351 protein-coding genes, 8 tRNA genes, 1 rRNA gene, 6 pseudogenes and 1 other annotated feature (1 of these 367 cut by a window edge) are annotated in these 372804 nt (G+C 55.8%); of the genes and pseudogenes, 150 read left to right on the plus strand and 216 right to left on the minus strand.

Annotated elements, in window-relative coordinates; translation table 11 throughout:
* The 6 genes and pseudogenes from ispH to H2Z33_RS23370 all read right to left on the minus strand — a co-directional run.
* A protein-coding gene (gene ispH / locus H2Z33_RS04585; RefSeq protein WP_017383814.1) for a 4-hydroxy-3-methylbut-2-enyl diphosphate reductase crosses the window boundary here: on the minus strand, nucleotides 1-348 show its 5' portion. It extends 603 nt beyond the left edge of the window; the window shows 348 of its 951 coding nt (coding positions 1-348); the start codon lies at nucleotides 346-348; its stop codon lies beyond the left edge, outside the window.
* A 1-nt stretch (nucleotide 349) separates the two neighbouring features.
* Nucleotides 350-799 carry an FKBP-type peptidyl-prolyl cis-trans isomerase gene (gene fkpB / locus H2Z33_RS04590; RefSeq protein ID WP_015572634.1) on the minus strand — a complete coding sequence of 150 codons (450 nt, stop codon included), beginning with the start codon at nucleotides 797-799 and terminating at the stop codon, nucleotides 350-352.
* A 116-nt stretch (nucleotides 800-915) separates the two neighbouring features.
* Entirely contained in the window at nucleotides 916-1416 is a 501-nt protein-coding gene (gene lspA, locus H2Z33_RS04595; protein WP_063135028.1) for a signal peptidase II, read from the minus strand.
* Nucleotides 1416-4232 carry an isoleucine--tRNA ligase gene (gene ileS / locus H2Z33_RS04600; RefSeq protein ID WP_063135027.1) on the minus strand — a complete coding sequence of 939 codons (2817 nt, stop codon included), beginning with the start codon at nucleotides 4230-4232 and terminating at the stop codon, nucleotides 1416-1418. The genes lspA and ileS overlap by 1 nt, the downstream gene beginning before the upstream one ends.
* Nucleotides 4233-4277: 45 nt before the next feature.
* On the minus strand, nucleotides 4278-5204 hold the full coding sequence (gene ribF / locus H2Z33_RS04605; RefSeq protein WP_003856456.1) for a bifunctional riboflavin kinase/FAD synthetase: 927 nt from the start codon (nucleotides 5202-5204) through the stop codon (nucleotides 4278-4280).
* Between the two features lie 7 nt (nucleotides 5205-5211).
* Nucleotides 5212-5417: pseudogene (locus H2Z33_RS23370) on the minus strand (DUF2575 domain-containing protein); the annotation flags it as partial.
* 115 nt (nucleotides 5418-5532) lie between these two features.
* Between H2Z33_RS23370 and rpsT the strand changes: the two are divergent.
* Nucleotides 5533-5796, plus strand: coding sequence for a 30S ribosomal protein S20 (rpsT, locus tag H2Z33_RS04610; protein ID WP_003856458.1), 264 nt, complete (start codon nucleotides 5533-5535; stop codon nucleotides 5794-5796).
* Between the two features lie 58 nt (nucleotides 5797-5854).
* Here the strand turns inward: rpsT and nhaR are convergent, their stop codons facing one another.
* The 4 genes from nhaR to dnaK all read right to left on the minus strand — a co-directional run bounded on the left by nhaR (nucleotide 5855) and on the right by dnaK (nucleotide 11307).
* On the minus strand, nucleotides 5855-6754 hold the full coding sequence (nhaR, locus tag H2Z33_RS04615) for a transcriptional activator NhaR (RefSeq protein WP_003856462.1): 900 nt from the start codon (nucleotides 6752-6754) through the stop codon (nucleotides 5855-5857).
* A 58-nt stretch (nucleotides 6755-6812) separates the two neighbouring features.
* Nucleotides 6813-7988: a Na+/H+ antiporter NhaA gene (gene nhaA, locus H2Z33_RS04620; protein ID WP_033486732.1), complete on the minus strand. Its 1176-nt coding sequence runs from the start codon at nucleotides 7986-7988 to the stop codon at nucleotides 6813-6815.
* Nucleotides 7989-8160: 172 nt separating this feature from the next.
* The gene (gene dnaJ, locus H2Z33_RS04625; RefSeq protein ID WP_014830600.1) at nucleotides 8161-9306 is read right to left on the minus strand and encodes a molecular chaperone DnaJ; all 1146 of its coding nucleotides are present in this window, start codon (nucleotides 9304-9306) and stop codon (nucleotides 8161-8163) included.
* Nucleotides 9307-9393: 87 nt separating this feature from the next.
* Nucleotides 9394-11307: a molecular chaperone DnaK gene (gene dnaK / locus H2Z33_RS04630; RefSeq protein WP_006810169.1), complete on the minus strand. Its 1914-nt coding sequence runs from the start codon at nucleotides 11305-11307 to the stop codon at nucleotides 9394-9396.
* A gap of 296 nt (nucleotides 11308-11603) precedes the next feature.
* Between dnaK and satP the strand changes: the two genes are divergently transcribed.
* The gene (satP, locus tag H2Z33_RS04635) at nucleotides 11604-12170 is read left to right on the plus strand and encodes an acetate uptake transporter (RefSeq protein WP_003856474.1); all 567 of its coding nucleotides are present in this window, start codon (nucleotides 11604-11606) and stop codon (nucleotides 12168-12170) included.
* Here the strand turns inward: satP and H2Z33_RS04640 are convergent.
* The 3 genes from H2Z33_RS04640 to tal all read right to left on the minus strand — a co-directional run bounded on the left by H2Z33_RS04640 (nucleotide 12147) and on the right by tal (nucleotide 15243).
* Nucleotides 12147-13469, minus strand: coding sequence for an MFS transporter (locus H2Z33_RS04640; protein WP_033486730.1), 1323 nt, complete (start codon nucleotides 13467-13469; stop codon nucleotides 12147-12149). The two genes, satP and H2Z33_RS04640, sit on opposite strands and share 24 nt — an antisense overlap.
* A gap of 122 nt (nucleotides 13470-13591) precedes the next feature.
* Nucleotides 13592-14179, minus strand: coding sequence for a molybdopterin adenylyltransferase (mog, locus tag H2Z33_RS04645; protein ID WP_003856479.1), 588 nt, complete (start codon nucleotides 14177-14179; stop codon nucleotides 13592-13594).
* Nucleotides 14180-14289: 110 nt separating this feature from the next.
* A complete protein-coding gene (tal, locus tag H2Z33_RS04650) occupies nucleotides 14290-15243 on the minus strand; it encodes a transaldolase (RefSeq protein WP_003856481.1) in 954 nt (317 codons plus the stop codon).
* Between the two features lie 262 nt (nucleotides 15244-15505).
* Here tal and H2Z33_RS04655 point away from each other — a divergent pair, with 262 nt between their 5' ends.
* Together H2Z33_RS04655 and yaaA are read left to right on the plus strand one after the other, a co-directional pair.
* Entirely contained in the window at nucleotides 15506-16939 is a 1434-nt protein-coding gene (locus H2Z33_RS04655; RefSeq protein WP_047637710.1) for an alanine/glycine:cation symporter family protein, read from the plus strand.
* A 66-nt stretch (nucleotides 16940-17005) separates the two neighbouring features.
* Nucleotides 17006-17779, plus strand: coding sequence for a peroxide stress protein YaaA (gene yaaA / locus H2Z33_RS04660; protein WP_047637712.1), 774 nt, complete (start codon nucleotides 17006-17008; stop codon nucleotides 17777-17779).
* A 32-nt stretch (nucleotides 17780-17811) separates the two neighbouring features.
* Here the strand turns inward: yaaA and H2Z33_RS04665 are convergent, their stop codons facing one another.
* The 7 genes from H2Z33_RS04665 to yjjY form a co-directional block, all read right to left on the minus strand.
* A complete protein-coding gene (locus H2Z33_RS04665; protein WP_063135025.1) occupies nucleotides 17812-18099 on the minus strand; it encodes a DUF2502 domain-containing protein in 288 nt (95 codons plus the stop codon).
* A gap of 248 nt (nucleotides 18100-18347) precedes the next feature.
* On the minus strand, nucleotides 18348-19634 hold the full coding sequence (thrC, locus tag H2Z33_RS04670) for a threonine synthase (protein WP_063136074.1): 1287 nt from the start codon (nucleotides 19632-19634) through the stop codon (nucleotides 18348-18350).
* A gap of 3 nt (nucleotides 19635-19637) precedes the next feature.
* Complete coding sequence (thrB, locus tag H2Z33_RS04675; RefSeq protein ID WP_022650380.1) at nucleotides 19638-20567, minus strand: homoserine kinase; 930 nt, start codon at nucleotides 20565-20567, stop codon at nucleotides 19638-19640.
* 1 nt (nucleotide 20568) lies between these two features.
* Nucleotides 20569-23031: a bifunctional aspartate kinase/homoserine dehydrogenase I gene (gene thrA, locus H2Z33_RS04680; RefSeq protein ID WP_063135023.1), complete on the minus strand. Its 2463-nt coding sequence runs from the start codon at nucleotides 23029-23031 to the stop codon at nucleotides 20569-20571.
* 24 nt (nucleotides 23032-23055) lie between these two features.
* Nucleotides 23056-23173 (minus strand) — a sequence feature (Thr leader region).
* The gene (gene thrL, locus H2Z33_RS04685; RefSeq protein ID WP_015572623.1) at nucleotides 23112-23180 is read right to left on the minus strand and encodes a thr operon leader peptide; all 69 of its coding nucleotides are present in this window, start codon (nucleotides 23178-23180) and stop codon (nucleotides 23112-23114) included. Its footprint overlaps the feature before it by 62 nt.
* Before the next feature lie 211 nt (nucleotides 23181-23391).
* Complete coding sequence (locus H2Z33_RS04690; RefSeq protein WP_017383824.1) at nucleotides 23392-24078, minus strand: tRNA/rRNA methyltransferase; 687 nt, start codon at nucleotides 24076-24078, stop codon at nucleotides 23392-23394.
* A gap of 399 nt (nucleotides 24079-24477) precedes the next feature.
* On the minus strand, nucleotides 24478-24618 hold the full coding sequence (gene yjjY / locus H2Z33_RS04695) for a protein YjjY (RefSeq protein ID WP_001541509.1): 141 nt from the start codon (nucleotides 24616-24618) through the stop codon (nucleotides 24478-24480).
* Nucleotides 24619-24713: 95 nt separating this feature from the next.
* Here yjjY and arcA (H2Z33_RS04700) point away from each other — a divergent pair, with 95 nt between their 5' ends.
* Nucleotides 24714-25430 carry a two-component system response regulator ArcA gene (gene arcA / locus H2Z33_RS04700; protein ID WP_003856501.1) on the plus strand — a complete coding sequence of 239 codons (717 nt, stop codon included), beginning with the start codon at nucleotides 24714-24716 and terminating at the stop codon, nucleotides 25428-25430.
* Nucleotides 25431-25478: 48 nt separating this feature from the next.
* Here the strand turns inward: arcA (H2Z33_RS04700) and creA are convergent, their stop codons facing one another.
* The gene (gene creA, locus H2Z33_RS04705; RefSeq protein WP_032103047.1) at nucleotides 25479-25949 is read right to left on the minus strand and encodes a protein CreA; all 471 of its coding nucleotides are present in this window, start codon (nucleotides 25947-25949) and stop codon (nucleotides 25479-25481) included.
* Between the two features lie 214 nt (nucleotides 25950-26163).
* On the opposite strand from creA, the gene robA reads away from it, so the two are divergent.
* The gene (robA, locus tag H2Z33_RS04710) at nucleotides 26164-27033 is read left to right on the plus strand and encodes an MDR efflux pump AcrAB transcriptional activator RobA (protein ID WP_003856504.1); all 870 of its coding nucleotides are present in this window, start codon (nucleotides 26164-26166) and stop codon (nucleotides 27031-27033) included.
* On the opposite strand, the gene gpmB is transcribed toward robA, so the two are convergent.
* Nucleotides 27030-27677, minus strand: a complete 648-nt coding sequence (gene gpmB, locus H2Z33_RS04715; protein WP_032671448.1) for a 2,3-diphosphoglycerate-dependent phosphoglycerate mutase GpmB — start codon at nucleotides 27675-27677, stop codon at nucleotides 27030-27032. The genes robA and gpmB overlap by 4 nt on opposite strands.
* A gap of 48 nt (nucleotides 27678-27725) precedes the next feature.
* Between gpmB and yjjX the strand changes: the two genes are divergently transcribed.
* On the plus strand, nucleotides 27726-28241 hold the full coding sequence (yjjX, locus tag H2Z33_RS04720) for an inosine/xanthosine triphosphatase (protein ID WP_015572619.1): 516 nt from the start codon (nucleotides 27726-27728) through the stop codon (nucleotides 28239-28241).
* A 27-nt stretch (nucleotides 28242-28268) separates the two neighbouring features.
* Here the strand turns inward: yjjX and trpR are convergent, their stop codons facing one another.
* Together trpR and sltY are read right to left on the minus strand one after the other, a co-directional pair.
* On the minus strand, nucleotides 28269-28598 hold the full coding sequence (gene trpR / locus H2Z33_RS04725; RefSeq protein ID WP_003856511.1) for a trp operon repressor: 330 nt from the start codon (nucleotides 28596-28598) through the stop codon (nucleotides 28269-28271).
* A gap of 55 nt (nucleotides 28599-28653) precedes the next feature.
* Nucleotides 28654-30591, minus strand: coding sequence for a murein transglycosylase (gene sltY / locus H2Z33_RS04730; RefSeq protein WP_017694548.1), 1938 nt, complete (start codon nucleotides 30589-30591; stop codon nucleotides 28654-28656).
* Nucleotides 30592-30817: 226 nt separating this feature from the next.
* Here sltY and ettA point away from each other — a divergent pair, with 226 nt between their 5' ends.
* Complete coding sequence (ettA, locus tag H2Z33_RS04735) at nucleotides 30818-32485, plus strand: energy-dependent translational throttle protein EttA (RefSeq protein ID WP_006810191.1); 1668 nt, start codon at nucleotides 30818-30820, stop codon at nucleotides 32483-32485.
* A 128-nt stretch (nucleotides 32486-32613) separates the two neighbouring features.
* Here ettA and H2Z33_RS04740 read toward each other — a convergent pair whose 3' ends face one another.
* The gene (locus H2Z33_RS04740; protein WP_045141631.1) at nucleotides 32614-33513 is read right to left on the minus strand and encodes a LysR family transcriptional regulator; all 900 of its coding nucleotides are present in this window, start codon (nucleotides 33511-33513) and stop codon (nucleotides 32614-32616) included.
* 108 nt (nucleotides 33514-33621) lie between these two features.
* Here H2Z33_RS04740 and H2Z33_RS04745 point away from each other — a divergent pair, with 108 nt between their 5' ends.
* Nucleotides 33622-34623 carry a zinc-binding alcohol dehydrogenase family protein gene (locus tag H2Z33_RS04745; RefSeq protein ID WP_063135022.1) on the plus strand — a complete coding sequence of 334 codons (1002 nt, stop codon included), beginning with the start codon at nucleotides 33622-33624 and terminating at the stop codon, nucleotides 34621-34623.
* A gap of 85 nt (nucleotides 34624-34708) precedes the next feature.
* Here H2Z33_RS04745 and nadR read toward each other — a convergent pair whose 3' ends face one another.
* The 3 genes from nadR to serB all read right to left on the minus strand — a co-directional run bounded on the left by nadR (nucleotide 34709) and on the right by serB (nucleotide 38406).
* On the minus strand, nucleotides 34709-35941 hold the full coding sequence (nadR, locus tag H2Z33_RS04750) for a multifunctional transcriptional regulator/nicotinamide-nucleotide adenylyltransferase/ribosylnicotinamide kinase NadR (RefSeq protein ID WP_045344445.1): 1233 nt from the start codon (nucleotides 35939-35941) through the stop codon (nucleotides 34709-34711).
* Nucleotides 35942-35976: 35 nt separating this feature from the next.
* Complete coding sequence (gene radA / locus H2Z33_RS04755) at nucleotides 35977-37362, minus strand: DNA repair protein RadA (RefSeq protein WP_017383829.1); 1386 nt, start codon at nucleotides 37360-37362, stop codon at nucleotides 35977-35979.
* A 75-nt stretch (nucleotides 37363-37437) separates the two neighbouring features.
* Entirely contained in the window at nucleotides 37438-38406 is a 969-nt protein-coding gene (serB, locus tag H2Z33_RS04760; RefSeq protein ID WP_003856524.1) for a phosphoserine phosphatase, read from the minus strand.
* A 117-nt stretch (nucleotides 38407-38523) separates the two neighbouring features.
* On the opposite strand from serB, the gene H2Z33_RS04765 reads away from it, so the two are divergent.
* Nucleotides 38524-39168, plus strand: a complete 645-nt coding sequence (locus tag H2Z33_RS04765; RefSeq protein ID WP_015572615.1) for a YtjB family periplasmic protein — start codon at nucleotides 38524-38526, stop codon at nucleotides 39166-39168.
* A gap of 39 nt (nucleotides 39169-39207) precedes the next feature.
* Nucleotides 39208-40224 (plus strand): lipoate--protein ligase LplA, encoded by a 1017-nt coding sequence (gene lplA / locus H2Z33_RS04770; protein ID WP_015572614.1) that lies wholly within the window; start codon nucleotides 39208-39210, stop codon nucleotides 40222-40224.
* Between the two features lie 85 nt (nucleotides 40225-40309).
* Here the strand turns inward: lplA and deoD are convergent, their stop codons facing one another.
* The 4 genes from deoD to deoC all read right to left on the minus strand — a co-directional run bounded on the left by deoD (nucleotide 40310) and on the right by deoC (nucleotide 44634).
* Entirely contained in the window at nucleotides 40310-41029 is a 720-nt protein-coding gene (gene deoD, locus H2Z33_RS04775) for a purine-nucleoside phosphorylase (RefSeq protein WP_003856538.1), read from the minus strand.
* A gap of 126 nt (nucleotides 41030-41155) precedes the next feature.
* Nucleotides 41156-42379, minus strand: coding sequence for a phosphopentomutase (gene deoB / locus H2Z33_RS04780; protein ID WP_003856540.1), 1224 nt, complete (start codon nucleotides 42377-42379; stop codon nucleotides 41156-41158).
* A gap of 53 nt (nucleotides 42380-42432) precedes the next feature.
* A complete protein-coding gene (gene deoA / locus H2Z33_RS04785) occupies nucleotides 42433-43755 on the minus strand; it encodes a thymidine phosphorylase (RefSeq protein ID WP_045350103.1) in 1323 nt (440 codons plus the stop codon).
* 99 nt (nucleotides 43756-43854) lie between these two features.
* Nucleotides 43855-44634 carry a deoxyribose-phosphate aldolase gene (deoC, locus tag H2Z33_RS04790; protein ID WP_003856543.1) on the minus strand — a complete coding sequence of 260 codons (780 nt, stop codon included), beginning with the start codon at nucleotides 44632-44634 and terminating at the stop codon, nucleotides 43855-43857.
* Nucleotides 44635-44896: 262 nt separating this feature from the next.
* On the opposite strand from deoC, the gene H2Z33_RS04795 reads away from it, so the two are divergent.
* Together H2Z33_RS04795 and H2Z33_RS04800 are read left to right on the plus strand one after the other, a co-directional pair.
* A complete protein-coding gene (locus tag H2Z33_RS04795; RefSeq protein WP_063135021.1) occupies nucleotides 44897-46432 on the plus strand; it encodes a YjjI family glycine radical enzyme in 1536 nt (511 codons plus the stop codon).
* Nucleotides 46407-47267, plus strand: coding sequence for a YjjW family glycine radical enzyme activase (locus tag H2Z33_RS04800; RefSeq protein ID WP_017694551.1), 861 nt, complete (start codon nucleotides 46407-46409; stop codon nucleotides 47265-47267). The genes H2Z33_RS04795 and H2Z33_RS04800 overlap by 26 nt, the downstream gene beginning before the upstream one ends.
* Here the strand turns inward: H2Z33_RS04800 and H2Z33_RS04805 are convergent.
* The 8 genes from H2Z33_RS04805 to H2Z33_RS04840 all read right to left on the minus strand — a co-directional run bounded on the left by H2Z33_RS04805 (nucleotide 47262) and on the right by H2Z33_RS04840 (nucleotide 53628).
* Nucleotides 47262-48044: a TatD family hydrolase gene (locus H2Z33_RS04805; protein WP_032652508.1), complete on the minus strand. Its 783-nt coding sequence runs from the start codon at nucleotides 48042-48044 to the stop codon at nucleotides 47262-47264. The genes H2Z33_RS04800 and H2Z33_RS04805 overlap by 6 nt on opposite strands.
* Nucleotides 48041-49093, minus strand: coding sequence for a patatin family protein (locus H2Z33_RS04810; RefSeq protein WP_003856550.1), 1053 nt, complete (start codon nucleotides 49091-49093; stop codon nucleotides 48041-48043). Before H2Z33_RS04810 ends, H2Z33_RS04805 begins: the two co-directional genes overlap by 4 nt.
* Nucleotides 49094-49215: 122 nt before the next feature.
* Entirely contained in the window at nucleotides 49216-49377 is a 162-nt protein-coding gene (locus tag H2Z33_RS04815; RefSeq protein ID WP_003856556.1) for a DUF1328 domain-containing protein, read from the minus strand.
* A gap of 125 nt (nucleotides 49378-49502) precedes the next feature.
* Nucleotides 49503-50120 (minus strand): molecular chaperone OsmY, encoded by a 618-nt coding sequence (gene osmY, locus H2Z33_RS04820; RefSeq protein WP_015572610.1) that lies wholly within the window; start codon nucleotides 50118-50120, stop codon nucleotides 49503-49505.
* A 303-nt stretch (nucleotides 50121-50423) separates the two neighbouring features.
* Nucleotides 50424-52013 carry a peptide chain release factor 3 gene (gene prfC / locus H2Z33_RS04825; protein ID WP_006810210.1) on the minus strand — a complete coding sequence of 530 codons (1590 nt, stop codon included), beginning with the start codon at nucleotides 52011-52013 and terminating at the stop codon, nucleotides 50424-50426.
* A 92-nt stretch (nucleotides 52014-52105) separates the two neighbouring features.
* The gene (yjjG, locus tag H2Z33_RS04830; RefSeq protein ID WP_063135019.1) at nucleotides 52106-52783 is read right to left on the minus strand and encodes a pyrimidine 5'-nucleotidase; all 678 of its coding nucleotides are present in this window, start codon (nucleotides 52781-52783) and stop codon (nucleotides 52106-52108) included.
* A 19-nt stretch (nucleotides 52784-52802) separates the two neighbouring features.
* Complete coding sequence (rimI, locus tag H2Z33_RS04835; protein ID WP_063135018.1) at nucleotides 52803-53246, minus strand: ribosomal protein S18-alanine N-acetyltransferase; 444 nt, start codon at nucleotides 53244-53246, stop codon at nucleotides 52803-52805.
* A complete protein-coding gene (locus tag H2Z33_RS04840; RefSeq protein ID WP_023295888.1) occupies nucleotides 53215-53628 on the minus strand; it encodes a DNA polymerase III subunit psi in 414 nt (137 codons plus the stop codon). The genes rimI and H2Z33_RS04840 overlap by 32 nt, the downstream gene beginning before the upstream one ends.
* Before the next feature lie 102 nt (nucleotides 53629-53730).
* On the opposite strand from H2Z33_RS04840, the gene rsmC reads away from it, so the two are divergent.
* The 4 genes from rsmC (at nucleotide 53731) to H2Z33_RS04860 (ending at nucleotide 55223) form a co-directional block, all read left to right on the plus strand.
* Nucleotides 53731-54759 (plus strand): 16S rRNA (guanine(1207)-N(2))-methyltransferase RsmC, encoded by a 1029-nt coding sequence (rsmC, locus tag H2Z33_RS04845; protein ID WP_063135017.1) that lies wholly within the window; start codon nucleotides 53731-53733, stop codon nucleotides 54757-54759.
* A gap of 144 nt (nucleotides 54760-54903) precedes the next feature.
* Nucleotides 54904-54990: transfer RNA gene (locus H2Z33_RS04850), tRNA-Leu, on the plus strand.
* Between the two features lie 28 nt (nucleotides 54991-55018).
* Nucleotides 55019-55104, plus strand: a tRNA-Leu gene (locus H2Z33_RS04855).
* Nucleotides 55105-55136: 32 nt separating this feature from the next.
* Nucleotides 55137-55223, plus strand: a tRNA-Leu gene (locus H2Z33_RS04860).
* A gap of 42 nt (nucleotides 55224-55265) precedes the next feature.
* Here the strand turns inward: H2Z33_RS04860 and H2Z33_RS04865 are convergent.
* Nucleotides 55266-55535, minus strand: a complete 270-nt coding sequence (locus tag H2Z33_RS04865; RefSeq protein ID WP_026080652.1) for a DUF1435 domain-containing protein — start codon at nucleotides 55533-55535, stop codon at nucleotides 55266-55268.
* 216 nt (nucleotides 55536-55751) lie between these two features.
* Between H2Z33_RS04865 and H2Z33_RS04870 the strand changes: the two genes are divergently transcribed.
* Nucleotides 55752-56816 (plus strand): GGDEF domain-containing protein, encoded by a 1065-nt coding sequence (locus H2Z33_RS04870; protein WP_033486722.1) that lies wholly within the window; start codon nucleotides 55752-55754, stop codon nucleotides 56814-56816.
* A gap of 95 nt (nucleotides 56817-56911) precedes the next feature.
* The gene (fhuF, locus tag H2Z33_RS04875) at nucleotides 56912-57700 is read left to right on the plus strand and encodes a siderophore-iron reductase FhuF (protein WP_003856570.1); all 789 of its coding nucleotides are present in this window, start codon (nucleotides 56912-56914) and stop codon (nucleotides 57698-57700) included.
* Nucleotides 57701-57777: 77 nt separating this feature from the next.
* Here fhuF and H2Z33_RS04880 read toward each other — a convergent pair whose 3' ends face one another.
* Complete coding sequence (locus H2Z33_RS04880) at nucleotides 57778-59124, minus strand: PTS cellobiose transporter subunit IIC (RefSeq protein ID WP_003856571.1); 1347 nt, start codon at nucleotides 59122-59124, stop codon at nucleotides 57778-57780.
* Between the two features lie 328 nt (nucleotides 59125-59452).
* Between H2Z33_RS04880 and H2Z33_RS04885 the strand changes: the two genes are divergently transcribed.
* On the plus strand, nucleotides 59453-59911 hold the full coding sequence (locus tag H2Z33_RS04885; RefSeq protein WP_063135015.1) for a YbaK/EbsC family protein: 459 nt from the start codon (nucleotides 59453-59455) through the stop codon (nucleotides 59909-59911).
* A gap of 31 nt (nucleotides 59912-59942) precedes the next feature.
* Here H2Z33_RS04885 and bglJ read toward each other — a convergent pair whose 3' ends face one another.
* Both bglJ and H2Z33_RS04895 read right to left on the minus strand, forming a co-directional pair.
* Nucleotides 59943-60584 carry a DNA-binding transcriptional activator BglJ gene (gene bglJ, locus H2Z33_RS04890; protein WP_017383840.1) on the minus strand — a complete coding sequence of 214 codons (642 nt, stop codon included), beginning with the start codon at nucleotides 60582-60584 and terminating at the stop codon, nucleotides 59943-59945.
* A complete protein-coding gene (locus tag H2Z33_RS04895; protein WP_017383841.1) occupies nucleotides 60581-61318 on the minus strand; it encodes a helix-turn-helix transcriptional regulator in 738 nt (245 codons plus the stop codon). The genes bglJ and H2Z33_RS04895 overlap by 4 nt, the downstream gene beginning before the upstream one ends.
* 389 nt (nucleotides 61319-61707) lie before the next feature.
* Here H2Z33_RS04895 and H2Z33_RS04900 point away from each other — a divergent pair, with 389 nt between their 5' ends.
* The 9 genes from H2Z33_RS04900 (at nucleotide 61708) to H2Z33_RS04940 (ending at nucleotide 69003) form a co-directional block, all read left to right on the plus strand.
* Nucleotides 61708-62484 carry a threonine/serine ThrE exporter family protein gene (locus tag H2Z33_RS04900; RefSeq protein ID WP_063135014.1) on the plus strand — a complete coding sequence of 259 codons (777 nt, stop codon included), beginning with the start codon at nucleotides 61708-61710 and terminating at the stop codon, nucleotides 62482-62484.
* Nucleotides 62475-62948 (plus strand): threonine/serine exporter, encoded by a 474-nt coding sequence (locus tag H2Z33_RS04905; RefSeq protein WP_015572605.1) that lies wholly within the window; start codon nucleotides 62475-62477, stop codon nucleotides 62946-62948. Before H2Z33_RS04900 ends, H2Z33_RS04905 begins: the two co-directional genes overlap by 10 nt.
* 44 nt (nucleotides 62949-62992) lie before the next feature.
* Nucleotides 62993-63445 carry a MarR family winged helix-turn-helix transcriptional regulator gene (locus H2Z33_RS04910; protein ID WP_015572604.1) on the plus strand — a complete coding sequence of 151 codons (453 nt, stop codon included), beginning with the start codon at nucleotides 62993-62995 and terminating at the stop codon, nucleotides 63443-63445.
* A gap of 84 nt (nucleotides 63446-63529) precedes the next feature.
* Entirely contained in the window at nucleotides 63530-63958 is a 429-nt protein-coding gene (locus tag H2Z33_RS04915) for an organic hydroperoxide resistance protein (protein WP_003856578.1), read from the plus strand.
* Between the two features lie 126 nt (nucleotides 63959-64084).
* The gene (gene dnaT / locus H2Z33_RS04920) at nucleotides 64085-64630 is read left to right on the plus strand and encodes a primosomal protein DnaT (RefSeq protein WP_003856579.1); all 546 of its coding nucleotides are present in this window, start codon (nucleotides 64085-64087) and stop codon (nucleotides 64628-64630) included.
* Complete coding sequence (dnaC, locus tag H2Z33_RS04925) at nucleotides 64627-65364, plus strand: DNA replication protein DnaC (RefSeq protein WP_063135013.1); 738 nt, start codon at nucleotides 64627-64629, stop codon at nucleotides 65362-65364. Before dnaT ends, dnaC begins: the two co-directional genes overlap by 4 nt.
* A gap of 84 nt (nucleotides 65365-65448) precedes the next feature.
* Nucleotides 65449-65931: a DUF2501 domain-containing protein gene (locus tag H2Z33_RS04930; protein ID WP_015572603.1), complete on the plus strand. Its 483-nt coding sequence runs from the start codon at nucleotides 65449-65451 to the stop codon at nucleotides 65929-65931.
* Between the two features lie 271 nt (nucleotides 65932-66202).
* Entirely contained in the window at nucleotides 66203-68494 is a 2292-nt protein-coding gene (gene opgB / locus H2Z33_RS04935; RefSeq protein ID WP_063135012.1) for a phosphatidylglycerol--membrane-oligosaccharide glycerophosphotransferase, read from the plus strand.
* Nucleotides 68494-69003: a GNAT family N-acetyltransferase gene (locus H2Z33_RS04940; protein WP_063135011.1), complete on the plus strand. Its 510-nt coding sequence runs from the start codon at nucleotides 68494-68496 to the stop codon at nucleotides 69001-69003. The genes opgB and H2Z33_RS04940 overlap by 1 nt, the downstream gene beginning before the upstream one ends.
* 122 nt (nucleotides 69004-69125) lie before the next feature.
* Here the strand turns inward: H2Z33_RS04940 and tsr are convergent, their stop codons facing one another.
* Nucleotides 69126-70790, minus strand: coding sequence for a methyl-accepting chemotaxis protein (gene tsr / locus H2Z33_RS04945; protein WP_017383845.1), 1665 nt, complete (start codon nucleotides 70788-70790; stop codon nucleotides 69126-69128).
* A gap of 83 nt (nucleotides 70791-70873) precedes the next feature.
* Complete coding sequence (hpaR, locus tag H2Z33_RS04950; protein ID WP_017383846.1) at nucleotides 70874-71314, minus strand: homoprotocatechuate degradation operon regulator HpaR; 441 nt, start codon at nucleotides 71312-71314, stop codon at nucleotides 70874-70876.
* Nucleotides 71315-71582: 268 nt separating this feature from the next.
* On the opposite strand from hpaR, the gene hpaG reads away from it, so the two are divergent.
* From hpaG to yjiA, 14 genes are all read left to right on the plus strand, one after another.
* Nucleotides 71583-72860, plus strand: coding sequence for a 4-hydroxyphenylacetate degradation bifunctional isomerase/decarboxylase (gene hpaG / locus H2Z33_RS04955; protein WP_017694558.1), 1278 nt, complete (start codon nucleotides 71583-71585; stop codon nucleotides 72858-72860).
* The gene (gene hpaE, locus H2Z33_RS04960) at nucleotides 72857-74323 is read left to right on the plus strand and encodes a 5-carboxymethyl-2-hydroxymuconate semialdehyde dehydrogenase (protein WP_063135010.1); all 1467 of its coding nucleotides are present in this window, start codon (nucleotides 72857-72859) and stop codon (nucleotides 74321-74323) included. Before hpaG ends, hpaE begins: the two co-directional genes overlap by 4 nt.
* Nucleotides 74324-74325: 2 nt before the next feature.
* Nucleotides 74326-75177 (plus strand): 3,4-dihydroxyphenylacetate 2,3-dioxygenase, encoded by an 852-nt coding sequence (gene hpaD / locus H2Z33_RS04965; RefSeq protein WP_033486716.1) that lies wholly within the window; start codon nucleotides 74326-74328, stop codon nucleotides 75175-75177.
* Between the two features lie 9 nt (nucleotides 75178-75186).
* Nucleotides 75187-75567, plus strand: coding sequence for a 5-carboxymethyl-2-hydroxymuconate Delta-isomerase (locus tag H2Z33_RS04970; RefSeq protein WP_033486715.1), 381 nt, complete (start codon nucleotides 75187-75189; stop codon nucleotides 75565-75567).
* A gap of 154 nt (nucleotides 75568-75721) precedes the next feature.
* On the plus strand, nucleotides 75722-76525 hold the full coding sequence (hpaH, locus tag H2Z33_RS04975) for a 2-oxo-hept-4-ene-1,7-dioate hydratase (RefSeq protein ID WP_015572593.1): 804 nt from the start codon (nucleotides 75722-75724) through the stop codon (nucleotides 76523-76525).
* Nucleotides 76526-76534: 9 nt separating this feature from the next.
* A complete protein-coding gene (gene hpaI / locus H2Z33_RS04980) occupies nucleotides 76535-77329 on the plus strand; it encodes a 4-hydroxy-2-oxoheptanedioate aldolase (RefSeq protein WP_032670605.1) in 795 nt (264 codons plus the stop codon).
* A 21-nt stretch (nucleotides 77330-77350) separates the two neighbouring features.
* Complete coding sequence (gene hpaX / locus H2Z33_RS04985) at nucleotides 77351-78694, plus strand: 4-hydroxyphenylacetate permease (protein WP_063135009.1); 1344 nt, start codon at nucleotides 77351-77353, stop codon at nucleotides 78692-78694.
* A complete protein-coding gene (hpaA, locus tag H2Z33_RS04990) occupies nucleotides 78666-79556 on the plus strand; it encodes a 4-hydroxyphenylacetate catabolism regulatory protein HpaA (protein ID WP_017383853.1) in 891 nt (296 codons plus the stop codon). The genes hpaX and hpaA overlap by 29 nt, the downstream gene beginning before the upstream one ends.
* A gap of 195 nt (nucleotides 79557-79751) precedes the next feature.
* On the plus strand, nucleotides 79752-81314 hold the full coding sequence (gene hpaB, locus H2Z33_RS04995) for a 4-hydroxyphenylacetate 3-monooxygenase, oxygenase component (protein WP_063135008.1): 1563 nt from the start codon (nucleotides 79752-79754) through the stop codon (nucleotides 81312-81314).
* A 17-nt stretch (nucleotides 81315-81331) separates the two neighbouring features.
* Nucleotides 81332-81841, plus strand: coding sequence for a 4-hydroxyphenylacetate 3-monooxygenase reductase subunit (locus tag H2Z33_RS05000; RefSeq protein ID WP_017383854.1), 510 nt, complete (start codon nucleotides 81332-81334; stop codon nucleotides 81839-81841).
* A 120-nt stretch (nucleotides 81842-81961) separates the two neighbouring features.
* The gene (locus H2Z33_RS05005; RefSeq protein WP_063135007.1) at nucleotides 81962-82219 is read left to right on the plus strand and encodes an HTH domain-containing protein; all 258 of its coding nucleotides are present in this window, start codon (nucleotides 81962-81964) and stop codon (nucleotides 82217-82219) included.
* 219 nt (nucleotides 82220-82438) lie between these two features.
* Nucleotides 82439-84592, plus strand: a complete 2154-nt coding sequence (locus H2Z33_RS05010; protein ID WP_003856608.1) for a carbon starvation CstA family protein — start codon at nucleotides 82439-82441, stop codon at nucleotides 84590-84592.
* A 65-nt stretch (nucleotides 84593-84657) separates the two neighbouring features.
* Nucleotides 84658-84861 carry a YbdD/YjiX family protein gene (locus H2Z33_RS05015; RefSeq protein ID WP_003856610.1) on the plus strand — a complete coding sequence of 68 codons (204 nt, stop codon included), beginning with the start codon at nucleotides 84658-84660 and terminating at the stop codon, nucleotides 84859-84861.
* 10 nt (nucleotides 84862-84871) lie between these two features.
* A complete protein-coding gene (gene yjiA, locus H2Z33_RS05020; protein ID WP_063151197.1) occupies nucleotides 84872-85825 on the plus strand; it encodes a GTPase in 954 nt (317 codons plus the stop codon).
* 55 nt (nucleotides 85826-85880) lie between these two features.
* Here yjiA and H2Z33_RS05025 read toward each other — a convergent pair whose 3' ends face one another.
* Nucleotides 85881-87239, minus strand: coding sequence for an esterase-like activity of phytase family protein (locus H2Z33_RS05025; protein ID WP_063135005.1), 1359 nt, complete (start codon nucleotides 87237-87239; stop codon nucleotides 85881-85883).
* 411 nt (nucleotides 87240-87650) lie between these two features.
* Here H2Z33_RS05025 and H2Z33_RS05030 point away from each other — a divergent pair, with 411 nt between their 5' ends.
* Entirely contained in the window at nucleotides 87651-88196 is a 546-nt protein-coding gene (locus H2Z33_RS05030; RefSeq protein ID WP_063135004.1) for a YfaZ family outer membrane protein, read from the plus strand.
* A gap of 181 nt (nucleotides 88197-88377) precedes the next feature.
* On the opposite strand, the gene H2Z33_RS05035 is transcribed toward H2Z33_RS05030, so the two are convergent.
* Nucleotides 88378-89748, minus strand: coding sequence for an NAD-dependent succinate-semialdehyde dehydrogenase (locus tag H2Z33_RS05035; protein WP_032670612.1), 1371 nt, complete (start codon nucleotides 89746-89748; stop codon nucleotides 88378-88380).
* A 139-nt stretch (nucleotides 89749-89887) separates the two neighbouring features.
* The gene (locus H2Z33_RS05040) at nucleotides 89888-90847 is read right to left on the minus strand and encodes a hypothetical protein (protein ID WP_050594731.1); all 960 of its coding nucleotides are present in this window, start codon (nucleotides 90845-90847) and stop codon (nucleotides 89888-89890) included.
* Between the two features lie 167 nt (nucleotides 90848-91014).
* Here H2Z33_RS05040 and H2Z33_RS05045 point away from each other — a divergent pair, with 167 nt between their 5' ends.
* Nucleotides 91015-92286, plus strand: a complete 1272-nt coding sequence (locus tag H2Z33_RS05045; protein WP_015572579.1) for a DUF445 domain-containing protein — start codon at nucleotides 91015-91017, stop codon at nucleotides 92284-92286.
* On the opposite strand, the gene H2Z33_RS05050 is transcribed toward H2Z33_RS05045, so the two are convergent.
* The 6 genes from H2Z33_RS05050 to H2Z33_RS05075 all read right to left on the minus strand — a co-directional run bounded on the left by H2Z33_RS05050 (nucleotide 92283) and on the right by H2Z33_RS05075 (nucleotide 96798).
* Nucleotides 92283-93359 (minus strand): DUF2955 domain-containing protein, encoded by a 1077-nt coding sequence (locus tag H2Z33_RS05050; protein ID WP_015572578.1) that lies wholly within the window; start codon nucleotides 93357-93359, stop codon nucleotides 92283-92285. The two genes, H2Z33_RS05045 and H2Z33_RS05050, sit on opposite strands and share 4 nt — an antisense overlap.
* Nucleotides 93349-94416: an HlyD family secretion protein gene (locus H2Z33_RS05055; protein WP_026080654.1), complete on the minus strand. Its 1068-nt coding sequence runs from the start codon at nucleotides 94414-94416 to the stop codon at nucleotides 93349-93351. Before H2Z33_RS05055 ends, H2Z33_RS05050 begins: the two co-directional genes overlap by 11 nt.
* Nucleotides 94413-94883, minus strand: a complete 471-nt coding sequence (locus H2Z33_RS05060) for a MarR family winged helix-turn-helix transcriptional regulator (protein ID WP_033486706.1) — start codon at nucleotides 94881-94883, stop codon at nucleotides 94413-94415. Before H2Z33_RS05060 ends, H2Z33_RS05055 begins: the two co-directional genes overlap by 4 nt.
* A 149-nt stretch (nucleotides 94884-95032) precedes the next feature.
* Nucleotides 95033-95752, minus strand: coding sequence for an ArsR/SmtB family transcription factor (locus tag H2Z33_RS05065; RefSeq protein WP_063135002.1), 720 nt, complete (start codon nucleotides 95750-95752; stop codon nucleotides 95033-95035).
* Nucleotides 95745-96068: an antibiotic biosynthesis monooxygenase family protein gene (locus H2Z33_RS05070; RefSeq protein ID WP_003863082.1), complete on the minus strand. Its 324-nt coding sequence runs from the start codon at nucleotides 96066-96068 to the stop codon at nucleotides 95745-95747. The genes H2Z33_RS05065 and H2Z33_RS05070 overlap by 8 nt, the downstream gene beginning before the upstream one ends.
* Nucleotides 96069-96318: 250 nt before the next feature.
* The gene (locus H2Z33_RS05075) at nucleotides 96319-96798 is read right to left on the minus strand and encodes a carboxymuconolactone decarboxylase family protein (protein WP_010427243.1); all 480 of its coding nucleotides are present in this window, start codon (nucleotides 96796-96798) and stop codon (nucleotides 96319-96321) included.
* Between the two features lie 102 nt (nucleotides 96799-96900).
* Between H2Z33_RS05075 and H2Z33_RS05080 the strand changes: the two genes are divergently transcribed.
* Nucleotides 96901-98289 carry a PLP-dependent aminotransferase family protein gene (locus H2Z33_RS05080; protein WP_032670618.1) on the plus strand — a complete coding sequence of 463 codons (1389 nt, stop codon included), beginning with the start codon at nucleotides 96901-96903 and terminating at the stop codon, nucleotides 98287-98289.
* Between the two features lie 85 nt (nucleotides 98290-98374).
* Here the strand turns inward: H2Z33_RS05080 and H2Z33_RS05085 are convergent, their stop codons facing one another.
* Nucleotides 98375-98536, minus strand: a complete 162-nt coding sequence (locus H2Z33_RS05085) for a DUF1127 domain-containing protein (protein ID WP_003863073.1) — start codon at nucleotides 98534-98536, stop codon at nucleotides 98375-98377.
* A 176-nt stretch (nucleotides 98537-98712) separates the two neighbouring features.
* On the opposite strand from H2Z33_RS05085, the gene H2Z33_RS05090 reads away from it, so the two are divergent.
* A complete protein-coding gene (locus tag H2Z33_RS05090) occupies nucleotides 98713-100128 on the plus strand; it encodes a PLP-dependent aminotransferase family protein (RefSeq protein WP_026080655.1) in 1416 nt (471 codons plus the stop codon).
* Between the two features lie 76 nt (nucleotides 100129-100204).
* Here the strand turns inward: H2Z33_RS05090 and foxA are convergent, their stop codons facing one another.
* From foxA to H2Z33_RS05105, 3 genes are all read right to left on the minus strand, one after another.
* The gene (gene foxA / locus H2Z33_RS05095; RefSeq protein ID WP_103270103.1) at nucleotides 100205-102313 is read right to left on the minus strand and encodes a ferrioxamine B receptor FoxA; all 2109 of its coding nucleotides are present in this window, start codon (nucleotides 102311-102313) and stop codon (nucleotides 100205-100207) included.
* A gap of 121 nt (nucleotides 102314-102434) precedes the next feature.
* Nucleotides 102435-103391 (minus strand): helix-turn-helix domain-containing protein, encoded by a 957-nt coding sequence (locus tag H2Z33_RS05100; protein WP_032652458.1) that lies wholly within the window; start codon nucleotides 103389-103391, stop codon nucleotides 102435-102437.
* A 135-nt stretch (nucleotides 103392-103526) separates the two neighbouring features.
* Nucleotides 103527-103760, minus strand: a complete 234-nt coding sequence (locus H2Z33_RS05105; RefSeq protein ID WP_003863067.1) for a DUF2171 domain-containing protein — start codon at nucleotides 103758-103760, stop codon at nucleotides 103527-103529.
* Nucleotides 103761-103979: 219 nt separating this feature from the next.
* On the opposite strand from H2Z33_RS05105, the gene H2Z33_RS05110 reads away from it, so the two are divergent.
* A complete protein-coding gene (locus H2Z33_RS05110; protein WP_023295865.1) occupies nucleotides 103980-104165 on the plus strand; it encodes a hypothetical protein in 186 nt (61 codons plus the stop codon).
* A 38-nt stretch (nucleotides 104166-104203) separates the two neighbouring features.
* Here H2Z33_RS05110 and H2Z33_RS05115 read toward each other — a convergent pair whose 3' ends face one another.
* Together H2Z33_RS05115 and H2Z33_RS05120 are read right to left on the minus strand one after the other, a co-directional pair.
* Complete coding sequence (locus H2Z33_RS05115) at nucleotides 104204-105325, minus strand: cupin domain-containing protein (protein ID WP_047741002.1); 1122 nt, start codon at nucleotides 105323-105325, stop codon at nucleotides 104204-104206.
* 134 nt (nucleotides 105326-105459) lie between these two features.
* Nucleotides 105460-106065: pseudogene (locus H2Z33_RS05120) on the minus strand (ATP-dependent Clp protease proteolytic subunit); the annotation flags it as partial.
* Nucleotides 106066-106150: 85 nt separating this feature from the next.
* Here H2Z33_RS05120 and H2Z33_RS05125 point away from each other — a divergent pair.
* Together H2Z33_RS05125 and H2Z33_RS05130 are read left to right on the plus strand one after the other, a co-directional pair.
* Complete coding sequence (locus tag H2Z33_RS05125; RefSeq protein WP_017383871.1) at nucleotides 106151-106537, plus strand: VOC family protein; 387 nt, start codon at nucleotides 106151-106153, stop codon at nucleotides 106535-106537.
* Between the two features lie 179 nt (nucleotides 106538-106716).
* The gene (locus H2Z33_RS05130; protein WP_017383872.1) at nucleotides 106717-107334 is read left to right on the plus strand and encodes a response regulator transcription factor; all 618 of its coding nucleotides are present in this window, start codon (nucleotides 106717-106719) and stop codon (nucleotides 107332-107334) included.
* 3 nt (nucleotides 107335-107337) lie between these two features.
* Here the strand turns inward: H2Z33_RS05130 and H2Z33_RS05135 are convergent, their stop codons facing one another.
* The 5 genes from H2Z33_RS05135 to H2Z33_RS05155 form a co-directional block, all read right to left on the minus strand.
* Nucleotides 107338-112923 (minus strand): ATP-binding sensor histidine kinase, encoded by a 5586-nt coding sequence (locus tag H2Z33_RS05135; protein ID WP_063135001.1) that lies wholly within the window; start codon nucleotides 112921-112923, stop codon nucleotides 107338-107340.
* 9 nt (nucleotides 112924-112932) lie between these two features.
* Nucleotides 112933-113313, minus strand: coding sequence for a response regulator transcription factor (locus H2Z33_RS05140; protein WP_045348380.1), 381 nt, complete (start codon nucleotides 113311-113313; stop codon nucleotides 112933-112935).
* A gap of 23 nt (nucleotides 113314-113336) precedes the next feature.
* On the minus strand, nucleotides 113337-113597 hold the full coding sequence (locus H2Z33_RS05145) for a XapX domain-containing protein (RefSeq protein ID WP_003863056.1): 261 nt from the start codon (nucleotides 113595-113597) through the stop codon (nucleotides 113337-113339).
* Nucleotides 113594-113815: a DUF1427 family protein gene (locus H2Z33_RS05150; RefSeq protein ID WP_032652455.1), complete on the minus strand. Its 222-nt coding sequence runs from the start codon at nucleotides 113813-113815 to the stop codon at nucleotides 113594-113596. The genes H2Z33_RS05145 and H2Z33_RS05150 overlap by 4 nt, the downstream gene beginning before the upstream one ends.
* Nucleotides 113816-113876: 61 nt before the next feature.
* A complete protein-coding gene (locus H2Z33_RS05155) occupies nucleotides 113877-114563 on the minus strand; it encodes a hydrolase (protein ID WP_003863053.1) in 687 nt (228 codons plus the stop codon).
* 220 nt (nucleotides 114564-114783) lie between these two features.
* Between H2Z33_RS05155 and H2Z33_RS05160 the strand changes: the two genes are divergently transcribed.
* Genes H2Z33_RS05160 through H2Z33_RS05175 form a run of 4 tightly spaced genes read left to right on the plus strand, consistent with a single transcriptional unit; the run spans nucleotide 114784 to nucleotide 119530 of the window.
* Nucleotides 114784-116655, plus strand: a complete 1872-nt coding sequence (locus H2Z33_RS05160) for an amidohydrolase (protein ID WP_063135000.1) — start codon at nucleotides 114784-114786, stop codon at nucleotides 116653-116655.
* Nucleotides 116655-117062, plus strand: a complete 408-nt coding sequence (locus H2Z33_RS05165) for a DoxX family protein (protein WP_017383877.1) — start codon at nucleotides 116655-116657, stop codon at nucleotides 117060-117062. The genes H2Z33_RS05160 and H2Z33_RS05165 overlap by 1 nt, the downstream gene beginning before the upstream one ends.
* Nucleotides 117059-118678: an MFS transporter gene (locus H2Z33_RS05170; protein ID WP_023303025.1), complete on the plus strand. Its 1620-nt coding sequence runs from the start codon at nucleotides 117059-117061 to the stop codon at nucleotides 118676-118678. The genes H2Z33_RS05165 and H2Z33_RS05170 overlap by 4 nt, the downstream gene beginning before the upstream one ends.
* A 30-nt stretch (nucleotides 118679-118708) precedes the next feature.
* Nucleotides 118709-119530, plus strand: a complete 822-nt coding sequence (locus tag H2Z33_RS05175) for an alpha/beta fold hydrolase (RefSeq protein ID WP_047637761.1) — start codon at nucleotides 118709-118711, stop codon at nucleotides 119528-119530.
* Nucleotides 119531-119569: 39 nt separating this feature from the next.
* On the opposite strand, the gene H2Z33_RS05180 is transcribed toward H2Z33_RS05175, so the two are convergent.
* Entirely contained in the window at nucleotides 119570-120964 is a 1395-nt protein-coding gene (locus tag H2Z33_RS05180) for an MFS transporter (protein ID WP_063134999.1), read from the minus strand.
* A 45-nt stretch (nucleotides 120965-121009) separates the two neighbouring features.
* Nucleotides 121010-122098 (minus strand): cellulase family glycosylhydrolase, encoded by a 1089-nt coding sequence (locus tag H2Z33_RS05185; RefSeq protein ID WP_063134998.1) that lies wholly within the window; start codon nucleotides 122096-122098, stop codon nucleotides 121010-121012.
* Nucleotides 122099-122283: 185 nt separating this feature from the next.
* Here H2Z33_RS05185 and H2Z33_RS05190 point away from each other — a divergent pair, with 185 nt between their 5' ends.
* On the plus strand, nucleotides 122284-123291 hold the full coding sequence (locus H2Z33_RS05190) for a LacI family DNA-binding transcriptional regulator (protein ID WP_063134997.1): 1008 nt from the start codon (nucleotides 122284-122286) through the stop codon (nucleotides 123289-123291).
* Here the strand turns inward: H2Z33_RS05190 and fosA are convergent.
* A complete protein-coding gene (gene fosA, locus H2Z33_RS05195; protein WP_063134996.1) occupies nucleotides 123277-123702 on the minus strand; it encodes a FosA/FosA2 family fosfomycin resistance glutathione transferase in 426 nt (141 codons plus the stop codon). The two genes, H2Z33_RS05190 and fosA, sit on opposite strands and share 15 nt — an antisense overlap.
* A gap of 185 nt (nucleotides 123703-123887) precedes the next feature.
* Between fosA and H2Z33_RS05200 the strand changes: the two genes are divergently transcribed.
* The 3 genes from H2Z33_RS05200 (at nucleotide 123888) to H2Z33_RS05210 (ending at nucleotide 126590) form a co-directional block, all read left to right on the plus strand.
* Nucleotides 123888-124439 (plus strand): hypothetical protein, encoded by a 552-nt coding sequence (locus H2Z33_RS05200; RefSeq protein ID WP_032634092.1) that lies wholly within the window; start codon nucleotides 123888-123890, stop codon nucleotides 124437-124439.
* Nucleotides 124440-124639: 200 nt separating this feature from the next.
* The gene (trpS, locus tag H2Z33_RS05205; RefSeq protein WP_063134994.1) at nucleotides 124640-125644 is read left to right on the plus strand and encodes a tryptophan--tRNA ligase; all 1005 of its coding nucleotides are present in this window, start codon (nucleotides 124640-124642) and stop codon (nucleotides 125642-125644) included.
* Nucleotides 125645-126218: 574 nt separating this feature from the next.
* Nucleotides 126219-126590 (plus strand): hypothetical protein, encoded by a 372-nt coding sequence (locus H2Z33_RS05210; protein WP_063134993.1) that lies wholly within the window; start codon nucleotides 126219-126221, stop codon nucleotides 126588-126590.
* Between the two features lie 58 nt (nucleotides 126591-126648).
* Here the strand turns inward: H2Z33_RS05210 and H2Z33_RS05215 are convergent, their stop codons facing one another.
* Entirely contained in the window at nucleotides 126649-127116 is a 468-nt protein-coding gene (locus tag H2Z33_RS05215) for a SymE family type I addiction module toxin (RefSeq protein WP_074133785.1), read from the minus strand.
* Between the two features lie 301 nt (nucleotides 127117-127417).
* Here H2Z33_RS05215 and H2Z33_RS05220 point away from each other — a divergent pair, with 301 nt between their 5' ends.
* The gene (locus tag H2Z33_RS05220) at nucleotides 127418-128287 is read left to right on the plus strand and encodes a phosphorothioated DNA-binding restriction endonuclease (RefSeq protein WP_063134992.1); all 870 of its coding nucleotides are present in this window, start codon (nucleotides 127418-127420) and stop codon (nucleotides 128285-128287) included.
* A 34-nt stretch (nucleotides 128288-128321) separates the two neighbouring features.
* Here H2Z33_RS05220 and H2Z33_RS05225 read toward each other — a convergent pair whose 3' ends face one another.
* Nucleotides 128322-129587 carry a DNA cytosine methyltransferase gene (locus tag H2Z33_RS05225; protein WP_063134991.1) on the minus strand — a complete coding sequence of 422 codons (1266 nt, stop codon included), beginning with the start codon at nucleotides 129585-129587 and terminating at the stop codon, nucleotides 128322-128324.
* A gap of 89 nt (nucleotides 129588-129676) precedes the next feature.
* On the opposite strand from H2Z33_RS05225, the gene H2Z33_RS05230 reads away from it, so the two are divergent.
* Nucleotides 129677-130393, plus strand: a complete 717-nt coding sequence (locus H2Z33_RS05230) for a PmeII family type II restriction endonuclease (protein WP_063134990.1) — start codon at nucleotides 129677-129679, stop codon at nucleotides 130391-130393.
* Between the two features lie 448 nt (nucleotides 130394-130841).
* On the opposite strand, the gene H2Z33_RS05235 is transcribed toward H2Z33_RS05230, so the two are convergent.
* Entirely contained in the window at nucleotides 130842-131555 is a 714-nt protein-coding gene (locus tag H2Z33_RS05235; protein WP_063134989.1) for a DUF6216 family protein, read from the minus strand.
* A gap of 259 nt (nucleotides 131556-131814) precedes the next feature.
* On the opposite strand from H2Z33_RS05235, the pseudogene H2Z33_RS05240 reads away from it, so the two are divergent.
* A pseudogene (locus H2Z33_RS05240) lies at nucleotides 131815-132128 on the plus strand (phage polarity suppression protein); the annotation flags it as partial.
* 278 nt (nucleotides 132129-132406) lie between these two features.
* Here the strand turns inward: H2Z33_RS05240 and H2Z33_RS05245 are convergent.
* The 10 genes and pseudogenes from H2Z33_RS05245 to H2Z33_RS05285 all read right to left on the minus strand — a co-directional run bounded on the left by H2Z33_RS05245 (nucleotide 132407) and on the right by H2Z33_RS05285 (nucleotide 139804).
* Complete coding sequence (locus H2Z33_RS05245; protein ID WP_063134988.1) at nucleotides 132407-133870, minus strand: hypothetical protein; 1464 nt, start codon at nucleotides 133868-133870, stop codon at nucleotides 132407-132409.
* Nucleotides 133871-134020: 150 nt separating this feature from the next.
* A pseudogene (locus tag H2Z33_RS05250) lies at nucleotides 134021-134553 on the minus strand (tyrosine-type recombinase/integrase); the annotation flags it as partial.
* A gap of 36 nt (nucleotides 134554-134589) precedes the next feature.
* Nucleotides 134590-134661, minus strand: coding sequence for an integrase arm-type DNA-binding domain-containing protein (locus H2Z33_RS23560; protein ID WP_372673300.1), 72 nt, complete (start codon nucleotides 134659-134661; stop codon nucleotides 134590-134592).
* Between the two features lie 566 nt (nucleotides 134662-135227).
* Complete coding sequence (locus tag H2Z33_RS05255; protein WP_063134986.1) at nucleotides 135228-137561, minus strand: primase-helicase zinc-binding domain-containing protein; 2334 nt, start codon at nucleotides 137559-137561, stop codon at nucleotides 135228-135230.
* Nucleotides 137562-137575: 14 nt separating this feature from the next.
* Nucleotides 137576-137896, minus strand: a complete 321-nt coding sequence (locus tag H2Z33_RS05260; RefSeq protein WP_039024508.1) for a DUF5375 domain-containing protein — start codon at nucleotides 137894-137896, stop codon at nucleotides 137576-137578.
* Nucleotides 137893-138153: a hypothetical protein gene (locus H2Z33_RS05265; protein ID WP_063134985.1), complete on the minus strand. Its 261-nt coding sequence runs from the start codon at nucleotides 138151-138153 to the stop codon at nucleotides 137893-137895. The genes H2Z33_RS05260 and H2Z33_RS05265 overlap by 4 nt, the downstream gene beginning before the upstream one ends.
* Nucleotides 138154-138225: 72 nt before the next feature.
* Nucleotides 138226-138675: a hypothetical protein gene (locus tag H2Z33_RS05270; RefSeq protein WP_063134984.1), complete on the minus strand. Its 450-nt coding sequence runs from the start codon at nucleotides 138673-138675 to the stop codon at nucleotides 138226-138228.
* Nucleotides 138668-138949, minus strand: coding sequence for a hypothetical protein (locus tag H2Z33_RS05275; protein WP_063134983.1), 282 nt, complete (start codon nucleotides 138947-138949; stop codon nucleotides 138668-138670). The genes H2Z33_RS05270 and H2Z33_RS05275 overlap by 8 nt, the downstream gene beginning before the upstream one ends.
* Nucleotides 138942-139541, minus strand: coding sequence for a host cell division inhibitor Icd-like protein (locus H2Z33_RS05280; protein ID WP_063134982.1), 600 nt, complete (start codon nucleotides 139539-139541; stop codon nucleotides 138942-138944). The genes H2Z33_RS05275 and H2Z33_RS05280 overlap by 8 nt, the downstream gene beginning before the upstream one ends.
* On the minus strand, nucleotides 139538-139804 hold the full coding sequence (locus H2Z33_RS05285; RefSeq protein WP_063134981.1) for a helix-turn-helix transcriptional regulator: 267 nt from the start codon (nucleotides 139802-139804) through the stop codon (nucleotides 139538-139540). Before H2Z33_RS05285 ends, H2Z33_RS05280 begins: the two co-directional genes overlap by 4 nt.
* Nucleotides 139805-140351: 547 nt before the next feature.
* On the opposite strand from H2Z33_RS05285, the gene H2Z33_RS05290 reads away from it, so the two are divergent.
* The 3 genes from H2Z33_RS05290 to H2Z33_RS05300 are packed head-to-tail and all read left to right on the plus strand — an operon-like array spanning nucleotide 140352 to nucleotide 141895.
* A complete protein-coding gene (locus H2Z33_RS05290; protein ID WP_063134980.1) occupies nucleotides 140352-141086 on the plus strand; it encodes a hypothetical protein in 735 nt (244 codons plus the stop codon).
* Entirely contained in the window at nucleotides 141083-141310 is a 228-nt protein-coding gene (locus H2Z33_RS05295; RefSeq protein ID WP_063134979.1) for an ogr/Delta-like zinc finger family protein, read from the plus strand. Before H2Z33_RS05290 ends, H2Z33_RS05295 begins: the two co-directional genes overlap by 4 nt.
* An 18-nt stretch (nucleotides 141311-141328) precedes the next feature.
* Nucleotides 141329-141895, plus strand: coding sequence for a phage polarity suppression protein (locus H2Z33_RS05300; RefSeq protein ID WP_063134978.1), 567 nt, complete (start codon nucleotides 141329-141331; stop codon nucleotides 141893-141895).
* A gap of 453 nt (nucleotides 141896-142348) precedes the next feature.
* On the opposite strand, the gene H2Z33_RS05305 is transcribed toward H2Z33_RS05300, so the two are convergent.
* From H2Z33_RS05305 to rraB, 8 genes are all read right to left on the minus strand, one after another.
* Nucleotides 142349-144382 (minus strand): hypothetical protein, encoded by a 2034-nt coding sequence (locus H2Z33_RS05305; RefSeq protein WP_063134977.1) that lies wholly within the window; start codon nucleotides 144380-144382, stop codon nucleotides 142349-142351.
* Nucleotides 144379-144843, minus strand: a complete 465-nt coding sequence (locus H2Z33_RS05310) for a hypothetical protein (RefSeq protein WP_063134976.1) — start codon at nucleotides 144841-144843, stop codon at nucleotides 144379-144381. Before H2Z33_RS05310 ends, H2Z33_RS05305 begins: the two co-directional genes overlap by 4 nt.
* 2 nt (nucleotides 144844-144845) lie before the next feature.
* Complete coding sequence (locus H2Z33_RS05315; protein WP_063134975.1) at nucleotides 144846-145748, minus strand: hypothetical protein; 903 nt, start codon at nucleotides 145746-145748, stop codon at nucleotides 144846-144848.
* Between the two features lie 143 nt (nucleotides 145749-145891).
* A complete protein-coding gene (locus H2Z33_RS05320) occupies nucleotides 145892-147145 on the minus strand; it encodes a tyrosine-type recombinase/integrase (protein ID WP_063134974.1) in 1254 nt (417 codons plus the stop codon).
* A gap of 163 nt (nucleotides 147146-147308) precedes the next feature.
* Nucleotides 147309-147393 (minus strand) — tRNA-Leu (locus tag H2Z33_RS05325).
* Between the two features lie 106 nt (nucleotides 147394-147499).
* A complete protein-coding gene (locus H2Z33_RS05330; RefSeq protein WP_063134973.1) occupies nucleotides 147500-148222 on the minus strand; it encodes a hypothetical protein in 723 nt (240 codons plus the stop codon).
* Nucleotides 148223-148252: 30 nt separating this feature from the next.
* Nucleotides 148253-149011 (minus strand): tRNA isopentenyl-2-thiomethyl-A-37 hydroxylase MiaE, encoded by a 759-nt coding sequence (miaE, locus tag H2Z33_RS05335; protein ID WP_063134972.1) that lies wholly within the window; start codon nucleotides 149009-149011, stop codon nucleotides 148253-148255.
* A gap of 46 nt (nucleotides 149012-149057) precedes the next feature.
* Nucleotides 149058-149483: a ribonuclease E inhibitor RraB gene (gene rraB / locus H2Z33_RS05340; RefSeq protein ID WP_029739283.1), complete on the minus strand. Its 426-nt coding sequence runs from the start codon at nucleotides 149481-149483 to the stop codon at nucleotides 149058-149060.
* A gap of 99 nt (nucleotides 149484-149582) precedes the next feature.
* Between rraB and argL the strand changes: the two genes are divergently transcribed.
* The 3 genes from argL (at nucleotide 149583) to xynR (ending at nucleotide 151624) form a co-directional block, all read left to right on the plus strand.
* Complete coding sequence (gene argL, locus H2Z33_RS23375; protein ID WP_213014347.1) at nucleotides 149583-149678, plus strand: putative translational regulatory protein ArgL; 96 nt, start codon at nucleotides 149583-149585, stop codon at nucleotides 149676-149678.
* Nucleotides 149648-150652: an ornithine carbamoyltransferase gene (gene argF, locus H2Z33_RS05345; RefSeq protein WP_063134971.1), complete on the plus strand. Its 1005-nt coding sequence runs from the start codon at nucleotides 149648-149650 to the stop codon at nucleotides 150650-150652. The genes argL and argF (H2Z33_RS05345) overlap by 31 nt, the downstream gene beginning before the upstream one ends.
* 213 nt (nucleotides 150653-150865) lie before the next feature.
* Nucleotides 150866-151624 carry a DNA-binding transcriptional repressor XynR gene (gene xynR, locus H2Z33_RS05350; RefSeq protein ID WP_010427329.1) on the plus strand — a complete coding sequence of 253 codons (759 nt, stop codon included), beginning with the start codon at nucleotides 150866-150868 and terminating at the stop codon, nucleotides 151622-151624.
* A gap of 4 nt (nucleotides 151625-151628) precedes the next feature.
* On the opposite strand, the gene H2Z33_RS05355 is transcribed toward xynR, so the two are convergent.
* The 5 genes from H2Z33_RS05355 to H2Z33_RS05375 all read right to left on the minus strand — a co-directional run bounded on the left by H2Z33_RS05355 (nucleotide 151629) and on the right by H2Z33_RS05375 (nucleotide 158439).
* Complete coding sequence (locus H2Z33_RS05355; RefSeq protein ID WP_063134970.1) at nucleotides 151629-153239, minus strand: glycoside hydrolase family 43 protein; 1611 nt, start codon at nucleotides 153237-153239, stop codon at nucleotides 151629-151631.
* A gap of 11 nt (nucleotides 153240-153250) precedes the next feature.
* Nucleotides 153251-154633, minus strand: a complete 1383-nt coding sequence (locus H2Z33_RS05360) for an MFS transporter (protein WP_063134969.1) — start codon at nucleotides 154631-154633, stop codon at nucleotides 153251-153253.
* Between the two features lie 226 nt (nucleotides 154634-154859).
* A complete protein-coding gene (gene yagF, locus H2Z33_RS05365; RefSeq protein WP_063134968.1) occupies nucleotides 154860-156827 on the minus strand; it encodes a xylonate dehydratase YagF in 1968 nt (655 codons plus the stop codon).
* A gap of 14 nt (nucleotides 156828-156841) precedes the next feature.
* Complete coding sequence (yagE, locus tag H2Z33_RS05370; protein WP_045141858.1) at nucleotides 156842-157750, minus strand: 2-keto-3-deoxygluconate aldolase; 909 nt, start codon at nucleotides 157748-157750, stop codon at nucleotides 156842-156844.
* Between the two features lie 236 nt (nucleotides 157751-157986).
* A complete protein-coding gene (locus H2Z33_RS05375) occupies nucleotides 157987-158439 on the minus strand; it encodes a YhcH/YjgK/YiaL family protein (protein WP_063134967.1) in 453 nt (150 codons plus the stop codon).
* A gap of 675 nt (nucleotides 158440-159114) precedes the next feature.
* On the opposite strand from H2Z33_RS05375, the gene arcA (H2Z33_RS05380) reads away from it, so the two are divergent.
* The 5 genes from arcA (H2Z33_RS05380) to H2Z33_RS05400 all read left to right on the plus strand — a co-directional run bounded on the left by arcA (H2Z33_RS05380) (nucleotide 159115) and on the right by H2Z33_RS05400 (nucleotide 164391).
* Nucleotides 159115-160335 carry an arginine deiminase gene (arcA, locus tag H2Z33_RS05380; protein WP_017383903.1) on the plus strand — a complete coding sequence of 407 codons (1221 nt, stop codon included), beginning with the start codon at nucleotides 159115-159117 and terminating at the stop codon, nucleotides 160333-160335.
* 10 nt (nucleotides 160336-160345) lie between these two features.
* Nucleotides 160346-161257: a carbamate kinase gene (gene arcC, locus H2Z33_RS05385; protein ID WP_045141856.1), complete on the plus strand. Its 912-nt coding sequence runs from the start codon at nucleotides 160346-160348 to the stop codon at nucleotides 161255-161257.
* Between the two features lie 119 nt (nucleotides 161258-161376).
* A complete protein-coding gene (gene argF / locus H2Z33_RS05390; RefSeq protein ID WP_003863360.1) occupies nucleotides 161377-162381 on the plus strand; it encodes an ornithine carbamoyltransferase in 1005 nt (334 codons plus the stop codon).
* Between the two features lie 46 nt (nucleotides 162382-162427).
* Nucleotides 162428-163831: a YfcC family protein gene (locus H2Z33_RS05395; protein ID WP_063134966.1), complete on the plus strand. Its 1404-nt coding sequence runs from the start codon at nucleotides 162428-162430 to the stop codon at nucleotides 163829-163831.
* Nucleotides 163832-163911: 80 nt separating this feature from the next.
* Nucleotides 163912-164391: an arginine repressor gene (locus H2Z33_RS05400; RefSeq protein WP_003863366.1), complete on the plus strand. Its 480-nt coding sequence runs from the start codon at nucleotides 163912-163914 to the stop codon at nucleotides 164389-164391.
* A gap of 3 nt (nucleotides 164392-164394) precedes the next feature.
* Here the strand turns inward: H2Z33_RS05400 and H2Z33_RS05405 are convergent.
* A pseudogene (locus H2Z33_RS05405) lies at nucleotides 164395-164512 on the minus strand (hypothetical protein).
* Between H2Z33_RS05405 and H2Z33_RS05410 the strand changes: the two are divergent.
* The 5 genes from H2Z33_RS05410 to gbpA all read left to right on the plus strand — a co-directional run bounded on the left by H2Z33_RS05410 (nucleotide 164492) and on the right by gbpA (nucleotide 168082).
* Nucleotides 164492-164596: a pyrBI operon leader peptide gene (locus tag H2Z33_RS05410; protein WP_071524139.1), complete on the plus strand. Its 105-nt coding sequence runs from the start codon at nucleotides 164492-164494 to the stop codon at nucleotides 164594-164596. The pseudogene H2Z33_RS05405 and the gene H2Z33_RS05410 sit on opposite strands and share 21 nt — an antisense overlap.
* 34 nt (nucleotides 164597-164630) lie before the next feature.
* A complete protein-coding gene (gene pyrB, locus H2Z33_RS05415; protein ID WP_047364811.1) occupies nucleotides 164631-165563 on the plus strand; it encodes an aspartate carbamoyltransferase in 933 nt (310 codons plus the stop codon).
* Between the two features lie 12 nt (nucleotides 165564-165575).
* Complete coding sequence (gene pyrI / locus H2Z33_RS05420) at nucleotides 165576-166037, plus strand: aspartate carbamoyltransferase regulatory subunit (protein WP_010427352.1); 462 nt, start codon at nucleotides 165576-165578, stop codon at nucleotides 166035-166037.
* A 73-nt stretch (nucleotides 166038-166110) separates the two neighbouring features.
* On the plus strand, nucleotides 166111-166497 hold the full coding sequence (ridA, locus tag H2Z33_RS05425) for a 2-iminobutanoate/2-iminopropanoate deaminase (RefSeq protein ID WP_003863373.1): 387 nt from the start codon (nucleotides 166111-166113) through the stop codon (nucleotides 166495-166497).
* A gap of 136 nt (nucleotides 166498-166633) precedes the next feature.
* Nucleotides 166634-168082: an N-acetylglucosamine-binding protein GbpA gene (gbpA, locus tag H2Z33_RS05430; protein WP_063867035.1), complete on the plus strand. Its 1449-nt coding sequence runs from the start codon at nucleotides 166634-166636 to the stop codon at nucleotides 168080-168082.
* Between the two features lie 85 nt (nucleotides 168083-168167).
* Here gbpA and H2Z33_RS05435 read toward each other — a convergent pair whose 3' ends face one another.
* Nucleotides 168168-170552, minus strand: a complete 2385-nt coding sequence (locus H2Z33_RS05435) for a beta-N-acetylhexosaminidase (protein ID WP_063134964.1) — start codon at nucleotides 170550-170552, stop codon at nucleotides 168168-168170.
* 200 nt (nucleotides 170553-170752) lie between these two features.
* Nucleotides 170753-173461 (minus strand): magnesium-translocating P-type ATPase, encoded by a 2709-nt coding sequence (gene mgtA, locus H2Z33_RS05440; RefSeq protein WP_032670826.1) that lies wholly within the window; start codon nucleotides 173459-173461, stop codon nucleotides 170753-170755.
* 386 nt (nucleotides 173462-173847) lie between these two features.
* Here mgtA and treR point away from each other — a divergent pair, with 386 nt between their 5' ends.
* From treR to H2Z33_RS05460, 4 genes are all read left to right on the plus strand, one after another.
* On the plus strand, nucleotides 173848-174795 hold the full coding sequence (gene treR, locus H2Z33_RS05445) for a trehalose operon repressor TreR (RefSeq protein ID WP_017383908.1): 948 nt from the start codon (nucleotides 173848-173850) through the stop codon (nucleotides 174793-174795).
* A 127-nt stretch (nucleotides 174796-174922) separates the two neighbouring features.
* Entirely contained in the window at nucleotides 174923-176341 is a 1419-nt protein-coding gene (gene treB, locus H2Z33_RS05450) for a PTS trehalose transporter subunit IIBC (RefSeq protein WP_020480548.1), read from the plus strand.
* Nucleotides 176342-176392: 51 nt separating this feature from the next.
* On the plus strand, nucleotides 176393-178048 hold the full coding sequence (gene treC / locus H2Z33_RS05455) for an alpha,alpha-phosphotrehalase (protein ID WP_047732930.1): 1656 nt from the start codon (nucleotides 176393-176395) through the stop codon (nucleotides 178046-178048).
* Nucleotides 178049-178182: 134 nt separating this feature from the next.
* On the plus strand, nucleotides 178183-178929 hold the full coding sequence (locus H2Z33_RS05460; RefSeq protein ID WP_047732933.1) for an oligogalacturonate-specific porin KdgM family protein: 747 nt from the start codon (nucleotides 178183-178185) through the stop codon (nucleotides 178927-178929).
* An 8-nt stretch (nucleotides 178930-178937) separates the two neighbouring features.
* Here the strand turns inward: H2Z33_RS05460 and H2Z33_RS05465 are convergent, their stop codons facing one another.
* Nucleotides 178938-179597: a MurR/RpiR family transcriptional regulator gene (locus H2Z33_RS05465; protein WP_015572516.1), complete on the minus strand. Its 660-nt coding sequence runs from the start codon at nucleotides 179595-179597 to the stop codon at nucleotides 178938-178940.
* Nucleotides 179598-179776: 179 nt separating this feature from the next.
* Between H2Z33_RS05465 and H2Z33_RS05470 the strand changes: the two genes are divergently transcribed.
* From H2Z33_RS05470 to nrdG, 5 genes are all read left to right on the plus strand, one after another.
* Nucleotides 179777-181174 carry a PTS fructose transporter subunit IIC gene (locus H2Z33_RS05470; protein WP_071993562.1) on the plus strand — a complete coding sequence of 466 codons (1398 nt, stop codon included), beginning with the start codon at nucleotides 179777-179779 and terminating at the stop codon, nucleotides 181172-181174.
* Nucleotides 181175-181184: 10 nt separating this feature from the next.
* Nucleotides 181185-183782 carry a glycoside hydrolase family 38 C-terminal domain-containing protein gene (locus H2Z33_RS05475; protein ID WP_063134963.1) on the plus strand — a complete coding sequence of 866 codons (2598 nt, stop codon included), beginning with the start codon at nucleotides 181185-181187 and terminating at the stop codon, nucleotides 183780-183782.
* Between the two features lies 1 nt (nucleotide 183783).
* Complete coding sequence (locus H2Z33_RS05480; RefSeq protein WP_045338909.1) at nucleotides 183784-184356, plus strand: PTS sugar transporter subunit IIA; 573 nt, start codon at nucleotides 183784-183786, stop codon at nucleotides 184354-184356.
* A gap of 368 nt (nucleotides 184357-184724) precedes the next feature.
* Nucleotides 184725-186863 (plus strand): anaerobic ribonucleoside-triphosphate reductase, encoded by a 2139-nt coding sequence (gene nrdD, locus H2Z33_RS05485; protein WP_015572514.1) that lies wholly within the window; start codon nucleotides 184725-184727, stop codon nucleotides 186861-186863.
* Nucleotides 186864-187003: 140 nt separating this feature from the next.
* Entirely contained in the window at nucleotides 187004-187468 is a 465-nt protein-coding gene (gene nrdG / locus H2Z33_RS05490; protein WP_015572513.1) for an anaerobic ribonucleoside-triphosphate reductase-activating protein, read from the plus strand.
* Nucleotides 187469-187500: 32 nt separating this feature from the next.
* Here the strand turns inward: nrdG and H2Z33_RS05495 are convergent, their stop codons facing one another.
* The 10 genes from H2Z33_RS05495 to H2Z33_RS05540 form a co-directional block, all read right to left on the minus strand.
* The gene (locus H2Z33_RS05495; protein ID WP_023295816.1) at nucleotides 187501-189411 is read right to left on the minus strand and encodes a BglG family transcription antiterminator; all 1911 of its coding nucleotides are present in this window, start codon (nucleotides 189409-189411) and stop codon (nucleotides 187501-187503) included.
* A gap of 19 nt (nucleotides 189412-189430) precedes the next feature.
* Nucleotides 189431-190567: a lactonase family protein gene (locus H2Z33_RS05500; protein WP_023295815.1), complete on the minus strand. Its 1137-nt coding sequence runs from the start codon at nucleotides 190565-190567 to the stop codon at nucleotides 189431-189433.
* Nucleotides 190568-190682: 115 nt separating this feature from the next.
* A complete protein-coding gene (gene dagF, locus H2Z33_RS05505; RefSeq protein WP_015572511.1) occupies nucleotides 190683-191423 on the minus strand; it encodes a 2-dehydro-3-deoxy-phosphogluconate aldolase in 741 nt (246 codons plus the stop codon).
* Nucleotides 191420-192538, minus strand: a complete 1119-nt coding sequence (locus tag H2Z33_RS05510; RefSeq protein WP_017383914.1) for a DgaE family pyridoxal phosphate-dependent ammonia lyase — start codon at nucleotides 192536-192538, stop codon at nucleotides 191420-191422. The genes dagF and H2Z33_RS05510 overlap by 4 nt, the downstream gene beginning before the upstream one ends.
* Entirely contained in the window at nucleotides 192522-193655 is a 1134-nt protein-coding gene (locus tag H2Z33_RS05515) for an amidohydrolase/deacetylase family metallohydrolase (protein WP_017383915.1), read from the minus strand. The genes H2Z33_RS05510 and H2Z33_RS05515 overlap by 17 nt, the downstream gene beginning before the upstream one ends.
* Nucleotides 193656-193697: 42 nt before the next feature.
* Entirely contained in the window at nucleotides 193698-194339 is a 642-nt protein-coding gene (locus H2Z33_RS05520) for a DUF4310 family protein (RefSeq protein ID WP_015572508.1), read from the minus strand.
* Nucleotides 194340-194352: 13 nt separating this feature from the next.
* Nucleotides 194353-195129, minus strand: coding sequence for a DUF4311 domain-containing protein (locus H2Z33_RS05525; protein ID WP_006810337.1), 777 nt, complete (start codon nucleotides 195127-195129; stop codon nucleotides 194353-194355).
* 22 nt (nucleotides 195130-195151) lie between these two features.
* Nucleotides 195152-195451: a DUF4312 family protein gene (locus H2Z33_RS05530; protein WP_006810338.1), complete on the minus strand. Its 300-nt coding sequence runs from the start codon at nucleotides 195449-195451 to the stop codon at nucleotides 195152-195154.
* Nucleotides 195452-195453: 2 nt separating this feature from the next.
* Complete coding sequence (locus H2Z33_RS05535; RefSeq protein ID WP_006810339.1) at nucleotides 195454-195816, minus strand: SFCGS family glycine-rich protein; 363 nt, start codon at nucleotides 195814-195816, stop codon at nucleotides 195454-195456.
* Between the two features lie 10 nt (nucleotides 195817-195826).
* Nucleotides 195827-196165, minus strand: a complete 339-nt coding sequence (locus tag H2Z33_RS05540) for a PRD domain-containing protein (protein WP_026080657.1) — start codon at nucleotides 196163-196165, stop codon at nucleotides 195827-195829.
* A 416-nt stretch (nucleotides 196166-196581) separates the two neighbouring features.
* Between H2Z33_RS05540 and H2Z33_RS05545 the strand changes: the two genes are divergently transcribed.
* Nucleotides 196582-196737, plus strand: coding sequence for a Hok/Gef family protein (locus H2Z33_RS05545; RefSeq protein WP_017383916.1), 156 nt, complete (start codon nucleotides 196582-196584; stop codon nucleotides 196735-196737).
* Nucleotides 196738-196807: 70 nt separating this feature from the next.
* Here H2Z33_RS05545 and cybC read toward each other — a convergent pair whose 3' ends face one another.
* The gene (cybC, locus tag H2Z33_RS05550) at nucleotides 196808-197194 is read right to left on the minus strand and encodes a cytochrome b562 (RefSeq protein WP_063134961.1); all 387 of its coding nucleotides are present in this window, start codon (nucleotides 197192-197194) and stop codon (nucleotides 196808-196810) included.
* 44 nt (nucleotides 197195-197238) lie between these two features.
* Nucleotides 197239-198591, minus strand: a complete 1353-nt coding sequence (gene pmbA / locus H2Z33_RS05555; RefSeq protein WP_015572506.1) for a metalloprotease PmbA — start codon at nucleotides 198589-198591, stop codon at nucleotides 197239-197241.
* Nucleotides 198592-198686: 95 nt separating this feature from the next.
* Here pmbA and yjgA point away from each other — a divergent pair, with 95 nt between their 5' ends.
* Nucleotides 198687-199238 carry a ribosome biogenesis factor YjgA gene (yjgA, locus tag H2Z33_RS05560; RefSeq protein WP_017383918.1) on the plus strand — a complete coding sequence of 184 codons (552 nt, stop codon included), beginning with the start codon at nucleotides 198687-198689 and terminating at the stop codon, nucleotides 199236-199238.
* Between the two features lie 104 nt (nucleotides 199239-199342).
* Here the strand turns inward: yjgA and mpl are convergent, their stop codons facing one another.
* The gene (gene mpl, locus H2Z33_RS05565) at nucleotides 199343-200716 is read right to left on the minus strand and encodes a UDP-N-acetylmuramate:L-alanyl-gamma-D-glutamyl-meso-diaminopimelate ligase (protein WP_017694649.1); all 1374 of its coding nucleotides are present in this window, start codon (nucleotides 200714-200716) and stop codon (nucleotides 199343-199345) included.
* A 179-nt stretch (nucleotides 200717-200895) separates the two neighbouring features.
* Here mpl and fbp point away from each other — a divergent pair, with 179 nt between their 5' ends.
* Entirely contained in the window at nucleotides 200896-201894 is a 999-nt protein-coding gene (fbp, locus tag H2Z33_RS05570; protein ID WP_003856070.1) for a class 1 fructose-bisphosphatase, read from the plus strand.
* Between the two features lie 36 nt (nucleotides 201895-201930).
* On the opposite strand, the gene H2Z33_RS05575 is transcribed toward fbp, so the two are convergent.
* The 5 genes from H2Z33_RS05575 to ytfQ all read right to left on the minus strand — a co-directional run bounded on the left by H2Z33_RS05575 (nucleotide 201931) and on the right by ytfQ (nucleotide 208179).
* On the minus strand, nucleotides 201931-203499 hold the full coding sequence (locus H2Z33_RS05575) for a methyl-accepting chemotaxis protein (protein WP_015572503.1): 1569 nt from the start codon (nucleotides 203497-203499) through the stop codon (nucleotides 201931-201933).
* A 93-nt stretch (nucleotides 203500-203592) separates the two neighbouring features.
* The gene (gene yjfF, locus H2Z33_RS05580) at nucleotides 203593-204594 is read right to left on the minus strand and encodes a galactofuranose ABC transporter, permease protein YjfF (RefSeq protein WP_017383921.1); all 1002 of its coding nucleotides are present in this window, start codon (nucleotides 204592-204594) and stop codon (nucleotides 203593-203595) included.
* Nucleotides 204581-205606 (minus strand): galactofuranose ABC transporter, ATP-binding protein YtfT, encoded by a 1026-nt coding sequence (gene ytfT, locus H2Z33_RS05585; RefSeq protein WP_017694652.1) that lies wholly within the window; start codon nucleotides 205604-205606, stop codon nucleotides 204581-204583. Before ytfT ends, yjfF begins: the two co-directional genes overlap by 14 nt.
* Nucleotides 205607-205616: 10 nt before the next feature.
* Nucleotides 205617-207119 carry a galactofuranose ABC transporter, ATP-binding protein YtfR gene (gene ytfR, locus H2Z33_RS05590; protein ID WP_017383923.1) on the minus strand — a complete coding sequence of 501 codons (1503 nt, stop codon included), beginning with the start codon at nucleotides 207117-207119 and terminating at the stop codon, nucleotides 205617-205619.
* 103 nt (nucleotides 207120-207222) lie between these two features.
* Entirely contained in the window at nucleotides 207223-208179 is a 957-nt protein-coding gene (ytfQ, locus tag H2Z33_RS05595; RefSeq protein ID WP_017383924.1) for a galactofuranose ABC transporter substrate-binding protein YtfQ, read from the minus strand.
* 309 nt (nucleotides 208180-208488) lie between these two features.
* Between ytfQ and ppa the strand changes: the two genes are divergently transcribed.
* A complete protein-coding gene (gene ppa / locus H2Z33_RS05600) occupies nucleotides 208489-209019 on the plus strand; it encodes an inorganic diphosphatase (RefSeq protein WP_006810347.1) in 531 nt (176 codons plus the stop codon).
* 157 nt (nucleotides 209020-209176) lie between these two features.
* On the opposite strand, the gene H2Z33_RS05605 is transcribed toward ppa, so the two are convergent.
* The 3 genes from H2Z33_RS05605 to tamA are packed head-to-tail and all read right to left on the minus strand — an operon-like array spanning nucleotide 209177 to nucleotide 215030.
* Complete coding sequence (locus H2Z33_RS05605) at nucleotides 209177-209521, minus strand: gamma-glutamylcyclotransferase (protein WP_017383925.1); 345 nt, start codon at nucleotides 209519-209521, stop codon at nucleotides 209177-209179.
* A 2-nt stretch (nucleotides 209522-209523) separates the two neighbouring features.
* Nucleotides 209524-213300, minus strand: coding sequence for an autotransporter assembly complex protein TamB (tamB, locus tag H2Z33_RS05610; protein WP_063134959.1), 3777 nt, complete (start codon nucleotides 213298-213300; stop codon nucleotides 209524-209526).
* Nucleotides 213297-215030, minus strand: coding sequence for an autotransporter assembly complex protein TamA (gene tamA, locus H2Z33_RS05615; protein WP_017694656.1), 1734 nt, complete (start codon nucleotides 215028-215030; stop codon nucleotides 213297-213299). The genes tamB and tamA overlap by 4 nt, the downstream gene beginning before the upstream one ends.
* A 224-nt stretch (nucleotides 215031-215254) precedes the next feature.
* Here tamA and msrA point away from each other — a divergent pair, with 224 nt between their 5' ends.
* Together msrA and H2Z33_RS05625 are read left to right on the plus strand one after the other, a co-directional pair.
* Entirely contained in the window at nucleotides 215255-215896 is a 642-nt protein-coding gene (gene msrA / locus H2Z33_RS05620; protein ID WP_006810351.1) for a peptide-methionine (S)-S-oxide reductase MsrA, read from the plus strand.
* Between the two features lie 211 nt (nucleotides 215897-216107).
* Nucleotides 216108-217445, plus strand: a complete 1338-nt coding sequence (locus H2Z33_RS05625) for a hemolysin family protein (protein WP_006810357.1) — start codon at nucleotides 216108-216110, stop codon at nucleotides 217443-217445.
* 59 nt (nucleotides 217446-217504) lie between these two features.
* Here the strand turns inward: H2Z33_RS05625 and H2Z33_RS05630 are convergent, their stop codons facing one another.
* From H2Z33_RS05630 to H2Z33_RS05645, 4 genes are all read right to left on the minus strand, one after another.
* Entirely contained in the window at nucleotides 217505-217909 is a 405-nt protein-coding gene (locus H2Z33_RS05630; RefSeq protein ID WP_063134958.1) for a hypothetical protein, read from the minus strand.
* Entirely contained in the window at nucleotides 217887-218303 is a 417-nt protein-coding gene (locus H2Z33_RS05635) for a polymorphic toxin type 44 domain-containing protein (protein ID WP_074133783.1), read from the minus strand. The genes H2Z33_RS05630 and H2Z33_RS05635 overlap by 23 nt, the downstream gene beginning before the upstream one ends.
* On the minus strand, nucleotides 218300-218791 hold the full coding sequence (locus H2Z33_RS05640) for an Hcp family type VI secretion system effector (RefSeq protein WP_063134957.1): 492 nt from the start codon (nucleotides 218789-218791) through the stop codon (nucleotides 218300-218302). The genes H2Z33_RS05635 and H2Z33_RS05640 overlap by 4 nt, the downstream gene beginning before the upstream one ends.
* Nucleotides 218792-219059: 268 nt before the next feature.
* Nucleotides 219060-219266 (minus strand): DUF1107 domain-containing protein, encoded by a 207-nt coding sequence (locus H2Z33_RS05645; RefSeq protein ID WP_000689228.1) that lies wholly within the window; start codon nucleotides 219264-219266, stop codon nucleotides 219060-219062.
* Nucleotides 219267-219590: 324 nt separating this feature from the next.
* Between H2Z33_RS05645 and H2Z33_RS05650 the strand changes: the two genes are divergently transcribed.
* Nucleotides 219591-220148, plus strand: a complete 558-nt coding sequence (locus tag H2Z33_RS05650) for a YtfJ family protein (RefSeq protein WP_017383934.1) — start codon at nucleotides 219591-219593, stop codon at nucleotides 220146-220148.
* On the opposite strand, the gene cysQ is transcribed toward H2Z33_RS05650, so the two are convergent.
* Complete coding sequence (cysQ, locus tag H2Z33_RS05655) at nucleotides 220142-220882, minus strand: 3'(2'),5'-bisphosphate nucleotidase CysQ (RefSeq protein ID WP_015572488.1); 741 nt, start codon at nucleotides 220880-220882, stop codon at nucleotides 220142-220144. The genes H2Z33_RS05650 and cysQ overlap by 7 nt on opposite strands.
* A 190-nt stretch (nucleotides 220883-221072) precedes the next feature.
* On the opposite strand from cysQ, the gene H2Z33_RS05660 reads away from it, so the two are divergent.
* Nucleotides 221073-223016: a bifunctional 2',3'-cyclic-nucleotide 2'-phosphodiesterase/3'-nucleotidase gene (locus H2Z33_RS05660; RefSeq protein ID WP_063134956.1), complete on the plus strand. Its 1944-nt coding sequence runs from the start codon at nucleotides 221073-221075 to the stop codon at nucleotides 223014-223016.
* A gap of 93 nt (nucleotides 223017-223109) precedes the next feature.
* Here the strand turns inward: H2Z33_RS05660 and H2Z33_RS05665 are convergent, their stop codons facing one another.
* Nucleotides 223110-223496: a winged helix-turn-helix transcriptional regulator gene (locus H2Z33_RS05665; RefSeq protein ID WP_017383936.1), complete on the minus strand. Its 387-nt coding sequence runs from the start codon at nucleotides 223494-223496 to the stop codon at nucleotides 223110-223112.
* Between the two features lie 84 nt (nucleotides 223497-223580).
* Between H2Z33_RS05665 and H2Z33_RS05670 the strand changes: the two genes are divergently transcribed.
* The 3 genes from H2Z33_RS05670 (at nucleotide 223581) to H2Z33_RS05680 (ending at nucleotide 226376) form a co-directional block, all read left to right on the plus strand.
* Nucleotides 223581-224429 carry an SDR family oxidoreductase gene (locus H2Z33_RS05670; protein ID WP_017383937.1) on the plus strand — a complete coding sequence of 283 codons (849 nt, stop codon included), beginning with the start codon at nucleotides 223581-223583 and terminating at the stop codon, nucleotides 224427-224429.
* A gap of 81 nt (nucleotides 224430-224510) precedes the next feature.
* Entirely contained in the window at nucleotides 224511-225335 is an 825-nt protein-coding gene (locus H2Z33_RS05675; RefSeq protein ID WP_017694662.1) for an AraC family transcriptional regulator, read from the plus strand.
* 75 nt (nucleotides 225336-225410) lie between these two features.
* Nucleotides 225411-226376, plus strand: coding sequence for a DMT family transporter (locus H2Z33_RS05680; RefSeq protein ID WP_017383939.1), 966 nt, complete (start codon nucleotides 225411-225413; stop codon nucleotides 226374-226376).
* 79 nt (nucleotides 226377-226455) lie between these two features.
* Here the strand turns inward: H2Z33_RS05680 and H2Z33_RS05685 are convergent, their stop codons facing one another.
* A complete protein-coding gene (locus H2Z33_RS05685) occupies nucleotides 226456-228105 on the minus strand; it encodes a methyl-accepting chemotaxis protein (protein WP_015572485.1) in 1650 nt (549 codons plus the stop codon).
* Between the two features lie 245 nt (nucleotides 228106-228350).
* Between H2Z33_RS05685 and ytfE the strand changes: the two genes are divergently transcribed.
* Nucleotides 228351-229013 (plus strand): iron-sulfur cluster repair protein YtfE, encoded by a 663-nt coding sequence (gene ytfE, locus H2Z33_RS05690; protein ID WP_063134955.1) that lies wholly within the window; start codon nucleotides 228351-228353, stop codon nucleotides 229011-229013.
* A gap of 86 nt (nucleotides 229014-229099) precedes the next feature.
* Here the strand turns inward: ytfE and cycA are convergent, their stop codons facing one another.
* Together cycA and fklB are read right to left on the minus strand one after the other, a co-directional pair.
* Nucleotides 229100-230509 carry a D-serine/D-alanine/glycine transporter gene (cycA, locus tag H2Z33_RS05695; RefSeq protein ID WP_015572483.1) on the minus strand — a complete coding sequence of 470 codons (1410 nt, stop codon included), beginning with the start codon at nucleotides 230507-230509 and terminating at the stop codon, nucleotides 229100-229102.
* A 314-nt stretch (nucleotides 230510-230823) separates the two neighbouring features.
* Complete coding sequence (gene fklB, locus H2Z33_RS05700) at nucleotides 230824-231444, minus strand: FKBP-type peptidyl-prolyl cis-trans isomerase (RefSeq protein WP_008502892.1); 621 nt, start codon at nucleotides 231442-231444, stop codon at nucleotides 230824-230826.
* A 231-nt stretch (nucleotides 231445-231675) separates the two neighbouring features.
* On the opposite strand from fklB, the gene H2Z33_RS05705 reads away from it, so the two are divergent.
* Nucleotides 231676-232314, plus strand: a complete 639-nt coding sequence (locus H2Z33_RS05705) for an OapA family protein (RefSeq protein WP_045141839.1) — start codon at nucleotides 231676-231678, stop codon at nucleotides 232312-232314.
* 46 nt (nucleotides 232315-232360) lie between these two features.
* On the opposite strand, the gene H2Z33_RS05710 is transcribed toward H2Z33_RS05705, so the two are convergent.
* From H2Z33_RS05710 to rpsF, 5 genes are all read right to left on the minus strand, one after another.
* Nucleotides 232361-233290 carry a DMT family transporter gene (locus H2Z33_RS05710; RefSeq protein ID WP_032646988.1) on the minus strand — a complete coding sequence of 310 codons (930 nt, stop codon included), beginning with the start codon at nucleotides 233288-233290 and terminating at the stop codon, nucleotides 232361-232363.
* Between the two features lie 152 nt (nucleotides 233291-233442).
* Entirely contained in the window at nucleotides 233443-233892 is a 450-nt protein-coding gene (gene rplI, locus H2Z33_RS05715; protein WP_006810372.1) for a 50S ribosomal protein L9, read from the minus strand.
* Between the two features lie 41 nt (nucleotides 233893-233933).
* Nucleotides 233934-234161 (minus strand): 30S ribosomal protein S18, encoded by a 228-nt coding sequence (gene rpsR, locus H2Z33_RS05720; protein ID WP_000135199.1) that lies wholly within the window; start codon nucleotides 234159-234161, stop codon nucleotides 233934-233936.
* A gap of 4 nt (nucleotides 234162-234165) precedes the next feature.
* Nucleotides 234166-234480: a primosomal replication protein N gene (gene priB, locus H2Z33_RS05725; protein ID WP_003856035.1), complete on the minus strand. Its 315-nt coding sequence runs from the start codon at nucleotides 234478-234480 to the stop codon at nucleotides 234166-234168.
* Between the two features lie 6 nt (nucleotides 234481-234486).
* Nucleotides 234487-234882: a 30S ribosomal protein S6 gene (rpsF, locus tag H2Z33_RS05730; protein WP_003856034.1), complete on the minus strand. Its 396-nt coding sequence runs from the start codon at nucleotides 234880-234882 to the stop codon at nucleotides 234487-234489.
* Between the two features lie 340 nt (nucleotides 234883-235222).
* Here rpsF and yjfY point away from each other — a divergent pair, with 340 nt between their 5' ends.
* Nucleotides 235223-235498 (plus strand): DUF1471 family protein YjfY, encoded by a 276-nt coding sequence (yjfY, locus tag H2Z33_RS05735; RefSeq protein WP_017383944.1) that lies wholly within the window; start codon nucleotides 235223-235225, stop codon nucleotides 235496-235498.
* 135 nt (nucleotides 235499-235633) lie between these two features.
* Here yjfY and H2Z33_RS05740 read toward each other — a convergent pair whose 3' ends face one another.
* From H2Z33_RS05740 to ulaA, 6 genes are read right to left on the minus strand one after another with little or no spacing between them, the layout of a single operon-like run.
* Complete coding sequence (locus tag H2Z33_RS05740) at nucleotides 235634-236320, minus strand: L-ribulose-5-phosphate 4-epimerase (RefSeq protein ID WP_017383945.1); 687 nt, start codon at nucleotides 236318-236320, stop codon at nucleotides 235634-235636.
* Nucleotides 236313-237173: an L-ribulose-5-phosphate 3-epimerase gene (locus H2Z33_RS05745; protein ID WP_015572478.1), complete on the minus strand. Its 861-nt coding sequence runs from the start codon at nucleotides 237171-237173 to the stop codon at nucleotides 236313-236315. The genes H2Z33_RS05740 and H2Z33_RS05745 overlap by 8 nt, the downstream gene beginning before the upstream one ends.
* Nucleotides 237174-237182: 9 nt before the next feature.
* Complete coding sequence (gene ulaD / locus H2Z33_RS05750) at nucleotides 237183-237833, minus strand: 3-keto-L-gulonate-6-phosphate decarboxylase UlaD (protein ID WP_017694667.1); 651 nt, start codon at nucleotides 237831-237833, stop codon at nucleotides 237183-237185.
* 12 nt (nucleotides 237834-237845) lie between these two features.
* Nucleotides 237846-238313, minus strand: coding sequence for a PTS ascorbate transporter subunit IIA (gene ulaC / locus H2Z33_RS05755; protein WP_063134953.1), 468 nt, complete (start codon nucleotides 238311-238313; stop codon nucleotides 237846-237848).
* Nucleotides 238314-238322: 9 nt separating this feature from the next.
* A complete protein-coding gene (ulaB, locus tag H2Z33_RS05760) occupies nucleotides 238323-238628 on the minus strand; it encodes a PTS ascorbate transporter subunit IIB (protein ID WP_003856022.1) in 306 nt (101 codons plus the stop codon).
* A gap of 12 nt (nucleotides 238629-238640) precedes the next feature.
* Nucleotides 238641-240041 carry a PTS ascorbate transporter subunit IIC gene (ulaA, locus tag H2Z33_RS05765; RefSeq protein WP_063134952.1) on the minus strand — a complete coding sequence of 467 codons (1401 nt, stop codon included), beginning with the start codon at nucleotides 240039-240041 and terminating at the stop codon, nucleotides 238641-238643.
* A gap of 359 nt (nucleotides 240042-240400) precedes the next feature.
* Between ulaA and ulaG the strand changes: the two genes are divergently transcribed.
* Together ulaG and ulaR are read left to right on the plus strand one after the other, a co-directional pair.
* A complete protein-coding gene (gene ulaG, locus H2Z33_RS05770; RefSeq protein WP_006810379.1) occupies nucleotides 240401-241465 on the plus strand; it encodes an L-ascorbate 6-phosphate lactonase in 1065 nt (354 codons plus the stop codon).
* 110 nt (nucleotides 241466-241575) lie between these two features.
* Nucleotides 241576-242331, plus strand: coding sequence for an HTH-type transcriptional regulator UlaR (ulaR, locus tag H2Z33_RS05775; protein WP_003856014.1), 756 nt, complete (start codon nucleotides 241576-241578; stop codon nucleotides 242329-242331).
* Here the strand turns inward: ulaR and yjfP are convergent.
* On the minus strand, nucleotides 242328-243050 hold the full coding sequence (gene yjfP, locus H2Z33_RS05780; RefSeq protein WP_063134951.1) for an esterase: 723 nt from the start codon (nucleotides 243048-243050) through the stop codon (nucleotides 242328-242330). The genes ulaR and yjfP overlap by 4 nt on opposite strands.
* 137 nt (nucleotides 243051-243187) lie before the next feature.
* Here yjfP and bsmA point away from each other — a divergent pair, with 137 nt between their 5' ends.
* The 3 genes from bsmA (at nucleotide 243188) to H2Z33_RS05795 (ending at nucleotide 246043) form a co-directional block, all read left to right on the plus strand.
* Nucleotides 243188-243517 (plus strand): biofilm peroxide resistance protein BsmA, encoded by a 330-nt coding sequence (gene bsmA, locus H2Z33_RS05785; RefSeq protein ID WP_017383949.1) that lies wholly within the window; start codon nucleotides 243188-243190, stop codon nucleotides 243515-243517.
* Between the two features lie 148 nt (nucleotides 243518-243665).
* Nucleotides 243666-243941 carry a DUF1471 family protease activator YjfN gene (gene yjfN / locus H2Z33_RS05790; protein WP_017694671.1) on the plus strand — a complete coding sequence of 92 codons (276 nt, stop codon included), beginning with the start codon at nucleotides 243666-243668 and terminating at the stop codon, nucleotides 243939-243941.
* A gap of 170 nt (nucleotides 243942-244111) precedes the next feature.
* Nucleotides 244112-246043, plus strand: coding sequence for a methyl-accepting chemotaxis protein (locus H2Z33_RS05795; protein ID WP_048974010.1), 1932 nt, complete (start codon nucleotides 244112-244114; stop codon nucleotides 246041-246043).
* Here H2Z33_RS05795 and H2Z33_RS05800 read toward each other — a convergent pair.
* Entirely contained in the window at nucleotides 246040-247662 is a 1623-nt protein-coding gene (locus tag H2Z33_RS05800; RefSeq protein ID WP_032670721.1) for an isovaleryl-CoA dehydrogenase, read from the minus strand. The genes H2Z33_RS05795 and H2Z33_RS05800 overlap by 4 nt on opposite strands.
* A gap of 195 nt (nucleotides 247663-247857) precedes the next feature.
* On the opposite strand from H2Z33_RS05800, the gene H2Z33_RS05805 reads away from it, so the two are divergent.
* Nucleotides 247858-249132, plus strand: coding sequence for an MFS transporter (locus H2Z33_RS05805; RefSeq protein WP_015572471.1), 1275 nt, complete (start codon nucleotides 247858-247860; stop codon nucleotides 249130-249132).
* Between the two features lie 91 nt (nucleotides 249133-249223).
* Here the strand turns inward: H2Z33_RS05805 and rlmB are convergent, their stop codons facing one another.
* From rlmB to nnr, 14 genes are all read right to left on the minus strand, one after another.
* Nucleotides 249224-249955 (minus strand): 23S rRNA (guanosine(2251)-2'-O)-methyltransferase RlmB, encoded by a 732-nt coding sequence (gene rlmB, locus H2Z33_RS05810; RefSeq protein ID WP_015572470.1) that lies wholly within the window; start codon nucleotides 249953-249955, stop codon nucleotides 249224-249226.
* A gap of 63 nt (nucleotides 249956-250018) precedes the next feature.
* Complete coding sequence (rnr, locus tag H2Z33_RS05815) at nucleotides 250019-252460, minus strand: ribonuclease R (RefSeq protein WP_063867030.1); 2442 nt, start codon at nucleotides 252458-252460, stop codon at nucleotides 250019-250021.
* Between the two features lie 38 nt (nucleotides 252461-252498).
* Nucleotides 252499-252924 carry a nitric oxide-sensing transcriptional repressor NsrR gene (nsrR, locus tag H2Z33_RS05820; protein ID WP_003855998.1) on the minus strand — a complete coding sequence of 142 codons (426 nt, stop codon included), beginning with the start codon at nucleotides 252922-252924 and terminating at the stop codon, nucleotides 252499-252501.
* A 192-nt stretch (nucleotides 252925-253116) separates the two neighbouring features.
* Nucleotides 253117-254415, minus strand: a complete 1299-nt coding sequence (locus H2Z33_RS05825) for an adenylosuccinate synthase (protein ID WP_003855997.1) — start codon at nucleotides 254413-254415, stop codon at nucleotides 253117-253119.
* 103 nt (nucleotides 254416-254518) lie between these two features.
* Nucleotides 254519-254716: a DUF2065 domain-containing protein gene (locus H2Z33_RS05830; RefSeq protein ID WP_003855996.1), complete on the minus strand. Its 198-nt coding sequence runs from the start codon at nucleotides 254714-254716 to the stop codon at nucleotides 254519-254521.
* A gap of 71 nt (nucleotides 254717-254787) precedes the next feature.
* Nucleotides 254788-255792, minus strand: coding sequence for a protease modulator HflC (hflC, locus tag H2Z33_RS05835; RefSeq protein ID WP_003855994.1), 1005 nt, complete (start codon nucleotides 255790-255792; stop codon nucleotides 254788-254790).
* Nucleotides 255793-255794: 2 nt separating this feature from the next.
* On the minus strand, nucleotides 255795-257054 hold the full coding sequence (hflK, locus tag H2Z33_RS05840; RefSeq protein WP_198091827.1) for an FtsH protease activity modulator HflK: 1260 nt from the start codon (nucleotides 257052-257054) through the stop codon (nucleotides 255795-255797).
* Between the two features lie 56 nt (nucleotides 257055-257110).
* The gene (gene hflX, locus H2Z33_RS05845; protein WP_003855991.1) at nucleotides 257111-258391 is read right to left on the minus strand and encodes a ribosome rescue GTPase HflX; all 1281 of its coding nucleotides are present in this window, start codon (nucleotides 258389-258391) and stop codon (nucleotides 257111-257113) included.
* 74 nt (nucleotides 258392-258465) lie between these two features.
* On the minus strand, nucleotides 258466-258777 hold the full coding sequence (gene hfq / locus H2Z33_RS05850) for an RNA chaperone Hfq (protein WP_003855990.1): 312 nt from the start codon (nucleotides 258775-258777) through the stop codon (nucleotides 258466-258468).
* Between the two features lie 85 nt (nucleotides 258778-258862).
* Nucleotides 258863-259813, minus strand: coding sequence for a tRNA (adenosine(37)-N6)-dimethylallyltransferase MiaA (miaA, locus tag H2Z33_RS05855; protein ID WP_017383956.1), 951 nt, complete (start codon nucleotides 259811-259813; stop codon nucleotides 258863-258865).
* A complete protein-coding gene (gene mutL / locus H2Z33_RS05860) occupies nucleotides 259806-261650 on the minus strand; it encodes a DNA mismatch repair endonuclease MutL (protein ID WP_063134949.1) in 1845 nt (614 codons plus the stop codon). The genes miaA and mutL overlap by 8 nt, the downstream gene beginning before the upstream one ends.
* A 9-nt stretch (nucleotides 261651-261659) precedes the next feature.
* Nucleotides 261660-263000 (minus strand): N-acetylmuramoyl-L-alanine amidase AmiB, encoded by a 1341-nt coding sequence (amiB, locus tag H2Z33_RS05865; RefSeq protein WP_033487872.1) that lies wholly within the window; start codon nucleotides 262998-263000, stop codon nucleotides 261660-261662.
* Between the two features lie 16 nt (nucleotides 263001-263016).
* Nucleotides 263017-263478 carry a tRNA (adenosine(37)-N6)-threonylcarbamoyltransferase complex ATPase subunit type 1 TsaE gene (gene tsaE / locus H2Z33_RS05870; RefSeq protein WP_003855970.1) on the minus strand — a complete coding sequence of 154 codons (462 nt, stop codon included), beginning with the start codon at nucleotides 263476-263478 and terminating at the stop codon, nucleotides 263017-263019.
* On the minus strand, nucleotides 263471-264994 hold the full coding sequence (gene nnr, locus H2Z33_RS05875) for a bifunctional ADP-dependent NAD(P)H-hydrate dehydratase/NAD(P)H-hydrate epimerase (protein WP_063867028.1): 1524 nt from the start codon (nucleotides 264992-264994) through the stop codon (nucleotides 263471-263473). Before nnr ends, tsaE begins: the two co-directional genes overlap by 8 nt.
* On the opposite strand from nnr, the gene queG reads away from it, so the two are divergent.
* On the plus strand, nucleotides 264993-266132 hold the full coding sequence (queG, locus tag H2Z33_RS05880; protein ID WP_063134947.1) for a tRNA epoxyqueuosine(34) reductase QueG: 1140 nt from the start codon (nucleotides 264993-264995) through the stop codon (nucleotides 266130-266132). The two genes, nnr and queG, sit on opposite strands and share 2 nt — an antisense overlap.
* Nucleotides 266133-266402: 270 nt before the next feature.
* On the opposite strand, the gene H2Z33_RS05885 is transcribed toward queG, so the two are convergent.
* From H2Z33_RS05885 to orn, 4 genes are all read right to left on the minus strand, one after another.
* A tRNA-Gly gene (locus tag H2Z33_RS05885) sits at nucleotides 266403-266478 on the minus strand.
* Nucleotides 266479-266523: 45 nt separating this feature from the next.
* Nucleotides 266524-266599, minus strand: a tRNA-Gly gene (locus H2Z33_RS05890).
* 45 nt (nucleotides 266600-266644) lie between these two features.
* Nucleotides 266645-266720, minus strand: a tRNA-Gly gene (locus H2Z33_RS05895).
* A 196-nt stretch (nucleotides 266721-266916) separates the two neighbouring features.
* Nucleotides 266917-267462, minus strand: coding sequence for an oligoribonuclease (orn, locus tag H2Z33_RS05900; protein ID WP_003855965.1), 546 nt, complete (start codon nucleotides 267460-267462; stop codon nucleotides 266917-266919).
* A gap of 107 nt (nucleotides 267463-267569) precedes the next feature.
* On the opposite strand from orn, the gene rsgA reads away from it, so the two are divergent.
* From rsgA to mscM, 3 genes are all read left to right on the plus strand, one after another.
* Nucleotides 267570-268622: a small ribosomal subunit biogenesis GTPase RsgA gene (gene rsgA, locus H2Z33_RS05905; protein WP_003855964.1), complete on the plus strand. Its 1053-nt coding sequence runs from the start codon at nucleotides 267570-267572 to the stop codon at nucleotides 268620-268622.
* Between the two features lie 97 nt (nucleotides 268623-268719).
* A complete protein-coding gene (gene asd / locus H2Z33_RS05910) occupies nucleotides 268720-269688 on the plus strand; it encodes an archaetidylserine decarboxylase (RefSeq protein WP_026080660.1) in 969 nt (322 codons plus the stop codon).
* 19 nt (nucleotides 269689-269707) lie between these two features.
* Nucleotides 269708-273031 (plus strand): miniconductance mechanosensitive channel MscM, encoded by a 3324-nt coding sequence (mscM, locus tag H2Z33_RS05915; protein WP_017694680.1) that lies wholly within the window; start codon nucleotides 269708-269710, stop codon nucleotides 273029-273031.
* Between the two features lie 36 nt (nucleotides 273032-273067).
* On the opposite strand, the gene yjeM is transcribed toward mscM, so the two are convergent.
* Nucleotides 273068-274567 carry a glutamate/gamma-aminobutyrate family transporter YjeM gene (yjeM, locus tag H2Z33_RS05920; protein WP_015572460.1) on the minus strand — a complete coding sequence of 500 codons (1500 nt, stop codon included), beginning with the start codon at nucleotides 274565-274567 and terminating at the stop codon, nucleotides 273068-273070.
* 177 nt (nucleotides 274568-274744) lie between these two features.
* Nucleotides 274745-275722, minus strand: a complete 978-nt coding sequence (gene epmA, locus H2Z33_RS05925) for an elongation factor P--(R)-beta-lysine ligase (RefSeq protein WP_015572459.1) — start codon at nucleotides 275720-275722, stop codon at nucleotides 274745-274747.
* A 310-nt stretch (nucleotides 275723-276032) separates the two neighbouring features.
* Here epmA and frdA point away from each other — a divergent pair, with 310 nt between their 5' ends.
* The 4 genes from frdA to frdD are packed head-to-tail and all read left to right on the plus strand — an operon-like array spanning nucleotide 276033 to nucleotide 279326.
* Nucleotides 276033-277823, plus strand: coding sequence for a fumarate reductase (quinol) flavoprotein subunit (gene frdA / locus H2Z33_RS05930; RefSeq protein ID WP_063135478.1), 1791 nt, complete (start codon nucleotides 276033-276035; stop codon nucleotides 277821-277823).
* Complete coding sequence (gene frdB / locus H2Z33_RS05935; protein WP_006810403.1) at nucleotides 277816-278550, plus strand: fumarate reductase iron-sulfur protein; 735 nt, start codon at nucleotides 277816-277818, stop codon at nucleotides 278548-278550. The genes frdA and frdB overlap by 8 nt, the downstream gene beginning before the upstream one ends.
* A gap of 10 nt (nucleotides 278551-278560) precedes the next feature.
* Nucleotides 278561-278956 (plus strand): fumarate reductase subunit FrdC, encoded by a 396-nt coding sequence (gene frdC / locus H2Z33_RS05940; protein WP_017383964.1) that lies wholly within the window; start codon nucleotides 278561-278563, stop codon nucleotides 278954-278956.
* A gap of 10 nt (nucleotides 278957-278966) precedes the next feature.
* Complete coding sequence (frdD, locus tag H2Z33_RS05945; protein ID WP_000609653.1) at nucleotides 278967-279326, plus strand: fumarate reductase subunit FrdD; 360 nt, start codon at nucleotides 278967-278969, stop codon at nucleotides 279324-279326.
* Nucleotides 279327-279355: 29 nt separating this feature from the next.
* Here frdD and ampR read toward each other — a convergent pair whose 3' ends face one another.
* Nucleotides 279356-280231 carry a LysR family transcriptional regulator AmpR gene (gene ampR, locus H2Z33_RS05950; protein ID WP_003855952.1) on the minus strand — a complete coding sequence of 292 codons (876 nt, stop codon included), beginning with the start codon at nucleotides 280229-280231 and terminating at the stop codon, nucleotides 279356-279358.
* Between the two features lie 132 nt (nucleotides 280232-280363).
* Between ampR and H2Z33_RS05955 the strand changes: the two genes are divergently transcribed.
* On the plus strand, nucleotides 280364-281509 hold the full coding sequence (locus H2Z33_RS05955) for a cephalosporin-hydrolyzing class C beta-lactamase ACT-17 (RefSeq protein WP_017694683.1): 1146 nt from the start codon (nucleotides 280364-280366) through the stop codon (nucleotides 281507-281509).
* A gap of 159 nt (nucleotides 281510-281668) precedes the next feature.
* Nucleotides 281669-282199, plus strand: coding sequence for a lipocalin family protein (locus H2Z33_RS05960; protein ID WP_023295791.1), 531 nt, complete (start codon nucleotides 281669-281671; stop codon nucleotides 282197-282199).
* Here H2Z33_RS05960 and sugE read toward each other — a convergent pair.
* Nucleotides 282196-282513 carry a quaternary ammonium compound efflux SMR transporter SugE gene (sugE, locus tag H2Z33_RS05965; RefSeq protein WP_015572453.1) on the minus strand — a complete coding sequence of 106 codons (318 nt, stop codon included), beginning with the start codon at nucleotides 282511-282513 and terminating at the stop codon, nucleotides 282196-282198. The genes H2Z33_RS05960 and sugE overlap by 4 nt on opposite strands.
* A 262-nt stretch (nucleotides 282514-282775) precedes the next feature.
* On the opposite strand from sugE, the gene H2Z33_RS05970 reads away from it, so the two are divergent.
* Nucleotides 282776-283375 carry a helix-turn-helix transcriptional regulator gene (locus tag H2Z33_RS05970; protein WP_032104122.1) on the plus strand — a complete coding sequence of 200 codons (600 nt, stop codon included), beginning with the start codon at nucleotides 282776-282778 and terminating at the stop codon, nucleotides 283373-283375.
* 37 nt (nucleotides 283376-283412) lie between these two features.
* On the opposite strand, the gene ecnB is transcribed toward H2Z33_RS05970, so the two are convergent.
* The 3 genes from ecnB to efp form a co-directional block, all read right to left on the minus strand.
* Nucleotides 283413-283559 carry a lipoprotein toxin entericidin B gene (gene ecnB, locus H2Z33_RS05975; RefSeq protein ID WP_003855942.1) on the minus strand — a complete coding sequence of 49 codons (147 nt, stop codon included), beginning with the start codon at nucleotides 283557-283559 and terminating at the stop codon, nucleotides 283413-283415.
* Nucleotides 283560-283667: 108 nt separating this feature from the next.
* The gene (locus H2Z33_RS05980) at nucleotides 283668-283799 is read right to left on the minus strand and encodes an entericidin A/B family lipoprotein (RefSeq protein ID WP_015572451.1); all 132 of its coding nucleotides are present in this window, start codon (nucleotides 283797-283799) and stop codon (nucleotides 283668-283670) included.
* Nucleotides 283800-283856: 57 nt separating this feature from the next.
* Nucleotides 283857-284423 (minus strand): elongation factor P, encoded by a 567-nt coding sequence (gene efp / locus H2Z33_RS05985; RefSeq protein WP_003855940.1) that lies wholly within the window; start codon nucleotides 284421-284423, stop codon nucleotides 283857-283859.
* Between the two features lie 40 nt (nucleotides 284424-284463).
* On the opposite strand from efp, the gene epmB reads away from it, so the two are divergent.
* A complete protein-coding gene (gene epmB / locus H2Z33_RS05990) occupies nucleotides 284464-285492 on the plus strand; it encodes an EF-P beta-lysylation protein EpmB (protein ID WP_063135480.1) in 1029 nt (342 codons plus the stop codon).
* 65 nt (nucleotides 285493-285557) lie between these two features.
* Here the strand turns inward: epmB and H2Z33_RS05995 are convergent, their stop codons facing one another.
* On the minus strand, nucleotides 285558-285911 hold the full coding sequence (locus H2Z33_RS05995; protein WP_022646802.1) for a DUF4156 domain-containing protein: 354 nt from the start codon (nucleotides 285909-285911) through the stop codon (nucleotides 285558-285560).
* A gap of 233 nt (nucleotides 285912-286144) precedes the next feature.
* Between H2Z33_RS05995 and H2Z33_RS06000 the strand changes: the two genes are divergently transcribed.
* From H2Z33_RS06000 to iadA, 3 genes are read left to right on the plus strand one after another with little or no spacing between them, the layout of a single operon-like run.
* The gene (locus H2Z33_RS06000) at nucleotides 286145-286792 is read left to right on the plus strand and encodes a nucleoside recognition domain-containing protein (RefSeq protein WP_015572449.1); all 648 of its coding nucleotides are present in this window, start codon (nucleotides 286145-286147) and stop codon (nucleotides 286790-286792) included.
* Entirely contained in the window at nucleotides 286789-287250 is a 462-nt protein-coding gene (locus H2Z33_RS06005; RefSeq protein WP_015572448.1) for a YjiG family protein, read from the plus strand. The genes H2Z33_RS06000 and H2Z33_RS06005 overlap by 4 nt, the downstream gene beginning before the upstream one ends.
* 10 nt (nucleotides 287251-287260) lie before the next feature.
* On the plus strand, nucleotides 287261-288424 hold the full coding sequence (iadA, locus tag H2Z33_RS06010) for a beta-aspartyl-peptidase (protein ID WP_063135481.1): 1164 nt from the start codon (nucleotides 287261-287263) through the stop codon (nucleotides 288422-288424).
* Between the two features lie 65 nt (nucleotides 288425-288489).
* Here iadA and groL read toward each other — a convergent pair whose 3' ends face one another.
* Nucleotides 288490-290136 carry a chaperonin GroEL gene (gene groL, locus H2Z33_RS06015; RefSeq protein WP_015572446.1) on the minus strand — a complete coding sequence of 549 codons (1647 nt, stop codon included), beginning with the start codon at nucleotides 290134-290136 and terminating at the stop codon, nucleotides 288490-288492.
* A 39-nt stretch (nucleotides 290137-290175) separates the two neighbouring features.
* Complete coding sequence (locus tag H2Z33_RS06020; RefSeq protein WP_003855929.1) at nucleotides 290176-290469, minus strand: co-chaperone GroES; 294 nt, start codon at nucleotides 290467-290469, stop codon at nucleotides 290176-290178.
* 178 nt (nucleotides 290470-290647) lie between these two features.
* Here H2Z33_RS06020 and yjeH point away from each other — a divergent pair, with 178 nt between their 5' ends.
* Nucleotides 290648-291895 carry an L-methionine/branched-chain amino acid transporter gene (gene yjeH, locus H2Z33_RS06025; RefSeq protein WP_017383970.1) on the plus strand — a complete coding sequence of 416 codons (1248 nt, stop codon included), beginning with the start codon at nucleotides 290648-290650 and terminating at the stop codon, nucleotides 291893-291895.
* Between the two features lie 23 nt (nucleotides 291896-291918).
* Here the strand turns inward: yjeH and H2Z33_RS06030 are convergent, their stop codons facing one another.
* Nucleotides 291919-292383 (minus strand): FxsA family protein, encoded by a 465-nt coding sequence (locus H2Z33_RS06030; protein WP_003855925.1) that lies wholly within the window; start codon nucleotides 292381-292383, stop codon nucleotides 291919-291921.
* Between the two features lie 335 nt (nucleotides 292384-292718).
* On the opposite strand from H2Z33_RS06030, the gene aspA reads away from it, so the two are divergent.
* The 5 genes from aspA (at nucleotide 292719) to H2Z33_RS06055 (ending at nucleotide 298314) form a co-directional block, all read left to right on the plus strand.
* Nucleotides 292719-294155 (plus strand): aspartate ammonia-lyase, encoded by a 1437-nt coding sequence (gene aspA / locus H2Z33_RS06035; protein WP_003855923.1) that lies wholly within the window; start codon nucleotides 292719-292721, stop codon nucleotides 294153-294155.
* A 116-nt stretch (nucleotides 294156-294271) separates the two neighbouring features.
* A complete protein-coding gene (locus H2Z33_RS06040) occupies nucleotides 294272-295573 on the plus strand; it encodes an anaerobic C4-dicarboxylate transporter (RefSeq protein WP_003855921.1) in 1302 nt (433 codons plus the stop codon).
* Nucleotides 295574-295686: 113 nt separating this feature from the next.
* A complete protein-coding gene (cutA, locus tag H2Z33_RS06045) occupies nucleotides 295687-296010 on the plus strand; it encodes a divalent cation tolerance protein CutA (RefSeq protein ID WP_003855908.1) in 324 nt (107 codons plus the stop codon).
* Nucleotides 295986-297689: a protein-disulfide reductase DsbD gene (locus H2Z33_RS06050; protein WP_063135482.1), complete on the plus strand. Its 1704-nt coding sequence runs from the start codon at nucleotides 295986-295988 to the stop codon at nucleotides 297687-297689. The genes cutA and H2Z33_RS06050 overlap by 25 nt, the downstream gene beginning before the upstream one ends.
* A 49-nt stretch (nucleotides 297690-297738) precedes the next feature.
* On the plus strand, nucleotides 297739-298314 hold the full coding sequence (locus H2Z33_RS06055; protein WP_017383972.1) for a transcriptional regulator: 576 nt from the start codon (nucleotides 297739-297741) through the stop codon (nucleotides 298312-298314).
* On the opposite strand, the gene H2Z33_RS06060 is transcribed toward H2Z33_RS06055, so the two are convergent.
* Both H2Z33_RS06060 and H2Z33_RS06065 read right to left on the minus strand, forming a co-directional pair.
* A complete protein-coding gene (locus tag H2Z33_RS06060; protein ID WP_032104115.1) occupies nucleotides 298311-298901 on the minus strand; it encodes a LysE family translocator in 591 nt (196 codons plus the stop codon). The genes H2Z33_RS06055 and H2Z33_RS06060 overlap by 4 nt on opposite strands.
* 37 nt (nucleotides 298902-298938) lie before the next feature.
* Nucleotides 298939-299784: an AraC family transcriptional regulator gene (locus H2Z33_RS06065; RefSeq protein WP_017383974.1), complete on the minus strand. Its 846-nt coding sequence runs from the start codon at nucleotides 299782-299784 to the stop codon at nucleotides 298939-298941.
* Nucleotides 299785-299953: 169 nt separating this feature from the next.
* Between H2Z33_RS06065 and H2Z33_RS06070 the strand changes: the two genes are divergently transcribed.
* Together H2Z33_RS06070 and H2Z33_RS06075 are read left to right on the plus strand one after the other, a co-directional pair.
* Nucleotides 299954-300029, plus strand: a tRNA-Phe gene (locus tag H2Z33_RS06070).
* Between the two features lie 113 nt (nucleotides 300030-300142).
* Entirely contained in the window at nucleotides 300143-300760 is a 618-nt protein-coding gene (locus H2Z33_RS06075) for a DUF2238 domain-containing protein (protein WP_063135483.1), read from the plus strand.
* Nucleotides 300761-300867: 107 nt separating this feature from the next.
* Here the strand turns inward: H2Z33_RS06075 and rrf are convergent.
* Nucleotides 300868-300983 (minus strand): 5S ribosomal RNA (gene rrf / locus H2Z33_RS06080).
* Between the two features lie 252 nt (nucleotides 300984-301235).
* Here rrf and H2Z33_RS06085 point away from each other — a divergent pair.
* A complete protein-coding gene (locus tag H2Z33_RS06085; RefSeq protein WP_042719158.1) occupies nucleotides 301236-301388 on the plus strand; it encodes a Hok/Gef family protein in 153 nt (50 codons plus the stop codon).
* Nucleotides 301389-301509: 121 nt separating this feature from the next.
* A complete protein-coding gene (locus H2Z33_RS06090) occupies nucleotides 301510-302184 on the plus strand; it encodes a tetratricopeptide repeat protein (protein ID WP_063135427.1) in 675 nt (224 codons plus the stop codon).
* 80 nt (nucleotides 302185-302264) lie between these two features.
* Here the strand turns inward: H2Z33_RS06090 and gltP are convergent, their stop codons facing one another.
* On the minus strand, nucleotides 302265-303578 hold the full coding sequence (gltP, locus tag H2Z33_RS06095) for a glutamate/aspartate:proton symporter GltP (RefSeq protein ID WP_015570199.1): 1314 nt from the start codon (nucleotides 303576-303578) through the stop codon (nucleotides 302265-302267).
* A gap of 423 nt (nucleotides 303579-304001) precedes the next feature.
* On the opposite strand from gltP, the gene acs reads away from it, so the two are divergent.
* From acs to actP, 3 genes are all read left to right on the plus strand, one after another.
* Nucleotides 304002-305960 carry an acetate--CoA ligase gene (gene acs, locus H2Z33_RS06100; protein WP_045907627.1) on the plus strand — a complete coding sequence of 653 codons (1959 nt, stop codon included), beginning with the start codon at nucleotides 304002-304004 and terminating at the stop codon, nucleotides 305958-305960.
* A gap of 128 nt (nucleotides 305961-306088) precedes the next feature.
* A complete protein-coding gene (locus tag H2Z33_RS06105; RefSeq protein WP_017382635.1) occupies nucleotides 306089-306403 on the plus strand; it encodes a DUF485 domain-containing protein in 315 nt (104 codons plus the stop codon).
* A complete protein-coding gene (gene actP / locus H2Z33_RS06110) occupies nucleotides 306400-308049 on the plus strand; it encodes a cation/acetate symporter ActP (RefSeq protein ID WP_032672106.1) in 1650 nt (549 codons plus the stop codon). The genes H2Z33_RS06105 and actP overlap by 4 nt, the downstream gene beginning before the upstream one ends.
* A 33-nt stretch (nucleotides 308050-308082) precedes the next feature.
* Here actP and H2Z33_RS06115 read toward each other — a convergent pair whose 3' ends face one another.
* Nucleotides 308083-308772: an LrgB family protein gene (locus H2Z33_RS06115; protein WP_015570195.1), complete on the minus strand. Its 690-nt coding sequence runs from the start codon at nucleotides 308770-308772 to the stop codon at nucleotides 308083-308085.
* On the minus strand, nucleotides 308765-309175 hold the full coding sequence (locus tag H2Z33_RS06120) for a CidA/LrgA family protein (protein WP_032668810.1): 411 nt from the start codon (nucleotides 309173-309175) through the stop codon (nucleotides 308765-308767). The genes H2Z33_RS06115 and H2Z33_RS06120 overlap by 8 nt, the downstream gene beginning before the upstream one ends.
* A gap of 102 nt (nucleotides 309176-309277) precedes the next feature.
* Here H2Z33_RS06120 and H2Z33_RS06125 point away from each other — a divergent pair, with 102 nt between their 5' ends.
* Nucleotides 309278-310165 (plus strand): LysR family transcriptional regulator, encoded by an 888-nt coding sequence (locus H2Z33_RS06125; RefSeq protein ID WP_047734698.1) that lies wholly within the window; start codon nucleotides 309278-309280, stop codon nucleotides 310163-310165.
* Between the two features lie 75 nt (nucleotides 310166-310240).
* Here H2Z33_RS06125 and H2Z33_RS06130 read toward each other — a convergent pair whose 3' ends face one another.
* From H2Z33_RS06130 to soxR, 4 genes are all read right to left on the minus strand, one after another.
* Nucleotides 310241-311887 (minus strand): Na+/H+ antiporter, encoded by a 1647-nt coding sequence (locus H2Z33_RS06130; RefSeq protein WP_003860270.1) that lies wholly within the window; start codon nucleotides 311885-311887, stop codon nucleotides 310241-310243.
* Between the two features lie 152 nt (nucleotides 311888-312039).
* Complete coding sequence (gene ghxP / locus H2Z33_RS06135) at nucleotides 312040-313389, minus strand: guanine/hypoxanthine transporter GhxP (protein ID WP_006810466.1); 1350 nt, start codon at nucleotides 313387-313389, stop codon at nucleotides 312040-312042.
* Nucleotides 313390-313686: 297 nt separating this feature from the next.
* Nucleotides 313687-314358 carry a glutathione S-transferase family protein gene (locus H2Z33_RS06140; RefSeq protein WP_017694715.1) on the minus strand — a complete coding sequence of 224 codons (672 nt, stop codon included), beginning with the start codon at nucleotides 314356-314358 and terminating at the stop codon, nucleotides 313687-313689.
* Nucleotides 314359-314714: 356 nt separating this feature from the next.
* A complete protein-coding gene (gene soxR, locus H2Z33_RS06145; protein WP_003860275.1) occupies nucleotides 314715-315173 on the minus strand; it encodes a redox-sensitive transcriptional activator SoxR in 459 nt (152 codons plus the stop codon).
* A 98-nt stretch (nucleotides 315174-315271) separates the two neighbouring features.
* On the opposite strand from soxR, the gene soxS reads away from it, so the two are divergent.
* Complete coding sequence (gene soxS / locus H2Z33_RS06150) at nucleotides 315272-315598, plus strand: superoxide response transcriptional regulator SoxS (RefSeq protein WP_003860277.1); 327 nt, start codon at nucleotides 315272-315274, stop codon at nucleotides 315596-315598.
* A 6-nt stretch (nucleotides 315599-315604) separates the two neighbouring features.
* Here soxS and H2Z33_RS06155 read toward each other — a convergent pair whose 3' ends face one another.
* Both H2Z33_RS06155 and H2Z33_RS06160 read right to left on the minus strand, forming a co-directional pair.
* Nucleotides 315605-317170, minus strand: a complete 1566-nt coding sequence (locus H2Z33_RS06155) for an EAL domain-containing protein (RefSeq protein ID WP_015570189.1) — start codon at nucleotides 317168-317170, stop codon at nucleotides 315605-315607.
* Nucleotides 317171-317435: 265 nt separating this feature from the next.
* Nucleotides 317436-318836 (minus strand): sensor domain-containing diguanylate cyclase, encoded by a 1401-nt coding sequence (locus H2Z33_RS06160; RefSeq protein WP_063135426.1) that lies wholly within the window; start codon nucleotides 318834-318836, stop codon nucleotides 317436-317438.
* Nucleotides 318837-319279: 443 nt separating this feature from the next.
* Here H2Z33_RS06160 and H2Z33_RS06165 point away from each other — a divergent pair, with 443 nt between their 5' ends.
* A complete protein-coding gene (locus H2Z33_RS06165; RefSeq protein ID WP_003860282.1) occupies nucleotides 319280-319561 on the plus strand; it encodes a YjcB family protein in 282 nt (93 codons plus the stop codon).
* A gap of 60 nt (nucleotides 319562-319621) precedes the next feature.
* Here H2Z33_RS06165 and ssb1 read toward each other — a convergent pair whose 3' ends face one another.
* Nucleotides 319622-320152: a single-stranded DNA-binding protein SSB1 gene (gene ssb1 / locus H2Z33_RS06170; RefSeq protein ID WP_063135425.1), complete on the minus strand. Its 531-nt coding sequence runs from the start codon at nucleotides 320150-320152 to the stop codon at nucleotides 319622-319624.
* Between the two features lie 251 nt (nucleotides 320153-320403).
* Between ssb1 and uvrA the strand changes: the two genes are divergently transcribed.
* Nucleotides 320404-323226: an excinuclease ABC subunit UvrA gene (uvrA, locus tag H2Z33_RS06175; RefSeq protein ID WP_015570187.1), complete on the plus strand. Its 2823-nt coding sequence runs from the start codon at nucleotides 320404-320406 to the stop codon at nucleotides 323224-323226.
* A gap of 3 nt (nucleotides 323227-323229) precedes the next feature.
* On the opposite strand, the gene H2Z33_RS06180 is transcribed toward uvrA, so the two are convergent.
* The 6 genes from H2Z33_RS06180 to dnaB form a co-directional block, all read right to left on the minus strand.
* The gene (locus tag H2Z33_RS06180; protein WP_017382628.1) at nucleotides 323230-323583 is read right to left on the minus strand and encodes an MmcQ/YjbR family DNA-binding protein; all 354 of its coding nucleotides are present in this window, start codon (nucleotides 323581-323583) and stop codon (nucleotides 323230-323232) included.
* Between the two features lie 2 nt (nucleotides 323584-323585).
* The gene (locus H2Z33_RS06185) at nucleotides 323586-324002 is read right to left on the minus strand and encodes a secondary thiamine-phosphate synthase enzyme YjbQ (RefSeq protein WP_017382627.1); all 417 of its coding nucleotides are present in this window, start codon (nucleotides 324000-324002) and stop codon (nucleotides 323586-323588) included.
* A gap of 112 nt (nucleotides 324003-324114) precedes the next feature.
* The gene (gene aphA / locus H2Z33_RS06190; RefSeq protein WP_017382626.1) at nucleotides 324115-324828 is read right to left on the minus strand and encodes an acid phosphatase AphA; all 714 of its coding nucleotides are present in this window, start codon (nucleotides 324826-324828) and stop codon (nucleotides 324115-324117) included.
* Nucleotides 324829-325096: 268 nt separating this feature from the next.
* A complete protein-coding gene (tyrB, locus tag H2Z33_RS06195; protein ID WP_017382625.1) occupies nucleotides 325097-326290 on the minus strand; it encodes an aromatic amino acid transaminase in 1194 nt (397 codons plus the stop codon).
* A gap of 109 nt (nucleotides 326291-326399) precedes the next feature.
* Complete coding sequence (gene alr, locus H2Z33_RS06200; protein WP_063135424.1) at nucleotides 326400-327479, minus strand: alanine racemase; 1080 nt, start codon at nucleotides 327477-327479, stop codon at nucleotides 326400-326402.
* A gap of 16 nt (nucleotides 327480-327495) precedes the next feature.
* Nucleotides 327496-328908, minus strand: a complete 1413-nt coding sequence (gene dnaB / locus H2Z33_RS06205) for a replicative DNA helicase (protein WP_003860298.1) — start codon at nucleotides 328906-328908, stop codon at nucleotides 327496-327498.
* A 60-nt stretch (nucleotides 328909-328968) separates the two neighbouring features.
* Here dnaB and H2Z33_RS06210 point away from each other — a divergent pair, with 60 nt between their 5' ends.
* Nucleotides 328969-329952 (plus strand): quinone oxidoreductase, encoded by a 984-nt coding sequence (locus tag H2Z33_RS06210; protein ID WP_063135423.1) that lies wholly within the window; start codon nucleotides 328969-328971, stop codon nucleotides 329950-329952.
* A 184-nt stretch (nucleotides 329953-330136) separates the two neighbouring features.
* Here H2Z33_RS06210 and pspG read toward each other — a convergent pair whose 3' ends face one another.
* The 4 genes from pspG to H2Z33_RS06230 form a co-directional block, all read right to left on the minus strand.
* A complete protein-coding gene (pspG, locus tag H2Z33_RS06215; protein ID WP_017382623.1) occupies nucleotides 330137-330379 on the minus strand; it encodes an envelope stress response protein PspG in 243 nt (80 codons plus the stop codon).
* A 136-nt stretch (nucleotides 330380-330515) separates the two neighbouring features.
* The gene (gene dusA / locus H2Z33_RS06220) at nucleotides 330516-331511 is read right to left on the minus strand and encodes a tRNA dihydrouridine(20/20a) synthase DusA (protein ID WP_063135422.1); all 996 of its coding nucleotides are present in this window, start codon (nucleotides 331509-331511) and stop codon (nucleotides 330516-330518) included.
* Nucleotides 331512-331593: 82 nt separating this feature from the next.
* Nucleotides 331594-332880, minus strand: coding sequence for a conjugal transfer protein TraF (gene traF, locus H2Z33_RS06225; protein WP_176601513.1), 1287 nt, complete (start codon nucleotides 332878-332880; stop codon nucleotides 331594-331596).
* Nucleotides 332881-333072: 192 nt separating this feature from the next.
* Nucleotides 333073-333561, minus strand: a complete 489-nt coding sequence (locus H2Z33_RS06230) for a cupin domain-containing protein (RefSeq protein ID WP_017382621.1) — start codon at nucleotides 333559-333561, stop codon at nucleotides 333073-333075.
* A 117-nt stretch (nucleotides 333562-333678) separates the two neighbouring features.
* Here H2Z33_RS06230 and zur point away from each other — a divergent pair, with 117 nt between their 5' ends.
* Nucleotides 333679-334191: a zinc uptake transcriptional repressor Zur gene (gene zur, locus H2Z33_RS06235; RefSeq protein WP_006810484.1), complete on the plus strand. Its 513-nt coding sequence runs from the start codon at nucleotides 333679-333681 to the stop codon at nucleotides 334189-334191.
* 47 nt (nucleotides 334192-334238) lie between these two features.
* On the opposite strand, the gene H2Z33_RS06240 is transcribed toward zur, so the two are convergent.
* The 4 genes from H2Z33_RS06240 to H2Z33_RS06255 all read right to left on the minus strand — a co-directional run bounded on the left by H2Z33_RS06240 (nucleotide 334239) and on the right by H2Z33_RS06255 (nucleotide 337054).
* The gene (locus H2Z33_RS06240; RefSeq protein ID WP_003860314.1) at nucleotides 334239-334448 is read right to left on the minus strand and encodes a CsbD family protein; all 210 of its coding nucleotides are present in this window, start codon (nucleotides 334446-334448) and stop codon (nucleotides 334239-334241) included.
* A 119-nt stretch (nucleotides 334449-334567) separates the two neighbouring features.
* Nucleotides 334568-335905 (minus strand): MATE family efflux transporter DinF, encoded by a 1338-nt coding sequence (gene dinF, locus H2Z33_RS06245; protein ID WP_063135421.1) that lies wholly within the window; start codon nucleotides 335903-335905, stop codon nucleotides 334568-334570.
* Nucleotides 335906-335968: 63 nt separating this feature from the next.
* The gene (lexA, locus tag H2Z33_RS06250) at nucleotides 335969-336577 is read right to left on the minus strand and encodes a transcriptional repressor LexA (RefSeq protein ID WP_003860318.1); all 609 of its coding nucleotides are present in this window, start codon (nucleotides 336575-336577) and stop codon (nucleotides 335969-335971) included.
* A 108-nt stretch (nucleotides 336578-336685) separates the two neighbouring features.
* Nucleotides 336686-337054, minus strand: coding sequence for a diacylglycerol kinase (locus H2Z33_RS06255; protein WP_017382619.1), 369 nt, complete (start codon nucleotides 337052-337054; stop codon nucleotides 336686-336688).
* A 154-nt stretch (nucleotides 337055-337208) separates the two neighbouring features.
* Between H2Z33_RS06255 and plsB the strand changes: the two genes are divergently transcribed.
* Nucleotides 337209-339629 (plus strand): glycerol-3-phosphate 1-O-acyltransferase PlsB, encoded by a 2421-nt coding sequence (plsB, locus tag H2Z33_RS06260; RefSeq protein ID WP_003860322.1) that lies wholly within the window; start codon nucleotides 337209-337211, stop codon nucleotides 339627-339629.
* A 92-nt stretch (nucleotides 339630-339721) separates the two neighbouring features.
* Here the strand turns inward: plsB and ubiA are convergent, their stop codons facing one another.
* The 5 genes from ubiA to malK all read right to left on the minus strand — a co-directional run bounded on the left by ubiA (nucleotide 339722) and on the right by malK (nucleotide 344783).
* Complete coding sequence (gene ubiA / locus H2Z33_RS06265) at nucleotides 339722-340588, minus strand: 4-hydroxybenzoate octaprenyltransferase (RefSeq protein ID WP_015570176.1); 867 nt, start codon at nucleotides 340586-340588, stop codon at nucleotides 339722-339724.
* A gap of 12 nt (nucleotides 340589-340600) precedes the next feature.
* Complete coding sequence (gene ubiC / locus H2Z33_RS06270; protein WP_015570175.1) at nucleotides 340601-341098, minus strand: chorismate lyase; 498 nt, start codon at nucleotides 341096-341098, stop codon at nucleotides 340601-340603.
* Nucleotides 341099-341270: 172 nt separating this feature from the next.
* A complete protein-coding gene (gene malM, locus H2Z33_RS06275; protein ID WP_015570172.1) occupies nucleotides 341271-342209 on the minus strand; it encodes a maltose operon protein MalM in 939 nt (312 codons plus the stop codon).
* A 114-nt stretch (nucleotides 342210-342323) separates the two neighbouring features.
* Entirely contained in the window at nucleotides 342324-343631 is a 1308-nt protein-coding gene (locus H2Z33_RS06280; protein ID WP_026094413.1) for a maltoporin, read from the minus strand.
* Between the two features lie 42 nt (nucleotides 343632-343673).
* Nucleotides 343674-344783: a maltose/maltodextrin ABC transporter ATP-binding protein MalK gene (gene malK / locus H2Z33_RS06285; RefSeq protein WP_003860329.1), complete on the minus strand. Its 1110-nt coding sequence runs from the start codon at nucleotides 344781-344783 to the stop codon at nucleotides 343674-343676.
* A 371-nt stretch (nucleotides 344784-345154) separates the two neighbouring features.
* Between malK and malE the strand changes: the two genes are divergently transcribed.
* From malE to malG, 3 genes are all read left to right on the plus strand, one after another.
* Nucleotides 345155-346345 (plus strand): maltose/maltodextrin ABC transporter substrate-binding protein MalE, encoded by a 1191-nt coding sequence (gene malE / locus H2Z33_RS06290; protein WP_023295759.1) that lies wholly within the window; start codon nucleotides 345155-345157, stop codon nucleotides 346343-346345.
* 121 nt (nucleotides 346346-346466) lie between these two features.
* Nucleotides 346467-348011, plus strand: a complete 1545-nt coding sequence (gene malF, locus H2Z33_RS06295; protein ID WP_017694723.1) for a maltose ABC transporter permease MalF — start codon at nucleotides 346467-346469, stop codon at nucleotides 348009-348011.
* A 14-nt stretch (nucleotides 348012-348025) separates the two neighbouring features.
* Complete coding sequence (gene malG / locus H2Z33_RS06300) at nucleotides 348026-348916, plus strand: maltose ABC transporter permease MalG (protein ID WP_003860332.1); 891 nt, start codon at nucleotides 348026-348028, stop codon at nucleotides 348914-348916.
* Between the two features lie 97 nt (nucleotides 348917-349013).
* Here the strand turns inward: malG and psiE are convergent, their stop codons facing one another.
* The 6 genes from psiE to pgi form a co-directional block, all read right to left on the minus strand.
* Complete coding sequence (gene psiE, locus H2Z33_RS06305; protein WP_000202963.1) at nucleotides 349014-349424, minus strand: phosphate-starvation-inducible protein PsiE; 411 nt, start codon at nucleotides 349422-349424, stop codon at nucleotides 349014-349016.
* A gap of 178 nt (nucleotides 349425-349602) precedes the next feature.
* Nucleotides 349603-351699: a YjbH domain-containing protein gene (locus H2Z33_RS06310; RefSeq protein ID WP_017382616.1), complete on the minus strand. Its 2097-nt coding sequence runs from the start codon at nucleotides 351697-351699 to the stop codon at nucleotides 349603-349605.
* A complete protein-coding gene (locus H2Z33_RS06315; protein WP_015570167.1) occupies nucleotides 351699-352436 on the minus strand; it encodes a capsule biosynthesis GfcC D2 domain-containing protein in 738 nt (245 codons plus the stop codon). Before H2Z33_RS06315 ends, H2Z33_RS06310 begins: the two co-directional genes overlap by 1 nt.
* Nucleotides 352433-353071: a YjbF family lipoprotein gene (locus H2Z33_RS06320; RefSeq protein ID WP_017382614.1), complete on the minus strand. Its 639-nt coding sequence runs from the start codon at nucleotides 353069-353071 to the stop codon at nucleotides 352433-352435. Before H2Z33_RS06320 ends, H2Z33_RS06315 begins: the two co-directional genes overlap by 4 nt.
* A gap of 63 nt (nucleotides 353072-353134) precedes the next feature.
* On the minus strand, nucleotides 353135-353377 hold the full coding sequence (yjbE, locus tag H2Z33_RS06325) for an exopolysaccharide production protein YjbE (protein WP_003860341.1): 243 nt from the start codon (nucleotides 353375-353377) through the stop codon (nucleotides 353135-353137).
* A gap of 366 nt (nucleotides 353378-353743) precedes the next feature.
* Complete coding sequence (pgi, locus tag H2Z33_RS06330; RefSeq protein WP_003860343.1) at nucleotides 353744-355393, minus strand: glucose-6-phosphate isomerase; 1650 nt, start codon at nucleotides 355391-355393, stop codon at nucleotides 353744-353746.
* 374 nt (nucleotides 355394-355767) lie between these two features.
* On the opposite strand from pgi, the gene lysC reads away from it, so the two are divergent.
* From lysC to H2Z33_RS06345, 3 genes are all read left to right on the plus strand, one after another.
* Nucleotides 355768-357117 (plus strand): lysine-sensitive aspartokinase 3, encoded by a 1350-nt coding sequence (gene lysC, locus H2Z33_RS06335; RefSeq protein WP_006810501.1) that lies wholly within the window; start codon nucleotides 355768-355770, stop codon nucleotides 357115-357117.
* Between the two features lie 93 nt (nucleotides 357118-357210).
* Nucleotides 357211-358155, plus strand: a complete 945-nt coding sequence (gene panS, locus H2Z33_RS06340) for a ketopantoate/pantoate/pantothenate transporter PanS (protein WP_015570166.1) — start codon at nucleotides 357211-357213, stop codon at nucleotides 358153-358155.
* A 50-nt stretch (nucleotides 358156-358205) separates the two neighbouring features.
* Entirely contained in the window at nucleotides 358206-358478 is a 273-nt protein-coding gene (locus H2Z33_RS06345; protein WP_032668823.1) for a DUF3811 domain-containing protein, read from the plus strand.
* Here H2Z33_RS06345 and rluF read toward each other — a convergent pair whose 3' ends face one another.
* Complete coding sequence (gene rluF / locus H2Z33_RS06350; RefSeq protein ID WP_003860347.1) at nucleotides 358479-359351, minus strand: 23S rRNA pseudouridine(2604) synthase RluF; 873 nt, start codon at nucleotides 359349-359351, stop codon at nucleotides 358479-358481.
* A 197-nt stretch (nucleotides 359352-359548) separates the two neighbouring features.
* Between rluF and H2Z33_RS06355 the strand changes: the two are divergent.
* A pseudogene (locus H2Z33_RS06355) lies at nucleotides 359549-359851 on the plus strand (type II toxin-antitoxin system RelE/ParE family toxin).
* Between the two features lie 6 nt (nucleotides 359852-359857).
* Nucleotides 359858-360145 (plus strand): addiction module antidote protein, encoded by a 288-nt coding sequence (locus H2Z33_RS06360; RefSeq protein WP_032672198.1) that lies wholly within the window; start codon nucleotides 359858-359860, stop codon nucleotides 360143-360145.
* On the opposite strand, the gene H2Z33_RS06365 is transcribed toward H2Z33_RS06360, so the two are convergent.
* Together H2Z33_RS06365 and metH are read right to left on the minus strand one after the other, a co-directional pair.
* Nucleotides 360142-361773: a Na/Pi cotransporter family protein gene (locus H2Z33_RS06365; RefSeq protein WP_003860350.1), complete on the minus strand. Its 1632-nt coding sequence runs from the start codon at nucleotides 361771-361773 to the stop codon at nucleotides 360142-360144. The two genes, H2Z33_RS06360 and H2Z33_RS06365, sit on opposite strands and share 4 nt — an antisense overlap.
* 116 nt (nucleotides 361774-361889) lie before the next feature.
* On the minus strand, nucleotides 361890-365573 hold the full coding sequence (gene metH, locus H2Z33_RS06370; RefSeq protein WP_063135420.1) for a methionine synthase: 3684 nt from the start codon (nucleotides 365571-365573) through the stop codon (nucleotides 361890-361892).
* Nucleotides 365574-365766: 193 nt separating this feature from the next.
* On the opposite strand from metH, the gene iclR reads away from it, so the two are divergent.
* Nucleotides 365767-366594: a glyoxylate bypass operon transcriptional repressor IclR gene (gene iclR, locus H2Z33_RS06375; RefSeq protein WP_003860353.1), complete on the plus strand. Its 828-nt coding sequence runs from the start codon at nucleotides 365767-365769 to the stop codon at nucleotides 366592-366594.
* 23 nt (nucleotides 366595-366617) lie between these two features.
* On the opposite strand, the gene aceK is transcribed toward iclR, so the two are convergent.
* From aceK to metA, 4 genes are all read right to left on the minus strand, one after another.
* Nucleotides 366618-368369: a bifunctional isocitrate dehydrogenase kinase/phosphatase gene (gene aceK / locus H2Z33_RS06380; RefSeq protein WP_047056486.1), complete on the minus strand. Its 1752-nt coding sequence runs from the start codon at nucleotides 368367-368369 to the stop codon at nucleotides 366618-366620.
* 51 nt (nucleotides 368370-368420) lie between these two features.
* Nucleotides 368421-369725: an isocitrate lyase gene (aceA, locus tag H2Z33_RS06385; protein ID WP_023295753.1), complete on the minus strand. Its 1305-nt coding sequence runs from the start codon at nucleotides 369723-369725 to the stop codon at nucleotides 368421-368423.
* A 31-nt stretch (nucleotides 369726-369756) separates the two neighbouring features.
* The gene (aceB, locus tag H2Z33_RS06390; RefSeq protein ID WP_032646862.1) at nucleotides 369757-371358 is read right to left on the minus strand and encodes a malate synthase A; all 1602 of its coding nucleotides are present in this window, start codon (nucleotides 371356-371358) and stop codon (nucleotides 369757-369759) included.
* Nucleotides 371359-371628: 270 nt separating this feature from the next.
* Entirely contained in the window at nucleotides 371629-372558 is a 930-nt protein-coding gene (gene metA / locus H2Z33_RS06395) for a homoserine O-acetyltransferase MetA (protein ID WP_045349128.1), read from the minus strand.
* Nucleotides 372559-372804: the final 246 nt, after the last annotated feature.

A 372804-nucleotide genomic window follows, 5' to 3' on the forward strand; every position in this document is an offset into this window, starting at 1 on the left:
TGACTCTTCACCACGACGGCTGGCGCGCGCCACTTCCATATGCACTTTTGTCACTAACGGACAGGTGGCATCGAATACGGTCAGATCGCGGCTTTTCGCCTCGTTGCGTACCGCCTGAGAGACGCCGTGCGCGGAGAAGATGAGTATTGCGCCGTCCGGCACTTCGCTGATCTGCTCGATAAAAATCGCACCGCGCTCGCGCAGGCTGTCGACCACGTAACGGTTGTGCACCACTTCGTGACGCACGTAAATCGGCGCGCCGTAAATCTCCAGCGCGTTTTCAACAATGCTGATAGCGCGGTCTACACCGGCGCAGAAGCCGCGCGGGTTAGCCAACAGGATCTGCATTTTACTCCTCCAGTGCCGGATCGATCTCCAGCACTTCGACATCAAAATGAACGGTACGCCCGGCAAGCGGATGGTTGAAATCGACGGTGATAGAATCGCCGTTGATTTCTCGGATCACGCCAGGCATTTCGCTGCCGTCCATAGCGGTAAAGAGCATAATCGCCCCGATTTCTGGTTCACCCGCATCCATAAACTCACGGCGCGAGAAATACTGGATCAGGTCCGGGCTTGGCACGCCAAATGCCGCATCCGGCTCCAGCGAAAACGCTTTTTTCTCGCCCTCTTTCAGACCCAGAAGCTGCTGCTCAAGGCCTTCAGACAGGGAGGTGTCACCCAGACGAAACAGCGCCGGTTTGCCATTGTTGCGGGTGGATTCGGCCGTGGAGCCGTCATCCAGCTTCAGCGTGAAATGAACGAGAACCGCGCTGTTGCTCTGTACGGATTTAGACATGCAAATTGCTCGCTTGTTTTGGGTCACCTGTTGCCCGGTGGCGCTACGCTTACCGGGCCTACGGGGGCCACAAATTCTGTAGGCCGGGATCGCTACGCGTCACCCGGCTGGTTTTGTTACGCCTGCTCTTTCGCGGCCGGTTTAGGCAAGAAGCCTTCCAGCACGATTAACGCCGCACCAACGCATATTGCGCTATCGGCGAGGTTAAAGGTCGCGAAATGCCAGTCGCCGACGTAGAAATCGATCATATCGACCACAAAGCCGTGCCACAGGCGGTCAAACAGGTTACCCAGCGCGCCGCCAATGATCAGCGCGTAGGCGATGTTATTCAGCTTTTGCGTGGCCTTTGAGCGGTACATCAGCACCGCCAGCACGACGCAGATACCGATAGCGATACCCGCGAAGAACCAGCGCTGCCAGCCACCGCTGTCGGCAAGGAAACTAAACGCCGCACCATAGTTGCGGGCATAGTGCAGGTTAAGCGACGGAAACAGCGGGACCGTATCCCCCAGAGCGAAATTCTGGAGGATCAGGAACTTGCTGCCCAAATCAATAATCAGCACCACCACCACCAGCCACAGCCAGTGCAGTCCTGTTGAACAGAGAGTTTTACTCATCAGGCAAACTTACGTTTTTCGCCGTCACCGGCGACGTTGCTTACACAGCGTCCGCAGATGTCTGCGTGTTCCGCCACCTGGCCAACATCGGTGGTGTAATGCCAGCAACGCGGGCATTTCTCACCTTCGGCTTTGCTCAGTGCGACCTTCAGTCCTTTGAGCAGTTCACTCTGCTGAGCATCAGCAGTAGCTTCGGCATAATCCGCAACTTTCGCACCGGAGGTCAACAGGACAAATCGTAATTCATCGCCCAGCGCGGTCAGTTTGGCCGCCAGCTCCGGTTCGGCGTACAGGGTCACCGTCGCTTCCAGAGAGCCACCGACTTTCTTGTCCGCACGCGCCTGCTCGATAACCTTGTTCACTTCGCCGCGCACTTTCAGCAGCTCGTCCCAGAAGGCATCGTTCATTGCTTCAGTGCTGGAGAGGTCGAACAGACCTTCGTACCACTCGCCGGTGAAGACATACTTCTCGCGGTCGCCCGGCAGGTAACCCCAGATTTCATCCGCGGTGAAGGACATGATCGGCGCCATCCAGCGTACCAGCGCCTCTGCGATGTGGAACAGCGCAGTCTGGCAGCTACGACGCGCCACGCTGTCCGCTTTCGCGGTGTACTGGCGGTCTTTGATGATGTCGAGGTAGAACGAGCCCATCTCGATGGAGCAGAAGCGCATCAGGCGCTGCACCACTTCGTGGAAGTCGTAAGACTCATAGGCTTTAAGAATATCTTCCTGCGCCGCTTTCGCGCAGCCTACCGCCCAGCGATCGAGCACAACCATCTCTTCCGGCTTCACCATGTCTTTCACCGGATCGAACCCGTTCAGGTTCGCCAGCAGGAAGCGCGCGGTGTTACGAATACGACGATAGCTGTCAGCAGCACGTTTCAGGATCTCATCAGAGACCGCCATTTCGCCGGTGTAGTCGGTAGAGGCCACCCACAGACGCAGAATGTCCGCGCCCAGTTTGTTCATCACGTCCTGCGGAGAAACGGTGTTACCGATAGATTTGGACATCTTACGGCCCTGACCATCCACGGTGAAGCCGTGGGTCAATACCTGGCGGTAAGGTGCTTTACCCTTCATGGCGGTGGAGATCATCAGCGATGACATGAACCAGCCGCGGTGTTGGTCAGACCCTTCCAGATACATATCGGCAGCGTGACCAGCAAACTCCGGACGCACGTCAACCACGGAGGAGTGGGTAGACCCGGAGTCGAACCACACGTCCAGGGTATCCGGCACTTTCTCGTAGCTGTCTGCGTCAGCGCCCAGGATGTCGCGGGCGTCGAGATCCCACCACGCCTGAATGCCGTCAACTTCGACGCGCTTCGCCACTTCTTCCATAAGTTCCAGCGTGTTCGGGTGCAGCTCCTGCGTCTCTTTATGTACGAACAGAGACATCGGCACGCCCCAGGTGCGCTGACGGGAGATACACCAGTCAGGACGGTTAGCCACCATGGATTCGATTCGCGCCTGGCCCCAGTCAGGGATCCACTGCACGCCTTTGATCTCTTTCAGAGACTGCGCGCGCAGGCCTTTCTGATCCATGCTGATGAACCACTGCGGGGTCGCACGGAAGATGATCGGGGTCTTGTGACGCCAGCAGCACGGATAGCTGTGCTGCATTTTCTCAACGTGCAGCAGCGCGCCGCTGGTGCGCAGCATATCAACGATGATGTCGTTAGCTTTAAAGACGTTGATGCCGTCCAGCGCCGGGTACGTGCCTGGCAGGTAAGAGCCGTCCGGACCAACCGGGTTAGCGATTTCCAGACCATATTTCAGGCTGATGTTGTAGTCGTCAGGACCGTGGCCACCGGCGGTATGCACCGCACCGGTACCCGCGTCCAGCGTGACGTGGTCGCCCAGAATCGCCGGAACGTCGAAGTCCAGGAACGGGTGTTTGAAGCGCATCAGTTCCAGCGCGTCGCCTTTTACGGTGCCCAGCACGGTGTAATCGGTGATGTTCGCGCGTTTCAGCACGCTTTCGACCAGGTCTTTCGCCAGGATAACCGCACGGCCATCAATCTGCACCAGCGCATACTCAAACTCGCCAGAGAGGGAGATCGCGCGGTTAGCAGGCAGCGTCCACGGGGTGGTGGTCCAGATCACCAGAGAGATCGGGCCGCTTACGCCAGGCAGACCAAATTTAGCTTTGATCGCATCCTGATCGACCGCTTCGAAGGCCACGTCGATAGAAGGCGAGGTTTTGTCGTAATACTCCACTTCCGCTTCTGCCAGCGCAGAGCGGCAGTCGACGCACCAGTGCACCGGCTTCGCGCCTTTGTGCAGGTGACCGTTGCCGATGATTTTACCCAGCGCTCGGATGATGTTGGCTTCGGTTTTGAAGTCCATGGTCAGGTACGGATGCGACCAGTCACCCAGCACGCCCAGACGGATGAAGTCAGCGCGCTGACCGTCAACCTGGGTGGCAGCGTATTCGCGGCATTTCGCGCGGAATTCTGCGGCGGTGAACTTCTCACCCGGCTTACCGTACTCTTGCTCAACTTTCAGCTCGATCGGCAGACCATGGCAGTCCCAGCCCGGAACGTAAGGCGAGTCATATCCCGCGAGTCCTTTGGACTTCACGATAATGTCTTTCAGAATCTTGTTTACAGAGTGACCAATATGAATGCTGCCATTCGCATATGGAGGGCCATCATGCAGAATGAAGGTTTTTTTGCCTTTTTTGGCTGCACGAATGATGCCGTACAGGTCATCATCGGTCCAACGCGCCAGCATTCCCGGTTCACGCTTGGCGAGATCGCCGCGCATCGGGAACCCTGTTTCCGGCAAATTCAGGGTTGATTTATAGTCACTCATCAGATTCTCGGTTCCGTATTTATCACGTAGGCAGTTAAGCCGGTTCTAAAGCCCAAAAAACTCGCGGGCCGTTAATTCATCTCGCGCGATTTGCGCCTTAAGTTCATCCAGCGAAGCGAATCGCTGTTCATTGCGTATTTTTTTACGCAGTATCACATCTATATGGCGACCATACAGGTCCATTACAACGTCCAGCAGGTGTACTTCTAACTGTTGACGCACACCGGCAACCGTTGGACGTGTGCCAATGTTGGCGACGCCGTAGAAAGGCTTCTCGCCCAGTCCTGCCACTTCCACCGCATAGACCCCTTTAACCGGGGAGACCTGACGACGCAGCGGTATATTCGCCGTCGGGAAACCTATCGTGCGGCCCAGCGCATCGCCATGGACCACGCGACCTGAAATTGTGAACGGGTGACCCAGCAGCGTTTCTGCCGTGTCCAGTTCATCATTCGCCAGCGCCTGACGTACCGCCGTGCTGCTTACGCGCACGCCGCCCTCACAGAAGGTCATCGTGCTGGTGACGTCAAACCCGTACTCCAGGCCAGCCTTCTGTAATAACAAGAAATCGCCCTGACGACCAGCGCCAAAGCGGAAATCATCGCCCACGGCGAGAAACTGCACGCCAAGCTGCCTGACCAACAGGTCGCTGACAAAATTTTGTGCGGTCAGCGCGGCAAAACGACGGTCGAACCGTACGCACAGGACGTAGTCCACCCCTGACTCCGCCAGGTAGCGTAACTTCTCGCGCAGACGCGTCAGCCGCGCGGGGGATTTCTCGCCTGCAAACAGCTCCAGCGGCTGAGGCTCGAAAATCATCACCACGACGGGCAGGCCTCGCGCCTCGCCTTCTTTACGCAATCCCTGCAACAGCGCCTGATGCCCACGATGCACGCCGTCGAAATTACCAATGGTCAGCACGCACCCGTGCGGGGCTTGACTGAGATTATGTATGCCGCGTATCAGCTTCATGACTGGCTCAAAACAGTGAAAATCGCCAAAGTATACCTTGTACAGCGGTTAAGGTTAACCGGCGATTGTTCACGCTAAACAGAAAGCCGTATGATTTCATCACGCTGACCTTTCGCAGCAAAAAAATCTGTCCGCGAACTGCGATTTTTACGCCGAAAAGCTGTATTCACGAACGACAAGCTGGTAGAATCCTGCGCCATCACTACGTAACGTAGCGTCGCCACATTAACGGCGCTTATTTGCACAAATCCATTGACAAAAGAAGGTATAGAGGGCATATTCCTCGGCCTTTGAATTGTCCACATAGATCATATTTGGGAGTTGGACCTTGGCTAATATCAAATCAGCTAAGAAACGTGCCGTTCAGTCTGAAAAGGCTCGTAAGCACAATGCAAGCCGTCGCTCTATGATGCGTACTTTCATCAAGAAAGTATACGCAGCTATCGAAGCTGGCGACAAAGCTGCAGCGCAGAACGCATTTAACGAAATGCAACCAATCGTGGATCGTCAGGCTGCTAAAGGTCTGATCCACAAAAACAAAGCAGCGCGTCATAAAGCAAACCTGACCGCGCAGATCAACAAACTGGCTTAATCGCCACTTGTTGTTGCTTGTTTGAAAGAACCCGCTTAACGCGGGTTTTTTTATGTCTTCAGATTGCCGGCGGCGTAAAAAGCGCCGAATAGTCGCGATTGCAGATTCGCTGCACCGCCGGGTGCTGAATCATCCTTTCGGCGAATATGGCGTGATACTCTTCCATCACGTTATCCACCCTGCCGATCTCGGTTATTTTGTCGTCTGAATAGAGATCGTGCGCGTACAGCGTCGGAGCAACGAAGATAGCGTTATGCGCTTCGCCAAAGGCTTTCATCAGCGCCGCATCGTCGAACTCACCGAGAATTTCTACGTTCAGCCCCTGCGAGTTAAACCAGTTCAGCAGCTTCCGTCCGAGCATGGACCTCCGACCCGGCACCAGCAAGCGGCGCTCTTCCAGGCAGGCAGGAAACGGTTTTTCCGGTGGCGGATTGATGCACCAGAAACTGACGCCGCATTCGCCAATTTTCACCGAGAACAAGCCTTCCTGCTGCGTGGAATCGATAGGGCAATCCGAAATAATCATATCCAGCTTATGCTGGCTCAGCTGTTCCAGCAGCATCTCGTGAGTGGACTCAAAGCAGCGTAAATGGATCTGTTCATCTTCCACCACCGCCGCATCCAGCACGCCACTCACCAGCCGTTTGGACAGCGCATCCGCCACCCCCACGTCAAAAAGCAGGTTAGACTCTTTGCGGTAGTTGACGATATCCAGCATCTCCTGGCTCAGGGTGAACATCTTGTCCGCATAGCGGAATACCAGTTCACCCAGCTCGCTCGGCTCAATGCCACGCCCTTTCCGCTTAAAAAGCTTTCCCTGCAAGCGCTCTTCCAGGGCTTTGATTTGCCCGGTGATAGTCTGTGGCGTCAGGTAGAGCGCCTCTGCGGCACCCACGACCGAGCCCTGCTTGTAGACATGCCAGAAGTAATAGAGATGGTTATAGTTCAAATGAGACATCACGTTTTCACTCCCTGATAGTTTATCGGGAGAAGGCTTCCCTTCTCCCGGTTTCCTGTTATGCCTGGACAGCCTGTCCGGACAATTTCACCTTCAACAAGGTATAACCAATGACTGCGGCCAGTAATGACCCGATGAGAATGCCGAGTTTTGCCCAGACGATAAGCTCAGGCGCGTTTGCGCCAAACGCCAGCGTCGAGATAAAGATCGACATGGTGAATCCAATACCGCACAGCACGCCGACGGCCATAATCTGGCTAAAGGTGGTCCCGTTTGGCAATGACGCCAGCTTCAGCTTCAGCGCCAGCCAGCAGAACAGGCTGATACCCAGCGGCTTACCGATAAACAGACCGGCGATGATACCCAGCGGCAGCACGGAGGTGAGTCCGTCCATGGTAACCCCGGCCAGGGAAACTCCCGCGTTGGCAAACGCAAACAGCGGCAGGATCATAAAGCCCACCCACGGATGAAGCACATGCTCCAGCTGTCTGGCTGGCGATTTGCCGTCCTGCTCCTTCAGCGGAATAAAGAAGCCAACGATGACGCCCGCCAGCGTGGCATGCACGCCAGACTTCAGCACCGCCGTCCACAGCACCATGCCCACCAGAATATAAATACCCGTACGTCGGACGTTGAAGACGTTCAGCAAGGCCAGCACCACAATAGCCACGGCCGCCACGCTCAGCGACAGAACCGACAGATCGCTGGTGTAGAACAGCGCGATAATCACGATAGCGCCCAGATCATCGATAATCGCCAGCGCCATCAGGAAAATTTTCAGTGCTACCGGGACGCGGCTACCGAGCAAGGCTAAGACCCCGAGCGCAAACGCGATATCCGTTGCAGCCGGGATCGCCCAGCCGTCACGCGCAACCGGATCCTGCCACGCAAACGCGAGAAAGAGCAACGCCGGAACGATCATCCCGCCAATCGCCGCGATCACCGGAAACGCCGCGCGCTGACGGCTGGCAAGCGAACCGATCACCAGCTCACGTTTAACCTCCAGACCCACCAGCAGGAAGAACACCGCCATCAGCGCATCGTTGATCCACAGCAGCATGTTCTTGTTAATTTCCAGCGCCCCGACTTTCAGCTCGACGGGCGTTTCCAGAAATGCGTGATAGAGATCGCGCGTCATGCCCATATTGGCGAGCAGCATAGCGGCCGCAGCAGCAATAATCAGGATGACGCCGCCGGATGCCTCACTGCTAAAGAAACGGTGTAGTAATTTCACGTTTAAACTCTCTTTTACAACAATACCTCGGTAAAACCATAATATCAGCGCAAACAGATCGGTAAAAACAGATTAATATTGGGTATATATTCAGTTTAACCGAGGAATAACGCTATAAACAAAAAGCCCGGAATTGCTTCCGGGCTTTAAAGGATAGTAACCAGCTAGCGGGTTAGCGGGTTAAATCGTCGAAGAATTTTTTGACGCCATCGAAGAAGCTTTTGGAGCGCGGACTGTTTTTCTCACCCGTCGGGCCACCAAAACTCTCCTGAAGCTCTTTCAGCAGCTGTTTCTGCTTATCGTTCAGGCCGACCGGCGTTTCCACGACCACGCGGCATAACAGGTCACCCTGCGCGCCACCGCGAACGGATTTAACGCCTTTGCCGCGCATGCGGAACAGCTTCCCGGTCTGGGTTTCGCCGGGGATTTTCAGGTTAACGCGACCGTCCAGCGTCGGCACTTCGATTTCGCCACCCAGCGCCGCCATCGCAAAGTTGATCGGCACTTCACAGTACAGGTTGTTACCTTCACGCTCGAAGATGGCGTGCTGCTTCACCTGAACCTGAACGTACAGATCGCCTGCCGGTGCGCCGTGCTCGCCGGCTTCACCCTCACCTGCCAGACGGATGCGGTCGCCCGTATCCACGCCTGCCGGGATCTTAACGGACAGCGTTTTGGTTTTCTCCACGCGACCGTGACCGTGGCATTTGGTGCACGGATCTTTAATCAGCGTACCGCGACCATGACAGTGCGGACAGGCCTGCTGCACCGCGAAGAAGCCCTGGCGCATCTGCACCTGACCGGAACCGTGACAGGTTGGGCAGGTCTGTGGCTGAGTCCCCGCTTTCGCGCCGCTGCCGTGGCAAACGTCACACTCTTCCAGCGTCGGAATACGGATCTCTTTGGTGACGCCGCGAACCGCTTCTTCAAGCGTCAGCTCCATGTTGTAGCGCAGGTCTGCGCCGCGCGCCGCGCGCTGACGACCACGTCCGCCGCCGAAGATATCGCCAAATACATCACCAAAGATATCGCTGAAATCAGCGCCGCCGCCGAAGCCGCCGCCACCAAATCCACCGCCGCCCATGCCGCCCTGTTCAAAGGCCGCGTGACCGTACTGATCATAGGCCGCACGTTTTTGTGCATCGGTCAGGACTTCGTAGGCTTCTTTAATCTCTTTAAATTTGGCTTCAGCCTCTTTGTCACCCTGATTACGGTCAGGGTGGAATTTCATGGCCAGGCGCTTATACGCCTTTTTGATTTCACGCTCTTCCGCAGTTTTCGGAACGCCTAAAATCTCGTAATAGTCTTGCTTTGCCATTGGTTTTTTTAAGCCCCTTAACATGCGAGCACGGGCGTGGAGAATTCTCCTACGCCCGTGCCGATTACTTACCCTGCATCAGGGCGATTATTTTTTGTCTTTCACTTCTTCGAACTCAGCGTCGACAACATCGTCGTCTTTCGCGTTGTTCTGGGAAGCATCAGCGCCCGCCTGCTGCTGTGCGTGCTGCTGCTGAGCGATTTCCATCAGCTTCTGAGAAACCTGTGCCAGCTCCTGCATCTTCGCTTCGATGTCCGCTTTGTCTTCGCCTTTCAGAGACGTTTCCAGCGCGCTCAGTGCAGTTTCGATCGCAGTTTTGTCTTCCGCTGGCAGTTTATCGCCCGCTTCTTCAACCTGCTTACGGGTGCTGTGCAGCAGATGGTCACCCTGGTTACGGGTCTGAACCAGCTCTTCGAACTTACGGTCGGATTCCGCGTTAGCTTCGGCATCACGAACCATTTTTTCGATTTCCGCTTCGTTCAGGCCAGAAGATGCCTTGATGGTAATCTTCTGCTCTTTACCGCTATTTTTGTCTTTCGCAGACACATGCAGGATACCGTCAGCATCGATGTCGAAGGTGACTTCGATCTGTGGCATGCCGCGTGGTGCCGGGTTAATACCGTCCAGGTTGAACTGACCCAGAGATTTGTTATCCGCCGCGCGCTTACGCTCACCCTGAATCACATGGATGGTTACCGCAGACTGGTTGTCTTCAGCGGTAGAGAACACCTGGCTGTGTTTCGTCGGGATAGTGGTGTTTTTGTTGATGAGCGGAGTCATCACGCCACCCATGGTTTCGATACCCAGAGACAGCGGGGTAACGTCCAGCAGCAGTACGTCTTTTACTTCACCCGTCAGAACACCACCCTGAACCGCAGCACCGATAGCAACCGCTTCGTCCGGGTTCACGTCTTTACGTGGCTCTTTACCAAAGAACTCAGCCACTTTCTTCTGAACCATTGGCATACGAGTCTGACCACCTACCAGGATAACGTCCTGAATGTCAGACACGGACAGGCCAGCGTCCTGCAATGCAACTTTCAGTGGCTCAATAGAACGGTTCACCAGGTCTTCTACCAGGCTTTCCAGTTTCGCACGGGTCACTTTGATGTTCATGTGTTTTGGACCGGTCGCGTCTGCGGTGATGTACGGCAGGTTCACGTCGGTCTGCTGAGCGGAAGACAGCTCGATCTTCGCTTTCTCAGCGGCTTCTTTCAGTCGCTGCATGGCCAGCGGGTCGTTACGCAGGTCAATGCCCTGATCTTTCTTGAACTCGTCAACGAGGTAGTTGATCAGACGGGTATCGAAGTCTTCACCACCCAGGTGGGTATCACCATTGGTTGCCAGAACTTCGAAGGTTTTTTCGCCGTCAACGTCGTCGATTTCGATAATAGAGATATCGAAGGTACCACCACCCAGGTCGTAAACCGCGATAGTACGGTTGCCAACTTCTTTATCCAGACCGTAAGCCAGTGCTGCTGCGGTTGGTTCGTTGATGATACGTTTTACTTCCAGACCTGCGATACGGCCAGCATCTTTGGTTGCCTGACGCTGAGCATCGTTGAAGTAAGCAGGTACGGTGATAACAGCTTCAGTTACCGGTTCACCCAGGTAATCTTCCGCGGTTTTCTTCATTTTCTTCAGCACTTCAGCAGAGATCTGCGGAGGTGCCGTTTTGGTGCCTTTCACATCAAGCCATGCATCGCCGTTATCGGCTGCGATGATTTTGTAAGGCATGATGGAAACGTCACGCTGAACTTCTTCGTCCTGGAAGCGGCGGCCAATCAGGCGTTTGATCGCAAACAGGGTGTTTTGCGGGTTTGTCACGGCCTGACGTTTAGCCGGCTGACCAACCAGAGTTTCACCATCCTGGGTATAAGCAATGATAGAAGGCGTGGTGCGATCGCCCTCGGCGTTCTCCAGCACACGTGCAGTAGTGCCATCCATAATCGCTACACAAGAGTTGGTAGTACCCAGGTCGATACCAATAATTTTACCCATCTAAACGTCTCCACTAAAAATTCAGTCAACATGTGGTTGTGTACCTGTAATAAGGGCAGAACGTGCTTTTTCAACTGCCCAGATTTGATTTTTTTCAGGTCCACACACTGCGGTTGCTTACAAGATGGGGTCACAACGGCATCCATCAAGGGGGAACGATAAAAAATTTTTTAATTTCCCCCCGGTGAGATCATAGACGGCGTCGATGCCGCCCATTATGATGCCGCGCCCCGTCAGGTAGAACTGGCGCGGGTTTAACCATTTCACCATATTAATGATGATTTTTTTGAGGACTTATGGGCAACACTAAGTTGGCTAATCCGGCTCCGCTGGGCCTGATGGGTTTTGGCATGACCACCATTCTGCTGAACCTGCACAATATCGGGATGTTCCCGATGGACGGCATTATCCTGGCGATGGGCATTTTTTACGGCGGTATCGCACAGATCTTTGCGGGCCTGCTGGAATATAAGAAAGGCAACACCTTCGGCTTAACCGCCTTTACCTCTTACGGTTCCTTCTGGCTGACTCTGGTCGCAATTCTGCTGATGCCTAAAATGGGCCTGGCAGAGGCGGCAAACGCCCATTTCCTGGGCGTGTACCTGGGACTGTGGGGCGTGTTCACCCTGTTCATGTTCTTCGGTACCCTTAAGGCGAACCGCGCACTGCAATTCGTCTTCCTGAGCCTGACCGTACTGTTCGCTCTGCTGGCCATCGGTCACCTGGCGGATAACGAAGGCATCGTTCACGTTGCCGGCTGGGTAGGTCTGGTTTGCGGCGCAAGCGCAATCTACCTGGCCATGGGTGAAGTGCTGAACGAGCAGTTCGACCGCACCATTCTACCGATTGGTGAAAAACACTGATCCCTCTGTCGTGCCCGCGTCGCGGGCACGACGTCCCTCTGACTGGCGAAGCCACCCCCCCAAAACCAGTCCCATCAGCGATAACGCCAGCACGTACCACGCAGGTGCAAGGGGTGACACCCCCATCAACACCGTCACCACAATCGGGGTCAGCCCACCGAAAATGGCATACGAGACATTATAAGAGAAAGAGATCCCAGTGAAGCGTACCTCCGGCGGGAAGGCGCGGACCATTACGTACGGTACGGCGCCAACGACGCCCACGCACAGCCCGACGACACCGTATAGCAGGAACAGCTGTTCAGGATGGGTGCCCGCAAGATGATAAAATGCCCAGCTCGACGCGGCCAGAAGCAAACTGCCGACAATAAAGGTCGCGCTTGCGCCGAAACGATCCGCCGCCAGCCCGGCGGCCAGACAACCAAAGCAGAGCATAATTGTCGCGATACTGTTCGCCTGTAACGTCACGGCAGGCGCAAAACCGTACTGTTTTTGCAGCCAGACCGGTGACATCAAAATGACCACCACGATCCCCGCAGACAGCAGCCAGGTCAGAAGCATCGATACCACTACCGCTTTTTTATGCCGCACTACTACGGTTTTCACCGGCAGTTCTTGCGCCAGCGCCTTCCGCTGCTGCATTTCCAGAAATATTGGCGTCTCCTGCAACCAGCGTCGCAGGTACATTGCCACCAGCCCAAACGCCCCGCCCAGCAGGAACGGTATACGCCAGCCCCAGTCGTGAACGGCCTGTTGCGTCATGCTGGTATTGATGATGGTTGCAACCACGGAGCCAAGCAGGATCCCGATCGTCAGCCCTGCGGTCAGCGTTCCGCACGCAATGCCGATGCGGCGCACCGGGACGTGCTCAGCGACAAACACCCAGGCGCCCGGCACTTCCCCGCCGATGGCCGCGCCCTGGAGAATACGCATCAGCAGCAGCAATAACGGGGCGATAATGCCCATCGACTCATAGGTAGGCAAAAGCCCAATCGCCAGCGTCGGCACGGCCATAAGCAGGATGCTGAGGGTAAACATCTTCTTGCGCCCGACCAGATCGCCAAAGTGCGCCATGACAATGCCGCCCAGCGGACGCGCCAGATAGCCGGCAGCGAAAATGCCGAAGGTTTGTACCTGACGCAGCCATTCCGGAATATCCGCCGGGAAAAACAGCGCCCCCACAACGGCGGCGAAGAAGACAAAGATGATGAAGTCGTAAAACTCCAGCGCGCCGCCCAGGGCAGCGAGCGTGAGGGTTTTGTAGTCCTGTCGATTCAGAGGTCGGGTGTTATGTGACATAGCGAACCATTGTGCATGTGTTGTGGATTATTTTTTACAGCAATCGTAAAGAAAAAATTACTATATCGTAAATCCATTTACACGCTACCGCGGCTGGCGCTAATGTCACATTTTAAAGAATTTCAGGAGATTGTTTCGCGGCGAGCGCTTTTAGGGCGAAATGCTGCTACCACGTTGCCGTCAGTTTCCACATACGGACCGTCAAGCAGTTGTATACAATACGGTACACTTGCAAAGATACCGTGGACGATAACGCTGCCGTCCTCGGCTTTTACCCCTTCCAACGTCTCTTTTATCGACTTCGGCTGCCCCGGCAGGTTCAGGATCAGCGCCTGTTTGCGGATCACCCCGACCTGACGGGAAAGAATGGCCGTCGGGACAAAGTGTAGACTGATCTGGCGCATCTGCTCACCGAAGCCAGGCATTTCACGATCGGCGATAGCCAGCGTCGCGTCCGGCGTTACATCGCGGCGCGCGGGGCCGGTTCCGCCCGTCGTCAGCACCAGGTGGCAGCTCATCTCATCCACCAGTTCACACAGGGTTTGCTCGATGATCGGCTGCTCGTCCGGGATCAGGCGAGTCTGGATCTCAAACGGGGTAGTGAGCGCGCTGCCCAGCCACGCTTCCAGAGCAGGGATGCCTTTATCCTGATAAACACCGCTGGAGGCGCGGTCAGAAATCGACACTAAGCCGATGCGTAAGGTATTCATATCCATTCCATTCAAAAAGTACTGATTAAAGGGAATGATACACGCAGAGAGAAAATTCAGACAGAGGCGGGGGAAAGACGCGTGACCGGGAACCCGGTCACGCAGAATGATTACAGCAGGTCGCCGATCATTTTTTCCAGTTTTTCCTGGTCGATAGCAAACTTACGGATACCGTCCGCCAGTTTATCTACGGCCATTGGATCCTGGTTGTGCTGCCACAGGAACTCGGACTCGGTGATGCGCTCAGGGCGTGCTTTCACTTCGCCGGTGTAGGACAGTTTACGCTCGATAGCACCTTCGCTTTCTGCCAGCTCTTTCAGCAGCGCAGGAGCGATGGTCAGGCGGTCACAGCCAGCCAGCTCGATGATTTCGCCGACGTTACGGAAGCTTGCGCCCATAACAACGGTCTCATAGCCGTGCTGTTTGTAGTATTCGTAGATTTCAGTCACTGAAATCACGCCTGGATCTTCAGACGCCGCGTACTCTTTCTTGTCGGTGTTGGCTTTGTACCAGTCCAGAATACGGCCCACGAACGGAGAAATCAGGTATACGCCAGCTTCGGCACATGCACGCGCCTGCGCGAAGGAGAACAGCAGAGTCAGGTTACAGTTGATGCCTTCTTTTTCCAGCTGCTCAGCAGCGCGGATGCCCTGCCAGGTAGACGCCAGTTTGATCAGGATACGGTCATTGCTGATGCCCGCATCGTTGTACAGTTTGATCAGGCGTTTTGCTTTTGCGATAGACGCTTCGGTGTCGTAGGACAGGCGAGCATCAACTTCGGTAGAGATACGGCCAGGAACGAGCTTCAGGATTTCCAGACCGATGTTCACTGCCAGTTTGTCAGTAGCATCCACAACCTGCTGCGCGCGGTCATTGCTCTGTGCTTTTGCCCAGGTCACCGCCTCGTCGATCAGTTTGCGATACTCAGGGATCTGCGCGGCGTTAAGGATCAGAGAAGGGTTGGTTGTGGCATCCTGCGGCTGGTACAGCTTCATTGCCGCGATATCTCCGGTGTCAGCGACGACAGTGGTGAACTGACGAAGGGAGGTCAATTTATCCGTCATGATAGTGTTTCTCTTTTAACGTGCCCTGGATAATTCACACTACCGACAGCTTGCCAGCAGCGGAAAAATGACAGGTTTACTTGTTAGGGGGATGTAACCGGTCTGCCCTGATGATAACACGAGTGAGAGGCAGCGCAACCGCAGACAGTGCGCTTAGGCAGAGTATGATAAACTCAGAATATTAACAGGCTGCTAAGTAACAGCATGCACAATCAGTGGTAGCGCTTACATATTCACTTTGGCATCAACAAGAGGGACGTTAGTGCCTGATTTCTTTTTCTTTATCAACGAAGTCCTCTGGGGTTCGATCATGATATACCTGCTTTCAGGAGCAGGTATCTGGTTTACGTGGCGCAGCGGTCTGATTCAGTTTCGCTATATCCGCAAATTTGGCAGAAGTCTGAAAAACAGCGTCACCCCACAGCCGGGCGGCCTGACCTCGTTTCAGGCGCTCTGTACCAGCCTGGCCGCGCGCGTCGGCAGCGGTAACCTGGCCGGTGTCGCGCTGGCGATCGGCGCGGGCGGTCCGGGCGCGGTATTCTGGATGTGGGTGACGGCGATTATCGGTATGGCCACCTCCTTTGCTGAATGCTCGCTTGCGCAACTCTACAAAGAAAAAGACGGCAAAGGTCAGTTTCGCGGCGGTCCCGCCTGGTATATGGCTCGCGGGCTGGGAATGCGCTGGATGGGCGTTCTGTTCTCGATCTTTTTGCTGATTGCCTATGGCCTTATTTTCAATACCGTTCAGGCAAATTCCGTCGCCCACGCGCTGCGCTTTGCCTTCAATTGTCCGGAGTGGCTGACGGGCGGCGCGCTTGCCCTTCTCACTCTGCTGACCATTGTGACCGGGCTCAAAGGGGTTGCCCGCCTGATGCAGTGGTTGGTTCCGCTGATGGCGCTGCTGTGGGTGTCCACCAGCCTGATGGTATGCGCGATACATATCGACGAGGTGCCGAACGTCATCGTCACCATTTTCCAAAGCGCGTTCGGCTGGCGCGAAGCGGCTTCCGGCGCGCTGGGTTACACCCTTAGCCAGGCACTCACTGCGGGTTTTCAGCGGGGTATGTTCTCCAACGAAGCGGGAATGGGCTCCACGCCGAATGCCGCCGCAGCGGCCGCATCCTGGCCCCCACATCCCGCCGCGCAGGGCATTGTACAGATGATTGGCGTCTTCACAGACACCATTGTTATCTGCTCCGCCAGCGCGATGATAATGCTGCTGGCCGGTGCCGCTGAACAACCGTCCGGTAGTACGGCAGGCATTCATTTGGTACAACAGGCGCTGGTCTCCCTCGTCGGCGGCTGGGGCGCGGGCCTTGTCGCACTTGTCGTGGGACTTTTTGCCTTTAGTTCCATTGCGGTGAACTATATCTATGCCGAAAACAACCTTATCTTCCTGAAAGTTGACTCGCGTCTGGCCCGCAACATCCTTCGCGCGGGCGTGCTGGCGATGGTGTTTGTAGGTTGCCTGCTCAGCATGCCGATGATCTGGCAAATAGCGGACGTCATTATGGCGCTGATGGCCATCACGAACCTGACGGCCATTTTGCTGCTTTCACCGGTTGTGGCGCTGATCGCGCGCGATTATCTGCGTCAGCGCAAGCTCGGCGTACAGCCCGTCTTTGACGCCTCACGCTATCCCGAAATCGAGTCACAAATTGCCCCTGGCACCTGGGATGATTTGCCGCGGCAATAACAGCTATCGATCAATTCAGGGCGATTTTTTGTTAAAGTCGCTCTAAATTTCCTGCAAGGACTGGATATGCTGATTCTGATTTCACCTGCCAAAACGCTCGACTACCAGAGCCCGCTCGCCACTGAGCGTTATACCCAGCCGGAATTGCTGGACTACTCGCAACAGCTGATCCACGAGGCGCGTAAGCTTTCGGCTCCGCAAATCGCTTCGCTGATGAGCATCAGCGATAAACTCGCCGACCTGAATGCCACCCGTTTTCATGAGTGGCAGCCTGACTTCACGCCCGCCAACGCCCGCCAGGCGCTGTTGGCCTTCAAAGGTGACGTCTACACTGGCCTGCAAGCAGAAACGTTTAGCGAAGCCGATTTCGATTTTGCCCAGCAGCATCTGCGCATGTTATCCGGCCTGTACGGGGTGCTGCGCCCGCTGGATCTGATGCAGCCGTATCGTCTGGAGATGGGTATCCGCCTGGAAAACGCCAAAGGCAAAGATCTGTACCAGTTCTGGGGCGATGTCATTACCGACAAGCTTAACGCGGCGCTGCAAGCCCAGGGGGACAACGTGGTGATCAACCTGGCCTCCGATGAGTACTTCAAATCGGTGAAGCCGAAGAAGCTGGATGCGGACATTATCAAGCCGATATTCCTCGACGAGAAAAACGGCAAATTTAAAGTGATCAGCTTCTACGCCAAAAAAGCGCGCGGTCTGATGAGCCGCTTCATCATTCAAAACCGCCTGACGAAGCCAGAGCAGCTCACTGGCTTTAACAGTGAAGGGTATTTTTTCGACGAGGCATCGTCAGGAAAAAACGAGCTGGTGTTTAAGCGTCACGAGCAATAAAAAGACAACCCCGCCAGCTGGCGGGGTTTGTGTTAATGGTGCTTCCGGTCCGGGCCCGGGCGGCGCTCGTCATGACGGTGGTGATCGTCACGATCGCGATGTTCATCGTGCGGACGCCAGTGGTTATCGCGCCAGTCATAGTGCGCTTTCCACCAGTCATGGTCGCGCCAGCGGCCGCCATCCCAGTAGTGCCCGTTATTATCCCGATCGCCAATTTGCAGTTTTACCGCTGGCACGAGGGTGATCTCAGCTGCCTGCACCGCCATGGGAGCGAGCAGCATCAGTGAAAGCGCGATAAGTGCAGGTTTCAGTGTAGACATAGGTGACTCCTTATTCTTCTTGCCCAACGTGGGCCGATGTAAGGAGAGTACGTGATGGGGACGGGGGATGTTATTCTCTGCAATCCTAAACGCTAAGTGACCGCATTTATTGGGAATTTCTGCTTTTTTCCTGCTGTTTTTCTCCTTAATTTCTTCACAAAAAAGCCGGGTGGCGCTGCGCTTACCCGGCCTACGATGAGTTCGCCGTTGTAGGCCCGGTAAGGCGAAGCCGCCACCGGGCAGCACAATCACGCTCGGGTCATCATCAGCTTACGCAGCGCGGCAAAGTCTGCGGGCAGCTCATGAGACAGCAGCGGCAGGTCGGCGCGATCGGCCAGCTCTTTTGGTAGCGGCAGCGTTTCCCCCAGGATCGCTTCCACGCTCTCTTTGAACTTGGCCGGATGGGCGGTGCCGAGGAACAGACCATACTCACCCGGTTGAAGCTGATCGCGCAGGGCACGATAGGCAATCGCCGCGTGCGGCTCAGAGGTATAGCCCACCGCTTTCAGCTCGCGCATGGTGGCTTTAGTGGTTTCGTCCGTCACCGCTGCGTAACCCAGATCGCCCAGACGCCAGACCTTACGGCGGAACAGCTCTTCCACACGCGGCCAGTTGTTAGGCTGTGACACATCCATCGCATTGGAGAGCGTGGCCTGAGTCGCGTTCGGCGCCCATTTTCCGTCCTTCAGGAAACGCGGCACGGTGTCGTTGGCGTTGGTGGCGGCGATAAAGCGCTTCACCGGCAGGCCGAGTGATTTCGCCAGCAGGCCTGCCGTCAGGTCGCCGAAGTTCCCACTTGGCACGGAAACCACCAGCTGATTGCGCGCGTCCTGCGGCAGCTGCGCCACCGCTTCGAAGTAGTAGCAGATCTGCGCCAGCAGACGGCTGATGTTGATGGAGTTGGCAGAGTTCAGCCCCAGCGCCGCCTTCAGCTCTTCGTCATCGAAGGCCTGCTTCACTAGCGCCTGACAGGCATCGAAATCGCCGTCGATCGCCACGGTTTCAATGTTGCCCCCAAGGGTGCAGAACAGTTTTTCCTGAAGCGGGCTGATTTTGCCTTTCGGATAGAGGATCACCACGCGGACGTTTTTCAGGCCGTAGAACGCATGGGCCACCGCCGCTCCGGTATCGCCTGAAGTCGCGGTAAGAATGGTCACCGGTTTGTCGCCGCTGATGTGGGTCAGCATCTGCGCCATAAAGCGACCGCCGAAATCTTTGAACGCCAGCGTCGGACCGTGGAACAGCTCCAGACAACCAACGTCAGGCGCCACCTGCTTCACCGGCGCCGGGAAAGCAAACGCCGCACGCACGCGTTCTTCGAGCAGCTCCTGCGGGATTTCGTCGCCGATAAAGGCAGACAGAATTTTGGTGCTGCGGGTGACAAAGTCCTGCTTCAGCAGCTCATCGATTTCGGTCAGCTGAAATTCCGGCAGGTCGTGGGGGAAGAACAGCCCCTGATTTTTGCCAAGCCCCTGCGTTACCGCCTGCGCGAAGCTGACCTGCTCGTTATGATCTTTAAGATTGTAGAGTTTCATTCGTTATCCCAGTACTCGTGCGCCAGCCGTGTCCAGACGGCAAATATGAACAAAGCCTTCCTGATTTTGCAGGTAGTGTTTAGAGAGCCAGTCCGCCACGCGCTGCGCGGTGTCTGGCTTGTCGCATAAGGCGAACAGCGTCGGGCCGGAGCCGGAGATGCCGCACGCCTGTGCGCCGATATCCATGGATGCCTGTCGCGCTTCGTTAAAGCCCGGCAGCAGCTTCGTGCGATATGGCTCGGCAATGACGTCTTTCATCAGTTTCGCCGCCAGCTGCGGCTGACGGGTGTAGCAGGCGTGAATAAAGCCCGCCAGATGCCGCCCGTGGGCGATACAGTCCTGACGACGATACTGCGCCGGCAGGATCGCACGCGCTTCGGCGGTAGACACTTTAATGCCCGGATAGGCCAGCACCCACAGCCACTCATCAAACCCTGGCACCTGCTGGCTGATGATGCCATTTTCTTCAATCATCAGCTGCATGCCGCCAAGGAAGCACGGCGCCACGTTATCATAATGAATGCTGCCGGAGATGCGCCCTTCCAGCTCGCCCATCAGCGCCAGCAGACGGCTGTTGTTCAGCGGCTTGCCGCAATGCTCATTCATCGCCACCAGCGCAGCGACCACCGAGCAGGCGCTCGAGCCCAGCCCCGAACCAATCGGCATGCTCTTTTCCAGCGTCATGGCGACCGGCACGTTTTTGCCGATCTCCTGACAGAAGCGTTCCCAGCACTGATAAACGATATTCTCGCGCGGTTCAGACGGCAGCTTACTGGCGAAGCGGCCGATGTTATTCAGGCTGAAGCGCTCTGCCGCCTCAACCGTAACCGTATCGCCCAGCAGCGAACCGTCCACCGGCGTGACCGCCGCGCCCAGCACGTCAAATCCGACGCTCATATTGGCGCTGGAAGCCGGGGCATATACTTTAACCATCTTAAACTCCTAACTTCCATGACAGGGTACGCAGCAGATCGGCAAACACGCCCGCCGCCGTCACATCATTCCCTGCGCCATAGCCGCGAAGCACCAGCGGCAGTGGCTGATAATAATGGCTGTAGAACGCCAGGGCGTTCTCGCCGTTTTTCACCTTGTACAGCGGATCGTTGCCATCCACTTCGGCAATCTTCACCCGGCAGACGCCGTCTTCTTCAATGTTGCCAACATAGCGCAATACCTTACCTTCATCACGGGCTTTCGCAACGCGTGCGGCAAAGGCGTCGTCAAGCTGCAGCAACCTGGCCATAAAGGCGCTGACGTCACCGCTGTCATCAAATTCTGCTGGCAGCACCGGCTCAATCACGATATCCGAAAGCTCCAGCTCGCGGCCAGTTTCGCGCGCCAGGATCAGCAGCTTACGCGCCACGTCCATGCCGGAGAGGTCGTCGCGCGGATCCGGCTCGGTGTAGCCCAGCTCGCGCGCGGCGTGGGTGGCTTCCGACAAGCTCATCCCTTCGTCCAGCTTGCCGAAGATAAACGACAGGGAGCCGGAGAGGATGCCGGAGAAACGCTGTAGTTCGTCGCCCGCGTTCAGCAGGTTTTGCAGGTTCTCGATGACCGGCAGGCCCGCGCCCACGTTGGTGTCATACAGAAACTTACGGCGCGACTTACTCGCCGCCAGCCGCAGCTGGTGATAGTAATCCATCGACGAGGTGTTGGCCTTTTTGTTCGGCGTCACCACGTGGAACCCTTCGCGCAGGAAGTCGGCGTACTGATCGGCCACCGCCTGGCTGGAGGTACAGTCAACAATCACCGGGTTAAGCAGGTGATATTCTTTCACCAGGCGGATCAGGCGGCCCAGGTTAAATGGCTCTTTCGCCTCTTCCAGCTCCGCCTGCCAGTTTTCCAGATTCAGACCGTGGACGTTAGTCAGCAACGCTTTCGAGTTCGCAATGCCGCAAACGCGCAAATCGATATGTTTCTTCTTAAGCCACTCCTGCTGGCGCTTCACCTGCTCCAGCAGCGCGCCACCGACACCACCGACGCCCACCAGGAACAGCTCAATCACCTGGTCGGTGTTGAACAGCATCTGATGCACCACGCGCACGCCGGTAGTGGCGTCATCGTTATCCACGACAACGGAAATGGAACGCTCTGATGAGCCCTGGGCAATCGCCACGATATTGATATTAGCCCGCGCCAGCGCGGCAAAGAATTTGGCGGAGATACCGCGCAGGGTGCGCATGCCGTCGCCGACCACCGAGATAATCGCCAGACGCTCCTGAATCGAGAGCGGCTCCAGCAGCTCTTCTTTCAGCTCCAGATAGAACTCTTCTTCCAGCGCGCGACGGGCACGCAGGCAATCACCCTGCGGAACGCAGAAGCTGATGCTGTATTCGGAAGAAGACTGCGTGATCAGCACCACGGAGATCCCGTTGCGGGACATAGCGGCAAATACGCGTGCCGCCATGCCGACCATGCCCTTCATCCCCGGGCCGGAGACGCTGAACATCGCCATGTTATTGAGGTTAGAAATGCCTTTCACCGGCAGTTCATCTTCATCCGCGCTGGCGCCAATCAGCGTGCCCGGCGCCTGAGGGTTACCGGTATTCTTAATCAGGCAAGGGATTTGGAACTGGGCAATCGGGGAGATGGTACGCGGGTGAAGAACTTTAGCGCCGAAGTAGGAAAGCTCCATCGCTTCCTGGTACGACATCGACTTCAGCAGCCTGGCGTCCGGTACCTGGCGCGGATCGCAGGTATAAACGCCGTCGACGTCAGTCCAGATCTCACAGCAGTCCGCGCGTAAGCAGGCCGCCAGCACGGCGGCGGAGTAGTCAGAGCCGTTACGCCCCAGCACCACCAGTTCGCCCTTCTCGTTACCGGCGGTAAAGCCTGCCATCAGGATCATATGGTCAGACGGGATTTTGCTCGCCGCAATACGGCGTGTCGACTCGGCAATGTCGACGGTGGATTCAAGGTAGTGGCCCACAGCCAGCAGTTTTTCAACCGGATCGATGACCGTCACGTGGTGACCGCGCGCTTCCAGCACGCCTGCCATGATGGCGATAGAGAGTTTTTCACCCCGGCAAATCAGCGCCGCGTTGATGCTGTCCGGGCACTGACCAAGCAGGCTGATACCGTGAAGAACGTGTTTAATCTGGGCAAATTCAAGTTCAACGGTGCTTTTCAGCTGCGCCAGCGGGAAACCAGGCTGGGCGTCGGCCAGCCCCTGAAGCAGATCGGCAAAGATACGCTCGGCGTCGCTGATGTTCGGTAGTGCATCCTGACCACCGATGGTTTTTTCAATCATCGCCACCAGGTGGTTCGTGATTTTGGCCGGGGCAGAGAGCACGGTGGCAACCTGCCCCTGCCTGGCGTTGCTTTCCAGGATATCGGCAACACGCAGAAAACGTTCTGCATTTGCCACTGACGTACCGCCGAACTTCAACACTCGCATGGTTCTACCTCATTTCCTTTAGCCGAAAAAAAAGCCCGCACTGTTCAGGTGCGGGCTTTTTTCTGTTTTTCCTGTACGCGTCAGCCCGCATCGTTACCTGTGGTAATGATGATGGTTGTAGTAATGGTGGTGATGCTGATGCGTTTCATGGATGTTGTGTACTCTGTCATTATTATCTGTCTGTGCTCTATTCTTTTAGGGTTAAAGGATCGAGCCCCTTAAGTCAATGAATTTTTAATTCGATCACAATTCGGGACATTCTCACGTCCCACTGCGGGCAGATTTATTTTCATCGGAATAACCCAGATGCAACCCCAGACATCAGCAGGATCGGCCATAATAAAAACCTATGACACTATTTTACTCGGCTAATTTTTTTTCAATATCATGAAGCAATCGGTGCAGCATTGCCGTGTCGCGCTGCTCAAGACGCCCCAGGCGCTGCTGTAACCAGTCCACCATTTTTTGATCGTCAGCGACGCCCAACTGCTCAAGAAGGTTATCTGCACGAACACGCAGTGCCGCCAGCTGGTTTTCATCCGAAACTGTCACCGGTGGCTGAGAAATTTGTATTAAGGATGCTAATTGATAGCAATAGACCATCACCGCCTGCCCCAGATTGAGTGACGGATAATCCGCCACCATCGGCGCGCCCGTCAGCACGTCAGCCAGCTCCAGCTCTTCGTTAGTCAGCCCGGAATCTTCTCGCCCAAACACCAGCGCGGCTTTCTCCAGCCACTGGCTTTTCTCTTCCAGCATCGGCACCAGTTCAGCAGGCGTGGCGTAATAGTGAAACTTAGCCCGGCTGCGCGCGGTCGTCGCGACGGTAAACGAAATATCGTGGAGTGCGTCGGCGAGCGTAGCGTAAGTGGTTATATTATCGAGAATATCACCCGAACCGTGCGCCACCCAGCGCGCAGCAGGCTCCAGATGCGCCGTGCTGTCCACAATACGCAAATCGGTAAACCCCATAGTCTTCATGGCACGCGCCGCAGCGCCAATATTTTCAGCTCTTGCTGGTGCCACCAGCACAATCGACAGATGCATTTACGCTCTCTTTTTAATCAGTTAGCAGGTAAAAATGTGATTCAGTTCAACATATTACGCAGCACGAATTTACAATTTTGCAACACAAATCACCGAAATAGCGTTTCATAACAATTAAAAAAAGCTAAACTATTTTGTGGCTGAACAATCAGTTAGAATGTTAACAGAAGTCCATTATCCTTATGTTTTGTAATGATAATGACCATATGAATACTCTTTTCTGATTGGATTCGTACCGTTTATCAATCAATGTCCGCAACTAGTTGGTTTATTGAAAAATTGTGACAAAGGCTAGCATTCAGCTACGATGATTTCATCAAACTGTTAACGTGCTACAATTGAACTTGATATATGTCAACGAAGCGTAGTTTTATTGGGTGTCCGGTGTCACTTAGCCTGTTATGTTGCTGTTAAAATGGTTAGGATGACAGCCGTTTTTGACACTGTCGGGTCCAAAGGGAAAGTACCCACGACCAAGCTAATGATGTTGTTGACGTTGATGGAAAGTGCATCAAGAACGCAATTACGTACTTTAGTCACGTTAAGCCGATCATGTTAATTTGCGACATGCATCAGGCAGGTCAGGGACTTTTGTACTTCCTGTTTCGATTTAGTTGGCAATTTAGGTAGCAAACATGCAGACCCCGCACATTCTTATCGTTGAAGACGAGTTGGTAACACGCAACACGTTAAAGAGCATTTTCGAAGCAGAAGGCTACGATGTCTTTGAAGCGACCGATGGCGCAGAGATGCATCAGATCCTTTCTGAAAATGATATCAACCTGGTGATTATGGATATCAACCTGCCGGGCAAAAACGGGCTTCTTCTGGCGCGCGAACTGCGTGAACAGGCGAACGTCGCGTTGATGTTCCTTACGGGCCGTGACAACGAGGTTGATAAAATTCTTGGTCTGGAAATCGGCGCGGATGACTACATCACCAAGCCGTTCAACCCTCGCGAGTTAACCATTCGTGCACGCAACCTGCTGTCCCGCACCATGAATCTGGGTACGGTAAGTGAAGAGCGTCGTAGCGTCGACAGCTACAAATTCAACGGCTGGGAACTTGATATCAATAGCCGTTCGCTGATTAGCCCGAACGGTGAGCAGTACAAACTGCCGCGCAGTGAATTCCGCGCGATGCTGCACTTCTGCGAGAACCCGGGCAAGATTCAGTCCCGTGCAGAACTGCTGAAGAAAATGACCGGTCGTGAGTTGAAGCCACACGATCGTACCGTTGACGTAACCATCCGCCGTATTCGTAAGCACTTCGAATCTACGCCGGATACGCCGGAAATCATCGCCACGATCCATGGTGAAGGCTATCGTTTCTGCGGTGACCTCCAGGAGTAATTCTCCCGTCACGCAGTAAAAAACGGCGCATTTGCGCCGTTTTTTTTATCAATGCCACGGCATAATCGGTACCGCGCTTATTGCGTTTTTCGGTGAGCCGTCCACGACTTTGTCGGAATAAGCCAGATAAGCCAGGGTGTTACGCTTCGCGTCATAAAAACGGACTACCTGTAGCTTTTTGAACACCAGCGAGGTCCGTTTCTGGAATACGACGTCGCCCTGCGCTTTGCCGTTTTTGATTTTATCACTCAATTCCACCGGGCCAACCTGCTGGCAGGAGATGGCCGCGTCAGACGTGTCTTCAGCCAGCCCCAGGCCGCCTTTAATCCCGCCGGTCTTTGCCCGGCTGACATAGCAGGTGACGTTTTTAACGTCCGGATCGTCAAAGGCTTCCACCACAATTTTGTGGTCCGGCCCAAACATTTTAAACACAGTATCCACGGAGCCAATTTGCTCCGCCTGTGCCACGCGCCCTGCCATCAGCGCCAGTGCTGTAAAGACTAAAACCTTGTATTTCATATTGTTACCATTCATAAAAATTACGCTGAGCGATTATTCAACAGGTTAGATAAAAATGTAGCAAGATCACAGGATTAGAATATATCCGCACATAAATCACTACAAAAAGCATTTATGCGCAAAAAAAACACTGAATGCTAAAACGTCAAAAAATGCTATTATCCGCTAACCTGTAAACAGGCACCTGCGGCAGTTTTAAGGATGAGGATAGTATATGGATCAGGCTGGAATTATTCGCGACCTGCTCACCTGGCTGGAAGGTCATCTCGACCAGCCTTTGTCACTGGATAATGTGGCGGCAAAAGCAGGCTATTCCAAGTGGCATCTGCAAAGGATGTTCAAGGATGTCACCGGTCATGCTATCGGTGCCTATATTCGCGCACGTCGTTTATCAAAGTCTGCTGTCGCGTTGCGCCTGACCGCGCGACCAATCCTGGATATTGCCCTGCAATATCGCTTCGATTCACAGCAAACCTTCACCCGCGCCTTTAAAAAACAGTTCTCGTTAACGCCAGCGCTTTATCGCCGCTCGCCGGACTGGAGCTCCTTTGGTATGCGTCCGCCGCTGCGTCTGGGCGAGTTTGCGATGCCAAAATATGAAATCATCACCCTGCCGGAAACGCACCTGGTCGGCACCACGCAGAGCTACTCCTGTTCCCTGGAGCAGATCTCCGAGTTCCGCCATCAGATGCGCGTTCAGTTCTGGCGCGAATTTTTAAGCCATGCTCCGGCGATCCCGCCGATTCTGTATGGCCTGAACGAAACGCATCCCAGCCAGGAAAAAGACGACGAGCAGGAGGTGTTCTATACCACGGCGCTGACGCCTGACATGGCGAACGGTTACATTCATGGCTCGAAGCCTGTCGTGCTGGAAGGCGGCGAGTATGTAATGTTCTCATACGAAGGTTTAGGAACGGGCGTTCAGGAGTTCATCCTGACCGTTTACGGGACCTGCATGCCGATGCTGAATCTGAATCGCCGTAAAGGTCAGGACATTGAGCGCTACTATCCGGCGCAAGATGCTAAACCGGAAGAAGGCCCTATCAATCTGCGTATGGAATTCCTGATTCCGGTACGTCGTTAACGCTGCAACTCATCCAGTGCAGGGGCATCAAGATGCGAAATGTCCCCTGCCATCTCAACTACCCACCCCGATGCCAGCCAGGCACTTTCCTGATAGTCGATACGGGAAATGGAACAGTTGCGCAGACGCAAACGGCGTTCGGCGTAAGCCGGCAGTCCCAGAATGGTGCTCACCAGGCAACCCAGCGCGATACCGTGGCTTACCAGCAGCGGTCGGCTACCTGCCGGGAGTTTCAGGCACTCGGCCAGCGCGGCATGCATGCGCACGCTCAGCTCCTGCATGGATTCCCCTTCAGGGATGCGACCATCTTCAGTGCCGTTCACCAGCGTGCGGCGCCAGCCTTCTTCGGTTTCCGTCAGCGTATCGATAGGACGTTTTTCCAGCACGCCCATATTCAGCTCGCGCAGACGCGGTTCGAGGGTCACGTCGCAGCCACAGGCATCGGCGATGATGCGTGCCGTCTGCTGCGTGCGGCCTAAATCACTGGAGATGACGTGAGTGATACCCAGCGTTCTGGCGCGCTCCGCCACCTGCCACGCTTGCTGCACACCTTTGTCGGTGAGAGGACTGTCTGACTGGCCTTGAATACGTCGCTCGGCGTTCCACTGCGTTTCACCGTGGCGAACAAGGTATACCTGTAACATGCTTTTTTTCCGTTATACTGCGATGAATTTTTTAAATCGAGCTTAATTATGCACCATGTTGTCTCTGCTACCACCAATCCTGCCAAAATTCAGGCAATTCTAAGGGCATTTGAAGAGATCTTCGGCGAAGGATCCTGCCATATTGACGCCGTCGGCGTCGAGAGCGGTGTGCCGGAACAGCCGTTTGGCAGCGAGGAAACACGCGCTGGCGCACGAAATCGCGTGGCTAATGCAAAAGCCGCCGCGCCAGACGCTGACTTCTGGGTCGCGATTGAAGCAGGCATCGACGAAGGGGCGACCTTCAGCTGGGTTGTCATCGAAAGCCGTGAGCAGCGCGGCGAAGCGCGTTCTGCCACGCTGCCGCTGCCGGAAGTCATACTGGAGAAAGTCCGCGCGGGTGAGGCGCTGGGGCCGGTAATGTCGCACTACACCGGCATTGATGAAATTGGTCGTAAAGAGGGGGCGATTGGCGTCTTTACGGGTGGCAAGCTTACGCGTTCAGGCGTTTACCACCAGGCCGTTATTCTGGCGTTAAGTCCGTTCCATAACGCGATTTATCGTTAAGTTTGCAGGCCGGATAAGGCGAAGCCGTCATCCGGCGTTTTTCAGCAATACCGCTTCCAGCCACTGACGCAGTTCAACCGGCGCCGACTTCAGGCTGTTTGAACCACGGGTGATGGTCGCGATGCCCGCGCCCAGCTCGTTTTTCAGCTCGCGCTGGCTCATTTCGCCGCGCAGCAGTTCCTCAATAATGCGTACCCGCGTGCCCAGCGCTTCGCGTTCATCGGGCGTCAGCATCAGCTGTAGCAACGGTAAATGCAGATCTTTGTCGTAAGACTGGCGGAGCAACTCCACAAAACGAAGCCACTCCTGATGACGCTGTTCGGCCATGGCCGAGGAATACGGGGAATGCTGGGTCATGTTATGCTGCCTCTTGTACTCATTAGCGAGTACAGCATAACACAACCCGCGCCGATCAGTAACGTCTCTGCCACTCGGCATCGCTCATCAGGGTATCTTTCTGCCCCATGAAGTAGCGATAGTAGGCGTCATAAGCCAGCACATTCTTCACATAGCCGCGCGTTTCCGAGAACGGAATGCTCTCGACAAACGCCACGGCGTCGATGCGCCCTGCGCTGTTGCCAAGCCATGTCCGCACGCGGCCAGGCCCGGCGTTGTACGCCGCTGACGCGAAGATACGGTTATTACCGAACTGCTGATAGACGTACTGCAAGTAGCTGGTACCGATGTTGATGTTAGTCTCCGGATCCAGCAGCTGGGACGGGCTGCTGTAGCCTGGAATATTAAACATCTTCACCGTGTGCGTCGCGGTACCCGGCATAATCTGCATCAGGCCGCTGGCACCCACCGGAGAACGCACTTTCGGGTTCCAGGCGCTCTCCTGACGGGCAATGGCCATCGCGTAGCTTTGCGGAATATCTTTGCCGCTGGTGTAGCGATCGAACAGATCCTTATAAGCCAGCGGGAAACGCTCTTCGAGATGATCCCACAGTTTGCCGGCGATCGTCGCCTGCACGCTCAGATCCCACCAGCGATTATCAAATGCATAGCGGGCAAGCTGCGCTTTCTCATCGGTGGTACGGCTGGTGACCAGATTCGCCCACTCGCTGCGCGCGGTATTATCCAGATTCCAGTACATCAGCTCGCGCACGCGCGCCATCTCCGGCCCCTGCGTCAGCGCCGGGTTCGCGTTGGCGGGCGCTTTGTCGATCTTAAGCGTGTACTCCTCGCCCAGACGCTGCGCCGCCGCCATCGGGTAGAATCCGCGCTGCTGCATCAGGGAGTGGAGGATCTCTTTGGCTTCATCTTCACGACCACGTTCCAGCAGCATGTCCGCCTGCCAGTAACGCCATTCATCTTTCTCTTTGGCATCCATCGGCAGACGCGCCAGCCAGGTATTGAGGCCACGACGATCGCCCGTTCCCAGCGCCATGCGCACGCGACGCTCCACCAGCGAGACAGAGTTTGAACGCATCACCGCATCATCACGCCAGCGCGCCTGTTCGTCGGTGACATCTGTCCCCATCAGTCGCCATGCCACGATATCGCGCAGCTCCTGAGTTTGATCGTCATTAAGCTGCTGGGCCTGCACCAGCTGCGGGATCATCAGCCGGGCGTTTTCCACATCATCACGCGCCACGCTGGCAAAGGCCACCGCCGCCATCTGGCGGGTAAAATCGGTCGCGCCGGTAGTACGCGCAAACGTCAGCACGGTATTGGGATCGTTTGCAAGACTGATAACGGCAGACGCAATGGTCTGATAATCTGCGGGCATCTGGCCCGCCAGCACGGTGACCAGCCGGGTGTTTCCGGCCTTCATCGCCAGGCGAATACGTTCCAGGTAAGAGAGCGGATCCTGCTTGCCCGAGGCGCGCCAGGCGCTGAACAGCGGGTCACAGGCGTTTGGCTGGCTTTTGCCCGTCAGCCACAGCTCTTTCGCGCCGGTCCAGGCTTCCTCCTGCTGACCGGTCGCCCATTTCGCATAATAGTAATTACACTGCGCTTCCGTCGCGCCCGGTTTATCCGGGCTGAAAGCCAGCAGGCCGCGCCAGTCTTCGCGACGGGCCAGCTCGTTCACAAACCGGGACTTCAGGGTGCGCGCAGGCGGCAGGGTCGGGTTCGCCTGAATGAAGTTATTCACGGTGACGGTCGGTTGATTCATGAGATCGTCCGTGATCTGACGATACTCAAGATACGGATACAGCGGATAATCCTTCAGCGTCGGCATCAGCGCCTGCACGGTATCCATCTGCTTGTTGTCCCATGCCTGTTTAATCTGGGCATAGCGGTTACGTTGTTCATCCAGTGAATCGGCATGCACCGCCTGGCTTACCGCCATTACGCATACGCTGGCAGCCAGCAGACGCCAGACCACCCGTTTGGCTTTTTCCACAAGCTCTTCCTCATTGTTTTTCGTCAGTTGCAGCGTCTTGCCACGTCAAAGTTACATCAACTTATGCTAACCAGGCATCCCACAACGCGCCACGTCATGGACACTTTTTTACCTTTCTTGCGCGTTTTAACACTCCCGACGTTCCTGGCTGGGATTAGGGCGTGAAAAAGGCTACACTTCGAGGCTGAAATTCATTCTCATCACGATAAAAGAGGCGAAGTCCAACGTGGCTCAATTCGTTTATACCATGCATCGTGTCGGCAAAGTTGTCCCGCCGAAACGTCATATTCTTAAAAATATCTCGCTGAGCTTCTTCCCGGGCGCAAAAATCGGTGTTCTGGGTCTCAACGGTGCCGGTAAGTCCACCCTGCTGCGCATCATGGCCGGCATCGATACAGACATCGAAGGTGAAGCCCGTCCGCAGCCAGGCATTAAGATCGGCTACCTGCCGCAGGAACCTCAGCTGAACCCGGAACACACCGTTCGCGAATCCGTTGAAGAAGCGGTGTCCGAAGTGGTTAACGCGCTGAAAGGTCTGGATGAAGTGTATGCCAAATACGCCGAACCGGATGCGGACTTCGACAAACTTGCTGCACAACAGGGCAAGTATGAAGAGATTATCCAGGCGCACGACGGTCACAACCTGAACGTGCAGCTGGAGCGCGCGGCCGATGCCCTGCGTCTGCCGGACTGGGATGCGAAAATCGCTAACCTGTCCGGTGGTGAACGCCGCCGCGTGGCGCTGTGCCGCCTGCTGCTGGAAAAACCAGACATGCTGCTGCTCGACGAACCGACTAACCACCTGGATGCGGAATCCGTGGCGTGGCTGGAGCGCTTCCTGCACGACTTCGAAGGCACCGTTGTGGCGATTACCCACGACCGTTACTTCCTCGACAACGTCGCAGGCTGGATCCTGGAGCTGGACCGCGGCGAAGGTATTCCTTGGGAAGGCAACTACTCCTCCTGGCTGGAGCAGAAAGATCAGCGTCTGGCGCAGGAAGCTTCTCAGGAAGCGGCTCGTCGTAAGTCTATTGAGAAAGAGCTGGAGTGGGTGCGTCAGGGCGCGAAAGGCCGTCAGTCTAAGGGCAAAGCCCGTCTGGCACGCTTCGAAGAGCTGAACAACACTGAATACCAGAAACGTAACGAAACCAACGAACTGTTTATTCCACCTGGCGCACGTCTGGGGGATAAAGTGGTTGAAGTGACCAACCTGCGTAAGTCCTACGGCGACCGTCTGCTGATCGACGACCTGACCTTCTCCGTGCCGAAAGGCGCTATCGTTGGCATCATCGGTCCGAACGGCGCGGGTAAATCAACCCTGTTCCGCATGATGTCCGGTCAGGAACAGCCTGACAGCGGCTCTATCACCCTGGGTGAAACCGTGAAGCTGGCCTCCGTTGACCAGTTCCGTGACGCGATGGATAACAGCAAAACCGTGTGGGAAGAGGTCTCCGGCGGTCTGGATATCATGCGTATCGGCAACACCGAGATGCCAAGCCGCGCTTACGTTGGCCGCTTTAACTTTAAGGGCACTGACCAGGGCAAACGCGTGGGCGAGCTGTCCGGCGGTGAGCGCGGTCGTCTGCACCTGGCGAAGCTGCTCCAGGTTGGCGGCAACGTTCTGCTGCTTGATGAACCTACCAACGACCTGGACATCGAAACCCTGCGCGCGCTGGAAAACGCCCTGCTGGAGTTCCCGGGCTGCGCGATGGTTATCTCGCACGACCGCTGGTTCCTGGACCGCATCGCAACCCACATCCTGGACTACCAGGACGAAGGTAAGGTGGAGTTCTTCGAAGGTAACTTCACCGAATACGAAGAGTACAAGAAACGCACGCTGGGCGCAGACGCGCTGGAGCCGAAGCGTATTAAGTACAAGCGTATTGCGAAATAAAAGCAAAACGGCAACTTCGGTTGCCGTTTTTTATGTTTGTACCCTCTCCCCGTGGGAGAGGGCCAGGGTGAGGGCATCAGGCCGCACAGTGTGTAGGCCGGGTAAGGCGAAGCCGCCACCCGGCTTTTTTATTTGCCCACGTAATACCGCTTCACCTCATCAAACTGCATCGCAAAGTCGATATAGCTCATCAGCGCAGGCGAATTGAGCTTACGGCTCGGGTAGGCCAGCCAGAGATCGTTTCCCTCAACGCTCCACGCCGACAGCACCTTCACCAGCGCGCCCTTTTCGATCTTATCTTCCAGCAGGAATGCGGGTAACAGCGTGATCCCCGCCCCGGCAATGGCGCATTCCCGGGCGTACACCAGGTTATCGGTCATATGGGCGTTATCCGGCAGATACCGATAATCCTCACTCTCGCTTCGCAGAAGCCACTCCGACCATGCCCGGTGCGTAATGCAGCGGTGCTCCACCAGCTGTCGGGGATGGATTAACGGCGCCCGACGCGCCAGGTAGTGGGGCGAGGCCAGCATGTAGCGCGGACAGTGCCCAATCATGCGGCCAATCAGGGAAGAATCCTGCGGTTTGCCGGTGCGCAGCGCCACGTCAAAGCCAGACTCGACCAGATCCACCACGTCGTCTGAGATCGACACATCCAGCGACACGTCCGGATAGCGAAGCTGGAACTCGGCATTCATATGCGCCAGCAGCGTCGCGCCAATTCCCGCCGGACAGGTGATCCGCAGCCGCCCGCTGGGGTTTTCGCGCAGCCGCTGAATGGCATACTCCGCGCGCTCGCTGGCCGCCAGCATCTCGCGACAGTGCACCAGATAGTGTTCGCCCGCAAACGTCAGGCTTATTCTGCGCGTGGTGCGATTCAACAGACGGATCCCCACCTGTTGCTCCAGCTGGCTAATCCGCTGGCTGACGCTGGATTTCGGTAGTTCCGCCTTCTGCGCCGCCGCGGTAAAGCTGCCCATCTCGGCCACCAGCGCAAAAAGCGCCATATCCTGAAGCTGTTTAAACATGATTGTTCACCCTGTACGAACGCTGAGTTCTTGATTGTCCATCTTATCATGCAGCTGACCACTTAATAGACTAGCCTCAACAAAACGCATGCCATTGAGGAGCACACCATGTCAGTGAAAGCCATTGCCGTTAACCCGGAAAATCCGTCCACCTTCGTTGAAATCACTCCGCCGATGCCGCAGCCCGGTGAACACGATCTGCTGGTGGAGGTAAAAGCCGTCTCCGTAAACCCGGTGGACACCAAGGTACATGCAGGCATTGCCAAAAGCGGACTGAAGGAGCCGCGCATTCTCGGGTGGGATGCCAGCGGTATCGTACAAGCCGTTGGGGCTGGCGTCACCGGATTCAAACCGGGTGACGAAGTGTGGTACGCGGGGGATATCACCCGTCCGGGCAGTAATACCACGCACCAGCTGATCGATGCGCGCATTGTCGGGCACAAGCCTGCAAGCCTTGACTGGGCCGCCTCGGCAGCACTGCCGCTGACGGCGCTCACCGCGTGGGAAGGCCTGTTTGAACGGCTGAAGATTCAGGATGCCGACGCAGATAAAACGCTGCTGATAATTGGCGGCGCGGGTGGAGTCGGATCGCTGGCGATCCCGTTTGCGAAGCACAACAGCAAGGTGAAGATCGTCGCAACCGCTTCACGAGAAGATTCCGCCCGGTGGTGTCGCGATCGCGGGGCTGACATTGTTGTAAATTACCACGACCTGAAGGGAGAACTGGCGAAACAGGGGCTCACCTTTGTGGATTACATTTTTATCCTCAACGATACCGACGGGCACTGGGATGCGGTCAGCGATCTGATTGCCCCTCAGGGAGACATTTGTTCCATCGTTGAAAACGCGCATCCGCTGAACCAGGACAAGCTGAAGTCCAAATCTGCCGCCCTGCACTGGGAATTTATGTACACCCGTAGCATGTACCAGACCACGGATATGGCGCGTCAGGGTGAGATTTTAGATGAGGTGGCGAAGCTGGTGGATAACGGCGTGGTGGAAAGCTCGCTCAGCGAAACGCTGCACGGGCTAAGCGTGGAAAGCATTACCGAAGCGCACCGCAGGGTGCTGGAGGGGCATATGCGTGGGAAGGTGGTGGTTGAGTATTGAGTGTGGACTGATTCCCTCACCCCGGCCCTCTCCCAAAGGGAGAGGGCGATTAAAGCCCCCTCTCCTGGTGGGAGAGGGGAAGTTATTAACCCTGCTCCCCCATCATCTCCTTCACCAGCTCGACGCAGCGCAGGAAGCGGGAATCGTAGTCCGACTCTTCCACATGTACAAACTCAACGTTGTTCTCGTTAAGCATCTCTACCAGCATGGTCTGGAACTCCCGCCTGTCCACCGAGCTGCCCAGGCTGCGCATGCCGTCGGCCACCCACGGGGTATTGTTTTCCAGCAGGATCACCAGGTCAAAGCGGTATTCGTCAATCAGCGCCTGCACAAACGGGTGCTCGCGCCCTTCGTACTTTTTGCAGAACGCCTGCGTGGTGACGAAATCGGTATCAATAAAGGCGACTTTATTGGCGTATTTCACCGCAAAATCAATGTACTGGGCATGGCCGAGCGCGATTTTATCGTAGTCGGAATACTGCAACGCCATCTCGTCGCCGCCAAGGTGTGAGAAGACGTAATCGCGACCATACTCCCACGCACTGGTGGTATTGAAGATGTTCGCCAGCTTATTTACCAGCGTCGATTTCCCGCTCGACTCGCCGCCGAGGATCGCCACCGTACGCACGAAGAACGGCTTCACCTCGGTCGGGATGTAGTCCCAGTAACGGAACGGGTTCTCGCGGATCTGCGCCCCACTGATGTTCATGAAGGTGCGTTTAGGATCGATCAGCACCGTCTCGATGCCCAGATGCTCGCGGAACTGCGGCGCGTCGGACTCTTCAGAGGTGTAGATCCAGTTAGGCGCAATGCCCTTCTCTTCCATAAACGCTTTGACGCCGTTGCTCCACACGTCCCAGCCGTGCGGATACGGCTCCATGCCCTCTTCGTTAAAGGCATGAATACGAATATTTTTCTGATATTTAAAGGTCTGAAGCAGCCAGCGCAGGCGGTCCGGCACGGTGGGCTGCTGCGACATGGCGCTGTCTTCAAACAGCTGGCGATCGCGGGTTTCATCATAACCCATGATGATATGCAGTTCGTCGACCTGGCTACAGGCGCGCTGGATCAGATAGATATGCCCGGTATGCAGCGGGTAGAACTTACCGAACACCACGCCAATGTTCTTTTGCATCCGCGGAAATTCAAGCCCCAGAAAACGGTGCAGCGCTTCCAGCTTCTGCGCGCTGGGGCTTTTGATTTTGGCGTTCAGCAGTTGGCTCAGGTAGCCCTTGGTCATGCCGCTGGCGTCCGCCACCTGCTGCAACGTGCAGCCCTTCTGGCGGATAGCGGTCTTGATGTAGTCAAATGATGACATAAATTACGGTGCCTCCTGCAAAATCGAATACGTAATTATAAGTCGTCAAAGACATTTAACGCATCTGCAAGTTTTTTAACGCCAAAAACCTGCATCCCTTCCGGAATTTTTTTCGGCACGTTGGCGGCCGGAACAATCGCGCGGCGGAAGCCATGTTTTGCCGCTTCGGAGATACGCTCCTGACCGCTCGGCACCGGGCGGATCTCGCCGGCCAACCCTACCTCACCAAATACCACCAGATCCTGCGGCAACGGTCTGTCGCGCAGGCTGGAGACCATTGCCAGCAGCAGCGCCAGGTCCGCGCTGGTTTCCGTAACCTTCACCCCACCAACCACGTTGACGAACACATCCTGATCCGCCATTTGCAGACCGCCGTGACGGTGCAGCACCGCCAGCAGGATCGCCAGGCGGTTCTGTTCCAGACCGACCGCCACGCGCCGCGGGTTGCCCATCATCGATTGATCCACCAGCGCCTGAATTTCAACCAGCAGCGGACGCGTCCCCTCCCACAGCACCATCACCGAACTACCGGACGTGATCTCGTCGCCACGGCTCAGGAAGATGGCCGACGGGTTGCTGACTTCGCGAAGCCCCTGCTCGGTCATGGCAAACACGCCCAGCTCATTCACCGCGCCAAAGCGGTTTTTATGGCTGCGCAGGGTACGAAAACGGGAATCCGCATCGCCATCGAGCATCACCGAGCAGTCGATACAGTGTTCAAGCACTTTCGGTCCCGCCAGCGAGCCGTCTTTGGTCACATGACCAACCATTACAATCGCCACGCCGCGCGTTTTGGCAAAGCGCGTCAGGTAGGCCGCGGTTTCACGCACCTGCGCCACGCTTCCCGGTGACGACTGAATGTCAGCCATATGCATCACCTGAATGGAGTCAATCACCATCAGCTTCGGCTGCTCTTCTTCGGCGATCATGCAGATCTGCTCGATGCTGGTTTCCGAAAGCATATTCAGATTGCCGGTCGGCAGGCCGAGGCGGTGCGCGCGCATCGCCACCTGCTGAAGTGATTCTTCCCCCGTGACGTACAGGGTTTTCATCTGTTCGGCTAGCTTGCAGAGCGTTTGCAGCAGCAGGGTCGATTTACCCGCGCCCGGGTTACCGCCGATCAGAATGGCGCTGCCCGGCACTACGCCACCGCCGAGCACGCGGTCAAATTCTTTGAATCCGGTGGAAAAGCGCGGCAGCGCTTCCAGGCTGATATCCGAAAGTTTTTGTACCTTCGACACGCCTGCATTGCCCGCATAGCCGCTCAGCCGTTCATTGCGGGCCACGCTCGGCGAAGCCGCCACACCACGCACTTCGGTGATGGTGTTCCAGGCATGACAGGCGCTGCATTGCCCCTGCCAGCGCGGATAATCCGCACCACATTCATTACAGACAAATGCGCGTTTTGGAGCTTTCGCCACGGTTTACCTCGTTATTTCTGTGCGGTCTGCGCGCCGGGTGGCGCTGACGCTTACCCGGCCTACAAAAGCAGGCCGCTATTTTTGATTAATGCTGCCGGAGAGAATGCAGAACACCCCCATCAGATCAGCATGACGGATAGTGACTTCCGTCTTTTCATTCACTTTCGGCTTGGCATGGTAGGCAATACCCAGCCCGGCAACTTTGATCATCGGCAGATCGTTCGCGCCATCGCCGATGGCGACGGTCTGCTCGACCGGAATGGCATATTTCTCCGCCAGACGCGTCAGCGTATTGGCTTTGTACTGCGCGTCCACGATGTCGCCGATGACCTGTCCGGTGAGTTTGCCGTCCATGATCTCCAGCTCGTTTGCCACCACGGTGGTCAGACGCAGCTTGTCACGCAGGTAGTCGGCAAAGAAGGTGAACCCGCCGGAGGCAATCGCCACTTTCCAGCCGAGCGTCTCCAGCTTGAGCACCAGCTGCGTCAGCCCAGGCATCAGGGGCAGTTCATCGCGCACCTGACGCAAAATGTTAGCATCGGCCCCCTTCAGGGTCGCCACGCGCTGTCTCAGGCTGGCGGTGAAATCCAGCTCGCCGCGCATCGCGCGCTCGGTGACTTCCGCCACCAGCTCGCCGCTGCCCGCCAGTTTAGCAATCTCGTCAATACATTCGATCTGAATGGCGGTGGAGTCCATGTCCATTACCAGCAGGCCGGGCGTTTTCAGGTGCGGAATTTTGCCGAGGGGGGCAACGTCCAGCCCGGCGTCGTGCGCCAGACGCGTGGCGCGCTGCGTCAGGGAACCCGCCAGGCGAATAACCTGATAATCTTCCACGCACCAGGCCGCAACGATGACCATCGCTGCGCCCAGTTTGGTTTGATACTGGGTGAGGCGTTGCTTATCCAGGCCGCGTCCGTACAGCAGCCAGCCGCTACGGCCAGCGTGGTAATCGAGAGGCATCACCTCATCGCCACTTAAAGAGAGCGGCAATCCTGGCCATAAAGAGACATCCGTTGGCAGGTCGCACCAGGTAATGTTCGGCATTGAAGCTCCTGTAATTTCGTTCGCGCCGGAAGGTTCCAGAGGGAAAATAACGCATGAGGCTACCCTGTAACCATCACTTCTGGCAACATTAAGCCGTAAATTTTAAGCAGGTGGAATATGGCTCGCGCAAAACTGAAATTCCGGCTTCATCGCGCCGTGATTGTCCTGATCTGTCTCGCACTATTAGTGGCGCTGATGCAGGGGGCATCCTGGTTTAGCCAGAATCACCAACGACAGCGTAACCCGCAGTTTGAGGAACTGGCCCGGACGCTGGCGCGCCAGGTGACGCTCAACGTTGCGCCGTCTATGCGCACCGAAACGCCGGATGATAAGCGAATAGCCCAGGTATTGCGCCAGCTTACGGAAAACAGCCGCATTCTGGATGCGGGCGTGTACGATGAACAGGGCGACCTGATTGCCCGCGCGGGTGAGCATGTCGACGTGCGCGACAGGCTGGCGCTGGATGGCAAAAAAGCCGGGGGTTATTTCAACCAACAAATCGTCGAACCCATTCAGGGCAAGAATGGTCCGCTCGGCTATTTACGTCTGACACTCGACACCCACACCCTGCCAACCGAAGCCAAACAGGTGGATAACACCACCAATATTTTGCGCCTGATGCTGCTGCTCTCGCTGGCGATTGGCGTGGTACTGGCGCGCACGCTGCTCCAGGGCAAACGCACCCGCTGGCAGCAGTCGCCGTTCCTGTTAACCGCCAGCAAGTCGGTTCCCGAAGAGGAAGAGAGCGAGAAGAAAGAATAGTGATAAAGTAGGCGGATGATTCGGAAAAGGAACTCTGCCATGTCGACGTTACGCCTGCTAATCTCTGACTCTTACGATCCCTGGTTTAACCTGGCGGTGGAAGAGTGCATCTTCCGCCAGATGCCTGCCACCCAGCGCGTCCTGTTTCTCTGGCGCAACGCCGATACGGTCGTTATTGGTCGCGCGCAAAATCCGTGGAAAGAGTGTAACACCCGCCGTATGGAAGAGGACAACGTCCGCCTGGCGCGCCGCAGCAGCGGCGGCGGTGCGGTGTTTCACGATCTGGGCAACACCTGCTTTACCTTTATGGCGGGCAAGCCGGAATACGACAAAACCATCTCGACCTCCATTGTGCTTAACGCGCTCAATTCACTCGGCGTGACGGCTGAAGCCTCGGGACGTAACGATCTGGTCGTGAAAACGCCTGAAGGCGACCGGAAAGTGTCAGGCTCAGCCTACCGCGAAACGATGGATCGCGGATTCCACCACGGCACATTATTGCTGAATGCCGATCTGAGCCGTCTGGCAAACTATCTGAATCCGGACAAGAAAAAGCTCCAGGCTAAGGGAATTACCTCCGTGCGCGGTCGCGTGGCGAATCTGGTGGAGCTCCTGCCGGGGATTACCCATGAACGCATTTGCGATGCGATCCGCGAGGCCTTTTTCAGGCATTACGGTGAACGCGTAGAAGCCGAGGTGATTTCTCCGGATAAAACCCCGGATCTGCCAAACTTCGCGGAAACCTTCGCCCGCCAGAGCAGCTGGGAGTGGAATTTCGGTCAGGCACCGGCGTTTTCACACCTGCTGGATGAGCGATTTACCTGGGGCGGCGTTGAGCTGCACTTTGACGTCGAGAAAGGCCATATCTCTCGTACTCAGGTATTTACGGATAGTCTTAATCCGGCACCGTTAGAAGCGCTGGCTGCACGTTTGCAGGGCTGTCTCTATCGGGCAGATATGCTGCAACAGGAGTGTGACGCGTTACGTGTTGATTTTCCGGAACAGGAACAAGAGTTGCGGGAGTTATCGGCGTGGATTGCGCAGGCAGTACGCTAATAAAAAAGCCCGCTGGCGCTCTGCTTAGCGGGCCTGGAAAACCGCTGGCCGGGTCAGGCGAAGCCGCCACCCGGCACAACAGGTATTACTCTTTATCGCCGAGCAGAACGGATTCCAGCGCGATTTTGATCATGTCGTTGAAGGTGGTCTGACGCTCGGCAGCGGTAGTCTGCTCGTGGGTACGGATGTGGTCAGACACGGTGCAGATGGTCAGCGCTTTCGCACCGAATTCAGCCGCCACGCCGTAGATACCGGCCGCTTCCATTTCCACGCCCAGAATGCCGTATTTTTCCATCACGTCGAACATGTCGCCTTCTGGCGAGTAGAACAGATCGGCAGAGAACAGGTTGCCCACGCGCGCGTCAACGCCCAGCGCTTTTGCCGCGTCAACCGCGTTACGCACCATGTCAAAGTCAGCGATGGCTGCAAAATCATGATCTTTAAAGCGAATGCGGTTGACTTTAGAGTCGGTGCACGCGCCCATGCCGATCACCACGTCACGCAGCTTAACGTCCATGCGCACTGCGCCGCAGGAGCCGACACGGATGATTTTCTTCACGCCGAAATCGGTGATCAGCTCTTTGGTGTAGATGGAGCAGGATGGGATACCCATGCCGTGACCCATCACGGAGATTTTGCGGCCTTTATAGGTGCCGGTGAAGCCCAGCATGCCGCGCACGTTGTTCACTTCACGCACGTCTTCGAGGAAGGTTTCTGCAATGTGCTTCGCGCGCAGCGGGTCGCCCGGCATCAATACGACGTCAGCGAAATCACCCATTTCTGCATTAATGTGAGGAGTTGCCATCTTCAGTTCCTTTTACATTGTTGTTTTTGCCGGGTGGCGGCTACGCCTTACCCGGCCTACATTCTGTTTCTCCCTCTCCCGGTGGGAGAGGGCCGGGGTGAGGGCATCAGGCCGCACCCAATCCGTTTAGAACATAGCCTTGCCATATTCCATGTCAGACGTACCAAAGTATTTCGCAATCGTCTGGCCGATGTCCGCGAAGGTCTCACGGTGACCCAGCGAGCCCGGTTTGACTTTCGGGCCGTACACCAGCACCGGAATGTGCTCACGGGTGTGGTCGGTACCGGTCCAGGTCGGGTCACAGCCATGGTCAGCGGTCAGGATCAGAATGTCATCTTCCCCCACCAGCTCCATCAGCTCTGGCAGACGGCGGTCAAACAGCTCCAGACCCGCAGCATACCCGGCGACGTCGCGACGGTGGCCCCAGGAGGAGTCGAAGTCCACGAAGTTGGTGAAGACAATGGTCTTATCGCCCGCTTCTTTCATCTCTTTGATGGTGGCGTCGAACAGCGCATCCAGACCGGTCGCTTTGACCTTTTTGGTAATGCCGCAGTTGGCGTAAATGTCCGCGATTTTACCCACGGAAACCACGTGGCCGTCTTTCTCGTCGACGAGTTTTTGCAGCACGGTCGGCGCCGGTGGCTCCACGGCCAGATCGTGACGGTTGCCGGTACGCTGGAAGTTACCCGCTTTGTCGCCGATAAACGGACGCGCGATAACGCGGCCAATGTTGTAGCCGCCTTCGGTCAGCTCTTCACGGGCGATCTCGCACAGCTCGTACAGTTTATCCAGGCCAAACGTCTCTTCATGGCAGGCGATCTGGAACACGGAGTCAGCAGAGGTATAGAAAATCGGCTTGCCGGTTTTCATATGCTCTTCGCCGAGCTGATCCAGAATCACGGTACCGGAAGAGTGGCAGTTGCCGAGGTAGCCCGGCAGGTTGGCGCGCTTCACCAGCTTATCGAGCAGCTCCTGCGGGAAGCTGTTCTCGTGATCGGAAAAGTAACCCCAGTCAAACAGCACCGGCACGCCGGCAATTTCCCAGTGGCCGGACGGAGTATCTTTCCCGGAAGAGAGCTCGTGCGCCCACGCGTAGGCGCCCACCACTTCCGCGTTACCGTCCATACCGGCTGCGATCTTACCGGTAGAGCCTTCATGCGCTTTTACCAGCCCCAGACGGGTCAGGTTTGGCAGGTTCAGAGGGCCTTTACGACCGTTGTCCGCTTCGCCTTTTGCACAGGCTTCCGCGATGTGACCCAGGGTATCGGAACCCACGTCACCAAATCGTTCTGCATCTTCGGTTGCGCCGATGCCGAATGAGTCCAGCACCATAATAAATGCACGTTTCATAATTGTTCTCCGTACTTAGTGCTTCATAAAAATGCGATCAGATCAGTATACCGCTATTCAGTGATACGACGATAGACCGTCGGTGTGGTTTCCGGTGCTTTATCGTCAAGAGATATTGCCGCCTTCACCGCTTTCGCCGCGTCCTGCCAGCTGGCTTCATCTTTCGCGTGGATCACCGCCAGCGGACGTTGGCCGTCAACGCTGTCGCCCAGACGGGCCATATCGGTAAAGCCGACGCTGTAATCAATGGTGTCCGATGCCTGACGACGACCGCCGCCCATAGACACAACAGCCATGCCGAGCGCGCGGGTATCCATAGCCGAGACAAAGCCTTCGCTGTCCGCATAGACCGCTTTGCTGAGCATCGCGGTGGGCAGGTATTTCGCGTAGTTTTCCACGAAGTCGGTCGGGCCTTTCTGCGCCGCCACCATCCGACCAAAGATCTCCGCCGCTTTGCCGTTGTCCAGCACCGCCTGAAGCTTCGCGCGGGCTTCCGCGTCGTCTTTGGCCAGCTTGCCGGAGATTAACATCTCAACGCACAGCGCCGTGGTGACATCGAACAGGCGCGGGTTACGGTATTCGCCTGTGAGGAACTGCACGGCCTCACGGACTTCAACCGCGTTACCGGCGCTGGAGGCTAGCACCTGGTTCATGTCCGTCAGCAGTGCAGTGGTGCGCACGCCCGCGCCGTTGGAGACGCCAACGATCGCTTCGGCCAGCGCCTCAGAGAGTTCATAGGTTGGCATAAACGCGCCGCTGCCCACTTTCACATCCATCACCAGCGCATCCAGACCTTCCGCCAGTTTTTTGGCAAGGATAGAGGCGGTGATCAGCGGGATGGAGTCTACGGTCGCGGTAATGTCACGCGTCGCGTAGAAACGCTTGTCAGCCGGAGCAAGAGAGCTGGTCTGGCCGATAATCGCCACGCCAACGTCTTTAATAATGTCGCGGAAGCGGTTGTCATCCGGGAAGATATCGAAGCCCGGAATGGCTTCCAGTTTGTCGAGCGTACCGCCGGTATGACCCAGGCCGCGCCCGGAAATCATCGGGATGTAACCGCCACAGGCTGCCACCATCGGGCCAAGCATCAGGGAGGTCACGTCGCCCACGCCGCCGGTGGAGTGTTTGTCCACAATCGGGCCGTTAAGGTTGAGGCTTTTCCAGTCCAGAACGGTTCCTGAATCTCGCATCGCCATGGTCAGCGACACGCGCTCAGGCATCGACATATCGTGGAAGAAAATGGTCATCGCCAGAGCCGCAATCTGCCCTTCAGAGATGGTGTTATCACGAATGCCATTGATAAAAAAGCGGATTTCTTCGTCGCTTAATGCATGACCATCACGTTTTTTACGAATAATTTCTTGTGCGAGAAACACGGTAACCTCCATGCGGAATCGGGTGAATGGCGGCGGATATGTTGACCCGCCCTACGATCCTGTAGGCCGGGTTAGCGTAGCGCCACCCGGCAATTCAACTTAGTAGCTGCTTGCGCTCTTACCGTCACCGTGACCCAGCGCTTTCAGCAAGCTGGCCAGCAGGCTGGACGCGCCGAAGCGGTAGTGGCGGGAATCAGCCCAGTCGGCGCCGAACAGCTCGTCGGCAATCGCCAGGAACTGCTGCGCGTCTTCCGCGGTACGCACGCCGCCCGCCGGTTTGAAGCCAACGGTTTTGGACACGCCCATATCACGGATGACTTCCATCATGATGCGTGCGCTTTCCGGAGTAGCGTTGACCGGCACTTTACCGGTAGAGGTTTTAATGAAATCCGCGCCCGCTTTGATGGAGATTTCAGACGCCTTACGAATCAACGCCTCTTCTTTCAGCTCGCCGGTTTCGATGATCACTTTAAGCAGCACGTTTGCCGCCGCACACGCGTCTTTACAGGCTTTCACCAGGTCAAAACCGACCTGCTCGTTGCCGGCGATCAGCGCGCGGTACGGGAATACCACGTCAACTTCGTCCGCGCCGTACGCAATCGCCGCGCGGGTTTCTGCCAGCGCGATCTCGATATCGTCATTGCCGTGCGGGAAGTTAGTTACGGTGGCAATGCGCACGTCCGGCGTGCCCTGCTCTTTCAGCGTTTTGCGGGCAATCGGGATAAAGCGCGGGTAGATACAGACGGCGGCGGTGTTACCCACTGGCGTTTTCGCCTGATGGCACAGGGCGATGACTTTTTCATTGGTGTCGTCATCGTTCAGGGTGGTCAGGTCCATCAGTTTCAACGCGCGCAGGCTGCTTGCAGTTAAATCGGTCATAACATTCTCCAACGGCAGTGCCGTATAAATTTTACCTTGCGGGTCTGTGAGTATTCTAACATTCACCCGCATCCACACTTCGACATTCATCACAGTTAATGAAAACTGTGTGCAAATTTGCATTACTGTAATGAGATCTTCTTCAAATTTTAGTGCGTTAATTGCTGACTAAATCGGCGATATCCCCTGTCTGATCAAAAGCGCCACCAGGCTGGCTTCCTACAATTCGTTCACCATCCGCAGAACAACCAAGGAAGTGAACATGCCCGACGCCCTGCAACAACGTTGCCAGCACATTGTGACCAGCCCGGTGTTAACCCCGGAACAAAAACGTCATTTTCTGGCGCTGGAAGCGGAGAACAATCAGCCCTATCCCGCTCTGCCAGAGGCGGCCCGGGCCGCGCTGGACGAGGGATTCATCTGCGACATGTTCGAAGGCCATGCGCCTTACAAACCGCGCTACGTGCTGCCGGACTACGCTAAATTTCTGGCTAACGGCTCAGAATGGCTGGAGCTGGAAGGGGCTAAAGATCTGGATGATGCCCTCTCGCTGCTCACTATCCTTTATCACCATGTTCCGTCCGTCACATCAATGCCGGTCTATCTGGGCCAGCTCGATGAGATACTCAGCCCCTATGTTAAAATTCTAACACAGGATGAAATCGATAGCCGAATAAAACGTTTCTGGCGTTACCTGGACAGAACCCTGCCCGATGCGTTTATGCATGCCAATATCGGCCCGGCGGATACGCCTGTCACCCGAGCCATCCTTCGCGCGGATGCCGAACTGAAGCAGGTTGCGCCGAACCTGACCTTTATCTACGACCCGGATGTAACCCCCGGCGATCTGCTGCTGAGCGTGGCGGAAAACATTTGTGAATGTAGTAAACCGCATATTTCTAATGGCCCGGTGAATGATAAAATTTTCACAAAAGGTCGCTATGGCGTGGTGAGCTGTTACAACTCCCTGCCGCTGGCGGGCGGCGGCAGCACGCTGGTGCGCCTTAACCTGAAAGCGATCGCGGAACACAGCCGCTCACCGGAAGACTTTTTCACCCGTACCCTTCCCCACTACTGCCAGCAACAAATCGCGATCATCAATGCGCGCTGCGATTTTCTATATGAACAATCCGGTTTCTTTGAGAATAGCTTCCTGGTGAAAGAGGGGCTGATTGATGCCGATCGCTTTGTGCCGATGTTTGGCATGTACGGTCTGGCCGAAGCGGTGAATGTGCTGTGCGAGAAAGCAGGCATTACGGGACGTTACGGTAAGAACGAACAGGCCAATGCGCTGGGCTACCGCATCAGTGAACAGCTTGCGGCGTTTGTTGAAAACACGCCGGTGAAACACGGCTGGCAGCACCGCGCGATGCTGCATGCCCAGTCTGGGATCAGTTCCGATTCTGGCACCACGCCGGGCGCGCGTCTGCCGTACGGCGACGAACCGGACCCTGTCAGCCACCTGCTGGCCGTGGCGCCGCATCATAAACACTATCATTCGGGGATCAGCGATATTCTCACCCTGGAGGAAACGGTTAAACGCAATCCTCAGGCTGTGGTGCAGCTGTGCCTGGGGGCGTTCAACGCCGGTATGCGTGAGTTCACCGCGAATGTAGCCGGAAACGACCTGGTGCGCGTCACCGGGTATATGGTGCGGCTCTCCGATCTGGAGAAATACCGGGAGGCCGGCTCGCGCACCAACACCACCTGGCTCGGCGAGGAGGCCGCGCGCAATACCCGTATTCTGGAACGTCAGCCGCGCGTGATAAGCCATGAACAGCAGATGCGCTTTAGTTAGTCAGGTCATACCCTTCTCCTGCGTGGACGGGCCGGGCAGCCGCCTGGCGTTGTTCCTCCAGGGCTGTAACCTGCGCTGCAAAACCTGCCACAACCCGTGGACGATAGGGCGCTGCAACGACTGCGGCGACTGTGTTCCCCACTGTCCTCATGATGCGCTGGCAATTCAGGCCGGGCGCGTCTGGTGGCAGGAGAGTCACTGTCAGCAGTGCGACACCTGTCTGCACCTGTGTCAGCAGCAGGCGACGCCGATGGCGCAGCGCTATAGCGTCGAGGAGATCCTCTCCCGGGTTCGCACGTCCGCGCCGTTTATTGAGGGCGTGACCGTCAGCGGGGGTGAGGCCACCACGCAGCTGCCGTTTTTGGTTGCGCTGTTCACCGCGATCAAAGCCGATCCGTCCCTGCGCCATCTGACGTGCCTGGTGGACAGCAACGGCCTGTTAAGCGAAACCGGCTGGCAAAAGCTGTTACCGGTGTTTGACGGCGCGATGGTGGATCTGAAAGCCTGGGGCAATGAACATCACCGTTTTCTGACCGGGCGCGAAAACACGCAGATCAAGCAGAGCATCCGCTGGCTGGCCGATCGTCATCGCCTGACGGAGCTGCGCCTGCTGGTGATCCCCGCTCGGTGTGATTATCTGCACCATCTGCCATCGCTGACCGCTTTTATCCACGCGTTGGGGAACGTTCCTGTGCGGATCAACGCGTTTCATGCTCATGGGGTTTACGGGGAGGCGGCGCGATGGCGGAGCGCCACGCCGGAGGACATCGAGCCGCTGGCGCAGGCCCTGGAACGGCAGCAGATCACGGTGATCCGCCCGGCCCTTTATTTATAGCGTGATGCCGAAGACCGCGCGGGTGTTTTCCAGCAGCGCGCTGGCAATCACATCTTCAGGCTCCTGACGCAGCTCACACAGCACATCAAAAACGCGTGCCGCCTGCTCCGGGCGGTTGGGCTGGCCCTGAAAACCATTCAGCGGCATGTCAGGCGCATCCGTTTCCAGCAGGAGCGAGGTCAGCGGGAGCTGCGCCATCACATCACGGGTTTTGCTGGCACGCGGATAGGTAATGGTGCCACCGACGCCAATCTTATAGCCCAGCTCAATAAAACGCTGCGCCTGCTGAAGGCTTCCAGCGAAACCATGGACCACGCCCCTGCGCGGCACGTCGATACGCTTCAGGTGCATCGCCAGTTTGTCATGGGTACGTCTGGAGTGGAGGATCACCGGCAGATCGTGGCGCTTTGCCAGCCGGAGCTGCGCATCCAGGATCGTCTGCTGGCGCTCAAACTGCGGATCTTCACGATAGAGATCGAGGCCGATCTCACCGATGGCAACCAGCTTCGTATCCGCATTTTGCAGCGTGGCATCCAGCCTGTCGAGATGGTCATCAAGATGGTGCTCAATAACGATCGGATGCAGACCCAGCGCGGCATACAGCGCATCGTGCTCCCGGGCAAGCGCCAGAACTTTGTCGAATCTCGCCGCTTCAATAGCGGGCACAATAATGGCTCTCACACCGGCCTCAGCCGCGCGCGCAATACTTGATGTTTCCTCCCCGCTAAACGGCGGGAAATCAAAGTGGCAATGGGTATCGATAAAGCAGTGCGTCACGCCAGATCCTCGTTATCGAGTAAGCCATCGTTGGCCTGCGGCGCGTCCACCAGCGGCATCGCCACCGCGTCATTGGCCACAACGGCAGGCGGCAAAATGATGCTTTTATGCCGATGAAGAGGCGGTTGCTCCGCCAGCATTTTCCCGACGGTCGCCAGGAAGTAACGCCCGCACAGCCGCCCCGTTTTGTAATCCATACGCAACGCAGGCAGCCGACTGCCCAGCGCCATGCTCAACAGCGGCTTAGGCGGATAAATTTCAAAGATGCGCAGCTTGCCCGGTGGTTTTTCAATAAAACGCTGCATCGCGCCGTAGGTGGTTTCATGCTGCTTCGCGATATTCACCAGCGGTTGCAGGCTGCTGTCGCCCAGCCAGCGTTCCATCCGCTTAAACCACTGTGGGGTGTAATACATCTGCGAAGGCACCGTGCGGATCACCACAATGGTTTTTGCCCCGCGCCGCGCCGCCTCCTGTACCGGCACCGCGTCGCTGATACCGCCGTCAAGATAGCTTATCCCCTCCAGCAGGGCGCCGGTGCGGTAGAATCCCGGGATCGCGCTGGACGCGCGGATGATATCCAGCCAGTTCTCTTTCTGCGGCGAAAAGTAACCCGGCGAATAGTCATCGCCACGGCTGGCGCACATCCAGAACTCTTTGCCGGTATCGAACAGACGTGACGCAGTATCCATGGCCAGCGGCATCTGGCTGGAGGTGGCATCCAGTAACCAGTCGAGATCGATCAGGTTCCCGCCGCGCACGAAGCGTACCGGATTGAAGAATTCTTTCGAGGTGGTGTAGCGCATAATCACTTTGCGCGCATAGCCGGGCTGGTTGCAGACATAGGCGGAGAGGTTCTGCGCCCCGGCAGAGGTGCCGAAATAGAGATCGAACGGGTTGAATTGCGCGCGCATAAATTCGTCGAGCACGCCGGCGGTGAAAATACCGCGCTGCCCGCCCCCTTCACAGACCAGCGCAAGCTGGCCTGCATGAAACGGTTTTAACGTCAGCGGCGCAATATTGCCGAGCGTAACGGGAATTCGTTGCCCCACCTCTGCCTTCCTGTTTTCATTATTTTGATGAGACACAGTAACGCACTTCCCCGGTGGTTCTCAAACGAGAAAAAGCCAGTCACGAGGACTGGCTTGAGTTTGTTTAATAAATATTGCGTTTGCTACGGGCGACGTCGACCCGTAAACAGGCTGACCAGGAACAGAATAATACCGACGACGAAGACAATTTTCGCTGCCCATGCCGCGGTACCCGCCAGTCCACCAAAGCCCAATGCGGCGGCAATTAACGCGATAACCAGAAATATAATGCCCCAACGAAACATAAGCCTCTCCTTTACCATAGTTAATGTCGGCCGCTAAACGTGAGCGCTCAGGTCACTCACCGGCTTTTTCAGAATCGTTTTTATTTCGCCCGCGGTTTTCAGCCTGACGGGCGAATGGTACTGCTTTACTTCGTTTTCAGATCGTTTTTGACGCTTTTCACACCATCAATAGCTTTCGCAATTGACTCGGCACGATCGCTTTGTGCCTGATTCTCAACCGTACCGGACAGCTGGACCACACCATCGGTGGTTTCAACTTTCACCATACGGGATGGCACGATGTCGTCAGCTAACAGTTTAGCTTTGATTTCGCTGGTAGTTGCTGCATCTCCGGCATAGCCCTTCACCGACGATTCTTTGCTGTCACGTACGTGCAATTTGTCGCTGACGGAGCTTACGCCCTCAACGCCTTTTGCCACTTTAACGGCTTCTTCAGCCTGGGTCTGGCTTTCAACGAAACCGCTCAGGGTGACAACCTTGTTGTCGGTTTTAACAGAAATATCGGTGCTCTTGATGGATTCGTGATCCACCAGTGCGGCTTTCACTTTTGCTGTGATTGAGCTGTCATCCATGAAATTACCGACTTTATTCATAGAGCTATCGATTTTTTCCCCTGCGGTATTGGCGGAATTTTGCGCTTTATCCATGGTGCTGGTTTCCGCCAGAGCAGAACCGCTTACCAGGACACTACCCAACGTTACGGCCAGCAGAGTTTTAGAAATCTTCAGTCTTGTCATATTCATCGATTTATTCCTGTGTTTTGCCCATTATTTGGGCGACATACTTCCCTAATCTTGGTTTTATATATTGCGAATTAACACCGGGGCAAAATGGAGAACCAATGGACATGCATTGAACAGTTAATTCATCCACACCCGGTGCTAAACACTGAGTTAAATATAGATCACAATCAGAGGGGTGCATTCAGAATTGGGGAAAAAACGAACGAATAGCGAAAAATTGCGGTGAATTAAGAACATTCCGCAAGGGTTTAATAACACAGGAATTAAAGAAGAGCACGGCGGCTGCCGTGCTCTGAAAGGAAATTAATGCTCGCGCGTTTTGCGGAACTGAACATCAGGGTAACGTTCCTGCGTCAGGTTCAGGTTTACCATGGTTGGGGCGATATAGGTCAGGTTATCGCCACCGTCCAGCGCCAGCTGAACTTCGTTCTTACGTTTAAATTCTTCGAATTTCTTCACGTCTGAACATTCAACCCAGCGGGCGGTCGCCACGTTCACCGATTCGTAAATCGCTTCCACGTTGTACTCGCTCTTAAGACGGGCAACCACCACGTCGAACTGGAGCACACCCACCGCGCCCACGATCAGATCGTTATTGGCGATTGGGCGGAACACCTGTACCGCGCCCTCTTCGGAAAGCTGGACCAGGCCTTTCAGCAGCTGCTTCTGCTTCAGCGGATCGCGCAGGCGAATGCGGCGGAACAGTTCTGGCGCGAAGTTAGGGATACCGGTGAACTTCATCATTTCGCCTTGCGTGAAGGTATCGCCAATCTGAATGGTACCGTGGTTGTGTAAACCAATGATGTCACCCGGATAGGCTTCTTCTACATGCGAACGGTCGCCCGCCATGAAGGTCAGCGCGTCGGATATCACTACGTCTTTACCGATACGGACCTGACGCAGCTTCATGCCCTTTTCGTACTTACCGGAAACCACGCGCATAAAGGCGACGCGGTCGCGGTGTTTCGGGTCCATGTTGGCCTGAATTTTAAAGACGAAGCCGGAGAACTTCTCTTCCTTCGCTTCTACTTCGCGGGTGTCGGTTTTACGCGGCATCGGCTGCGGGGCCCACTCAACCAGACCGTCGAGCATATGGTCAACGCCGAAGTTGCCGAGTGCGGTACCGAAGAAGACCGGGGTAATTTCACCGCTCAGGAACAGCTCTCTGTCGAACTCATGCGACGCGCCTTTAACCAGCTCCAGCTCATCGCGCAGCTGGGCGGCCAGCTCTTCACCGACAGCGGCGTCCAGCTCCGGGTTGTCCAGACCTTTCACAATGCGGACTTCCTGAATGGTGTGGCCCTTACCGGTCTGGTACAGGTAGGTTTCGTCTTTATAGAGGTGGTAAACCCCTTTGAACAGCTTGCCGCAGCCAATCGGCCAGGTGATTGGCGCGCAGGCAATCTTCAGCTCGTTTTCCACTTCATCCATCAGCTCCATCGGATCACGGATGTCACGGTCGAGTTTGTTCATAAAGGTGAGGATCGGCGTATCGCGCAGACGGGTGACTTCCATCAGCTTGCGGGTACGATCTTCAACACCTTTCGCGGCGTCGATCACCATCAGGCAGCAGTCCACCGCCGTCAGCGTACGGTAGGTATCTTCGGAGAAGTCTTCGTGCCCCGGGGTATCCAGCAGGTTCACCAGGCAGTCGTGATACGGGAACTGCATCACGGAGGTGGTAATCGAAATACCACGCTGCTTTTCCATCTCCATCCAGTCGGATTTAGCATGCTGGCTGGAGCCACGGCCTTTAACGGTACCCGCGGTCTGGATCGCCTGTCCGAACAGCAACACCTTCTCGGTGATGGTCGTTTTACCGGCATCCGGGTGCGAGATAATGGCAAAAGTGCGGCGTTTGGCCACCTCTTGCAGATAAGGAGACAACGTCATAATCAATTCTTCTTAGGTAAGCGCGGCAGCAGGCCGCGCATCATGGAATACGAAAAATGCGGCTATTTTACCCATCAACAGGGGGCAGGCAATCATTGTTTACACAGGAGCTGCTCCAGTTCGTTCAATGACGTAACGGTCCAGGTCGGCTCGATGCCTTCCGGCAGCGTGCGACCATGCGCATTCAGCCAGACGGTCGACAGGCCCGATCTCATACCTCCCAGAATATCAGATTCTGCCGTATCCCCCACCATCAGCACGCGATCGCGGTCAGGATTGCCCGCTTGCGCCAGCGCATAATCGAAAATACGCGGATCCGGCTTCGGTACGCCCACCTCTTCGGAGATCACCAGCGCGTCGAAATGATCGCGCAGGCCGGTGCGTTCAAGGCGGATCTGCTGAAGCGCGGTAAAGCCGTTGGTAATGATCCCAAGCTTCACCTTCCCTTTCAGCGAATCCAGCAGAGAAACGGCGCCGGGCAGCGGCGCGCAGATATCCGCCATCGCATTCAGGAAGGCCTCGTTCAGCACCCCAGGACTGACGTTTAACCGTTCAGCCCACACGTCAAAACGCTGATGCTGAAGCTGTAACGCGGTGATGGCTCCGTTCTGGTAATTCACCCACAGCGGTTTGTTCACCGCCTGATAGTCCTGAAAATCTTCCGCGGTGAACGTCACGCTATAGTCGAGAAACATCCGCTGTAGGCCGCCGAACGAGTCAAACGTAAACAGCGTTTCGTCGGCATCAAAGAAAATCCAGTCCCATTTCATCGTTACAACCTTATTTTCGTTATCCAATCGGCAGAGCCATGATAATGGCGTCTTCACGTCCCTCTGCGGTGGGGTAGTAGTTACGGCGGATAGTCGCCTCGTTGAAGCCTAAGCTTTCATAGAGCGCGATGGCGGCGACATTGGACGCGCGCACCTCCAGCCACAGGGTGAAAACGTCACGGGTTTCCAGCTCACGAATGAGGTGCTCAAGCAGTTCCCTGCCCAGCCCGCGGCGCTGGTAAGCGGGATCGACCGCAATATTAAACAGCGTCGCCTCGTCCAGAACGACCTGCGTGATGGCGAACGCAGCCATCGCACCGTCAACGTCCAGGCGGAGATTTAAATAGCGTTCGCCCTGATTGCTGTCAAACGTCTTTTCGCTCCACGGAAAGGCATGGGCGCGGGTTTCAATCGCGAACGCGGTGGTCAGGTCAGCCGTCGTGAGGGAAGAAATCGTGTTCATATTCGCAAATTTGTTGCCATAGCGCGCTACGCGCTTTTGGGTTGGCTTTCAGTTCGTCCAGCGCTGGCGAACTGATCTGGCTTCCTTCAAGAGGTAGCTCGTCCACCGCCCCGATTCGCCAGCTGTTACAGCGGCTGTCAGGGGGAAGCATCGCGACGCTTTCAGGCGCCAGCTGTAATACCTGATCGCGGGTCACCTTCAGGGTGCGAAGGACATCCTCAATCAGGGGCTCGTTCAGGGCAGGCGGCGCTTCTGCCACCATCACCAGGCGGACATGCGCAGGGATGGAGATGGCTATTTCGCCCCGCAACGCCGTCGGGCGACGCAAAGCCCACTGGGTAATGCCCAGCTGCTGCAACTGCCAGTCTCGTCGGGATGTCATAGCGAAAACTCCTGTCTCTCAGGCGCGCAAATATAGCAAATGTGTCGAAACTGCGCCATCTACCTACTATAATCCCCGCCTGAGTTTATTGAGGAACAATTCATGTCTGCATTTACCCCGGCAAGTGAAGTCTTGCTGCGTCACAGTGATGATTTCGAAGAAAGCCGTATTCTGTTTGCCGGAGATATGCAGGATGACCTGCCCGCGCGTTTCGACTGTGCTGAAAGCCGTGCCCACACCCAGTACTATCACCACTGGCAGGTGCTGAGCCGCCAGATGGGCGAGCGCGCGCGCTTTAGCCTGGCGGCGGAGCAGAGCGATATTGCTGACTGCGATACGCTCATTTACTACTGGCCGAAAAACAAGCCGGAAGCCCAGTTCCAGCTGATGAACCTGCTTTCTCTGCTGCCGGTCGGATGCGATATTTTTGTTGTCGGTGAGAACCGCAGCGGGGTGCGTAGCGCAGAGCAGATGCTCGAAGCCTGGGCGCAGCTGACGAAAATCGACAGCGCCCGTCGCTGCGGACTGTACCATGGTCGTCTGGAAAAACAGACCACCTTCGATGCCGACGCTTTCTGGGACGAGTACCAGCTCGACGGCCTGACCATTAAAACCCTGCCGGGCGTGTTCAGTCGTGATGCGCTCGATACGGGCAGCAAGCTGCTGCTGTCCACCCTGACGCCTCACACCAAGGGCAAGGTGCTGGACGTCGGCTGTGGCGCGGGCGTGCTGTCAACGGTTCTCGCCAGCCACTCACCAAAAGTGCGTTTAACCCTGTGTGACGTGAGCGCCCCGGCAGTAGAAGCCAGCCGCGCCACGCTTGCTGCGAATGGCATAGAAGGTGACGTGTTTGCCAGCAACGTCTTCTCCGACGTGACCGGTCGCTTTGACATGATCATCTCTAACCCGCCGTTCCACGACGGAATGGAGACCAGCCTTGAAGCGGCGCAAACGCTGATCCGTGGCGCAACCCGTCACCTCAACAGCGGCGGTGAGCTGCGTATCGTAGCGAACGCCTTCCTCGCGTACCCGAAAGTGCTGGATGAAACCTTTGGCTTCCACGAAGTGATCGCCCAGACGGGCCGCTTTAAGGTCTATCGCACCGTGATGACGCGCCAGGCGAAAAAGTAACCCCCCGGTCCGGCGATGGCTGACGCTGCCATCGCCCATTTTTGCAGCAATCAAAACAACGTGCGCAATTTTCTGTTGACGTAAAGCTGAAAACATCTAGAATGCGCCTCCGTGGTTACGATACTTTTACAGTGTCGATGGTATGCGAAGGTGGCGGAATTGGTAGACGCGCTAGCTTCAGGTGTTAGTGTCCTTACGGACGTGGGGGTTCAAGTCCCCCCCCTCGCACCATAAATCACGTTGATATTGCTCGCACTGGGCGAAGGTGGCGGAATTGGTAGACGCGCTAGCTTCAGGTGTTAGTGTCCTTAGGATGTGGGGGTTCGAGTCCCCCCCCTCGCACCAACGAGGCGATATCAAACCAGTAAGATGACTGTGCGAAGGTGGCGGAATTGGTAGACGCGCTAGCTTCAGGTGTTAGTGTCCTTACGGACGTGGGGGTTCAAGTCCCCCCCCTCGCACCAATTATCTTACATCCCCTCAGCAGTGCCTCCTGTTTTTCCCTTTTATTTCAAACTCATCAGAATCACCAGCAGTCCACTGATTAGCGCAACGCATGATGGCAGCAGCACGTAATGCCGTAACTGTTTGTGCCAGATCATTGCGGATGTCACCAGCAAGCCTGAAACAATCATTGCTTTCCAGACATCAATGGGGAGATCGGCAAACATTAGCCCACCGATAATGGAACCAGGCAGTAATATTCCCCACCCACTTCCCAGCGCTTTGCTCAACATGGTTTCACCTCTCGCACTGATAATGATAACCAGTATCATATGATAGTAATTATCACTTGTCAGTATGCTACGTAAGAAATTGCGCCAGCAATTGCTTTCCCATAATGACAGAGAATGTGTAAGGTGATAAATTGCCCACCTGTTAACTTCCGATAAAGTTTTTCTGATAATAAAAATTCAATTTTTTAGCGCCCAATATTACACAACAACACCTTGCTCATTGTTTTAATTGAGTTTTAATAAAAACGCACGCATATGACATCACAATCCTGGCTGTCTTTAGTCAACAAGAAATATCAGCTATCTTTACGTTTGTTTTTATTTCTGAACGCCGCATCAGCATTGTTCTCGGTAACAAACCCTCTCTATTCCGTGCGTGTGTTATCAGTCCCGCTCTTTGCCGTACTGACTATCAGCACAGGCTTACTTATCTGGCACTGGAAAAACAGCACGCGAAAAATAAATATCCCTGTTGTTTCAGCTATTTTTGGTCTTTTATGGGCCTGGCAGATCGTCTCTAAATTTCTGTTAATCACGCACGATCACGCGACCTATTTAATGATGGCGCTATTAACAGTGCTTTTTATAGGGTCTCTGGCGTTCGCAAGTAATATTAAAGCCTTTACGTTACATTCATTTCCCGCTTTTATATCCTGCCTGTGGCTTAGTCCGTCCGAAAACTGGCTGAGAATGGCCTATTTTTTCGCGCTGCCGGTGGTCGCCATTGGTATCCATCATGTTCTTCAGCGGCGCAATGACCGTTTCGCCCAGGAGCTGCTTTCCGAACTGCTGGAGGAGCGCGAAACCCTGACCGATCTCAGCATGATGGACCCGCTCACCGGCCTATATAACCGTCGCGGGCTGCAAAGCCGGCTGGAGAATCTTCCCAGGCCTGACGCTGGCGAGCACTTCGTGCTGCTGATGGATATCGACCACTTCAAAGCCTACAACGACCATTATGGCCATATGATGGGCGATCAGGCCTTGATCAGGGTCTCGGCTGCGATACGCGACGCCGTGCGCTCACGCGATGTTGTCGCCCGGTTTGGCGGGGAAGAATTTATGGTGCTGTTGAGTAACATCCCGCTGGAGCAAGCGCGACAGACGGCTGAACGCATACGTCAGAAGGTTTACGATCTTAAAATCCCCCATATGTTTAACGAAAGCGTCGCCACTAACGTGACCATCAGCATCGGCATCGCCATGTTCGAGGGTGAAGACGTTGAAGGCGCGCTGGCGAAAGCCGATAAAGCCCTCTATGAAGCCAAGCATATGGGACGCAACAGCATTCTGCTGAGCGACGAGCTTCATACCGCCTGAAACCGCCTTCACAGCGCCAGGATAAAACGCTTGCGCTCGGTTTTATCTATAGTTAGGATTGGCAATCATTATCATTTAGATTTGTAATCCACACTATGGCGACTCGTACCGCACACATCGTTGAGCCCCTGCTCTGGCGAGCTCCACTCTCCGCCGGGGAAACGACGCTTGCGGATGCCATTCGGGAAAAAATTGCCGTAACGCGCGCCCATCTGCTGGATTTCATCAAACTGGATGAAGCACCGCCGCATCATGCTCTGACGCTGACTGAGTGGCAACGCCCTGCGGAGCTGCGGTCACTGCTGGCAACCTATTCCGACCATATTTATCGTAACCAACCTACCCTGACGCGGGAAAACAAACCGCTGTTATCCCTCTGGGCACAGTGGTATATCGGGCTGATGGTGCCGCCTGTCATGCTGGCCCTGTTGACCCAGGAAACGATGCTCGATCTCTCGTCGGAACATTTCCATGTTGAGTTTCATGAAACCGGGCGTGCTGCCTGTTTCTGGATTGATGTACACGAAGATCCGAGCGCGAGACACCTGTCAGCGCAGGCGCGTATGGAACGGCTGATTACAAGAGCGCTGGTTCCGGTCATTGATGCGCTGGAAGCGACGGGAGAGATTAACGGCAAACTGATCTGGAGTAATACCGGGTATCTTATCCACTGGTATTTAACGGAGATGAAGCCGCTGCTCGGCGACGAGAAAGTGGATGCACTGCGTCAGAGCTGTTTCTTTGCCAGACAGCTGTCGGATGGACGGGATAACCCTCTTTACCGCACCGTGGTTCCGCGTGAGGGACTTCTGGTACGTCGTACCTGCTGTCAGCGCTACCGTCTGCCGGACGTGCAGCAGTGTGGCGATTGCACGCTTAAGTAGTCTGGCCCGGCCTGAAACCCGCAGAGAGAGGGAACAAACATTAAAAACGGCAACCTGCGTTGCCGTTTTGCTTTTACCTAAGCGACCTGCTGATTTTCCTCTTCTCCATTACGCTGTGCTTCTTCCGCTTCCTGCTGAAGCAACTGTTTCTCGTACACCTTGAAGAACGGGAAATAGATAATGGCGGAAACGCAGGCCAAAACCAGCACCAGAATGGCTGCACGGAAATCCCAGCCCAGCGCCCAGGCGGCACCAACCGGAGCCGGTGCCGTCCACGGCACAACGGAAATCACGCGGCCAATCAGATCAAACTTCATCGCTGCCCATGCCAGCACGGCATTAACCATCGGCGCCAGCAGGAAAGGAATAAAGAACACCGGGTTCATCACAATCGGCGTACCGAAAATCACCGGTTCATTGATATTGAAAATGCTTGGTACCACGCTCAGACGTCCAATGGAGCGCAGGTGCGCGGAGCGGCTACGCAGATAGCAGAACACCAGCCCCATCGTCGCCCCCGATCCGCCGATAACGATAAAGAACGTCCAGAAGGCTTCCATAAAGATGTGTGGCAAAGGCTGGCTCGCCGCCAGCGCGGTCTGGTTCGCCCCCAGGTTTGTCAGCCAGAACATTTGCAGCATCCCGGAGACAATCGCCGCGCCGTGGATCCCGGCAAACCACAGCAGGTGGCCAATCAGCACCGCCAGCAGGATCGCAGGCAGCGAGTCAGCCGCAGAGACCAGCGGTTTGAATATCGACATGATGGCCTGTGGGATCAGCATACCGAACTGCGACTGGATCAGCAGGCTCAGCGGGTATAGCGTGAGCACCACTACCAGCACCGGGATCAGCAGGTCAAACGAGTTTTTGATCATCGGTGGAACCTGGTCTGGCAGGCGGATCCCGATATTGTGTGCTTTCAGGAAACGCATCATCTCAACGCAATAGATCGCCACCAGAATCGCGGTGAAAATACCGGTCCCTCCCAGGCTATCCACCGGTAAAGCGCCTTTGGTTTTAGGGGCGGCGACCAGCAGGAACGCCATCAGCGACAGCATCGCGCACATGAACGGATCCAGCTGATGCGTTTTAACGTAATGTTTGCCCAGGTTGTAGGCAATAGCCGCACAGATATAAAGGGACATCACCCCCATTGTCATATCAAACGGCGTCAGAATTTGACCTTCAAACTGCTTCGCCATATCCAGCCAGGCGCGAGCAAAACCCCAGGTGGTATCTGGCGAAAAAGGCGGGTAAGCGAACACTAATAAAAACGAGCCTACAATCATAAACGGCATCGCTGAGATAAACCCGTCACGAATAGCCATAACGTGACGCTGGGAAGAGATGCGCCCGGCAATAGGGCTGACATAATTTTCAACGAAGCGGAAAATCAGATTAAATGCAGCGTGGTTGGCAGACATAGCAGATCTCCTGTCAGACGTTCGTTTTGGACGCTCTCACGTCACACGTTGTTCCATACATCAGCGTCACAACCTTGCCGGATCGTGTACCTGCGGTACTGCTCAAACGGAATGGTTTCATAATTAGCTCTTATTATTAGATACAGGGGAAGTTACACACTTAGTATTAATCTCTGCATCATGCTCTGCAACCGGTTACTGTAACCGGTTTCTGTGAATGTGAAGGCGATCCAGAAATCGCCCCTGACGGATATTTGTTACTTAAGGGATATTTACAGCGACTAAATTCTTATGACAGATTACGCAGGATATTTGTCAGGAGGAATCAATGAGTTTGCAGTCTGTACAACAGTTTTTTGCCGAACACGCTCCGGATATAGAGATCATTGAGCTTAACCAAAGCACAGCGACTGTTGCCCTTGCTGCTGCCGCGCACAACGTTGAACCCGGCCAAATTGCCAAAACGCTGTCACTGAAAATTAAAAATGACGTGATTCTGGTGGTTGCAAAAGGCGATGCGCGTCTGGATAACAAAAAGCTTAAAGAGACATTCGGCGCAAAAGCCCGCATGCTCAGCAGCGATGAGGTAGTCACCCTGACGGGTCATCCTGTTGGCGGCGTCTGCCCTTTCGGACTGGAAAATCCGCTCTCTGTTTACTGTGACATCACATTAAAACAGTACGCGGAAGTGTTACCCGCAGCGGGTGCCATCCACAGTGCGGTGCGTATATCGCCCGACAGAATGGCGGAGCTGACCGCAGCAAAATGGGTCGATGTCTGCACTTAAACGTTGCGCCAGAAGAACTCTGGCGCACCACTTAACGCTGAGAGAATGAAGGAACGGTGAGAGCTGAACGACGCACTTCCCGGGCAGGGAGATGCGCCAGGATATCCGCCGCATCCAGTAATCCCACGTCAGAATTGACGCCCAGCTTTACCATTGCGTTAAACTTATGCGCCCGGATGGTTTTAATATTGCGTTCAAGCTGCGCCGCAATTTCAGGGATTGAAAATCCCGATGACATATAACGCAGTATTGCCCTTTCGGTTGGGCTTAACATACGATTCTGGCTAACACACCAGTGATTGTACATGTTGTCATTCACCTGATGCGTTTCGCTGAGTAATGTCTCCAGCCCCTCCATTAGCTGCTTTAGCGGAACCGATTTACTGATTATCCCATGCAAGCGAGAAGGCGAAAGATGGCTGACCAGCCTTGCCTCCATTTCGTCAGAGGCCAGCACGATACGCTGGACGTCGCTGTGGGTGAAGGTGAGATCCCGTAAACAGGCCAGACAGTTTCTCCGCTCTTCACGCTCATCAGACAGTGAATAGATAACCGCATAGAATGAGATATCCGAGAGCGCCGCTTTAAAGCTGGCGAATCTGCTAAACAGGTGCACCTGGTAATGGCTCAGGGCGGGCATCGCAAAGAGATGCTTCAGCCCTACAGCGCTCATTGAGCAGCTTTCGATGACGGCGATATGTCTTGTTGCAGTGGTCTTTTCCATTCCTCAAACTCTCCATAAGCCGACATTAAACTGAGTTCTCGCATTCCCTGGGTACTGCTTATCCACGCGTACATATCGGCATTACTGCGAAGTGATAAGCGGCGCATTGCACTGTTTTTCTGTGCACTGATCGTTTTATTACTTTTATTCAGCAGCGTGGCTATTTGGTTGATTCCCCAACCTTTACCTAATAAACGCAACACCTTGCGTTCAGAGTGGGTGAGCGCAATCATTTGCTCACTCTCTTCTTCAATATCGGACGTTTCCGGTATTAATAACGTCTGGCTTATTCGCTCGGCACGTTCACTGCCCGCGCGAATAGCGTTAATAACGCCTTCGATCGGTTCCATATCCGAAAGCAGCGTGCTTTCCGGACGCATAAGAAGCTCTACTGCAAGTGGATAAAGGGGACGCGAGACAAGGAATATCCAGTGAATGTCCCGATACTGATTCATTAATCCATAATACTGCTCAAGCGTGCCGCGAGGATTACGATACTCACCTGAAATATCGGCAATAACGACCCCAGCGCGACGCAATTGTAGTAGCGTCAACTCCTGCATCGAACGGCAGTACGTTATTTCAAAATCAGGAAAATGACGCGTCATGACGCCACCTAGCCCATTTTGCATAACTGGCACTCTACTAATCACCACTCCGTGTTTACCATTCAATGGCAACATAGACCCTCCCTGTCATGAATTCATTATTTAAGAACGAACTAACCCTACGAGTTTAAACACGCTTGCATCCCTCAGTACAAAACGGCTTAATACTCGCAAATCAGAAGAAATATCACATGGGTTAAGAAACGCCCAATACTGGCTTAATATCGCATAAAGACCACAAAACTTTAATTAAGATTGCGTGAAAAGATTGAAAATATGAAATTAGAAATACTTAATATATTGTCTTTATAAATCTCTATTTTTATATTCATTAAACAAATAGAAAGTGCGGTTTTCTCCCCCTGCTCACGCGACTGATTGCACAAATGTTGATCTGGCCCAGCGCAAAGGGCCCTGCCCTTTGTGTTAAAAGTAAGCAATCTCTCTTCTCTTCAGGGCGTTTCATGCAGGCAGATCGGTCTACGCAACGTGCTACCACGCGGCTATGTATTCAGTGCGGGCTTTTTCTCTTACAACACGGGGCAGAAAGCGCCCTCGTGGAAGAACTTTCCACACGCCTTGGGCTGGCGCTGGGGATGGACAGCGTTGAGAGCTCCATCTCGTCAAATGCCATTGTGCTGACCACCATTAAAGACGGGCAGTGCCTCACTTCCACCCGTAAAAATCATGACCGCGGCATTAACATGCACGTCGTGACGGAGGTACAGCACATCGTGATCCTTGCCGAACACAAGCTGCTCGATCTGCGGGAGATAGAGAAACGCTTCAACCAGATCAAACCTCTCCGGTATCTACGCTGGCTGGTTGTGCTGATGGTGGGACTCTCCTGCGCCTGCTTCTGCAAGCTCAACGCGGGCGGCTGGGACGGCGCTGTCGTGACCTTCTTTGCCAGCAGCATCGCGATGTATGTCCGCCAGTTGTTGACGCACAGGCAACTGCATCCGCAAATTAACTTCTGCATCACGGCGTTCGTGGCGACAACCGTATCCGGCCTGCTTTTGCGCCAGCCTTACTTCGCCAGCACGCCTACTGTTGCGATGGCCGCCAGCGTATTGCTGCTGGTGCCGGGTTTTCCCTTAATCAACGCCGTCGCTGATATGTTCAAAGGCCACATCAACACCGGTCTGGCGCGCTGGGCGATAGCCAGCCTGCTGACGCTGGCGACCTGTATCGGGGTGGTAATGGCCATGACACTCTGGGGGTTACGCGGATGGGCGTGATGGATTTTCTGCTCGCACTGGCGCAGGACATGCTCCTGGCAGCCCTTCCCGCCGTTGGCTTTGCGATGGTGTTTAACGTACCACAGCGTGCATTACCCTGGTGTGCGCTGCTGGGTGCCATTGGCCACGGCTCACGTATGATCATGATGACCTCGGGCTTTAATATCGAATGGTCGACGTTTATCGCCTCCATGCTGGTCGGCAGCATCGGTATTCAGTGGTCCCGCTGGTATCTGGCGCACCCGAAAGTGTTCACCGTGGCGGCAGTCATTCCTATGTTCCCGGGCATTTCAGCCTATACGGCGATGATCTCCGCCGTCAAAATCAGCCACTTTGGCTACAGCGAACCGCAGATGATCCTGCTTCTGAGCAATTTCCTTAAAGCCTCGTCGATTGTGGGCGCGCTCTCCATCGGCCTGTCGATCCCCGGATTATGGCTTTACCGCAAACGTCCACGCGTATAATAAAATCGCTTGCAATTGTATTGTGCGCTATCTATATTCATTTCATGGACGCAAAAACGAACGACACCACCAACGCGCTTCTGCTGGATAACCAGCTCTGTTTTGCCCTCTATTCGGCAAATCTGGCGCTTAACAAGCTGTACCGGCAACTGCTGGCGCCGCTTAACCTGACTTACCCGCAATACCTTGTGATGCTGGTGCTGTGGGAGCAGGATGATATCACGGTGTCAGACATTGGCGAGCGGCTGTTCCTGGATTCCGCCACGCTGACTCCCCTGCTGAAACGCCTGGAAAGCGCAGGATTAATCTTCCGCCAGCGTTCCCGTCAGGATGAGCGTCAGGTCGCCGTCACCCTGAGCGACGCGGGTCGGGCGCTGCAACAGCAGGCCGTGACGATACCCCACGCCGTGGGCTGTGCAGCGCAGTGTGATACCGACACCATGTTGGCGCTCAAGCAACAGCTCGAACTTTTGCGCCAACAGCTTCATCGCGCGTAAGGCTATACTTTACGCGTCTGATTCTAACTTAATACATCGCGCGCTATTTAATAGTGCATATAAACGTAAGATGAGGAACCTGCCATGTCTTTAGAAAAAGTTGTCTACACTGCCAAAGCCAAAGCAACTGGAGGCCGTGATGGCCGCGCAACGTCTTCCGATGGCGTTCTGGATGTCAAACTGGGTGTGCCAAAAGAGATGGGCGGCATGGGGGGTGAAGTAACCAACCCTGAACAGCTGTTCGCTGCGGGCTACTCCGCCTGCTTCCTGGGCGCAATGAAGTTCGTTGCGGCACGCGACAAATTCGCTCTGCCAAAAGACGCCTTTATTGAAGGCGAAGTGGGGATTGGCCCGCTGCCAACCGGTTTTGGTATCGAAGCGAAGCTGAACATCCACGTTGAAGGGATGGACGCAGCGGAAGCCAAAAAACTGGTGGATGCAGCGCATATCGTCTGTCCGTACTCTAACGCGACGCGCGGCAATATCGACGTGACGCTGAACATCATCGCGTAAACTGCCGCCTGTGATTTTAGCCCCGGTAAGCGTAACGCCGCCGGGGAAATCCTCTCCTTTCCTCCCCCTCTCTCTGTGCTACCATAACCCTCAATCACGTCCGTAGTAATCAGTTGAGAAAGTGTTATGTCCTCCAGAATCCTGACCACCAGCATTGCTGGCATTGATGCCTTTATGCGCGATCCTCGCGGTGTGTTGACGCACGCCGAAGGCGGCACGCTCGCGGTATTTGCCGACAACGCCCCGGCGTTTTATGCGGTCACGCCGGAACGTCTGGCGCAGCTTCTGGAAATTGAAGCGAAGCTGTCGCGTCCGGCGAGCGATGTCATGCTGGATAATCAGTTTTTTGACGAACCCGCCAGCGCCCCGGTGGCCGTTCCAATGGGGAAATTTCCCATGTACGCCGGTTGGCAGCCGGACGCCGATTTTCAGCGGCAGGCGGCCTTATGGGGAATAGCCCTCGCGCAGCCCGCGACGCCAGAAGAGCTGGCGGCCTTTACCGCTTACTGGCAGGCTGAAGGAAAAGTCTTCCACCATGTTCAGTGGCAGCAAAAGTTCGCGCGCAGTCTGCAAATCAACCGCGCCAGCAACAATGGCCAGCCAAAACGTGATATCAATGCCTTTTCAGAACCGGACAAAAAAATCCCTGATGGATTCCGAGGTGCGAAATGAAAAACGTCGGCGACCTGATGAAACGTTTGCAGAAGATGATGCCCGCAAACGTGAAGCCCGCCTTCACCACCGGTGAAGAGCTGCTGGCATGGCAAAAAGAGCAGGGTAAAATTCGCGCGGCTGCCCTCGCCCGCGAAAACCGCGCGATGAAAATGCAGCGCACCTTTAACCGCTCGGGCATTCGCCCTCTGCACCAGAACTGCTCCTTCGAGAATTATAAGGTCGAGTCACAGGGGCAGATGAACGCCCTCAACCAGGCGCGCCAGTACGTGGATGAATTTGACGGCAACATTGCCAGCTTCATCTTTAGCGGAAAACCCGGCACGGGGAAAAATCACCTTGCGGCCGCAATCTGCAACGAGCTGCTGCTGCGCGGGAAGTCAGTGCTGATTATCACCGTGGCCGATATTATGTCCGCCATGAAGGACACCTTCAGTAACCGCGAAATCAGCGAAGAACAGCTGCTGAATGATTTGAGTAACGTGGATCTGCTGGTCATCGACGAGATCGGCGTCCAGACGGAGTCCCGCTACGAAAAAGTGATCATCAATCAGATTGTCGATCGCCGTTCGTCGTCAAAACGCCCGACCGGTATGCTGACGAACCACAATATCGACGAGATGACCCGACTTCTTGGCGAGCGGGTGATGGATCGCATGAAGCTGGGTAACAGCCTGTACGTCATCTTCGACTGGGACAGCTATCGCAGCCGCGTCACCGGCAAAGAGTATTAAGATATTTCCAGGGAGCACCGGAAGAGCAGAGGTATATACTGAACCCACTTTTGGCCCAAAACGGACCTTGTTGAGTAAATCATTATGAAAAAACAGTTCCTTATCAGCATCCTTACTGGCGCCCTGCTGGTGACTGGCGCAGCGCAGGCCGCATCATGGCAGGAGTCGCTCTCCAGCGCAGCAAGTGAGTTAACCAAAGAGAGCGGCACTTCCCAGGGCGGGCTGTCAGCCTCGTCCCTCACCGGCCTGCTGAGTAACAGCTCCCAAAGCCTGAGCGCCGGAACGATGAACAACGCGGCGGGCATTCTGGAATACTGCGCGAAGCAGAAACTGGCTTCCGTCACCGATACCGAAAACATCAAAAACCAGGTGCTGGGTAAACTGGGTCTGGACACCCAGGAGCAGAAAGCGGACACCAACTATATGGACGGTATTCAGGGTCTGCTGAATGCGCAAAATGGCCAGCAGCTGAACCTCAGCACCCTTGGAAATTCATCTCTGGCGAAACAGGTGAAAACGAAAGCCTGCGATCTGGTGCTGAAACAAGGCGTTAATTTCCTCTCCTGATCGCCTCCCATTTTCTGCCACAACACGCCGGGTTTATTACGTTAGTCTTACACCGCGGCGTGAAGTGCGTTTTTTTACCCCCTGCCACCACCTCAGCCTCCGTGTGCCACGATGCGACTGTATTCAAAAATCCGATTTTATAAACCAAATCCTAACAACAGCACACTTTCGTGACACTAAAATTGCAGCTAAGCGACATCGCAATTACATTGTATTACCCAAAAAATAAGCAATTAGCCGGCTAAGCGTCCGGCATGATGAGGATCTGCTGTTGTCAGAGTTAATGTCCCTTGTCCTTTTCCTGGCTTCCATCGGCGTTTATGCCTGGAAAGCCGGTCGTCACACCTGGTGGTTTGTGGCCACCCTGGTGGTGCTCGGCATTTTTATTGTTTTAAACATTACGTTATATGCCAGCGATTACTTTACCGGCGACGGTATTAACGACGCGGTGCTCTACACGTTGACCAACAGCCTGACCGGCGCTGGTGTGGGTAAGTACATCCTTCCGGGTCTGGGGCTGGTGGTCGCCCTGGTGGGCATCTTCGCCGCGCTGGCCTGGGTTCTGCGCCGTCGCCGTCACCGTCCGCATCATCATGGCTACAGCCTGCTGGCGCTGTGCCTGGCGCTGGCCTCCGTGGATGCCAGCCCGGCATTCCATCAAATTACCGAGCTGGTAAAATCCCAGTCGCGTGATGGCGATCCGGACTTTGCGGCCTATTACAAAGAACCCTCGAAGAAGATCGACAATCCCAGACTCAACCTGGTCTATATCTACGGCGAAAGTCTGGAACGCACCTATTTTGATAACGATGCTTTCCCGAACCTGACGCCAGAGCTTGGCGCACTGAAAAACCAGGGCCTCGACTTCAGCCACACCATGCAGCTCCCTGGCACGGATTACACCATCGCAGGGATGGTGGCCTCCCAGTGCGGCATTCCGCTGTTCGCCCCGTTTGAAGGCAACGCCTCCGCCTCAATGTCGAGCTTCTTCCCGCAGAACATTTGCCTCGGCGATATCCTGAAAAACTCGGGCTATGAAAACTACTTTATGCAGGGCGCTAACCTGCGCTTTGCCGGGAAAGATGTGTTCCTGAAATCCCACGGTTTCGATCACTTGTATGGTTCCGAAGAGCTGAAAACCACGGTGGCCGATCCGGCCTACCGCAACGACTGGGGCTTTTACGACGATACCGTTCTGGATGAAACCTGGAAGAAATTCGAGGAGCTTTCCCGCGCCGGTAAACGCTTCTCGCTGTTTGCGTTGACCGTTGACACGCATCATCCGGATGGTTTCGTCTCACGCACCTGTAAACGTCAGGGCTATGACATTGACGGTAAAAACAACAAGTCGTTCAGCGCCGTGACCTGTAGCCAGGAGCATATCGCGGCGTTAATCGAGAAAATCAAAGCGTCGCCGTATTTCAAAAATACGGTCATCGTCGTCTCATCTGACCATCTGGCGATGAAAAACAGCGCCTGGGATGAACTGAATAAGCTGGATCGCAGCAACCTGTTTTTTGTGCTGCGCGGCGATAAACCGCAGCAGGAGATCATTGCCGCTAAACGTAACTCGATGGATAACGGCGCTACCGTGCTGGATATTCTGGGTGGCGATAACTTCATTGGCCTGGGCCGCAGTACGCTGTCGGGCCAGTCCCTGTCGGAAATCTTCCTCAACATGAAGGAAAAAATCCTCGCCTGTAAGCCGGATATCATTCGTCTGTGGAACTTCCCGAAAGAGATAAAAGACTTCACCATCGATCAGGATAAAAAAATGATCGCGTTCTCCGGCAGCCATTTCCGCCTGCCGCTGCTGCTGCGCGTGTCGGATAACCGCGTCGAGCCGCTGCCGGAAAGCGAATACTCCGCGCCACTGCGCTTCCAGCTGGCGGAATTTGCCCCGCGCGATAATTTCGTCTGGGTCGACAAATGCTACAAAATGGGCCAGCTCTGGTCGCAACAGCTGTCGCTGTCCACCGACTGGTGCGTTTCTCAGGGGCAACTCGGCGGCGAGCAGACCGTGCAACACGTTGACAAACCGCAGTGGCAGGGAAAAACCGCGTTTAAAGATACGGTTATTGATACCGCACGCTATCAGCGCAACGTAGACCTGCTGAAAATCGTCGACAACGACATTCGTTATAAAGCAGACAGCTTCATCTTTAATGTTGCCGGCGCACCGGAAGAGGTGAAGCAGTTCAGCGGTATTTCACGGCCGGAATCCTGGGGGCGCTGGTCTAACGCGCAGTTGGGCGATGAGGTGAAAATTGAGTATACCCATCCGCTGCCGGAGAAATTCGATCTGGTGATCACCGCCAGGGCATTTGGTCCCAACGCAAACCGTCCTATACCGGTGCGCGTCGGTGATAAAGAACAGACGCTGACGCTGAGCAATGACGTCACCACCAGCACGCTGCACTTCGATAACCCAACGCGCAGCAATACGCTGGTCATTGTGCCACCCGATCCGCAGTCCACTAACGAAGGGAATATTCTCGGTCACGCTCCGCGCAAGCTGGGGATCGGCATGGTGGAGATTAAAATTGTGAGCAGCGCTGGCTGATGACGGCGTTCACTCTTCGCCCGACGCGCATCGACGACGTCGCTGCCCTGCCCGCCATTGAACGCGCGGCGGGGCAGCGGTTTCGCGACGTTCCTGAGCTGGCCTGGCTGGCAGACAATGAGGTTATTTCTGTTGAAGATCACCTCGGTTACGCCGGACGCGGATTAAGCTGGCTGGCGCTGGCTGACGACAGGCCCGTGGGCTTTATTCTCGCCGAAGCTCATCCATCGACGCTGTTTATTGTGGAACTGTCGGTTCACCTGGACTGTCAGGGACGAGGTCTTGGACGCCAGTTAATCGCCCGTGCCGCCGCGCATGCCCGCAGTCTGGGGCTGAACTCGCTGACGTTAACGACGTTTCGTGATGTCCCGTGGAATGCGCCCTTCTACAGGCGATTAGGGTTTGAAATGATGACGACGCTGACGCCGGAACTGCGCCAGAAACGCGAGGAAGAGACGGCGCACGGTTTAGCGTATGGTTCCCGCTGCGCCATGCGCCTGCCTCTGTAAAATCGCCCGGTGGCGCTGCGCTTACCGGGCCTACAAAACCCAATTCCGCAGCCGCCACCCGGCGAAACGCACAATCCGTAGGCCGGGTCAGGCGCAGCCGCCACCCGGCAAAACGCACAGCGTCAGAACGTTTCCCAGTTATCGCCCGCATCTGCGGTAGCCGGTTTACGCGCTACTACCGGTGCGGCAACGCTTTTCGCCGAGGCGAACTCGCGCGCCTTCATCTGTTCCTGCTGAATACGGAACACCGCAACGGCCTGCGTCAGACGGCTCGCCTGCTCTTCCAGTGCCGCGGCCGCCGCCGCAGACTCTTCCACCAGCGAGGCGTTCTGCTGCGTCACGCGATCCATCTCAGCCACCGCCAGCCCAACCTGGTCAATACCGCGGCTCTGCTCGTCAGACGCAGACGCGATTTCGCCCATGATATCCGTCACGCGCGTTACCGCATTCACGATCTCACCCATGGTTTCACCCGCGCTTTCAACAAGCGTTGAACCAATTTCCACGCGCCCCACGGAGTCTTCAATCAGGCTCTTGATCTCGCGAGCCGCCTGGGCGCTGCGCTGCGCCAGGTTTCGGACTTCACCTGCAACCACCGCAAAACCACGCCCCTGCTCGCCCGCGCGCGCCGCTTCTACCGCCGCGTTCAGCGCCAGAATATTGGTCTGGAAGGCAATCCCGTCGATCACGCTGATGATATCGGCGATTTTCTGCGAACTGCCGGCGATGTCACGCATGGTCTGCACCACGTTATCCACCACCTTGCCGCCTTTCTGCGCGGTTTCAGACGCGCTCAGCGCCAGGTTGCTCGCCTGACGGGCGTTCTCGGCGTTCTGCTTCACGGTGGCAGTCAGCTGTTCCATGCTGGCGGCGGTCTCTTCCAGAGAGGCAGCCTGCTGTTCGGTACGGGATGAGAGATCGTTATTGCCCATCGAGATTTCGCTCGCACCGCTGTAAATAGCGTTGGCGCCGTTACGCACGTCACCCACGGTACGCACCAGCTCGCCCTGCATATGGCGCAGGGAGTCAGCCAGTACCCCCATCTCGTTGGAGCCTTCCACGTCGATGCGCTTCACCAGGTCGCCGCTGGCGATATGACGAATGCTGTCAATCAGACGGTTCAGCGGCGAAATCAGCGCCTGACGAATACCCAGCCAGACGGCAACAATCACCACCAGCACCGCAGCCAGCACGCTAATCAGCACCCAGATAGCCTGGCGGTAAGAGCTGTTGCTGTCTTCAACCGCGGTCTGATACAGCGCGTCGTTCTGTTGCAGATAGTTGACGTACTGCTTCTCAAAGCCATCCTGATAGCTCTGGGTCGGCTGGTCGAAGAACTCATTGATTTTGCCCGCCCCCAGCAGCTGGATCAGCTCAGCCAGCGCGCCATGGTAAATATCGTAATTACGTTTGATTTCCAGTGCCGCAGCGTCGCTCTGACGCGGGTCGCGCGGCAGCGCTTCGTAATCCGCCCAGTTTTTTTCCGCCTGTTTCAGAGACGCAGAGGCAATCTGCATCAGCTCGGCGACGGTTGAGCCGCTGCCGATATTGTTCTGATCCATCATATAGCGGATACCCGCGCGGTTCAGGGTGTTACGGGTTTGCAGCAGCGCCACCCAGCTACCGTTCAGGGTGGATTGTTGCTGGCGAATGGTTTGCAGGATGGTGAAATTCTCTTTGTCATGCTTCAGGGCATTGAAGAAAAGACCACCAGACGTGAGTTGTAAAAGGCCAAATATCGCTAAAACCAGCAGTAAGCTGGTGACAATCTTGATTCGGTTTAACATGTTTTCTCTTTCCTCAGGCAGATACAGAATATTCGGCCTGGCATGAGAAAACTTTACGAAAATCATCCTGGAATTTAGGGTTTTTACGCTTCGTCCCTCGCGGCGATATGTCGGTTTCCAAGTTCAATAAACTCTTCCAGCAGCGCCGTGAGCTGCTTCATCTTCTCAGGCGTATATTCCGCCTCTATCTGCTGGTACGCCTCTTCCACCTGAGCCTGAGCACGCTGGTACAGCGCGTTGCCTTCTTTCGTCAGCGACACGTACAGCTTACGCTGGTCAGTCACCGGTTTTAAGCGCAGCACCAGACCGTCGCGCTCCATCCGCGTCAGAATGCCGGTCAGGCTTGGGCGCAAAATGCAGGTGCGGAACGCCAGATCGTGAAAATCCATGGAGGGATGCTCGGCCAGCACGCGGACGATACGCCACTGCTGCTCGGTCAGATTATGCCGCTTCACTATCGGGCGGAAGTAGCCCATCGCCGCTTCACGCGCCTGCAACAGCGCGATGGTTAATGAGTCATGCATCATCTACCCCTTACATCATTAACAAATAAACAATTAAAAAAAGATGCTTTTATAGACAACACTTTTTAACCCAAAAAGTCTAACAGAAACAAAGCTATTTTTTTAACTTATTGATTTAAATATCAATTCACCCTTTTATGTAAATTTATTGTTATTTGCATCACAAATTATTCACTTCTGATTGCGAAACGAACAGCAAAAGCATAAAACCAGATCATTAACATATTAACGAAATCAAAACCGGACAGCCGGTTTGAGGAGTATGGGAATGAAAGGTACTGTTTTTGCCGTAGCGCTAAACCACCAAAGCCAGCGTGTGGCCTGGGCTGAGGCGTTTGAAAAAGCCCCCTATAACGCGCCGCCAAAAACGGCGGTGTGGTTTATCAAGCCACATAACGCTGTTATCCGCGCAGGCGAACCGATTCCCTTCCCGCAGGGAGAAACCGTGTTAAGCGGCGCGACGGTGGCGCTGGTGGTGGGCAAAACCGCCAGCAAAGTACGCGTTGAAGAGGCAGCGGCGTACATCGCCGGCTACGCGCTGGCTAACGAAATCAGCCTGCCGGAAGAGAGCTTCTACCGTCCGGCGATCAAGGCCAAATGTCGGGATGGATTTTGCCCGCTCGGCGAACCTGTCGCCGTTGATAACGTGGATAATCTGACCATCATCACCGAGATCAACGGCCGCGAAGCGGACCACTGGAACACGGCCGATCTGCACCGCAACGCCGCCGAACTGCTGAGCGCCCTGAGCGAATTTGCCACTCTGAACCCCGGCGATGCGATATTGCTCGGTACTCCGCAAAGCCGCGTCGAAGTTCGCCCGGGCGATCGGGTACGTATTCTGGCAGAAGGATTTCCGCCGCTGGAAAACCCGGTGGTGGAGGAACGCGACGTTGCCATCGCTTCGCGCACGCCGCCGCACGCCACGCTGTTCGCCCTCGGCCTGAACTACGCCGATCACGCCAGCGAGCTGGACTTCAAGCCACCCACCGAGCCGCTGGTGTTTATCAAAGCGCCGAATACCTTTAACGGCGACAACCAGACGTCGGTGCGCCCGAACAATATCGAGTACATGCATTACGAAGCGGAGCTGGTGGTGGTCATCGGCAAAACCGCGCGCAAGGTCAGCGAAGCCGAGGCGATGGAGTATGTTGCGGGCTACACGGTGTGCAACGACTACGCCATCCGCGATTATCTCGAAAACTACTATCGCCCGAACCTGCGGGTGAAAAGCCGCGACGGGCTGACCCCCATCAGCCCGAACGTAGTGCCAAAAGAAGCCATTCCTGACCCGCACAACCTTCGTCTTCGCACCTACGTCAACGGTGAACTGCGTCAGGAAGGCACCACGGCAGACCTGATCTTCAGCATCCCCTACTTGATTGCGTATCTGAGTGATTTCATGACCCTGCAACCGGGCGACATGATTGCCACCGGCACGCCGAAGGGGCTGTCCGACGTGGTGCCGGGCGATGAGGTAGTGGTGGAAGTGGAAGGCGTAGGCCGTCTGGTAAACCGAATTGTCAGTGAGGAGACTGCAAAATGAAAAAGATTAACCACTGGATCAACGGTAAAAACGTCGCCGGAAGTGAGTACTTTCAAACCACTAACCCGGCCTCCGGCGAGGTGCTGGCAGAAGTGGCCTCAGGCGGCGAAGCCGAAATCCATCAGGCCGTTGCCGCCGCCAAAGAGGCGTTTCCGAAATGGGCCAACCTGCCGATGAAGGAGCGCGCGCGCCTGATGCGTCGCCTGGGGGATCTGATTGACCAGAACGTACCGGACATTGCCGCGATGGAAACCGCCGACACCGGCCTGCCGATCCACCAGACCAAAAAAGTGCTCATTCCGCGCGCCTCGCACAACTTCGAGTTCTTCGCCGAGGTGTGCCAGCAGATGAACGGCAAAACCTACCCGGTCGACGACAAGATGCTCAACTACACCCTGGTGCAGCCGGTGGGTGTCTGCGCGCTGGTGTCGCCGTGGAACGTGCCGTTTATGACCGCCACCTGGAAGGTCGCGCCGTGCCTGGCCTTAGGGAATACCGCGGTGCTGAAGATGTCTGAACTCTCCCCGCTGACCGCTGACCGTCTGGGCGAGCTGGCCCTCGAAGCGGGCATTCCGGCGGGCGTGCTCAACGTGGTGCAGGGCTATGGCGCCACGGCGGGCGACGCGCTGGTGCGTCATCATGACGTGCGCGCCGTCTCCTTCACCGGCGGTACCGCCACCGGGCGCAACATCATGAAAAACGCCGGGCTGAAGAAGTATTCCATGGAGCTGGGCGGCAAATCGCCGGTGCTGATTTTCGAAGACGCAGACATCGAGCGCGCGCTGGACGCCGCCCTGTTTACCATCTTCTCCATCAACGGCGAACGCTGCACCGCCGGCTCGCGCATCTTCATCCAGCAGAGCATCTACCCGGAGTTCGTCAAACGCTTTGCCGAGCGCGCCAACCGCCTGCGCGTGGGCGACCCGACCGATCCGAACACCCAGATTGGCGCGCTCATCAGCCAGCAGCACTGGGAAAAAGTCTCCGGCTATATCCGCCTCGGCATTGAAGAGGGGGCAACCCTGCTGGCGGGCGGCCCGGACAAACCGACCGATCTACCTGCGCACCTGAAGGGCGGCAACTTCCTGCGACCAACCGTGCTGGCGGATGTCGATAACCGCATGCGCGTGGCGCAGGAGGAGATCTTCGGGCCAGTGGCCTGCCTGCTGCCGTTTAAGGATGAAGCGGAAGGCCTGCGCCTGGCGAACGACGTGGAGTACGGCCTGGCATCTTACATCTGGACCCAGGACGTCAGCAAAGTGCTGCGTCTGGCGCGCAGCATCGAAGCGGGCATGGTGTTCGTCAACACCCAGAACGTGCGCGACCTGCGCCAGCCGTTTGGCGGCGTGAAGGCCTCCGGCACCGGGCGTGAGGGCGGCGAGTACAGCTTCGAGGTCTTCGCGGAGATGAAGAACGTCTGTATCTCCATGGGTGACCATCCGATTCCAAAGTGGGGGATCTGACCATGGGTAAATTAGCGTTAGCGGCAAAAATCACACACGTTCCGTCAATGTATCTCTCTGAACTGCCGGGCAAAAACCACGGCTGCCGCCAGTCGGCCATCGACGGGCATAAAGAGATCAGCAAGCGCTGCCGCGAGCTGGGCGTGGACACCATTATCGTCTTCGACACCCACTGGCTGGTGAACAGCGCGTATCACATCAACTGCGCGGACCATTTTTCGGGCGTCTACACCAGCAACGAGCTGCCGCATTTTATTCGCGACATGACCTACGACTACGACGGCAACCCGGAACTCGGCCAGCTGATTGCCGACGAAGCGGTGAAGCTTGGCGTTCGCGCCAAGGCGCACAACATCCCGAGCCTGAAGCTGGAGTACGGCACGCTGGTGCCGATGCGCTACATGAACGCGGATAAGCACTTCAAAGTGATCTCCATCTCGGCGTTCTGCACGGTTCACGACTTCGCCGACAGCCGCAGGCTTGGCGAGGCCATCATCAGTGCCATCGAAAAATACGACGGCACCGTGGCGGTGCTTGCCAGCGGCTCGCTCTCGCACCGCTTTATCGACGACCAGCGCGCGGAGGAAGGGATGAACAGCTACACCCGCGAGTTTGACCGCCAGATGGACGAGCGCGTGGTGAAGCTGTGGCGCGAGGGGCAGTTCAAGGAGTTTTGCAGCATGCTGCCGGAGTACGCCGACTACTGCTACGGCGAGGGCAATATGCACGACACGGTGATGCTGCTGGGGATGCTCGGCTGGGACAAATACGACGGTAAGGTGGAGTTTCTCACCGAGCTGTTCGCCAGCTCCGGCACCGGCCAGGTCAACGCCGTTTTCCCGCTGCCCGCGTAAGGAGCCACCATGCCGCACTTTATTGCTGAATGTACCGACAACATCCGCGAAGAGGCCGACCTTCCGGGGCTGTTCGCCAAAGTGAACGAGGCGCTCGCCGCCACGGGCATCTTCCCCATCGGCGGTATCCGCAGCCGCGCCCACTGGCTGGACACCTGGCAGATGGCAGACGGTAAGCACGATTACGCCTTTGTGCATATGACGCTGAAGATTGGCGCGGGGCGCAGCCTGGAAAGCCGGGAAGAGGTCGGTGAAATGCTGTTTGCGCTGATTAAAGATCATTTCGCAGCGCTGATGAACAGCCGGTATCTGGCGCTGTCGTTCGAGCTCGACGAGCTGCACCCGACGCTTAATTACAAGCAGAACAACGTGCACGCGTTGTTTAAGTAGCCGTTTGCTCGCCCGGTGGCGCTGCGCTTACCGGGCCTACAACGGCCCCAAACCGTAGGCCGGGTAAGCGCAGCGCCACCCGGCAACAGCAGCACCGAACCGTAGGCCGGGTAAGCGAAGCGCCACCCGGCAACAGCCGCACAAAGGATACGCCATGCTCGACAAACACACCCATACCCTGATCGCCCACCGCCTGCATCAGGCGGAACAATCCCGGGAGCAGATCCGCGCGATCTCGCTGGAGTACCCGGAGATCACCATTGAAGACGCCTACGCCGTCCAGCGCGAATGGGTGAGCCTGAAAATCGCCGAAGGCCGCGTGCTGAAAGGCCACAAGATCGGCCTCACCTCCAAAGCGATGCAGGCCAGCTCGCAGATCAGCGAGCCGGACTACGGCGCGCTGCTGGACGATATGTTCTTCCACGACGGCAGCGACATCCCCGTGGATCGCTTTATCGTCCCGCGCATTGAAGTGGAGCTGGCCTTCGTGCTGGCAAAACCGCTGCGCGGCCCGAACTGCACGATCTTCGACGTCTACAACGCCACGGATTACGTCATCCCCGCCCTGGAGCTGATCGACGCCCGCTGCCATAACGTTGACCCGGAAACCCAGCGCCCGCGCAAGGTGTTCGACACCATCTCCGATAACGCCGCCAACGCGGGCGTGATCCTCGGCGGCCGCCCGATTAAACCCGACGAGCTGGATCTGCGCTGGATCTCCGCCCTGCTCTACCGCAACGGTGTGATCGAAGAGACCGGGGTCGCCGCAGGCGTGCTTAACCACCCGGCAAACGGCGTGGCGTGGCTGGCGAACAAACTCGCGCCATACGACGTGCAGCTTGAGCCAGGCCAGATCATCCTCGGCGGCTCGTTTACCCGCCCGGTTGCCGCCAGCAGAGGCGACACCTTCCACGTCGACTACGGCAACATGGGCTCCATCAGTTGCCGCTTTGTGTAGGAGTGCACCATGGAAAACGCATTTAAGACCGCGCTGAAAGCCGGAAAGCCGCAAATCGGCCTGTGGCTGGGGCTGACCAGCAGCTACAGCGCTGAGCTACTGGCCGGGGCCGGTTTTGACTGGTTGCTGATCGACGGAGAGCACGCGCCGAACAGCGTGCAAACCATCCTGACTCAGCTACAGGCCATCGCCCCTTATCCCAGCCAGCCGGTGGTGCGCCCGTCGTGGAACGATCCGGTGCAGATCAAGCAGTTGCTGGACGTGGGGGCGCAAACCCTGCTGGTGCCGATGGTGCAAAACGCCGACGAAGCCCGTCTGGCGGTCAGCGCCACCCGCTATCCGCCTGCCGGCATTCGCGGCGTCGGCAGCGCGCTGGCGCGGGCGTCGCGCTGGAACCGCATCCCGGAGTATCTGCATCAGGCTAACGACGCCATGTGCGTGCTGGTGCAAATCGAAACTCGCGAGGCGCTGAAAAACCTGCCGCAGATCCTGGACGTGAAAGGGGTGGACGGCGTGTTTATCGGCCCGGCGGATCTGAGCGCCGACATGGGCTTCGCCGGTAATCCGCAGCACCCGGAGGTGCAGGCCGCCATTGAACAGGCGATCGCGCAGATCCTCAGCGCGGGCAAAGCGCCCGGCATCCTGATGGCGAATGAACAGCTGGCAAAACGCTATCTCAGCCTCGGCGCGTTGTTTGTCGCGGTCGGCGTGGATACCACCCTGCTCGCCCGCAGCGCCGAAGCGCTGGCGGCCCGCTTTACCGACGTCACCACAGCAGTTGATAACAATAAATCCGTCTACTAAACGTACGATGTGGAGCGCAACATGACGACCTCAACCCTGCATAATAAAGCTGTTGAACATCGCGTTATTAATAAGCTGTTCCGTCGTTTGATCGTGTTTCTTTTTATCCTGTTTGTTTTCTCGTTTCTCGATCGCATCAACATCGGCTTTGCCGGGCTGACGATGGGCAAAGATCTGGGCCTCACGTCAACCATGTTTGGCCTGGCCGCGACGCTGTTTTACGTGACCTACGTGCTGTGCGGTATCCCCAGCAACATCATGCTGGCGAAGGTCGGCGCCCGCCGCTGGATCGCCGGGATCATGGTGGTGTGGGGCATCGCCTCTACCTGCACCATGTTCGCCACCAGCCCCGAAACGCTCTACGTCCTGCGCATGCTGGTGGGCATTGCCGAAGCCGGTTTCCTGCCGGGCATTCTGGTCTATCTCACCTGGTGGTTCCCGGCGTATCACCGCGCCCGCGCCAACGCGCTGTTTATGATCGCCATGCCGGTGACCATGATGCTCGGCTCGATCCTCTCCGGGTACATTCTGGCGATGGACGGGCTGTGGAACCTGAAGGGCTGGCAGTGGCTGTTCCTGCTGGAGGGGCTGCCATCGGTGGTGCTCGGCGTGGTGACCTGGTTCTACCTTAACGACACCCCGGCACAGGCCACCTGGCTGGATGATGACGAAAAGCAGGCACTCGAAACGATGATCGCCCGCGAGCAGGAGCTGGCCATTGCGCACGCCGCCACGCCGCGATCGACGCTGCGCGAGGTGCTGACGCCCGCCGTGCTGCTCTACACGCTGGCCTACTTCTGCCTGACGAATACGCTGAGCGCGATCAACATCTGGACGCCGCAGATCCTGCAAAGCTTCAACACCGGCAGCAGCAATATCGTGATTGGCCTGCTGGCGGCGATCCCGCAGTTTTGCACCATCCTCGGGATGATCTGGTGGAGCCGCCGCTCCGACAGGCTGAAAGAGCGAAAAAAGCACACCATCCTGCCGTATCTGTTTGCAGCGGCGGGATGGATGCTGGCCTCGGCGACCGATCACAGCCTGATCCAGCTGCTTGGCATCATCATGGCCTCAACCGGATCGTTTACCGCCATGGCGATATTCTGGACCACGCCGGATCAGGTTATTAGCCTGCAATCCCGCGCGGTGGCGCTGGCGGTGATCAACGCCATCGGCAACGTCGGGTCTGCCGTCAGCCCATTGCTGATAGGTATTCTGCGCGACGCGACCGGCAGCTTCAGCTCGGGACTGTGGTTCGTGGCGGGTCTGCTGGTGGTGGGCGCGCTGGTGCTGACGCGCATTCCGATGACGCAGCGGGATCAACAGAGGAACGATCATGTGCCAGAGCCCCATCGCCAACATTGATATCAGCAAGGATTACGACGAAAGTCTGGGCACCGACGATGTGCACTACCAGTCGTTTGCCCGCATGGCGGCCTTTTTTGGCCGCGACATGCAGGCGCACCGCCACGACCAGTATTTTCAGATGCATTTTCTCGACACCGGGCAGATTGAGCTCCAGCTCGACGACCACCGTTACTCGGTGCAGGCGCCGCTGTTCGTGCTAACGCCACCGTCGGTGCCGCACGCGTTTATTACCGAATCCGACAGCGACGGCCACGTGCTGACGGTGCGCGAGGATCTCATCTGGCCGCTGTTAGAAGTGCTCTACCCCGGTACGCGGGAAGCGTTCGGCCTGCCGGGGATCTGCCTGTCGCTTGCCGACAGGCCTGACGAGCTGGCGGCGCTGAAGCACTACTGGCAGCTGATTGCCCGGGAATCCACGGAACAACTGCCCGGTCGCGAGCATACGCTGGTCCTGCTGGCCCAGGCCGTTTTTACCCTGCTGCTGCGCAACGCGAAGCTCGACGACCACGCGTCAGGCGGCATGCGCGGTGAGCTGAAGCTTTTTCAGCGCTTTAACCAGCTGACAGATGCTCATTACCACGAGCACTGGACGGTGCCGGAGTATGCAAGCGAATTGCATCTCACCGAATCTCGCCTGACCGATATCTGTCGCCGCTTCGCCAACCGCTCGCCGAAACGGCTGATCTTCGACCGCCAGCTGCGGGAAGCCAGGCGTTTGCTGCTGTTTTCCGACAGCACAGTGAGCGAAATTGCCTGGCAGCTGGGGTTTAAAGATCCGGCCTATTTCGCCCGTTTTTTTAACCGACTGACGGGGTGCTCACCCAGCGCATACCGGGCGCAGAAAGTACCGGTTTCCTGAACGTATAACGGTTCGTAGGGCGGGTAAGCGCAGCGCAACCCGCCGAAAAGCCGCACAGATCACAAATCCACCTCTCACCCGAAAAGTACCTGCCGTTGTCCCAATCGTCCCTTCACGTTCCGCCCCTCTCACGCTTCAATTAAACAACAAAAACAAAACATAAATTTAACAACCATCTTCCGATACGAGGTCCCTATGAAGCCTGAAGATTTCCGCGCTGATGCCAAACGTCCGTTAACCGGTGAAGAGTATTTAAAAAGCCTGCAAGATGGCCGTGAGATTTATATCTACGGCGAGCGCGTTAAGGACGTCACTACCCACCCGGCATTTCGCAATGCGGCGGCGTCCATCGGCCAGATGTACGATGCCCTGCACAAGCCAGACATGCAGGATACCCTCTGCTGGGGTACCGATACCGGCAGCGGCGGCTACACCCATAAATTCTTCCGCGTGGCGAAAAGTGCCGACGATCTGCGCCAGCAGCGTGACGCCATCGCCGAGTGGTCGCGCCTGAGCTACGGCTGGATGGGGCGTACGCCGGACTACAAAGCCGCGTTCGGCTGCGCGCTCGGCGCTAACCCTGCCTTCTACGGTCAGTTCGAGCAGAACGCCCGCAACTGGTACACCCGTATTCAGGAAACCGGCCTGTACTTTAACCACGCCATCGTCAACCCGCCGATCGATCGCCATAAACCGGCGGACGAGGTGAAAGACGTTTACATCAAGCTGGAGAAAGAGACCGACGCCGGGATCATCGTCAGCGGCGCGAAAGTGGTGGCCACCAACTCGGCATTAACCCACTACAACATGATCGGTTTTGGTTCTGCGCAGGTGATGGGCGAAAACCCGGACTTCGCGCTGATGTTCGTCGCGCCGATGGATGCCGAAGGGGTGAAGCTGATCTCCCGCGCCTCATACGAGATGGTGGCAGGGGCGACAGGCTCTCCGTACGACTACCCGCTCTCCAGCCGCTTTGACGAGAACGACGCCATTCTGGTAATGGATCATGTGCTGATCCCATGGGAAAACGTGCTGATCTACCGCGATTTCGACCGCTGCCGTCGCTGGACGATGGAAGGTGGCTTCGCCCGCATGTACCCGCTTCAGGCCTGCGTGCGTCTGGCAGTGAAGCTCGACTTCATCACCGCTCTGCTGAAGAAGTCGCTGGAGTGTACCGGCACCCTCGAGTTCCGCGGCGTGCAGGCGGATCTCGGCGAAGTGGTGGCGTGGCGCAACATGTTCTGGGCGCTGAGCGACTCCATGTGCTCCGAAGCCACTCCGTGGGTAAACGGCGCGTATCTGCCTGACCACGCGGCGTTACAGACTTACCGCGTGATGGCACCCATGGCCTATGCGAAGATCAAGAACATCATCGAACGTAACGTGACCTCCGGGCTGATCTACCTGCCGTCCAGCGCGCGGGACCTGAACAACCCGCAGATCGACCAGTACCTGGCGAAGTACGTGCGCGGCTCCAACGGGATGGATCATGTCGAACGCATCAAGATTCTGAAACTGATGTGGGATGCCATCGGCAGCGAGTTTGGCGGACGTCACGAGCTGTACGAAATCAACTACTCCGGTAGCCAGGATGAGATCCGCCTGCAATGCCTGCGTCAGGCGCAAAGCTCCGGCAACATGGACAAGATGATGGCGATGGTTGACCGCTGCATGTCCGAGTACGACCAGCACGGCTGGACCGTACCGCACCTGCACAACAACACTGATATCAATATGCTGGATAAGCTGCTGAAATAACGCAGCGGGAGGTTTCAATGCAATCTGAAGAACGCCTGCGTTTTCGCGACGCGATGGCCAGCCTGTCGGCGGCGGTGAATGTGGTCACCACCGAGGGCGATGCGGGTCGCTGCGGCATTACCGCCACCGCCGTCTGTTCGGTCACGGACACCCCGCCCTCGGTCATGGTCTGCATCAACGCCAACAGCGCCATGAACCCGGTCTTCCAGGGCAACGGCAAACTGTGCGTCAACGTGCTGAACCACGAGCAGGAGATCATGGCCCGCCACTTTGCCGGGATGACCGGCATGGCAATGGAGGAGCGCTTTGCTCTCTCCTGCTGGCAGAAAGGACCGCTGGCGCAGCCGGTGCTGAAAGGCGCTCTGGCAAGCCTGGAAGGTGAGATAACCCAGGTGCAAACCATCGGCACCCATCTGGTCTACCTTGTAGAGATTAAGAACATCATCCTCAGCAGCGAGGGGCACGGCCTGATCTACTTCAAACGCCGTTTCCACCCGGTGATGATGGAGATGGAAGCCGCGATTTGATCCCGTTGCACAAAAAAACGCTAAGGTTTCCGCAAAGGTGCGCCGTTAACTATCCATAAGATAAATTTTCCGGGGCGGCTGGCAACGTCGTCAGCCGCCCCCTTAACGCTGGAAAGTCTTATGGCCCCTTCACCCCGAAGCCGCTCGGCTGAACGTCTGGTTGAAATCATTATTGCCCTGCACCGCAACGGAAGCGTTAATCGCCGCGATCTGATGCAAAAATTTGGCATTACCGAACGCACGGTGTACCGCGATTTACAGGCGCTTTCCCCGATTATTGAACACGACGGCAAAGGGCGCTATCAGCTGCTGCCCGTGTATCAGCCCTGCCGCTGCGTGCACTGCCCTGAAGCGAACGACAAAAGCTCACAGGGCTAGATTATTCTCAGTGATCTCAATCACATATTTTCTCCCACCGGGGGTGAGCCTTAACCACTCACCCTCGCTTTTGACCGCTCACGCATCGCTTTCAACCACTCACCCATTTACCGTGCTTTACACGCGCGAGGATCTGGCACGATCGCTCCAGCATTAATCAATACCTCCTCACAACGAACCCTGACCCTTTTTTCTTTACATAAAAAACCAGGTCTTATTATGGATACTAAAAAACTACTAAAGCACGTGCCCTGGGCCATCCTCGGGATCATCGGTGCTTTCTGTCTGGCGGTTGTCGCGTTACGCCGGGGCGAGCACGTCAGCGCCCTGTGGATCGTGGTCGCGTCGGTTTCCGTCTACCTTGTGGCTTATCGCTACTACAGCTTGTACATCGCGCAGAAGGTTATGAAGCTCGACCCGACGCGCGCCACCCCGGCGGTTATTAACAACGACGGCCTGAACTACGTGCCAACCAACCGTTACGTGCTGTTTGGTCACCACTTCGCCGCCATTGCAGGCGCGGGTCCGCTGGTCGGTCCGGTGCTGGCTGCGCAGATGGGCTACCTGCCGGGTACGCTCTGGCTGCTGGCGGGCGTGGTGCTGGCGGGAGCGGTGCAGGACTTTATGGTGCTGTTTATCTCCTCGCGCCGTAACGGTTCGTCGCTGGGCGAGATGATCAAAGAGGAGATGGGCCGCGTGCCAGGCACGATCGCCCTGTTCGGCTGCTTCCTGATCATGATCATCATCCTGGCGGTGCTGGCCCTGATCGTGGTGAAAGCGCTGGCCGAAAGTCCGTGGGGCGTCTTCACCGTCTGCTCTACCGTACCGATTGCGCTGTTCATGGGCATCTACATGCGCTTCCTGCGCCCTGGCCGCGTTGGCGAGGTGTCGGTCATCGGTATCGTGCTGCTGGTCGCCTCCATCTACTTCGGCGGCGTGATTGCGCACGACCCGTACTGGGGTCCGGCGCTAACCTTTAAAGACACCACCATCACCTTCGCGCTGATCGGCTACGCATTCATCTCAGCGCTGCTGCCGGTGTGGCTGATTCTGGCTCCGCGTGACTACCTGGCAACCTTCCTGAAAATCGGCGTTATCGTCGGGCTGGCCATTGGTATTGTGATCATCAACCCGGAGCTGAAAATGCCGGCGGTGACGCAGTACATTGACGGTACCGGTCCGCTGTGGAAAGGCGCCCTGTTCCCGTTCCTGTTTATCACCATTGCCTGCGGTGCCGTGTCTGGCTTCCACGCGCTGATCGCCTCCGGCACCACGCCGAAGCTGATGGCCAACGAAACCGACGCGCGCTTCATCGGTTACGGCGCGATGCTGATGGAATCCTTCGTGGCGATCATGGCGCTGGTTGCGGCGTCGATTATCGAGCCTGGCCTGTACTTTGCGATGAACACCCCGCCGGCGGGTCTCGGCATTACCATGCCAAACCTGCATGAGATGGGCGGCGAAAATACCGCGCTGATCCTGGCACAGCTGAAAGACGCCAGCGCGCACGCGGCGGCGACCGTCAGCTCCTGGGGCTTCGTGATTTCGCCCGAGCAGATCATGCAGACCGCGAAAGACATCGGCGAACCGTCCGTGCTGAACCGCGCAGGTGGTGCGCCAACGCTGGCGGTGGGTATCGCACACGTGTTCCACAAAGTGCTGCCGTGGGCGGACATGGGCTTCTGGTACCACTTCGGTATTCTGTTTGAAGCGCTGTTCATCCTCACCGCGCTGGATGCCGGTACGCGTGCAGGCCGCTTCATGTTGCAGGATCTGCTGGGTAACTTCGTGCCATTCCTGAAGAAAACCGACTCGCTGGTGGCCGGCGTTCTGGGCACTGCGGGCTGCGTAGGCCTGTGGGGTTATCTGCTGTATCAGGGCGTTGTTGACCCGTTGGGCGGCGTTAAGAGCCTGTGGCCGCTGTTCGGTATCTCTAACCAGATGCTGGCGGCTGTGGCCCTGGTGCTGGGTACCGTTGTCCTCGTGAAGATGAAACGCACCAAATACATCTGGGTCACCGTGGTGCCTGCGCTGTGGCTGCTGCTCTGCACTACCTGGGCGCTGGGTCTGAAACTGTTCAGCACCAACCCGCAGCTGGAAGGCTTCTTCTTCATGGCTAACCAGTACAAAGAGAAGATTGCCGCAGGCGGCGCGGATCTGACCGCGCAGCAGATTGCCAACATGAACCATATCGTGGTGAACAACTACACCAACGCGGGTCTGAGCATTTTGTTCCTGGTGGTGGTGTACAGCATTATCTTCTACGGCATCAAAACCTGGATGAAAGTGCGTAACGTTGAGGGCCGTACGGACAAAGAGACCCCGTACGTACCGGTGCCGGAAGGCGGCGTGAAGACCTCCTCACACCATTAATTAAGCATGTTACTGTAGGCCCGGTAAGCGTAGCGCCACCGGGCTTCTTCTGTCTGGAACCCTCAATGTTTGGTAACTTAGGCGAAGCAAAAAAATACCTCGGTCAGGCGGCGAAAATGTTGATTGGCATTCCGGACTATGACAACTACGTTGAGCATATGAAGACCAACCATCCGGATAAGCCGTACATGACCTACACTGAATTCTTCCGCGAGCGTCAGGAAGCGCGCTACGGCGGAAGTGGAGAAGGCGGCGTCCGCTGCTGCTAAAGGAGAAACCATGACCCCGATTGCCGTTACCCTGCTGACCGGTTTCCTCGGCGCCGGTAAAACCACCCTGCTGCGCCACATTCTGAACGAGCAGCACGGCTTCAAAATCGCCGTCATCGAAAACGAATTTGGCGAAGTCTCCGTTGACGATCAGCTGATTGGCGACCGTGCCACCCAGATCAAAACCCTGACCAACGGCTGCATCTGCTGCACCCGCTCTAACGAATTAGAAGACGCCCTGCTGGACCTGCTCGACAGCCGCGATCGCGGTGACATCGACTTCGACCGACTGGTGATCGAGTGCACCGGCATGGCCGACCCCGGCCCGATTATTCAGACTTTTTTCTCTCATGAGATCATTTGCCAGCGCTACCTGCTGGACGGCGTCATCGCTCTGGTGGATGCGGTCCATGCCGACGAGCAGATGAACCAGTTCACCATCGCCCAGTCCCAGGTTGGCTACGCCGACCGCATCCTGCTGACCAAAACCGACGTGGCGGGTGAAAGCGAAAAACTGCGCGAGCGCCTGACGCGCATCAACTCGCGTGCGCCCATTTACACGGTGACGCACGGCGATATCGATCTCGCCCAGCTGTTCAACACCAACGGCTTTATGCTGGAAGAGAACGTCACCGCGAAACCGCGCTTCCACTTTATGTCCGACAAGCAAAACGACGTGACGTCGATTGTGGTTGAGCTGGACTACCCGGTGGACATCAGCGAGGTCTCCCGCGTGATGGAGAACCTGCTGCTGTCGTTTGCCGACAAGCTGCTGCGCTATAAAGGGATGCTGTGGATCGACGGCGAGCCGAACCGCCTGCTGTTCCAGGGCGTGCAGCGCCTGTACAGCGCCGACTGGGATCGCCCGTGGGACGATGAAGCGCCGCACAGCGTGATGGTGTTTATTGGAATACAGCTGCCGGAAGAGGAAATTCGGGCAGCGTTTGCGGGGCTGAAGAAATAACCGCACCGATTATCCCCTCTCCCCCGCGGGGAGAGGGTTAGGGTGAGGGGGAAACTTATTTCAACGCCTCCGGCAGCGTCACAATCCACAGCTCGCTGTCGGACTCCGGTTTCTTCAACGGCTTCACGCTGAGGGTGGTTTCAACCGGTTTGTCATCCAGCGTCAGCGCCCCCTGCGCGTTCACCCTATAATCCTTGAGCTTCTTGCCTTCGACTGGCTTCTGCATCGCCACCTTCACGCCAAAGTCATTATCGTTCGCCACTGCCAGCGTTTTGCTGTCAATCAGCGCCAGCCCTTCGGCCTTTTCCTGCTGCCAGCCCAGCGCACGCAGATCGACCACCTGCGTTTTTTCCGCAAGCGTGATGCCGCGCTGCGCCAGCGTTTTCTCATCATCAAACTCCGGGTATTCGCCCGGCTTGTCGAAGGCCGCCAGATCGCTCGCCTTGCTCAGATCAACCCTGTAGATGAGGTTACGCATTGCGTCATTTTTATCCTCGCCCTGTTCAATCAGCAGGATGGTGTGGTTATCCAGCGCCACTATGTCGCCGATTTTGGCGTCGCTGTTTTTGCTGTAGGCCGCGCTGTCGACAGGGTAGCCGTACATCGCGGTTTTCCCGGTCGCCGGATCGAAGCTCACCAGACGCGTAAACAGCGCCTGTTTTTTGCTCTTCCCGTCGATATCCAGCGTGCTTTGCACGGCGGCGATAATGCGTCCGTCCGGCATGCGGGTCAGCCCTTCAAAGCCCCGGTTTGCCTGACGCCATTTGATAACGTTTGGCAGACCGCCCGCGATGGATTTCTCCCCTTCCGTCGCCTGCGGACCGTGGATCGCGAGGATTTTCCCTTTACTGTCGACGTTAATCAGGAACGGGCCATACTCATCGCACAGCCAGTAACCGCCCTTCCCGTCCGGCGTGATGCCTTCCGTATCCAGCCCGCGGTTATCGCCTTTCAGCACTTTTAAGGTGTCGCTTAGCGCGACTTCATTGGTAGATCCAACCACGCCGCTTTGCAGCGGCAGGCCGTTGATCTCGCCTTTATCATCATGCAGCGGTCGCGCGTCCACGGCCTCCGCTTTGCCGTTTAGCACACGGATCGTCAGCAGCATCGGGGCGAAATCCGGGGTAACAAAGATTTTGGCATCGTTTTTCCCCATTTTTGGCGAATCCGCGTTAGGACCGCGATCGGTCACGGTCGCAAACGTCAGCGCATCGCCCTGCTTGCCCGTGAATAACAAACCCGAACCAATCCCCACCGGGAGCCCGTTCGGGAATGCGCTGGCAAACGCACCGCTGTATTTGACATGCGCGCCTTCGGGAAAGCTGACGACGTAGCGCTCCGCGGTTGGCTGTGCCGCCAGGCCAGAGAAAGAGAGCGCACAACCGATTAGCACAGGAATAATTTTTCTTTTCATATTGTTAGCATCCAGTAAGTGAAGCCAACAACGTAATGAAGAAACGTGTCAGAAAAATGACATGTAATGGCAACGAAGCGGCGCGTACGGACGTATATCAATCACCAGAAATGTAAACCTCTGTCTTTATCTGTGTCAGCTGAAATACTTTTGGAAATTATTAGAAACCCAATTAATTCATGGCGAAGGACTATTTGCGCCTCGTTCATTTTACGTTTAGCCAGGAATGTAAACTGTCCCTAAACGCGAATGTATTGGACATTGACGATTTGCCATATAAACAACTCATCAACATTTACCATTCAAAAACCCAACACAAACAGCATATAAATGCGAGACATATCACATTTGCAGTCATAAACATCGCTTGTTAAGGTGCCCTCATATTAATTTAATGACGAGGAAACACTCATGAAAAAACTTAACATCCTGATCCTTTCTGCTCTGACCGCCGTATCGGGCTCCGCACTGGCCATGGGTGGCAGCATTGAGCAGGGTAAAAACTTTACTAACCTCAATCTGGAAATGGGGAAATCCTCATCCGGCCTGTATGCGGAGAGCAACTGGCTGAAAAACACCGATGACGGTACCCAGACCGGCGGCGTTGGGGCAGGCTACAACCTGGAAGTGGGTCCGGTGATGATGAACGCTGGCGCGAAAGCCATCTACATCGGCCCGAAAAAAGGCGATAACGGCGTAGCATTCCCGATTGGCGGCGGCGTTAACGTTGCGCTTACGGACAGCATTCACGTGTTTGGTGAAGGTTATGTAGCGCCAGACGGCCTGAACAACAGCGTGAAGAACTATGTTGAAGCTAACGGCGGCGTAAGCTGGACGCCAGTCAAACCTGTCACGCTGAAAGTGGGCTATCGCCACGTGAGCGTAGACGGTAAAGACGGTCGTCCAAACCACACGCTGATCGACGGTGCATATGTAGGCGGTGGAGTGTCCTTCTAAGCCTGTTTGCGCGTTTCGCCCGGCGGCGCTACGCTTGCACGGGCCTACAATGAAGGGTGCAATGTATTAAAATTATTGCACATTGATTGTAGGCCGGGTAAGCGCAGCGCCACCCGGCAAGAAAGGCGATGCGACCGTTAATAAAAAACCTGCCGGATGGCAGGTTTTTTTTATTACCGCATTACTTGCGAACGACCACCAGCTTCTGGTTCACAAACTCTTTGATCCCCAGGTCCGACAGCTCGCGTCCGTAACCCGAACGTTTTACGCCGCCGAACGGCAGCTCTGCCGCAGTGTCGGTGAGCCAGTTGATGTATACCATCCCGGTCTCAATGCGCGACGCCATTTTCTTCGCGCGCTCGATGTTCTGGCTGAACACCGCGCCGCCCAGACCGTAGTGGGAATCGTTAGCCAGTGCGACCGCTTCGTCGTCGCTTTTCACCACGTAAACCTGCGCTACCGGACCGAAGAACTCCTCGAAGTACGCCGGGTTATCGCGCGAGATATGTGTCAGGATCGTCGGCTCAAAGAAGCTTCCGTCACGCTGAACCGGCTTGCCGCCATGGTGCAGCTTCGCGCCATTTTTCACCGCCTCGTTAACCTGTTTAGTTAGCGTCTCCAGCGCGTCTTTGGATGACAAAGGCCCCAGCGTGGTGCTTTCGTCCAGCGGATCGCCAATTTTCACCTGCTTAAACGCCTCGGTGAATTTGCTCAGGAAGGCGTCTGCAATCTTTTCATGCAGGATAAAGCGCTTCGCCGCGGTACAGACCTGCCCGGCATTGTTCAGCCGCGCGTTAACGCCGATCTTCACGGCTTTATCCAGGTCGGCATCGTCCAGCACCACGAACACGTCGTTCCCGCCCAGTTCCAGGGTCGATTTTTTGAGGTGCTTCGCAGCCTGTGCCGCAACCACGCTACCCGCTTTTTCTGAACCGGTCAGCGCCGCCCCCTGTACGCGATCGTCGGCGATGATGTTCGCCACCTGTTCGGACGAGATAAACAGGTTGGTCCACGCCCCTTCCGGCGCGCCCGCTTCACGTACCAGCTGTGCAAAGGTCTCTGCACAGTGCGGCACGATGCTGGCGTGCTTGGCGATCACCGGGTTGCCCGCTGCCAGGTTTGGCGCCAGAACGCGCATCAGCTGATAGTACGGGAAGTTCCATGGCTCGACGGCCATCAGCACGCCGATGGGGTGATGTTCAACCCATGCTTCCCCGAGTTCAGAGTCATACTTCACCGGGGCCAGGAACTGCTTCGCGTTGTCCGCATAGTAGCGGGCGATTTGCGCGCACAGCTTCACTTCGCCACGGCTTTGTTCGATGAGCTTACCCATCTCCTGACTGGCGATTTTCGCCAGATCCTCCACGCGTTCGTCGATCAGGTCCGCCAGCTTATGCAGCACCGGCAGGCGCTGGCTTATGTCGCCTTTCGCCCAGTCGGAGTGATAGAGCGCATCGGCTGCCTTCAGCGCCGCTTCAACGTCTGCGTCAGTGTGAGAGGGATATTCTTTGATGTGCTGGTTCGTGGCAGGATTTACTGTCTGGTAGGCCATATCGAATCTCCTTGTTTTACCGCTTAGGGTATTAAGGGTAGTCAATCTGACTGGCTTTGAAGGTAAAGTTGGGTATATACGGAGGGTTCTTATACGTTTTCCCCCTTTCGTTTACGGACAGGGGGAACTGTGATTTTAATTATTTCACCCAATGAGGGATATTTTCTGTCGATACATTTTTTACAGTATATCCTTTCCCCTCTTGCGAGTTTTTAACACAAGTTATTTCATCGAACCCCCACTTTCCGTTACGATTGAAAAAGTAAGCTGTGTACTTATCAGTATTATAACCGAAATATCTCTCATTAGGGCGTGATATTTTTTCATTCTCACATGTAAAATCACTCCGCCATTCACTGCCAGTAGAATATTTTAAAACATAATATGCTACTACATCCGGCCTACTTGAGACAAATAATACAATTAAACTCGTTAGCATTAAAGCGCCCAAAATAGTAAAAAGTCTATATCCTTTTGCATGATCAGCAGTCACGATGAATATTACGTAAGTAGTCAACTGTAATATAAAAAATATCAATACAAAAAATGAACTGAGCTTCCATGTAAACTCCAACCATGGACTGGATGATAAATCCATATTACTCAACTGAAGAAATAAACTTGCCGAGAACGCACTAGATGCAACATAACAAATTGATATAAATGAAAATAACATAACCCGTATATTTTTTACTTTCTCATGGCCATTTTTCTCGAGAACAAAGATTGTTAAAACGCTGCTAATAACAATAAAAATGGAGAACATCACTAACAGTACTTTTGCAAGAAAACCAAACTGTATATTTATTGCAAAAGGAAAAAGAAGAAACGCCCCCCAAGCAAGGAGCGACGCCCATCCGGCCAACTTATTTACAACACCGCCACTTTCGAACCGAATAAAATGAATAATAATTTCCCGGGCTCGCTTCCTTTTTAAATACAGTATTACTAAAAGGCCAATAAATAATGCATATGACAAATAAACCCGAACTGGATCTTTTATTTTCAACAAAACAAAACAACCTACAAAGAAAAGTAACAAATATAAATCCAAGGATTTATTTTTTATTTCATTTATAAAACGATACAGTAAATTCATTTTATATACCCCAGAAAGTAGATTATTATTAGCTATGAAAAACGAATACTCCGAACCAGAAAGAGAATGCAACAAATCTTCTGATCTGTCAGTTAAAAGAGGAATTTTAATTCTTCACCAGATAGCACATTTTGCATTTTACCTCCATCACCCTCTATCCTTAACCCATGGAAAAACATACCGAACTCAAACGCGCCAAGCTTCTCGCGCTGTCGCTGCTGCTGATTGCCGTCGCAGCGTTTATCACCACTCTGTTCCTGCCGCAAACCTTCTGGGTGCGCGGCGTAAAGGCCATTGCCGAAGCGGCGATGGTCGGCGCGCTGGCGGACTGGTTTGCCGTTGTCGCGCTGTTCCGCCGGGTGCCCATTCCCTTTATCTCGCGCCATACGGCGATTATCCCGCGCAATAAAGACCGCATCGGCGACAATCTCGGCCAGTTCGTGCAGGAAAAGTTTCTCGATACGCAATCCCTTGTCGATCTTATCCGTCGCTACGAGCCCGCACAGATGATTGGGACCTGGTTCAGCCAGCCCGATAACGCCCGGCGCGTGGGGCAGCATCTGGTGCAGGTGATGAGCGGTTTTCTGGAACTTACCGACGATGGGCGCATTCAGCGCCTGCTCAAACGCGCCGTGCACAAGGCTATCGACAAGGTCGATCTAACCGAGACCAGCGCCGTCATGCTGGAAAGCATGACCAAAAACAACCGTCACCAGGTGCTGCTGGACGCCATCATCAACCGCCTGATTACCCTGATTCAGCGGGAAAGCACGCGGGAATTTATTGCCGACCAGATCGTCCACTGGCTTAAGACCGAGCATCCGCGCAAGGCGATGGTGCTGCCCACCGAGTGGCTGGGCGATCAAAGCGCGGAGATGGTGTCGAACGCGGTGAACACGCTGCTGGACGATATCAGCCACGACCGCACGCACCAGATCCGTCAGGCGTTTGACCGCGCCACGATCAAGTTCATCGACAATCTGAAAAACGATCCGGAGATGACGGCGAAAGCCGAGAATATCAAACACTACCTGAAGAATGACGAGGCCTTTAACCGCTATCTGGGGGAAATGTGGGCTGACCTGCGCCAGTGGCTGAAAAATGACATGCAGAGCGATGATTCCCGCGTGAAGCAGCGTATCGCCAACGCCGGGCTGTGGTTTGGCGAAACGCTGACCAACGACGCCAGCCTGCGGGCGTCGCTGAATGAGCATCTGGAGCAGGCCGCGCACCGCGTGGCGCCGGATTTCGCCGCGTTCCTGACGCGCCATATCAGCGACACGGTGAAAAGCTGGGATGCCAAAGACATGTCACGCCAGATAGAACTCAATATCGGTAAAGATCTTCAGTTCATTCGCGTTAACGGTACCCTGGTGGGCGGAACAATTGGCCTGATCCTGTTTCTGCTCTCGCAGTTGCCTGCCGTGCTGGGGCATTAATCTGCTTTTGGCGGCGCGATAACGTAGCGCGTCGCCTCGAAGCGGTTCAGGATCAGGTGCACCAGAAAGACCATCGTCAGCGTGACCACCAGCGCGAAGGTGACGGAGGTGATGCGGTACAGATCGCTGAACACCAGGTCGCTGTCCGGGTGCATGTTCTGCCCGAACATAATGCCGATGGTGGTGATACTGGCGAAGCCTACCCCGGCGCCGACCTTCTCCATTACGTGCAGACGCGCGCCAAACGCCAGTCCAAGGCCAATCAGCGGCATCATCAGCAGCATATGGCTGCTGTGATCGTAGAGGATAAGCTGGACGACAAGGATATAGAGACACCCCAGCACCACGCCGACTACGCGCCAGATGGAGCTGATAACCGAGCCGCGATAGTGCATCGGGAACAGGATCAGAATGCCCGCCATCAGCGCCGAAAGAGAATCGCTTAAGTCGCTCATCTGGAACACCACGAAAATCAGCGTCGCCACGGTGCCCGAGAGCAGAGACTCGTGGCGCACGCGGGCGTCATCTTTCTCGATCAGCGGCGGCGGCTTACGCGGCTCCACGTCCGGCAGCAGGTAGTTCATCAGCGCGCTCAGGCACACCGCCATCACGCTCGCTTCGATGTTAGAGAATAAAAGCGTGTGCCAGTTGGTGGTGGGGTAGCTCATAAAGTTGAGCATCACGCTCTGGCAAACCACGCCCATCGAGCCGAACAGGAACAGCGGCCCCTTACTCATAAAGCGAAAACGCATCACGTACAGGGCAAACACCACCAGCGTCATAATGACCGGCCACTGGGACAGATAGCCGATGATAAACACCATTTCGATGCAGTTCAGCGAGGCGCTGAAGATAAACTGCTTCGCCACGTGGCGGTTAAACACCGGCACCAGCGAGAGCAGCATGATCGGATAGACCACAAAAAACACGCCGTAGCTGGTGTTGTAGAAACTCGAAATACTGAGCGCAATCATCCCGGCAAAGACGATACGCAGGGTCTGGCGAAAGTCGTTTGCCGTATAGACGATGTTGCCGTGCGGGGTAAATACCCGCGCCAGGGTGCTAATAGACATAGTGAAGCAGGCTCACCAGATGGATTTGCATCCCGGAGAAGAATCGCGCAAACGGCCCTTCGCTATTGTAGAGCTGCACGGTGGCGCGCGCGCCGGTCGGCAGCGACTTCGGTAAGGCTTCGTCCAGCGCCACGTGAATGCGCATACGCTGGGCATCACGCACCCAGCGGTTGGAGGTTTCCGGTTCAGAAAGTTGACCGTTTACGGCCTCCTGTCCGGCGAGGATCCCCGCGTCGCTGCTGGTGACGTGGGCACGGAAAACTTGCCCCGGGAAGGCGTCGAACACCACGGCGGCGTCGGTCCCCTGGTGGGTATGCCGCAGGCTCTTCTCGCGGAAATCCGCCACGATATCGATCCGGGTGTTCACCAGCGCCAGCGCAGCCGAACCGGACGAGGCGTAAAAACCGGGGCTTAATTGCAGGTTACTGACCGTGCCGTCCGCCTCGGCGTAGACCTTCGTCCAGCCAAGATTCAGCTCCGCTTCATCCAGCGCGTTACGGTATTTTTGCAGCGTCACGTTGCGGTGCTCATCCCGCTCGCCGCGCTGAATGCGCAGGTTATGAATATTCGCCTGAATCGAGCTGACGGACTGCTCGCTGCTCTGCCAGGTGGTACGGACCTTATCCAGATCCGCCTGCGACACGCTCTGCAAGGTACTCAGTTTCTGGTAGCGGTCGAAGGTAACTTTGTCATTACGCGCCGTCAGCACCGCGGTTTTCAGGCTGGCCTGCGCCGCGGCAATCTGCGCGTCCAGCTGATCGTTAGACAGACGCGCCTGTTCCAGCGCAATCTGCGCCGCTTCGACCTTATTGCGAAACGGCGTGGCGTCGAGCTCAAACAGCAGATCGCCTCTCTTAACCTGGCTATTGTTGTGGACATGTACCGCCGCCACATACCCGGAGACGCGGGCAGACACCGGGGTCACCACGCGCATCACGGTGGAGTCCGGCGTCAGCGGGATCCAGATATCCGCGACGATAAAGTAGACAAACATCAGCAGGAAAGAGGCAATACTCACCCTTACCCAGCGGGCAAACTTTTGTTCAGGAGTCATTATTTTTCGGTCTTATTATCTTCTTCGCGGATTGTCCGCAAATTGCAGGCGATTTGATTGAGTGTGGCGCTGAAAATATCGATATGTTCCGGCGCGATGTTTTGCGATACGCGCGCCTGATACGTCTCAATCACCTGAGAGAGCCTTTCAAGAATGGCTTTTCCCTCAGGCGTCAGCGTCAGCAGCCGGATACGCTTGTCATACGGCGAGACGGTGCGCAGCAGGTAGCCCTGCTTTTCCAGCTGTGTCAGCGTACGCATTAGCGGAGGCAGTTCAATCCCCTGCACTTCCGCCAGCTCGCTGACCGAGACGTTATCCCCGAGTTGATGAAGCTGCATCATCACCGTCCAGCTCGACTGGGTTAACCCGGTGTCGAGAATGGCGTCGTCGATGACTGCGCGCCACTGACGCACGATCATCGCCATCCGCATGCCCATCGGCCTGCGGTTAAACAGATCTTCTTCACTCATGGGGAATCCTCTCGTAGTACGCCATTACGATAATAGTTATCAGGGTAAGTATCAAGAAACGAGAAGTTAAAGCGCAGGAATTGCGAAACAATGTTCTCCCTCTCCCTGTGGGAGAGGGTCGGGGTGAGGGCATCAGCCCGCAACGGCGTTTAGCGGCTAAAATGCTTCCTAACGGCACTTTTCCCCGAAGCCGTCACCACCACCTCCCTGTACCCCGCCACCCGCTGGAGCCAACCTTTGCTTTCCATGTGGATGAGCAGCGCCGCGCCGGCCTCTCCCCCCAGATGAAACCGCCGCTCGCTCCAGTCCAGGCAGGCGCAGCACGCCTTGCGACGGGTATTGGGATTTAACGGAATACCAAGCTTCAGAAACTGCTCGCGGCCATGTAGCGTGAGCGCTGAACCGTCTGCCTCAAGCCAGCCTTCCGCCTGCATGAATTCATAGATATGCACCGCCACCGTTCCGGCAAGATGGTCGTAGCAGGTTCGTGCTTCGCGCAGGGCTTTTGGCGCGGAGGTTTCCGGCGGCGTGATGCGGCTCCAGGAGAGCCCCATCATCTGCTCGACAAGCGCCGCCACGTCGTGTCCCGCCAGGCGATAGTAGCGATGCCGCCCCTGAGACAGGCAGGTAATCAACTTTCCCTCCACCAGCCGCGCGAGATGCTCACTGGCGGTCGACGGCGCAACGTCTGCCGCCACGCTCAGCTCTGTAGCCGTCCACGCCCGCCCGTCCATCAGAGCACAGAGCATCTTCACGCGCGACGGATCGGCCATTGTAGCCGCTACAGCGGCAATGGCCTGTTCCAGCGCCGCCGCAATTTCACCCTGCTCGCCGGGCCTGTTGTCGAAAATCACATGAACGTCATACATCCGCGTGCCCTCCGGTTTCGGAACTGTATTCCCGCACCAGTTGCGCCACGCGAATACGGTAGAAAGAAAAAATCGACGCCCGTCCTTCGGCCTGCGCCGCCTGATGAAAGACGTTCTGCTTCCAGCGGCGGACGGCCTCTTCATCCCGCCACCAGGAAAGGGACAGGATTTTGCCGTCGGTCGTCAGGCTCTGGAACCGTTCGATATCAATAAAGCCGTCGATATCGGCCAGCAAAGGCTTAAGCTCTGCGGCAAGTTGAAGATAGCGCGCCTGATGCGCCGGCGCAGCTTTAGCTTCGAAAAGGACTGCGATCATGAAGGTCTCTCCGTTGTGATGATATGGAGAGAATGCGGGACTAATGGTATGGATGCTTCGGTATGGAGCGAAGTGTTTGCCGGATGGCGCTGCGCCTACGGTGTTTTGTAGGCCCGGTAAGCGTAGCGCCACCGGGCAGGGTTTAACCCACAATCGACCTCGGCTCCATAAACGCCCGAATCCCCCACTCGCCATCGTCACATCCCGCCAGGCTTACGGGCGCTGGTGGCGATAATCCGCGAGCGCGGGATTACTCCAGGTTAGCCTTGTTCAGCCCATATGCCGCATCCAGCGAGCCCGGCTCCATGCGGGAGGTAATGCCCAGGCGGTTCCAGGCGTTGATCGCTACGATGGCGAAGTTCAGCTCTGAAATCTCCACGTCCGAGAAGTGCTCCGCCACGCTGCGGTACAGCGCGTCGCTCACGCCGTGAACGCCAATCTGGGTCAGCGCTTCGGTGAAGGCCAGCGCGGCTTTCTCGCGGGCGCTGAACAGCGGGGACTCGCGCCATGCCGCCAGATGGTACAGGCGCAGCTCGCGCTCGCCGGCAATTTTGGCCTCTTTCGAATGCATATCCAGGCAGAAGGTACAGCCGTTCAGCTGCGAGACGCGAATGTCGATCAGGTGCTTCAGCGCCGGATCAATGGAGGTTTTCGCCACTTCCATGCTCAGGGCGGAAAGCGCGTTGGCGAGTGCAGGTGTGGCTTTGTGGTGGTTTACGCGGGTGCTCATTGTCTTTCCTCTTTTTTGTGCGGTTTTTATCATGCGATAAGGCAAATCTACGCCGTTAATGACATAGTAAAAAGACACAAAAAACCTGAAATGAGGTAGGACATGAAGCCAGGCTATCACGACATTTATACCCGCTATCGCGATAACATCACGCGCGGCGTACTGAAGCCCGGCGACAAAGTGCCTGCCATCCGCGTGCTGGCTGAAGAGCTGAAGGTGGCGCGAAAAACCGTTGAAACAGCCTATGCCATTCTGACGGGGGAAGGATATCTGGTAAGCCAGGGCGCGCGCGGGACGCGGGTGAATCCGGATCTTCTGCTGCCCGCGCAAAACGCTCCGGCAGAACAAGCGACCGGCACGCTGCCGGCGTCGTTGATTAGCCAGCGCGAACGGGCCGGTTTTCTGCGCCCCGGCATTCCCGCGCTCGACAGCTTCCCCTATAAAAAATGGCTGCTGCTGGCAGGCCAGGCGACGCGCGCCATGCGTCAGGATGAAATGCTCAACCCGCCGGTGCTGGGCTGGTATCCGCTGCGCGAGGCAATTGCCCGCTATCTCAATATCTCGCGCGGGTTGTCCTGCACCGCAGAACAGGTGCTGATCACCAGCGGCTACAGCGGCAGCCTGCGCCTGATCCTCGACACGCTCGCCAGCCGCAGCGATAAGGTGGTATTTGAGGATCCGGGCTACTTTATGGGCCAGCAGTTGCTCAAGCGCATTGTGCCCCGCCTGCACACCGTGCCGGTCGATCGCGCAGGGATGGATACGGACTACCTGCTGCGTAATCACCACGATGCCCGCTTCGCCATCGTTACCCCGTCGCACCAGAGCCCGCTGGCGGTGACGCTCTCCCTGCCGCGCAAGCAGCAGCTGCTCGACTGGGCGTCACAAAACGAGGCGTGGATTATCGAAGATGACTATGACGGCGAATTTCACTACACCCGCAAAGTGCTGCCGTCGTTGAAAAGCCTCGACCAGCATGACAGGGTGATCTTTATGGGCACCTTCAGCAAAACCATCATGCCTTCACTGCGCATGGGCTACGTGGTGATGCCCGCCAACACCGTCGGCGCGTTTACCGACAGCGCGGACATCCTCACCAGCGGCCAGCCGGTCCTGACGCAAAAGATCCTCACAGCCTTTCTCAACGAGGGGCATTTTTTCCGTCATCTGAAAAAGATGCGCGCGCTCTATCAAACCCGCCGCGACTGGATGATTGCCGCCCTGCGTGAGGTCTATGGTGATCTGTTCTTCACCGAGCAAAACGACGGTGGAATGCATATTGTCGCGTTCCTCGCAAAGGGAAGCGCTGACCGGGAGATCGCCCGCTGCTGGCAGGAACAGCAATTGCAGGTCAATGCGCTTTCGGCGTGGTATCGCGGGTCGGGCAAACGCTACGGGCTGGTGATGGGCTATAACAACGTGCGGTCATATCAGGAGGCGGTTGAGCTGCTGGAAAGGCCGAAACGGCAGACGCTTGCGCTGTTGAGCTGAAAACCGCCGGGTGGCGGCTGCGCCTTACCCGGCCAACGGTCTCCTGTAGGCCCGGTAAGCGTAGCGCCACCGGGCAACCCTATGCTCACACATCATATCGCGATAACCCGACGTCCTTGAGCTGCTCGTCGCTCATCTGGCTCAGAATACGGCGGGTACGGTTGATGCGATACCAGTTACGCAGCGTTTTCGCTACCCAGACAAACGCGATAAACGGACGTTTTGAACGATTCTCGTAGAATTCCATGATGCTCTCCTCGCTGTGCCAGTGGAGTTATCATCATGGAAAACGGCCAGTACAATACAGATTCAAAAACTGCTTTTGTTTACCATACAGATCCGCTAAAACGGTATCTGCATGGTGGTTTACCCATCAATCTGTACTGGTTTAATGCTCTGTATGGTGAAAAAAAAGGATACAGCATGACGCGCTATCAACATCTGGCCAACCTCCTGGCGGAACGTATCGAACAAGGGCTGTATCGCAGCGGTGAACGTCTGCCGTCGGTACGCACGCTGAGCCAGGAGCACGGCGTGAGCATCAGCACCATACAGCAGGCCTACCAGATCCTCGAAAACCGCCAGCTGATTACGCCTCAGCCGCGCTCCGGCTATTTTGTCTCGAAACGCAAAGCCCAGCCGCCCGTCCCGGCGATGACGCGCCCGGTGCAGCGCCCCGTGGACGTCACCCAGTGGGACGAAGTGATGATGCTGCTGGACGCCCGCGCCGACAAAGAGATGATCTCCTTTGGCGGCGGCTCACCGGACATTAACCAACCGAGCCTGAAGCCGCTGTGGCGTGAGATGAGCCGCATTGCGCAGCATAATCCGGGCGAAATGCTGAGCTATGACGTGCTCGACGGGCGCCTGGAGCTACGCGAGCAAATCGCCCGTCTGATGCTGGATGGCGGCTCCACCGTGGCGGCAAACGAGATTGTCATCACCAACGGCTGCCACGGCGCGCTGTCGATCGCTCTGCTCTCGGTGTGCAAGCCGGGTGACATCGTGGCAGTCGAGTCACCATCGTTTCACGGCACCATGCAGATGCTGCGCGGCTTTGACATCAAGGCCATTGAAATTCCCACCGATCCCGAGACCGGGATCAGCATCGAGGCGTTAGAGCTGGCGCTGGAGCAATGGCCGATCAAGGCGGTGATCCTGGTGCCGAACTGCAATAACCCGCTCGGGTTTATCATGCCGGAGTCTCGCAAGAAGCAGGTCTTAGCCCTGGCACAGCGGCACGATATCGTGATTGTTGAGGATGACATTTACGGCGAGCTGGCGGCGGAGTACCCGCGTCCACGCACCATTCATTCTATGGACATAGATGGCCGCGTACTCTTATGCAGCTCGTTTACCAAAACCGTGGCGCCGGGCCTGCGCGTCGGCTGGATCGTGCCGGGGCGCTATTACGACCGGGTGATGCACATGAAGTACGCCGCGGGCGGGTTTAACGTGCCGGGCACGCAGATGGCGGTGGCGGCGTTTATTCGCGACGGCCATTACCATCGCCACGTGCGCCGTATGCGTCAGATTTATCAGCAGAATATGGAAACCTATACCTGCTGGGTGCGGCAGTATTTTCCGGCAGAGATATGCGTCACCCGCCCGCAAGGAAGCTTCCTGCTGTGGGTTGAGCTACCGGAGACGGTCGATATGGTGTGCGTCAGCAAGCAGCTGTGCCGTCTGAAGATCCAGGCTGCGGCCGGGTCGCTGTTTTCTGCCTCCGGGAAGTACCGCAACTGCCTGCGGATCAACGTGGCGTTGCCGCCGACGGAGAAGAACCGCGAAGCGCTGAGGAAGATGGGCGAGGCAATTGTGATTGCGATGGAGGAGTAGTGCGGCCTGTTGCCCTCACCCCAACCCTCTCCCAAAGGGAGAGGGTGGAAACCGCCACCGGGCAATGGTCAACGACTCAGAACTTCCACGAAACGCTGCCAACAATGCTGCGTTCTGCACCGAAGTAGCAGTAAGAGAGCGAGTTACACGCCGCGACGTAGCTTCTGTCCGTCAGGTTATTGACGTTCAACTGCGCGCTCACGCCCGTGAGCCCCACTTTCGACAGGTCATACCCCACGGTCATATCCACCAGCGTGTACGACGGAAGCGTATGGGTGTTCTGGCGATCGCTGGCGATCCCGTTGACATAGCGCACGCCGGAGCCGACGGTCAGGCCGTCCAGAGGGCCGGTTTTGACGTCGTAACTCAGCCAGGCGCTGGCCATGTTACGCGGGGCATAAACGGCGCGCTTGCCCTCCTCTTCCGGGCTGCTCTTCTTGTAGCGAATATCCGTGTAGGTGTACGCGGCCTGCATACGCAGGCTGTCGGTCAGCTGACCAATCGCCTCCAGTTCAACGCCTTCGGATTCGATTTCACCGATGGAACGGTACGGATCGGTCGGCTCCTCTTTAGTGGCAATGTTCTTCTGGTTAATGCGGAACACCGAGGCGCTGAACTGGCTGTTCATCCCCTCCGGCTCATACTTCACACCCGCCTCCCACTGCTTGCCCTTCATCGGATCCAAAATGTTGCCCTGCTCGTCGGCAAAGCTGGTCGGCGTAAAGGCGGTAGAGTAGCTGACGTACGGCGCGACGCCGTTATCAAACAGATACAGCAGCGCCGCACGGCTGCTGAAGTTGTTTTTATCCAGATCGCTGCGGGTGTGGTTGAAGTTGTCGACGTTCGACACGCTCACCTGGTCGTAACGCCCGCCCAGCGTGAGGCGCCAGCGGTCAATGGACATCTGATCCTGTAGGTAGTAGCCGGTCTGGCGCAGCTTGTGTTTTTCCCTGCTGTACTGGGTGATGTAGTCCGGCTTCGCGCCGTAAACAGGATGGAAAGCGTCAATCGGCGGGAAGCCGCCGTAGTAGCCGGTGACGTTGTTGGTGCGGTCCTGGTAGTCCATGCCGATCAGCACGCGGTGGTTTACCGCCCCGGTATCGAAGCTGCCGTCGACCTGGTTATCCAGGGTGATGGCGTTCATCTTCTCGTCGGAGCCGGAATAGCCGCGGTTCAGCTCGGTGTCATTCAGCCAGCCTGCGGCATACACCTGGTTCAGCTCGACTTTGGTGTGCAGGTAGCGCAGCTTCTGGCGCACGGACCAGCCGCTGTCAAACAGGTGCTCAATGTTATAGCCGACCATGTTTTCCCGACGATCGTACTTGTCGTAATCGTCCTCGCCCTCGAAGAAGGTGTTGGAGATTTTCTTACCGCTGTGCGGTACAACGGTGCCCTCATATGGCAGGCCGGAGTGGCTGCCGCCTTCTGGATCGCGGTGCAGGTAGGCCATCAGATCCAGACGGGTGTTGTCGGTGATACGCCAGGTCAAGCTCGGCATCAGGGCGTAACGCTCTTCCTTCAGCGGATCGAACTGGGAATCGGCATAGCGGGTCATCCCGCTGAGGCGCACCGCCACGCGGTCGTTATCATCAACCGGGCCAGTGACGTCGAACATCGCCCCACGCTGGTTATTGTTACCGGCGAAGAGCTTGATCTCCCCGCCAGGATCGAACGATGGCTTACGGGAGGTGAGCGCCACAATCCCGCCCGGCGATGAGCGACCATAGAGCACGGAGGCCGGACCGCGCACGACTTCGATACTGTCCAGGAACCACGGGTCAACCACCAGCGAGCTATGGGAGTTGGTGTCGCCCATCATCTTCAGGCCGTCGAGGTAGACGTTGTCCAGGCTGCCGTCCGAGAAGCCGCGCAGCACCATGTAGTCAAAGCGGTTTGACGCCCCGATCTGGTTGCTGTAGACCCCCGGCGTGTAGCTCACGGCCTGACGCACGCTGGTTGCGCCCTGCTCTTCGAACTGCTCGCGAGTGACGATAGAGACCGACTGCGGGGTTTCAATATCCGGTGTTTCAAGCTTGGTGGCCGCAGACTGCATCTGCGAGGTCACCACCACGGTGTCAGTTTTTTGGGCATCCTGCGCCAGTAAAGGAAAAGCAACGCTACCGGTAACCCATCCCACCAGCAGTGCCAGACGCGATTTAGCAAACATAACCCTCTCCAGAGATATTTCTTATTGTTAATAAGAATTATTACCTTTTTGAGAGTGCAAACGGCTATGCGTGCCGCCAGGTTACGTATGCGCGATGCTAAACCACACGGAATGCATTCGCGCGACAGGAGAAATTACGTTAGCGGAGTTTGCGCACGTCCCCCGGTGAAATCCCGTAATGACGACGAAACGCGGTGGCAAAGTTGGTGGCATGCTGATACCCGCACATCCAAGCCGCCTGCTGCACGCTGTGGCCTTCCAGCAGATAGCGGCGCGCCAGCGCAAGGCGACAGTCGCGAAGGTAATCGAAAAGCGTGCAGCCGTAGCGCTGACGGAACTTGCTGCGCAGGCTGCTTGGGCTCATTGCGGCAAGGGCTGCCAGCTGCGCGAGAGTATGATCCCGTTCAGGAGACTGTTCCAGCAGGCTCCGCACGCGTTCAAGACGCGCATGCTCAGGCCGGCGCGGGCAAGGCTGCTGGCGCTGGTTGAGGCCATGGCCGAGCAGCTGATACATCAGCCCCTCCAGCAACAGCTTGCGTGAGAGCACGCTTCCCCCCTGCCGCTGCACATGCAGAATACCTGACATCACAAACTCGGGAACCTGCCAGACAAACGCGGGTGCATTCAGGCTTTGCCATTCCAGAAGCAATGACTCAAGCAGGGCTTCACGTCCGGCATCGTGCGGGTAGACGCCAAACGAGAGCGTTTTCAGCGTGCTGTCGGCATCGTGACGCGCGCTCATCACCTGATCTTCACTCAGACGTGAGCTGAACGCCATGCCCGGGCGGACGGGATAATTGATACCATTGAGCGTGAGCGTCACGCACCCTTCCAGCACCACCAGCATATAGAGCGGGCTGCTGTGGCGAGAGGTGGTTTCATAGGGCTGTAATACACGTACGTCGGAGTGGGTCAGCGAAATGCCGGACGAGAGCATCATCTCTTCAACATTCCCCTGCAACACGGGGCTACCGCTGACCTGCGCCTCTTTTAACTGGGGGAAACGGTAGTCGATGCCGTAGCGCTCGCCGAATACCTGAAAATCTTCAACAAAAAATATGCGTTTCGCTGATCTATTTTCACTCTGGAGCATCATTCGGGGCCTGCATCGGGGAAAGGACAGGCAAAACAGTATCATCCATTTGTAATGGCAGCAATCACCGGGCGCAGACACTATTACGCTCCGGACGAAGCCGGAGCGAAGGCATATATTTCCTTGCGAGAAATATATTTATGCTTCCTGCCACTCAGCAAAAACCTCTTTATGGTTTTTGGTCAGGACAACTTTATTATCTTCGACCTTATCAACCCAGCCGAGAGGAATAAAGTGGTGTTTGCCGCCCGATTCCGGATCGCTCTTCGCAAGCTTGATACGCTCACCATCAAGATGGTCCACAACCCCGACGTGCGTTCCGCAGCTGGCGACAACCTGAGTGTGATCCTTAATTGCGCTTTTATCTACCATAATTATTCTCCTGTTTCGGTTATTTGCCTGTTGCACGAAATTAACTGTAGCGCATAAATTCAGGCTTAAACGTCCTGTTAGCATTTTGAAACATCATTGACAGAACTGAATATTAAGTCTACTTAATGCCGAAATGGAAAAATAAGAATGAGATGAATTATTACCGACTGATTATTTCCCGTTCATAATTAGATTATCGCAACCAACGAGGAGGTATTTATGACGATTCGCAATAATCGGGCAGAAATTTCACTGGCTCTTGGTGAAGCGGTTTTAGACATCGTGCAAAAAGGCCATGAAGTATCGCGAGAAAATCTCGCCCAGGCGATGAAAATCAAAGCGGAGAAAGAGCGCGACGATGAGCGGCTTCTTAACTACTGGAAGGCCTGTAATATGCTGGTCTGAACCTGGCGGCGTTTAGCCTGACTAAACGCCGCCCGCTGTTACTCGTCGAAGAACCAGTAGCCCTGATTAATCAAACCGGTCAGCTCTTCCACAAACGCCGGATTATTCAGCGCATCGCCCAGCTCAGCCTGGCCGAGCTCGGTGAAGCGGCACAGCGCATCCGCACCGTTCACATCCGCCGTTTCCAGCTGTTCGCTGTTGATAAAGACGCTGCCGTTGATGTTCAGCATGCGCAGCCCGCTCAGGCGGGAGAGCGTTTCGCCCCCTTGCAGCGCGTCGAGCACCTCTTCTGCGGAATACGGCGGCTCGGCGGCGGCAATATCCAGCTCGTGACGCGGCGTGGAGACGAAGCTGCCAAACCATTTCGTAAAATCATCTGGCTTGCTAATCATGTCGATCATCATCTGGCGAATGCGATCGAGCTCGTACTGCTCCACGCGGCCAGGGTGTTCGCGGCAGGTCAGATCCGGATCGCTGTAATGTTCGCCGCCCAGATCGTTCTCCAGCGCGTAGTCGGCAAAGCTGCTGATCAGATCGCGACCGTTCGGCCCGCGGAAACCGACAGAGTAGTTTAGCGCGGTTTCATGGGTGAAGCCGTCATGCGGGAATCCAGGCGGAATGTAAAGGATATCGCCCGGCGCCAGATCTTCGTCGATGATCGGCTCAAACGGATCGACATGCAGCAGGGCCGGATGCGGACAGAACTGACGCATCGGCAGCTTGTCACCCACGCGCCAGCGGCGGCTGCCCATCCCCTGGATAATAAACACATCGTACTGATCGATATGCGGCCCAACGCCGCCACCCGGGACGGAGAAGGAGATCATCAGGTCATCAAGACGCCAGTCCGGCAGGACGCGGAACGGACGCACCAGCTCTGCTGCGGGCATATGCCAGTGGTTCACCGCCTGCGCCAGCAGGGACCAGCCGGTTTCACCGAGGTTATCGAAATGCTCAAACGGGCCATTGCTCGCCTGCCACTTGCCGTTAGCATGGCTTACCAGGCGGCTATCAACTTCCGGCTCCATCGCCAGACCCGCCAGTTCATCAGGGGTAATGGGGTCGACAAAATTCGGGAAGGCATTTTTCAGCACAACGGGTTGTTTTTGCCAGTATTTTTCAAGAAATTCCGGCCAGTTCAGGTTCAGTTGATACGCCATGGATAGCACCAGTGAGAGGGGAGACAGGCGCGATTATAGAAGAGACAGCGAGGGGGGAACTTGTCATGGGTCAATCGAGCGCGCGTAGGTCGGGTAAGGCGAAGCCGTCACCCGACGCACACGCCGGCTTAAACTTAATCCAGGTTCAGCTCGTCATAATGGGTAATCAGTTTACCCACGATGCCGTAGTCCAGCGCTTCCGCCGGTGACATCCAGAAGTTACGGTCGGTGTCTTTCTTCACTTTCTCCAGCGGCTGGCCGGTGGCGTCAGCAATCAGCTTGTTCACGCGCTCCAGCATGCGGATGATCTCGCGCGCTTCGATTTCGATATCCGTTGCCTGACCGCGCACGCCGCCCAGCGGCTGGTGGATCATAAAGCGGGTATTCGGCAGAGCGTAGCGGTGCTCTTTTTTCGCCGCCAGGAAGATGGTGATCCCGGCGCTCGCCACCCAGCCGGTGCCGATCACATGCACTTCCGGACGGATAAACTTAATGAAGTCGTGGATGGTGTCGCCCGCTTCTACATGGCCGCCCTGACTGTTGATGTACAGCTTGATCGGATCATTGCTGACGCTTTGCAGCAGGATCATCTGAGTGATGACCTTCTGGGCCAGCTCCTGGTTAATCTCTCCGGAGATGACAATCGAACGGGATTCCAGCAGTTTTTGCTGTAGAGCGCCCGCGCCGTTTGTTCCTTCCGCTTTTTCCTTGTCGCTTTCTTTCAGTGTGTAGTGCATTGTTGTTTCCTCAGCTTGTCGCGCTCAAAACCAGAGTGTAGCCTGTTTTACCGGTGAAAGTCCTCACAGACAAATAACGAGGGATCTTATGAATATTGCACATGTCGCACTCTGGACCCGCAGCCTGGACGCGCAGGTTCAGTTCTGGGAAACGGTGTTTGGCGGCCGCAGTAATGACCGCTACGTCAGCAAAAATCGTCCGGGGTTTAAATCTCACTTTATTACCCTGGATGACGGGCCGACCATCGAGCTGATGACGCTGCCGGGCCTGCCCAGTGCACCTTCGCACCCGGAATTTGTCGGCTGGGCGCATATCGCCATCAACGTCGGCAGCAAAGCGCAGGTGGACAGTATGGCAGCGCAGGCGCAGGCAAGCGGCTCCCTGCTCAGCGCCCCGCGTATGACCGGGGACGGTTTCTATGAAGCGGTGATTGCGGACCCGGACGGCAACCGTATTGAGCTTGTCGGTGCATAAAAACAGCGTTTCGTTCCTTCATCGCCTCCGCTCCAGCTCGCTATACTTCATATGGTTATCATATTGCTAAATGATAATGATATTTAATGTGTTAAGATGAAAGTCAGCATAAACAGTCTCTTACGTAGCCATAGTGACTGTTTACATCCTCGACATTTAAATCAACACCGGGGCGGTGAATGGAACACATTGTTTATGTGGTTGATGACGATGACACAGTCAGGCAGTCCGTTGTCAGGCTGCTGGAATCTGCGGATATACATGCCCTTGGCTTTTCCTCAGCAGAGGCCTTTCTCAGCCATCCCTTTGAGGATCTGCCCTCCTGCGTGATCCTCGATATGCAAATGCCCACGATAACCGGGTTTGATGTCGCAGATGCGCTGAAAGACAGCGGGCGGGAAATACCGATCATCTTTCTCACCGGCCACGGCACCATCCCTATGTCCGTCCGGGCGATCAAAGGCGGGGCCTACGAATTTCTCACTAAGCCCGTTGAATCCAGCGCGCTCATCGGCTCCATCGAATCCGCGCTCAGGCTGGCACAGCACAACGCCGCCCGCGTCAAAGAGCACTACGCCCTGAAACAGCGCCATCTGTCCCTCACGCCGCGCGAGCATGAGGTGCTTGAGCTGGCCGTCAGCGGCAAGCTCAACAAGCAGATCGCCGCCGAGCTGGGCGTCAGTGAGATTACGGTGAAAGTGCACCGCCGCCGGGTGATGGAGAAAATGCAGGTCCGCTCCGTGGCTGAACTGGTCAGGGCCGTCGAGCGCCTGACCAAACATCAGCCAGCGGAATAACCGTTACATCTCCTGTCCGGCAAGCGGCAACGCGAAGGTAAACACCGTGCCGAACGGCTCTCTGCGGCGCGCGCTCAGTTTCCCCCGGTGCCGTTCAATGATGCTGGCGCTGATGGTCAGCCCCATCCCCATTCCCTGCGCTTTGGTCGAATAGAACGAGTCAAAGATCCGCTCGGTGAGCTCCGGCTCAATGCCGCTGCCGGTATCGGCGATCTCGAAGATCACCTTCCCCTCGGCGCAGTTCGCGGTGGCGATCGTGATGCTGCACGGGCGATCCGTCACTTCCGCCATCGCTTCCATCGCATTCATCACCAGGTTAAGCAACACCTGCTGGATCTGCACGCTGTCGCCGATGATAAAGCTGTCGTCAGCGTTCAGAAGATAATCAACGCTTATGTGTCGCAGCTCAAGTTCGCTGCGGGAAAGCATAATGATGTGGTGGATCAGGAAGTGCAGATCGATTCGCGTAAACGTGGGGTCCTGTTTGCGCGTCAGAGACTGAATGCTGCGGATGATCTCCCCTGCCCGCTCGCCCTCGGCGGCGATCTCCTCCAGCCCCTCGCGCACTTTTTCCAGCCGCGCCGGATCGCGGTTGAGCCAGCGCAGGCTCGCGCCGGCGTTCGAGACAATCGACATCAGCGGCTGGTTGATCTCGTGCGCGATCGAGGAGGTCAGTTGCCCGACGGTAGTGGCTCGTGAGACCCGCGCCAGATCCGCCTGCGCCACCCGCATCGCATCCTCCGCCGCCCGCTGGCTGGTGATGTCGGTAATGATGCCGTAATACTCATTCACCTCGCTGCCCACCCCCACCGGATCGCCAATCCCGAGGATGTAACGAACGGAGCCGTCGGTGCGGATGATGCGAAACTCCGCGCGCATCGACAGCCCGTCACGCACGCTCTGATTAACGAGGGTGCTGATCCGGCCATAATCATCCTCATGCACGAAGGTCAAAAACTCCGCCATTGAGATCATCTTTTGCTGCTCCGGCAGGCCAAGGATACGGGCGTACTCTTCGGACATAAACATCAGATCCTGCACCAGCTCCCAGCGCCAGCTGCCGGTATGGCTGATCTGCTCGCCCAGCATCAGCGAGGTCTGGCTTGCGCGCAGCTCTTTCTCCACCCGCCGGCGCTGGATGTTTTCCGCCAGCAGCTCGGCGTAGAGCCGCGCCGTCTCCAGCGAAACCGCCGCCTGCGCACCCAGCAGGCTGACCACGCGCGAATGTTCGGCGGTAAACACCTCCGGCATCAGGCGGTTTTCCAGATACAGAATCCCCACCAGCCGCGCCTGTTTGAACATCGGCACGCACATCACGGCGGCGCCGGACGTCACCAGATACGGATCCTGGCTGAACGGGTGGAACTCCTCCGGTTTGCCGGTGCGGATCTCCTGCCCGGTGCGGATCACCGCGGCCAGCACCGACAGCGGCATGTCCGTCGCCATCGGTGACGCCTTCAGGATGCGCACCCGCACGCCGTCGGTACTGGTCCAGGCGCTGGCTTCAATCTCCGGGATGTGATTATCGCTGACGCGCAGCAGCAGGCCACGCTGCGCCCCGGCCCGTTCAAGCAGCAGCGTCATCAGGTTTTCGATTAAACGTTCAAGGTTGATCTCTTCGGATAAGGCGCGTGAGGCTTTGATGACGCTCTGTAAATCGCGGATCACCTCGTTCTGGGCAAACGCCGCCGTGTCATACGCGCGGCTCTGCCCGGAGGCCAGCAGATGGGGGAAATCCTGCTCCAGCTGGCGCACCTTGGCCTGCGCCCCGACGCGCCCCCAGGCGGCAATCGCGCCGCGGAAATGGGCGTCGGAGGCGGTCGGGTAGCCGCAGGCCAGCGAGAAACGCCCGGCCAGCTCGTGCGCCAGGGCATTGATCGGGTTAAACCCGCCCTCCCGCGAGAGTCGCACCGCTTTTTCATACTGCTCCAGCGCGATGCTGTTCATGCCGTCCAGACGGACGATTTCGGCATAAATCAGCGCCTCTTTATCGGCAAATGTGCCCGGATTGATCCGCGCCCAGAGGGCAATTTTGTCGTAATGGTGATGAATACTGCGGCGATAATCCGCCGAAAAGGTTTCCGGCGTGAGCTGGCGGGAGAGCGCCAGCGCGCTGTAAAAATGGTAATCCAGCAGATGAATATGACCCGGCGCGGACCACGCATACCAGCCCGCCATTTCTAAATCCGCCTGTGCGTCGGCGTATTCGCCGCAGGAAAAGTGCGCCATCCCGCGATAGAGCCAGTACCAGAAGAGCATGGTCGAGGTCTGCTCGGGCGCCTGCTCCGGCGGCGCGGGCAGCAGATCGTCAGGCAGCGCCTGGGCGGCGCTCCATGGGCCCGTCACCGGCGTGCGTAAAAACTCCACGTAGCGGCGCTGAATGTGCAGAACGGTTTCAATGTCCTGGTAATCCGTTTTGCGCACAAAGGCCAGACCGCGATCGATGCTGGTCAGCACGCCATCCAGATGATCGCCCCGGGAGAGGAAGTTAATGATCTGATGACAGGCCGCGAAGCAGGCCATCGTCATGTCGCCGTGGGTCACCGCTGAGGTAAAGCAGGCCTTGGCGCACTCGATAGTGTACGACAGCGGCTGGGTCCAGACGCTGAGCTGGTCGAGCGGCAGCAGAGTTTTGGCTTCATAGGCATCATAGCCGTGGCGGTTCACCAGCTCACGAGCCAGCGTGCCGTACTCAAACCCGAGACGGTATTCGGCGTAGCGGTGGCCAATCAGCACGCCAAACCAGGCCATCGCCGTGGTGGAAGCACCGGTTATGCCGTGATCGAGCGTAAGGTGCATCATCCGGCACAGGAGTAAAAAGTGCAGGCGCGGGCAGGTAAAGCTGGCGAAAATACTGGCGCTGTAAAGCAGGTTCATCACCGCTTCGGTCTCTGCGTTCTCCATCAGCTTAAGCTGAGAAAACGGGTTCTGCGGCGCGTCGGCGGTGCGTTGACAGAACTGCTGCCAGGCCTCGTCACATTCGGCATTTTCCGGGTAGCGGCTGATCTGGATCCCGAACACGCCCAGCCAGCATAACGACGCCTCCAGCGCCAGGCGGATCTCCGACTGGCGCATATAAACTTCCGCCAGCAGGTTGGCGGCCAGCGCTTTCTCCGTCAGCCCGCCCGGTGAACCGAGGATCGCATCGCACAGCGCACGCGTGCGCTCCAGGTGTCCGAGCGCAAACTCACAGCCCGCCTCTTCGATATCCAGCATAAAGTCCGAGACCGGGCCCGCATTCCCCAGCGCTCTGGCGGTCTGGATATAGCTTAAGGCGGAAAGGTAATCGCCGGTACGCTTCGCACGCCGCGCGGCCTGAAGGCTCAGCTCCCGGAATCGCTGCCGCTGGGGTGCAGGCTGGATGCAGTCCAGCGCGGCGCTGACGTGGTGAACCGCGCGGAACAGCAGTTCGTTGCCCGCCGTCTGCCGCGCGGCATCCGCCAGCAGGCTGGCGGTGGTCAGGTGCAGATGGCTTTTCTCGCCCTCATCCAGCAGGGCAAAGGCGGCTTCCTGCACCCGATCGTGGGTAAAAGCGTACTCTTTCTCCGTCAGCACAATCAGCTGAGCGGTCACCGCCGGATGAAGCGCGTAGCGGATTTCCGCCGCCGACCGCCCCACCACGCGGCACAGCATCTCCAGCTCGCCCGTGCAGCCGAGGCAGGCGATGCTGCCCAGCAGGCGGCGCGTCTCGTCGGGCATCTCCTTGAGCTGTTCAAGCACCAGCGTCACCACGTTCTCGGTGTAGTGCCGGGCGCGGATGGCCTGGAGATCGTAATGCCATTTCCCCTGATATTTGTTGTGCACCACCAGTCCGTCATCGACGATGCGGCGGAAAAATTCCTGCACGAACAGCGGGTTGCCGCCGGTTTTTTCATGGATCAGCGTGGCAAGATCGGCGGTACCGGTACTGCGGGCATGAAAAATCCCCCCGAGCCAGCGCGCCACGGCCTTCACCGACAGCGGCTGCGGCACGATCGTCGTGGCGTGCTGCGCCGCCTCCGGCAGGCTCGCCAGCGCGGTCTGCAAGGTGGGCTCAGAAAGCGAACTGAGATCGCGGTGCGCCACCACCACCAGCAGCGGGATGGCGCCGCAGGCGCGCAGCAGGTGATCGAGCGTTTGCAGGCTGGCGGCGTCGATCCACTGCACATTATCCAGCAGCAGCACCAGCGGCGCGCCCTGGGTGGCGAAGGTTTTCACCAGCGCCAGCATCATATGGCTGAAGCGCGCCCGCGCGTCGATGGAAAAGGTATCCGCAGAGAAACGCGGTTTGTTCTCAAGGAGTAAATTCAGCTCCGGCACCAGGCTGACGGCCAGCTCCTCGAAGCCTTCCAGCGCGCGCGACAGGCGGATTTTCCACGTCGCTACCTCCCCGGCTGGCAGCCCGAGCAGGTGCAGCGTGAGCGTCCGAAACGCCGAACTCAGCACGCCGTAGGGCAGCGTGGGAGAATATTGATCGACCTTGCCCACCGCCAGCAGCACCTTGCGCTGTTGCAGCGATTTCAGCGTGGTGGCGATCACGGAAGATTTGCCGATCCCCGACGGACCGCCAATCGTCACCAGTTCCGGCGCACCGCTCTGGCTGACCCGCTCAAACGCGGCGATGACGTCGCTGGCCTGCGGATGCGCAGAGAAAAGCGAATCGGCAAGATGGATCGCCGGAGAGCGATCCTGCTGGCCGGGAATAAAGTCGACGATCTCACCTTCGGCGGTCAGCGTCGCCTGGCAGCGCCTGAGGTCGGCAATCAGCCCGTCGACGGTCTGATAGCGATTCTCCGGATTCTTCTCCAGCAGCTTAAGGATAATGGTCGACAGCATGCCGGGTACGTCCGGGCGCACCCGCCCCGGCGCAAGCGGCTCAGAGGCAATGTGGTAATGCGCCCAGTTGGTCTGGTCATCAGCGCTCAGTTCAAACGGCAATCGCCCGGTCAGAAGTTCATAAAGCACGATACCCAGACTGTAGAGATCGCTCCGGCTGTCGACGGCGCGCCGGGTACGCGTGGTGTGTTCCGGTGACATGTAGGCGGGCGTGCCGCCAGACGCGGCAAGCCGGGACTGGGAGAACGCGTCGGAGGTGCCGCAGGAAAGACCGAAGCTGCAAAGACGGCAGGTGGCGTCGTGATGAACGAAGAACGCCCCGGGTTTGATATCGCCGTGGATCAGGTTGTGCAGATGCATCTGGCGCAGGGGACCGCAGATGCGGATCGCCATTTCGATAAAGCGGGCGATCCCGGAAATCGCCTTACCTGCCCGGCACGCCAGCAGTTCAAAGCAGAACGGCGCGTAGACCAGCGCAAAACGTCCACGGTACTGGGTTGAAGCGACGGGCCGGATAGCCCAGCCGTCATGAAGCCGATCGCGCAGGGCAAACTCGTTTTTCAGCAGCCGGGTGGCCCGCTCCTCTTCTTCATCGCTGACCGCGGTGGCAATAATAAACGAACCGCCGGACTGGGGATGCCGCCCGTTCATCCAGGAGATGCCGCCCTCCTGCGCCAGCACGGTAAAAATGACATCCTCTTTCAGAACAAAAGCCCGCCCTTCATGGAGACTTCCCCGGGCGGGCCAAAATGCAGGCGACGTATGTTCGTTCATCCGCGATCCTTATTGTCGGCGGGCCAGCTCCCGCTGAATATGATCCAGCAGAATATCGATGTTAATCGGCTTACGCAAAAATGCAGCGGCGCCCAGACTGAGTGCATACCGCTGCATATTTTCATCAGCATGACCGGAGATAAACAGTACTGGCGGTGGCGGCGTGGCCAGCAACCGCAGCTTCTCAAACAGCTCGATGCCGTTCATGCCGCGTAGCTTGATGTCGGTGATCACCAGCGACGCGCCGGACAGGGCGAGAGGGTGGCTCAAAAACACCTCTGCCGAATCGAAGGTATCGGTAGCATACCCTTCCGATTGCAGCAGGTTACTGAGCCCGCTGCGAACAGAGCGTTCGTCATCAATGATGGCAATGCGCCACGGCAGCGTCATGCTGTCTTTCCTCAAACAAATCGTTACGCGTCGCGGCTTTCCTTCGCGGGCGCTGGGGGCGCGGTACCGCTGATCTTCGGTACGCATTCATGACGAAACCAGGCCAGGGTCAACGGTTCGCGGCTCACCAGACGCCGTCCGATGGGGATTAGCTGTTCACCCACCAGCATGCCGAACAGGCCAAGCAGCGCGACGACCGGCGGCGCCGGGGAATGCACGTCGAGCAGGGCGTAAAGTACCCCAGCCGCGACCCCGCACACCAGCGAAATAATCCAGGCCTTCATGATGACGCTCCAGACAGGTGCTGAACGTGGGGAACCGTCACCTGCACGCCCTCGGGATTGTCGCGGGATAAAAGATGACGCATCGCCTGTTCCCCCGCCAGCATCCCCAGCAGGCCAATCAGCGCCAGCGCGGGCGGCGCGGGGGAACGCACCTTCAGCACGGCATACATCAGGCCAATCAACACGCCTGCCGCGAGGGATATCAACCCTGTACTCATTGTGAACTCCAGAGAAAAAGGCAGCGGCGAGCCGGATGAGGGACCAGCCCGCCAGCGGAACTTAGCGAGCCGGAACCGGCGCTAAGGTGCGGTGCTCGCTCTTCTGACGAGACGGCGCTTTGTGCACCATGGTGTAGGCGTAATCCACACCCATTCCGTAGGCACCGGAGTGCTCGCGCACGATATCCATCACCGCGGTGTAGGTCTCTTTGCGCGCCCAGTCACGCTGCCACTCCAGCATCACCTGCTGCCAGGTCACCGGGATCACGCCCGCCTGGATCATGCGCTGCATCGCGAAGTCGTGGGCTTCTTTGGAGGTGCCGCCGGAGGCGTCTGCCACCATATAAATTTCGTAGTCGCCTTCCAGCATCGCGCACAGGGCAAAGCTGTTATTGCACACTTCGGTCCACAGGCCAGCGACAACCACCTTCTTCTTGCCGTTGGCCTTCAGCGCGTCGCGCACCTTCTGGTCGTCCCAGGAGTTCATGGAGGTACGCTCCAGAATGTCCTGGCCCGGGAACACGTCCAGCAGCTCCGGATAGGTATTGCCGGAGAAGCTTTCGGTCTCAACGGTGGTGATGATGGTTGGGATGTTGAACACCTTAGCCGCTTTCGCCAGCGCCACGGTGTTGTTTTTCAGCACCTGGCGGTCAATAGACTGCACGCCGAACGCCATCTGTGGCTGGTGATCGATGAAGATGATCTGACAGTTGGCAGGGGTTAAGACTTCGAGCTTAGAAGTGGTCATAAGATTATCCAGTGAGGTTAAAGGTTAAAATCGCCGCGAACAGCACGCCGATAAAATCGCGTTCATCCTATGACCCACAGCGCTGTGGTGTAATTATCTCTTCGTATAGTTAACCTTAGGTATAGTTATACTTTGGTATACCTATCCTATTGTATAACTGGATCTTTGCCGAAACCGGTTCCCATAATCCTGACCATTCCCCTCTTAGTCTGGAGCTATTATGGTTACCCTCGGTAAAGCCGATCTCATTCTGGTTAACGGCCAGTTTCACACCGTCGATCGCGAGAATCCTGTCGCGGAAGCCGTTGCCGTGCGCGACGGAAAATTTCTGGAAGTGGGTACCGTCGCCGAGGTGATGCAACACCACTGCGACGGCACTAAGGTGGTCGACTTAAAAGGCCACACCGCCATCCCCGGCCTGAACGACTCGCACCTGCACCTGATCCGCGGCGGCCTGAACTACAACCTCGAGCTGCGCTGGGAAGGCGTGCCGTCCCTGGCCGACGCCCTGCGGATGCTAAAAGAGCAGGCCCTGCGCACGCCATCGCCCCAGTGGGTGCGCGTGGTGGGCGGCTGGAGCGAGTTCCAGTTCGCCGAGCGCCGCATGCCGACCCTGGACGAAATTAACGACGCCGCGCCTGACACCCCGGTGTTTATCCTCCACCTGTACGACCGCGCCCTGCTCAACCGCGCCGCGCTGAAGGTGGTCGGCTACACCAAAGACACGCCAAACCCGCCGGGCGGGGAGATCCAGCGCGACGCCAACGGCAACCCGACCGGAATGCTGATCGCCCGTCCGAACGCCATGATTTTGTACGCCACGCTGGCGAAAGGGCCGAAGCTGCCGCTGGAGCAGCAGGTCAACTCCACGCGCCAGTTCATGCGCGAGCTGAACCGTCTGGGGCTGACCAGCGCCATCGACGCGGGCGGCGGCTTCCAGAACTACCCGGAAGATTACGAGGTGATTGCCGAGCTGCACGAGAAAAAGCAGATGACCATCCGCATCGCCTACAACCTGTTTACCCAGCGTCCGGGCCACGAGCTGGAAGACTTTGAAAAATGGACCGATATGCTTACGCCGGGCCAGGGCAGCGATTTCTTCCGCCACAACGGCGCGGGCGAGATGCTGGTCTTCTCCGCCGCCGATTTTGAAGACTTCCTCGAGCCGCGCCCGGATCTCGCACCGGGCATGGAGGACGAGCTGGAGCGCGTAGTGCGCCATCTGGTGGAGCACCGCTGGCCGTTCCGCCTGCACGCCACTTACAACGAATCCATCAGCCGCATGCTGGACGTGTTCGAGAAGGTGAACCGTGACATTCCGTTCAACGGGCTGCACTGGTTCTTCGACCACGCCGAAACCGTGTCGCAGGCCAACATTGACCGCATCAAAGCACTCGGCGGCGGCATTGCCGTCCAGCACCGCATGGCCTTCCAGGGCGAGCACTTTGCCGAGCGCTACGGCATCGAAGCCACCCGCCACACGCCGCCGGTGGCGAAAATGCTCGAGACCGGCGTGCCGGTGGGCCTGGGAACGGACGCCACCCGCGTGGCGAGCTATAACCCATGGACCGCGCTCTACTGGCTGGTCTCCGGCCGCACCGTTGGCGGGATGCAGATGTACGATCACAGCGCCCGTCTGGATCGCGATACCGCCCTCATGCTCTGGACCCAGGGCAGCGCGTGGTTCTCCAGCGAACAGAACCAGAAAGGGCAGATCAAAGCGGGCCAGCTCGCGGATCTGGCGGTGCTCAGCAAAGATTACTTCCGCGTGCCGGAGGAGGAGATCAAGGGCATCGAGTCCGTCCTCACCGTAGTGAACGGCGATATCGTCTATGCCGCAGGCGCTTTTGGCCCACTCGCGCCGCCCGCCATTCCGGTCCTGCCCGAGTGGTCCCCGGTGGTGAAGGTGCCGGGCCACTACCGCAGCGCGCCGCCGCAGGCCGCACGCGTGGGTATGAGTATGGCTCACCACTGTAGCGGCCCGTGCGGGGTTCACAACCACCAGCATGACTTTGCCCGCACGTCAGAGATGCCGGTATCCGACGATAACGCTTTCTGGGGTGCGCTGGGTTGCAGCTGCTTTGCATTCTGATGAAACAAAATGACGCTTCGCCCCGGATCGATCCGGGGCTGTTCTTTCTGCGCCTGACCGGCAGTCTGCTGCTGCTTTACGTGCACGGTCTGCCGAAGGTGCTGCACTTCAGCGAAGAGCTGACGCGCATCGAAGATCCGTTTGGTTTTGGGCCGTATGCCAGTCTGATCCCGGCGATCGTCGCCGAGGTGATCTGCCCGCTGTTTATCATTGCGGGCGTGTACACCCGCCTGGCGTGCCTGCCGATTATCGCCGTGCTGCTGGTGGCGATGCTGGCGGTCCACCCGAACTGGTCGATTGCCGAGGGGCAGTTTGGCTGGCTGCTGCTGATTATCTTCACCACCCTCGCCCTTACCGGTCCGGGCCAGTGGCGAGTGCAGCGTAAAACAACGGAGAGGTTCGCATGACCCAGGTAAACGACGTTCGCGACGCACACGTCGAGACGACGCCCGCCCCCGCGGTTTCACCCTGGCAGCCGCTGAGCCAGCCGGTGTTCCGCATGCTGTGGATCGCCACGGTGGTCTCTAACGTCGGCTCATGGATGAGCGACGTCGGTATCAACTGGAGCATGCTGACGCTCAGCGCCGATCCGCTGGATATCGCGCTGGTGCAGGCGGCGAGCAGCCTGCCGATGTTCCTTTTCGCCCTGCCGTCCGGGGTGATGGCGGACATCGTTGATCGACGTAAATACCTGCTCTTCTCCCAGCTGTGGGTGTTCATTGCCGCCGCCGGGCTGACGCTGCTCTCTTTTACCGGACACGTCACCCCCACCGTTCTGCTGGCGGCGACGTTTCTGCTGAGCGTGGGTGCGGCCATGAGTTCGCCGCCGTTTCAGGCGATTGTCCCTGACCTGGTGAGCAAGCCCGAGCTGGGTTCCGCCGTGGCGCTTAACTCGCTCGGGGTCAATATCAGCCGGGCAATTGGCCCTGCGCTGGGCGGTTTTCTGCTGTCGCTTGCCGGGCCGTGGATGGTGTTTGCCCTGAACGCGCTGTCCGTGATGGGCGTGGCGTGGGTGCTGTGGCGCTGGCGTCCGGCACCGTCCGTGCAGCGTTTGCCACCGGAGCACTTCTTCTCTGCGGTGCGCTCCGGGATTCGCTACGTGCACGCCGCGCCGGTGCTGCGCAACGTGCTGGTGCGCACCGTGGCCTTTTTTGTTTTCGGCAGCGCGGGCTGGGCATTGCTGCCGCTGGTGGCGCGCCGCGAGCTGGGCTTAGGCCCGGCGGGCTACGGCGTGATGCTGGCGTGTATCGGCCTTGGCGCCATTGCCGGGGCCATCCTGCTGCCGCGTCTGCGCCAGCGGCTGAACGCCGATCGGCTGATGGTGGCCGCCAGCCTGACGTTTGCGATCACCATGCTGGCGCTGGCATTTGTACGTCACTTTTGGCTGCTAAACTTGTTTGAGTTCTTTACCGGCTTCGCGTGGATTGCGGTGCTCTCCACCCTCAACCTTGGCGCGCAGCGCAGCGCCGCACGCTGGGTAAAAGCCCGGGCGCTGGCGGTGTATCTGACGGTCTTTTTCGGTTCGATGACCGCAGGCAGCGCCGTCTGGGGCCAGATCGCCTCGCAGTTCGGCACTCCGGCTTCGCTGGTTGTCGCCACGCTTGGGATGGTGCTGGCGAGCATGACGGTGTTCCGCTGGAAGCTGGAGAAAGATCCGGATTTAAATCTCGACCTGAGCGGGCAGCCGCTGGACGGGGTGGAGATTGAACTCCCGAACGAGCGTGGCCCGGTGCTGGTCTCGCATGAGTACATCATCGACCCGCAGAACGCGAAAGCGTTTTTGCAGGCCGTGCACGAGCTACGCCGGGTGCGCCGCCGCGCCGGGGCGATGAGCTGGGCGGTGTACGAAGATATTGAACGTCCGGGTCTGTTTATCGAGACCTTCCTGATGGGTTCCTGGATCGAGCATCTGCGCCAGCAGGAGCGCCACACCATGAATGACCTCCTGTTGCAGAGCCGCGTTCTGGCTTTTCATCAGGGCACAACATCACCGGCAATTCGTTATCTGGTCGCGCCGGTCTGAACATAACAATCACCTGTAGAGGAACACACTATGGCAACGTTTAAGGCAAAAGATGGTACGCAGATTTATTACAAAGACTGCGGCGCGGGCAAACCGGTTCTTTTCAGCCACGGCTGGCCGCTGGATGGGGATATGTGGGACAGCCAGCTGAACCACCTGGCCGAGCGCGGCTACCGCACCATCGCCTTTGACCGTCGCGGGTTTGGACGTTCAGATCAGCCGTGGAACGGCTATGACTACGATACCTTTGCATCCGACATTAACGACCTGATCACCACGCTGGATCTGCGCGACGTGACGCTGGTGGGCTTCTCCATGGGCGGCGGCGACGTGACGCGCTACATCAACAACTACGGCAGCGAACGCGTGGCCGGTCTTGCCCTGCTGGGCGCGGTAACGCCCATTTTCGGCAAATCCGAAAGCTACCCGGAAGGGGTCGATCAGAGCGTGTTCAGCGGGATTCGCGACGGACTGCGTAAAGATCGCGCTCAGTTCATCAGCGATTTCGCTACCCCATTCTACGGCACCAACGCCGGGCAGACCGTTTCTGCCGGTGCCCTGACGCAGACGCTGAACATCGCCCTGCTGGCGTCCCTGAAGGGCACCATCGACTGCGTAACCGCCTTCGCCGAAACCGACTTCCGCCCGGATATGGCGAAAATCGACGTGCCGACGCTGGTGATCCACGGCAGCAACGACCAGATCGTGCCGTTTGAAACGACCGGCAAGCTGGCGGCAGAGATGATCAAAAACGCCACGCTGAAAGTGTACGACAACGCGCCGCACGGCTTCGCGCTGACCCACCAGGACCAGCTCAACGAAGATCTGCTGGCGTTTGTGCAGTCGCTGTAAGTCATTACGCGAAGCCTGATGGCGCTTCGCTTATCAGGCCTACAAGGGCTGGTCCTGTAGGCCGGGTAAGGCGCAGCCGCTACCCGGCGCTTTCGCAGACGCATTCCGCTCCGCCAGCAGCCGACAAATCTCCGCATGCTTCTCTTCGGTAAAGGTAAAGCGCGACATAAACCCCATTCGGATCAGCGAGCCTATCGCCGGTAACAAACAAATCCCGAAGAACAGTCCCGCCAGTACGCTGTCGCTCTGTGACTGCGCCTGCGGCACATAGTCGATCATCGTCAGAAACACGCCGATGAGCCCGCCGCCCACCGCCACCGACATCTTGCCGGTAAAGGTCTGCCCGGAGAAGGTGATCGCCGCGCAGCGCTTGTGGGTGTGGTATTCCGCGTACTCGATGGTGTCAGCAATCATCGACGAGGTGAGGATGTTGGTCATCATCACGAACAGCGTGCTCAGGCCGAGCAGGATAAACAGCAACGCCGTGTGCTGATAGCCCGTGAACCACATCACCACGCGCACCGCCACGTCCAGCCCGCAGAGGATCATAAACAGCTTCCGCTTCTGCATCCGGCGGGTCAGCAGCGGGGCGACCAGGCACAGCACCGCCGCCACTATCCCCATCACGCCAATTGCCATTTGCAGGCTGCCGTCGCCCATATTGTTGATAAAGAAGTAGATATAGAGACCGCCCGCCACGTTATGGAACACGCAGAAAAAGAACGACAGCAGGACAATAAACAGCGGCTTGTTCTGGCGCAGGTTGTGGAAGGTGTCGCGCATCGTCACCTTTTCCGGGCTCGGCGGCACGCGCTCTTTGATCTGCATAAAGCCGTTGAGCATCATCGGCAGGCCCACCAGCATCATCACCAGCGCCGCCATAAAGTAGCCTTTATCGTTGCTGTACTGGGCAAAGAACGCCGCCAGCTTCGGGAAGAAGATGTTAGCGCAGGCGATCCCGGCATTCACTCCGAGCATCGCCGCCGTCACCGCGCGGGTGCGCTGGCCGGAGTCGTTGGTCATCACCGATGACATCGACCAGAACGGGATATCGGAGATGGCGTACAGCGTCCCCCACAGGATATACGTCACCCCGGCGTAGAGGATTTTGGTGGTCATATCCGCTTCGATTTTATAGAACGCGAGCAGGGTGACCCCGGTGATCAGCAGCGGGGCGATCAGTAAAAAGTGGCGAAACTTTCCGAACCGGCTGTTGATGGTGTCCATAATGCTGGCAAACAGCGGATCGTGAACCGCATCCCACGCACGGGCAATCAGGAAGATGGTACTTGCCGCCAGCGCCGAGATCCCCAGCACGTCGGTGTAAAAATAGTTAATAAACGAACCCACTAAACCAAAGCTAAAACACTGACCTAAACCATAGCCAAAGTAAGACCACAACTCGCGAGACGGTATTTTCATTGTCATTGCCATAGTGCGTACCTGGTTGCCCGGCGACAGCGCGCCGGGTCATTATTATTAGCCCTGCGGATTCGGGGCGATTTTGCGCAGCTTCTTCATCAGCGCGATTTCAGCGCGTGAGAACGGGATACCGTTCTCCTCAAACACGTCGTGGAACCACAGGCGGCAGTAGTCCGTGGACTCCTTCATCACTACCGGCCACGGCAGCCAGGTCTGGGTTTTACCGCGCACCAGCCCCCACTGATACGGCGCGACCTTCGCCATGTACATCAGCGGGAGCTGCTCTTCGATGGTGCCGCCCACGTGACGCGCCAGCCATTCGGTGCAGAAGATTGGGCGGCCCAGCGCCTGAAGCTGCTGGATAATCGCCGTCATGCGCCCGGTATTGGTATAGGCGTGGTAGCTCACCACATCTGACAGCGCCAGCGCGGTCTGGTCCAGCGGGTGCTGGTAAAACGTCTCGCCCTCTTCTTCCGCCGGCAGACGCCACGCGCAGATGGTGAGCGGCTGGGTCGGGTCTTCCTCACGCACCCAGCGGAACGCCTGCTTCATCAACTCGTGCGCGCAGGTCTCCAGCTTCTCGTCGTACAACACCTCCTCCGTGCCGGTCGCGAAAATGCCGCGGTTGCCCGGCTCGTTATACAGATCCCAGAGCAATACGCGCTTATCCTCGCGAAACTGGCGCACAACGTCGCGGATATAGCGCTCAATCTGTGGCCAGCAGTCGCGATCGCACACCTTATTGCGTCCCGGGCTCGCTGCCGCCTGGCTGTTGTGCTTGCCCGGTACGGGCGGCTTTTGCGGGCCGAGGTACGGCTCGTCGCCGGAGAACCCGCAGTCGTCCATCAGGGTCAGCATGGTGCTGAACCCATGACCGTCGGCAACCGTCAAAAAGCGGTCGATGCGCGCCATCAGCCCGTCGCGGTCGTGCTCCCAGACGATGAACGGCAGGTTGATGCGCAGGGTGTTATAGCCCGCGTCCGCCGCCCAGCCCAGCTCGCGGTCGATGGTGTCGGCATCGAAGGTCTCTTCCTGCCAGATATCGGTCCAGTTCACCGCCGTCGACGGCAGATAGTTAAACCCGCACAGCCAGCCTTTCTGCTGATACCACGCCTGTGCCTGCTCCCTGCTCCATTGCTCTTTCATTACGCATCCTCTTACTGATAATATTTAGCTAATAAATATTAGTTGCAGAATAAATGCGCAAATCGTGGCGCTCAGAAAAGCGACGCCTCTCACAAAGTTCACGCTTCGATGGATGAGAAACGTGATCGACGGCGCTAAAGCGTGCGGTTAGGGTATGATGCGAAATCGCGAAAGGGAGAGGACGGATGAAGCGAAAAACAAAAGTGACGATGAACGATATTGCGCGGGCGGCAGGGGTGTCGCAGGCGACGGTATCGCTGGTGCTTAACCAGTCCCGCAACATCAAGCTCAGCGACGATACCCGCCAGCGGGTGATTAATGTGGCTACCGAGCTCGGCTACGACCGCCTCCCCGCCGTTCACGCCCCGCGCAACCAGGAGGAGATCGCCCTGCTGGTCAGCTCCATGCAGAGCTTCGACCCGTTTATCGACGCCATCAGCCAGGCGCGGGAAGCGGCGTGGCGCAACGAGACCCTGCTCACCGTCTACGACTACGGCGACGACGTGGAGCTGGCCCTGAACATCATCCGCCAGCTGGACAAGCGCAACTGCATCGGGATTATCCTTGCCTCTCCGGTCACGAACGTCGTCGATATGACGGCATTCCAGGACTGCACCCGCATCCCGCTGGTGCTGCTCAACCAGCGCGACCCCGGCTCGCCGCTGCTGCCGTCGTTTATTCCGGACGACTACGCCAACGCTTTCCAGGTTACCAGACACCTCATCGCCTGCGGCGCCACGCGCATCGCCCACATCACCGGCGAGAGCTGGATGGAGGCCTCGCGCCAGCGTCTGGCGGGCTACCAGGCGGCATTACAGCAGGCCGGACTGGCGTGCGACGACGGTCTGGTGCGCCAGACCAACTGGCAGTTCAGCGAGTCCTTTACCGCGACAGCTTCGCTGCTGGAACTGGCCGAGCGCCCGGACGCCATCTTCTGCGCCAGCGACTGGCTGGCGATTGGCTGCTATCAGGCGCTGGCGGTGAACGGTGTGTGCATCCCGCAGGATATGCTGCTGGCGGGCTACGACGACCAGAAGATCTCCGAGCAGTTGACCCCGCCGCTGACCAGTATCCAACTGCCCTACAGCGAGCTGGGACGGCTGGCGGTGGAGTACCTGTGCAATCAGGAAGATGCTGCCACGCACGTGACGCTGGCGGGCAGGCTGAAAGTGCGCGCCTCAAGCCTCGTCTGAGGTAAACACCATGCCCGCGTAGGGCTTCTCGCGACACGCCGCCAGCCGCGCGGCGAGGCTGCCCACGTGCAGCTCCAGCTTGTGCCCGTCCGGGTCGAGAAAATAGAACGACGCCCCCTCGCTTTTGTTCTGCTTCCAGACGGTGACGCCCGCCTGCTCAAGCCTTTGCGAGAACGGTTCAAAATCCTCCTCCGCCACGGTAAACGCGTAGTGGGTGTAGTCGCTCTCCTGCGGCGGCACGTACCGGTGCGCCTCGTCGTACGACAGGCAGACCCACAGATCGCCGCAGGTGAGATAGGCCCCGGTATTCCAGCGGGCGTGCAGCGCAAGCCCCAGCAGCTCGTGCCAGAAGGTGACGCTCTTTTGCAGGTCGCTGACCGCAAGGGTCAGGTGGTTGAGTGATTGCAGCATGACGTGCCCCGCATGACTGAAATTTAGTTAATTGATCTTACCTCTACAGAGCCTTTTCAAAAGCATTTCGGAGTAATTTGCATTAAGTGAACTCCATATTTAGCCCCCCCCATAATTGACAGCAGTAGATGCAGAGGATCTTGTTATATGATACTCGCTATTATATACCTCGGACATATAACCAAATGAAAAAAATCATAAAATACCGTTTAAGTAATCTTCAGACATTCATAATTTCTTTTTTCTTAATAATTATCGGTTGTAGTATAACGCGGTATACCAGCCTTGAAACCGCATGGCTTTTTTTGTTGGGTGGGCTTTTTTTAGCATTTATATCACTTCTGGAAAGCAAGCGTCTTTCGCGCGTTGAAAAAGGGGTTTCTCTCATTTTCTTTGGGATATTCATGGGATTAGGAATTCCAGAACTGTTCCAAAAAAACTATAAAGACTTAATGACCCCTGATTTCAACGAGAACCTTGCTATATTTACTCAAATGGCTTTTTTTGTTTGTGCCGGAGCCGGAGGAGGTGTACTCGCCAACCATGCTGAGAATATTAAGACGGTCGACGTCACACCAAATACGCAAAATGGAAATGTTGATACAGCATTAAACTATATAAAAACATTGCAAGTAGAAGCCATATCACAGCGTAAAAAGATAGAGCAGTTAAGGTTAGTTATAATCGTAGCTGTAGGCTTGGGTTTGGCAAACCTTATCGTAACCATTTTAAAGTAGAGAAGGATGCAATTGAATTGTTCAATAATTATGATACTGTAGTTCTATGAACATAAACCACGCCGTGCTCACCGTAAACCGCTGGTGGCTGCCTTCTTAAAGGCGGCACGGAGTTGTTTTCCTCATTTTCAAATAGCCGCCGAAAGGCGGCTTTCTCACATCTTAGACCCCTTTCGGCATTACAACGTTAAGGAGTCTTTATGAACGCACCAACCATTCTCACCGGCGATCGCCCAACCGGCCCGCTGCACCTCGGTCATTTCGTCGGATCGCTGCGCCAGCGCGTGGCGCTTCAGCAGACGCACAACCAGTTTGTGCTGATTGCTGACCTTCAGGGGCTAACCGACAACGGCAGCAACCCGCAGAAAATTCGCGACAACATCCCCGAAGTGCTGGCCGACTACCTCGCCGCCGGCATCGACCCGAACCTGACCACGATCTGCCTGCAGTCTGCCCTGCCCGCCCTCGCCGAGCTGACGATGCTGTATATGAACATCGTCACCGTTGCCCGCGTGGAGCGTAACCCGACGGTGAAAAACGAGATTGCGCAGAAGGGTTTCGCCCGCTCGCTGCCGGTCGGGTTTATGGCCTACCCCATCAGCCAGGCGGCGGACATCACCGCGTTTAAGGCCGAGTGCGTGCCCGTCGGCGACGACCAGCTGCCGATGATTGAGCAGACCAACGAGATTGTGCACAAGATGAACAGCCTGCTGCCTGCTCCGGTGCTGCGCCACTGCAAGGCGATGCTGAGCGACACCAGCCGCCTGCCCGGCATTGACGGCAGCGCCAAGATGTCAAAATCGCTGGGCAACACGCTGCATCTTTCTGCCAGCGAAGAGACTATTCACCGTGCGGTCAGCGCCATGTACACCGACCCGAACCACCTGAAGGTGAGCGACCCGGGGCAGATTGAGGGGAATGTGGTGTTTACGTACCTCGACGCGTTTCATCCGGACAAGGAGAAAGTGGCGGCGATGAAGGCACACTATCAGGCCGGCGGGCTTGGGGACCGGGTATGTAAGAACGAGCTGGAGGGGTGTTTGCAGGAGCTGATTGCGCCGATGCGGGAGCGGCGGGCGATGTATATGCGGGATAAGGGGGAGTTGATGGCGATGCTGAAGCGCGGGACGGAACGGGCGCAGGGGGTGACGCAGGCGACGTTGAGGGAGGTGAAGGTTGGGTTGGGAGTGCCGGTGTTTAGTTAAAGTAGGTTTAGCGGTGGAGTGCGTGGAATTGGCATGAAGCCGCTAACTTGATCATTACGGAAATCAGCGAGGCGCAATAAATTCTGAAATGCATTATTAGCCATTGTTGTTTGTCATTCTGTTGAGAGCGCTATATTCATAGACTCTTTATTTTTCAACCGTCTCGTCAAAAGCTATGAGCAAGTTTATTATTTACATGCTGAATATATTATTTTGTGGTTATGTACTGGCTACATGCCTCATTTCTTTGGTTAGTTTTGATAACTGGGAGGACTGTACAATCGCAATAACAATCATATTAGGAAGTGCACAACTTATTGCGACATTACTTAATCGGGCACTGCCTCATAAGTTACATATTTTAGGGGGGATAGCTGAACTGATAGAAGATCCGCTATTAGTGATTGGCGCAATTGTGTGTCTGGATGTGTTTGAACCCTGGCCGATAAAGATTATTGGGATGTTTACGTGGATTGTTTTGATTTTCTTTGTACCTTCAATAATAAGTCCCAAGCGTTAACTAAGTCTATTAATCAATATCTACGTCATTTCTTCACCCACGGAATCCAACATAATGTACCCCACTATTTCGCAGGTCATTGAGGTTGTACGTCAGTCCTCGGGACATCATCGCAAGCGCATTGATGAGAACACCCTAATCGAAGCCGACCTTGATATATGCGGCATGGATGGCGATGCCCTGATTGAAGACTGCGAGGCAGCGTTTGGCGTTACGCTTGTCACTGAAGAAGATGGCTATGAGAAAACGTTTTCCCTCGGTGAAAACGAGTTTCTTTTTAGCACTGAGGGCATAGATTACTTTGGTATATGCCGTTTGATTCGCAGGTTACGAGGCATTCCCGAACCTGTTATCCGCGATTTAACCGTTGGTGAACTCCATGCTGTATTGGTTAAGGCTGTTAGAGAACAAAGACATGATGTTTGAGTTATTTTTAGCGGTGTACGGGCATGGGTTTACATGCCCGTACTGGCTGGCTTGAAGTTTAAACAGCCTTCCCACTCCCACGCTTAATCACCGGCATATCACCCGTATCATTTAGCGCCCCCGGAAACGTCTTCAACCACTGCGCGACTTTCTGTTTGTTGATATTCACCACACTCATACCTTCCAGGCATCCCCATAATTCTCTTGTATGCTGTGGCGTAATGACAATGCAGTCTTTCATGGCGCGGATTTTTACCGGCATGCCGTTGATAAAGCCCGCGCGGGTTAACCAGTCTCCGCCAAGGAGAAGATATTTCATGTCTATGCGTGCATACAGTTCGCAGCAGGCGGCACTGGCCTGAGGCGTTTCTGCGCGGGGATGAATGGGCGCGGTATCGGGCTGGTTGCCGTGCAGACGGCGGGCGCTGTTTTTGCGTACCAGCTCGCGGTTTTCAATCATGCCGGTGAAAGCGTCTGATTCTGTTTTGCAAACGGTAAACTCTGGCTTAAAATTCGTCGCAGCCATATACAACTCCATATTAGTTGGTTGTGGTTAGCGGTATGGGGGTGTTGCAGCACCTTCATATCGCGAATTCTTCGTTAAATTCTCTCTGATACTTCCTTTTGCCATTCGGCGTAATTTCTGGTGCTCATTATACAGGGCTGAATATAAATACAGCGGTTTTGGGTTGGGGAAATTTGGAATTTGCGAGGGGGATTCAGGAAATAGAGTTATGTACGGTAAGGTCATGTTTTTGTTGATTGCGGGTTGATTGGTCTGGATTTTGCGAGCATCATCGCAATTATTTACCTTCTTCCGTAACGCGATGGCTTCCAGCAAAACTCTCGAACAGGCAATTGCCGACATCACTATCTGGCACAAAGGCGAACAGCGTGCGCCGCATAAGCCTTTATTGCTTCTGTACGTACTGGCGAACTATCAGCAGGGGCATGCGAGACTGTTTGATTACGGAACCGAGGTTCACGAGCAGCTGCTTAGCCTGTTAGAACGCTTTGGCCCGCAGAGGAAGGCACATTATCCAAATATGCCCTTCTGGCGGCTCAAAGGAGACGGTTTTTGGGATCTGAAGAATACTGAGTTTTGTTCGACCACTGGCAGTAAACAACCGCCTGTTAAAGAACTTGTAGAACATAACGTCGCAGGCGGATTTGATGAAGAACACTTTGCGCTGCTGAGTAAGAACAAAAACCTGATCGGCTCGCTGGCGCAGCAAATCCTTGAAGCGCATTTTCCAGAAAGCATACAGGAAGATATTGCGGATGAGATGGGTTTTGATATCCAGCAGATTCGTAAGGTTCGCGACCCGCTGTTCCGCCAGGAGGTTCTGCGAGCTTATAACTATGAGTGTGCAATCTGCGGGTTTAACATGCGACATGATAACGCCTCTGTTGGACTTGAAGCCGCGCATATCAAGTGGAAGCAGTTTGGCGGGCCGTGTGAGATTCCGAACGGACTGGCACTGTGTGCGATTCATCATAAGGCGTTTGATAAGAGATCGATTGGGCTGGATGAGAGTATGCGGGTGCTGGTTTCCGAGGCGGTGAATGGGGGCGGGATTGTTGGGCAGCTGTTCTGGGATTTTGCAGGGAAGGAGATTGCTTTGCCGATGGTGAAAGGGAATTATCCAAGTGAGGGGTTTGTGGATTGGCATCGGAGGGAGGTGTTTAGGAGTTAATCAGGCAGCCAAAGACTGCCTATGAGATTATAGATTAGTTCGATTCTATATCATTAAGAAGACGAACAAGGGAGCGTCCCAATGCTGCAGCCATATTGACCGGAACGGCGTTTCCTATTTGGCGATAAATAGCTCCAAGTGACCCTTTAAACTCCCATTCATCAGGGAAAGTCTGGATCCTTGCATATTCACGGATCTGCAATGGTCTAGTTTCCACAGGGTGACATCTTTCAGTTTGTTTTTGCGCAGGGGAAGTTGTAAGGGTTAGGCTAGGCTCATCAAGCGATAAGCGTCTCGCCATTCCGGTTTTTCCACCGCCAAGAAAATAACTTCCTTGCATATATTCTTTTTGGAGTTCAATACTAAGATCTCTCCAATATCCTCCTGGAGGGACAAAAGACATGATTTCCTTTTTCCTTAATGGATATAATTGACCCGGTGAATCTGGAACATCCGTAGAATAAAGTTCCCCAGCATAGAAAGCATCCCTAAGAGTCAGAACTCGCTTATAAGGTGAAGGCCATTTAAATATAGCCTGTTTTGCAATATCTTTTCTTACTCCAATAAGAATAAGTCTCTCTCGCTTTTGTGGCACTTTATAAAACATAGCTTTAAGAACTCTTGGTTCTACAAGCTCATAGCCAAGCTCATGGATAATTTCACGGATTATTTCCAGGGTTCGTCCGTTTTCATGAGTTAAAAGACCTCTTACATTCTCCGCCATAAAAACTTTCGGCTGTAATTCTTTTACTGCACGTGCAAATTCAAAGAAAAGTGTTCCTCTAGTATCTTCAAATCCTAATTTTTTACCCGCATAAGAAAAGGCCTGGCATGGGAACCCACCAGTCAAAATATCAACATTTTCATTGATCTTTGTAAAATCTATATTAGATATATCCCCTTCAACAACATTCCAATGCGGTCTGTTGTGTCTAAGTGTTGCACAAGCTGCTTTATCTAATTCATTAAGAAAAATACTATCGAGCCCTGCTTTTTCAAGCCCAACAGCCAAGCCGCCGCCACCGGCGAAAAGTTCAACTAACTTATAAGGGCGAGAAGGAAGAATACACTCCTCAGTCTCCCACTCGCTGCTAATCATTTGATTTACCTCTGGAAAATGAGACAAATCCTGTAGATTAAATAAAAGTTTATCGTCTTGTGTTGACGATGACGGGACTAAGATCCCTTTTGAAACCCAAGCATCTAGTGTACGCTTTGATTCTGAAAGGATATCAGCAAGCACTTCGAGCGAGAGATATTCGTTACTCGTTGTAGGCAAAAATTCTTGGACATCAGACATATGACGCTTCCAAACTTGTTAAACACTGTTTTATTATACAGTATTCCCAAGCATTTGTTTAGCGTTTTGTTATGAAAATTGAGGAAGATATGGAAGATAAAGATTTGATTTTGGAGCAGGTAAAACAATGGTTTAGTCAATCCATAGCGGCAAACCATATCAAGAACACGGTGAAACTTGTAAACCCAAAAGAATTCGATATAAACCCCTTTCTAACAATTTATTTAGCCAAATACTTAACTGGTGATGCTTCTGCACAGAGCATAGCTCGAGCTTTAATATTACCGAGGGTTTTAGGAACTTCTATTACAACTTCTTTTGGTCAAAATATGCAAAGCTTCATTAGTATTTTGAGGCAATCATACGGAAGTACAACTTCTGGTGTAGATATAGAATTTATAGACCAAGTTGATGGACACAGGAAATATTGTCAAATAAAAGCTGGGCCAAATACGATTAATAAAGATGATGTCGAATCTATTACTGGGCATTTTCGTGACGTCTTAAATTTAGCGAGAACCAATAACCTTCGTATTCCGCATGACGATCTTATCATTGGTGTCCTTTATGGCGAGCCATCTGATTTGAATGCAAGTTATAAAAGAATTACAAGGCAATATTACCATCCTATTTATACTGGTAAAGAATTTTGGCATAGACTTACCGGTGATGAAGATTTCTACTCTGATCTTATTGATGCAATAACTTCAGTAGCTACTGACGCCGATTTCAGTGAACGATTAGAAGAAGTAATTAGTGAGCTTGCGAGAAATGAGAAAATAATAGCGCTTGAACAACTCAATTAAATATAATCGCATGTTTCTTTCGTAAACATGCGATTAATCTCTAAAATTGTATAAATCAAAGACATAAAGTTTGAATATGTCCTTATAGAACCCTAAATTTAATTTAAATACTTTTCAATCTTACCAGAAAAGTGAAAATAAAAAATTAAATTTATGCAATACTATAAAATAAAACCCATCATCAAAGAAAATGTACAGATGACCCACGAGCAGTGCAACTACCTCAGCTTCCTAAAATAAGAAATGATGAATTGTCCCCTTGAAATAACGAGAAGCTATCGACTATTTCACTTCCCAGTACTATGAATTAATAAACATCATCGGACAACGACTTATAATCAGATATTATTAAATTTCATCTTTATTGCCAAGGAAATTAAATTTATCAATTGTTTATACTTTGATGATATGCAGATGACAATATTAATTACACTGCATAACACAAGAATTATTTAATTAAAAACTTATTCTGAAGGTACTGATCTCGATATTTTATTAACTTTGGAACTATTGTTATTGGAGCACAAATTATTGCTATAATAAAAAGTGCATATGTAATAAAGATTATATTAATAAACACTACAACATTTCTATCTTTTCTAAATTTCTCGACTCTTTTCCTAATATGAACTTTTTGTTTATCTAATCCTACTGAGTTGCATATCAGATAAACCAAATCGTAGCTTGCGCCGATGCTTTTTGATATTTCTTGATAAATATCAGTATGACACGCATCTTGATCAAGTCTCCATTTATTATTATCAGGATAGCTCCTTGCATCATTTTCAGAAATGACAAACCATTCATCTGTAGATGATAGAGTTAAATTAGCATACTCTCTTGGAGTATTTAAAATTATTTTAAATGAATAATAAGAGAAACAACCAATCGAAACCATTATAATAAGTGAAAAAAGAAGCATCAAAAATTTATTTATTGAAGTAATAGGCTTTACATTTTCTATATCCACATTCCTATATGAAAGCCGATATAAAAAAGTACTTATTCCAGCATCTTTTACATAGTCAGGTATTGGTTTGAAAAGTTTCATATAGAAACCATTCGGCAACATTTTATTCTGTAATATAGAACTAATGACACCAGCAACTATAGCCACAATCAACGGATAGATTAACTCACTAAGTAAACTATTATTTTGCATACTTCACCTGAATATGTTAATTAGTTATATCACTGTTATTATATACACGTTCTAAAACAAATTAACAATATCATTTCTGATGAAGTGAATAAAAAATGTTTGGCAACTATAATTAATAATTATAAAAGACAAGTTCTCGGGCTCTAACGAAAGCCGCTTAGGTTAACAATCACAACAAGTTCTCAAAAGATAATTATCATCACAACTTAGACTCCATATTTAACCGCAAGCACATACCGCGATCAGCGTAGAGGTCGCTATTCGCTCGCATGATAAGGTGCATCGCATCAGCATCCGTAACCGGCTGAATGATTTTATGCAGGCGCACGTTGCGGAGCTGGCTACAGGCCTAGCCCCGAGTTGATGAATTATTCCGATCCGCTTCCCGCAGTTCAGCGCTGCACGATACAGCACTCGGTCGACTATTTGCATGAGGCACTGCAGGTCTGGCTGGCCGCCAGTGAAAAAATCAATTATTCGGCGCAGGATAATGATATTTTAACGGCCTTCGGATTCAGGCCTGACCCGGCCTCGCGCAATGATAATCGTGAAAAATTCACACCCGCACAGAACTGGCCGAGGAATAGTCCTTTCAAAAATCACCGAAAATCCCGCCATTTGCCCGTAAAAAAGACATGCATCCATAAGGTGCATGGTTTTGCAAACGTTTTACCAGCTCTGAATCCTCACCAGCGCCAGTACAGGCGCGCCCTGAGGCCGTTCATGCACCTGCATTTAAAGCGACCCTTAGGAGGACAGATGGGACGGGGAGAGCACTGCACGCCAGCGGTAAAGTATTTATTGTATTGAAGAATTAACATACTAAATTATAAAAATAACCCCGTAAGGGGTTATTTTACATTTGAAGCAGATACTTTATTAGGTCTCGCATCAATTATAACCAACTCTTTACTTTGCTTAACCCCTAGCTCTTTAAATATTTTAATTAGCTTAGATAGTTCTGTATCATTAAAATACAAAATCACCTTTATTGATTTTTTAGTTTCATTTGCTGACTCGTAGATTTTAACCTGATTTGCTAGATTCTGCTTTAGCTTAGAATTACTGGCTAATTTAAACTCGACCAATGTTTTGTCTTTAGAGCCTCGTGATATTTTGTAATCCACTGGCCCTCTACCATTATCAACTTCGCTGTTTACATCCGAAATACTGGCAAACCATGTCAATCGAAACATTAACTGTAAGTCGGATTCTCGTTTAACAGGTACACCATTCAAGTAGAAAACTTTATATCCGTTATTATTTTCGATAACTTGTTTAAGATAACTAACCCGTTTATAAGCTTCTTCGAATGTATCATCCTTTTCATGAAAGAAGTCCTCATTCCTTTCAAAAATCATATTAACTAAAAGCTTAACAGCTTCAACATATCTACGCTCAGTTTCACTGACTTTTGCATCACTCTCACGATTAGCCCCATTTGGGTTCTGTTCTTTATAACGGATATAATAATCTATAAAACTAGGATAGTTTTTTATAGTTAAATCCGCAGCTAGCTCTCTTTCTTTTTTCTTTGCCTCATCAGGCAAACATCTATTAAAGTAATCTGATAACTGACCACGCAATTGATCATTAGAGATACTATCACATATATCTCTAAAATCTTCTATCATTTCATTTCTGTTAATCCAGGTTTCATCTTTTGTAAGTATATCCCTTGGTGTTAAAAGAACATAATCGCCATCATACGTCGGTAGTATGAATTTCTTTGATGACCAGCTTCGGGTTTCATAATTAAATTCAACTTTAGCCACCATGTGCTCTGAGAGATATTTTTTATCTATATTATCTTTAGCAAAATCCTCAGTGTACTTTAATAAAAAAGATTTAATTAAGTTGGTGGTAAAATCACTTACACTGTCCTTCCCAACACCGTCCTTAATTAAGCATAACTTCTCAAGGTGACTACCTTTCGTTATTTCTTCCTTGCCAAAATTTTGAAGTATACTAGAGAATGAATTGTTTAATGATTTTGCAAAATCAATACCAAGGCCACTGCCACCGTTGCCGACAACACTATAACCTAACCAGTTTTGCTTTACCTCCGGGAATAAAAACCAACTTTTAATCAATCCACTATTCAACTCACCGTGTTGAGACCGGTCTCGTAAAAATGAAACATATCTAATTATACTTTGATGCAGACTTTTATATTTTTCATTATTAAATAATAAAAATGGATCTATGAATAATGGAAGATCATTAATTAACGAAATATTGAAAGCACCATAGTCTTTTATTTTTTCCGGAGTAACATTAAAAAAATCCGAGAAGTAAATTCTTAATTTAGGCATGGTAATTCCCTTAGAAATAACTCTATATAGTAAAAAACTCCATAGTTACATTACGCTTAATCCCGCTAACATTTCAAGTCGGGTGTGAGGGCTAAGTCATAGAAACGTGATGATGTTTACATAACAACCCACATAGTTTATGTCTATAAACTAGTTCGACTTAGCATAATCATAAGGTGCAACATATATTTTTTATTTGCATTTAAGTAATCAGCCCACCACTGCTCCATCAATCTCCGCTCATCTAAAAGCTCAGAAGTGGGGATATAAGCCGATCGTATACTATTACGTTTTGCGCGGCTTAACTGGCGCTCTATCACGTCATCACTCCATAACGCTGACTCACTTAAAGCACTACGCACCATCGTTCTAAAGCCATGCCCACATACTTCGGTTTTCGTGTCATAACCCATCGCACGCAATGTGCTATTTACCGTATTTTCACTCATAACCTTAGTTGCGTCATGATCACGCGGAAAAAGCAACTCTTTATCACAACTAATCTGCTTTAGCTGCTCAAACAAAATCATAATCTGCCGACTAAGCAGAACGATATGCTCCTCTTTCATCTTCATGCCACGATATGAATAACGCACACCCTTAATTTCTTCTCGTTTTGCAGGCACATGCCAAAGAGATTTATCGAAGTCGAAGTAATCCCAACGCACGAAAGTTAGTAAGGAAAAAGCGAGGCGATCCTCTTTTTTGTCAGAGGGACGTCAGTATTTCATGCGCCAGTATTTAGAACCCTTGGCCGAAACCTCGACATACAATCCGCCGCCATCGGCCATTTTGTAGGTTTAGTCTCGAGCTGTCTGGTGTTGAGCTTCATTTGGGGGCACATTTCTAATCAAAGTTAAGATGCCCGCAATGACATCCGGATTTCAACGGACTACCTAAGACGACTCGAGATAAAAAATCGCTGCAAGCATTGATTCTAAAGGGATAATCGGACTTTTTCGGAAGGTCATGGAGTACTTTTGGTGCGAAGGCCGGACTCAAATCACGATATAACATGTTAAATACAAACAATTTATTTATATAAGACCATTAAAGTGCCCCCTTTTGTGCCCCCATTACTTTTTTACCCCCTCCCATATGCAACACATTGATAAGAATGGCAAAGAACTCTAAAAGCACTCTTCGGTTTGGATCCGTTCTACGGATCCAAACCAAAAATTTGAGAGCACGCAAAAAAACTTTTTTTTAGAAAAACTGTTCACACTGTTCACTGGGCATTATTTTATTTTTATTTCAGCAAGATAGACAGTGAGCAGTCCGTGAACAGTGAACACTTTACTGTTCACTTTCCGGAATTACAGGTAAAAAAAGACCGGCTGATGCCGGTCTGGGTAGGTTACAGGGCTGTGGTTTCGTCACACCGGGGCAGCCAGTCGGCGTTGCTTTCGTCCCTGAGGGCGAGATTGGTCTGCATCCCCTGATTCGTTCGCCGCTTGCCGTAATTCAGCCCATATTCCTTCAGCATTGCCGCCAGCCCTTTGCCGAACATGGTGAGGCTGAGCGTATTCTTGTAGCCGTGCGCCTCCATATAGACCAGATAGGCGTGATAGAGATACAGGCGCGGTTGCTTCGGAATGATGTTAGCGTTCCCCATATACATACCGTCAGGCTCGGGCAGCGCTTCAAGGTAGCCACAAAAATCGAATGTCGGGTCTGAATCGCGTTTGATGCTGAGCGCTTCGTCGGAGTTCTGCTGTGACTGCAGCAACGTGCGCGCCGTCATCGGGTCGCTGAATTTCTGCATAAGCTGACGCACAATAACGGCCAGCTCGCGTGCAATTTTGTCTTTCAGTTGCGGGTCGCGCTCCTCCGGGGCGATTTGTTCCGGGAAATGGATAATCACCCGACGACGCGATACGCCACCGCTGCGGTCGGTGAAACGCATCGGGTTATTGTTCACGGCCAGTATCACCGCCGGAATATGGGTGGAATATGCATCGCGGTATTTCGGGTCGACGGATACGGCATCGCCGCCGGTAATGGCCTTAAGCCCCGCACCGTCCCCGCTCCATTTCTCCTGGTCAGGCAGGCGTATCAGCGAGAAGCCAATCAGCGCCGCACGTTCGCGTGGGGATTCCAGCGTCTCAATGGTCGCAGACGTGGCGTTATCTTCCCCGGCCAGCATGGTCGCGATTTCGGCCAGAATACTTTTCCCGCTGCCCCCGGGGCCGGTCACTTCGAGAAAGAGCTGCCAGTCATAGCGGTTCGCCAGCACCATAAACAGCGCGGCAAGTATCACGTCCCGCTTGTCAGCACATGAACCGGCTGCGCGGTCGAGCCAGCGCCAGAAGTTCGGCGCGTGGGCTTCCAGCGTTTCGCCCTTCACCGGGGGTGTAAAATCCACATCGCAGAGCGTTCGCAGCCAGTGTGCCTTGCTGTGCGGACTGAATACGCCTGTACTGGTATCGAGTACGCCGTTGCGAAAGCCAATCAGGCGACGCGCCGGAGCGTCCTGCTGGGGAATAATCAGTTTCAGGGTGTCGACCACCGAAGCGATTTTCCCGGATGAGAACGGGGCGCGCAGGCGCTGGAAAAGTCCTGCTACGTCACGCGCAAAGTCCGACGGCGGAATGATTTTCCATATCCCGGCTTCATAGCGGGACAGGAGCTGGCCGTTCGCATCCACGGCCAGCGCTTCGCCGTAATGTTCATGCACCCGCATCGCCTTTTCACTCGTGCTCATGGCGGTAAACTCCGCCTCACTCATGGTAGTGAAAGGGCTTTCAGCCACTGGCCGGATGGCGTCATAAATCGCCTTACGTGTGGCTTCCTCACCATTCTGCATAAACGCATCATTCCAGTCACCGAACACCGGCGGCAGGGCAACAACACCCTCACAGGCGTCTGCGGCCGCAGCGGCTTTGCTTTGGCCGTCGCCGTTAAGGTCGCGGTCGGCGGCGAGGACAATCTGACAGGCCGGATGTTTCTGACGGACAAGGCTCGCCAGAGAAAGGAGGTTCACGGAGGACAATGCCACCATGACGGTTTCGCCGGTCAGGTGGTGCACGGTGAGTGCGGTCGCGTAGCCCTCTGCTATCCACTGGCGTTTTCCGGCCTGTTTCTGCCCTTCGATGGTGTGGCATGTCCCTTTTACCTGTCCACCTTTCAGGGTACGTTTGAGGCCGTCAGAATTAATTAGCTGAAGGTTAACCAGCGCGCCGGTTTCGTCATGCAGCGGGACAACCACATCACCGGCGCGGTACGTCACACCGCCGGTTTTGTGCGTGGCCGTGAACATGAGAGATTCACGGCCGGGAAATCCTTTTCGGGTAAGGTAGGCGTTGCCGGTGGCCGGTCGGGTTTTCTCCATCAGTTTCGCGGCCAGCTCGGCCGCCGTTTTGCGGTCGGCATCGGTTTCTGTTTCTGCGGCCGCAATCGCCTCCGGGGCAACCGGTGGCAGGTTGCCGGTGACGGCATTCACCTTTTGGGCGGCCTCTGAGGAAGATACGTCGAATACCTTCTCAACCAGCTTAAGCCCGTCACCCGCGCCGCACTGGTTACAGAACCACGTCCCGCGCCCCTCTTTATCGTCAAAGCGGAACCGGTCAGAGCCGCCGCACACCGGACAGGCCTGATGACGGTTTTTAATCACCTTCACCCCCAGCGCCGGGAGAATGCGCGGCCAGTGGCCGCACGCCTGTCTGACGGTTTCCGTTACGTTCATTTTCATCGTTATTTTCTCCCTCAGTGCAGTACAGGCGATTGGATGTGACGGGCGCAAAGTTCATCCATCACGGCGATCCCGAGAAAGGAAAGAGACGGGGCGGCCTTGAGTGCTCCGGCTTCCATTAAATCCTCCAGTAGCGCACAGGCAATCAGTCGGCCTTTTTCCTCGCCGTGCTGGCGCAGGTAGAACCCCTCCAGTTCCGCCGTCATGGCATTTTCCAGCACATCGAGTGTGAGCTGTGGATAGCGGTGCTGACGGGCGCACAGATTAAGCCAGGCACAGGCCACGGCACGGCGATACAGCGCGGCGCGTAATACGGGCGGTAATGGCTGTTTCATACATCAGCCTCCCCGGTGAGCCAGCGCTGGTTGCAGCGTCCGACCACATCGTCGAGCTGGGTGGTCATGAGGTAAATCACGGAGGTGAGCTGTAACTGCTGCGCCGGGTCGCGGCGAACGGTGGTGCAGTCCTGCACCTGCATCAGTTCGCCGACGAGCCTGCCGACGTTGCAAAGGTGTTCCAGACAGTTGAGGTCATTCTGACTGAGCGCAACATGATGCTCTTTCTGTATTAAGGCCGGGTTATTAACAGGCATGATTCCGTCTCCTGAGCACGTGCGTATCCCTGCGCAGATACGCACATTTTATTTTTGGGTGTCGTTTTTTAATTACAGATAATGGCGGTAGCTGTTATCCGGTTTTATTTCCGTTTCCGTTGCGACATTATTCCGCCATTTTCGCGCCACCGGCGCTGGCCGTCTGACCGGGGAAATATCACCCGGATACTTTTGGATATTTCGCGCGCGGTATTGCTGTAATTCCGGGTCAGCGGCAATTTCACGTAAAACAGCGTGACGGTTTTCAGGGCTGCGCTTAAATACGTCGGGGCGCTCACAGATAAAGTCCTGCAAAAAACGACGGAGCGGAATTTCTGCCATGCTGCCACCGGCAATAATACGAATAAGGATGGTGTAGGTGCGCCGGTACGGGTTCCAGACCAGCCCCGGGCAGCGGTACGGCATATCCCACGGAATACCGTCGGCCAGCACGCCCGACACCATCACATCAGGAAAACCAGAGCAGCGGTAGGTTTCACCCGGCTGAGGGAAATCAAACATGATGCTCACCTCCGTTCACGGATGACGGGGCAATGAAATCACGACACAGGCCTTTGGCCTTGAGCTCCTCCAGCACATAACTGATGTCCTCATGCAGATAACTCAGAATATGAGGGACGGAAAGCTGGTGCAGGCCGGAGAGTTCACGCTGTTGCAAATCCAGCCCGACGAAATGCGTCATGGCGCTGGCTCGGTTGAGTTTATGGAATGACTCAGGGCTGAGATGTTCCTGAACATCACGACCCGCTGAGACGCTCTGAGTGTTGTTATGCATGGCTCACCTCCGCGACCGGCAGACGGGCAGCAAGGGAGAGCACGTAATCGCGAACGAGAGAGCGGCGGGCGGTCTTTTCATCTCCCGCAACAGTGCGGAGCATAGAGATCTGGGGCGTATGATCTGCACGGCGGATGGCAGCAAACACAAAGACAAATTCAGGGTGAGATGGGGTGAGGATCGTAGCCATAAGGCAACCTCCGATAACAGCGTTGACGACGCTATCGCCGGAGTTCTCACGCTCAGTGGCGATAGCCCAGACGGGGGTGAGAATACCGGTGTTATCGGAAACCGGCCAGCCCGAGGGCTGCCCCGCCTGAGCTACCATTGACGTAGCGGCATAATGTGCGAATACGGGCAGGAGACGGAGAGTCACATCTGCACGAATGACCGCACACCACACCATTATCTGGTGCTCTGTGGCGTTTATTGCGACACAAAAAAAGACGCATGGCGCGTCTGGTGTCGCCGATAACAAATACGGGTTCTCACGCCCGGTTGCCGATTTTGCGGCAACGGCAAAACTGTACCAGGAAACACACAACAGATGCAAGCCAGAAAAAGGGGCTTTTTGAAAGCGGCTCTGATTCATGCGTCACACTTCCTGTTGCGGTGAGCGATACGTTCCGCCATCCACGCGGTCACTTCGGACTGGAGCCAGGCGACGTTTTTCCCGCCGAGTGAGACCTGCGCGGGGAAAGCATCACGGGCGATTAAATCGTATAAGGTGGAGCGAGACAGGCCACATAAATGCATCACTTCGGGGAGGCGTAAAAATCTCTCCTGAGCGGCATCAGATATCGGCATCAGAGATGCTACGGAAACAGAAGAAGGATAAGAATAAACAGTTTGCATTAAGCCACCTCGTTACAGTCTATACAGCGCCGGTCGTGTCCGTCCGGCTTCGGGTAGCTCTCTATTTTGTGAATATTTTTCTCCAGTGCAACAGATGCATGTTGTGTCGTAAAGCAGCGTTGTTCGTAAATTATACAGAGAATGAAAAAAGCGGAAAATAATCGACACACGACGCGCTGAGACGTTCACAAAACTCGATTGATTGGTCTTTGCTATTAATCCCACAAAATAAAATCATAAAAACAATGAATCACTCCAGAGGGAATTGCCGCAAGCGGTGAACAGTAGTGAACAGTTGGTGAACACTTTCCTTTCAACTGTTCACCGCTTAACATACTGTATTAACGCTATTTTTATTTACAGTGAACAGTAGTGAATAGTTATATATAAAAAACAAACAGAGAGAGGGTTATCCTGCGACCTTTCTCTGGCCAGCCGCGTTTTTTAGCCTTCGTTTGTGTGGTTTCTGCCACAACGGCAACTGGTCGAGTTGTTGTGCGGCGCGATGCAGAATCTCCTCAGCTTGACATCACTGAGGAGTAACAACATGACCACCACGACCATTCCTGACTATCTGATTCCGGCATTCCGGCAACTGGACGCGGCCAGAGCTGAGCATCTTGAAAACGCCCGCATGATGGATGACACCGCCACCGCAATTGCCCGTACCGCACAGCAAAAAACAGAGCTTGAGCAGGAGAGCGGTAGTGACGCGAGTGAATGGCGCACGGCATTTCGTGCCGGTGGTGCGGTGCTGACGGATGAGCTGAAAAAACAGCATCTGGCGCGTGTCGCTTCCCGTGAACTGGCAGAGGAGTGTGACCAGCTCGCTGAGGTGCTGACCTTTGAATGCGACCGGCTGAAAGGTAACTGTGACAGCACGGCCAGAGCATACCGTCAGGCACATTACAATGTGCTCAGCCAGTATGCGGGAAAAGAGCTGGATAACGCGTTACGCGATTCGTGCGGGGCGCTTGTCCGGGCGATGAAACTCAAAATGCTGGCACTGGGGAATCCTCTTGCGAACACCGTCGGGATTCAGGGCTATGTCGAGCCGGATAAAGCGATTATGCAGGAGGTGCAGACGTGGCTTAAGCAAGCGGTGAAAGACTGCCATATCCGTCTGGCTGATGAGCCGGTGCTGTTTAAAGCCGGGCTGTCGGCCGAGACGCTGCCGCATATGAATTACGGCGTCGCAGTAACCGCCGGTCAGCGTAAGAGCTACTTTGACAAGCTGAGTGTGCGAAAGGCTGACCTTGAAGCGCGAGGATTACTGTCATGATGCACTGCCCGTTCTGTCAGTGTCCGGCACATACCCGTACCAGCCGCTATCTGTCTGAAACCGTCAAACATGCCTATTACCAGTGCACCAACATTCTCTGTTCGGCCACATTCCGGACGATGGAGTCGCTCGACTCGGTTATCAGGCCGCCTTCAGAGACGGAATTAAAGGATGACGAATTTATCTCGGCTCATGCCGGGAAAGCGAAAAAACAGAGTCTGTAACGCCGAGGGAGACGCCTGGTGACAACATTAACGCTACAGCAGGCTTTTGAAGCCTGCCAGAACAACAAAACCAGCTGGCTGACCCGCAAACAGGAGCTGGCCGACACCGAACAGGAATATGGTGAGCTGTTAGTCAGCGGTGAGGATAACCGCCCCCGCAGCCTGCAAACGCTGCGCGATATTATCGACGTAAAAAAATGGGAAATTAATCAGGCTGCCGGTCGCTATATTCGCTCGCATGAGGACGTGCAGCGCATCAGCATCCGTAACCGCCTGAATGATTTTATGCAGGCGCACGGCGCGGAGCTGACCGCTGCACTTGCACCCGAACTAATGGGTTATAACAACCAGCATCCCGCTGTAAAACACTGCGTGATGCAGCATTCAGTCGATTATCTGCGTGAAGCGCTGTCGATGTGGCTGGCCGCTGGTGAAAAAATAAATTATTCCGCACAGGATAATGACATTTTAACAGCCATCGGATTCAGGCCTGACGCGGCTTCGCGGGATGATAATCGTGAAAAATTCACGCCTGCACAAAACCAGAATTACGTCCGAAAACGCGCTGAACTGGCCGCGCAGTAGTCCGTCAAAAAATCCCCGTAAATCCCGCCCTTTTTCCCTTTAAGCCATGCATGCATAAGGTGCATGGTTTTGCATGCGTTTTCGCGCCCCTGCCTCCCCCGCCAGCACCAGCTCTGGCGCGGCCTGAGGCCACCCATGCACCTGCATTAAAAGCGCCCCATTAAGCGGGCAGGCGGGGCGGGGAGAGCATTGCGCGCTAACTTTGAATGACTTAATTATTTTGGTAACCAGCTAAAGCTGATTACCAAATTTTATGCAAATAATTGCAATAGATAATAATCCATATGTATGAAGTGATTTTTCGTAGGCTAGAATGGCGCATTAGGGATGTGTATCGTATCTCAAAATAATTTAAACCAAGGAACTGTAAAATATCTTACTCAAGAGTATAAAGATGGGATCAATTCTGTTGCGCCACTCACATCCTTGTGATGCAACAGAATAATAAAGAGATTACTGCTTACGAATAATATTACTATCAAAATGCATTAGATTTACATGCAAACCATCCAGCATAGCAATTAAATCAGGGTACTTTTCGCTAGTCCCCATAATGATTTGCTTTTCTTCCTGATATGATTCAGACGCTTTTTTGATAAATGTTTTGAAGCTAACATCTTTGGTTTCTTGTTGCCTTGGCTCATCCATAATAAGCAAACCCAAATGATTGGTAGATATGTCGTTCGAGTTCGCATCAAGCATTAATAATGAGTATAAATATGACCAAATCACCCTAATATTATCACTAGCAGATGCTTCAGACCCAATATCTATACCATCCACAGTTGGTTTATATGTATTTGTAGACAAATCGAAGTCTTCTATCGGAGTACTCTTATATCCAAAATCTTGCAAATTAGACTTGAATGAATCCCTTAACAACCGCAACTTTAATTTATCTTTTTGACTAAAACCATCATATGGCAGCACTGCCAGTTTATTATTACAATCCCGCCAGTCGGAAAGAACCGCAAGAAGAGTATCTTTCTTATCCAACTCAAAACTAGACAGCATATTTAAACTGTCGATATATTTTTCCAGCTTAACTTCTTTCCTTATTAACTCTCTAAGTTCTGAGTTTATAGGGGAGGATATACTACGCTGAACCTCCTTAATTTGACAACGTAAATCTCGAACCCTAGCATTGGCTACTTTCAATGTAGCTTCTTTCTTTTCAAATTTTAACTTTTCACTTTTTGCCAAACTGTCAAAAACAGCAAAAGTTTTCTCTAAATATTTTATATTATCTTCAACAGTTAATATTTTGCCATCTAGACTGGCTGGCAAAAGTGTATTCTCCATAGTTTGCCCACAAGTAGGACAACTACCCTCAACAAAAGAAAACTCTTCTTGCGAACCTAACAACTGGAGTTTTTCAATATCCCTGTATTTCCTCAAACTCTCTTTCGTATCATTTAGGCTTTTGTTTATTGAGATAATGTACTGTTTATTGGCCTCTATATCTGATATTAATAAAGACAAAGCATTTTCATTATTAGCTAAGTTAGCTCTTAGGTTATCAAGGATTAAATCCAATGCTACATCGTTTGAGTCATCGCCATTTCTTAACTGCTCTCTGACTAGTTCTAATTCCTTTTCGTGATTAAATTTGTCCTGTGGCAAGGAAATCTCATGGTTATTTTCATCCAATGTATATAAATCACTATCCTGATAAACCTCGGATTTTGGAGTGATCTTGTCTGGTATTCTTGTTGAAACAAAGAACCCATAAGCTTTTGCATTAGACTCTAGATCTGAAAGTGTATTCAACCATTTAACTTCTTGGTTTTTCTTTTCATCCAGACATATTTCCCTCTTCCTTCTTATCTCACGAACATCCAAATTCAGAGTATATTCAAGGATGTTTTGTGACAAGTCTTTTATACCGAGATAGGTTGGCGTTATATTTAATATGCCACCCCAACCTCTTGTCTGCTCAACATAATTAACAGTGAACATTGACTCAATGTATAATGGACACGTTGAACCATCATATTTAATTACTTGGGGTTGCTTTATCCCTAAGTAATTAGAAAGGAAATAATGAAAACCTTTTTCACGTTGAGCAGAACCGGGGTCTTTTAGAAAATAATCAGTGAATGTTTGCGGGTTGATTTTTTCATATTCACAATCATAAACAGTGACTATTTTCGAAGCATCACTATCACTTTTTCTTAAAACCGTAATTGTCTTGCCGTTTTCATTAGCAACTTGAAGATATATTTTTGATTCATTTACTGGGATTTCCTTATCACTATAATCCCTTAATTTAGTTGTTAATGCCGATTTCAAAGGGTTGCTTCTCGATGGACCTAAAATACCTTCTAACCCTAATGCATAGATTATTGACTGTATACACGTAGATTTGCCAGAAGAGTTTTCAGCACTAATAATATTTAATCCGTAACTGAATTTGAGGTCTGTTCCATAAATTCCATCGGTTGTACTTGCCCTGATAACCAAGCGTTCAATTTTAAGCTTGCTCATATAACTCCCTTATATAATATCTGATCTATCTTTTTATCTGAAAACTCAGACTTGCTATAGTTTTCAATAAATTCCTTCTCAAAAACAAACAATGATGAATCTTTATAAATTTTGTTAGACAAAAGCGTCCCTTTGTCAGTTAGAACAACGCTTTTCGCTGCATCTAAAGAAAATATGCCTTCAGCCAGACCCAATGAAATTGCTTTATCTAAGAGCGGGTCAAATCGAATACTGATATCCGCATATGCCCCTTCGGAGAAATATCTTGCTCTCTTATCTGCTGATGATATTAAAGAATATAAAACCTGCATTTTTTTCAAACTCGAAGAGGAACCTCTACATAGTTTGTTAAGAATAATTGTCAGTAAGGATATTCTCCAAATTGGTCTTACTTCAGGCTCAACTGGAGACCCATTTGAGTTAAAGGTCATCTTTTCAGGAATTTCTTTTAAAATATCCATGTTTAAAAATCCAAATTACAACGCATTAGCCAATCACCAACTACTCCAGTTGAAATACATTTTAGATTATCTTGATGAAGACGGCTAGTTTCTTTAAGTTTATTATTGAGGTATTCTATTTGTTGAATAGGTGTCAAAATTTCAGTTTCGAAAAATGCTAAAGACAAATCTTGCTCACGATCCAGAATGCCGTTTGTTATTTTCTCATGTAAAATTGGATAGTTATCTTTGAGATCGCTCATAACGTTTTTATACATAACGATATTTTTTAATAGCATTGTAGACGCATTCTGAACCTGGCTCTCATTATCCCTTATTTTTCTGAGTTTTCTAGAAATATTATCACCAAACTCAGTACTGTTATCTTTAAGATGATCAATATCACACATTTCTACTTGAGGAACTTCTATTCTTAATAATCTTAGTCCACTACTAATTAATTCATCTTCTTCTTTTTTGAAATTGTCCCTATCCCAAATCAATACTTTAAAATCACTATTATCAACATAGGGCAAGTTGGAAGCTAAAACTTCATTTTCTTTGTTTGTTGCATGAACATTCAACTGTTTAGATAAATGCCTTGGTACTACTAAAATCCAACGCCGTATTTTTGTATTTTGTAAAATTTGCTTTAAATAACCTTTTTTATCTAAGATAAATTTCCCAACATCCGCTGTCATTTTATCTCTTTGTTTATCATACAACTTATCTACTGTGCATGCCTCATCAGGGCAATAAGACTGAAACGCATATCCTTGTGTGCAATATCCTTCAATACCTGCATCACCGTTATGAAAGTCAGGTATAGGGATATAATTTTCTTCCCCAAACTTAAGTCGGAGAAGATCGTTTACGTGACCTTCCCACTCCTTGGCTTCCCAAACTTTATTTTTTGATATTTCCATAAACTCGCCAACTTGAGTTGAATTAGTGTTTTAAAATACGAACACCATTAACACAAATAAATAAAAATATCAACAGTTTATAATCAAATCGTCGATTGGTAGCAAATTTTATTTGCTACCAACTTATGTAAAATTTAATACTCTTATAATCGAGCGAAATCGAAGGATGTGATGTAAGTTGATTTATTCATATCAAGATAGTCGGCCCACCACTGAACCATGAGACGCCGTTCATCTAAATGTTCTGAAGTGTGAATATATGCTGCCCGAACATTATTACGCTCAGAGTGACTTAACTGGCGTTCAATCGCATCATCGCTCCATAGTCCCGACTCACCCAACGCGCCACGTGCCATCGTTCTAAATCCATGTCCACACACTTCAGTTTTAGTGTCATACCCCATTGCACGCAATGCGCTGTTTACTGTGTTCTCACTCATAACTTTAGTTGCGTCATGATCACCAGGAAAAAGCAGCTCTTTATCACCACTAATCTGCTTTAACTGGTTTAGCAAAATCATCACTTGTCGGCTAAGGGGAACAATATGCTCCTCTTTCATCTTCATGCCACGGTACGAGTAGCGCACACCTTTAATTTCTTCTCGTTTTGCAGGTACACGCCAGAGAGATTTATCGAAGTCGAACTCATCCCAACGCGCGAAACGTAACTCACTGGAACGCACAAAAGTTAATAAGGAAAGCTCAACCGCGATCCGTGTCATTACACGGCCACGATATGCAGCAAGACGTGCAAGAAACTCAGGGAACCGGCTGGAGGGTAAAGCGGGGTAATGTCGCGCTTTGGTTGTCGATAGCGCACCGGCCATATCACTGGCTGGATTTGAGTCGATGTAATCGTTCTGTACGGCATAACGCATAATGGCCGTAACGCGCTGTTGCAGGCGCTGAGCGACGTCGTGTTTACCACTGGCATCAACTTTTTTAATCGGGGCTAACAGGTGGCTGGTTTTGAGCTGGCGAATGTCGGACGAACCGATATGAGGGAAGATATAAAGCTCAAGATAGCGTAGAACGCGCGATCGGTGATCTTCACTCCAGCGCTTGTTACTGGCATGCCATTCACGACCTATAGTCTCGAAAGTAAATGCCCCCGAATTCTCGGCCTGGGCTTCTTTCTGTTCGGCTTTTGGATCAATGCCCTGCACTAACAGCTTTTTGGCTTCATCGCGCTTTGCTCTTGCCTGAGCAAGCGTCACAGTAGGCCAAACACCAAAAGCGAGGCGATCCTCTTTTTTGTCAGAGGGGCGTCTGTATTTCATACGCCAGTATTTGGATCCCTTAGCCGAAACCTCGAGATACAAACCGCCGCCATCGGCCATTTTGTAGGTTTTGTCTTTTGGCTTTGCGGTCTCGACCTGTCTGGCGTTGAGCTTCATTTGGGGGCACATTTCTAATCGAAGTTAAGATGCCCCCAATTATGCCCCCAATGACATCCGGATTTCAACGGACAACCTCGGACGGCTCAGGACGTAAAAATCGCTGTAAGCATTGATATTTAAGGGATAATTGGACTTTCTCGGATGATCTTGGAAGTACTAATGGTGCCGAAGGCCGGACTCGAACCGGCACGTATTTCTACGGTTGATTTTGAATCAACTGCGTCTACCGATTTCGCCACTTCGGCACTGAAGGGGATGCGGAAACGTTGTGGATTATACCTGTCGCGCGCCGCCATGCAAGCGACGACGCGCTAAACCCACGCTAAGTGCCCAAAAAACCAGCGCCCTTCATCAGTCCAGCTCAGACACCGCCAGCCGAATCACCCTCGCCGCCTTCTGCTCCGGCAGCGCCAGCACCTTCGCCCACATCTCCTGCACCATATCGCAGGAGAGCTTCTCTTTGCCCGCCGCCTTCTCCGGCATTTGCAGCAGCTGGATGTCCTCGCCGTACTTATCGGCAAGTTGCTTCATAATCGGCCGCACATCTTCGACAGCCGCCTCACGCTCGGCGGGGGTCACGGTGTGGCGGTTTTTGCCGTAGGCCGCGCGCATCATGTCGGCATCGGCCTGCATGCGCCGCGCCATCAGGTCTTTATCCAGCATGCGCATCGGGTTGATGCCGCCCTTCACCATCGGGTAGAGAAAGCGGAAACAGGCGTCGTCACTCACCTTCTGGATGGCGGCGGTCTGCTCCATGTTGATGGTCATGTAGTTCACCACGTTGGCGTCCGGAGCGTTTTGCAGGCGCGACATCTGCAGATGCAGGATCTGCGGCTGGATGGTGTCGATAATCTGCTGCTCCGGCTCGCCCGCTTTTTGCAGGGCGGCCATCTGGTCGAGGATGCGCTGATGCAGCGCGGGCTCCTGCTCCTTAATCACCTGCCAGGCGGGCATCGCGTTGAGGGCGGAATCCATCTGCCGTTCAGGGGCGCGCTGCCTGTCGAAAAACCCCCAGAACGCCACGGCGGCAGCCGCAATGACGACAATCACAATACGGGTCCACGTTTTATTCATCTCGCATCCTTATCCTTGAGTTGTGCCGGTTTACACCGGCACGCCGCTGTGGAAGCGAAACTCGTGGTCCGGTGTCGAGATAAGTGTGGCTTCAATTTCGCCAAAAAGCTGTATGCGCGGTGAGATATCGTCGTCGCTCACCCGCCGGGCCAGCGTCAGGTAGTCCTGATAGTGGCGCGCTTCCGAGCGCAGCAGCGAGAGATAGAACTTCTGCAGGTCGTCGTCGAGGAACGGGGCCAGCGCGGCGAAGCGTTCGCATGAGCGGGCTTCGATGTAGGCGCCGCAGATGAGCTTGTCGATCAGCGTCAGCGGTTCGTGGGTGCGCACGTCCTTCAGCATCCCTTTGGCGTAGCGGCTGGCGGTGATTTTGACGTACGGAATGTCGCGGGCCAGCATCGCCTCGCGCACCTGCCAGAAATGGTGCAGCTCCTCTTTGATCAGCAGCACCATGCTGTCGATCAGCGCCTGGCCCCACGGGTCGTCGGTTTTGGGCATCACGCTTTTGCCAATCTGCCTGTGCAGGGCGATAAAGTCCGGCTCCGGGCCGTCGCGGAAGGTGAACTGCTCGTAGGGTTTGAGCCAGTCGAGCAGCGCGTCGGCACCGCTTTCGTCGGCGACGTATTTACGCACCAGCAGCAGCGCGGTCTGGGCGGCCTTGAGCTCGCACACCATGTGGTCGGTAAGGAGCAGCGGCAGGTTCGCCGGGTCGCGGGCTTTATCAATCCATGCTTGCGGGGTCGGGCACTGGAGGAAGTTGAGTACGGGGGCGAGTATCTGCGGGTAATCCATGGTTCTGCCTTGAAAAAGCGGTGGCGCGCGCCACCGCCTGAAACGCTTAGTGACGCACGCCGTCGTCGTCTTCGTCGACGTAATCTTCGTCGTCGCCTTCTTCGCCGTCTTCACCGTTCGGATCTTCGAAATAGGTTCCCCAGCCGTCGTACTCCACTTCAAACTTCTCGGCCAGGTTCATCAGCTGTTCTACCTGCGCGTCGATCAGCTCCGCCTTCAGCGCGCCTTCGCTCAGGATGTCGCAGCAGATGACGGTGTCGCCCTCTTCCACTTCCAGCTCTTCCGGCTCGGTCACTTCGTAACCCAGCTTGAAGGCTTCCACGGCCAGTTTTTCCAGCGCGTCGAAATCATCCGCAGAGAAATGGTGCTCGATGGTGTACAGCGCGTCCGGATCGCTACCGTCTTCCAGCAGTTCTTCAATAATCAGACGCGTCTCTTCGCGTTGCTCTTCCAGGTGTTCCGGGTTTGCCATGGCTCAATCCTCTTTAAAGTGCGGCAGATACTTCTATTTTCACACACGGACGGGTTTGCCTCCACCTTTGTTGGAAAGATTTGTGAAACGGGGTTGCAAATGAATAATTACACATATAAAGTGAATTTTAATTCAATAAGTGGCGTTCGCCATGTGAGGATAAAATGTCTGATCTGTACAAGAAACACTTTCTGAAATTGCTCGACTTTACCCCTGCACAGTTCACTTCTCTGCTGACCCTTGCCGCACAGCTCAAAGCCGATAAGAAAAATGGCAAGGAAGTACAGAAGCTTACCGGTAAAAACATCGCGCTCATCTTCGAAAAAGACTCGACCCGTACCCGTTGCTCTTTCGAAGTTGCCGCATTTGACCAGGGCGCACGCGTCACGTATTTAGGGCCGAGCGGCAGCCAGATTGGGCATAAAGAGTCAATTAAGGACACCGCGCGCGTACTCGGGCGGATGTACGACGGCATTCAGTATCGCGGTCACGGCCAGGAAGTGGTCGAAACGCTGGCGCAGTACGCGGGCGTGCCGGTGTGGAACGGGCTGACCAACGAGTTCCACCCGACCCAGCTGCTGGCGGACCTGCTGACCATGCAGGAGCACCTGCCGGGCAAGGCGTTTAACGAGATGACGCTGGCCTACGCGGGCGACGCGCGCAACAACATGGGCAACTCGATGCTGGAAGCGGCGGCGCTGACCGGGCTGGATCTGCGTCTGGTGGCCCCGAAAGCCTGCTGGCCGGAAGAGAGCCTGGTGGCGGAGTGCAGCGCGCTGGCGGAAAAACACGGCGGGAAAATCACCCTGACGGAAGACGTGGCGGCGGGCGTGAAGGGCGCGGACTTTATCTATACCGATGTGTGGGTGTCGATGGGCGAAGCCAAAGAGAAGTGGGCGGAGCGTATCGCGCTGCTGCGCGGGTATCAGGTGAACGCGCAGATGATGGCGCTGACCGGCAACCCGAACGTGAAGTTCCTGCACTGTCTGCCGGCGTTCCATGACGACCAGACCACGCTCGGCAAGCAGATGGCGAAAGAGTTCGATCTGCACGGCGGGATGGAAGTGACGGACGAGGTGTTTGAGTCGCCGGCGAGCATCGTGTTCGACCAGGCGGAAAATCGGATGCATACGATTAAGGCGGTGATGGTGGCGACGCTTGGGGGTTGAGTCCTCTGCGCGTTGGTGCCCTCACCCCGGCCCTCTCCCACAGGGAGAGGGAGAAAACCCAGCCCGTAGGCCCGTGCAAGCGCAGCGCCGCCGGGCAAATCAGGCGACGATGCGGCTGATGTCCTTTCTCCCACAACCCGCTCTACTCAATTGATTTTTCACCCCGAAAAAGGTACGTTTTCGCCTTAATTCCAGCGTGGACATACCAGCATTATGCCGATTATTCAGTCTGTTGAACGTGCGTTGCAGATCCTCGACCTGTTCAACGAGCAGGCCACCGAGCTTAAGATCACCGACATCAGCAAACTGATGGGGCTGAGCAAGAGTACCCTCCACTCGCTGCTGAAAACCCTCCAGCTTCACGGCTATATCGATCAGAACCCGGAGAACGGTAAGTATCGCCTCGGCATGAAGCTGGTCGAGCGCGGTCATTTTGTCGTGGGCTCTATCGATATTCGGCAGAAGGCGAAAGGCTGGCTGACGGAGCTGTCCCAGCGGACCGGGCAGACGACCCATCTGGGGATCCTGGACGGGCGTGAAGGGGTCTATATCGAGAAGATTGAAGGCAAGCTGGCCGCCATCGCCTATTCGCGCATCGGCCGCCGCCTGCCGGTTCACGCCACCGCCATCGGCAAAGTGTTGATTGCCTGGCTGGGCGAGGCCGAGCTGAACGCCCTGCTGGAGGGCTATCAGTACACCACCTATACCCCTTCTACCCTTGCCTCTCGCGAAGCCTTAATGAGCGCCCTGGCGCAGACCCGCGAGCAGGGTTACGCCCTGGATAGCGAAGAGAACGAGCAGGGCGTGCGCTGCGTGGCGGTGCCGGTGTGGAACCACGAGTCCCGCGTCATCGCCGCCCTGAGCCTGTCGACGCTGACCTCCCGCGTGGACGACGCCGAGCTGGCTAATTTCCGCGAGCAGCTTCAGCAGGCCGGGCTCCAGCTCTCACGCGCGCTGGGCTACCCGGCCTGAGCCGTCAGACCGGCTCGTAGGTGAAGTAGTCGAAGTCAGCGTGGCAGCCGTCGCCGCTGATGTCCTCGCAGTGCAGTCCCACAAACGCGCCGGTGAAGAAGCCGCGCCCGCCGATATAGTCATCCGACAGCTTCCACGCCTCATACGTCACCGGCACGGTGTGCCACGTCTCGCCGTCGAACGAGTAGCTGTAGCGGTAGACCAGCGCATCCACATCCACCCTTAGCCAGACGCTCTTCGCACTCTCCGGCACGGGAATGGGCTGCTCGTGCAGCGGCCACGACGGCACGTTGTGGTCGAGCTGAATAACCTTAATCGTTCTGCCCTGCCCCTCCTCGTAGTCCACAAAGCAGTAGCTCCAGTTTTTGCTGTTGTAGTAGCAGGTCAGCCCCGCGCTCTGCTGGAAGTGAACCGGCGAGAACTGCATCCGCGTCTCGGCCCGGAAGGTGAAGTGCTGCCAGCGGCGCGCCACCGTCGACTGGGTAAAGGTCGAGTTGAGCGAGTCGTTGCCGTAGAGCCGTAAATAGCCGGGGCGCGCGGTGAGTGAGCCGAGGGTGTCGTCGAACGGAATGCGCAGAGTCTGCAATTCAGGGTCAAGCGTGCTGCCGTCGAAATCATCCCGCCAGCTACCCTGAACGGCGGCGGGCTGCTCCGCCACCTGCGGGCCTTTCACGGTCAGCTGCGCGTGCTTACCGCCCTCCACGTACGGCCAGCCATCGCGCCATTCAATGCGGGCGATGCCGGTCTCGCGCCCCAGCGGACAGTAACCGCGTCCGCCTGAGGCCAGCAGCGGCACGCCGGGCAGGCGCAGCGGGCGGCTGGTAAGGTAGGCCATATACCACTCCCCGGTGTGGGTTTGCAGCAGCGAGCCGTGGCCGCTCTTTTGCAGCGGGTTCTCCGGCAGGTGCCAGCTGGTCATCATCGTCACATCCGGGTGAAGCTCGTACGGCCCGTCGATGGTTTTTGCATGCAGCACCACGACGGCGTGCTCGTAGCTGGTGCCGCCTTCGGCAACCATCAGGTAGTACCATCCCGCGTGGCGATAAAGATGCGCCCCTTCGGTGTAGCAGAGCGGCGTGCCGGTAAACAGCGTTTTGCGCTCGGGCGAGAGGGTGCCGGTCTGCGGGTCAAACTCCTGCATCACGATGGTGTTGTGCGGGTTGCTGTGATGGCGCGGCCCCCACGGGCGGTAGAGGTAGTATTTGCGGCCATCGTCGTCGTGGAACAGGGACGGATCGAACCCGCCGTTGCCCATCGGGATCGGCTCGCTCCACGGCCCTTCGATGGACGGCGCGGTGACGAGGAAGTTGCGGCCATTTTTCCACGGCGAATCGACAATCTTCACGTCGGTGTAGAGCAGCCAGAATTTGCCGTCGGCGTAGCTCAGGCACGGCGCCCAGATACCGCCGGAGTCCGGGTTGCCCTTCATGTCCAGCATCGACACGCGGTCCAGCGGCGTGCTGACCAGCGACCAGTTTTTCAGGTCGCGGGAGTGATAGATGCGCACGCCCGGGAACCACTCGAAGGTCGAGGTGGCGATGTAGTAGTCCTCGCCCTGGCGGCACAGGGACGGGTCCGGGTTGAAGCCGGTGAGTATCGGGTTAGTGATTTCCATGTTGCCTCCGGTTAATGGGATGCGGCTGTCGCGGCGTCGGGAATGGCCTCACCCTGCGCCGCGCGGTGCTTGATCAGCTGCTGGCTGATGGCCTCCACGCGGGCGTCGGTGAGCTTATAGAACGACAGCATGATGAACATGCCCGCGTAGAGCACCACCGGCACCACGCAGAACAGAATTTTGATGGTGGTGAGCACCTCCACCGGCTGCACGCTGCTGCTGGCGGAGTAGTTCACGTACGCCAGGATCCAGCCCACCACTGCCCCGCCAATCGCCAGGCCAATCTTCAGGCTGAACAGGTAGGTGGAGAACACCAGCCCGTCGAGGCGGCGCCCGCTGCGGCTCTCCTCGTAATCCACCACGTCAGAGGCCATCAGCCACTGTAGCGGCGTGGTGGTGTTAAAGACGAACAGGAACAGGATGTTGAGGGCGAAAATCAGGGCAATATGCTCCGCCGTCGTGAAGAAGATCAGCAGGCTAATCAGAGAGTAAGCGACAATGATCCACTTAAAGGCGGTAACGCGGTCGAAGCGGCCCAGCAGACGAGACGAGCAGAGCGAGCCGAACATGGTGGCGAGGCTGCCGTAGAGTAAAAACTGGGTCGCCATCTCCGGGTGATCCATCACGTATTTCACGAAGTAGAGCGTTGCCCCGCCGCGTACCACGTTAGAGCAGGTCGCCATCATCTTGAAGGCGCACATGATCCGCCACTGACCGTTGCCCAGCAGCAGCTTAAGATCTTTCGCCACCGACGAACCCGGCTGCACCTCAAAGGTGTAGCGCTCTTTGGTGGTGAAGAAGCAGACATAAAGCAGGGCCACGCCGGTCAGACCCAGCACGCACATGGCGCCGAAATAGCCCACCTGCTCGTTCCCTTTGCCGATGATGCTGACCAGCGGCAGCGCGATGCCGCTGATGGCGAGCGACCCCGCGGCGGCGAGGAAGAAACGCCAGGACTGAAGGGCATGACGCTCTTTCGGGTCGGCGGTGATCACCCCCGGCATGGCGCAGTAAGGGACGTTAACGAAGGTGTAGACCAGAGTCAGCAGAATATAGGTCACGCAGGCATAGATGATTTTGCCCTGCGCGGAGAAGTCCGGCGTGTAGAAGGTCAGCATGCAGACGATGCCGAACGGGATGGCGCCCCACAGCAGGAACGGGCGGAACTGGCCGTAGCGGGTGCGGGTGCGGTCTACCAGCAGCCCCATCAGCGGATCGGTCACGGCGTCGAGCACGCGGGAAACTAAAAACAGCGTCCCCATTATGCCCGCGGAGAGACCGAACACGTCGGTGTAGAAATAGGCCAGCAGGAACATCGTGGCCTGCCAGACGAAGCCGCAGGCGGTATCACCCAGCCCGTAGCCAATTTTGTCTTTCATGGTTAATTGCGTCATCAGAATTACACCCTTATGTAGTGTGCTGAATTACAACATTGCGTTACTGGAGTGTAATGAGCTGCTCAATTAACCAGCAATGGTCATATCTTATTTCTGAATTACGTTATTTCGCTTTTGTGACGCCAGCGATATATCATAAGTCATTGTTTAAATTAGTAAATTAAAGACAAGCAAAAACCGCCCGCGGAATATTTTCCGCAGACGACTTTCTCTCAAAAAATAATTAAAGGCCGAGTGCTTTTTTACCGGCGTTAATTACCTCAATGATTTTATCGGTGTCATAAATACAGCCTTTCCAGGTGCCGCCACTCACGGACTGTAATGCCGCCCACAGCCGGGTATCGTCCGGCAAAAAGTCGTGAGCGTGCAGGTCCGGGTGCGTCTGCCGCCGCGCCAGCTCGCGCGCCCCCTCTTCCGGCGTCAGCGGGTTGTCCGCGGTACCGATGAAGTTCACGCTACCGGTCAGAGTCAGGCGGTCCACGGCAATCTCAATGATGTCGTTATCGCGCAGCTTACCAATCGGCCCTCCCGCCAGCGCCTCCGGCGATACGTGGCCGAAGCAGGCGCCCGTCGACACGCCCGAGAAGCGCGCATCGGTGATGAGCGACACCGTCTTGCCCCACGAGATGTGCTTCAGCGCGGAGGTGAGCTGGTAGGTCTCTTCCATGCCAGTGCCGGACGGTCCACCGCCGATCACCACCATGATATCGCCCTGCGCAATCTCTTCCCGCTTTATGGCCTTGATGGCCTGCGCCTCCGAGACAAACACCCGCACCCGGCCGGTGTGGCGGTAAACGCCATCTTCACCCACCACCGACGGGTCGATCGCCGTGGCCTTGATCACCGATCCTTCCGGCGCGATGTTGCCCGTCGGGAAGCAGACCGTCGAGGTCAGCCCTTTCGCTTTTGCCTTCTCCGGCGGCAGGATCACGTCATCCGGCTCCACGCCGTCCTGCTCGCGCAGGCACTGGCGGAAGCGCGCCCGGCGCTCGGAGGCCTGCCACCAGTCAAGGTTCTCGCCGACCGTCTGGCCGGTCACGGTCATGGCATCCAGATGCAGCAGACCGAGATCGCGCAGGTGGAGCATCACCTCCGGCACGCCGCCCGCGAGGAAGGCACGCACGGTCGGATGGTAGTCCGGGCCGTTGGGCAGCACGCTCACCAGGCGCGGCACCCTGCGGTTAACGCGCGTCCAGTGCTCAACGTCCGGGATCGTGCAGCCCGCCGCGTGGGCGATTGCCGGAATGTGCAGCAGTAAATTGGTGGATCCGCCGAACGCCGCGTGGATCACCATCGCGTTTTCGATGGCTTTGTCGGTGAGGATATCGCGCGTGGTGATGCCGCGGTTATCCAGTTCACTGACCGCGCGTGCCGACTGGCGGGCGATCTCCAGCCACACCGCCTGCCCGGACGGCGCCAGTGCAGAGTGCGGCAGCGCCAGACCCAGCGCCTCCGCCACTACCTGCGAGGTGCCCGCCGTACCGAGGAACTGACACCCGCCGCCCGGCGACGCGCAGGCGCGACAGCCCAGCTCGGCGGCCTCCTGCAAGGAGAGCTCATGGTTGGCGAAGCGCGCGCCGATGGTCTGCACTTTGCCCGCATCTTCCCCCACGGTGGGCGGCAGCGTCGCCCCGCCCGGCACCAGAATGGTCGGCAGATCGTGCATGGAAGCCAGCGCAATCATGGTGGCGGGCAGCCCTTTATCACAGGTCGCCACGCCGATCACCGCCCGGCGCGTCGGCAGGGAGCGGATCAGGCGGCGAAACACGATCGCCGCGTCGTTGCGGTACGGCAGGGAGTCGAACATGCCGTGCGTGCCCTGCGAGCGACCGTCACACGGATCGCTGACGAAGGCGGCGAACGGGATCCCGCCGTTGCGGGTGATCTCCTTCGCCGCCGCCTGCATCTGCATGCCGATCTCCCAGTGTCCGGTGTGGTAGCCCAGCGCAACCGGACGCCCGTCTCCGGCGCGGATGCCGCCCTGGGTGCCGATGATCAGCACCTCTTTGCCGGTGAGTTTGTTGGCATCCCAGCCCATCCCGGCGTTCTGCGTCATACCGAACAGGTTGCCGCTGGGGGATTCCATCAGCATCTGCGGAGTCAGCGGCAGCGCGCCCTGCGGCCCCGCCGCGTGGGTGATCACCGCATAAAACGCATCGTCCTGTGGGGTGAAAATTTTCTCAATGGTCATCGTTATCGTCCGGCTCAGCAGAGCTTGAGCTGTTGTAACAGGGTTTTCAGCTGCGCCTTGCGCGGCTCGTCCAGCGGCGAAGCTGGCGGCAGGACGTGCGTAGAAATCGGACGACCGCAGAGCACGATCGCCTCTTTAATGACGTTCACAAACGGCGTATCCAGCTGATACATCTGCGGGATTTGCAGCAGGGTCTGATGATACTCAGCCGCTTTCGCCACGTCGTTATCCCGCCAGGCTTTCAGAAGATTTACCGACACCTGTGGGGCAAAGTTGCCGCTGGCCGAGATCGCCCCGTCGCCGCCTAGCAGCAGGGTATTAAACAGATGATCGTCGTAGCCGCACAGCACGGTGAAGTGCGGATGGGCGGCTTTGACGGTGTGGATCATGCTGCGCAGGTGGGCGACGGAATCGATGGTGTCTTTGATGCCGACGATGTTACTGCGCGAGTCGGCCAGGGTTTTCACCAGCGCCGGGGTCAGATCCTGCCCGGTCAGCGCCGGGAAGTTATAGAGCATCACCGGCAATGTGACGCTGTCGGCCACCTGTTCGAAATAGCGGATCAGGTTTGCTTCCGACACTTTCCAGTAGTAAGGGTTGATCACCACGATGCCGTCCGCGCCCGCCTGCTGCGCGTGCTGGCTCAGTTCAATGGTTTCCCGGGCGTTGGTGCCGCCGGTGCCGATCAGCACCGGCACACGACGATCGACATGATCGATCGCAAACCGGGCAATGGTTTTACGCTCTTCGGCGCTGAGCTGGGAGAACTCGCCGCCGCTGCCCAGGAAGAACAGGCCGTCGACGCCTGCTTTAATCAGATCGTCGATCAGCGCGGCGGTACCCGGTTTATCGAGCTGGCCATCGGCGGTAAAAATGGTGGAGACAGGGGGAATGATACCCGTGAACAACGCGGACTGCGGCATGAGATCTCCTTGTTGAAACATTTTGTTCTACATTATAGAACAGCGTTCATTAATTTAACGATCATACTATGACGCAGAAAAAGCGCAGGTAAATGGGAAGGGATGAGGGAGTGCGGGAAGTTTAAGCTGGATCACATTATGCGTGGGTGCGGTCTGGTTCCCTCACCCTAACCCTCTCCCAAGGGGAGAGGGAACTTTTACACCCTCTCCCCTTGGGAGAGGGCCGGGGTGAGGGGTTACTCTACCAGCATCTTCACCACAACCTTACGCACCTGCGCCGGCGCTCCCACCGCGCACAGCGGCTTATGCACTTCGCCCGGCCAGAACACCACAAAATCCCCTTCGCTCAGCACCACGGTTTTCTCCTGCTCGCCTTCCGGCAGGAACGCGATGTCTTTGTCCGCCAGCCAGTCGGTGTCCGGCGTACCGTGCGGCAGGGTACTGAAGGTCATCCCTTCCTGACCTTTTAGCACAATCTGAATATCCAGATAGCGTGCATGGTATTCAGCGCGACGCTCGGCGAACGGCTGGGTCATGTACTCCGAAACCAGATAAAACAGGCTGTTGCCATTGATGTCGTGCTTACCGGTCGGCGTTGCGTCGGTGACGTGGGCCTTAACGTGCTCAATGGCCTGGCGCAGCTCTTCTGGCAGCCAGGACTGGAGATGATGAATATTGCCAATAATCATGATACAACCCTCAGATTAAAACATTGTTTCATTTTTATGTTTTATACGAGAATTGCCTCTTCCATACCAGCCCTTTTTTGACAAGATTTGCGTCAGCGCATGTTTATCGGGAAATGTGTTAATCCACTGTTAATTGCACACAGGCATTTATGCAGTGGTTATGCATAACCTCATTTCATGCACTTTGCACACAGGATCTAACTCACTGAATTTAAAACATAACTCACAAAACCTGTTGGTGTATCACACTTTACCACTTTGGTTATTTCCTTTAAAAATCCATAATTATTTATTGATTTCTCTTAAGTGAAAAATAGTTAACTGTCATTATTGCATAGCTATTCCCGTGACAACATTTTATCCATTAAAATCAACAACATAACTAAATATTTCAAAGCGTGTGATTCTACAAAATAATAACAACTTCAAATATTGCCACCCGTTCCTGCTTAGCTATTCATCCCTTAATAATATGAAATTAATCATTATCTGATACGAATCATGCAATTGAAAATAAACTGCTCAATATCGGTTTTCGCGTGAGCAATGTCACAATAACCATTATTTAAGCGCCTACTATAAATCACGAAATCAATTGAGCTTAGCCGCCATGAAATTAAACACATCACATGGCGCATGCCCTTTTTATTCTGAAAAAAAGTTAAAGGAATAATTATGGAAAAGCATTACGTCGGTTCTGAAATTGGTCAATTGCGTAGCGTTATGCTGCACCGTCCTAATTTAAGTCTGAAACGGTTAACCCCCTCAAACTGTCAGGAGCTGCTATTTGATGACGTGCTCTCGGTTGAACGGGCGGGTGAAGAGCATGACATCTTCGCAAACACGCTGCGCGAGCAGGGTGTGGAAGTCCTGCTGTTGACCGACCTTCTTACGCAAACGCTTGATATTGCTGAAGCAAAAGCCTGGCTTCTTGAAACACAAATCTCCGACTATCGCCTGGGGCCAACCTTTGCCGCCGACGTGCGCGGCTGGCTGGCGGATATGCCGCACCGCGAACTGGCGCGCAGATTAAGCGGCGGATTAACCTACGGTGAAATTCCGGCGGCCATTAAAAATATGGTGGTTGATACCCACACGGCGAATGATTTTATTATGAAGCCGCTGCCGAACCACTTATTTACCCGCGATACCTCCTGCTGGATATATAACGGCGTCTCCATTAATCCGATGGCGAAACCCGCCCGCCAGCGTGAAACCAATAACCTGCGGGCAATATATCGCTGGCACCCCGCATTTGCCGACGGCGAGTTTATTAAGTATTTCGGCGACGAGAATATTAATTACGACCACGCCACTCTGGAAGGCGGCGACGTATTAGTGATTGGCCGCGGGGCGGTATTGATCGGCATGTCCGAGCGCACGACGCCGCAGGGCGTGGAGTTCCTCGCCAACAGCCTGTTTAAACATCGCCAGGCCGAGCGCGTGATTGCCGTTGAGCTGCCGAAACACCGCTCCTGCATGCACCTCGACACCGTGATGACCCACATCGACGTGGACACCTTCTCCGTTTACCCGGAAGTGGTGCGCAAGGACGCCCAATGCTGGACGCTCACCCCGGACGGACGCGGCGGCCTGCTGCGCACCCAGGAAACCGACCTGCTGCACGCCATCGAGAAAGCCCTCGGCATTAACCACGTCCGCCTGATCACCACCGGCGGCGACGCCTTTGAAGCCGAACGCGAGCAGTGGAACGACGCTAACAACGTCCTGACCCTCCGCCCGGGCGTGGTGATCGGCTACGAGCGCAACGTCTGGACCAACGAGAAGTACGACAAAGCGGGCATCACCGTGCTGCCGATCCCGGGCGACGAGCTGGGACGCGGTCGCGGCGGCGCGCGCTGCATGAGCTGCCCACTGGAACGCGACGGAATTTAAAGGAGCCATCATGGAACGAAAACCCACTCTGGTTGTGGCCCTTGGCGGCAACGCGCTGCTCAAGCGCGGCGAGCCGCTTGAAGCGGACATCCAGCGCCAGAACATTGAGCAGGCCGCCCGCACCATCGCCGGCTTAACGGAACAGTGGCGCGTGGTGCTGGTGCACGGCAACGGCCCGCAGGTCGGACTGCTGGCGCTGCAAAACAGCGCCTACGACAAAGTCACTCCCTACCCGCTGGACGTTCTTGGCGCCGAAAGCCAGGGAATGATCGGCTACATGCTCCAGCAGGCGCTGAAAAACAATCTGCCCCAGCGCGAGGTCAGCGTCCTGCTCACGCAGGTGGAAGTGGACGCCGCCGACCCGGCGTTCAGCAACCCGACCAAGTACATCGGCCCGGTCTACAGCGAAGCCCAGGCTAAAGCGCTGGCCGCGGAAAAAGGCTGGGTGTTTAAGGCCGACGGCAGCTACTTCCGCCGTGTGGTGCCGTCGCCGCAGCCGAAGCGCATCGTCGAGAGTGACGCCATCACGGCGCTGATTCAGCGCGACCACCTGGTGATCTGCAACGGCGGCGGTGGCGTGCCGGTAGTGGAAAACGCCAACGGCTATCGCGGCATTGAGGCGGTGATCGACAAAGACCTCTCCGCCGCCCTGCTGGCGCGCCAGATCGAGGCCGATGCCCTGCTGATCCTCACCGATGCCGACGCGGTGTACCTCGACTGGGGCAAGCCAACCCAGCGTCCGCTGGCGCAGGTGACGCCGGAGCTGCTCAGAGGCATGCAGTTCGACGCCGGATCGATGGGGCCGAAAGTGGCCGCCTGCCGCGAGTTCGTTGAAGCCTGCAATGGGATAGCCGGGATCGGCGCGCTGAATGACGGCGCGGAGATCCTGGCGGGCGAGAAAGGCACGTTGATTCGTAACTGAGTCGTTTTCCCCTCACCCTAACCCTCTCCCAAAGGGAGAGGGAATGTACGCCCCCTCTCCCTGTGGGAGAGGGCCGGGGTGAGGGCATCAGACAGCTAAATTTTAAAAAGGATTTCCCCATGACCATTAACCTGAAAAACCGCAACTTCCTGAAACTGCTGGACTACACCCCGGCGGAGATCCAGTACCTGATCGATCTCGCCATCGAGCTGAAGGCCGCCAAAAAAGCCGGACGCGAAAAACAAACCCTGGTCGGGAAAAACATCGCCCTGATCTTTGAAAAAACCTCCACCCGCACCCGCTGCGCCTTCGAAGTGGGTGCGTTCGACCAGGGCGCGCAGGTCACCTACCTCGGCCCAAGCGGTTCGCAGATTGGCCACAAAGAGTCGATGAAGGACACCGCCCGCGTGCTGGGCCGCATGTATGACGGCATCGAGTATCGCGGCTACGGCCAGGCCATCGTTGAAGAGCTGGGCGAGTACGCGGGCGTGCCGGTGTGGAACGGCCTGACCGACGAGTTCCACCCCACCCAAATTCTCGCCGATCTGATGACCATGCTGGAGCACTCTCCGGGCAAAACCCTGCCGGAGCTGAGCTTTGCTTATCTCGGAGACGCGCGGAACAACATGGGTAATTCGCTAATGGTCGGCGCGGCCAAAATGGGGATGGATATCCGCCTTGTGGCGCCGAAATCCTTCTGGCCGGAGGCGGGCCTGGTTGAGCAGTGCCGCGCCATCGCCAAAGAGACCGGCGCGCGCATCACCCTCACCGACGACGTGGAGGAAGGCGTGCAGGGCACCGATTTCCTCTACACCGACGTGTGGGTTTCCATGGGTGAGCCGAAGGAGGCCTGGGCCGAGCGCGTCAGCCTGATGAAGCCATATCAGATTAACGCGGACGTGATGAAGGCCACCGGTAACCCGAACGTCAAGTTCATGCACTGCCTGCCGGCGTTCCACAACGAGCACACCAAAGTGGGCCGCGAAATCGAAATGGCGTACGGCCTGAAGGGGCTGGAAGTGACGGAAGAGGTCTTCGAATCACCGAACTCCATCGTCTTCGACGAAGCAGAGAACCGCATGCACACCATTAAAGCGGTCATGGTGGCGACACTCGGCGACTAATCACCGCCCGGCGCGCCGCGGGGTGCGCCGGGTTCAGGAGAACATCATGGGCAAGTTCAAGTTTCCCTCCGCTTACACCATTCTCTTTTTTCTGATTGCCGTGGTTGCCGTGCTGACGTGGATTGTTCCGGCCGGGCAGTACCATATGGCAATGAACGAGGCGCTCGGTAAAGAAGTGCCGGTTGCTGGCACCTACGCGCACGTGGCAGCGCACCCGCAGGGGCTGGTTTCGGTGCTGATGGCGCCGATTGCCGGGCTGTACGATCCAGAATCCGGCCAGGCCGGGGCCATCGACGTGGCGCTGTTTATCCTTATCATCGGGGGATTCCTCGGGATCGTCACTAAAACCGGGGCGATAGACGCCGGGATCGAGCGCGTCACTACCCGACTACGCGGCCGCGAAGAGTGGATGATCCCGATCCTGATGGCGCTGTTTGCCGCAGGCGGCACGATTTACGGCATGGCAGAAGAGTCGCTGCCCTTCTATACCTTACTGGTGCCGGTGATGCTGGCGGCGCGGTTCGATCCGGTGGTTGCTGCGTCCACCGTGCTGCTCGGCGCGGGGATCGGCACCCTCGGCTCCACCATCAACCCGTTCGCCACGGTGATCGCCGCCAACGCCGCCGGGATCCCCTTCACCAACGGCATCATGTTGCGCATCGCGCTGCTGGTGATCGGCTGGATCATCTGCGTGGCGTGGGTAATGCGCTATGCCCGCAAGGTGCGCAAGGATCCGTCGCTGTCGATCGTGGCGGATAAGCAGGAAGAGAACCGCGCCCACTTCCTCGGCAACAAGGGCGAGCAGTCGCTGGAGTTTACCCCGGTGCGCAAACTCATCCTGGTGATCTTCGCCCTCGCCTTCGCGGTGATGATCTACGGCGTGGCGGTGCTGGGCTGGTGGATGGCGGAGATCTCGGCGGTGTTCCTCGCCAGCGCGATTATCGTCGGGCTGATCGCCCGCATGAGCGAAGAGGAGCTGACCTCAACCTTTATCAACGGCGCGCGAGATTTGCTGGGCGTCGCGCTGATTATCGGCATCGCGCGCGGTATCGTAGTGATCATGGATAAGGGCATGATTACCCACACCATTTTGCACAGCGCCGAGGGAATAGTCACCGGATTGTCGACGGTGGCGTTCATCAACGTGATGTACTGGCTGGAAGTGGTGCTGTCGTTTCTTGTGCCTTCTTCGTCCGGCCTGGCCGTTCTGACGATGCCGATCATGGCGCCCCTTGCCGATTTCGCTAACGTCAACCGCGACCTGGTGGTTACGGCTTACCAGTCGGCGTCCGGCATCGTTAACCTGATCACTCCCACCTCTGCCGTCGTGATGGGCGGGCTGGCTATCGCCCGCGTGCCCTACGTGCGCTATCTGAAATGGGTCGCGCCGCTGCTGGGGATTTTAACGGTGGTGATTATGGTGGCGTTAAGCCTGGGCGCCCTGTTGTAATTTGCCGGATGGCGCTGCGCTTATCCGGCCTACGGATCGGTGCGGTGCCACCGATTATTTCGGGAACTGATATGGGAACTATGATGGATTACGAAGAGTACTCTCCCAAAGAGCAACTACAGCTAACGGTCTGCCAGCGTCTGATCGCGGAAAAGAGCTATCTCTCCCAGGAGGAGATCCGCCGCGACTTACAGGAGCGGGGTTTTGAGACCATCAGCCAGTCCACCGTTTCACGTCTGCTCAAGTTGCTCGGTGTCATAAAAATTCGCAATGCCAAAGGGCTAAAGATTTATTCGCTGAATCCCCAGCTGCGCCCGGCCCCCGACGCGGCGCGTACCGTCTCTGAAATGGTGGTGAGCGTGGAGCACAACAGCGAATTTATCCTTATCCATACCGTCGCCGGATATGGCCGCGCGGTGGCGCGTATTCTGGATTATCACCAGTTACCGGAAATTTTAGGCGTGGTGGCCGGAAGCAGTATTGTCTGGGTCGCGCCCCGCGTGGTGAAGCGCACCGCGCTGGTGCATAAGCAAATTAATTATTTACTCAGAACGCATTAATATTCATAAAGAACCGTTTGCATTGAGTAAAGCGTGCATTAAATCGCTTGATCCCAAAAGCGAGCTGCGTATAATGCCCGACAATTTGCCGGGAGGAAGCATGGTCAAGCGTGTACGACATATCGTCTTACCGCGTCTGAAATCAGACGCTGGCCTGCCGTTTTTCTTCCCGTTGCTAAACCTATTCCCAGAGCCCCTCATTTGAGGGGCTTTTTTTTGCCCGGCGTCAGGAGATAAACATGAATCCGCTTTATCAAAAACACATCATTTCCATAAACGACCTCAGCCGCGAAGAGCTGGAACTGGTTCTGGAAACCGCGGCAAAACTGAAGGCCAATCCGCAACCGGAGCTGCTGAAGCACAAGGTGATTGCGAGCTGCTTCTTCGAGGCCTCCACCCGCACCCGCCTCTCCTTCGAAACCTCCATGCACCGCCTGGGCGCGAGCGTGGTGGGCTTCTCGGACAGCAGCAACACGTCGCTGGGCAAAAAAGGCGAGACCCTGGCGGATACCATTTCGGTTATCAGTACCTACGTGGACGCGATTGTGATGCGCCACCCGCAGGAGGGCGCGGCGCGTCTGGCGACCGAGTTTTCCGGCGGCATTCCGGTGCTGAACGCCGGTGACGGTGCCAACCAGCACCCGACGCAGACCCTGCTGGATCTGTTCACCATTCAGGAGACGCAGGGCACGCTTGAGAACCTGAACATCGCCATGGTCGGCGACCTGAAATATGGCCGCACCGTCCACTCCCTGACCCAGGCGCTGGCGAAATTTAACGGCAACCGCTTCTTCTTCATCGCGCCGGACGCGCTGGCGATGCCGCAGTACATTCTCGATATGCTGGACGAAAAAGGCATCGCGTGGAGCCTGCACGCCAGCATAGAAGAAGTGATGGACAACGTGGATATTCTCTACATGACCCGCGTGCAGAAAGAGCGTCTGGATCCGTCCGAATACGCCAACGTGAAGGCGCAGTTCGTGCTGCGCGCCAGCGACCTCGAGGGCGCACGTGACAATATGAAGGTGCTGCACCCGCTGCCGCGCATCGATGAGATCACCACAGACGTGGATAAAACGCCGCACGCCTGGTACTTCCAGCAGGCCGGAAACGGCATCTTCGCCCGCCAGGCGTTACTGGCACTGGTTCTGAATCGCGAATTGGCACTGTAAGGGGAAACGACAATGACACACGATAACAAACTCCAGGTTGAAGCCATCAAGCGTGGCACCGTGATTGACCACATCCCTGCGCAGGTGGGCTTTAAGCTGCTGACGCTGTTCAAACTGACCGAAACCGACCAGCGCATCACCATCGGCCTGAACCTGCCGTCAGGCGAGATGGGCCGCAAGGATCTGATCAAAATCGAGAACACCTTCCTGACCGACGAGCAGGTCAACCAACTGTCGCTGTACGCGCCGGACGCCACCGTTAACCGCATCGACGATTACGACGTGGTGGGCAAATCCCGCCCTAGCCTGCCGGAGCGTATTGAAAGCGTGCTGGTCTGCCCGAACAGCAACTGCATCAGCCACGCTGAGCCGGTTTCCTCCAGTTTTGCAGTGAAAAAGCGCGCCAATGATATCGCGCTCAAATGCAAATACTGCGAAAAAGAGTTTTCTCATTATGTGGTGCTGGCCAACTAATTGAGGTTGGTAATGAAATCCCGGCTGTTATAATGGCCGGGAACATTCTTAACGCTGTAATTCTGGAGAAAACATGAGCAAAGTACTCGCGACGGAAAATGCACCTGCGGCTATCGGCCCCTACGTTCAGGGCGTTGATCTGGGCAGCATGATCATCACTTCAGGTCAGATCCCGGTGAACCCGAAAACTGGTGAAGTGCCAGCAGACGTGGCGGCACAGGCGCGTCAGTCGCTGGAAAACGTGCAGGCTATCGTCGAATCTGCCGGTCTGAAAGTGGGCGATATCGTCAAAACCACCGTGTTCGTGAAAGATCTGAACGATTTCGCCACCGTTAACGCCACTTATGAAGCGTTCTTCACCGAGCACAACGCCACCTTCCCGGCGCGCTCCTGTGTGGAAGTGGCGCGTCTGCCAAAAGACGTAAAAATTGAAATCGAAGCGATTGCCGTACGTCGCTAATTTATTTCAATAAAGAGAAGGCAGCTCAGGCTGCCTTTTTTATTGCGACCATTTTTACTCTCTCCAGGCAATGACGCATCCCCACTCCATTAATAGACTGACGCTGCCTTGTTATATTCTAATTAATGGATGAAGAATGAAACTCTCTAAGATCGCGCTGGCCGTTGCCACATTAGCGGTTGCGTCTTCCGCACTTGCACACGGATATATAGAATCCCCCGCCAGCCGCGCTTATATGTGTAAGCTCGGCCAGAATATTGACTGTGGCTCTGTACAATATGAACCGCAGAGTGTAGAAAAGACCTCCGGCTTCCCGACGGGCGCAATGCCGCCTGACGGCCAGCTTGCCAGCGCCGGTATTGCCAGCTACTCCCAGCTTGATAAGCAGAGCCTGAACGCCTGGACTAAAAGCCCCATGACGGCAGGCCCGCATGAATTTGTCTGGCACCATACCGCGCCGCATAAAACCACCAACTGGCGTTATTACATTACCAAACAAAACTGGGACCCCAATAAACCGCTGACCCGTGACCAGTTCGAATTAACGCCGTTCTGTACTATTAACGGGAATGGTCAGGCACCGTCCATGACAAAATCCATGACCTGTAATGTCCCGGAACGTACGGGCTACCAGGTTATTTATGGCGTGTGGGAAATCGCGGATACCACAAACAGTTTCTATCAGGCCATTGACGTTGATTTCGGTAACGGCGGCAACGTCACGCCGGACGATACCCCAGCGGTAATATCCCAGTGGAGTAAAACCCTGAGCGGACAGATTGCCGGGAATAACCTGAACGTGGGCGATAAAGTGATTGCACGCTTCTTCGACGCCAACGGGGAAGTTGCCGCCCTGCGTAATGAAATGACCATCGGCTCTTCAGAACAAGGCGACGCTAACCACTGGTCCTACGATCTGGCGCAGAAGATCAACACCACTCATAGCGATGTCCGCGTCGGTGTGAAAGATGAAGCCGGTGAAATCAGCCCGATTCACGGCGCCAACAGCGTATTCGTGAAAGACGGCAGCACGCTGAGATCCGTTGCCATCTCTTATGAAGAGCAAAAAGCGCAGGTGAGCGAGACCATCACCGTTTCCGATCTGCAATACAGCAAAATCGAACATGGCAATGTGATTGTGACCTTCCATGTAAACACGCAGGGTGACGTTAATTTTGAAGCGCACGTGATGAACCACCACGGTGCCGAAAAAGGTTACCTGAAGCAGGATATGAATAACGTCAATCAAAACGTGACCATGACGCTGACTGACGTCACGGCGGGCCACCATATGCTGAAATACTACGCCACCAATAAAGACGGCACCCTGTTCGCGCAGGACGTGCTAAACCTGATGCTGGAAAGCGACGCGGCGGACAGCAGCGGCCCGCATGACTTTATCTTCCCGGACAGCATTGCCTCCTACAAAGCGGGCACCGTGGTGTTACAGCCTAAAAACGGTAAGACCTACGAGTGTAAACCGTTCCCGTATAGCGGCTACTGCGTGCAGTACAGCCCAACCGCAAACCAGTTTGAGCCGGGCGTGGGCGCGTACTGGAAAGAGGCGTGGGTGCTGAAGAACTGAGTTGCCTTCACGCCCGGCGGCACTTCGTTTGCCGGGCCTACACGTCACGTAGGCCCGGTAAGCGTAGCGCCACAGGGCGCATTTGTTACTGATTCCGCGTTGCTCTCAGTAGCGTCTCCAGCGGATAAACCGCCGCAATCACCACCTCGTCCTGGATCGTCGCCGCGTTATCCAGTTCGCTCTGGATCGACGCGATCTCGTTGTCGTCCAGCGTGCCCTGACGCGCCACCAGATCCGTCAGCCTCAGGCCAATCGAGGCCAGTTTATCCACCTCCTGGATCACCGGCTTAATGGCCTTCAGCTGATAGCTGTTTTCACTCAAGGCCAGCGCATCGCTGGTGTTGTTCTGCCAGCGGTTAAAGACGTGGCGCAGCGCGTCGGCGCTTTCCGTGTCTTCCGCGTCGCTCACCAGACGGTCCGCCCATTTATTCATCTGACGCACGGTCGCACTTTCCGCGTTTAGCGCGTCAGCGAGCCGGTTGAGCGGCTCAAACTGATGATAGTTTCCGGCCTGGAACTTAAGATGCTGGCGGGTGTAATACTGCGCCGGTTCAAGCGCCTGGGCGAGAATTTGCAGCGGCAGGGTATCCGCATTGTTGGCGAGGCGCGTGAACTGCACCTGCTGCTGGGTATGCTGCTGTAGTCCAGCCGACACCGTGGACCAACTGTCCATCGCCTGGAGCCGGGTATACATGTTGTCGATGTCGTTGACGTCCTTTGCCGACCATAGCCGCTCCGCCACCGCAAAGGCGCGCGGCCACAGACGGATATCCAGCACCGGCGCGACCACGTTTTCCGCCCACAGCGCGGCTTCACCGCCGAGCAGATTAGCCTCGTTCGCCGGGTCCGGCACCACCGGCGGTATGCCTTTTGGCACCGCGTCCAGACGCGTGCCGTCGATCGGGTAGCGGGCGTTACCCACCAGGAAATAGCCGCTGAGCTTATCGTTCTCAACAGAAACGACCGGACGCGTTTCACCCATCCAGGTATCAACGGTAAACGTTACCTGGTTGTCGTCCCGCCACTGAATGTTATCCACCGCCCGACGCGATTTCCCGGCAAAATCAATAAATCCACGCCACCCGGCATCGCCTTTCACCAGCGTAAAGCTGCCTTCCACCGGCTTGCCTTTCAGACGCGGCATGGAGAAAGCCCAGCTCTGGACGCTGTCGGTGTCCGCTATCACATCCACGCCGTTCAGCCCCTGCGGCACAATTTCATTGCGGTAGTGGTAGGCGGTGGATTGCGGCTGATCGAGGTAGAAACCGGTTGAGAGAATACCCTTATAGCCGTTCTGCGCCACCTGCCCCAGCGCGTCCTGTCCCTGCCAGGACTGGATCAGAATGCTTTTCGGCAGATCGGGATGGTAGATCTCATCCCAGCCAACCATCTGCCGGTGGTGCTTCTCAAGGATCGTCTCCAGCTTGCGGTTGAAATACGCCTGCAACGCGTGGCTGTCCGCCAGTTTGTTGTCGCGCATAAACGTCTGGATCGCAGCGTTCGCTTTCCACTGGCTGTCGTCAACCTCATCGCCGCCAATATGCAGATACGGATCCGGGAAGATCGCCGCCAGTTCGCTGACCATCGCGTCGGCAAAGGTATAAGTTGCCTCTTTGGTTGGATCCAGCACCGGCTTCAGCACGCCCCAGTGGCGCTCCATGGCGTAAGGCCCCGGCGCGCTCATCAGCTCCGGGTAGGCGACGGCAATCGCCGAGGCGTGGCCCGGCATATCAATTTCCGGCACCACGCGTATGCCGCGCTCGGTAGCGTAACGCACAATCTCGCGCATCTGCTCCGGGGTGTAGAACAGCCCATCGCTGGCAAGCTGGGTTAATTTTGGATAACGCTTCGAGGTAAAGCGCCAGCCCTGATCGTCCGTCAAATGCCAGTGCAGGACGTTGAGCTTTGCCGCGGCCATGCCGTCGATCTGGCGTTTAATATCCTGAATCGGGAGGAAGTGGCGCGCCGAATCGAGCAGCAGCCCGCGCCACGGGAAGCGCGGCGAATCTTCAATGGTCACCCACGGGATCGAGGTGTTTTCGGCGCCGTTCTGCATCAGCTGAAGCAAGGTTTCCATGGCGCGCAGCGCGCCGAAGCGGGTGTTGGCAGAGATATTTACGCCGTTGGCGTCCACCGTGAGTTTATAGCTCTCATCGCTGTCCGGCAGCGGCTGCGGCTTCACCTTTTTGGCGATGGCGATGCGGATGGTCGGCTTGTCAGGTTTTTCGGCCTGCGGCTGTAGCGTCCAGCCGGTTTGCAGCGCAATGCGCTGGCGCAGGCGGTTGACCGCATCCCCCAGATCGTCGCCGCTGACGCTCACAGAGAGTTGATTGTTAAGCACCAGCGCGCCCTGAGTGGTCGGACGTTCAACCTTCGCAGGCCAGGGCATTAAGGGAAGGTCACCTGCCGGGGCGGCAAAGGCGGAGGCGCCGAGCATGAGCCCGGCGGTTAAGAGGCTGTACCGTAACATGAATGTTCCTTATCTGACGGGCCAAATACAGGCAAAACATTCTGTTAACATGCGCTCAAATTGTCGTCAAGCGAATGCGCCGACGGAGATCACAGGTTGTTGAATTTGGGAGGAAAGCCAGCTGCCGGGTGGCGGCTTCGCCTTACCCGACCTACGTTCGGATCGTAGGCCCGGTAAGCGCAGCGCCACCGGGCTTGCCGTTACTGCCATCCATACCGGCGCGCATAGAACCCTTTCACCATCTGCGTCAGCACCATGTAGCCCGCGAGGATCGCCACCAGCCACGGGAAGTAGCTCAGCGGCAGCGCCTGAAGTTGCAGGTAGCTTGCCAGCGGCGAGAACGGCAGCGCGATCCCGAGCGCCATCACAATCCCCGTCATCACAATCAGCGGCCACGCGGCACGGCTCTGGATGAACGGAATACGACGGGTGCGGATCATGTGCACAATCAGCGTCTGAGACAGCAGTCCCACCACGAACCAGCCGGACTGGAACAGCGTCTGGTGTTCTGGAGTATTCGCATGGAACACAAACCACATCAGGCAGAAGGTCAGAATGTCGAAGATAGAGCTGATCGGCCCAAAGAACAGCATAAAGCGCCCCAGATCGGCGGGGTTCCAGCGCTGCGGCTTCTGGATCTGCTCGTCGTCCACGTTATCAAACGGGATCGCCACCTGAGAGACATCGTACATCAGGTTCTGGATCAGCAGGTGCAGCGGCAGCATCGGCAGAAACGGCAGAAACGCGCTCGCCACCAGCACGCTGAAGACGTTGCCGAAGTTGGAGCTGGCGGTCATTTTGATGTATTTGAGCATATTGGCGAAGGTGCGACGCCCTTCGATGACGCCCTCCTCCAGCACCATCAGGCTCTTTTCCAGCAGAATGATATCCGCCGCTTCGCGGGCAATATCCACCGCGCCGTCCACGGAGATACCGATATCCGCCGCACGCAGGGCTGGCGCATCGTTGATGCCGTCGCCCATAAAGCCCACTACGTGCCCTTCGCGACGCAGCAGAGTGACGATGCGCTCTTTATGCATCGGCGTCAGGCGGGCAAACAGCGTGGTGCGTTGGGCAAGCTCGGCCAGCTCATCGTCGGACAGGTGCTCAATGTCGCTCCCCACGACGACGTCGCCCGCGTCCAGGCCGACTTCGTGGCACACTTTGGCCGCCACCAGCTCGCTGTCGCCGGTGAGGATTTTGACGGTGATACCGCTCGCTTTCAGCGCTTTTAGCGCCGGCGCGGTGGTCTCTTTCGGCGGATCGAGGAATGCGATGTAACCTTCGAGGATCAAATCGGATTCATCGATACGCTGGTAGTCACCTTCCCGCGCAGGCAGGAACTTGCTGGCTACTGCCACCACGCGCAGCCCCTGACGGTTCAGGTTATCGGTGACGCGTTTGATGCGGCGCAGCATGGTCTCATCCAACGGCACGATCTCGCCGTTATGGCGCACCTGCGTGGAAACATTCAGGATCTCCTGCAATGCCCCTTTGCAGATCAGCTGATGTACGTCCGCCTGCTCGCTGACCACCACCGACATGCGGCGGCGCTCGAAGTCGAACGGGATTTCATCCACCTTCTGCCAGCGACCGGAGAGCGTGCGGGCAGACTCCTCGTCCACCCCTTCCAGCACCGCCACGTCGAGCAGGTTTTTCAGCCCGGTCTGATAGTGACTGTTCAGCCAGGCGCTGTGGAGCACGCGCTCGCTGGTTTTTCCGGCGATGTCGGTGTGGTTCTCCAGCACGATTTTGTCCTGCGTCAGGGTGCCGGTTTTATCGGTGCAAAGGATGTCCATCGCGCCAAAGTTCTGGATGGCGTCGAGGTGTTTAACGATCACCTTTTGTTTAGAGAGTTTGACCGCCCCGCGCGCCAGCGTGGAGGTGACAATCATCGGCAGCATTTCCGGCGTTAAGCCAACGGCCACGGAGAGCGCGAACAGCGCCGCTTCCCACCAGTCGCCTTTGGTGTAGCCGTTGATCAGCAGGACAATCGGCGTCATGACCATCATAAAGCGGATCAGCAGCATGCTGACGCGGCCAATACCTTTCTGGAACGCATTCGGCTCGCTCTCCTGCTCGCTGACGCGTCCGGCAAGCTGTCCAAACCAGGTATTGCCGCCGGTGGCGGTGACAATCGCCTGCGCGGTGCCGCTGACCACCGTGGTGCCCATAAAGCACAGGGTGTCGCACTCCAGCGGGTTCATCTGCTGCGGATCGCGGGTCCGCGCTACCTTCTCTACGGGCAGGGATTCACCGGTGAGTGACGCCTGCGCGACGAACAGATCCCGCGCCTGGATGACGCGTAAATCCGCCGGGATCATGTCCCCCGCCGCCAGCTTCACCAGATCGCCCGGCACCAGCTGGTCAATGGGAAGCTCAATCCAGGCGTTTTCGCCGAGGTCGTTAATCACGCGCGACACGGTGGCGGTGTTGCTGACCATCGCTTTCAGGGCGTCCGCCGCTTTGGTGGAGCGCGCTTCCTGAATAAAGTTCAGCAGCGTGGAGATGCCCACCATCAGGGCAATCACGCCTGCGGCAAACAGATCTTCAGTGGCGTAAGAGATAATCCCGAGCACCGTCAGCAGCAGGTTGAACGGATTGCGGTAGCAGAGCCACAGGTGGACCCACCAGGGAGAGGGTTTCTGCGCCGGGATCTGGTTATCGCCATGTTCCGCGCGGATTTTTAACACTTCTTGCGCGTTCAGCCCTTCCGGGTGGCCGCCAAAGGCGCGCCAGACTTCATTTTCATCCATCGCCGCCACGTTCAGGCAGCGCTCGGTCAGGGAAGCGGGGATTGCCGCTCCCGCCATGGTGTTGGCATTTGGCAGCGGATCGCGCGCAATCAGGCGATGTGGCAGGTGACGGCTCAGCAGCGCTTGCAGCTGCCGGGTGATATTCTTCAGCATAGTCATTCCCCCGCATCCGCAAAGGCGGACGCAGTTTTCCCGCAGGCGTGGCAAAGCCGTACCTGTCAGGCACTTAATTTATCAAGCAGGAACGTATGAACGTTGCTGCCTCACGCCGGTGAGACAGCAAAAGGCTGGCTTACCGGAAAGAAGGTTTTCTCCTGGTCAGGAGAGGTGTGGGATCGGGATCCATGTGGCCTCCGGTAAGTAAAAAGTTGGGTATCGGCACGCAGTATAGTGATTTATCCATACCGTTTGTGACTAATCGGGCGGTATTATAACGCCCTGCAAATAAACCGAACGTAAACCAGACTTTGCCCATAGCGAATTCGCAGGATAGCATTAGGCTCAATTGATTATTTTATCGTTGTTACAGGGAATACAGCATGCAGAACCGCCTTACGATTAAAGATATCGCGCGTTTAAGCGGCGTGGGGAAATCGACTGTCTCACGCGTGCTGAACAACGAAAGCGGTGTCAGCGAGCGCACACGCGAGCGCGTCGAGGCGGTGATGAATCAGCACGGTTTTTCCCCTTCCCGCTCCGCGCGCGCCATGCGCGGGCAGAGCGATAAAGTGGTCGCCATTATTGTCTCGCGTCTGGATTCCCTCTCCGAAAACCTCGCCGTACAGACGATGCTGCCCGCGTTCTACGAGCAGGGCTACGATCCGATCATGATGGAGAGCAAGTTCTCCGCGCAAATGGTGGAGGAGCATCTCGGCATGCTTCAGCGCCGTAATATTGATGGGGTGGTGCTGTTCGGATTTACCGGCCTAAAAGAGGACGTGCTTAAACCCTGGCAGCCGTCACTGGTGCTGCTGGCGCGCGACGCCAGCGGGTTTGCCTCTGTCTGTTACGATGACGAAGGGGCGATCGTGATCCTGATGCAGCGCCTGTATGAACAGGGCCATCGGCATATTAGCTATCTCGGCGTCCCGCATGCCGACATCACCACTGGCAAGCGTCGCCACGAAGCGTACCTGGCGTTTTGTAAAAAACACAATCTCCCCGCCGTGGCCGCGCTGCCTGGTCTGGGTATGAAACAGGGATATGAACAGGTCGCCAGCGTGCTGACGTCACAAACCACCGCCCTGGTATGCGCCACGGATACCCTTGCATTGGGTGCGAGCAAATATTTGCAGGAGCAGCGCATCGGGGAACTGCAATTAGCGAGCGTGGGAAGCACGCCACTGATGAAGTTCTTACACCCGGAGATTATCAGCGTTGATCCGGGTTACGCCGAGTCTGGCCGGCAGGCTGCCGCGCAGCTGATCGAGCAGATTACCGGGCGAACCGAGCCCCGTCAGATCGTTATTCCAGCCCATCTCTCATAATTCTTTTGAATAGATTATTGTGATCTTCGCCCGATTTCGGGAACGTTCCCATTTTCGCCGTCACGTTGAAGGAGTAGGCTTGCGCACAGGTCATAACCCCTATCACCATCTGTCATGAGGTTTCATGATGAGTAAAGTCAAACAAACAGATATCGATCAGCTGATCGTCCTGGTCGGCGGACGCGATAACATCGCCACCGTCAGCCATTGCATTACCCGCCTGCGCTTCGTGCTGAACGATCCGGCCAAAGCCAACCCGAAGGCCATTGAAGAGCTTTCCATGGTTAAAGGCTGCTTCACCAACGCCGGGCAGTTTCAGGTGGTGATTGGCACCGAAGTGGGCGATTACTATCAGGCTCTGCTGGCGACTACCGGGCACTCTTCCGCCGATAAAGAGCAGGCGAAGAAGGCCGCGCGCCAGAATATGAAATGGCATGAGCAGCTGATTTCCCATTTTGCGGAGATCTTCTTCCCGCTGCTGCCAGCGCTGATCAGCGGGGGCTTAATTCTGGGCTTCCGTAACGTCATCGGCGATGTGCCAATGAGCGACGGCAAAACCCTGGCGCAGATGTACCCGGCGCTGCAAAGCATCTATGACTTCCTGTGGCTGATTGGCGAAGCGATCTTCTTCTATCTGCCAGTCGGGATCTGCTGGTCCGCGGTGCGCAAGATGGGCGGAACGCCAATTCTCGGTATCGTGCTCGGCGTGACGCTGGTCTCTCCGCAGTTAATGAACGCTTACTTACTTGGTCAGCAAACGCCAGAGGTGTGGAACTTTGGCCTGTTTACCATCGCCAAAGTGGGCTATCAGGCGCAGGTGATCCCGGCATTGCTGGCGGGCCTGGCGCTGGGCTTCATTGAGACGCGCCTGAAGCGCATCGTGCCGGATTACCTCTATCTGGTGGTGGTCCCGGTCTGCTCGCTGATCCTGGCAGTGTTCCTGGCGCACGCCTTTATCGGTCCGTTTGGCCGCATGATTGGCGACGGCGTGGCCTTCGCGGTCCGTCACCTGATGACCGGCAGCTTCGCGCCAATCGGTGCCGCGCTGTTTGGCTTCCTCTACGCTCCGCTGGTGATCACCGGCGTGCACCAGACCACGCTGGCGATTGATATGCAGATGATCCAGAGCCTCGGCGGTACGCCTGTCTGGCCGATCATCGCCCTGTCTAACATTGCGCAGGCCTCGGCGGTAACCGGCATCATCATCGTCAGCCGTAAGCACAACGAGCGAGAGATCTCCGTTCCGGCTGCCATCTCCGCTTACCTCGGCGTCACTGAACCGGCGATGTACGGTATCAACCTGAAATACCGCTTCCCGATGCTCTGCGCGATGATCGGCTCCGGTCTGGCGGGCTTGCTGTGCGGCCTGAACAGCGTGATGGCGAACGGGATTGGCGTCGGCGGCCTGCCGGGTATCCTCTCCATTCAGCCCGCGTTCTGGCAGGTATTTGCGCTGGCGATGGCGGTGGCGATTATCATCCCAATGGCGCTGACTACTGTGGTTTACCAGCGTAAGTTCCGTCAGGGCACGTTGCAGATTGTTTAATTCTCTCTTTCGGGGCGCAGTTGCGCCCCTTCGCATTTGCAGGAACGTACTATGAATACCCTTCCTCACTGGTGGCAGAACGGCGTCATCTATCAGATTTACCCAAAGAGTTTCCAGGACACCACCGGCAGCGGCACGGGCGATCTGCGCGGCGTGACGCAGCGCCTGGACTACCTGAAAACCCTCGGCATTGACGCCATCTGGCTGACGCCGTTTTATATCTCCCCGCAGGTGGATAACGGTTACGACGTGGCGAACTACACTGCCATCGATCCGACCTACGGCACGCTGGACGACTTTGACGAGCTGGTTGCCCGGGCGCATGAACGCGGCATCCGCATCGTGCTGGATATGGTCTTTAACCACACGTCCACGCAGCACGCCTGGTTCCGTGAGTCGCTGGATAAAGCGAGTCCGTACCGCCAGTTCTATATCTGGCGCGACGGTACGCCGGATACGCTTCCCAACAACTGGCGCTCCAAATTTGGCGGCAACGCCTGGCGCTGGCACGCCGAAAGCGAGCAGTATTATCTGCACCTGTTCGCACCGGAGCAGGCGGATCTCAACTGGGAAAACCCGGCGGTGCGCGCCGAGCTGAAAAAAGTGTGCGAGTTCTGGGCCGATCGCGGCGTGGACGGCTTGCGTCTGGACGTGATTAACCTGATTTCAAAAGATCAGGATTTCCCGGACGATACCCTCGGCGACGGTCGCCGCTTCTACACTGACGGGCCGCGCATCCACGAATATCTCCAGGAGATGAGCCGCGACGTCTTTACGCCGCGTAATCTGATGACGGTGGGCGAGATGTCCTCCACCTCGCTGGAGAACTGCCAACAGTACGCGTCTCTTGACGGCCGCGAGCTGTCGATGACCTTTAACTTCCACCACCTCAAGGTAGACTACCCCGGCGGCGAAAAATGGACGAAGGCGAAGCCGGACTTCGTGGCGCTAAAAACCCTTTTCCGCCACTGGCAGCAGGGGATGCACAACAAAGCCTGGAACGCGCTGTTCTGGTGTAACCATGACCAGCCGCGCATCGTGTCGCGCTTTGGTGACGAAGGGGAACACCGCGTGGCGGCGGCGAAAATGCTCGGCATGGTGCTGCACGGGATGCAGGGCACGCCGTATATCTACCAGGGTGAAGAACTGGGTATGACCAACCCGCATTTCAGCCGTATCACCGACTACCGCGACGTGGAAAGCCTGAACATGTTCGCCGAACAGCGGGCTAACGGTCGCGATACGGATGAACTACTGGCGATTCTGGCGAGTAAGTCACGCGATAATGGCCGCACGCCGATGCAGTGGGACGCCTCGCATAATGCGGGCTTTACCGAGGCCGAGCCGTGGATTGGCGTCTGCGACAACTACGAAACCGTGAACGCCCGCGCGGCGCTGGACGACCCCGATTCGGTGTTTTACACCTATCAGACGCTGATTCGCCTGCGCAAAACCTTGTCGGTACTGACGTGGGGAGACTATGAAGATTTGCTTCCGGATCACCCTTCCCTGTGGTGCTACCGCCGCCAGTGGCAAGGACAAACGCTGATGGTGGTGGCGAACCTGAGCCACGCGCGCCAGCAGTGGCAGCCCGCCCCCGTAGAGGGAGCATGGCGGGTGGCACTCAGCAACTATGAAGAGGTTCCCTTCCGACCCGATACGTTGCTATTGCGCCCGTTTGAAGCTATCTGGTGGGTGCAGGAATAAACCTCAGGAGATACAGCATGCTGTATCTCTTTTTTTATGTTTAGCGATACGCTAAATGTACGACGATAACTTTTACAATATGGCGCACTCAAAATAAAAATAGCCTGCCAATTAAATAACCTCGGCAGGATATTATGAAAAAGATAATTATTAAAGCAACGTGTATTAGCGCATTATTATTGAGCACACAGGGATGGTGCGGGAATACGTCCGTCGACCTTCGCTTTGGTCATAATACGCGCTCAGACGTAAATGATTCACGCATTAAGGTCATGCATCAGGCGAATAACGGTTTTTACTTCTCCGTTGAAGCCGCACAAAACCATAATGATACGTTTTTTGGTGATACCGACAGATATAATCCCGACGACAAGGGGTTAACGGAAGCGGCACAGGAAATCGAAACGCGCTGGCGTTTTGATCTGGGAAATGGTTTCGCCGTTGCGCCTGGCATGGTGACGGTTTTCACCGCCAGCAATACGCATTACCGCCCCTTCATTCAGGGCTGGAAAGCCTTCGATAACGGTCTGAATCTCTCCGCCCGTTACCGCTATAACACCGTCAATGACGCGCACAGCGATAAAGAACTCGACGGCAGCGGTTATACTCGCCGCCAGTCACACCAGTTCGACATTTGGTTCGCGTATAACATCGGCAAATTCGGTATGTCCTATAACCCGCGCTTTCGCTGGCAGGATAACGTCGATCAGGGAACCGGGGATGACACCTACTGGGAGCATACCGTCGCGTTCAACTACAAGTTCGACGATGGCTGGACGCCATACGTCGAACTGGTTTCACTGGATAAAACGTACATCAATAATGACGGCAACCATGAAAATGATTATGCCGTACGTCTGGGAATAGTGAAGCAGCTCTGACGGCCTGACTACACCGTATCGTGCTGTAGCAGCCTACAGCCGATACGGTCCACGGCGCTTAACAGTTCAAGCTGCCCTTCCCGCTGATACAGCGAAACCGCGTTAATGTCGATTGGTAACGGCCAGCATAGCGTTGAGATCGACGCCAGTGTCGACCCCTGACGGGTAATCGCAATAATCTTCAACCCTTTGCGCAGCGCGTTACGCGCCATTTCAATCAGCGACTGCGTCTCCCCGGATTTACTGATCAACACCAGCGTCCCCTTCGATACGCGTGTCAACTGGTGCATGTCATTCAAAATAAGGTGCGGCAGGCTCGCCAGCGACAAAAAGCGCGACAGGTAGTTGAGGCTGGTGAGCGAGGCTCCCCGTGCGTAAAGATAGATATGGCTGGAATGCGTAAGCAACCTGGACACGTCTGTCACAATATCATCCGGCTGCGGCCCCACGTCGGGTGTAGCAGGTGCAGGTGTAAAATGGTCGCGTAAAAAACGGTACCGAAGCTCGGTATAGCTTTTATAGCCCATTTTTTTACATACACGATTAACGGATGTTGTCGTGGTAAAGGTATCACGGGCAATCTCTTTTGCCGATATATTAGAAATATTACACGCATGATGCTGAATGTATTCAAATATCAAACGTTCACTTCCCTGGAATGAATTCATCTATTACGCCCCGTTTAATCCCGAGATGATATTAACACAACAGAGAAATAGTCTCTGGAAGGCGCTTCACACATTGCATTTACGCGTATCACCATACGTAATTAGTATTAGCAAACATTAAAAACTGTTTTAGGTTCTCTTTATACTTCCCCTGTTTTCACATCCAGGGAATTATGACAATGACGAAACAAAAAGTTGTCGCGGTAACGGCCTGCCCGACAGGTATCGCACACACCTTTATGGCGGCGAATAAAATTATTGCATGGGCTAACGAGCACAATATTGAGGTAAAGGTCGAAACGCAGGGCAGCGACGGCGTTAAAAACCGCTTAACAAAACAGGATATCGCCTCCGCCACGGCCATTATTCTGGCAACCGACGTTCCCATTCAGGATGCCGAGCGTTTTGAAAACATTCCTCACCTTCAAACCCGCACACAAGAGCTGATCAAACATACTGATCGCTATCTGTGTCAGGCGCTGGCAAAGGAAAAAAACGTCACCACTGTCGCACAAGAAGACGATCTTCAGCGTTCGGCTTACCAGATTTTTATTGGCCATATTATGGCGGCCATCAGCTATATGCTGCCGGTGGTGGTGATGGGCGGGCTGATGATGGCGACGGCCAAAATAACCGGGCAGTTTATTAACATCGAACATTCGCCGTTCAGCGTGCTGGATAAAGTGGGCTTTATGACCATTAAGTTCATGTATCCCGTTTTTGCGATGTATCTGGCGTTTTCCATTGCCGGTAAACCGGCACTCATCCCCGGTCTTATTGGCGGCATCATGTCAGACGAAGTCTATAAGCGCTTCTTTGATATCGAAGGCTTTATGCCATCCGGCTTTTTCGGCGCCATTGGTATCGGCTTTTTTGTGGGCTATCTGGTGCGCTGGCTCAATGATTCGATTCACGTCCGCCAGCAGCTCACCACAATTAAAACCATGCTGCTCGTCCCGCTGATCACCGGCATTACGCTGGTGATGGTCATGGAATATTTGATTAACCCGATTTTTGGCTCGCTTAACCAGCTGATGGTGGTCTTTTTTACCTCGGCAGGTGACACCGGGCGCGGGTTCTATTCCGCGATGATTGCCGCGGGCACCGCGTTCGACCTGGGCGGTCCGGTCAACAAGGCGGCAGGCTCGGTCGCGCTCGGCCTGAATGGCATGAGCGAGACGTTTGATTTAACCGCCCGCGAACTCTCCATCGTGATCCCCTCCATTGGCGTCGGCTTTGCTGCGTTCCTCAACGGCCGCTTTGGATTACCGGATGTCTTTAGCCAGGAAGAGAAAACCGTCGGTAGCACCTCGTTGTTGCTGGGCGTGATTGGGATCTCCGAAGGCGCGATCCCGTTCATCCTGAAAAACCCACGTCTGATCCCGGTGTTCATGACCGGTGCCGTCGCCGGCGCGCTGGTCGCCATTACCCTTGGCGTGAAGCAGACGCTGCCTCTGCCAGCCGTCTGGGGCTGGCCGCTGGCAACCAACGTGGCGGGCTACCTGGCGAGCGTCTTTATTGGCGCACTGATTTGCGCCCTGGGCGTGCTCTATGTCAGCCCAAAGAACGCCAGATAAGGGGAACGTCATGAATCAGATCCACGTCATTGCCCATACGCACTGGGATCAGGAGTGGTATTTCACCCGTCAGGACAGCATGGTGCTGGCGTCATATAATTTTGCGGACGTCATCAACACGCTGGAGCAGGACTCCGCTTACACCTGCTATCACCTTGACGGACAGATGGCGGTAGTGGAGGACTTTCTCGCCATCAATCCTGATTATCGCGCCAGGCTGGAAAAGCTGGTCAGAGAAAAAAGGATCTTCGTAGGGCCATGGTATACCCAGACGGACACCTACAACGTGCATGGCGAATCGATTATCCGCAACCTGAAGTACGGCATTTTTTCTGCCCGGACGCTGGGGCATGCGATGCAGGTTGGGTATCTTCCGGATACCTTTGGCCACAATGCGCAAATGCCCACGATCTTGCAGGGCTGCAATATCGACAATATCGTCTTCTGGCGAGGTATCGATCACGACAGGCACGCCAAAAGCAGCCAGTTCCTCTGGCGCGCACCGTCAGGTGCGACCGTCATCGCCTGTGCGATGGCGCTCGGTTATGGCGCGGCTAAAAACATGCGTTCGGAAGCCTCCCATCTCCGGGGAAAAATCTACCCGATGACCACACTTTTGCGTTCACGGGCCGGTCTAAACGACCTGCTCCTGCCCTGCGGCGGCGATCAGGTCAGCATCGACCCGGCGCTGCCAAAAATCCTGGAGGTCGCCAGCGCACAGTCCCCGGATCAGGACCGTTACTTCATCAGCTCTCTGGAGCGTTATGTAGAAACCCTTCGCGCGCAGCGTGAACAGTTTGAGCTCCTGGAAGGGGAGCTGAAATCGCCGCGCTACACCCGCATCCATAAAACGATCGGCTCCGTGCGCTACGACATCAAAAAGAAAAACGATGAGGTTGAACAGTTCATCCTGCGACAGCTGGAGCCGACAATCGCAATGGCGCGTCACCAGGGGATTCCGGTCAACCTCGCGGTAGTCGACACCCTCTGGAAAAAGCTGTTGCGAAACCATGCCCACGATTCCATTGGCGGCTGTAATAGCGATGCCACCAACCGCGACATTCTGCATCGACTGGAACAAACCGAACAGCTGTGCCATAGCCTGTGGAATCTGGTGGTGAAAACCCTGGCCGCCGCCTGCGTTCAGGATGGCGACCTGCTGATCTTTAACCCGCTAGCTACCCCAACGCAGCGCGTGGTGATAACCACCCTGTATAGCCGGGCGGATAATATCGCCCTGACGCATCAGGGGCAGCCCATCCCTTTCGACGTCCTGGAAAGAGACATTCTGCCCGGCGGAACGGCGATCTCCCTTACCGCCGAGGGCGAGTGCGAGACGCCCCTTCTCCCTTATTACCGCTGGCACGTTGCGGTAAAGACACCGGTTCTGCCGCCGATCGGCTATCTCACCGTTAACGTTGAAGAAGACCCTGCGCCTTTCCTGGCGTCTGAAAAGATAAAGGGCAGCGAGATTGAGAATGCGCATTATCGACTGTCGCTGGATGCCGGAACGCTTACCCTGCATGACAAACGCAGCGGCAGACGTATCCCCTCTTTCTTTACCTTTGAAGACTGCGTGGACGCGGGCGACAGCTACGATTTTTCGCCGCTTGCGGGCGACGCGCCGACGCGCTGTTCGCATTTTACGCTCGTCGACGGCGTAAAAACGCCGCTTGTCGAAAAGCTGACCGTCAAGGCCACAATGCGTCTTCCGCAGGATCTCGCCAGCCGTCAGGATACGGCCCGAACGCCGTTATCCATTCGTCTGGTCTGCGAATTACGCCACGACGATCCGAATCTGTATGTCGAGGCTTCGCTGGAAAACAGCCACTGCGATCACCGGCTACGTTTACTGATCGGCAGCGATGTTCACACCCGTCACGCTATCGCCTCACAGCCCTTCGCAATCATCCAGCGCGAAACGGGATATGACGGTGAACACTGGCAAGAACGCTATCGCGAGAAGCCCGTGGATATCGAAACCAGCGAGGGCATTATCGCTGTCACGGAACCGGGTAAAGCGCTGGTTGTGACTAGCCGTGGCATGAAAGAATTTCAGATTATCGGCAGCGAACCCGCTGCTATTGCCCTGACGATGTTTAAATCGACGGGCGTGCTCGGACGCAGCGATCTCGAATGGCGACCGGGTCGGGCCTCCGGCATCAATAATACGGTGGTTGAGACTCCTGATGCCCAGTTGCTGAAACCGTTGCGCTTTTCATTCACCGTCGCGCTGGCCGACAACGCCGACCACCTCACGCTGCGCCAGCTGGAAAATCAGGCGGCTGGACAGCCCTTCACCTACCAACGGCAAACGCTACACACGCTCGATCACCGTCTTGAGCGCTTTTCGTTGCGTCTGCCCGAACGCAGGCTTCCGGCACAATTCTCGTTAATGACCCTGCCGGAGCCGCTCATCCTTTCCGCTCTGCCCCATGCGCAGCTGCTGCATGGCACCGTCTTACGCGTATTTAACGCCGGGACACAACCGGCTCCCGTCCCGGAAAGTCTGGCAGTGTTACGGCAGATCAACTATCTGGAAGAGCCGATGCAACCGGTAACGGCGATCCTCCCCTCCGCAACCTGCGATTTTTTGATTGAGGCTTAATATGAACTTGCTGGCATTGACGCATCCCGATCTGGTGTTTATCAACCCGCCCCAACGCACGCCGGAAGCAGTGATCCGCTGGCTCACCGAGCCGCTCGCCAGGCGGAATGTCATCAACGATCGAGAGGCATTTATCGAAAGCGTTTTACAACGTGAAAGTGAAGGCCCTACCGCGCTGGGTGAAGCGCTCGCCGTCCCGCACGGTAAAACCGAGGCGGTGCAACAGGCGGCATTTTGTCTGGCGCTCTTTGACGATCCGATATGCTGGCCGGGGCTGGAGGGTGATGAAGAGGTGAGGATGGTTTTCCTGCTCGCCATTCCGCCAGCGGAAGCAGGCAGTACGCATATGCACCTGCTGACGACGCTGACCAGCAGACTCACGGATGAGCGGGTGCGTGAGCAATTGCTGGCGGCGCGTACGCGGGAAGAGGCGATGTCTGCGCTGAGTAATGAAGGTTCTCAAAAACAGGACGATGCCCCCGAAAGCTCTCTTCTCATCCCGTTGGTACTGGGCTGCATCGTTACCGTAGCCTTTTTGCAGGCAGGGTTGAGCTGGGCCTGCGGGGTGAGTTAATCGAGCAGCGCTCAGCACAGGCTCTGCTGAGCGCTTGTTTTTGTTGAATAATTAATCAGATTTTTCCTTCGAGTCTTTACAATTGCCCCAGCGCCCGCCGTTTGTACTCTCGTCTTTTTACTTTGTTCTGCATCAAAAAAATCGCAAACTTGTTTGATGCAAATCACTATATGTAGCACTTAAAATGCACGCCGACCCAACATCTTGTATTTATCGTCTACTATTCCAACAACAAGACGGCGCGAACGCTGGCCGGAATTGTGGATAACACGAGCTGGGCACGCGGGAAGTCTTTGCCGCGGCGAGGAATACGTCCGGTGAATACTTCTCCACCTTTGTGGATAACCTGTTTTTAAAATGGAGTGATCATGACACCGCATGTGATGAAACGTGATGGCTGTAAAGTGCCGTTTAAATCAGAGCGCATCAAAGAAGCCATTCTGCGTGCAGCTAAAGCAGCGGGAGTCGATGACGCAGATTACTGCGCCACCGTCGCAGAAGTCGTTAGCAGCCAGATGCATGAACGCAGCCAGGTGGATATCAACGAGATCCAGACCGCGGTTGAAAACCAGCTGATGTCTGGTCCGTACAAGCAGCTGGCGCGCGCCTACATTGAGTATCGTCACGACCGTGACGTCCAGCGTGAGAAACGCGGTCGCCTGAACCAGGAGATCCGCGGCCTGGTGGAGCAAACCAACTCGTCGCTGCTCAATGAAAATGCCAACAAAGACAGCAAAGTGATCCCAACCCAGCGCGACCTGCTGGCCGGTATCGTCGCCAAGCACTATGCCCGCCAGCACCTGCTGCCGCGCGACGTGGTGTCTGCGCACGAGCGCGGTGAGATCCACTATCACGATCTCGACTACTCGCCGTTCTTCCCGATGTTTAACTGCATGCTGATCGACCTGAAAGGCATGCTGACCCACGGTTTTAAAATGGGTAACGCCGAGATTGAGCCGCCGAAATCCATCTCCACCGCGACGGCGGTCACGGCGCAGATCATCGCCCAGGTGGCGAGCCACATCTATGGCGGCACCACCATTAACCGCATCGATGAAGTGCTGGCCCCGTTCGTGGCCGAGAGCTTCAACAAACACCGTAAAACGGCGGAAGAGTGGCAGATCCCGGATGCCGACGGTTACGCCCGTTCCCGCACCGAGAAAGAGTGCTACGACGCGTTCCAGTCGCTGGAATATGAGGTAAACACGCTGCACACCGCCAACGGCCAGACGCCGTTTGTGACCTTCGGGTTTGGCCTCGGCACCAGCTGGGAATCACGCCTGATCCAGCAGTCTATTCTGCGCAACCGCATCTCCGGCCTCGGTAAAAACCGTAAAACGGCGGTGTTCCCGAAACTGGTGTTCGCCATTCGTGACGGCCTGAACCACAAGTTTGGCGATCCGAACTATGACATCAAGCAGCTGGCGCTGGAGTGCGCGAGCAAGCGTATGTACCCGGACATCCTCAACTACGACCAGGTGGTGAAAGTCACCGGTTCGTTTAAAACGCCAATGGGCTGCCGCAGCTTCCTCGGCGTGTACGAAGATGAGAACGGCGAGCAGATCCACGACGGGCGCAACAACCTGGGCGTCATCAGCCTGAACCTGCCGCGCATCGCGCTGGAAGCTAAAGGGAATGAAGCGGCCTTCTGGACGCTGCTGGATGAACGTTTACAGCTGGCACGTAAGGCGCTGATGACCCGCATCGCCCGTCTTGAAGGGGTGAAAGCCCGCGTCGCGCCAATTCTCTATATGGAAGGAGCCTGCGGCGTGCGCCTGAAGGCGGACGATGATGTGTCGGAGATCTTCAAAAACGGTCGCGCGTCGATCTCTCTTGGCTATATCGGCATTCACGAAACGATTAACGCGCTGTTTGGCGACAAGCACATCTATGACAACGACGCCCTGCGTGAGAAAGGTATCGCGATTGTGCAGCGCCTGCGCGATGCGGTAGACCAGTGGAAAGAGGAAACTGGCTACGGTTTCAGCCTGTACAGCACGCCGAGCGAAAACCTCTGCGATCGCTTCTGCCGTCTGGACACCGCTGAGTTCGGCATCGTGGAAGGCGTGACCGACAAAGGTTACTACACCAACAGCTTCCACCTCGATGTGGAGAAGAAGGTGAACCCGTACGACAAGATCGACTTTGAAGCGGCCTATCCGCCCATCGCGAACGGCGGTTTTATCTGCTACGGCGAGTACCCGAACATTCAGCACAACCTGAAGGCGCTGGAAGACGTGTGGGATTACAGCTATCAGCACGTGCCGTACTACGGAACCAACACGCCAATTGATGAGTGCTACGAGTGCGGCTTTACCGGTGAGTTCGAATGCACCAGCAAAGGCTTCACCTGCCCGAAATGCGGTAACCACGACGCAGCCCGCGTCTCCGTGACCCGCCGCGTGTGCGGCTACCTCGGCAGCCCGGATGCCCGTCCGTTTAACGCCGGGAAGCAGGAAGAGGTGAAGCGCAGGGTGAAACATCTGGGGAATGGGCAGATCGGGTAAGTTCTGCGCAGGGTTTCCCCCTCACCCTACCCCTCTCCCTCAAGGGAGAGGGAACCGATCGAGCACATTGTTATTCCGGCCACCGGTTTTCTCCCTCTCCCTGTGGGAGAGGGCCGGGGTGAGGGCATCAGGTTAACGCTATGAATTATCACCAGTACTACCCCGTCGACATCGTCAACGGCCCCGGCACCCGCTGTACCCTGTTTGTATCAGGCTGCGTTCACGAGTGCCCCGGCTGCTACAACAAAAGCACCTGGCGCCTGAACTCGGGTATGCCGTTTACCGCTGAGATGGAAGACCGCATCATCAACGACCTGAACGACACGCGCATCAAACGCCAGGGGATCTCGCTCTCCGGCGGCGACCCGCTCCATCCGCAAAACGTGCCGGCGATCCTGAAGCTGGTAAAACGCATCCGCCGCGAGTGCGCGGGAAAAGACGTCTGGGTCTGGACGGGCTATAAGCTGGATGAACTGAATGCGCAGCAGATGGAAGTGGTGGATCTGATTAACGTCCTGGTCGACGGCAAGTTCGTGCAGGATCTAAAAGATCCTATGCTTATCTGGCGCGGCAGCAGCAACCAGGTTGTGCATCATCTGCGTTGAATGAAGGCGGATATCCTCTGTCCGCCTGAACGTCAAAACCGACTCAAACTCTCCATCGCCTCAGCCTTAAACGCCGCAAAATTCTCGCACTGGCACAGGCGCGCCATCGCGCGTTCACGCAGGAAGGTGACAAAGATGTCGTAAATCGCCATTGCCTCTTCGTACTCGCTTTTGCTGATGGCGAGCAGGAAGATGACATGGGCAGTTTCATCTCCCCACTGAATGCCCTGCGGCGCCAGCACGGTGTAGACCACCGTTTTTTGCGCCAGCAGCCCGAGGGAGTGCGGCAGCGCGATGCCGTCGCCGAGCATGGTGCTGACAATGGCTTCACGCTCGATAACCGATTCCAGAAACTCCGCGCCGACAAAACCTTCCCCTTCAAGCTGCCCGCACAGTTCGCGGAACAGCGTTTGCTGGTCGACAGGCTTGTCGAGAATGCGGAAATGGGCCGCGTCGAAGTATTTTTCCAGCATCCACGGGCGGGTGCGATCCACCAGCACCAGCTTGCCGATCTGCTCTAACTGATAATCGGTCGGGAACGGGGCGATCATCACCACCGGTTTGGATTTTTCGCTCACGCGGGCGGTGGAGATCACGAAGTCTTCGCCAATGGCATCGGCAAGCTCGTACTCACGAAGGGTGAGCGTGCGCGTCACCTCAATCTGCGGATATTTACGCTGAAGTACCGCCTCGATCATGCGAACCATCGCGTTACCGGCGTCGCACACCAGCAGCACCCGCGGCTGGCGCTGGTAGCCGATATTGTAATGGCGCTCCAGCCCGACGCCGATATGCAGCACCAGAAAACCAATTTCGTTTTCGCTGATCACATACGGGGTGTATTTGCCCCAGCTCGACACCGCCGCGAGGGTCATATCCCACGCCATCGGGTAGTGCTGCTTGATGTTATCCAGCAGCGGATTGGGGATCATGATTTGATACCGCACGCGGGTAATCATGGTTTTGATGTGCGTGAGCAGATCTGCATGCAGTTGCTCATCGCTCAGCAGGTTGTAGTTATAGTGGGTGTTGATGTAGCGCAGAATGTAGTTGACCAGGGCTTCGTCGTCGTCGGCGTTAATGGCACTGGGGGCGATCTCCTGGATCTGCCGCGCCGCAATGTGCACGCACAGCCAGCTCTCTTCTGACGGCGACAGCGCTTTGCCCGCCAGTTGCTGAATGGTGACGGCGATATCTTTCGCCGCCTCACGCACGTTCTCTTCCACGTCTTCCGCGTGGAATTCCGGCAGCGGATACCCCTCGCTGATGCGCCGCACCGACACCGCGCAGTACAGGCGCAGGAACAGCTCGCCTTCATCGGTCAGGCGAATGTGATGGCGCGTCAGCGCATCGTGCAGCACCGGCACCATCTTTTCCGCCACGCCCGCGTTCAACGCCACGTCGGTCACCAGCGGGTTCAGGCTGTCCTGCTGCGCCAGCTCCCACAGAAGGTCGGTCAGGCAGGCGCGGATCGCCATCTCGCTGCCAAACAGCTTCATCCCGTGGCGCGGGCGGGTTTCCAGCGTCAGGTTGTAACGGTGAAACCACTCACGCACTTCCACCATGTCGCTCTGCAACGTGGCCCGGCTGACGAACCACTCATCGGCCAGATCCTCCAGCTTGAGGGAAAAGGCTGACGTCAGAAAACGCACCACCAGATAGTGCACGCGCTCCGGTCCGGTTCGCGGAATACGCAGCGCGCGCGGGTGGGACGCCTGCAATTGTTGATAGCGCACCACATCATTAATTTTGAGCTGATAGCCGTTGCCCCGGCTCAAAATGAACTGCGCGCCGTGGCTGGCCAGCAGCGCGTTCAGGGCGGTGATATCCGCCCGGACGGTTCGCGTGGAGACCGACAGCCGCTGCGCCAGCTCGTCCTGTGGCAGCGTCTCGTTTTGCAACAGATCGAAAAGTTGCGCTAAACGTTGGTTCGGAAATCGCACGTCGTTGTCCTCTTACTGCTCAGGGTGAAATGACCATCTGGGATGGGCTGCCGACCGGGGTATAGTCTGGCTCGGCGCTCAGCTTGCCGTCCGGCGCCACGCGGAAACGGGTAATGTTGTCGCTGCGCTGGTTCATGACGTACAGCCAGCGACCCTGCTTATCGAGCGTCAGGGTGCGCGGATAGTCGCCGCGCGTCCAGACATCATCCTGATGCGTCAGCGTACCCTCCGCCGTTACGGTAAAGTGCCCGATGCTGTTATGCAAACGGTTAGCGACATACAGCTGTTTCCCGTCGGCGCTTAGCGCCAGCCCGGCAGCAAAACTGGTGCCTTTATAACCGTCCGGCAAGGCTGAAACCGTTTTACCCTCTTTCAGCCTGCCATTACTGTCCAGCGCATAATGGGTGAGCGTAGACGCCTCTTCGTTAATCAGCCACAGGGCATCGCCTTTCGGCGTAAAGACGAAGTGGCGCGGCCCGGCCCCTTTTGAGGAGGCGCTGATAAATGGCGGATCGTTCGGAGTCAGCTTCCCGGTTTGATCGTCAAAACGGTACTGATAGATGCGATCCAGCCCCAGATCGGTGGAAAAAACGTATTTCCCGCCCGGATCGGCGGCGATCATGTGCGCATGTGGGCCGTTATGATCGCTGATGGCGAAACTGCCCTCGACGGCAGCTTCCGGCTTCGCCGCGCCCGGTTCGCCTTTGTCCTGATGGGTGTCCGTAGCATCGCCCAGGCTGCCGTCTGCGTTAACGGGCAGCACCGCGACAGTTCCGCTGACGTAGTTTGCCACCAGCAGATGTTTGCCGTTCGGCGTCAGGGAAAGATACACCGGCCCCGCGCCGCCGGAGGACACCTGATTCAGCTCGCTCAGCGCGCCGTTATCACCGATGCGCAGCGCCTGCACCACGCCCTGCTCCACTTCGCTTGCCAGATACAGCGTTTTGCCGTCGTGTGAGACGGTTAACTGCGCGGCGTTCGGCAGTTTGCTCACCAGTGTTTTATCGTTCAGCGCACCGGTTTGCGGATCGACGGTAAAGCGGTACAGCCCTTCACCGTTCGGATTATAGGTGCCCACCCAGGCGTACTGGGTTTGAGCGATTGCAGAGGTAGCAAGTAAAGAGAGTGAAGCGACAAGCAGGGTACGGGTGTGCATGGTGGCTCCTTCGGGTGTGTGCGGTTTGTTTCCCCTCACCCCAGCCCTCTCCCAAAGGGAGAGGGGGTAAAGGTTCCCTCTCCCGGTGGGAGAGGGTTAGGGTGAGGGGCAGGTTCTACTTAACCAGCTTCTTCGTCATCGCCAGCAGCGTGCGCACATCTTCCGGACGCGTATCACCGCTGGCTTTATCGATAATCGAGCTGTAGATATGCGGGATGATTTTGCTCACGCCCGCATCCAGGGCGATCTGCAAGATCGCCTCGAAGTTCTCCAGATCGATTCCCCCGGTCGGCTCCAGCCAGAAGTCGTGACGGGCGCAGGCTTCCGCCACCGCCTGGTATTCGTCACGGCATTTCAGGCCGCCCATCGGGAAGTACTTGATGGAGCTGCCGCCGAAATCTTTCAGCAGGGCGATAGCGGTTTCAACCGGCACTATGCCGTCCATAGCTGCGCTGCTCAGCGGGCCGGTGGAGATTTTCACCATCCCGACGGTGCCGGTCGGGGAGACCAGACCGTTGACCACGGACTCATTCTGCCCCAGCAGCGCGCGGCTGGTGGCCACGCCGGTAAAGACCTGGTTAACGTGCTGCGGCTGCACCTGGCGGGAGATTTCACTCACCATCGCCGACTGGTTCGGGTCGCCCGCGCCCAGCCCCACGGAGAGCGCATTATCAATCAGGGCTGCGTATTCGCGCATGTCCGCAACCGCGCTCGCCACGTCCGGGTAATTTTTGGAGAGCACGCCCACCAGCACGTGACCTTCCGCCGCCTCGTAAATGGCGCTGGCGTTGGCTTTCGATCCCGCCAGCACGTTCAGGCAGACGCGGTCACGGTAAAAGTTGGGGGTCAGTTTCATGCTTTTTTCTCCTGTCCTAATACTTCGCTAATGCGGCGGTACACGATGTTCAGCTGGTCAGCATTCACGCTGCGCACGTCCGCCTCGATAATCCCTTCGTTGGCCTTATAGCCACGGAAGTAAATGGCGTATTCGCCCTGTTTCAGCTTCGCCACCAGATCGCCCGTGCCGACGCCCGTAGCGGCTTCGTCGAACTTAATCTCGGTACGGGCGATATCGCGACCGGCGCTGTCCCAGACCACGCGCGCGGTCACGCCGTTCAGGGTGTTCAACGCGTCGATAAACGGCGTCATCTTCGCCACCATCTCGGCCCCGCTCTCTTTGGTCGCCGTCAGGTAGTGTTCGATGGCGCAGGTCAAGCCCAGGATACCCTCTTTGCCCACTTTCATCGCGCGACCAATGCCCGCCGTCTGGCGCTTCACCCACTCAACGTACTGGGTTTTGCCGATCACCAGCCCGCTGGTTGGCCCTTCGATCGCCTTCGCGCCGCTGTAGATCACCAGATCGGCACCGGAGCGGTAGTAGGCGTGCAGATCTTCTTCCGCCGCCGCATCGACGATCAGCGGGAGATCGTGCTTGCGCGCCACGACCGCCGCCTGCTCGACGCTGAGCATGCTTTTCTGCACGCAGTGGTGCGATTTGATGTAGAGGATCGCCGCCGTGCGCGGAGTGATCGCCGCCGCCAGCTGATCGGCAGAGCATTCGTTGGCGTAGCCCGCCTCCACAAGCTTGCCGCCGCCCAGCGCCACCATGGTGCCCACCGGCGCGCCAAAGTTCACGTTGTGGCCTTTCGGCAGGACGATTTCGTTGTTTTCAATCGGTGTGACGTGCAGGTTTTCCAGCAGCCAGTCGCTGTCTTTCACCAGCACCGCCGCCACGGACTGGGCAATGCCCGCCGACGCGCAGGAGACCACCGTCGCCCCTTCCACCTCCAGCAGCTTCGCGATGTATTCCCCGGTTTTATTGACCAGATCCTTCATCTCGAAATAGTGATTCATGCCGTCCATCGCCGCCTGCACCACTTCCGGGCGCGGCGTGGAGACACCCAGCGCCGTCATGCGGCCAGAGGTGTTGATAACCTGCTTTAAGTTGTACTTCTCATAAATCGAAGGCATGTTCCGTGCTCCCTTGTTCGGTCATGTAGCCCTTGCCCGCGCGGATCGCGGCAAGCGGCATCAGAATGTGTTCAGCCTGTAGGCTGTCGTTTTCGGCATCCGTCAGCACCGTCGGCTGGCGCTTGAGCGTAAACAGCGTCAGATCGGCGTCGAGGCCAGGCTGAATGCGGCCTTTGCGCGTCAGGCGCAGGCCGTCGGCGGCGTTGGCCGTGACACAGTCAATCACCTGCGGCAATGACATGCCGATGGCGAGGAATTTCGACATCACGCTCGCCAGCGAGCCGACCGGGCCGTTGATGCGGTTGCGGCAGTAAATATCCGAGCTGATGGTATGCGGCAGAATGCCCATCGCAATGGCGCGCTTCGCCACCTCAAAGCTGAAGCTCGCAGTGCCGTGGCCGACGTCCAGGCGCACGCCGCGCTTCAGCGCAGACGTAATGGAGGCGCGTAGCTCGCCGGAGGGCGTCAGAATGCGGTTAGGCTTGCCGTTGTAGCAGTGGGTGATGATGTCGCCGGAGCTCAGCAGCTCGGCAATCTCATCGAGGTTCGGCGGGTTGTTGCCGATGTGCACCATCAGCGGCAGGTCGCCGTTCTCTTTCTGAATCGCTTTCGCGCGCTCCAGCGGGGTGATGCCGTTTTCACCGACCACGCTGCTGCTCATGCGCGCCTTCAGGCCAACGATAAAATCCGGGTGGCGCGTCACCGCCTGCTTCACCGCATCGGCGTCAATGTTCGCCATGTTGGCCAGCTCGTTCTGGGCGATCAGCCCCACGCGGGAGATGTTCAGCAGGGCAAACACCTCGGTGGAAGCCTTGCGGGTGATAGCGTAAAAATCGTCCACGTCGTCGGCGCCGGTGCTGCCCGCGTCCACCACGGTGGTGACGCCGGTGGCAATGCCCACGCTGTCCGGCTCGTCGTGGTAAATCGGGGAGTTCGGGTAGCAGTGGACGTGGGAGTCAATCCAGCCCGCGCTGACGAACACGTCGCCGTTCAGCTCAACCGTTTTGCGGGCAGGAGCGTCAATGTCGCCTGTCGCGGCGATCTTCCCGTCCTGGATGGCGATATCGGTCAGGGTATCGTCGGCGAGGCGCGCACGGCGCAGGAGTAAATCAAACATGAGGATCTCCTGATAAAGCGGGCACCGAAGCGCCCGCGGGTATTAAAGGGCGACCGGGAACAGCCAGCCCAAAATCATTGCGCCGAGGATGGCGCCACCGGTAATCGGCTTCTGCCAGATGTAGAACAGCAGCGCGCCTACCAGGGAACCGACGCCGATTGGAATGGAGGCGGTCATGGCGCTGAGGATAATCAACGGCCCGAGGAAGCGGCCGGAGGCGTTACCCGCGCCCATCATCACGTCTGCGCCGTAGGTGGAGTTGCTCTGATTGATGGTGAACTTACGCGCCAGGATGATGACGTAGCCAATCGCCAGGCCAATCACCAGGCCGGTAATCAGCGCGGCAATGAAGTTGGTCACCGGGAACATGATCCCCGCGCCCAGCAGCAGCGCCGGAACGCCGAGGCCCACGCCGGTCTGGATCGCACCGCCGATATCGAGAATACCCACCAGCGAGCCTTCGATAATACGGGCGAACAGGAAGCTAGCACCGAACGCCGCCACCGCGCCGTAGACGCCGGTATCGATTCCCGCTTTCAGCATCGCCACGAAGGCCACTTCGTTAAACGCGCCGATGCCGTAGAGGTAGTACATGTGCGTCCCGGCGAAGACGCCGGAGGAGAGCAGGCCAACGAAGATCGGGAACGACCAGTCGGCATACCAAAAACCTTTATTCTGTTCCATTTAGAGGCTCCTGTTATTTACCGCTGAGCGAGTTGTGGATCATGTCGAGCCAGTTCGGCACGGTCAGATGGAAGGATTCGATCATCTTCATGTCGAAGCCGCGGAAGAAGCCGCTCAGCACGAAGAGCAGAACGATCGCCGCCATCATCACTTTGGTGACGTGGTTCCAGCCACTCTCTTCAACACCTTTACCAATCAGAATACCCAGTACCAGACCCGGTACGGCGTTACCCATGATCAGCTGTGCCGCGCCGCCAAAGATGGTGGCCCAGAAGCCCGATTTTTTACCCGCGTCGATGGCCGCCAGCCAGAAGATCACCGGCATCACGGTGTTGACCAGCAGGTTCGCCGCCGGTACCAGCACCTTCACGGCGGTCACCTGAAGCGCTGCCGGAACGGAGGAGGCGGTCAGGTTAAGGAAGGTCACGACAATCATGCCGATGATGCCGCAGGCAATCGCCATTTTGCGCGGGTCATGCAGCGTTTCACCGACGTTACGGTTTTTAATCATCAGTGCAGCAGCACCCCAGTTCGGGATGATGCGGTGGTCAACGTCCTGTGTGAAGGCACCTGCGGCCACGGAAGAGGCCCAGGCGTTAAAGAAGAAACCTAACCCAAAGGAGAAGTGGGACGCCGGATCCCCTTCGCAGGAGTTCAGTTCCCCCAACGTACGAAACGCGCCCATACCCTGAGTGGTAGGCGCATGAAACATGCGTGCAGCCCCGGCGCCAACACCGACGCCAACCAGGCCGCCAATGATGAGCGATTTTATTAATATAATTAAGAACATCAGTCTGCCCTTTTATGAATAATCAGCGTTGCGTGACGAAATCCACCTGGTCGAGATTGATGGCGGTCACGTTGACGGTCACATCCAGCTCCACGCTGTAGGTGCGTCTTTCCCGGCGCAAAAAGAAGAACAGAAACGCTTCTTTTCGCACCGCTTCTTGCGCCTGAACAACCTGCACATCCTGTGGCTCAATACGCAGTAAGATATGCGGTGAGGCTTTCATCACCGCAGCCTGAACGTGGTTGAGGGCGTCGGCAAAGGCGCGCGCTTTGGCGTCGCCCTTCCCCTTCACTCTCACCGTGGTTGTGAACTGTTCTTTCATGCTTACGCGCCGTATTTCTTCTGCCACGCCTGTACCAGACGCTCGCCCAGCTCTTCTTTATCCATAAAGCCAAAGCCCAGCACGTTGCAGCCTTCGTTTATGGCGGTCACCCCCTCATCCACGGAGCGCATGCCGTATTTGGCCTTGTAGCCATATTTGGTCTGAGCGGTGATGGCGCCCGCGCCGCCGCTGCCGCAGAAGGAGATCCCGAAGGTGGCGTTTTCTGCTTTCATCACGTCACCGAGCTTCATATCCGCTGCCATGCCCGGTACGACAACCGCGCGTCCGCCGGCTTTTTCCACACCCGCAGCCACTTTCTGACCTTTACCCAGGCGATCGCCAATCACGACTGTAATCTGTTCCATGTGTTGCTCCTTAAAGGTTGTCTTTCGCGACTTCGAAGTGAACGGAGAGCAGCCAGGCCTCTTCATCAGGAAGGTTGCCGAACTGCGCTACCACTTCACGGGCGAGTTGCATTGAATCTGGTGAAATTTCGTCGAACAGCTCTGCTTCAACCTCCGGCAGCGGCTCGCCGGTCACGGACCGGTGCGCCATTGCGCGAACGTGGGAGGTCAGCATCTGCTCCTGTACCGCGTTGGGAATGATGTTGTGCCGGGCCAGCAGGGCGTAGACCTGCTGAAGCATGGTGTTCGCGAGCTGTTCTGTTTGCACCGCCTGTTCCCCAACGTCGTTCATTACCGCTCCGTTAATCACTCGTCTTACCCCGTTAATGGCTCTGGAATAAAACTAACGTCGAGGGGGAATTGTTTGTAGCGAGTTGTTTTCCACTTCGAAGTGGAAAGGCGAGCAGCGGCAGTGATCTGTGCCACATAAATGCGGTGAATCTGTATAAATCGCTGGATTTACGTGATGAATATCACGCTATTACGCGGCATTAGTCTGGTAAGCGGAGTGGAAAAGATTACGAGCAGGCTCGTAGAAATGTGACGTGGATAAGGTTTTCTTATGGGGATCCGCTAGAGTGGCGGCGGGTGCTTGAGACTGACCGTCTCAGGCATGGGACGGAAAGTGGAAAGCCCCGCCTGATAAAAAATCAGGGCGGGGGCTCGAAACGACACGTCACACCGTGGAGTTCGCTACCTCGCCCGCTTAAAAGCAAGGAGGCATCCATGAAACGCAGAAACCCAAGTATCGGGGTTTTGATGATTATTTCTTTGACAATAATCATCTTAACTCTGGTGACGAGGAAAACACTGTGCGAGATCCGTTTTCGTAACGGCTCGCTTGAAGTGACAGCGCGGATGGATTGTCGCTCCGGCAAGTAGGGAGCAACGATGCGGGGGCGCATCATGCGCCTCCGCATACGGGGAGAGGACGTACAGCTCAGGCACCCAATTAACGATACTTTTTGTGGTACGTGTTGCGGGTCGCGACAAACTGATCGGCTGCCGCCTGGGCTTCTTTCTCTTTGCCTTCGTTCGCCAGCTTCAGCGCGCCGTCAATCTGGCCGACCAGCACGTCAAAACCGTGGCGGTAGTCTTTCATCTCGGCGCTGTCTGCCGCTTTGCTTTCCAGCTTCGGCGGCGTCGCTTTTTGCGCATCCAGCGCGGCTTCACGCATTTTAGTCAATGCGTCTTTCATGTCCGCCGCATTGTCCGTTTTCTGCACCACCTTCAGGTTTTCACTGAGGATGTCCATGTTGTCTTCGAGATCGGCAGCAAACGCAGACGAGCCAAGAACCAGCGTTGAAGCCGCGACGATCGCTAACAGGTGTTTACGCATTGCTCACTTCCTTTTTTTTATTATTAATCACGCTTTTACGGGGATTATTGCCCGGCGATTTTCATCTCCGGCAGTAATACAGAACCACACTGAATATTGCTGCGTGTTTCAATATCGTTACCGACCGTAACAATATTGCGCCACATGTCCTTCAGGTTGCCGGCGATGGTGATTTCGCTCACCGGATACTGAATTTCACCGTTTTCGACCCAGAAGCCCGCTGCACCGCGAGAGTAGTCGCCGGTGATACCGCTCACGCCCTGCCCCATCAGCTCGGTGACCACCAGGCCGGTGCCCATCTCTTTCAGCATCTGTTCAAAATTCAGGCCCTGTCCGGCAATGCGCCAGTTATGAATGCCGCCCGCGTGCCCGGTGCTTTTCAGCCCCAGCTTACGCGCGGAGTAGTTGGTCAGCAGCCACTGGGTCAGAATGCCGTCTTTCACGATATCACGACGTTCCGTGCGCACGCCTTCGCTGTCGAACGGCGTAGAGGCCAGCCCTTTCAGCAGGTGTGGGTGCTCTTCGATGGTCAGCCATTCCGGCAGGATCTGCTTGCCCAGCGAGTCGAGCAGGAAGGTCGATTTACGGTACACCGAACCGCCCGCAATCGCTCCCACCAGATGACCAAACAGGCCGGTTGCCACTTCGTTGGCAAAAATGACCGGCGCTTTCATGGTGGAGAGTTTACGCGGCGAAAGGCGTGACAGCGTGCGTTCGGCGCACGCTTTTCCCACCCACTCCGGAGACTGCAAATCTCCCAGCGCGCGGCCAATGGTATACGCGTAATCACGCTCCATATCGCCGTTTTCTTCGGCGATGACGCAGCTGGAAAGCGAGTGGCGGGTTGAGCAGTACCCCTGCAACATGCCATGGGAGTTACCAAACACTTTAATGCCGTAGTGGCTGTTAAAGCTGCCGCCTTCGGTATTGGTGATGCGTTTGTCAGCCTGCAAAGAGGCCTGCTCGGCTCGCGCGGCCAGCTCAATGGCTTCATCCGGCGTCACTTCCGCGGGATGGAACAGATCGAGATCCGGCGCGTCAAACGCCAGCAGCTCTTTATCGGCCACGCCAGCGTAAGGGTCCGGGGAGGTGTAACGCGCGATATCCAGCGCCGCCTGCACCGTACGGGCGATGGCATCCGGGCTCAGATCGGTAGACGACGCGCTGCCTTTACGATTCTGGTGATACACCGTGATCCCCAGCGCGCCATCGCTGTTAAATTCTACATTCTCCACTTCGCCATAGCGGGTGCTCACGCTAATGCCGGTGGTTTTGCTGACCGCCACTTCGGCGCCATCTGATTTACCTGAAGCGAGCGTCAGCGCGGTGGAGACGGCTTCTTCCAGGATCTTACGCTGCGCTTCAACTTGTGAGGTTACTTTCATCGCAAATGCCATACTGTAAGAGAGAGTTAAGTGAAGTCTAACAGAGAACCGTTTTTCAGTGCGCGTCTTAACTGGTAACATTAGCCTCTTTTTTTAAGGAGCCTGACATGACTAAGCAGCCCGAAGACTGGCTCGACGACGTTCCCGGTGATGACATCGAAGACGAAGATGATGAGATCATCTGGGTCAGTAAAAGTGAAATTAAACGTGACGCCGAAGAGTTAAAACAGCTTGGCGCAGAAATGGTAGAACTGGGTAAAAACGCGCTGGATAAGATCCCGCTCGACCAGGATCTGCGTGATGCCATTGAACTGGCACAGAAAATCAAGAAAGAAGGGCGTCGCCGCCAGCTTCAGCTTATCGGTAAACTGCTGCGTCAGCGCGACGTGGAGCCGATCCGTCAGGCGCTGGACAAACTGAAAAACCGCCACAACCAGCAGGTTGCGCTGTTCCATAAGCTGGAGCAGATCCGCGATCGTTTGATCGACCAAGGTGATGACGCGGTACCTGAAGTGCTGAACCTGTGGCCGAATGCCGACCGCCAGCAGCTGCGATCGCTTATCCGCAACGCGAAGAAAGAGAAAGAAGGGAATAAGCCGCCGAAGTCTGCGCGCCTGATTTTCCAGTATCTGCGCGAGCTGTCTGAGAACGAAGAGTAATCTGTGCGGGTTTGCGCCGGATGGCGGCGTAAACGCCTTATCCGGCCTACAAGGTCGTGCGAAAAAATGTAGGCCCGGTAAGCGCTAGCGCCACCGGGCTTTTTTTACTCTGCGGCTGCGGCTTTCTTCGCCAGACCGTCCAGCAGCTTCTGATGGATCCCACCAAACCCACCGTTGCTCATCACCAGAATGTGATCGCCAGGCTGTGCGGCTTTCACCACCATATCCGCTAAGACATCCACGTCCGCACTCCAGTGCGCCGGCTGAATGCAGGCGTCTGCCACTTCGGCCACCTGCCACGGAATATGCTGCGGTTGCAGCAGGAAGACTTCGTCGGCACGTCCTAAGGACGGCGCAAGATCGTCTTTGCAGATGCCCATTTTCATGGTGTTCGAACGTGGTTCCAGCACGGCCAGAATGCGCGCGGTGCCGCCAACTTTGCCACGCAATGCGGCAAGCGTCGCCAGAATGGCCGTTGGGTGGTGCGCGAAATCGTCATACACGGTAACGCCGTGGGCTTCACCGCGCAGCTCCAGACGGCGACGGGCGTTGATAAACGAGCCCAGCGCATTGGCGGCATCCGCAGGCAGTACGCCCACGTGACGCGCCGCGGCGATCGCCATCAGGCCGTTGTGCATGTTGTGCTCGCCCACCAGGCCCCACTTCACCTCGCCCACTTTCTCACCGTCGAGCAGCACTTCCCATTCGGAGGCATCCGCGTTGAGCTTTTTCGCCTGCCAGTGCCCCTGCTCGCCAACCAGCTCCTGCTCGCTCCAGCACCCCATCGCCATAGTCTGCTTCAGGTTGATGTCGTTCTCCGGCAGGATAATGCGGCCCTGACCCGGAACAATGCGCACCAGATGGTGGAACTGTTTCTGAATCGCTTTCAGGTCGTCAAAGATATCCGCGTGATCGAACTCAAGGTTGTTGAGGATCAGCGTGCGTGGGCAGTAATGCACGAACTTGGAGCGCTTATCGAAGAACGCGCAGTCGTATTCATCCGCTTCAATCACAAAGAACGGGCTGTCGCCCAGACGCGCGGAGACGTCGAAATTCCCCGGTACGCCGCCGATCACGAAGCCCGGCTTGTAGCCGCAGGCTTCGAGGATCCAGGTCGCCATACCGGCGGTGGTGGTTTTGCCGTGCGTCCCGGCAACGGCGACAACCCAGCGGTCGCGCAGGACAAAATCATGCAGCCACTGCGGGCCAGACATGTACGGGATATTGCGTTCCAGCACCGCTTCAACGCATGGATTCCCACGGGTCATGGCGTTACCCACGATCACCAGATCCGGCTGCGGCTCCAGCTGGCTGGCGTCATATCCCTGAATCAGAGAAATTCCCTGCTTCTCGAGCAGCGTGCTCATCGGCGGATACACATTGGCGTCCGAACCTGTCACTTCATGGCCCAGCGAGCGCGCCAGCATTGCCAGTCCGCCCATGAAAGTGCCACAAATCCCCAATATATGAATGCGCATACGTCACTATCCTTCTTCAATGTGGCGCACATTTTACTCACATGTCAGCGGCTGTGAAACGCATTTCAGGTAAATCCGTATTTTGCTGGCGCGATTCACCTCTGCGCTAATATTTGAATGTTTGTTAAGATTGTTGGACATCAACCGCTTTACTCAACATAAGATGCAGGGAAAGTGTTATGAAAACGTTAGGTGAATTTATTGTCGAGAAGCAGCACGAGTTCTCTCATGCTACGGGTGAGCTCACTGCTTTGCTGTCGGCAATAAAGCTGGGCGCTAAGATCATCCACCGCGATATCAACAAGGCCGGTCTGGTCGATATCCTGGGTGCCAGCGGTGCCGAGAACGTTCAGGGTGAGGTTCAGCAGAAACTCGACCTGTTCGCCAATGAAAAACTGAAAGCTGCACTGCGCGCGCGCGACATCGTTGCGGGTATCGCCTCTGAAGAAGAAGATGAGATCGTCGTATTCGAAGGGTGTGAACACGCGAAATACGTTGTTCTGATGGATCCGCTGGACGGCTCCTCCAACATCGACGTTAACGTTTCTGTCGGTACCATTTTCTCCATCTACCGTCGCGTCACGCCGGTTGGCACACCGGTGACGGAAGAAGACTTCCTGCAACCGGGCAGTAAACAGGTTGCTGCCGGTTATGTGGTGTATGGCTCGTCCACCATGCTGGTGTACACCACCGGCTGCGGCGTACACGCCTTTACCTACGATCCGTCCCTGGGCGTGTTCTGCCTGTGCCAGGAGCGTATGCGCTTCCCGGAGAAGGGCAACACCTACTCCATCAACGAAGGCAACTACATCAAATTCCCGAACGGCGTGAAGAAGTACATCAAATTCTGCCAGGAAGAGGATAAAGCCACCCAGCGCCCATACACCTCGCGCTACATCGGCTCGCTGGTGGCGGATTTCCACCGTAACCTGCTGAAGGGCGGTATTTACCTCTACCCAAGCACCGCCAGCCACCCGGACGGAAAACTGCGTCTGCTGTACGAGTGCAACCCAATGGCGTTCCTGGCCGAACAGGCAGGCGGCAAGGCGAGCGACGGTAAAGAGCGTATTCTGGATATCGTGCCGGAAAGCCTGCACCAGCGCCGTTCATTCTTCGTCGGCAACCGCCATATGGTGGATGACGTTGAACGCATGATCCGCGAATTCCCGGACGCGTAACGCACGAAAAGGGGAGCCAGGCAGGCTCCCTTTTTTTCAGGCCGTTTGCATCGTCAGCTTGAAGGAAGCCATCGCTTCCATCAGCTCGCGCGACTGTTCCTCCAGGGAACGAGTTGCCGCAGATGATTGCTGGACCAGCGCCGCATTTTGCTGCGCCGTTTCATCCATCTGATTGACGGCGATATTCACCTGCTCAATACCGCGGCTCTGCTCCTGGGACGCCGTCGCAATTTCACGCATCAGTTTGGTCATACGCAGTACTTCGGTGGCGATCTCGTCCATCGTCTCACCGGCCTGCTGCGCCAGCTCGCTGCCCTCGTTCACGTGGGTTTGCGAATCGCTGATAAGCGAGCGGATCTCTTTCGCCGCATCAGCACTGCGGCTGGCGAGATTACGCACCTCACCCGCCACGACCGCAAAACCTCGCCCCTGCTCACCCGCACGCGCCGCTTCAACGGAGGCGTTCAGCGCCAGAATATTGGTCTGGAAGGCAATGCCGTCGATGACGCTCAGGATATCGGCGATGCGCGCCGAACTGCCGGAGATGTCGCGCATCTTCTCAATGACATAGCAGACCATTTCACTGCCGTGATCGGCGGTATCGGAGACCGACTTCGCCAGCTGGTGCGCCTGCTCGGCGTTATCGGCGTTAAGTTTCACCGTGGCGGTGATCTCTTCCATGCTGGCGGCCGTCTGCTCCAGCGAGGTGGCGGTGGATTCCGTGCGCTGGGCCAGGTTCATATTCCCGGCCGTCAGCTCGCGGCTGCCGGTATCAATCTGCGAGCTGGCGTCACGCACCCGCAGAACCGAGTCCATCAGCGACTGGCGCATCCCTTCGATCGCCGCGTTAAGGCGATTAAATTCCTGGCTCGCCGGCGCGTTCAGGGTATGGGTTAAATCCCCGGCCGCCACATGTTCCAGCTGGGCAATCGAGGCTGAAAGCGGCTTGAGCAGCATATGGCGCAGCACCAGCCAGGCCAGCACGATAATGCCAGCCGTCAGCAGCGCCGCGACGATAATCAGGATCAGCACGCGGGTTTTACTCGCCTGCACGGCGCTCACCTCCGCTTTACCGCGCGCCTCGCTCCATGCCTGGAACGCCTGCATATCGTTATCAAACTGCTTCGCCACCGGGACCAGCTTGTTTTCCAGCAGATCGTAATAGCTGTCCGCGCTTTGCTCGTTCAGGGCTTTCAGCATCGGGCTGATACCCTGCTGGTTGTACACCGCCAGACTCGCGGCAACGTTATCCAGCAGCTTTTGCCCCTGCTCATCCGCCACGCCGCTGCCGATCACGTCCTTCAGCGTTTTCTGTGCCAGCGCCACTTCCTGGTTAATGGTTTTGACCGCCCTGGCCGCATCGTCCAGCAGGCCGACCTCCATCATGCGGACGGCCTGCCCCGCTTCGTTACGCGCGCGCAGGATCAGCGTATAGCCGGCATTCAGCTGCACCATCTGTTCACCCTGAAGATGATTGATGCGCTGGAGAGAAGCGGAACTTTGTGTAAGGGCATAAATGCCGATGCCGCTGACAATCAGCAGCAGAAGGGTCATAACGGCCAGTAAAGAGAGCAAGCCGGTACGAATCGATAGCGTTTTAAGCATGATGTTATTTCCGGTAGCGAGATATTTCTGGGCATAAAAAAAGAATATCGGCCGCTACCGGAAAATGTTTAGAGTTTAAGCAATTTCAGCATGTTATCGCTCTGTTAAAGATGTATTCACCCGGGTAACAGGCGAGCTCTGGCGGTTCTCCCACAGCACCGTCAGGCCGCGCTGGAGCGCGATAAAAATAAACAGCAGAATGCCGATGGCGATTTTGGTCCACCAGGAGCTGAGCGTGCCGTCGAAGTTGATATAGGTCTGAATCAGCCCCTGGATCGCCACGCCAAACAGCGTGCCGAGGACTGTCCCCACTCCGCCGCTGAGCAGCGTACCGCCAATCACTACCGAGGCAATGGCGTCCAGCTCAACGCCCACCCCCGCCAGGGCATAGCCTGCCTGGGTATAAACCGAGAATACAATCCCCGCGAGGGTGGCCAGCCCGGTCGAAAGCATGTAGATGCGAATAGTCGTGCTGCGCGTGGAAATTCCCATCAGGTTCGCGGACGTGGCGCTGCCGCCAATGGCATAAACCTGGTTACCAAACCGGGTACGGTGGGCGAGGAAGATCCCGATCACCACCACGCCCAGCATCAGCAGCCCCATTGCGCTCAGGCGTCCCCCGCCGGGGATTTTCCACGCCAGGCTGGAGAGCGTGTCGTAGATCGGATGGTTTATCGGAATTGACTCTTCCGACACCAGATAGCTCACGCCGCGCAGGAAGAACATCCCGGCGAGGGTGATGATAAAGGCCGGAATTTTCAGCGCATCGATCAAAAGCCCCATAAAGGCGCCGAACGCGCAGCCCATGACCAGCACCAGCGGAAAAGCCAGCAGCGGCGAAATCCCCCAGAAGCCAATCGCCTTGGCAAGGAACACGCCGGTAAAGGCGATCACCGACCCAACGGAGAGGTCGATCCCGCCGGAGAGGATCACAAACGTCATGCCGACGGCGATAATGCCTAAAAAGGCATTGTCGGTCAGGATGTTGCAAATCACCCGCGTGGAGGCGAAGCCCGGGAACTGGGTCAGGCAATAGAGGTACCCCAGCACGAACACGCCCAGCGTGATCATTAACGGCAAATTACGTTTTATCATGACCGCGGTTCCCCTTAATGAGAGTGATAAAGCGCGGCGACTGCACGATAAGTACGATAAGCACCACGACCGCTTTGACGACCTGATTCAGCTCCGGCTGGAACCCGGAGAGCAAAATACCGGTATTCATACCCTGAATAATCAACGCCCCCACCACCGAGAGCAGCAAATTAAAACGTCCGCCCATCAGCGATCCACCGCCGATAACCACCGCGAGGATCGCATCCAGCTCGAGCCAGAGTCCGGCGTTATTGGCATCCGCTCCGCGAATATCGGCGGCCACGATCACCCCGGCAATCGCAGCACAGACGCCGCTCAGCACGTAAGTCAGCATCACCATCAGCCGCGTATTTACCCCGGCGTTTTTCGCGGCCCGAATGTTAATCCCCACCGCTTCGATGAACATCCCGAGCGCCGTTTTGCGGGTGAAAAGCCAGAACATCACCAGCGTCACCAGCGCGACGATCACCGGCGTCGGGAAGAACAGAAAATTACCGCTGCCGATCCACGCCAGGCTCGGGGAGTTAAAGGTGACGATTTGACCGGAGGTGATAAGCTGCGCCACACCGCGCCCGGCCACCATCAAAATCAACGTCGCGACAAACGGCTGGATCTTGAGCACCGCAACCAAAATGCCGTTCCACAGCCCGGCAAGCACGCCGGAGCCCAGCGCGGCCAGCAGGACCACCGGCAGGCTGTGCCCGGCGACGGTCATCGAGGCGGCGGTGGCGCCCGCAATCGCCATTACCGCACCGACGGAGAGGTCGATCCCGCCGGTGGCAATGACCAGCGTCATACCAATCGCCAGCAGCGCCACGGGCGCGGCACGGTTTAAGATGTCGATCGGGCTACCAAACAGGCGGCCATCCTGCACGACGATCTGGAAAAAATGCGGAGCCACCAGGCTATCCACCAGCAGCACCAGCAGCAGCGCCACGATTTGCGGCGTGCCGGTCGGCCAGGTGAAGCGGCGCTTCGCTTCGCCAGTTTGCGAAAGAGAACGGGACATCACATTTGACTCCTTACGCCGCGATGGCATTCATGATCGCCGGTACCGACAGTTTATCCAGCGGGATCTCTGCCACCTGCCTGCGATCGCGCATGATGATGACGCGATCGGCATAGCCGACCAGCTCCTCCAGCTCAGATGAGATCACCAGCAGCGCCAGACCGTCGGCGCAGAGCGTTTCGATAAGCCGGATGATTTCGGCGTGCGCGCCCACGTCGATACCGCGCGTGGGCTCGTCGAGGATCAGGAATTGCGGCTTGGTGAGCAGCCAGCGCGAGAGGAGAACCTTCTGCTGGTTACCGCCCGAGAGGAACTCGATGGGCTGTTCCGCGCTCGGGGTACGTATACCGAGCTGGCGGATGAAGCGCTCGGCAATCGCGTTCTGCTCGCGCTTAGGGATCGGACGCAGCCAGCCGCGCTGGGCCTGTAGCGCCAGAATGATGTTTTCCCGCACCGAGGCGGCGGCAATAATCCCGTCCGTTTTCCTGTCCTCCGGGCAGAAGCCCACGCCGAGGCACGACGCCTGATGCGGTGAACGTAGCGTTTGTGGTTTGCCTTTGATCAGCGCCGTTCCGCTGTCGGCAGGTTTGATCCCGAAGATGACTTCGGCGGTTTCGGTGCGCCCGGAGCCTAACAGCCCCGCCAGACCCACAATTTCACCGGGGCGTACCTCGAGGTTAAACGGCGCGATGGTCCCTTTTCTGCCGTAATCGTGAAACGCGGCGATCGGTTTTTCGCTCAGCAGCGTACGGCCCGCGCGCTGAAGCGCGTTGGTCTCGAGCTCGCGGCCCAGCATCATTTTGACCAGCTCTATCTGCGGCAGCTCGCGGGTTTCCCGGCAGCCGACAAAGCTGCCGTTGCGCAGCACCGTTATACGGTCGCTCACCTCGTAAACCTGATCGAGGAAATGCGTCACGAAAATCAGGCTGACGCCCTGATTACGCAGCTGGCGCATCAGGGTAAAAAGCATCTCCACTTCCTGGGTATCGAGGCTGGCGGTGGGTTCATCGAGGATCAGCACTTTCGCCGAGAGATCGATAGCGCGACAGATCGCGACGATTTGCTGCATCGCTACGGAAAAACGGTTCAGCGGTTCGCGCACGTCGAGAGAGAAGCCATACGATTCCATCAGCTTCGCGGCGCGCGCTTCCATCTCTTTGCGGCGCAGCAGGCCAAAACGTCTGGGTTCGCGGCCAATAAACAGGTTATCCGCTACCGACATGTTTGGCAGCAGGTTCACTTCCTGGTAGACCGTGCCGATCCCCAGTTGCTGGGCATGCGCGGTGTTTTTGGGCGAAATGGCGTTACCTTCCAGCCAGATAGCGCCGCGATCGGCGTGATAGACCCCGGTCAGGGTTTTAATCAGCGTCGACTTCCCCGCCCCGTTTTCGCCGAGCAACGCCATGATCTCCCCACGCCGCAGGCTGAAATCAACGTTATCCAGCGCCTTAACGCCAGGGAAAAATTTACTCAGGCCCTCTGTGCGGAGGATTTCCTGGTGTTGTTCGGTGGTCATGGTTTCCCCCTGCATCAGGCCGGATGACGCTACGCTTATCCGGCCTACAAAAGAGCGTATCGTAGGCCGGGTAAGCGCAGCGCCACCCGGCAATTTCACTGGATCAGTAGCCCATATTTTTCTTCTTCTCTAACTCTTCTTTCGCCGTGTCCGGCAGGTAGAGCGTGGATTTGGTGATGGTCAACTTCTCAGGCTGGGTGCCGTCTTTCTTGAATTTCTCCAGCGCATCGAATGCCGGGCCCGCCATATTTGGCGTCAGCTCCACGCTGGCGTTCGCTTCGCCGTCAATCATCGCTTTGTAGATGTCCGGTACGCCGTCGATCGAGCCGGTGAGGATATCTTTGCCCGGCTTCAGGCCCGCTTCTTTGATGGCCTGGATGGCGCCGATCACCATGTCGTCGTTGTGGGCGTAAACCATGCAGATATTTTTGCCGTTATTTTCTGCCTTGATGAAGCTTTCCATGACCTCTTTACCCTTACTACGGGTGAAGTCGCCGGACTGAGAACGGATGATCTTAATGTTTGGTGCTTTGGCGATGGCCTCCGCGAAACCTTTCTTACGGTCGATAGCCACGCTCGCCCCGACGGTGCCCTGCAACTCAACCACGTTACACGGCTTGCCATCCACCTGCTTCACCAGCCAGTCACCAATCAGTTTGCCTTCCAGCACGTTATCGGCGGTGACGGTGGTCATATAGAGAGATTTGTCTTTTACGTCGATGGAACGGTCAAGCAGGAAGACCGGAATTTCAGCATCTTTGGCTTCCTTCAGCACCGGCTCCCAGCCCGTGGCGACAACCGGGGCAATAAAGATGGCATCCACGCCCTGAGCGATAAACGAGCGCACCGCTTTAATCTGGTTCTCTTGCTTTTGCTGACCATCGGCGATTTTCAGCGTAATACCGCGCTTTTCGGCCTCACTTTTCGCCACATTCGTTTCAGCGGCGCGCCAGCCAGATTCAGATCCGACCTGCGAAAATCCAACGGTTAAGGGTGCGGCCATCGCCATAGACGACATGGCTGCCGAAACTGCTGTAACAAGAAGTAAGCGCTTCCACATATGAACGTCCTCGTAGGGTAGGTTATTGTTGGTTAAAAGATGTTCCGCGGATGAACTATAGCCAATGGAATATGTTACGGATTGCGTTACATCACACTTCAGAAAAGTGAATAAAACGTTAATCACAAGTTTGTAATCGCTTTCATTTCAACATTTAAAATGCGGCTGAGTTTATGGATTATCCTGTCATGGAAACGGTCTGAAAAGTGAAGGCGCGAGGGAGAGAAGACGAAAACAGGCGGAGACTTTCAGCGCCAGTTGGCTATAATACCTGCCACTTGTTTACCATCCATTTTAAAGGACACCGACATGAGCTTACTCAACGTCCCTGCGGGTAAAGAACTGCCAGAAGACATCTACGTTGTGATCGAAATTCCGGCCAACGCAGATCCAATCAAATACGAAATCGACAAAGACACCGGTGCGCTGTTCGTTGACCGTTTCATGTCTACCGCCATGTTCTATCCGTGCAACTACGGCTACATCAACCACACTCTGTCTCTGGACGGTGACCCGGTTGACGTACTGGTCCCAACGCCATATCCATTGCAGCCAGGCTCCGTCATTCGCTGCCGTCCTGTTGGCGTGCTGAAAATGACTGACGAAGCGGGTGAAGATGCGAAACTGGTTGCCGTACCGCACACCAAGCTGAGCAAAGAGTACGATCACATTAAAGATGTGAACGACCTGCCAGAGCTGCTGAAAGCGCAGATCGCCCACTTCTTCGAGCACTACAAAGATCTCGAAAAAGGCAAATGGGTTAAAGTTGAAGGCTGGGATAACGCAGAAGCGGCGAAAGCAGAAATCATCGCCTCTTTCGAACGTGCTGCTAAGAAGTAATTCTTACTGCTGAGACTAAGCCCCGCGCGTCGGGGCTTTTTTGTGCCTGTCGCTCCAGGTAACCCGTGCGATTGGGGAGTATCGCCCGGCGGCGCTACGCTTGCACGGGCCTACGGCGCAAAACGACAACGCCACCTTACGGTGGCGTTGTCGTTTTTCAGAACTGGTCTCTGTCTAACCAGTTACCGCTTTCAATCAACGTTAACCCGTCGACCGAACGTTGGTACACGTACATCCATGCACTGCCGTAAGGCGTCTGGATCAACTGGCGAGCGTATTCACCGCCCCTGGTGCGCAAGGCATCAAGTTCGGCCAGCGTGGCATTATCAATACGATAAACCTCACCCTGTACCGTTCCGTTCCCCGGAACCGCGCCTGGATAGTGGCCCAGACTGTACAACTGGTAGTTTTCGATTGTGTAATTTCCCAGCAACTGGGCGTTGGTCATCCAGTGGCTGTTGCCTTGCCTGGTTCGTAAACTGCCGTAAACAAATATTCGCATTGCTAAAACTCAAACTGATAGAGCAGATCAAGTGCCTGGTCTACGCCGGACACTGCTTCCAGATATAGCTTAGGCATCAGGCGATAACGTAACGTGAGTGTAGCCAGTGAGTCAAAGATCCCCACGCCATATTTTACCTGTAGACCCGGCAGTACATAGCCGCTGACCACTACCTGCGAAGAGTCACCCACGCCCTGAGTGTCCAGCGCCAGATTGCTTACGCCAAACGTCTCGCCGATTTTACCCACAACCTGACCACTTTGTGCAACCCCCAGACCGACTAACATTGATGTCATTGCCGCACCATCGCCCTGTTGGCTATCCAGACCCTGGCCGCGAAGGAGGTAAGAGAGCGCTTCCTGTTGCGACATGGCCGGGTCAGAGAAGATCTCTGCCTTAGGTTCATCGGCGGAGCCCGTCACGCGCACGCCTGCAATCACATCATCTTCGGTGGCTTCCGGGTTACGGATCGCTTCGATATTGAGTACCGGCTGATCCGGTGGACCGGAGAACAGCAGCTCGCCTTTACGCACAATCAAATCCTGCCCGTAGGCATGGAAGCGCCCTTCAGGAATATTGATTTGTCCATTGAGGCCAAGTCCCTGTTGATCCTGCGCCACTTTCAGGTCACCCGTGAGTCTCGCCTTCAGCCCAAACGCGTCCAAACGCACGTTATTCCCCACGTGCACGATAAGATTACTATTGATCGGTATGCCAGCGCTCTTCTGTTCAACAGGTTTCAGATTTTCATTGAGCATAACTTCGTCACTGGAGACGCCAACCGCGCTTTCCGGCACCTCGTGAACCACGATGCGCGCCCACGGTACGTCAACACGGCCGTCCAGGGTGAAGAGACTCGGCGTTGCCTCAAAGACCACGTCTGGCGACACGTCCAGGCGCACCATCGGCGGTACCGTGATACGCACCCTGCTGCCCTTGGCCGCAATACGGGCGCGCCAGTTGTCGAGCTGGCTCCAGTCTGCGTCACCGCTCAGGTTGATTTGTCCCTGCTGCGTCAGTACTGAGCCACTGAGGGTTGAGCTTTGGCCGTTAAAGTTCATCGCCAGCTGGCTTGGCTGCATATCGAACGGCATAAAGTTACCGTCAATGTCCACACCGTTTAACCGCATCTGGCCAAACAGCTGCGGGCTTTGCGCGTCCCCCGCCAGACGCAGGTTGGCGCTGAGCATCCCCGCCGCCTTTTCTCCCCGCGAGAAGATCGGATTCACCATCGCCAGGTTGAAGTTGCGAATATTGACGTTGCCGCCGAGATTGCGCCGCCCTTGCGGATCGGTAATTTGCACCTGTCCGTCAAACTGACCGTTGTTGGTCAGGCGGATCAGCCATCCCAGTTCCGCACGATTGTTACGCAGGTCAGCGTTCACATTCAGGGTGTCGAACGCCACCGGCAGCGGCGCGTCATTGACCTCCTGCGTCACCTTCACGTTACGCCCGGAGAGGGTAACGCTGCCCTGCGGCAGTCCCTCTTTGGTGGTGTCCCACGCGACGTCCGCTTTACCGCTGAAGACCCCGCTGGCCTGGGTGGTTTCCGGCATAAACGGTTTCAGCATCGCCAGGTCGAAACGGTTGAGGTTGATCTGCGCGCGTCCTTCCGCGCCCGCATCAATGGTCTGCGGCACGCACAGCTCAGCATTCGGGTTGGTCCAGCAGTGTGGCCCAATGCTGATCTTTTGCTCCGCGTTGCGGTAATCCAGCGCGACAGACCGCGACAGCACCAGCGGGCCGACCGGCGTGCTGAAGCGGGTGTTATCCAGCACGCCTTTCCAGCGCGTCGCCTGGCGGTCAAAACTGCCCGTCAGGTGCAGCTGCCCGGAGACCGGCTCGCCCTGCACGCGTAGCTGGAGATCGTGCTGCTTTTCGTTACCTTTTGCCGCCAGCGTGACCAGACTGATGTTCACGTCCGGCTGAGAGATACGCTCCACGCGAAGATTCAGGTTTCCGCCGATCTGATCGGTGGATTTCACGTCTCCCTCGACACGTACGCGGGCAATAGAAAGTTCCTGCCAGCGCAGGTTATTGGCGGTGATGTCCGCCAGCAGCTGCGGCGCCTCCACCGTACCGCGAACCTTCACTAACCCCTTCGCCGTGCCGCCAAGACCCGGCAGGGCGTTATCGAGATTTGGCGCGTCGATGGTGGCATCCAGATTGAGGTCTTTCACGCCCAGCTCGCCTTTGATATCCGCCGTGTTGCGACCCAGCGCCACGTGCAGGCCCGGGATCACCCACTGGAGATAGCTGTTGCCCTTAAGCGAGCCCTCTACGTTGACTTTGTTCTGCTTCACGTTGCCGGTGAGCTTGAGTTCCGGCACGTCCATCTGCCAGGTGCCACCGTACAGGCTACCGCGGGTTTTGATCAGGCCATCCAGTTTTGACGGCCAGTCCGGGACCTCTTTAGCGGTGTTGATCCCGGTCAGCTTCAGCTCGCCGCGCCAGCTGATCGCCTGCTGCCAGTCGAGCAGCGCGGTCAGCTCGGTTTTTCCTTCCAGCGCCGCCACGGTCAGCTTGTCGAGGTTAACCTGCAACTCGTTACCCTTCGCATCCAGGGTGATATCGGCGGGCGGTACCCCCTGCCCCTTCACTGCCGTGCGGAACGACAGCGTGTAGTCGGTCATTTTGCCACTCAGCTTCAGCTTCAGATCGTCAGCCTGGAACTGTTTTTCGCCGGTGAACGGCCAGTAAAGCTGCTTGCTGACAACCTCAAGGTTGAGCGGTAAACCGGCCTCTGCCAGCTGGGTTTGCCCGCGCAGCACCATATCCACCGGTCCGGAGAGGTTCACGCCGAACTCCAGCTTCTCGCGCAGCGCGCCGCCGACTTTCACCTTCACCTTTTCGCCTTTCAGCGGATCGATGTTCAGGGCGCTGTTCAGCGTAATATCTACCGGCCAGTTGTCGCGCAGCAGCGCATTGCCTGAGGCGTTGACCGACCCCTGGTTAGTATCAATATCCAGCGCGTCGAGCTTCATGTTGCCGTCGATACTGCTGACTTTAAGCAGCATGTTGAAGACCGTCAGATCGGTATCGCCGGTCAGACGCAACTGCTCGCCCTTAAACTCTTCGATATTGAGGTTCAGCGGCAGATGCACGTCGGTCATCTCCGGCAGAACCGGTTTCGAGAAGAGATCTTTCAGCGTTTCGCCCAGCGGTTTTTCTTCCGGCTGCGGGTTCTGGATCTTCGGCTCGACGATCTCTTCCTGCGCCACGTCGGCCACCTTCGGTAGCGCAATCAGCAGCCCTTGCAGGGAGGTTGGGGTCAGAGTGAGGTTTTTCTCCTGCCAGCGCAGACCAGAGGTGAAATCCATTACGGATACCGTCGTGTCGTCGATTTTGATATTCACGTTATCCAGTGCGACCCGGTAAAGCGCAATCGGGTACGGCGTGGAGAGGTTCAGCGGGCCGCTGTCCTCTTCTTCGACAGGCTCGGACTTCGGCATTTTTTTGGAATCTATCGCCACGTTAACGTCTTTTAGCGACAGATCGTTTACGCACAGCTGGCTGTCCCGCAGGCAGCCGAGCTTGACCCCCAGATGAAACTCGCCCGCGTTCACCGCCACGCCGGGCTGTTCATAACGGATATTTTTCAGGCGCAGATCGCGCCAGCCGCCCGTTACCTGGCCGATTTCCAGCCCCGGCACCCAGCGGTTCGCGGCGTTAAACAGCAAATGCAGGCCCGTGGTGGTGCCCACCAGAAACGCCACCGTACCGAGCAGTAATACGATAAAAATCAGCACCCCGAGGCTTATCTTCTTCCATAAACTCATAATTCAGGCCCCAGACCGATGTAAAACTGTAAACCGTGTTCGTCTTTGTCGCCCACCGGAACGGCGAAATCGAGCTTGATGGGCCCGACCGGTGACTGCCAGCGCACGCCTACGCCCGCGCCGGTTTTGAAATCGCTGCGGCGGATATCGTTCACCGCTTCACCGCCGTCAACGAACATCGCTCCCCACCACTTGCCGCTGACGTTGTACTGGTACTCCAGCGAGCCAGTCGCCAGTTTTGACGCCCCGGTCAACTGGCCTTTGTCGTTTTCAGGTGAGATCGATTTGTACTTATACCCGCGAATGCTGCGGTCGCCCCCGGCGAAGAAGCGCAGATCCGGCGGGACGCGTTCGAAATCACCGGTTTCGATCCAACCGAGATTACCGCGCATCACAAAGCGGTGTTTGTCGTACAGCGTGCGGATCCAGACGTTTTGCGCCTGAAAGACGGAGAAGTCTACGTCGGAGCCCCAGGCGGTGTTGGAGTAATCGATGGAGTAGCGCTGAGAATCGCCCCAGGTCGGCATCAGGCCACCGCGCGAGCGGGTACGGCTGATCATCACGCCCGGATAAAGCAGCATGGTGGTGTTGGTGACGTTTGCCTGGGTAAAGTGGTCGAGGCTCCAGCGCAGGTTAATGGCGCGCTGCCAGCCGCTGGAGAGATCCCAGAAGCGTGATACCGCAAGCGTCGTCGAGTCCTGCTCGGTATCGTTCAAATCGGTACGCTTAAAGCCGCCCTGCACGAGGTAGTATTGCTCAAGCGGATTTTTCAGCAGCGGCATTTTATAGCTGAAGTCCAGCTGCTGTTCAGGCGCAGACAGGCTGACGCTGGTGGTCAGGCTGTGGCCGTAGGAGTTCATCCACGGTTTTTTCCATGAGGCTTTCACGCGCGGGCCGACGTCCGTGGAGTAGCCGACACCGGTCTCAATGGTGTTCTCGGTGCGCGGAGAGACCACGCCATGCAGCGGTAACACTTTCGTTTTACGGGATTTATCAAATTCCGGCGCTACCACCACGGAGTTAAACCAGCCCGTCGCGGACAAACGACGGTTCAGCTCGCCCAGGTCGCTGGACTGGTAGTAGTCGCCCTTTTTAAACGGCACCAGATTTTGCAGATACTCGTCACGGATTTGCGATCCTTCGAAGGTCACATCGCCAAACCGGTAGCGCTCGCCGCTGTCGTAATCGATATCCCAGAATGCCTGACGTCGCTCAAGCGCAACGCCCAGCTGGCTTTTGTTGAACCGGCTGTCGAAGTAGCCTTTGCGCAGCGAAACGCTGGTTAAGGATTTTTTAAAACGATCGTAATCCCCGTGATTGAGCACGGTGCCCACTTTCGGACGGGTGCTGAGCAGATCCAGGTAGTCCCGATCGGTGCGCGCACCGCCGCGCAACACCACGTTCGTGCCGCCAATCAGGACGGGTTCGCCCGGCGAGACGCGGGCAATCAACACCTGGCGTCCTTTCGCCGGCGGCGGGCGTAAATCGAAATCGATGGTGGGTTCGTAGTACCCCAACGCCTTTAAGCCTTCGCGGATGGCGTCATCCACGCGCGCGCGAAAACGCCGATCCGGCGTGACCTCATCGCTCTGGATGGTAGAAAGCTGCGCACGCACGTTTTTTTCCAGCGCCCCGGATAACCCCTCAACCTGCAAACGGACATTCGCCGCGCTGGCAATCCCGCTGGTCAGCATTAAACTGACTAAACATAACTGGCGGATCTTTGTCACGTTTTCTCCTGAATATCCCTGTTTCCACCCTGGAAGCAAATGCAGTGCCACTCCGCGGCAAAATACGGCCTGAAAGCCAAAAACCCAAATTACGGGTTGAAAAAGGGTGTAACACCCAAATATTTCTTATGATTAAATCTAGACTCATTCATCGCATTTATTGTGTTCAATTAAACGCTTCGTGACAACCTTAACCGAAACAACGCTACCCGGGAGGCCCCACCGTGAGTTTATTCGATAAAAAGCATCTGGTATCACAAGCCGATGCGTTACCGGGACGCAACACCCCTATGCCAGTGGCAACATTACACGCCGTAAACAACCATTCAATGACAAACGTTCCTGATGGAATGGAGATCGCCCTGTTTGCCATGGGCTGCTTCTGGGGCGTAGAACGCCTGTTCTGGCAACTGCCGGGCGTGTACAGCACCGCTGCGGGCTACACCGGAGGATATACGCCTAACCCAACCTACCGCGAAGTCTGTTCCGGTGAGACCGGTCATGCTGAAGCGGTGCGTGTGGTGTATGACCCGAGCGTCATTAGCTATGAACAGCTGCTCCAGGTGTTCTGGGAAAACCATGACCCGGCGCAGGGCATGCGTCAGGGTAACGATCACGGCACCCAATACCGTTCGGCCATCTACCCGCTCACCCCAGAGCAGGAGGCCGCCGCCCACGCCAGCCTGACGCGTTTCCAGGAAGCGATGCAGGCGGCCGGTGATAAACGTCAGGTCACGACGGAAATCGCTACCGCGAAACCGTTCTACTATGCCGAAGACGACCACCAGCAGTACCTGCATAAAAATCCGTACGGCTACTGCGGTATCGGCGGCATTGGCGTTTGCCTGCCTCCCCAGCAGGCCTGATTACTGCATCAGCGCCACGCGAGCCGCGTGGCGCACAGCCTCTCCCTCCCGCCACGTTTTGCCGAAAACGTGACCTCTGGCAGGTTTACACGTCTTTACGCTATACTACCGCTGAAATAATCGGCTCAACGCTACGAGCTGAGTTCAATGTGTCTTCACACGAATGGTATCAACTCCCCTTCTGAGGATCTGGCGAGAAGCCGGATAAACTATGTTAAACAGTATTTTAGTAATACTTTGTCTTATTGCCGTCAGTGCATTTTTCTCGATATCGGAGATCTCGCTGGCTGCCTCCCGTAAAATCAAACTGAAGCTGCTTGCCGACGAGGGCAACATCAACGCATCACGCATTCTGAAAATGCAGGAAAACCCCGGCATGTTCTTTACCGTGGTGCAGATTGGCCTGAACGCGGTCGCCATCCTTGGCGGTATCGTGGGCGATGCAGCGTTTTCTCCGGCGTTTTATAGCCTCTTTGTTAAGTACATGTCCGTAGAGCTGGCCGAGCAGTTGAGCTTCATCCTCTCCTTCTCCCTGGTCACCGGCTTGTTCATTTTATTCGCGGACCTGACCCCGAAACGCATCGGTATGATTGCGCCAGAAGCTGTGGCTTTGCGTATCATCAACCCGATGCGCTTCTGCCTGTATGTCTTCCGTCCGCTGGTGTGGTTCTTTAACGGCCTGGCGAACGTCATTTTCCGCATCTTCAAGCTGCCGATGGTGCGTAAAGACGACATCACCTCCGACGATATTTATGCGGTGGTGGAAGCCGGGGCGCTGGCAGGCGTGCTGCGTAAGCAGGAGCACGAGCTGATTGAGAACGTTTTCGAACTGGAATCCCGTACCGTGCCTTCCTCCATGACCGGCCGTGAAAACATCATCTGGTTCGATCTGCATGAAGACGAGCAGAGCCTGAAGACCAAAGTGGCGCAGCATCCGCACTCCAAGTTCCTGGTCTGTAACGAAGATATCGACCATATCATCGGCTATGTGGACTCCAAAGACCTGCTGAACCGCGTGCTGGCAAACCAGAGCCTGGCGCTGAACAGCGGCGTGCAGATCCGCAACACCCTGATAGTGCCGGACACCCTGACGCTCTCCGAAGCGCTGGAAAGTTTCAAAACCGCCGGGGAAGACTTCGCGGTGATCATGAACGAATACGCGCTGGTGGTGGGCATTATCACCCTCAACGACGTTATGACGACCCTGATGGGCGACCTGGTCGGCCAGGGGCTGGAAGAGCAGATTGTTCAGCGTGACGAAAATTCATGGCTCATCGATGGCGGTACGCCGATTGAAGACGTCATGCGCGTACTCGACATTGACGAGTTCCCGCAGTCCGGCAACTACGAGACCATCGGCGGCTTTATGATGTTTATGCTGCGTAAAATCCCGAAACGTACCGACTCGGTGAAGTTCTCCGGCTTCAAGTTTGAAGTGGTGGATATTGATAACTACCGCATCGACCAGCTGCTGGTAACGCGTATTGATAGCAAACCGACCGTGCTGGTGCCGAAACTGCCGGATGCGGAAGAGAAGGTGTCGGCGTAATTTATGAAGGGCAGCGGTGAGCTGCCCTTTCTTTTACCCTCCGAGATTCACCCTAACTTTTAAAAAGGTGATGAATTCAAATAGATAAACGTCGAGTAAGATATATTGCTAAATTGATAAATTTTTCCACTGACTGTGATATATAAAGCGTTTTCTTTACTCTCTACTTTTGCTTCAGGATCCGTAGTTATCAGAAATGGAGCATACCCGTTCCTGACATCGCCTAAAAAAGCTTCTTCCGATTTTTTTGACGACGCCAGATAATATTTGTATACATTCGAAGTCGTAGCTCCCGCATTGCTTTCTGTAATATACAGTACAGAAACCTTCCCGATATTTTCTTTACGAATAATGTCTTGCTCGATATAGAGAAACTCATCAACAGCACGCCATATGCCATAGGAAGAGATCAGGATTGTGAGTAATATATATATTTTCTTCCTAGAAACCAGCACGCTGAGCATAGTCTATCCCCGCTCTAATCCATGTTTGATCTGTAGGATCATCGCCATGAGGATCTGGTCCTTGATAGTTCTCAAAATCAGGAGAACTCGTTCCCGCCAGAATTTGAGCGATACCTGCACCTCGTAGCAATATCTCAGGTTTTATACCAGCAGCAATACCCACCGCTCCATAATGAAAGTTGCCAAAATTTTCGTATTGCCTGCCTAATTGATTTTTATAATCCCAGGGGCCATGCCCTCGAACCTGCTTGTAAAACCAAAGATATGTTAACGCTGATGGACCACGGTGAAAACGAGCTATCATCATGTTGCTTACAACTGATACTCCTGCGGGGGAGAAGGAAGATATATCATAGGGAAGATGAGGATTCACTGCACTTACCGGATATCTCATTGTTTACCCCTTTCATTCCAGCTATCTGAAAAAAGCAGGTTTCCGTCACAATGTTTCCAAGTGATTTTTTCATAACGTACTTCTACACATTCAAGATGGTTATGCTTCTCCTTTAATACATCTTTAGTATCATGCATTATTGGTGAAACCCCAACAATAGTAACGTTCTCCAAAAGCATATTGTTATATTCAACTTCTTGCCCGGCATCATTAATACGATACCATTTAAACTCTGCGCTTATTAATTTTTGGCCTGTACAAACGGCCTTAAATAGATAGGGAGACGAGGAATCAAACTCTTTCAAAAAAATGATGCTTGAATGTTTCCTTGTTCCTGTAATTTTTCCTGTCAATGGATCAGTAGGAACTGATACGTTATGTGAAAAACCATTAACCTCTATACTCGACTCTCTTCCTTTAACATCTACAGCCCCCTTAATTAACGCACCACCATCATCCTTCAGCCATAAATAAGCAGGAATAGCCATCATTAAACTCCTTTTTCAAAGTGAGATAACCATTGTTCCTGCGTAACGAGAAAAGACCAATATACAGTTAATCCTTTATTGTCCTGTATCAACAGTTACACACTAAAAAGTAAATTTAGATTCACTTAATAAAAGTGTGAAATCTATCCGCATCACAGAATGATTACGTGAAATATCCAGTAAATGAATATATTTGAAACTACGGCTACAAACATCAACGGCTCCCATCGGGAGCCGTCTTTTTAACTACTACTGCATAGCACGTTGGTTAAGCCATCTCAGTTTGCAGACGCATAACCTGACGGTTGACTTCGGACATCACAGACAAGTGCAGTTTGTCCTTCACTTTTGGGATAAGGATTTTGCCCTTATCGAACTCAAAAGCGCCAACATCCTTGATGTACAACCGTCCACGGAACAGGATCTTCACGTACTTCGCCACCTGAAGCGGGTTGTAGCGTTGGAAAATTTTCATTCTTGTATCTCCTGCGAATCATACGCTCTTGCGGTGCCACAATCGGCCCGACTGTCCTGAGCGCAAATTTTGATGCCCAATGACTATAGACCAGAACCTCGTACTTACCCAGTGTGCATAAGTTTATTTACCGTTTGATTACAATTATTCAGAATAATCTTTGCAAAGCGTGATACAGCGCAGTATATGCCGTCGTTTTTGCATGGATATGTGCGTTCGCCCGCAAACTGGCATCGGGATTGCGGGAAAAGCCTATTGATCGCACTTATGATTAAAAGCGCATGACCAAGTGGTCGGATCACCTGCTAACAATAAGGAAACACCATGACCCTACGTAACCTCCTGGCAGCAGCTTGCCTGTTGCTGCCGCTGATGGCTTCCGCACACAACATTGAAAAAGGACAACGTGTCCCGCCGGTCGGCATTGCTGACCGGGGAGAATTGATTCTCGACAATGATAAGTTTAGCTATAAAGCCTGGAATAGCGCGCAGCTTGCGGGCAAAGTGAGAGTTGTACAACATATTGCCGGACGTACATCCGCTAAAGAGAAAAATGCCACCCTCGTGGAAGCGATCAAAGCCGCAAAACTCCCGCACGATCGCTACCAGACCACCACCATCGTGAACACCGACGACGCGATTCCCGGCTCCGGGATGTTTGTGCGCTCAAGCCTTGAGAGCAATAAGAAGCTCTATCCCTGGTCGCAGTTTATTGTCGACAGCAACGGCGTGACGCGTAAGGCGTGGCAGCTGGAAGAAGAGAGTTCAGCGATTGTCGTGCTGGACAAAAACGGTCGCGTACAGTGGGTTAAAGACGGCGCGCTGACGCAGGATGAGGTGCAGCAGGTGGTTGCCCTGCTGCATAAGCTACTGACTCAGTAAAGTGATACCCGGAAGCCCGGATTCAGGAATGACTCGCGCGGGGTGTAGTCCAGTGGCTTACCCTGCCAGTCATGCACATGCGCGCCAGCCGCCGCCGCCACCGCATGCCCTGCCGCCGTATCCCAGACGTTCGTCGGCCCGAAACGGGGGTACAGCTGCGCCTGCCCTTCCGCCACCAGACAGAACTTCAGCGACGAGCCAATCGACGTCGTCTGGTGTTCACCCAGCTGTTGCAGATACTCCTCCAGCTCGCTGTCACTGTGCGAGCGGCTGATCACCACCAGCGGAGGACGGGCATCACGCACCTGGATCTGCTTACGCACGCCGCACTCTTCCTTCCAGGCTTTACCTTCCGCCGCGCTGTACATTACTTTCATCACCGGGGCGTAAACCACGCCAAGCACCGCTTTTCCTTTTTCAATCAGGGCGATGTTGACGGTGAATTCACCGTTACGCTTGATAAACTCTTTCGTGCCGTCCAGCGGGTCGACAAGCCAGTAACGCTGCCAGTGCTGACGTTCATCCCAGCTCTGGGGCGCTTCTTCAGAAAGGACCGGAATATCCGGCGTCAGGGCCTGCAAACCTTTCAGGATCACCGCATGCGCCGCGATATCCGCCGCCGTCACCGGGGAGTCATCCGCTTTGCTGACAACATCCATCGGTTTCGCACCGTCGTACACCTGCATAATGGCATCACCCGCATCCCGTGCGAGCTGACAAATTTTATCTAACATTCTCCACCTCTTCGTTAACGCAGTGGGCATAACTTATTGTTTTAGTTATATCGTAATGTGAACAATTCCGCTATCTGTGAAGCAATTCTGGTTTCAGCGCCCTTTTTTCTGGCAGCATTCACACTTCTGTAAGCAACAAATACTACATACATATTCTTTTGTGGCTTGGATCGAAAAAAGGACTCCTCAGATGATTAAGTTTAGCGCAACGCTCCTGGCAACGCTGATTGCGGCAAGCGTTCAGGCAGCGACGGTGGATCTCCGTATTCTGGAAACCACCGATCTGCACAGCAATATGATGGACTTCGATTACTACAAAGATACCCCTACGGAAAAATTCGGACTGGTACGCACGGCAAGTTTGATCAACGCCGCCCGCGGTGAAGTGAAAAATAGCGTGCTGGTCGATAACGGGGACTTAATTCAGGGCAGCCCGCTCGGAGACTACATGGCGGCGAAGGGGCTGAAAAAAGGCGAGATCCATCCTGTTTATAAGGCAATGAATACGCTGGACTATGCCGTCGGCAACCTGGGCAACCACGAATTTAACTACGGCCTGAAATACCTGCACGACGCGCTGGCAGGAGCGAAATTCCCGTACGTTAACGCCAATATCATCGACGTTAAGACGAAGAAGCCGCTCTTCACCCCTTATCTGATTAAAGAGACCGAGGTTGTCGACCAGGACGGTAAAAAACAGACGCTGAAAATCGGCTATATCGGTTTTGTGCCGCCGCAGATCATGACGTGGGATAAAGCCAACCTCGACGGGAAAGTGACCGTCAACGACATTACCGAAACCGCGTGCAAATACGTGCCGGAGATGCGGGCGAAAGGGGCGGATGTGGTCGTCGTCGTGGCGCACTCTGGCCTCTCGGCCGACCCGTATCAGGTGATGGCTGAGAACTCCGTGTACTATCTCAGCCAGGTGCCGGGCGTGGATGCGATCCTGTTTGGTCACGCCCACGCCGTCTTCCCGGGCAAAGATTTCGCTGATATCAAAGGCGCGGACATCGAAAAAGGGACGCTCAACGGTGTGCCATCGGTGATGCCGGGCATGTGGGGCGACCACCTTGGCGTGGTGGATCTGGTGCTGAATAACGACAGCGGAAGCTGGAAAGTCACGCAGTCGAAAGCGGAAGCGCGTCCGATCTACGACGCAGCGGCCAAAAAATCTCTGGCAGGGGAAGATAAAAAGCTGGTCGACATCCTGAAGCATGACCACGACGCGACGCGTGAATTTGTCAGCAAGCCGATCGGTAAATCGGCTGATAACATGTACAGCTTCCTCGCGCTGGTACAGGATGACCCGACCGTGCAGGTAGTCAACATGGCGCAGAAAGCCTATGCGGAGCACTATATTCAGGGCGATCCGGATCTGGCAAATCTGCCGGTACTGTCTGCCGCGGCGCCATTCAAAGTGGGCGGGCGGAAGAACGATCCGGCCAGCTACGTTGAGGTGGAGAAAGGCCAGCTGACCTTCCGTAATGCCGCCGATCTCTACCTCTATCCCAACACCCTCGTGGTGGTGAAAGCTACCGGGAAAGAGGTGAAGGAGTGGCTGGAGTGCTCTGCCGGGCAGTTCAACCAGATCGATCCGCACAGCAGCAAACCGCAGTCGCTGATTAACTGGGACGGTTTCCGTACCTACAACTTCGACGTGATCGACGGCGTGGAATATCAGATTGACGTTACCCAGCCCGCGAAATATGACGGCGAATGTCAGGCCATTAATCCGCAGGCAGAACGTATCAAAAACCTGACCTTCAACGGCAAAGCGATTGATCCGAATACCACTTTCCTGGTGGTGACCAACAACTACCGCGCCTATGGCGGCAAGTTTGCCGGTACGGGTGACAGCCACATCGCCTTTGCCTCGCCGGATGAGAACCGTTCGGTGCTGGCGGCGTGGATCAGCGCGGAGTCGAAAAAGACGGGTGAAATTCATCCGGCGGTGGATAACAACTGGCGACTTGCGCCGATCCACAGCGACACTAAGCTGGATATTCGCTTTGAGACATCTCCGTCCGATAAAGCAGCCGCGTTTATCAAGGATAAGGCGCAGTATCCGATGCAAAAGGTCGCGACGGATGATATTGGGTTCGCGATTTATCAGGTGGATTTGAGCAGGTAGCGATGATTGTGCCGGGTGGCGGCTTCGCCTTACCCGGCCTACCCGCAATCCTCGATCCCGTAGGCCGGGTAAGCGCAAGCGCCACCCGGCATTTCACGCCGCACGCTCGTCCCTATTCGCCATCACCTGCGGCGTATTGACCTCAATCCAGTCGGCCAGCGCGGCCACCTTCTCGCTTACCTCCTGCCCCAGCGGCGTCAGGCTATACTCCACATGCGGCGGCACGACCGGATACGACACGCGATCGACAAACCCGTCATGCTCCAGCGCCTGTAAAGACTGAGCCAGCATCTTCTCGCTGACGCCGCCCATCTTGCGGCGCAGATCGCTGAAGCGATGCGTCCCCTGACGTAACGCCACCAGGATCAGCACGCCCCAGCGGCTGGTTACGTGTTTGAGCACCTCCCGTGACGGGCACTGTTCCGCAAAGAGGTTGCCATCGCGCATTTGCTCGCTGAGCGTTGGTATTGTTGTTTTCATACTTACCTTTTTGTACGTACTTACTAAAAGTTAGTTATGGTGATAGTGTGCCACAACACCAGACAAACACGAAGGAGATTCATCATGATCGCGATTACCGGCGCAACCGGCCAGCTTGGCCAACACGTTATTGAAGAACTGCTGAAAACCGTTCCGGCCAGCCAGATCGTGGCTATTGTGCGTAACCCGGCGAAAGCCGAAGCGTTGCGTCAGCAAGGGGTCGTTGTGCGTCAGGCGGATTACACCGATGAAGCCGCATTTACCACCGCGCTGAACGGCGTGGATAAACTGCTGCTCATCTCCTCCAGCGAAGTGGGCCAGCGTGCCGTACAGCACCAGAACGTGATAAACGCCGCCAAAGCCGCCGGGGTGAAATTCATCGCCTATACCAGCCTGCTGCATGCTGACAAATCTCCGCTGGGTCTGCACGTTGAGCACGTCGAAACCGAAAATGCCCTGGCGGCCTCCGGCGTGCCTTACGCTCTGCTGCGCAACGGCTGGTACACCGAAAACTACCTGGCAAGCGCGCCGCCAGCGCTGGAACACGGCGTATTTATGGGTGCCGCAGGCGAAGGCAAAATTGCCTCTGCGACCCGTGCGGATTACGCGGCGGCGGCAGCGAAAGTGATTTCTGAAGAGGGTCATGCCGGCAAGGTGTATGAACTGGCGGGTGATAATGCCTGGACGCTGAGCGAACTGGCTGCGGAACTGAGCAAGCAGAGCGGTAAGCCGGTAACGTATCAGAACCTCAGCGAAGCCGATTTCGCCGCTGCGCTGAAGGGCGTTGGTCTGCCTGCCGGGCTGGCGGAGATGCTGGCGGACTCCGACACCGGCGCGTCCAAAGGCGGCCTGTTCGACGACAGCCGTACCCTGAGCAAACTGATCGGCCGCCCAACCACATCACTGGCGGAAAGCGTCAAAGCCATCCTGTAGTTGTTAAAAATTGGTTATTTTTTGTGGCATCCCCTCGGGTCATCTCTGATAATGAAGCGATGACCCACAAGGAGGCTCACCGTGCAAGGCGTACCGGAACAGTTCACTGATGAGAGAGACAGCGCGCGCTTTCGCCATCTGGCGCAGCTGCCGGGCCTGGAGCTTTATCACGCCCATATCTCTGACTACGCCTTTGAGCCTCACACTCATGAAGCCTTCGGTATCGGCACCATCGAAACCGGTGCCGAACGCTTCCGCTATCGCGGTACCCAGCATCTTGCCGCGGAAAAATCCGTCGTGACCATGAACCCGGACGAGATCCACACCGGGGAATCCGCCACCGAAGGCGGCTGGCGCTACCGGATGGTCTACATCGAACCCGACCTGCTGGAAGAGGTCACCGGCCTGCGTCACTGGTGGTTTAATGACGTCACGCGCCACGACCCTTTGCGCTCGCAGCAGATTGGCCGGTTAATTTACGGCCTGTGGCACACCAACGATCCGCTGGCGCAGAAGGGGCTGCTACTGGATTTGATTCAGACTTTTCAGCCACTGGCCCATCATGCGCCGGTGGTGCAGGAGGCCGCGCACCGCTTCGAACGCGTTCGCGATTATCTGCACGACAACTATATGCGCTCGCTGACCCTGGACGAGCTGGCTAACGTTGTCTCGCTCAGCCCGTACCATTTTCAGCGCCAGTTCAAAGCCCATTTCCACGTTACGCCCCACCAGATGCTGATGGCCATCCGGCTTTGGCGCGCAAAAGCATTCCTCACCCACGGCATGCCTGCCGCCGAGGTGGCCGCCGCGACCGGGCTGACCGATCAGTCGCATTTAACCCGCGCCTTCACCCGTCGCTACGGCATCACGCCCGTGCGCTACCAGAAACAGGTTATGCCGCGCTAATGCGCAACCTCATACAATACGCGCGCGTTTTGCCCTCCTACACTGATCGCAAAGTGAATCAAGATGGATGGAAAAATGATTAGCGGCGTGTTGTATGCCCTGCTTGCGGGTTTGATGTGGGGGCTGATTTTTGTCGGCCCGCTGATTGTGCCGGAGTACCCGGCAATTTTGCAGTCGACCGGACGTTACCTGGCGCTGGGGCTGATTGCCGTGCCGCTGGCATGGCTGGGGCGCGCGCGTCTGCGTCAGCTGGGCCGCCAGGACTGGCTCACCGCGCTGGCGCTGACCATGATGGGTAATCTGATCTACTACGTCTGTCTGGCGAGCGCCATTCAGCGCACCGGTGCGCCGGTGTCCACCATGATTATCGGCACGCTGCCGGTGGTCATCCCGGTTTTCGCGAACCTGCTTTACAGCCAGCGTGACGGCAAACTGGCGTGGTCAAAAATGGCGCCCGCTCTGGTCTGCATTGCCGTGGGCCTGGTGTGCGTGAATATTGCCGAGCTTCGCCACGGCCTTGAAAACTTCAGCTTGTGGCGTTACGGTTCAGGGATCTTTCTGGCGTTTATCTCGGTTGTCTGTTGGGCATGGTATGCCCTGCGCAATGCACGCTGGCTGCGGGAAAACCCGGATAAACATCCGATGATGTGGGCGACGGCGCAGGCGCTGGTCACCCTCCCTGTCTCGTTGCTGGGCTATGTGGGCGCGTGTGTCTGGCTGGGTAGCCAGCAACCGGCATTTACCCTGCCCTTCGGACCGCGCCCGTGGGTATTCGTCGGGTTAATGGTCGCCATTGCCGTGCTCTGTTCGTGGGTGGGCGCGCTGTGCTGGAACATTGCCAGCCAGAAGCTGCCGACGGTGATACTGGGGCCGCTGATTGTTTTTGAGACACTGGCAGGGCTGCTCTATACCTTCCTGATGCGTCAGAGCGTGCCGCCGCTGCTAACGGCCTGCGGGATCGCGCTGCTGGTCGTTGGGGTGGTGATTGCGGTGAGAGCGAAGCCGGAAAAACCGATGGTCGTTCCGGCGTCGGAGGGGTGAGCTTTTCGCCCAGCGGCGCTTCGCTTGCAGGGCCTACAAAACCGTAGGCCGGGTAAGCGAAGCGCCACCCGGCACAGTATCAGAACGTTTCCCAGTTCGCTTCAGACGCCGCCGCGACGGGCTGCGCTTTAGGTGCATAGGTCTTTACCGGCGCGGCTTTCACCGCCTGGTTGCGGGTGATCTTAAACACCGCCACCGCGTCGTTCAGGCGTGCAGCCTGATCTTCCAGCGCCGCCGCTGCCGCCGCAGACTCTTCCACCAGCGAGGCGTTCTGCTGGGTGACGCGATCCATCTCCGCCACCGCCTGACCCACCTGGTCGATACCGCGGCTCTGTTCGTCGGAGGCCGACGCAATCTCACCCATGATGTCCGTCACGCGCGTAACCGCATTGACGATCTCCGCCATCGTCGCGCCCGCTTCATTTACCAGCTGAGAACCCGCGTTGACGCGTTCGCCGGAATCATCGATCAGCGCTTTGATCTCTTTCGCCGCCTGCGCGCTGCGCTGGGCAAGGGTACGCACCTCGCCCGCGACAACCGCGAAGCCACGTCCCTGCTCGCCCGCGCGCGCCGCTTCTACCGCCGCGTTCAGCGCCAAAATATTGGTCTGGAAAGCAATGCCGTCGATCACGTTAGTAATTTGCGCGATTTTGCTGGAACTGGTGGCGATTTCGTCCATGGTGCGCACAACGCCCTCGACCACGTTACCGCCCTTCTTCGCGGTGGAGGAGGCGTCCAGCGCCAGACGCGACGCCTGACGCGCGTTATCGGCGTTTTGCTTCACGGTGGCGGTTAACTGTTCCATGCTGGCTGCCGTCTCTTCCAGAGAAGCGGCCTGTTGCTCGGTACGAGAGGAGAGATCGTTGCTGCCCGCCGAGATTTCACCCGCGCCGGTGTAGATGGTATCAGCGCCTTCACGCACCACGCCCACCGTGTTGGCCAGCGCAGTCTGCATCTCCTGAACGTTGCGCGCCAGGATCGCCATTTCATTTTTACCCTCAGCCTGAATCGGCTGGGTTAAATCCCCTGCGGCAATGGCGCGGATATGGTTGATCACCTCTTCCAGCGGCAGCAGTAGCACGCGGCGCATCGCAATCCAGCTGGAAATAATCACCGCGATCACCAGCAGCATCACCGCAGAAAGGATCCACAGAATGCGTTTGTAGTCGCTTTCATTGTCCCGGATCCCTTTGGCGGTCAGCGCGGCCTGCGCCTCACGCCACTCGCGATAAACTTTTTGCATCGCGGTCTGCTTCTGTTCGGCATTTTGTTTGAACATATCTTCCAGATTGCCCTGCCCCAGCAGAACGTTCATTTGCGTCAGCGTGGCGGAGTAGACGCGGTATTGCTCTTCCAGACGATCGGCCAGGTGCTCGTCCATACCCGGCGTTTCCGGCAGCGCGTAGTATTTATCGTAATGGATCTGGGCATCGGCCAGCAGGTTTTTCGCGGTATTGACCAGCTCGTTCAGCTGCCCGCCGTTAATCTGCGACGCCATGCTGCTTTGCAGGCGCAGCATGCCGCGGTTGAGAGTGACGCGCGCCTGGTTCAGGCTGATCCAGGCGTCGGTAAACTCCGCGACGTTCTGGCTGGAAAGCTGAGAAACGGTGAAGTTCTCTTTATCGTTATTGAGTGCGTTAATGAAAATGCCAGCGGAGATCAGCTGCATGATGCCGAGCACAAGCAGCACCGAAATCAAAAGAGTAATGACTTTTATACGTTTAAACATGCGTTGCCTTTTTTATATACAGGTATTGTCTGACCTGTATCTATCGGCACGCGCGGCAGGTTGTTTACTGTTTCTCCACCTTTAAAAACTTTCGAAAGCCCTTTTCTGCATTCAATCAGCAAGTTAAAAGCACGCTTTTTTTGTGATCCCCTTCTCATTTTCACCCTTGCCTCTAAAGGGTTATAGTATCCACCTAAAGATGTATTTAAAATGCATCTTATATTCCTGATGATGAGGTAACTGTTATGGCCTTCCGCGACCAACCCTTAGGCGAGCTGGCGCTCTCCATCCCTCGCGCTTCTGCGCTGTTCCGTAAATACGATATGGATTACTGCTGCGGTGGTAAGCAAACGCTGGCGCGCGCAGCGTCGCGTAAAGAGCTGGATGTGGAGGCTATCGAAGCGGAGCTGGCTCAGCTGGCTGAACAGCCTGTCGACAGAGACTGGCGCACCGCGCCGCTGGCTGAAATCATCGACCATATCATTGTGCGTTACCACGATCGTCACCGCGAGCAGCTGCCGGAGCTGATTTTACAGGCGACCAAAGTTGAACGCGTTCATGCCGATAAACCTTCCGTACCGCGCGGCCTGGCGAAATACCTGACCATGCTGCACGAAGAACTTTCCAGCCACATGATGAAAGAGGAGCAGATCCTCTTCCCGATGATCAAACAGGGCATGGGCAGCCAGGCAATGGGGCCCATTAGCGTGATGGAAAGCGAACATGATGACGCCGGCGAACTGCTGGAAGTGATCAAACACACCACCGACAACGTCACACCGCCGCCAGAAGCGTGCACCACCTGGAAAGCCATGTACAACGGCATTAACGAGATGATCGACGATCTGATGGAACACATCAGTCTTGAGAATAACGTTCTGTTCCCGCGTGCATTATCGGGTAAATAAAAAAGCCCGGTGGCGCTAGCGCTTACCGGGCCTACAACATCCGCGAACCTAGGCCGGGTAAGCGTCAGCGCCACCCGGCAACATGCTTAGCGCATGCCCGCCATACGTTTCTTACCGATAAACAGCCAGCCAAGCCCCAGCGCGATAAACCACAGCGGCGTGACCATCAGCGCCTGTCGGGTATCTTCTTCCAGCGTCAGCAGCACCAGCACGAAGACAAAGAACGCCATGCACACCCAGCACATCAGCTTGCCCAGCGGCATCTTGTAGATCGACTTCTCGTGCAGGTGTGGACGCTGCTTGCGGTACACCAGGTACGAGCAGAGGATGATGGTCCAGACGAACATAAACAGGATCGCCGACACCGTGGTGATCATGGTGAACGCGCCGATTACGCTCGGGTTGACGTAGAGCATCACCACACCACCCAGCAGACAGATGCAGGAGAAGGTCAGCCCTTTCGCCGGTACCGCGCGTTTAGACAGTTTGGCAAACGCGCTCGGAGCAACGCCCTCCTGCGCCAGGCCGAACAGCATACGGCTGGTGGAGAAGACGCCGCTGTTCGCGGAAGAGGCCGCAGAGGTCAGCACCACGAAGTTAATCAGGCTCGCGGCAGCAGGCAGCCCCACCAGCACGAACAGCTCGACGAACGGGCTCTTGGTTGGCACCACCGAGCTCCATGGCGTCACGGACATAATGACGATCAGCGCGAACACGTAGAACATGATGATACGCAGCGGAATGGAGTTAATCGCGCGCGGCAGGGATTTCTCCGGATCTTTGGTTTCCGCCGCCGTGGTACCGACCAGCTCAATCCCGACAAACGCAAACACCGCAATCTGGAAGCCGGCAAAGAAGCCGCTGATACCTTTCGGGAACCAGCCGCCGTCATTCCACAGATGGGCAAACGAGGCCTGTACGCCGGTTGGCGACTGGAAGTGCGTCAGCACCATCACCAGCCCGACGACAATCAGCGCGATGATGGCGACGATTTTGATCATCGCGAACCAGAACTCCATCTCACCGAACATTTTAACGGTGGCGAGGTTCAGGCTCAGCAGCAGAACAATCACCGCCAGCGAAGCCACCCAGTCCGACAGGCCGGGGAACCAGAATTGGGCGTAGGCCGTAATAGCGACAACATCCGCCATGCCGGTAACCACCCAGCAGAACCAGTAGGTCCAGCCGGTAAAATAGCCCGCCCACGGGCCGAGCAGGTCTGACGCGAAGTCGCTGAAAGATTTGTATTCGAGATTCGACAGCAGCAATTCACCCATTGCACGCATCACGAAAAAGAGCATAAAACCGATGATCATATAAACGAAGATGATCGACGGGCCGGCAAGACTGATGGTTTTGCCCGAGCCCATAAACAGCCCGGTGCCGATGGCTCCACCAATGGCAATAAGCTGAATGTGACGGTTCGTGAGATTTCGCCGTAGCGACTGTTCAGACGTCGCCTCTTCTGCGGCGGCGACTTTGACCTGATCTACCATGTGATATTTTCCTGTTTATGCCTGTCTGTGTTGTTAAGGCTCTTCTGGCCTTTATATACGCCAAATAAATGACGGACCCTGTGTAAGGACTAATCGATAGTAGGTAAGAATCGGCGGGATGAATACTATGATTTGAATATTATGTTAATAATATGTTGAAAGTGAGTGTCATATCACTCATACAGCGCGAAACAGCTCACAAAAATACACGTAACAGTTTCGTTTGCAATACAAAATGTTGATTTCGTCGTAACTCCGGGTTTTATCGCTATTTTCCTCTCCCCGATCGGAGAGAGGAAAATAAGAAAAACCGATTACAGGATTTCCAGCAGCTCGACTTCAAACACCAGGGTGCTGAATGGCGGAATGGACGCGCCAGCGCCACGCTCGCCGTAAGCCAGGTTGTGCGGGATAGTGAGTTCCCATTTGGAACCTACTGGCATCAGGGTCAGGGCTTCGATCCAGCCTGCGATAACGCCGTTGACCGGGAATTCAGCCGGTTCGCCACGCGCGACGGAGCTGTCGAACACGGTACCGTCGATCAGCTTACCGGTGTAGTGTACGCGAACGTGGTCGGTACGCGCCGGGATTGCGCCATCACCCTGATTGATTACGCGGAACTGCAAGCCGGACTCGGTGCTGTTCACGCCTTCACGCTCACGGTTCTCTTCCAGATATTTCACGCCTTCTGCCGCCATCTCTTCGAAACGCGCGCGACGTACGGCGTCAGCACGTTCGTGGATTTCACGCAGCGCACGGTGCACAACGTCAACCGGCACAGCGGGCTGCTTGCCTTCCAGCGCGTCAGCGATACCCGCCACCAGCGCTTCCGGTAACAGACCTTCCAGGCCGGATTCGCTCAGCTGCTGTCCTACCTGCAAGCCGATGCCGTAGCTTGCCTGCGCTTCGATAGTGTCAAAAGTCGGGGTGGTCATGGGTTTTCCTTCCATCACATTTAAAGTAGCGGGCAGCATATCAGCCATGCCCTTATGGGTAAAACTTTGTCTTAAGTAAAGGTGACAAACTGCGACGAAACGGAAACAATAGTAGCCGTCAGGATTTTCCCTAATATATGTCACGAAAGCTGGCTTTGTTACGCCCATCAGGCAGTTAGCAAACTACACTTCTCAGGACAGGATAAAAAGACGCGGAGCAGGAGGAGAGCCATGCCCGGGCGATTTGAACTGAAACCTACCCTGGCGAAAATCTGGCATGCGCCGGATAACTTTCGCATCATGGACCCGCTGCCGCCTTTGCACCGCAGAGGCATTATTATCGGCGCGTTGCTGATCGTCATCGGCTTCCTGCTTCCTTCCGGCAGTGACAACGTTGATACCGCGCCGGTCAGCCGGAATGCTGAGCTGGATATCCAGTCGCAAAGCCAGCCGCAGCCTGATTCACAGCCGATGCAGACGCAGCTGGTCACACCGACTAACGATCCGGGCCAGGTTGCGCCGGTTGAACCTGAACCGGTTCAGGAAGATCAGGAGCAGGCCGCCGCCCCTTCAGAGCCACAGGCGCAACAGCCCACCGGCATTGAGCAGCAGTGGCGTTCGTATCGCGTAGAGCCTGGGAAAACTCTTGCCCAGCTGTTCCGCGACCACAATCTGCCAGCAACGGATGTGTATGCCATGGCGCAAGTCGAGGGGGCAGGCAAACCGCTCAGCAACCTGCAAAATGGTCAGATGGTGCAGATCCGCCAGAATGCCAGCGGGGTGGTGACCGGGTTAACGATCGATACCGGAAACGGGCAGCAGGTACTGTTTACCCGCCAGCCGGACGGCAGTTTCATCAGAGCACGTTAATGGCCCAGGCCGGGTAAGGCGATGCCGCCACCCGGCACTTTTGTTCTCAGGCACGCCGTTTATTCACCCACCAGATCCCCGAGCAGACCAGCACCAGCGCAATCGCGTATTTGATGTCCAGAATGTTTTCGCCGAGGAAGATGGCGGAGAGCACCGTCCCTGCTACAGGTATGACAAAGTTGAACGGGGCAATCATACTCACGCGGTTTACTTTCAGCAGCGCGCTCCACAGGGCGAACGCCACGGATGAGAGCAGCGTCAGATACCCCAGCACGGCGACGGCTTTCATGCTGTGCACCTCCAGCGTCCCGCCCGTGGCATAGCCTCCCGCAACCAGTGCCGCCCCGCCTATCCCCAGCTGCCAGCCAGTCATCACCGTCGGGTCAACGGTCTGGGAAATGCGTTTCCCGTAAAGCGTGGCCGCAGAGAGAATAAAGGCGGCCAGCACCACAAATCCGTCACCTTTCCAGACAAACTGGAACTCACTTAACCCGCTGTGGAAGTTCACCAGCATAACCCCGGCAAAGCCCAGAACACATCCCAGCGTTTTGTTATAGCTGAGTTTGTCGTTGTGGTAGATAAAGTGCGCCAGCAGCACGCTGAAGAAGGTCCCGGTGGCATTCATGATGGAGCCGTTCACCCCGGTCGTGTAGGCCAGGCCGATATAAAAGAAGGTGTACTGGAGGGAGGTCTGGGTCAGTCCGAGGATCGTGAGCTGGCCAAACTGCGTGGGCGTGAGCCTGCCAATCGGCTTTCGCTGGGCCATGGCAAAAAGCAGCAGCAACGCGCCGGCAAACAGAAAACGGTATCCGGCAAAGACGACTTTGGAGGGGATATCATCGGTCGCGATCTGAAAGAGTTCGTAGCCACTTTTAATGGCCGGGTACGAGCTTCCCCAAAGCAGACAGCAGAGCGTGGCGCAGGCATAGGCCACATTGCGACGGGCAAAGACGGGCGTGGGCAGAGCAGTATCCATGACAAATCTCATAAATAAAATTGCGTTTCAATTTATTATCAGAGAATGCGTCAGGAATAGCGACCTTACAAGAGCAAAAGATGACGCAGGGTCACGCTAAAAAGCAAAACGCCGGCACAAGGCCGGCGCTTCGACGCGAGCAGAGTAAAAAATTACTCAGCTACTACGTTAACAACCAGTTTAGCGAACACTTCGCTGTGAACCTGGAAGTCAACTTCGTGCTCACCAGTGGTACGCAGAACGCCGTTCGGCATACGAACTTCGCTCTTAGCCACTTTAACGCCTGCCGCAGTAACTGCATCAGCGATATCGCGGGTACCGATGGAACCGAACAGTTTACCTTCGTCGCCAGCTTTAGACGCGATAGTAACGGTGCCCAGTGCGTTGATTGCTTCAGCGCGAGCGTTAGCAGCCGCCAGAACGTCAGCCAGTTTGGCTTCCAGTTCAGCACGACGTGCTTCGAAAAACTCTACGTTTTTCTTAGTAGCTGGAACAGCTTTACCCTGTGGAACCAGGAAGTTACGAGCGTAACCCGCTTTAACGTTTACCTGATCACCCAGGCTGCCCAGGTTTGCTACTTTATCAAGCAGAATAACTTGCATTACCTTATCCTCTTAAAGTCGTATTAATGGACCGTGCCCGATTACTGATGACGATCAGTGTACGGCAGCAGAGACAGGTAGCGAGCGCGTTTGATAGCGCGAGCCAGCTGACGCTGATATTTTGCACGAGTACCGGTGATACGGCTTGGGACAATCTTACCGCTTTCGGTGATGTAGTTTTTCAGCGTTGCGATATCTTTATAGTCGATCTCTTGAACGCCTTCCGCGGTGAAACGGCAGAACTTGCGACGACGGAAATAACGTGCCATATGGCTAGTCTCCAGAATCTATCAAATCAATCTGCTCGGCATGCAGAACCATTTTGCTCAGGCCGTTCTTTGCCTTGTGGCAAGAAATGAACCCCTGAACGATTACTGCACTACCGACCGTTAAACTGTGAGTAATGGCCTGGTTTTCGTGTCCGCTAATAATCACGGGCATTTGGCACCACGCCTGCCGGTGAAACCCGGCTTCCTCTTGCACAGAACGATGCTCAAGCACGAACTGGCAATGCGGAATTCCTGATGGGCTGACCTTTCGAAGGGGGGTCCTGCACACGGTGCCGGACAACACCAGACGGTTGGTCATCAGAAATTACTCTTCAGAATCCCCAGCATCAGAATCATCTGCGGTTTCGTTTGCGAAATCATCGCGACGCTCACGGCGCTCGTCTTTCGCTTTAACCATCGGAGATGCTTCGGTCACTGCGTGTTTGGTACGCATAACCATGCTGCGGATAACGGCATCGTTGAAGCGGAAGGTAGTTTCCAGCTCATCGATCACTTCCTGCGGAGCTTCAACGTTCATCAGAACGTAGTGTGCTTTGTGCAGTTTGTTGATCGGGTAAGCCAGCTGACGGCGGCCCCAGTCTTCCAGACGGTGGATCGTGCCTTCTGCACCAGTGATGGCAGCAGAGTAACGCTCGATCATGCCCGGAACCTGTTCGCTCTGGTCAGGGTGGACCATAAAAACGATTTCGTAATGACGCATCGAATTGCTCCTTACGGATTATTCAGCCTCCTGTCTGGGTCAGCCGAGGCCCGGGGAGGCAAGGAACGTGTTAAAGGTCGGCTGAAAAATTGACGCGTCATAATACTTGCGCCCCCCAGGAAACTCAAGCTGATTGCACAAATAATTCGCACAAAGGGTAAAGCTGTTCTAAGTGGGTGATTTAAAATCGCACTCATCAGAAGCGCTGTTTTTTTGAACAACACCATCAGAAATGGTCACCCATCGCAACCCGGGTAGCGATTACACTTTAATCAGAGACACTGAACAGAGAAGGAGAACATTACCCCGTATCACAGCACGCAGTCGTGGAGCGCATATCATGAAAAGAATCGCAATCGCCATTTTGGCTGCGCTTTTGCTCAGTGCAAACGCGATGGCAGCCATCAGAATAGACAGCCAACAGGCCAGAAACATGGATGATGTGCAGAGCTTAGGCGTTATTTACATCAATCATAACTTCGCCACTGAAAGTGAAGCAGATCAGGCGCTTAATGAAGAAACCGATGCGCAGGGCGCAAAATACTATCACGTCATGCTGACACGTGAGCCCGGCAGCAACGGTAATATGCACGCCAGTGCAGATATTTATCAGTAACGCTTTATCGCTAGCACCAGGAAAGCCAACGAAAATCAAAGCCATATATAATTTGCCCCCTGCCCGGGGGCTTTTTTTATGAATGGCTCCGGAATACCACCGGTTACAACTGTTTCGGTATTCCAGAGCACTTATTCACTTCTGCCCGTAATAAGCATTCGGGCCGTGCTTACGCATGAAATGCTTGTTCATCAGGTAATCATCAATGCCCTGAAGCTGTGGATTAATGCCGCGCGCAATCCACGCCATTCTGGCCACCTCTTCCATCACCACCGCGTTATGCACGGCATCATGCGCATCTTTACCCCAGGAGAACGGACCATGCTGGTACACCACAATACCCGGCGTATGCAGTGGTTCCGTCTCACCCAGCGTTTCGATAATGACCCTGCCGGTGTTAAGTTCGTACTCGCCTTCGACCTCAGCCTGCGTTAACGCTCGCGTGCAGGGAATATCGCCGAAGAAGTAATCTGCGTGCGTCGTACCCAAAGCAGGGATCGCCAGCCCGGCCTGTGCCCAGGCGGTGGCGTGCGTGGAATGGGTATGCACAACGCCCCCCAGAGACGGGTAACGCTGATACAGCGCCAGGTGGGTTGCCGTATCTGAAGAAGGGCGCCATTTGCCTTCAACGACGTGTCCTTCCAGGTCAACCACCACCATATCGTCCGCTTTCATGGCGTCATAGGCCACGCCGCTCGGCTTAATCACCACTAGCCCCTGCTCGCGATCGATGGCGCTTACGTTGCCCCAGGTAAACGTCACCAGTCCATAGCGCGGGAGATCCATATTGGCTTCAAAGACCTGCTGTTTCAGCTTAAGCATGTTCCGCCTCCATCAGCCCTGCCCGCGCCATGCGCTCGCGCACCCAGTCCCGGGCTTTCGCCACTTCTGCCGCCGGGTCGTCCGCGGTTTCGCTCCACATCTCAATCAGGTAAGGCCCGCAATAACCTGTCTGTTTGAGCGTCTGGAAGCACCGTTCGAAATCCACCACCCCGGTGCCGAACGGTACGTTTTTAAACACGCCAGGACGGGTATCTTTAACGTGCACCGCCACGATATGCCCGATGCCCGCCTGAAGCTCCATCTGTACGTCGTTATCCCATGCCGACAGGTTTCCGATATCCGGATAAAGCTGGAACCATGGGTTGTTCAGATAGTGCGCATAGCCCAGCGCCTTGCTGATGGAGTTCATCAACGGATAATCCATGATCTCCATCGCCAGCGTCACCTGCGCACGGCTTGCCATCTCAACGCTCTCTTTCAGGCCCTCCCGGAAACGACGGCGCGTTTCATCGTTGGCTTCCTGATAGTAAACATCGTAACCCGCCAGTTGTATCACGCGGATGCCGACATCCTGTGCAAAGCGAATGGCTTTACGCATGATCTCCAGCCCTTCGGCGCGTACAGCATCATCTTCGCTGCCAAGCGGAAAACGACGATGAGCGCTCAGGCACATGGATGGCACGCGCACGCCGGTTTCGGCAATGGCGCTCACCAGCGCCAGACGCTGGTCGCGGCGCCAGTCCAGGCGAGAAAGACGCTCGTCCGTCTCATCCACCGACATTTCGACAAAATCAAAACCCAGCTGCTTCGCCAGCTGCAACCGCTCCAGCCAGCACTCCCCCGCAGGGAGTGCCTTTTCATAGATGCCAAGCGGGACCTGTTTTGACAACATACCCGCTCCTTAACCCCAAAGCTGAGCGATTGAGCGTTTGAACTGACGCGCCGCTTCCACCGGAGACGCAGCATCACGAATGCTACGACCGGCAATAAAGACGTGAATCGGGATACCCTGGAACAGCGGCAGGTCCTCCAGCGCCAGGCCACCGGTGACGGTCACTTTGAAGCCCATATCGGCCAGACGTTTGATCGCGCTGATATCGGCTTCGCCCCACGCCACGCCTGCGGCCTGCGCATCACGGCTACGGTGATAAACCACCTGCTGGATACCCGCTTCGCGCCACTCCTGCGCCTGCTCCCAGGTCCAGAAACCAGTCAGTTCAATCTGCACGTCGCCGTTGAACTCTTTCGCCACGTCCAGCGCGCCTTTCGCGGTGTTGATATCCGCACAGCAGATCACGGTGACCCAGTCGGCGTTGGCTTCAAAGCACATGCGAGAGAGGATTTTGCCCGCGTCGGCGATTTTGGCATCCGCCAGCACGATTTTATGCGGATAGAGCGCCTTCAGGTCACGAACCGCACGAACGCCTTCGCCCACGCACAGAATGGTGCCGACTTCGATGATGTCCACTTCTTCCGCAATCAGACGGGTGGTTTCGTAAGCGTGAGACAGAGTCTGGTTATCCAGCGCGACCTGCAACATTGGTAATGACATTTTAAATTCCTCTTAAACGGCCGCCGCAGTGGCGTTATCAATTAAATCCAGCACGTCCTGCACGGTACGACAGGCGCGTAAACGGTCAAAATTTGCTTCATCATCAAACAGATTGACGATCTGCATGATCCCCACCTCCTGGTGGGTGTTGGCATCGACAGCCGCCATGGTGATCAGAATGTCGACCGGGTCGTTATCTTCGTGGTTGAACACCAGTGGTTTTTTCAACGTCACCAGCGCAAAACCGGTTTTCTTGACGCCCTCTTCGGGACGGCCATGCGGCATTGCCAGCCCCGGGGCAATCACAAAATAGGGTCCAAACTGCGCCACGCCATCCAGAATGGCCTGGTAATAATGCGGCTCGACAACGTCCGCCTTAACCAGTAGGTCCACGCCCAGCTTCACCGCTTCCTGCCAGGTGCGGGCTTCGGCCTGTAAAAGGATGGAGTTATTCTCTGCCAGCGAATCACGTAGTTTCATGTGGCATCCTTACTTCACGTCTTGTGGGAAGTGTTCTTTGATCACTTCCAGCAGCTTTGGCCCGAAATCCGCAGGCGACAGCATGTTGCGTACGCCTACCACGTATTTGTTGCCCGACACGCTAATCTCGCCGGCAATGTGCGTTGAGGCGATGATGATGTCCGCGCCGTTCAGTTCACTTTTGTATTCACCCACTGCGCAGCTGTTCACCGTGTGGTCAATGTTTGACTGGGTTAAAAACTGGTCCACTTTCATCTTCATGATCATGGAGCTACCTTGCCCATTGCCACACACAGCCAGGATACGTACGGTCATAATCGAAACTCCTTAATGAGCAGACACTTCTGCTGTTTGTTTTTCTGCATCTTCTTCAGCCCGCAGCGAACGGCCAGCGAAGAACATATAAGCCAGGGCAATCAGGATGATGACGGCCATAAAGACCAGCCCGACGGACGCAAAGCCCTGCATCATCGGCGGCGCCAGAATTGACCAGTCCGCCATGCCCATCCAGGCGCTCATGCCGGTGAGCTTGACCGCCCACACGCACCCGAAGATTTCAACCATGCCCATCACCAGGCAGATCTTGAGCGCTGCGCGCCATCCGCCGAAGTGGTTAGCAAACACGCCAATAGTGGCGTTGGAGAAGAACATCGGGATAAAGCCAGGAATAATCAGGATTGAGGAGCCACAGCCCACCAGGGTGCCGACCGCAATCAGCTGGCCGATGGTGCCCCACATAAAGCCCCAGACGACGGCGTTTGGCGCAAAGCTATAGATAGCCGCACAGTCAATCGCCAGCACCGCGCCAGGGATCAGGCGCTGGGAGATGCCGTTAAACGCTTCCGACAGTTCGGCGACGAACATACGCACGCCCTGGGTGATGATGAAAATGGCCACCGCGAAGGAGAAACCGGTTTGCAGGATATAGACCGTCCAGTGGGTTTTACCCGCCATCGCCTGCACCACGTCAATGCCAAAGGAGAGCAGGATGGCACCGAAGAAGATGGTCATCACAATTGCCGTGGAGACGATGTTGTCGTGGAAGATATTCAGCCAGCCAGGCAATTTGAGATCTTCAACACTCTCCTCTTTTTTGCCCAGGTACGGCGCAACTTTGTAAGCAATCCAGGAGGCGAACTGCTGCTGGTGACCGATGGAGAAGCCGCAGCCGTCCGTAACGTCCTGCGTTGGCTTATACATCATGTTGGAGGTGATGCCCCAGTAAAGCGAGACCAGTATTGCCGTGCAGATGACGGTGGTCCACATTGGGTAGCCGAAGATATAGAAAGAAACCGCAATCAGCCCCGCCTGCTGGAACATGATGTGCCCGGTGAGCATGATGGTGCGAATACCGGTGATGCGGCGCAGGAGCACGTAAATGATGTTCAGCGCCAGCGCGAGCAGTACCGCATACCCAACCCAGCTGTACGCATCCCCCATACGATCGATGGTGGCCATCATGGACGCGTAAGTGTCAGAGATGGCGCCGTTAATGCCGTACACCTCTGACATTTTGGCAACAACCGGCTTAAACGTGCTGGTAAGAATGCCAGACCCCGCCTGCAACAGCATAAAACCAATGATGGTTTTGATGGTGCCTTTGATAATCACGCTGACGCTTTTGCGCAGCAGGATGTACCCCAGGCACGTCACGATACCCAGCAACAGCGGGGCGTTGGTCATTACCTGATTAAAGAACACGGTAAAGACGTTGTAGAGGATCTCCATAACTCTCTCCAGAAAATGAGAACACGAGGGGCAATCCCTGTGTGGTTGGTGTCATCACTCTATTAATCACAAATAATCATCACAAGATTGCATTTGATTATTTGTGACGGATCACGCAATTTATTTCCATGGTATTAGTAATGATTTTCACTACCAATCCAACCAAATAAATAAATTCTTAAATTTCAATACATTAATCATTTATAACGGTTATCTTAACAACGTCATGAAGTTTTTTCTGTGAGGTGGCGAGGGGAATTTTCCGCAAATCAGCCATTGCAAATCGATTAAAACAGTGCCAGCATTAATCACAACAAGTCACATAGTGATTACTTTTGATTAAAACCAGGAGTCAAACGATGAGTAAAGTGAAAACCATCACCCGTGAATCATGGATTCTGAGTACCTTTCCGGAGTGGGGTAGCTGGCTGAACGAAGAGATCGAGCAGGAACAGGTTGCTCCTGGCACATTTGCGATGTGGTGGCTGGGCTGCACCGGGATCTGGCTGAAATCAGAAGGCGGCGCCAACATTTGTGTTGATTTCTGGTGCGGCACCGGCAAACAGAGCCACGGCAATCCACTGATGAAAAAAGGCCACCAGATGCAGCGTATGGCCGGCGTTGAAAAGCTCCAGCCGAACCTGCGCACCACGCCTTTCGTGCTGGATCCTTTTGCCATTCGTCAGATCGACGCCGTACTCTCTACCCACGATCACAACGATCATATCGACGTGAACGTGGCGGCAGCGGTAATGCAAAACTGCGCGGACGACGTACCGTTTATTGGGCCGCAGACCTGCGTGGATTTGTGGATTGGCTGGGGCGTGCCAAAAGAGCGCTGCATCGTGATGAAGCCGGGCGACGTAGTGAAAATCAAAGACATTGAGATTCACGCGCTGGATGCCTTTGACCGTACCGCGCTGATCACCCTGCCTGCCGACCAGAAAGCCGCAGGCGTACTGCCAGACGGGATGGATGAGCGCGCGGTGAACTACCTGTTCAAAACGCCTGGCGGTTCCCTGTATCACAGCGGTGACTCCCACTACTCCAACTATTACGCGAAGCACGGTAACGAGCATCAGATTGACGTGGCGCTTGGCTCTTACGGTGAAAACCCGCGCGGGATCACCGACAAAATGACCAGCGCGGATATGCTGCGTATGGCCGAAGCGCTGAACACCAAGGTGGTGATCCCGTTCCACCACGATATCTGGTCAAACTTCCAGGCCGATCCGCAAGAGATCCGCGTCCTGTGGGAGATGAAAAAAGACCGCCTCAAGTATGGCTTCAAGCCGTTCATCTGGCAGGTTGGCGGCAAGTTCACCTGGCCGCTGGATAAAGACAATCTTGAGTACCACTACCCGCGTGGTTTCGATGATTGCTTTACGATTGAACCCGATCTGCCGTTCAAATCCTTCCTCTGATTCTGAGGCCCAATCGCCAGACCTTGCGTCTGGCGATGTCATATTTATCTTAGTAATTTCACGCTATTTCAAATATCATCTTTTCAAATCAATTCTTATCGGAATAGCTCATGACGGAAGCGCAACGGCATCAAATTTTACTGGAACTCCTGGCGCAAACAGGGTTTATCACCGTCGAGAAAGTGATCGAACGTTTAGGGATCTCCCCCGCTACCGCGCGGCGGGACATTAACAAGCTGGATGAGAGCGGCAAGCTGAAAAAAGTCCGCAACGGCGCAGAGGCCATCAGCCAGCAGCGTCCACGCTGGACGCCGATGAACATCCACCAGGCGCAGAATCACGATGAAAAGGTGCGGATTGCCAGAGCGGCATCACAGCTGGTAAATCCTGGAGAAAGCGTGGTGATCAACTGCGGTTCGACGGCGTTTCTGCTGGGCCGTGAGATGTGCGGCAAGCCGGTGCAGATCATCACCAACTATTTGCCGCTGGCCAACTATCTCATTGACCAGGAACATGAAAGCGTGGTGATCATGGGCGGCCAGTATAACAAGAGCCAGTCCATCACCCTTAGCCCGCAGGACAGTGAAAACAGCCTCTACGCCGGGCACTGGATGTTTACCAGCGGCAAAGGTCTGACGGCGGATGGCCTGTATAAAACCGATATGCTCACCGCAATGGCAGAACAGAACATGCTTAACGTAGTGGGCAAACTGGTGGTGCTGGTCGACAGCAGCAAGGTCGGTGAACGCGCCGGCATGCTTTTCAGCCGCGCCGAGCAAATCAGCATGGTGATCACCGGCAAAAACGCCAACCCCGAGATCCTCAGCAAGCTGGAGGATCAGGGTGTCACAGTGCTGCGCGTTTAAAGGTGCTGACGGAAGAATTCCACGGTTGACTCCAGCGCGGCCGGGGTAATACGGTGCCGGACACCTGCTCCCCACAGGCAGGTCAGATTGCTGTCCAGCCCTTCGCGCTGTAGCGCCTGTTGCAGGCGGAACGTTTCACCGGGCGATACGACGTCATCGGCGTCCCCATGCCACAGCAGCAGCGGACGATCGGCCAGCTGCGAAAGCGCATGGCTGACGTCCCATTCTGACAACAGGGCCTCAATCTCCTGAGGGGCCTGCGGCGGGAACAGCGTCTTTGCCAGTGACGTAAAGTAGCCCGATCCCATCAGGCAAGCAACAGACGTCACCTCCGGATGCCTGGCCATGATCCCCAGCGCCGTCATTCCGCCCATTGATGCGCCTGCGACCGCCAGCCGTTTCCCCTCCACCAGCCCGGCCTGCAAGAGCGCGTCACGCAGCCCGGCGAACTCGGTCAGATTGCCGTGCAGCGTTTGCCAGAACAGCCCCAGCCGCGCCTGCTCATCGCCCGTAAAACGTGCCCCATGATTCGGCGCATCAGGCATGACCACCCGGAAACCGGCCTGCGCCAGCGCGACGGCAAAATAGCTGTAGACCAGCTTCGAGGAGAGAAAGCCATGATAGAAAACTACCGTCGGCAGCGGCTGTTCACCTTTACCAGCCGAAAAAGCATGGATGATTTCATGCCCACTCAGCTGGCGAGTTTCAATTTCAATCATTGTCGATCCTGTGCTGATGAATGATTCATAATGTTGAGAGCTGGATTACGGTTTCACGATATTTTCATTCGAAATCTACGTCCCAGATAACACTTCGGGAACATTCCCCCAAAACTAAATTCGCAGACAACTACACTATGGCTATCAGGAAAAGAGACAGGTTTATGCGCAGGCTTACGGCTTTATTGCTGGTCTCACTGCTCAGCGGATGTTCCATATTGCAGGGTACGCCAGAACCGGCGCCGCCGGTTACCGATCATCCTCAGGAAATTCGTCGTAATCAGACGGAAGGATTACAACGCCTGGGTACCGTATCCGCGATGGTTCGTGGTTCCCCGGATGATGCAGAAGACGCAATTGAAGCACAGGCAGTTGCCGCAAAAGCAGATTATTACGTCATCACGATGATTGATGAAACCATTATTACGGGACAGTGGTACGCCCAGGGAATTTTGTACCGTAAGTAAGCATCATCATTTGAACGACTTTTACACTGCTTTGCGTCCGTAGACATTTTCCTGTCCACAATAAACTCCATGCCAGCAACAATGGAAATGAGTTTATTCGCGAAGGATTGCCCGGCGGATACCGGAGACACGTGAAAAGGAGCTGACGATGAAACGAACCCTTGCTTTAACGACGCTATTGCTTTCAGCGGGCCTGCTGAGTACCACGGCGCAGTCGGCCGAATTTGCCAGCGCGGATTGCGTCACGGGCCTGAACGAGATTGGTCAGATCTCCGTCAATAATATCACGGGAAGTCCGCAAGACGTTGAACGTGTCGTCGCCCTGAAGGCCGATGAACAGGGCGCATCCTGGTATCGCATCGTCCAGATGCAGGAAGATAACCATGTTAATCACTGGCGCGTGCAGGCCATTCTTTATGCATAATCCCTTCCGATAAAAGCCACTTAATTTTAGTGGCTTTTCAATTTTGCAAATTTTTTACCTCTCCCGAAACTTAATAAAAACAAACAGGTAACATTCAGTTACATTAAACAGATAAACGTTCTCTTCGCTCTGCCGTTGAACAGCCATCACTTTTCAATAATGAGCAATTTATGATCACCTTTTTCCGCCGGGCAGGTCTGGGCACGAAGCTATCGCTGCTAACAGGTGCAAGTGTCGCCACGCTTTTTTTGCTGTTCACTTTTCTGTTGAGCCACAACGCCAGCCAGCAGCTTGAAGATCTTGCGGTTGAAGACCTGCATAACCAGTCCACCGGCATGGTGGATATGGTAGAGATGTTCAACACCAGCCTGAGCGAAGAGGTTGAAAGCTATACCCGTCTGTTCACCACCTTTTTGCCACAGCCGCTGAACAGCGACAGCAGCCAGAGCCGGACCATAAACGGGCTTACCGTTCCTCTGCTGAAAGGCGGCGAAACGGAGTTGCATGAAAACAATACGCTTTCTGATGACTTCCTGAGCCGAACGGGCGCCATCTCGACGCTGTTTGTCCGCAGCGGTAACGATTTTATCCGCGTGGCCACGTCGCTGCGCAAAGAGAATGGCGACCGCGCCATCGGAACCGTTCTTGATACCACCAGCCCGGCATTTGCGGCTGTCACCAAAGGGAAGGTCTATCGTGGCCTCGCGCTTCTGTTCGGCAAGCGCTATATCACGCAGTACCAGCCTGTTAAAAATGCGGAAGGCCAGGTTATCGGGATTATCTTTGTCGGCGTGGACATCACCCATTCGTGGAACGTCATGCGCGAGAAAATCCTTAACCGTCGTCTGGGCGAGAGCGGCCACTTCTTTGTACTGGATCGCAGCAGCGGCAAAACGCGCGGACAGTATCTGTTCCATGCCAGCGATGAGGGCAAACTGCCCAACTGGGACACGGCGACACAGCAGCAGCTTCTGAGTGATAAAGCCGGCACGCTGGAGCGCGTGAGCGCAGATGGCCGTACGCTCAAAGTTGCCTACACGCCGCTGCCGGGCTGGAACTGGACCATCGTGGGTGAAGTGGATAAAGCCGTACTGCTTTCAAGCGTCACCACGCTGCGCGATCGCTTCCTGATGGCGGGCGTGGTGCTATCCGTGCTCTTCGCGGGCCTGTTCGTTATCCTTATTCGCCGGATGCTAACCCGCCCACTGCGCGCAGTGATCGCGCTTGCCCGGCAGTATGCCGCAGGCGATCTGCGCGCCAGCCTGCCGGTAACCCGCCAGGATGAGGTCGGCCAGCTGATTGATGCCATCAACGGGATCGGGGGCGGCCTGCAAAAAATTGTGTTGCAGGTCCGCGAGGCCGCAAGCGAAATCCATCTGGGGACTAACGCGCTGGCTTCAGACACCGGCGAGATCTCTGAACAGATCAACAAACAGGCCAGCAGCGTTGAGGAGACCTCCGCCAGCATGGAGCAATTAGCCGCCACCGTGCAGCAAAATGCCGCCAACATGGAGCAAACTCAGCAGCTGGTGGGGGAAACCTCACGCGCGGTGCATCAGGGTGGAGAGACGGTGACCCACGCAGTTTCCACCATGGATGATATTCGTGATGCATCGAAACGCATTGAAGACATTACCCGCGTGATTGAGTCCATCGCTTTCCAGACCAATATCCTGGCGCTCAATGCGGCGGTTGAAGCGGCGCGGGCGGGCGAGCACGGGAAAGGTTTCGCAGTGGTGGCGCAAGAGGTGCGCGCCCTGGCCGCACGCAGTGCCAACGCGGTAAAAGAGATTGAACAGCTGATTGGCGACACGCTGAACAAGGTGAGCGAAGGCCATGCGCTGTCTGAGCAGACGCGTCTGGCGATGGATGCCATCATTGTTCATATCGATAACATCAGCCAGCTTGTCACCGAAATCAACCACGCCTCCCGCGAGCAGTCTGCGGGGATTGGTCAGGTGAATCTGGCGATGACGCACATCGGTGAGGCATCGCACATCAATGCCGATCGCATCTCGCGCAGCGAGCAGACGGCACAGACGCTGCGCGAGAAGGGTTCACATCTCACCCGGCTGGTGAGCCTGTTCCAGCTGAAGGCTTAACCGACCCGGCCCGTGGCGCGCAGAAGCAGGTCGGTTTGCACCTGTTCGCTCATCAGCGTGCCGCCTCGGGTATCCAGCATCATGCGGCACCACGCCTGCGCCACGGGCGGCGATGCGTGCCGCAGCATCTGGCTTCCGGCCCCGAGTAAAAAGAGCTGCCGCGCGATCTCCCTGCCCTGCGCTTCCTGCGGTTTACGCAGCTTCTGCTGTAGCTGCCGCCAGCTGCGATCGAAGTGCCTGTCCTGACCTTTGACCTGCACGAAATCATCGGCGAGCAGGTCGAGAATGCCCGACTGCTTCGCCAGCACGCGCAGTACATCCAGGCACATAATATTGCCAGAGCCTTCCCAGATGCTGTTGACGGGCATTTCACGGTACAACCGCGGAAGTTCACTCTCTTCGCAATAGCCTGCACCGCCCAGCACCTCCATTGCCTCTGCCACAAACGGTATGCCCGCTTTGCAGACGCTGTATTTTGCCGCCGGAGTGAAAAGCCGCGCCCATGCGGCCTCCTGCGGGTCGGTGCGGTTGTCCCACGCCCGGGCGAGTCGGAACAGCAGTGCCGTGTGTCCCTCCAGCACCAGCGCCATACGGCTTAGCACGTCGCGCATTAACGGCTGGTCGATCAGATTTTTGCCGAAGGTCTGCCGCTGATGGGCATGATAAAGCGCCACCGAGAGCGCACGGCGCATCAATCCGTGGCTGCCAAGCGCACAGTCAAAGCGCGTCAGCCCGCCCATCTTCAGAATTTGCCGGACACCTTCACCCTCTTCGCCCAGCAGCCAGCCGTAAGCATCAAGGAACTCAGCCTCACTGCTGGCATTTGAACGGTTACCGAGCTTGTCCTTCAGACGCTCAAGGCGCACGGCATTACGTTGCCCGTCGGGTAAAAAACGCGGAACAAAAAAGCAGGAAAGCCCGCCCTTCGCCTGCGCCAGCACCAGATGCGCATCGCTCTGCGGCACGGAGAAAAACCATTTGTGCCCCACCAGCCGGTAACTGCCATCACTGCATTTCTCTGCTTTGGTGGTATTACTGAGTACGTCCGAACCGCCCTGCTTTTCCGTCATCCCCATGCCGATCAGCAGGCCGCGCTTTTGCGCCCCCGGCGCGAGATGGGGATCGTAGCGATCGCTCATCAGCGGCGTTAACCAGTTGTCAAACGGTTTGGGCAGCGACTGTAGCAACAGCGGCGTGGCGGCGAAGGTCATGGTCACCGGGCATAGCGTTCCCGCCTCCACCTGAGCATGCAGCACAAAACGCGCGGCCCGGGCGACGAACGATCCTTTCCGCGCCTCCTCCTCCCACGCCAGGTTGTGCACCCGGTTGGCGCAAAGCCCCTGCATCAGAAGATGCCATGCCGGATGAAAGCGGACGTCATCCAGCCTCGCTCCCGTGGCGTCATAACGCAGCAGCTCCGGCGGATTAACGTTCGCCAGCCTGCCCAGCTCCAGCGACTCCGCCGTACCCAACTGCTGTCCGATGCTGGCAAGAAGATCCACATCCCACTCAGCCCCTTCGCGCGCTACCGCATCGCGCAGGGCGCAATCAGAGAGAAAAAGGTTGCTGTTCGATAGCGGTGCAGGTTGATTAAAAACGGTATGTGTCTGCCAGTGCATGCTGTCTCCCTCCTTTCATTGGCAATAAAGGTAAGTATGGACAGAGGGCATGCACGCTGCATGGGAGGGGGGTCACACGATGACGATCGTGTTGATATCATTCGTGAAATAGCTCACAGAACATAAGAATAAACTATTTCATTACTTCACTAATGCTGAATAATTTATTCTTACCCCGTTTTTGTGAGGATCGTTATGCAACAGGATGCGCACAAGCGTGCATTAATTGCAGGCTCCATCGGTAATTTCATCGAGTGGTATGAATTTGCGGTCTACGGTTTTCTGGCAACGGTGATTGCCAGAAACTTCTTCCAGCTTGAGGGGGAAGCGGAGCTCACCAGCCTGATCCTCACCTGGGCCTCGTTCGCCATCGCTTTCTTCTTCCGTCCGCTGGGTGCGGTGGTCTTTGGCCGCATTGGCGACAGGATTGGCCGCAAACCGACGCTGATTATAGTGCTGGTATTGATGACGCTCGCCACCGCTGCCATCGGTATTGTGCCGGTCTACGCCAGTATCGGGATTGCCGCGCCGCTGATCGTTACGCTCCTGCGTATTCTGCAAGGACTGTTCGCGGGCGGTGAGTATGGCGGTGCGGTCTCATTGATGACGGAGTTCGCCCCGCGCGGCAAGCGCGGTCTTTACGGGGCATGGCAGTCCTTCACCGTGGCGCTCGGGCTGTTAGCGGGCGCAGGCATTGTCGCGTTGCTCTCTGCCCTGCTCTCCCCTGAAGCCTTGCACGACTGGGGCTGGCGCATTCCGTTCTTCCTGGCGCTGCCGATGGGTGCGGTCGCGCTATGGCTGCGGGTGAGCATGGAAGAGACGCCGAGCTTTGTGCAGCAACGGGAAAAACCGGTTGTTACTCAGGCCAGCACCGCCGCCACGTTCAAAACCATCCTGATGGGCATTGGCCGCGTGATGGTCTGGTCTGCGGCGGGTTATACCTATCTGGTGATTATGCCGACCTATCTGCAATCTGCGCTGCACACCGGTTTTAACCAGGCGTTACTGATTGCGGTGATTTCTAACATTGGGTTTGCGCTCACGATCATTCCGTCGGGCATGCTGAGCGACAGGATCGGGCGGCGCACGGTGATGATTATCGCCACCGTGCTCCTGCTGATCCTCGCCCTGCCGCTGCTGAAAATTTTGCAGGCGGAATCCAGTACGCTGGCAGTCAAAGCGATTGTGGTGCTGATTGCGGGGGGTCTGGTTGGGATGCTGGCAGGGCCGGGGCCGGCAATGCTGTCTGAGATGTTCCCGACGCGCGTGCGTTATACCGGGCTGGGGCTGGCCTATTCTCTGTCGAATGCGATCTTCTCGGGCTGTGCGGGGCTGATCATTACCGGGCTGATTAAAGAGACGGGCAATCTGGATATTCCGGCGTACTACGTGATGGCAACGGCGGTGGTGAGTATTTTCGCGCTGATGACGCTGAGAAAGGATGACCATTTACGGTCGTTAGAGGAGTGAGATTGTTGCCCGGTGACGCTACGCTTACCGGGCCTACGGTACCATGCTTTTGTAGGCCGGGTAAGGCGAAGCCGCCACCCGGCACAACAGGCTACCCGCGCTGACGCACCGCTTCAAACAGGCAGATACCCGTCGCAACAGAAACGTTCAGGGACGATACGCTGCCCGCCATTGGGATGCTGATCAGCTCATCGCAGTGCTCGCGCGTCAGACGACGCATACCTTCGCCTTCCGCTCCCATCACCAGCGCCATACGGCCGGTCATTTTGCTCTGGTACAGGGTGTGATCCGCTTCACCGGCTGTTCCTACGATCCAGATATTTTCTTCCTGCAACAGACGCATGGTGCGCGCCAGGTTAGTCACGCGGATTAACGGGACGTTTTCCGCCGCGCCGCAGGCGACTTTTTTAGCGGTAGCGTTAAGCTGCGCGGAGCGATCTTTTGGCACAATCACCGCATGCACGCCTGCTGCATCGGCGCTACGCAGGCACGCGCCCAGGTTATGTGGGTCGGTTACGCCATCGAGGATCAGGAAGAACGGGTTCTCCAGCCCGGCGATCAGATCCGGCAGATCGTTCTCCTGATACTGACGGCCTGGCTTCACGCGCGCGATAATGCCCTGGTGTACAGCACCTTCGCTTTTTTCATCCAGATACTGGCGGTTCGCCAGCTGGATCACTACGCCCTGCGCTTCCAGCGCGTGGATCAGCGGCATCAGACGTTTGTCTTCACGCCCTTTCAGAATAAAAACTTCCTGAAAACGCTCCGGCGCGCGCTCCAGCAGGGCCTGCACCGCGTGGATGCCGTAAATCATTTCACTCATTGATGGTTCTCGTAATAAATATTTTCCCTCTCCCGTTGGGGAGAGGGTCAGGGTGAGGGGAAATTACTCCGCCTGCTGTTTCTTCGCCGCGCGCTTCGCTTTGGTCGCGGCCGCTATTTTTTGGGTCTTGGTCGACGGTTTTTTCGCTTTACGAGCGTCTTTTTTCGCCGCCTTGGGCTTCTGTTTCTTCTCGCCACGGAAAGCACTGTCTGGCTCAAAGTTTACTCTTTTACCTGCCTGACGTCGCTTACCGCCCGCTTTACCGTTACCGCCTTTTTTCGCTTTCTCACGCTCGGTTTTGCCGACGTTACGCGGAGCACGCTCGCTGGAGATGAGGCTGAAGTCGATTTTACGGTCGTCCATATTCACGGCTTCAACCTTCACTTCCACCCGATCGCCCAGACGGTAGGTCTGACCACCGGATTCGCCGATCAGACGTTGTCCGATCTGGTCGAAGCGGTAGTAATCGTTATCGAGGCTGGAAACGTGCACCAGACCGTCGATAAACAGCTCATCCAGACGCACGAAGAAGCCAAAGCCGGTGACGCTGGCAATCACGCCTTTAAAGACGTTACCCACCTGATCCAGCATAAAGTCACACTTCAGCCAGTCCGCCACGTCGCGCGTCGCTTCATCCGCACGACGCTCGGTCATGGAACAATGCTGGCCCAGTTGCAGCATCTCTTCCATGGAGTAGTGATACCCTCCGGTTTCGGTCGTGTTGCCTTTATGACCCTGCTCGTGCGCCAGCAGATACTTGATCGCACGGTGCAGGGACAGATCCGGATAACGGCGGATCGGCGAGGTAAAGTGCGCGTACGACTGTAACGCCAGACCAAAGTGGCCCCGGTTTTCAGGATCGTAAATCGCCTGCTTCATGGAGCGCAGCAGCATGGTTTGCAGCATTTCCGCGTCAGGACGATCGCTGATGGATTCCAGCAGCTCGGCGTAATCGCGTGGCTCAGGCTTATTACCGCCAGGCAGCTCCAGGCCGAGTTCAGCCAGCACGGAGCGGAACGAGGTTACGGCTTCCGTGGTTGGCTTGTCGTGAATACGGAACAACGCAGGCTCTTTGGCTTTCTCAACGAAACGTGCCGCCGAGATGTTCGCCAGGATCATACACTCTTCAATCAGCTTGTGCGCATCGTTACGCTGAGTCTGTTCGATACGCTCGATACGACGCTCAGCGTTAAAGATAAACTTCGCCTCTTCACTCTCAAACGAGATCCCACCGCGCTCTTCGCGCGCCTGATCCAGCGTTTTGTAGAGGTTGTGCAGCTCTTCGATGTGTTTGACCAGCGGCGCGTACTGTTCGCGAAGATCCTGATCGCCCTGCAACATATGCCAGACCTTGGTATAGGTCAGGCGCGCATGAGAACTCATCACCGCTTCGTAGAACTTATAGCCCGTCAGACGTCCCTTGCTGGAGATGGTCATTTCGCAGACCATACACAGGCGGTCCACCTGCGGGTTGAGGGAACACAGGCCGTTGGAGAGCACTTCTGGCAGCATCGGTACAACCTGCGACGGGAAGTAGACCGACGTACCGCGGCTGCGCGCTTCGTTATCCAGCGGCGTGTGCGGACGCACGTAATAGCTCACATCCGCGATAGCCACCCACAGACGCCAGCCGCCACCGCGTTTTTTCTCGCAATATACGGCATCATCGAAGTCACGGGCGTCTTCACCATCAATGGTGACCAGCGGCAGATCGCGCAGATCCACGCGGCCTGCTTTGGACTCTTCCGGCACTTCTTCACGCAGGTTTTCAATCTGATCTTCAACCGCTTTCGGCCAGACATACGGAATTTCATGGGTACGCAGCGCCATATCGACGGCCATGCCGGTGCCCATGTTATCGCCCAGCACTTCGACGATTTTACCCACCGCTTTGGTGCGACGGGTTGGGCGCTGGGTGAGTTCCACCACCACCACAAAGCCCATGCGTGCGCCCATCACCTCTTCAGGCGGGATGAGAATGTCGAAGCTCAGACGGCTGTCATCCGGCACCACAAAGCCTACGCCCGCATCGGTAAAGTAACGGCCAACGATCTGGCTGGTTTTCGGCACCAGCACGCGGACCACGCGCGCTTCGCGGCGGCCTTTACGGTCTGCACCCAGCGGCTGCGCCAGGATCTGGTCGCCGTGAATACACATCTTCATCTGTTCGGATGAGAGGTACAGGTCGTCTTTACGGCCTTCCACGCGCAGGAAGCCGAAGCCATCGCGATGACCAATAACGGTGCCTTTCAGCAGGTCGAGGCGTTCTGGCAGCGCGTAGCACTGGCGACGAGTAAAGACCAGTTGCCCGTCACGTTCCATGGCGCGCAGGCGGCGGCGAAGGGCTTCAATTTGCTCTTCACCTTCAATGTTCAGTTCAACGGCAAGTTCTTCACGATTGGCGGGTTTTTCGCGTTTTGTTAAGTGTTCAATGATGAACTCGCGGCTGGGGATAGGATTCGCGTATTTTTCGGCTTCGCGTTCCTGGAAAGGATCTTGTGACATGTCGGTTCCTCCGTTGTCAGCTCCGGTGGAAATTTTCTTCATTCCACCAGCAATAATTTATAAAGCGGTTGATTCTCTTCAACCAAATCGGCCAGCGTGTAGTTATCCAGTTCCTTGAGAAAACTTTGCACGGCCTTTGAAAGCGCCTGTTTCAGGCGGCAAGCGGGCGTAATGTGGCAGAACGCGCTGCTACAGTTCACCAGAGAGAGCGGCTCCAGTTCACGTACCACATCGCCAATACGGATACTCTGCGCCGGTTTACCGAGACGGATCCCTCCATTCTTCCCGCGGACGGCAGCAACGTATCCGGCACGACTAAGTTGATTGATTATTTTGACCATATGATTACGGGACACACCGTACACCTCTGTGACTTCAGAGATGCTGGTCATCTTCCCATCGGGTAACGACGCCATGTAAATCAGCGCGCGTAAGCCGTAATCGGTGAAACTTGTTAACTGCACATCAACCTCAGGAAAAAGGGAAAACGCGGTCAAACCGCAGAGATATTCATTAATGATGATAAACCAGCCAGATAGTTAGCGGCTAATTTATTTGACAGACGGGGCGAAAAAGCGGAGATCCAGGAGCGGTCGCCGGATGGCGCTGCGCTTATCCGGCCTACAGGTTTCCCCGCAGGCCAGCAGTCACGAAGATTATGCGTCGAACGGGTCGCGCAGGATCATCGTTTCAGTACGATCCGGGCCGGTAGAAATAATATCGATCGGCACTTCGGTCAGTTCTTCAATGCGCTTGATGTAGTCCAGCGCGGCTTTTGGCAGGCCACTACGCTCTTTCACACCAAATGTGGTCTCAGACCAGCCCGGCATAGTTTCGTAGATTGGCTCAATGCCTTCCCAGTCGTCAGCAGCCAGCGGAGTGGTGGTCACCTCGCGGCCATCAGGCATACGGTAGCCTACGCAGATTTTTACTTCTTTCAGGCCGTCCAGTACGTCCAGCTTGGTCAGGCAGAAGCCAGACAGGGAGTTGATCTGCACTGCGCGACGTACGGCAACGGCGTCCAGCCAGCCGGTACGACGACGACGACCGGTGGTCGCGCCAAACTCGTTACCCTGCTTGCAGAGGAACTCGCCGGTCTCATCAAACAGTTCGGTCGGGAATGGACCTGCACCCACGCGAGTGGAGTACGCTTTGATGATGCCCAGAACGTAATCGACATAACGCGGGCCCAGACCGGAGCCGGTTGCCACGCCACCCGCGGTGGTGTTAGAGGACGTTACGTACGGATAGGTACCGTGGTCGATGTCCAGCAGCGTACCCTGCGCACCTTCAAACATGACGAAATCGCCACGCTTGCGCGCCTGGTCCAGCAGATCGGACACATCAACAACCATACCGGTCAGAATATCAGCAATCGCCATGACGTCATCCAGCACTTTCTGGTAGTCAACGGCTTCGGCTTTGTAGAAGTTCACCAGCTGGAAGTTGTGATATTCCATCACTTCTTTCAGTTTTTCAGCGAAGGTCGCTTTGTCGAAGAGGTCACCCACGCGCAGACCGCGACGAGCCACTTTATCTTCGTAAGCCGGGCCGATACCACGACCGGTGGTGCCGATCGCTTTCGCGCCACGCGCTTTTTCACGCGCCACGTCCAGCGCCACATGATAATCCAGGATCAGCGGGCAGGCTTCGGAGAGCAGCAGACGCTCACGAACAGGGATACCACGGTCTTCCAGACCTTTCATCTCTTTCATCAGCGCAGCGGGAGACAGCACAACGCCGTTACCGATGATGCTGGTGACGTTTTCGCGAAGAATGCCTGATGGAATAAGATGGAGGACGGTTTTTTCACCGTTGATTACGAGAGTATGGCCCGCGTTGTGACCGCCCTGGTAGCGTACAACATATTTGGCCCGTTCAGTCAGAAGATCAACAATCTTCCCTTTACCTTCGTCACCCCATTGGGTGCCCAGTACGACGACGTTGTTACCCATTTTTTCAAAATCACCGTTTGCTTAAAAATGGATTCTACCATCGCTTTTTCAGATATACAGCACTTTTTGACCCTAAAATATGCCAATTGCGGTTAGTTTTTGATCAGCCAATCGTTTTCCTCAACATGTAGTAGATAACGATACCGGCAACCACAAGACCACCGCCAAAACGACGCAAAATATTGTCCGGGAGTTGGCTCATTGTCGCGATCATCCGGCGCCATGCGCGCGGATAGAGCATCGGGCCGAGGCCTTCCAGCACCAAAACCAGGGCCAGTGCGAGCCAGATCGTGGAGTTCATTTTTCATCCTTATAAAAGAAAACCACCGCTCCGTGAAGAGCGGTGGTTTGAATACTCAAACGAGCCTGAGTTTATCGCGTTGCGTTGGTCGGCGTCTTCATATAACGGAAGAAATCGCTGTCCGGGCTGAGCACCATCACATCCTGGTTGCTCTTGAAGCTATTCTCGTAAGCGCGAAGGCTACGGATGAAGGCGTAGAAGTCTGGATCCTGGCTGAATGCATCAGCAAACAGTTTAGCCGCTTCGGCATCACCTTCACCGCGCAGGATACGACCCTGGCGCTCAGATTCCGCCAGCGTCTTGGTGACTTCATAGTCCGCTGCCGCGCGCAGTTTTTCCGCTTCTTCCTGACCCTGTGAACGGTGACGACGGGCTACCGCTTCACGCTCGGCGCGCATACGGTTGTAGATCGCCTCGGACACTTCCGCTGGCAGGTTGATCTGCTTGATGCGCACATCAACCACTTCGATGCCCAGCGCCGCCATACTGTTCGGGTTGATCACCGGCACTTTACCGTTGGTTTCAGCCTGAACACGTTCAGCCGCTTTGGCAATCGCATCGTCTGCCGCCGGGGTTTCAACTTCATCCTCGGTGCCCGCAGAGCCGGAGTTCAGCGCATCACGCACTTCCAGCGTCAGACGACCACGGGAGTCGGTCACAATGTCTTTCACATCCAGACGACCAATTTCAGAACGCAGACGGTCAGAGAACTTACGTTTCAGCAGCACTTCTGCCTGAGAAACGTCGCCACCCCCGGTTGCCAGGAAGTAGCGGCTGAAATCGCTGATGCGCCATTTGATATAGGAATCAACGATCAGGTCTTTCTTCTCTTTAGTCACGAAACGATCGGCCTGGTTATCCATGGTCTGGATACGCGCATCGAGCGTTTTCACTGACTGAATGAACGGGATCTTAAAGTGCAGACCCGGCTCATAAATCACCGGACGCTTGTCGCCATCACGCACGACGCTGCTGAACTGGAACTTGATCCCACGCTCGCCCTCTTTCACCACAAAGATGGAGGTGTAGAGCACGACCAGTACGATGATGATGATCGCAATAACTGACTTACGCATCCTTATTCCCCCTGACGCTGGTAGTCGTTACGCTGCGCGTTAGCACGGCGTTGGTCCATAATGTCACCATCGTTCGAAGAAGGCGTTGTGTTCGCGCTGGCGCTGCCAGACGAGGCCGGTGGCAGACGCAGCAGGGTGTTCGCACCGCTGTTGTCTTTTGCTGCCGGTGCAGAACCGCCTTTCAGCATCTGATCCAGCGGCAGGACCATCAGGTTTCCGCCTTTGTTGTCGTTAACCAGCACTTTACGCGTATGGCTCAGCACTTTTTCCATGGTCTCGATATAGAGACGCTCACGGGTAATTTCCGGCGCGGCTTTATATTCCGGCAGGATCTTCGCAAAGCGAGCCACTTCACCCTGTGCTTCCAGGATGGTCTGGGTCTTATACGCACGCGCTTCTTCCAGAATACGCTGCGCCTGACCGTTTGCACGCGGCTGAACTTCGTTGGTGTACGCTTCCGCTTCACGGATGTACTGCTGTTCGTTTTCACGCGCGGCAATCGCATCGTCAAACGCGGCTTTCACCTCTTCCGGCGGACGTGCAGCCTGGAAGTTGACGTCCAGCAGGGTGATACCCATGTTGTACGGACGGATGGTCTCTTCCAGCTCACGCTGGGTATCGCTACGAATAACGGTACGACCTTCGGTCAGGATACGGTCCATGGTGTATTTGCCGATCACGCCACGCAGGGCGCTGTCGGTTGCCTGACGCAGGCTGTCATCGGCGCTGGTCACGCTAAACAGATAACGTTCCGGATCGGTCACGCGGTACTGCACGTTCATCTCAACGCGCACCACGTTCTCGTCAGAGGTCAACATCACGCCAGAGGCGGCCAGTTCACGGACGGACTCCACGTTAACCGCGGTCACGTCATCAATGAAGGTCGGCTTCCAGTTCAGGCCCGGTTCAACCAGATGGCTGAACTTACCGAAACGGGTGACCACGCCGCGTTCTGCTTCTTTAATGGTGTAGAACCCGCTGGCTGCCCAGATGATTACCACCGCAGCGGCGACAATGCCCACCACGCGGCCACCCATTGGCGGGCGCGGACTCTGAGTGGAATTGCCACCCGAGCCAGAACCTTTTCCTCCGCCAAGGCCACCAAGCTTTTTGCTCAGTTTGCGGAAGATATCATCCAGATCCGGCGGCCCCTGCTCGCGACCACCTTTGTTGCCATTTCCCCCAGAGTTGCCGCCTTGATTATTGCTGCTTCCCCACGGGTCGCGGTCTTGTCCGTTATTACCGGGCTGATTCCACGCCATGTATATGCTCCATATTTGTTATGCAAGGGCGAATTTTTCAGGCTTCCCCTTTCTGATCAGACGATATAGTCCGCCAGCGCAGGTTCTTGTTTACAGAGGCGACGCCAGTCAACGATCGGCATACGCACCTGCATCCCCACGCTGCCGTCATCCTCCATCCACTCTTTTTCTATCGCCTGAAGCTGATAAAACCGGCTGCGCAGCCTGCCTTCCTGTGGCGGCAGTCGCAGCGTGTGCTGAGCTACCTCACCGGAAAGACGTTCTGTCAAAGCCTGGAAAAGCAGTGGCACACCAATCCCGGCCTGAGCAGACAGCCAGACCCGAATCGGTTTGTTCTCTTCGTCTCGGTCGATACGCGGTTCGAAATCGTCCAGCATATCGATCTTGTTCATCACCAACAGGGTGGGAATTTCGTGGGCGTCGATCTCTTCGAGCACCACGTTCACCGCGTCGATGTTCTCCTGCACGCGTACGTCAGCCGCATCAATCACATGCAGCAGCAGGGTCGCCTGACGCGTCTCCTGCAACGTCGCTTTAAACGCCGCGACCAGATCGTGCGGCAGATGGCGGATAAACCCTACGGTATCCGCCAGCACCGTTTCACCCACGTCTGCGACGTCAATACGGCGCAGGGTTGGGTCCAGGGTCGCAAACAGCTGGTCTGCGGCATACACCTGGGCCTCGGTTATCTGGTTAAACAGGGTGGATTTACCGGCGTTGGTATAACCCACCAGCGACACCGTTGGGATATCGGCTTTCGTTCGCGCCCGACGCCCCTGTTCGCGCTGTTTCTCTACACGTTCCAGACGTGAAAGGATCTGGGTTATACGCCCACGCAGCAAACGGCGGTCGGTTTCGAGCTGGGTTTCACCCGGGCCGCGCAAACCAATCCCGCCTTTTTGTCTTTCAAGGTGTGTCCAGCCACGCACCAGACGCGTCGCCAGATGGCGCAACTGCGCCAGCTCAACCTGCAACTTACCCTCGTGGGTACGCGCACGCTGAGCAAAAATATCTAAGATCAACCCCGTGCGATCGATTACACGGCATTCGCAGAGAGCTTCCAGGTTACGTTCCTGAGCCGGAGACAGCGCATGATCAAACAGCACAACGGATGCGCCGGTTGCTTTTACGGCATCCGCAATTTCAACTGCTTTACCTTCACCAACAAAGTACTTCGGGTGCGGCGCTTTACGGCTACCGGTAATCACCTGCATTGCTTCGACACCGGCGGAAGAGACCAGAGATTCAAACTCCTGGAGGTCTTCCATATCTTTGTCTTGCGAAAAATAGATGTGTACCAGCACCGCCTGCTCACCGGCGTCATAACGGTCAAACAAGCGTAAACCTCTCTAAAAAGATCAGCGGGGAACGCAGGATCCCTGGCTCCCCGTGTGGATAACAGCCCAAAACCTTATTCGGTTTCTTCGCTGTCCTGCGCTGGTGTTGAAGAACCCTGCGCGTTGCTGCCGTGATGGTAGTTACTGCCAGTGCCGCCGCCAGCGTTATTGCTGTGATGAGATACCGGACGGGACGGAACAACAGTAGAAATCGCGTGCTTATAGACCATCTGGCTGACCGTGTTTTTCAACAGGATCACGAACTGATCGAAAGACTCAATCTGACCTTGCAGCTTAATACCATTCACCAAATAAATAGAAACTGGAACACGCTCCCGACGCAATGCGTTCAGGAACGGATCTTGTAAAGATTGCCCCTTAGCCATTCTATCTTTTCCTTATATGCTTGTTTTGTACTTAGAACCTTGCGATTCTGAAAAATTGCGCACGATACGGCTTAATTGTACACATTCAGTCAGCGATATCACCAATAACCTCAATCACTTCGTTTAACGCCTGTTGTGGTTTTTCACTGTCTAACCAGTGAACACCCTCCCAACCGCGTAACCAGGTGATCTGGCGCTTCGCTAACTGTCTCGTGGCGCAAACACCTCGATAAACCATTTCATCGTATGAAATCTCACCTTCAAGATACGACCACATCTGGCGGTATCCCACACAACGAATGGAAGGCATGTCCGTATGCAAATCTCCACGGGCAAAAAGCGCCCGCACTTCTGCTTCAAAATCTGAAGCCAACATCTGATGAAAACGCTGCTCAATTCGTTGATGGAGCAGTTCACGGCTCGCCGGGGCGATGGCGAACTGATGCACCTGATACGGCAGAGCGTCTCCTGACGTTTGCGTCAGTTCCGTTAAAGTTTTACCCGAAATGAAAAAAACTTCCAGTGCCCGGGAAAGCCTTTGCGGATCGTTTGGGTGGATCCGCGCTGCGGCAACCGGGTCAATCTCTTCCAGTTGCCTGTGCAAAGCGTCCCACCCCTGCTCTGCCGCCTGCCGCTCAATCTTCGCTCTCACTTCCGGATCGGCCGATGGCAGAGGCGATAACCCCTCCAGCAGCGCCTTAAAGTAGAGCATCGTGCCGCCAACTAACAGTGGTATGCGTCCCGCGGCGGTAATCTCGGCCATCTCGGCTAAGGCGTCGCGGCGAAAATCTGCCGCGGAGTAAGCCTGTGCCGGGTCGAGAATATCCAGTAAACGGTGCGGTGCCGCACGCAGTTCGTCTGCGTTGGGCTTCGCCGTGCCGATGTCCATCCCTCGGTAGATGAGGGCTGAATCAACGCTAATCAACTCTACTGGCAAAACTTTACGTAACTCAATGGCTAACGCCGTTTTACCGGAGGCCGTTGGCCCCATTAAAAAAATCGCCTTTGGCAGGCTCGCCTTACTTACATCAGTCATGTTTCAGGGCGGTCATCGCCGTTTGTAAATCAACAGGTTGTAACAAACCACCTGGAGGCGCTTTCACCAGCTGTGGACAGAGGCGCTCCACCTCCGCCAGAACGGTAATCGCCTGCGCCATACTCCACGGTGCATGCTCGCTGGCCAGATGGCGGGCGATCCATTGCGCGGTATCGGCGGCATCAAACGTCGTTTGCTGCGCCAGGTAGCCTATCAGTTCAGGAATCAAGTTTTGTAAATTTTGTTGGCGTAAGGGTAAAGGCACTGCGCGAATTGTCACATGCTGCGCGTCCAGTACGATTTCAATCCCCATTTCGGCCAGTTGCGTCTGCACGCGCCGCAAAACCCCTGTTTCTTCAGGGGATATTTTCAGGCGAACGGGGATCAACAGCGGCTGCGCGCAGGCGGCATTCACCCCCGGGGTTAACTGCGCCTGTTTGAGCCAGCGCTCCGCCACGGAAAGCGCCAGCAACAGCAGTTTACCTTCGCGTTCAAGCAACGCCATGTCGGGAGCAATAATGGTCAATACCCGACCAAAACTCTGGCTATGCCCATCCAGAGAGGGGGTTGAAACCGTGATGTGCTCTTTATGCTCCACCGCCGGCGTATCCAGCAGTTTGCGGTACAGCGCCCCCTGCTGTTTGTGGTAGCCCGGCTGAGCGTTGGGATAGTTGGCACCGGTTGGTCGCGGCGCGTTGCCCGCCGGGGATAAACGTGGAGCAGCCGGCTCGCGCGCTACCGCCGGTTCGGCAAAATGGTTACGCCCGGCCGCCACGCGGTTTTCCGGAAGTGGGCGCGGCGCGGGTTCTTCTTTTGCCAGCGGCAACTCTGGCTCTGCCTGCTGCTGCAATACAGCGGCAACGCCCTGGTAGATGAAATCATGCACCAGGCGCGACTGGTGGAAACGCACCTCGTGCTTGGCGGGGTGCACGTTAACGTCAACCTGGTGCGGGTCGATCTCCAGATAAAGCACAAAGGCGGGCTGTTGATCGGCGCCGAGCTTATCTTCGCAGGCCTGTCGAATAGCGTGGTTAATCAGGCGGTCGCGCATCATGCGGCCGTTGACGTAGCAATACTGAATTTCTGCGAACGCGGCGCTGCTGGCGTTCGGATCGGCAACCCAGCCGCGCAGGGCCAGATCGCCATGCTGCCACTCAATGGACAGCGCTTTTTCCAGAAACGGTGTGCCGCAGATGGCGCCCAACCGACGCTCCTTTTGTCCACCCTCCGCCACCGCGCGGTACTGGCGCATCACCTTACCGTTATGGCTGAGGTTGATGGTGATATCAAAGCGCGCCAGCGCGATGCGGCGGATGATCTCGTCGATATGTCCGAATTCGGTCTTCTCGGTTCGCATAAACTTGCGCCGGGCGGGCGTGTTATAGAAGAGATCCAGCACTTCAAGCGTGGTGCCTACCGGGTGCGCCGCAGGTTTAACCGTGACGTCCATATCACGCCCTTCGGCGTAGGCCTGCCAGGCTTCCTGCTGGTCGGCCGTGCGGGAGGTCAACGTTAAGCGGGAAACGGAGCTGATACTGGCCAGCGCTTCGCCGCGAAAACCCAGGCTGATAATCGCTTCCAGATCGTCAAGTGAGGCAATTTTACTGGTGGCATGACGCGCCAGCGCCAGCGCCAGCTCGTCCTTTTTGATGCCACAGCCGTTATCACGAATGCGGATAAGCTTTGCGCCCCCGCGTTCGATATCAATATCAATGCGGGTCGCCCCTGCATCGAGGCTGTTTTCCACCAGTTCCTTCACCACCGACGCAGGGCGTTCCACCACCTCACCGGCGGCGATTTGGTTCGCGAGCTGCGGCGGTAGAACCTGAATCGGCATGAACTCTCCTTAATTAGTCGCGGTCATCTCACCCGGCAGCGCGGCGCTTGCCGTCTGGGCGGCCCCGCCCTGCGGCGCAGACTGAAGCGGATGCGCGTCAAAGTATTTACGCAGACCGTTATAAATCGCTTCGGCAATTTGCTGCTGATAGCTGTCGCTGCCCAACAGGCGCTCTTCGCCGTTGTTACTGATAAAGCCCGTCTCTACCAGAATCGACGGAATATCCGGCGAACGCAGGACACCGAGGCTTGCATGCTCAGGGCGACGCTTATGCAGCGATCCAATGCTTTGCAGCTGGCTCAGTACGTTAGTGGCGACATCATACCCGACGCGCTGAGAATGACCGAACTGTAAATCCAGCACCGCCTGGCTGAGATACGGATCGGCCTGGCTGTTTGCCAGCACATCGCCTGCCCCGCCTAATAGTTCAGACTGCTTCTCGTGCTCTTCAAGCCAGTTCGCCATTTCACTGTTGGCGCGACGGTTCGACAGCACCCATACCGACGCGCCGGTGGCGTTACGGTTCGGCGCAGCATCCGCGTGAATCGACACCAGGAAGTTGGCGTTTTGCTTACGCGCCACATCCGAGCGTCCCATCACTGAAATAAAGTAATCTCCGTCGCGGGTCATGACCCCTTTAAACATCGGATCGTCATTCAGAAGCGCACGCAGCTTACGGGCAATGGCGATAGTGACGTTTTTCTCCCGCGTGCCGCCCGGGCCAATCGCGCCAGGATCTTGCCCGCCGTGTCCGGCGTCGATGGCGATAATCACTTTGTCGCCACTGACCGGCGTACGCCGCGCGCTGACCGCCGGACGCGTCACCGTGTTGCTGCTGGTCACGGCGGTAAGTCGGTCATTTTGTGATTTAAACGGATTACGGGCTGGCTCAGACGGCCTTGAAGTATAAACCGGCGCTTCCACGCGTTTTGCTACAACAGGTGCAGGCGGTGGCGGCGGCGGAACATCAGCATTAATGGTAAAGACCACCGTATAATTGGCGCCGTTTTGCTGCTTAACCGCCTTCGTTTTGCCCTTTTCGGTGAGATCGACCACCAGACGCAGAGACTGCGCATCCTTCGGCGTTCCCGAACGGATGCTTTTCACCAGATTGTTGCCGCTGAACTGGAGCGGCAGCCCCTGGATCACCCCGGTCTGTTTAATATCGAGCGCCACGCTGCGGCTGTCGATTTGTGAGAAAGCATATTCAGGATCGCCCATAAAGCTGAACGTAATGCGGGCCTGGCTATCGCCATTCGACACCTGAATATCCGAGAGGCTGGCCGCCCCGGCCTGCGCGCACAGCAGGACCGTGGCAGCCAGCACCCAACCTTTAACGCGATTAATCATCCCGTTATCCCTACGCTCAACCGGCTAAACGCGCCAGTAAGGAACAGCCTGATGAGGAAACCGCACTGATGCGCGCCTCACGCCCTTGTGCCTGGTAATCTAAGTGAATTTCGACATCCGGGTCAGGCAGCACACCCGCACCTTGTTGCGGCCACTCCACCAGGCAGATGGCGTCGTTGGCAAAGTAATCGCGGATCCCCATAAATTCCAGCTCCTCAGGATCCGCAAGACGATATAAATCAAAGTGGTACACCATGATATTTTCAAGCGTGTACGGTTCTACCAGCGTGTAGGTCGGGCTTTTTACGTTCCCGTTATGGCCTAACGCCTGCAAAAAGCCACGGCTGAAGGTTGTTTTGCCCGCGCCTAAATCACCATACAGATAAATGACGGTCGCCCCCTGACAGGCCTGCGCCACGCGCTTGCCGAGATCTAAAGTGGCTTGTTCATCAGGTAAAGGAATCGCTCGATTAGTCATTTTCTACGTCAATCACATCCGGGTTAACAACACGCCGCAGCGTGCAAAAAAGATCGGTGGCCAGCATTCCGCGCGTTCCGTAACGAGCAGCCAGCCTGTCAGCCGCCGCACCGTGGGCCACGCAGCCCGCACAGGCTGCATCATAAAGGGGAAGTTTCTGTCCGAGCAATGCGCCAATGATGCCAGAGAGCACATCGCCCATGCCGCCGCTCGCCATGCCTGCATTACCGGCATCAACGATGCCCATCGCATCATCGCTGGCGATAACGGTCCCCGCCCCTTTCAAAACGACAACACCTCCGTAACGTTTTACCAGACGTTGGGCTGAAAGTAAGCGATCGCTTTCAATTTCTGCCACGCTACAGTTAAGCAGCCGTGCGGCTTCGCCGGGGTGCGGCGTCAGAATGCGATTGTGACGCTTATCCGGGTTTATTGCCAGAAGGTTAAGCGCGTCGGCATCCCAGAGCATCGGTTTACGAAAATTCTCGGCCTTTTGCAGGGCCTGTTTACCCCACTCCTGCTGACCCAGGCCCGGACCAATGACCACCACGTCCGCCCACTCAAGACCCTCTTCAATCGCCTGCGGGGTAAGCTCGTGGACCATCAGCTCCGGCCGCGCGGTAATAATGGGCTGGATGTTTTCGCTGCGGGTCAGCACGCGTATTAATCCGGCGCCGCTGCGCAACGCGGCCTCTCCGGTCATACGAATCGCACCTGCCGTGCCGCGATCGCCGCCGATAATCAGCAGTCGGCCATGGTCGCCCTTATGGGACGTGGGACGGCGCGGCGGCAGCCACTGTGCAAGCAGGGAGGCATCAAAGCGGGTGATGTGGGTATCCTGTCCGGCCAGCCAGTTTTCCAGCCCCAGGGCGTTGTGGTGTAACGTGCCCACGACATCCCGCGCTTTACCGGTCAGTAAACCCGGCTTCAGGGCGATAAAGGTCACGGTGCGCGCCGCCTCAATCGACACGCCCGGCGTCACGCCGGTTTGCGCCATCAGGCCGGAGGGAATATCCAGCGCTACCACCGGGGCGGGGTGCGCATTAGCGCGCGTAATCAGCGCGGCGACGTCATCGCGAGGCGCGCGCATCAGTCCCGTCCCCAGCAGACCGTCAACAATCACGTCGACATCCTCGGGCCAGACGATATCAGGCGCATGAATAATGCCCCCCGCATTCAGCCAGGCCTCTCTCGCCATGCCCGCTTCTTCCGGTAACGGCTTGTCGCTCTCCAGCGCCAGCAGGGTGACGCGCAGCCCCGCCGCCACCGCAAGACGAGCCACCACATAACCATCGCCACCGTTATTGCCGTGTCCGCACAGGATCAGATAGTGCGAAGCATTCGGATAAGCCGTACGCGCCACGTTAAACGCCGCCTCGCCCGCGCGCTGCATCAGTTCGTAAAGGGTAATGCCGAGGCTATCTGCGGCCTCTTTCTCGACCCGACGGAGGTCATCCGCATGCCAGATGGAATGTGGTATACTTGCGGGGTTTTTCTTCACAGTATGGTCCGTCATGTCACAGCCCCTCGATCTCAATGAATTAGCGCAAAAAATAAAACAGTGGGGTGCTGAACTGGGCTTCCAGAAGGTCGGTATTACTGACACCGACCTCTCTGCCAGCGAGCCTAAGCTCCAGGCATGGCTGGATAAACAATACCACGGCGAGATGGAGTGGATGGCGCGTCACGGTATGATGCGTGCCCGCCCCCACGAGCTGTTGCCGGGTACGCTGCGCGTTATTAGCGTACGCATGAACTATCTGCCTGCTAACGCGGCCTTTGCGCGCACGCTAAAAAATCCTTCGCTGGGTTACGTCAGCCGATACGCTCTGGGACGTGACTACCATAAACTTCTGCGCAACCGTCTAAAAAAGCTCGGGGAAACCATTCAGCAGCACTGTGTTTCGCTGAATTTTAGACCCTTTGTCGATTCTGCGCCTATTCTTGAGCGTCCGATCGCCGAAAAAGCCGGGCTCGGCTGGACAGGTAAGCACTCACTTATCTTAAGCCGCGACGCGGGCTCATTCTTTTTCCTGGGTGAACTGCTGATTGATTTACCCCTGCCGGTAGACGGTCCGGTGGAAGAAGGCTGTGGTCGCTGTGTGGTCTGTATGACCATCTGCCCAACGGGCGCTATTGTCGAACCGTATACCGTTGATGCGCGCCGCTGTATCTCTTATCTCACTATCGAGCTGGAAGGCGCCATTCCAGAGGAATTTCGTCCGCTTATCGGCAACCGCATCTACGGCTGTGATGACTGTCAGCTGATTTGTCCGTGGAACCGTTATTCACAGTTGACGGACGAAGAAGACTTCAGTCCGCGCAAGGCGTTACATGCCCCGCAGTTGATCGAACTGTTCGCCTGGAGCGAAGCCTGGTTCCTGAAGGTGACGGAAGGTTCCGCCATACGTCGTATCGGCCACCTGCGCTGGCTGCGTAATGTGGCCGTTGCGCTGGGGAATGCCCCGTGGGATGAGGCAAATCTTCAGGCGCTCGAAAGCCGCAGAGGTGAGCACCCACTTCTTGATGAGCACATAGAATGGGCGATTGCGCAGCAAATTGAGAAGCGAAATGCCGGCGTGGTTGAAGTGCAGTTACCGAAGAAACAGCGCCTGGTCAGGGTGATTGAAAAAGGGCTGCCGCGGGATGTGTGATATATTCACAGGCTGTGAATAAAAATAAGAATTCAGGCGCCATCAGCTCTGGCAAACAGGTCAAGTGATCTCAATAACATTTTGAAATCAAATTTTCTTCATAAATTACAGGGAATTACGAAGATATTATTCACCCTGCTAACATTTCGTACAGACTGGTTTTAACACGGTTTCTGTGGATAACTCTGTTCACAAGAGTATTTCAGACATAATAGAAAACGTCCCCAACGAAGCACTTCGCTGTGGATAATCTGGAGATGAAGAAGAATTTGGAGCGGGAAACGAGACTCGAACTCGCGACCCCGACCTTGGCAAGGTCGTGCTCTACCAACTGAGCTATTCCCGCTTGGGTGTTCTGGTGCTATGCGTATCTTGCGATACTTTCAAATTTTGGAGCGGGAAACGAGACTCGAACTCGCGACCCCGACCTTGGCAAGGTCGTGCTCTACCAACTGAGCTATTCCCGCTTGGGTGTTCTGGTGCTGGCGTACCTTGCGATACTTTTCAAATTTTGGAGCGGGAAACGAGACTCGAACTCGCGACCCCGACCTTGGCAAGGTCGTGCTCTACCAACTGAGCTATTCCCGCAAATCTGTACTGCTTTTGTTGCTGTCGTAACGTGTAATTCTCTGTCGTTACGGGAGGCGCATTATACGAGAAATCCGTTTAGCTGCAACCCCCCTCAAAGCGATTTTTTTGAAATTCAGTTCAAGTGCTTATTTAATCGGCAAGCTGAACAATTTAGCGACAAAAACCCGGCCACGCAAGGCGCCGGATCGCAAAATCAGAGCTTAATAAAGTTTTCGCGATAGTACGCCAGCTCCGCAACAGACTCACGGATGTCGTCCATCGCCTGGTGCGTCCCCTGCTTTGTGAAGCCGTCGAGAATTTCCGGTTTCCATCGGCGGGCCAGCTCTTTCAGGGTGCTCACATCCAGATAGCGGTAGTGGAAGTAGGACTCCAGCTCCGGCATGTACTTAAACAGGAAACGACGATCCTGACCGATGCTGTTGCCACAGATAGGCGATTTTCCTGCCGGCACCCACTGCTTCAGAAATTCAAGCGTCGCCAGCTCCGCTTCGCGGTCGCCCAGGGTGCTGGCCTTCACGCGTTCCACCAGCCCGCTGCCGGTATGGGTACGCACGTTCCACTCATCCATCAGCGCAAGCTGGTCATCGGACTGGTGCACGGCAATCGTTGGGCCTTCCGCCAGAATATTGAGATTGGCATCGGTGACCAGTGTGGCGATCTCAATAATGCGATCGCGCTCGGGATCCAGGCCGGTCATCTCCAGATCGATCCAAATCAGGTTGTTTTCGTCCGCGCTCATGTTATTTTCCACCCTTCTCGCATAACCGGCAGTAGCAGGTTAACTAGTATTAATTAGAGTGTATCATAGAGGTTTTGCCCGCTACGGGCGACCAGGAGCCAGCGCGATTGAGTAAAAATAAACTCTCCAAAGGGCAGCAGCGCCGCGTGAATGCAAATCACCAGCGCCGTCTTAAAACCACTACGGAGAAGCCCGATTACGACGACAACCTGTTTGGCGAAGCGACAGAAGGCGTTGTGATTAGCCGCTTCGGCATGCACGCCGATGTCGAATCCGCCGACGGGGATATCCACCGTTGCAATATCCGTCGCACCATCCGTTCCCTGGTGACCGGTGACCGCGTGGTCTGGCGTCCAGGCAAAGAGGCGGCGGAAGGGGTAACGGTTAAAGGCATCGTTGAAGCCGTGCACGAACGCACGTCGGTTCTGACCCGTCCGGATTTCTACGACGGCGTGAAGCCTATTGCCGCCAACATCAACCAGATAGTGATCGTTTCAGCGATTTTGCCTGAGCTTTCGCTCAATATTATTGACCGTTATCTGGTGGCCTGCGAAACGCTACAGGTTGAGCCGCTCATCGTGCTGAATAAAATCGATCTGCTGGATGACGAGGCCATGGCCTTTGTAAATGAGCAGATGGATATTTACCGCAACATTGGCTATCGCGTGTTGATGGTTTCCAGCCGCACCAAAGATGGCCTGAAGCCGTTAGAAGATGCGCTGACCGACCGCATCAGCATCTTTGCGGGGCAGTCCGGCGTAGGTAAATCGAGCCTGCTTAACAACCTGCTCGGCCTTCAGCAGGAGATCCTGACCAACGATGTGTCTGACGTCTCGGGCCTGGGCCAGCACACCACCACTGCCTCACGTCTCTATCACTTCCCGCACGGCGGCGATGTGATTGACTCCCCGGGCGTGCGTGAGTTTGGTCTCTGGCACCTCGAGCCGGAACAAATCTTTAACGGATTTGTCGAATTCCATGACTATTTAGGCGCTTGCAAATACCGCGACTGTAAACATGACAACGATCCGGGCTGCGCTATCCGCGAAGCGGTAGAGAACGGAGAAATTGCGGAAACCCGTTTCGAAAATTACCACCGTATTCTCGAAAGCATGGACCAGGTAAAAACGCGTAAAAACTTTTCTGATTCTGATAACTGACAACTAAGCTAAGCGTCGCTAAAATCGTCCCCTTTTTTCAGGTTCCGGCAGCGTAATGCCGGATCAGGAACGACAAAACAATGGCCTGGAGGCTACCTTGTTAAACTCATTTAAACTTTCGCTTCAATACATTCTGCCGAAACTGTGGCTCACTCGCCTGGCGGGCTGGGGCGCGAGCAAACGAGCGGGCTGGCTGACCAAACTGGTCATCGACCTGTTCGTGAAATACTACAAGGTCGACATGAAAGAAGCGCAGAAGCCGGATACGGCAAGCTACCGCACCTTCAACGAATTTTTTGTGCGTCCGCTGCGCGACGAAGTGCGCCCGCTGAATACCGACCCGAACGTGCTGGTGATGCCAGCGGACGGCGTGATCAGCCAGCTGGGTAAAATTGAAGACGACAAAATTTTGCAGGCGAAAGGCCATAACTACAGCCTTGAAGCGCTGCTGGCCGGTAACTACATAATGGCCGATCTGTTCCGTAACGGGACTTTCGCGACCACCTATCTCTCCCCACGCGACTACCACCGCGTGCATATGCCGTGTAACGGTATTCTGCGCGAGATGATCTACGTGCCGGGGGATCTGTTCTCCGTAAACCACCTGACGGCGCAAAACGTTCCTAACCTGTTTGCCCGTAACGAGCGCGTCATCTGCCTGTTTGATACTGAATTTGGCCCAATGGCGCAGATTCTGGTGGGTGCTACCATTGTAGGCAGCATCGAAACCGTCTGGGCGGGCACCATTACGCCGCCGCGCGAAGGCGTGATCAAGCGCTGGACCTGGCCTGCCGGCGAAGAAGAAGGTTCTGTGGCCCTGCTGAAAGGTCAGGAAATGGGTCGCTTCAAGCTGGGCTCAACGGTCATCAACCTGTTCGCACCGGGCAAAGTTAACCTGGTCGACGAGCTGGAAAGCCTGTCCGTGACCAAACTCGGCCAGCCTCTGGCAGTATCGACGGAGGTCTTTGTGACGCCAGAGGTTGCGCCTGCCCCGTTGCCGGAAGAAGAGATCAAAGCCGAGCACGACGCCAGCCCGCTGGTTGACGACAAAAAAGACGAAGGCTAACAACAGAAGGATCGCTGACGTGCGCCCGATTATCGTATTACTGATGGCCTGGTGCCTCAGCATGGGGGCGTACGCAGCGACGGCCCCCGACGCCAAACAGATAACCCAGGAGCTGGAGCAGGCAAAAGCGGCGAAACCCGCTCAGCCGGAGACCGTTGAGTCGCTCCAGTCTGCACTGAACGCGCTTGAGGAACGAAAGGGTTCCCTTGAGCGCGCGCAGCAGTACCAGCAGGTTATCGACAACTTCCCCAAACTCTCTCAGACCCTGCGCTCGCAGCTAAACAACCTGCGCGATGAACCACGCCAGGTCCCCGCGGGGATGACGTCCGAGGCGCTGAATCAGGAGATCCTGCAAGTCAGCAGCCAGCTGCTGGAAAAAAGCCGTCTGGCGCAGCAGGAGCAGGAACGGGCGCGTGAAATTGCCGATTCCCTCAGCCAGCTTCCACAGCAGCAAACCGATGCCCGCCGTCAGTTAAATGAGGTGGAACGTCGCATCGGGACGCAGACAGGCAGCACACCGCAGAATCAGGCGCAAAATCTTGGGTTGCAGGCGGAATCCGCCAGACTAAAAGCGCTGGTTGATGAACTGGAGCTGGCGCAGCTTTCCGCTAACAACCGCCAGGAACTGTCGCGGATGCGTTCCGAGCTGGCGCAGAAGCAGAGCCAGCAGCTGGATGCATATCTCCAGGCGCTGAGAAATCAACTCAACAGCCAGCGTCAGCGTGAAGCTGAACGTGCGCTGGAAAGCACCGAGTTACTGGCCGAAAACAGTGCTAACCTGCCCGACAGCATCGTCGCCCAGTTTAAGGTTAACCGCGAGCTTTCTGCCGCGCTGAATCAGCAGGCGCAGCGCATGGATTTGGTGGCCTCGCAGCAGCGTCAGGCCACCAATCAAACCCTCCAGGTTCGTCAGGCGCTCAACACGCTGCGTGAACAGTCCCAGTGGCTTGGCTCGTCTAACCTGTTGGGCGAAGCGTTACGCGCCCAGGTGGCTCGTCTGCCAGAGATGCCAAAACCGCAGCAGCTTGATACGGAGATGGCGCAGCTGCGCGTTCAGCGTCTTCATTATGAAGATCTCCTCAACAAGCAGCCGCAAATCCGCCAGATCCGTCAGGCTGACGGACAGCCGCTCACCGGCGAGCAAAGTCGTATTCTGGAAGCGCAGCTGCGCACCCAACGCGAACTGCTCAATTCCCTGTTGCAGGGAGGCGATACGCTGATCCTTGAGCTGACTAAGCTGAAAGTCTCGAATAGCCAGCTGGAGGATGCGCTGAAAGAGGTCAACGAAGCCACGCACCGTTACCTTTTCTGGACGTCCGACGTGCGGCCGATGACCTTCGCCTGGCCGATTGAGATTGTGCAGGATCTGCGCCGCCTCATTTCGCTGGACACCTTCAGCCAGCTGGGCCTCGCCAGCGTAATGATGATAACCAGCAAGGAGACCATCTTCCCGCTGCTGGGGGCGCTGATTCTGGTGGGCTTCAGTATTTATTCCCGTCGTCACTTCACCCGTTTCCTTGAGCGCTCCAGCGCCCGAGTGGGAAAAGTAACCCAGGATCACTTCTGGCTGACGTTGCGTACTGTGTTCTGGTCAATTCTGGTCGCGTCTCCGCTGCCGGTGCTGTGGATGACGCTCGGATACGGCCTGCGTGAAGCCTGGCCCTACCCGCTTGCCGTCGCGATTGGCGATGGCGTGACCGCCACCGTTCCGCTGCTGTGGGTGGTGATGATTTGCGCCACGTTTGCGCGGCCAAATGGTCTGTTCATCGCTCACTTTGGCTGGCCGCGTAATCGCGTTGCGCGGGCGATGCGTTACTACCTGATGAGTATCGGGCTGATTGTGCCGCTGATTATGGCGTTGATCATGTTCGATAATCTCAATGACCGGGAGTTCTCCGGCTCGCTGGGACGGCTGTGCTTTATGCTGATCTGCGGGGCGTTAGCGGTAGTGACGCTCAGCCTGAAACGCGCCGGGATCCCGCTCTATCTCGACAAGACCGGCAGTGGCGATAACATGTTTAACCGTCTGCTGTGGAACCTGCTGCTCAGCGCGCCGCTGGCGGCGATGCTGGCGGCAGCGGTCGGTTATCTCGCCACGGCGCAGGCGCTGCTTGCCCGACTGGAAACGTCGGTGGCTATCTGGTTCCTGCTGCTGGTGGTCTACCATGTTATTCGCCGCGGCATGCTGATCCAGCGTCGTCGTCTGGCGTTTGACCGTGCCAAACACCGTCGCGCAGAAATTCTGGCCCAGCGCGCTCGGGGTGAAGAAGAGCCGAACCACGTCAACAGCACCGAAGGGACCACAGACGCCGATGACGTCGAACTGGATCTGGATGCGATCAGTACCCAGTCCCTGCGGCTGGTACGCTCAATTCTGATGCTGGTTGCCCTGCTGTCGGTGATCTTCCTGTGGTCGGAAATCCACTCCGCGTTTGGCTTCCTGGAGAACATCTCTTTATGGGATGTGACGTCCACGGTGCAGGGGGTCGAAAGCCTGGAGCCCATCACCTTAGGGGCCGTGCTGATTGCGATTCTGGTGCTGATCATCACCACGCAGCTGATACGTAACTTCCCTGCTCTGCTGGAGCTGGCGCTGTTGCAGCATCTGGATTTAACCCCCGGCACGGGCTATGCGATCACCACCATCACCAAGTATTTAATCATGCTGTTTGGTGGGCTGGTTGGCTTCTCGATGATTGGTATCGAATGGTCAAAACTGCAATGGCTCGTTGCCGCCCTGACCGTAGGCCTGGGTTTTGGTTTACAGGAGATTTTTGCCAACTTCGTTTCTGGTCTGATCATTCTGTTTGAAAAGCCGATTCGAATTGGCGATACGGTGACCATCCGCGATCTCACCGGCAGCGTCACCAGGATCAACACCCGCGCCACCACCATCAGCGACTGGGACCGTAAAGAGATCATCGTCCCGAACAAGGCGTTTATCACCGAGCAGTTTATCAACTGGTCGCTGTCCGACTCCGTCACGCGTGTGGTGCTGACCGTACCCGCTCCGTCGGATGCCAACAGCGAAGAGGTAACGCAGATCCTCTATACGGCTGCTGAACGCTGTTCGCTGGTAATCGACAACCCGCCGCCGGAAGTGTTCCTGGTTGATTTGCAGCAGGGGATCCAGATTTTCGAGCTGCGTATCTACGCCGCCGAGATGGGACACCGTATGCCGCTGCGCCATGAGATCCACCAGTTGATTCTGGCTGGCTTCCGCGAGCACGGTATTGATATGCCGTTCCCACCGTTCCAGATGCGTCTGGAAACGCTGGACGGACGTAAGACGGGAAGAACGTTGACGTCAGCGGCGCGTACGCGCCCGGCGGGAAGTTTGTAATCCTTTCCCCCTCCCCGTCGGGAGGGGGTCAATCCTTTACGCCACTTCTGCTACACAGGCCGTCGAGCGACGACGGTAATGCTCATAAATCCCCATTGCCAGCAGCGAGAAGAAGATCGGTCCGCCAACCATCCACAGCGTGCTGTTCCAGTCATTTGCCTCAACCACGGGCTGAATGACGGTAAAGATGTTGGCGAACGCGACGACCAGCACCACAACAGTGGTCGCCAGCAGCGTCGCCGCGCGGGTTTTGAAGATCACAAACGGCCGCTCCAGATCCCGCTTCGCCTTAAAGAACGGGAACGCCAGGGTCAGGAACAGATACGGAAGCGTCATCGATACGTTCGCCATCAGGGTCAGCTTGTTATAGAACGCCGACGCGGTATCACCGCCGAAGGACACCAGCAGAATGAACACGCACACCAGCAGGCACTGCATCCACATCGCGTTGGCAGGCATACCGGCAGCGTTCAGCTGCGTCATACGTGCGGGCCACAGCGCCTTTGGCGTCCCCTGAATAATCGCTTTCAGCGGCGAGTAGATCAGCGTGAAGAATGCGCCAGTATAGGCGAGGAACATCGACAAGCCAGTAATCCGCGCAAACCAGATCCCCAGGGTGGCCGACGTTTCCGGCGCGAGATCCATGGCGTTGCCCAGCGTCACCCCCAGGCTTTTCATCAGCACGTAGGTAATGTTGCCGAGGTTGGTGGTGTTATTACTTAACATCTGCTGCCAGTTGGTGCTGACGCCCCAGAGGAAAATCGCCAGTGAGTAGCCAATGGAAATGACGATGGCGGCAAAGATAATACCTTTGGCGAAGTTCTTTTCCGGATTTTCGGTTTTGTCGACCAGCCCGCCCACGGCTTCAATTCCACCGTAAGCAAAGATGGCAAACACCACAAAGGAGAGCATGGCCAGCCCGGACTGGTAACCCGGATTAGGCGATGAAACGAAGTTGACTTCCTGTGCGAAATGCCCGCCGTTCAGGCACAGAATGGCGATGCTGACCAGCAGCAGCACCAGGTTCAGGCACATCACGGAAATACCGCCAACGGCAGTGATACGGGCAATTTTGTTGATGCCTTTCGAGGCCACCAGGGTGACCACCACCATCCAGCACACTGCCAGAATACCGACCACCTGCGTGGAGCTCAGCCCCGCCAGAGACCAGACCTGCGTTTTATCCGCACCGAAGAGAAACGTTGAGAACGGCACCCAAACCTTGGCCGCCGTGCTGACCATCCAGACGACGTAGGATGAAAACCACATGAACGTACCGATAAATGCGTAACGCGGACCGACGCTGTTGTTCATCCACGAATAGATGCCGCCCTCTTCTTTCCGGTACGCCGAGCCCATCTCCGCCATCATCAGCGCAAACGGGATAAAGAAGAACAGAGCGGAAACGATATAAAACGGCGTCGCGCTGTAGCCCATCAGATAAAACGCGGACGGGCTATTGGCAAAGCCAAAGACTGACGTAAAAATCATCAGAATGAGCCCGGTAAGGGTCATTTTTTTGAGTGAGTGAGACATATAACCATCCGAAACGGAATTAAACTGCGCGGATGGTAGCAGATGACCAGACAAACAATGTGGCTATCCGAGTCAAATTAAGAAAAAGACCCGTATAGAGAGAAATGAGCAGTTTTTAATGTGGCAGAGTTAAATGATCGAGTAGGCCGGGTAAGCGCAGCGCCACCCGGCATTTTTTCAGGCGCGATCGACCGTAAAGGCAATCACATCGCCCAGGTGCTCGGCACCCAGCGCCAGCATGACCAGACGATCCACACCCAGCGCCACGCCGGAGCAGTCCGGCAGACCGGCTTTAAGCGCTTCCAGCAGATGAGTATCAATCGGCTGCTGCGGCAGACCGCGCGCGTTGCGCTTGCGGTTATCCTGCTCGAAACGCTGCTGCTGTTCGCGCGCGTCGGTCAGCTCGTGGAAACCGTTCGCCAGCTCGATGCCTTTGAAATACACCTCAAAACGCTCCGCCACGCGGTGATCTTCGGTGCTGATCTGCGCCAGTGAGGCCTGGCTGGCCGGGAAGTGATAGACAAACGTCGGACGATCTTTGCCAATCTGCGGTTCAACACCAAAGGTGAACAGCAGTTGCAGCAGCGTGTCGCGATCCTCTTCATTATCCGCCACGTTGCTCAGATCCAGTTTTGCCGCCACTTCACGCAGCTGTGTTTTATCAGCCGACAGTGGATCGATTTCCAGATGGCGCTGGAAGGCCTGCTGATAGGAGAGCGTTTCAGCTTCCGCGCAATCCAGCACCTGTTGCAGCAGATCGTCAACTTCGTTCATCAGACGATACATGTCGTAGTGCGGGCGGTACCACTCCAGCATGGTGAATTCCGGATTATGGTGTCGGCCCATCTCTTCATTACGGAAGCTACGGCACAGCTGATAGACCGGACCACACCCGGCCGCCAGCAGACGCTTCATATGGTATTCCGGGCTGGTCATCAGATACAGATTCATGCCCTGAGAGTGGCCTGGGCCAACAAAACGGGTTTCAAACGGGACCAGATGAATATCCGTGACCGTCGCCTGACTCATGCACGGCGTTTCCACCTCCAGGACGCCGCGATCGGCAAAGAAACGGCGGATCTCCGCCATAATTGCTGCGCGCTTTAGCAGGTTTGGAATGGATGCGCTCGGCTGCCAGGTGGCCGTTTCGCTCATGAGTTATTTCTCCGTTTTCAGACAAGGGCACGAAGTCTACTCGTAAGCCGGGGCAGAGACAAATTTTGCACAGTAAAAGTCCTTTTTCATTGCACAGAGAAATACTGTGACGCCATTCATTAATCACGATGATAAATCACCGCACAGAACAGCAAAAAAATCGAACACGTCAAATTTCCCTCACTTCTACGCGGTTATACTGTTTTACCCATAAAGGAGCAGTGGAATCGCTTCCGCAATCGCCCGTTCGGGCAGGTGAACGTCCTTTAGTTCATCCCGTTGCGGGAAAACAAAAATCTGGAGGAATGTCGTGCAAACTTTTCAAGCCGATCTTGCCGTAATAGGCGCTGGCGGGGCTGGATTACGCGCTGCAATTGCTGCGGCACAAGCCAATCCGAACGCTAAAATCGCATTGATTTCAAAAGTCTATCCGATGCGCAGCCACACGGTAGCCGCAGAAGGAGGATCCGCCGCCGTCGCGCAGGATCATGACAGCTTCGAATACCATTTCCACGACACGGTTGCAGGGGGCGACTGGCTTTGCGAACAGGATGTCGTTGATTACTTCGTGCACCATTGCCCAACGGAAATGACCCAGCTGGAACAGTGGGGATGCCCGTGGAGCCGCCGTCCGGACGGGAGCGTCAACGTCCGCCGCTTCGGTGGCATGAAGATCGAACGCACCTGGTTTGCCGCCGATAAGACCGGCTTCCACATGCTGCACACCCTGTTCCAGACCTCCCTCCAGTTCCCACAAATCCAGCGCTTTGACGAACATTTCGTTCTCGACATTCTGGTCGACGACGGTCATGCGCGCGGACTGGTGGCGATGAACATGATGGAAGGCACGCTTGTCCAGATCCGCGCGAATGCGGTGGTGATGGCAACGGGCGGTGCGGGTCGCGTATACCGCTACAACACCAACGGCGGCATCGTCACCGGTGACGGTATGGGCATGGCGCTCAGCCACGGCGTCCCGCTGCGTGATATGGAGTTCGTCCAGTATCACCCAACCGGCCTGCCGGGCTCCGGCATACTGATGACGGAAGGCTGCCGCGGTGAAGGCGGTATTCTGGTCAACAAAAACGGCTATCGCTATTTGCAGGATTACGGCATGGGTCCGGAAACCCCGCTTGGCGAGCCGAAAAACAAATACATGGAACTCGGCCCACGCGACAAAGTTTCTCAGGCTTTCTGGCACGAGTGGCGCAAAGGCAACACCATCTCAACGCCGCGCGGCGACGTGGTGCATCTCGACCTGCGTCATCTCGGCGAGAAGAAACTGCTGGAGCGTCTGCCGTTTATCTGCGAGCTGGCGAAAGCCTATGTGGGCGTCGATCCGGTGAAAGAGCCGATCCCGGTGCGTCCAACCGCGCACTACACCATGGGCGGTATCGAAACCGACCAGCAGTGCGAAACCCGCATCAAAGGGCTGTTTGCGGTGGGCGAGTGTTCCTCCGTCGGTCTGCACGGCGCAAACCGTCTGGGCTCGAACTCGCTGGCTGAGCTGGTGGTCTTTGGTCGCATGACGGGCGAACGTGCGATGGAGCGTGCCGCAACGGCAGGTGAAGCTAACAGCGCGGCGCTGGATGCGCAGGTTGCAGACGTCGAAAAACGCCTGAAAGACCTGGTGAACCAGGAAGGTAACGAAAACTGGTCGAAGATCCGCGACGAAATGGGGCTGTCGATGGAAGAAGGCTGCGGGATCTACCGTACGCCAGAGCTGATGCAGAAAACCGTCGACAAGCTGGCCGAGTTGCAGGAGCGCTTCAAACGCGTGCGCATCACCGACACCTCCAGCGTCTTCAATACCGATCTGCTTTATACCATTGAACTGGGCCACGGCCTGAACGTCGCAGAATGTATGGCCCATTCCGCCCTGGCGCGTAAAGAGTCCCGCGGCGCGCACCAGCGCCTGGATGAGGGCTGCACCGAACGTGACGACGTCAATTTCCTTAAACACACTCTCGCCTGGCGCGATGCGGATGGCACTACGCGACTGGACTACAGCGACGTGAAAATCACCACGCTGCCACCGGCGAAACGCGTGTACGGTGCAGAAGCAGAAGCCGCCGATAAGAAGGAGAAGGCGAATGGCTGAGATGCAAAAACTGAAAATCGAAGTGGTGCGCTACAATCCGGAAGTGGACGCCGCGCCGCACAGCGCTTTCTATGAAGTCCCTTACGACGAGCAAACCTCCCTGCTGGATGCGCTCGGCTATATCAAAGATAACCTGGCCCCAGACCTGAGCTACCGCTGGTCCTGCCGCATGGCAATTTGCGGCTCCTGCGGCATGATGGTCAACAAGGTGCCAAAGCTGGCGTGTAAAACCTTCCTGCGTGATTACACCAAAGGTATCAAGGTTGAAGCGCTGGGCAACTTCCCGATTGAGCGCGATCTGGTGGTCGACATGACCCACTTTATCGAAAGCCTCGAAGCGATTAAGCCGTACATCATCGGCAACCCGCGCACGCCGGATCAGGGGCCAAACACCCAGACGCCCGCGCAGATGGCGAAATACCATCAGTTCTCCGGCTGCATCAACTGCGGCCTGTGCTACGCCGCCTGTCCGCAGTTTGGCCTGAACCCTGAGTTTATCGGCCCGGCCGCCATTACCCTGGCGCACCGTTATAACGAAGACAGCCGGGACCACGGCAAAAAAGAACGTATGGCCCAGTTGAACAGCCAGAACGGGGTCTGGACCTGCACGTTTGTCGGTTACTGCTCCGAAGTCTGTCCGAAGCATGTCGACCCGGCCGCCGCCATTCAGCAGGGAAAGGTGGAAAGCTCGAAAGACTTTCTTATCGCTACCCTGAAACCACGCTAAGGAGTGCATGATGACGACTAAACGCAAAGCCTACGTGCGACCAATGCCGTCCACCTGGTGGAAAAAACTGCCGTTTTATCGCTTCTATATGCTGCGTGAAGGCACGGCTGTTCCCGCGGTCTGGTTCAGCCTCGAACTGCTGTACGGGGTTTATGCCCTCAAGCACGGCCCGGAAGCCTGGGCCAGTTTTGTGGGCTTCCTGCAAAACCCAATCATCGTTGTGCTGAACCTGATTGTGCTCGCCGCCGCGCTGCTTCATACCAAAACCTGGTTTGAACTGGCGCCAAAAGCAGCGAACATCATTGTAAAAGGCGAAAAAATGGGGCCAGAGCCGGTCATTAAAGGGCTCTGGGCAGTGACGGCAGTTGTCTCTGTGGTCATTCTGTTTGTCGCACTGTTCTGGTAAGGAGACTACTGTGATCAATCCAAATCCAAAACGTTCAGACGAGCCGGTCTTCTGGGGGCTGTTTGGCGCAGGCGGCATGTGGAGCGCCATTATTGCCCCGGTCATTATCCTGCTGGTCGGGATCATGCTGCCGCTGGGGCTGTTCCCGGGCGATGCGCTGAGCTATGAGCGCGTACTGGCCTTTGCGAGCAGCTTTATTGGCCGCGTGTTCATCTTCCTGATGATCGTCCTGCCGCTGTGGTGTGGTCTGCACCGTATCCACCATGCGATGCACGATCTGAAAATCCATGTGCCAAGCGGTAAATGGGTCTTCTACGGTCTGGCGACCATTCTGACGGTCGTCACGTTGATTGCCGTGGTCACCATCTGACTGAACAGGCCCGCCATCCGGCGGGCTTTTTACTTTTTCATCTTCTCCACCAGCCACCGGGAAAATTCGCGCATGGCTGGCGTTTCTGCCCGGGACTGCAATCGGGTCAGCCAGTAGCTGCCGAGCTCAATCTGCGTCGCAAAGGGCTGCACAATGCGCTCGCTGGCTAACAGATGGGTAAACATATCGACAGGCGCAATAGCAATACCCACCCCTGCCTGAGCGGCCTCCAGCATGGTCACGGACGAATCAAATACCATCACGCGGTGCGTTGGCGAAGGGGGATGCTCGCCGGCCGCCTGCATCCACGCGGTCCACTCGTCGCGTCGGTAGGAGCGCAGCAGCGTAAACCTGAGGATGTCGGCCGGACTGTGCAGACTGGCGGCGATATCAGGTGTACATAGCGGCGCGAGCGGCGCATGACAAAGAAATTCAGCCTCGGTACCGTGCCACGCCCCGCCACCGTAGCGGATCGTATAGTCAAGCCCTTCGGCAGCCGGATCAACGCGGTTGTTATGGGTGGAAAGCTGAAGATCGATGTGCGGATAGCCACGGCGAAAATCCTCCAGCTGCGAGAATAAGACCCCGGTGGCAAACGTACCCACCACGCCGATTTTCAGCTTCTCCTGCGCACGATGGTTAGCGAAGCGATCCAGCATTCCGGCTATACGATCGAACGAATCATTCAGCACCGGCAGTAAATTTTCGCCCTCGGTAGTCAACATCAGCCCGCGCGACACGCGAACGAACAGCTGACAGTTCAGGTGCTGCTCCAGCGTTTTCACATGCTGGCTAATAGCCGAATGCGTCACGTTCAGTTCAATGGCCGCATGCGTAAAGCTGAGATGTCTTGCGGCGGCCTCAAAAGCCCGAAGCGAATTGAGGGGTAGATAGCTTCGCGTCATGGTCGCTTCCGTTAGAAAAATTAACAGCTAATGCTAAATTTAACCGTTTGTCAGGCACAGTCAAATCCAACAGACTACGCCTGTCTGACGGGCCCGGACATCCCCTTGACTCGCTATTACGGAAGATTACTGATGATGAAAAAATCCCTTTGCTGCGCCCTGCTGCTCGGCATCTCTTGCTCTGCTCTCGCCACGCCAGTGTCAGAAAAACAGCTGGCGGAGGTGGTAGCGAATACGGTTACCCCGCTGATGAAAGCCCAGTCTGTTCCAGGCATGGCGGTGGCCGTTATTTATCAGGGAAAACCGCACTATTACACGTTTGGCAAGGCCGATATCGCGGCGAATAAACCCGTTACGCCTCAGACCCTGTTCGAGCTGGGTTCTATAAGTAAAACCTTCACCGGCGTTTTAGGTGGGGATGCCATTGCTCGCGGTGAAATTTCGCTGGACGATCCGGTGACCAGATACTGGCCACAGCTGACGGGCAAGCAGTGGCAGGGTATTCGTATGCTGGATCTCGCCACCTACACCGCTGGCGGCCTGCCGCTACAGGTACCGGATGAGGTCACGGATAACGCCTCCCTGCTGCGCTTTTATCAAAACTGGCAGCCGCAGTGGAAGCCTGGCACAACGCGTCTTTACGCCAACGCCAGCATCGGTCTTTTTGGTGCGCTGGCGGTCAAACCTTCTGGCATGCCCTATGAGCAGGCCATGACGACGCGGGTCCTTAAGCCGCTCAAGCTGGACCATACCTGGATTAACGTGCCGAAAGCGGAAGAGGCGCATTACGCCTGGGGCTATCGTGACGGTAAAGCGGTGCGCGTTTCGCCGGGTATGCTGGATGCACAAGCCTATGGCGTGAAAACCAACGTGCAGGATATGGCGAACTGGGTCATGGCAAACATGGCGCCGGAGAACGTTGCTGATGCCTCACTTAAGCAGGGCATCGCGCTGGCGCAGTCGCGCTACTGGCGTATCGGGTCAATGTATCAGGGTCTGGGCTGGGAGATGCTCAACTGGCCCGTGGAGGCCAACACGGTGGTCGAAGGCAGCGACAGTAAGGTAGCGCTGGCACCGTTGCCCGTGGCAGAAGTGAATCCACCGGCTCCCCCGGTCAAAGCGTCCTGGGTCCATAAAACGGGCTCTACTGGCGGGTTTGGCAGCTACGTGGCCTTTATTCCTGAAAAGCAGATCGGTATTGTGATGCTCGCGAATACAAGCTATCCGAACCCGGCACGCGTTGAGGCGGCATACCATATCCTCGAGGCGCTACAGTAAAACATTGCCGGGTGGCGGCTTCGCTTACCCGGCCTATACAACGCGTGAACTTTGTAGGCCGGGTAAGGCGAAGCCGTCACCCGGCAAAACACCCTGCACAATCTCCCGCGTTTTCCTTGCTGTCATCTACACTTAACAAAAAACAGTAAGGAAACTCCTATGCGCATTCTGCCTGTTATTGCCGCAGTAACAGCCGCGTTTTTAGTGGTTGCTTGCAGTTCCCCTACTCCTCCGCCTGGCGTCACGGTAGTCAGTAATTTCGACGCACAGCGCTTCCTCGGCACCTGGTATGAAATCGCCCGAATGGACCATCAGTTCGAACGGGGCTTAGAAAAAGTCACGGTCAGCTACAGCGCGATGGATGACGGCGGGATCCGGGTCATTAACCGCGGCTATAACCCGGATCGCCAGATGTGGCAGCAGTCAGTTGGTCAGGCCTATTTCACCGGCGCGTCTAACCGCGCGGCCATGAAAGTCTCTTTCATCGGCCCATTCTACGGCGGGTATAACGTCATTGCGCTGGACAGAGAGTACCGCCATGCGCTGGTGTGTGGGCCGGATCGCAACTATCTGTGGCTCCTCTCCCGCACGCCAACGATCTCGACGGAAATGAAACAGCAGATGCTGGACATAGCGACCCGGCAAGGGTTTGACGTGACGAAATTAATCTGGGTAAAACAGCTGCATTAGTGCGTACTGAGTTTTAACCCGATGATACCCGCGACGATTAACGCGAGGCTGGCGATGCGCGCCAGACTCGCAGACTCCCCCAGCAGCAGAATGCCGGTAATGGCAGCCCCTACCGCGCCAATTCCAGTCCAGACAGCGTAAGCCGTTCCGACTGGCAAGGTTCGCATCGCCCATGACAGCATGACGATACTGACAATCATTGCGGCGATAGTGATGACGCTGGGCGTCAGGCGGGTAAAACCGTGGGTATATTTCAGGCCAATTGCCCATACCACTTCGAGCAAACCGGCAATAACAAGAACGATCCAGGACATATCAGGCTCCTTAACTTAACGACAAGTTGGGGCCGTCCCCGATGAATGAAGCGCTTACGGGTCGTCCCGCAAGGCTGAGGTTGCGCCTTATATTTTGGTTAGCATGGAATTTTTTTTCAAACTTTTTCTGCTGAACACGTTAAGGCAAGAAATAGCCTCAGTAAGGCACGGAGTTCAGGCATTTATGACTCATCCGACTTCTCTATGATGATAGGCTTTCTGATGGCAGGAAGCCAAACCACTAGCCGACTGCGAAAATTATATGTTCAAAATTCTTTTGATTGACCGTTGTCACTTCACCCGCACGGGATTTGAAGCCTGGCTCAATCATTCAGACCTGTTTTCGGGTCATTTCGTCGTAACCGGGGTAAATAATCTTTTCCTCGCCAGAGAGCATATCCTGCAATGGAAACCTGCGCTGGTCATCGCTGATTTATCGGGCTTCCGGCAGGATTTACACCATTTTCAGCAGCTATCTTCCCTGCTTATTGCCAGCGAAACATTGCCTTTTATTATGCTGCAATCGGGGCAGGAGCAGGAGATGACAGATTATCTGGCGCAGTTCCCGATATGGTCTTCACTTTCCAAAAATACCGATCTGGAAAAACTGGCGGCGGTGATAAACGACGCGCTAACGACATGCGTAAGCGCGGAGCTTCCGGAAATGGCGGCACCGTTACTGACGCGTCAGGAAGAGAGAGTACTGACCCTGTGGATGGATGGTGCGAGCAACCAGAAAATTGCCAGCAATCTGCGCATTAACGGAAAAACGGTGTATACGTACAAACGCAATATCCGCATGAAGCTTCATATGGATACGCGTTACTCCCCGTTTTTATCGCTACAGGAAGTGGAGAATTGACGGTACGGTGAAGTTAGCTGCCGTACCGTCGCTTTCATTAGTTCTGAGCTTTAGTTGCTGCGCCAGAAATCGCGTTACCACCGTCGGAGATATCTTCCCCTACGCCACGGGTGGTGTTACATGCAGTCAGTACCGAAGAAAGCACCAGAACAGAAAAGATCGCTGCAATTGTTTTCTTAACCATAATATCTTCCTTTTATAGCCAAAGTTATTTTGTGTATAGCAACTTAAGAATAGACAAGATCTTGTCGTTTGACGGAAAAGGAAGAATTTTTAGGAAAATTAGACGGAATTAGCTGGCCGCATGGGAAATGATATGGCCGAGATCCTGAATATCTTCGCCCACGCCACGCGCGGTGTTGCAACCGGAGAGAATTGCGCTTGAGAACGCTAACAGAAGCAGAATTTTAACGGTACGTTTCATCTTCCCTGCCTGCAAAATCAGGCGCAGCGGGCGCTGCGCCTTTAATCATGACGTAAATTACTTCACGCGGGATACATATTCGCCGGAGCGGGTATCCACTTTGATCACTTCACCGATCTGTACGAACAGTGGCACTTTAACCACCGCGCCGGTAGACAGGGTGGCAGGCTTGCCGCCAGTACCTGCGGTATCACCTTTCAGACCTGGATCGGTTTCAACGATTTCCAGCTCAACGAAGTTCGGAGGCGTAACCGCGATAGGCTGACCGTTCCACAGGGTAACGATGCACTCAGCCTGATCCAGCAGCCACTTGGCGTTGTCGCCAATCGCTTTCGCGTCCGCAGACAGCTGCTCGAAGGTTTCGTTGTTCATGAAGTGCCAGAACTCACCGTCGTTGTACAGGTAAGTCAGGTTCATATCGACAACATCAGCGCCTTCAGCGGAGTCAGTAGATTTGAAGGTTTTCTCAACACGGGTACCGGTCAGCAGGCGGCGCAGCTTAACGCGTGCGAATGCCTGGCCTTTACCTGGTTTAACGAATTCGCTGGCTTCAACCGCGTACGGTTCGCCGTCCATCATGATTTTAAGACCAGCACGAAAATCGTTGCTATAGTACGTTGCCATAAGGCCCTCTAAATTTGTTAACTGGTAGCTAAGCCACAAAATGGCGCATATTGTAACCCTAAACACCCCGTCCAGAGAAGATTGGTTATCGCAACTTGCCGATGTAATCACCAGTCCTGATGAATTGCTGCGTCTTTTAGACCTCGAACAGCACGAAGCGTTGCGTGCAGGTCGTGAGGCGAAGCGCCTTTTCGCCCTGCGCGTTCCCCGCGCGTTTGTTGCCCGAATGGAAAAGGGTAACCCTGATGATCCATTATTAAAACAAACGCTTACTTCTCAGGATGAGTTTATTACCGCCCCCGGATACAGCACCGATCCGCTGGAAGAGCAAAACAGTGTCGTACCGGGTTTGCTGCATAAATACCGTAATCGCGCCCTGCTGCTGGTTAAGGGCGGTTGCGCGGTAAATTGCCGCTATTGCTTCCGTCGCCACTTCCCGTACGCCGAAAATCAGGGCAATAAACGCAACTGGCAGGTGGCACTGGACTACATCGCGGCGCACCCGGAGCTGGATGAAATCATCTTTTCCGGCGGCGACCCGCTGATGGCAAAAGATCATGAGCTGGACTGGCTGCTGACTCAGCTTGAGACCATCCCGCACATTAAGCGTCTGCGCATTCACAGCCGTTTACCGATCGTCATCCCGGCGCGTATCACCGACGCCCTGGTCACGCGCCTGGAGCAGTCCCGTTTGCAGGTGCTGCTGGTGAACCATATCAACCACGCAAATGAAATTGACGCGCACTTTCGTGCGGCGATGGCGCGTATGCGAAAGGCAGGCGTGACGCTGCTCAACCAGAGCGTATTACTGCGCGGCGTGAACGACAGCGCCCGCGTGCTGGCCGATCTCAGCAATTCCTTATTTGATGCGGGCGTAATGCCCTATTACCTGCATGTTCTGGATCGCGTCCAGGGCGCGGCGCACTTCATGGTGACAGATGAAGAGGCCCGGAAGATTATGCACGAGCTATTAACGCTGGTTTCGGGTTATATGGTGCCGAAGCTGGCACGTGAGATTGGCGGAGAGCCGAGTAAGACGCCGCTGGATTTGCAGCTACGGCAGCAGTAAAAAGGCAGGTGGCGCTACGCTTACCTGCCCTGGAGATAAAGCGGCAGCGCCATCAAAAAGTTATATCAGTTCGGGCACTTATAGACCTGGCCGTTCATCTGGCTGGCGGTTGGCACAAAGCTGGACAGCATCCCCTGCGTCGGGCTGCTCACCCCGTAAATGACGTTGCCGCCCATTGCCGCAGCCTGATTACGCAGGGCATTGGCCGCACCGCGCATAGAGCCGCCCTCTTCGCCGTGCTGCCCCGACATCCAGTTGCTTTGCTCGCCAGAGGCGGTGCCTAACAGCTGGCATTCGCTGCCCGGCTTATCTTCCACAAAGCGAACGCTCTGGCCCGCTGCCGTCAGCTCATTGCTGGTGCTACAACCCGCCAGCAGCAATGCTGCACCTACAATCCCTGCACAGACTTTTATGCGCATGTTATTCCTCGTTTTCAATAAGCTGGACAGTAGTTGTCCGCGTGTAAACCTTATACTAAAAAGATGACCAAAAGAAAAATGCTGAGCATTTCTGCGAGCCAGATTCCGCTGGCACTCCTCCGACATCTTAAATGAATTCTGATAATAACCTTTGGGATATCGTGTTTTAGCCCCCGATCGTTTTTAGTGATGCGACGTACAACTTTTGTACGCGACTCAAAAAAGGGGGTTTCATGAGTGCATCATCCTCAGGAGAGGAAAAAGTAACCTGGGTGGGCTATCTGGCGTTCGTGCTCACCATCGTATTTTTCTCAGGTTTTTTCGCCAAAAGTACCGAATGGTGGCGCGTGCTGGATTTCACCGTGCTGAACGGCAGCTTTGGACCGGTGAACGGCGCGCTAACGTTTCGCGGTGAGGGCGGCACAGGAGCGAAAGACGGTTTTTTATTTGCCCTTGAACTGGCGCCCTCGGTCATTTTATCGCTCGGGATCATTGCCGTTACCGAGGGGCTGGGCGGGCTGCGCGCCGCACAACAGCTCATGACGCCCATTCTGCGCCCGCTGCTCGGCGTGCCGGGCATCTGCTCTCTGGCGCTTATCGCCAACCTGCAAAATACCGATGCAGCCGCAGGGATGACCAAAGAGTTGACTGACGAAGGGGCGATTACTGACCATGAACGCGCCATTTTCGCCACCTTCCAGACCAGCGGTAGCGCCATTATTACCAACTATTTTTCTTCTGGTGCCGCACTCTTTACCTTTATTACCGTCCCGGTGATCACGCCGCTTGCCGTCATTCTGGTGTTCAAATTTGTTGGCGCGAACTTCCTGCGACTGTGGATCGCCCACATGGAAGTTCGCCGCGTTCAGGAGGAAAGATGATCGCCCAGCCGCGTAAAAATATCATGGACCTGTTTATCGATGGCGCCCGCCGCGGCTTTACCATCGCCACCACCAGCCTGCTGCCGAACGTGGTCATGGCGTTTGTCATCATTCAGGCGCTCAAGGTAACCGGCCTGCTGGATATTGTCGGCAGGGTATGCGAGCCCATCATGGCCCTGTGGGGGCTTCCGGGTGCGGCGGCAACGGTTCTTCTGGCCTCGGTAATGAGCATGGGCGGCGGTGTGGGGGTCTGCGCCAGTCTGGTCGCTGCCGGCACGCTCAACGGTCACGATGCCACCATCCTGCTGCCCGCCATCTATCTGATGGGTAATCCGGTGCAAAACACGGGCCGTTGCCTTGGCACCGCAGGCGTCAACCCGAAGTATTATCCGCACATCATCACTATCTGCGTCATTAACGCCCTGCTCTCAATGTGGGTGATGCAGCTACTCTTCTGAGGAGATAAAAATGGATTTTTCAGTGCTGGAACCGCACCTTTTCCGCAATGCGCAGCTTTACGCTCCCGAGGATCTTGGGCATAGCGATCTGCTGATTGCCGGAGGAAAAATCGTCGCAGTCGAAAAAGCGGGCCACGCCACAACGAGGCCAGACTGTCCTGAAAGCGATCTCGCCGGAGCGGTGGTTTGTCCGGGGTTTATCGATCAGCATGTACACCTGATTGGCGGCGGCGGTGAAGCCGGTCCCCACACCCGGACGCCAGAGGTGCGATTGTCTGCGCTGGTGGCGGCTGGCATCACCTCCGTTGTTGGCCTGCTGGGCACCGACGGCGTGACCCGCCATCCCGAGTCGCTGCTGGCGAAAACGCGGGCGCTTGAGCATGAAGGGATCAGCACGTGGATGCTGACAGGCGCGTATGGCCTGCCTTCTCCGACGATTACCGGCAGTATCGAAAAGGATGTGGCGCTGATTGATAAAATCATTGGCGTGAAATGCGCGATTTCCGACCATCGCTCTTCCGCTCCGGCAGATGACCAGCTCGCGAATATGGCCGCCCAGTCACGCGTCGGCGGGCTGCTGGGTGCCAAAGCGGGGATATCCGTGTTTCACCTCGGCAACAGCCCGAAACTGCTGGAGCCGCTGCTTAACATCCTGAATAACGCCGACGTGCCCCGCACGAAGCTGCTGCCAACTCACGTCAACCGCGCCCAGGCACTGTTCCACGCCGCACTGGACTATGCCCGCGAAGGGGGGTACATCGACATCACCACCAGCATCAGCGAGCCTGTTGATGCCGCCACCGCTATCGCGACGGCCCGTGAAGTGCAGGTGCCGTTTAACCGGCTCACGCTCAGCTCGGATGGCAACGGCAGTCAGCCGAATTTTGATGCAAATGGTAATCTTGTTGGCATTGGCGTGGCGGGATTTGAGTCCCTGCTTGAGACGCTACAGCAGCTGGTCGGCCGGTATCACTTGCCGCTGGAGGAGGCGCTTCTGCCGTTTACGCGTAACGTGGCGGAGTTTCTCGGCCTGGAGCATAAAGGGCGGATCGCGCCCGGATGCGATGCCGACGTCCTGGTGCTGACCGATGATCTTAAGATCCGTGAGGTCTGGGCGAAAGGCCGCCAGATGGTGCGTGGAGGCGTTGTGTGCGTGAAAGGCACCTTCGAGTAGAAGACAATAAAAAACCCCGGGCATTGCTGCCCGGGGTTCGTTCTGAGAGGTTCAGAACAACATGATTACATCATGCCGCCCATGCCACCCATGCCGCCCATACCACCAGCAGCACCTAAGTCAGGCGCGTCGCCTTTAGGCAGGTCGGTCACCATGCACTCGGTCGTGATCATCAGACCAGCTACAGATGCCGCGTATTGCAGTGCAGAACGGGTCACTTTAGTTGGATCCAGGATACCGAAGTCGATCATGTTGCCGTATTCTTCAGTTGCCGCGTTGTAACCGTAGTTACCTTCACCCGCTTTCACGTTGTTCGCAACCACAGACGGCTCTTCACCGGCGTTGGACACGATCTGACGCAGAGGAGCTTCCATCGCGCGCAGCGCAACTTTGATACCCACGTTCTGGTCTTCGTTCTGAGCAGTCAGGCCAGCCAGTTTAGCGGCTACACGCACCAGCGCGACACCACCACCAGCAACCACGCCTTCTTCTACCGCAGCACGGGTCGCGTGCAGGGCATCGTCAACGCGTGCTTTCTTCTCTTTCATTTCAACTTCGGTAGCCGCACCGACTTTGATTACCGCTACGCCGCCTGCCAGTTTCGCTACGCGCTCCTGGAGTTTTTCACGGTCGTAATCGGAAGTTGCTTCTTCGATCTGCTTACGGATCTGACCAACACGGCCCTGAATAGCAGCTTCTTCACCCACACCGTCGATGATGGTGGTGGTGTCTTTGTTGATCACAACGCGTTTCGCCTGGCCCAGGTCTTCCAGGGTCGCTTTTTCCAGCTCCATACCGATCTCTTCGGAGATCACGGTACCGCCAGTCAGGGTAGCGATATCCTGAAGCATCGCTTTACGACGATCGCCGAAGCCAGGTGCTTTAACCGCTGCCACTTTCACGATGCCACGCATGGTGTTAACCACCAGAGTCGCCAGCGCTTCGCCTTCAACGTCTTCAGCAATGATTACCAGCGGCTTGCCTGCTTTCGCAACGGCTTCCAGCACTGGCAGCATTTCGCGGATGTTGGAGATTTTCTTGTCAGCCAGCAGGATGAACGGGCTTTCCAGCTCAACAGCGCCAGTTTCTGGCTTGTTGATGAAGTATGGAGACAGGTAACCGCGGTCGAACTGCATACCTTCAACCACGTCCAGTTCGTCTTCCAGACCAGTACCGTCTTCAACGGTGATCACGCCTTCTTTACCGACTTTATCCATCGCTTCAGCGATCAGTTTACCTACGGTTTCGTCGGAGTTAGCGGAGATAGTACCAACCTGAGCAATGGCTTTAGAGTCAGAGCACGGTACGGACAGCGCTTTCAGTTCTTCAACAGCAGAGGCGACAGCTTTGTCGATACCACGTTTCAGATCCATTGGGTTCATGCCCGCAGCAACGGCTTTCAGGCCTTCGGTGATGATCGCCTGCGCCAGTACGGTCGCGGTGGTGGTGCCGTCACCGGCAGCGTCGTTCGCTTTAGAGGCAACTTCTTTCACCATCTGTGCGCCCATGTTTTCGAACTTGTCTTCCAGTTCGATTTCACGTGCAACAGAAACACCATCTTTGGTGATGGTTGGCGCGCCGAAGGATTTGTCCAGCACTACGTTACGGCCTTTCGGGCCCAGAGTGACTTTCACTGCGTCTGCCAGTACGTTTACGCCGCGGAGCATTTTTACACGAGCGTCGTTACCGAATTTTACGTCTTTAGCTGCCATGTTCTTATTTCCTCAAATTCGTACAGTTTCGTGCGTTAATTACGCTTCAACAATTGCCAGAATGTCGCTCTCGGACATGATCAAAACTTCTTCATTGTCGATCTTCTCGGATTTCACGCCGTAGCCATCGTTGAAAATGACGATGTCACCAACTTTAACGTCCAGTGGCTGCACAGTTCCGTTTTCCAGGATGCGGCCCTTACCGACAGCGATGATTTCGCCACGCGTTGATTTTGCTGCTGCTGAACCGGTCAGAACGATGCCGCCAGCAGACTTGGTTTCAACTTCTTTACGTTTGACGATCACACGATCATGTAACGGACGAATACTCATTGATAGCTCTCCTTTGAGAAAGTCATTATCAGTTATGGATGACGCCGGTCCGCATGCGGTTTTCCGGCTAGTGCCCTGAGAGATGGGGATAGCTTTTTACCCCTTCAAGGGGTAATCGAAAAAAAATTTGCGAAAGTGTTACCATCCACTCTCTTTTGATGGTCGCGGGACGAGGTAAATGAGTGGACTCAGGCAGGAGTTGGGGCTGGCGCAGGGCATTGGCTTACTCTCAACGTCTTTATTAGGCACGGGGGTATTTGCGGTTCCCGCGCTGGCGGCATTGGTTGCCGGCAATAACAGTCTTTGGGCATGGCCGGTGCTGATCGTGCTGGTGTTTCCGGTGGCGATTGTCTTTGCCATACTCGGGCGGCACTTCCCGAGCGCAGGCGGCGTAGCGCATTTTGTCGGCATGGCGTTTGGGCCGCGGATGGAGCGCGTCACCGGCTGGCTATTTTTGTCGGTGATACCCGTTGGCCTTCCGGCAGCCCTGCATATCGCAACCGGCTTCGGACAGGCGCTGTTTGGCTGGCACGATGAACAGCTGCTGCTGGCTGAACTCGGTACGCTGGCGATTGTCTGGTGGGTAGGCTCACGCGGGGCCAGCTCCAGCGCCAATCTGCAAACGCTGGTCGCCGTGTTAATTGTCGCGCTGATCGTCGCCATCTGGTTTGCGGGTGACATTACCGTGGCGGATATTCCTTTCCCCGCGATTAACGACATCGACCACGCACAGCTTTTCGCTGCACTATCCGTTATGTTCTGGTGTTTCGTCGGTCTGGAGGCGTTCGCTCATCTGGCATCCGAGTTTAAACAGCCCGAGCGTGATTTCCCCCGCGCCCTGATGATTGGCCTGCTGCTGGCGGGTACCGTGTACTGGGCCTGTACCGTACTGGTGCTGCACTTCAACGCGTTCGGTGAAGAGAAAGCCGCCGCCGCGTCGCTGCCGGGCATCGTGGTGCAGCTGTTTGGCGTTAAGGCCCTGTGGGTAGCCTGCGTGATTGGCTATCTCGCCTGCTTTGCCAGCCTCAACATCTATATTCAGAGCTTCGCCCGGCTGGTGTGGTCTCAGGCACTTTATAAACCGGATAGCCCCCTCTCACGCCTGTCAAAGCGTCAGCTTCCGGTGAATGCGCTGAATACCGTACTGGGCTGCTGCGTGGTGAGTTCCCTGGCCATTTATCTCCTCGACATCAACCTTGACGCGCTGATTGTCTACGCCAACGGTATTTTCATCATGATTTACCTGCTGTGCATGCTGGCGGGCTGTCGGCTACTGAAAGGACGCTTTAAGGCGCTGGCGGCTGTCGGGTGTGTCCTGTGCCTGATGCTGCTGGCGATGGTGGGATGGAAGAGTGTGTACGCCATCGTCATGCTGGCGGGGCTGTGGGTGTTTTTACCGAAGCGGCAAAAGCCGCAGGCCCGGTGAGCGAGCGCCACCGGGGCACAAACTCACCGATCGTCTTTATGATCTAATCGGTCGCGCTGCTCATCCTTACGCTGATATTCCCCTTCAAAGGTATCCCCCGGGCCGGTGCTGAAACCACCGCCTGGCATACGGCTGAAACGCAGGTGCGGCAGCAGCTTCATGGTCAGATGCTTCTGCACCGGCGGCAACAGCAACAGCAGGCCGAGGAAGTCGGTGAAGAAACCAGGCAGGATCAGCAGCAGGCCAGCAATAATCAGCGACACGCTTTTGATCATCTCGGCTGCCGGGCTTTCGCCTGCGGCCATCTTCTGCTGCATTAACAGGAAATTTTTGAAACCCTGATTGCGCACCAGCGACATGCCGATGACGGAGGTGAAGATCACCAGAATCAGCGTCAGCAGGACGCCCAGCACATGGGCAACCTGGATGAAAATCGAAATCTCAATGTAAACATAAAGAAAGAAAGCAATAAATGGTATCCAGCGCACTGGCATCTCCTGTGTGGCAGGTGCCTTCCGGCCCCTGACTGAATGTGTTCGCGAAGCGCGTAGATAAGAAATGGTGACGGTTAGCCAAAATTCAATCGGTTTGCACGGATATTTTTTCTGGAAATATTAAAGCGGTGACATATTTCACAGATTAATAATTATCATGAAATCGGGTCGATAATAAGTGATCCAGCTTACGGCAATTCGCTATCATCAGCATATGATCTCGAACATCTGGCCGATTGAGGGAATAATCGTCGGTCATAAAATATTCAAAACCACATATATACTGTGTGTTTAGTACAATCCATCGGCAGCTTGAAAAGAAGGTTCACATGTTAAACAACATTCGTATCGAAGAAGATTTGTTGGGTACCAGGGAAGTTCCAGCGGATGCCTACTATGGTGTTCACACTCTGAGAGCGATTGAAAACTTCTACATCAGCAACAGCAAAATCAGCGACATCCCTGAATTTGTGCGTGGCATGGTGATGGTAAAAAAAGCCGCGGCTCTGGCGAACAAAGAGCTGCAAACCATTCCTAAAAGCGCTGCAAATGCGATTATCGCCGCGTGCGATGAGGTGCTGAACAACGGTAAATGCATGGATCAGTTCCCGGTTGACGTCTATCAGGGCGGCGCGGGCACCTCCGTCAACATGAACACCAACGAAGTGCTGGCAAACATCGGCCTGGAGCTGATGGGTCATCAGAAAGGTGAATACCAGTACCTGAACCCGAACGATCACGTTAACAAATGTCAGTCCACCAACGACGCCTACCCAACCGGCTTCCGCATCGCGGTGTATGCCTCTGTCGTTAAACTGGTCGACGCGATTAATCAGCTGGGCGATGGCTTCCAGCGTAAAGCCGTAGAGTTCCAGGACATCCTGAAAATGGGCCGTACCCAGTTGCAGGACGCGGTGCCAATGACCCTCGGACAGGAATTCCACGCGTTTAACGTGCTGCTGAACGAAGAGACGAAAAACCTGCTGCGCACGTCCGAACTGCTGCTGGAAGTGAACCTGGGCGCAACCGCCATCGGTACACGCCTGAACACGCCAGATGGCTATCAGCAGCTGGCGGTACAGAAGCTGGCTGAAGTGTCCAACCTGCCGGTTGTGCCTGCGGAAGACCTGATTGAAGCTACCTCAGACTGCGGCGCCTACGTGATGGTGCACAGCGCCCTGAAACGTCTGGCGGTGAAACTGTCCAAAATCTGTAACGACCTGCGCCTGCTCTCCTCCGGTCCGCGCGCTGGCCTGAATGAAATCAACCTGCCAGAGTTGCAGGCGGGTTCATCCATCATGCCAGCTAAAGTGAACCCGGTGGTGCCAGAAGTGGTGAACCAGGTTTGCTTCAAGGTTATTGGTAACGATACGACCGTCACCATGGCCTCCGAAGCCGGTCAGCTCCAGCTGAACGTGATGGAGCCGGTGATTGGCCAGGCAATGTTTGAATCTATCCATATTCTGACCAACGCCTGCTACAACCTGCTGGAAAAATGCATCAACGGCATCACCGCGAATAAAGAAGTGTGTGAGGGCTACGTCTATAACTCCATCGGCATCGTCACCTACCTCAACCCGTTCATCGGCCACCACAACGGCGATATCGTCGGGAAGATTTGTGCCGAAACCGGTAAGAGCGTGCGTGAGGTGGTTCTCGAGCGAGGATTGTTGACCGAAGCCGAACTGGACGATATCTTCTCCGCCCAGAACCTGATGCACCCGGCATATAAAGCGAAACGATATACCGATGAAAGCGAACAGTAACCGTTCAGGCTAAGCTTCCGAAAGGCACGTCACTTGTGACGTGCCTTTTTTCTTTATGGGCGTTACCAAAACACAACAATTCAATATCAACTTGTTAATGAGCAAGGCAGGTCTTTATGTTTGGAGCAGAACTCGTCATCGTCCTGTTGGCGATTTATTTGGGCGCACGACTCGGGGGTATCGGCATCGGTTTTGCCGGCGGTCTCGGGGTGCTTGTACTTACCCTGATCTTTCAGATTAAACCCGGCGCAATCCCTTTTGACGTTATCGAAATCATCATGGCGGTTATTGCTGCTATCGCGGCTATGCAGGTCGCAGGCGGTATGGACTACCTGGTGAGCCTGGCGGAGCGAATGCTGCGTCGCCATCCGAAATACATCACCTTCCTTGCCCCACTGGTGACCTGGTTTATGACCATTCTCGCCGGTACCGGCCACACCGCTTTCTCCACGCTGCCGGTAATCACCGAAGTGGCGAAAGAACAGGGTATTCGCCCGTCTCGCCCTCTTTCTATTGCCGTGGTCGCCTCCCAGATTGCGATTACCGCCTCGCCCATTTCCGCGGCGGTGGTCTTCTTCGCGGGTATCCTTGAGCCGATGGGCGTAAGTTACCTGACGCTGCTGGCAATCTGTATTCCGGTCACGCTGATTGCGGTAATGATCACTGCCGTGCTGTGTAACTTCCTCGGCGCCGAGCTGAAAGACGATCCGGTTTACCAGGAGCGTCTGGCAAAAGGTGAAGTGAGCCTGCGCGGTAGTCAGGTCTTCGAGCTGAAGCCGCATGCAAAACGCTCCGTGCTGCTGTTCCTGATTGGTATCGTCGCCGTGATGTTCTACGCGACCGCCATCAGCGATACGGTAGGTCTGATCCAGAACCCGGTTCTGCCGCGTAACGAAGCCATTGTGGTATTTATGCTGACCATCGCGACGCTGATCAGCATCACCTGTAAAATCGACACCAGCGAAGTGCTGAACGCCAGCACCTTCAAATCCGGCATGAGCGCCTGCGTGTGCGTGCTGGGCGTGGCGTGGCTCGGTGATACCTTTGTGAAAGCGCACATTAGCGATATCCAGACCGTTGCAGGCGACCTGCTGCACAACTATCCGTGGCTGCTGGCGGTAGTGCTGTTCTTTGCCGCGACGTTGCTGTACTCCCAGGCTGCGACTACCAAAGCGCTGATGCCTGCGGCACTGATGCTGGGCGTAACGCCGCTGACGGCGATTGCCTCTTTTGCAGCAGTTTCCGCCCTGTTCGTTCTGCCCACCTACCCAACCCTGCTGGCCGCGGTTGAGATGGATGACACCGGCTCAACCCGTATTGGTAAATACGTGTTTAACCACGCGTTCCTCATCCCGGGCGTGGTGGCGATTACGCTCTGCGTGATCCTCGGCTTTATCATCGGCGGCATTGTGCTGTAAACGATTAGCCGTTGTAAAAATAGTTAAAATCGGGCCGCTCTGCGGCCCGTTTCATTAATGACCAACCGCCTTGCGTGATATAGTGAAGACTTTCGTGATGAGGAGGTCGACTTGTGAACACGCCTGATGCTGTTGTTGTACTGTGCACCGCCCCTGATGAAGCTTCTGCCCAGGATCTGGCCGCCAAAGTGTTGGCCGAAAAACTGGCTGCCTGTGTCACACTTCTTCCCGGCGCCACCTCCCTTTATTACTGGGAAGGTAAGCTGGAGCAAGAGTACGAAGTCCAGATGTTGCTCAAAACCAACCTGACAAACCAGCAGGCGCTCCTCGACTGCCTCAAGTCTCATCATCCATACCAAACCCCGGAGCTGCTGGTTCTGCCAGTGGTCCACGGCGATAACGATTATCTCTCATGGCTCAACGCTTCATTACGCTGATCCTGCTGCTGTGCAGCACGTCAGCTTTTGCCGGATTGTTTGACGCACCCGGCCGTTCGAACTTTATTCCTGCCGACCAGGCGTTCGTTTTCGACTTTCAGCAAAACCAGCACGATCTCAGTCTCACCTGGCAGGTGAAAGAGGGTTACTACCTCTATCGCAAGCAGGTCAGCATCACGCCGGCAAAGGCGAACGTCGGCGCATTGCAGATGCCCGCTGGCGAGTGGCACGAGGACGAGTTCTACGGTAAGAGTGAAATTTATCGTCAGCGCTTAAGCGTGCCCGTCACGGTGAATCAGGCGGATAAAGGCGCTACCCTGACGGTGACGTATCAGGGCTGCGCCGATGCGGGATTCTGTTACCCACCTGAAACAAAGGTCGTTCCGCTTAGCGAAGTGAAAGCGGCGGCCTCCCCTCTCCCCTCAGGGGAGAGGGCCAGGGTGAGGGGTGAAGGCGAAACCGCTTCAGACCTTCCGTTCTCAGCGTTTTGGGCGTTATTGATTGGTATCGGCATCGCCTTTACGCCCTGCGTACTGCCCATGTACCCGCTTATCTCTGGCATCGTGCTGGGCGGTAAACAACGCCTTTCCACTGCCCGCGCGCTGTTGCTGGCCTTTATCTATGTGCAGGGCATGGCGTTAACCTATACGGCGCTCGGCCTCGTGGTCGCCGCTGCCGGGTTGCAGTTCCAGGCCGCCCTTCAGCACCCTTATGTGCTTATCGGTCTGTCAGCGGTGTTTATTCTGCTGGCGCTGTCGATGTTTGGCCTGTTCACCCTGCAACTGCCTTCTTCCCTGCAAACGCGTCTGACGCTAATGAGCAACCGTCAGCAGGGTGGCTCTGCGGGCGGCGTGTTCGCCATGGGTGCCATCGCCGGGCTGATTTGCTCCCCCTGCACCACCGCGCCGCTGAGCGCCATCCTGTTATATATTGCCCAGAGCGGCAACCTGTGGCTCGGCGGCGGCACGCTGTACCTCTACGCGCTCGGCATGGGCCTGCCGCTGATCCTGGTGACGGTGTTTGGCAATCGTCTGCTGCCGAAGAGCGGACCGTGGATGGAGACGGTGAAAACCGCGTTTGGTTTTGTCATTCTGGCGCTGCCGGTATTTCTGCTGGAGCGCATCATCGGTGATGTGTGGGGTACGCGTCTTTGGGCGATGCTCGGCGTGGCCTTCTTCAGCTGGGCGTTTATCGTGAGTCTGTGGGCGAAGAAACCGTGGATGCGCCTGCTACAGATCCTTCTGCTGGCGGCCGCGCTGGTGAGCGTCCGTCCACTACAGGACTGGGCGTTTGGCACCCCGGCAGGTCAAACGCAGGCTCATCTGAATTTTATACAGATTAAGAACGTGGATGACCTTAACCGCGCCCTGGCGCAGGCGAAAGGCAAACCGGTCATGCTCGATCTCTACGCCGACTGGTGCGTGGCCTGCAAAGAGTTTGAAAAATACACCTTCAGCGATCCGCAGGTACAACACGCGCTGAGCGATACCGTTCTGCTCCAGGCGAACGTTACCGCCAACAGCGCGCAGGATAAGGCTCTGCTGAAGCAACTTAATGTGCTCGGGCTGCCTACCATCCTGTTCTTCAATGAACAGGGGGAAGAACAGCCGACGCAGCGTGTAACCGGGTTTATGGACGCGACGGCATTCAACGCGCATTTGCGCAATCGCCAACCGTAAACAACACTTTAGACGGGACAAACCGTTGGGAATAGCGGAGGAGATAACCGTGCAACGCGAAGACGTACTGGGACAAGCCCTGCAATTGCTTGAGATTCAAGGGATCGCCAGCACCACGCTTGAGATGGTCGCCGACCGTATCGATTACCCTCTGGATGAACTTAAGCGCTTCTGGCCGGATAAAGAGGCGTTGCTGTATGATGCCCTGCGCTATCTCAGCCAACAGGTGGATATCTGGCGCAGGCAGCTGATGCTGAATGAAGAGCTGACTACCGAGCAAAAGCTGCTGGCGCGCTATACCGCACTGACGGAGTGTGTTACCAACAACCGTTACCCAGGCTGTCTGTTTATCGCCGCCTGCACCTACTATCCGGATCCCGGGCACCCCATCCATCAACTGGCAGATCAGCAAAAACGTGCCGCGCACGAGTTCACACACGAGCTGCTGACCACACTTGAAGTGGATGACCCGGCAATGGTCGCGAAGCAGATGGAGCTGGTGCTGGAAGGTTGCCTGAGCCGCATGCTGGTGAACCGTAGCCAGGCGGATGTGGATACGGCGCACCGTCTGGCGGAAGATATTTTGCGGTTCGCGCAGTGTCGTATGGGTGGTGCTCTGACCTAAGCCAGCATTCCCGTCCAGGCGGAAATAAACAAGCACAGCGCCATCGCGCGCTGAAATCGCACCATCGCCACGGTGGTGCGGAAAATCCGGTTCACCGCCTTCCCCAGCCACGCCCAGCACAACAAACAAGCCACGGAGATCGCCAGAAACCATAGCGCCATCAGCGCAACATCCCGAAATGCATGGTCGCTTGCCGGAGCAAACAAGCTGACAACTGCCAGCGCCATCATCCACGTTTTTGGGTTTACAACCTGTAATAACGCCGCCGCCCGCGCGGTAAACCGGACATGGCGTCTGAAGGAGAGATTCGCGGCCGGGGCGCTAAACAGCTGCCAGCTCATCCAGGAAAGCCACAGCACGCCCGCCCAGCTCATTACCTGACGTATCAGCGGATACTGGCGTAACACTTCTCCTGCCCCAGCACCTGAAACCAGAACAATAGCGCTGGCGGCAATACACCCGCCCAGGATCGCAGGAAACGTATTTTTTACGCCAAAGTGCTGACTGTTAGCCAGTACCAGAATATTGGTTGGCCCCGGTGTAATCGAGGCGACAAATGCAAACAGCAGGAAGGGTAATAAATTCACAGGTGACTCCTTTTTTATTAGAGCCACGAATGTGCCGTTATTTTCTGGAAACGTCTGGAAGGTTTGTGCACAACCGACGGTAGTGTGCCGGAGAAATACGGTATGCCCGCTGGAACCAGCGACCAAGATGGCTTTGATCGGCAAAACCCACTGCCGCCGCAACATCAACAGGCAGTTCCCCACACGCCAGCATCTGTCGGGCCTTTGCCAGGCGCAGCTGGATAAGCCAGGCGTGCGGTGCCAGGTGAAATTCGCGCTTAAAACAGCGGGTGAGCGTAAAGCGATCCGTACCCGTCTCACGGGCAAGGTCTGACAGCCCCACGTTCTCGCCGATATGCGCATAGAGATAGTCGCGGGCACGATGCGCCACGGCGGAGCTTTGTAACTGCAACGGGAGTTTCTTACGCCAGTGGCAGTGGGCAGTGATCTGAGAGAGCAGGTTATCCATTGTGCTCTGTTGGACGATCTTCATTTCATCGTTATGCAACGAGGCAAATGTATCACCGATAGCGCGCACCAACTGAGGCTCTCGCGTCAGCGTTTGGGCAAAGTGGAGGGTGTAGCTCCCGGGAGTAGAGTCGTACAGCCCTTGAAGCGTACGGGTGAGCCAGTGTTCATCCAGATAAAAGGTCAGATAAGTAAAGCCCCCCTCTATCGGCGCATCACCGTCATGGATCTCCCCGGGCTCAAGTAAAAAAGCATCGCCCGGCTGGCTACGGTGGCGTTCACGGCGACAGTGGAACTGCTGGGTGCCGGAAAGGGTTATTCCGACCAGATAGCTATCATGCCAGTGGGGATCAAAGGCATGTCCTTCGAAATGCGCCTTAATTGTCTCAATACCTGTTTCTGCATGCTGACGCAGCTCAAGCCAGTCGTTTGCCATACTGCCCTCCTCTTACCGTCAGCATTGTCACATCTTGCCTGAACTGTCTGGAAGATTTGTGCAATTCCAGGGCACAAACGGACAGATTGCCGCAAACTTAAGCAGTTGAACAGCTTTTCCCGAAATAATGTTGACGATCGCGCGCGATTGCGGTTTAATGCGCTCCGTTGCCCGGATAGCTCAGTCGGTAGAGCAGGGGATTGAAAATCCCCGTGTCCTTGGTTCGATTCCGAGTCCGGGCACCACTATTTAAAGAACCCAGCCTATGGCTGGGTTTTTGCTTTTCTGTATCTGCTACGCATTGAATTTTCCCTTCTGTCAGGTAATAGTGATTTTTTCCCCTGACAATGAAAATGATATGACCTTATCTGCTTTAAAAGTCGGGTCACTGCTCCTGCTGATGATCCTGTTTTATACCGGCCTGTTCACGAGCGATCGCATCACCTGGCTGATGGAGGTGACGCCCGTCATTATCATCATCCCACTTCTGCTTGCCACGCACCGGCGATACCCCCTGACTCCCCTTCTCTATACCTTGATTTTCTTCCACGCCATCATTCTGATGGTTGGTGGTATGTACACCTATGCAAAGGTTCCGGTTGGTTTTGAGGTTCAGGAGATGCTCGGGCTTAGCCGAAATCCGTATGACAAGCTCGGTCACTTCTTCCAGGGGCTGGTTCCCGCACTGGCAGCGCGAGAAATTCTGCTGCGCGGTGGGTATGTTCGTGGACATAAGATGACGGGATTTCTGGTGTGCTGTGTTGCTCTGGCCATTAGCGCCACCTATGAACTCATTGAGTGGTGGGCAGCTTTGGCAATGGGACAGGGTGCGGATGATTTTCTGGGGACGCAGGGCGATCCATGGGATACCCAGTCAGATATGTTTTGCGCGCTGCTTGGTGCGTTAACGACGGTGCTGATCCTTGGGCGTTTCCATCAGCGGCCATTGCTTCGTTTGAATGTTTGTCAGGGATAGTACGCTCTGAGTTGCCGGGTGGCGGCTTCGCCTTGCCCGGCCTGCCGTTTTTCGACGTACAAACGCAAAAAGGCCATCCTTCCGGATGGCCTCTTCACTTAATTGATGCCTGGCAGTTCCCTACTCTCACATGGGGAGACCCCACACTACCATCGGCGCTACGGCGTTTCACTTCTGAGTTCGGCATGGGGTCAGGTGGGACCACCGCGCTAAAGCCGCCAGGCAAATTCTGTTAATCTGTATCAGGCTGAAAATTTCGTCTCTTCGCCAAAACACCTTCGGCGTTGTAAGGTTAAGCCTCACGGTTCATTAGTATCGGTTAGGGTCTGAGTCCAATTGAATATCGAACCCAGACCTATGTGCCTCGTGTTTAACTGTCCAACTTTTTGGGGTCAGTACAACCCGAGGCTACTCCCTCAACTACCAACAGGTTGAGAGTAGCCTCTTATTCTTTTTTACACAAGGAGTAAAAGGCATGACGCCATTAAAAACTGCGTTAGGCATCGTCTTTATTATTTGCCTGACGATAGTGATCTTTACCTTTATTACTCGCGGCAGGCTCTGCGAGTTTTCAATAAAGAGTGAACATCAGGAGGTGGCGGCGAAATTAGCCTGTAACGCAGGCTAACCTCTTCGGGCGGAACGCGTGTTCCGCCCGGCTTGTGGGATGCTGAGGTCTTAACGCACCCGTTTTTTTCTTCTGTCGCCGCGATTATACTGCGCGGCGTGTACCCAGATGATAAGAATCCATGAAAACCCTTTTTCTGATGTTGTTATTTTTAACCGCGTTTGCCCATGCCGATGAGATAGGCAGCCAGTATAAAAAGCAGGCTGAAGCGGGCGATGCGCGCGCGCAGTATTATCTTGCCGATACCTGGTTCAGTTCCGGCGACAGCGAGCAGGCGGCGCTGTGGGCGGAAAAAGCGGCAAAAGGCGGTGATGTCGACGCCATGGCGCTGCTGTCGCAAATCCACTTTTCGCAGGGTGACTATGCGCAGGCTAAAGCCCTGGCCCAGCAGGCAAACATTGCGGGCAGCAAACGCGGCGCGATCATGCTGGCGCGGGTGCTGGTGAACACGCAGGCGGGCAAAACCGACTACCCGCAGGCCATCGCACTGCTGCAATCGGCGACCGAAGACATCGATAGCGACTCGGCGGTAGACGCGCAACAGCTGCTGGGGCTGATCTATGCCAACGGCGTTGAAGTCCCTCAGGATGACGTGCAGGCCGCGTCGTGGTTCAAGCGGAGTTCGGCTCTGTCCCGGACGGGCTATGCGGAGTACTGGGCAGGAATGCTGTTCAGGCAGGGTGAGAAAGGCTTTATCACACCGAATAAACAGAAAGCGCTTTACTGGTTAAACCTGAGCTGTACCGAAGGGTTTGATACCGGGTGTGAAGAGTTTGATGCGTTGAGCGGGGAGTAACGTGCCGGGTGGCGGCTTCGCCTTACCCGGCCTACAAAACCCGTAGGCCCGGTAAGCGCAGCGCCACCGGGCTTAGAATGTTACTGGTCAGCCGTTTTATCAAAACGACCCAGCACCTCGCGTTCATACGCCAGCGCTTTTTTACGGTCGAACTTGTGTTCCCACTTGGAGATTACCAGCACCGCCAGCGCATTACCCACCACGTTCAGCGCAGTACGCGCCATGTCGAGGATACGGTCCACACCGGCAATAAACGCCAGGCCTTCCAGCGGAATACCGACGCTGCCCAGCGTCGCCAGCAGCACCACGAAGGAGACGCCCGGCACGCCTGCGATGCCTTTTGAAGTCACCATCAGCGTCAGAACCAGCACGATCTCCTGCCACAGCGACAGGTCAATGCCGTACAGCTGCGCGATAAAGATTGCCGCAATACTCTGATACAGCGTCGAACCATCCAGGTTAAAGGAGTAGCCCGTTGGCACCACGAAGCTGGTAATGGACGCCGGCGCACCGTAGGCCTCCATCTTCTCAATGATACGCGGCAGCACGCTCTCGGAGCTTGCCGTGGAGTAGGCCAGAATCAGCTCATCCTTCAGGATGCGGATCAGGATCCAGATGCTGAGCCCGCACAGGCGCGCCACAATGCCCAGCACTACCAGCGCGAAGAACAGAATCGCGAAGTGCACCAGAATCACCAGCTTCGCCAGCGGCCACAGGGAGGCAAAGCCGAAGTTCGCTACGGTCACCGCAATCAGCGCGAATACCCCGACCGGCGCATAGCGCATCACCATGTGGGTGACTTTGAACATGGTTTCGGAGACAGATCGGAACACGGTGACCAGCGGTTCACGGTGCGTCGCGGGCAGGGAAGAAAGCCCCAGACCAAAGAGTACCGAGAAGAAGATGATCGGCAGCATCTCGCCCTTCGCCATGGACGCGATAATGTTGGTCGGCACCAGCGAGAGAATAGTCCCCATCAGTCCATGCGAATGGCTCTGCACATCGGCGGTTGTGCTTTGGTATTTCGAAATATCCACCGTCGCCAGCTGCGACATATCGATCCCGGCACCAGGCTGGAACACATTCGCCAGGGTGATGCCAAGAACGATGGCAACCGTGGTGATCACTTCGAAATAGAGAATAGTTTTAACGCCGATGCGGCCTAACTGTTTCGCATCACCGACACCCGCGATACCGACCACCAGCGTCGAGATCACAATCGGCACAACAATCATCTTGATCAGATGAATAAAGATATCGCCCGCAGGGGAGAGAAGGTTCGCAATCAGCCACTCGCGGCTGTCACTATGATAATGGAGGTAACTGCCCAGCAAGATGCCCAGCACAAGGGCCAGCAGGATCTGCCAGGCCAGGCTGACTTTCAAATTTTTCATAGAAACTGACTTCCTCAATGAAATCTCCGTACCATCAAAACTGCATGAATATGGAGACATACTGAAAGGGTATGAATTGTGTTGCGTTGGTTTATGGGATTTTTTAACGCGCCGTATGAGTATCATTTGCACGGCATGCTGCGCAAGCCTTAAAGAACAAGGCATTTCACTGCAAAAAGTGTCATTGACGGCAATTTATAGCAATTCGCATAAATAACCATTTGTTATACAAAATATTTTCACTTCAAAAAAGTGAATAATTCTTCAGATGAATTATTTCCCTTCAAAGTTTCATTCGCTCAATTTTCATACTCTTCAGACATTGCGTGATCTGTCGCCCAAATACTAAACAAAGCTTGTAAAGCCCCTACTATTAACGTTTTTGCGACATATTATTAACATCTTACAAGGAGAAAAAAAGCCATGAGCCAAATACACAAACACGACATTCCCGCAAACATTGCGGACCGTTGCCTGATAAGCCCGGAGCAATACCAGGAGAAATACCAGCAGTCCGTTTCCAGCCCTGACGCGTTCTGGGGTGAGCAGGGCCACATCCTCGACTGGATCAAACCTTATCAGAAGGTAAAGAACACCTCTTTCGCGCCGGGCAACGTCTCCATTAAATGGTATGAAGACGGCACGCTGAACCTGGCGGCGAACTGCCTGGACCGCCATCTTGCTGAACGCGGCAACGAAACGGCCATCATCTGGGAAGGCGACGATGCCTCTCAGAGTAAACATATCACCTATAACGAACTTCATCGCGACGTGTGCCGCTTTGCCAACGTGCTGCTGGCCCAGGGCATTAAAAAAGGCGATGTGGTGGCGATCTATATGCCAATGGTGCCGGAAGCCGCCGTGGCTATGCTGGCCTGCGCGCGCATCGGTGCGATCCACTCCGTTATCTTCGGCGGTTTCTCGCCGGAGGCGGTTGCCGGGCGTATTGTCGACTCGAATTCGAAGCTGGTGATCACCGCTGACGAGGGCGTGCGCGCCGGGCGCGGTATTCCGCTGAAGAAAAACGTTGATGAAGCGCTGAAAAACCCGAACGTGAAATCCATCAGTAACGTCATTGTCTTCAAACGCACGGGCGGCAAAATCGACTGGCACGAGGGGCGCGACCTGTGGTGGAGCGATCTGATTGAAAACGCGAGCGACCAGCATCAGCCTGAAGAGATGAACGCGGAAGATCCGCTGTTTATCCTGTATACCTCCGGCTCCACCGGTAAGCCGAAAGGCGTACTGCATACCACCGGCGGCTATCTGGTTTACGCGGCCACCACCTTTAAATACGTTTTCGACTACCATCCGGGCGACATCTACTGGTGTACCGCCGACGTGGGCTGGGTGACCGGTCATAGCTACCTGCTGTACGGCCCGCTGGCCTGCGGCGCAACGACGCTGATGTTTGAAGGCGTACCGAACTGGCCGACCCCGGCGCGTATGTGCCAGGTGGTTGATAAGCATCAGGTCAACATTCTCTACACCGCGCCAACGGCGATCCGCGCGCTGATGGCGGAAGGCGATAAAGCCATCGAAGGGACCGACCGCTCTTCCCTGCGTATCCTCGGCTCCGTGGGCGAGCCGATCAACCCCGAAGCCTGGGAGTGGTACTGGAAGAAGATCGGCAACGAGAAGTGCCCGGTGATGGATACCTGGTGGCAGACCGAAACCGGCGGCTTCATGATCACCCCGATGCCGGGCGCCACGCAGCTGAAAGCCGGTTCGGCCACCCGTCCGTTCTTCGGCGTGCAGCCTGCGCTGGTGGATAACGAAGGCAATCCGCAGGAAGGCGCTACCGAAGGCAACCTGGTGATCGTCGATTCCTGGCCTGGCCAGGCGCGTACCCTGTTCGGCGACCATGAGCGCTTCGAGCAGACCTACTTCTCGACCTTCAAAAACATGTACTTCAGCGGCGACGGCGCGCGCCGGGATGAAGACGGTTATTACTGGATCACCGGACGCGTGGACGACGTGCTGAACGTCTCCGGCCACCGTCTGGGCACGGCGGAGATTGAGTCTGCGCTGGTGTCGCATCCGAAAATTGCCGAAGCGGCGGTTGTCGGCATTCCTCACAACATCAAAGGCCAGGCGATCTACGCCTACGTCACTCTGAACCACGGCGAAGAGCCGTCGCCAGAGCTGTATACCGAGGTGCGCAACTGGGTGCGTAAAGAGATCGGCCCGCTTGCCACGCCGGACGTGCTGCACTGGACCGACTCGCTGCCGAAAACCCGTTCCGGCAAGATTATGCGCCGTATCCTGCGCAAAATCGCGGCGGGCGACACCAGTAACCTCGGTGATACCTCAACGCTGGCCGATCCTGGCGTGGTGGACAAACTGCTCGAAGAGAAGCAGGCCATCGCAATGCCTTCCTAGTGTTTTCTCCCTCTCCCCGTGGGAGAGGGCCGGGGTGAGGGCATCAGACCGCACCTTCCTCCCCTCACCCTCTCCCCACAGGGGAGAGGGGATAAAAACAAACCAACCTTACTTCTGGAGACTCTGTGATGAATAACGATATTTGTCAGCAGATAGAGAATAGTGCGCACTACAGGGAGCTCGTCGAAAAACGGCAACGGTTTGCCTTCATCCTTTCCATCATCATGCTGATTATCTACGTCGGCTTTATTCTGCTGATCGCCTTTGCGCCGCACTGGCTGGGCACCCCGCTGCATGAGGGTACCAGCGTCACGCGCGGTATTCCGATTGGGATTGGCGTGATCATCATTTCGTTTGTGCTCACGGGTGTGTACGTCTGGCGTGCGAACGGTGAATTCGATCGTCTTAACAGAGAAGTTCTGCGCGAGGTAAAAGCATCATGAAGCGAGTCCTGACGGCGCTTGCCGCCACACTTCCCTTTGCTGCCCATGCGGCAGATGCCATTACCGGCGAGGTCCAGCGTCAGCCAACCAACTGGCAGGCGATTATCATGTTCCTGATTTTCGTGGTGCTGACGCTGTACATCACCTACTGGGCGTCGAAACGCGTACGCTCCCGTAACGATTACTACACCGCGGGCGGCAACATTACCGGCTTCCAGAACGGGCTGGCGATAGCGGGGGACTTTATGTCCGCCGCCTCGTTCCTCGGGATCTCCGCGCTGGTGTACACCTCCGGGTATGACGGCCTGATCTACTCCCTCGGGTTCCTGGTGGGCTGGCCAATCATTCTGTTCCTGATTGCCGAGCGCCTGCGCAACCTGGGACGCTATACCTTTGCTGACGTCGCCTCCTATCGCCTGAAGCAGGGGCCGATTCGCTCCCTCTCCGCCTGCGGTTCGCTGGTGGTGGTGGCGCTCTATCTGATCGCCCAGATGGTGGGCGCGGGCAAACTGATCGAGCTGCTGTTCGGCCTGAACTACCACGTCGCGGTGGTGCTGGTAGGCGTGCTGATGGTGATGTACGTCCTGTTCGGCGGCATGCTGGCCACCACCTGGGTACAGATCATCAAAGCGGTACTGCTGCTGTTCGGCGCCAGCTTTATGGCCTTTATGGTGATGAAGCACGTCGGGTTCAGCTTCAATAATCTGTTTACCGAAGCGATGGCGGTCCACCCGAAAGGGGAAGCGATCATGAGCCCGGGCGGGCTGGTGAAAGATCCGATATCCGCGCTCTCGCTCGGTCTCGGCCTGATGTTCGGTACCGCTGGCCTGCCGCATATCCTGATGCGTTTCTTCACGGTGTCAGATGCGCGTGAAGCGCGTAAAAGCGTGTTCTACGCTACCGGGTTTATGGGCTACTTCTACATTCTGACCTTTATCATCGGCTTCGGCGCAATCATGCTGGTGGGGGCAAACCCGGCGTTTAAAGACGCGGCGGGCGCGCTTATCGGCGGTAACAACATGGCGGCGGTGCATCTGGCCGACGCGGTGGGCGGCAACCTGTTCCTCGGCTTTATCTCTGCCGTGGCCTTTGCCACCATCCTCGCGGTGGTTGCAGGGCTGACGCTGGCCGGCGCGTCGGCGGTTTCGCATGACCTCTACGCCAACGTCTTCCGCAAAGGCGCAAGCGAGCGCGATGAGCTGAAGGTCTCCAAAATCACCGTGCTGGTGCTGGGCGTTGTCGCCATCCTGCTGGGGATTTTGTTCGAGAAACAGAACATCGCCTTTATGGTCGGGCTGGCCTTCTCGATTGCGGCAAGCTGTAACTTCCCGATCATTCTGCTCTCCATGTACTGGTCAAAACTGACCACCCGTGGGGCGATGATTGGCGGCTGGCTGGGCCTGCTGACGGCGGTGATTCTGATGATCCTCGGCCCGACCATCTGGGTGCAGATCCTCGGTCACGAAAGCGCTATCTTCCCGTATGAATACCCGGCGCTGTTCTCCATTGCCGTGGCGTTTATCGGGATCTGGATTTTCTCTGCCACCGATAATTCACCGGAGGGTAACCTGGAGCGTGAAAAATTCCGCGCCCAGTTTATCCGCTCGCAAACCGGCCTGGGCGTTGAGCAGGGCCGCGCGCACTAAGCCTTTTCTCCCCGGTCGCTCTGGCCGGGGAGCTTAAAACATCACCCACGCCACCAGCGGCGCAATCAGCACCATCGTGACGCCCGAAAGCATCATCACCAGGCTCGCGACCACGCCCTCCTGCTGTCCCAGCTCATACGAACGTGCCGTCCCCGCCCCGTGCGACGCCGCGCCAAACCCCGCGCCTTTCGCCATCCCTTCGCGAATGGAAAGCCGCAGAAACAGCACATCCCCCACTGCCATGCCGAAGACGCCCGTCACCACCACAAACAGCGCCACCAGATCCGGCTGGCCACCGAGCGGTTTGGCGGCTGCCAGCGCAAACGGCGTGGTCACCGAACGCACCGCCAGGCTGCGCTGGATTTCATCCGACAGGGTAAACAGCCGCGCCAGCCAGACCGAGCTGCACACCGCCACCACCGTCGCGGTAACGACGCCCGCGCTGAGTGACATCCAGTGGCGTCTGATAATGGCGAGGTTGTCATAAACGGGTACGGCGAAGGCGATGGTCGCCGGGCCGAGCAGCCACAGTAGCCAGTGGGATTCGCCAATGTAGTTCTGCCAGGAGATATGGCCGAAGACCAGCATCAGCACCAGCAGGATCGGCGTAAAGACCAGCGGCATCAGCGGCAGCGCGCGAAAGCGGCGATACAGGCGCTTGTTGGCAAAGTAGATGACGACTGTCGCAATCAGGCACAGCACGCTTATCTGAAAGTTAGTCATGCGTCTGCCTGCTGATTTCAAAGCGATACACTTTATCCACCACCCAGGCGGTGGCGCCCAGCACCATCAGCGTGCTCAGGGCGATAACCGCAAAGATGCGCCAGCCGTCGACCATCAGCAGCTGGGCATAGTTCACCACCGCCACCACGGCCGGCACAAAGAACAGCAGCATCTCCGCCAGCAACCAGCGTGCGCCGGCCCGCACCCAGCTAAGGGGCAACGCGCGACAGAGGATCAGCGTCAGCAACAGCACCATCCCCACCAGGTTGGCGGGTAAAGGCAGATGCAGCCAGTCGACAAGATATTCCGCGAAAACAAACAGTCCCGCGTAAAGCAGTACCTGAACCGGTACCTGGAGTCGTTGAACAACGGCAGGCGTAACACGGCTTAACGCCACGGCCATGGGGGTTTTCCTCAGAAATGAGACGAGGCGCCAGTATAGTGAGCGTACGGTATCGACTGAAATGAATTAAAATCATCGAAGGTATAGTTTCGAGGAATAATCATGGACATAAGAACGCTGCGCTATTTTGTCGAGGTGGTTCGCCAGCAAAGTTTTACCCGCGCAGCGGAGAAGTTATTCGTAACCCAGCCAACCATCAGCAAGATGCTGAAAAACCTCGAAGATGAGCTGAACTGTACCCTGCTGATCCGCGACGGGCGCAAGCTGCTGCTGACCGATACCGGTCGCGTGGTGTTCGAGCGCGGGCTGGCAATTCTGGCGGAGTTCCGCCAGCTGGAGGCCGAGCTTGGGGACATCAACCATCTGACAAAAGGGCTGCTGCGGCTCGGTATTCCGCCGATGGTCGGCATGATGATGGCCGGCCCGATAAGCCTGTTTCGTCAGCGCTATCCCGGCGTTGAGCTAAAAATTGCTGAATTTGGCGGCCTGACCGTGCAGCAGGCGGTGATGAACGGTGAACTGGACGTGGCCATGACGGCCCTTCCCGTTGAGGAGGAGAGCGGACTGGCGACGCTGCCGCTCTTTAGCCACCCGCTGTGCGTGCTGGTTCCCCGCTCCGGTGAATGGCTGAAGATAGACTCGGTAAAGCCCGAGCTGCTCGGCGAGCACCCGCTGCTGATTTACAACGAAGATTTCGCCTTAAGCCGCCAGCTGATGGCGCTGTTTAACCAGCATAACGTGAAGCCGCGCATTGCGGTGCGCAGCGGCCAGTGGGATTTTCTGGCGGCGATGGTACAGGCGGGCGTGGGGATTGCCATTCTGCCGCAGCCGATCTGCGAGCGGCTGGATAAAAATACGCTGCGCTGGATCCCGCTGGAGAGCGACCTGCACTGGCAGCTGGGGATGATCTGGCGTGAAGGGGTCTATCTGTCGCACAGCGCGCAGGCGTGGTTGCAATGCTGTGAGGGGTTTTGGGTACCCTCACCCTAACCCTCTCCCACAGGGAGAGGGTACCGATCGAGCACGTAGGCCCGGTAAGCGCAGCGCCACCGGGCAATTACAGCGCTACTGATTCTCAATCAACAACGCTTCCAGCAGATCCAGATCGTGCAGCAGCTTTTGCAGCGTCTCGTTGCTGATCTGCCGCGTGGCGCGCAGGTGATACAGCTCGGCACGCTCGGAGCGCAGCGCCGCCAGGCGGAAACGGCGTTCGAGGTTCTCTTCCTGCAACGAACTTTCCACGTCGTTACGTCCGTCAGCACGGCGACGCAAATTACCGATCACGCGTGAACTGACTTCCTTCAGCAGCTGGTTATCAATGTTCTCTTCGGCATCGGCGGCCAGACGCTCCTCCATCTTCTCGATGGCGACAATCGCCACTTCCGCCGTCGCCGCACGGGCAATCCGCTCTTCTTTGTGCTGTTGCGAGGAGTCCCCCGCGTCAATATGTTGCAGCAGAATCGGCAGCATAATCACGCCGACAAACAGGGAGAAGAGGATCACCCCCGCCGCCAGGAACACCAGCTCGTAGCGCGCCGGGAAGACGTCACCCGTCGGCAGCAGCAGAGGAATGGAGAGCACACCAGCAAGGGTGATCGCCCCGCGCACGCCCGCGAAAGAGGCAATCAGCAGCTCGCGCGTGGTCCACGAGCCAAACTCCATCGGCTTTTTGGTCAGGAAGCGCACGCTGAATTTCTTCATCGTCCACAGCCAGCCGAAACGCACCAGCATCAGCGCAAGGTAGATGAGCACGATATCGGTAAACAGCATCCAGACTTCAACGTTTGGATCCGCTTCGGCCGCAATCAGCGAGGATTCCATAATGCCCGGCAGTTGCAGACCCAACAGCAGGAACACCATGCCGTTAAACACAAACTCGAGCATGGCCCAGGTACTGTTCGCGCGCAGGCGCATCGCCAGCGGCGCGCGCCGCATAACGCCGGAGCGGGTGATGGTCATCCCCGCGGCTACCGCCGCCAGAATGCCCGACACGCCGATGTGTTCGGCAATCAGGTAAGAGGCGAACGGCAGCAGGAACAGCAGGACGATCTGCGTCGCCGGTTCATCACCACCCCAGCGGCTAAGGAAGCGCAGCGAGCGTCCGTACAGCCAGCTCACTACGAAGCCCGCGAGGATACCGCCAATCGCCACCTTGAAGAATTCCAGGGTCGCGCCGCCGACGGTAAAGACCATGGTGCCCATGGCAACCGCCACGGCAAACTTGAGGGCGACCAGGCCAGAAGCGTCGTTCATCAGCGCCTCGCCCTGCAAAATGCCCATGATTTTCTTTGGAATGCGCCCTTCGCCCACAATGCCGGACAGCGCCACGGCGTCGGTAGGCGACAGCACGGCGGCCAGCGCAAAGGCGGGTATGAGCGGGATCCCCGGTACGGCCCAGTAGATCAGAAAACCAATCCCGACCACGGTGACCACCACCAGCGCCAGCGCCAGGCCGAAGATCTCTCGCCCGTGCTCCAGAAATTCGCGCGTCGGCGTTTTCCAGCCATCGGCAAACAGCAGCGGCGGGATAAACAGCACGAGGAACAGTTCCGGATCGAACTCCACGTGCAGACCGAACGTCGGCCACGCCAGCAGCGCACCGATAGCTATTTGCATTAAAGGCAGGGGGACCTGGAAGGGCAGTACGCGTGTAACCACCCCGGATAATGAGACCACAAGGGTCATGATGAGTATTGTGAAGAAAATTTCCATGCGTTCCCTGTTTGCTGTGTTTCTTATATGCCAAACCTGAGGCGTCGTGCCTCTTATTCTATCCTCTCCAGAGTAACGTAAAAGGCAACAGGATGAGTCCTGAAAATAAAAACGGGCGGCCTGAGCCACCCGTTTTCGCATAAAAAGTCAATTCAGATGGCCCAGCCGCCCGCGTAGAACGCCACCAGCGCAACGGCGATGACCACGGTACCGATGTTCAGCTTACGCCACTCACCGGAGACCAGACGCCCAATCACCAGCGAGGCGAAGCCGATCATAATGCCGGTCACGATGTTACAGGTCAGCACGATGAATACCGCAGTGATCAGGCCGGACATAGCATCAACAAAATCCGCGAAGTCGATTTTCGCCACGTTGCTCAGCATCAGCAGGCCGACGTACATCAGCGCAGGTGCGGTCGCGTAAGCCGGCACCAGATAAGAGAGCGGAGAGAGGAACAGGATCAGCAGGAACAGCACGCCAACGGTGATGGCCGTCAGGCCGGTTTTACCGCCTGCCGCCGTACCCGCTGCGGACTCAATGTACACCGCCGCAGGCGCCGCACCTACCAGGCCAGAGAAAACGCTGCTCAGGGAGTCGGTGGTCAGCGCTTTGCCGCCGTCAATAATCTGTCCGTCTTTATCCAGCAGGTTAGCCTGACCGGCCACCGCGCGGATGGTGCCCGTGGCATCAAACACCGCGGTCATTACCAGCGCCAGCACGCTTGGCAGGATCACCGGGTTCAGCGCGCCCACAATATCCAGGCTGCCAATCAGGGAGTTACCTTTGTCATCGCTCAGCGACGGCATGGCGAAAATCCCGGAGAAATGAACGGTCGGGTCGAAGATCAGGCCGACGATGGACACGCCGATAATGGTCAGCAGAATGCCGCCCGGCACTTTCAGTTTTTCCAGGCCAATGATCACCGCCAGACCCACCAGCGACATGATCACCGGGAAGCTCGCGAAGTTACCCAGCGCAACCGGCAGGCCGTCCAGCGGGTTCTTGATGACCAGACCCACGCCGTTGGCAGCGATCAGCAGCAGGAACAGGCCAATACCGATGCCGGTGCCGTGCGCCACGCCCTGCGGCAGGTTGCGCAAAATCCAGCTACGAATACCGGTTGCTGAAATTACGGTGAACAGCACCCCCATCAGGAACACGGCGCCGAGCGCTACCGGGACGCTGATATGCTGGCCCAGCACCAGGCTGAAGGCGGTAAACGCGGTCAGGGAGATGGCGCACCCGATCGCCAGCGGCAGGTTCGCCCACAGGCCCATCACAATCGAACCCACACCCGCAACCAGGCAGGTGGCAACGAAGACCGCCGCTGGCGGGAAGCCCGCTTTGCCGAGCATGCCTGGCACCACGATGACGGAGTACACCATCGCCAGAAACGTGGTCAGACCGGCAACAACTTCCTGGCGCACGGTGCTGCCGCGAGCAGAGATTTTAAACATGGCGTCAAGTGAACCGCCGGTACGCGCAGATGGCGTAGACATAGAAAACATCCCCTGAAAATTTTTATTGAAAGTCCGTAAGCGTGGTGGAGACTCCACTGCCAGCGAAACGTCAAATCCTTGTGCTGCGTTTGCGACGAAAGGGGCGTCACAAAAAAAGCAAACGTTTAGCTCCGCGCTTACAAAACGGGTGGTCAAATGTAGGCAAACGATTATCTAGCCTAATACCCGCCCTTTTCAACTGAACTTTCTCGTTTTTCGCTAAAATTGCCTCATGACGATGAAGAATTAAGCAGAGGATGCGCAAACGTTATCGTCCATGCGCAATTTCGTTACATTTCATCCCTCGCCGGGGATTGTCAGCGGGCCGCCTTTCGCAAGCGTTGTCTGCCAGCCCGGACGTGCCTCCACTCTCTGTTTCCACGCCGCTATGTGGTCGAGATTGTCAATGCCGCCTCTCGCCAGCAGGGCGAAGAGGGGAAAACTCATCTGGATATCAGCCATGGTCAGCGTGTCGCCGGCAAACCAGCTGTTTTCGGCAAGATGATCGTTAATAAAGCGCGCATGCGTTTCCAGCTGGCGGTTGAGATACGCTTTTTGCACCCCCTGCCCCAGCGCCTTACCCAGCGTGCGCAGGCCAAACGGGACGGGTGGTTTGCCGAGGCTGTTAAACACCAGCTTCATTAACAGTAGCGGCATCAAAGACCCTTCGGCGTAATGCAGCCAGAAGCGATACTGCACTTTATGGGCGGGATCTAACGGTTTGAATCGTGACGCCGAATCGTACGTTTCCTGAAGATATTCCAGAATCGCGCCTGATTCGGCCAGCACCAGTCCGTTATCTTCCAGTACCGGGGATTTCCCCAGCGGATGCACTTTTTTGAGCGAATCCGGTGCAAGCATGGATTTCTCGCGCTGGTAGCGCACAATCTCATACGTCAGACCCAGCTCTTCCAGCGCCCAGAGGACGCGATGTGAACGAGACTGATTAAGGTGGTGGACCGTTAGCATGATGTTCTCCGGTGATTCATACTTTTTAACTATAGAAAACTGAACAACTTCACGAAAAAAATTTGGCTAAAATCTCACCGTTTCCGGTGGCAAAAACGGCGGCCGGGCATAGAATTAAAGTGTCAGTACAAACCGGAACCTCCTCCACAAGCTCGACACGAGGGGTACTGATGTCGGGGGAAACCCTCCCGTGAGCCAGCGGGATAGAGAGAAAGACAAAGACCGGAAAAAACTAAAGCGCCCTTAGTGGCGCTTTAGTTCTTTATGCTTGTTGCCTGGTGGCGGCTGCGCCTTACCCGACCTGCAAAACCGAGAGCGTAGGCCGGGTAAGCGAAGCGCCATCCGGCAAACACCTCTCAATCCTCCTCCAGCAACCGCGCCCCCGTTCCCTGCTCGCCCAGCCTGTCACCCGGGTTACGTAGCGGACAATCGCTGCGTGATAAACACCCGCAACCAATGCAGCCGTCCAGCTCATCGCGCAGGGCCACCAGCGTGTGAATACGACGATCCAGCTCTTCTCGCCACTGGGACGACAGCTGCTTCCACTCCTTCGCGCTCAGCGAGTGCCCTTCCGGCAATACGCCGAACGCGTCACCGATGGTGGCCAGAGGAATGCCGATACGTTGCGCAATTTTGATGATCGCCACGTAGCGGAGCACATCGCGGGTGTAGCGCCGCTGGTTTCCGGCGTTACGGATACTTTTTATTAACCCTTTGCTTTCATAGAAGTGGAGTGCCGACACCGCCACACCGCTTCGCTTAGCCACTTCACCGGGGGTTAACAGCGCTTTGATGCGCGGTAATCTCTTTTCCATAAAACCCCTTTACCTCAAGTTAACTTGAGGAATTATACTCCCCCGCAGAGAAAACGACGAATCAACCAGGACAGATGTCTCCACAGAGGGGTAACCTTATGTCGCATCAGCAAATTATTCAGACACTTATTGAATGGATTGATGAACATATCGACCAGCCGTTGAACATTGATGTGGTCGCTAAGAAGTCGGGCTATTCGAAATGGTATTTACAGAGAATGTTCCGCACCGTAATGCATCAAACGCTGGGTGATTACATTCGCCAGCGCAGGCTCCTGCTGGCGGCGCAGGCGTTACGCTCAACGCAGCGGCCCATTTTTGATATCGCAATGGATCTGGGCTATGTGTCGCAGCAGACCTTTTCCCGCGTCTTCCGCCGCGAGTTTGACCGTACGCCGAGCGACTACCGCCATCAGCTCAATTAATGCGTGTTAACGCAAGGGTTGCTGCTGCCAGGCCATAAATGCCTGGGGCGGCATCGCTTTCGCGAAGTGCCATCCCTGACAATACTGCACGCCACGCTTCAGCAACCAGCTCACCTGCTCCCCCGTCTCGACCCCTTCCGCAATGGTTTTCAGCCGCAGGCTTTGCGCCATCTCAATGATGTGCTCGGCAATCAGGTGGCTGGTGCTATTGGTGGTTAAGGTATCGATAAAGGATTTGTCGATTTTCAGGATATCGACGTTCAGCGAATAGAGGTTATGCAGGTTAGAGTAGCCGGTTCCGAAATCATCAATCGCCACTTCATACCCCGCCTGGCGAAACGCCTGAATGACCGGCGTGGTTTTCGGCACGTCAATAAACCCCCGCTCCGTCACCTCAATTTTGATTTGCTGCGCGCGAACCGAGTAAAAGCGGGCTTTGTCGGAGATCAGGGCGATAAGACGCGAAGAGTGAAAATCCGACGCCGACAGGTTAATCGAGACATACAGATCGGGATGAGCGGCAAGAAAATGGCCCAGATCGCTGAACACCTCCTCCACGACGTAATCCGTAATGCGCTCAATCATCCCCTCTTTTTCTGCCAGGGGAATAAATTCCGCCGGGCTCATAACCTGACCGTTGAATCCAGGCCAGCGCAACAACGCCTCTGCCCCCACGCACTGGTTATTTTTAATATCAATAATGGGCTGATAATGGACGCACAGCTGGCGTTTATTCAGCGCCCGGTGCAGAAGTCGGCCAGGCGAATTGAATTCACGGTGTGTACGCGACCACACCAGCAGAATAATAATGCTGCAAATTATCCCCAGCGGTAGCGTCAGGGTAGCCTGATGATAAAGCGTTTTATAAAAACGGGCGCTGGAGGTTGAAACGATGGCCGCAATCGGCCGCTGCCCGGATTTCACGATCGTATAAAAACGGTCACCTTTCTGAAAAGTCGTTTCCTGATGTCGAAGCATCGAATGCAATAAAGAAATATTGGCTTTCTGGCTTACAGAAAAGAATGCATTGCTGACGGTGTCATACACCCCCCACGACAGGGAACGATCGTCTGACATCACCTCACTGTACGAAAGCGGGTTGACCACTGCGACATAATTTCCGCGCTGCATATATATCATTTTATAACCATCAAAAAATGGCGTATCGCGAAAATAATAGATAGCAACGTCGGGTTTACGTGTGTAATTGGCAGCGGGAATGGTGTAAGGATGATCCGGCGTAAAAAGGGTCGAGCAGAGAAACGACTGGCCTTCAGCATAAATTAAATCGGCAACAAAAAGACGACCGCGGGAAACGTTCAACATATATTGACGATGCTCCGGCGTACACACTTTTCCCTGATATTTTTCCGCGTCTTCCCGGGCCAGATCAACCTGTTGAATAACCCGTTCAGTTTTGTTTAAAGCAAGTTCAGCAAACGTGCGCAGCTGGGCGCTGATTTCCGACACGGCTCTAAGCTGGGCAAACCATAGCGCAAGCATCACCGGCAGCATAACTACCATGATAATCCCGACCACTTTGAGCATGTTGCGCAGCGCGCTACGATTCATTTCCCGCTCTGTATCCCTGCATGTTGTACGCCTGTAGCAATGAAGACCGGCTGCTTTGATAAACAGGTGATTACGTTGCATGAATCATGGGAAGTTAGCAACTGACTTTTGGTATTAAAAATCCTAAAATTCGTGATGCCGATAATATTTTCCCGTAAGCCAAACTAAAAGTATTCATTTCGTTTCTGATAAGGAAAATAATTACCCGCGACAGGTGTGGAAAATTCGCTGGCTGAAATAGCCTGCTCTTTGTTCTTATGCTGATTTATAAATAATCAGACGCCAGGACCGTTTTTCCTCTTCCCGTACGCTTGGCGTCATATAATGCCTTATCGGCACGCATCAGTATGGCAGAAGTATCCCGTTGCCCCTGACAGACTTCAACCACCCCGGCGCTGAAAGAGAGTACCAGCGTTTTATCGCCCACACGCAGCGGTTTTGAGATCAGCGCGGCACGCAGCCGGGAAGAGAGCAACGTAGCGGCCATACCATCCGTGTGCGCCAGCAGAAGAACAAACTCTTCGCCCCCCACCCGTCCCAGCGCCGACCCGGCCGGGCTCACCTCGCGAATACGGTCGCAAAAGTGGATCAATGCCGCATCGCCAACCTGATGTCCCCACCGATCGTTGATCTGCTTGAAATAATCGAGATCGAACATCAGGAGACAGAAGTGGCTACTGACATCCTGCGGCGAACTGGCTGCCAGCGCTATTTTGAGACGCTGTAAGATTGTCGAGCGATTCAGACAGCCCGTCAGATCGTCCGTGGTGGCTTTGACGGTCAGCTGCTGTTCTGCTTTTTTACGTTCGGTGATATCCAGGCCAATGTTGAGAATGGAGTTATCCGGCAAAAGGATGTTTGACCAGAGAATGGTTAACTGCGTCCCGTCTTTACGCACCGGGTGCCATTCGTACATATCCTTAAGTGGTGCGAAACGAACCGACTCCTGCACGCGCTGCCGCTCCTCAGGATCCGGGTAAAACAGGGCCAGCGGATCGGGATGCTCGCCGATTTCAGTCATACTCCAGCCAAAGACTTTTTCGCATTCGGCATTCCACAAAACACACCGGTTATGCCTGTCAAAGGCGTTCATTAATACCGGAGCACGCTCAAATAAGGTTTTATATTGCGTGACGACGCGCTGCATTTCCTGCGCCGTTTTTTCCCGCACGATGATGTCATCAAAATAATCTTTTAGCTTCTCAACCAATACCACCACGATATTTTTCAATATCGGCAACGAGGTCAGTTTTTCATTAAAAGCCAAAAAGAAATAACCACTGCACTGTCTGCCATGCGCTGAGAATTTACACAGCACGCCGCTTTGCAGCCGCGCATAGCCTGGGTGCTGATGGGAAAATACCGCCCGGCCAATATGCTCTTTCCAGTAGATCACCCGCCAGGCGCGCTGATGCCGCTGCAACAGGGTGCTGGCAAGAAAATCCGCCACGTTAAAGGCGTGACACGTCACGTCGCCGGCACAAACCACGCGCGGCCCGTCTGCGGATTCGACACTGACCCATGAGAGATTTGCCCCCAGTGCGCTGTTGATAATTTCCAGCATTTCAACTGGCGAACACTGCGCGTTGAGTTGCGGCATCAGCTTCGCCAGGGCATGCAGCGCCTGCATGCTGTCGTTAATAATCTCGCGTCTTTTTTCTTTCATTATCTTTTCGCAGGTCATTAATCGAGAGAGCAACCGCAATAATTCATATCTGAATAAAAGAATAAGACCACGAAATCAAAGAGCATGCTGAGTGTAAAACAAAGAATACAAAATCCAAAAAAGTCAATTAATTCAATGCGATGAATTATTTTTGCGGGTACATTTATTGTTCCACACAAGCATAATCCATAGATATACTGCTGTAAACGCTATACAGCCGATGGCGTTTTGCAAAGGTTTTACTATCTGGATGAAATAAAAATAAAAATTCCGACCAGACGTCGCTCTGAGCGACGACGATATATTTTCCCCGGCAATAATCCCACTTTTACCTCACGCGGATACTGGCGAATAAAACAGCAAATGTGATATAGTTCACACATCTTATGTAACGAGAAACATTGTTTCATTCCAGTTCGTCTGTTTTGTCGAGGATGGGTTTTATGGCAACCATTACCACCAGCATGGTGCTCCTGCGCTGGCCGTTGTTGAGCGCGGTTTTGATGTTCCTGGCCAGCACGTTAAACATTCAGTTTCGAAAGTCCGACTACGCAGGTCTTGCTGTGATTAGCACCCTGTTAGGGTTGGGCGCCGCATGCTGGTTCGCGACAGGTTTGCTTGGCATTACGCTGGTAGACATTGCCGCCGTCTGGGAAAACATTAAAGTGGTGATGGTTGAAGCCATGAGCCACACTCCGCCAGACTGGCCGATGGTGATTACCTGATAGCCTGTTATAAAAAACCCAGACACTGTCTGGGTTTTTTGTTTTTCACGCGTCTGGATATCAGAACGGGATATCGTCGTCGAAATCCATTGGCGGTTCGTTAGACGGTGCCGGAGCAGACTGCTGCTGCGGACGGGACTGCGCGCCGCCGCTGAACTGGTTGCCGCCCTGAGGCTGCTGAGGCTGACCCCAACCACCCTGCTGCTGATTCTGACCGCCACCTACCGGTGCGCCACCGCCCTGACGGCCACCCAGCATTTGCATGGTGCCGCCCACGTTCACCACCACTTCCGTGGTGTACTTCTCAGCGCCGGATTGGTCGGTCCATTTGCGGGTACGCAGCTGGCCTTCGATATAGACCTGAGAACCTTTACGCAGATACTCACCGGCCACTTCGGCCAGTTTGCCAAACAGCACAACGCGGTGCCATTCGGTCTGCTCTTTCATTTCTCCGGTCGCTTTATCACGCCAGGATTCGGAAGTAGCCAGCGTAATGTTGGCAACTGCGCCACCACTCGGCATGTAGCGTACTTCCGGGTCCTGGCCCAGATTACCGACGAGAATCACCTTGTTTACGCCTCTGCTGGCCATGTTCGTGTCTCCTGAATACGTTTCTTAATAGTGTAAACGCGCGAGTGTACCATTTCCATGCTGCACTTTGATAGTTGCGTAGCACGTTCCAGAGTTCTCCCGCGAACTCGACATTGTTACACAGTGAATCAGAAAATGCATTCCAATACTGTATATTCAAACAGGTCATTTTGTGTCATAATTAGCCGTTTCTGACAGCCGTTTGTCCTTCAAACAAATCAGGCAATCCGTGTTCCAACCGGGAAAGGTGAATGGATAAGATCGAAGTTCGGGGCGCCCGCACCCATAATCTCAAGAATATCAACCTCATAATCCCTCGCGACAAACTCATCGTCGTGACCGGGCTTTCGGGGTCTGGCAAATCCTCACTGGCTTTCGACACTTTGTATGCCGAAGGACAGCGTCGTTACGTTGAATCGCTCTCGGCGTACGCGCGTCAGTTCCTGTCGCTGATGGAAAAACCGGATGTCGACCACATTGAAGGGTTGTCCCCTGCTATCTCCATTGAGCAGAAATCCACATCGCATAACCCGCGCTCCACGGTCGGTACCATTACCGAAATCCATGACTACCTGCGTCTGCTGTATGCGCGCGTGGGCGAGCCGCGCTGCCCGGATCACGATGTCCCGCTGGCGGCACAAACCGTGAGCCAGATGGTGGATAACGTGCTGTCGCAGCCGGAAGGCAAACGCCTGATGCTGCTGGCGCCGATCATTAAAGAGCGTAAGGGCGAGCACACCAAAACGCTGGAGAACCTGGCAAGCCAGGGCTATATCCGCGCCCGTATCGACGGTGAAGTGTGTGACCTGTCGGATCCGCCAAAGCTGGAGCTGCAAAAGAAACACACCATCGAAGTGGTGATTGACCGCTTTAAGGTACGTGAAGATCTGGCGACGCGTCTGGCGGAGTCCTTTGAAACGGCGCTGGAACTGTCGGGCGGCACGGCCGTGGTCTCCGATATGGACGACCCGAAAGCGGAAGAGCTGCTCTTCTCCGCCAACTTCGCCTGTCCGATTTGCGGCTACAGCATGCGCGAGCTGGAACCGCGCCTGTTCTCGTTCAACAACCCGGCGGGCGCGTGCCCGACCTGTGACGGCCTGGGCGTTCAGCAGTATTTCGACCCGGACCGTGTGATCCAAAACCCGGAACTGTCGCTGGCGGGTGGCGCTATTCGCGGCTGGGATAAGCGTAATTTTTACTACTTCCAGATGCTGAAATCGCTGGCTGAGCACTATAAGTTCGACGTTGAAGCCCCGTGGGCCAGCCTGAGCGCGAACGTACATAAAGTGATCCTGTTCGGTTCCGGCAAAGAGAATATTGAGTTCAAGTACATGAACGATCGCGGTGACACTTCCGTGCGTCGCCACCCGTTCGAAGGGGTGTTGCACAACATGGAGCGCCGCTACAAAGAGACCGAATCCAGCGCGGTGCGTGAGGAGCTGGCGAAGTTCATCAGCAACCGCTCCTGCGCCACCTGCGAGGGTACACGTCTGCGTCGCGAAGCGCGTCACGTGTTTGTCGAAAACACGGCGCTGCCGACCATCTCAGACATGAGCATCGGCCACGCGATGGACTTCTTCAACAACCTGAAGCTCTCCGGACAGCGCGCGAAAATCGCTGAAAAAGTGCTGAAAGAGATCGGCGATCGCCTCAAGTTCCTCGTGAACGTCGGTCTGAACTACCTGACGCTTTCCCGCTCGGCTGAAACGCTGTCCGGCGGTGAAGCCCAGCGTATCCGTCTGGCGAGCCAGATTGGCGCGGGCTTAGTCGGCGTGATGTACGTGCTGGATGAGCCGTCTATCGGCCTGCACCAGCGCGACAACGAACGCCTGCTCGGCACGCTGGTTCACCTGCGTAACCTCGGCAACACGGTAATCGTGGTCGAGCACGACGAAGATGCGATCCGCGCCGCGGACCACGTGATCGACATCGGCCCGGGCGCTGGCGTGCACGGCGGACAGGTGGTGGCGGAAGGGACGCTGAAAGACATTATGGCGGTGCCCGAATCGCTGACCGGTCAGTACATGAGCGGCAAGCGCAAAATTGAAGTGCCGAAACAGCGCGTGGCGGCGAACCCGGAAAAAGTGCTGAAGCTGACCGGCGCGCGCGGCAACAACCTGAAGGACGTGACCCTGACACTGCCTGTCGGGCTGTTTACCTGCATCACCGGCGTGTCCGGTTCCGGTAAATCGACGCTGATCAACGATACGCTGTTCCCGATTGCGCAGACGGCGCTGAACGGCGCGACGCTGGCCGAGCCTGCGCCGTACCGCGACATTCAGGGGCTGGAGCATTTCGACAAGGTTATCGACATCGATCAGAGCCCGATTGGCCGTACGCCGCGTTCCAACCCGGCGACCTATACCGGCGTCTTTACGCCCGTACGTGAACTCTTTGCCGGCGTGCCGGAAGCGCGTTCACGCGGCTATACGCCAGGCCGTTTCAGCTTTAACGTGCGCGGCGGCCGCTGTGAAGCGTGCCAGGGCGACGGCGTAATCAAGGTTGAGATGCACTTCCTGCCGGATATCTACGTGCCGTGCGACCAGTGCAAAGGTAAGCGTTATAACCGTGAAACGCTGGAGATTAAGTACAAAGGCAAGACCATCCACGAAGTGCTGGATATGACCATCGAAGAGGCACGCGAGTTCTTTGACGCCGTCCCTGCGCTGGCGCGTAAGCTGCAAACCCTCATGGATGTGGGTCTGACCTATATTCGTCTGGGGCAGTCAGCGACAACGCTGTCCGGCGGTGAAGCGCAGCGCGTGAAGCTGGCGCGTGAGCTGTCCAAACGCGGTACCGGTCAGACGCTGTATATTCTGGATGAGCCGACCACCGGCCTGCACTTTGCGGATATCCAGCAGCTGCTGGACGTGCTGCACCAGCTGCGCGATCAGGGCAACACCATCGTGGTGATTGAGCACAACCTGGACGTGATTAAAACCGCTGACTGGATTGTCGATCTCGGCCCGGAAGGCGGCAGCGGCGGCGGTGAAATCCTCGTCTCCGGTACGCCAGAGACCGTTGCAGAGTGCGAAGCCTCGCACACCGCGCGCTTCCTCAAACCGTTGCTGTAATCGTCACACGGAGAGCTGCTGTCGGATCGTTTCCGGCAGCAGTTCTACCGCCTGTAGATACGACGCATCCACCAGGTAGTAAATTTGCGAATCTGGCAGCGAGCCGTCGAGAAACACCGTACTCCAGTGCGCTTTATTCAGATGCTTACTTGGCCTGACATCATCGTGCTGCTGGCGCAGTAAGTCCGCCAGTTCCGGACTGGTTTTCAGTGATGCCGCAGGCCGCGCATCCACCTCTTTCACCATCGCGAACAGCACATCCCCCACTTTGATCTGCGTGGCTTTCCAGTCGCTGTGAACGCTTTGTTCCGCACCCGGCTTGCTCATGCAGTACTGAAGTATCTCCGAAATTGTCATCTTTATTCCCCTTGTAGCGTTGCGATAATTTTACGCGAACCACCGTGAATGCGATGTTCTCCCAGCCAGATCCCCTGCCACGTTCCCAGCTGTAGCCGTCCGTTGTGGACCGGCAGCATCAGCGAGACGCCCAGCAAAGAGGATTTGATGTGCGAAGGCATATCGTCCGCCCCCTCATAGTCATGCTCATAAGGCGCGTTGTCCGGGACGCTCTTCAGAAAATGGTGCTCCATGTCGGACCGGACGGTGGGATCGCAATTTTCATTGAGCGTGAGAGAAGCAGACGTGTGCTGAAGCAGCAGATGCAGCAAACCCGTTTTGACGCGCGACAGGTCGCGGATTTGCCCGATGACTTCGTCCGTCACAAGGTGAAATCCGCGTGGTTTTGCGCTTAAGGTCAGGGTCTGTTGATACCACATGTGCTGCTCCATTATGAAAGGTGAATATTTCTAAGTGTGCAGCAAGAAAGCGAAAGGTAAAACCCGCGCAGCGAGATTTGCTTAAAAAAGCATTCACCCCGCCGTTAATACATCAGTATTCAGAGTTAACGATCACCTCTTCACCAAATTTTCCGGCCATCGGCAGCGGTCGGTAGGTGGAGTTCGAGGCGCGTAGCACCCTGATGCCTCTGGCCCCCACGTCTTGCGCCGCGGTGATGTCGTTATCTGAATCCCCGTAGAACACTTTGATATTTTTCTTTTCCAGCCACTGGGTTTTGGTGTTTTGCCCTTCCTGGTCCCCGGCAAAAATGACCGGGTTCATGCTGGCCGCCGGGATCAGGAAATCATCCTGTAGCGTTTTCGAGACGGTTTCGGTTTTGGTCTGGCTACGTCCGGTCACGAAGTAAATGCTGTCGCCGCGCTTTACGTGCATGGCGATCAGCGCGCGGGCAACCTCTTTCGGGATACTGAACTCATCCCAGCCGTTGTTCATCTTTTCCCAGAATTCCGGGTTTTTCAGATAGGCTTCGCTGTCCGGGGAGTACGTTTTTTTGCCGCGCCAGAAACCGGGGCTGGAGAAGAGAACGGTATCGTCAATATCGAAGCCCACGGCTATCGGCGGGCGACCCGTCAGGCTATTTTCGATTTGTGCCACTGAAACCCAGTGAATGGGGGCCTGTTCGGCAAGAATGGCGGCGGTAGTGCCGGTGTAAAGCGGCGTGGGTGCAGAAGCCCGTGCAACAACGGCGCTATTAAGCGAGAACAATAAGCAGGCGGCGCTGAGCGCCAGTGTGATCTTGCGCATATTTTCCCCTGAATATTCAGTTTGTTATCTTTTTATTTTGAGCGGATGGTCAAAAAACTATCCGACCATAACCCCAGCGGTAGGGGAAGGAAAGGAGTTTTTACTTATGGAGCTGAATAAAAAGAAGACGATCACAAAGCGCAGAAGAAACGTGTAGGTCCGGGAAGCGAAGCGCCACCGGGCAATGACTGGCACCGGCGCGAACAAAAAAGCCGGGTGGCGGCTACGCCTTGCCCGGCCTACATACAGTATGCAAGTAAGTGAATGCTTACATTACGGATGCAAACGCCTGCGCCACGCGCTGGACGTTGCTGGCATTCAGACCCGCCACGCACATACGGCCGCTGGCGATCAGGTAGACACCGAACTCTTCGCGCAGGCGATCGACCTGCGCTGCGCTCAGTCCGGTGTAGCTGAACATCCCGCGTTGCTTGAGAAGATAATCAAAGTTATGCCCAGGCACGGCCTCTTTCAGGACGTTAACCAGCTCCTGACGCATCGACAGGATGCGCTTACGCATCGCTTCCACTTCCGCAAGCCAGGACGCTTTCAGCGTTTCGTCACCGAGAACTGTCGCCACCACCTGCGCACCAAAGTTCGGCGGGCTGGAGTAGATCCGGCGGACCGTCGCTTTCAGCTGACCGAGTACGCGTCCCGCGGCTTCGGCGTCTTCACACACCACGGACAGGCCGCCAACGCGCTCGCCGTACAGGGAGAAGATTTTTGAGAACGAGTTGCTGACCAGAGCGGGAAGCCCCGCGCTGGCAATCGCGCGAATGGCGTAGGCGTCTTCCTCCATGCCCGCGCCAAAGCCCTGATAGGCGATGTCGAGGAACGGGATCAGGTTACGCGCCTTCAGTATCTCGATCACCGCATCCCACTGGGCATTGGTGAGGTCCGCACCGGTCGGGTTATGGCAGCACGGATGCAGCAATACGATACTGCGCTCCGGCAGGGTGTTCAGTTTTTCCAGCAGCGCATCAACGCGCACGCCGTTGGTTTCGCTGTCGAACCACGGATAGGTCGCCACCTTAAAGCCCGCGCCCTCGAAGATCGCAACGTGGTTTTCCCACGTCGGGTCGCTGACCCACACGCCGGAATCCGGGAAGTACTTTTTCAGGAAATCTGCGCCTACCTTCAGCGCACCCGAGCCACCCAGCGTCTGGATAGTCGCCACGCGCTTTTGCGCGAGCACCGCGTGGTCCGCACCAAACAGCAGCGGCGCGATAGTGTTGCGGTAGGTGTTTAATCCTTCCATCGGCAGATAAAGCGAAGCACCGTGCGGGGTTGCGTTCAGACGCGCTTCAGCTTCGGCAACGGCTTTCAACTGAGGAATGATGCCGTCTTCGTTGTAGTAAAGACCAATGCTGAGGTTCACTTTGTCGCTGCGAGGATCTTCTTTGAAACGCTCCATCAAGGAGAGGATAGGGTCGCCGGCGTAGGCGTCTACTTTCTGAAACACGCGATGTTCTCCGGATTATTATGAGGCAGGGCATTCAACAATAAACCGGAAGCGGAAGAAGATCGAGGGGATGTTAACAGAAGCGGGATGCATCGCATCCCGCTCATGCTTAGTCGACGTATTTCATTGCGACCCTTGAAGTAAGGCGCGTGATAAGTTCGTAAGCACTCACTTTTGTTATTTCAGCAATACGCTCTACCGGCAGGCCTTCACCCCACATCACCGCATCGTCCCCCGCTTTATCCTGCGCGTCGGGCCCAAGATCAACACAAATCATGTCCATCGCCACGCGACCGACAATCTTGACTTCGCGTCCATTGACCAGCACCGGCGTCCCCGTTGGCGCGGCGCGGGGATAGCCGTCGCCGTAGCCCATCGCCACCACGCCAAGACGCGTGTCGTGCTCGCTGGTCCAGGTGCCGCCGTAACCCACCGGCTCTCCCGCTTTGTGCTCACGCACGGCAATCAGCTTTGAAACCAGCGACATAACCGGCTTAAAGCCAAAGTCCGGCCCCCAGGGTTTGTTCTCCAGCGGCGAAACGCCATAAAGAATGATGCCCGGACGCGCCCAGTCGAAGTGCGACTGCGGCCATAGCAGGATCCCGCCGGACGCCGCAATGGAGCGCATCCCCGGTTTGCCTTCGCAGAAGGTGTTGAAGATATCAAGCTGCTGTTCCGTTGCGCCGCATTCAGGCTCATCGGCGCGGGCAAAGTGGCTGACGATATTCACTGGCTGACGCACATTTTTGCACTGACTCAGACGCTGATAAAACGCCTCCGCGCTTTCCGGCCGTACGCCCAGACGGTGCATGCCCGTGTCGAGCTTCATCCAGACGGTGACCGGCTCGCTCAGTTCAGCCGTTTCCAGCGCGGCCAGCTGTTCTTCGTTATGCACCGCCGTGTGCAGGTGCTGATCGGCAATGGTCGCCAGGTCCGAGGCTTCAAAAAAGCCTTCCAGGAGCAGAATCGGTTGCGTAATTCCGCCTGCGCGCAGGCGGAGAGCTTCTTCGAGACGGGCGACGCCAAAAGCGTCGGCATCGGGGAGCGTTCGCGCGGTCTCAAGAAGACCGTGTCCGTAAGCGTTCGCTTTCACAACTGCAACGAGCTTACTGGCGGGCGCCAGTTCTCGCAGACGTTGCAGGTTGTGTCGCAGAGCGCGGCGGTTAATCACAACAGTTGCCGCTTGCATTTGAATTCCTTAGAAATTACTCATCATCATATTGAGGACCGGCATAGTTGTCGAAACGCGACCACTGGCCGTTAAAGGTCAGACGTACCGTACCGATGGGGCCGTTACGTTGCTTACCAATAATAATTTCGGCGATCCCTTTCAGATCGCTGTTCTCGTGATAAACCTCATCACGGTAGATGAACATGATTAAGTCGGCATCCTGCTCGATGGAGCCGGATTCACGCAGGTCGGAGTTGACCGGGCGCTTGTCTGCACGTTGTTCCAGAGAGCGGTTAAGCTGCGATAGCGCCACCACCGGCACGTGCAGCTCTTTGGCTAACGCCTTGAGCGAGCGGGAAATCTCGGCAATCTCCAGCGTACGATTGTCGGAAAGCGACGGAACGCGCATCAGCTGAAGGTAGTCGATCATGATGAGGCCGATACCACCGTGTTCACGGGCGATACGGCGCGCGCGGGAGCGCACTTCCGTCGGCGTCAGGCCGGAGGAGTCATCGATATAGATGTTCCGTTTTTCCAGCAAAATCCCCATGGTACCGGAGATCCGCGCCCAGTCCTCATCGTCCAGCTGACCGGTACGGATGCGGGTCTGATCCACACGCGACAGGGACGCCAGAGAACGCATCATGATCTGTTCAGAGGGCATCTCAAGACTGAAGATAAGCACCGGCTTATCCTGCAACATCGCCGCGTTTTCGACGAGGTTCATCGCAAATGTCGTTTTACCCATCGACGGACGCGCCGCGACGATAATCAAATCCGATGGCTGAAGACCTGCCGTTTTCTTGTTGAGATCGTCATAACCGGTGTTCACCCCCGTCACGCCATCGTGCGGCTGCTGGAAAAGCTGCTCAATACGCGCAACCGTGGCGTCGAGCACATCGGCGATATTTTTCGGGCCTTCGTCTTTGTTCGCACGGCTTTCGGCGATTTTAAAGACGCGGGATTCCGCCAGGTCGAGCAGATCTTCGCTGGTGCGCCCCTGGGGATCGAAACCGGCCTCGGCGATCTCATTCGCCACCGAGATCATCTCGCGGACAACGGCACGTTCACGAACGATATCAGCGTAAGCGCTGATGTTCGCGGCACTTGGCGTGTTTTTTGACAGTTCTGCCAGATAGGCAAATCCGCCGACGCTGTCGAGCTGTCCCAGACGCTCCAGCGATTCTGCGAGCGTAATCAGGTCAATCGGGCTGCCCGACTCCTGCAACCGCGCCATTTCCGTAAAGATATGGCGGTGCGGGCGGGTATAAAAGTCTTCCGCGACAACGCGCTCGGCGACGTCGTCCCAGCGTTCGTTATCCAGCATTAAACCGCCCAACACCGACTGTTCCGCTTCAATCGAGTGCGGCGGGACTTTTAACCCGGCGACCTGATAATCACGCTCACGAGGTTCAGTCTGTTTGTTGAAGGGTTTGTTTCCTGCCATAGTGAATGGAGTTACCGAGATAAAGAGTGGGTCGAAAGATTACCACATTCTGGAGGAAGCATGGCAACACGTATTGAATTTCACAAGCATGGTGGCCCTGACGTACTCAAAGCGGTGGAATTTACCCCCGCTGCGCTTGGCGAGAACGAAATCCAGGTGGAAAACAAAGCGATCGGCATTAACTACATCGATACCTATATTCGCGGCGGCCTCTATCCGCCTCCGTCGATGCCGAGCGGACTGGGCACCGAGGCGGCCGGTATCGTCAGCAAAGTGGGCAGCGCGGTTAAGCACATTAAGGAAGGCGATCGCGTGGTGTACGCGCAGTCGGCGCTGGGCGCTTACAGCTCCATCCATAACGTTCCGGCCGAGAAAGCGGCGCTTCTGCCAAATGCGATCGGCTTCGAGCAGGCTGCCGCCTCATTCCTGAAAGGGCTGACGGTCTATTATCTGCTGCGCAAAACCTACGAAATTAAGCCTGACGAGCAATTCCTTTTTCACGCAGCCGCAGGTGGCGTGGGGCTGATTGCCTGCCAGTGGGCGAAAGCCCTGGGCGCGAAGCTGATCGGCACCACAGGCAGCGCGCAAAAAGCGCAGCGCGCGCTGGACGCGGGCGCATGGCAGGTGATCAACTACCGGGAAGAGAGCATCGTTGAGCGGCTGAAAGAGATCACTGGCGGCAAAAAGGTCCGCGTGGTGTATGACTCGGTGGGGAAAGACACCTGGGAATCTTCGCTGGACTGCCTGCAACGTCGCGGGCTAATGGTGAGCTTCGGAAATGCCTCCGGGGCAGTCACCGGCGTCAACCTGGGCATTCTGAATCAGAAAGGGTCGCTATACGTCACTCGCCCTTCCCTGCAAGGTTACATCACCAACCGGGAAGAACTTGAGGAAGCCAGCAACGAGCTGTTCTCGCTGATCGCCAGTGGGGTAATTAAAGTGGATGTGGCAGAGGCGCAGAAATATCCGCTGACCGATGCGCAGCGCGCGCATGAGGTGCTGGAGAGCCGGGCAACGCAGGGATCAAGTCTGTTAATTCCCTGAGCCATAAAAAGAAATTGGGCTTCCCGTGGGAAGCCCTTTCTTTTTTTAGTTCGGCTGTATGTAGGGTACAGCTCGATGAATTCTTTAGCGGCAGCCATAGTGACAGATTCGATAAGTAAATCCTATTCTGTTCTAAGGATTGCTGCCGGAAAAGTTGCAGGTATGTGACGTACACCTCAATACCTTAGTAACGGAAGCGGTTATTACGCTGATAAGTGGGCAGTTTTGGTGATTTAATCGCCCGTATCGCCCATACCACCGCAATCGCCAGAAGTAACCACGGCAAGAGTTTAATCGTCAGGGCAAATAAACCGCCGACAAACATCACCACCGTGGCCACGACGAGCGCGGCCAGGATGCCGAGCAGCGATACGCCCGTGACCATCAGCATGATAAAGAAGCCAATCACAAAAAGTAGTTCCAGCATGGTGCTCTCCCACGAGTTCCCGAATGATGCAGCGATCGTTACAAGAAACATGCCAAAAATAAGTCGTTGTTCTGAAAGCAAAACGCCCCGCAATGTCTTGCAGGGCGTGGCGTATTTGACCATCTTTTAGCGAAATTTAACGTTTATCCGCAACCAGACGCAGCGCGTGTTCCAGGACCTCAATATCCGCACCGGCCTTATGCGCGTTTTCGCTGAGATAACGACGCCACTGCCGCGCACCAGGAATGCCCTGGAACAGGCCAAGCATATGGCGGGTAATGTGGCCCAGATACGTACCATTGCTCAGCTCGCGCTCAATGTACGGATACATGGCGCGCACTACCGCCACGGGATCGGAGTCAGCACCGTCAACACCAAAGATTTCCCGGTCAACCGTCGCCAGAATGCCCGGGTTCTGATACGCCTCGCGTCCGACCATCACGCCATCCATATGTTCGAGATGCGCTTTGGCCTCGTCCAGCGACGTAATACCGCCGTTGATCGACATGGTCAGGTGCGGGAAGTCGCGTTTTAGCTGGTACACGCGCGGGTAGTCCAGAGGCGGGATCTCGCGGTTTTCTTTCGGGCTGAGGCCAGAGAGCCAGGCTTTACGGGCGTGGATGATAAACATCTCGCATTCACCCTTCCCTGATACGGTGTTGATGAAATCACACAGAAACTCGTAGCTGTCCTGGTCGTCTATGCCGATACGGGTTTTGACCGTAACCGGGATAGAGACGACGTCGCGCATCGCTTTGATACAGTCCGCCACCAGATGTGCATTACCCATCAGACACGCGCCGAACATACCGTTTTGCACACGGTCGGACGGGCAACCGACGTTGAGGTTAATCTCGTCATAGCCGCGTTCTTCAGCCAGTTTCGCGCACTGCGCCAGCGCAGCCGGATCGCTGCCACCCAGTTGCAGCGCAACCGGATGCTCCTCTTCGCTGTACGCCAGATAATCGCCCTTGCCGTGAATAATTGCGCCGGTAGTGACCATTTCGGTGTACAGCAGCGTATGGCGGGAGAGCTGACGCAGGAAATAGCGGCAGTGTCTGTCCGTCCAGTCAAGCATTGGCGCAATGGAGAAACGGTGTGCAGGGAAAGCGGTCTGGAATTCTGACGACATGGCGAAGTTTTAAGCATCTGGTGGAAAAGGGGCGCTACTATAGCACAAAGAAAAGCCGGAGGCGCAGCGCCTCCGGTGTACTTTAGAACGTCATGCTCAACTGTGCCCCTGCGCCCCAGGTCTCGTCTTCGCCATAAAGCCCCATCAGGTCAACGTGGACGGAGTTGAACGGCGCGAAACCGACACCGCCGGTAAAGACGTTGCTGTCGTTCCCTTTCATATCCGCACGATAACCGGCGCGTACTGCCAGCCAGCTCAGTGGCGTGACTTCGGCACCAACGCCAACGTACTGGGAGGTGTCTTCGCTTTTAAAGCCCTTGGTTTCGGTCAGATCGCCGTCTGCGGTCAGCGTGACCAGATCGTTGTGCCAGGCGGCCCCGGCAGTGACCAGCGGACGGATCTGATAAGTGTCTTTATAACTCACCACCTCTCCCGTACGCCCGTTGCGGATGCGGATATCTTTGGTATCGATATCGCGCGACATCAGGTTTTGCCCGCTCACGCCGACCGTCCAGTTTTCACCGAAATCAGCAGCAATACCGGCATCGACGTTGAAGCCAGTGTCGTCGGTACGGTAGCGGCTGTCGTTCCACTTATTACTGTCGTAATCGTAGATTGAAGTGGTGTAGTTATAGAGCCAGGTTTTTTGCAGCTTCGGCGTGACGCCAACGGAAACCGGAACGCCGCCAAGATCGAACTGACGGGCCACCGCAATACCGTAGTCGGACACAATCGCCGCCCGACCAGACGCCGTAGAGTTAAGGTTTTTGGTGATCTGATCGGTGCCGTTTAGCGCGGCATCCAGCGCCACACCGGCAGCCACCGCATCGCTTCGTTGTATACCGCGCAGATAATCAATGTCCTGCTGATCGATTGAAGAGCTGACCCGGCCATGGGCATAGCCTTTTGCCATAAAGGCCACGGAAAGAACATCGTTAGGGATACTGACGGCAATCCCCGCCCCAGCGGTGGCGTGTGCGGTCTTGCCTTTCAGGTAGTCCAGTTCATCAGCGAGATCTTTCGCTGCGCCCTGGAACTGATTGATCGAACCTAATGGATTGGTGATAACTTCAATGGGGGTCAGACTATCAACCACATCCTTGTAATGATTGATTTTGTCGTTAATGGTATCAATCTCGTCCTGAAGATTGTCTTCATCGGTCACCTGCACGCCAACGGACGGCAAAATAACCGTCACATCATCCTCGGGCTTAGATTTTGCCAGTAACGCGGGGTTGATTAACGCCCCACTGCCATAGCTCCCTGCCGCGACACCCGTTCCGCCCATTGCGTCGCTACGCGCTTCCGTCCAGGTATTGGCTGCTCCCGCCTGATTTGCCATAAAAAAGGAGACAGCGATGCTAACCATCGAAAATTTAAAATGTTTTTTCACAGTGTGCTCGTAAATAGTTTGTTATTAGTTAACCCTGTCTGTTATCACCCAAACAGGAACGAACTATTGCTGTGAATAAGTGCAAAAAGACCCGCTATTTCCTTAAGTTAAATTCCATCCCGGCCTGTTGTAATATGTGACGACCATCAATATTTATAGAAGAGGAAATTATTTTCGCCCAGGTTTTCCATCGTGCGGGCCAAAAAACTGAGGCGGATGGTCGACCCAGCGGTCTTCGCGCGTCGCGGCATACACCGGATTGAGCGGATAGTAGATGCGGTTATGTTTTTTATTGGCCTCACCCACTACCAGCAGGCGCACCTCTTCATCGGTATTGTTGATAAAGGTGTGACACACGCCCGTCCCGGCTGGAAATCCCACGCTGTCTCCGGGTTCGAGCTTCCATAAATAGCCATTGATCCAGGCCTCAGGGTAACCCTCCAGAACGTAAACAAACTCCTCTTCGTCGCTTTCCGCATGCGGATAAGACGTACGGCGTCCGGGTGGCAGCCGTTCATGGTGAATACCAATGCGGCCGAGACCCAGCCTGCGGGCCAGCGGCGCGCCAACAGAAAAACGTTCGTTGCTGTCAGGATACGTTGCGTCATCAGCGCCTTCCACGTCCCGCCAGTGCCGAATACAGTCAGGTCTTTTCATTTTGCGATCTCCTGTTTTACGATGCGTCAGGTATAGCACAGCCTGGCGGATCTCGGTGTTTTTAGCAGAACATGGTAAAGTGAGTGTTTTCACCCCTTACCATATCCGAGGTGCCCGATGGACAAGTCCACAAAAGAGCTGTTAGCGCAAGCTGAAAAGCTGTGCGCGCAACGCAATGTGCGCCTGACCCCGCAGCGCCTTGAGGTACTGCGTCTGATGAGCCTGCAACAGGGCGCCATCAGCGCCTACGATCTGCTCGATCTGCTGCGTGAAAGCGAGCCGCAGGCAAAACCGCCGACCGTTTATCGGGCGCTGGATTTTCTGCTGGAGCAAGGGTTTGTGCATAAAGTGGAATCAACAAACAGCTATGTGCTGTGCCATCTTTTTGACCAGCCAACTCACACGTCCGCCATGTTTATCTGCGATCGCTGTGGTGTGGTGAAGGAAGAGTGTGCGGAAGGTGTGGAAGATATTATGCATACGCTGGCAGCCAGAATGGGCTTTGCGCTGCGCCATAACGTGATTGAAGCCCACGGCTTATGTTCTGCCTGCGTGGAGGTGGAGTCATGCCGCCATCAGGATGCCTGTCAGCACGATCACTCTATCCTGGTGAAGAAAAAGCCGCGTTAAAGCCAAAGAAAAAGGCGGCTCAGGGCCGCCCTTGGGGATAGTGCCGGTTACCAGCGGTAGTCGTTACGGGTTTCCCAGTCTTTGACTTCATTTTCCGCCTGATCTTTTTCGTAACCGTAGCGCTCCTGGATTTTACCTACCAGCTGATCGCGCTTACCTTCAATGACGGTCATATCGTCATCTGTCAGCTTACCCCACTGTTCTTTCGCTTTACCTTTGAATTGCTTCCAGTTGCCGCCGATTTCGTCTTTATTCATAATCGTGTCCTCGTGTTAAGCGTCTATGAGTATCGTCCGCTTCGTTCTTTTCTGCTGGACGTGATTATTATTGTAGTTAAGGATTCGGCAGTTGTTTTTATATTCGGAATCTTTAACCGTTACGATATATCGTGCGGGGCTGGAAACCAGGTATTGTTTCGCCAGTGACGATGCCAGATAACGGCCAGCGAAAGGCCACGCAGTGAGAGAAACACCGCCAGCGCCAGCCACAGACCATGATTGCCGAGATACGGCAGGGTTAGCAGCGTCAGGCCGAACCCCGCCGCCGCGACGGCCATGCTGTTGCGCATCTCCGCCCCTCGCGTCGCACCAATAAACATGCCGTCCAGCAAATAGCACCACACGCCCACCACCGGTAATACTACCTGCCAGAGGATGTAGCGATCGGCCAGCTCACGTAGCGCGGGCAACGAGGTGAGTAACGCGACAATATGCCCACCAAAACAGGCGTATACCAGAGCAAAGACCAGCGCCACCAGGCCCGCCTGACGACAGGCAGCACGCCAGACTTCACGTAACTGGCCGCTTTCACGCGCGCCATAGGCCTGCCCTGAATGCGCCTCCACGGCGTAAGCAAAACCATCCAGCGCGTAAGCGGTAAAGGTCAGTAATGTCATAAGCACTGCGTTGACGGCAACGATCTCAGGCCCAAGACGCGCACCAAAAACGGTTAATGCACCAAAGCAGAGTTGCAGCAGAAGCGAACGGAGCATGATGTCGCGATTAAGCGCCAGCAGCTTACGAATGTTGCCGCGCCAGGCCGATTTCAGCAGAACCAGGGTGATACCGCGCATCGCCAGCACGCGCCAGACCATCCCCAAACCGATCAGCAGCGTACCGTACTCGGCAATCGCCGTGGCCAGCGCCGCGCCCCGGACGTTCATGTGCAGCCCCATCACCAGCCAGAGATCGAGCACAATGTTAAGCAGGTTGCCCACCACCAGCAGGATCACCGGCGCGCGGGCGTACTGCACGCCCAGCAGCCAGCCCAGCAGGACCAGGTTTGCCAGTGAAGCGGGCGCGCTGAGCCAGCGAATTTCGAGGAACCGCCGGGCCTGTTCCAGTACGGCATCGCTGCCGCCTACAATATGGAGCGCAAGATCAATCAGCGGCGTACGCAACAGAATGATTAACGCGCCAGCACCGAATGCCAGAATGAGCGGCTGAACCAGCGCACGCGCCAGACGCAGGGGATCTTTTGCACCATACGCCTGGGCCGTCAGGCCTGTCGTACTCATGCGCAGAAAAAGCAGCAGCATAAAGAGGAAGCTGGTCGCCGTTGCGCCGATCGCGACGCCGCCAAGATAAATCGGCGAATCGAGATGCCCGATAACCGCCGTATCCACCAGCCCCAGCAGAGGAACGGTAATATTGGAAAAAATCATCGGTAGCGCAAGACGCCACAACGCCTTATCGGCAGAAGTTAGCAATGCCATGGAAATTACCGGAATCAGAAAACAGGCCAGGCTGTAGAGGAACTACAGCCTGTCAGGAAGAGATTACAGCCATTCACCGTTGCGGATAACGCCGACCGCCAGTCCTTCAATAGAGAAGCTCTGCTCGCGGAGATCCACCACAATCGGGGAGAATTCATTGTTTTCAGGCAGAAGCTGCACGGTATTGCCTTGTTTCTTAAGGCGCTTAACCGTCACTTCATCATCAATGCGCGCTACCACGACTTGCCCGTTACGCACATCCTGCGTTTTGTGTACCGCCAGCAGATCGCCATCCAGAATACCGATATCTTTCATGGACATTCCGCTAACGCGCAGCAGGAAATCGGCGCTCGGCTTGAACATGCCTGGGTCAACCTGATAGTGCCCTTCGATGTGCTGCTGCGCCAGCAGAGGTTCACCTGCGGCAACGCGGCCCACCAGTGGAATACCGCTCTCTTCTTCCACAAGCAGACGAATGCCGCGTGAGGCGCCGGAAACAATCTCAATCACGCCCTTACGCGCCAGCGCTTTAAGGTGCTCTTCGGCAGCATTAGGAGAACGGAAGCCCAGACGCTGCGCAATTTCTGCACGCGTGGGTGGCATACCCGTCTGGCCGATATGATCCCGAATGAGATCAAACACCTCTTGCTGCCTGGTCGTTAACGCTTTCATACCGCCCCCTGGGTGTATATACAGTTATGCTGTGAGTATATACAGTCAAAGGCGATTTTGGAACCAAAAACTGCACAAAAAACCAGGGACTTAATTATTCCTCGAGGCTCATCGGAAATGCGACCAAAGCAGCGTGACCCAGGTGATCGCCGCAGTGATAATCGCCAGCAGTACGGCAGCAGAACCCATGTCTTTCGCCCGGCCAGACAGTTCATGGAATTCCGACCCGATTCGGTCAACAACGGCCTCAATAGCGCTATTCAGAATTTCCACTATCATCACCAGAAGGACAGATCCGATGAGCAGTACGCGGGTGATAGCATCAACATCAAGGAAGCAGGCGATGACAACGGCAACGATTGCGGCAACCGCTTCCTGGCGGAAAGCGGCTTCATTAACCCATGCCGCGCGGAAACCTTTCCATGAATAACCGGCAGCTTTAATGATTCGAGTTAACCCAGTGGTATTATTGGCCATTAAAAGAACCTTTTATGATAAATAGCGTCTGTAACTAAAGCCGCAGCGCGTTTTGCTGCAACCTGAAGTATGACGGGTAACAACAGAAATTTTGCGCGCTTTCTGTTATCCTTGCGCCGCAATTGCATTATTAACCAGAGGCTTTACATCGTTTATGTCCGGCTGGCCACGAATTTACTACAAATTACTTAATTTACCATTAAGCGTCCTGGTAAAAAGTAAGTCTATCCCAGCAGAACCTGCGCTGGAATTAGGGCTCGATACGTCGCGCCCTATTATGTACGTTTTGCCTTATAACTCGAAGGCAGACCTGCTGACGCTTCGCGCTCAATGTCTGGCGCACGATTTACCTGACCCGCTTGAACCGCTGGAAGTCGACGGTACGCTGCTGCCGCGCTACGTGTTCATCCATGGCGGGCCGCGCGTGTTCACCTATTACACGCCGAAAGAAGAGTCCATTAAGCTGTTCCATGATTACCTCGATCTGCACCGCAGCAACCCCGATCTGGACGTGCAGATGGTGCCGGTGTCGGTGATGTTTGGCCGTCGTCCGGGGCGCGAAAAAGGGGAAGAGAACCCGCCGCTGCGTATGCTCAACGGCATTCAGAAGTTCTTCGCCGTCTCCTGGCTAGGACGCGACAGCTTTGTCCGCTTCTCACCTTCCGTTTCACTGCGCCGCATGGCGGATGAACACGGCACTGACAAAATCATTGCGCAAAAGCTGGCGCGCGTTGCGCGTATGCACTTTGCACGTCAGCGTCTGGCGGCCGTTGGACCACGTCTCCCGGCACGTCAGGATCTGTTCAACAAGCTGCTGGCTTCCAAAGCGATTGCCCGTGCCGTAGAAGACGAAGCGCGCAGCAAGAAAATTTCGCACGAGAAAGCGCAGCAGAACGCGATAGCGCTGATGGAAGAGATCGCCGCGAACTTCTCCTACGAGATGATTCGCCTCTCTGACCGTATCCTTGGCTTCACGTGGAACCGCCTCTATCAGGGGATTAACGTCCACAACGCCGAGCGCGTACGTCAGTTAGCGCACGACGGCCACGAGATTGTCTATGTGCCCTGCCACCGCAGCCACATGGACTACCTGTTGCTCTCTTACGTGCTCTATCACCAGGGGCTGGTGCCGCCGCATATTGCTGCCGGTATCAACCTGAACTTCTGGCCAGCAGGCCCGATTTTCCGCCGTCTGGGTGCGTTCTTTATTCGTCGTACCTTTAAGGGTAACAAGCTTTACTCCACCGTCTTCAGGGAGTATCTGGGCGAGCTGTTCAGCCGCGGTTATTCCGTGGAGTACTTTGTTGAAGGCGGTCGCTCGCGTACCGGTCGTCTGCTCGATCCGAAGACCGGCACGCTGTCGATGACCATTCAGGCCATGCTGCGTGGCGGTACGCGTCCTATCACGCTGGTGCCTATTTACATCGGTTATGAACACGTGATGGAAGTGGGCACCTACGCGAAAGAGCTGCGCGGTGCGACCAAAGAGAAAGAGAGTCTGCCGCAGATGCTGCGTGGGCTGAGTAAACTGCGCAACCTCGGCCAGGGCTACGTGAACTTTGGCGAGCCCCTGCCGCTGATGACATATCTGAACCATCATGTTCCGGAGTGGCGCGAGTCTATCGATCCTATCGAAGCGGTACGTCCGGCCTGGCTGACGCCAACGGTTAACGGCATTGCATCCGAGCTGATGGTACGCATCAACAATGCTGGTGCGGCAAACGCCATGAACCTGTGTTGTACTGCGCTTCTGGCCTCTCGCCAGCGTTCACTGACCCGTGAGCAGCTGACCGAGCAGATTGATTGCTACCTGGATATCATGCGCAACGTGCCGTATTCCGTGGATTCGACCGTGCCGTCTGCCACCGCCAGCGAGCTGATCGATCACGCGTTGCAGATGAACAAGTTCGAAGTCGAGAAAGATACGATTGGTGACATCATCATTCTGCCGCGCGAGCAGGCCGTGCTGATGACCTACTACCGCAATAACATCACGCACATGCTGATGCTGCCGTCGCTGATGGCGGCCATTATTACCCAGCACCGCCGGATTTCGCGTCAGGAGCTGCTGCGCCATATTCAGGCCATCTACCCAATGCTGAAAGCGGAGCTGTTCCTGCGCTGGAGTAAGGATGAACTGGCGGCAGAGCTCGATAAAATGACGGCAGAGATGCATCGTCAGGGGCTGATTACCATCAGTGATGATGAACTGCATATCAATCCGTCACGTTCCCGTACCTTGCAGCTCCTGGCTTCCGGTGCGCGTGAGACGTTGCAGCGCTACGCCATTACCTTCTGGTTGCTGAGTGCAAATCCGTCCATCAACCGCGGTACGCTGGAAAAAGAGAGCCGGACGCTGGCTCAGCGCCTTTCCGTTCTGCATGGCATTAACGCCCCGGAATTCTTCGACAAAGCGGTATTCAGCTCCCTGGTGCTGACGCTGCGCGACGAAGGGTACATTAGCGATACGGGCGATGCCGAGCCGGAAGAGACGATGAAGGTTTACCAGATGCTGGCAGAGCTGATTACCGCGGATGTGCGTTTGACGATTGAGAGTTCGACGCAGGGCGAATGATGCTAAAGCCGGGTGGCGCTAACGCTTACCCGGCCTACATGTTCCGCTAAATCGTAGGCCGGGTAAGGCGAAGCCGCCACCCGGCTTTTTTATCACCAGTAACTCATCGCCAGGCCCAGAAACAGCACCAGCCCGACGTAGTTATTATTCAGAAACGCTTTAAAGCAGGCTTCACGCTCGCGCTTCGCGATCAGCTTCTGCTGATACGCAAACAGCAGCCCCGCCACCAGTACGGACCAGTAAAACTCCCAGTTCAGCCCGTTCAGGCGACCAATCGCCACCATCAGCGCCAGCACCGCCACCTGCAATATGCCGATGATAAGTTTGTCGTGACGACCAAACAGGATCGCCGTCGATTTGATGCCAATCTTGAGATCGTCATCGCGATCGACCATCGCGTATTGGGTATCGTACGCAACGGCCCAGAGAATATTCGCCAGGAACATCAGCCAGCAGCTGAGCGGAACGGACTCGCTGACCGCGGCAAACGCCATGGGAATCGACCAGCCAAATGCCGCACCCAATACCACCTGCGGCAGATGGGTGTATCGCTTCATGAACGGGTAAACCCAGGCCAGCGCCAGAGCAGCAACGGACAGCAGAATGGTCATGGTGTTAAGGGTTAACACCAGCATAAAAGAGAGAAGCACCAGCACCACAAACAGAATGCGCGCCTCTTTCCCGGTCACCTGACCGCTCGGCAGAGGACGATTCGCGGTGCGCTTAACATGTCCATCAAATTTCCGGTCAGCATAGTCGTTAACCACACAGCCCGCAGCGCGCATCAGCCAGACGCCCGCCACAAACACCGCCAGGATCCACAGCGGCGGCACGCCCGGCGTGGCAACCCACAGCGCCCATAAGGTCGGCCACAGCAGCAGCAGCGCGCCAATGGGTTTATCAGTACGCATCAGGCGGTGATAGGCCAGCAGCTTATTCTGCGTCAGACTCCACTCCATTTTTTCTCCCTCTTAGTACAACGGCGATGCAGGCAAAAAGAGTTCCGTCAGTATTAACGGCTTGCCACTCAAACGAAGGCGGGAACGGCGCCCCCACAAATCGGCATCGCAACCAATTTCAATAAAATCACGGGTCAGTTCAGACGAGGTGAACAGATAGCGCCCCAGGGGCGTTTTGCCGAGGCGTTGCAATGCCAGCTCCGGCCCGGAAAGTGTAGACTCAGGAACCACCGTCCGCCCGGCAAGCCACGGCTCGCCATCGGCACACAGTAAAATTTCACGCAGCCAGTAGCGTTCTTCCTGCGGCAGCAGCGGCAGCTCGCTGGCAATCTCCGCAGGCGAGACAAACCCTTCCTGAATCATCGTCACCGTGACCGTTTTACCCTGTTGCTCAAAACGTTTTGTCATGGAATCTTCCAGCAGCAGCCAGTCCAGTTGCTCCGGGTCAAGCGCGGGTATTTGGTCGAAATAGCGTAGCGCACGCAGCTGCGTGAGCGCGGGGTGTGACATGCCAGACTCTCCGATACATAACGTAAAGGCATTGTATCGCAGATTGGCAAAATGAGGACGGACAAACCAAATTTAGCGATCACTATCGCAACAATGGTGCAACTTAGCCAAAAAAAGTGCGCCCGTGAAGGCGCACTAAACGACTAACAAAATCAGCACTGTGGGGAGACGGTTACCCCTTGCCTTTTACACTGCTGATAAAGGTGGAACGGGCAGTGGTTGAACCTAAACGCTCGGCTTCATCAAGCAGTTTCAGCGCTTTATCGACATCGCCGTTTTTAACCGCCTGCTTGATGGCGTTGTTAAAGTAAGTTTCAGTATCGTTAAGCACCGGCTCGGCTTTTTTCGCCGGGGCCGGGGCTGCGGCTGGTGCTGCGGCAGGCGCGGCATATACAGGCGCGGCAGTATTACCCACCGTTACCGGACCCGGGCCAGATGAGCCAAACAGCGGGCCTACGAGTACGCTGGAGGCACTGTTGGTGGAGACTTTCAGCTTGATCAGACCATCGGTGGTATGACGGGCAAGCGGGTCCGGAATATCCGGGACAGAGTTCCCCGTGCCTTTCGCATAGGCTTTTGCCGGGTCAACAAGCTTCGTTGTCTGTTGCAGATCTTTTTCAGTCGTGAACACCAGGACATAAATCTTCTGCTGACCCAGGGCTGGCGTCAGGCGCATAACGCCTTCCAGCCGATCGGCACTCATGACGCCAGGCTCCTGATAGCTGAAATAGTCACTTGGGAAGAACGCGGATGGCGTCATGTTCTGATCGAGGATCAGCACGTTAGGCGCGAAGACGCTGGTCTGTTTATTGACTTCACTGGTCAACGTCAGGGTCAGCTCGCCGATATTCGCCGGCACGCTGAAAGCCGCGACCGGACCGCTGATACCCGGCACGTTCAGTGACTGGCCCCCCGCTGAAAGCTGGGTAGTTTGTGTTTTCGATTGATCAACTGGCGTCCACACCAGTTGCTGTAGTGCCGCAGCCGGAATAGCTGGCGCAGCGCTGGTATTTTGAGGAACAAAATTCACATCTGCAAAGGTGACCGCAGGCGCACAGGCCAACAGCCCCGCAGAGAGGCACAGCGCGACGAGACTTTTCTTCATTTTCATTGTTATTACCTCTGATAGCGTGAGCACTGCGGTGGCCAGGCAATAGCGCGCAGCACCCTAAGGAGAGAGGGGCTTGCGCCCCTCTTTTCAGGTCATTACGTCAGGCTTGACGAATTACCACCAGATTTCCATCTGGGCGCCGAAGGTCCACTCATCGTTGTCGCCACGGCTGAAGGTTTTCGCGGAGGTGTCGCTATATGCTACGCCAGAGGTGTAGCCCGTATCGCCGTTGTTCGCGTAGCCCCATTTCTCATCCCACTTCGCGTAGGTTGCGAAGACGCGGATAGCCGGACGGGACCAGATGCTGTCGCCTGCCTGCCATTGCTGTGCCAGGGTGATTTTGTACTGGCTGTTTTTGTCGTCAGTTTTCTGAGATTTGACGTTGTCGTAGCCCACTTCCAGCAAGGTGCTCATGATCGGCGTCCATTTGAACATTGGACGAACACCCACGGTCCACCACTCGGTACCGTTGTTGTTGTCACGATCGATGTTCTGGTACATACCGACGTACATCAGGTCCCAACGGTCTGCCAGGGTGATTGCACCGTGATCCAGCACGCGCCACATAGAGCCGTCGTTATCGATGCTGCCGCCCTGTGGAATACCTTTACCGTTAGAGGTCATGGAATCCGTACCGTATTGCAGTACGAACTTGTTGAAGCCTTTCATCATGCTCTGGGTGTGTTCAGCGGTGAACAGCCAGCCATCTTTAGAGGCGCCAGGTTGCAGGTAGTAGTCGTCAGGAATGTTGGTATGACCGTAGTCAACGCCCAGCTCCAGCGTACCGCCCGGGTTGGTTTCCAGACCGGCTAAACGGACGTCGAAGACATCGTTTGGTACCACGTTGTCATAAATACGGTCGCCGTTCGCATCACGATCGGCGAAGGTTGCAGAACCGCCGGACTCAGAAGAACGGGTCGCTGCCAGAGAGAGTTTACCAAAGCCCAGATCGATGTTTTCAATACCGGCACCAGGACCAGAGATATCCCAGTAGTAGAAGTCGATCATGTGTACGTCATGACGCTGATAGAAGCGTTTACCGGCCCAGATGGTAGAGCCTGGCAGCCATTCAATCAGGTTTTTACCCTGCACGTTAGCTTCACGGAAGGCCGGGCTGGTGGATTCCCAGTCATTCTGTTGAGAAACGGAGTACGCTACGTTGGTGTCGAAATAGAAGCTCTTGTCGCCTTCTTTCCACACTTCCTGGCCCAGTTTCAGTTCGGCGTAGGTTTCACATTCGTTACCGAGACGGTATTTACTTTGTGCGCCTGTTGCCTGGAAACATTGTTGTTCACCGCCACTTCCGGTCCAGCCAATGCCGGAACGAGCATAACCTTTAAAGTCTACGGCGCCCGCCTGGGCAGACAGGATGCCTGCCGCAATGGCGACAGCCAGAGGGACTTTGCGCAGAGTAATCATTATTCTATCTCCTGAGATCATTGCTTTTCTTTGTAATTGGAATGCTTAAACGCCTGGCTCTTTGTGCAACCGACGACATGCAGTGCCATCCTCACGGAACAGATGGCAGCGCTCTGGCGGCAAACCGATAGCGAATGTGGCACCCTCTTCTACCAACACCACGTCATTCTGGCGGTAGACCAGGTTCTGACGGATGGCGGGGATCTGGATATGAATCTGTGTTTCGTGACCAAGCTGTTCGACGACCTGAACTTCACCTTCCAGCGTCACATCAGCGATGTGGCTCGGCAGTAAATGCTCAGGGCGGATACCGAGGGACATATTGGCCCCCACCTGTACGTTGGCGCTGTCGACCGGCAGCCAGACTTGCTGACGGTTTGGCAGCTCCACCTGTACCTGTTCGATTGCCGTCGCGGTCACTTTTACGGGCAGGAAGTTCATCTTTGGCGAGCCAATGAAGCCCGCAACAAAGCGGTCTGCCGGGTAGTGATACAGCTCCAGCGGTTTGCCCACCTGCGCCACGCGACCGGCGTCCAGCACCACGATTTTGTCGGCCAGCGTCATCGCTTCGACCTGATCGTGGGTGACGTAAATCATCGTGCGTCCAAGGCGTTTGTGCAGACGGGAGATTTCGATACGCATCTGGACGCGCAGGGCGGCATCCAGGTTAGAAAGCGGTTCATCGAGCAGGAACACGCGCGGCTCGGCCACCAGCGTACGGCCAATGGCCACACGCTGACGCTGACCACCGGAGAGCGCCTTCGGTTTACGCTCCAGCAGATGTGCCAGCTGGAGCACTTCCGCCACCTGGGTGACGCGCTGGTTAATGGTCTCTTTTTTCGCGCCGGCCAGCTTCAGGCCAAAGGACATGTTCTCGGCAACGGAAAGATGCGGATAAAGGGCATAAGACTGGAACACCATGCCCACGCCGCGTTCAGCTGGCGGGATGTCGTTCATTCGGGTATCACCAATAAATAAATCGCCACTGGTGATGGTTTCAAGACCGGCAATCATACGCAGCAGAGTCGATTTACCACAGCCTGATGGACCCACGAACACCACAAACTCACCTTCGTGGATGTCCAGATTGATGTCTTTTGACACCACTACGTCGCCCCAGGCTTTCGTTACATTACGCAGCTGTACGCTCGCCATGCCCTTCTCCCTTCGTTACAACCTGTCACCGACAGAAACATTCAAGATAAGTTCACTATGCGTGTTCCATTACTTTCGTGAATCCTCCACCCCCCGGCTTTTTTATGGGGGAGGAGGCGGGAGGATGAGAGAGCAGGCTCTGCGACCGCAGCGGAGGGGCTGAGGCGAAAATCGTGAAGCGGCCTGCAAAATTCAGTGGGTTTTTATGTGCGCCAGCACTCATAACTTAAATTTATGTTACAGGGATCACACAAACAGGGGGTGGGGCGTAGGGACTGGGAGGATGGAAAGAGGATGTCAAATAAGGAGACTGAGTCACGTTGAACCACCTTATGTATCCACGAGCACATCACCAATAAAGGATGGCAGATATGAAGATCAAGACTGGCGCACGCGTTTTCGCATTGTCCGCCCTCGCAGCAATGATGATTTCCGCACCGGCTCTCGCCAAAATTGAAGAAGGTAAGCTGGTTATCTGGATTAACGGCGACAAGGGCTATAACGGTCTGGCCGAAGTGGGCAAAAAATTCGAGAAAGACACCGGTATCAAAGTCACCGTAGAACACCCGGACAAACTGGAAGAGAAGTTCCCGCAGGTTGCGGCAACTGGCGATGGTCCGGACATTATCTTCTGGGCGCATGACCGTTTCGGGGGCTACGCGCAGTCTGGCCTGCTGGCAGAAGTTACGCCAGACAAAGCCTTCCAGGACAAACTGTTCCCGTTCACCTGGGACGCCGTTCGCTATAACGGCAAGCTGATCGCTTACCCAATCGCGGTTGAAGCCCTGTCACTGATTTACAACAAAGACCTGGTGCCAAACCCACCGAAAACCTGGGAAGAGATCCCTGCTCTGGATAAAGAGCTGAAGGCGAAAGGTAAATCCGCCCTGATGTTCAACCTGCAAGAGCCGTACTTCACCTGGCCGCTGATTGCTGCCGACGGCGGTTACGCGTTCAAGTTTGAAAACGGCAAATATGACGTGAAAGACGTGGGCGTGGACAATGCGGGCGCGAAAAAAGGCCTGACCTTCCTGGTTGACCTGATTAAGAACAAACACATGAATGCGGATACCGACTACTCCATCGCGGAAGCGGCGTTCAACAAAGGCGAAACCGCGATGACCATCAATGGTCCGTGGGCCTGGACCAACATCGACAAGAGCAAAATCAACTACGGCGTGACCCTGCTGCCAACCTTCAACGGCAAGCCGTCTAAACCGTTCGTGGGCGTGCTGAGCGCAGGCATCAACGCCGCCAGCCCGAACAAAGAGCTGGCGAAAGAGTTCCTCGAAAACTACCTGCTGACCGATCAGGGTCTGGATGAAGTGAACAAGGACAAGCCGCTGGGCGCCGTTGCGCTGAAATCCTTCCAGGATCAGCTGGCGAAAGATCCGCGTATTGCGGCCACCATGGATAACGCCCAGAAAGGCGAAATCATGCCGAACATCCCACAGATGGCTGCGTTTTGGTACGCCACCCGTACCGCGGTCATCAACGCTGCAAGCGGTCGCCAGACTGTCGATGCCGCACTGAAAGATGCTCAGGGCCGTATTACTAAGTAAGTCTGAAAAACGGCGGGTGGCGCGTGCGCTTACCCGCCCTACGACTACGGCACGATCCGTAGGTCAGGTAAGCGCAGCGCCACCTGACGATAAGTTTCCACCGTTGTAGAGGAAGAACCCCATGGATGTCATTAAAAAGAAACACTGGTGGCAAAGCGACGCACTGAAGTGGTCAGTGATAGGTCTGCTGTGTCTGCTGGTGGGTTACCTTGTTGTTTTAATGTACGTGCAAGGGGAATACCTGTTTGCCATCATGACGCTGATTTTAAGCTCGGTTGGCCTGTATATTTTCGCCAACCGTAAAGCGTACGCCTGGCGCTATGTCTACCCGGGCGTTGCCGGGATGGGGCTGTTTGTCCTCTTTCCGCTGATCTGCACCATCGCGATTGCCTTTACCAACTACAGCAGCACCAACCAGCTCGCGCAGGAGCGTGCCACCCAGGTGCTTCTGGATCGTTCTTACCAGGCGGGTAAAACCTTTAACTTCGGCCTGTATCCCACGGGTGACGAGTGGAAGTTAGCGCTCACTGACGGTGAGAGCGGCAAAACCTATCTTTCCGACGCGTTCAAATTTGGCGGCGAGCAGAAGCTGGCCTTAAAAGAGGCTGCGGCCCTGCCGGAAGGTGAACGTGCGAACCTGCGTATCATTACCCAGAATCGTCAGGCGCTGACCCAGCTCACCGCCGTGCTGCCAGACGAAAGCAAAGTGACCATGAGCTCGCTGCGTCAGTTCTCCGGCACGCAGCCGCTTTATACTCTGGCGGATGACGGCACGCTGACCAACAACCAGAGCGGCGTGAAGTACCGTCCGAACAACGATATCGGTTTCTATCAGTCGGTGAATGCCGACGGCAGCTGGGGCGACGACAAACTCAGCCCGGGCTATACCGTCACCATCGGCTGGGACAACTTCACCCGCGTATTTACCGACGAAGGCATCCAGAAACCCTTCTTCGCCATCTTCGTCTGGACGGTGGTATTCTCGGTGCTGACCGTGATCCTGACCGTGGCCGTGGGCATGGTGCTGGCCTGCCTCGTGCAGTGGGAGTCCCTGAAAGGCAAAGCGATTTACCGCGTGCTGCTGATTCTGCCCTACGCCGTGCCGTCGTTTATCTCGATTCTGATTTTCAAAGGGCTGTTTAACCAGAGCTTCGGTGAAATCAACATGATGCTGAGCGCGCTGTTCGGTATCAAACCGGCCTGGTTCAGCGACCCAACCACCGCCCGCTCGATGATTATCATCGTGAACACCTGGCTCGGTTATCCGTACATGATGATCCTGTGCATGGGGCTGCTGAAGGCTATCCCGGACGATCTGTACGAAGCCTCGGCGATGGACGGCGCGGGTCCGTTCCAGAACTTCTTCAAAATTACCCTGCCGCTGCTCATTAAGCCTCTGACGCCGCTGATGATCGCCAGCTTCGCCTTTAACTTTAACAACTTTGTGCTGATTCAGCTGTTGACCAACGGTGGCCCGGACCGTCTCGGCACCACCACGCCGGCAGGCTATACCGACCTGCTCGTGAGCTACACCTACCGCATCGCCTTCGAGGGCGGCGGCGGTCAGGACTTCGGCCTGGCGGCGGCGATTGCCACCCTGATCTTCCTGCTGGTGGGCGCCCTGGCGATTGTGAACCTGAAAGCCACACGTATGAAATTTGACTAAGGAGGGCACTGAACATGGCAATGGTACAACCCAAATCTCAGAAACTGCGCCTCCTCGCGACGCACTTAGGCCTGCTGATTTTCATCGCGGCGATCATGTTCCCGCTGCTGATGGTTATCGCCATCTCCCTGCGCTCGGGGAACTTCGCCACCGGGAGCCTGATCCCGGACGAAATCTCCTGGGAGCACTGGAAGCTCGCGCTGGGCTTCAGCGTGGAACATGCGGATGGCCGCGTCACGCCGCCGCCGTTCCCGGTGCTGCTGTGGCTATGGAACTCGGTGAAGGTGGCGACCATCACTGCGATCGGCATCGTGACGCTCTCCACCACCTGCGCTTACGCCTTCGCCCGTATGCGTTTCCCGGGCAAAGCGACGCTGCTGAAAGGGATGCTGATTTTCCAGATGTTCCCGGCCGTGCTGTCGCTGGTGGCGTTGTATGCCCTGTTTGACCGTCTTGGGCAGTATGTGCCGTTCATCGGCCTGAACACTCACGGCGGCGTGATCTTCGCCTATCTTGGCGGCATCGCCCTGCACGTGTGGACCATCAAAGGCTATTTCGAAACCATAGACGGCTCGCTGGAAGAAGCGGCGGCGCTGGATGGGGCGACACCGTGGCAGGCGTTCCGTCTGGTGCTGCTGCCGCTGTCGGTGCCGATTCTGGCGGTGGTGTTTATCCTGTCGTTTATCGCGGCCATCACCGAAGTCCCGGTCGCCTCACTGCTACTGCGCGATGTGAACAGCTACACCCTTGCCGTCGGTATGCAGCAGTACCTCAACCCGCAAAACTACCTGTGGGGCGACTTTGCCGCGGCGGCCGTCCTCTCTGCCATCCCGATTACCGTGGTGTTCCTGCTGGCCCAGCGCTGGCTGGTCAACGGCCTGACGGCGGGCGGTGTGAAAGGTTAAGTTTCATTTGTTATGCCACTGCAACCCTCAACTTTAGACGTATTGTATTGAACCAACTTGTGACTGTTATTCGGCGGCCTCCGGGCCGCCATTTTTTTTATTCGCGTTTCAGCCGCTTCGAGTTGCACAGCCAGAGGGTGATCACCAGCAGCAGGATCGCCGCCGAGTAGATCAGCACGTCGAGCGGGGATTTATGATCGACGATGATCAGCCGCACAATGGCGGTGATGCCAATGTAGACAAAATAGCGCAGCGGGAAGTGAAAGCCGGACTGAAAGTACTTCACAATCAGGGCGATAAATTCAAAGTAGAGAAAGTAGACCACCAGGCCTTCCACCAGCGCGTATTTGCTGGTTTGCTCAGGGGCGAACAGCACATCCGCCAGATGCACCGTCTCTTTACCCAGAAAAACGACCAGGATCAGGCCAAGGCTCAGCAGACCGAGGTTCAGCACGGTCTGGAGTATCGTTGAGATAAACTCAACGCGCGGACGAGTCAGGGATGTCATACAGCACCTCATTCTCCAGGGCGAGGTTCCTGTATAACGCAAAAATGTGACGGGGATCTATATTTTTTGTTTATGTTTTGTCCAGATGAACATTCTTGCCGGGCGGCACTGCGTTTGCCCGGCCTACAAAAACACTCTCGTAGGCCCGGTAAGCGCAGCGCCACCGGGCAAATAAGCATCAGCGGAAGTTAATGTTCTTATCGCTGGTCATATCATACAGCTGGAATTTACGTCCAAGCTGCTGACCGCCGTCGCGCGTCAGCGGCGTCCAGCCCACTGCCGCACGGCTGCGGGTTGGGCCTGATGAGAACAGATCCAGCGGAATCGACACGTACACCCCTTTGGTGAAGTCCCCTTCCCCGTACTCGTCTGGCGAAACGTTGGTGATGGTGGCATAGCCGCCCACCACCACGCCGCTGTCGAAGTGTTTGGAGATATCCAGCGTACCGCCCTTATCACCCGCCAGATACTGGCCGACGCTGGCTTTCACCAGCACGTCCTGCGCGAACGACGGCGTCCAGTAGGCGGTCAGGTGGCCGGTTTTGACGCTGTAGTCGGTGAACTTCATCATGTCCTGCGCGCTGCGCCAGTCACGCTGTTTCACGTAGTTGGCATCAACCCCAAACGCCCAGTTGCTGTCGACAGGACGATAAAGCACTTCTGCCCCGGCGCCGCCGAACATGGTTTCCAGATAGCCACCGTAAACCTGGCCGTAGAAGCCATTGCCGAAGTACTGGAAGTAGTTGGCCTGGAGGTTATTCACGTAGATATCGTTCTGCACATATTCGCGAACGCGGGTACGCACGCGCGGCAGTTTTGAATCGTTCGGCGGGTTGGTGTAGTTAAATTTGTCGTAGTTGTTAGCAATGTTGCCGAACAGACTACCGGTGGTCAACAGGTGGTCGGTCACCCACAGATCCGCCGTCGCCATCGCCCCCAGCTGATACATGTAGAAGTTTTCCGGCCCACCCACGGACTGGTTCAGCACCGGATCGATATGGAAATCGAAGCGGGATTTATCGATATACCAGCCCTGCTCGGTGCTCTCTGGCACCACCGGCTCAACGCGTTTTTGTACCAGCTCGGTTTCATGTCCCAGCGGTTCGCCTTCAAGATGACGCTTAAGGCTGGCAACATCGGTTTCGGTTGTGACCTGCGGCAGGTTGAGGCGGTTCTCCGTCACGCGGATCGTGCGGATCCCCTCCGGCAGATCGTTCATGACGATCCGGTTGGCGCGCTCGATCCCTTCGCGGGAGTCGCGGTATTTTACCTGCTCGCCGGTGACGTACAGCGTATCGCCTTTGGTCTGGATCTTTGGATCCGCCAGGCCCGCGTTATATTTCAGCAGCGTCAGCTGATTCGCTACCACGGAGTGCTGAATGATCGCATCCTGCGGCTCCGGCTGATATTTTGGCCGCGGGTTGTCATTGTAGTGCGGCCGCATGTCGTTAAAGTTAGTGCGCAGGGTAAAGCCAAACATCAGGGTATTACCGCGCTCATAGCTGAGGTTAACGTCGGCCCAGTCGGTGACGCGGTAAATGGCGCCGACGTTAAACTTGCTCTTTTGCTCAATTTTCCCGGCGAAGTCCTGCGAGTAGTCGTTTCCTTCGTACTCCAGCTTCAGACGTAACGGCTGCCACGGTGTTTGATACTCCACGCCGCCAAACAGCGAGGCCGGGCCGTGGAACATCTGGTCCCCGTTGATGGAGCCCGCTTTCTGGTAGCTGTTATCGCGGTAGCAGTATTTATCGCTGTAGGTACAGAACGGATTTTTGACGTTGCCGCTGGTGCCGAGATAGCCCCATCCCAGACCGAGTGAGAAATCAAACGGTCCCCAGGCTTTGCTGGCCACGATGTATTCCGCGTCAAACAGGCCGGTCCCGCCGATATCCTTCGCACCAACGGAGACCTGCGGCATCCAGTAGCTCTCTTCCCACAGGCGCAGCTTCACGTCGAAAGCTTTGTCTTTATAAGTCTGGTCGCCGGAGAAGGCATCCACGCTGCTGTACTGTTTTGTACGCACGTCGGTGTAGCGCAGCGTGGTCTCCAGCCAGGGGAACAGCTGCACGGACGCAGAGTAGTAACGGTACTGATCGTTATCGCGATAGTTAAGGCTGATTTCCCCCTCGCGGGCCATACGCGCGGTTGGGGTTTGCAGTAAGCCCACGCCGCCAAAATCGGACTGCGATGGGCCGATGGGTGCCGGATACGTTTCTGCATGACAGGCGGCACTCACGCACAGTGCAAGCATGCTGTAGAGATAGGTTTTTTTCATTATTCCGGTATCCGCTGTATCAGGGAGCGAAGGATATCGGCATTAAGCCCGTCATACGCTTTCGTCCAGAAATGGTCGGCAAAACCGACAAAAATGATGCTGCCTGGCATAGGTTCGATATGGCGTTTATTCCAGTAAGCCACCGGCGCTTTCTGCGTATGCCCGTCCGGATAGACCACCCAGGCATAGCTGTTATCCGCTCCGCTGAGCAGACTTTGCTCGTCGAGATAGCTCGCCACGTCCCGGCCCGGCGTAAACGGCTTTTTGCCAGGGCTGCTGAGAAGCCCCATCACGGTGACGGTGGAAGGTTGAGCCGGAAGCCACAGGGTATAGTCCCCTTCCAGCGACGGATTGCCGTTTTCCGCAACGCGCACCTCATCCGGATCCAGATTCACCTTCTGGCGCCCCGTCACCTTAACCGCCTGAAGCTGTTGACGCAGGCTAGTAATGGCCGCGGCATCGTCGGTATCTTCCTGTTGTGCCAGCCCGCTCAGTCGGGCGAGCAGCGCCTGATGTTTTTGTTCCGCTACGATCGTCGCCTGACGCTCGCTGATCACCGCCCCGGTCCACCAGCTTTTCGCCAGCCTCGGCTGCCCCACCAGATCGAGCAGATGCCCGGCATTGGTTAAGGTTTTAGGTTTTTCGCTGTCCGGGGTGTAGACCTGTACCGTTCCCGCAGACCACGCCAGCGGCGAGGTCAGGCTGGCGAGAAGCGCAATGTGGATGAACATTTTCATGATTTCGCCGCCTTGATCAGGGTGGCCTTCACCGGGAAGAAACCGGCACCGAGATACTGTAAGGACTGGCGGATTTGCCCCTCTTCGTCCACCCAGAAGCGGTTATGCCAGGTGGCCTGATCGGTTGTCACTTCTTCATCCAGCACGCGCACCTGCGTTTCGTCGCTGCCCACTTTGACACTGTCCGTACCGTCCCAGCGGAAGGTGGAGCGGGCCGTGGCGTAGCGCACCTGTTTATGCTCGGTCCAGCCCATCGTGCGCGTCCAGCTTGCGCCATCGACGATCTGATTCGGCTTGATGAGCGGATCTTCAGCCAGGTTGTTCACCTCAAGCAGGTTGTCGCCGCCGAGCAACGTTTTCACGATGCGGGAATGCTGCGTCACGATGGTGGCCTGATCCTGCGTCACCCATTTCTGCTGCCCGTTTTCATCGAAAGCGAGCACCACAAACAGTTGCGGACCATCGTTTAGCTGCATGTACTGGCTGGCATACGGCATGTTCTGAAGTTCGTCATCGGTCAGATGCACGCCCGGCGTGCCGAACATGCTGTCCCACAGTGAGTGGCCCAGCCCTTTGGTGGTAGCTGAGCACGCCTGCAACAGCAGGCAAATCAGGATGATTGCAGGTCGCTTCACGACTCTTCTCCGAAGGGGCGAAATAACCACACCGAAGTGTGGTTATGATTAAAACACCCGTTATTACTGGGTGCTGGTCGTCGTAGTGGTCGTGGTTCCGGTATTGGAGCCATCACCGCCACCGGTTGCCGCCAGCGCGACACCCACGGCTGAACTTACGGCGCTGGTGCTGGCTGCGGTAGAACTCCCCGCAGACGCAGACGTCGCTGCCGACCCTGCTGCTTCCCCGACCTGGACCGGAGCTGCATAGACAGACGTCGCCGCAAGCGCAGATATGGCAAAAATGCCATACAGTACTTTCTTCATAACAATTTCCCTTCAATGAATGAATGGAGATTTGCCCGAAAAGAAATTCAGGCGGATTCGAGTATACACAACTAAAGCAGTGGGTTTACCGTGGGGGTAAATAGGGATGAGGTTTTCAGACTAATGGTTAAAAATGGAAGGAAAAAAGAATCAAGGAAATATATAATCACTATAAATCAACAATTTATAATATAAGAACATTAAAATATCACTCCGTATTTTCTTAAAATAAACCTCAGCAATTAACGGGGTTACCGTCTTTTTCGGATTAAACTCAGATTCAGAATTTGAGATAACTAACAGACATCAGGAATTATCCGATAAAAAAATGCCGGCATATCGCCGGCATTGTTCATGACATATTTATTACGCACGCCAGGCTTTATAACGGTTAATCAGACCATTGGTGGAGCTGTCGTGGCTGTCGATCGCTTTATCGTCACCCAGCTCTGGCAGAATGCGGTTTGCCAGCTGTTTGCCCAGCTCAACGCCCCACTGGTCAAAGGTAAAGATGTTCAGAATAGCGCCCTGAGTGAAGATTTTGTGCTCGTAGAGGGCAATCAGCGCACCCAGGCTGAACGGCGTGATTTCGCGCAGCAGAATGGAGTTAGTTGGACGGTTGCCTTCGAACACTTTAAACGGCACAACGTGCTCCAGCGTAGCCGGATCTTTACCCTGGTCACGGTATTCCTGCTCAACCACCTCGCGGGATTTACCGAACGCCAGCGCTTCGGTCTGGGCGAAGAAGTTAGACAGCAGCTTCGGATGGTGGTCGGACAGTGGGTTGTGCGTAATCGCCGGGGCGATGAAATCGCACGGTACCATTTTGGTGCCCTGGTGGATCAGCTGGTAGAACGCGTGCTGGCCGTTGGTGCCCGGCTCGCCCCAGATGATTGGGCCAGTCTGGTAATCCACCGCGTTGCCGTTACGGTCAACGTACTTGCCGTTGGATTCCATGTTGCCCTGCTGGAAGTAGGCCGCAAAGCGGTGCATGTACTGGTCGTACGGCAGAATCGCTTCGGTTTCAGCGCCGAAGAAGTTGTTGTACCAGATCCCGATCAGCGCCAGCAGTACCGGCAGGTTTTTCTCAGGCGCGGTGGTGGAGAAGTGTTTGTCCATCGCGTGCGCGCCGGAGAGCAGTTCAACGAAGTTGTCGAAGCCCACGGACAGGATGATGGACAGACCGATCGCAGACCACAGTGAGTAGCGGCCGCCCACCCAGTCCCAGAACTCAAACATGTTCGCGGTATCAATACCGAACTCACCCACCGCTTTACCGTTGGTGGACAGCGCCGCAAAGTGTTTCGCCACGTGCTTTTCGTCGCCCGCGGTTTTCAGGAACCAGTCGCGCGCGCTGTGGGCGTTGGTCATGGTTTCCTGAGTGGTGAAGGTTTTAGACGCCACCAGGAACAGCGTGGTTTCCGGGTTCACCTTTTTCAGCACTTCAGCGATGTGAGTCCCATCGACGTTGGACACGAAGTGCATGTTGAGGTGGTTTTTGTACGGGCGCAGCGCCTCGGTCACCATGAACGGGCCGAGGTCAGAGCCGCCGATACCGATGTTTACGACGTCGGTGATCGCTTTGCCGGTGTAGCCTTTCCAGCTACCTGAGATGATCGCTTCAGAGAAGGTTTTCATCTTTTCCAGCACCGCGTTCACTTCCGGCATCACATCTTTGCCGTCTACGATAATTGGCGTATTGCTACGGTTACGCAGGGCCACGTGCAGGACGGCACGGTCTTCGGTGCGGTTGATTTTCTCACCGGAGAACATGGATTTGATGGCATCTGCCAGCTCAGTCTCTTTCGCCAGATCTTGCAGCTTCGCCAGCGTCTCTTCGGTGATACGGTTCTTGGAGAAATCCACCAGCATCAGGTCATCGAAGGTGGCGGAAAACTTGCTGAAACGATCGGCATCTTTCGCGAACAGATCCGCGATAGTGACGTCTTTCATTTCATCAAAATGTTTCTGTAGTGCCTGCCATGCAGCGGTCTGCGTTGGGTTGATGTTTTTCATAGCAATACTCTTCTGATTTGAGAATTGTGACTGCGGTCGATTGTAGCGCCTGCAAATAAAAATTGTGATGGTTTTTATGCCATTGCCCTGGTCTGCATCAAACGCAGGTGAAAAGACCCGAAAAGTATAGCTGCTGTCGCGCCCTTCCGGCGTGGCGAAATGTTGGTCAAAAAGGGGGAAAAAGGAGCATAAAATATGGGCCTGTTATAAGTCCTGTTTCTGAGGGGTACCCCCCCATGAAAAATCCGCATAATCCCAGCATTGACAGGACCTCCCCCGCATTTTATTTATAGGGCCGTATTTTGCGCCTGCACCTGTTCTCGCTTCATTCTTGTGCCAAGGTCGCTCTATTCATTCCCTGACACGAGGTTGTTATGACGAGTTTTGTGGTCGCCAAGTTTGGCGGCACCAGTGTGGCAGACTACGATGCCATGAACCGCAGCGCCGATGTGGTGCTGGCCGATCCGAATACCCGCCTGGTGGTGCTTTCCGCCTCAGCCGGCGTGACGAACCTGCTGGTTTCCCTGTCTGAAGGACTGGAAGCGACCGAGCGTTTCGTGAAGCTGGATGCACTGCGCAAAATTCAGTTCGACATTCTCGAGCGTCTGCAAAACCCGAACGTCATTCGTGAGGAAGTGGAACGCCTGCTGGAAAATATCACCACCCTGGCAGAAGCCGCGTCGCTGGCCACCTCCAGCGCACTGACCGATGAACTGGTCAGCCACGGCGAACTGATGTCCACACTGCTGTTCGTTGAGATCATGCGCGAGCGCAATATTCAGGCGCAGTGGTTCGACGTGCGTAAAGTGATGCGCACCAGCGACCGCTTTGGCCGCGCCGAGCCGGACGTGGAAGCCCTGGCTGAGCTGACTAACCAGCAGCTTGCCCCGCGCCTGGATGAAGGCATAGTGATCACCCAGGGCTTTATCGGCAGCGAAGCCAAAGGGCGCACAACCACGCTGGGCCGTGGCGGCAGCGACTACACCGCCGCCCTGCTGGGTGAAGCCCTGCACGCCACCCGCGTGGATATCTGGACGGACGTGCCGGGTATCTACACCACCGACCCACGCGTGGTCTCTGCGGCAAAACGTATTGACGTGATCGCCTTTGAAGAAGCGGCTGAAATGGCGACTTTCGGCGCGAAAGTGCTGCACCCGGCCACGCTGCTGCCCGCCGTGCGCAGCGACATTCCGGTCTTCGTTGGCTCCAGTAAAGATCCAAAGGCGGGCGGGACGCTGGTCTGCAAGAAAACCGAGAACCCACCGCTGTTCCGCGCGCTGGCCCTGCGTCGTAAGCAGACGCTGGTTACCCTGCACAGCCATAATATGCTGCACTCCCGTGGATTTCTGGCGGAAGTGTTTGGCATCCTGGCGCGCCACAATATCTCCGTGGACCTGATCACCACGTCAGAAGTCAGCATCGCGCTGACGCTCGACACCACCGGCTCCACCTCTACCGGCGACACCCTGCTGACGCAGTCGCTGCTGATTGAGCTTTCCGAGTTGTGCCGCGTGGAGGTGGAAGAAGATCTGGCGCTGGTTGCCATCATCGGTAATAAGCTGTCGCGCGCGTGCGGCGTGGGCAAAGAGGTGTTCGGCGTGCTCGACCCGTTCAATATCCGCATGATTTGCTACGGCGCGTCCAGCTACAACCTCTGCTTCCTGGTCCCTGCCGATCAGGCCGAGCAGGTCGTGCAGAAACTTCATCAGAATTTGTTTGAATAAAATTCGTTAGCACGATAAACAATATCAATAAGCCGGGCACAGACCCGGCTTTTTTATAACAAAACAACACGACAATACTGCAAGGAATTCACTATGCTCTCCGCTATCACCCGGCTGTTCCCGTTATGGGCGCTGCTGCTCTCTGTACTCGCGTATTACACTCCTGCCACGTTCACGGGCATTGGTCCGTGGGTCACCACGCTGCTGATGCTGATTATGTTCGGCATGGGCGTGCATCTGAAAATTGACGATTTCAAACGCGTGCTGTCTCGCCCGGCACCGGTTGCCGCAGGGATTTTCCTGCACTACCTGGTGATGCCGCTCGCGGCATGGCTGCTGGCGATGGCCTTTAAGATGCCGCCCGACCTTTCCGCCGGGATGGTGCTGGTGGGGAGCGTCGCCAGCGGTACGGCATCTAACGTCATGATCTATCTGGCGAAAGGCGACGTGGCGCTCTCCGTCACCATCTCGTCCGTTTCCACGCTGGTGGGCGTGATTGCCACGCCTCTGTTAACCCGCCTGTACGTCGACGCGCATATCCAGGTGGACGTGATGGGCATGCTGCTCAGCATCCTGCAAATCGTGGTGATCCCGATTGCGCTGGGGCTGGTGATCCACCATCTCTTCCCGCGGGTGGTGAAAGCGGTTGAGCCGTATCTGCCCGCGTTTTCGATGGTCTGCATTCTGGCCATTATCAGCGCCGTGGTAGCCGGTTCCGCATCGCACATTGCTTCGGTGGGCTTTGTGGTGATCGTCGCGGTTGTGCTGCATAACACTATTGGTCTGCTGGGCGGTTACTGGGGCGGAAAGCTGTTTGGCTTTGACGAATCCACCTGCCGCACGCTGGCGATCGAAGTGGGGATGCAGAACTCCGGCCTGGCGGCGGCGCTGGGTAAAATTTACTTCTCACCGCTGGCAGCGCTGCCGGGGGCGCTGTTCTCTGTCTGGCACAACCTGTCCGGTTCGCTGTTAGCAGGATACTGGTCCGGTAAGCCGATTGATGACCAACCGAAAAAAGATGCGGTGAAACAGGGTTAATTGACCCGGCTTGCTTTACACTGAAGCCTCCCCATCAGGAGGCTTCAGCAATGGCTACACCACGTTTGACCCAGAAAGACATGACCGAAGCCGAGCAGCGCGAACTGAAAACGCTTCTCGACCGCGCCCGCATCACGCATGGCCGCACGCTGACGAACGCCGAAACCAATCAGGTTAAAAAAGAGTACATCGATAAACTGATGGCGCAACGTGATGCTGCGGCGAAAAAAGCCCGCAAGCTGAAAAAAGAGCAGGCTTATAAACCTGATGCAGAGGCGACTTTTTCCTGGTCCGCCAGCACATCAACCCGTGGAAGGCGCTAATCAGCGCCCTTTCTTTTTGCGCCCCGGCTGGGTAAAGCGTTTTCCGTTGCCCGGCTTGCCCCGCCCTTTCTCTTCCGCCTGCGGTGCCTTCACCACCGGACGCTTAATCGCCTGCGTTTTCGGTTTGGCTTTAGCTTTCGGCTTCGCTTCGGACGAGGAGTTCTCGATAAGTTTGAACAGCTCGATCAGCTCGTCATCCGTTAAATCACGCCACTCGCCCAGCGGGATCCCGGACAGGCTGACGTTCATGATGCGCGTGCGTTCCAGCTTCGTCACTTCATAACCGAAGTACTCGCACATGCGGCGGATCTGGCGGTTCAGGCCCTGCACCAGCGTGATACGAAACGCAAACGGCGCCTCTTTTCTGACTTTACACTTCTTCGTCACGGTGCCCAGAATCGGCACACCTGCGCCCATTCCCCGGATGAACTCGTCCGTGACCGGCTTGTTCACCGTAACAATGTACTCTTTCTCGTGGTCGTTACCGGCACGCAGAATTTTGTTGACCAGGTCACCGTGGTTGGTAAGGAAAATCAGCCCCTGAGAGTCTTTATCCAGACGGCCAATCGGGAAAATACGGCTGCTGTGGTTCACGAAATCAACGATGTTGTCCCGCTCGCCATCTTCCGTAGTGCTGACAATCCCAACCGGCTTGTTCAACGCGATAAACACCAGGTCTTCGGCATCACGCGGTTCGATGACCTGACCATTCACTTTCACCACATCGCCAGGCACTACCTGATCGCCAATGGTGGCGCGTTTGCCGTTAAGAAACACGTTACCCTGTTCAATGTAACGGTCAGCCTCGCGACGTGAGCAGATCCCGCTCTCGCTAATGTATTTGTTTAATCGGGTTGATTGAGTTGGCAGCATAGTTTCTCCTGTGAAGGGCGAAATATACCTTAGGTTTGGGCTGGAAAAAAAGATTAGCCGACGGTTACTGAGACGGGTTTTTTAGTTTGCGAGACGCTTTCAGGATTTAGCGTCAGGCTATTTATCCTTGAGCTAACTCCTTTTAGCTTTACTCTCCAGAGACAATTGCTTGTAGTTTATAAATCACAGGGAGTAATATGAAGGAGATCGTTCAGACAGAATCCTTCCGACGCTGGGAGCAAAATTTAAAGGACAGGCGGGCAAAGACGATTATCGCTTCCCGCCTCTTTAGGCTGGCAAATGGCTTAGCGGGCGACATTAGACCCGTGGGGGAAGGAATCAGTGAACTGAGGATCCACTTTGGCCCGGGCTACAGAGTCTATTTTAAGGACCAGGGCAATTGCATCATCGTGCTGTTATGAGGTGGTGACAAAAGCAGCCAGGCCAGAGACATACTTATGGCAAAAATGCTGAGCAATGTATCCCAATGGCAGGAGTGAATGAGCATGCATAAATTAACACCCTACGATCCAGCCAACGCACTGGTGGATGACGAGGAAATCGCTGTGTTTATGGCTGATGCATTAGAGACGGGTGACTCAGCGTACATTGCTGAAGCGCTGGGCGTCATCGCCCGAGCGAAAGGGATGTCGACCATTTCCCAGCAAACGGGTCTGTCACGAGAACAACTGTATCGATCATTCAGTGATAAGGGGAACCCAACGCTCAAAACCACGCTGGCGGTCATGAAAGCATTGGGCCTTGGGTTAACAATCAAACCCTCTGGGGATTAATACTCATCCCGCTCATCGTCTTCATCCGGCTGCTCCATCACGCTGTACGCCACCGCACAGAACAACGAGTTCAGGCGCTTCATATCGCCCAGCAGTCCCAGGTGGAGTGAGCTGGTCTCGATACTCTGCACGTTCTGCTGGTGCAGACGCTCAACGTGGGCGTGTGAGTAGCGGCGATTAAGGATGCGGAAACGATGCTTATTGCGGCGCAGGCGGCGCGCGCTCGGCACGTCGCTGGAGAAGAAGACCGACATCGCCAGCTTCAGGTTGCTGACCAGCTGTTCGTGCAGCGCTTCCAGCTCTTTCAGCCCTTCAACAGAAAACGCCCGGCGTGCGGCCAGGGATTTGTCTGCGATTTCACTGCCCATACGCTCGACAATATCCGAAGCCTGCTCCAGGTTAAGCGACATCTCGATGATTTCCGCCCAGCGGCGCGACTCCTCTTCCGCCAGCTCGTCCTGGGGGATCCGCGCCAGATAGAGCTTGATGGCGGTATACAGCACGTTGATATCGTCCGCCAGCCTGCGCAGCTCTTTTTCTTCGCGCGGCTCGCCGTGCATCACCTTTTGCAGCCCTTCCAGCATGGTTTCCATCGCGTCGCCCATGCGCAGCGTTTCGCGGGCGGCATTGGCGATTGCCAGCGCAGGAGTATCCAGCACCGAGGTGTCCAGATGCTTCGGTTTAAGGCGCGCGTCCAGCTCCGGTTCATCACGAATAAGCCGCTCGCAGAAGCGGGCCATCGGCGCGGCAAACGGCACCATTGCCAGACAGCGCACCAGGTTGTAGAAGACGTGGAAGTAGATCACCAGCTCCGCTTTCGGCAGAGAGAGATTATCCATCAGGTTCGCCAGCGGGTGCACAAACGGCAGAATGATCAGGCTACCCACCAGCTTAAACAGTAAACTCCCCAGCGCCACCCGGCGGGCGGCAGCGTTGGCGGCGCTGTTGTTGAGCATCGCCAGCAGGCCAGAGCCGAGGTTGGCACCGATCACCAGGCACAGCGCCACCGGGAAGGAAATTACCCCTGCGGCGGTTAAGGTCGCCGTCAGCAGGACCGCTGCCAGGCTGGAGTAGCTGACGATGGCGAATACCGCGCCGATCAGCGCATCCAGCATAATATCGCCGGTTAACGAGGCGAAGATGACCTGCACACCGTTGGCCTGGGTGATCGGCGTGACAGCCTGCACAATCAGCTCCAGTGCCAGCAGGATCAGCCCGAGGCCAATACCGACGCGGCCAAGCTGCCCGGCACGGCTTTGCTTACGGCCGAGGAAAAAAATGACGCCGATAAAAATCAGTAGTGGCGACAGCCAGGAGAGATCGAATGTCAGGATACGCGCCATCAGCGCGGTACCGACGTCGGCGCCAAGGACAATCACCAGCGCCGGGGCGAGCGCCACCAGATCCTGCGCCACGAACGAGGTGACGAGCATGGTGGTGGCGTTGCTGCTTTGCACCAGCGCCGTGACGCCAATACCCGCGCAGAAGGCGAGCGGCTTCTTCTCAACGCTGCCGCTGAGAACGGTACGTAAACGTGCGCCAAACACACGCATCACGCCGGTACGAACGATATGGGTGCCCCATACCAGCAGTGCGACTGCGGAGAGCAGGTGTAACAACGTCAACACGGTAGGCATTCCTCCTTATCGTTATTCGTTTTCCTGAGGTTCAGTATAAGGGTTTAAACGTAAGAAAGAGACAAGGCACCATAGCGGTGCCCTGTTTGTTGTAAGGAAAAGTGACGTTAGTCTGCGTCGTAGCCCAAATTCGGCGCCAGCCAGCGTTCCACCTCTGACACGCTCATGCCTTTACGCAGGGCGTAATCCTCAATCTGATCGCGCTGAAGCTGTGCCACGGCGAAGTACTTGCTGTCCGGATGGCTGAAGTACCAGCCGGAAACGGACGCGCCCGGCCACATGGCGAACGACTCGGTGAGCTTCATGCCGGTATGCGCTTCGACGTCCAGCAACTTCCAGATAGTGCCCTTCTCGGTGTGTTCCGGGCAGGCCGGATACCCCGGCGCCGGACGAATGCCCCGGTAATTTTCGCGGATTAGCTCCTCGTTGCTGAGATTCTCATTCGCCGCGTAGCCCCAGTGCACCTTACGTACGCGTTCATGCAGATATTCAGCGAAGGCTTCCGCCAGACGGTCGGCGATCGCTTTCACCATGATTTTGTTGTAATCATCGTGCTGCGCGTCGTACGCATCCGCCAGCGCGTCTTCTTCCAGACCACCGGTTACGGCAAAGGCGCCGATATAGTCGGCTTTACCGGAGAGTTTCGGTGCGACGAAATCCGCCAGGCAGTAGTTGGCAAAGCCCACTTTCTCGGTTTGCTGGCGCAGGTGGTGGCTCACGGCCAGCACGTGGGTGCGGGTTTCATCGCGGTAGATTTCCACATCGTCGCCCACGCGGTTCGCCGGGAACAGCCCCACCACGCCGCGCGGGTTGAGGGCTTTCTCTGCGCTCAGCCTGTCGAGCATGTCGTTAGCATCTTTAAACAGGCGCTTCGCCTCTTCGCCCACCACCTCATCTTCAAGAATGCGCGGATATTTGCCCGCCAGCGACCAGGTCATGAAGAACGGCGTCCAGTCGATGTAGTTACGCAGCGTTTCGATGCTGGCCGTCACGTCCTGCACGCCCAGACGGTGTGCGACCGGCGGCGTATAGCTGGACCAGTCGAACGCCAGATCGTTATCGCGCGCCGCCTGAAGCGAAACCGGCGGCGTGCGCGGTTTCTTACGTCCATGCTGAATGCGGACGGTTTCATACTCTTTGCGGGTGCGGGCGACAAAGTCATCGCGCTGGGTGTCGGACAGCAGCGCGGAGACCACGCCCACGGTGCGCGAGGCGTTTTGGACATACACCGTCGGCCCACTGTAGTTCTGCTCGATTTTCACCGCCGTGTGGGCTTTCGAGGTGGTTGCCCCGCCAATCAGCAGCGGAATGGTAAAGCCCTGGCGCTCCATCTCTTTTGCCACGTTGACCATTTCGTCAAGCGAAGGCGTAATCAGCCCGGAAAGACCAATCAGATCCGCATTCACTTCGCGCGCGGTCCTGAGGATTTTATCCGCCGGGACCATTACGCCAAGATCGATAATTTCGTAGTTATTACACTGCAACACCACGCCAACGATGTTTTTGCCGATGTCGTGTACGTCGCCCTTCACGGTGGCGATGACCATTTTACCGTTACTGGAGCCCTTCTCTTTGCTGGCTTCGATAAAGGGTTCCAGATACGCCACCGCCTGCTTCATGACGCGGGCGGATTTCACCACCTGCGGCAGGAACATTTTGCCCTCGCCGAACAGATCGCCGACCACGTTCATACCGTCCATCAGCGGCCCTTCGATCACTTCAATCGGACGGGCGGCCTGCTGACGCGCTTCCTCGGTATCCTGCTCGATAAACTCGGTAATGCCTTTTACCAGCGAGTATTCCAGACGCTTATTCACATCCCAGGAGCGCCATTCGGCCTGTTGAACGTTGGCTGATTCGTCAGATTTACTGCCGCGGTATTTTTCCGCCAGATCCAGCATGCGTTCGGTGGCGTCGTCACGACGATTGAGGATCACGTCTTCTACGGCGTCGCGCAGCTCGGCTGGCAGATCGTCGTAAATTGCCAGCTGGCCGGCGTTGACGATCCCCATGTCCATCCCGTTGCGGATGGCGTAGTAGAGGAATACGGCGTGGATCGCCTCACGCACCGGGTCGTTGCCGCGGAACGAGAACGACACGTTTGACACGCCGCCGGAGATCAGCGCATGCGGTAGCTCGCGTTTAATGTCTTCACACGCGCCGATAAAGTCCTGGGCGTAGTTGTTGTGCTCTTCGATGCCGGTCGCGACGGCGAAGATGTTCGGGTCGAAGATAATGTCTTCCGGCGGGAAGCCCACCTCTTCGGTCAAAATTTTGTACGCGCGGCGGCAAATCTCAATCTTGCGCTCGCGGGTATCGGCCTGGCCCACTTCATCGAAGGCCATCACCACCACGGCGGCTCCGTAGCGACGGACCAGCTTCGCGTGGTGGATAAAGGTATCGACGCCCTCTTTCATCGAGATGGAGTTAACGATGCCTTTGCCCTGAATGCACTTCAGCCCTTTTTCGATGACTTCCCATTTGGAAGAGTCAATCATGATCGGCACGCGGGCGATATCCGGCTCACCGGCAATCAGATTGAGGAAACGCACCATTGCCGCTTCGGCGTCGAGCATCCCCTCGTCCATGTTGATATCGATAATCTGCGCGCCACTTTCCACCTGCTGGCGAGCAACGTCCAGCGCTTCGCTGTACTTCTCTTCTTTGATCAGGCGCTTGAACTTCGCAGAACCGGTAACGTTAGTACGTTCACCCACGTTCACAAACAGGCTATCGTCGCCGATGGTCAACGGCTCCAGGCCGGACAGACGACAGGCTACCGGAAGCTCGGGTAGCTTGCGCGGTGGAAGCCCGGCGACGGCGCGGCTCATGGCGGCGATATGCTCCGGCGTGGTGCCGCAGCAGCCGCCGACGATGTTGAGGAAACCAGATTCGGCCCATTCGCGGATTTGCGCCGCCATGGTGTCGGCATCCAGATCGTACTCACCAAACGCGTTCGGCAGACCGGCGTTCGGGTGGGCGGTGACGTAGCACTCTGCGATGCGCGAAAGCTCCTGCACGTACTGGCGCAGCTCGTCCGGCCCCAGCGCGCAGTTCAGGCCGAAGGAGAGCGCTTCGGCGTGGCGCAGGGAGTTATAAAACGCTTCGGTTGTCTGGCCGGAAAGCGTGCGCCCCGAGGCGTCGGTGATGGTGCCGGAAATCATGATCGGCAGGTCGACGCCCAGCGCCTCGAACTCCTCTTTCACCGCGTAAATCGCGGCTTTAGCGTTGAGGGTGTCGAATACGGTTTCAATCAGGATCAGATCGGAACCGCCTTCCACCAGCGCTTTGGTCGACTCGCGGTAGGCGGTAACCAGCTGGTCAAAGGTGATGTTCCGAAACGCCGGGTCGTTGACGTCCGGAGAAATCGACGCGGTGCGGTTGGTTGGGCCCAGCACCCCGGCTACGTAGCGCGGCTTGTCCGGCGTACGGGCCGTCCATTCGTCGGCGCAGGCGCGCGCCAGCTTCGCCGCTTCAAAGTTGATCTCCGCCGACAGGGATTCCATCTGGTAATCCGCCATGGCGATGGTTGTCGAGTTGAAGGTGTTGGTTTCAACAATATCCGCACCCGCTTCGAAGTAAGCGTTGTGGATATCCCTGATAACAGACGGTTTGCTTAACACCAGCAGGTCATTGTTCCCTTTCAGGTCACAAGGCCAGTCGGCAAAGCGCTCGCCGCGGAAATCGTCTTCACTCAGACGATAGCCCTGGATCATGGTGCCCATGCCGCCGTCCAGCACCAGAATTCGTTCATTTAACTGCGCACGCAGTTGCTCTACTTTGCTGCTCACACTTGCTCCCGACAACGCTCAACATGGCCAAAAGGCTGCGTTCCATACTGGCATAATCTCGCAGGGTCGAAAAGTCACACAGCGGTAACATGAGACATGTTCACTATCACTCCTCCGATCAGTCAGGAAAGCGGTTGCAAAACCACCAAATAAAACGAAAATGATTTCCACGATACAGAAAAAGGAGTTCGTCATGGTTACGACCGTTCCCGCTAAACGCGGCAGAAAACCTGCTGCAACCACCGCTGCACAACCTGGCGGACAGGTTCAATCCCTGACGCGCGGCCTGAAGCTGCTGGAATGGATAGCCGAATCGCATGGTAGCGTGGCCCTGACGGAGCTGGCGCAGCAGGCTGGCCTGCCGAACTCCACCACGCACCGTCTGCTGACCACCATGCAGCAGCTGGGCTTCGTGCGTCAGGTGGGCGAGCTGGGGCACTGGGCGGTGGGGGCGCATGCATTTATTGTCGGCAGCAGCTTCCTGCAAAGCCGCAACCTGCTGGCGATTGTCCACCCGATTCTGCGCAAGCTGATGGAGGAGTCCGGCGAGACGGTAAACCTGGCCGTGCTGGATCAGAGCGATCACCAGGCGATTATCATCGACCAGGTGCAGTGTACGCAGCTGATGCGCATGTCCGCGCCGATTGGCGGCAAGTTGCCGATGCACGCCTCTGGCGCAGGGAAAGCGTTTCTCTCGCAGCTGAGCGAAGAGCAGGTAACGGGGCTGCTGCACCGTAAAGGACTGCACGCCTATACCCACGCCACGCTGGTGTCGCCGGTGCATCTGAAAGAAGATCTGGCTCTGACCCGCAAGCGCGGCTATTCGTTTGATGACGAAGAACATGCCCTCGGGCTGCGCTGCCTCGCGTCCTGCATTTTTGACGAGCACCGCGAGCCGTTTGCCGCCATCTCCATCTCCGGGCCGATTTCACGTATGACCGACGACCGCGTCACCGAGCTGGGCGCGATGGTGATTAAGGCCGCGAAAGAGGTGACGCTGGCATATGGTGGGATTCGTTAAACGTGCATTGCCGCCTGATGCCCTCACCCCGGCCCTCTCCCACAGGGAGAGGGAGAAAAGCGGATGCAAAACCGCTGCTTGCGGCGGTAAGCATAGACATCTTCCACGTGCCCATTTTTGATCCGCGTTTGCAGCCCGCGCCAGTAGCTGGCGCGGAACAGATCGGCATGCATCTCTTCGAATAGCGGCCCGATGCGCGGGTCGGCACAAAGCCAGTGGCGAAACTCCTCCGGAAACACATCGCCCGGCGATACGCTGTACCACGGCTCGCTGGACAGTTCATCTTCCGGGTAGCGCGGCGGCGGGATATCGCGGAAGTTCACCTCGGTCATGTAGCAAATTTCATCGTAATCGTAGAACACCACCCGCCCGTGACGGGTGACGCCGAAGTTTTTAAACAGCATGTCGCCGGGGAAAATATTGGCGGCGGCGAGCTGGCGAATCGCATTGCCGTACTCTTCAATGGCGTCTCGTAAAGCCTGGCCTTCGGACTGCTCCAGCCAGATATTTAGCGGCACCATCCGGCGTTCGATGTAGAGATGGCTAATCGCAATCTTATCGCCAAGATCGGTAATTTTCGTCGGCGCTTCCTGCATTAGCAGCGACATCAGCGACGGATCGATCTGCTGCTTATCCAGCACAAAGTTTTCAAACTCCTGGGTATCCGCCATTCGCCCGACGCGATCGTGCTCTTTAACCAGCTGATAGCAGGCGCGGACGTGAGCGGCGGTCATCTCTTTCTGCGGGGCAAATTTATCCTTAATCACCTTAAACACGCGGTCGAAGCCCGGCAGTGTGAAAACCAGCATCACCATGCCGCGGATCCCCGGCGCTTCGATAAACTGCTCATCAGCCGTGGTGACATAACGCAGGTATTCCCGATAACTTTCCGTTTTGGCATGCTTCTGACAGCCAATCGCCATATACAGCTCGGCGGTGGTTTTGCCCGGCAGGATCTCGCGCAGCCACTCCACCAGGGCGGCAGGCAGTGGGGCATAGACCATGAAATAGGAACGGGCGAAGCCAAATACGATGCTGGCCTCGGCGCCGGTGGTCAGGCAGGTATCGACAAACAGTTCCCCGTCGTCGGTACGGTGAATCGGCAGCAGAAACGGCACGATAGCTGTCGGCGTAACCAGTTTGCCCACCAGCCAGGCGGCCTTATTCCGGTAGAAAAGCTCGTTGGCAACCTGCAAATGGCTGCGGCTGAGCACCGCCTCGCCGAAGGTTTCACTGAGATATGCGTGGATATAGCCGATATCCCGGGGTTTATTCTCCCACGGCAGGCGCAGCGGCAAATCCGTTAAGACGCGGTGCAGGAGCTTTTCCCAGCCGCGATCGGGAAAGAAATCTTTCGCCAGCGGACGCGGAATGGTACGGAAGCGGCGCTCCGGCTGGGAGCTGAAGATAAATAACCGCTCAGGAGATAATGAGCGGTGGTCAAATAACCGGCAATAGACGGAGTTGAAAAAGCTCTCCGCAATCTCGAAGCGCGGGTAGTCGGGTAACAGATGGGTGTAATGCTCTTTCACGCGCAGTAAAAATTCCGCATCCGGGCTTTTACCGTCGGTGATACAGCGCAGTTGCTCCACCACCAGACCTACGTGGTGATCATAAAGATGGATACGCTGCTTCATGGCCTGCTGAACCGCATGCCAGTCGGCGTGCTCAAAACGCTGTTGCGCGCCGGAGGTGACTTCCAGAAAGCGGCCATACTGGGCATCGAAGCCCTGCAAAATAGTTTGGGCAATCAGTAATTCCAGACCACGCGACATATATTCCCCCTCACCCCAACCCTCTCCCCAAGGGGGGAGAGGGGGAAAAGATTAGAACTGTGCTTCTTCCGTCGAGCCCGTTAATGCCGTGACGGAGGAGGCCCCGCCCTGAATAATCGTGGTCACATTATCGAAGTAGCCGGTTCCCACTTCCTGCTGGTGCGAAACGAAGGTATATCCTTCTTTGCCCGCCGCAAATTCTGGCTGCTGCACCTTCTCAACATAGTGTTTCATGCCTTCGCCCTGCGCGTAGGCGTGCGCCAGGTCGAACATGTTGAACCACATGCTGTGGATACCCGCCAGGGTGATGAACTGGTACTTGTAGCCCATATCTGACAATTGCTGCTGGAAGCTGGCGATGGTCGTATCGTCCAGATTCTTTTGCCAGTTGAAGGACGGCGAACAGTTATAGGCCAGCAGCTTGCCCGGATACTTCGCATGAATCGCATCGGCAAAGCGCTTCGCCAGCGCCAGATCCGGCGTGGAGGTTTCACACCAGACCAGGTCGGCGTAAGGGGCATACGCCAGGCCGCGGCTGATCGCCTGTTCAATACCGGCATGTGTGCGATAGAACCCTTCGCTGGTACGTTCGCCGGTAATGAATTCGCTGTCATACGGGTCGCAGTCAGAGGTGATCAGGTCCGCCGCGTCAGCATCGGTACGGGCAATCACCAGCGTCGGCACGCCGAGCACGTCAGCAGCCAGACGCGCGGCAACCAGCTTCTGGATCGCTTCCTGGGTTGGCACCAGCACTTTCCCGCCCATATGCCCGCACTTCTTCACCGACGCCAGCTGATCTTCAAAGTGAACGGCCGCTGCACCGGCCTCAATCATGGATTTCATCAGCTCAAAGGCGTTCAGCACGCCGCCGAAACCGGCTTCCGCATCGGCGACGATCGGCAGGAAATAGTCGATAAAACGCGGATCGTGGGGTTCGATACCCGCGGCCCACTGGATCTGATCCGCACGGCGGAAGGTATTGTTGATCCGATCCACCACTGACGGCACCGAGTTCGCCGGATAAAGAGATTGATCCGGATACATGCTGGAGGCAAGGTTAGCATCCGCCGCGACCTGCCAGCCGGAAAGATAGATAGCCTCAATGCCGGCCTTCGCCTGCTGCAATGCCTGACCGCCGGTCAGCGCGCCGAGGCTGTTGATATAGCCTTTTTTAGACCCCCCATGCAGCAGATCCCACATTTTCGCCGCGCCGTTCTGCGCCAGCGTACATTCCGGGTTAACCGAGCCGCGTAACTTCACCACTTCCTCTGCGCTGTACGGACGGCGAATGCCTTCCCAGCGCGGTTGGGTCCACTCTTTTTGTAACTCTTCGATCTGTTGGGTACGGGTTTTCATGTGCAGATGCTCCATATTGTTATGTGGTGAATTACGCCAGGAAGCGGTAGCCCGGCAGGGTCAGGAAGTCGATTAAGTCATCAGAGGTGGTGATTTGCTCCATCAGGCGTGCGGCATCGTCAAAACGCCCGCTGCTGAAGCGGTGCTCGCCCAGTTCGTCCTGGATGACCCGCATCTCTTCGGCCAGCATCTGACGGAACAGGGCTTTGGTTACCGGTTTGCCGTTGCTGAGCGTTTTTTGATGATGGATCCACTGCCAGATGGAGGTACGTGAAATTTCCGCCGTGGCGGCATCTTCCATCAGGCCGTAGATAGGCACGCAGCCGTTGCCTGAGATCCATGCCTCGATGTACTGCACGGCGACGCGAATGTTGGCGCGCATCCCCTCTTCCGTGCGTTCGCCCGCACACGGCGCCAGCAACTGTTCTTCTGCGATTGGCGCATCGTCTTCACGGGTGACAAACAGCTGGTTTTTGTTGTCGCCGAGTACGCGGTTAAAGACTTCCATCGCCGTATCGGCCAGACCAGGATGGGCAATCCACGTCCCGTCGTGGCCATTACGGGCTTCCAGCTCTTTATCGGCTTTCACCTTGTTGAGCACCTGATTGTTACGCTCTGCGTCTTTGCTCGGGATAAACGCCGCCATACCGCCCATCGCAAAGGCGCCGCGTTTGTGGCAGGTCTTAATCAGCAGGCGCGAGTAGGCGCTGAGGAACGGTTTATCCATGGTGACAACCTGACGATCCGGCAATACCCGGTCGGTATGGTTTTTCAGGGTTTTGATGTAGCTGAAGATGTAATCCCAACGGCCGCAGTTCAGGCCCACAATATGGTCACGCAGCGCATGGAGGATCTCATGCATCTGGAATACGGCAGGCAGGGTTTCAATCAGCAGCGTGGCCTTAATGGTGCCGCGCGGCAGGCCAAAGCGGTCTTCTGCGTAGCTGAAGACTTCACTCCACCACGCCGCTTCCTGCCAGGACTGGGTTTTCGGCAGATAGAAATAGGGGCCGCTGCCTTTCGCCAGCAGGTTTTTATAGTTGTGAAAGAAGTACAGCGCAAAGTCGAACAGGCTGCCCGGAATCGCTTCTCCGCGCCAGGTGACGTGTTTTTCTGGCAAATGCAGACCGCGTACGCGGCAGATCAGCACCGCCGGATTCGGTTTGAGCTGGTAAATTTTACCGGCTTCGTTGGTATAGCTGATGGTGCCGTTGACGGCGTCGCGCAGGTTGATCTGCCCGTCGATAACTTTCTGCCAGTCCGGCGCGAGGGAATCTTCGAAGTCCGCCATAAATACTTTGACGTTGGCATTCATGGCGTTGATCACCATTTTGCGCTCTACCGGACCGGTGATCTCTACGCGACGATCCTGTAAATCTTCAGGGATTCCGCGAATTTTCCATTCACCATGACGAATGGAAGCGGTTTCCGAAATAAACCCTGGCAACTTGCCGTTATCGATCTCCTGCTGTTGATGAATGCGCGCCGCCAGCAGTTTATTACGCTGTGGCGTAAAGCGAGTCACCAGTTCAGTCAGAAACTCTACCGCTTCTGCCGTCAAAACTTGCTGTTCTTGTTCACCATTCGGCTGGGTAAAGGTCAGTTCATCGACCGTTGTTGCCTGTTGAGTCATCGTTCTGCTCCTCATCAAAGATCCAAAATCACGCCCCCGACGCGAGCGAAAGATCGTTGTGTAGTTTTCGCTCAGCAGAATTAAGACTATCTATAATTTTTCCAAAATCAAAAACAATTTCCATTTTAATTTATATATAATCACAACTGCATGATTAATATGGAATTAAAGTTTTCTTCGATGTTGAGTTGGATTTCGGAAATAAAAAAGGCACCCGAAGGTGCCTGATCTGAATAGCTGAAACGCTTTAGGATCGTTTAATGCAGACGATTACTCCAGCGTCGGATTCATGTGGCGCAGATCGTACGGCGTAATCTGGTAGACGTAATAGTTGAGCCAGTTGGTAAACAGCAAATTTCCGTGGCTACGCCAGGTTGCCCGAGGCGTGTTTTGCGGATCATTTTTCGGGAAATAGTTGTACGGGACATCCGGATTCAGACCCGCTTCAACGTCACGAAAATACTCTGAGGCGAGGGTATGTGGATCGTACTCAGGATGGCCGGTAACGAACGCGATGCGTTTGTCTTTACTGGCGAACAGGTAGGCATCGCCGTCTTCCGTTTCGGCCAGGATTTCCAGGTCGGTGTAATCGCGGATCAGCTGTGCCGGAAAATCGGCGTAGCGAGAATGCGGGGCCAGGAAAGTGTCATCGAAACCACGCGTCAGCAGCGCATGCGGGTGAAGAATGTGGTGTTCGTATACGCCAGAAAGTTTGTCGCTGCGGGTTTGCTTGGGAATGCCATAGAGGATATTCAGTGCGGCCTGTACCGCCCAACAGACAAACAAGGTGGACGTGACGTGATCTTTTGCCCACTCCAGCACCTGCCTGATCTGTGGCCAGTAGGCAACGTCATTAAATTCCACCAGACCCAGCGGTGCGCCGGTGACGATCAGTCCATCGAAATTCTCATTGCGAATATCTTCAAAATTACAGTAGAAGTTATTCAGATGCTCAGCAGGCGTGTTGCGTGACTCACGCGCGTCAATGCGCAGCAGCTGGATATCAACCTGAAGCGGAGAGTTGGAGAGCAAGCGCAGGAACTGGTTCTCCGTTTCGATCTTCTTTGGCATCAGATTAAGGATCAGCACCTTCAGCGGGCGAATTTCCTGACCAGAAGCACGCGAAGTTGTCATTACGAAGACATTCTCTTCACGCAAGAAATTGACGGCTGGTAGCTCGTCCTGCACCCGAATCGGCATAACCTTAAATCCTCAAAGCATACGTATAAACGTTTAGACATCCAGACAGCTAACGATACCCAGAAACAGGGTTAATGTCGAGTCTGCAAACGAAAGGTGAGAAAGTTTCAAGGAGGAAAAGCATGTAGGGCGGGTAAGGCTGGGCCACCACCCGACTTTTCAGAACGTGCAAAGCAAAAAACCCCGCACCTTACGGTACGGGGTTCTTCTTAATTGATGCCTGGCAGTTCCCTACTCTCACATGGG

Source organism: Enterobacter sp. YSU, assembly GCF_016082135.1.
Taxonomy (GTDB): domain Bacteria; phylum Pseudomonadota; class Gammaproteobacteria; order Enterobacterales; family Enterobacteriaceae; genus Enterobacter; species Enterobacter hormaechei_C.

Bases quoted from the DNA above. Each gene is read 5' to 3' on its own strand.
- cycA (WP_015572483.1), bottom strand. From the start codon at position 230,509: ATGGTAGATCAGGTCAAAGTCGCCGCCGCAGAAGAGGCGACGTCTGAA.
- ulaD (WP_017694667.1), bottom strand. From the start codon at position 237,833: ATGTCATTACCAATGTTGCAGGTCGCGCTGGATAACCAGACTCTGTCT.
- hpaR (WP_017383846.1), bottom strand. From the start codon at position 71,314: ATGCATGACTCATTAACCATCGCGCTGTTGCAGGCGCGTGAAGCGGCG.
- mog (WP_003856479.1), bottom strand. From the start codon at position 14,179: ATGAATACCTTACGCATCGGCTTAGTGTCGATTTCTGACCGCGCCTCC.
- H2Z33_RS05500 (WP_023295815.1), bottom strand. From the start codon at position 190,567: ATGCACACCCGTACCCTGCTTGTCGCTTCACTCTCTTTACTTGCTACC.
- ileS (WP_063135027.1), bottom strand. From the start codon at position 4,232: ATGAGTGACTATAAATCAACCCTGAATTTGCCGGAAACAGGGTTCCCG.
- H2Z33_RS04690 (WP_017383824.1), bottom strand. From the start codon at position 24,078: ATGCATCTGTCGATTGTGCTGGTGGCACCAGCAAGAGCTGAAAATATT.
- metA (WP_045349128.1), bottom strand. From the start codon at position 372,558: ATGCCGATTCGGGTGCAGGACGAGCTACCAGCCGTCAATTTCTTGCGT.
- H2Z33_RS04880 (WP_003856571.1), bottom strand. From the start codon at position 59,124: ATGTCTGCCAACCACGCTGCATTTAATCTGATTTTCCGCTTCGTTGAA.
- H2Z33_RS04905 (WP_015572605.1), top strand. From the start codon at position 62,475: ATGGGCGTGATGGATTTTCTGCTCGCACTGGCGCAGGACATGCTCCTG.
- tal (WP_003856481.1), bottom strand. From the start codon at position 15,243: ATGACGGATAAATTGACCTCCCTTCGTCAGTTCACCACTGTCGTCGCT.
- hpaX (WP_063135009.1), top strand. From the start codon at position 77,351: ATGACGACCTCAACCCTGCATAATAAAGCTGTTGAACATCGCGTTATT.
- H2Z33_RS05155 (WP_003863053.1), bottom strand. From the start codon at position 114,563: ATGACCACTTCTAAGCTCGAAGTCTTAACCCCTGCCAACTGTCAGATC.
- nhaR (WP_003856462.1), bottom strand. From the start codon at position 6,754: ATGTCTCATTTGAACTATAACCATCTCTATTACTTCTGGCATGTCTAC.
- H2Z33_RS05460 (WP_047732933.1), top strand. From the start codon at position 178,183: ATGAAAAAGATAATTATTAAAGCAACGTGTATTAGCGCATTATTATTG.
- yagF (WP_063134968.1), bottom strand. From the start codon at position 156,827: ATGACCATTGAGAAAATTTTCACCCCACAGGACGATGCGTTTTATGCG.
- H2Z33_RS05480 (WP_045338909.1), top strand. From the start codon at position 183,784: ATGAACTTGCTGGCATTGACGCATCCCGATCTGGTGTTTATCAACCCG.
- ecnB (WP_003855942.1), bottom strand. From the start codon at position 283,559: ATGGTTAAGAAAACAATTGCAGCGATCTTTTCTGTTCTGGTGCTTTCT.
- H2Z33_RS06255 (WP_017382619.1), bottom strand. From the start codon at position 337,054: ATGGCCAATAATACCACTGGGTTAACTCGAATCATTAAAGCTGCCGGT.
- H2Z33_RS04910 (WP_015572604.1), top strand. From the start codon at position 62,993: ATGGACGCAAAAACGAACGACACCACCAACGCGCTTCTGCTGGATAAC.
- osmY (WP_015572610.1), bottom strand. From the start codon at position 50,120: ATGAATATGACAAGACTGAAGATTTCTAAAACTCTGCTGGCCGTAACG.
- H2Z33_RS05030 (WP_063135004.1), top strand. From the start codon at position 87,651: ATGAAAAAACTTAACATCCTGATCCTTTCTGCTCTGACCGCCGTATCG.
- H2Z33_RS05315 (WP_063134975.1), bottom strand. From the start codon at position 145,748: ATGGAAATATCAAAAAATAAAGTTTGGGAAGCCAAGGAGTGGGAAGGT.
- H2Z33_RS05435 (WP_063134964.1), bottom strand. From the start codon at position 170,552: ATGTTACGGTACAGCCTCTTAACCGCCGGGCTCATGCTCGGCGCCTCC.
- H2Z33_RS06050 (WP_063135482.1), top strand. From the start codon at position 295,986: ATGGCTCAACGCTTCATTACGCTGATCCTGCTGCTGTGCAGCACGTCA.
- H2Z33_RS06140 (WP_017694715.1), bottom strand. From the start codon at position 314,358: ATGCTAACGGTCCACCACCTTAATCAGTCTCGTTCACATCGCGTCCTC.
- zur (WP_006810484.1), top strand. From the start codon at position 333,679: ATGGACAAGTCCACAAAAGAGCTGTTAGCGCAAGCTGAAAAGCTGTGC.
- dnaJ (WP_014830600.1), bottom strand. From the start codon at position 9,306: ATGGCAAAGCAAGACTATTACGAGATTTTAGGCGTTCCGAAAACTGCG.
- ampR (WP_003855952.1), bottom strand. From the start codon at position 280,231: ATGACGCGAAGCTATCTACCCCTCAATTCGCTTCGGGCTTTTGAGGCC.
- H2Z33_RS05115 (WP_047741002.1), bottom strand. From the start codon at position 105,325: ATGGCGTATCAACTGAACCTGAACTGGCCGGAATTTCTTGAAAAATAC.
- yjeM (WP_015572460.1), bottom strand. From the start codon at position 274,567: ATGTCTCACTCACTCAAAAAAATGACCCTTACCGGGCTCATTCTGATG.
- arcC (WP_045141856.1), top strand. From the start codon at position 160,346: ATGGAACGAAAACCCACTCTGGTTGTGGCCCTTGGCGGCAACGCGCTG.
- aceA (WP_023295753.1), bottom strand. From the start codon at position 369,725: ATGAAAACCCGTACCCAACAGATCGAAGAGTTACAAAAAGAGTGGACC.
- H2Z33_RS04970 (WP_033486715.1), top strand. From the start codon at position 75,187: ATGCCGCACTTTATTGCTGAATGTACCGACAACATCCGCGAAGAGGCC.
- epmB (WP_063135480.1), top strand. From the start codon at position 284,464: ATGGCGCATATTGTAACCCTAAACACCCCGTCCAGAGAAGATTGGTTA.
- H2Z33_RS05065 (WP_063135002.1), bottom strand. From the start codon at position 95,752: ATGTATGACGTTCATGTGATTTTCGACAACAGGCCCGGCGAGCAGGGT.
- hpaH (WP_015572593.1), top strand. From the start codon at position 75,722: ATGCTCGACAAACACACCCATACCCTGATCGCCCACCGCCTGCATCAG.
- H2Z33_RS05130 (WP_017383872.1), top strand. From the start codon at position 106,717: ATGGAACACATTGTTTATGTGGTTGATGACGATGACACAGTCAGGCAG.
- pyrI (WP_010427352.1), top strand. From the start codon at position 165,576: ATGACACACGATAACAAACTCCAGGTTGAAGCCATCAAGCGTGGCACC.
- ssb1 (WP_063135425.1), bottom strand. From the start codon at position 320,152: ATGGCCAGCAGAGGCGTAAACAAGGTGATTCTCGTCGGTAATCTGGGC.
- arcA (WP_003856501.1), top strand. From the start codon at position 24,714: ATGCAGACCCCGCACATTCTTATCGTTGAAGACGAGTTGGTAACACGC.
- H2Z33_RS05080 (WP_032670618.1), top strand. From the start codon at position 96,901: ATGAAGCCAGGCTATCACGACATTTATACCCGCTATCGCGATAACATC.
- yjjG (WP_063135019.1), bottom strand. From the start codon at position 52,783: ATGAAATGGGACTGGATTTTCTTTGATGCCGACGAAACGCTGTTTACG.
- ghxP (WP_006810466.1), bottom strand. From the start codon at position 313,389: ATGTCTACGCCATCTGCGCGTACCGGCGGTTCACTTGACGCCATGTTT.
- H2Z33_RS05160 (WP_063135000.1), top strand. From the start codon at position 114,784: ATGGTTACCCTCGGTAAAGCCGATCTCATTCTGGTTAACGGCCAGTTT.
- bsmA (WP_017383949.1), top strand. From the start codon at position 243,188: ATGGCTATCAGGAAAAGAGACAGGTTTATGCGCAGGCTTACGGCTTTA.
- dusA (WP_063135422.1), bottom strand. From the start codon at position 331,511: ATGTCGTCAGAATTCCAGACCGCTTTCCCTGCACACCGTTTCTCCATT.
- rlmB (WP_015572470.1), bottom strand. From the start codon at position 249,955: ATGAGTGAAATGATTTACGGCATCCACGCGGTGCAGGCCCTGCTGGAG.
- fhuF (WP_003856570.1), top strand. From the start codon at position 56,912: ATGGCGACTCGTACCGCACACATCGTTGAGCCCCTGCTCTGGCGAGCT.
- hflC (WP_003855994.1), bottom strand. From the start codon at position 255,792: ATGCGTAAGTCAGTTATTGCGATCATCATCATCGTACTGGTCGTGCTC.
- miaA (WP_017383956.1), bottom strand. From the start codon at position 259,813: ATGACTGATGTAAGTAAGGCGAGCCTGCCAAAGGCGATTTTTTTAATG.
- H2Z33_RS05275 (WP_063134983.1), bottom strand. From the start codon at position 138,949: ATGCATAACAACACTCAGAGCGTCTCAGCGGGTCGTGATGTTCAGGAA.
- H2Z33_RS06315 (WP_015570167.1), bottom strand. From the start codon at position 352,436: ATGAAAATGTTCATCCACATTGCGCTTCTCGCCAGCCTGACCTCGCCG.
- H2Z33_RS05070 (WP_003863082.1), bottom strand. From the start codon at position 96,068: ATGATCGCAGTCCTTTTCGAAGCTAAAGCTGCGCCGGCGCATCAGGCG.
- H2Z33_RS05400 (WP_003863366.1), top strand. From the start codon at position 163,912: ATGATGGATTACGAAGAGTACTCTCCCAAAGAGCAACTACAGCTAACG.
- ulaG (WP_006810379.1), top strand. From the start codon at position 240,401: ATGAGTAAAGTGAAAACCATCACCCGTGAATCATGGATTCTGAGTACC.
- hpaI (WP_032670605.1), top strand. From the start codon at position 76,535: ATGGAAAACGCATTTAAGACCGCGCTGAAAGCCGGAAAGCCGCAAATC.
- tamB (WP_063134959.1), bottom strand. From the start codon at position 213,300: ATGAGTTTATGGAAGAAGATAAGCCTCGGGGTGCTGATTTTTATCGTA.
- yjeH (WP_017383970.1), top strand. From the start codon at position 290,648: ATGAGTGGACTCAGGCAGGAGTTGGGGCTGGCGCAGGGCATTGGCTTA.
- lexA (WP_003860318.1), bottom strand. From the start codon at position 336,577: ATGAAAGCGTTAACGACCAGGCAGCAAGAGGTGTTTGATCTCATTCGG.
- H2Z33_RS05645 (WP_000689228.1), bottom strand. From the start codon at position 219,266: ATGAAAATTTTCCAACGCTACAACCCGCTTCAGGTGGCGAAGTACGTG.
- H2Z33_RS05265 (WP_063134985.1), bottom strand. From the start codon at position 138,153: ATGCCTGTTAATAACCCGGCCTTAATACAGAAAGAGCATCATGTTGCG.
- rsmC (WP_063135017.1), top strand. From the start codon at position 53,731: ATGTCTGCATTTACCCCGGCAAGTGAAGTCTTGCTGCGTCACAGTGAT.
- acs (WP_045907627.1), top strand. From the start codon at position 304,002: ATGAGCCAAATACACAAACACGACATTCCCGCAAACATTGCGGACCGT.
- H2Z33_RS05210 (WP_063134993.1), top strand. From the start codon at position 126,219: ATGTACCCCACTATTTCGCAGGTCATTGAGGTTGTACGTCAGTCCTCG.
- H2Z33_RS05140 (WP_045348380.1), bottom strand. From the start codon at position 113,313: ATGACGCTGCCGTGGCGCATTGCCATCATTGATGACGAACGCTCTGTT.
- H2Z33_RS05050 (WP_015572578.1), bottom strand. From the start codon at position 93,359: ATGTCTATTAGCACCCTGGCGCGGGTATTTACCCCGCACGGCAACATC.
- argL (WP_213014347.1), top strand. From the start codon at position 149,583: ATGAATAATTACACATATAAAGTGAATTTTAATTCAATAAGTGGCGTT.
- H2Z33_RS05680 (WP_017383939.1), top strand. From the start codon at position 225,411: ATGATTAGCGGCGTGTTGTATGCCCTGCTTGCGGGTTTGATGTGGGGG.
- deoD (WP_003856538.1), bottom strand. From the start codon at position 41,029: ATGGCAACTCCTCACATTAATGCAGAAATGGGTGATTTCGCTGACGTC.
- trpS (WP_063134994.1), top strand. From the start codon at position 124,640: ATGAACGCACCAACCATTCTCACCGGCGATCGCCCAACCGGCCCGCTG.
- H2Z33_RS04765 (WP_015572615.1), top strand. From the start codon at position 38,524: ATGGCTCGCGCAAAACTGAAATTCCGGCTTCATCGCGCCGTGATTGTC.
- hpaD (WP_033486716.1), top strand. From the start codon at position 74,326: ATGGGTAAATTAGCGTTAGCGGCAAAAATCACACACGTTCCGTCAATG.
- yjfP (WP_063134951.1), bottom strand. From the start codon at position 243,050: ATGATTGAAATTGAAACTCGCCAGCTGAGTGGGCATGAAATCATCCAT.
- H2Z33_RS06180 (WP_017382628.1), bottom strand. From the start codon at position 323,583: ATGACAATTTCGGAGATACTTCAGTACTGCATGAGCAAGCCGGGTGCG.
- H2Z33_RS04915 (WP_003856578.1), top strand. From the start codon at position 63,530: ATGTCTTTAGAAAAAGTTGTCTACACTGCCAAAGCCAAAGCAACTGGA.
- H2Z33_RS05800 (WP_032670721.1), bottom strand. From the start codon at position 247,662: ATGCACTGGCAGACACATACCGTTTTTAATCAACCTGCACCGCTATCG.
- ulaC (WP_063134953.1), bottom strand. From the start codon at position 238,313: ATGAAACTACGTGATTCGCTGGCAGAGAATAACTCCATCCTTTTACAG.
- alr (WP_063135424.1), bottom strand. From the start codon at position 327,479: ATGCAAGCGGCAACTGTTGTGATTAACCGCCGCGCTCTGCGACACAAC.
- dinF (WP_063135421.1), bottom strand. From the start codon at position 335,905: ATGGCATTGCTAACTTCTGCCGATAAGGCGTTGTGGCGTCTTGCGCTA.
- lysC (WP_006810501.1), top strand. From the start codon at position 355,768: ATGACGAGTTTTGTGGTCGCCAAGTTTGGCGGCACCAGTGTGGCAGAC.
- groL (WP_015572446.1), bottom strand. From the start codon at position 290,136: ATGGCAGCTAAAGACGTAAAATTCGGTAACGACGCTCGTGTAAAAATG.
- H2Z33_RS05320 (WP_063134974.1), bottom strand. From the start codon at position 147,145: ATGAAGCTCAACGCCAGACAGGTCGAGACCGCAAAGCCAAAAGACAAA.
- H2Z33_RS05670 (WP_017383937.1), top strand. From the start codon at position 223,581: ATGATCGCGATTACCGGCGCAACCGGCCAGCTTGGCCAACACGTTATT.
- thrC (WP_063136074.1), bottom strand. From the start codon at position 19,634: ATGAAACTCTACAATCTTAAAGATCATAACGAGCAGGTCAGCTTCGCG.
- H2Z33_RS05220 (WP_063134992.1), top strand. From the start codon at position 127,418: ATGGCTTCCAGCAAAACTCTCGAACAGGCAATTGCCGACATCACTATC.
- trpR (WP_003856511.1), bottom strand. From the start codon at position 28,598: ATGACCCAGCATTCCCCGTATTCCTCGGCCATGGCCGAACAGCGTCAT.
- argF (WP_063134971.1), top strand. From the start codon at position 149,648: ATGTCTGATCTGTACAAGAAACACTTTCTGAAATTGCTCGACTTTACC.
- bglJ (WP_017383840.1), bottom strand. From the start codon at position 60,584: ATGAGCGCTGTAGGGCTGAAGCATCTCTTTGCGATGCCCGCCCTGAGC.
- H2Z33_RS05630 (WP_063134958.1), bottom strand. From the start codon at position 217,909: ATGCTCAGCGTGCTGGTTTCTAGGAAGAAAATATATATATTACTCACA.
- soxR (WP_003860275.1), bottom strand. From the start codon at position 315,173: ATGGAAAAGAGATTACCGCGCATCAAAGCGCTGTTAACCCCCGGTGAA.
- H2Z33_RS05225 (WP_063134991.1), bottom strand. From the start codon at position 129,587: ATGTCTGATGTCCAAGAATTTTTGCCTACAACGAGTAACGAATATCTC.
- H2Z33_RS05605 (WP_017383925.1), bottom strand. From the start codon at position 209,521: ATGCGAATATTTGTTTACGGCAGTTTACGAACCAGGCAAGGCAACAGC.
- H2Z33_RS05015 (WP_003856610.1), top strand. From the start codon at position 84,658: ATGTTTGGTAACTTAGGCGAAGCAAAAAAATACCTCGGTCAGGCGGCG.
- pgi (WP_003860343.1), bottom strand. From the start codon at position 355,393: ATGAAAAACATCAACCCAACGCAGACCGCTGCATGGCAGGCACTACAG.
- yaaA (WP_047637712.1), top strand. From the start codon at position 17,006: ATGCTGATTCTGATTTCACCTGCCAAAACGCTCGACTACCAGAGCCCG.
- H2Z33_RS04840 (WP_023295888.1), bottom strand. From the start codon at position 53,628: ATGACATCCCGACGAGACTGGCAGTTGCAGCAGCTGGGCATTACCCAG.
- H2Z33_RS05135 (WP_063135001.1), bottom strand. From the start codon at position 112,923: ATGAACGAACATACGTCGCCTGCATTTTGGCCCGCCCGGGGAAGTCTC.
- H2Z33_RS06040 (WP_003855921.1), top strand. From the start codon at position 294,272: ATGTTTGGAGCAGAACTCGTCATCGTCCTGTTGGCGATTTATTTGGGC.
- nrdD (WP_015572514.1), top strand. From the start codon at position 184,725: ATGACACCGCATGTGATGAAACGTGATGGCTGTAAAGTGCCGTTTAAA.
- H2Z33_RS05245 (WP_063134988.1), bottom strand. From the start codon at position 133,870: ATGCCTAAATTAAGAATTTACTTCTCGGATTTTTTTAATGTTACTCCG.
- H2Z33_RS05635 (WP_074133783.1), bottom strand. From the start codon at position 218,303: ATGAGATATCCGGTAAGTGCAGTGAATCCTCATCTTCCCTATGATATA.
- H2Z33_RS05260 (WP_039024508.1), bottom strand. From the start codon at position 137,896: ATGAAACAGCCATTACCGCCCGTATTACGCGCCGCGCTGTATCGCCGT.
- fbp (WP_003856070.1), top strand. From the start codon at position 200,896: ATGAAAACGTTAGGTGAATTTATTGTCGAGAAGCAGCACGAGTTCTCT.
- H2Z33_RS05175 (WP_047637761.1), top strand. From the start codon at position 118,709: ATGGCAACGTTTAAGGCAAAAGATGGTACGCAGATTTATTACAAAGAC.
- malK (WP_003860329.1), bottom strand. From the start codon at position 344,783: ATGGCGAGCGTACAGCTGCGTAATGTAACGAAAGCCTGGGGCGACGTA.
- H2Z33_RS05465 (WP_015572516.1), bottom strand. From the start codon at position 179,597: ATGAATTCATTCCAGGGAAGTGAACGTTTGATATTTGAATACATTCAG.
- H2Z33_RS05650 (WP_017383934.1), top strand. From the start codon at position 219,591: ATGACCCTACGTAACCTCCTGGCAGCAGCTTGCCTGTTGCTGCCGCTG.
- H2Z33_RS06115 (WP_015570195.1), bottom strand. From the start codon at position 308,772: ATGACTAACTTTCAGATAAGCGTGCTGTGCCTGATTGCGACAGTCGTC.
- H2Z33_RS06020 (WP_003855929.1), bottom strand. From the start codon at position 290,469: ATGAGTATTCGTCCGTTACATGATCGTGTGATCGTCAAACGTAAAGAA.
- hpaG (WP_017694558.1), top strand. From the start codon at position 71,583: ATGAAAGGTACTGTTTTTGCCGTAGCGCTAAACCACCAAAGCCAGCGT.
- yjgA (WP_017383918.1), top strand. From the start codon at position 198,687: ATGACTAAGCAGCCCGAAGACTGGCTCGACGACGTTCCCGGTGATGAC.
- dnaK (WP_006810169.1), bottom strand. From the start codon at position 11,307: ATGGGTAAAATTATTGGTATCGACCTGGGTACTACCAACTCTTGTGTA.
- H2Z33_RS05165 (WP_017383877.1), top strand. From the start codon at position 116,655: ATGAAACAAAATGACGCTTCGCCCCGGATCGATCCGGGGCTGTTCTTT.
- H2Z33_RS05060 (WP_033486706.1), bottom strand. From the start codon at position 94,883: ATGAGTGAAGAAGATCTGTTTAACCGCAGGCCGATGGGCATGCGGATG.
- H2Z33_RS04930 (WP_015572603.1), top strand. From the start codon at position 65,449: ATGAAAAAACAGTTCCTTATCAGCATCCTTACTGGCGCCCTGCTGGTG.
- ppa (WP_006810347.1), top strand. From the start codon at position 208,489: ATGAGCTTACTCAACGTCCCTGCGGGTAAAGAACTGCCAGAAGACATC.
- H2Z33_RS05090 (WP_026080655.1), top strand. From the start codon at position 98,713: ATGACGCGCTATCAACATCTGGCCAACCTCCTGGCGGAACGTATCGAA.
- H2Z33_RS06360 (WP_032672198.1), top strand. From the start codon at position 359,858: ATGCATAAATTAACACCCTACGATCCAGCCAACGCACTGGTGGATGAC.
- H2Z33_RS05235 (WP_063134989.1), bottom strand. From the start codon at position 131,555: ATGCAAAATAATAGTTTACTTAGTGAGTTAATCTATCCGTTGATTGTG.
- deoB (WP_003856540.1), bottom strand. From the start codon at position 42,379: ATGAAACGTGCATTTATTATGGTGCTGGACTCATTCGGCATCGGCGCA.
- H2Z33_RS04795 (WP_063135021.1), top strand. From the start codon at position 44,897: ATGCCCGACGCCCTGCAACAACGTTGCCAGCACATTGTGACCAGCCCG.
- H2Z33_RS05545 (WP_017383916.1), top strand. From the start codon at position 196,582: ATGAAACGCAGAAACCCAAGTATCGGGGTTTTGATGATTATTTCTTTG.
- H2Z33_RS05310 (WP_063134976.1), bottom strand. From the start codon at position 144,843: ATGGATATTTTAAAAGAAATTCCTGAAAAGATGACCTTTAACTCAAAT.
- H2Z33_RS05075 (WP_010427243.1), bottom strand. From the start codon at position 96,798: ATGAGCACCCGCGTAAACCACCACAAAGCCACACCTGCACTCGCCAAC.
- H2Z33_RS06120 (WP_032668810.1), bottom strand. From the start codon at position 309,175: ATGGCCGTGGCGTTAAGCCGTGTTACGCCTGCCGTTGTTCAACGACTC.
- H2Z33_RS04800 (WP_017694551.1), top strand. From the start codon at position 46,407: ATGAACAGCAGATGCGCTTTAGTTAGTCAGGTCATACCCTTCTCCTGC.
- nadR (WP_045344445.1), bottom strand. From the start codon at position 35,941: ATGTCATCATTTGACTACATCAAGACCGCTATCCGCCAGAAGGGCTGC.
- fkpB (WP_015572634.1), bottom strand. From the start codon at position 799: ATGTCTAAATCCGTACAGAGCAACAGCGCGGTTCTCGTTCATTTCACG.
- H2Z33_RS05330 (WP_063134973.1), bottom strand. From the start codon at position 148,222: ATGAATAAAACGTGGACCCGTATTGTGATTGTCGTCATTGCGGCTGCC.
- H2Z33_RS04870 (WP_033486722.1), top strand. From the start codon at position 55,752: ATGACATCACAATCCTGGCTGTCTTTAGTCAACAAGAAATATCAGCTA.
- H2Z33_RS05470 (WP_071993562.1), top strand. From the start codon at position 179,777: ATGACGAAACAAAAAGTTGTCGCGGTAACGGCCTGCCCGACAGGTATC.
- rplI (WP_006810372.1), bottom strand. From the start codon at position 233,892: ATGCAAGTTATTCTGCTTGATAAAGTAGCAAACCTGGGCAGCCTGGGT.
- H2Z33_RS05270 (WP_063134984.1), bottom strand. From the start codon at position 138,675: ATGTTTGATTTCCCTCAGCCGGGTGAAACCTACCGCTGCTCTGGTTTT.
- aspA (WP_003855923.1), top strand. From the start codon at position 292,719: ATGTTAAACAACATTCGTATCGAAGAAGATTTGTTGGGTACCAGGGAA.
- H2Z33_RS06210 (WP_063135423.1), top strand. From the start codon at position 328,969: ATGGCAACACGTATTGAATTTCACAAGCATGGTGGCCCTGACGTACTC.
- H2Z33_RS05740 (WP_017383945.1), bottom strand. From the start codon at position 236,320: ATGCTTAAGCTGAAACAGCAGGTCTTTGAAGCCAATATGGATCTCCCG.
- H2Z33_RS05960 (WP_023295791.1), top strand. From the start codon at position 281,669: ATGCGCATTCTGCCTGTTATTGCCGCAGTAACAGCCGCGTTTTTAGTG.
- H2Z33_RS06130 (WP_003860270.1), bottom strand. From the start codon at position 311,887: ATGGAAATTTTCTTCACAATACTCATCATGACCCTTGTGGTCTCATTA.
- arcA (WP_017383903.1), top strand. From the start codon at position 159,115: ATGGAAAAGCATTACGTCGGTTCTGAAATTGGTCAATTGCGTAGCGTT.
- yjbE (WP_003860341.1), bottom strand. From the start codon at position 353,377: ATGAAGAAAGTACTGTATGGCATTTTTGCCATATCTGCGCTTGCGGCG.
- H2Z33_RS04895 (WP_017383841.1), bottom strand. From the start codon at position 61,318: ATGTTGCCATTGAATGGTAAACACGGAGTGGTGATTAGTAGAGTGCCA.
- gltP (WP_015570199.1), bottom strand. From the start codon at position 303,578: ATGAAAAATTTGAAAGTCAGCCTGGCCTGGCAGATCCTGCTGGCCCTT.
- iclR (WP_003860353.1), top strand. From the start codon at position 365,767: ATGGTTACGACCGTTCCCGCTAAACGCGGCAGAAAACCTGCTGCAACC.
- H2Z33_RS05180 (WP_063134999.1), bottom strand. From the start codon at position 120,964: ATGGCAATGACAATGAAAATACCGTCTCGCGAGTTGTGGTCTTACTTT.
- yjfN (WP_017694671.1), top strand. From the start codon at position 243,666: ATGAAACGAACCCTTGCTTTAACGACGCTATTGCTTTCAGCGGGCCTG.
- pspG (WP_017382623.1), bottom strand. From the start codon at position 330,379: ATGCTGGAACTACTTTTTGTGATTGGCTTCTTTATCATGCTGATGGTC.
- H2Z33_RS05125 (WP_017383871.1), top strand. From the start codon at position 106,151: ATGAATATTGCACATGTCGCACTCTGGACCCGCAGCCTGGACGCGCAG.
- treR (WP_017383908.1), top strand. From the start codon at position 173,848: ATGCAGAACCGCCTTACGATTAAAGATATCGCGCGTTTAAGCGGCGTG.
- cysQ (WP_015572488.1), bottom strand. From the start codon at position 220,882: ATGTTAGATAAAATTTGTCAGCTCGCACGGGATGCGGGTGATGCCATT.
- H2Z33_RS05660 (WP_063134956.1), top strand. From the start codon at position 221,073: ATGATTAAGTTTAGCGCAACGCTCCTGGCAACGCTGATTGCGGCAAGC.
- sugE (WP_015572453.1), bottom strand. From the start codon at position 282,513: ATGTCCTGGATCGTTCTTGTTATTGCCGGTTTGCTCGAAGTGGTATGG.
- aceB (WP_032646862.1), bottom strand. From the start codon at position 371,358: ATGACTCAACAGGCAACAACGGTCGATGAACTGACCTTTACCCAGCCG.
- H2Z33_RS06125 (WP_047734698.1), top strand. From the start codon at position 309,278: ATGGACATAAGAACGCTGCGCTATTTTGTCGAGGTGGTTCGCCAGCAA.
- H2Z33_RS05475 (WP_063134963.1), top strand. From the start codon at position 181,185: ATGAATCAGATCCACGTCATTGCCCATACGCACTGGGATCAGGAGTGG.
- panS (WP_015570166.1), top strand. From the start codon at position 357,211: ATGCTCTCCGCTATCACCCGGCTGTTCCCGTTATGGGCGCTGCTGCTC.
- H2Z33_RS06000 (WP_015572449.1), top strand. From the start codon at position 286,145: ATGAGTGCATCATCCTCAGGAGAGGAAAAAGTAACCTGGGTGGGCTAT.
- gbpA (WP_063867035.1), top strand. From the start codon at position 166,634: ATGAAACTCTCTAAGATCGCGCTGGCCGTTGCCACATTAGCGGTTGCG.
- H2Z33_RS05995 (WP_022646802.1), bottom strand. From the start codon at position 285,911: ATGCGCATAAAAGTCTGTGCAGGGATTGTAGGTGCAGCATTGCTGCTG.
- H2Z33_RS06090 (WP_063135427.1), top strand. From the start codon at position 301,510: ATGAAAACCCTTTTTCTGATGTTGTTATTTTTAACCGCGTTTGCCCAT.
- amiB (WP_033487872.1), bottom strand. From the start codon at position 263,000: ATGATTAATCGCGTTAAAGGTTGGGTGCTGGCTGCCACGGTCCTGCTG.
- creA (WP_032103047.1), bottom strand. From the start codon at position 25,949: ATGAAATACAAGGTTTTAGTCTTTACAGCACTGGCGCTGATGGCAGGG.
- ulaB (WP_003856022.1), bottom strand. From the start codon at position 238,628: ATGACCGTACGTATCCTGGCTGTGTGTGGCAATGGGCAAGGTAGCTCC.
- H2Z33_RS05150 (WP_032652455.1), bottom strand. From the start codon at position 113,815: ATGAGTACAGGGTTGATATCCCTCGCGGCAGGCGTGTTGATTGGCCTG.
- dnaB (WP_003860298.1), bottom strand. From the start codon at position 328,908: ATGGCAGGAAACAAACCCTTCAACAAACAGACTGAACCTCGTGAGCGT.
- priB (WP_003856035.1), bottom strand. From the start codon at position 234,480: ATGACCAACCGTCTGGTGTTGTCCGGCACCGTGTGCAGGACCCCCCTT.
- H2Z33_RS05040 (WP_050594731.1), bottom strand. From the start codon at position 90,847: ATGAATTTACTGTATCGTTTTATAAATGAAATAAAAAATAAATCCTTG.
- H2Z33_RS05255 (WP_063134986.1), bottom strand. From the start codon at position 137,561: ATGAAAATGAACGTAACGGAAACCGTCAGACAGGCGTGCGGCCACTGG.
- H2Z33_RS05185 (WP_063134998.1), bottom strand. From the start codon at position 122,098: ATGAAAGAGCAATGGAGCAGGGAGCAGGCACAGGCGTGGTATCAGCAG.
- H2Z33_RS05100 (WP_032652458.1), bottom strand. From the start codon at position 103,391: ATGATGCTCCAGAGTGAAAATAGATCAGCGAAACGCATATTTTTTGTT.
- orn (WP_003855965.1), bottom strand. From the start codon at position 267,462: ATGAGCGCGGACGAAAACAACCTGATTTGGATCGATCTGGAGATGACC.
- psiE (WP_000202963.1), bottom strand. From the start codon at position 349,424: ATGACATCCCTGACTCGTCCGCGCGTTGAGTTTATCTCAACGATACTC.
- fosA (WP_063134996.1), bottom strand. From the start codon at position 123,702: ATGCTGCAATCACTCAACCACCTGACCCTTGCGGTCAGCGACCTGCAA.
- ulaA (WP_063134952.1), bottom strand. From the start codon at position 240,041: ATGGAGATCCTCTACAACGTCTTTACCGTGTTCTTTAATCAGGTAATG.
- H2Z33_RS06165 (WP_003860282.1), top strand. From the start codon at position 319,280: ATGGCAACCATTACCACCAGCATGGTGCTCCTGCGCTGGCCGTTGTTG.
- H2Z33_RS05395 (WP_063134966.1), top strand. From the start codon at position 162,428: ATGGGCAAGTTCAAGTTTCCCTCCGCTTACACCATTCTCTTTTTTCTG.
- mutL (WP_063134949.1), bottom strand. From the start codon at position 261,650: ATGCCGATTCAGGTTCTACCGCCGCAGCTCGCGAACCAAATCGCCGCC.
- mpl (WP_017694649.1), bottom strand. From the start codon at position 200,716: ATGCGCATTCATATATTGGGGATTTGTGGCACTTTCATGGGCGGACTG.
- treB (WP_020480548.1), top strand. From the start codon at position 174,923: ATGAGTAAAGTCAAACAAACAGATATCGATCAGCTGATCGTCCTGGTC.
- mgtA (WP_032670826.1), bottom strand. From the start codon at position 173,461: ATGCTGAAGAATATCACCCGGCAGCTGCAAGCGCTGCTGAGCCGTCAC.
- pmbA (WP_015572506.1), bottom strand. From the start codon at position 198,591: ATGGCATTTGCGATGAAAGTAACCTCACAAGTTGAAGCGCAGCGTAAG.
- H2Z33_RS06240 (WP_003860314.1), bottom strand. From the start codon at position 334,448: ATGAATAAAGACGAAATCGGCGGCAACTGGAAGCAATTCAAAGGTAAA.
- ubiC (WP_015570175.1), bottom strand. From the start codon at position 341,098: ATGTCACACCCCGCGCTCACGCAGCTGCGTGCGCTACGCTATTTCGAC.
- H2Z33_RS05970 (WP_032104122.1), top strand. From the start codon at position 282,776: ATGTTCAAAATTCTTTTGATTGACCGTTGTCACTTCACCCGCACGGGA.
- H2Z33_RS05520 (WP_015572508.1), bottom strand. From the start codon at position 194,339: ATGGAACAGAATAAAGGTTTTTGGTATGCCGACTGGTCGTTCCCGATC.
- efp (WP_003855940.1), bottom strand. From the start codon at position 284,423: ATGGCAACGTACTATAGCAACGATTTTCGTGCTGGTCTTAAAATCATG.
- H2Z33_RS05705 (WP_045141839.1), top strand. From the start codon at position 231,676: ATGCCCGGGCGATTTGAACTGAAACCTACCCTGGCGAAAATCTGGCAT.
- hflK (WP_198091827.1), bottom strand. From the start codon at position 257,054: ATGGCGTGGAATCAGCCCGGTAATAACGGACAAGACCGCGACCCGTGG.
- H2Z33_RS05295 (WP_063134979.1), top strand. From the start codon at position 141,083: ATGATGCACTGCCCGTTCTGTCAGTGTCCGGCACATACCCGTACCAGC.
- xynR (WP_010427329.1), top strand. From the start codon at position 150,866: ATGCCGATTATTCAGTCTGTTGAACGTGCGTTGCAGATCCTCGACCTG.
- H2Z33_RS05515 (WP_017383915.1), bottom strand. From the start codon at position 193,655: ATGTTTGATTTACTCCTGCGCCGTGCGCGCCTCGCCGACGATACCCTG.
- H2Z33_RS05710 (WP_032646988.1), bottom strand. From the start codon at position 233,290: ATGGATACTGCTCTGCCCACGCCCGTCTTTGCCCGTCGCAATGTGGCC.
- H2Z33_RS05575 (WP_015572503.1), bottom strand. From the start codon at position 203,499: ATGCTTAAAACGCTATCGATTCGTACCGGCTTGCTCTCTTTACTGGCC.
- frdC (WP_017383964.1), top strand. From the start codon at position 278,561: ATGACGACTAAACGCAAAGCCTACGTGCGACCAATGCCGTCCACCTGG.
- ridA (WP_003863373.1), top strand. From the start codon at position 166,111: ATGAGCAAAGTACTCGCGACGGAAAATGCACCTGCGGCTATCGGCCCC.
- H2Z33_RS04900 (WP_063135014.1), top strand. From the start codon at position 61,708: ATGCAGGCAGATCGGTCTACGCAACGTGCTACCACGCGGCTATGTATT.
- H2Z33_RS05025 (WP_063135005.1), bottom strand. From the start codon at position 87,239: ATGAAAAGAAAAATTATTCCTGTGCTAATCGGTTGTGCGCTCTCTTTC.
- H2Z33_RS05980 (WP_015572451.1), bottom strand. From the start codon at position 283,799: ATGAAACGTACCGTTAAAATTCTGCTTCTGTTAGCGTTCTCAAGCGCA.
- dagF (WP_015572511.1), bottom strand. From the start codon at position 191,423: ATGAAACTGACCCCCAACTTTTACCGTGACCGCGTCTGCCTGAACGTG.
- H2Z33_RS05360 (WP_063134969.1), bottom strand. From the start codon at position 154,633: ATGACGCAATTAACCATGAAAGACAAAATTGGCTACGGGCTGGGTGAT.
- H2Z33_RS06065 (WP_017383974.1), bottom strand. From the start codon at position 299,784: ATGGCAAACGACTGGCTTGAGCTGCGTCAGCATGCAGAAACAGGTATT.
- ytfE (WP_063134955.1), top strand. From the start codon at position 228,351: ATGGCCTTCCGCGACCAACCCTTAGGCGAGCTGGCGCTCTCCATCCCT.
- H2Z33_RS05535 (WP_006810339.1), bottom strand. From the start codon at position 195,816: ATGGAACAGATTACAGTCGTGATTGGCGATCGCCTGGGTAAAGGTCAG.
- nrdG (WP_015572513.1), top strand. From the start codon at position 187,004: ATGAATTATCACCAGTACTACCCCGTCGACATCGTCAACGGCCCCGGC.
- H2Z33_RS05190 (WP_063134997.1), top strand. From the start codon at position 122,284: ATGAAGCGAAAAACAAAAGTGACGATGAACGATATTGCGCGGGCGGCA.
- rnr (WP_063867030.1), bottom strand. From the start codon at position 252,460: ATGTCACAAGATCCTTTCCAGGAACGCGAAGCCGAAAAATACGCGAAT.
- H2Z33_RS05290 (WP_063134980.1), top strand. From the start codon at position 140,352: ATGACCACCACGACCATTCCTGACTATCTGATTCCGGCATTCCGGCAA.
- ytfQ (WP_017383924.1), bottom strand. From the start codon at position 208,179: ATGTGGAAGCGCTTACTTCTTGTTACAGCAGTTTCGGCAGCCATGTCG.
- traF (WP_176601513.1), bottom strand. From the start codon at position 332,880: ATGGTTAGCATCGCTGTCTCCTTTTTTATGGCAAATCAGGCGGGAGCA.
- argF (WP_003863360.1), top strand. From the start codon at position 161,377: ATGACCATTAACCTGAAAAACCGCAACTTCCTGAAACTGCTGGACTAC.
- iadA (WP_063135481.1), top strand. From the start codon at position 287,261: ATGGATTTTTCAGTGCTGGAACCGCACCTTTTCCGCAATGCGCAGCTT.
- H2Z33_RS05285 (WP_063134981.1), bottom strand. From the start codon at position 139,804: ATGCAAACTGTTTATTCTTATCCTTCTTCTGTTTCCGTAGCATCTCTG.
- H2Z33_RS05145 (WP_003863056.1), bottom strand. From the start codon at position 113,597: ATGAAGGCCTGGATTATTTCGCTGGTGTGCGGGGTCGCGGCTGGGGTA.
- H2Z33_RS04865 (WP_026080652.1), bottom strand. From the start codon at position 55,535: ATGATACTGGTTATCATTATCAGTGCGAGAGGTGAAACCATGTTGAGC.
- yjiA (WP_063151197.1), top strand. From the start codon at position 84,872: ATGACCCCGATTGCCGTTACCCTGCTGACCGGTTTCCTCGGCGCCGGT.
- H2Z33_RS05825 (WP_003855997.1), bottom strand. From the start codon at position 254,415: ATGGGTAACAACGTCGTCGTACTGGGCACCCAATGGGGTGACGAAGGT.
- queG (WP_063134947.1), top strand. From the start codon at position 264,993: ATGTCACAGCCCCTCGATCTCAATGAATTAGCGCAAAAAATAAAACAG.
- deoC (WP_003856543.1), bottom strand. From the start codon at position 44,634: ATGACCGATTTAACTGCAAGCAGCCTGCGCGCGTTGAAACTGATGGAC.
- yjjX (WP_015572619.1), top strand. From the start codon at position 27,726: ATGCACCATGTTGTCTCTGCTACCACCAATCCTGCCAAAATTCAGGCA.
- H2Z33_RS05170 (WP_023303025.1), top strand. From the start codon at position 117,059: ATGACCCAGGTAAACGACGTTCGCGACGCACACGTCGAGACGACGCCC.
- tsaE (WP_003855970.1), bottom strand. From the start codon at position 263,478: ATGACTAATCGAGCGATTCCTTTACCTGATGAACAAGCCACTTTAGAT.
- H2Z33_RS05005 (WP_063135007.1), top strand. From the start codon at position 81,962: ATGGCCCCTTCACCCCGAAGCCGCTCGGCTGAACGTCTGGTTGAAATC.
- H2Z33_RS05665 (WP_017383936.1), bottom strand. From the start codon at position 223,496: ATGAAAACAACAATACCAACGCTCAGCGAGCAAATGCGCGATGGCAAC.
- malF (WP_017694723.1), top strand. From the start codon at position 346,467: ATGGATGTCATTAAAAAGAAACACTGGTGGCAAAGCGACGCACTGAAG.
- lplA (WP_015572614.1), top strand. From the start codon at position 39,208: ATGTCGACGTTACGCCTGCTAATCTCTGACTCTTACGATCCCTGGTTT.
- H2Z33_RS05085 (WP_003863073.1), bottom strand. From the start codon at position 98,536: ATGGAATTCTACGAGAATCGTTCAAAACGTCCGTTTATCGCGTTTGTC.
- H2Z33_RS06005 (WP_015572448.1), top strand. From the start codon at position 286,789: ATGATCGCCCAGCCGCGTAAAAATATCATGGACCTGTTTATCGATGGC.
- H2Z33_RS06160 (WP_063135426.1), bottom strand. From the start codon at position 318,836: ATGAAAGAAAAAAGACGCGAGATTATTAACGACAGCATGCAGGCGCTG.
- miaE (WP_063134972.1), bottom strand. From the start codon at position 149,011: ATGGATTACCCGCAGATACTCGCCCCCGTACTCAACTTCCTCCAGTGC.
- nnr (WP_063867028.1), bottom strand. From the start codon at position 264,994: ATGACGGACCATACTGTGAAGAAAAACCCCGCAAGTATACCACATTCC.
- H2Z33_RS06185 (WP_017382627.1), bottom strand. From the start codon at position 324,002: ATGTGGTATCAACAGACCCTGACCTTAAGCGCAAAACCACGCGGATTT.
- H2Z33_RS06155 (WP_015570189.1), bottom strand. From the start codon at position 317,170: ATGAATCGTAGCGCGCTGCGCAACATGCTCAAAGTGGTCGGGATTATC.
- hfq (WP_003855990.1), bottom strand. From the start codon at position 258,777: ATGGCTAAGGGGCAATCTTTACAAGATCCGTTCCTGAACGCATTGCGT.
- serB (WP_003856524.1), bottom strand. From the start codon at position 38,406: ATGCCGAACATTACCTGGTGCGACCTGCCAACGGATGTCTCTTTATGG.
- treC (WP_047732930.1), top strand. From the start codon at position 176,393: ATGAATACCCTTCCTCACTGGTGGCAGAACGGCGTCATCTATCAGATT.
- frdB (WP_006810403.1), top strand. From the start codon at position 277,816: ATGGCTGAGATGCAAAAACTGAAAATCGAAGTGGTGCGCTACAATCCG.
- gpmB (WP_032671448.1), bottom strand. From the start codon at position 27,677: ATGTTACAGGTATACCTTGTTCGCCACGGTGAAACGCAGTGGAACGCC.
- H2Z33_RS05200 (WP_032634092.1), top strand. From the start codon at position 123,888: ATGAAAAAAATCATAAAATACCGTTTAAGTAATCTTCAGACATTCATA.
- H2Z33_RS05280 (WP_063134982.1), bottom strand. From the start codon at position 139,541: ATGAATCAGAGCCGCTTTCAAAAAGCCCCTTTTTCTGGCTTGCATCTG.
- H2Z33_RS05625 (WP_006810357.1), top strand. From the start codon at position 216,108: ATGTTAAACAGTATTTTAGTAATACTTTGTCTTATTGCCGTCAGTGCA.
- H2Z33_RS06105 (WP_017382635.1), top strand. From the start codon at position 306,089: ATGAATAACGATATTTGTCAGCAGATAGAGAATAGTGCGCACTACAGG.
- H2Z33_RS06085 (WP_042719158.1), top strand. From the start codon at position 301,236: ATGACGCCATTAAAAACTGCGTTAGGCATCGTCTTTATTATTTGCCTG.
- aceK (WP_047056486.1), bottom strand. From the start codon at position 368,369: ATGTCGCGTGGTCTGGAATTACTGATTGCCCAAACTATTTTGCAGGGC.
- ubiA (WP_015570176.1), bottom strand. From the start codon at position 340,588: ATGGAGTGGAGTCTGACGCAGAATAAGCTGCTGGCCTATCACCGCCTG.
- dnaT (WP_003856579.1), top strand. From the start codon at position 64,085: ATGTCCTCCAGAATCCTGACCACCAGCATTGCTGGCATTGATGCCTTT.
- H2Z33_RS05230 (WP_063134990.1), top strand. From the start codon at position 129,677: ATGGAAGATAAAGATTTGATTTTGGAGCAGGTAAAACAATGGTTTAGT.
- H2Z33_RS05045 (WP_015572579.1), top strand. From the start codon at position 91,015: ATGGAAAAACATACCGAACTCAAACGCGCCAAGCTTCTCGCGCTGTCG.
- malE (WP_023295759.1), top strand. From the start codon at position 345,155: ATGAAGATCAAGACTGGCGCACGCGTTTTCGCATTGTCCGCCCTCGCA.
- yagE (WP_045141858.1), bottom strand. From the start codon at position 157,750: ATGCCGCAGTCCGCGTTGTTCACGGGTATCATTCCCCCTGTCTCCACC.
- pyrB (WP_047364811.1), top strand. From the start codon at position 164,631: ATGAATCCGCTTTATCAAAAACACATCATTTCCATAAACGACCTCAGC.
- H2Z33_RS05745 (WP_015572478.1), bottom strand. From the start codon at position 237,173: ATGTTGTCAAAACAGGTCCCGCTTGGCATCTATGAAAAGGCACTCCCT.
- malG (WP_003860332.1), top strand. From the start codon at position 348,026: ATGGCAATGGTACAACCCAAATCTCAGAAACTGCGCCTCCTCGCGACG.
- H2Z33_RS05410 (WP_071524139.1), top strand. From the start codon at position 164,492: ATGGTCAAGCGTGTACGACATATCGTCTTACCGCGTCTGAAATCAGAC.
- H2Z33_RS05355 (WP_063134970.1), bottom strand. From the start codon at position 153,239: ATGGAAATCACTAACCCGATACTCACCGGCTTCAACCCGGACCCGTCC.
- H2Z33_RS04885 (WP_063135015.1), top strand. From the start codon at position 59,453: ATGAGTTTGCAGTCTGTACAACAGTTTTTTGCCGAACACGCTCCGGAT.
- H2Z33_RS05955 (WP_017694683.1), top strand. From the start codon at position 280,364: ATGATGAAAAAATCCCTTTGCTGCGCCCTGCTGCTCGGCATCTCTTGC.
- H2Z33_RS05000 (WP_017383854.1), top strand. From the start codon at position 81,332: ATGCAATCTGAAGAACGCCTGCGTTTTCGCGACGCGATGGCCAGCCTG.
- H2Z33_RS06345 (WP_032668823.1), top strand. From the start codon at position 358,206: ATGGCTACACCACGTTTGACCCAGAAAGACATGACCGAAGCCGAGCAG.
- hpaA (WP_017383853.1), top strand. From the start codon at position 78,666: ATGTGCCAGAGCCCCATCGCCAACATTGATATCAGCAAGGATTACGAC.
- hpaE (WP_063135010.1), top strand. From the start codon at position 72,857: ATGAAAAAGATTAACCACTGGATCAACGGTAAAAACGTCGCCGGAAGT.
- actP (WP_032672106.1), top strand. From the start codon at position 306,400: ATGAAGCGAGTCCTGACGGCGCTTGCCGCCACACTTCCCTTTGCTGCC.
- yjfF (WP_017383921.1), bottom strand. From the start codon at position 204,594: ATGATAAAACGTAATTTGCCGTTAATGATCACGCTGGGCGTGTTCGTG.
- H2Z33_RS05795 (WP_048974010.1), top strand. From the start codon at position 244,112: ATGATCACCTTTTTCCGCCGGGCAGGTCTGGGCACGAAGCTATCGCTG.
- tsr (WP_017383845.1), bottom strand. From the start codon at position 70,790: ATGTTAAACCGAATCAAGATTGTCACCAGCTTACTGCTGGTTTTAGCG.
- H2Z33_RS06230 (WP_017382621.1), bottom strand. From the start codon at position 333,561: ATGAAAAGACCTGACTGTATTCGGCACTGGCGGGACGTGGAAGGCGCT.
- H2Z33_RS05805 (WP_015572471.1), top strand. From the start codon at position 247,858: ATGCAACAGGATGCGCACAAGCGTGCATTAATTGCAGGCTCCATCGGT.
- H2Z33_RS05110 (WP_023295865.1), top strand. From the start codon at position 103,980: ATGACGATTCGCAATAATCGGGCAGAAATTTCACTGGCTCTTGGTGAA.
- H2Z33_RS05010 (WP_003856608.1), top strand. From the start codon at position 82,439: ATGGATACTAAAAAACTACTAAAGCACGTGCCCTGGGCCATCCTCGGG.
- yjfY (WP_017383944.1), top strand. From the start codon at position 235,223: ATGAAAAGAATCGCAATCGCCATTTTGGCTGCGCTTTTGCTCAGTGCA.
- soxS (WP_003860277.1), top strand. From the start codon at position 315,272: ATGTCGCATCAGCAAATTATTCAGACACTTATTGAATGGATTGATGAA.
- rluF (WP_003860347.1), bottom strand. From the start codon at position 359,351: ATGCTGCCAACTCAATCAACCCGATTAAACAAATACATTAGCGAGAGC.
- satP (WP_003856474.1), top strand. From the start codon at position 11,604: ATGGGCAACACTAAGTTGGCTAATCCGGCTCCGCTGGGCCTGATGGGT.
- rpsF (WP_003856034.1), bottom strand. From the start codon at position 234,882: ATGCGTCATTACGAAATCGTTTTTATGGTCCACCCTGACCAGAGCGAA.
- H2Z33_RS04815 (WP_003856556.1), bottom strand. From the start codon at position 49,377: ATGTTTCGTTGGGGCATTATATTTCTGGTTATCGCGTTAATTGCCGCC.
- uvrA (WP_015570187.1), top strand. From the start codon at position 320,404: ATGGATAAGATCGAAGTTCGGGGCGCCCGCACCCATAATCTCAAGAAT.
- thrB (WP_022650380.1), bottom strand. From the start codon at position 20,567: ATGGTTAAAGTATATGCCCCGGCTTCCAGCGCCAATATGAGCGTCGGA.
- H2Z33_RS05525 (WP_006810337.1), bottom strand. From the start codon at position 195,129: ATGTTCTTAATTATATTAATAAAATCGCTCATCATTGGCGGCCTGGTT.
- H2Z33_RS04665 (WP_063135025.1), bottom strand. From the start codon at position 18,099: ATGTCTACACTGAAACCTGCACTTATCGCGCTTTCACTGATGCTGCTC.
- plsB (WP_003860322.1), top strand. From the start codon at position 337,209: ATGTCCGGCTGGCCACGAATTTACTACAAATTACTTAATTTACCATTA.
- H2Z33_RS05530 (WP_006810338.1), bottom strand. From the start codon at position 195,451: ATGAAAGAACAGTTCACAACCACGGTGAGAGTGAAGGGGAAGGGCGAC.
- H2Z33_RS04640 (WP_033486730.1), bottom strand. From the start codon at position 13,469: ATGTCACATAACACCCGACCTCTGAATCGACAGGACTACAAAACCCTC.
- H2Z33_RS05830 (WP_003855996.1), bottom strand. From the start codon at position 254,716: ATGAACTCCACGATCTGGCTCGCACTGGCCCTGGTTTTGGTGCTGGAA.
- dnaC (WP_063135013.1), top strand. From the start codon at position 64,627: ATGAAAAACGTCGGCGACCTGATGAAACGTTTGCAGAAGATGATGCCC.
- H2Z33_RS05035 (WP_032670612.1), bottom strand. From the start codon at position 89,748: ATGGCCTACCAGACAGTAAATCCTGCCACGAACCAGCACATCAAAGAA.
- ulaR (WP_003856014.1), top strand. From the start codon at position 241,576: ATGACGGAAGCGCAACGGCATCAAATTTTACTGGAACTCCTGGCGCAA.
- aphA (WP_017382626.1), bottom strand. From the start codon at position 324,828: ATGCGCAAGATCACACTGGCGCTCAGCGCCGCCTGCTTATTGTTCTCG.
- hpaB (WP_063135008.1), top strand. From the start codon at position 79,752: ATGAAGCCTGAAGATTTCCGCGCTGATGCCAAACGTCCGTTAACCGGT.
- rimI (WP_063135018.1), bottom strand. From the start codon at position 53,246: ATGAACACGATTTCTTCCCTCACGACGGCTGACCTGACCACCGCGTTC.
- H2Z33_RS05685 (WP_015572485.1), bottom strand. From the start codon at position 228,105: ATGTTTAAACGTATAAAAGTCATTACTCTTTTGATTTCGGTGCTGCTT.
- H2Z33_RS05105 (WP_003863067.1), bottom strand. From the start codon at position 103,760: ATGGTAGATAAAAGCGCAATTAAGGATCACACTCAGGTTGTCGCCAGC.
- H2Z33_RS05375 (WP_063134967.1), bottom strand. From the start codon at position 158,439: ATGATTATTGGCAATATTCATCATCTCCAGTCCTGGCTGCCAGAAGAG.
- malM (WP_015570172.1), bottom strand. From the start codon at position 342,209: ATGAAAATGAAGAAAAGTCTCGTCGCGCTGTGCCTCTCTGCGGGGCTG.
- H2Z33_RS05640 (WP_063134957.1), bottom strand. From the start codon at position 218,791: ATGGCTATTCCTGCTTATTTATGGCTGAAGGATGATGGTGGTGCGTTA.
- H2Z33_RS04745 (WP_063135022.1), top strand. From the start codon at position 33,622: ATGTCAGTGAAAGCCATTGCCGTTAACCCGGAAAATCCGTCCACCTTC.
- rraB (WP_029739283.1), bottom strand. From the start codon at position 149,483: ATGGCAAACCCGGAACACCTGGAAGAGCAACGCGAAGAGACGCGTCTG.
- H2Z33_RS05215 (WP_074133785.1), bottom strand. From the start codon at position 127,116: ATGGCTGCGACGAATTTTAAGCCAGAGTTTACCGTTTGCAAAACAGAA.
- fklB (WP_008502892.1), bottom strand. From the start codon at position 231,444: ATGACCACCCCGACTTTTGACACTATCGAAGCGCAGGCAAGCTACGGC.
- H2Z33_RS05305 (WP_063134977.1), bottom strand. From the start codon at position 144,382: ATGAGCAAGCTTAAAATTGAACGCTTGGTTATCAGGGCAAGTACAACC.
- lspA (WP_063135028.1), bottom strand. From the start codon at position 1,416: ATGAGTAAAACTCTCTGTTCAACAGGACTGCACTGGCTGTGGCTGGTG.
- ribF (WP_003856456.1), bottom strand. From the start codon at position 5,204: ATGAAGCTGATACGCGGCATACATAATCTCAGTCAAGCCCCGCACGGG.
- rpsR (WP_000135199.1), bottom strand. From the start codon at position 234,161: ATGGCACGTTATTTCCGTCGTCGCAAGTTCTGCCGTTTCACCGCGGAA.
- H2Z33_RS04940 (WP_063135011.1), top strand. From the start codon at position 68,494: ATGACGGCGTTCACTCTTCGCCCGACGCGCATCGACGACGTCGCTGCC.
- H2Z33_RS04740 (WP_045141631.1), bottom strand. From the start codon at position 33,513: ATGTTTAAACAGCTTCAGGATATGGCGCTTTTTGCGCTGGTGGCCGAG.
- H2Z33_RS06310 (WP_017382616.1), bottom strand. From the start codon at position 351,699: ATGAAAAAAACCTATCTCTACAGCATGCTTGCACTGTGCGTGAGTGCC.
- robA (WP_003856504.1), top strand. From the start codon at position 26,164: ATGGATCAGGCTGGAATTATTCGCGACCTGCTCACCTGGCTGGAAGGT.
- epmA (WP_015572459.1), bottom strand. From the start codon at position 275,722: ATGAGCGAAACGGCCACCTGGCAGCCGAGCGCATCCATTCCAAACCTG.
- H2Z33_RS05510 (WP_017383914.1), bottom strand. From the start codon at position 192,538: ATGCCTTCGATTTATGAGAAGTACAACTTAAAGCAGGTTATCAACACC.
- H2Z33_RS06075 (WP_063135483.1), top strand. From the start codon at position 300,143: ATGACCTTATCTGCTTTAAAAGTCGGGTCACTGCTCCTGCTGATGATC.
- cybC (WP_063134961.1), bottom strand. From the start codon at position 197,194: ATGCGTAAACACCTGTTAGCGATCGTCGCGGCTTCAACGCTGGTTCTT.
- prfC (WP_006810210.1), bottom strand. From the start codon at position 52,013: ATGACGTTGTCTCCTTATCTGCAAGAGGTGGCCAAACGCCGCACTTTT.
- ytfR (WP_017383923.1), bottom strand. From the start codon at position 207,119: ATGACCACCGAACAACACCAGGAAATCCTCCGCACAGAGGGCCTGAGT.
- thrA (WP_063135023.1), bottom strand. From the start codon at position 23,031: ATGCGAGTGTTGAAGTTCGGCGGTACGTCAGTGGCAAATGCAGAACGT.